This is a genomic window from Sorangium sp. So ce185, assembly GCF_051526825.1.
Taxonomy (GTDB): Bacteria; Myxococcota_A; Polyangia; order Polyangiales; family Polyangiaceae; genus Sorangium; species Sorangium cellulosum_D.
Genome location: NZ_CP150316.1, coordinates 12,081,715 through 12,543,087, shown reverse-complemented (window position 1 = coordinate 12,543,087; position 461,373 = coordinate 12,081,715). Strand labels below are relative to the sequence as shown.

At 72.4% G+C, this 461,373-nt stretch carries 358 protein-coding genes, 3 tRNA genes and 3 pseudogenes (2 of these 364 cut by a window edge); 189 read left to right on the top strand and 175 right to left on the bottom strand.

Annotation, left to right across the window (positions count from 1 at the left end; translation table 11 throughout):
* The 6 genes from acnA to WMF26_RS46290 all read left to right on the top strand — a co-directional run.
* Window positions 1–1,602, top strand: partial view of an aconitate hydratase AcnA gene (acnA, locus tag WMF26_RS46315; RefSeq protein ID WP_437997919.1) — the 3' portion only. Its footprint begins 1,152 nt before the window's first position; the window shows 1,602 of its 2,754 coding nt (coding positions 1,153–2,754); the start codon falls outside the window, past its left edge; the stop codon is at window positions 1,600–1,602.
* Between the two features lie 141 nt (window positions 1,603–1,743).
* Window positions 1,744–3,045, top strand: a complete 1,302-nt coding sequence (gene serS / locus WMF26_RS46310) for a serine--tRNA ligase (RefSeq protein WP_437997918.1) — start codon at window positions 1,744–1,746, stop codon at window positions 3,043–3,045.
* Window positions 3,046–3,050: 5 nt separating this feature from the next.
* Window positions 3,051–5,306: a hybrid sensor histidine kinase/response regulator gene (locus WMF26_RS46305; protein ID WP_437997917.1), complete on the top strand. Its 2,256-nt coding sequence runs from the start codon at window positions 3,051–3,053 to the stop codon at window positions 5,304–5,306.
* Window positions 5,307–6,329, top strand: a complete 1,023-nt coding sequence (locus tag WMF26_RS46300; protein ID WP_437997916.1) for a hypothetical protein — start codon at window positions 5,307–5,309, stop codon at window positions 6,327–6,329.
* A 141-nt stretch (window positions 6,330–6,470) separates the two neighbouring features.
* Window positions 6,471–6,920 (top strand): universal stress protein, encoded by a 450-nt coding sequence (locus tag WMF26_RS46295; RefSeq protein ID WP_061625298.1) that lies wholly within the window; start codon window positions 6,471–6,473, stop codon window positions 6,918–6,920.
* 150 nt (window positions 6,921–7,070) lie between these two features.
* Complete coding sequence (locus WMF26_RS46290; RefSeq protein ID WP_437997915.1) at window positions 7,071–7,853, top strand: hypothetical protein; 783 nt, start codon at window positions 7,071–7,073, stop codon at window positions 7,851–7,853.
* A gap of 126 nt (window positions 7,854–7,979) precedes the next feature.
* On the opposite strand, the gene WMF26_RS46285 is transcribed toward WMF26_RS46290, so the two are convergent.
* Complete coding sequence (locus WMF26_RS46285) at window positions 7,980–8,525, bottom strand: chalcone isomerase family protein (protein WP_437997914.1); 546 nt, start codon at window positions 8,523–8,525, stop codon at window positions 7,980–7,982.
* A 377-nt stretch (window positions 8,526–8,902) separates the two neighbouring features.
* Between WMF26_RS46285 and WMF26_RS46280 the strand changes: the two genes are divergently transcribed.
* The 3 genes from WMF26_RS46280 (at window position 8,903) to WMF26_RS46270 (ending at window position 13,393) form a co-directional block, all read left to right on the top strand.
* Window positions 8,903–10,405, top strand: coding sequence for a vWA domain-containing protein (locus WMF26_RS46280; protein ID WP_437997913.1), 1,503 nt, complete (start codon window positions 8,903–8,905; stop codon window positions 10,403–10,405).
* Between the two features lie 265 nt (window positions 10,406–10,670).
* A complete protein-coding gene (locus WMF26_RS46275; protein ID WP_437997912.1) occupies window positions 10,671–11,867 on the top strand; it encodes an aminotransferase class V-fold PLP-dependent enzyme in 1,197 nt (398 codons plus the stop codon).
* Window positions 11,868–12,082: 215 nt separating this feature from the next.
* Window positions 12,083–13,393 carry a hypothetical protein gene (locus WMF26_RS46270; RefSeq protein WP_437997911.1) on the top strand — a complete coding sequence of 437 codons (1,311 nt, stop codon included), beginning with the start codon at window positions 12,083–12,085 and terminating at the stop codon, window positions 13,391–13,393.
* 187 nt (window positions 13,394–13,580) lie between these two features.
* On the opposite strand, the gene WMF26_RS46265 is transcribed toward WMF26_RS46270, so the two are convergent.
* Complete coding sequence (locus WMF26_RS46265) at window positions 13,581–13,901, bottom strand: hypothetical protein (protein WP_437952449.1); 321 nt, start codon at window positions 13,899–13,901, stop codon at window positions 13,581–13,583.
* 1,430 nt (window positions 13,902–15,331) lie between these two features.
* Between WMF26_RS46265 and WMF26_RS46260 the strand changes: the two genes are divergently transcribed.
* Both WMF26_RS46260 and WMF26_RS46255 read left to right on the top strand, forming a co-directional pair.
* Window positions 15,332–16,954 (top strand): thiamine pyrophosphate-binding protein, encoded by a 1,623-nt coding sequence (locus WMF26_RS46260; protein WP_437997910.1) that lies wholly within the window; start codon window positions 15,332–15,334, stop codon window positions 16,952–16,954.
* Window positions 16,955–16,957: 3 nt separating this feature from the next.
* Window positions 16,958–17,479 (top strand): M17 family peptidase N-terminal domain-containing protein, encoded by a 522-nt coding sequence (locus WMF26_RS46255; RefSeq protein WP_061623693.1) that lies wholly within the window; start codon window positions 16,958–16,960, stop codon window positions 17,477–17,479.
* Window positions 17,480–17,500: 21 nt separating this feature from the next.
* On the opposite strand, the gene WMF26_RS46250 is transcribed toward WMF26_RS46255, so the two are convergent.
* The 7 genes from WMF26_RS46250 to WMF26_RS46220 all read right to left on the bottom strand — a co-directional run bounded on the left by WMF26_RS46250 (window position 17,501) and on the right by WMF26_RS46220 (window position 28,910).
* Window positions 17,501–19,567, bottom strand: coding sequence for an ATP-binding protein (locus WMF26_RS46250; protein ID WP_437334392.1), 2,067 nt, complete (start codon window positions 19,565–19,567; stop codon window positions 17,501–17,503).
* 553 nt (window positions 19,568–20,120) lie between these two features.
* The gene (locus tag WMF26_RS46245; RefSeq protein WP_437334391.1) at window positions 20,121–20,852 is read right to left on the bottom strand and encodes a hypothetical protein; all 732 of its coding nucleotides are present in this window, start codon (window positions 20,850–20,852) and stop codon (window positions 20,121–20,123) included.
* The gene (locus WMF26_RS46240; protein WP_437997909.1) at window positions 20,849–21,901 is read right to left on the bottom strand and encodes a chromosome partitioning protein ParB; all 1,053 of its coding nucleotides are present in this window, start codon (window positions 21,899–21,901) and stop codon (window positions 20,849–20,851) included. The genes WMF26_RS46245 and WMF26_RS46240 overlap by 4 nt, the downstream gene beginning before the upstream one ends.
* A 9-nt stretch (window positions 21,902–21,910) precedes the next feature.
* On the bottom strand, window positions 21,911–24,274 hold the full coding sequence (locus WMF26_RS46235) for an AAA family ATPase (RefSeq protein ID WP_437997908.1): 2,364 nt from the start codon (window positions 24,272–24,274) through the stop codon (window positions 21,911–21,913).
* 92 nt (window positions 24,275–24,366) lie between these two features.
* The gene (locus WMF26_RS46230; RefSeq protein WP_437997907.1) at window positions 24,367–25,356 is read right to left on the bottom strand and encodes a universal stress protein; all 990 of its coding nucleotides are present in this window, start codon (window positions 25,354–25,356) and stop codon (window positions 24,367–24,369) included.
* On the bottom strand, window positions 25,350–28,412 hold the full coding sequence (locus WMF26_RS46225) for a glycoside hydrolase family 65 protein (RefSeq protein ID WP_437997906.1): 3,063 nt from the start codon (window positions 28,410–28,412) through the stop codon (window positions 25,350–25,352). Before WMF26_RS46225 ends, WMF26_RS46230 begins: the two co-directional genes overlap by 7 nt.
* Window positions 28,413–28,502: 90 nt before the next feature.
* Entirely contained in the window at window positions 28,503–28,910 is a 408-nt protein-coding gene (locus WMF26_RS46220) for a response regulator (protein WP_437997905.1), read from the bottom strand.
* A 402-nt stretch (window positions 28,911–29,312) separates the two neighbouring features.
* Here WMF26_RS46220 and WMF26_RS46215 point away from each other — a divergent pair, with 402 nt between their 5' ends.
* Window positions 29,313–29,975 carry a response regulator gene (locus WMF26_RS46215; protein ID WP_044970202.1) on the top strand — a complete coding sequence of 221 codons (663 nt, stop codon included), beginning with the start codon at window positions 29,313–29,315 and terminating at the stop codon, window positions 29,973–29,975.
* Between the two features lie 33 nt (window positions 29,976–30,008).
* Here the strand turns inward: WMF26_RS46215 and WMF26_RS46210 are convergent, their stop codons facing one another.
* The gene (locus WMF26_RS46210) at window positions 30,009–30,644 is read right to left on the bottom strand and encodes a pentapeptide repeat-containing protein (protein WP_437997904.1); all 636 of its coding nucleotides are present in this window, start codon (window positions 30,642–30,644) and stop codon (window positions 30,009–30,011) included.
* Between the two features lie 53 nt (window positions 30,645–30,697).
* Here WMF26_RS46210 and WMF26_RS46205 point away from each other — a divergent pair, with 53 nt between their 5' ends.
* Together WMF26_RS46205 and xth are read left to right on the top strand one after the other, a co-directional pair.
* Entirely contained in the window at window positions 30,698–31,609 is a 912-nt protein-coding gene (locus tag WMF26_RS46205) for an alpha/beta fold hydrolase (protein ID WP_437997903.1), read from the top strand.
* 94 nt (window positions 31,610–31,703) lie between these two features.
* Window positions 31,704–32,513: an exodeoxyribonuclease III gene (gene xth, locus WMF26_RS46200; RefSeq protein WP_437997902.1), complete on the top strand. Its 810-nt coding sequence runs from the start codon at window positions 31,704–31,706 to the stop codon at window positions 32,511–32,513.
* A 13-nt stretch (window positions 32,514–32,526) separates the two neighbouring features.
* Here the strand turns inward: xth and WMF26_RS46195 are convergent, their stop codons facing one another.
* Window positions 32,527–33,630, bottom strand: coding sequence for a penicillin-insensitive murein endopeptidase (locus WMF26_RS46195; protein WP_437997901.1), 1,104 nt, complete (start codon window positions 33,628–33,630; stop codon window positions 32,527–32,529).
* Between the two features lie 213 nt (window positions 33,631–33,843).
* Between WMF26_RS46195 and WMF26_RS46190 the strand changes: the two genes are divergently transcribed.
* From WMF26_RS46190 to WMF26_RS46180, 3 genes are all read left to right on the top strand, one after another.
* A tRNA-Arg gene (locus WMF26_RS46190) sits at window positions 33,844–33,917 on the top strand.
* Between the two features lie 79 nt (window positions 33,918–33,996).
* Window positions 33,997–34,069 (top strand) — tRNA-Lys (locus tag WMF26_RS46185).
* A gap of 149 nt (window positions 34,070–34,218) precedes the next feature.
* On the top strand, window positions 34,219–35,139 hold the full coding sequence (locus tag WMF26_RS46180; RefSeq protein ID WP_437334382.1) for an SMP-30/gluconolactonase/LRE family protein: 921 nt from the start codon (window positions 34,219–34,221) through the stop codon (window positions 35,137–35,139).
* On the opposite strand, the gene WMF26_RS46175 is transcribed toward WMF26_RS46180, so the two are convergent.
* From WMF26_RS46175 to WMF26_RS46160, 4 genes are all read right to left on the bottom strand, one after another.
* Complete coding sequence (locus WMF26_RS46175; RefSeq protein WP_437997900.1) at window positions 35,136–37,070, bottom strand: YjhG/YagF family D-xylonate dehydratase; 1,935 nt, start codon at window positions 37,068–37,070, stop codon at window positions 35,136–35,138. The genes WMF26_RS46180 and WMF26_RS46175 overlap by 4 nt on opposite strands.
* Window positions 37,067–38,572: an aldehyde dehydrogenase (NADP(+)) gene (locus WMF26_RS46170; RefSeq protein ID WP_437997899.1), complete on the bottom strand. Its 1,506-nt coding sequence runs from the start codon at window positions 38,570–38,572 to the stop codon at window positions 37,067–37,069. Before WMF26_RS46170 ends, WMF26_RS46175 begins: the two co-directional genes overlap by 4 nt.
* Window positions 38,573–38,634: 62 nt before the next feature.
* The gene (locus WMF26_RS46165) at window positions 38,635–39,495 is read right to left on the bottom strand and encodes a fumarylacetoacetate hydrolase family protein (RefSeq protein WP_437952436.1); all 861 of its coding nucleotides are present in this window, start codon (window positions 39,493–39,495) and stop codon (window positions 38,635–38,637) included.
* A gap of 200 nt (window positions 39,496–39,695) precedes the next feature.
* On the bottom strand, window positions 39,696–40,364 hold the full coding sequence (locus tag WMF26_RS46160; RefSeq protein WP_437952435.1) for a phosphoribosyltransferase: 669 nt from the start codon (window positions 40,362–40,364) through the stop codon (window positions 39,696–39,698).
* Window positions 40,365–40,683: 319 nt separating this feature from the next.
* Here WMF26_RS46160 and WMF26_RS46155 point away from each other — a divergent pair, with 319 nt between their 5' ends.
* Together WMF26_RS46155 and WMF26_RS46150 are read left to right on the top strand one after the other, a co-directional pair.
* Window positions 40,684–40,890, top strand: coding sequence for a hypothetical protein (locus WMF26_RS46155; RefSeq protein ID WP_437997898.1), 207 nt, complete (start codon window positions 40,684–40,686; stop codon window positions 40,888–40,890).
* A 687-nt stretch (window positions 40,891–41,577) separates the two neighbouring features.
* A complete protein-coding gene (locus tag WMF26_RS46150; protein WP_437997897.1) occupies window positions 41,578–43,344 on the top strand; it encodes a glycoside hydrolase family 43 protein in 1,767 nt (588 codons plus the stop codon).
* A 46-nt stretch (window positions 43,345–43,390) separates the two neighbouring features.
* On the opposite strand, the gene WMF26_RS46145 is transcribed toward WMF26_RS46150, so the two are convergent.
* Window positions 43,391–44,020, bottom strand: a complete 630-nt coding sequence (locus WMF26_RS46145; RefSeq protein WP_437334366.1) for a LysE family translocator — start codon at window positions 44,018–44,020, stop codon at window positions 43,391–43,393.
* Window positions 44,021–44,188: 168 nt separating this feature from the next.
* On the opposite strand from WMF26_RS46145, the gene WMF26_RS46140 reads away from it, so the two are divergent.
* From WMF26_RS46140 to WMF26_RS46130, 3 genes are all read left to right on the top strand, one after another.
* Complete coding sequence (locus WMF26_RS46140; RefSeq protein WP_437997896.1) at window positions 44,189–45,604, top strand: sugar porter family MFS transporter; 1,416 nt, start codon at window positions 44,189–44,191, stop codon at window positions 45,602–45,604.
* 178 nt (window positions 45,605–45,782) lie between these two features.
* Window positions 45,783–47,327: a type I restriction-modification system subunit M gene (locus WMF26_RS46135; protein ID WP_437997895.1), complete on the top strand. Its 1,545-nt coding sequence runs from the start codon at window positions 45,783–45,785 to the stop codon at window positions 47,325–47,327.
* Window positions 47,327–48,598, top strand: a complete 1,272-nt coding sequence (locus WMF26_RS46130; protein WP_437997894.1) for a restriction endonuclease subunit S — start codon at window positions 47,327–47,329, stop codon at window positions 48,596–48,598. Before WMF26_RS46135 ends, WMF26_RS46130 begins: the two co-directional genes overlap by 1 nt.
* Window positions 48,599–48,692: 94 nt before the next feature.
* Here WMF26_RS46130 and WMF26_RS46125 read toward each other — a convergent pair whose 3' ends face one another.
* Window positions 48,693–49,394 carry a hypothetical protein gene (locus WMF26_RS46125; RefSeq protein WP_437997893.1) on the bottom strand — a complete coding sequence of 234 codons (702 nt, stop codon included), beginning with the start codon at window positions 49,392–49,394 and terminating at the stop codon, window positions 48,693–48,695.
* Window positions 49,395–50,106: 712 nt separating this feature from the next.
* Here WMF26_RS46125 and WMF26_RS46120 point away from each other — a divergent pair.
* Window positions 50,107–55,659, top strand: a complete 5,553-nt coding sequence (locus WMF26_RS46120) for an AAA family ATPase (protein ID WP_437997892.1) — start codon at window positions 50,107–50,109, stop codon at window positions 55,657–55,659.
* A gap of 39 nt (window positions 55,660–55,698) precedes the next feature.
* Here WMF26_RS46120 and WMF26_RS46115 read toward each other — a convergent pair whose 3' ends face one another.
* Together WMF26_RS46115 and WMF26_RS46110 are read right to left on the bottom strand one after the other, a co-directional pair.
* Window positions 55,699–55,989 (bottom strand): hypothetical protein, encoded by a 291-nt coding sequence (locus tag WMF26_RS46115; RefSeq protein WP_437997891.1) that lies wholly within the window; start codon window positions 55,987–55,989, stop codon window positions 55,699–55,701.
* A 5-nt stretch (window positions 55,990–55,994) separates the two neighbouring features.
* Complete coding sequence (locus WMF26_RS46110; protein ID WP_437997890.1) at window positions 55,995–56,456, bottom strand: FAD-dependent monooxygenase; 462 nt, start codon at window positions 56,454–56,456, stop codon at window positions 55,995–55,997.
* 87 nt (window positions 56,457–56,543) lie between these two features.
* Here WMF26_RS46110 and WMF26_RS46105 point away from each other — a divergent pair, with 87 nt between their 5' ends.
* A complete protein-coding gene (locus WMF26_RS46105) occupies window positions 56,544–57,188 on the top strand; it encodes a TetR/AcrR family transcriptional regulator (RefSeq protein ID WP_437997889.1) in 645 nt (214 codons plus the stop codon).
* 201 nt (window positions 57,189–57,389) lie between these two features.
* On the opposite strand, the gene WMF26_RS46100 is transcribed toward WMF26_RS46105, so the two are convergent.
* The 3 genes from WMF26_RS46100 to rpmG form a co-directional block, all read right to left on the bottom strand.
* A complete protein-coding gene (locus tag WMF26_RS46100; protein ID WP_437997888.1) occupies window positions 57,390–57,782 on the bottom strand; it encodes a four-helix bundle copper-binding protein in 393 nt (130 codons plus the stop codon).
* A 363-nt stretch (window positions 57,783–58,145) separates the two neighbouring features.
* A complete protein-coding gene (locus tag WMF26_RS46095; protein ID WP_437997887.1) occupies window positions 58,146–60,464 on the bottom strand; it encodes a heavy metal translocating P-type ATPase in 2,319 nt (772 codons plus the stop codon).
* Window positions 60,465–60,778: 314 nt separating this feature from the next.
* Window positions 60,779–60,949 carry a 50S ribosomal protein L33 gene (gene rpmG, locus WMF26_RS46090; protein WP_437621769.1) on the bottom strand — a complete coding sequence of 57 codons (171 nt, stop codon included), beginning with the start codon at window positions 60,947–60,949 and terminating at the stop codon, window positions 60,779–60,781.
* Between the two features lie 216 nt (window positions 60,950–61,165).
* Between rpmG and WMF26_RS46085 the strand changes: the two genes are divergently transcribed.
* Complete coding sequence (locus tag WMF26_RS46085; protein ID WP_437997886.1) at window positions 61,166–61,849, top strand: DUF1826 domain-containing protein; 684 nt, start codon at window positions 61,166–61,168, stop codon at window positions 61,847–61,849.
* Between the two features lie 3 nt (window positions 61,850–61,852).
* Here the strand turns inward: WMF26_RS46085 and WMF26_RS46080 are convergent, their stop codons facing one another.
* The 4 genes from WMF26_RS46080 to WMF26_RS46065 all read right to left on the bottom strand — a co-directional run bounded on the left by WMF26_RS46080 (window position 61,853) and on the right by WMF26_RS46065 (window position 65,468).
* Window positions 61,853–62,203 (bottom strand): hypothetical protein, encoded by a 351-nt coding sequence (locus tag WMF26_RS46080; RefSeq protein ID WP_437997885.1) that lies wholly within the window; start codon window positions 62,201–62,203, stop codon window positions 61,853–61,855.
* Window positions 62,204–62,416: 213 nt separating this feature from the next.
* Complete coding sequence (locus WMF26_RS46075) at window positions 62,417–63,472, bottom strand: WD40 repeat domain-containing protein (RefSeq protein WP_437997884.1); 1,056 nt, start codon at window positions 63,470–63,472, stop codon at window positions 62,417–62,419.
* Entirely contained in the window at window positions 63,460–64,800 is a 1,341-nt protein-coding gene (locus tag WMF26_RS46070; RefSeq protein ID WP_437997883.1) for a CobW family GTP-binding protein, read from the bottom strand. Before WMF26_RS46070 ends, WMF26_RS46075 begins: the two co-directional genes overlap by 13 nt.
* A 41-nt stretch (window positions 64,801–64,841) precedes the next feature.
* Window positions 64,842–65,468: a high-affinity nickel-transport family protein gene (locus WMF26_RS46065; RefSeq protein WP_437952388.1), complete on the bottom strand. Its 627-nt coding sequence runs from the start codon at window positions 65,466–65,468 to the stop codon at window positions 64,842–64,844.
* 238 nt (window positions 65,469–65,706) lie between these two features.
* On the opposite strand from WMF26_RS46065, the pseudogene WMF26_RS46060 reads away from it, so the two are divergent.
* The 4 genes and pseudogenes from WMF26_RS46060 to WMF26_RS46045 all read left to right on the top strand — a co-directional run.
* Window positions 65,707–65,948, top strand: a pseudogene (locus tag WMF26_RS46060) (catalase); the annotation flags it as partial.
* Window positions 65,888–66,334, top strand: coding sequence for a catalase (locus WMF26_RS46055; protein ID WP_438002490.1), 447 nt, complete (start codon window positions 65,888–65,890; stop codon window positions 66,332–66,334). The pseudogene WMF26_RS46060 and the gene WMF26_RS46055, both read left to right, overlap by 61 nt.
* An 11-nt stretch (window positions 66,335–66,345) precedes the next feature.
* Entirely contained in the window at window positions 66,346–67,941 is a 1,596-nt protein-coding gene (locus WMF26_RS46050; protein WP_437997882.1) for a serine/threonine-protein kinase, read from the top strand.
* A gap of 146 nt (window positions 67,942–68,087) precedes the next feature.
* Window positions 68,088–69,377, top strand: coding sequence for an Hsp70 family protein (locus tag WMF26_RS46045; RefSeq protein WP_061625450.1), 1,290 nt, complete (start codon window positions 68,088–68,090; stop codon window positions 69,375–69,377).
* A gap of 1,169 nt (window positions 69,378–70,546) precedes the next feature.
* On the opposite strand, the gene WMF26_RS46040 is transcribed toward WMF26_RS46045, so the two are convergent.
* Window positions 70,547–71,866 (bottom strand): metallophosphoesterase, encoded by a 1,320-nt coding sequence (locus WMF26_RS46040; RefSeq protein ID WP_437997881.1) that lies wholly within the window; start codon window positions 71,864–71,866, stop codon window positions 70,547–70,549.
* Between the two features lie 656 nt (window positions 71,867–72,522).
* Between WMF26_RS46040 and WMF26_RS46035 the strand changes: the two genes are divergently transcribed.
* Complete coding sequence (locus WMF26_RS46035) at window positions 72,523–73,944, top strand: glycoside hydrolase family 6 protein (RefSeq protein WP_437997880.1); 1,422 nt, start codon at window positions 72,523–72,525, stop codon at window positions 73,942–73,944.
* A gap of 293 nt (window positions 73,945–74,237) precedes the next feature.
* Window positions 74,238–75,158, top strand: a complete 921-nt coding sequence (locus tag WMF26_RS46030; RefSeq protein WP_437997879.1) for a LysR family transcriptional regulator — start codon at window positions 74,238–74,240, stop codon at window positions 75,156–75,158.
* Between the two features lie 27 nt (window positions 75,159–75,185).
* Here the strand turns inward: WMF26_RS46030 and WMF26_RS46025 are convergent, their stop codons facing one another.
* Together WMF26_RS46025 and WMF26_RS46020 are read right to left on the bottom strand one after the other, a co-directional pair.
* Window positions 75,186–76,265, bottom strand: coding sequence for a hypothetical protein (locus tag WMF26_RS46025; protein ID WP_437997878.1), 1,080 nt, complete (start codon window positions 76,263–76,265; stop codon window positions 75,186–75,188).
* Between the two features lie 92 nt (window positions 76,266–76,357).
* Entirely contained in the window at window positions 76,358–77,023 is a 666-nt protein-coding gene (locus WMF26_RS46020; protein ID WP_437997877.1) for a DsbA family protein, read from the bottom strand.
* A 301-nt stretch (window positions 77,024–77,324) separates the two neighbouring features.
* Here WMF26_RS46020 and WMF26_RS46015 point away from each other — a divergent pair, with 301 nt between their 5' ends.
* The gene (locus tag WMF26_RS46015) at window positions 77,325–80,300 is read left to right on the top strand and encodes an Eco57I restriction-modification methylase domain-containing protein (RefSeq protein ID WP_437997876.1); all 2,976 of its coding nucleotides are present in this window, start codon (window positions 77,325–77,327) and stop codon (window positions 80,298–80,300) included.
* A gap of 99 nt (window positions 80,301–80,399) precedes the next feature.
* Here WMF26_RS46015 and WMF26_RS46010 read toward each other — a convergent pair whose 3' ends face one another.
* Both WMF26_RS46010 and WMF26_RS46005 read right to left on the bottom strand, forming a co-directional pair.
* Window positions 80,400–80,870, bottom strand: a complete 471-nt coding sequence (locus tag WMF26_RS46010) for a response regulator (RefSeq protein ID WP_061629380.1) — start codon at window positions 80,868–80,870, stop codon at window positions 80,400–80,402.
* A 649-nt stretch (window positions 80,871–81,519) separates the two neighbouring features.
* Window positions 81,520–83,781: an SdrD B-like domain-containing protein gene (locus tag WMF26_RS46005; protein WP_437997875.1), complete on the bottom strand. Its 2,262-nt coding sequence runs from the start codon at window positions 83,779–83,781 to the stop codon at window positions 81,520–81,522.
* A gap of 921 nt (window positions 83,782–84,702) precedes the next feature.
* On the opposite strand from WMF26_RS46005, the gene WMF26_RS46000 reads away from it, so the two are divergent.
* Entirely contained in the window at window positions 84,703–86,076 is a 1,374-nt protein-coding gene (locus tag WMF26_RS46000; protein WP_437997874.1) for a hypothetical protein, read from the top strand.
* Window positions 86,077–86,286: 210 nt separating this feature from the next.
* A complete protein-coding gene (locus WMF26_RS45995; RefSeq protein ID WP_437997873.1) occupies window positions 86,287–88,251 on the top strand; it encodes a zinc-ribbon domain-containing protein in 1,965 nt (654 codons plus the stop codon).
* A 455-nt stretch (window positions 88,252–88,706) separates the two neighbouring features.
* Here WMF26_RS45995 and WMF26_RS45990 read toward each other — a convergent pair whose 3' ends face one another.
* Both WMF26_RS45990 and WMF26_RS45985 read right to left on the bottom strand, forming a co-directional pair.
* Window positions 88,707–90,437: a DUF11 domain-containing protein gene (locus WMF26_RS45990; RefSeq protein ID WP_437952378.1), complete on the bottom strand. Its 1,731-nt coding sequence runs from the start codon at window positions 90,435–90,437 to the stop codon at window positions 88,707–88,709.
* On the bottom strand, window positions 90,434–92,254 hold the full coding sequence (locus WMF26_RS45985) for an OmpA family protein (RefSeq protein WP_437997872.1): 1,821 nt from the start codon (window positions 92,252–92,254) through the stop codon (window positions 90,434–90,436). Before WMF26_RS45985 ends, WMF26_RS45990 begins: the two co-directional genes overlap by 4 nt.
* A 305-nt stretch (window positions 92,255–92,559) precedes the next feature.
* Here WMF26_RS45985 and WMF26_RS45980 point away from each other — a divergent pair, with 305 nt between their 5' ends.
* The gene (locus WMF26_RS45980) at window positions 92,560–93,108 is read left to right on the top strand and encodes an HD domain-containing protein (RefSeq protein WP_437334341.1); all 549 of its coding nucleotides are present in this window, start codon (window positions 92,560–92,562) and stop codon (window positions 93,106–93,108) included.
* Window positions 93,109–93,195: 87 nt separating this feature from the next.
* Here the strand turns inward: WMF26_RS45980 and WMF26_RS45975 are convergent, their stop codons facing one another.
* Window positions 93,196–94,635, bottom strand: a complete 1,440-nt coding sequence (locus WMF26_RS45975; protein ID WP_437997871.1) for an FAD-binding oxidoreductase — start codon at window positions 94,633–94,635, stop codon at window positions 93,196–93,198.
* A gap of 403 nt (window positions 94,636–95,038) precedes the next feature.
* On the opposite strand from WMF26_RS45975, the gene WMF26_RS45970 reads away from it, so the two are divergent.
* Window positions 95,039–95,425, top strand: a complete 387-nt coding sequence (locus tag WMF26_RS45970) for an SPW repeat protein (protein ID WP_061621380.1) — start codon at window positions 95,039–95,041, stop codon at window positions 95,423–95,425.
* Window positions 95,426–95,441: 16 nt separating this feature from the next.
* Here the strand turns inward: WMF26_RS45970 and WMF26_RS45965 are convergent, their stop codons facing one another.
* From WMF26_RS45965 to WMF26_RS45935, 7 genes are all read right to left on the bottom strand, one after another.
* Window positions 95,442–96,647 (bottom strand): exo-beta-N-acetylmuramidase NamZ family protein, encoded by a 1,206-nt coding sequence (locus WMF26_RS45965; protein ID WP_061621381.1) that lies wholly within the window; start codon window positions 96,645–96,647, stop codon window positions 95,442–95,444.
* Window positions 96,648–96,726: 79 nt separating this feature from the next.
* The gene (locus tag WMF26_RS45960) at window positions 96,727–98,193 is read right to left on the bottom strand and encodes a trypsin-like peptidase domain-containing protein (RefSeq protein ID WP_437997870.1); all 1,467 of its coding nucleotides are present in this window, start codon (window positions 98,191–98,193) and stop codon (window positions 96,727–96,729) included.
* A gap of 360 nt (window positions 98,194–98,553) precedes the next feature.
* Window positions 98,554–99,471, bottom strand: a complete 918-nt coding sequence (gene truA / locus WMF26_RS45955) for a tRNA pseudouridine(38-40) synthase TruA (RefSeq protein ID WP_437997869.1) — start codon at window positions 99,469–99,471, stop codon at window positions 98,554–98,556.
* A 21-nt stretch (window positions 99,472–99,492) separates the two neighbouring features.
* A complete protein-coding gene (locus tag WMF26_RS45950; RefSeq protein WP_437334336.1) occupies window positions 99,493–99,921 on the bottom strand; it encodes a hypothetical protein in 429 nt (142 codons plus the stop codon).
* Window positions 99,922–99,931: 10 nt separating this feature from the next.
* On the bottom strand, window positions 99,932–100,474 hold the full coding sequence (locus tag WMF26_RS45945) for an AgmX/PglI C-terminal domain-containing protein (protein WP_061624378.1): 543 nt from the start codon (window positions 100,472–100,474) through the stop codon (window positions 99,932–99,934).
* A gap of 250 nt (window positions 100,475–100,724) precedes the next feature.
* Window positions 100,725–101,270, bottom strand: coding sequence for a 16S rRNA (guanine(966)-N(2))-methyltransferase RsmD (gene rsmD / locus WMF26_RS45940; protein ID WP_020741190.1), 546 nt, complete (start codon window positions 101,268–101,270; stop codon window positions 100,725–100,727).
* 49 nt (window positions 101,271–101,319) lie between these two features.
* Complete coding sequence (locus WMF26_RS45935; RefSeq protein WP_437997868.1) at window positions 101,320–102,435, bottom strand: PEGA domain-containing protein; 1,116 nt, start codon at window positions 102,433–102,435, stop codon at window positions 101,320–101,322.
* 224 nt (window positions 102,436–102,659) lie between these two features.
* Here WMF26_RS45935 and WMF26_RS45930 point away from each other — a divergent pair, with 224 nt between their 5' ends.
* From WMF26_RS45930 to WMF26_RS45915, 4 genes are all read left to right on the top strand, one after another.
* Window positions 102,660–104,084, top strand: coding sequence for a phosphomannomutase/phosphoglucomutase (locus tag WMF26_RS45930; RefSeq protein WP_437997867.1), 1,425 nt, complete (start codon window positions 102,660–102,662; stop codon window positions 104,082–104,084).
* Window positions 104,081–104,965, top strand: a complete 885-nt coding sequence (gene prmC / locus WMF26_RS45925) for a peptide chain release factor N(5)-glutamine methyltransferase (protein ID WP_437997866.1) — start codon at window positions 104,081–104,083, stop codon at window positions 104,963–104,965. The genes WMF26_RS45930 and prmC overlap by 4 nt, the downstream gene beginning before the upstream one ends.
* A 190-nt stretch (window positions 104,966–105,155) precedes the next feature.
* Window positions 105,156–105,539 carry a phage holin family protein gene (locus WMF26_RS45920; protein WP_061624383.1) on the top strand — a complete coding sequence of 128 codons (384 nt, stop codon included), beginning with the start codon at window positions 105,156–105,158 and terminating at the stop codon, window positions 105,537–105,539.
* Window positions 105,536–105,994, top strand: coding sequence for a hypothetical protein (locus tag WMF26_RS45915; protein ID WP_437997865.1), 459 nt, complete (start codon window positions 105,536–105,538; stop codon window positions 105,992–105,994). Before WMF26_RS45920 ends, WMF26_RS45915 begins: the two co-directional genes overlap by 4 nt.
* Before the next feature lie 25 nt (window positions 105,995–106,019).
* Here the strand turns inward: WMF26_RS45915 and WMF26_RS45910 are convergent, their stop codons facing one another.
* Window positions 106,020–106,829, bottom strand: coding sequence for a hypothetical protein (locus WMF26_RS45910; protein WP_437997864.1), 810 nt, complete (start codon window positions 106,827–106,829; stop codon window positions 106,020–106,022).
* A gap of 500 nt (window positions 106,830–107,329) precedes the next feature.
* Here WMF26_RS45910 and WMF26_RS45905 point away from each other — a divergent pair, with 500 nt between their 5' ends.
* From WMF26_RS45905 to WMF26_RS45830, 16 genes are all read left to right on the top strand, one after another.
* Window positions 107,330–109,459, top strand: coding sequence for a prolyl oligopeptidase family serine peptidase (locus WMF26_RS45905; RefSeq protein WP_437334330.1), 2,130 nt, complete (start codon window positions 107,330–107,332; stop codon window positions 109,457–109,459).
* Window positions 109,460–109,709: 250 nt separating this feature from the next.
* On the top strand, window positions 109,710–110,519 hold the full coding sequence (locus tag WMF26_RS45900; RefSeq protein ID WP_437997863.1) for a hypothetical protein: 810 nt from the start codon (window positions 109,710–109,712) through the stop codon (window positions 110,517–110,519).
* 18 nt (window positions 110,520–110,537) lie between these two features.
* The gene (locus WMF26_RS45895) at window positions 110,538–113,861 is read left to right on the top strand and encodes a hypothetical protein (protein ID WP_437997862.1); all 3,324 of its coding nucleotides are present in this window, start codon (window positions 110,538–110,540) and stop codon (window positions 113,859–113,861) included.
* Between the two features lie 133 nt (window positions 113,862–113,994).
* Window positions 113,995–114,618: an OmpA family protein gene (locus WMF26_RS45890; protein WP_061623295.1), complete on the top strand. Its 624-nt coding sequence runs from the start codon at window positions 113,995–113,997 to the stop codon at window positions 114,616–114,618.
* Between the two features lie 350 nt (window positions 114,619–114,968).
* Window positions 114,969–115,880, top strand: a complete 912-nt coding sequence (locus WMF26_RS45885; protein ID WP_437997861.1) for a DUF2894 domain-containing protein — start codon at window positions 114,969–114,971, stop codon at window positions 115,878–115,880.
* A 13-nt stretch (window positions 115,881–115,893) separates the two neighbouring features.
* Window positions 115,894–116,337, top strand: a complete 444-nt coding sequence (locus WMF26_RS45880) for a hypothetical protein (protein WP_061621195.1) — start codon at window positions 115,894–115,896, stop codon at window positions 116,335–116,337.
* Window positions 116,338–116,731: 394 nt separating this feature from the next.
* On the top strand, window positions 116,732–117,550 hold the full coding sequence (locus WMF26_RS45875; protein ID WP_061628207.1) for a Stp1/IreP family PP2C-type Ser/Thr phosphatase: 819 nt from the start codon (window positions 116,732–116,734) through the stop codon (window positions 117,548–117,550).
* A gap of 116 nt (window positions 117,551–117,666) precedes the next feature.
* On the top strand, window positions 117,667–120,708 hold the full coding sequence (gene uvrA / locus WMF26_RS45870; protein WP_437997860.1) for an excinuclease ABC subunit UvrA: 3,042 nt from the start codon (window positions 117,667–117,669) through the stop codon (window positions 120,706–120,708).
* 538 nt (window positions 120,709–121,246) lie between these two features.
* Window positions 121,247–122,935 (top strand): IgGFc-binding protein, encoded by a 1,689-nt coding sequence (locus WMF26_RS45865; RefSeq protein ID WP_437997859.1) that lies wholly within the window; start codon window positions 121,247–121,249, stop codon window positions 122,933–122,935.
* A 62-nt stretch (window positions 122,936–122,997) separates the two neighbouring features.
* The gene (locus tag WMF26_RS45860) at window positions 122,998–123,912 is read left to right on the top strand and encodes a DMT family transporter (RefSeq protein WP_437997858.1); all 915 of its coding nucleotides are present in this window, start codon (window positions 122,998–123,000) and stop codon (window positions 123,910–123,912) included.
* A gap of 210 nt (window positions 123,913–124,122) precedes the next feature.
* Window positions 124,123–125,493, top strand: a complete 1,371-nt coding sequence (locus WMF26_RS45855; RefSeq protein ID WP_437334322.1) for a phenylacetate--CoA ligase family protein — start codon at window positions 124,123–124,125, stop codon at window positions 125,491–125,493.
* A gap of 213 nt (window positions 125,494–125,706) precedes the next feature.
* On the top strand, window positions 125,707–126,429 hold the full coding sequence (locus WMF26_RS45850) for a ClpXP protease specificity-enhancing factor SspB (RefSeq protein ID WP_437952360.1): 723 nt from the start codon (window positions 125,707–125,709) through the stop codon (window positions 126,427–126,429).
* A gap of 59 nt (window positions 126,430–126,488) precedes the next feature.
* Window positions 126,489–127,709, top strand: a complete 1,221-nt coding sequence (locus WMF26_RS45845) for a branched-chain amino acid ABC transporter permease (RefSeq protein WP_437997857.1) — start codon at window positions 126,489–126,491, stop codon at window positions 127,707–127,709.
* Window positions 127,706–128,524 (top strand): ABC transporter ATP-binding protein, encoded by an 819-nt coding sequence (locus tag WMF26_RS45840; RefSeq protein ID WP_437997856.1) that lies wholly within the window; start codon window positions 127,706–127,708, stop codon window positions 128,522–128,524. Before WMF26_RS45845 ends, WMF26_RS45840 begins: the two co-directional genes overlap by 4 nt.
* Window positions 128,521–129,279: an ABC transporter ATP-binding protein gene (locus WMF26_RS45835; RefSeq protein ID WP_437997855.1), complete on the top strand. Its 759-nt coding sequence runs from the start codon at window positions 128,521–128,523 to the stop codon at window positions 129,277–129,279. The genes WMF26_RS45840 and WMF26_RS45835 overlap by 4 nt, the downstream gene beginning before the upstream one ends.
* Window positions 129,280–129,491: 212 nt before the next feature.
* Window positions 129,492–129,866 (top strand): response regulator, encoded by a 375-nt coding sequence (locus tag WMF26_RS45830; protein WP_148314491.1) that lies wholly within the window; start codon window positions 129,492–129,494, stop codon window positions 129,864–129,866.
* Between the two features lie 98 nt (window positions 129,867–129,964).
* On the opposite strand, the gene WMF26_RS45825 is transcribed toward WMF26_RS45830, so the two are convergent.
* Window positions 129,965–131,014 (bottom strand): hypothetical protein, encoded by a 1,050-nt coding sequence (locus WMF26_RS45825; protein WP_437997854.1) that lies wholly within the window; start codon window positions 131,012–131,014, stop codon window positions 129,965–129,967.
* A 495-nt stretch (window positions 131,015–131,509) separates the two neighbouring features.
* On the opposite strand from WMF26_RS45825, the gene WMF26_RS45820 reads away from it, so the two are divergent.
* From WMF26_RS45820 to WMF26_RS45805, 4 genes are all read left to right on the top strand, one after another.
* Complete coding sequence (locus WMF26_RS45820; protein WP_437334318.1) at window positions 131,510–133,075, top strand: glycosyltransferase; 1,566 nt, start codon at window positions 131,510–131,512, stop codon at window positions 133,073–133,075.
* A 358-nt stretch (window positions 133,076–133,433) separates the two neighbouring features.
* Window positions 133,434–133,739 (top strand): integration host factor subunit alpha, encoded by a 306-nt coding sequence (locus WMF26_RS45815; protein WP_012241218.1) that lies wholly within the window; start codon window positions 133,434–133,436, stop codon window positions 133,737–133,739.
* 11 nt (window positions 133,740–133,750) lie between these two features.
* Window positions 133,751–134,116 (top strand): MerR family transcriptional regulator, encoded by a 366-nt coding sequence (locus WMF26_RS45810; RefSeq protein WP_237244684.1) that lies wholly within the window; start codon window positions 133,751–133,753, stop codon window positions 134,114–134,116.
* Entirely contained in the window at window positions 134,097–134,759 is a 663-nt protein-coding gene (locus WMF26_RS45805; protein ID WP_437997853.1) for a hypothetical protein, read from the top strand. The genes WMF26_RS45810 and WMF26_RS45805 overlap by 20 nt, the downstream gene beginning before the upstream one ends.
* Window positions 134,760–134,795: 36 nt before the next feature.
* Here the strand turns inward: WMF26_RS45805 and WMF26_RS45800 are convergent, their stop codons facing one another.
* Together WMF26_RS45800 and mgtE are read right to left on the bottom strand one after the other, a co-directional pair.
* Window positions 134,796–135,416 carry a single-stranded DNA-binding protein gene (locus WMF26_RS45800; protein ID WP_437997852.1) on the bottom strand — a complete coding sequence of 207 codons (621 nt, stop codon included), beginning with the start codon at window positions 135,414–135,416 and terminating at the stop codon, window positions 134,796–134,798.
* A 216-nt stretch (window positions 135,417–135,632) separates the two neighbouring features.
* Window positions 135,633–137,018 carry a magnesium transporter gene (gene mgtE, locus WMF26_RS45795; RefSeq protein WP_437997851.1) on the bottom strand — a complete coding sequence of 462 codons (1,386 nt, stop codon included), beginning with the start codon at window positions 137,016–137,018 and terminating at the stop codon, window positions 135,633–135,635.
* A gap of 739 nt (window positions 137,019–137,757) precedes the next feature.
* On the opposite strand from mgtE, the gene WMF26_RS45790 reads away from it, so the two are divergent.
* Window positions 137,758–140,157: a hypothetical protein gene (locus WMF26_RS45790; protein WP_437997850.1), complete on the top strand. Its 2,400-nt coding sequence runs from the start codon at window positions 137,758–137,760 to the stop codon at window positions 140,155–140,157.
* 146 nt (window positions 140,158–140,303) lie between these two features.
* Complete coding sequence (locus WMF26_RS45785) at window positions 140,304–140,996, top strand: response regulator transcription factor (RefSeq protein WP_020741161.1); 693 nt, start codon at window positions 140,304–140,306, stop codon at window positions 140,994–140,996.
* Here the strand turns inward: WMF26_RS45785 and WMF26_RS45780 are convergent.
* Window positions 140,978–141,910, bottom strand: coding sequence for a M23 family metallopeptidase (locus WMF26_RS45780; RefSeq protein WP_437997849.1), 933 nt, complete (start codon window positions 141,908–141,910; stop codon window positions 140,978–140,980). The two genes, WMF26_RS45785 and WMF26_RS45780, sit on opposite strands and share 19 nt — an antisense overlap.
* 157 nt (window positions 141,911–142,067) lie before the next feature.
* Here WMF26_RS45780 and WMF26_RS45775 point away from each other — a divergent pair, with 157 nt between their 5' ends.
* Together WMF26_RS45775 and WMF26_RS45770 are read left to right on the top strand one after the other, a co-directional pair.
* Entirely contained in the window at window positions 142,068–142,748 is a 681-nt protein-coding gene (locus tag WMF26_RS45775) for a HEAT repeat domain-containing protein (protein ID WP_437334312.1), read from the top strand.
* Entirely contained in the window at window positions 142,748–143,575 is an 828-nt protein-coding gene (locus tag WMF26_RS45770) for a class I SAM-dependent methyltransferase (RefSeq protein WP_061621348.1), read from the top strand. Before WMF26_RS45775 ends, WMF26_RS45770 begins: the two co-directional genes overlap by 1 nt.
* Window positions 143,576–143,637: 62 nt before the next feature.
* Here WMF26_RS45770 and WMF26_RS45765 read toward each other — a convergent pair whose 3' ends face one another.
* Window positions 143,638–143,922: a (2Fe-2S)-binding protein gene (locus WMF26_RS45765; protein WP_061621488.1), complete on the bottom strand. Its 285-nt coding sequence runs from the start codon at window positions 143,920–143,922 to the stop codon at window positions 143,638–143,640.
* 4 nt (window positions 143,923–143,926) lie between these two features.
* Window positions 143,927–144,289: a 6-carboxytetrahydropterin synthase QueD gene (queD, locus tag WMF26_RS45760; protein WP_061621487.1), complete on the bottom strand. Its 363-nt coding sequence runs from the start codon at window positions 144,287–144,289 to the stop codon at window positions 143,927–143,929.
* A gap of 135 nt (window positions 144,290–144,424) precedes the next feature.
* On the opposite strand from queD, the gene WMF26_RS45755 reads away from it, so the two are divergent.
* Window positions 144,425–144,550 carry a hypothetical protein gene (locus WMF26_RS45755; RefSeq protein ID WP_257792751.1) on the top strand — a complete coding sequence of 42 codons (126 nt, stop codon included), beginning with the start codon at window positions 144,425–144,427 and terminating at the stop codon, window positions 144,548–144,550.
* A gap of 27 nt (window positions 144,551–144,577) precedes the next feature.
* Here WMF26_RS45755 and WMF26_RS45750 read toward each other — a convergent pair whose 3' ends face one another.
* From WMF26_RS45750 to hemE, 7 genes are all read right to left on the bottom strand, one after another.
* Window positions 144,578–146,161, bottom strand: a complete 1,584-nt coding sequence (locus tag WMF26_RS45750) for a GAF domain-containing protein (RefSeq protein WP_437997848.1) — start codon at window positions 146,159–146,161, stop codon at window positions 144,578–144,580.
* Between the two features lie 146 nt (window positions 146,162–146,307).
* Window positions 146,308–147,432 carry an acyl-CoA reductase gene (locus WMF26_RS45745; protein WP_437997847.1) on the bottom strand — a complete coding sequence of 375 codons (1,125 nt, stop codon included), beginning with the start codon at window positions 147,430–147,432 and terminating at the stop codon, window positions 146,308–146,310.
* A complete protein-coding gene (locus WMF26_RS45740; RefSeq protein WP_437997846.1) occupies window positions 147,429–148,619 on the bottom strand; it encodes an acyl-protein synthetase in 1,191 nt (396 codons plus the stop codon). Before WMF26_RS45740 ends, WMF26_RS45745 begins: the two co-directional genes overlap by 4 nt.
* Before the next feature lie 47 nt (window positions 148,620–148,666).
* Window positions 148,667–150,025: an aminotransferase class III-fold pyridoxal phosphate-dependent enzyme gene (locus WMF26_RS45735; protein WP_437997845.1), complete on the bottom strand. Its 1,359-nt coding sequence runs from the start codon at window positions 150,023–150,025 to the stop codon at window positions 148,667–148,669.
* 43 nt (window positions 150,026–150,068) lie between these two features.
* A complete protein-coding gene (locus WMF26_RS45730; RefSeq protein WP_020741151.1) occupies window positions 150,069–150,968 on the bottom strand; it encodes a GGDEF domain-containing protein in 900 nt (299 codons plus the stop codon).
* 1,048 nt (window positions 150,969–152,016) lie between these two features.
* Window positions 152,017–152,796: a class II glutamine amidotransferase gene (locus WMF26_RS45725; protein ID WP_437569627.1), complete on the bottom strand. Its 780-nt coding sequence runs from the start codon at window positions 152,794–152,796 to the stop codon at window positions 152,017–152,019.
* A 45-nt stretch (window positions 152,797–152,841) separates the two neighbouring features.
* The gene (gene hemE, locus WMF26_RS45720) at window positions 152,842–153,891 is read right to left on the bottom strand and encodes a uroporphyrinogen decarboxylase (RefSeq protein ID WP_437528900.1); all 1,050 of its coding nucleotides are present in this window, start codon (window positions 153,889–153,891) and stop codon (window positions 152,842–152,844) included.
* 251 nt (window positions 153,892–154,142) lie between these two features.
* On the opposite strand from hemE, the gene WMF26_RS45715 reads away from it, so the two are divergent.
* Window positions 154,143–154,727, top strand: a complete 585-nt coding sequence (locus WMF26_RS45715) for a hypothetical protein (RefSeq protein WP_437997844.1) — start codon at window positions 154,143–154,145, stop codon at window positions 154,725–154,727.
* 7 nt (window positions 154,728–154,734) lie between these two features.
* Here the strand turns inward: WMF26_RS45715 and WMF26_RS45710 are convergent, their stop codons facing one another.
* Window positions 154,735–155,922 (bottom strand): M20 family metallopeptidase, encoded by a 1,188-nt coding sequence (locus WMF26_RS45710; protein ID WP_437997843.1) that lies wholly within the window; start codon window positions 155,920–155,922, stop codon window positions 154,735–154,737.
* Between the two features lie 139 nt (window positions 155,923–156,061).
* Between WMF26_RS45710 and WMF26_RS45705 the strand changes: the two genes are divergently transcribed.
* The gene (locus WMF26_RS45705; protein ID WP_437997842.1) at window positions 156,062–157,219 is read left to right on the top strand and encodes an FAD:protein FMN transferase; all 1,158 of its coding nucleotides are present in this window, start codon (window positions 156,062–156,064) and stop codon (window positions 157,217–157,219) included.
* 107 nt (window positions 157,220–157,326) lie between these two features.
* On the opposite strand, the gene WMF26_RS45700 is transcribed toward WMF26_RS45705, so the two are convergent.
* The 4 genes from WMF26_RS45700 to WMF26_RS45685 all read right to left on the bottom strand — a co-directional run bounded on the left by WMF26_RS45700 (window position 157,327) and on the right by WMF26_RS45685 (window position 163,722).
* Window positions 157,327–158,202, bottom strand: a complete 876-nt coding sequence (locus tag WMF26_RS45700) for a hypothetical protein (protein ID WP_437952346.1) — start codon at window positions 158,200–158,202, stop codon at window positions 157,327–157,329.
* 79 nt (window positions 158,203–158,281) lie between these two features.
* Window positions 158,282–159,070: an enoyl-CoA hydratase-related protein gene (locus WMF26_RS45695; RefSeq protein WP_437997841.1), complete on the bottom strand. Its 789-nt coding sequence runs from the start codon at window positions 159,068–159,070 to the stop codon at window positions 158,282–158,284.
* 44 nt (window positions 159,071–159,114) lie between these two features.
* Complete coding sequence (locus WMF26_RS45690) at window positions 159,115–161,736, bottom strand: M1 family aminopeptidase (protein WP_437997840.1); 2,622 nt, start codon at window positions 161,734–161,736, stop codon at window positions 159,115–159,117.
* Between the two features lie 120 nt (window positions 161,737–161,856).
* The gene (locus WMF26_RS45685; RefSeq protein WP_437997839.1) at window positions 161,857–163,722 is read right to left on the bottom strand and encodes a bifunctional homocysteine S-methyltransferase/methylenetetrahydrofolate reductase; all 1,866 of its coding nucleotides are present in this window, start codon (window positions 163,720–163,722) and stop codon (window positions 161,857–161,859) included.
* A 92-nt stretch (window positions 163,723–163,814) separates the two neighbouring features.
* Here WMF26_RS45685 and WMF26_RS45680 point away from each other — a divergent pair, with 92 nt between their 5' ends.
* The 3 genes from WMF26_RS45680 to WMF26_RS45670 all read left to right on the top strand — a co-directional run bounded on the left by WMF26_RS45680 (window position 163,815) and on the right by WMF26_RS45670 (window position 166,434).
* Window positions 163,815–164,696, top strand: coding sequence for a hypothetical protein (locus tag WMF26_RS45680; protein WP_437997838.1), 882 nt, complete (start codon window positions 163,815–163,817; stop codon window positions 164,694–164,696).
* A gap of 117 nt (window positions 164,697–164,813) precedes the next feature.
* Window positions 164,814–165,395 carry a hypothetical protein gene (locus WMF26_RS45675; RefSeq protein WP_437334300.1) on the top strand — a complete coding sequence of 194 codons (582 nt, stop codon included), beginning with the start codon at window positions 164,814–164,816 and terminating at the stop codon, window positions 165,393–165,395.
* Between the two features lie 64 nt (window positions 165,396–165,459).
* Window positions 165,460–166,434 (top strand): aminoglycoside phosphotransferase family protein, encoded by a 975-nt coding sequence (locus WMF26_RS45670; RefSeq protein WP_437997837.1) that lies wholly within the window; start codon window positions 165,460–165,462, stop codon window positions 166,432–166,434.
* A gap of 214 nt (window positions 166,435–166,648) precedes the next feature.
* Here the strand turns inward: WMF26_RS45670 and WMF26_RS45665 are convergent, their stop codons facing one another.
* Window positions 166,649–167,881 (bottom strand): aminotransferase class V-fold PLP-dependent enzyme, encoded by a 1,233-nt coding sequence (locus WMF26_RS45665; RefSeq protein ID WP_437997836.1) that lies wholly within the window; start codon window positions 167,879–167,881, stop codon window positions 166,649–166,651.
* Window positions 167,856–169,802: a YgiQ family radical SAM protein gene (locus tag WMF26_RS45660; RefSeq protein WP_437997835.1), complete on the bottom strand. Its 1,947-nt coding sequence runs from the start codon at window positions 169,800–169,802 to the stop codon at window positions 167,856–167,858. The genes WMF26_RS45665 and WMF26_RS45660 overlap by 26 nt, the downstream gene beginning before the upstream one ends.
* Window positions 169,803–170,401: 599 nt before the next feature.
* Here WMF26_RS45660 and WMF26_RS45655 point away from each other — a divergent pair.
* Window positions 170,402–171,088, top strand: a complete 687-nt coding sequence (locus WMF26_RS45655; RefSeq protein WP_437997834.1) for an RNA polymerase sigma factor — start codon at window positions 170,402–170,404, stop codon at window positions 171,086–171,088.
* A 123-nt stretch (window positions 171,089–171,211) separates the two neighbouring features.
* On the opposite strand, the gene WMF26_RS45650 is transcribed toward WMF26_RS45655, so the two are convergent.
* Entirely contained in the window at window positions 171,212–172,075 is an 864-nt protein-coding gene (locus WMF26_RS45650; RefSeq protein WP_437997833.1) for an alpha/beta fold hydrolase, read from the bottom strand.
* Window positions 172,076–172,201: 126 nt separating this feature from the next.
* On the bottom strand, window positions 172,202–172,660 hold the full coding sequence (locus WMF26_RS45645) for an N-acetyltransferase family protein (protein ID WP_437997832.1): 459 nt from the start codon (window positions 172,658–172,660) through the stop codon (window positions 172,202–172,204).
* Window positions 172,661–173,006: 346 nt separating this feature from the next.
* Between WMF26_RS45645 and WMF26_RS45640 the strand changes: the two genes are divergently transcribed.
* The 5 genes and pseudogenes from WMF26_RS45640 to WMF26_RS45620 all read left to right on the top strand — a co-directional run bounded on the left by WMF26_RS45640 (window position 173,007) and on the right by WMF26_RS45620 (window position 178,460).
* Entirely contained in the window at window positions 173,007–174,095 is a 1,089-nt protein-coding gene (locus WMF26_RS45640) for an AAA family ATPase (RefSeq protein ID WP_437997831.1), read from the top strand.
* A 215-nt stretch (window positions 174,096–174,310) separates the two neighbouring features.
* Window positions 174,311–175,615: a cation:proton antiporter gene (locus WMF26_RS45635; RefSeq protein ID WP_437997830.1), complete on the top strand. Its 1,305-nt coding sequence runs from the start codon at window positions 174,311–174,313 to the stop codon at window positions 175,613–175,615.
* 121 nt (window positions 175,616–175,736) lie between these two features.
* Window positions 175,737–177,329: an alkaline phosphatase D family protein gene (locus WMF26_RS45630; RefSeq protein WP_437997829.1), complete on the top strand. Its 1,593-nt coding sequence runs from the start codon at window positions 175,737–175,739 to the stop codon at window positions 177,327–177,329.
* 78 nt (window positions 177,330–177,407) lie between these two features.
* A pseudogene (locus WMF26_RS45625) lies at window positions 177,408–177,713 on the top strand (DUF1835 domain-containing protein); the annotation flags it as partial.
* Window positions 177,714–177,926: 213 nt separating this feature from the next.
* On the top strand, window positions 177,927–178,460 hold the full coding sequence (locus WMF26_RS45620) for a hypothetical protein (RefSeq protein WP_438002515.1): 534 nt from the start codon (window positions 177,927–177,929) through the stop codon (window positions 178,458–178,460).
* Here the strand turns inward: WMF26_RS45620 and WMF26_RS45615 are convergent.
* Complete coding sequence (locus WMF26_RS45615; RefSeq protein WP_437997828.1) at window positions 178,441–178,593, bottom strand: hypothetical protein; 153 nt, start codon at window positions 178,591–178,593, stop codon at window positions 178,441–178,443. The genes WMF26_RS45620 and WMF26_RS45615 overlap by 20 nt on opposite strands.
* 787 nt (window positions 178,594–179,380) lie before the next feature.
* Between WMF26_RS45615 and WMF26_RS45610 the strand changes: the two genes are divergently transcribed.
* Genes WMF26_RS45610 through WMF26_RS45600 form a run of 3 tightly spaced genes read left to right on the top strand, consistent with a single transcriptional unit; the run spans window position 179,381 to window position 181,148 of the window.
* On the top strand, window positions 179,381–179,833 hold the full coding sequence (locus tag WMF26_RS45610; protein ID WP_437997827.1) for a hypothetical protein: 453 nt from the start codon (window positions 179,381–179,383) through the stop codon (window positions 179,831–179,833).
* Window positions 179,830–180,606: a hypothetical protein gene (locus WMF26_RS45605; RefSeq protein ID WP_437997826.1), complete on the top strand. Its 777-nt coding sequence runs from the start codon at window positions 179,830–179,832 to the stop codon at window positions 180,604–180,606. The genes WMF26_RS45610 and WMF26_RS45605 overlap by 4 nt, the downstream gene beginning before the upstream one ends.
* Window positions 180,603–181,148 carry a hypothetical protein gene (locus WMF26_RS45600; RefSeq protein ID WP_437997825.1) on the top strand — a complete coding sequence of 182 codons (546 nt, stop codon included), beginning with the start codon at window positions 180,603–180,605 and terminating at the stop codon, window positions 181,146–181,148. Before WMF26_RS45605 ends, WMF26_RS45600 begins: the two co-directional genes overlap by 4 nt.
* Before the next feature lie 70 nt (window positions 181,149–181,218).
* Here WMF26_RS45600 and WMF26_RS45595 read toward each other — a convergent pair whose 3' ends face one another.
* A complete protein-coding gene (locus WMF26_RS45595) occupies window positions 181,219–181,353 on the bottom strand; it encodes a hypothetical protein (protein ID WP_437997824.1) in 135 nt (44 codons plus the stop codon).
* A gap of 72 nt (window positions 181,354–181,425) precedes the next feature.
* On the opposite strand from WMF26_RS45595, the gene WMF26_RS45590 reads away from it, so the two are divergent.
* The gene (locus tag WMF26_RS45590) at window positions 181,426–181,968 is read left to right on the top strand and encodes a hypothetical protein (RefSeq protein ID WP_437997823.1); all 543 of its coding nucleotides are present in this window, start codon (window positions 181,426–181,428) and stop codon (window positions 181,966–181,968) included.
* Window positions 181,969–182,192: 224 nt separating this feature from the next.
* Here WMF26_RS45590 and WMF26_RS45585 read toward each other — a convergent pair whose 3' ends face one another.
* From WMF26_RS45585 to WMF26_RS45565, 5 genes are all read right to left on the bottom strand, one after another.
* A complete protein-coding gene (locus tag WMF26_RS45585; RefSeq protein ID WP_437997822.1) occupies window positions 182,193–182,609 on the bottom strand; it encodes a hypothetical protein in 417 nt (138 codons plus the stop codon).
* 463 nt (window positions 182,610–183,072) lie between these two features.
* Complete coding sequence (locus WMF26_RS45580; protein ID WP_437997821.1) at window positions 183,073–183,963, bottom strand: hypothetical protein; 891 nt, start codon at window positions 183,961–183,963, stop codon at window positions 183,073–183,075.
* Window positions 183,964–184,011: 48 nt separating this feature from the next.
* Window positions 184,012–185,541, bottom strand: coding sequence for a serine/threonine protein kinase (locus tag WMF26_RS45575; protein WP_437997820.1), 1,530 nt, complete (start codon window positions 185,539–185,541; stop codon window positions 184,012–184,014).
* Entirely contained in the window at window positions 185,535–186,491 is a 957-nt protein-coding gene (locus WMF26_RS45570; RefSeq protein ID WP_437997819.1) for a hypothetical protein, read from the bottom strand. The genes WMF26_RS45575 and WMF26_RS45570 overlap by 7 nt, the downstream gene beginning before the upstream one ends.
* Before the next feature lie 822 nt (window positions 186,492–187,313).
* Window positions 187,314–188,414: a hypothetical protein gene (locus WMF26_RS45565; RefSeq protein WP_437997818.1), complete on the bottom strand. Its 1,101-nt coding sequence runs from the start codon at window positions 188,412–188,414 to the stop codon at window positions 187,314–187,316.
* Window positions 188,415–188,914: 500 nt separating this feature from the next.
* On the opposite strand from WMF26_RS45565, the gene WMF26_RS45560 reads away from it, so the two are divergent.
* Window positions 188,915–190,984: a dipeptidyl-peptidase 3 family protein gene (locus WMF26_RS45560; protein ID WP_437997817.1), complete on the top strand. Its 2,070-nt coding sequence runs from the start codon at window positions 188,915–188,917 to the stop codon at window positions 190,982–190,984.
* A gap of 328 nt (window positions 190,985–191,312) precedes the next feature.
* On the opposite strand, the gene WMF26_RS45555 is transcribed toward WMF26_RS45560, so the two are convergent.
* The 3 genes from WMF26_RS45555 to WMF26_RS45545 form a co-directional block, all read right to left on the bottom strand.
* Window positions 191,313–193,709 (bottom strand): SIR2 family protein, encoded by a 2,397-nt coding sequence (locus WMF26_RS45555; RefSeq protein WP_437997816.1) that lies wholly within the window; start codon window positions 193,707–193,709, stop codon window positions 191,313–191,315.
* Window positions 193,710–194,594: 885 nt separating this feature from the next.
* On the bottom strand, window positions 194,595–196,715 hold the full coding sequence (locus WMF26_RS45550; RefSeq protein ID WP_437997815.1) for an FtsX-like permease family protein: 2,121 nt from the start codon (window positions 196,713–196,715) through the stop codon (window positions 194,595–194,597).
* On the bottom strand, window positions 196,716–197,462 hold the full coding sequence (locus WMF26_RS45545; RefSeq protein ID WP_020741099.1) for an ABC transporter ATP-binding protein: 747 nt from the start codon (window positions 197,460–197,462) through the stop codon (window positions 196,716–196,718). It abuts the gene before it with no gap.
* A 146-nt stretch (window positions 197,463–197,608) separates the two neighbouring features.
* Here WMF26_RS45545 and WMF26_RS45540 point away from each other — a divergent pair, with 146 nt between their 5' ends.
* Window positions 197,609–199,552, top strand: coding sequence for a multicopper oxidase family protein (locus WMF26_RS45540; protein WP_437997814.1), 1,944 nt, complete (start codon window positions 197,609–197,611; stop codon window positions 199,550–199,552).
* 21 nt (window positions 199,553–199,573) lie between these two features.
* On the opposite strand, the gene WMF26_RS45535 is transcribed toward WMF26_RS45540, so the two are convergent.
* The 14 genes from WMF26_RS45535 to WMF26_RS45470 all read right to left on the bottom strand — a co-directional run bounded on the left by WMF26_RS45535 (window position 199,574) and on the right by WMF26_RS45470 (window position 218,056).
* On the bottom strand, window positions 199,574–201,067 hold the full coding sequence (locus WMF26_RS45535) for an OmpP1/FadL family transporter (protein ID WP_437997813.1): 1,494 nt from the start codon (window positions 201,065–201,067) through the stop codon (window positions 199,574–199,576).
* Window positions 201,068–201,096: 29 nt separating this feature from the next.
* Complete coding sequence (locus WMF26_RS45530; RefSeq protein WP_437997812.1) at window positions 201,097–202,923, bottom strand: acetyltransferase; 1,827 nt, start codon at window positions 202,921–202,923, stop codon at window positions 201,097–201,099.
* Window positions 202,924–202,942: 19 nt separating this feature from the next.
* Window positions 202,943–204,892 (bottom strand): hypothetical protein, encoded by a 1,950-nt coding sequence (locus WMF26_RS45525; RefSeq protein WP_437997811.1) that lies wholly within the window; start codon window positions 204,890–204,892, stop codon window positions 202,943–202,945.
* Window positions 204,893–205,099: 207 nt separating this feature from the next.
* Entirely contained in the window at window positions 205,100–206,395 is a 1,296-nt protein-coding gene (locus WMF26_RS45520) for a ketopantoate reductase family protein (protein ID WP_437997810.1), read from the bottom strand.
* Between the two features lie 156 nt (window positions 206,396–206,551).
* A complete protein-coding gene (locus WMF26_RS45515; RefSeq protein ID WP_437997809.1) occupies window positions 206,552–207,253 on the bottom strand; it encodes a hypothetical protein in 702 nt (233 codons plus the stop codon).
* Entirely contained in the window at window positions 207,250–208,431 is a 1,182-nt protein-coding gene (locus WMF26_RS45510; protein WP_437997808.1) for an AAA family ATPase, read from the bottom strand. Before WMF26_RS45510 ends, WMF26_RS45515 begins: the two co-directional genes overlap by 4 nt.
* An 81-nt stretch (window positions 208,432–208,512) precedes the next feature.
* Window positions 208,513–209,463 (bottom strand): diacylglycerol/lipid kinase family protein, encoded by a 951-nt coding sequence (locus WMF26_RS45505; protein ID WP_437997807.1) that lies wholly within the window; start codon window positions 209,461–209,463, stop codon window positions 208,513–208,515.
* A gap of 128 nt (window positions 209,464–209,591) precedes the next feature.
* A complete protein-coding gene (locus WMF26_RS45500; RefSeq protein ID WP_437997806.1) occupies window positions 209,592–209,930 on the bottom strand; it encodes a hypothetical protein in 339 nt (112 codons plus the stop codon).
* Between the two features lie 38 nt (window positions 209,931–209,968).
* Window positions 209,969–210,982 carry a YihY/virulence factor BrkB family protein gene (locus WMF26_RS45495; protein WP_437997805.1) on the bottom strand — a complete coding sequence of 338 codons (1,014 nt, stop codon included), beginning with the start codon at window positions 210,980–210,982 and terminating at the stop codon, window positions 209,969–209,971.
* Between the two features lie 388 nt (window positions 210,983–211,370).
* Entirely contained in the window at window positions 211,371–212,288 is a 918-nt protein-coding gene (locus WMF26_RS45490) for an STAS domain-containing protein (protein ID WP_437997804.1), read from the bottom strand.
* A gap of 209 nt (window positions 212,289–212,497) precedes the next feature.
* Entirely contained in the window at window positions 212,498–213,217 is a 720-nt protein-coding gene (locus tag WMF26_RS45485; protein ID WP_437997803.1) for a MerR family transcriptional regulator, read from the bottom strand.
* Window positions 213,218–213,385: 168 nt separating this feature from the next.
* Window positions 213,386–214,633 carry an MFS transporter gene (locus tag WMF26_RS45480; protein WP_437997802.1) on the bottom strand — a complete coding sequence of 416 codons (1,248 nt, stop codon included), beginning with the start codon at window positions 214,631–214,633 and terminating at the stop codon, window positions 213,386–213,388.
* Window positions 214,634–214,705: 72 nt separating this feature from the next.
* On the bottom strand, window positions 214,706–215,575 hold the full coding sequence (locus WMF26_RS45475) for a helix-turn-helix domain-containing protein (RefSeq protein WP_437997801.1): 870 nt from the start codon (window positions 215,573–215,575) through the stop codon (window positions 214,706–214,708).
* A 219-nt stretch (window positions 215,576–215,794) separates the two neighbouring features.
* Window positions 215,795–218,056 (bottom strand): bifunctional salicylyl-CoA 5-hydroxylase/oxidoreductase, encoded by a 2,262-nt coding sequence (locus tag WMF26_RS45470; RefSeq protein WP_437997800.1) that lies wholly within the window; start codon window positions 218,054–218,056, stop codon window positions 215,795–215,797.
* 93 nt (window positions 218,057–218,149) lie between these two features.
* Between WMF26_RS45470 and WMF26_RS45465 the strand changes: the two genes are divergently transcribed.
* The 7 genes from WMF26_RS45465 (at window position 218,150) to WMF26_RS45435 (ending at window position 230,818) form a co-directional block, all read left to right on the top strand.
* Window positions 218,150–218,755, top strand: coding sequence for a class I SAM-dependent methyltransferase (locus tag WMF26_RS45465; protein ID WP_437997799.1), 606 nt, complete (start codon window positions 218,150–218,152; stop codon window positions 218,753–218,755).
* 180 nt (window positions 218,756–218,935) lie between these two features.
* Window positions 218,936–225,790: an FG-GAP-like repeat-containing protein gene (locus WMF26_RS45460; RefSeq protein WP_437997798.1), complete on the top strand. Its 6,855-nt coding sequence runs from the start codon at window positions 218,936–218,938 to the stop codon at window positions 225,788–225,790.
* A gap of 12 nt (window positions 225,791–225,802) precedes the next feature.
* Window positions 225,803–226,201 carry a hypothetical protein gene (locus WMF26_RS45455; RefSeq protein ID WP_437997797.1) on the top strand — a complete coding sequence of 133 codons (399 nt, stop codon included), beginning with the start codon at window positions 225,803–225,805 and terminating at the stop codon, window positions 226,199–226,201.
* Window positions 226,202–226,605: 404 nt separating this feature from the next.
* Window positions 226,606–226,971 (top strand): hypothetical protein, encoded by a 366-nt coding sequence (locus WMF26_RS45450; protein WP_437997796.1) that lies wholly within the window; start codon window positions 226,606–226,608, stop codon window positions 226,969–226,971.
* 130 nt (window positions 226,972–227,101) lie between these two features.
* The gene (locus WMF26_RS45445; protein WP_437997795.1) at window positions 227,102–228,385 is read left to right on the top strand and encodes an ATP-binding protein; all 1,284 of its coding nucleotides are present in this window, start codon (window positions 227,102–227,104) and stop codon (window positions 228,383–228,385) included.
* Window positions 228,382–228,924: a response regulator transcription factor gene (locus tag WMF26_RS45440; RefSeq protein WP_437997794.1), complete on the top strand. Its 543-nt coding sequence runs from the start codon at window positions 228,382–228,384 to the stop codon at window positions 228,922–228,924. Before WMF26_RS45445 ends, WMF26_RS45440 begins: the two co-directional genes overlap by 4 nt.
* A 67-nt stretch (window positions 228,925–228,991) precedes the next feature.
* Window positions 228,992–230,818, top strand: coding sequence for a glycoside hydrolase family 15 protein (locus WMF26_RS45435; protein ID WP_437997793.1), 1,827 nt, complete (start codon window positions 228,992–228,994; stop codon window positions 230,816–230,818).
* A gap of 217 nt (window positions 230,819–231,035) precedes the next feature.
* Here the strand turns inward: WMF26_RS45435 and WMF26_RS45430 are convergent, their stop codons facing one another.
* Window positions 231,036–231,752, bottom strand: a complete 717-nt coding sequence (locus tag WMF26_RS45430) for a hypothetical protein (protein WP_437997792.1) — start codon at window positions 231,750–231,752, stop codon at window positions 231,036–231,038.
* Window positions 231,753–232,786: 1,034 nt separating this feature from the next.
* On the opposite strand from WMF26_RS45430, the gene WMF26_RS45425 reads away from it, so the two are divergent.
* Window positions 232,787–233,386 (top strand): hypothetical protein, encoded by a 600-nt coding sequence (locus WMF26_RS45425; protein ID WP_437997791.1) that lies wholly within the window; start codon window positions 232,787–232,789, stop codon window positions 233,384–233,386.
* A 5-nt stretch (window positions 233,387–233,391) separates the two neighbouring features.
* On the opposite strand, the gene WMF26_RS45420 is transcribed toward WMF26_RS45425, so the two are convergent.
* Window positions 233,392–235,452 carry a carotenoid oxygenase family protein gene (locus WMF26_RS45420; protein ID WP_437997790.1) on the bottom strand — a complete coding sequence of 687 codons (2,061 nt, stop codon included), beginning with the start codon at window positions 235,450–235,452 and terminating at the stop codon, window positions 233,392–233,394.
* Window positions 235,453–235,663: 211 nt separating this feature from the next.
* Between WMF26_RS45420 and WMF26_RS45415 the strand changes: the two genes are divergently transcribed.
* From WMF26_RS45415 to WMF26_RS45405, 3 genes are all read left to right on the top strand, one after another.
* Complete coding sequence (locus WMF26_RS45415; RefSeq protein ID WP_437997789.1) at window positions 235,664–236,866, top strand: site-2 protease family protein; 1,203 nt, start codon at window positions 235,664–235,666, stop codon at window positions 236,864–236,866.
* A 139-nt stretch (window positions 236,867–237,005) separates the two neighbouring features.
* Window positions 237,006–237,362 carry a hypothetical protein gene (locus WMF26_RS45410; protein ID WP_061627711.1) on the top strand — a complete coding sequence of 119 codons (357 nt, stop codon included), beginning with the start codon at window positions 237,006–237,008 and terminating at the stop codon, window positions 237,360–237,362.
* Between the two features lie 33 nt (window positions 237,363–237,395).
* Window positions 237,396–237,830, top strand: coding sequence for a hypothetical protein (locus WMF26_RS45405; protein WP_061627710.1), 435 nt, complete (start codon window positions 237,396–237,398; stop codon window positions 237,828–237,830).
* Window positions 237,831–238,029: 199 nt separating this feature from the next.
* On the opposite strand, the gene WMF26_RS45400 is transcribed toward WMF26_RS45405, so the two are convergent.
* Window positions 238,030–239,442 (bottom strand): sensor histidine kinase, encoded by a 1,413-nt coding sequence (locus WMF26_RS45400; RefSeq protein WP_437952272.1) that lies wholly within the window; start codon window positions 239,440–239,442, stop codon window positions 238,030–238,032.
* A gap of 137 nt (window positions 239,443–239,579) precedes the next feature.
* Here WMF26_RS45400 and WMF26_RS45395 point away from each other — a divergent pair, with 137 nt between their 5' ends.
* From WMF26_RS45395 to WMF26_RS45375, 5 genes are all read left to right on the top strand, one after another.
* A complete protein-coding gene (locus tag WMF26_RS45395; protein ID WP_437997788.1) occupies window positions 239,580–241,760 on the top strand; it encodes a putative metal-binding motif-containing protein in 2,181 nt (726 codons plus the stop codon).
* A 48-nt stretch (window positions 241,761–241,808) separates the two neighbouring features.
* Entirely contained in the window at window positions 241,809–242,741 is a 933-nt protein-coding gene (locus tag WMF26_RS45390) for an ABC transporter permease (protein ID WP_437997787.1), read from the top strand.
* A complete protein-coding gene (locus WMF26_RS45385; RefSeq protein WP_061627707.1) occupies window positions 242,738–243,391 on the top strand; it encodes a hypothetical protein in 654 nt (217 codons plus the stop codon). Before WMF26_RS45390 ends, WMF26_RS45385 begins: the two co-directional genes overlap by 4 nt.
* Window positions 243,392–243,630: 239 nt before the next feature.
* Entirely contained in the window at window positions 243,631–244,521 is an 891-nt protein-coding gene (locus tag WMF26_RS45380) for a zinc metalloprotease HtpX (RefSeq protein ID WP_061627718.1), read from the top strand.
* Window positions 244,522–244,760: 239 nt separating this feature from the next.
* Window positions 244,761–245,246 (top strand): hypothetical protein, encoded by a 486-nt coding sequence (locus tag WMF26_RS45375; protein ID WP_437997786.1) that lies wholly within the window; start codon window positions 244,761–244,763, stop codon window positions 245,244–245,246.
* Window positions 245,247–245,302: 56 nt separating this feature from the next.
* Here the strand turns inward: WMF26_RS45375 and WMF26_RS45370 are convergent, their stop codons facing one another.
* Complete coding sequence (locus WMF26_RS45370; RefSeq protein WP_437952266.1) at window positions 245,303–245,920, bottom strand: TetR/AcrR family transcriptional regulator; 618 nt, start codon at window positions 245,918–245,920, stop codon at window positions 245,303–245,305.
* Between the two features lie 101 nt (window positions 245,921–246,021).
* On the opposite strand from WMF26_RS45370, the gene WMF26_RS45365 reads away from it, so the two are divergent.
* Complete coding sequence (locus WMF26_RS45365) at window positions 246,022–246,762, top strand: 3-oxoacyl-ACP reductase family protein (protein WP_437952265.1); 741 nt, start codon at window positions 246,022–246,024, stop codon at window positions 246,760–246,762.
* Window positions 246,763–246,873: 111 nt separating this feature from the next.
* On the opposite strand, the gene glyS is transcribed toward WMF26_RS45365, so the two are convergent.
* A complete protein-coding gene (gene glyS / locus WMF26_RS45360; RefSeq protein WP_437997785.1) occupies window positions 246,874–248,973 on the bottom strand; it encodes a glycine--tRNA ligase subunit beta in 2,100 nt (699 codons plus the stop codon).
* A 391-nt stretch (window positions 248,974–249,364) separates the two neighbouring features.
* Entirely contained in the window at window positions 249,365–250,156 is a 792-nt protein-coding gene (locus tag WMF26_RS45355) for a hypothetical protein (RefSeq protein ID WP_437997784.1), read from the bottom strand.
* Window positions 250,157–250,625: 469 nt separating this feature from the next.
* Between WMF26_RS45355 and WMF26_RS45350 the strand changes: the two genes are divergently transcribed.
* Complete coding sequence (locus WMF26_RS45350) at window positions 250,626–251,516, top strand: hypothetical protein (RefSeq protein ID WP_437997783.1); 891 nt, start codon at window positions 250,626–250,628, stop codon at window positions 251,514–251,516.
* A 319-nt stretch (window positions 251,517–251,835) separates the two neighbouring features.
* Here the strand turns inward: WMF26_RS45350 and dapB are convergent, their stop codons facing one another.
* Together dapB and dapA are read right to left on the bottom strand one after the other, a co-directional pair.
* Complete coding sequence (gene dapB / locus WMF26_RS45345) at window positions 251,836–252,645, bottom strand: 4-hydroxy-tetrahydrodipicolinate reductase (protein WP_437952262.1); 810 nt, start codon at window positions 252,643–252,645, stop codon at window positions 251,836–251,838.
* Window positions 252,646–252,716: 71 nt separating this feature from the next.
* Window positions 252,717–253,622, bottom strand: a complete 906-nt coding sequence (gene dapA, locus WMF26_RS45340; RefSeq protein ID WP_061622225.1) for a 4-hydroxy-tetrahydrodipicolinate synthase — start codon at window positions 253,620–253,622, stop codon at window positions 252,717–252,719.
* A gap of 283 nt (window positions 253,623–253,905) precedes the next feature.
* Between dapA and WMF26_RS45335 the strand changes: the two genes are divergently transcribed.
* From WMF26_RS45335 to WMF26_RS45320, 4 genes are all read left to right on the top strand, one after another.
* Window positions 253,906–254,565: a NuoI/complex I 23 kDa subunit family protein gene (locus WMF26_RS45335; RefSeq protein WP_061622226.1), complete on the top strand. Its 660-nt coding sequence runs from the start codon at window positions 253,906–253,908 to the stop codon at window positions 254,563–254,565.
* Between the two features lie 76 nt (window positions 254,566–254,641).
* Window positions 254,642–255,157, top strand: coding sequence for an NADH-quinone oxidoreductase subunit J family protein (locus WMF26_RS45330; protein ID WP_061622227.1), 516 nt, complete (start codon window positions 254,642–254,644; stop codon window positions 255,155–255,157).
* Between the two features lie 3 nt (window positions 255,158–255,160).
* Window positions 255,161–255,472: an NADH-quinone oxidoreductase subunit NuoK gene (gene nuoK, locus WMF26_RS45325; RefSeq protein WP_020741059.1), complete on the top strand. Its 312-nt coding sequence runs from the start codon at window positions 255,161–255,163 to the stop codon at window positions 255,470–255,472.
* 126 nt (window positions 255,473–255,598) lie between these two features.
* Window positions 255,599–256,006 carry a hypothetical protein gene (locus WMF26_RS45320; RefSeq protein WP_437997782.1) on the top strand — a complete coding sequence of 136 codons (408 nt, stop codon included), beginning with the start codon at window positions 255,599–255,601 and terminating at the stop codon, window positions 256,004–256,006.
* A gap of 254 nt (window positions 256,007–256,260) precedes the next feature.
* On the opposite strand, the gene WMF26_RS45315 is transcribed toward WMF26_RS45320, so the two are convergent.
* The 5 genes from WMF26_RS45315 to WMF26_RS45295 all read right to left on the bottom strand — a co-directional run bounded on the left by WMF26_RS45315 (window position 256,261) and on the right by WMF26_RS45295 (window position 262,969).
* Complete coding sequence (locus tag WMF26_RS45315; protein ID WP_437997781.1) at window positions 256,261–257,997, bottom strand: glycosyltransferase family 39 protein; 1,737 nt, start codon at window positions 257,995–257,997, stop codon at window positions 256,261–256,263.
* Between the two features lie 321 nt (window positions 257,998–258,318).
* A complete protein-coding gene (locus WMF26_RS45310) occupies window positions 258,319–259,062 on the bottom strand; it encodes a class I SAM-dependent methyltransferase (RefSeq protein WP_437997780.1) in 744 nt (247 codons plus the stop codon).
* Window positions 259,063–259,069: 7 nt separating this feature from the next.
* Window positions 259,070–261,964: a protein kinase domain-containing protein gene (locus WMF26_RS45305; RefSeq protein ID WP_437997779.1), complete on the bottom strand. Its 2,895-nt coding sequence runs from the start codon at window positions 261,962–261,964 to the stop codon at window positions 259,070–259,072.
* Window positions 261,965–262,019: 55 nt separating this feature from the next.
* Window positions 262,020–262,451, bottom strand: a complete 432-nt coding sequence (locus WMF26_RS45300) for a hemerythrin domain-containing protein (protein WP_437997778.1) — start codon at window positions 262,449–262,451, stop codon at window positions 262,020–262,022.
* Between the two features lie 71 nt (window positions 262,452–262,522).
* Window positions 262,523–262,969, bottom strand: coding sequence for a hypothetical protein (locus WMF26_RS45295; protein WP_061622667.1), 447 nt, complete (start codon window positions 262,967–262,969; stop codon window positions 262,523–262,525).
* Between the two features lie 148 nt (window positions 262,970–263,117).
* Between WMF26_RS45295 and WMF26_RS45290 the strand changes: the two genes are divergently transcribed.
* Together WMF26_RS45290 and WMF26_RS45285 are read left to right on the top strand one after the other, a co-directional pair.
* Complete coding sequence (locus WMF26_RS45290) at window positions 263,118–267,122, top strand: transglutaminase domain-containing protein (protein ID WP_437997777.1); 4,005 nt, start codon at window positions 263,118–263,120, stop codon at window positions 267,120–267,122.
* A gap of 204 nt (window positions 267,123–267,326) precedes the next feature.
* Window positions 267,327–268,220, top strand: a complete 894-nt coding sequence (locus tag WMF26_RS45285; RefSeq protein ID WP_437997776.1) for a DUF2267 domain-containing protein — start codon at window positions 267,327–267,329, stop codon at window positions 268,218–268,220.
* Between the two features lie 16 nt (window positions 268,221–268,236).
* Here WMF26_RS45285 and WMF26_RS45280 read toward each other — a convergent pair whose 3' ends face one another.
* The 5 genes from WMF26_RS45280 to WMF26_RS45260 all read right to left on the bottom strand — a co-directional run bounded on the left by WMF26_RS45280 (window position 268,237) and on the right by WMF26_RS45260 (window position 277,078).
* On the bottom strand, window positions 268,237–268,623 hold the full coding sequence (locus tag WMF26_RS45280; RefSeq protein WP_437334223.1) for a response regulator: 387 nt from the start codon (window positions 268,621–268,623) through the stop codon (window positions 268,237–268,239).
* Window positions 268,620–270,167, bottom strand: coding sequence for an RAD55 family ATPase (locus WMF26_RS45275; RefSeq protein WP_437997775.1), 1,548 nt, complete (start codon window positions 270,165–270,167; stop codon window positions 268,620–268,622). Before WMF26_RS45275 ends, WMF26_RS45280 begins: the two co-directional genes overlap by 4 nt.
* On the bottom strand, window positions 270,164–271,195 hold the full coding sequence (locus WMF26_RS45270) for a sensor histidine kinase (RefSeq protein WP_437997774.1): 1,032 nt from the start codon (window positions 271,193–271,195) through the stop codon (window positions 270,164–270,166). Before WMF26_RS45270 ends, WMF26_RS45275 begins: the two co-directional genes overlap by 4 nt.
* A gap of 310 nt (window positions 271,196–271,505) precedes the next feature.
* A complete protein-coding gene (locus WMF26_RS45265) occupies window positions 271,506–272,507 on the bottom strand; it encodes an NAD-dependent epimerase/dehydratase family protein (RefSeq protein WP_437997773.1) in 1,002 nt (333 codons plus the stop codon).
* Entirely contained in the window at window positions 272,504–277,078 is a 4,575-nt protein-coding gene (locus tag WMF26_RS45260) for an AMP-binding protein (protein ID WP_437997772.1), read from the bottom strand. The genes WMF26_RS45265 and WMF26_RS45260 overlap by 4 nt, the downstream gene beginning before the upstream one ends.
* A 265-nt stretch (window positions 277,079–277,343) precedes the next feature.
* Between WMF26_RS45260 and WMF26_RS45255 the strand changes: the two genes are divergently transcribed.
* The gene (locus WMF26_RS45255) at window positions 277,344–278,276 is read left to right on the top strand and encodes a deoxyribonuclease IV (RefSeq protein ID WP_437997771.1); all 933 of its coding nucleotides are present in this window, start codon (window positions 277,344–277,346) and stop codon (window positions 278,274–278,276) included.
* Window positions 278,277–278,281: 5 nt separating this feature from the next.
* Here the strand turns inward: WMF26_RS45255 and hutU are convergent, their stop codons facing one another.
* Window positions 278,282–279,955 carry a urocanate hydratase gene (gene hutU, locus WMF26_RS45250; protein WP_437997770.1) on the bottom strand — a complete coding sequence of 558 codons (1,674 nt, stop codon included), beginning with the start codon at window positions 279,953–279,955 and terminating at the stop codon, window positions 278,282–278,284.
* A gap of 212 nt (window positions 279,956–280,167) precedes the next feature.
* On the opposite strand from hutU, the gene WMF26_RS45245 reads away from it, so the two are divergent.
* On the top strand, window positions 280,168–280,455 hold the full coding sequence (locus WMF26_RS45245) for a hypothetical protein (protein WP_437997769.1): 288 nt from the start codon (window positions 280,168–280,170) through the stop codon (window positions 280,453–280,455).
* A 36-nt stretch (window positions 280,456–280,491) separates the two neighbouring features.
* On the opposite strand, the gene WMF26_RS45240 is transcribed toward WMF26_RS45245, so the two are convergent.
* The 4 genes from WMF26_RS45240 to WMF26_RS45225 all read right to left on the bottom strand — a co-directional run bounded on the left by WMF26_RS45240 (window position 280,492) and on the right by WMF26_RS45225 (window position 284,833).
* Window positions 280,492–282,543: a protein kinase domain-containing protein gene (locus WMF26_RS45240; RefSeq protein ID WP_437997768.1), complete on the bottom strand. Its 2,052-nt coding sequence runs from the start codon at window positions 282,541–282,543 to the stop codon at window positions 280,492–280,494.
* Between the two features lie 24 nt (window positions 282,544–282,567).
* Complete coding sequence (locus WMF26_RS45235; protein ID WP_061621587.1) at window positions 282,568–283,539, bottom strand: hypothetical protein; 972 nt, start codon at window positions 283,537–283,539, stop codon at window positions 282,568–282,570.
* A 97-nt stretch (window positions 283,540–283,636) separates the two neighbouring features.
* A complete protein-coding gene (locus tag WMF26_RS45230) occupies window positions 283,637–284,434 on the bottom strand; it encodes a hypothetical protein (RefSeq protein ID WP_437997767.1) in 798 nt (265 codons plus the stop codon).
* Window positions 284,435–284,527: 93 nt separating this feature from the next.
* Complete coding sequence (locus tag WMF26_RS45225) at window positions 284,528–284,833, bottom strand: YfhL family 4Fe-4S dicluster ferredoxin (protein ID WP_437997766.1); 306 nt, start codon at window positions 284,831–284,833, stop codon at window positions 284,528–284,530.
* Window positions 284,834–284,993: 160 nt separating this feature from the next.
* Between WMF26_RS45225 and WMF26_RS45220 the strand changes: the two genes are divergently transcribed.
* The 6 genes from WMF26_RS45220 to lpdA all read left to right on the top strand — a co-directional run bounded on the left by WMF26_RS45220 (window position 284,994) and on the right by lpdA (window position 290,676).
* Window positions 284,994–285,713 carry a hypothetical protein gene (locus WMF26_RS45220; RefSeq protein ID WP_437997765.1) on the top strand — a complete coding sequence of 240 codons (720 nt, stop codon included), beginning with the start codon at window positions 284,994–284,996 and terminating at the stop codon, window positions 285,711–285,713.
* 53 nt (window positions 285,714–285,766) lie between these two features.
* Entirely contained in the window at window positions 285,767–286,813 is a 1,047-nt protein-coding gene (locus tag WMF26_RS45215; RefSeq protein WP_437997764.1) for a HEAT repeat domain-containing protein, read from the top strand.
* A complete protein-coding gene (locus WMF26_RS45210; RefSeq protein WP_437334211.1) occupies window positions 286,810–287,424 on the top strand; it encodes a DUF4149 domain-containing protein in 615 nt (204 codons plus the stop codon). Before WMF26_RS45215 ends, WMF26_RS45210 begins: the two co-directional genes overlap by 4 nt.
* A gap of 108 nt (window positions 287,425–287,532) precedes the next feature.
* Window positions 287,533–287,808 (top strand): hypothetical protein, encoded by a 276-nt coding sequence (locus tag WMF26_RS45205; protein ID WP_061624216.1) that lies wholly within the window; start codon window positions 287,533–287,535, stop codon window positions 287,806–287,808.
* Window positions 287,809–287,915: 107 nt separating this feature from the next.
* Window positions 287,916–289,106, top strand: a complete 1,191-nt coding sequence (locus WMF26_RS45200; protein WP_437997763.1) for a thiamine pyrophosphate-dependent dehydrogenase E1 component subunit alpha — start codon at window positions 287,916–287,918, stop codon at window positions 289,104–289,106.
* Window positions 289,107–289,269: 163 nt separating this feature from the next.
* Window positions 289,270–290,676, top strand: a complete 1,407-nt coding sequence (gene lpdA / locus WMF26_RS45195) for a dihydrolipoyl dehydrogenase (RefSeq protein WP_061624214.1) — start codon at window positions 289,270–289,272, stop codon at window positions 290,674–290,676.
* 140 nt (window positions 290,677–290,816) lie between these two features.
* On the opposite strand, the gene WMF26_RS45190 is transcribed toward lpdA, so the two are convergent.
* Both WMF26_RS45190 and WMF26_RS45185 read right to left on the bottom strand, forming a co-directional pair.
* On the bottom strand, window positions 290,817–291,971 hold the full coding sequence (locus WMF26_RS45190; protein WP_438002489.1) for a bifunctional methionine sulfoxide reductase B/A protein: 1,155 nt from the start codon (window positions 291,969–291,971) through the stop codon (window positions 290,817–290,819).
* Window positions 291,972–292,091: 120 nt separating this feature from the next.
* Window positions 292,092–293,096: a hypothetical protein gene (locus WMF26_RS45185; protein ID WP_061624213.1), complete on the bottom strand. Its 1,005-nt coding sequence runs from the start codon at window positions 293,094–293,096 to the stop codon at window positions 292,092–292,094.
* Between the two features lie 167 nt (window positions 293,097–293,263).
* Between WMF26_RS45185 and gloB the strand changes: the two genes are divergently transcribed.
* The 3 genes from gloB to WMF26_RS45170 all read left to right on the top strand — a co-directional run bounded on the left by gloB (window position 293,264) and on the right by WMF26_RS45170 (window position 296,786).
* Entirely contained in the window at window positions 293,264–294,019 is a 756-nt protein-coding gene (gene gloB / locus WMF26_RS45180) for a hydroxyacylglutathione hydrolase (protein WP_437997762.1), read from the top strand.
* Between the two features lie 65 nt (window positions 294,020–294,084).
* A complete protein-coding gene (locus WMF26_RS45175; RefSeq protein WP_437997761.1) occupies window positions 294,085–295,863 on the top strand; it encodes a 1-acyl-sn-glycerol-3-phosphate acyltransferase in 1,779 nt (592 codons plus the stop codon).
* Window positions 295,860–296,786, top strand: a complete 927-nt coding sequence (locus WMF26_RS45170) for an NAD(P)-binding domain-containing protein (RefSeq protein ID WP_437997760.1) — start codon at window positions 295,860–295,862, stop codon at window positions 296,784–296,786. The genes WMF26_RS45175 and WMF26_RS45170 overlap by 4 nt, the downstream gene beginning before the upstream one ends.
* Window positions 296,787–297,487: 701 nt before the next feature.
* Here the strand turns inward: WMF26_RS45170 and WMF26_RS45165 are convergent.
* The 3 genes and pseudogenes from WMF26_RS45165 to WMF26_RS45155 form a co-directional block, all read right to left on the bottom strand.
* Window positions 297,488–298,357 carry a hypothetical protein gene (locus tag WMF26_RS45165; RefSeq protein WP_437997759.1) on the bottom strand — a complete coding sequence of 290 codons (870 nt, stop codon included), beginning with the start codon at window positions 298,355–298,357 and terminating at the stop codon, window positions 297,488–297,490.
* A 281-nt stretch (window positions 298,358–298,638) separates the two neighbouring features.
* Window positions 298,639–298,926 (bottom strand): annotated as a pseudogene (locus WMF26_RS45160) (HEPN domain-containing protein); the annotation flags it as partial.
* A gap of 102 nt (window positions 298,927–299,028) precedes the next feature.
* The gene (locus WMF26_RS45155) at window positions 299,029–299,364 is read right to left on the bottom strand and encodes a nucleotidyltransferase domain-containing protein (RefSeq protein ID WP_437997758.1); all 336 of its coding nucleotides are present in this window, start codon (window positions 299,362–299,364) and stop codon (window positions 299,029–299,031) included.
* A 355-nt stretch (window positions 299,365–299,719) separates the two neighbouring features.
* Between WMF26_RS45155 and WMF26_RS45150 the strand changes: the two genes are divergently transcribed.
* Entirely contained in the window at window positions 299,720–300,904 is a 1,185-nt protein-coding gene (locus WMF26_RS45150) for an RNA polymerase sigma factor (protein ID WP_437997757.1), read from the top strand.
* 63 nt (window positions 300,905–300,967) lie between these two features.
* On the opposite strand, the gene WMF26_RS45145 is transcribed toward WMF26_RS45150, so the two are convergent.
* The 3 genes from WMF26_RS45145 to WMF26_RS45135 form a co-directional block, all read right to left on the bottom strand.
* Entirely contained in the window at window positions 300,968–302,587 is a 1,620-nt protein-coding gene (locus WMF26_RS45145) for a hypothetical protein (protein ID WP_437997756.1), read from the bottom strand.
* 9 nt (window positions 302,588–302,596) lie between these two features.
* Window positions 302,597–303,739, bottom strand: coding sequence for a PEGA domain-containing protein (locus tag WMF26_RS45140; protein ID WP_437997755.1), 1,143 nt, complete (start codon window positions 303,737–303,739; stop codon window positions 302,597–302,599).
* Between the two features lie 139 nt (window positions 303,740–303,878).
* Window positions 303,879–305,024, bottom strand: a complete 1,146-nt coding sequence (locus WMF26_RS45135; RefSeq protein WP_437997754.1) for an SUMF1/EgtB/PvdO family nonheme iron enzyme — start codon at window positions 305,022–305,024, stop codon at window positions 303,879–303,881.
* Between the two features lie 383 nt (window positions 305,025–305,407).
* Between WMF26_RS45135 and WMF26_RS45130 the strand changes: the two genes are divergently transcribed.
* Window positions 305,408–307,018 (top strand): SBBP repeat-containing protein, encoded by a 1,611-nt coding sequence (locus WMF26_RS45130; RefSeq protein WP_437997753.1) that lies wholly within the window; start codon window positions 305,408–305,410, stop codon window positions 307,016–307,018.
* 187 nt (window positions 307,019–307,205) lie between these two features.
* Here the strand turns inward: WMF26_RS45130 and WMF26_RS45125 are convergent, their stop codons facing one another.
* Both WMF26_RS45125 and WMF26_RS45120 read right to left on the bottom strand, forming a co-directional pair.
* Entirely contained in the window at window positions 307,206–307,904 is a 699-nt protein-coding gene (locus tag WMF26_RS45125) for a hypothetical protein (RefSeq protein WP_437997752.1), read from the bottom strand.
* 301 nt (window positions 307,905–308,205) lie between these two features.
* Entirely contained in the window at window positions 308,206–310,026 is a 1,821-nt protein-coding gene (locus WMF26_RS45120; protein ID WP_437997751.1) for a right-handed parallel beta-helix repeat-containing protein, read from the bottom strand.
* 380 nt (window positions 310,027–310,406) lie between these two features.
* Between WMF26_RS45120 and WMF26_RS45115 the strand changes: the two genes are divergently transcribed.
* The 4 genes from WMF26_RS45115 (at window position 310,407) to WMF26_RS45100 (ending at window position 314,173) form a co-directional block, all read left to right on the top strand.
* Window positions 310,407–310,973 carry a hypothetical protein gene (locus WMF26_RS45115; RefSeq protein ID WP_061624636.1) on the top strand — a complete coding sequence of 189 codons (567 nt, stop codon included), beginning with the start codon at window positions 310,407–310,409 and terminating at the stop codon, window positions 310,971–310,973.
* 178 nt (window positions 310,974–311,151) lie between these two features.
* Window positions 311,152–312,258, top strand: coding sequence for a M50 family metallopeptidase (locus WMF26_RS45110; RefSeq protein WP_061624635.1), 1,107 nt, complete (start codon window positions 311,152–311,154; stop codon window positions 312,256–312,258).
* Window positions 312,259–312,283: 25 nt separating this feature from the next.
* On the top strand, window positions 312,284–313,267 hold the full coding sequence (locus tag WMF26_RS45105; protein WP_437997750.1) for a hypothetical protein: 984 nt from the start codon (window positions 312,284–312,286) through the stop codon (window positions 313,265–313,267).
* A gap of 186 nt (window positions 313,268–313,453) precedes the next feature.
* Window positions 313,454–314,173, top strand: coding sequence for a hypothetical protein (locus WMF26_RS45100; RefSeq protein ID WP_437997749.1), 720 nt, complete (start codon window positions 313,454–313,456; stop codon window positions 314,171–314,173).
* Window positions 314,174–314,422: 249 nt separating this feature from the next.
* On the opposite strand, the gene WMF26_RS45095 is transcribed toward WMF26_RS45100, so the two are convergent.
* Window positions 314,423–316,771 (bottom strand): cyclic nucleotide-binding domain-containing protein, encoded by a 2,349-nt coding sequence (locus WMF26_RS45095; protein WP_437997748.1) that lies wholly within the window; start codon window positions 316,769–316,771, stop codon window positions 314,423–314,425.
* A 133-nt stretch (window positions 316,772–316,904) separates the two neighbouring features.
* Between WMF26_RS45095 and WMF26_RS45090 the strand changes: the two genes are divergently transcribed.
* Window positions 316,905–317,972, top strand: a complete 1,068-nt coding sequence (locus WMF26_RS45090) for a hypothetical protein (protein WP_437997747.1) — start codon at window positions 316,905–316,907, stop codon at window positions 317,970–317,972.
* 1,749 nt (window positions 317,973–319,721) lie between these two features.
* On the opposite strand, the gene WMF26_RS45085 is transcribed toward WMF26_RS45090, so the two are convergent.
* Complete coding sequence (locus WMF26_RS45085; protein ID WP_437997746.1) at window positions 319,722–323,249, bottom strand: DNA translocase FtsK 4TM domain-containing protein; 3,528 nt, start codon at window positions 323,247–323,249, stop codon at window positions 319,722–319,724.
* A 480-nt stretch (window positions 323,250–323,729) separates the two neighbouring features.
* Between WMF26_RS45085 and WMF26_RS45080 the strand changes: the two genes are divergently transcribed.
* The 3 genes from WMF26_RS45080 (at window position 323,730) to WMF26_RS45070 (ending at window position 328,156) form a co-directional block, all read left to right on the top strand.
* Window positions 323,730–325,334, top strand: a complete 1,605-nt coding sequence (locus WMF26_RS45080; RefSeq protein ID WP_437997745.1) for a hypothetical protein — start codon at window positions 323,730–323,732, stop codon at window positions 325,332–325,334.
* A 274-nt stretch (window positions 325,335–325,608) separates the two neighbouring features.
* Window positions 325,609–326,754, top strand: coding sequence for an FHA domain-containing protein (locus tag WMF26_RS45075; protein ID WP_437997744.1), 1,146 nt, complete (start codon window positions 325,609–325,611; stop codon window positions 326,752–326,754).
* A 37-nt stretch (window positions 326,755–326,791) separates the two neighbouring features.
* Entirely contained in the window at window positions 326,792–328,156 is a 1,365-nt protein-coding gene (locus WMF26_RS45070; protein WP_437952181.1) for a L,D-transpeptidase, read from the top strand.
* 240 nt (window positions 328,157–328,396) lie between these two features.
* Here the strand turns inward: WMF26_RS45070 and WMF26_RS45065 are convergent, their stop codons facing one another.
* From WMF26_RS45065 to WMF26_RS45025, 9 genes are all read right to left on the bottom strand, one after another.
* The gene (locus WMF26_RS45065; RefSeq protein WP_061622327.1) at window positions 328,397–328,735 is read right to left on the bottom strand and encodes an ATP synthase F0 subunit C; all 339 of its coding nucleotides are present in this window, start codon (window positions 328,733–328,735) and stop codon (window positions 328,397–328,399) included.
* Window positions 328,736–329,025: 290 nt separating this feature from the next.
* On the bottom strand, window positions 329,026–329,796 hold the full coding sequence (gene atpB / locus WMF26_RS45060) for a F0F1 ATP synthase subunit A (RefSeq protein ID WP_437315976.1): 771 nt from the start codon (window positions 329,794–329,796) through the stop codon (window positions 329,026–329,028).
* A 203-nt stretch (window positions 329,797–329,999) separates the two neighbouring features.
* Window positions 330,000–330,464, bottom strand: coding sequence for an ATP synthase subunit I (locus WMF26_RS45055; protein ID WP_437997743.1), 465 nt, complete (start codon window positions 330,462–330,464; stop codon window positions 330,000–330,002).
* Window positions 330,454–330,828 carry an AtpZ/AtpI family protein gene (locus WMF26_RS45050; protein ID WP_437952179.1) on the bottom strand — a complete coding sequence of 125 codons (375 nt, stop codon included), beginning with the start codon at window positions 330,826–330,828 and terminating at the stop codon, window positions 330,454–330,456. Before WMF26_RS45050 ends, WMF26_RS45055 begins: the two co-directional genes overlap by 11 nt.
* Before the next feature lie 121 nt (window positions 330,829–330,949).
* A complete protein-coding gene (gene rdgB, locus WMF26_RS45045; RefSeq protein ID WP_061622323.1) occupies window positions 330,950–331,573 on the bottom strand; it encodes an RdgB/HAM1 family non-canonical purine NTP pyrophosphatase in 624 nt (207 codons plus the stop codon).
* A complete protein-coding gene (gene rph / locus WMF26_RS45040) occupies window positions 331,570–332,343 on the bottom strand; it encodes a ribonuclease PH (RefSeq protein WP_061622322.1) in 774 nt (257 codons plus the stop codon). The genes rdgB and rph overlap by 4 nt, the downstream gene beginning before the upstream one ends.
* Window positions 332,344–332,438: 95 nt before the next feature.
* The gene (locus WMF26_RS45035) at window positions 332,439–333,446 is read right to left on the bottom strand and encodes a murein hydrolase activator EnvC family protein (RefSeq protein ID WP_437997742.1); all 1,008 of its coding nucleotides are present in this window, start codon (window positions 333,444–333,446) and stop codon (window positions 332,439–332,441) included.
* Entirely contained in the window at window positions 333,443–334,336 is an 894-nt protein-coding gene (locus WMF26_RS45030) for a cell division protein FtsX (RefSeq protein WP_437997741.1), read from the bottom strand. Before WMF26_RS45030 ends, WMF26_RS45035 begins: the two co-directional genes overlap by 4 nt.
* A gap of 46 nt (window positions 334,337–334,382) precedes the next feature.
* Window positions 334,383–335,213, bottom strand: coding sequence for a cell division ATP-binding protein FtsE (locus tag WMF26_RS45025; RefSeq protein WP_437997740.1), 831 nt, complete (start codon window positions 335,211–335,213; stop codon window positions 334,383–334,385).
* On the opposite strand from WMF26_RS45025, the gene WMF26_RS45020 reads away from it, so the two are divergent.
* The 4 genes from WMF26_RS45020 (at window position 335,186) to WMF26_RS45005 (ending at window position 340,991) form a co-directional block, all read left to right on the top strand.
* Window positions 335,186–336,166, top strand: a complete 981-nt coding sequence (locus tag WMF26_RS45020) for a methionyl-tRNA formyltransferase (RefSeq protein WP_437997739.1) — start codon at window positions 335,186–335,188, stop codon at window positions 336,164–336,166. The two genes, WMF26_RS45025 and WMF26_RS45020, sit on opposite strands and share 28 nt — an antisense overlap.
* A 218-nt stretch (window positions 336,167–336,384) precedes the next feature.
* Window positions 336,385–337,356 (top strand): hypothetical protein, encoded by a 972-nt coding sequence (locus WMF26_RS45015; protein ID WP_437997738.1) that lies wholly within the window; start codon window positions 336,385–336,387, stop codon window positions 337,354–337,356.
* 24 nt (window positions 337,357–337,380) lie between these two features.
* Window positions 337,381–340,431 carry a BamA/TamA family outer membrane protein gene (locus WMF26_RS45010; protein ID WP_437997737.1) on the top strand — a complete coding sequence of 1,017 codons (3,051 nt, stop codon included), beginning with the start codon at window positions 337,381–337,383 and terminating at the stop codon, window positions 340,429–340,431.
* A gap of 59 nt (window positions 340,432–340,490) precedes the next feature.
* Window positions 340,491–340,991, top strand: coding sequence for a hypothetical protein (locus WMF26_RS45005; protein WP_437997736.1), 501 nt, complete (start codon window positions 340,491–340,493; stop codon window positions 340,989–340,991).
* A 199-nt stretch (window positions 340,992–341,190) separates the two neighbouring features.
* On the opposite strand, the gene WMF26_RS45000 is transcribed toward WMF26_RS45005, so the two are convergent.
* From WMF26_RS45000 to WMF26_RS44985, 4 genes are all read right to left on the bottom strand, one after another.
* Entirely contained in the window at window positions 341,191–341,373 is a 183-nt protein-coding gene (locus WMF26_RS45000) for a hypothetical protein (protein WP_437997735.1), read from the bottom strand.
* Between the two features lie 342 nt (window positions 341,374–341,715).
* Window positions 341,716–342,012, bottom strand: a complete 297-nt coding sequence (locus tag WMF26_RS44995; protein WP_148314458.1) for a hypothetical protein — start codon at window positions 342,010–342,012, stop codon at window positions 341,716–341,718.
* A gap of 460 nt (window positions 342,013–342,472) precedes the next feature.
* Complete coding sequence (locus WMF26_RS44990; protein WP_061624988.1) at window positions 342,473–343,753, bottom strand: penicillin-binding transpeptidase domain-containing protein; 1,281 nt, start codon at window positions 343,751–343,753, stop codon at window positions 342,473–342,475.
* Between the two features lie 187 nt (window positions 343,754–343,940).
* A complete protein-coding gene (locus tag WMF26_RS44985) occupies window positions 343,941–345,509 on the bottom strand; it encodes a porin (RefSeq protein ID WP_437997734.1) in 1,569 nt (522 codons plus the stop codon).
* A 524-nt stretch (window positions 345,510–346,033) separates the two neighbouring features.
* Between WMF26_RS44985 and WMF26_RS44980 the strand changes: the two genes are divergently transcribed.
* On the top strand, window positions 346,034–347,131 hold the full coding sequence (locus tag WMF26_RS44980; protein ID WP_437997733.1) for a PhoH family protein: 1,098 nt from the start codon (window positions 346,034–346,036) through the stop codon (window positions 347,129–347,131).
* Window positions 347,132–347,180: 49 nt separating this feature from the next.
* Here the strand turns inward: WMF26_RS44980 and WMF26_RS44975 are convergent, their stop codons facing one another.
* Both WMF26_RS44975 and WMF26_RS44970 read right to left on the bottom strand, forming a co-directional pair.
* A complete protein-coding gene (locus tag WMF26_RS44975) occupies window positions 347,181–347,807 on the bottom strand; it encodes a hypothetical protein (protein ID WP_437334178.1) in 627 nt (208 codons plus the stop codon).
* Between the two features lie 79 nt (window positions 347,808–347,886).
* On the bottom strand, window positions 347,887–348,552 hold the full coding sequence (locus WMF26_RS44970; RefSeq protein WP_437952169.1) for a class I SAM-dependent methyltransferase: 666 nt from the start codon (window positions 348,550–348,552) through the stop codon (window positions 347,887–347,889).
* A gap of 1,434 nt (window positions 348,553–349,986) precedes the next feature.
* On the opposite strand from WMF26_RS44970, the gene WMF26_RS44965 reads away from it, so the two are divergent.
* The gene (locus WMF26_RS44965) at window positions 349,987–350,559 is read left to right on the top strand and encodes a hypothetical protein (RefSeq protein WP_437952168.1); all 573 of its coding nucleotides are present in this window, start codon (window positions 349,987–349,989) and stop codon (window positions 350,557–350,559) included.
* A 92-nt stretch (window positions 350,560–350,651) separates the two neighbouring features.
* On the opposite strand, the gene WMF26_RS44960 is transcribed toward WMF26_RS44965, so the two are convergent.
* From WMF26_RS44960 to WMF26_RS44950, 3 genes are all read right to left on the bottom strand, one after another.
* Window positions 350,652–352,076 (bottom strand): hypothetical protein, encoded by a 1,425-nt coding sequence (locus WMF26_RS44960; protein ID WP_437997732.1) that lies wholly within the window; start codon window positions 352,074–352,076, stop codon window positions 350,652–350,654.
* A gap of 229 nt (window positions 352,077–352,305) precedes the next feature.
* A complete protein-coding gene (locus tag WMF26_RS44955) occupies window positions 352,306–353,139 on the bottom strand; it encodes an SUMF1/EgtB/PvdO family nonheme iron enzyme (RefSeq protein ID WP_437997731.1) in 834 nt (277 codons plus the stop codon).
* A 384-nt stretch (window positions 353,140–353,523) separates the two neighbouring features.
* On the bottom strand, window positions 353,524–354,258 hold the full coding sequence (locus WMF26_RS44950; RefSeq protein ID WP_438002488.1) for a hypothetical protein: 735 nt from the start codon (window positions 354,256–354,258) through the stop codon (window positions 353,524–353,526).
* A 650-nt stretch (window positions 354,259–354,908) separates the two neighbouring features.
* On the opposite strand from WMF26_RS44950, the gene rplV reads away from it, so the two are divergent.
* The 24 genes from rplV to rplQ all read left to right on the top strand — a co-directional run bounded on the left by rplV (window position 354,909) and on the right by rplQ (window position 367,136).
* Window positions 354,909–355,247: a 50S ribosomal protein L22 gene (gene rplV, locus WMF26_RS44945; RefSeq protein ID WP_012240567.1), complete on the top strand. Its 339-nt coding sequence runs from the start codon at window positions 354,909–354,911 to the stop codon at window positions 355,245–355,247.
* Between the two features lie 17 nt (window positions 355,248–355,264).
* On the top strand, window positions 355,265–355,957 hold the full coding sequence (gene rpsC / locus WMF26_RS44940; protein WP_020740980.1) for a 30S ribosomal protein S3: 693 nt from the start codon (window positions 355,265–355,267) through the stop codon (window positions 355,955–355,957).
* Between the two features lie 12 nt (window positions 355,958–355,969).
* Complete coding sequence (rplP, locus tag WMF26_RS44935) at window positions 355,970–356,383, top strand: 50S ribosomal protein L16 (protein ID WP_020740979.1); 414 nt, start codon at window positions 355,970–355,972, stop codon at window positions 356,381–356,383.
* 8 nt (window positions 356,384–356,391) lie between these two features.
* Window positions 356,392–356,595, top strand: coding sequence for a 50S ribosomal protein L29 (gene rpmC / locus WMF26_RS44930; protein WP_012240564.1), 204 nt, complete (start codon window positions 356,392–356,394; stop codon window positions 356,593–356,595).
* Window positions 356,596–356,651: 56 nt separating this feature from the next.
* Window positions 356,652–356,951, top strand: a complete 300-nt coding sequence (gene rpsQ, locus WMF26_RS44925; RefSeq protein WP_061628603.1) for a 30S ribosomal protein S17 — start codon at window positions 356,652–356,654, stop codon at window positions 356,949–356,951.
* A gap of 4 nt (window positions 356,952–356,955) precedes the next feature.
* A complete protein-coding gene (gene rplN, locus WMF26_RS44920) occupies window positions 356,956–357,324 on the top strand; it encodes a 50S ribosomal protein L14 (RefSeq protein ID WP_020740977.1) in 369 nt (122 codons plus the stop codon).
* Window positions 357,324–357,641 (top strand): 50S ribosomal protein L24, encoded by a 318-nt coding sequence (gene rplX / locus WMF26_RS44915; RefSeq protein ID WP_061628600.1) that lies wholly within the window; start codon window positions 357,324–357,326, stop codon window positions 357,639–357,641. The genes rplN and rplX overlap by 1 nt, the downstream gene beginning before the upstream one ends.
* A 2-nt stretch (window positions 357,642–357,643) precedes the next feature.
* Complete coding sequence (gene rplE, locus WMF26_RS44910; protein WP_437952164.1) at window positions 357,644–358,369, top strand: 50S ribosomal protein L5; 726 nt, start codon at window positions 357,644–357,646, stop codon at window positions 358,367–358,369.
* A 10-nt stretch (window positions 358,370–358,379) separates the two neighbouring features.
* A complete protein-coding gene (locus WMF26_RS44905; protein WP_080682593.1) occupies window positions 358,380–358,565 on the top strand; it encodes a type Z 30S ribosomal protein S14 in 186 nt (61 codons plus the stop codon).
* A gap of 4 nt (window positions 358,566–358,569) precedes the next feature.
* Window positions 358,570–358,965 carry a 30S ribosomal protein S8 gene (rpsH, locus tag WMF26_RS44900; RefSeq protein ID WP_061609602.1) on the top strand — a complete coding sequence of 132 codons (396 nt, stop codon included), beginning with the start codon at window positions 358,570–358,572 and terminating at the stop codon, window positions 358,963–358,965.
* Window positions 358,965–359,594 (top strand): 50S ribosomal protein L6, encoded by a 630-nt coding sequence (gene rplF, locus WMF26_RS44895; RefSeq protein ID WP_437997730.1) that lies wholly within the window; start codon window positions 358,965–358,967, stop codon window positions 359,592–359,594. Before rpsH ends, rplF begins: the two co-directional genes overlap by 1 nt.
* A gap of 47 nt (window positions 359,595–359,641) precedes the next feature.
* Complete coding sequence (gene rplR / locus WMF26_RS44890) at window positions 359,642–360,001, top strand: 50S ribosomal protein L18 (RefSeq protein WP_020740972.1); 360 nt, start codon at window positions 359,642–359,644, stop codon at window positions 359,999–360,001.
* Window positions 360,002–360,080: 79 nt separating this feature from the next.
* Window positions 360,081–360,689, top strand: coding sequence for a 30S ribosomal protein S5 (gene rpsE / locus WMF26_RS44885; RefSeq protein WP_437952162.1), 609 nt, complete (start codon window positions 360,081–360,083; stop codon window positions 360,687–360,689).
* Window positions 360,686–360,889 carry a 50S ribosomal protein L30 gene (gene rpmD / locus WMF26_RS44880; protein ID WP_061609605.1) on the top strand — a complete coding sequence of 68 codons (204 nt, stop codon included), beginning with the start codon at window positions 360,686–360,688 and terminating at the stop codon, window positions 360,887–360,889. The genes rpsE and rpmD overlap by 4 nt, the downstream gene beginning before the upstream one ends.
* Before the next feature lie 50 nt (window positions 360,890–360,939).
* Window positions 360,940–361,431 carry a 50S ribosomal protein L15 gene (rplO, locus tag WMF26_RS44875; protein WP_437997729.1) on the top strand — a complete coding sequence of 164 codons (492 nt, stop codon included), beginning with the start codon at window positions 360,940–360,942 and terminating at the stop codon, window positions 361,429–361,431.
* 44 nt (window positions 361,432–361,475) lie between these two features.
* Window positions 361,476–362,804: a preprotein translocase subunit SecY gene (gene secY, locus WMF26_RS44870; protein ID WP_061628595.1), complete on the top strand. Its 1,329-nt coding sequence runs from the start codon at window positions 361,476–361,478 to the stop codon at window positions 362,802–362,804.
* Between the two features lie 10 nt (window positions 362,805–362,814).
* On the top strand, window positions 362,815–363,456 hold the full coding sequence (locus WMF26_RS44865; protein ID WP_437997728.1) for an adenylate kinase: 642 nt from the start codon (window positions 362,815–362,817) through the stop codon (window positions 363,454–363,456).
* Window positions 363,453–363,704 carry a translation initiation factor IF-1 gene (gene infA / locus WMF26_RS44860; RefSeq protein WP_020740966.1) on the top strand — a complete coding sequence of 84 codons (252 nt, stop codon included), beginning with the start codon at window positions 363,453–363,455 and terminating at the stop codon, window positions 363,702–363,704. The genes WMF26_RS44865 and infA overlap by 4 nt, the downstream gene beginning before the upstream one ends.
* A gap of 31 nt (window positions 363,705–363,735) precedes the next feature.
* Window positions 363,736–363,852, top strand: coding sequence for a 50S ribosomal protein L36 (gene rpmJ / locus WMF26_RS44855; protein ID WP_012240549.1), 117 nt, complete (start codon window positions 363,736–363,738; stop codon window positions 363,850–363,852).
* A 43-nt stretch (window positions 363,853–363,895) separates the two neighbouring features.
* Window positions 363,896–364,276: a 30S ribosomal protein S13 gene (gene rpsM, locus WMF26_RS44850; protein ID WP_020740965.1), complete on the top strand. Its 381-nt coding sequence runs from the start codon at window positions 363,896–363,898 to the stop codon at window positions 364,274–364,276.
* A 20-nt stretch (window positions 364,277–364,296) separates the two neighbouring features.
* Window positions 364,297–364,707, top strand: a complete 411-nt coding sequence (rpsK, locus tag WMF26_RS44845) for a 30S ribosomal protein S11 (protein WP_020740964.1) — start codon at window positions 364,297–364,299, stop codon at window positions 364,705–364,707.
* Window positions 364,708–364,718: 11 nt separating this feature from the next.
* Window positions 364,719–365,348 carry a 30S ribosomal protein S4 gene (rpsD, locus tag WMF26_RS44840; protein WP_020740963.1) on the top strand — a complete coding sequence of 210 codons (630 nt, stop codon included), beginning with the start codon at window positions 364,719–364,721 and terminating at the stop codon, window positions 365,346–365,348.
* 208 nt (window positions 365,349–365,556) lie between these two features.
* Window positions 365,557–366,597, top strand: coding sequence for a DNA-directed RNA polymerase subunit alpha (locus tag WMF26_RS44835; RefSeq protein ID WP_020740962.1), 1,041 nt, complete (start codon window positions 365,557–365,559; stop codon window positions 366,595–366,597).
* 20 nt (window positions 366,598–366,617) lie between these two features.
* The gene (gene rplQ / locus WMF26_RS44830; protein ID WP_437952157.1) at window positions 366,618–367,136 is read left to right on the top strand and encodes a 50S ribosomal protein L17; all 519 of its coding nucleotides are present in this window, start codon (window positions 366,618–366,620) and stop codon (window positions 367,134–367,136) included.
* 223 nt (window positions 367,137–367,359) lie between these two features.
* Here rplQ and WMF26_RS44825 read toward each other — a convergent pair whose 3' ends face one another.
* On the bottom strand, window positions 367,360–369,516 hold the full coding sequence (locus WMF26_RS44825; RefSeq protein WP_437997727.1) for a hypothetical protein: 2,157 nt from the start codon (window positions 369,514–369,516) through the stop codon (window positions 367,360–367,362).
* A 5-nt stretch (window positions 369,517–369,521) separates the two neighbouring features.
* Window positions 369,522–369,800 (bottom strand): acylphosphatase, encoded by a 279-nt coding sequence (gene yccX, locus WMF26_RS44820; RefSeq protein WP_012240542.1) that lies wholly within the window; start codon window positions 369,798–369,800, stop codon window positions 369,522–369,524.
* 387 nt (window positions 369,801–370,187) lie between these two features.
* Here yccX and rho point away from each other — a divergent pair, with 387 nt between their 5' ends.
* From rho to WMF26_RS44800, 4 genes are all read left to right on the top strand, one after another.
* Entirely contained in the window at window positions 370,188–371,435 is a 1,248-nt protein-coding gene (gene rho, locus WMF26_RS44815; protein WP_044986941.1) for a transcription termination factor Rho, read from the top strand.
* Between the two features lie 203 nt (window positions 371,436–371,638).
* Entirely contained in the window at window positions 371,639–373,627 is a 1,989-nt protein-coding gene (locus WMF26_RS44810) for a GAF domain-containing protein (protein WP_437997726.1), read from the top strand.
* A 49-nt stretch (window positions 373,628–373,676) separates the two neighbouring features.
* Entirely contained in the window at window positions 373,677–374,762 is a 1,086-nt protein-coding gene (locus WMF26_RS44805; protein ID WP_437997725.1) for a (Fe-S)-binding protein, read from the top strand.
* Window positions 374,759–376,438, top strand: a complete 1,680-nt coding sequence (locus WMF26_RS44800) for a sensor histidine kinase (RefSeq protein WP_061628588.1) — start codon at window positions 374,759–374,761, stop codon at window positions 376,436–376,438. Before WMF26_RS44805 ends, WMF26_RS44800 begins: the two co-directional genes overlap by 4 nt.
* 58 nt (window positions 376,439–376,496) lie before the next feature.
* Here the strand turns inward: WMF26_RS44800 and WMF26_RS44795 are convergent, their stop codons facing one another.
* From WMF26_RS44795 to grxC, 5 genes are all read right to left on the bottom strand, one after another.
* A complete protein-coding gene (locus tag WMF26_RS44795; protein WP_437997724.1) occupies window positions 376,497–378,038 on the bottom strand; it encodes a serine/threonine protein kinase in 1,542 nt (513 codons plus the stop codon).
* Window positions 378,039–378,302: 264 nt separating this feature from the next.
* On the bottom strand, window positions 378,303–380,270 hold the full coding sequence (gene acs, locus WMF26_RS44790) for an acetate--CoA ligase (RefSeq protein WP_437997723.1): 1,968 nt from the start codon (window positions 380,268–380,270) through the stop codon (window positions 378,303–378,305).
* Window positions 380,271–380,435: 165 nt separating this feature from the next.
* On the bottom strand, window positions 380,436–381,668 hold the full coding sequence (locus WMF26_RS44785; protein ID WP_437997722.1) for a hypothetical protein: 1,233 nt from the start codon (window positions 381,666–381,668) through the stop codon (window positions 380,436–380,438).
* Between the two features lie 7 nt (window positions 381,669–381,675).
* Window positions 381,676–383,340 (bottom strand): serine/threonine-protein kinase, encoded by a 1,665-nt coding sequence (locus WMF26_RS44780; protein WP_437997721.1) that lies wholly within the window; start codon window positions 383,338–383,340, stop codon window positions 381,676–381,678.
* A gap of 191 nt (window positions 383,341–383,531) precedes the next feature.
* Entirely contained in the window at window positions 383,532–383,825 is a 294-nt protein-coding gene (gene grxC, locus WMF26_RS44775) for a glutaredoxin 3 (RefSeq protein WP_437997720.1), read from the bottom strand.
* Between the two features lie 80 nt (window positions 383,826–383,905).
* Here grxC and WMF26_RS44770 point away from each other — a divergent pair, with 80 nt between their 5' ends.
* The 4 genes from WMF26_RS44770 (at window position 383,906) to WMF26_RS44755 (ending at window position 388,381) form a co-directional block, all read left to right on the top strand.
* Window positions 383,906–386,518, top strand: a complete 2,613-nt coding sequence (locus WMF26_RS44770; protein ID WP_437997719.1) for an ATP-dependent Clp protease ATP-binding subunit — start codon at window positions 383,906–383,908, stop codon at window positions 386,516–386,518.
* Between the two features lie 355 nt (window positions 386,519–386,873).
* The gene (gene rplU, locus WMF26_RS44765; RefSeq protein WP_020740951.1) at window positions 386,874–387,182 is read left to right on the top strand and encodes a 50S ribosomal protein L21; all 309 of its coding nucleotides are present in this window, start codon (window positions 386,874–386,876) and stop codon (window positions 387,180–387,182) included.
* A 14-nt stretch (window positions 387,183–387,196) separates the two neighbouring features.
* Window positions 387,197–387,454, top strand: coding sequence for a 50S ribosomal protein L27 (rpmA, locus tag WMF26_RS44760; RefSeq protein ID WP_437997718.1), 258 nt, complete (start codon window positions 387,197–387,199; stop codon window positions 387,452–387,454).
* Window positions 387,455–387,538: 84 nt separating this feature from the next.
* Window positions 387,539–388,381: an HAD family hydrolase gene (locus WMF26_RS44755; RefSeq protein WP_437334158.1), complete on the top strand. Its 843-nt coding sequence runs from the start codon at window positions 387,539–387,541 to the stop codon at window positions 388,379–388,381.
* 72 nt (window positions 388,382–388,453) lie between these two features.
* Here WMF26_RS44755 and WMF26_RS44750 read toward each other — a convergent pair whose 3' ends face one another.
* Window positions 388,454–389,587 (bottom strand): tetratricopeptide repeat protein, encoded by a 1,134-nt coding sequence (locus tag WMF26_RS44750; protein ID WP_437334157.1) that lies wholly within the window; start codon window positions 389,585–389,587, stop codon window positions 388,454–388,456.
* 402 nt (window positions 389,588–389,989) lie between these two features.
* Window positions 389,990–392,470 (bottom strand): SF1B family DNA helicase RecD2, encoded by a 2,481-nt coding sequence (gene recD2, locus WMF26_RS44745; RefSeq protein ID WP_437997717.1) that lies wholly within the window; start codon window positions 392,468–392,470, stop codon window positions 389,990–389,992.
* Between the two features lie 73 nt (window positions 392,471–392,543).
* Here recD2 and mutM point away from each other — a divergent pair, with 73 nt between their 5' ends.
* Window positions 392,544–393,410: a bifunctional DNA-formamidopyrimidine glycosylase/DNA-(apurinic or apyrimidinic site) lyase gene (gene mutM / locus WMF26_RS44740; RefSeq protein ID WP_437997716.1), complete on the top strand. Its 867-nt coding sequence runs from the start codon at window positions 392,544–392,546 to the stop codon at window positions 393,408–393,410.
* 78 nt (window positions 393,411–393,488) lie between these two features.
* Complete coding sequence (locus tag WMF26_RS44735; protein WP_437997715.1) at window positions 393,489–394,724, top strand: LysM peptidoglycan-binding domain-containing protein; 1,236 nt, start codon at window positions 393,489–393,491, stop codon at window positions 394,722–394,724.
* 70 nt (window positions 394,725–394,794) lie between these two features.
* On the opposite strand, the gene WMF26_RS44730 is transcribed toward WMF26_RS44735, so the two are convergent.
* The 3 genes from WMF26_RS44730 to WMF26_RS44720 form a co-directional block, all read right to left on the bottom strand.
* Window positions 394,795–395,427: an AMIN-like domain-containing (lipo)protein gene (locus WMF26_RS44730; RefSeq protein WP_437952143.1), complete on the bottom strand. Its 633-nt coding sequence runs from the start codon at window positions 395,425–395,427 to the stop codon at window positions 394,795–394,797.
* A 107-nt stretch (window positions 395,428–395,534) separates the two neighbouring features.
* On the bottom strand, window positions 395,535–396,065 hold the full coding sequence (locus WMF26_RS44725) for a thioredoxin family protein (RefSeq protein ID WP_437997714.1): 531 nt from the start codon (window positions 396,063–396,065) through the stop codon (window positions 395,535–395,537).
* Window positions 396,066–396,122: 57 nt separating this feature from the next.
* The gene (locus WMF26_RS44720) at window positions 396,123–398,186 is read right to left on the bottom strand and encodes a TonB family protein (RefSeq protein WP_437997713.1); all 2,064 of its coding nucleotides are present in this window, start codon (window positions 398,184–398,186) and stop codon (window positions 396,123–396,125) included.
* Between the two features lie 691 nt (window positions 398,187–398,877).
* Here WMF26_RS44720 and WMF26_RS44715 point away from each other — a divergent pair.
* Complete coding sequence (locus WMF26_RS44715) at window positions 398,878–400,467, top strand: AgmX/PglI C-terminal domain-containing protein (RefSeq protein WP_437997712.1); 1,590 nt, start codon at window positions 398,878–398,880, stop codon at window positions 400,465–400,467.
* Window positions 400,468–400,532: 65 nt separating this feature from the next.
* A complete protein-coding gene (locus WMF26_RS44710; protein ID WP_437997711.1) occupies window positions 400,533–402,086 on the top strand; it encodes a carotenoid oxygenase family protein in 1,554 nt (517 codons plus the stop codon).
* Window positions 402,087–402,146: 60 nt separating this feature from the next.
* Here WMF26_RS44710 and WMF26_RS44705 read toward each other — a convergent pair whose 3' ends face one another.
* Complete coding sequence (locus WMF26_RS44705; protein ID WP_437997710.1) at window positions 402,147–403,748, bottom strand: amino acid permease; 1,602 nt, start codon at window positions 403,746–403,748, stop codon at window positions 402,147–402,149.
* Between the two features lie 220 nt (window positions 403,749–403,968).
* Between WMF26_RS44705 and WMF26_RS44700 the strand changes: the two genes are divergently transcribed.
* The 5 genes from WMF26_RS44700 (at window position 403,969) to WMF26_RS44680 (ending at window position 410,568) form a co-directional block, all read left to right on the top strand.
* Complete coding sequence (locus WMF26_RS44700) at window positions 403,969–404,913, top strand: alpha/beta hydrolase (protein WP_437997709.1); 945 nt, start codon at window positions 403,969–403,971, stop codon at window positions 404,911–404,913.
* Window positions 404,910–407,960, top strand: a complete 3,051-nt coding sequence (locus tag WMF26_RS44695) for a PEP/pyruvate-binding domain-containing protein (RefSeq protein ID WP_437997708.1) — start codon at window positions 404,910–404,912, stop codon at window positions 407,958–407,960. Before WMF26_RS44700 ends, WMF26_RS44695 begins: the two co-directional genes overlap by 4 nt.
* A 7-nt stretch (window positions 407,961–407,967) precedes the next feature.
* Window positions 407,968–408,948, top strand: coding sequence for a pseudouridine synthase (locus WMF26_RS44690; RefSeq protein ID WP_437997707.1), 981 nt, complete (start codon window positions 407,968–407,970; stop codon window positions 408,946–408,948).
* 68 nt (window positions 408,949–409,016) lie between these two features.
* Window positions 409,017–409,763, top strand: coding sequence for a hypothetical protein (locus WMF26_RS44685; RefSeq protein ID WP_437997706.1), 747 nt, complete (start codon window positions 409,017–409,019; stop codon window positions 409,761–409,763).
* A gap of 154 nt (window positions 409,764–409,917) precedes the next feature.
* Complete coding sequence (locus tag WMF26_RS44680) at window positions 409,918–410,568, top strand: tetratricopeptide repeat protein (RefSeq protein WP_437997705.1); 651 nt, start codon at window positions 409,918–409,920, stop codon at window positions 410,566–410,568.
* Window positions 410,569–410,995: 427 nt separating this feature from the next.
* Here the strand turns inward: WMF26_RS44680 and WMF26_RS44675 are convergent, their stop codons facing one another.
* The gene (locus tag WMF26_RS44675) at window positions 410,996–411,760 is read right to left on the bottom strand and encodes a hypothetical protein (protein ID WP_437997704.1); all 765 of its coding nucleotides are present in this window, start codon (window positions 411,758–411,760) and stop codon (window positions 410,996–410,998) included.
* Window positions 411,761–412,194: 434 nt separating this feature from the next.
* Between WMF26_RS44675 and WMF26_RS44670 the strand changes: the two genes are divergently transcribed.
* From WMF26_RS44670 to WMF26_RS44650, 5 genes are all read left to right on the top strand, one after another.
* Window positions 412,195–413,607 carry a hypothetical protein gene (locus WMF26_RS44670; protein ID WP_437997703.1) on the top strand — a complete coding sequence of 471 codons (1,413 nt, stop codon included), beginning with the start codon at window positions 412,195–412,197 and terminating at the stop codon, window positions 413,605–413,607.
* Window positions 413,604–415,820: a hypothetical protein gene (locus WMF26_RS44665; protein ID WP_437997702.1), complete on the top strand. Its 2,217-nt coding sequence runs from the start codon at window positions 413,604–413,606 to the stop codon at window positions 415,818–415,820. The genes WMF26_RS44670 and WMF26_RS44665 overlap by 4 nt, the downstream gene beginning before the upstream one ends.
* Window positions 415,821–416,032: 212 nt before the next feature.
* Window positions 416,033–416,875 carry a hypothetical protein gene (locus WMF26_RS44660; RefSeq protein ID WP_437997701.1) on the top strand — a complete coding sequence of 281 codons (843 nt, stop codon included), beginning with the start codon at window positions 416,033–416,035 and terminating at the stop codon, window positions 416,873–416,875.
* A gap of 314 nt (window positions 416,876–417,189) precedes the next feature.
* Window positions 417,190–418,311, top strand: a complete 1,122-nt coding sequence (locus WMF26_RS44655; RefSeq protein ID WP_438002487.1) for a hypothetical protein — start codon at window positions 417,190–417,192, stop codon at window positions 418,309–418,311.
* Window positions 418,312–418,341: 30 nt separating this feature from the next.
* Window positions 418,342–419,412, top strand: coding sequence for a hypothetical protein (locus WMF26_RS44650; RefSeq protein WP_437997700.1), 1,071 nt, complete (start codon window positions 418,342–418,344; stop codon window positions 419,410–419,412).
* A 41-nt stretch (window positions 419,413–419,453) separates the two neighbouring features.
* Here the strand turns inward: WMF26_RS44650 and WMF26_RS44645 are convergent, their stop codons facing one another.
* The 5 genes from WMF26_RS44645 to WMF26_RS44625 all read right to left on the bottom strand — a co-directional run bounded on the left by WMF26_RS44645 (window position 419,454) and on the right by WMF26_RS44625 (window position 428,843).
* On the bottom strand, window positions 419,454–420,344 hold the full coding sequence (locus WMF26_RS44645) for a 3-hydroxyacyl-CoA dehydrogenase family protein (protein ID WP_438002486.1): 891 nt from the start codon (window positions 420,342–420,344) through the stop codon (window positions 419,454–419,456).
* A 32-nt stretch (window positions 420,345–420,376) separates the two neighbouring features.
* Window positions 420,377–420,922: a hypothetical protein gene (locus tag WMF26_RS44640; RefSeq protein ID WP_437997699.1), complete on the bottom strand. Its 546-nt coding sequence runs from the start codon at window positions 420,920–420,922 to the stop codon at window positions 420,377–420,379.
* Between the two features lie 76 nt (window positions 420,923–420,998).
* Entirely contained in the window at window positions 420,999–423,476 is a 2,478-nt protein-coding gene (locus WMF26_RS44635) for an AAA family ATPase (protein ID WP_437997698.1), read from the bottom strand.
* Window positions 423,477–423,631: 155 nt separating this feature from the next.
* Complete coding sequence (locus WMF26_RS44630; RefSeq protein ID WP_437997697.1) at window positions 423,632–428,260, bottom strand: VIT domain-containing protein; 4,629 nt, start codon at window positions 428,258–428,260, stop codon at window positions 423,632–423,634.
* Window positions 428,261–428,264: 4 nt separating this feature from the next.
* Window positions 428,265–428,843 (bottom strand): RNA polymerase sigma factor, encoded by a 579-nt coding sequence (locus tag WMF26_RS44625; protein WP_044989539.1) that lies wholly within the window; start codon window positions 428,841–428,843, stop codon window positions 428,265–428,267.
* Between the two features lie 262 nt (window positions 428,844–429,105).
* Between WMF26_RS44625 and WMF26_RS44620 the strand changes: the two genes are divergently transcribed.
* On the top strand, window positions 429,106–430,335 hold the full coding sequence (locus WMF26_RS44620) for a S1C family serine protease (RefSeq protein ID WP_437997696.1): 1,230 nt from the start codon (window positions 429,106–429,108) through the stop codon (window positions 430,333–430,335).
* A 172-nt stretch (window positions 430,336–430,507) separates the two neighbouring features.
* A complete protein-coding gene (locus tag WMF26_RS44615; protein WP_061626148.1) occupies window positions 430,508–431,281 on the top strand; it encodes a Stp1/IreP family PP2C-type Ser/Thr phosphatase in 774 nt (257 codons plus the stop codon).
* Between the two features lie 168 nt (window positions 431,282–431,449).
* On the opposite strand, the gene WMF26_RS44610 is transcribed toward WMF26_RS44615, so the two are convergent.
* The 6 genes from WMF26_RS44610 to WMF26_RS44585 form a co-directional block, all read right to left on the bottom strand.
* Window positions 431,450–431,914, bottom strand: a complete 465-nt coding sequence (locus WMF26_RS44610; protein WP_437997695.1) for a hypothetical protein — start codon at window positions 431,912–431,914, stop codon at window positions 431,450–431,452.
* A complete protein-coding gene (locus WMF26_RS44605; protein ID WP_437997694.1) occupies window positions 431,911–432,534 on the bottom strand; it encodes a sigma-70 family RNA polymerase sigma factor in 624 nt (207 codons plus the stop codon). The genes WMF26_RS44610 and WMF26_RS44605 overlap by 4 nt, the downstream gene beginning before the upstream one ends.
* Window positions 432,535–432,955: 421 nt before the next feature.
* A tRNA-Gln gene (locus WMF26_RS44600) sits at window positions 432,956–433,029 on the bottom strand.
* Window positions 433,030–433,069: 40 nt separating this feature from the next.
* Complete coding sequence (locus WMF26_RS44595) at window positions 433,070–434,353, bottom strand: GYF domain-containing protein (RefSeq protein ID WP_437997693.1); 1,284 nt, start codon at window positions 434,351–434,353, stop codon at window positions 433,070–433,072.
* A 205-nt stretch (window positions 434,354–434,558) separates the two neighbouring features.
* Window positions 434,559–435,857: a hypothetical protein gene (locus WMF26_RS44590; RefSeq protein ID WP_437997692.1), complete on the bottom strand. Its 1,299-nt coding sequence runs from the start codon at window positions 435,855–435,857 to the stop codon at window positions 434,559–434,561.
* A complete protein-coding gene (locus WMF26_RS44585; RefSeq protein WP_061629550.1) occupies window positions 435,854–436,159 on the bottom strand; it encodes a hypothetical protein in 306 nt (101 codons plus the stop codon). Before WMF26_RS44585 ends, WMF26_RS44590 begins: the two co-directional genes overlap by 4 nt.
* 511 nt (window positions 436,160–436,670) lie before the next feature.
* Here WMF26_RS44585 and WMF26_RS44580 point away from each other — a divergent pair.
* A complete protein-coding gene (locus tag WMF26_RS44580) occupies window positions 436,671–437,222 on the top strand; it encodes a hypothetical protein (RefSeq protein ID WP_437997691.1) in 552 nt (183 codons plus the stop codon).
* 99 nt (window positions 437,223–437,321) lie between these two features.
* Here the strand turns inward: WMF26_RS44580 and WMF26_RS44575 are convergent, their stop codons facing one another.
* Genes WMF26_RS44575 through WMF26_RS44565 form a run of 3 tightly spaced genes read right to left on the bottom strand, consistent with a single transcriptional unit; the run spans window position 437,322 to window position 441,610 of the window.
* Complete coding sequence (locus WMF26_RS44575) at window positions 437,322–438,827, bottom strand: RsmB/NOP family class I SAM-dependent RNA methyltransferase (protein ID WP_437997690.1); 1,506 nt, start codon at window positions 438,825–438,827, stop codon at window positions 437,322–437,324.
* Window positions 438,820–440,490, bottom strand: a complete 1,671-nt coding sequence (gene rseP, locus WMF26_RS44570) for an RIP metalloprotease RseP (protein WP_437334126.1) — start codon at window positions 440,488–440,490, stop codon at window positions 438,820–438,822. Before rseP ends, WMF26_RS44575 begins: the two co-directional genes overlap by 8 nt.
* A 55-nt stretch (window positions 440,491–440,545) precedes the next feature.
* Window positions 440,546–441,610, bottom strand: coding sequence for a hypothetical protein (locus WMF26_RS44565; protein ID WP_437997689.1), 1,065 nt, complete (start codon window positions 441,608–441,610; stop codon window positions 440,546–440,548).
* 293 nt (window positions 441,611–441,903) lie between these two features.
* Between WMF26_RS44565 and WMF26_RS44560 the strand changes: the two genes are divergently transcribed.
* Window positions 441,904–442,236, top strand: a complete 333-nt coding sequence (locus WMF26_RS44560; RefSeq protein ID WP_020740911.1) for a polyhydroxyalkanoic acid system family protein — start codon at window positions 441,904–441,906, stop codon at window positions 442,234–442,236.
* Between the two features lie 163 nt (window positions 442,237–442,399).
* Here the strand turns inward: WMF26_RS44560 and WMF26_RS44555 are convergent, their stop codons facing one another.
* The gene (locus WMF26_RS44555) at window positions 442,400–443,383 is read right to left on the bottom strand and encodes a sigma-70 family RNA polymerase sigma factor (protein ID WP_437997688.1); all 984 of its coding nucleotides are present in this window, start codon (window positions 443,381–443,383) and stop codon (window positions 442,400–442,402) included.
* 20 nt (window positions 443,384–443,403) lie between these two features.
* Window positions 443,404–444,699 (bottom strand): phytoene desaturase family protein, encoded by a 1,296-nt coding sequence (locus tag WMF26_RS44550; protein ID WP_437997687.1) that lies wholly within the window; start codon window positions 444,697–444,699, stop codon window positions 443,404–443,406.
* A 498-nt stretch (window positions 444,700–445,197) separates the two neighbouring features.
* On the opposite strand from WMF26_RS44550, the gene metG reads away from it, so the two are divergent.
* Together metG and WMF26_RS44540 are read left to right on the top strand one after the other, a co-directional pair.
* Window positions 445,198–447,273: a methionine--tRNA ligase gene (gene metG, locus WMF26_RS44545; RefSeq protein ID WP_437997686.1), complete on the top strand. Its 2,076-nt coding sequence runs from the start codon at window positions 445,198–445,200 to the stop codon at window positions 447,271–447,273.
* A 66-nt stretch (window positions 447,274–447,339) separates the two neighbouring features.
* Entirely contained in the window at window positions 447,340–448,932 is a 1,593-nt protein-coding gene (locus WMF26_RS44540; protein WP_437997685.1) for a sensor histidine kinase, read from the top strand.
* 53 nt (window positions 448,933–448,985) lie between these two features.
* On the opposite strand, the gene WMF26_RS44535 is transcribed toward WMF26_RS44540, so the two are convergent.
* The 3 genes from WMF26_RS44535 to WMF26_RS44525 all read right to left on the bottom strand — a co-directional run bounded on the left by WMF26_RS44535 (window position 448,986) and on the right by WMF26_RS44525 (window position 453,991).
* Window positions 448,986–450,479 carry a hypothetical protein gene (locus tag WMF26_RS44535; RefSeq protein ID WP_437997684.1) on the bottom strand — a complete coding sequence of 498 codons (1,494 nt, stop codon included), beginning with the start codon at window positions 450,477–450,479 and terminating at the stop codon, window positions 448,986–448,988.
* Window positions 450,480–450,823: 344 nt separating this feature from the next.
* Window positions 450,824–452,272 (bottom strand): non-reducing end alpha-L-arabinofuranosidase family hydrolase, encoded by a 1,449-nt coding sequence (locus tag WMF26_RS44530; protein ID WP_437997683.1) that lies wholly within the window; start codon window positions 452,270–452,272, stop codon window positions 450,824–450,826.
* Window positions 452,273–452,449: 177 nt separating this feature from the next.
* Window positions 452,450–453,991, bottom strand: coding sequence for an RICIN domain-containing protein (locus tag WMF26_RS44525; protein WP_437997682.1), 1,542 nt, complete (start codon window positions 453,989–453,991; stop codon window positions 452,450–452,452).
* A gap of 1,298 nt (window positions 453,992–455,289) precedes the next feature.
* Between WMF26_RS44525 and WMF26_RS44520 the strand changes: the two genes are divergently transcribed.
* A complete protein-coding gene (locus tag WMF26_RS44520) occupies window positions 455,290–456,498 on the top strand; it encodes a cytochrome P450 (protein WP_437997681.1) in 1,209 nt (402 codons plus the stop codon).
* Between the two features lie 19 nt (window positions 456,499–456,517).
* On the opposite strand, the gene WMF26_RS44515 is transcribed toward WMF26_RS44520, so the two are convergent.
* On the bottom strand, window positions 456,518–457,411 hold the full coding sequence (locus tag WMF26_RS44515; RefSeq protein WP_437997680.1) for a PaaI family thioesterase: 894 nt from the start codon (window positions 457,409–457,411) through the stop codon (window positions 456,518–456,520).
* 179 nt (window positions 457,412–457,590) lie between these two features.
* On the opposite strand from WMF26_RS44515, the gene WMF26_RS44510 reads away from it, so the two are divergent.
* From WMF26_RS44510 to WMF26_RS44500, 3 genes are all read left to right on the top strand, one after another.
* Window positions 457,591–458,976 (top strand): sigma-54-dependent transcriptional regulator, encoded by a 1,386-nt coding sequence (locus WMF26_RS44510; protein WP_437997679.1) that lies wholly within the window; start codon window positions 457,591–457,593, stop codon window positions 458,974–458,976.
* Window positions 458,977–459,215: 239 nt separating this feature from the next.
* Window positions 459,216–460,037: a hypothetical protein gene (locus WMF26_RS44505; RefSeq protein WP_437997678.1), complete on the top strand. Its 822-nt coding sequence runs from the start codon at window positions 459,216–459,218 to the stop codon at window positions 460,035–460,037.
* 491 nt (window positions 460,038–460,528) lie between these two features.
* Window positions 460,529–461,373 carry the 5' portion of an alpha/beta hydrolase family esterase gene (locus WMF26_RS44500; RefSeq protein ID WP_437997677.1) on the top strand. The gene runs 178 nt beyond the window's last position, so 845 of the gene's 1,023 nt are visible here — the first part of the coding sequence; its start codon is at window positions 460,529–460,531; its stop codon lies beyond the right edge, outside the window.

Here is a 461,373-nt window from a genome sequence, read left to right as displayed (position 1 = left end):
AAGCGCACGTTCCGCGCCTCGCTCCAGGGCATGCTCGAGAAGGAGTTCGCCGCCGCCGAGCCGGCCGCGGTGAAGGCGTTCCTCGAGGAGGAGAGCGGCGCGGCCGCCGCGCGCGCGCCCGCGCTCGAGAAGGTCATGCGCCCGGCGGAGATCACCGAGGGCGACACGCGCTACACGCTGCGCCACGGCTCGGTCGTGATCGCCGCGATCACGTCGTGCACGAACACCTCGAACCCGGCGGTCATGCTCGGCGCGGGCCTGCTCGCGAAGAAGGCCGTCGAGCGCGGGCTCACGGTGAAGCCGTGGGTGAAGACCTCGCTCGCCCCCGGGTCCAAGGTCGTCTCGGACTACCTGCAGCAGGCGGGGCTCCTGCCGTACCTCGAGGCGCTCGGCTTCCACCTGGTCGGCTACGGCTGCACGACGTGCATCGGCAACTCCGGGCCGCTGCCGGACGTGATCGGCGACACGGTCCGCCACAACGATCTCGTCGTGGCGAGCGTCCTGTCCGGCAACCGCAACTTCGAGGGCCGCATCAACCAGCACGTGCGGATGAACTTCCTCGCCTCGCCGCCGCTCGTCGTCGCCTACGCGCTGCGCGGCGACGTCGACGCCGACCTCTTCAAGGAGCCGGTCGGCACCGATCGCAACGGCGAGCCGGTGTACCTCAAGGACATCTGGCCGAGCTCGGCCGAGGTCAACGAGGCGATCCGCACGGCGGTGCGGCCCGAGCAGTTCCAGGCGCAGTACGAGAACGTGTTCGCCGGCGACGAGGAGTGGCAGAAGCTCTCGGTCCCGGGCGGCCAGACGTTCGTGTGGGACGAGTCGTCGACGTACGTGCGCAGGCCGCCGTTCTTCGAGGGGCTGTCGAAGGACCCGTCGCCGCTCGGCGACATCCGCGGCGCGCGCGTGCTCGCGCTGCTCGGCGACTCGGTGACCACCGATCACATCTCCCCGGCCGGCAACATCGCCAAGAACAGCCCGGCCGCGAAGTACCTGGTCGAGCACGGCGTCGCGCCCGCCGACTTCAACTCGTACGGCGCCCGCCGCGGCAACCACGAGGTGATGATGCGCGGCACGTTCGCGAACATCCGCCTGAAGAACCTGCTCCGCCCCGGCGAGGAGGGCGGCATCACGGTGCACCTGCCCGACGGCGAGAAGACGACGATCTACGACGCGGCCATGCGGTACAAGGCGGAGGACGTGCCGCTGCTCGTGATCGCCGGCGCCGAGTACGGCACCGGGTCGTCGCGCGACTGGGCGGCGAAGGGGACGAAGCTGCTCGGCGTGCGCGCGGTCATCGCGAAGAGCTTCGAGCGCATCCACCGGTCGAACCTGGTCGGCATGGGCGTGCTCCCGCTCGAGTTCGCGCCGGGCGAGGACGCCGGGACGCTCGGGCTCACCGGGCGCGAGGTGTTCGAGATCGCCGGGATCTCGGACAACCTCACGCCGGGCAAGAAGCTCAACGTCGTCGCGACCGGGGAGGGCGGCAAGACGACGACGTTCACGGTCACCGCGCGCATCGATACGCCGAACGAGGTCGACTACTACCAGCACGGCGGCATCCTCCAGTTCGTGCTGCGCAGCCTGGGCGCCACGGCCTAGCGCACCTCGCCGCGTCGCTCCCCTCCGCGCCGGGCGGCGGGGGAGCGGCGCGGTGGGGACGGCGAGCGGACCCCCGCCCGAATGCGGCGCCGCGCGTCGCGCCTGCTGACGCGCGTGCACGCATCGGCTAAACCCTGGGGCATGCTCGATCCCCGCCACGTCGCAGATCACCTCGATGAGGTGCGCGCGGCGCTCGCTCGTCGCTCGCCCGCCGCCGCCGCCACCCTCGGAGACGACTTCGCCTCCACGGTCAGCTCGCGCCGGTCGAGGATCCAGGAGCTCGAGCGGTGGCAGGCGGAGCGCAACGCGGCGAACGACGCGATGGCGCGCCTCGACAAGAAGTCGCCGGAGTTCGCGCAGAAGCGCGACGAGCTGAAGGCCCTCTCCGCGAAGATCAAGGAGGCCGAGCAGGTCGTCTCGGAGCTGGAGAAGCGGCTGACCGAGCTGCTCGCCGTCGTCCCCAACCTGCCGGATCCGTCGGTGCCGGACGGCGCCGGGGACGAGGACAACGTGGTCGTGAGGACGTGGGGCGAGAAGCCGAGCTTCTCGTTCACGCCGAAGAACCACTGGGACATCGGCACCGCCCTCGGCATCCTCGACTTCGAGCGCGCGGCGAAGCTCTCGGGCGCGCGCTTCACGGTGCTCCTCGGCGCGGCCGCCCGCCTGGAGCGGGCCCTGATCTCGTTCATGCTCGACCTGCACACGCGCGAGCAGGGCTACCTCGAGGTGCTCCCGCCGTTCCTCGTCAAGGACTCGGCCCTGTTCGGCACGGGCAACCTGCCCAAGTTCGCCGACGACCTGTTCAAGACCCAGAAGAGCGACCCGGAGCGGGCGTACGACCTCTACCTCATCCCGACGGCCGAGGTCCCGGTCACGAACCTCCACGCGGACGAGATCCTCGACGGCGCGTCGCTGCCGATCGCGTACGCGGCGTACACGCCGTGCTTCCGCAGCGAGGCGGGCAGCCACGGGCGCGACGTGCGGGGGCTCATCCGGCAGCACCAGTTCGACAAGGTCGAGCTCGTGCGGTTCTCGGCGCCGGAGGACTCGCCCCGCCAGCACGAGCTCCTCACCGCGCACGCGGAGGAGGTGCTGAAGCGCCTCGGCCTCCACTACCGCGTCTCCGCGCTCTGCACCGGCGATCTCGGATTCGGCTCGCAGAAGACGTACGATCTCGAGGTGTGGCTGCCCGGCCAGGGGGTCTACCGGGAGATCTCGAGCTGCTCGAATTTCGGCGAGTTCCAGGCGCGCCGCGCCCAGATCCGCTACCGGCCGGAGCCGAAGGCGAAGCCGCGGCTGGTCCACACGATGAACGGATCGGCGCTCGCGGTGGGGCGGACGGTGATCGCGATCCTCGAGCAGTATCAGCAGGCGGACGGGACGGTCGTCGTGCCGGAGCCGCTCCGGGCGTTCATGGGCTGCGAGGTCCTCCGCGGCAGGTAGCGGCGATGGGAGCGGACGAGGAGGCCAAACGCGAGCTCCCGGAGCCGCGAGGCGCGCGCGAGCCGGGCGAGGGCGAGCGGCGCTCGCAGCTCCCCGAGTCGCGGCGAGGGCGCGAGCCGGGCGAGGGCGAGCGGCGCTCGCAGCTCCCCGAGTCGCGGCGGGGGCGCGAGCTGGGCGAGGGCGAGCGGCGCTCGCAGCTGCCGGAGTCGCGGGGCGGGCGCGAGCTCGGTGAGGGCGAGCGCCGCCCGCAGGTCCACGCGCCGTCGACCCCCACCGAGACCTCCATGGCGCTCGCGCGCCGTCGGCTGCTCGAGCTCTGCAAGCGGCACAAGGACGAGCTGATCGACGACTGGATCGAGAACGTGCTGGCGCTGCCGCCGGAGCGCGGTCGGTACACCGACCGGCCCGTCGGCGAGGTGACGGAGAACGTCCGCTCCTGGCTCGCCGCCTTCACCAGGATCCTCGAGGACGGCAGCGAGACGCTGCTCGACGAGTTCATCACGCACCTGGTCGAGCAGCGCTACGCGACCGGGTACTCCATCAGCGGCCCGCTGATCGCCGCCTCCGAGTTCCGCACCGCGGTCGCGGGCGTCCTCGACACGACCCACGACGACGGCGACGCGGACGGCACGTCCTCCATCGACGTGCTCCGCGCCGTCGACGCGCTGTTGCTCCAGTTCGAGCACCGCTTCGCCGAGGCGTACGCCCAGCGCTCGCTGTTCGCCTCCGAGGAGCGCTACCGCGAGATCGTCGAGCTCTCGTCCGACGTCCTCGCGACGATCGACCAGGAGGGCATGCTGACGCGGCTGAACGTGCGCTTCGAGGTGCTCTTCGGGCACTCGCGGCAGGCGTGGATCGGCCGGCCGATCACCGCGCTCGCGGTCGCGGCGGACGTGCCGGCGCTGCGCGCCCTCGTGATGTCCGCGTCCCGGGCGGAGGCGCCTCGGGAGGCCACCATCCGCTGCGGGACGCGCGCCGGGCTGACCAAGGTGATGACGGTCCGGATCACGCGGCTCTACGGCGAGGACGCGTCGCTCGCGCTCATGCGCGACGTCACCGAGGAGGTCGCGCGCCGCGCGCAGATCCTCCACAGCGAGAAGCTCGCCTCGATCGGCCAGGTGGCGGCGAGCGTCGCGCACGAGCTCAACAATCCCATGGCGTGGGTGATGGCGAACCTCGAGCAGATCCGGAGCGGGGCGCACAAGCTCGTCTCGGCGGCGCGCCCGGTCGCGTCGGGCTCCTACGAGGACCTGCTCCGCGCCATCGACCTCATCGATCGGTCGTGCCACGAGGCGCTCGCCGGCGTCGAGCGGATGCGCGACATCGTGACCGACCTCAACCTCTTCTCGAGCAGCAGCGAGCGCAAGCCCGAGCGGGTCGATCTCGTCGACGTGATCGAGCTCGCGCTGCGCATGACGGGGCCGCAGCTCAGCCAGCTCTGCCGCATCGAGCGGCATTACGGCGAGATGCCCCCGCTGGTCGGCTACCCGGGCAAGCTCTCGCAGGTGTTCGTGAACCTGTTCATCAACGCCGCCCAGGCGATGCCGAACCGCCCGCGCGATGAGAACCTGGTGCGCGTGACGGCGCGCTTCGACGACGGGGTGCACCATGTCGAGGTGGAGGACAACGCGCGCGGCATGACCCCCGAGGTCGTCGAGCGCATCTTCGACCCGTTCTTCACGACCAAGGAAGAGAGCGCGCGGCCGGGGATCGGGCTCTGGGTGTCGCGCAACATCGTCGAGGAGCAGCACGGCACCATGACGGTGTCGAGCAAGCCCGGCATCGGCACGGTCTTCACGATCCGCCTGACGGGCCTGAACCCCGCGGATCTGCCGGCGCTCCGCCCGCCGCCGGAGCCGCCGCGCCTGTCGTCGCGCGGGACGATCCTGTTCGTCGACGACGAGCCGATGCTCCTCAACGCGTTCGCGCGCGCGTTCGAGGAGCGGCACGAGGTGCTCGTGGCGAAGAGCGGCCACGAGGCGCTCGACCTCCTGCGGGACCGCGGCGGCCGGATCGACGCGATCGTCTGCGATCTCCTGATGCCGCAGATGAGCGGGATGGCCCTCTACGACGAGATCGGCGAGCGGTTCCCGCAGCTCCAGCCGAAGATGGCCTTCATGTCGGGCGGCGCGTTCACGCCGAGCGCGCGCGAGTTCGTCGAGCGGGTGGACAACCCGAAGATCGCGAAGCCGATCTCGCTCGACGACCTGGAGCGGGTGATCGCCGATCTCCTCAGCGGCGGGCAGAAGCGGGGGCACTAGATGGCGGACGCGACGGCGACGCGGGCGCGGGCGAACCACGCGCGCTACCGGCCGGGGCAGCGGGAGGGGTTCTACGAGAGCTTCTTCCAGCGCGCGAACCACCCGACGCGCCCGCTCGCCTTCTGGATCCGCTACACGCTCTTCAGCCCGGCCGGGCGGCCCGACGCCGCGGAGGGCGAGCTCTGGGCCATCTACTTCGACGGCGAGTCGGGGCGTCACGCGGTCGCCAAGCGCGAGGTCCCGTTCGCCGGGCGCTGCTCCTTCGCCCGCGACGCCCTCGCGGTGGACATCGACGGGGCCCAGCTGCGCCCGGGCCGGCTCGCCGGCGCGGCGGGCGAGGGGGAGGGCGCCATCGCCTGGGATCTCGCGTACGAGGGCGGCGGGGAGCCGCTCCTGCTGCTCCCGGCGGCCCTCTACGACGCCCCGCTGCCCAAGGCGAAGGCGCTGGTCGGCGCGCCGATGGCGGTCTACCGCGGCGTCCTCCGCGCTGCGGGGCGCGACGTGGACGTCTCGGGCTGGGTGGGCAGCCAGAACCACAACTGGGGGACGAAGCACACGGACCTCTACGCCTGGGGGCAGGTCGCGGGGTTCGACAGCCACCCGGACAGCTTCCTCGAGGTCGCCACGGCCCGCCTCAAGGTCGGGCCGTTCTGGACACCGAGCATGACGCCGCTGGTCCTGCGGCACCGGGGCGAGGAGATCGCGCTGAGCTCGCTGGTCCAGGCGGTCCGCGCCGAGGCCTCGTTCGACTACTTCACCTGGCGCTTCCGGACCGAGACCGATCGGCTGAGCGTCGAGGGGGAGATCTCGGCGCGCGCCGCCGACGTCGTGGGCCTCGCCTACAGGAACCCTCCCGGCGGGGTGAAGCACTGCCTGAACACGAAGATCGGGGCCTGCAGCCTCACGCTGCGGCGGAAGAGCCTGGGCCGCGAGGTCGGGATCGAGACGCTGACCACGGCGCGGCGCGCGGCGTTCGAGATCCTCACGGACGACCGCGGCCACGGCGTGGCGATCCGCGCCTGATCCACGCCGGACGCACCGGGCCGCTGCGCGGGCGGCCGGGGTGGTGCGCCGCGCGGGCGCCGCCGCGCGGGACGTGCTGCGCGCCAGGCGCGGAGTCGGCTAAAGAGATCCGGGAACGCCACCGCACGAAAGGCGGACGCCATGAGCCTCAAGCACCCCCGGACCATCCTCGTTGCACTGGACAGCTCTCCCCGGGCGCCGTTCATCCTCGCGGAGGGCGTCGATCTCGCGCAGAAGCTCGGCGGCAAGCTCGTGCTCGTCCGCGGCATCGGGCTGCACCACAGCCTGCCTGCCGAGGCGATGAACGAGTCGCCGACGCGCGTCCCCGAGATCCTGGAGCGGGGCGACCGGGAGGAGCTCGAGCAGCTCGCGCGCGGCGTGCCGCCCGAGCTCGTCGCGAAGGTCGTGGTCCACGTCGGCGTCGCCTGGGAGGTCATCTGCCGGACGGCCGACGAGGAGGACGCGGACCTCATCGTGATCGGGTCGCACGGCTACTCGGGCATCGACAAGGTGCTCGGGACGACGGCGGCGAAGGTCGTGAACCACACGAGCCGGTCGGTGCTCGTGGTGCGCGACAAGCCCTCGGATTGACGGCGACCCGGCGCCGGCGGTTCCTCAGCGGTCAGGACGACGGTTCGCCGAGCCCCACCGCGCTCGTCTCGGCCGGCGCACCCTCGGGCAGAACGACATCGATGAGCGAGCCGCGGCGCTCGGGGCGTGTTTCCAGGGAAGGAGGCTCGAATGAACCATCGGATCATCCCGGTCGCGGACGGCTTCTGGAACATTCGCGGATCGTTCAAGATCGGCGGGATCATCGACGTCGGTACGCACGCGTCCCTCGTCCGGCGCGAGAACGGGAAGTATATCTTTCTCGACTCCTACACGCTCGGGGTCGAGGAGAAGCGGCAGATCGACGAGATCACCCATGGTGGAAGGGACGTGGAGGCCATCATCAACGTTCACCCTTTCCACACGCTGCACGCGAAGGCCATGCATGCCCACTATCCGCACGCGCGCCTTTACGGCACATCTCGCCATCTATCCCGCTTCCCGGACCTCCCGTGGGAAGAGACGTTGATCGAAGATCCGGCGGCGCACGCGCTGTTCGCTGGCGACCTCGACTTCTCGGTGCCGCGCGGGGTCGATTTCGTCTCCTCGAACGAGAACGTGCACTTTTCGTCGGTCCTCGTGCTGCACCGCGCGTCGAGGACGATTCACGTCGACGACACGCTGATGTACGTCCGCCTCCCGTCCCCGATGCGCCTCCTGGGGCTCAACGACGTCCTGAGCTTCTCTCCCATGCTGTCGCAGGCGCTCGAGAAGCGCCCCGGGGCAGCGCTGGAATTTCGGCGATGGGCCGAGGAGCTGGCGCTTCGCTTCCATGACGCCGAAAACCTCTGCGCCGCCCACATGGCGACGCTCACGGCTCGAGAGAACGGCGGAGCTCCGATCAAGGATCGCATCCTCAGAGCCCTGGAAAAGGTCGACAAAACGCTGAAGAGGCATGAGCGCAAGCACGGCTGAGGAGACGCCGAGCCGCGGCGTCGCGGCGGACCGCGGGAGCAGCGGTCTCGGCGCGGTCCGCGGGCGGCGGGAGCTCGTCGCGTGCTCCCCGCGCGCCGAGCCGGCGGGCTGACGAGGCGCCCGGCGTCAGGGGAGCTTGGCGATGAGCTCGTCGCTCAGCGTCGGCTGGTCGATCTTGCCAAACCAGATCTGCCAGGTCGCCTTCATGAAATCGAGGCCGCCCACCGTCGCGGTCCCGCCGCCGGCGACCTTGGCGGTGGTCGTCTTCGCGCGCGCGTCGTACTCGATGGTGACCTCCGCGCCCGTCTTGAGGTCGCCCTCGAACGCCGAGACGAACCTCGCGATCTTCGTCTGATCGGCGTACCCGTTCATCGCATAGGCGTCCTTCAGCGCCTTGACGATGCTCTCGCGGTCGACGTCGCGCAGCATCGTCCAGACGAACTTCTTCCCCGTATCCATCTCGATGACGGCCTGCTTGGACCTCGTGGAGGGGAGCTGTTCCATGTAATGGCTGATCCGATAGACATCGATCTTGGCCGTGCCGACCGTCCTCACGCGGACGCCGGTGCCCGTGAGCGTGTAATCCGGCAAAGCGAAGAGGCTCGCGACAGCCAGGAAGATCGCCGCGAAGGCGGCGAGAAGAGCTGGAGACTTGCTTCGTACGAGTTTCATCGGATCGACCTCCTCCGGCATCGCCGCTCGGCGGCGCATCGTGTCCGGGCGCCGCGCGCCGGCGATCGCCCGTCCATGATCGTGAATCAGCAAGACGCGGACCATCGGCGGAGGGACGCGGGGAGCCGCATCGGTCGCGAGATCTCGACAGGGGCCCTGGCCTCATGCGCCGGCGACGCATGAGGTGTGCTCGGCGGGGGCTCCGGGGCGGGTCGGCCGGGAGGGACGGCGGCGCGGCGGCGAGCTCTCCCGGAGATCTTTTTTCGGCTGGGTCCGTAGAAGCCGCGCGCTGCGGGGGTCGAGGAGATCGCGGCGGAGGACGCGAGTCCCCCGTGGGCCGCGCCTTGGCTGGGGCGTGCGGCGGAAGGAGCTTCTCGATGCGGACGATGCTCGCGGGAGTGCTGATGGGATTTGCGGCTCTGGGCTGCGCGGCCGGCGCGGCGGCGCCTCCGGAGACGGGCGCCGCGGCCGCGGAGGTCTCGCCAGGCCCGGGGGCGCGGCAGGAGGGCGCGCCGGCGGTCGCCGCGGCCCCGGCGGCGGCCGGCGGGGCCGCGGCGGCGGCCGCGCCTGCGGCGGTCGAGGCGCCGGGATCCCGGGCCGAGGCGAGCCGCGGCGTCTGGATCGGCGCCGCGGGGGCCAGCGACTTCGTGCTGCCGGGGACGCGCGAGACGCAGCTCGGCGTGTGGGTCGACGTCCCCGCGGCCCGCCGCGGGGCGCGCGCGCCGGCCGCCGTCGCGCTGCTCGTGGACGCCTCCGGCTCGATGCAGGGGCCGAAGATGGACCACGCCCGCGCCGCGGCGCAGGCGTTCATCGACGGGCTTCCCGACGGCGACCTGGTCTCGCTCGTGTCGTTCGCCGACGCCGCCGTGGAGCGCGTGGCGCCCGCCGTGCTCGGCCCCGAGACGCGCCCCGCGGTGGCGCGCGCCATCGCCGCGCTCGGCCCCGACGGCAGCACGAACCTCTTCGAGGGCCTCCGGCTCGCGGAGCGGCACGCGGCCGCGGCGCCGTCGACGCACGCCGTCCGGCGCGTGGTGCTCATCTCCGACGGCCAGGCGAACATCGGCCCGTCGTCGCCCGAGCTCCTCGGCGCGCTCGCCCAGCGCGGCGCCGCCCACGGGGTGCAGATCACGTCGATCGGGGTGGGCGCCGACTACGACGAGCGCACGCTCAACGCGCTCGCCCTCGGCTCCAGCGGCCGGCTCTACCACCTCACCGAGGCCCGCCAGATGTCCTCCGTCCTCGAGCGCGAGCTCGCCCTGCTCCAGACGACCGCGGCGACGGGCGCCTTCGTCGAGATCGTCCCGGCGCCCGGCGTGGAGGTGATCGGCGTGCCGAACGAGCGCGCCGACCGGTCCGGCGACGCGGTCCGCGTGCTGCTCGGCACGATGTTCGGCGGGCAGCACCGCGAGATGCTCGTGCGGGTGCGGGTCACCGCGCCGGCCGCCGGCTCGCACCCGCTCGCGAGCGAGCGCCTCCACTTCCGCGACCCCGAGAACGGCAACGTCGCGCGCGTGCAGGAGGTGGTGGCCCGCTACGAGGTGACGAGCGACCCGGCCCAGGTGGCCGCGCACGAGAACGAGCGGACCCAGACGCTCGCGGCGGTGATCGAGACGGGCATGACGCAGCTCGCCGCGGCGCAGGACGTGGGCTCCGGCGACTTCGGCGCGGCCGAGGCGAAGCTCGCCGCGGCGGAGGAGCGGCTCCGCGAGCAGGCGGCGCGCGCGCAGTCGGCCAAGGAGAAGGCGCGCATCGCCGGCGCCGCCTCGGCGGTGGCGAGCGCGCGAAAGACCGCCCGCGCGGCCGCGGCGGCCCCGCCCGCGGCGCGGCGCATGGACGCCCTCCAGATGAACGGCGCCTCCCCGCTCTGGATGGGCCGCTGAGCGGCGCCATCGAGGCGCCGCCCTCCGACCCGTCCATGATGGACCGTGGATGCGTCCATCATGGATGGGTTGACCGAGCGCTGCATCCTTGCCGGAAGGCGGTCACGGTTGATCCATGAATCAACGTTGATCGATATAGCCATCATGGATGCACCATCGATGCGCCTCGCGTGGCCCTCGACGCCCTCGACAGGAGGCGTGGCCACGCGCGACATTGTCACCGGCCCTCCGACACCTCAGCCTCCCAGGGCACTCGACCTCCGCCATGAACCCGAACGCCTTCCCGGAGTCGCGCGCCGGCGCCGCGCGCGAGCTCTGGCCGCTCGACCCGGCCGTCGCCTTCCTGAACCACGGCTCGTTCGGCGCCTGCCCGCGCGCGGTGCTCGAGGCGCAGCAGCGTTACCGCGACCAGCTCGAGCGCGAGCCGGTCCGCTTCTTCCTCCGCGAGCTCGAGCCGCTGCTCGACGCGGCCCGCGGCGAGCTCGCCGCCTTCGTCGGGGCCGACGCGGACGACCTCGCGTTCGTGCCCAACGCGACCTTCGGGGTCAACACGGTGCTGCGGTCGCTCTCGCTCGGGCCGGGCGACGAGCTCTGCGTCACCGACCACGGGTACAACGCCTGCCGCAACGCGGCCGAGGCCGTCGCGGCCCGCGCCGGGGCGCGCGTCGTGGTCGCGCCGGTGCCGTTCCCGATCGAGGCGCCCGAGCAGGTGGTCGAGGCGGTGCTCGCGCGGGTGGGGCCGCGGACGCGGCTCGTGCTGATCGATCACGTGACGAGCCCGACGGGGCTCGTGTTCCCGGTCGCCGCGCTGTCCGCCGAGCTCGCCGGACGCGGCGTGGATCTCCTCGTCGACGGGGCGCACGCGCCCGGCATGCTGCCGCTCGACCTCCGCGCCCTCGGGGCGGCGTATTACACTGGCAACTGCCACAAGTGGATGTGCGCGCCGAAGGGCGCGGCGTTTCTCCATGTGCGGCGCGACCGGCAGGGCTCGGTGCGCCCGCTCTGCATCAGCCACGGCGCCAACTCGCCGCGCACCGACCGGTCGCGCTTCCTGCTCGAGTTCGACTGGACGGGCACCTCCGATCCGAGCGCGGCCCTCTGCGTCGCGGACGCGATCCGCGCGATGGGAGCGCTCCTGCCCGGCGGCTGGCCCGAGCTCCGGGCCCACAACCGGGCGACGGCGCTCGCCGCGCGCGACCTGCTCTGCGCGGCGCTCGGCTGCCCGCCGCCGAGCCCCGACGCGATGATCGGCGCGCTCGCGACGGTGCCGCTCCCGGACGCGCCGTCGTCGCCGCTGCGCCTCGACCCGCTCCAGGACGCGCTCCTCGCGCAATGGGGCATCGAGGTGCCGGTGTTCGCCTGGCCCGCGTCGCCGGGGCGGGCCCTCCGGATCTCGGCGCAGATCTACAACGACCGGCCGCAGTACGAGCGCCTCGCGGCGGCGCTCTCGGCGCTCTTGTAGCGCGCGCGGGGAGCCCGGGCGTGCCTCCGGGCCGCCGCTCCGCCGGGGCAGCTCCGCCGGGGGGCGCGCGGCGCTCGCCTCGCGCTCGAGCCGTCGGTCCGGGCCCGCGTCGCGGCGCGCTGCCCGGGCGCGGGAGGGCGAAGCGCGACCGGCGCTTGCTGGAGCAGACGCGCGCGCCTTCCGAGGCGATAGGATGCGCGCCCCAAGGAGACACGATGCCACGTCGAATCCTGGTCTTGTCCTCGCTTTCCTGGCTGGCGACGGCGATCCTCGCGGCCGCGCCGATCGCCGCGCAGCCCGTGACGCCTCCGCCGGCGACGCGCCCCGCGCCCACCGCCTCGGCGCCGGCGGGAACGCCGCCGGCTCCTCCGGCGCGGGCGGGGACGCCGCCAGCGTCCGCGCCGCAGCCGGCGCCCGGCGCGCCGCAGTCGCCGGCGCCCGGCGCGCCGCAGCCAGCGCCCGGCGCGCCGCAGCCGCCGGCGAGCCCCGCGCCTGCAGCGCCCGGCGCGCCGCAGCCGCCGGCGAGCCCCGCGCCTGCAGCGCCCGGCGCCCCGGCAGCGGATGCGCCAGCGCCGGAGGGATCGCCGCCCGGGCCGGCTGGAGCGACGCCCGAGCCGGGCGCTGCCGAACCGCCGGCAGACGCCGCGCCGCCCGCCAGGACGCCGGCCGCGCGGCGGGCCGGCCGGTGGGAGAGCATGGAGGACTGGACCTCGTCCCTCTCCGAAGCCGAGCAAGGGCCGCTGCCCGCGCCTGCCGACGAAGGCGCGCTCGGCGGGGGGACGGTGCCGCTCGCCCAGCGCGGTGCGATCGGCCTGGAGACCTCGGCGTTCAGCGGCGGCGACAGCGACGTCTCCGGGCTCGCGGTCGCCCTCTTCGCCCGCATGCCGTTCGCCGATCAGACGTTCCTCGACGTCCGCGTCCCCTTCGGGCTCGCGATGGATGAGCGCACCGACGCCGTGCTCGGCAACGTGATGCTCGGCGCCCACCACGTCGCCCGCGCCGGCCGCAAGCTCTGGATCACCGTGGGCGGCGCCGTCGGGCTGGCGACGCTCTCGGCCCAGACCCACGACCACCGCAGCTACGAGCCGGTCGGCGCGAGCCGCGCCTACTGGGATCTCCACGAGTACTTCCCGAGCATCCTCCCCATCCACGCGCGCCTCGGCGCCGAGGCCCACCTCGGCCCGGTGATCGCGCGCCTGCAGATCGAGCCGCTCCTCTACATCCCGCTCGGCCGCAACGAGGAGTACGAGGTCGCGATCCAGCACGCCGCCGAGGTCCAGATCGGCCACGGGATCGCCGGCGGCCTGCGCGTGCAAGGCGTCGCGCTGCCCACGTTCGACAACGTGGGCATCCGGCACGCCGTCGCGCGCAATCTGTACGTGCTCGCCCTCGAGCCGTTCCTCGCGATCGAGCGCAAGGCCGCGTTCCTCCGAGCGGGGCTGCTGCTTCCCTTCGACGAGGAGCTCGGCCCGCCGCTCGATCACACCTGGGGCTTCCACCTCACCGCGGGTGTCCGCACCGACTGAGGCCTTCGGCGGCCGAGACGCGCGGCCGCCGAGGCCCGGCAGCGGCCGAGCCACGCGGCGGCCGGGGCCAGGCGTCGGCGGTCGCGTTCGAGGCGCCTCCGGCACGTTCGAGGAGCCTTCGGCACGTTCGAGGCGCCTCCGGCACGTTCGAGGCGCCTCGGGCGCGGCGCGGGACCCTGGGGCGCGGCTAGGCGCCTCGGGCGCGGGCCGCTTCGCCGATCGCGTGGGTGATGTGCCCCTCCAGCTCGCCCGCGGGCAGCTGCTCGGACTCCACGACGACGAGGCGCGCTCCCGCGTCCTCCGCGAGCAGCTCGAACGTCTGCGGGGCGCGCTCGTGCAAGTGGCTGGGCAGGACGATCGCCAGCGGGCGGAGGCGGACCGCCATCGCCCACGCCGACGCCGCCTCGCACGAGCGGACGAGGAAACGAGCCCGCGCCGCGACCCTGCGGCAACGGGCCAGAAAACCGGGGCTGCAGTCGAGCGCCAGCACGATGGGTATCCGGATCAATTGACTGCTGCTACTAGGGGGCTCCGACATAGGAAGATGCTACTCCAGCGAAGCGCTATTGCGCGTCCTCTTATCCCGCATAACCGATACAGAGCTTTCCCGAAATAGAAAACAACAAGCTCGCAAGCTCATGTAAGCAGTCACGCGTCATTTTGGTGTATTGGGTAACGTTCTGTGAGAGCAGGATATTTGAAATGAACGCTGCGAGAAGCAAGGCGCCAGCGCACTACCGCCCACGCGGCGCGGATGTCGGCCGAAATGTTGGCCCAGCAGCAACGACAGATGATGCCTTGGCCGATCGCACGTCAATGAAATGATGTACCGGGGACGGAGTCCATCCCCGGATGCGGGCATCAGGGACACCCGGACAGAGGAAGCGCACGTGGTAGACGCCGCTCGGGACGTAGGCAGTGAACCCAGCGTCCACGAGAGCGCCACACACGATTGGCTCGCGTTCCCCCATCGATCCAGCGAGACGGCCGTCCCGGCGCCAGGGCGCCTCCCGCCGTCGAGGTTGCTGCACCTCAAGGAAGTTGGCGCGCATACGCAAAGGAGATCGCGTGTCATCGCGGACGACCGCGCACGCCTCCTCCAGGACGGCCACCGGGACACGCTCCTTCTCACCAATCACCGTGCGCCCGCCGTGCCCATCGCCCACTGAACCGGTTAACTTCCTCACAGATTCTCGCGCGCGCTCGGCGCGGGCCGAATTGTTTCCGCCACGTTGCAGGAAGGTTACGGCGAGCGTCGGCGACGGCGCCGGGCTCGGCCGCGATCCGCGCCCGGAGAGGTCCGGTGCCTTCTCCCAGGCCGGCGGCTGCAGGGCAGGGGCACCGGGGTGAGGCCGAGAGAGATGGCGGTGTGGAGGTGGCAGCTGCAATAAGGAGCCAACTATATCATTTCATCGCCCGGAGAGAACAGCATCTGGCAGCGGCCAGCACGGCGCTGCTCGCGCCGAGATGGCGACGATATCCCAGCAGGGGCGGAGTCGACCCTGTAGCAACGCTGTATTTTTACAGCGTCACCCGCTGCGCGTGGGCTTCCTCTCGGGTGCGGCCTGACGACGGGCGCCGGCGATAGCGTGGTTTCCGGGCAAGGAGGCGGCGCGCGCACCCGCCGGCAGGTGCGTTGCCGCCGCGGCGCTCTCAAAGGACGTTGGAGGTTAGGAAAAACACTAAACTAAGACTCGTCCTGGCCGTTTCGCAGTGAACACCGGACGCCGGTTCGGAGGTCAGCGCGGCTGTGGGGCGCACGTCCGAACACGGCGCCACACGCGCGGCCGCCGGGGTCGTCTCCGCCGAGGTCCGCGGCGCCGAGCGCCCGGCCCGGTGAGGCAGCTTGCCCGGCGCGCGGCGCCGGCGGCCGCGGAGGCGCACGAATCGCCCGCTCGCCGGGAGGACGCTGGGGCGCACATGGTATATGCCGGCCCCATGGCGCAGGTGCACGGAGGCAAGCTCGTCTCGAAGGCGCTCGCGAGGCACGGGGTGACCCACCTCTTCACCCTGTGCGGCGGGCACATCCAGGCGATCTACGACGGGTGCCTGGACGACGGCATCCGGGTCGTCGACGTGCGGCACGAGCAGACGGCCGGCCACGCCGCCGACGGGTACGCGCGGGTCACCGGGAGGCCCGGGGTGTGCGCGGTCACCGCCGGGCCGGGCGTCACGGACGTGGTGACCGCCGTCGCCAACGCGCAGCGCGCGGGGATCCCGATGGTGGTCCTCGGCGGCGCCGGCCCGCGCGCCCTCGCCGACATGGGCTCGCTGCAGGACATGAACCACGTCGAGCTGATGCGCCCCATCTCCAAGTGGAGCGCCTCGGTCCCGTCGACCGACCGCATCCAGGAGTACGTGGACTCGGCCTTCCGCGTCGCCCAGGCGAACGTGCCAGGCCCGGTCTTCCTCGAGGTCCCGCTCGATCTGCTGATGGGCTTCGCGGGCGACGACGCGCCCGCCACCGCGCCGACGCCCCCGGCCCGGCCCGGCGGCGACCCGGCCGCCGTCGCGCGCGCCGCGGCCATGCTGCGGGAGGCGGAGCGGCCCATGTTCATCGTCGGCAGCCAGCTCCGCTGGTCGCCGCGGCGGGACGCGCTGCGCCGCTTCGCCGACGCCGTGAAGGCGCCCTTCTACCTGAACGGCATGGCCCGCGGCGCGCTGCCCCACGCGCACCCCGGGCTGATGGGCCGCTCGCGCCGCTTCGCCCTCGCGCAGACCGACCTCTGCGTGGTGCTCGGGACCCCGTTCGACTTCCGGCTCGAGTACGGCCGCGCCGTCGGACCGGCCGCGAAGGTCGTCCAGATCGATCTCGACGGCAGCGAGCTCGGCAAGAACCGCCGCGTCGACCTCGGGATCGACGGGGACAGCGGCGTCGTGCTGGAGCAGCTGCTCGCGGAGGTGCCCGACAAATCCGCCGAGGCGTGGCTCGCGGCCGTGCGCGAGGCCGAGGAGCGCGCGCGCGCGAAGATCCTCGCCGAGATCGCGAGCGACAGCGACCCGCCGAACCCGCTGCGCGTCTGCGCCGAGATCGGCAAGCGGCTCGGCAAGGACGACATCGTGATCGGCGACGGCGGGGACTTCGTGGCCACGGCCGCGAACGTGCTGAAACTCGAGTGGCCGCAGCTCTGGATGGACCCGGGCCCCCTCGGCACCCTCGGCGTCGGGCCAGGCTACGCGATGGCCGCCAAGCTCGCGCGGCCCGAGGCCAACGTCGTGCTCGTGTACGGCGACGGCTCGTTCGGGTTCCACGCGCTCGAGTTCGAGGCGATGGCGCGCCAGGGCATCCCCGTCGTGAGCGTGATCGGCAACGACGCGGCCTGGACGCAGATCCGGCGCGGGCAGGTCGAGCTCTACGGCGAGGGCCGCGCGCCCGCGACGTCGCTCGACCTCACCCGGTACGACCGCGTGGTGGAGGCGCTCGGGGGCTTCGGGGCCTTCGTGGAGCGCGTGGAGGAGCTCGGGCCCGCGCTGGACGAGGCGTTCCGGTGCGGCAAGCCCGCCTGCGTCAACGTGAAGATCGCGAAGAGCGACTTCCGCAAGGGCGCCATCAGCGTCTGACCCGTGGAGCTCCGGTTCGTCCCCCCCGACCTGCAGAGCCTCGACGAGCTCGACTCGGAGGTGCTCGCGTGCGCCCCGTTCAGCGACGCGCTGCCCGCCCACGGCGTGGCCGGCCTCTGCGACTGGCGCCTCGGCGGCCGGATCTCGGAGCTCCGGCGGCAGGGCCAGATCACCTGCGAGCTCGGCGAGGTCGTGATGATCCCGTGCAAGCCGCGCATGGCCTTCGACAAGCTCGTCCTGTTCGGCGCCGGCCGGCGCGACGCGTTCGACGAGGCGATCTTCCGCGAGGTCGTGCGCCGGATGCTCGCGACGATGGGCGGGCTCTGCACGCGCGTCGCCGTGGTGGAGCTGCCGGGGCGACACGACGGGCTCATCCCCGCCGAGCAGGCGGCCGACGCGCTCCTCGACTGCGCGGGCAGGGAGCGCGGCGACAACGTGTGGACGCTGGTGGAGCGCGCCGAGGGCCGGCAGCAGATCACCCAGCACATGATCGAGCAGCGCCGCCGGGTGCGCCGGGCGCTGTGACGCGCGCGGCGCGGGCGCGCGTCAGGCGGGCACCTTCGGCAGGTCGACGGTGAACGTCGCCCCCTCGCCCGGGCGGCTCTCGACCTCGATCGTCGCGCCGAGGGCGTCGGCGATCTGCCGCACGATCCACAGCCCCATGCCGAAGCCGCTGTAGTTCTCGCTGGAGACGGCGCGCTCGAAGCGCTCGAAGATGCGGGCCTGCTGGTCCGGCGCGATGCCGATGCCGCGATCCCGCACCACCAGGCGGGCGCGGTCGCCGAGGTCCGAGACCGCGACGTCGATGCGCTTGCCGGCGCCGTACTTGATCGCGTTCGAGAGGAGGTTCGTGACGATCTGATCGAGGCGCAGGCGATCCCACCGGCCGACGACCGAGGCCGGGGCCGACAGATCGACCGGACAGCCCGCGGCGGCGAGCTCCTCGCGGAACCGATCCAGCACGTCGTTCACGGTGGCCGCGAGATCGACGTCCTCGAGCTCGAGCTGCAGGCGGCCCGCGGAGATGCGCGAGATGTCGAGCAGGTTCGTGATGAGCCGGGCGAGCCGCTCGACCTGGCGCTTGATCATCTCCAGCCGCGGCGTCGCGCGCTCGGCGGTGAGGTCGCCGCGCTTGCCGGCGCGCAGGAGGCCGTCGACCTGCAGCTGCATGGGCGTGAGCGGGGTGCGGAGCTCGTGGGAGGCGATCGTGAGGAAATCGTCGCGCGCGCGCACGGCGAGCCGCGCCTCGCGGTAGAGCCGGGCGTTGTCGACGGCCAGGGCCGCGCGCCGCGCGAGATCCTGCGCGAGGTCGAGATCGACGGCGTCGTAGCGCCGGTGCGTCGAGGCGAACGAGAGCGTGCCCAGCGTCCGACCGCGCGCGGTCAGCGGGACGGTGAGGTGCGAGGCGAGCGAGAGCGAGCGCAGCGCCTCGTAGTGCGCCTGATCGAAGGAGATCGCCCGGACGAACGAGTCGGTCACCCGGGGGATGAGCTCCGGCTGCGCCGTGCGCAGGACCCTGCCGATGCCGCGCGCGCAGGAGTCGGCCGTGAGCCTGCCGAGCAGCTCGGCCGCCGCCGCCATCGAGGGGTCGGCGTGGGCGGTGACCTGCCGCTCGGTCGCGCCGGACTCGTCCTGCAGGAGGAGCACGCAGATCTGCGCGAAATCCGGGAGGGCGACGCGGACCACGCGCCGCAGCGTCTCCTCGAAGTCGAGCGACTCGCCGAGGATCTGCCCGGCCGAGACGAGGATGCGCTGCGCCTCGTGGACCCGGCGGCGCTCGGTCACGTCGCGGGTGACCTTCGCGAAGCCGCGCAGGCGCCCGGCCTCGTCGAAGAGCACGTTGATCACCTCGTTCGCCCAGTAGCGCGTGCCGTCCTTGCGGACGCGGTAGCCCTCCTGGACCGAGCGCCCGGCCTCCACCGTGCACTCGAGCTCCGCGGCGGGCCTGCCGAGCTCGACGTCCTCCGGCGGGAAGAGGACCGAGCAGTGCCGGCCGATGATCTCGTCGGCGCGGTAGCCGTTGATCCGCTCGGCGCCCGGGTTCCAGCTGGCGATGCGGCCCGCGGGGTCGAGCATGAAGATGGCGTAGTCCTGGACGCCCTCGACGATGAGACGGAACCGCTCCTCGCTCTGCTTGAGGCGCTTGTCGGCGCGCGCCTCGGCCGCCTCCATCTCGCGGCGCAGGAGGAGCTCGCGCATCCTGCGGTTCTCGTCCTCGTAGTGCTTGCGGCGCAGCTGGGCGCGCAGGCGGGCCTTGAGCACGGTGAGCTCGCCCGATTTCGTGACGAAGTCGTCGGCGCCGGCCGAGAGGGCGTCGAGGATCGCCTTGTGGTCGTCCCGGCCGGTGAGCATGAGCAGGGGGATCGGCCGCCACGCGGCGTTCGCCTTGATGCGGAGGCAGGTGGCAGGACCCGACAGCCCCGGCATCACCATGTCGAGCAGGATGCCGTCGACGCGCGCCGCCGCGAGCCGCGCGAGCGCCTCCTCCCCGGAGTGGGCCAGCACGGCGACGTAGCCCTCGTCGCGCATCGCCGCCGCGACCTGGTGCAGGTACGTGGGGCTGTCGTCCACGATGAGGATGCGATGAGGCGGCGTGTCCGTTGGGCGGTTCATGGGAGCCTCCCAGGCAGGCTCCCGTCGACGAGGGCAGCCGCCCCGGCCGGGCGCGTGGTCGTGGCAGAACCGGTGCTGCACCCGCAGACGCCCCCCCGCGGCGCCCCCACCCTCATTGGCCACCCGTGCAGGTTGGCATGCATTCTCCCCCGCCGACGCGAGAAGCCTACCTGGCCCGATGCACTTTGCGTACAGCATCCTTTTTCTACCAGATGCCAATCGCCCGCAACGTTGCGCCCCCCACCGTCCTGCGGAATCCCCGCCACGAGCCCACCAGGTCGCTCGATCGAGCCGGATCTCCAGAAAAAGCGTACGGGAGCTCCTGCGCGACAAATCAGGTAAATGAGGATTGACAATCGGCGGATCTGCCGAATTGATGGCGAGTCCACCGACTCGATATCTGCCGGAGAATCGAGGCGTCGCGGCGCCGCGCGGTCCGACGAGGGCGTGAGTGGCCAGGGCTGCGCGGCGCTCACCGCCTCGTCGGGAGCCCCAGAGGGAGAGCGACGCGCCGGCCGCGCGCGGCGGACGAGGGCGGGAGATCGCGAGTCCGTCACCCCGCGTCGATGAGCTCGATCATGGTCGCCCGGGCGGGCCCGCCCGCGGGGATCCAGCGGCAGAGCTCGTCGACGCCGGCGTCGTCGACCACCCGGCGGAGCTCGGCGCGCGCGGCGGCGAGCTCGCCCCGGGCGGCGAGCGCGTGCGCCCGGGTGATGCGGTAGCGCTGGCGCACCTCGGACGGCTCGTCCCGCTCCCCGTCCGAGCGGCCGACCAGCGAGAGCGCCCCCTCGGCGTCGCCCGTGCGCACGAGCACCGCGGCGCGCGCGCCCCGCACGAGCGGGCGCACCGACGCGGGCGCGCGCTCCTCGCAGAGGTCCGGGAGGAGCCGCCTGGCCGCCTCGACGTCGCCCGCGCAGAGCTGCCACTGGGCGAGGTTGCTCATCAGGAGCAAGCGCACCCCGGGCGGCGTCCAGTCGAGCGGGACGTCGCGCAGCGACGCGGCCGCCGCCCGGTAGCTGCCATGAAAGGCGAGCGACTGGCCGACGACGTGCGCGGCGTACGCGTAGATGGCCCGGGGATCGCCGCGGTGGGACGGCGGCGACGCGGCGGGAGCCTCCCCGGCGCGCGCGGCCGGACGAGCGGCCCAGCGGCGCCGACCGGCGGGCGCGGGGGCCTCGGCGCGGCGGGCCGGCCGCGCGGCGCGCTTCGCCCGGACGAGGCCGCCGAGGAGGAGCAGCAGCGCGGCGACGGCGGCGATCGCGCACGCGGCGCCGGCCGGGATCATCCGGCGGGCTCCTCGGGCGGGCCGGCGGCGCGCGCGACCTGGTCGGGGCGGACCGCGGCGGGATCGAAGCGCTGCGCCGACGCCAGCATCTTGGTGAGCGTGGGCTCGAACGGCGCGTCCGGGGACCTCTGGAAGCGGAGCGGGTTGATGCGGGCCACGACGAACGCCTTGAGGTACGGGCTCTCGAAGCCGCGCGCCCTGAGCGCGTCGACGGCCTGGGCGACCGCGTCGTCGACCGCGAGGAGGAGCTCGGCGCGCGCCCTGCGGGTCTCGATCGCCTCCGGGAGCGGCTCGTCGAGGAAGCGGTCGATGTGCCGGAGGACCGACTGGTAGGCGCCGCCCGAGAAGCGGGGGCGCTGCTCGTAGCAGAGGCCGAGGGTGAGCAGGCTCGGCTCCTCGAACTCGAGGCGGAACTCCTGCTCCGGCCGCGGATCGAGATCGGCGAGGGAGCGCGCCATCCGCGTCACCTCGAGCGCCTTCTCGCGGATGTTGTGCGCCTTCTCGGTGTTGAGCGCGAGGATGCGGTACGCGATCCGCTCGTCGGGCAGCACGAGCGCGACCGCGCTCTTCGCGCCGAGGCGCGTGAGCGCGGCGCGGCGGTGGTTGCCGTTCGGGGTCCAGTACCTCCCCTCGCCGGGCGCGGACGGCCCGGCCCGGCCCGGCCCCGACGAGAGCGGGGTCCGCACGGCGATGATGGGATCGAGGAAGCAGTCGAGCTTGTCGATGACCTCGCCGAGGCGCGCGACGTGCGCCTCCGAGAGGTCGCGCTGGAACGGCGTCGGCTCCACCCGGTCGAGCGGCAGGCCGGCGAGGACCGCCCACGCGCCGCCGACGGGCTCGCGGTAGACGGCGAGCACGCTGCCGCCGTCGCTCCGGATCGCCTCGGCGAGCGCGGCGACGTCCGGCGGGGGCGCGCCCGCGGCGAGCTCGGCGGCGTCGAGGCCGCGCGTGCCCGCGGCCGGCGCCGCCTTCTTCCGCCGCGCCCGGGGGGCGGGCGCGGCCTTGGGCTCCTTCGGCGCCCGCGGCTTGGCTGTGCGCTTCGCGGCCATCGGTCCTCCTCAGCGACCCCGGAGCATGCCCCGGGGATCCGCGCTCGGCCCCCCTCTCGTCGTGTCGGCGATCGCCTGGTGGAAGCGCTCGAGCCGCTGGTCCGCCGCGTGGAACACGGTCCCCTCCGGGTACCTCCCGTCCGCGTCGGCGACGCCGGCCGGGACGCCGGTGATGATCTCGATGCCCTCCTCGACCGAGCTCACCTCGTACACGTGGAAGCGGCCGGCCTCGATCGCGGTGATGACGTCGCCCCGCAGCATGAGCGCGTCGCGGTTGGCGCTCGGGATGAGCACGCCCTGCTCGCCCGTCAGGCCCTTGGCGGCGCACAGATCGAAGAAGGCCTCGATCTTCTCGTTGATGCCGCCGACGGGCTGGATGCTCCCCTGCTGATCGATGCTGCCGGTCGCGGCGAGCTCCTGCCGGATGGGGACGCCCGAGAGCGCCGACAGGAGCGCGTAGAGCTCGCTCGACGAGGCGCTGTCGCCCTCGATGGGCTCGTAGGTCTGCTCGAAGACGAGCGAGGCGCCGAACGAGAGCGGGCGGTGCTGGGCGAACCGCGCGGCGAGGTAGCCCGTGAGGACGAGCACGCCCTTGCTGTGGAGCGGGCCGGACATCTCGACCTCGCGCGCGATGTTCACCGGGCCCTCGCGGCCCGGGTAGACGACCGCCGTCACGCGGCAGGGGCGGCCGAACGTCTGCGGGCCGTCGGACAGGACCGAGATCGCGTTGACCTGCCCGACGCGCCGGCCGGTGACGTCGATGCGGATCGTCCCGTCGGAGAGCATCTCGTGCACGTGGTCGCGGAAGTGGCTGCCGCGGCGGCGGGCCGCCTCGAGCGCCTCGTTGACCTCGGGGCCGTCGACGACCTTGCGGCCGCGGCGCTGGGCCCGGTAGCCGGCCTCGGTCGCGACCTCGGCGATGAGCCCGAGCTGCGCGCTCACCTTGGTCTGGCTCTCCGCGAGGCGGCCGCCGTGGAAGAGGAGCGCGGTCACGCCGTCGGCCGTGATCGGCGGCAGGCCGCGATCGTGCGCGAAGCCGGCGAGGAACGCGGGGTAGGTGAGCAGCGCCTGGTCGAGCGAGATCGTCGTCTCGAAGCGCGCCTGCACCTTGAAGAGCTGCGAGAACTCCGGATCGGCGTCGTGCAGGTCCTGGTAGAGCTGCGGGTTCGTGACGAGGACGACCTTCACGTCGATCGAGATGGGCGGGAAGAGCAGCTCCTCCGCGGTGCCGCGGAAGTACGACGGGTTGTGCTCGGGCACGATGAACTTGCCGGCGAGGAGGCAGGCCTTGAGCTGCTCGTAGAGCGCCTCGTTCTTGAGGAGCGCGCCCGCGGGCAGGATGAGGAAGCCGCCGGCCGCCTCGTGGAGGGCGCCCGCGACGGCGAAGCCCGGCTCGGGCGGGAAGCCGGAGTCGGGCGGCGCGTGGGTGCGGCCGAAGAGGGCGCTCAGCGTGGGGTAGGGGACCTCCACGACGGGGGCGCCGGAGTCGGGCGTGTGCTCGGTGAGCAGCGTCGGGACGACCACGCCGCGCGGCAGGGTGGCGCCGCCCTCCTCGCCGCGCGCCTCGTCGACGAGCAGGCGGAACTCCTTCGAGACGACGGTCTCGACGTCCGCGAGGAAGGCGCTGATGTCGTCGCGCCCCTCGAAGCGCGCGCGCACCGGCTGGAAGCAGCCCTTCACGCCGTCGCTGAGCAGCTGCTTCACGACGCTGCGCAGCTCGGCGTCGGCCTCGTCCTGCACCGTGGCGAGCCGCATCTCGAACTCCTCGATGGAGCCGGCGATGGCGTGCAGGGCCTCGCCGTCGGGCGCGTTCGAGGCGTCGTCGAGCGAGGTGATCTGCACCTCGTCGTCGCCGCGGACGAGGTCGAGGCCGAGCTCGCGCGCCGCGGATTTGAGCTGCTCCTCGAGCCGCCGCTCCTCGGCGTTGACCCGGCGCTGGATCTTGCCGCGCGCCTGCTTGAAGCGCTCGCCCTCGGTCGCGCCGCGCAGGGCGTCGACGAGCTTCTCGTGGAGCTCCTCCATCGCCGCGACGAACGGGCGGCCCTCGCCCGGGGGGAGCGACAGGACCGTGGGCTCGCTCGGGCGGTGGGGGTTCGGCAAGAGGAGGATGTCGTCGGGCGTGGGGCGGCTCGCGGCGATGCGCTTCGCGACGGCGCGCGCGCAGAACGTGCGGCCGGTGCCGGGCGCGCCGACGACGACGACGTGGAAGCGGGGCTGGCGGATCTCGAGGCCGAAGGAGAGCGCGGCGAGGGCGCGCTCCTGCGAGCCGATGCCCGCGGACAGCGGCGCGACGTCATCCGTCGTGGAGAAGCGGAAGGTCTGGGGGTCGACGATCTTGCGGCACTCGCTGGCGGGCAGCTTGCGGGCGACCATGGCGGCGCACCATAGCGCCTTTCGACGCCCGCTGGCGTGGAGCCCGCCCGTCGGGGCGCGGCCGCGCCGGAGAACACGCTGAAGAGCGCGCGCTACCGCCGCAGGACCATCACCGGGCAGGGGGCGCCGCAGAGCACGTCACGGAAGACGCCGCCGTGGTGATCCTCGAGCTGCCCGTGCCAGACCAGGACCACGAGGTCGCTCGTCAGCTGCCCGGCGAGCCGCAGGATCTCCGCCGCCGGCTCGCCCTTGCCGAGGAAGAACCGCGTGGCGACGTCGTGGGGGCAGTGGCCGATCGCGCTCAGGAACCGGGCCAGGAACTCCTCGGTGAACGCGGGCCACTCGTGCTGGGGCTGATCGACGTACAGGGGCGCCACCATCGCGCCCGGCTCGGAGGGCAGCGGCGTCGAGACGGGCGGCGCGTCGTCGGCCTCCCGCGGCGAGGCGCCGCCGACCATCACGATGTCGAGCTCGGCGCCGATCCTGCGGGCGAGCTCTCCGGCGGGGGTGATGGCGGCGGCCGTGCTGGGGGTCCCGTCGAGCGGCAAGAGGATGCGCTCGATCCGCGACGCCGTCGGCGCCGCCGGGCCGATGACGACGACCCCGCAGGCGGCGGCCTCCAGCGCGCGCGCGGCGAGCCGGCCGACGCCGAGGCGCTCGTCCACGACCTCCTCCGGCTCGGAGGCCACCACCACGAGGGAGGCGCCGCGGCCCCTCGCCGCCGCCGCGAGCGCGCCCGGCGGATCCTCGCTCGCCGCGACGTGCAGCACCACGCCCTGCAGCGCCTCCGGGGCGACCCCGAGGTGGGCGGGCACCTCGCTCGCCTCGAGCGGCTCGGCGCAGACGAGGAGCCCGTGCAGCGGCGCGTGGAGCGCGCCGGCGATGAGCCGCCCGAGCCCGAGGGCGCCCTGGTGGGCGCGGCGGCCGTGGAGCGCGACGAGCACGCTCCTGCTCCGCGCGCCGCTCTCCGGCGACGGCTCGTCGCCCCCCTCGCGCGCGCCGAGGGGCGGATCGGCCGCGGAAGCCGGCCCGGACAGCGCCCCACGTTCCCCGAGAGATCCATCGCGCACGGCGCTCAGCATGTCGTGACCTCCTCCCATGTCTGGAACCGGCCGCCGACCCGACGCGCCGCGTAGCGCCGGCCCGGCTCGGCCACGACGGCGCAGGCGACCGCGCCCGCGTCGAGCGCGGCGATCGGCAGCGGCGCGCTCCCCTCGAGCGCGACCTCCACCGCGCCGTCCTCCACGTGGATCTCGAGCGCGCGGCCTCGCCACGAGATCGGGATCTTGAGGTGACGCCAGCCCGGCAGGAGGTGCGGCTCGACGCCGATCGCCTCGTCCTCGTCCGGCCACGGCGGCGCGGGGGGGAGCCGCGCCGCGAGCGCGCTCCGCGGGACGCGCGTGAGGCCGGCGGCGCCGAACGCGACCGCCTGCCAGAGGCTGCCCATCGCGGCGACGTGCACGCCCCCCGCGGCGTTGCCCATCGTGTTGCCGAGGTCGATGTCGGCGGTCTGGTCGAAGTAGCGCGCGGCGTGCGCGTGGAGGTCGAGCCGGGCGGCGACGAGCGCGTGGGCGCCCGGGCTCAGCGAGCTCCCGTGGGCGGTGCGCGGCTCGTAGTAGAGGAAGCTCTCGCGCCGCGCGCTCGCGGGCACCGCGCCCCAGAGCAGCGCGACGAGCTGCACGACGTCCGCCTGCTTCACGACCTGGCAGGCCTGCGTCCGCGCGCGACCGAGCAGCACGTCGATCGGCGCGCTGCGCACGGCGTAGTCGGCGATCGCGAACGGCTCGAGGCGGAAGTAGCCGGCGAACTGCTCGATGAGGCCCGTGCGCGGGTCGAGCCCGAGGGCCATGCGATCCGCCACGTCGCACCAGCGCTCGACCTCCTCGGGCCGGAGGTCGAGCGCCGCGAGCACGTCGCCGCGCGCCACGCCGCGCCGGACGACCGCGGCGGCGGCGCGGAGGTTGTACCGCGCCATCCAGTTCGTGAACGCGTTGTCATCGACGGCCTCGTGGTACTCGTCCGGCCCGATGACCCGGCGGATGTGGGCGAGCCCGTCCGGCCCGGTCTCGGCGCGGCTCGCCCAGAAGCGCGCCGTCTCGACGAGGATCTCGGCCCCCTCGCCGCGCTCGAACTCGAGATCGCCGGTGGCGCGGCCGTACGCGTGCGCCGCGTACGCGACGTCGGCGCTGATGTGGTGCTCCTGCTCGCCGGAGAGCACCCGGACCACCTCGCCGAACGGCGTGACGAGGAGCGGCGGCGTCGTCTCGTCGCCCGTGTCCGCCGACTCCCACGCGTAGAGGGCGCCCTCGTAGCCGAGCGACCTCGCCTTGCGGCGCGCGCCCGCGAGGGTGCGGTGCCGGTACAGGAGCAGCGCGCGCGCGGCCTCGGGGTAGCAGTGCGTGTAGAAGGGGACGAGGAACGTCTCGGTGTCCCAGAAGACGTGGCCGCGGTACGCCTCGCCGCTGAGCCCGCGCGCGCCGATGGAGCAGCGCGGGTCGTCCGGGTTGGCGGCGCCGATGAGGTGGTAGAGGGCGAACCGGAGCGCCCGCTCGATCTTGGGGGCGCCGTCGATCTCGACGTCGGCGCGGCGCCATCGCTCCGCCCACGCGCGCGCGTGCTCGCCGAGCACGTCGCCCGCGGCGCGGCGCGAGAGCTCCGCCTGGAGCGCCTCGCCCGCCTCGCGCGGCGCGGGGGTGTCGCGCGACGTGTGCAGCGTCGTCGTCCGGAAGAGGCGGAGCCGCTCGGCGACGCGGACGCCGATGTCGCAGCGCTCGGCGATGGATCGCGCGCCCTCGGTGCGCTCGCAGCGCGCGCCGTCGGGGGCCTCGGGCGGCGAGCCCTCGGCGGCCTCGCCCGGGAGCGCGCGCAGGTGCGAGGTCATCGCGGTCTCGAGCCCGCCGTGCGTGTGGCCGACGAGGAGCAGGCTCTCGGCGCGCGCGTCCGCCGAGAAGCGCGCCCAGTGCGCCGCGCCGCTCGCGCTCTTCACGTCGCCGCTCAGGATCGCGTCGACGCGGATCGTCCCGGTGAAGTTGATGGGGGCGACGCTGAGCGCCTCGACGAGGACGTGGCGGTCCGCGAGCGAAGCCGCGTGGAGCGTGTGGACGTGCGCGAGGTGCCCGGCCTCGCCGCGCCGCAGGCACTCGCGCAGCAGCACGCCGCGCCGCAGGTCGAGGGCGCGGAGGTGGTGCAGCACGCCGCTCGTCTCCGCCGAGAACGGCTCGCCCTCGATGGCGACGCTCAGCCGGCCCCAGTCGGGGGCGATCACGAGCTCCGGGACGCGGCTCACGTCGGCCGAGGGCTCGAACGCGCCCGCGATGAACGTCGCCGGCCGCGACACGCTCGACCCCTCCGGGAGCGACGCGCGCGAGCCGAGATAGCCGTTGGCGATCGCGAGCAGCGACTCGATCTCGTGCTCGCGCGCCACGTCGAACCCCGGCTCCTCGACGATCCACGCGGCGTCGCGCGGCGCCGCGAGCGCGCCGAGCTCCCGGTCGAGGTCCCGCTGGAGCGCGACGATCTCGCCGAGCCGCCGCGCGCCCGCCGCCGCGTGGGTCGCGCCCGCGAGCTCGGGCGCGCCCGCGAGCCCGCGCGCGCCTGCGAGCCCGCGCGCGCCCGCCGCCGGCGCGCCGCCGCCGGGCTCCGGCGAGATGGCGAGCCAGTCGCGCGGCGCGATGCGGAGCGGCGCGATCACCTGCGCGAGCAGCGCGGCCAGCGCGGAGCGCCCGTCCGGCGGCGCCGCGGCGGCGAGCGGGACGGCGGCGCCGCGGCGATCGAAGCCGTAGAGCTCCGCGCCCTCGAGCGCGCCGACGAAGAGCCGCCTCCGGTCCGCCGCGCTCTCCGCGCGCGCGCCGCGCTCGAGCCGCCGCGCGAGGTGGGGCACGCCCTCGCGGGCGAGGAGCGCCACGCGCACCCCCATCGCGAGCAACGCGTCGAGCGGCGCCGCGGCGCCGCCGTCCGCCTCCGGGCCGCCGTCCGCCTCCGGGACGACGCTCGCGTCGAGGACGACGAAGCGGAAGCGGTGGTGCAGCTCGGCCGGCAGCCGGATCGCGGCCGCCGGCGCGCCCGCGAGGCCGGGGCTGCTCGGCCCGCCCCGCGCGGCGACGGGCGGCCCGGCGGCGCTGTCTTGGAGAGACGACATCCTCGGCTCCTCCCCGGGGCCGGGGTACGCGAGGATCGTGCCGCCGCGCCTGTGCAGGCCGGGATCAGGGCGGGGCGCGGCGGCGGTGGGCTAGCGCTGCACGTCGGCGGTCAGCCGATCGAGCACGCCGAGGAGCCGGTCGACGTCGAACGGCTTCGCGAGCACGCCGGCCACGGCGCCGCGGATGCTGGGCTCGCTCACGCCGGAGAGCAGGAGGACGGGCACCTCGACGCCCGCCGCGGCGAGCGCGGCGAGGAACTCCTCGCCCGTCATCTCGGGCATCACGTAGTCGAGCAGCACCGCCCGCGGCCGCGCGCCGCGGGCGAGGCGATCGAGCGCCTCCAGCGGCCGCGTGAACCCCTGGACGCCGTAGCCCTCGTCGGCGAGCAGCTCCATCAGCGAGTCGACGAGCGCCGGGTCGTCGTCGATGACGAAGATCTCCGCGCGCGGGGGCGGCGAGGCGCCGGCCAGGCACGGAGAAGGGCCCGGCGAGCTCATCCAGTTTCTCTCGATCGCTGGCCTTTTCGGCGCATGAGGCGCGCAAAGGATACCAGACGGCCGCCGCGACCGCATGGGGCAGGTCGCGCGGGCATGGCGCGGGGCGTGGCGCATGGCGCGGGGCGTGGCGCATGGCGCGGGGCGTGGCGCATGGCGCGGGGCGTGGCGCATGGCGCGCGGCGTAACGCTTCCCACGGCGCAGATCTCCGCTGAGCTCCGAAACTCGCTCAGGACGGAGTTTTCCTCATCAATTGGGCTTGCCGCCGCGCCGCTGCTTGCAGATCGTTGAGCACCTGATACCCCTGTAAGGTTCCTCCCAGGACGACCCGAGCAGCTTGACTTGAACTGCTCGCGGGTATCGAATTGTGGTCCGAAGGACACTCCAATCCCCCTGTGGTCATCATGGCGGAAACCCCTGCTAGCAAGCTGCACATCTATCTGATCGACGATCACCCCGTCGTCCGCGAAGGCTTCGCTCGAGCGCTCTCGGACGAGCCCGACATGGTCGTCGTGGGCCAGGCCGGGACGGCAGCCGACGCCTTGCGCGAGACGGCGAGCTGCAAGCCTGACGTGGTGCTCGTCGATCTCAACATCCCCGACCGGGACGGCATCGAGCTCCTCGGGGCGCTGCGGGCGCAGCTGCCGCAGGCGAAGCTGCTCGTGCTGAGCGGCTACGACGACGAGTTCCGCGTCGCCGAGGCGCTCCGCGCGGGGGCGCAGGGCTACCTCGTGAAGACCTCGAAGCTCGAGGAGGTCATCGAGGGCATCCGCCGGATCGCGACCGGCGGCGCGCCGCTGTCCTCGAGCATCGCGGGCGCCGTCGTACGCGCGATGCGCAAGCCGGCGAGCGAGGGCTCCGGCGGCCTCGACGCGCTGACCCCGCGCGAGCGCCAGGTGCTGCGGCTGCTCGCGGCCGGCGTGTCGACGCGCGAGACGGCCGCGCGGCTCACGATCAGCCCGAAGACGGTGGAGACCCACCGCGTGCGCATCTACGCGAAGCTCGGATGTAAGAGCGCGGTCGAGCTGACCCGCATCGCGGTCCGCACCGGGCTGATCGAGGCGTAGGCCACCCGCGATCGCGCGAGTCGCCCCGCCCGCTCACCGCCCGGGAGCGGGGCGCTTCGCCTTCCTCTTCCCCGGCGCTGCTTCCTTCGTGGCCTCCTCCGGCGTGGGGCTCGCGCTCGCTCGGCGCTTCGCGTCCTCGAGCAGGCGGTCGATCCGCACGCCGTCGATGGTGAGCCCGTCGATCTTGCAGCCGGTGATCTCGACCTCGCGGAGGTCCGACGCCTCGAGGCGAGCGCCGCGCAGGGTCACGTCGGACCAGCGCGTCCCCGCCGCGTCGGCGTTGTCGATCCGCGCGCCTGCCAGCGACACGTCGTCGAGCGAGGCGGCGGCGAGCGCGACGTTGTGGAGGCGCGCGCCGCGCAGGTCCACATCGTCGAGCTCGGCCTCGGCGAGCGCGACGTTGTGGAGGCGGGCGCCGCGCAGGTCGATGTCGTCGAGGTCGACCTCCGTGAGCGCGACGTTGTGGAAGCGCGCGCCGCGCAGGTCCACATCGTCGAGCTCGGCCTCGGCGAGCGCGACGTTGTGGAAGCGCGCGCCGCGCAGGTCGGCGTCGTCGAAGTCGGCCCCGGCGAGCGTCGCGCCGTGAAAGCGCGCGGGCCTCGGCGGCGCCGCGGCGTCGCGCTCCGCGGCGTCCGCATTCGACGGCGCGATGGGGGGCTTCTTGGCCATGGGTCCATGCTAGCGCTAGGCGCAGGCGGCGCGCTCGCGCCGCCCGGAGAGCCATGAACGCACCCGACGCCTTCGTGCCCCACCACGCCCTCGTCTCCGCGCCCTCCGCGGCGCCTGCCCGCTGGATGCTCGTGCTGCACGGCATCTTCGGCTCCGGCGCCAACTGGCGCACCTTCGTCCGGCGCCTCGCCGAGGCGCAGGCCACCGGCGGCGCGCCCGGGGCGCCCGGCCCCGCCGCGCGACCGTGGGGCTTCATCCTGGTCGACCTGCGGGCGCACGGCCTGTCGCAGAGCCCGCCGGCGCCCCACACCATCGCGGCGGCCGCCGACGACCTGCTCCGGCTCGGCGATCGCCTCGGCCTCGATATCCGCGGGGTCATGGGCCACTCGTTCGGCGGCAAGGTGGCCCTCGCCTACCTCGATCGCCGGCGCGCGGGGCCCACGGAGCCCACGGAGATCGAGCGCGGCTTCATCCTCGACGTCGATCCGAGCGCCAGGCCTGCCGGCGAGAGCGGCTCGGAGAGCCCCGGCGTGCTCGAGCTGCTCCGCGCCATCCCGCAGCCGATCGCGTCGCGCGAGGCGTTCCTCGAGGCGGTGCAGGCCGCCGGCTTCAGCCGCGGCATCGGCGAGTGGCTGGCGATGAACGTCCGCCGCGAGGGCGACGGCTTTCGCATCCGGCTCGACCTCGACGTCCTGAACGACCTGCTCACCGACTACTTCGCGCGCGATCTGTGGCACGTCCTGGAGGAGCCGCCGGCGCCGGCCGGCGCCGGGGTCGACGCGCGGCGCCTCCACGTCGTCCTCGGCGGCAGGTCGGCGTCGGTCTCGCCGGAGTCGCGCGCCCGCTTCGAGGCGCTCGCGGCGCGCGCGCCCTGGCTCTCGGTCCACGTCCTCCCGCGCGCCGGCCACTGGCTCCACGTCGACGATCCGGACGGCCTCTTCGACGCGATCCGGGCGGCCCTGTGATCGTCCGCGATCGCCTGAGCCCCGCGCGCGGCGCGGCCGCGCCGGGATCCAGGCTTTCCGTCCTGCTCTCCATCCACTATCGGTGAGGCGACCTATGCGCATCGCGTCCTGGAACGTGAACTCCATCCGCACGCGGCTCGAGCAGCTCACGAGCTGGCTGGTCCGCGCCGCGCCCGACGTCGTTTGCATGCAGGAGACGAAGGTCGAGGACGGCAGCTTCCCCGAGGCGGCGCTCTCCGAGGTGGGCTACCGCTCGATCATCTTCGGCCAGAAGTCCTACAACGGCGTCGCGATCGCCGCGCGCTTCGGGCTGTCGGTGGACGACGTGAAGAAGGGCCTCGACGGCGACGAGGAAGACGTCGCCCGGCGGATGCTGTCGGCCACGGTCGAGGGGATCCGGATCATCAACGTCTACGTGCCCAACGGGCAGGCGGTGGGGACGCCGGCCTTCGCGTACAAGCTCGCGTGGCTGGAGCGGCTCCGGCGCGAGCTCGAGGCGAGGCACCGGCCCGATCAGCAGCTCCTGATCTGCGGCGACTTCAACGTGGCGCCCGAGCCCATCGACGTCGCCGAGCCGAAGAAGTGGGAAGGGCAGGTGCTCTTCCACCCCGACGAGCGGGCGGCGCTGGGCCGCCTGATGGAGTGGGGGCTCGTCGACGCGTTCCGCGCCTGTCACCCCGCCAAGGCGGCGTACAGCTGGTGGGATTACCGGATGGGCGCGTTCCGGCGCAACAAGGGCCTCCGCATCGATCTCGCGCTGGTGACGCGCCCGCTGGCCGAGCGCTGCGCGGATGTGTCGATCGACACGCGCCCGCGGGAGCTCCAGCGCCCCTCGGATCACGCGCCGGTGGTGGTGGAGCTCGCGGACGGCGCGGCGCCGCCCGGGGCCGCGCCGGCGGTCTGAGCGCGGCCGGGCGTCAGCGGGGGGCGGGCGCCGCTACGACGTGCGCCGCGCCGTCCGCCGGGGCCGCTGGCGCTGCTGCGACGTGCGCCGCGCCGTCGGCCGCGGCCGCGGGCGCGGTGGCCTCGAGGGGCTTCTTCGCCGCGTCGGCGTCGCACGCCGGGCGGGCCAGCGACTCCTCGACGCAGGCGGCGCGCATCGACGGGGGGCACGCCACGCGGATGTGGAAGTGGTCGTTGTGCAGGTCGGCGTCCCTGGGGCTCATCATCGCGGCGGCGGCGCGGCTCCGGAGCTCCGCCGGGACGCGCGTCTTCGCGGCGTACGCGAGCAGCCGCGCCCGCAGCGCGTCGGTCACGAACAGGTATTTGACGCCTGCCTGGCGGTCCTGGAGCAGCGCCTCGACGAGCGCCCAGTTGCGCTTGTCGTCGAAGCGCGCCCCGGGGAGGCCGATGGCGTCGCCCTTGTCGTCGAACGCCACGAACCGGTCCATGCGCAGCGTCTTGCCCTTCGAGTTCACGACGTAGAACCCGACGTCGGCGTCGCGCCCCGTCTGGTGGGAGTTGTGCCCGTCGAGGCGGCCGCCCGTCCTGGCCGAGAGATCTCCGACGAGCAGCGCGGAGTCGCCGTGCTTCTTGGCCACCTGGAAGGCGGCGCGCCGCAGGGCCTTCACGAGCACGGGCAGCCCCCAGGTCCTTGCGCCCTCGCGCGTCTTGAGGTGCCGCGACGACCGGAGCCGCACGGCGCCGTTCAGCCGCCCGCGGTTGGGCGCCCCCGTCGACAGCGGCTTGCGATCGTCGGCCTCGGCGGCGGTGCCGCCGCGCGCCGCGCGGGAGGTCTCGTCCCGCCGCGCCGCGCGCTTCTTGCTCGCGCGGTCCGCGGCCGTCCCCTTCGCCCCGGCGCCGCGCGCGGCGCGCGATCCGCCCTCGACGCCGGTCGAGCTGCGGCGCGCGGCGGGGCGCTTGCCCTGCGGCCGCCGGTCCGGCGGCTGCTCCACCGAGGCCGGCCGCGCACCCGCCGGGGCGCCGAGGGCCGGCGCCGCGACCGAGAGCGCGAGCAGGAGGGCGGCGACAGGGCCCCGGGACGCGAAGCAACGGCGGGTGAACGGGCGAAGCAACGGCATGACGGGGGCGGACCCTACCCCGCGGCGCGGCGGGCAGAGAATTTCTTTCGCCGCCGTCGCCGGCGGGGCGCGGGCGAGCGCAGGGCGACGCCCGTCCGGGCTCAGCGGGGGTGGCGGCCTGAGAATTGCGCATCGGGATGCTTCATCGCCTTGACATATCGGCTCCGGTGCGGTTAGAAGCGTTTCGCGAGCCCCGCCGAGGGGCGCGCAGGAGCGCCCGTAGCTCAGCTGGATAGAGCGTCGGACTTCGAATCCGAAAGTCGCCTGTTCGAATCAGGCCGGGCGTGCCGGGCTCAACGGACGACGCAAGCGATCCAGAGAAGTCCCGGGGACTGTTCCAGAATCCGTCGGTTTGACAAACTACTCGGGCCATTAGCTCAATTGGTAGAGCAGTGGACTCTTAATCCATTGGCTGAAGGTTCAAGTCCTTCATGGCCCACCCGAGATGATTGAGGAATCCAGCCAGCCCGAGGGGCTGGCTGAGACAGCCGGGACAGCGGCTGGAACGATCGAAGAAGCAGCGCGGGACAGATGCTCGAAAGCCCGACGACCCAGGGGGTATCGGGCTTTCGGTGTTTTGAGGACCCGATGGTCATCGAGCTGACGCCGAGCTTCCAGGTGATCGACCCGCGCTTCCGCAAGGTCGCGCTCCCGCACGTGCACGTCGAGAAGCTGTACACGGGCTGCCGCTGGGCGGAGGGGCCGGCGTGGTTCCCGGCGGGGCGCTACCTCGTCTGGTCGGACATCCCGAACGACCGCATGATGCGCTGGGACGAGACCGACGGCTCGGTCTCGGTGTTCCGCCAGCCCGCGATGAACGCCAACGGCCACACGGTCGACCTGCAGGGCCGCCTCGTCTCGTGCGAGCACCGCGGCCGCTGCGTCTCGCGCACCGAGCACGACGGCTCGCGCACGGTGCTCGCGTCGCACTTCGAGGGCAAGCGGCTGAACTCGCCGAACGACGTTGTCGTGAAGTCCGACGGCAGCATCTGGTTCACCGACCCGAGCTACGGCATCGACAGCGACTACGAGGGCGACGCGTCGCCGAACGAGCAGGGCGCGCAGCGCGTCTACCGGCTCGACCCGGTCTCCCTCGCGCTGACGGTCGTCGCGAGCGACTTCGTGCAGCCCAACGGCCTCGCCTTCTCGCCGGACGAGTCGCTGCTGTACGTCGCCGACACCGGCGCGACGCACGCGAAGGACGGCCCGCACCACGTGCGCAGGTTCCGCGTCGACGCGAACGGCGCGCTGACCGGCGGCGAGGTGTTCGCGACCTGCCCGGTGGGGGTGTACGACGGCTTCCGCGTCGACGTGCACGGCAACCTGTGGCTGTCGGCCGGCGACGGCGTGCACTGCCACGCGAGCGACGGCGCGCTGCTCGGCAAGGTGCTGATCCCCGAGACCGTGTCCAACGTCTGCTTCGGCGGCGCCAAGCGCAACCGCCTGTTCATCTGCGGCACGACCTCGCTGTACGCGGTCTACCTGAACACCCGCGGCGCCGCGCGCTAGCGCTCCGCCGCCATGGCGCGGCCGAGGAGCCCGATGATGCGCTCCGCATCATAGACGCACCCACCCCAGCTGCCGCCGCTGGCATCCTGAAGCGCAGCCCATAGCCGCGTATCCGCGCTCACGCGGTCGTCGGGCTTCAGGGCTGGATTGGGCAAGCGGGCGGCAAGACCGTCGGCCTCCACGCCGACGACGTCCACCGTCCCCTCCAGCTTGCGCGTGTCGATCCGAAGCCGGACGCGGTCGCCGTCGCGCACGCGCCCGATGGGCCCACCCGCCCACGCCTCCGGGCTGACATGGCCGATGCACGCCCCGGTGGACACGCCCGAAAAACGACCGTCCGTGACCAGGGCGATACGGTGCCCGTCCTTCACGTGCTTGAGGGCGGAGGTGATCTGGTAGGTCTCCGGCATTCCGATACCGGGACCGATGCCGAGCAGCACCATCACGTCACCCGGTTGCACGGCGCCCGTCTTGATCGCCTCGATCGCCGCGTCCTCGCTGCCGAACACGCGCGCAGGCCCTTCGTGCAGATAAACGCCGTCCGGTCCGATCACCTGGGGAGCAATGGCGGTGCTCTTCACGAGCGCTCCCTCGGGCGCGAGGTTGCCGCGCAAGAAGGTCACCGTGCTGGTGAGGCCGCGCTCACGGGCCTTCCCGGCGGACATGATCACGTCGTCCGGGTCGATGCCGTCCAGCTGCTGCAGCTTGTCGCGCAGGCGCCGGCGCCGTTCGCTGCGCTCCCACCATTCGAGGTTTTCGCCCAAGGTCCGGCCGCTGACGGTGCGCGCGCCGAGCCGCAGCAGGCCAAGCTCGCGCAGGTGGAGCATGACCTCCGGGACGCCTCCCGCGAGGAAGACCTGAACCGTGGCATAATGTCGTGGCCCGTTGGGCAACACGTCCACGAGGCGCGGAACGAGGGCGTTGATGCGCGCCCAGTCGTCCACCGTGGGGCGTCGAAGCCCGGCTGCATGGGCGATCGCCGGCACGTGGAGCACCAGATTCGTCGACCCGCCGACGGCGGCGTGCAGCACCATGGCGTTGTGGATGGAATCGTCGGTGACGATGTCCCGCGTAGTCACGCCGCTTCGCTCGAGGGCCATGAGCGCGTGCGCGGAACGGCGGGCGAGGTCGCGCCAGATCTCGGCGCCCGACGGGCTGAGCGCGCCGTGCGGGAGGGCGAGGCCGAGCGCCTCCGCCACCACCTGGCTCGTCGCGGCCGTCCCCATGAACTGGCAGCCGCCGCCGGGGGAGCCGCAGGCGCGGCAGCCCATCTCGGCGGCGTGGTCGAGGCTCACCTCCCCGCGCGCGTAGCGCGCCGCGAGGGTCTGGACCTTGGCGGTGTCCTCCGCCTCCTCCGCGAGGAGCGTGACGCCTCCCGGCACGAGCACCGTGGGGAGGTCGGGTGTGCCGGCGAGCGCCATCAACATGGCCGGCAAACCCTTGTCGCACGTGGCGACGCCGAGCACGCCCCGGCGCGTGGGCAGCGAGCGTATCAGCCTTCGAAATACGATGGCGGCGTCATTGCGATAAGGGAGGCTGTCGAGCATGCCGACGGTGCCATTGGTCCGCCCGTCGCATGGATCGCTGACATAACCGGCGAACGGAATGCCCCCGCTGGCCGTGAATGTACGGGCGGCCTCCTCCATGAGCAGCCCGACCTCCCAGTGTCCCGTGTGATACCCGAGCGCGATCGGCGCGCCGTCGGGCGCGCGGATGCCCCCCTGCGTGCTGAGCACGAGGAACTGCTTGCCGCGCAGGCGCGCAGGATCCCACCCCATCCCGGCATTCTGAGTCAAGCCGAACAGCTCGCCGCTGGACATGGCGCGCAGCTGCTCGGCGCCGAGCGGGAGGCGCCCCGACGGCCCGGGCGCGGTGGTGCGCAGGGCGTAGATCGCCTCGCTGCCAGACTCGAATACCGGATCGCGGCTCATGCGCGGGGAGCGACGGGAGCGCGGGTGGACTGGCCGTCGACGAGGCGCGATATCCCGAGCGGGTTCTCGTCACGCAGCTCCGGCGGGAGCAGCGCGGGCGGGCACGACTGGTAGCAAACGGGGCGCGCGAAGCGGAAGATGGCCGCGGTTCCAACCGAGGTGAAGCGCACGTCGCTGCTCGCCGGATACGGCCCGCCGTGGTGAATGGCGTGCGACACCTCAACGCCCGTCGGATAGCCGTTGAAGACGAGGCGGCCCGCGACCCGGCTGAGGACATCGACAAGGTCCTGGGCGGCGGCGAGATCCTCGGCGGTCCCCTGGAGCGTGGCGGTCAGCTGGCCTTCGAGCGCGCCGAGGAGCTGAAGCAACTCTCCGCGGCTCGATGCGGTGACGAGCAGCGCGTACGGTCCGAAGATCTCGTGCGCGAGGTGCGGCTGCCGCGCGAAGTCGGCGGCGGAGACGCGAGCGACGCGCGCGCCTGCGTCGGTCAGCCACTCCACGCCTTTCAGCTCCCGCACGGAGCGGTCGAACGACTCCTGGATACCGGCGTGCAGCATCACGCCGGGAGCGACGGCGCGGGCTCGGCCGGCGACCGACTGAGCAAACGCATCCCATTCAGGCGAGGCCAACCCGAGGACCAGGCCCGGCTTGGTGCAGAACTGGCCGACGCCGAGCGTGCACGAGTTGGTCAGCCCTTCGGCGATCGCGTCGCGGCGCTCGCGCAGCGCGCCGGGCAGCACGACAAGCGGGTTGATGCTGCTCATCTCGGCGAAGACGGGGATCGGCCGCGGGCGGGCGGCCGCGGCGTCGCAGAGGGCGCGGCCGGCGCGGGTGGACCCGGTGAAGCCCACCGCCTGGATCGCCTCGTGGCGCACCAGCAGGAGCGACACCTCGGGCGAGGCGCCGTGCACCATGCCGAACACGCCCGCGGGCAGGCCCGCCTTCTCGACGGCGGAGCGCAGGGCCGAGGCCACGAGGTCGGAGGTGCCGGGATGCGCCGGGTGGGCCTTGACCACGACCGGGTTGCCTGCGGCGAGGGCGGAGGCCGTGTCGCCGCCCGCAACGGAGAACGCGAGGGGGAAATTGCTCGCGCCGAAGACGGCGACCGGGCCGATCGGCCGCAGCATGCGGCGCAGGTCGGGGCGCGGGAGCGGCTTGCGGTCCGGCAGCGCGGGATCGATCCGCGCGTCGACCCAGGAGCCCTCGCGCACGACCGCGGCGAAGAGGCGCAGCTGGCCGGTGGTGCGGCCGCGTTCGCCTTCGAGGCGGGCGACGGGCAGCCCGGTCTCCCGGTGCGCGGTCTGGATCAGGGGTTCGCCGAGCGCCATGATCTCGTCGGCGGCGGTCTCCAGGAACCGGGCGCGCAGCTCCGGCGCGAGGTCGGCGAAGGCCTGCGCCGCCGCCGCGGCGGCGCGCGCGGCGGCGTCGATCTCGGCGGCGGTGGCGTCGCGGTAGGCGCCGAGCTTTTCCCCGGTGGCGGCGTTGTGGGCGAAGAATTCCATGGTTTCAGCGCGGGGCCGGAGATGAACGTCTCGATGTCTCGATCTTCATACGATGCGCCTCGTCAACCTGCGGATACCGGGTTTGCCAGCGTGCCGGCGCCGGGAATCGTGATCTCCACGAGGTCGCCAGGCTCCAGGGTGAACGAGTCGGGCGGCACGATGCCGGTCCCGGTCATGAGGACGACGCCCGCGGGGAAGCTCAGCTCGCGCGTGAGGTAGGCGACGAGCTCCTCGGGCGCGCGCCGCATCCTCGCCGTCGAGGTCTCCCCCGCGAACACCGCCTCGCCCCTGCGCCGGATCGCGAGCTGGATGGAGAGCGCGCGCAGGTCCAGCCCTGGCTCGTCCGCGAGCGCGATGGCGGGGCCGAGCGCGCAGCAGCCGTCGTAGATCTTCGCCTGCGGCAGGTAGAGGGGGTTGTCGCCCTCGATGGATCGCGACGAGACGTCGTTGCCCGCCGTGTAGCCGACGATGCGGCCCGCCGCGGACACGACGAGCGCGAGCTCCGGCTCGGGCACGTTCCAGCTCGAGTCGCGCCGGATGCGCACCGGCGCGCCCGGACCGGCGACCAGGCGGGGCGTCGCCTTGAAGAACAGCTCCGGGCGCTCGGCGTCGTACACGCGGTCGTAGAAATCGCCGCCGCCCGCGCTCTCTTCCTTGCGCGCGTTGCGCGAGCGCTCGTAGGTGACGCCCGCCGCCCAGACCTCCTGCACGTCGATCGGGGCGAGCAGCGGGACGTCGGGCGGGAGGGGGCGGGCTGCGGCGCGCGCGTCGCGCACCGCGCCGAGGGGATCGGGCAACGCGAGCCACGAGGCGACGGACGCGAACGCCTCCGGGGACGCCGCCGTGAGGTCGTGGCGCGCTCCCCGCTCGTCCTCGACCCCGAGCCGTGGCCCTCCATCGCCCGCAAACCGAAACAGCTTCATGTCCGCGCCTCCCTAACAGGCCCCCTCGTCCGCGCCCGAGCGACGTGCGTGAGCACGCGCGGCGCAGCGCTGAAGGCCATCCATCCCACAGTCGCGTGGCGACCGCATGATCCACCATTTGCGCGTTCTGTAAAGCCACTTTTCGCGCTCGCCTGAGCGATACCACGCGGAGGCCCCCGGCGCGCCGGCGCGGGGGCCCGTCAGGGCGCCTGCGGCGCGCGCGGCGAGCTCGGGTCGAGCGCCTCTCCGAGCAACCGGCAGACCTCCTGCTCGGACACCGGCGTGTAGTCCTCGTACCAGAGCCCGACCGAATAGACGGGATCCCGGATGTAGCAGTAAACGAACTCGCGCGCGCGCCGGGAGAGCTCCGCGTACGCGGCGTACGACGCGACGGGGACCGCGATGACGATGCCCGCCGGTCGTCCTTGCTCGACGGCCGTCACTGCGGCGCGCATGCTCGCTCCGGTCGCCACGCCGTCGTCGACGAGGAGGAGCGTTCGATCCCGGATGCCAGGCGCCCTGTGGCAGCCGTAGTAGACGCGCTCCAGGCGCTCCACCTCCCGGGCCTCCGCATCGGCGAGCCATTGGACGGTCTTGTCCGAGACGCCCAGCGCTCGGCAGAGCTCTTCGTCCACGACCCGGACGCCGCCGCTCGCGACGGCGCCGATCGTCATGCGGTGGTTGACCGGCGCCACGATCCGGCGCGCGATCAGCACGTCGAGCGGCACCCGGAGGAGCTTCGCTATCTCGAAGCCGACCAGCACCCCGCCTCGCGGCAGCGACAGGAGGGTGACGTCTTCCCGCCCCGCGTAGGCGGCCAGCCGCGGCGCGAGCTGGCGGCCGGCGTCGGCCCGATCTCGAAACGGCATGTCTCCCTCTCCCATCCCGGCATCGCATCCCGGCATCGCCGGGATCGCCGGCGGCGCTCGGCGTAGCGTGCAATTGTCTCGCCAGGCGCGGCGCCTCACGCCGCCGGGGCGCTCTGCGCGCGTCGAGCGAAGCCCGCCAGGCGGCCTCACGTGAGCCGAGATCGCGCTCGGCGCGAGGATCATGGCCCGCCAGGTATTTCTCCCCTGGGCGAGGCCCCTCGAGGATCGACCGTGGTGGCGATGACAGCGAGGCGTCGCGTCACCAGGTACCCCGTGCACCCCTCGATCCAAGGACATGCCGCTCGCCAGGGAGAGAGATATGGCCAAGCTTCAGCTTGAGCTCGAGCAGCGCGAAGCGACAGACGTGAGGACAGCCCTGTCGATCCGGCTCGTGGGGATGCGAGAGGAGCTGGTCCACACCGACAATCGAGAATACCGGGCGGACCTGAAGGCGGCGATCGAGCGGCTCGAGGTGGTGCTCCGGCGCCTCGACGCGAGCCTGACCGGGCCGACGCCGGCACCGTAGAGCGTGCGCGTCGGTGACGACCGCGCGCACGGCGAGCCCTCCGACGACACACGGCTCCCCGGGTGAGCTCGAACGACACCCTCGATTCACGGCGGCCGAGGGCGTCGTCTACCGGCTGAACCAGGCCCGCGACGGCTGGAACAGGCCGCGACGCTGATGACGCCGCGCATCTTCCACCACCTCGTCGACCGGAGCGCAAACGAGCTCATCGCGCTTGGCGGCGGCGTCGGCGAGGCGGTCGAGGGCACCACCTCGGTGGCGTCCATACCTGCTCGAGGGACCGGACGGTCCGTCAGGCGCTCGGCGAGGGCGCCACAACCGCGCCTCGCCGGCCGCGCCTCCCGCCTCCGACTCTTCCACCTACGCTTCGCAAATCCATCCCAGTGCGACGAGGTTTCGTGTGAGCGTTAACAGTTTTGCCCGACGACAGGCGAATTCCTGTTGACATCGACGTGTTAACGTTAACAATAGGCACCGGAACCCTGGATTACGACGAAGCCGGGCGACGGACGAGGAGGTGAAGCAGGCACCTCGGGCCATTCCACCGAATGACCTACGGCGACCACGCGACCAGGCCGTACCGCTTGGCGTCATGGCGTTCGCCGTCGCTATGGATGCGTGTCGATTAAACTTATGAAGTAGGTGCTCAACATGGATCACGCTCGTTCGAGCCTGGTGACTGGTCTTGTGGTTTCGGCATTGCTCGGGGCTTGCGGCGGTGAGGACAACCCGGAGCCGCAGGCGGCGGCCTCCTCTGGTACGGGCGCTTCGTCGTCGACCTCCAGCAGCATCAGCTCGGCCAGCACCGGCGCCCCGGCGGGCAGCGGCGGTGAGGGCGCCGGCGCCGCCGCCAGCAGCGGCGGCGACGGCGGCAGCGGCGGTGATGGCGCCGGCGGCGACGGCGGCGACGGCGGCAGCGGCGGCGGTGTCGCCCCTGCCGTCTGCCCTGACACCTACTCCAACCCTGTCATCTGGGAAGACCTCCCCGACGTGGAGGTCATCCGCGTCGACGACACCTACTACTACACGGCGTCCACGTTCCACTATTCGCCGGGGGCGCCCCTGCTCCGCTCCTACGACCTGGTCCACTGGGAATACGTCTCACACTCCGTTCCCGTGCTCGACTTCGACGCGTCGTACGACCTGACCAGGGGTCGATCCTATGTGAACGGCATCTGGGCGTCCACGCTCCAGTACCGGAAGAGCAACGAGACCTTCTACTGGATGGGCTGCATGCACAACGCGGGGGGCGGCTGGGTCTTCACCGCCAAGTCCCCCGAGGGCCCGTGGGAGAAGCACAAAGGTGGTTGTTACTACGACATGGGGCTGTTGATCGACGACGACGACACCATGTACGTGGCGTACGGCAACAACACGATCAGCGTGGCCCAGCTGAGCGCGGACGGCTTCAGCCAGGTCAAGAGCCAGAACGTGTTCCAGACGCCGGGGAACATCTCGGGGCCGCTGGAGGGATCCCGCTTCATCAAGAAGGATGGAGTCTACTACATTTTCGTCACGCAGTATGCGAATGGCGAGTATGTGCTGCGCTCGACGAACGGGCCGTTCGGTCCCTACGAGCTGCGGCCCTTCGCGGTGAAGCTGCCCTACGCTGGCGCTCCGGGCTCCGGCGGATCCCCGCATCAAGGCGGCGTCGTCGAGACGCAAAACGGGGATTGGTACTACATGGGATTCAACGACTCGTACCCCGCTGGCCGCATCCCGGTCATGGCCCCGATGACCTGGACCGACGGCTGGCCCTCGGTCACCCTGGTGGACGGCAAATGGGGCGGTACGTACCCCTTCCCGGACCTGCCTTGCGGATCGAATCGCGTGAAGCCGCCGCCGAGCAAGGACACCTTCGCGAAAGAGACCCTGAGGCCCGAGTGGGAGTGGAACCACAACCCCGACAACAGCAAGTGGTCCTCCGGGGCTGGGCTGACCCTGCAAACGGCGACGGTGACCGACGACCTCTATGCCGCGCGAAACACGCTGACCCGCCGCGTCGAAGGGCCGGTCTCGATCGCGACGATCGAGCTCGACTACAGCAAGATGCAGAACGGCGACGTCGCCGGCCTCGCCGCCCTGCGCGACGTGTCGGCGTGGATCGGGGTCAAGAAGGCAAACGGGGCGACGCGCGTCGTGATGACCAGCGGGGTCAACATGAACACCTCGTGGACCACGACGGGCAAGGGGAACGAGGTGGCCGGCGCCGACGTGTCCGGCGGCAAGATCTGGCTGCGCGTGGAGGCCAACGTCCGCTCGGACGGCGGGGGCGGGCAAGCGCGCTTCTCCTACAGCACGGACGGCGCCCGGTTCACCAGCCTGGGCAACACGCTCAACATGAACAAGAACTGGCAGTTCTTCCTCGGTTATCGCTTCGGCATCTTCAACTACGCCACGCAGTCGCTCGGCGGCTCGGTGAACGTCGCTTCCTTCGAGGTGACCAAGCCGTAACGGGCGGGCCGCTCGTCGCGCGGTGAGCGGAGCGGCCGCGCTCCGCTCAGGGGCGCTCCAGGACCATTCGCACGCCGAGCGCCACGAGGACCACGCCGGAGACCGCCTCGAGCGTCCGGCGCACGCGACCGCCGGACATGGCCGCCTGGAGCCGACCGAGGAGCAGGACGAGCGCCAGGTACCAGGCCGTGTCCACGGCGACCCACACCAGCGAGAGCAGGAGCAGCGCTGGCAGCGTCGGCGCGCCGGCCGGCACGAACTGCGGCAGGAAGGAGGCGGCGAACACGGCCGCCTTGGGGTTCGCCAGGATGGTGAGGAGGCCGATGCGGAAGGCGCTCCACCCGCCGGCAGCGGGCTCGCGGGCGCCCGATCCCGCGTCGCCGTCGCCGGCCCGGCGCCGACCCAGGATGGACTGAGCGCCGAGCGCGATGAGGACGACCGCGCCGGCGATGCGGAGCACGTCGTAGGCGACCGCGGAGGCCTCGACGAGCGCGGAGGCCCCGAGCGCCGCGACGAGGGCCCAGAAGAGGAGGCCTAGCTCGTTCGCGGCGATGGCGGCGAGGGCGGCGCGGCGCCCGCCGCGCAGGGCCTGCCGCACGATGACGGCGGTGCTCGGCCCCGGGATCACGGCCAGCACCAGCGCGGCGCCGCAGAAGGCAAGGAGCGTCGAGGTCATGAAGAGCCTGTGTACCCGCGGAACGCTCCGCCGGCCAGGCGCCCGCGCGCGGAGGCCCGTGTCCAGCGCCCGTCCAGCGCGCCGGGCGCGCGGGCGGCGCCCGTCCGTCGCTGCGGCGCCTCAGGACGGTCGAGGCGCCGGCGGCACGCTTCGTGGTTCACCGCGAGCATGGGCGTGCCCGCAGCGCAGCAGGGGGACGGACGCGGTGAGAAGCCGCCGTCCACGGTACGGGTCGTCCTTATCGCGTCCGTCGCGGCGCTGGGCGGCTTCCTGTTCGGGTTCGACACCGCCGTGATCAACGGCGCCGTCGGCGCGCTGGAGAAGGTGTTCACGGCGCACACGGTCGCGGTCGGCCTGTCCGTGTCCTCGGCGCTGCTCGGCGCGGCCGCCGGCGCGGTGCTCGCGGGCAGGCTGGCCGACCGCTACGGCCGCACGCGGACCATGCTGGTCACGTCCCTGGCCTTCGTCGTGAGCGCGGCGGGCTCGGGGGCGGCGGTCTCGCCCTGGGACTTCAGCGCGTGGCGGGTGCTCGGCGGCGCGGCCATCGGCGCGGCCAGCGTCGTCGCCCCGGCGTACATCGCCGAGGTCGCGCCGGCGCACCTGCGCGGCCGCCTCGGATCGCTCCAGCAGCTCGCGATCGTGCTCGGCATCTTCGTCGCCCTGCTCGGCGATTACGCCATCGCGTCGTCCGCCGGCTCGGCGTCGAGCCCGTTCTGGCTCGGCGCCAGCGCCTGGCGATGGATGTTCTGGAGCGCCATCCCGCCGGCGCTCCTCTACGGGCTCGGCGCGCTGCTGATCCCCGAGTCCCCGCGCTACCTCGCGGCGAGGGGGCGCGCGACCGAGGCGCTCGCCGTGCTTCGCGGCCTCCTCGGCCGAGCCGCCGGCGAGAAGCTCCTCGACATCCAGAGGACGCTCTCGTCCGAGCGCCGGCCGAGGCTCGCGGACCTCCGGGGGCGCCCCGGGCCGCTCCGCATCGTCTGGATCGGCGTCGGTCTATCGGCGTTTCAGCAGCTCGTGGGGATCAACGTCATCTTTTATTACTCGAGCGTCCTCTGGCAGACGGTCGGGTTCTCCGAGCGGAGCTCCCTCGCCATCACGGTCGTCACCGGCGTCACCAACATCGCGACGACCCTCGTCGCCATCGCGACGGTCGACCGCGTCGGGCGCAGGCCGCTGCTCATCGCGGGCTCCATCGGCATGGCGCTGACGCTCGGCGCCCTGGCGGCCGTGTTCGGCGCCGCGGGCGAGGACGCCGCGGGCAACCCGGTGCTGACGGGCGCCGCCGGCCCCGTCGCGCTGCTCTCGGCCAACCTCTATGTCTTCTGCTTCGGGGCGTCCTGGGGTCCGGTGACGTGGGTGCTGCTCGGGGAGATGTTCGAGAACCGCATTCGCGCCCTCGCCCTCTCGATCGCGGCGGCCGCGCAATGGCTGGCGAACTTCCTCGTCACCGCCACGTTCCCCGCGCTCAAGGTGGCCGGGCTGGGCATCGCCTACGGGCTCTACACCGCCGCGGCGGCGGCCTCTCTTGTGTTCGTCGTCGCGTTCATCCCCGAGACGAAGGGCAAGGAGCTCGAGGAGATGTGATGTGCGCCACCGCGACCCTGGCGGCGCCGCCCGGGCCGCCGGTCGCGCCCGCGTCGGCGGCCGCCGACCGCGCCCGCGCCCGCCGGAGGCGTGGCGAGGCGGCGTGACGGGCGGGGCAGCGAGGTGCCCCGGCGAGAGCGAGCACCCCGCCCCCGTCCTCGGGTAGAAGCATGCACTGATGCCCCTCCCCGCCGGTTTCGAGAAGCGCCTCTGGGCCGCCGCCGACCAGCTCCGGGCCAACTCCGCCCTCCAGCCGTCCGAGTTCGCGACGCCGGTGCTCGCGCTGATCTTCCTGAAGTACGCCGAGCACCGCTTCGCGGAGGCCGAGAGGCAGCGAGCGTCGTCCCGCCGCCGGGGCGGCGCCGGCAAGGGCGACGGCCGCGCCGGGGGGGTCCTCTTCGTCCCGGAGGGCGCCCGCTTCAGCCGCCTCCTCCGGCTGCCCGAGGGGGCCGACATCGGCGAGGCGCTCGACGACGCGATGAGGGCGATCGAGGCGGAGAACGAGGACCTCGAGGACGTCCTGCCGAAGACGTACGGCCGCTTCGACGCGAGGACGCTCGAGGAGCTGCTCCAGCTCTTCGGCGCCATCCCGGAGGACGTCGAGGGCGACGTCTTCGGTCGAATCTACGAGTACTTCCTCGGCAACTTCGCGCCGCGCACGCTGCAGAAGGGCGGCGAGTATTTCACGCCCTCCTCGGTCGTGCGCCTCATCGTCGAGATCATCGAGCCGTACCACGGCAGGATCTACGACCCTTGCTGCGGCTCCGGGGGCATGTTCGTGCAGAGCGCGAACTTCATCGCCGAGCACCGGAAGCGGCCGTCGGACGAGATCGCGGTCTACGGGATCGAGAAGGTCGCGCAGACCCTCCGCCTCGCGCGGATGAACCTCGCCGTGCACGGCCTCTCGGGCGACATCCGCGAGGCGAACGCCTATTACGAGGACGTCCACGATCAGGTCGGCAAGTTCGATTACGTGATGGCCAATCCGCCGTTCAACCAGAACGCGGTCGACCGGGAGCGGCTCAAGGGCGACAGACATCGGTTCCCGTTCGGAATGCCCTCGGTCGACAGCGCGAACTACCTCTGGATCCAGCTCTTTTACAGCGCCCTGAGCGCCTCGGGTCGCGCCGGGTTCGTGATGGCCAACGGCGCGAGCGACGCCCGGGGCAGCGAGCTCGAGCTCCGGCGGAAGCTGATCCAGACCGGCGCCGTCGACGTGATGGTCGCGCTCGGCTCGAACTTCTTCTACACCGTCACCCTGCCCGTCACGCTCTGGTTCCTCGACCGGGGGAAGGCGAGGGGAGCGCGCGAGGACAAGGTGCTCTTCATCGACGCGCGGCGCGTCTACCGGCAGGTGGACCGCTCCCATCGCGACCTGGCGCCGGAGCAGATCGAGCTCCTCGCGAACATCGTGCGGCTCTACCGCGGCGAGGAGCCGGAGGACCTGCACGGGAGCGGCGCGCTCCTGAAGGAGCGCTTCCCCGGCGGGGGGTACGCCGACGTGCCGGGGCTGTGCAAGGCGGCGACGCGCGGGGAGATCGAGGCGCAGGGCTTCAGCCTCAACCCGGGCCGCTACGTGGGCGTCGCCGGCCGGGTCCCCGAGGACGTCGACCTCAAGGAGCGGCTCGAGCGGCTGAACGAGGAGCTCACGCGGCTGAGCGGCGAGGCGCGGGAGATCGAGGCGAAGATCGCCGAGAACGTCGCGGCGCTCCTCGAGGCGTGATGGCGCGCGTGGAGTGGCCGCGCGCCGCCCTCTCGGACGTCTGCGAGGCGATCGTCGACTGCGTCAACAAGACGGCCCCGACGGTCGACGAGATCACGCCGTACAAGATGATCCGCACGACGAACGTGCGCGGCGGGTGGATCGAGCTCGACGACGTCAAGTACGTCACGGAAGACGTCTACAAGCGCTGGACGCGCCGTCAGGTGCCGCGGCGCGGGGATGTCATCCTGACCCGCGAGGCTCCCCTCGGCGAGGTCGGCCTGCTGCGCACGGGCGAGCCCGTATTTCTGGGACAGCGCCTCCTCTCCTACAGGGCCGACCCGAAGAAGCTGGACAACCGGTTTCTCCTCTACGCGCTCCGGGGCGATGAGCTGCAACGCCAGATCAAGGCGCTCGGCTCGGGCGCGACGGTCGAGCACATGCGCGTGCCCGACGCCGGGAAGCTCACGCTGCGGCTGCCGTCGCTCGCGGTCCAGCGCCGCATCGCCGACATCCTCTCCGCCTACGACGACCTCATCGAGAACAACGCGAAGCGCGTCGGGATCCTCGAGGAGATGGCCCGCTCGCTGTACCGCGCGTGGTTCGTCGACCTCCGGTTCCCCGGGCGCGAGGAGGCGACGCCGGTCCCGCCCTCCCCCGTCGAGGCGCCGGCGGGCTGGGGGGTGGCTCGGCTCGGCGATCTCGCGGCCGACGTGCGAGATCCCGTCGATCCGAGCGCCGTGGCGCCCGAGACTCCCTGCTTCGGGCTCGAGCATCTGCCGCGACGCTCGGTCGCGCTCGGCGAATGGGGGCACGCCGGGGAAGCGCAGAGCATCAAGCTCCGCGCGCGCGCCGGCGACATTCTCTTCGGGAAGATCCGGCCCTATTTCCACAAGGTCGGGGTGACGCCGGTCGACGCGGTGTGCTCGTCGGACATCCTCGTCTTGCGAGCGCAGGCGCCCGAGCACTTCGGCCTCGTCCTCTGCTGCGTCTCCAGCGACGCGTTCGTCGCCCACGCGACCCAGACGTCGCAGGGCACGAAGATGCCGCGCGCGAGCTGGGACGTCCTCCGCCAGGTCGCGCTGCCGCTGCCCCCCGCGCGGCTCCTCCGCCGGTTTGATCGCATCGTCACGGATCTCGTGGACATGATGCATCGGCTCGTCCTGAAGAACCGCAACCTGAAGGTGACGCGCGATCTGCTGCTCCCCGGCCTCGTCTCCGGAGAGATCGACGTGAGCGGCGTCGATGCTGTCCTCTCCGGGGGGCCGTCGAGGGCCTCCCCGGAGGATTGAATTCGACCCGGGGGGCCGTCGAGCGGTCGTGGTCAGGCGATGTCGGCGCCCATCGACGATCGGGTCAACACCGCGCCTTCATTGCCTGGTCCGCTCACCTGCAGCGCAGGCGTTCGGGGGCCTCCGCCGCTCGAGGGGCGCACCGCTCCCCGATCGACTGATCGCAGCGATAGTACTCGCTCGTGGAGCCGCACTCGGCGTCCGCGCCGTAACCTTCAGGCGGATTGGGGCGGATGCAATCGAGGCGGTCACACTCGAGGGTGCCCGTTCCACCGAAGAGCTGCTCGGGATCGGGTGTGGCGGTTCCATCGCAGTCGAAGTCGAACTCCGACCCGCCGCGGGCTGGCGGCGCCATCGGCTCGGCATGGTAGGCCTCCGCTCCAGGGTGAGCGTTCGCTTCATTTGGACCGCAATCGTCGCTCGACGCGACGTAGGGACCCCCGCACGCATCGTCGCCGCCCGACGGCGCGTCGCACGCCTCGACGACGGCATTCCGGTCTCCATGCCCATCGGAGTCCGCGTCGCAGTACCACGCGACCTCGTCGCACCCGCCGCCGGCTCCACCGCTGCCCGCCGTCGTCCCGGCCGGGTTCCCGCCAGCCCCGCCAGCCCCGCCAGTCCCGCCGCCAGCCCCGCCAGCCCCGCCAGTCCCGCCGCCGACCCCGCCAGCCTCGCCGCCCGCGCCGCCGGCGGTTCCCGAGCCCGCGCCGGCGCCGTGGGTGCCGGCGCTCGTCGAGGTCGCCCCGGCGGTGTCTCCGAAGAGGTCCGGGGGCACGTCCCTGCAACCGACGCTCACGGCGGCAGCGGCGAGCACGATAGCGGCCCGAGCGCAAGTCCCGACCGCAACCATCCGAAAGCTCCGACTCCTCATGCCTCAGCCTAACTCGAGGCCCCCGTGCCTCTCAAGACGCATGCACCTGTCCGCACGGCGGCCTGCGCCGGTGCGCGCAACCCCGATCGCTCCAGCGACGGAGGTCGCGCTGCTCAACCCAGATCGGGAGTCCACCACACCGTACCCGAGCGCGGAGTGGCAAAGCTGCAAGGCCACCGACGGCAGCTGGGTCGACCCACGAGCGGCGCCGTCGACCTGCGAAACAGGCGGAAACTATGAAATCGCTGCTGTTTCCGGCGGCCGCTCGTTATCAATCGATTTTTCTGGTGGGATGATTTCGCGGGGGCGAACGTCGCGATCCGTCACATTCGCCGGTGTTTTTAGGAGACGTGAACCCAGAACGCACCCCCTTGCGCAGCACGGCGGGCTGGCCGTCAAATTCCGGGAGAGGCAGAACACCCCTCCCAGGGGACCGATGGTCGCCAAGCGGTGCGCCGAGCGTCCAGACTCCAGGGCGGCGTTCGGAGTGTCCTGACGACCTCACGCGCCTGCACACCCAAGAGTCGCACGAGCTGGGCGTTGTCCAAGCTCCCCCGGTGCCAAGTCACGCCCTTTGGAATATAAAATTGCCTGGTCGCAGCGCGTCGCCTTAACGGGCGAGCGAGCAAGGTTTGCGATGATCGTCGAGAGAGGCTACCTGCTCCGCGAGAAGATCGAGGAAACCGCCGATTTCACCCTGTACCGCGCATGCCGCGAAGGCGACAGCGTCCCGGTCTTGCTGAAAGTCCTGCGCGCGGAGAGATCGACCGGCGCCGAGGTCGCGCGCTTCAAGCACCAGTACGAGCGCGTCGCGCGCCTCGCCTCGCCCCGCCTCGTCGCGCTGCGCGGCGTCGAGGCGCTCGCCGGCTCCTTGATCGTCGTCCTCGAGGACTTCCCGGGCCGCGACCTCGCGCGGATCCTCGCCGCGCGCCCGTCACGCAGGATGCCGGTCGGCGAGGCGCTCGATCTCGCGGCCGCGCTCGCGGAAGGTCTCGCGGCGGTGCACGCGGCCGGGCTCGTCCACCGCGATCTGCGCCCGCACAACGTGCTCGTCGGCGCGCGCGGCGCGGTCAAGATCAATGGCTTCGGCGTCGACGCCGAGATCACCCGCGCGCACGAACGGCTCTACGCGCCGGCGGTCATCGCCGACGTGCTGCCCTACGTCTCCCCCGAGCAGACAGGCCGCATGAACCGCGGCGTCGACTACCGGACCGACCTCTACGCGCTCGGCGTCATCCTGTACCAGATGCTCACGGGTCAGCGCCCCTTCGAGGCCCTGGACCCGATGGAGCTCATTCACGCGCACCTCGCCCTCGCGCCCGCGCCGCCGTCCCGCGTCGATCCGACCATCCCCGAGGCCGTTTCCGACGTCGTGCTCAAGCTGCTCGCGAAGAACGCCGAGGAGCGTTACCAGAGCGCCGAGGGCCTGCTCGCCGACCTCGAGCGCTGCCGCGAGGCCCTGCGCGGCACGGGGACGATCGAGCCCTTCGTCGCGGGCCAGCGCGATCGTCAGGACCTCTTCCGGATCCACCAGAAGCTCTACGGCCGCGAGCAGGACATCGAGGCGCTCACCGCCGCGTTCGAGCGCACGCTCGAGGGCAGCCGTGAGATCGTCATCGTCTCCGGCTACTCGGGGATCGGGAAGTCCTCGCTCGTGCACGAGATCTTGAAGCCACTCGCGCAACAGAAGGGCTATTTCACGAGCGGCAAATACGACCAATACAACCGCGGCGCCCCCTACAGCGCGGTGATCCAGGCGTTCGACGGCCTCGTGCGGCAGATCCTCACCGAGAGCGATGCGCGCATCCTCCGCTTTCGGAGCGCGCTCCTCGAGGCGCTCGGGCCGAACGCGCAGGTCGTCTGCGACGTCATCCCGTCGCTCTCCCACGTGATCGGCCCGCAGCCGCCCGTCCCGTCGCTCGGCCCGATCGAGGCGCAAAACCGCCTGAACCGGTGCTTCTTGCTGTTCGTCTCGGTGTGCGCGCGGCGCGCGCACCCGCTCGTCTTGTTCCTCGACGATCTTCAGTGGATCGACCCCGCGAGCCTCGTGCTGCTCCGCGCGCTCCTCGCCGACGACTCGCTCGATGCGCTCCTCTTCTGCGGCGCTTACCGTGACAACGAGGTGTCGCCCGGGCACCCGTTCGTCCTGGCGATCGAGGAGCTCAAGCAAGCCGGGCTCGTCGTGCGCAACATCGTCCTCGCCCCGCTCGCGCGCCCGCACCTGATCGAGATGCTCTCGGATAGCCTCAAGCGCAGCGACTGTGGGCCGCTCGCCGATGCGGTGCAGAAGAAGACCGGCGGCAACCCGTTCTTCGTCAAGGAGTTCGTCCGGTCGCTGCACGACCACGGCGTCCTCGCGTACGCAGCCGGATCAGGCTGGCGCTGGGACCTCGCCGCGATCGACGCGCTCCGGTACACGGACAACGTCGCAGACCTCATGGTGCGCACCATCGCGCGCCTGCCGCCGGCGACGGTGAAGGCGCTCAACCTCGCCGCGGCGATCGGCAACCGGTTCGACCTCGACGTGCTCGCCGCGGTGAACGAGTGCTCGCCGGAAGACGCGTACGCCCGCCTCGATCTCGCCGTGAGCGAGGGGCTCGTGATCGCCGGGCGCGGCGGCTACCGCTTCGCCCATGACAAGGTCCAGGAGGGCGCCTACGCGATGATCCCGGAGGTGGACCGACCCGCCTTCCACCTCCGGATCGGCCGGCTGCTCGCGGGCAAGCTAGACCTCTCGGAGAGCCAGAGCCTCTTCGACGTCGTCGGCCACCTGAACAGCGCGGGCGACCTCGTGTCGGACCCCGCGGAGCGCCTGCACCTCGCCCGCATGAGCCTCGAGGCCGCATGCCGCGCCGAGGACTCGGCCGCCTTCGGCGCCGCGCTGCGCTACCTGCAGCTCGGCCTCCTGCGCCTTCCGGAGGACGCCTGGGCGTCACAGTACCCGCTCCGCCTCGAGTACGCGAAGAGAACCGCCCTGATGCTCTCGCTCTGCGGCCGGCATGACGACGCCCTCGCGATCCTCACCGATGGCCTGGAGCGGGCCGCGAGCCGGCTCGACCGCACCGAGGTGCTGCGGCTCAAGATGAACGTGCAGGTGCTCAAGAACGACCTGCCAGCCGCGCTCGCGGAGGGGCTCGAGGCCCTGCGCCCGTTCGGGATCCACCTGCCTCCCTTCCCGGACGACGTCATGCTCGACGCCCAGGTGCGGGCGACGATGGATCTCGTCCGGGAAAGGACGATCGAGGCGCTGCCGGCGCTGCCGCAGCTCGAGGACCCGGAGATCCTCGCCATGCAGGACGTGCTCCAGGAGCTCTTTCTCCCCTGCTATTTCCTGGCCACGAACAACCTCGGCATCACGGTCGCACAGATCCTCGAGAACACGCTGCGCCACGGGCTCTCGAAGAACTCGATCTTCGGCTGCATGAACTTCGGGATGCTCCTCTGCGCCCGCGGCGACATCGCGCTCGGCTACCGCTTCGGCCGCGCCGCCGTCGACCTCGCGGACCGCTACACGGACAAGAATTCCGAGGCGATGCTCCGCAATATGTGGGGCGCCTTCGTGCAGCACTGGCGAGAGGGCTACGCCACCTGCAAGGCGTCGCTGGTCGCCGGGATGCACGCCGGGCTCGAAACGGGCCAGTACATCTGGTCGTTCTACAACACGGTCAATGGCATCACGAACAGCCTCCTGCGCGGCCTCCCGCTCTCCGACCTCCTCGCCGAGGCGCAGAGCTACCAGCCGATGCGCAAGCTCGACGAGTTCAATGCCATCACCTGGGCGGTCGGCGCGGTCGGACAGATCGCGCACCAGCTCTCGGTCGAGACCGAGCGCCCCGCCACGCTCAAGGGGGCGTGGGTCGATATCGACGAGGTGATCGAGGAGTCCCGCCGCATCGACAACCAGGCCTCGTTCTTCTTCGCCCACTTCTACATCGTCGTCCTCTGCGTCTTCCAGGGGGCGTTCGAGGAAGCGGCGCGCGCTGCGCTCTTGCCGAACATCGAAATCCCGGCCGTGGCGGCCTGGCATGGCAACCCCGCGTTCCATGGCTACGCAGGCATCGCGTTCACGCAGGCGGCGGACGTCGTCTCCCCGGAGGAGCGCGCGCTCTTCCTCGCCCGCGCCGAGGCCTGCGCCGAAAAACTCTCGCGCTGGGCGGACCTCTGCCCGGAGAACCTGGCGCACCGCCGCGCCCTCCTCCTCGCCGAGCTCGAGCGCGCCCGCGGCGACGCGCGCGCCGCCGGGGACCGCTACGACGAGGCGATCGCGCTCGCGCAGCGCGGCGGCTATCTCCACGACGAGGCGCTCGGCAACGAGCTCGCGGGCCTCTGCTTCCGCGCGCTCGGCAAGGAGACCATCGCCGGCGCCTACCTGGCCAAGGCGCACAGGGCGTACGGCCGCTGGGGCGCGACGGAGGCGATGCGGCGCCTCGAGCGCGCGTACCCCGACCTCGTCCCGGGCGAGAGCCTCCGCGGCGGGAGGAGCCCGCAGGCCGGCGCCGCGCTCGACGTCGGCTCGGTGCTCAAAGCCTCCCAAGCCATCTCGGGCGAGATCGTCCTCGACCGCCTGCTCGACGCGCTCATGCGCATCATGGTCGAGAACGCCGGCGCGCGGCGCGGCGTCCTCCTGCTCCTGCGTGACGGACGGCTCGTCGTCGAGGCCGAGCACCACATCCGGGATGCGTCGGTCCACGTGCTCGGCGCGGCGCCCCTCGAGGGCCGCAAGGACCTGCCGGCCAGCGTCATCACGTACGTGGCGCGGACGCGCGAGACCGTCCTGCTCGGCGACCTCGCGATCGACGGGCCGTTCGGGCGCGACCCCTGCTTCGCCGGCGGTGCGCCGCGCTCCTCGCTCGCCGCGCCCATCGTCTACAAGGGCCACCTCGCCGGCGTGATCTACCTCGAAAACGACCTCACCCGCTCTGCCTTCACCCCCGATCGCGTCGAGGTGATCCGGCTCCTTTCGGCCCAGGCGGCCAGCTCCATCGAGAATGCGCGCCTCTATGCGGATCTGCAGCAGGAGAACGCGGAGCGGCGGCGCGCCGAGGAGGTGCTCCGCCATTCCTACTCGCTCCTCGAGGCCACGCTCGAATCGACGACGGACGGCATCCTCGTCGTCGACGACGAGCAGCGCGTCGTGCGTCAGAATCACAGGTTCGCGGCGATGTGGCGCATCCCGGACGAGATCCTCTCCACCGGGTCGGACGTCACGTTCTGTACGTTCGTCTGCGACCAGGTCCTCGATCCCGAGGCGTTCCTGCGAAGGATCCGCGCTCTCTATGCCTCGCCCGAGGAGTCCAGCTTCGATACCATCCCGTTCGCGGACGGGCGCGTCTTCGAGCGTTATTCGCAGCCCCAGCGCCTCGGCGGGCGCGTGGTCGGGCGGGTCTGGAGCTTCCGCGACATCACCGCGCGCGTGCGCGCCGAGCAGCAGCGCGATCAGCTCCTCCTGGACGAGCGGCGGGCGCGCATGGCAGCGGAGGAGGCCGTGCGCCTGCGGGACGAGTTCCTCTCTATCGCCTCGCACGAGCTCCGCACCCCGCTCACCAGCCTGCAGCTCGCCATCCAATCGCTGGGGCAAAGGCTGGCGCGGGGCATGGACGTCGAGCGCGTGCGATCCGCGGTCGCCCTCTCTGGCCGCCAGGTCAAGCGCCTCACCAACTTCGTCGATATGCTCCTCGACGTCTCCCGGATCCAGGCGGGGAGGCTCGAGCTGTACACCGCGCCCGTCGAGCTGCGCGCGCTCGTGGACGAGGTCGTCGCCCTCCTCGGCCATCAGATCGCGCAGTCAGGCAGCGCGGTCGCCGTGCGCGCGGAGCAGCCGGTCATCGGCCGGTGGGACCCGCACCGCCTGGAGGAGGTCGTGACCAACCTCCTCACCAACGCGATCAAGTTCGGGGAACGCCAGCCGATCGACATCGCCATCACCCGGGAAGATCGGGTCGCGCGGCTCTCGGTGACGGACCGTGGGATCGGGATCCCGGCCGAAGTGCAGGCGCAGCTCTTCGAACGATTTCGCCGCGGCGTCTCATCGAAGCATTTCGGGGGGCTCGGGCTCGGCCTCTACATCACCCGCACCATCGTCGAGGCGCACGGCGGCCGAATCCGCGTGTCGAGCGAGGTCGGCCGGGGCTCGACCTTCTGCGTCGAGCTGCCGCTCTCGACCGAGCGCACGGGGGATCCGTCGTCATAGCTCCCTGTCGCACCCGTCGCAGACCCGCCGTCGCAACGCTCAGCTGAACGCGGCGAGATGGTCCGAGACTGCCGAGGCGTCGCCGGCGTCGGAGATCAGGGCGACGTAGCCGTCGGGGCGGATGAGCACGAGGGTGCGCTCCGTCGCGCCGTAGGCGTGGGCGAGATGGCCAGCGGTGTCGGCGACGTCGTCGGGGCCCGCCGGCTGTCCGACGACGTGGAGCGTCCTCAGGCCGGAGGCTGAGGCGCCGATCGCAGGCGCGGGCCCGAAGCTCAGCAACGTGAAGCGCCCGCCGCGCGTCAGCTCGAACAGCCGGCGTTCACCTTCCACCGTGGTCAGCTTCGTCGCATCGGGGGCGCGGTCGCCGGCGCGGAGCAGGGCCGTCTCGTCGCGGTCGTCGCGCACCAGGGAAGAGCCGCGGTAGTGGATGTCGAGCTGGGCCCCGAATCCTCGGTGCGCCATTGGGGCGTGATCAGGCTCGCCGGGTAGGGGATGTCGGAGCGACCCTTCAACGTCTCGGGGATGGCGCCGCCCAGCGTCACCCGGCCGTGGGGAGCCGTGGAGAGGATCGGCATCGCCATCCGGCCGTGGGCGATCACGCGATCGACGATGCCGAGATCGTCGAAGACCTCGAGCGTGCGCGGCTGGATGCCCTTGCCGCGCGAGCCGGGCCGCGGGCCGGGGGCGGCCTCGATCAGGCGGAAGGACACGCCGCTGCGGGCGAGCTCGCAGGCCAGCGTCAGCCCGGTCGGGCCGGCGCCGACGATCAGCGCTGCGCACATCTCGGGATCCGTCATCGTCCGTCTCCGGTTGAAGAGAGCGATGCATCTCTTATCATCCGCGGCGTTGATAAGAAATGAAAAATTCTCTAAAGGGTCAGGCCCATGACGACGGGAACGCAGAGGCAAGTCCGCCGCAGACGGCGCGGCCAGCAGCTCGAGGCCGATCTGCTCGACGCGACCTGGGAGGAGCTGGTCCAGGTCGGCTTCGCGAACCTGACCATGGAATCGGTCGCCGCACGCGCTCGCACGGGGATCGCGGTCCTGTACCGTCGTTGGGCGAACAAGGACGAGCTAGTGTTCGCCGCCATCCAGCACCGCCGAGACGCCAACCCGGTCGCGGTCCCCGACACCGGCGCCCTGCGCAGCGACCTGCTCGCCCACCTGACGGCCCTGAGCGACGCCCTCGCCGGCTTCTTCGCCATCGCCGCAGCCGCCGCCTTCTCGGGGTTGCTGGCCGGCACCGGCCTGACCCCCTCGCAGATGCGCGACAAGGTCATGGACACCCAGAAGCCGCGTGTCCGCATCCTCTACCAACGCGCCCACGACCGCGGTGAGGTCAACCTCGAGCGCATTCCCTCCGCCGTGCTCGCCCTGCCATACGACCTCGTGCGACACGACCTGCTCATGGATCTCAAGCCGCTGAAGCCCGCACGCATCCAGTCCATCGTGGACGAGCTCTTCCTGCCCCTCGTACAGAGCTTTGGAGCGCGCGAAGGCAACGCAGCACGTCGCGTTCGGCGTCGATGACGTACCGGTGGACTGGTCCCGGAGGGCACCCCGTTTGGGCCACACCGGAGCGGCGTTCGCCGGCGAAACAGGCGGAAGCGATGAAAGGCGCAGCAGCGGGAGCTCGAGCAGATGAGGGCGTGGCGAGCGGAATGGTATCCGGAAGAGTAGCGGCCGCGCCCGCCTCCCGAGGTACCGGCCCCCGGCGGCGCGACGGCTGGCTCAGGGCACGCTGTGGTGTCCGCCGGCCGCCCCGCCCGGCCGCATCTGCGCGACCTGCTGGCACGCGGCGGCGCAGCGGCGGCACTCGTCGGCGCAGGCCTTCATCTGCGCGTCGCCCGTGAACCGGTCGCAGCTCTGAGCGCAGAGCTCGCAGATGCTCGCGCACGCGGCCGTGACCTGGTTGTGCTGCGGCGAGCTGCGCAGCAGCATCGTCCCGGTCGTCTCGCAGATCTCGGCGCAATCCTGCATGAGCCGCAGGTGCGAAGGCTCCACGTGGGAGCCGCCCATCTGGAGGCAGTGCTGGATCGTCTGGACGCAGATCGACTGGCAGCTCTGGGCATGGGTGGCCGTGTCCACGAAAGTCTTGCTCGGCGTGATTCCCTTGTGGGTCATGTGTCCCTCCTTGATTCCAATGATGCTTCTCGACGATTCGTGATCTCATGTCGTGTGCGCCTGACATGAGCCCGGCCGCCGAGTCGACAGGCTTGTCGAGCTGGCCAGATCCCTCATGTCGGACCGGCCAGATTTTTCATGTCGGAGCGCTCCGTAACCGCGGCTCGGAAGGAGGCTGAACGAGCCTACGATGTCGCGACTGCTCTCGTGTCATCCTGCTCGCCCATGCGGTGAGCGGCTCACAGGCCGCTGCTCGGAGCGGGCCTGGGCGGACGGGATTCGACAGGGACGATGGATTCGATGTGACCTGTACGGGTACATGCGCCCGACCGAGCGACCAGGCCGCCCGGTCGAGCGCGGAGGTCAGCCCGCGCGCCCGAACCGCCGCAGCCGCAGGGAGCTGAGGAGCACCGAGACGCTCGACAGGCTCATGGCCGCGCTCGCGAGGACCGGCGACAGGAGCCAGCCGGTCAGCGGGTACAGCGCGCCGGCCGCGATCGGGATGCCGACCACGTTGTAGACGAACGCCCAGAAGAGGTTCTGGCGGATGGTCCGCAGCGTCGCGCGCGCGAGCCCCAGCGCGGTGGGCAGCGCCGCGATGCCGCCGCGCAAGAGCGCGACGTCGGCCGCGGCGACCGCGATGTCGGTGCCGCTCGCGACCGCGATCCCCACGTGGGCGCCGGCGAGGGCCGGCGCGTCGTTGATGCCGTCGCCGACCATCGCGACGACGCGCCCGCGCTCCCGCTCCTCGCGCACGACGCGGGCCTTGTCCTCGGGGCGGACCTCGGCGAGCACCTCGTCGATCCCGAGCTCTCGCGCCGCCGCGCGCGCGGTCGCCCCGCGGTCGCCGGTCACCATCGCGACCCGCACGCCGAGCCGGTGCAGCGCGGCGACGGCCTCCTTGGCCTCGGGGGTCGGCAGGTCGGCGACCGCGACGAGGCCGGCGAGGCGGCCGTCGACGGCGACGAACGACGGGGTGTTCCCGTGCCGCGCGAGGCCCTCGGCGAGCTCCTCGAGCGGCGCGGCGTCGATCCCGAGCTCGGCGAGGTACCGCGCCGTGCCGATGCGCACCTCCCGCCCCTCGACGCGGGCGACCACGCCGCGGCCGGCGTCGGCGCGGAAGGCCGCGGGCGCCGCGAGCGGGAGGCCCCGGGCGCGCGCGCCCTCGACGAGCGCCTTCGCGACCGGGTGCTCGCTGCCGAGCTCCGCCGACCCGACGAGGCGCAGGAGCTCGTCCTCCGGGACGTCCGCCAGCGCCTTCACCGCGGCGAGCTGCGGCCGCCCGGCGGTGAGCGTGCCCGTCTTGTCCACGAGGACGGTGTCGACGCGGCTCGCCGCCTCGAGCGCCGCGCCGCCCTTCACGAGCACGCCGAGCTCGGCGCCGCGGCCGGTGCCCACGGCCACGGCGGCGGGCGTCGCGAGGCCCAGGGCGCAGGGGCAGGCGATCACGAGGACGGCGACGAACCGCTCGACCGCGGCGGCGAGCCCCGCCGCGCTCGGATCCGCCGCGACCCAGGCGACGAACGCGAGCGTGGCGATGCCGAGGACCACCGGGACGAAGACGCCGCTCACGGTGTCGGCGAGGCGCGCGACGGGCGCCTTCGAGCCTTGCGCCTGCTCGACCGCCTCGACGATGCGGGCGAGCGCGGTGTCGGCGCCGGTCTTCGTGATCCGCACCGTGAGCTGCCCGCTCTGGTTCAGCGTGCCGCCGAACACGGCCGCGCCGGCGCTCTTGTCGACGGGGAGGCTCTCGCCCGTGAGCATCGACTCGTCGACCGCCGAGGCGCCCGAGACGACCTCGCCGTCGCTCGGCATCCGCTCTCCCGGACGGACGCGGACGAGATCGCCGGGCGAGAGCGCCGCGGCCGGGATCTCCTCTTCCCGATCGGCGCGCAGGCGCCGCGCCGTCTTCGGCTGGAGCGCGACGAGCCCGCGCACCGCGTCGGTGAGCCGCTTGCGGGCGCGCGTCTCGAGGAGCTTGCCGAGCAGGACGAAGGTGATGATGGCCCCGGCCGCCTCGAAGTAGACGTGCGGCCGCGCGCCGTGCTCGGCGTGGGGGAAGAGCTGCGGCGCGACGACCGCGATCGCCGAGTAGACCCACGCGGCGCCGGTCCCGAGGGCCACGAGGGTGTTCATGTCGGCCGCGCGGTGCCGGAGCGCGGCCCAGGCGAGCCGGAAGAACCTGCGCCCGGGGCCGACCATCACGGCGGTCGCGAGGGCGAGCTGGACGAGCCGGCCGCCCGCGCCGTCGGCGCCCGGGATGCGGCCGTGCGACATGCCGAGGACGAGCAGCGGGACCGAGAGGGCGAGCGAGATCGCGAGGTCCCGGGAGAGGGCGCGCCGCTCGCCGTCGAGGCTCTCCTCGGCGGCGGCTGCTCGGCCGACCGGGGCGGCAGCGGCGCTGTCCGGCGGGGCGGCGCGCTCCGGGACGCTGTAGCCCGCGTCCTCGATGGCGGCGACGAGCGCGCTTTCGGACGCGGCGGCCGGGTCGAAGGTGACCGTGGCCGTGCGGGTCACGAGGTTGACCTTCGCGCCGCTGACGCCGCCCGTGGCGAGCAAGGCGCGCTCGATGCGCCGGACGCAGGCGGCGCAGGTCATGCCCTCGACGGGCAGGTCGATGCGGCGGACGGCGGCCCCATCGGTGTCGTGGGGGGCGGGAACGGAGACGGATGCGGTCGACATGATCACCTCTCTGTCGACCGGTGCAGACGCAGGAGCCCTCCGCGGATTACGGCGAGGGCCCTGGAGCTCACCGCGACCTGGCCCCCCGGCCGGTGCGCCCGGGGCTCAGGGCGCCCGGCTCGCCCGACGAACGCGGCGGCTCCTGCGCGGTGGAGAGTACCTGGACAGCTGCGTCTTCGGGGATGGCGGCCGTGGGTGGCGGGCTCGCGTCCGCGCGCGCTGCCGAGGCGCTGCGCGGCCGAGGCGCTGCGCTGCCGAGGGCCATCAGGGCCCCTCACGCGCCCGTGACGAGCTCCGGCGTCTCGTTTACTCGTTTACTTGCCGCCCCCCTTCGAGATCTTCCCCTCCGTGAAGATCACGTGCTTGCGGGCGACGGGATCGTACTTCTTCATCTGCATCTTCTCCGTCATCGTCCGTTTGTTCTTGGTCGTGTAGTAGCAGTAGCCAGTCCCCGCAGACGAGACGAGCTTGATGATATCGCGCACGCGGTGATCTCCTTATCGTCGCTCGGCGGCAAGCCGCGGCCCGGGCCCGCGGCAGCGGACCCCAGGACATGCCGGACGTAGGGCTACTACATCACCCGGAGTACTAATGCAACTTGATTGCATCAAAGGCGCCTCCCGTGACATCATGATCCCGAAATGCTTCGTCGCGGCATGACGGCTCATGCCGCGGCGCCCACGGAAGAAGGCGAACACAAGATGATGACGACAACGACCGCTGAGGCCCCCGGGGATCTCGCATCGCCACGCGCGGCGCCGGGCAGCTCGACGCGCCTCGTGACGGAGCTCGCCGACCTGGCCGAGCTCGCGGCGCCCGAGGTGAGCGTGTGCGTGCTGCGGAGGGGGATCGACCCCGACGTGGACGCCTTCGTGCGCGGGCGGCTGCTGCCGCGGCCGCTCTCCGAGACGCTGCTCGTGGATCCCGGCGCGCCGGACGTCGCGGCGCTGGCTGCCGGAGCGCCTCACGCTTCCGGGCGTGACGCCTTCCTCGACGACGTGCGCGGCTTGATCTCGCTCTTCGCGGATCTCACCGGCTGCCCGCGGATCGGCGTGCGGCTCGCGCGGCTCGACAAGCCCATGTGCCCTCGTCTCCACGCCGACATGGTGACCGTCCGCCTGGTGACCACCTATGTCGGGCCGGGGACGGAGTGGGCAGAGCACGCGGACGTCCGGCGGGACCGGCTCGGACACCGCTCGAACGGCGTCCCCGACGAGGTCTCGGGGGTGCTGCGCGCCGGCGCGCGCCTCCGCCGGATGGATCCGTTCGACGTCGGGCTGCTCAAGGGCGAGGCCTGGCCAGGCAACCGGGACCGCGGCGCGGTGCACCGGTCGCCGCCCGGAGCGTCGCCGCGCGTCGTCCTGACGCTCGACGCCCTGGCTTGAGCGCTACGCCATCAGCTGGACGCTGCCGTGATGGTCGCAGTGCCCGCCGTGCGGGTGGTGCAAGTGGCCGTCGACGAGGAAGTCCACGTGATCTCCGTGAGGGACCGCGGGGTGCCCGCACCCATCGCCGTGCTCGTGCTTCACGTCATGCCCTGAGCACGCATGGCTCGGGGTACACTGCGCAGGATTGTCGTCGTCCACCGAGAGGACGTGCTCGTCGACATGATCGCCATGCCGGTGATGCAGGTGGCCGTCGTGCAGGTAGTCGACGTGATCACCGTGACGTATCGCCTGGTGTCCGCACGCCTGGCCGTGATCGTGTGCATGCTCGTCGTGGGTCGCGTGGTCCTTCATGCTGTTCTCCTTATCGAGCGACGGGGAAACGCACCTCGGGAACAGGAAGAGGCTGCTCGCATCAGCCTCGGAAGGCCCGACCTCCCCGCAGCTGTCACCCACGAGAATGAGGGCCCCAGGCAAACAACCTACCCCACGGCATGCAGCGGTCATCACAATTTCTCCCGGGGCGGCAGTCGCCTGGACGGGCTCGCCTCCCGGCCACCCTCGCCGCTATTCCACCACCTGCCAGCACACGACCGTGCCGGACGCGTCCGCACCGAGGAGCCCCGCATGCGCGGGGTGCCAGACCAGCGCGGTAACCTCGGCCTCCAGGAACGCATAGCGCACCGGCTTCGTGAGCCGCCGCGGCTCCCACAGCAGCACACCGTGGTCCCGTGCGCCGCTCGCGAGCACCCCCTTTCGCGGGCTGAATGCGAGCTGGACGCACGTGTCCATGTGACCCTCGAGCTCGATGGGCCGGGTGCCTTCTGGGCCCTTCCCCGAGAAGTCCCAGAGCGTGACCGCCGGCGCGCCCCCGGTCGCGAGCAGGCGCGACTGCGCGTCCCAGGCGAGCGCCTTCGGCTTCGCGGGATAACCGCGCATCTCGGAGTCCTGCCCGGTCGCTAGGCGCCAGAAGTGGACCGATCGGTCCTGGCTCCCGCAGGCGATGACCTTGCCGTCGGGGCTCCACGCCATGGACACGAGCGAGCCCTGCCAGGCGAGGTGGCGCGACGTGGCCCCTGCGCCGACCGACCAGAGATAGACGCCGCCGTAACACGCCGCCGCGAGCTCGGCGCGATCCGCCCGCCAGGCGAGGGCGGCGACCGTGCTGGGGAGCGGCTCCGTCTCGACGACCGGCTCGCCGCGCTTCGTCCAGATGCGCACGGTGCGTCCCGAGGCGGTGGCCAGGAGCTCGCCGTCGGGCGCCCATGCCACGTGCTCGACCCACGCCGCCCCGCCGGGGAGCTCGGCCACGAGGGCGCCGGCCAGGTCGCAGAGGCGCGCATTCCCATCCTGACCGCACGTGGCGAGGAGCGCTCCGGAGGGGGAGAACCGAAGCGCGAGGGCGCCGTTCCGGTGCGCCTCGCTGCGCCAGCGCACCGCGCCGGTCTGCATGTCGACGCCGAGCACCGCACCGGCGCCGGTAGCGATCGCGCACAGGCTGCCGTCGGGCGTCACGCTCAGGGCGACGACGTAGTCACCCGCGGAGAGCTGCCAGCGCGGCGGGAGCTCGGTCTTGCCGCGCGGGGCCCTGCCGCGCGGCGCCCGCGCCGTCACGCCAGGCATCGCCGGAACCCCCGGGTCAGCTGCTCGCGGTCGAGGTTGCGACCGATGAACACGAGATCGCTCGCGCGGCGCTCGCTCCCCCAGGGCCGATCCTCGCGCCCGTCGAAGAGCATGTGCACGCCCTGGAAGACGAAGCGGCTGTCGCAGCCGCGGAGGTTCAGGATGCCCTTCATCCGGAAGATGTCCGTGCCCTTCTCGCGCAAGAGCTCCGAGACCCACCGGGTGAGCCGCTCGCGGTCGAGCGCGCCCTCGAGGTGGATCCCGACGGAGCTCACCTGCTCATCGTGGCTGTGCCCGGCAGCGAACTCGCGCGAGCCCGCCGGCTCCACGACGCCGCCCGACTCGAGCCGCGCCCCGAACTCGCTCGGGAGGTGCTGCAAATACAGGCCGTAACGCCCGCGCTTCGGCGCGGTGAGCCGGAATCGCGTCGTCCCCCGAGCGCGCAGGGCGAGCCGGGACGGGCGCGCTCCGATCCCCAGGCGCTCGCCCGGCGCGACGCGCGCCGGCGGCTCCGCCCAGACCCGCACGGCGCGCTCCGCCGCGTCGCGCGCGCCCGGATCCTCGGACGGCGCGAGGGGCAGGACCACGACATCCATGGTCTCGTCGGGGCCGGGCTCCAGCGCGAGATCGCAGTCGCCCTCCTCCAGATCGAACGCGCCGGCCCACTCGAACGGGTACTCCGGCTCCAGGAAGGCCGGCCTCTGGGCGAGCGCGCGATCGAGATCGAACCCGCCCACGCCGAGCACGTCGGCGATCGGCACGTCGGCGCCCGTGGCGCGGAGCACGCGGGCGAGCGCGTTCATGCCGCGCAGGCGCCGCTCGAGGTCGTCGAGCTCGCCGCCGGTGACGAGATCGGCCTTGTTGAGCACGATGACGTCCGCGAACGCGATCTGCTCCTTGCACTCGCTCGAGTCCTCGAGGTGAAGGTGGATGTGCTTCGCGTCGACGAGCGTGACGATCGCGTCGAGCGCGAACAGCTCACGCACGTCGTCATCGGCGAAGAACGTCTGGGCCACCGGCCCGGGATCGGCCAGGCCCGTGGTCTCCACGAGCACGTGATCGAACCTGTCCTTCCGCTTCATGAGGCTGCCGAGGATGCGGATGAGGTCGCCGCGCACGGTGCAGCAGATGCAGCCGTTGTTCATCTCGAAGACCTCCTCGTCCGCGTTGATGACGAGGGCCTGGTCGATGCCGATCTCTCCGAACTCGTTCTCGATGACGGCGATGCGCTGTCCGTGGTTCTCCGTCAGGATGCGGTTGAGGAGCGTTGTCTTGCCTGCCCCGAGGAAGCCGGTGAGCACGGTGACGGGGATCTTGCCTGGGTTCATGGGTCCCTTCCGATTCCGGGTCTCGTTCGTGGTCGAGCGGGTCATTGCGCCCCCGCGCCGAAGAGGGCATCGGCTCCGACCAGAAGGCCGGTCGCGATGCCGAGCAGCGCTGCCGCGACGACCGAGGTGCGGCGCGCCGTGCCCCCTCGCGCCAGCGTCCAACCGATGGGCCACGAGAGGATCACGGTCAGCGCGACCATGCCGGCGACGGTCCCCAAGCCGAAGAGCGCGAGGTACGCCGCGGCCCAGAGCCGCGAGGGGATGCTCGTCGTCGCGAGCAGGGCGATCCCGGCCGAGCCCGCGAGCCCGTGGACGAGACCGACGGCGACGGATCTCGCGTGCGCAGCGTCGCCGTGACCGGGCGCCAGCGCTGGTCGCCGCAGGCGCGCGAGCTGCCATGCGCCGAGCGCGATGAGCATGAGCGCGACGAGGAGCTCTGCCGCCGTCTCGAAGGGCACGGGGACGCGCAGGCCGAGCAGGACGACGAGCAGCCCGACGCCGAGGAACGTGGCGGAGTGGCCGAGGCCCCAGAGCGCCGCGACGAGCGCGGCGCGGCGCGGCCCGCGCTCGCGCTGGAGCAGCGTGGCGATCGCGACGAGATGGTCAGCGTCCGTCGCGTGGCGCAGGCCGAGCCCGAGCCCGAGGAGCAGCGCAGACGCGCCGGTCACGGCCGCCCCCCGGCGCCGCTCGCGCGAGGCGCCGCCGTGAGGTGAAGCCGAGCCGCGCGCGAGACAGCGGCCAAGATCGCGCCGCGGCGCCCGTGCGGCGCAGCCTCCTTGTGCGAGTGCATGGCGTCGGCCTAGCCGACGTCGCGCGTAAACGCAACAAAATTGTAATTGCAACTAAAGATCGAATGTCCGTGATCCAGGAAGCGACCAGGACGACAAGGTAAAGGCCCTTGAAGCCGTGCGTTCCCGCCCCGAGGGCATGCACCTCACCACCGATCAAGAGACGCCCGTCTCCCATACCGACGACTCGTTGAGGCCCGGCCCGCGCGGCCCGACGCTCCTCGAGGACTTTCACTTCCGCGAGAAACTAACCCGCTCGACCACGAGCGGATCCCGGAGCGCGTCGTCCACGCGCGCGGATCCGGCGCTCACGGCTACTTCCAGGCGTACGAGCCGCTGACGAGGTACACGAAGGCCAAGTCTGGGACGAGGCGCAGAAGCTCGCGGGCAAGGACCCGGACTTCCACCGCCGCGACCTCTGGGAGGCCATCGAGACGGGCGACCATTCATCGACGCCATCCGACGGCACCGCCACTGGGGCCGGGAAGACCTCCAGGCCATCCCCGCCTGACGCCGGCGGGCGCCGCGCGGGCTGGAAGGCGGCATGTAGGCCGGAAGGCGCCCTGCGAGGCCGGAAGGCGGCGTGTAGGCCGGAAGGCGCCGCGCGAGGCTGGAAATCGCCTGGCGAGGCTGGAAAAGCGCGCGTGAGCCGGAAGGCGCCGCGCGGCGCCGGCGCGGTCGGCCAGCGCCGCGCGGCACGTCCGTCGTGGCCGATCCGTCGCGCCGGGGCCTGCTTCTCGATCTAGACTGCCGGTCGATGGCCGAGCTAGCCAGGCACGCCGACCCGGACCAGGCGCGGCAGGCACCCCCGGAGAGACCCACCCGACGCTGCCCCGCGTGCGGCGTCCGGTACCCGCTCGACTTCCTCGTCTGCCCCATCGACGCGACCACGCTGGAGCTCCAGGGCGTCACCGCGACCGACCCGATGGTCGGCGAGCTGCTCGCTGGGAGCTTCTGCATCACCGGCGTGATCGGCGCGGGCGGCATGGGCCGCGTCTACGTCGCCGAGCACATCCGCCTGCCGAAGCGCTTCGCCGTCAAGGTGCCGCACGAGCACTTCGCCAGCCACCGCGAGGCGATGGCGCGCTTCGAGCGCGAGGCGCAGACGATCGCGCGCGTCGGCAACGAGCACGTGATCGACGTCGTGGACGTGGTGCGCCTCAAGGACGGGCGCCCGTGCATGGTGACCGAGCTGCTCAAGGGCGAGGACCTCGGCAGCCTCCTCGATCAGGTCGGCAAGCTGCCGCTCCCGACCGCCATCACCATCTCGCGCCAGGTCTGCCGGGGCCTCGCCGCGGCCCACGCCGCCGGCGTCGTCCACCGCGATCTCAAGCCGTCGAACCTGTTCCTCGTCCGGCGCGAGGGGGGCAGCATCCACGTGAAGATCCTCGATTTCGGGGTGGCCAAGGTGCTCGACGGCGCCGATCTCACCCGCACGGGCTCGGTGGTCGGCACGCCGCAGTACATGGCGCCGGAGCAGGCGCGAGGCTCGGCCGACGTCGACTCCCGCGCGGACATCTACGCGGTCGGCGCCGTGCTGTACCGCATGCTCACCGGCGAGCGCCCCTTCCCCGAGGAGGAGCCGGCCCGGACCATGATCCGCCTGCTCACCGAGGATCCGCGGCGCCCGCGCGACATCGACAAGAACATCCCGGAGGGGCTCGAGGCGCTGGTCCAGCGCGCCATGGCCCGGACGCGCGAGGATCGGCCGCCGTCCGCGCAGGAGCTCGATCGCCTGCTCGCGGACTTCGACATGCAGGACCCGTTCGGGCCGGCGCGCGCGCTCGCCACGGCCGTGACCGAGGGCGCCCCGAACGACGAGATCGCGACCGTGGTCATCCCCAACGCCCAGGGGCAGACGGCGGACGACGTGACGCGCAGGGCGCGGCGCGCCCGGCCGGTCGCGCTGCTCCTCGCCTTCGCGGTGAGCCTCGCCGCGGGCGCGACGGTCTTCACGAGCGCGGCGATGGTCCTGCGCATGGTCTACGGCATCACCGAGCGGCGCGCGCTCAGCGAGACCGAGATCCTCATCGCCGGGGGCGTCGCGGGGGCGCTCTCGCTCGTCGCGCTCGCCGGCACGATCCGGGTCGTCATCGGGCGCTGGCGGAGCGGGCCGGCCATGGAGCGCCTCGGCAAGGGGCTCCTCTCGGCGCTCCGGTGGCTGTTCCTCTCGTGCGGCGCCCTCGCGCTCGGCGCCGCGGCCTACAACGCGTTCGCGCTGCCGATCCCCGCGCTCGGGCTCGAGCCGACCGACTGGCTTGGTTGGATCGACGTCGGCGTGGTCGCGCTGCCGACGCTGATGGCGCTCGTCGCGCTCGGCGTGGCGCTGCGGCGGGTGACGCGCGTGTCCTGACCGCCACGCTCGCCGGGGTGGGGCGGCGAAATCCGGTCATCCCGCGAGCCCGCCAATATTTTCTCATGCATTCGACAGCTTGTAAATAGGCGGTCGAATCGGCGAGATCCGCGAGCCCGCGAAGCACCCCACGAGGAGGCGAGATCATGTCCGCACGATTCAGGCCCGAGGTGTATGCCGTCGATTTCGGTACCTCCAACTCGCTGCTCTCGGCGGCCAGCGCGGAGGCGACCTGCCCGCCCATCCCGCTCGACGACGCGGCGGCCGACCCGACCGTCCTCCGCAGCCTGCTCTTCTTCGGGCAAGCGCGGTTCTCCTGCGGGGCGGCGGCGATCGGCGACTTCGTCGCGAACGGCATGCAGGGCCGCTTCATCCGATCGATCAAGAAATACCTGCCCGACCGGAGCTTCTCCGGCACGCAGATCGGGCACCGGGTCGTCACCATCGAGGACCTGATCGGCCGCTTCCTGCGGGAGATGCGCGACCGGGCGAACCGCCACTTCGACGCGGACGTCGGCCGCGTCGTGCTGGGCAGGCCGGCGAAGTTCTCGACCGACCCGGCGGACGACCGCCTCGCCGAGGAGCGGCTCGAGCGGGCGGCGCGGATCGCCGGCTTCCGCGAGGTCTTCTTCTGCCCCGAGCCGGTCGCCGCCGCGCACGACTTCCACCTGGAGCTCGACCGCGGGGCCGTCGTCCTCGTCGCCGACTTCGGCGGCGGGACGTCCGATTACACGATCGTCAGGATGCGGCCGGAGGGGTTCGCGCCGTCCGACGTGCTCTCGCTCGGCGGCGTCTCCATCGCCGGGGACGCGCTCGACGGCAGCCTCATGCGCCACAAGATCGCCCGCCACTTCGGCGCCGAGGTCACCTACCGCGTCCCGCTCGGCTCGAACCAGCTGACCATGCCCCGGCCCATCGTCGAGAAGCTCTGCTCCCCGGCCGACATGACGGTGCTCCAGCACCGCGACGTGCTCGCCTTCCTCCGCGACGTGAAGGCGTGGTCGCTCGGGGCCGAGGACCGGCAGCGCATGGACAACCTGCTCTGCCTGGTGGAAGACTCGCTGGCGTTCCGCGTGTTCGAGGAGATCGAGCGCAGCAAGTGCGCGCTGTCCAGCGAGGCGGTCGCGGAGTTCCGCTTCGATTACCCGTCCATGCACCTCCGCGAGCGCATCGCCCGCGAGGAGTTCGAGGCCGGGAGCGAGCGGCAGATCGACGCGGTGCTACGGGCGCTCGACCAGACGGTGCAGGACGCCGGCCTGTCGTTCGACGGGGTCGACGTCGTGTGCTGCACGGGCGGGACCGCCAGGGTGCCGGCCCTCCGGCGCGGCATCGAGCGGCGGTTCGGCCAGGGCAAGGTGCGGCAGCTGCGGAGCTTCCACTCGGTCGTGCAGGGGCTGGCCGAGCGGGCGCGCAGCCTCGCCGCCGCGTCCGCCTGAAGGGGCGCCGGCCGCGCGCGGCTTGGGCAAGCCCTCGCCGGGCGACGACAAGGCCGCGCCCGGCGAGGGGGCGGCCTCGCCGCGCGCCGAGGCCGCGGGGCCATCGAGCCAGCGGGGATCGCCCTCGACGACCCACGGGTACGCCTCGTGGAGCGCGCGCTCCATCCGGCCGCCATAGCTGTGGCCGGCGCCCTCGGCGTGCAGGACGCGCGCGGCGACGCCGCCGCGCTCGAGCGTCGCCTGCGTCTTGCGCGCCTGCGCCGCGCAGTCGGCCCGCCCGCACGCGAGCAGCACCCGCGCCCCGCCGCCGCTGCGAAAGCGCCGCGCGGTGCCCAGCGTCCACTCGCCGAAGCCGCCGTAGCCGCCCTCGATCAGCGCCGCCCGCGCGAAGCGCGCGGGGTGCCCGGGCAAGAGCAGCGCGCCCATGATCGCGCCCTGCGAGAACCCCGCGTAGATCGGGTCGCGGAGATCCACCCGGTCCCCGAAGCGGCTCGACAGCGCCGAGACCGCCGCGGCGACCTCGCGGCTCAGCGCGTAGTGATCCGGGTAATAGAAGATCCGGCCGCCGTCCGGCATGCGAGCGTCGATGGGCTTGCCGCGCGGGCAGAGCACGAACCCGGCCCCCCGCACCATCGCGCGCCAGATCTCGCAGTGCCACTCGGGCCGATCGCCCGCGCCGTGGGCGACGACGAGCACCGGCCGCGGCCCCTCGCCGCGCGGCGGCACGACCACCGCGGGCCCGAAGCCGGGGACCTCGAGCGCGACGAGCGCAGGCTCCTCCGCGGGCGGCGGAGGCTCGGGCGCGGGGGCGGGCGCGTCCTCCGGCGGGTCGACGGGGGCCTCGCTGCGGCCCACCGGCGCGAGCGGCGCGGCCGCGCACCCGCCGGCGAAGGCGAGGATCGCGAGACCTCGCAGGGGGACCGCCCGTCGCGGGCCCCGGCTCGTCAGCGCTCGTCGGCTCGTCAGCGCTCGTCGGCTCGTCGCGCTCATCGCGCCTCAGAACCTGAACACCCGCGGCGCGAGGATCAAGAACCGGAGAAGGTGCCTTATCCCGAAATACATCGAGAACCTTCGGCGGGGCGTTCGCGCCCGGAGATCGCCGCCGCGCTCGGGGTCGCGCGCGCGGCGCGCGACAGGCGGGCTCAGCGACGGGAGCGCGCGGCGTCGCGTCAGGCGGAGACGAGCACGATGCGGCTCACCTCGGGGGGCGCGCCGATGCGCGCCGGCGGCCCGGCGGTGCCGAAGCCTCGGTTGATGTAGAGGTGCGAGCCGCCGCGCTGGTAGAGCCCGGCGACATAGCCGTGGGGGAGCACCAGGTCGGCGGGCCGGACCAGCAGGTTGACCTGGCCGCCGTGGGTGTGGCCGCTGAGCTGCAAGGCCACCTCGCCGGCGGCGTCCGGGAAGAACACCGGGTTGTGGCAGAGCAAGACGCGCGGCAGGTCGCGGGGCACGTCGGCGAGCGCCCGGCCGAGGTCGGGACCGCCGCCGGGCACGCGCCCTCGCGCCCACACGTCATCGACGCCGAGCAGCGCGAACGCGCCGCCGGCCCCTCCGACGACGCGCCCCCGGTTGCTCAGCACGCGGGCGCCGCCGCGCTCCAGCGCGTCGAGCGCGGCGTCGATGCCGGCGAAGTGATCATGGTTGCCCGGGATCGCCGCGACCCCCTCCCGGGCGAGCGGGCCGAGCCGCCGCGTGAGCCGCCCGAGGTGCTCGGCATACCGAGGATCGAAATCGATGAGATCGCCCGTCATCACGATGAGATCTGCGCGCGCCTTGCGCACGAGATCCTCGGCGGCGCGCATCTCCGGCTCGCCCACGAACAGCCCGAGGTGGATGTCCGACAGCTGCACGATGGAGAAGCCGTCGAGGCTGCGCGGCAAGCCCGGTATCGGAATCGCGACCTCTTCAATGACGTAGTCGTGCCGCCCGACGAGCGCGCCATACACCGCGCTGCCGCCCCCGATCAGGAAGGCCGAGCCGGCGGCCCCGTTGGCGAGGAAGGCGCGGCGCGGGAGCGCCGGCGGAGCGGTCGGCAGCAGCGGGAGCGGCGCGGCGCGGGGCGGGAGCGGCTCGGCGCGGGGCGGGAGCGGCTCGCCCGCGCCGCCGGCCTCGGTGCGCTCCGCGTCCTCGCCAGGGCGGGGCGCCGCGTCCGCGGGGCCGTCCGCCGCTCTGGCGCGCGTGAGCGCGGCGCGCGCGAGCCGCGCGATCAGCCGACCGAGGTCCACGACGCCGAGCAGCACCGCGGAGAGCAGGACGGTGAGCGAGAGGATGTTGCTCAGGAGCACCGTCCCGCGGACCACGCCGTCGGGCAGCGCGCCCCGCCAGAGCCGCGCGGAGATCATCGCCAGCACGGCGGCGGCGAGCAGGCCGGCGAGCGCGCGCCGGCCGCGCGGGCCCAGGCCGAGCAGGCCGGAGGCCCGCCGGTGCACGTACACGCCCAGGGGGCCGAGGACGGCGATGAGGATCAGCGAGACGACGAGGAAGCGCATGGCGGGCTCTGCGGGGCAGGGGGGACCGAAGCCTAACCGATCGGCGACGACCGGCCAGAAGCCGCCCCGCGACGGCGCGGCGATGGATCGCGGTTTGGGGCGCGCCGCGGGCGAGCGCTGCACTCCCCACGATCACGGCAGGACGCGCCGCCCGGCGCAGCGCGTGCTCCGGTGCCTCCCTGCGTCACCGCACGTCCGACTCTCCGCCTGATCTGGGCACGTCGCCTCAGAGAGCGGTGAGACCACAGTCGATGATGCACTTGGAAATCAACCCGAAACAGTTCTGCTAGTCTGCCATGTCACTTCTGGACGCCGCCGCCGCACGCCCCTGTCTCGACGATTGCGCGCTGCGTTGCGCCGGCGTCGATCCTCTCGCAGCGTGTTCTCCCGTGAAAATCAGCGTGCGGGCCGCTGTTGAACGCGGCTGTGACGCGCTCGTGACGCGCGCCGGAGCGCGTCGAGCGTCGCGAGGCGACGGACATTTCTATTCGCTGTGAAAAAAGGGACCGAACGGCAGACTTACGATGAGAAGACGCGGACATGGCAAAGCCGTCGTTTGTTCTTGCCCCAGCGAAACTGTTGGTCTAGATTCGCCCCGCTATTTTTCGATATGTTGGATTTGCCTGGTTTCTTCAGAAGTAGGTGAAAGGCTTAATATGCTGAGAAGGAATTCGCATCAGCTCGGGACGGCAAAGTGGGTTGCGGTCCTCCTCGCGACCGCCGCCTTCGCGGCGTGCTCGGGTGACAATGGCGGGGGCAACGACGGTGAGGGCGGCGCGGGCGCTGGCACCCCCGCGGGCGGCACCGGCGCGGGCTCCCCGGCGGGCGGCACCGGCGCGGGCTCCCCGGCGGGCGGCACCGGCGCGGGCTCCCCGGCGGGCGGCACCGGCGCGGGCTCCCCGGCGGGCGGCACCGGCGCGGGCAGCCCCACCAGCACGAGCACGACGGCCTCGGGCGGCAACTGCACCGGAACGGTCGACATCTCGGCGCCGAACGGCAACCCGTTCGAGGGTGGCACGCTGTTCGTCGACCCGGAGTACGTCGCGAAGGTCCAGTCGTCGATCGACAAGACGACGGACACGGCCCTCGTCGAGAAGATGAAGAAGGTCCAGCAGATCCCGACCGCGTTCTGGCTCGACCGGATCGCGGCGGTCGACCGCCTCGAGGGGCACCTCGACGCCGCGCTCGCGCTCCAGAACCAGATCTGCGAGCCGGTCGTTCCGGTCATCGTCGTGTACGACCTCCCGAACCGCGATTGCTTCGCCGAGGCCTCGAACGGCGAGCTCCGGGTCGAGAACGGCGGTGTCCAGCGGTACAGGGAAGAGTTCATCGATCGGATCGCCGCGATCCTCGCCGCGCGTCCGAACCAGCGCATCGTCGCGATCATCGAGCCCGATTCGCTCCCCAACCTCGCGACGAACCTGGGCTCGAAGGACTGCACCCCGGAGACGGAGAAGGCGTACCGGGAGGAGGTCGCTTACGCGCTCCAGAAGCTCAACATGCCGCACGTGTACCAGTACATCGACGCGGCGCACTCGGGCTGGCTCGGGTGGCCTGACAACCAGAAGAAGGGCGCCAAGATCTTCGCCGACGTCATCAAGGCCGCCGGCAACCCGGCCGGCGTCCGCGGCTTCGCGACCAACGTCGCGAACTACACGCAGCTCAAGTACACCTCGGAGAGCTACGATCAGCAGAGCAACCCCTGCTTCGGCGAGTACGACTATGTCAACGCCATGGGCACGGCGCTGGCTGCTGAAGGCCTCGGGGACAAGCACTTCATCATCGACACGAGCCGCAACGGCGTCGGCAACATCCGGGCGGACTGGGGCTACTGGTGCAACAACATGGGCGCCGGCATGGGCGAGCGGCCCCGGGCCAACCCGGGCGGCGCGACGCGCCTCGACGCCTTCTACTGGGTCAAGCCGCCGGGTGACTCCGACGGCACCGCGGACAAGAACGCCGAGCGCTACGACCTGTTCTGCGGCTACGAGGACGCAGACCAGCGCGCGCCGGAGGCGGGCTTCTGGTTCCACGAGTACTTCGTGGAGTGCGTGAAGAACGCCAACCCGCCGCTCTGATCGGCGTCGTCGGCGGGCGAAAGGCCGTGACTAGCGCGCTCGATCGAGCTTGATCGAGCGCGCGCCGGCGGCCGGGGCAGGCGAGGAGCGTAGAAAAAAGGGGTCTACCCGCCCGCGGGCCGCGCGGCCGGCCGGAGGGTAGACCCCTTGAAAAGACGCTCCTCGCCTGTCCCGGCCGCCGCGCTGTTTTTGTCGAGCGCACCAGGGCGGGAGGCCCGCGGCCGGAGGGCCGGCGAGAGGCGGCCGGCGCGACGTCGAGCGACGCGCGGCGGGCCGTGGCATGGTCGCGCGCCGTGCACGACTCCATCACGCTCGACCAGCTGCGCACGTTCATCGCGGTCGCCGACGAGGGTAGCTTCTCGGCCGCGGCCAGGAAGCTCCGCCGCGTCCAGTCGGCCGTGAGCCACGCGATGGCCAACCTGGAGGGCCAGCTCGGGGTCGTCCTCTGGGACCGATCGACCCGGATCCCGGCGCTCACGGAGCACGGCCGCGTCCTGCTCGGCGCCGCGCGGCGGGTGTGCGCCGACGCGGACGCGCTCAGCAGCGCGGCGCAGCGGCTCGCCGGCGGCCTCGACCCGCTCGTCTCGCTGTGCGTCGACGCGGTCTTTCCGCTCTCCGCGCTCGTCGATCTCTGCGTCGAGTTCGCCCGCGTCTACCCCACCGTGGAGCTCGTCGTGCACACCGAGACCATGTCCGCCGTCGCCGATCGGGTCCTCGACGGGACCTGCCAGCTCGGGGTCGTGGGCCCGGCGGCGGCGGCGCAGGGCCTCGAGCGCCGGCACCTCACCTCGGTGCGCATGGTGCCCGTCGTCGGCGAGGCGCACCCGCTCGCGGCCGCCCAGCGGCGCGAAGGGCGCGTCGCCACCGAGCCGCTGCGCGAGCACGTGCAGATCGTGCTGAGCGAGCGCGGCGGGGCGCGCTCGCCGGAGCAGGCCGTGCTGTCCCCGCGCACCTGGCGCGTCGTGGATCTCCAGACCAAGCGAGAGCTCCTTTGCGCGGGGCTCGGGTGGGGCAACCTGCCAGAGCACATGATCCGCGAGGATCTCAGGACCGGACGCCTGGTCCGCCTCCGGCCGGAGGCGTGGGGGGAAGACGAGCACCTCCTGTCGCTGGCCGTGGTCCACCGGCCGGCGCTCGTGCTGGGGCCGGCGGGGCAGTGGGTGCTGAAGCGCCTCGTCGAGCTCTGCTGCGAGCACGTGGGGGGGCCGCGCTGATCGCCGTCGCCGGCGGGAGGGCGGCGCTCAGAGCGACAGGCGCGAGAGCAGCTCGTTCACGCGGATCGCGGCCGTGACGCTCCCGGTGTCGTGCGCGTAGTCCATGGCCGCGAACAGGTGGGTCTGCTCGAGGTCGAGCCGCTCCGGCGAGCGCTCGAGGAGCCCCACGTAGTGCTCGAAGAAGCGGCGCTGGTCGAACTGCGTGCGCTTCAGCGCGGCGTGGCGCACGGTCGCGTGCAGCGCGAAGCGGCCCGCGAGCGGCTCCTGCACGAGCCGGAAGCGGCGGAGCGACGCGAGCGCGTCCCCGGCGCTCCGCCCCGCCCGCGCCAGCGTCGCGAGCGAGGCCTCGTCGATGTGGTCGCCGTTCGAGTGCGAGAGCACCGCGAGCATCCGCCGCGCCGCCGGCGAGAGCTCGCGGAAGATCCAGGCGACGAGCAGGCCGACCTCGGGGAGGTCGTCCTCGTGATCGATGACCTGCACGCGGTCGACGCCGCCCGCCACGAGCCAGCGGTGGAGCTCGTCGACGTCGGCCGCGCCGCTCGCGACGATGGCGTCGGCGAGCTCCAGGGAGACCGGGTTCCAGCGGAGCAGGCGGGTCAGCGAGGCGACCGCGGGGAAGGGGCTCTGCCCCGAGGTCACGAGCGGCGCGATGACCGGGAAGATCGAGACGCCGGCCACGAGGCAGCGCCGCGCCGTGATGACCCACGTCACCGCCTCGCCGCGGAGGTCGTCGAGCAGCTCGGCGACGGCGCGGTCGTGCTCGTGGTTGTCGAGCACGATGAGCATCTCCCCGAGCGCGCGCAGGCGGCGCCGCAGCGCCGGCAGCGAGGGCGACGGCCCGGCCCCGAAGCGGAGCGACAGCATCCCGAGCAGCGTGCGCGCGTCCCAGGCGCCGACCCGGAACCAGTGGATCCCGCCGGGGAGCTCGGCCGCGAGCTTGTGCCCGAGCGCGCAGGCGAGCGTCGACTTGCCGCTGCCGCCCGTGCCGACGAGCGCGAGGCGCGTCGGGCGCGAGGCGCGCACGGTCGAGAGGAGCGTCGCGAGCTCGCGGCGACGGCCGTGCAGCGAGGGGGGGCGGGGAGGGAACACGAGCGGCGAGGCGGTCATCCCCGCGCGAGCGTACCAAAAACCGCGCGCGGGGCCGGTCCATGTTGCGGCCGCCGCGCGCCTCCGATCGCCGCGCCGCCGCGCCGCCGCGCTCACCCGCGCGGGCGCGGCGCGCGCAGGAGCTGCTCGATCGCGCGGGAGATCGGCTCCGGCGACATCGAGGTGAGGCGGAGCCGGCGGAGCCCCTCGCCCTGGCGGCTCAGGAACAGCGCCGGCACGCCGTGGACCTGGAGGCGCGCGGCCTCGGCCCGCGCGGCCTCGAGCTGCTGCGCGACCTCCCCGCTGTCGCGCTGCGCCATCGCCCGCGCGGCGTCGACGCCCGGCAGCTCGGAGGCGATGCGCAGCAGGAGCTCGTCCGTGATCGGCGGGCGCTCGCGCGCCTGGATCCGGAAGAAGCGGTCGACGAACTCCCAGAGCCGATCCTGCGCCCCGACCGCCGCGGCCATGCGCGCGGCCTGCACGGAGCCCGGCCCGAGGAACGTGAGATTCCGGAACACGAGCTTCACCTGGCTCGTGCGCACGTGACGATCGAGGATCACGGGCAGGACCTCGAGCGCGTAATCCCGGCAGTGCGAGCATCGAAGATCGGAGAACTCGACAAGCGTGATCGGCGCGTTCGGATCCCCGAGGACGACGCCGTCCTGGGGAATGCCGGAAAAGAGGTCGAGGCCCGCGCTGACCGCGCCGGTGGCCTCCTGTTCCGGCGCCTCTCCGGCGTCGTAACAGGCCGGGATCCCGAGCAGGATCGCGGCGAGCAAGGCGCCGCGCCGCGCCGCGCCGCCAGGGTGTGCTTTGCGTGAATGAGCGAGTGCGTGTCGTTCGATCGTCTCGGGCTTCATTCAACGACACACGGCACGAACCGTACCCCCCGCGCGGCGCTGCGCCGGAAATGCTTTCACGCGCATCCCGGTAAAGCGTGCTTGGCGAGGACCTCCGGGCGAGGAGGGACTCCCCGGCGGCGCGGGCGCTCGGCCGGGCCGCCGCCGCGGCCGGGCGCGCCACGGCGCCGGGGCTCTTGCCTGCACCCCGTCCTATCCGCAATGCTCGTGCGGATCCCGCGTGTCCTCGGAATGCCCTCAGCTCGGCGCCTCCCCGCGCTGCGACCGTGAACGGGTCGACCCTCCCGCGTCGCGCGCGTCGGGCGCGTCGCACGATCTCCAGACCGACCGCGCGATCGAGGCGGGCGCGCTCGGCGAGCGCCTCCGGCCGCCCGATCCGCCGGCCGACGGCGTGGCCAGGCAGCTCCGCGAGCAGGCGCAGGGCGCGCTCGGCGAGCTCCTCCGCGGCTTCCAGTCGGTCGACCGGCAGGGCGGGGACGCGGCCTCGGGCGGCTCCGCCGCAGGGCGACGGCGGCTCCACGCCGGCCTCGTGACCGCGTTGATGCGGCTCATCCTCCTCCTCTACGCCGAGGCGCGCGGCCTGCTCGCCGGCGCGCCCGACGGCGGCGCGCCCGACGGCGGCGCGCCGCTCACGCGGCTCTTCGAGGAGCTGGAGGCGGAGCGGCGGGGGGGCGGCGACCTCGAGCACCGCCACGGCGCGTGGGCCCGCGTCGCGGCGCTCTCCCGCGCGCTCGAGGGCCGCGGCCCCGCGGGCGCGCGCGGCGGCCTCTGCGACCCCGGCGCGCACCCCCTGCTGGACGGTCGACCCTGGCTCAGCGACGGCGCGCTCCACCGCGTGCTCGCCGCGCTCCTCGTGCACGACGGCGCGCCGGTGCGCTACGCCGAGCTCGAGGTCGAGCACATCGGCACGCTCTACGAGGGCCTGATCGCCTTCGATCTCGAGCTGGCCGAGGGTGAGTCGATGGCGCTCCTGCCGTCCCACGTGGTCGTCGACCTCGAGGCGCTCCTCGCCCTCCCGGGCGGCGAGCGGCTCGCGCGGCTCGAGGAGGCGGCGGACCTCAGGCTCGGCGCGCGCCTCGCCGCCGGCGTGGCCACGGCGGGCAGCGTGGCCGAGCTGTCGCAGGCGCTCGCGCGCCGCGCTTCCCCGCGGCAGCCGGGCCGGATCGCGCGGGGCACGCTCTACCTCCAGCCGGGGCAGCTCCGGCGGCGCGCCGGCTCCTACTACACGCCGCGGGACATCACGCGCCACGTCGTCGAGCGCACGCTGTCGCCGCTGCTCGCGAGGGCCGGCCGCCCGCCGGCGCCGGACGATATCCTCTCGCTCGCGGTGTGCGATCCCGCGATGGGCTCTGGCGCGTTCCTGGTGGAGGCGTGCCGTCAGCTCGCCGCGCACCTCGTCGCCGCCTGGCAGCGCGCCGGCGCGACGCCGGGGCTCGCCCCGGAGGAGCCGCCGCTCCGCCGCGCGATGGCGCTCGTGGCCGAGCGTTGCCTGTACGGCGTCGACCTCGACCCGCTCGCGGTCGATCTCGCCCGGATCTCCCTCTGGCTCGTCGTGCAGGACGCGCGCGTTCCGCCGAGCTTCGTCGACGCGAAGCTCCGCTGCGGCGACAGCCTCATCGGCGCCGAGCGCGCGGACGTCGGCGCCTTCCCGGCCGCGGCGTGGTCGCGCGGCGGGCCCGCGGACGCCGCCGTGGAGCGCAGCGGCCGGCGGGCCCTGTCGCGGCGGGCTCCAGCGCGCCGGACGCCGGCGCTCGCCGAGGGGGCGACGCGCGAGGAGCTGGCGCGCGCCGAGGAGCTGGCGCTTGCCGAGGGTGCGGCGCGCGACGCGCCGGCGCTTGCCGAGGGTGCGGCGCGCGACGCGCCGGAGCGCGACGGGGACGCCGATGAGGCGGCGCTCGACGCCTGGATGGCCCTGTGGTTCTGGCCGTCCGAGGGCGAGCTCGCGGCCCTGGCGCCGGGGCCGGCCACGTTCGCGCGCTACATGGCCGCGGCGCGCGATCCGGCCGACCCGCGGGCGGCGCTGTCGCGCCGCATCGCCGAGGAGCGCCGGTTCCTGCACTGGGAGCTCGCGTTCCCCGCCGCCTTCGATCGCCCGGAGCCCGGCTTCGACGCCGTGATCGGCAACCCGCCCTGGGTCGCGTACGTCGGCCGGGCCGCGCAGCCGATCGCGCCCGAGGTCTTCAACCTCTATCTCCGGAGGAACCCGGCCTTCCACGGCTACCGCTCGCTGCACGGTCTGTTCGTGCACCGGGCCGCGTCGCTGCTCCGGCCGGGCGGGCGGCTCGGCCTCGTCATCCCCACCTCGGTGTCGGACCTCGATGGCTACGGCCCGACGCGGCGCGCGCACGACGCGCTCTGCGCCGTCGACCCCGATCTCCCGAGCTTCGGCAGCGACGCGTTCGAGGGCGTGTTCCAGCCGTGCATGGGCCTCCTCTCGACCCGCCTCCCGCCCGCGTCGCCCCGGCCCGCGGCGACGGCTCCCTGGCCGCTCGCGCGCTCCGATCTCGACGGCGTGTCCCGGCGGCTCCTCGATCGGCTCGGCGCGCTCCGCCCGCTGCCGGCCGCGCTGTTCGGCGAGCGCGGCTTCCAGACGACCGCCGAGGACGCCGAGCGCATCCGGCGCGCGGACGTCCCCGTGCCGCCGTACACCTGCCCCATCCGCGAGGGCACCGACGTCGGCGAGCTCATCGCGCGCGCGCCGCGCCACCACGTCGATCGCGCGGGCGTGAAGGGCCGCTTTCGCAAGGACGAGGACTGGAAGGCGGTGCGGCTGCTCATCCGCCAGACCGCCCGCTACCCGATCGTCGCGCTGAGCGACGGCCTGCCGTTCCGCAACTCGATCCTGGCCGGCTTCTGCGACGCCACGTGGAGCGAGTTCGCGCTGCTCTGCTACCTCAATTCCTCTCCTGTGCGCTGGTGGCATTACACCCGACACCGGGACGCGCGCGAGGGCATGCCGCAGGTGAAGATCGCGCACCTGCGGGCGATCCCGGCGCCCCCGCCGGCGCGCGCCGACCTGATCGGCGCGCTCGACGCGCTCGGGCGGGAGCTCGGCCCGGCGAACGCGGGCCTGCCTGCGGAGGCCCGGCGCCACCTGGACGGCGTGGTGGCGAGCATGCTGGAGATGACCGAGGAGGAGCGGATCTGCGTCGCGCGCTGGGCCGAGGCGACGCCGCTCCCGCGTCCGGACGGCTGAGCGGCGGCCGGCGACGCGCGGCCGTGCGGCGACGCGCGGCCGTCCGGGGGCGCGCGCAGGGCGACCGCGGGCGTCCGGCGGCGCACCTCGTCGGCGGCGTCAGTAGCCGCCGTCGAAGCCGGGGGCGTCCTTCAGGTTGAACAGGACGCTGCGGAGATCATCCAGCTCGAACGGCTTCTCGAAGACCGCGGAGGCGCCCAGGCTGCGCGCGGCCGCGTGGAGGTGCGGATCGCCGAAGGCCGTGATCAGGATGACCGGCGGCCGGCGCCTCAGCTCGGCGAGGCCCTCCAGGATCTCCATCCCCGAGAAGCAGGGCATCTGGATGTCGCTGACGATCACGTCGATCGGCTCTGGGGGCTCTTTGCCACCGAGCCAGGGCGCCACCTTGTCGAGCAGCTCGAGGCCGTTGCGCGCCTCGGAGACCTCGAACCCGTCGCGGCGGAGCGCCAGCGCGAGCGTTGAGCGCATGTCGTCGTCGTCTTCGGCCAGGACGATATGCTGGCCTTTGCCGAACAGGCCGCAAGGCGGGACCAAGGGCTTGTCGCCAATCCAGCTTTCCGTCAGGTTCATGGCAGCTTCTCCTTCTTCTCGCCCGCCCCCGAATGCGTCCTCGGGCCGTCCACCGCGGTCCTCGGCGCTCAGCCCCGCAGGATTTGCAGCGCCCGTGCCACGCTGTCCTGCTTTGCGATGGAGCGGGCTCGACGATGGAGTCGCGCCGCGCGCGGGCCGCTGTCCGCGGCGTAGGCAGTGTCGACAGGAGCCACCTTCCGGGCGGTAGGGGCAATTTGCCGCGCAAGGGGCAGATCACGCCCACCCGCGTGGGGCACTTCCGTGCGCCCTGCCCGGCGGGGGGCGGGCTATCGCTGTGCGCTCGCGATTCGTCGCCGCGCGTCGGGGTGTTCCAGGGGGGCGGCGGCGGTCGGGCATCGAGCGCCCGGCGCGGCGATCGACCCGCGCCTGGGAGGCCGCTCACCGGAGGGGTCAGCGACCTTGGAACAGCCGGAACGGCCGCGGAGCTCGAGGAGCCTGTACAGCGATGAGGCTGCCTTATGAAGACGAGATCGTCCGGTGGAGCAGCGGGGGAGGGAGATGCTTGGAGAGGATGCGTGGAGGCGCGGAGGAGGGGGCCAGCGCCGGTCGCGCTCGCGGTGGTTCGCTCGCGGTGGGCGCTGGCCTGGGGCTCTCGTCTTGCCGGTCGGGTTTACCGATCGATCATCGGTCAGTCACGGTGCGGCGCGCAGAGGCGGCCGTTGTTGTAGTCGTCGAGCGTCTCGGCGAGGGGCTGGCCGGTCGTCCAGGGCGAGTTCTTGCCGCCCTCCTTCACGTTGCTGCCGAGCGGGTACTTCTTGAGCCAGGCGTCGGCCGCGGCGATGGTGCTCTCGATGCAGCTCGACTGGTTGCCGATACCGACGTTGAGCTTGGCGACGATGAGGTGCTTCGCGATGATGTACGTGACGTCGCCCTTCGTCGGGCGGCTGATGATGTCGAGGAGCTGGTCCTTCGTGTACGTCTTGCCGCCGATGGTCAGCTGCGAGACCTTCCACGCGCTCGGGTGGTTCTTCCAGTAGCCGGGGGTGCCGGTGCCGGGCGACGCGCTCTGGCAGACGCCGCAGTCGGCCGCGCAGCTCGAGCAGTCCTCGGAGCCCGCCTTGCAGACGCCATCGCCGCAGACCGGCGGGCACTCGCCGCAGTCGGCCGCGCAGCTCCCGCAGGTCTCGCCGGCCTCGCAGACGCCGCTGCCGCAGACCGGCGGGCAGATGCCGCAGTCGCTCGGGCACTCGAAGCAGTTCTCGCCCGCCTCGCAGCGGTCGTTGCCGCACACCGCGGGGCAAGCGCCGCAGTCGCCGGCGCAGTTCGCGCAGTCCTCGCCGGTCTCGCAGACGTTGTTGCCGCAGACCGCGGGGCAGGCGCCGCAGTCGTCCGAGCAGCTGCCGCAGTCCTCGCCGGCCTCGCAGGTGCCGTTGCCGCAGACGGGCGGGCAGGCGCCGCAGTCGTCCGCGCAGGTGCCGCAGCTCTCGCTCGCGTCGCAGGTGTCGTCGCCGCAGACGGGCGGGCAGACGTCGCAGTCGGCGCTGCAGCTGCCGCAGTCCTCGCCGGCCTCGCAGGTGCCGTTGCCGCACGTGGGCGGGCAGATGCCGCAGTCGACGGCGCAGGTGGAGCAGCTCTCGTCGCCGCCGCAGACGCCGTTGCCGCAGGAGATCTGGTAGCCGAAGTCCGCGTCGAGCAGGTCCTGGGCCCAGCCGAGCGAGACCGTGCCCACGTTGTCGAGCCCGCCGTCCGGATCGGCCGTCGGCTCCTGCCCGGCGAGCGGACCGCTCGTCATGAAGTTGTCGGCGGTGATGACCACCGAGTAGGTGCCCGCCGGGAGCGTGTCGAAGAGGTAGAAGCCGGGCTGGCCGGTGTAGGGGCTGTCGCCGGTGATGGTGAAGTCGAGCATCTGGCCCCCCTGGAAGAGCTCGACGCGGACGCCGTTGACGCCGAGCTCGCCGGTCTCCGGCTCGTAGAGCCCGTCGGCGTCGCTGTCGAGCCAGACCGTGTCGCCGATCGACGAGTACGTCACGTAGCCGAAGTCGGCGTCGGTCACGTTCTCGCCCGCGCCGAGGGACACGGCGATCGGCTCGTCGTCGGTGGTCAGGAGGTGCCCGAGCGGCAGCGTCGCGTCGTCGACGCTGACGACGTAACAGCCCGCCTCGAGCTCGCTGAAGCGGTAGACGCCGTTCGCGCCGGTCGCGGTCGTCTGGACGGCGGCGCCGTCGGCGGATCCGTCGCAGTTCGTGTCGGCGAAGAGGTCGACGACGACGCCGGAGATGCCGAGCTCGGAGGCGTCCTCGACGCCGTCGGCGTTCGCGTCGAACCACACCTTGTCGCCGATCGTGCCCTTCGGCGCCGTGTAACAGACCTCGAGGAGCGGGCGGTAGGAGAGGTCGGTGTGGGCGCTGCCTTTATAAGACGTCTTTCCGGAGGAGCCCTCCTCGAGGAGGATGCCGTAGCTCGGTGAGACGCCGCTCACCCAGTCCTGCACGAGCCCGGTGAGATCGACCGAGCTCCACCCCGTGACGTTGGGCACGAACGAGGTGAACGAGGCGGGGTCGATGGCGCCGAGGTTGTTCCAGGTGACCAGCGACTCGTCCCAGGGGGCGAGCACCTGGTGGACGTACACGGCTTTGGCCGTGCTCGTGTAGGTCAGGGCGTAGAACTTGGCCGACGTGACGAGCGAGCCGGCGGGGATGGGGCTCAGATCGAAGCGGAAGAGGGCGCGCTTCTCGCCGACGGTGCTGGAGTACCCGGTGTTGACTTCATGGGGGGACGGGACGTGGTAGCTCGGGGCGAGGCTCCAGATCTCGGCGTTGTAGATGTCGCCCAGGACACCCCGCTTGATCACGGTGCACGTGGGGGACGGCGCAGCGGTGTTGGCGAGGCTGGTCGCGGTGATGAACAGGGTGGCGAGCGCGGCGGAGGAGGCGATTGCGATCTGCTTCATTGGTAGCTCCTTGAGGTCCTCACGGGTGAACCATTGCGGGAGCGTCATCCGAATAGCAGGCGCCATGGCGCACGGGCCAGGCGAGGTCGGTTTCGCGGGCTCCTATCGGACTGAGCCCCGCGGGCCGATCTGGATCAGATCAGGTACGCGGGCGCTTTGGCTTCGATCGGAGAGCGGATGCGCAAAGGGACAGTGTTCAAACTTGCAACTCGGTCCTTGAAGTGTCCAGATCTTTTTTCGGGGAGGCGCCAAAAAAACACCGAGGTGCGAAGTGACGATTTTGGGTCGTGCTTGGGTCGTGCGGTGACGCTTTTGGGCCGTTTGCGTCCTACGAAGAGGAGCGCAGGGACGAGCGGGCTCCGCGGCAACGCTTCTTCGATCTCCGATCGTCGATCGTGCTCGGCCCAGGGCCGAGCACGATCGGATCATGCACGCGGGAGTGCCCGACGAGATTTGATGCAGAGTGCGCACGAGACCATTTTTCAAGATAACGAATCTCCGCGTCGCGTGTCTAGATCGTTTTTCGGGGCGCGATGCGTTTTGTGCATGGTTGAGTGCTTTGGCCTACGGCTTGAGCGAGGGAGGCGGGCGCCGGTTGTCCACCGCCTGCCGCAGAGGCCCACACCCGCCGCCCGCCGGGCTCGCGCTGGCGTTGCGCCGGCCTGGGGCCTTCCTCGCCGCCCGCCGCCTCGCCGCCTCGCCGTCCTCGTCGAGAGGGGCACGAGCGGCGCCGGCGCCCTCGTCCAGGGCGGCGCGGGCGCTGCCGCGCTTCGCCCGCGCCGCCCTGGACGAGGGCGCGCGAAGGAGCCGCGGAGCGAGCGAACCCGCTCACGCCTGGGCTCTCGCGCGGGGCGCCCGCGCGGGCGGGGGCCCCGAGCCTGCCGGCTGCCGCGCGCGCGCGGGCGCTGCTAGGGTTCGGCCGTGGGACGCCCGCTGCTCGCCTCGCCGGCCATGCTCCTCGCGTCGCTCGCGTCGCTCGCGTCGCTCGCGGTTTCGAGCACGAGCGCCGCGCAGGGACAGCCGACGCTGAGCGGGGCCTGGACCGCGAGCGCGCTCTCCGAGCAGTGGTCCATCGACGCGTGGGGGGAGGCGTGCGGGCCCAGGCCGCGCCCGCACGGCGCCCCGGGCGGCGCCGTGCAGATCCAGCAGCACGGCTCGGAGCTCTCCATCTCGGGCGCCGGCCGGTCGTGGAGCACCGCCGAGTGCTGGGAGCAGATGCCCGGGCTCGCGCGCAGCAAGCACTCGGCCTCCGGCGACGCGCGCTCCTGGCAGACGCGCTGCACGACCCCGCCGAACGACCCCCGCCGGGCCGTGGTCACCACGACGACGCAGGCGACCGACGCCAGCATCCGCATGGTGGAGACGGGGCAGTACCAGTTCATCATCCAGGACACGACCTGCAGCGCCTCCGTGACGAGGACGCGGACCTACACGCTCGTCCGGCGCGAGGGCGAAGCGCCGCCCGCGGCGAGCGCGCCGCCGCCCGCGGCGAGCGCGCCGCCCGCGGCGAGCGCGCCGCCCGCCGCCTCCGAGAAGCCCGCTCCTCCGCGCACCTGCGACGCCCCCGGCGAGCCCGCGCGCCTCGAGGTCACGCCGTCGCGCAAGCTCATGCGGCCGGGCGAGCGCTTCCAGTTTCGCGCGCTGGTCATGGACGCCGCGGGGTGCGCGCTCCCGACCAGACCCGCGTGGTCGATCGCGCCGGGGCCGCTCGCGTCCGCCGCGACGGTCGACGCGACGGGCGCCCTCTCGCTCGGCGCGGACGCGGGCGAGGGGTCGCTCGGCCTCGTGGCGTCCGTCGCCGGCAAGGGCGTGACCGTCGCGATCGAGGTGACGAGCCCCGATCGGTACGACGCGCTCCTCGCCACGAGCGGCCTCAACGAGGCCGGCGAGAGCGATCAGGCCGCCGTCGCGGTGATCGCGGCCGGCACCATCGGCGGGCGCACGACCTCGGGCGAGGACGTCGGGCGCGAGCGCAAGAACCTGTTCGTCGCCATCGTGGGCGGGGTCGCCGCCTGCCTCGGCTTCGCGGGGTTGATCCTGCTCCGCCGCGGCCGCCGGCGCGCCGGCGAGCTCGAAGGCCCCGCCTCGACGGGCGGCGAGCGCGGCGGCGCCGGGGCGGACGATGCGCCGGCGTCCTCCGGGGCCGCGCTCGCGGCGCCGGCCGCGGGCGGCGCGGGGCCGGTCGGGCCGACGCCGCGCGCTCGTGGAAAGATCTGCCCTACCTGCGGCGACCGTTATCCGGGCGAGGCGATGTTCTGCGGCAAAGACGGCACGCAGCTGGTCTTGCTCAACTGAGCGCGGCGCCCTTCGCGCGTCGCGCGGGGCACGGACACGCGCTGCGTCATCTCGCTGCACCGCGCCGCGGTGGACACAAAAAAGGCCGGCTCCTTGATCGGTCTCGCGCGGTCCCGCTATCCTCCGTCAACCGACCGGGCCGCGTGATTGTGCGCGTGTGTGGTCGTTGAACCCATGCCCGCAGGCCGGAACGGGAAGGGCGACAGTCGCATGAAGATTACGTGTGAGTCGTGCCAGGCGAAGTACACGATTGCGGACGAGAAGGTCGTCGGCAAGACGGTCAAGATCAAATGCAAAAAATGCAACCACGCGATGGTCGTCCACGGCGCGAGTGAGGCTGCCTCGGCCCCGTCGCAGGACGCCACCGTGGGGCAGCAGGGCGACCTCGCGGAGGACGCCGACGCGAAGCTCGTGGCCGACGCCGGCGGCGCGCCCTCGACGGCGGCGCCCGACGAGTGGACCGTCAACGTCGCCGAGGGCGACGAGCGGACCATGACGACCGCCCAGCTCGTGACCGAGTACGGGCGCGGAGCGCTGAGCAACGACACGTACGTCTGGAAAGAGGGGATGAGCGACTGGCTCCCGATCGCCAGCGTCCCCGAGCTCAAGGAGCGATTTTCCTCCCGGGACGATGCGGCGCCGGCGGCGGATGCGGCGGCCGCTGCGGTCGCGACGTCTGCGCCTGCTGCTGCGGCGGCGCCCGCGGCGGTGCCGGCGCCTGCCGCCACACCCGCGCCGGCGCCTGCCGCCGTGCCCGCGGCTGCGGCGGTGCCGACGCCTGCGGCGGTGCCCGCGGCGGCTGCTGCGCCGGTCCCTGTGGCGCCGGCGCCGGCCGGGCTCAGGTTCGGCCCCGAGGGGACCGTGGTCATGAAGGAGGCGAAGCGCGCGCCGGTGCCGGCGGCGTCTGCGGGGGCTGCCGCGGCGGCGTCTGCGGGGGCTGCCGCGGCGGCGTCTGCGGGGGCTGCCGCGGCGGCGTCTGCGGGGGCTGCCGCGGTTGCGCCGGCCGCCGACGGCGGCGCGGCCGCGGGCGCGCCTGCCGCTGCTGCGCCTGCCACGGCGGCGCGCCGCCCGGGCCGCGCGGCCGCGGTCGACGTTTTCAGCGCCGCCGCCGCCGAGCGGGCCACCGAGCCGGCACCGTCGGCCCCGCCGCCCGGCGGCGATCGTCAGGTGGGCGAGCGCAACGAGAACTCCGTCCTCTTCTCGCTCTCGGCGCTCACCGCGACCGAGAACGCGGCCAAAGAGAAGCAAGAGGAGACCCCGGCCGGCCGGCGTTTGTCGAGCCGCCCCGCGAAGAACAACGGGCGTACCGGCTACGACGACCTGCTGAACCTCGGCGGCGGCGCGATCGCCTCCGCGCCGATGCTCGCGCCCCCGCCCCTGCTCGCGCCGGTGACGGACTCGCGGCCGCCGCCGTCGCTGTCGGCCTCGGCCAAGTCGTCGGTGCCGCCCCCGCCGCTCCTGCCGCTCTCCCCGATGGCGGCGCCGGAGCCCTCGGCCAAGAAGGGCCGCCTGGGCGTGATCGCCGCCGCGGTCGCCGCGGTCGTGCTGATCGGCGGCGTCGCCTTCTTCTTCATGCAGTCGCCGAAGGAGGACACGTCCACGACCACGCCGGAGCAGACGAACGCTGCCCCTGCAGAGGCGCCGAGCCCGGCGGCGACGCCGGAGCCCGCGCCGACGCCGACCGAGACGGCGGCGGCCGCCACGCCGCCGCCCGCGGAGACGGCGGCGCCGGCCGCCGAGGAGCCTGCCGCGTCGGCGGCGGCCCCGGATCAGCCGGCGCCCAGCGCGGCGGCCGAGAAGCCGGCGGACAAGGGGCGGCCGTCGTCCGCGCCTGCGCCTGCTGCAGCGGCGGACAAGCCGGCGGCGTCGAAGCCCGCGGCGGAGCCGGCGCCTTCCGGCGGCGGCGGCGAGTTCAACCGCGGCGCCGCGAGCTCGGCGCTCGGCGCGGCGGCTGGGTCCGCCAAGAGCTGCAAGAAGGCCGGGGGGCCGACGGGCACCGGGAAGGTCAAGGTCACCTTCGCGCCGAGCGGCAACGTCACGTCGGCCGAGGTGCAGGGCGCGCCCTTCGCCGGGACGAGCGTCGGCGGCTGCGTGGCGCGGTTGTTCCGCGGCGCGCGCGTGCCTGCCTTCGGCGGCGGGCCGGTCTCGGTCAGCAAGTCGTTCACCATCAACTGAAGCTCGTCTCGAGCCGGTCTCGCGTGCCTGGTTCCTCTCGGTCACGCAGGTCTCGCCGAGCCGCCCGGCCCCCGGAGAGGGGGGTCGTCGCGCGGGGTGGGCGCGGGCTGAGCTCGCCTTAGATGCCCTGTGCCCGTCGTGCTGCGCACGCCGGACACAGGACGTCTATTGGGCTCAAACACCAGCCCGCGCCCACCCCGCATCCCACCCAGCTGGGCGGGCAGTGCTCAAAATTGAACATGAAGGCGGGAAGGCGGGAAGGCGGGAAGAAAAGATCAATGATCTTCCTGCCTTCCCGCCTTCATGTGAACTCTCTCCGGGCAACTTTGAGCACTACCGCTGGGCGAGCAGCGCAGGCGCGCGTGTGAATGACGATCGAGCGATGACATGCATTCCCTTGCCGCAATTGCGCGGCACCGCTCGATGTCATTTCCGCTGACGCCGCGCCCCTCGCGCTACGCGCGGCGCCGCCTGCGGAGGAGCCCCGCCAGCGCGAGCCCCGCGAGCCAGCCGGCGCTGCCATCCCCGCCTCCCGGGCTGGTCGCGCAAGGGCCGATCATGCCGCTCCCCGCGGCGTAGAAATCCTCCGGCTCCACCGCGACCTCGGTCGGCGGCGCGCCGGCGGCGGCGCCGTTGCCGTCCGTCGGGTCGTCGCTCACCGGCGCGCCGAGCGCGCCCGCCGCGGCGATCCGCGCCTGGTTCTTGATGACGTTCGGCGCGTCCGCGTCGACCGTGACCTCGAAGCGCACCGTGACGCTCCCGTCGACAGGGATGCCGCCGCCCTTCGCGCCGTCCGCCCCCTCGCCCAGCCGGAACGTGACGGTCCGCGTCTGCGGATCGTACTCGCCGAGATCGTCTCCAGGGCTGTCCGTCTGAGGACCGGCGTTCGGCCCCTCGACGATCGAGAGCGAGCCCGGGACGAACGTCACGCCGGGCGGCAGCACGTCGGTCAGCACCGCGCCCACGGCGTCGTCGTTGCCGGTGTTCGTCGCCGTGATGCGGTATTCGATGGCGTCGCCGCGGTACGTCGGCAGCCCGCCGACGTCGGTCGCCACCTTTGTCGACTTGCTGAAGTCGGGCCCGAAGTTGGAGATCGACGTCACCCACCCCGCGAGGAAGTACAGCTCGTCCGTGCTCGTGGCGACGAGCGTCGCCCGATCGTCCCCAGGCGTGAGCTTCGAGCTGACATCCACGATGTCGATGTCGACCCCCGACATGCTCTGGGGCGTGCCCGCGATCCTCGGGAGATCGCCCTCCACCGACACCGGCTCTCCGAGGGCCGATCGGGTGCTGTTGAAGAAGTTGTCCGCAGGGTTGAGCGCGTCGCTCAGCGCCTCGGCCACGTCGGGCTTCCCAGGGTTCTTGGGATTGAAGAACACGCTGTCGCCAGAGCTCGAGTTGTCGCCCTCGAACGCGACGATGCCCAGCTTCGCCACGAAGCCGGCGTCGGGCACCTTGAAGCCCGAGAGCTCGACCTGCTGCCAGCCCACGTCGGAGACCCGGTCGAGCCCGTCGAACAGCGCGAGGTTGCGCATCGGCGATCTCGGCGCCTCGTAGAACACCACCATCCACCACGCCGCGAAGACCACGTCGTCGTCGCGGTCCCTGACGTCGACGACGTCCACGCCGCCCACCCGGTAAGCCCCCGCGCCGCTCTCCTTCACGATCGAGGTGATGTCGGCGACGGACTGGTAGTTGTGCGACTCCTTGGGCTTGCCCTGGTTGATCACCGTCTCGACCGAGTCGATGGAGGTGACCTTGCCCTCGAAGCCGCCCTCGTGGTGGAGCTCCACCTCGGTATCGGCGCCGCCGCCGTTGCGCGCGGCCCAGTACAGGAACGCGTGCGTCACCGTCGCCCCCTCGGGCAGCGTCAGCACCGCGGTCGTGCGCGCCATCTCCGGGGTGATGTCGAGGTTCGCCTCCGCGCTGCCGTCCGCCGGCGAGTCGGACCGCCAGAAGAGATCGGGCCCCGACTCGGCGGTCGACGCTCCGCAGGCGCCGACCGTGCCCTCCTTGGGCCTCGGCGTCGAAGAGCGGCACTCCTGCCCGAGCGAGCTCCCGATGAGGGCGAAATCGCCCTTCTGATCGACCTGTATACGCAGCTTGGGCTCTGCCGTCGCGCTGGCGGTCGTGAGACCCATCAGCGTGAGCGACGCGAGCCCGGTGATGCCCAACTGCTTTCTCATCGATCCTCTCCGGTTTCGACCTGCGGCTTGTACGCGGCCTTCTTGATGATGATGAACTGGACACGGCGATTCCGCTGCCGCCCCTCCTCCGTCGCGTTGTTGTCGAGGGGCTGGTCCCGGCCGTAGCCCTGCGCCGTCAGCCGCGTCGAGTCGATGCCGCGGCGGACCAGCGCCGCCATGACGGAGTTGGCGCGGTTCTGCGACAGGACCCGGTTGTGCTCGTCGGTGCCCCGATCGTCGGTGTGACCCTGGATCTCGATGAGCACGATCTCCGGGTGCTCCTTCAGCACCTGGGCGACCTCGTCGAGCAGCGGATCGCTCACCGGCTTGATGGTGGCCTTGTCCGTGTCGAACTGCACCTGCTGCAGGATCACGACGTTCTTGTCGGTCACCCGCACCGCCTTCGGGCAGCCGTGCTTCTCGGGGTCCGGATCCGCGAAGCCCTTCTCCCTCGGGCAGGCGTCCTTGTCGTCGCGGAACGTGTCGCCGTCCGTGTCGCCCGGGCAGCCGTTCTTCGCCGGGTCCTTCGAGCGGGGCCCCTTGACCTCGGGGCAGGCGTCCTCGCTGTCGGGCACGCCGTCCTCGTCCTGGTCCGGCGGGCAGCCGTTCTTGCGCGGATCGTCGCTCGCGACGCCGGCGACGAACGGGCACGCGTCCTCGCCGTCGGGGATGCCGTCGTTGTCGCGGTCCGGCGGCGGCGGGCAGCCGTGCTTGCGCGGGTCGGCGCTCGCGACGCCGGCGACGAACGGGCACGCGTCGTCGCCGTCGGGGATGCCGTCGTTGTCGCGGTCCGGCGGCGGCGGGCAGCCGTGCTTGCGCGGGTCGGCGCTGCGCTCGCCCGCCACCCTCGCGCAGGCGTCCTCCGGATCGGGGATACCGTCCCTGTCCCCGTCCGGCGGCTGCTCCGGCGTGAAGGCGGCCATGGCGACGACGCGCAGGTCGGGCGTCCCGATCCCCGAGGTGAGCCCCGGCCCGACGCCGACGCCGGCCTCCAGGAAGGGGAGGAATCGATACCGGGCGTCGAGGAGGAGCTCGGCGTTGATCGAGCGGCTGCTGATGTCCTCGAGCACCATCGCGGTGGTGAGCTCCGGCCCCACCTGGAGCCGGTCGCCGAGGGCGAGGAACCCGACGCCGCCGCCCAGGGTGAGCATCGTCCCCTGCGCCACGCCGCCGAACGACTGGGAGCGCCGGAGCTCGGTGCCCAGCGAGCTCGACCAGACGAGGCGATCCAGGCGGCCGCCGGCGGCGAGGTAGGGCATCGCGCGGACGTGGCCGTCGCTCACGAACGAGTCGGCCGCGCCCGTGGGCAGCCAGAGGTACGCGCCGACCGCGAGCTGGAGCGGGTCGTGGTAGGTGCCATAGAGCTGCACGCGCGCGCCGAGCCGCAGGTCGCCGAGCTCCGCGCCGCTCGGGGACGCGAACTCGCGGCCGCCGCCGTTCGGGTTCTCGCCCGACTGGAGCGCGGTGAGCGGCGCGTCGAGGTCGAAGCTCACCTTGTTCCAGAGCGGGAGCGACGCGTTGAGCCGGAACGTGAGCTGATCGCTGACGACCGCGCCGATCTCGGCGCCGTCGCGCGCGCGCCGCAGGACGAGCGGATTGCTCGCGTAATCGGCCATCAGCATCACGTGGGGCGTCAGGTGGCCCGGCGCGAACGGCGACGGCACGCTGAACATGCGGTCCCCGGCCGGCGCCGGGACGAAGCGGCTCAGGGCCATGCCGTCGGGCTTGACGGGCGCGTCCTGCGCGCGGGCGAGCGCGGGCACGGCGGCGAGGGCGGCCAGCGCGGCGGCCAGCGAGCAGAAAGACCGAGATCTCATGAGGTGGCACCCTGCGTCGGCGGGTTTCGCATGACGGGTTAAGCCGCTATCGCGGACCAGTATACCGGCCGACAACTGCGGAGTCTTGGGCAACGAGCGACGTGGTCTACATCTTCGTAGGACTTGCGCACACCTCCCCGGACCCTCTGAACGAACGGCTCCCGGACCGGCGCGGCGTCCGGGCGGGCTGCGGTCGGCGCGCGGCGCGCGGCCTCTTCGGGACGGAGGTCCCGGCGGCGGGGGCGGCTCACGTTCGAGCGCCTGCGCTCTGGACCACGAGCGGCTATGGTTGGCGGGACACCGCGATGGGCATCCTCCTCAAGCGCGCGCTCGACCAGGCGGCGGTCTGGCACCGAGCTCAGAAGCGCAAGTATCCGAACGCCGACGTCCCCTACATCAGCCACCTCGCCGGCGTCGCGGTCCTGCTCGCGCGCCACGGCTTCGACGACGAGGTGGTCGCGGCCGGCGCGCTGCACGACGCCATGGAGGACCAGGGCGTCACGTTCGACGAGCTGCTCCAGCACTTCGGCGAGCGCGTCGCCACGCTCGTCCGCCACGTGACCGAGCAGGACCGGGCGCTGCCCTGGGAGGACAGGAAGCGCCTCTATCTCGAGGCGTTCCCCAAGAAGCCCTGGGAAGCGCAGGCGATCACGCTGGCCGACAAGATAGACAACTTCCAGTCCATCATCGTCTGCTCGCGCGAGCACGGCGACCCGTGGTCGATGTTCAAGCGCGGCAGGGACGCGCAGATCGCCAGGTTCGAAGAGCTGCGCGCGATGTCCCGGGCGCTGCCGCCGCACCCGCTCCTCGACGAGTACGGCGCCGTGCTCGACGAGCTCCTGTCGACGGGCTGAGCCCCCCGGACCGCCGGCCGCGCGCGGGCCGCCGCGCGCGGGCCGCCGCGGCGATCCGGGCGAACACCTGCGCTCCGCGCGGCGCGATCACGGCGCGGCGCGCTCGTCCGGCGCGCCGCCCTGGGCCGCGCGGCCTGCGGGCAGCTCCGCCGCCTCCGGCGGAGCGGGCGGGATCGACCGGGCGAAGCGGAACACCTCGCGCGGATCCCACCGCGCCTTGATGGCCGCGAGCCGCGCGGCGTTCGGGCCGTAGTAGGCCGCGAGCCAGCCCTCGACCTCCGCGTCGACGTAGTTGATGTAGGCGCCGCGCACGTGGGGCAGCATCGCGCGGCGGAGGCCCTCGACCCAGGCGACGCACTCCGCTTCTTCCGCGGCCGCGGTCCAGTAAGCCTGGTATTGGAGGCTCCACAGCGCGCGCCGGTGCGGGAACGCCGTCGCGTCGGGCGCGACCCGGCCGACGGCGCCGCCATAACCGTCGAGCTGGACAAGGCACTTCGGGGTCGGCGCGCGCGAGAGCGCGGCGGCGAGGGTCGCGATGGCCTCGGCCCCGAAGCGCTCGTACGCATAGGCCGACGTGTTCTTGTAGCTCGCCTGCTCCTGGCGCGGGTGCACCGTCCATCGCTCGGGATCGCCGCCGAGCCCCCCGAGCCGGCCCACGGCGTTGAGGTAAGGCATGGTCTCGATCGACGCGCTGGAAGGCTCGGCCCCGCGCGTGGAGGAGAAGAGCGGCTGGATCAGCCGACGCAGCTCCTCGCCCCGCCCGAGGAGCTGGCCCATGCACGAGATGTCGCCCGAAGCTGCCGCCGGGAGCTTGAGGATGCACGTCAGTCGCTCGTCGGCGTGCGGCGCGAACGTCTGCCACGCCTCGAACACCCGCTCGAGGTCGGCCCACGGCCAGGAGATCCTGAAGATGGAGACGTCGGAGATCGGGTGCGTCTTGAACGTGAAGGAGGTGACGATGCCGAAGTTGCCGCCCCCGCCGCCCTGGCAGGCCCAGAGGAGCTCGGGGTTGTCCTCCGCGTCGGCCCGGACCACCTCGCCGCCCGCGGTGACCATCTCGACGGCGAGGAGGCTGTCGCAGGTGAGGCCGAGCGCGCGGGAGAGGAGGCCGAACCCGCCGCCCAGCGTGAGCCCCGCGATGCCGACCGTGGGGCACGAGCCCGCAGGGAGGGTGACGCCGACCTGCCAGAGCGCGTCGTAGACGGTGATGAGATCCGCGCCTGCGCCGATGACGGCGATCCCGCGCTCGCGGTCGACGCGGACGCTCCGGAGGTCGCTCACGTCGATGACGAGCCCGTCGTCGACCACGGAGAACCCCTCATAGCTATGCCGCCCGCTCCTCGCCCGGATCTCCGCGCCTCGCGCGGTCGCCCAACGAATGGCATTCACGACGTCCTGCGCGTCCTGGCAAAACACGATGGCGCGAGGAGATCGCGAGAAGCGCGCGTTGTGCACCTCGCGCGCGTCGTCGTAGCCGGGATCGCCGGGGAGGACGACACGGCCGGTGAGCCGCGGCGCCGAGCTCATGACCGGCGCTTCGCCCGCGCGCAGGTCAGATTGCGCGGCGCGGCAGCCGCGCGCGCTGCCCGCCGGCCGACGCGAGATCCGGCCTGCATGCACGGAACCTGCGCCCCGCGGGGGTCGCGTCAAGCGCGGCCGGCCCCACGCCCGCCCGCGCCGGCCGCCGCCCCGTGCCGGCCCCGCCCCGTGCCGGATCGCGCGCGCGCGCGCACGCCGCGCTCCCTCCCTGTGAGCACGCGCTCGCTCCCCGTGAGCACGACAAGCACCCTCGCGCCCGTCCCGGACGAGGAATAACCGCCCTGCTCTCCGGGGCGCGCGGCGCCACGCCGCCGGCTGCGCGCGCGCTGACGACCGCTCTCCGGCACATACGATGCACCGCCGTGCGGGGAGCTCCTCCAAGGAGGGACCGATGAAGCTGATGTCTCCCCGACTCCATGGGTACGTCGACTACGCGATCGTCGTCCTGCTCGCGCTCGCGCCGCTCGCGCTCCGCTTCGGGCCGGTGCCGACGGCGGTCTCTTATGTCACCGCCCTGACGCACCTCGTCGTGACGCTGCTGTCCGATCAGCCGCTCGGCGCCGCCAGGAAGATCCCGTTTCCGGTGCACGGCGCGCTGGAGTCCTCCCTCGGGGTCGGTCTCATCGCCTCGCCCTGGCTGTTCGGCTTCTCCGCCGAGGGCCCGGCGCGGATCTTCTCCGTCGTCGCCGGGCTCGCGATCGTGCTCGTCGTCCTCACGACGAGGTACGCGGCCGGCGTCCTCTCCCGGCCGGAGCCCTACGATCGCTACGATCGCTGAGCCGCGCGGGCGCCGCTCAGCCGGCGGCGGCGAGCGCCGCCTGCGCCTCGCGCATCACCTCGGGCCAGGCCGGATCCGGGCGCGACGCCTCCAGGGCGATCGCCAGCGGATCCTCGCCGGCCTCGATGGCGAGGCGCGCCGCGGCCGACCCGGTGAGCAGATCGAAGGCCGGGATCGTGTCGACGTACTCGTAACGCTCGGTGCGGAACCGGAACTGCTCGGGCTGCTGCCGGTGGGCGAACGCGGTGAGCGCGAGGTAGGTCGCGACCGGACGGAAGGTGCGCGGGTCGGTGACGTGGATCTGAACGCCGCCGCAGGTCTTGCCGGCGTGCTTCTGGAAGGTCGGCCGGAAGGTGAGCGGCCGCGCGATGAACCCGAGCAGCCCCGTGGACGCGAGGCGCGCGGCGAGATCGCGGCCGTCGAGCCAGGGCGCGCCGACGATCTCGAAGGGGCGCGTCGTGCCGCGGCCCTCCGACAGGTTCGTCCCCTCGATCAGGCAGCCGCCCGGGTAGACGAGCGCGGTGTCCGCCGTCGGCATGTTGGGCGAGGGGAGGACGAACGGGCGATCCCACTCGGCGGCGAGCGCCTCGCGGCGGTGCTCCTCGACCGCGACGACCTGCAGGCCGCAGGCGACGTCGCCGAGCGGGATGCCCTCGCGCCGCGCGAAGAGCGCGACCAGCTCGCCCGCCGTGAGCGCGTGGCGGATCGGCACGGGCTCGAGGCCCACGAACGAGAGGAACCCCGGCGCCTGCGTCGCGCCCTCGACGCTCTCCGGCGCGCAGCCGATGGGGTTCGGCCGGTCGAGCAGCACGACGTGCACGCCCGCCGCGTGGGCCGCCCGCAGCGCGAGCAGCGCCGTCCAGACGAACGTGTAGTAGCGCGCGCCGACGTCGGCGAGATCGATGAGGAGCAGGTCGATCTCCGCGAGATCCTCGGCGGAGGGCGAGAGATCCTCGAACCTGTCGCCGTACAGGCTGACGATGCGCGCGCCGGAGCGCGCGTCGACGGCGCTCGTCACGGCCGCCATGTCCTGCGCCTCGCCCCCGTAGCCGTGCTCCGGGCCGAAGTAGAGGCGCGGGCGCACGCCGAGGCGCTCGAGGACGAACGCGATGTGGGTGAGCTCGCGGTCGACGCTCGCCGGGTGCGCGAGGACCCCCAGGCGAGCCGACCGGATGCGCTGGAGCTGCGAGAGATCCGGGAGACGGTCGAGTCCGACGTGCACGGTACCCTGACTACCAAGGCGAGCGCGGGCAGTCCATTTGTCCGCGTCGGATTTTCCGGGGGCGTTGCGCCGGCGCGGGTCAGCGCTTGAGGGCGGCGTAGAACGCCGCGCCCCGGCGCTGCACCCGGACGAGGAGCTCGCCGTCGCGCGCGGCCTCCTCGACCTCGGCGGCGGTGGGCGCGCGGCGGCCGTCGGCCTCCAGGATCACGTCGCCCGGGCGCAGCCCCGCGCGCTCGGCGGGCGAGTCGTCCGCCACGAAGGCCACGCGCGCCAGCGAGCGGCCCTCGCCGCGCTCGCCGCGCTCGCCGCGGTCGCCGCGCTCGGCCGGCGCGTCGCGCAGGGTGAGGCCGAGGCCCGTGTGCGGGGCGGGCGCGCGCTGGACCGGCAGCGCCGGCGGCGGCGGCTCGTTCCGCGCGGCGAGCGTCACCCGGGTCTGGTACCGCTGGCCGCCGCGCGCGACCTCGAGCGCGAGCGTCTCGCCGACGTTGTGGTTGAAGAGCTCGCGGATGACGTCCTGCGCGTCGCGCGTCGGCCTGGCCGCGACCGACGTGATCACGTCGCCCGGCTGGAGGTTCGACCTGGCCGCGGGGCCGCTCGGGTTGACGGCGTTGACGAGCGCGCCGGCGCGGGGCGCGTTCGGCATCACCGCCGCGAGCTGGGGCGTGAGATCCTGGAGCCCGACGCCGATCCAGGCGCGCTCGACGCGGCCGTGCCGGAGCAGCTGCTCGGCCACGCGCCGGGCCATGTTCGCCGGCACCGCGAGCCCGATGCCCTGCCCGCGGCTGACGATCATCGTGTTGATGCCGAGCACGCGGCCGTCGAGGTCGACGAGCGGGCCGCCCGAGTTGCCGGGGTTGATGCTCGCGTCGGTCTGGAGGTAGTCCTCGACGTCGTTCACGCCGACGCCGCCGCGCCCCTTGGCGCTGAGCACGCCCGTGGTGACCGTGTGGCCGAGGCCGAAGGGCGAGCCGATCGCGACCACCCAGGCGCCGACGCGGGCGGCGTCGCTGTCGGCGAACGTGGCGGTGGGCAGGTCCTTCGCGTCGATGCGGAGCACGGCGAGATCGGTCGCGGGGTCGCGGCCCGCCACGCGGCCGGCGAACATGCGGCCGTCGCGGAGCCGGACGGTGATCGCGCGGGCGCCGTCGATGACGTGGTTGTTCGTGAGGATGCCGCCGTCCGGGGAGAAGATGACGCCCGAGCCGAGCCCGCGGCGCTGGCCGCCGTCGCGGAACCAGCGCAGCGGCGAGGAGACGTCCTCGCCGACGGCGACCTCGATCTGGACGACCGCGGGGCCGACCTTGTCGGCGACGTCGGCGAACGCCTCGCCGAGGCGGCGCAGATCGGCGGTGCCGGCGGCCGCGGCGGCGCTGGAGGCGGCGGCGCGGGACGGCGCGGGCGAGGGCGCCGCCTTGGGCAGCGCGGAGGGCGCCCGGACGGTGGGCGCCGGCGCCGGCGCTGCGGACGGCTGGGCGCCCGCGAGCGACGGGAGCGAGAGGGCAGGGACGAGCAGGGCGAGGGATGCAGTCAGCCGACGCGAGTTCATGCTTCCTCCAGCGCGTGGGAGAGGGCCTGTCCGCGGTCCGCGGAGCGGGGGGCCTGGCAGCGAGGCAAGAGGTAAGACGGGAAGCGCTCACGAACGCAACCTCCTGGCGTGCGGAAAGCGCGCGGGTCGCGGGGACGCGCCGGGTCGGGCAGCGTGCCGCCTCGGGCTGTGCGCAGGTCCCAGCTCCGCCCGCCAGATGTCCGGCCAGGGATCTGGGAGAGATTTCAACGCAAAGGCGCAAAGAGCGCAAAGGCGCAAAAAAACAAATGCATTTTTGCGTCTTTGCGCCTTTGCGCCTTTGCGTTGAAATCTCTCTCCTCTCGCGAGGCAGATCCCTGGCAGGACTTGTGATCCGCGGTCCTAGGCCCCGGCGCCCGCTTCGGGCCCCGCCCCCGCATCGTCCGCCGCCGGCGCGGCGTCGTCCGCCGCCGAGGCGCCCTCCGGCACGGCGTCGTCCGCCGAGGAGCCGTCCGATGGCCCGCTGGGCCAGGGATCCTGGCCGTCGTCGCGCAGGTGGATGTGCTCCAGGTAGAGCCCGTCCGGCGGCGCCGTGATCCCGGCGTCGCGCCGGTCGCGTGACGCGAGCGCGCGGGCGATCGCGCCGGGGGCGAGGTGGCCGCGCGCCACGTCCATCAAGGTGCCGACCAGGATGCGCACCATGTTGTGCAGGAACGCGTTCCCCTCGACGTCGATCCGGACGAGGCGCGGATCCGCAGGGTCGAGCGACAGCTCGATGCCGTACAGCGTGCGCACCGTGGTCGTCCGCTCGTCCGCGCTCGTCCGGAACGCCGCGAAGTCGTGGGTGCCCTTCGCGGCGAGCGCCTCGGCGCGCGCCCGCTCGATCGCTTCGTCCGTGAGGCCCTCGACCCGCCACGCGCGCCGGCTGAGGAACGGATCGCGGACCAGATCCCGGAGGATCAGGTAGCGGTAACGCTTGCGGAGGCTCTCGAAGCGGGGCGAGTACCCGACGCGCACGACGGCGGCGCGACGGATCACGATCTCATCGGGCAGGTGGCGCGCGGTGGCGAGGACCCAGCCGCGCGGCGGCAGCGGCGCCGCCGTGTCGAAGGCGACGCGCTGGTCGCGCGCGTGGACGCCCGCGTCGGTGCGGCTCGCGCCGCGGATCTCGCGGATGGCCGGATCGATGGCGCGCAGCGCGCCGAGCAGCTCGCCCGCGACCGTGCGCTGGTCGCGCTGACGGGCGAAGCCCGCGAACGGGCGCCCGTCGTAGGCGACCGAGAGCAGGATCCCCCGCGTGGAAGCGGCGCTCCTCGCCACGGCGCGATGGATGCGCGCGGCCTAGCCGCCGCTCCCCCCGCCGCCGCCCGAGCCGCCGGCGCCCGCGCCGCCCGAGCCGCCAGCGCCCCCGCCGCCGCCCGCGCCGCCGTCGCCGCCCGAGCCGCCGCTCCCGCCGTCGCCGCCGCTGCCGCCGGAGCCGCTCGCCGACGTCGTGCTGGCCGAGGCGGTCAGGGACGCATACCCCCTGGCGCACGCCTCGTTGACCATGCCCGCCTCGTTCTTGCAGCACTCCGCGGGGGCCGCCCGCTGGCCGTCCACCATGCAGTACGGGAGCTGATGGCACCCGCCGGGGATCGTCACGATCCCGTGCTCGGGGTCGAGGTTGTCGTTGCAGCTCGGGGTGGTCCCCTCCTCGACGCGGCACGCGGCGCTCTGCAGCGCGAGCGCGAGGAGGAGCAGGCTGGCCATCCGGAGGGGGAGCATTCGCATCGGCTGCTTCCTATTGCTTGATGGTGAAGTTGATCGGAACGTTCACCACGACGCATCCGCTCTGCGGCGGAGGCAGTGATTTGCCGCGGAAACGCCCCAGGACGCAAGACGAGATCTCGCCCGACCCCACCGTGTCGTTGAGAATCGAGGCGCTGCACACCGCGCCCGTCGAGGCGACCTGCACGCTCACCGTCAGCTTGCCGGAGACCTCCGAGGTGCGCAGCGCGCGGTTATAACAACCTTGCGCCGAGCGAGCGAGCCCGAGGACGGCGGAGTCGAGCGCGGGCGAGCTGGCGCCGTCGCCGCACTTGGCGGAGCACGGCGACTTGCCGGTCGTCGCCGGGCCCTGCCCCGAAGCGACCTTGCCAGCGTCCACCCCGGCGTCCTCGACCTCTTCGACGGGCGGCGGCGGCGGGGGCGCGAAGAGCGGCGGCGGCTCCGCCGGCTTCGTCTCGGTGCGGGCAGCGGCGGTGGGCGCCGCTGGCGGCGCCTCCGGCTCCGGGCGCAGCTTCCAGTAGAGCAGGCCCGCCGTGAGCGCGGCGAGGACGACCATTCCTGCGATGTAAATCCCAGAATTGCTAGATTTTCCAGGAATCTGCTGGGACGACGGGGGCATCGATGCGGACACGTTGAGAAGTCCTCCCGGAGAGGCGCGCGGGGCCGGCCGCGTCGGCGGGCCCTGTGCGCCGGAGCCGAGACGCGGGCGCGCCCGGCGGGGGCGAGTCTACAAGGGTGGCCAGGGAAGCGCGCCAGGAAACTGGATGCGCCCCGGATGAACATGTTGGCTCCACGCGGACGGCCGTTCAGCGCGCGTAGAACGACACCGCGGTGTCACCGTAGGTGCGGACCGCGGCGCAGGTGAGCCCGGCGATCTCCGGGGAAGGATCGCGGCGCGCGTGCTCGAGGACGAGGCGCCCGGCCGGGGCGAGCAACCCGAGCGGCCCGGCGAGGCGCGCGGCCGCGGCGGCGGCCTTGGTCAGGGCGGCGTACGGCGGATCGAGCAGCGCGAGATCGAAGGGGCCCTCGTCGGCGAGCAGGTCGAGCGCGCGCTCGACCGGGAGCGGGACGACGCGCGCCGCGTCCGCGAGGCCGAGCGCGGCGAGGTTCTCGCGGAGCGTGGCGAGCGCGGGCCGGCCGCTCTCGACGAAGACCGCGCGCCGGGCGCCGCGCGAGAGCGCCTCGATGCCGAGCGCGCCGGTGCCGGCGTAGAGGTCGCAGACGAGCGCGCCGGTGACGTCGCCGAGCGAGGAGAAGAGCGCCTCGCGCACGCGGTCCGCCGTCGGCCGCGTGCCCTCGCCGCGCGGCGCGGCGAGCCGCCGCCCGCCGAGCCGGCCGGCGATCACCCGCATGATCGTCGCCCCTCCCCGGGCTCCCGGCGCGCGGAACGGGCGGCGCGGCTCACCAGCGGTAGGTCACGTCGAGGCCGCCCGCGCCGAGGCCGACGCTGGGCTGCACGGTCCAGCCGGTGCGCTCCCCGCTCCGGCTGTCGCTCGTCACGAGCAGGTAGGCGCCGAGGCCCGCGGAGACCACGGCCAGCGGGTAAAAGACGTACTGGAGCCCCATGAACGTGTCCGTCTTCTCGCAGAGCCGGATGCCCGCGTCGGCCGTCCTCGCGTCGGCGGTGATGTCGCCCCGGACGGCCTCGCGCTGCTCGGGCGCGCACACGTCGCCGACCTCGGTGGTGAACAGCGCCCGGTAGGCCTTGTACTGCGGGTCGCTCTGGATGCTGGCGACCTGGACGGAGCTGATGACGGCGACGGTCCCGAACGCCGCCCCCGCGCCGAGGCCGATGAACCCGCCGATCCGCTTCCAGTTGGACTGCGACGGCTCGGCGGGCATCTGGCTGAGCGCGAGGTCGGTCGTGTTCACGGGCACGACCACGACCGACGCCTCGGAGTCGAGGAACCCGGCCGATTTCACGCGCACCCGGTGCGGCCCGGCCGTGACCGGGAAGGTCCCCTCGCCGTTCTGCACGTTGCCGGCCGGCTTTCCGTCGATGAGCACGCTCGCCTGCGCGGCGCCCGTCCTCACGCGGAGCGACCCCATCGGCGGTCCGCCGGTCAGCGACGCGATCGCGTCCGCCGCGATCTTCCGGAGCGGCTCGTCGTTGGCCTCGGTGAGGTTCGCGCTGTACTTCACCGGGACGCTCGAGGTCGGCTTGCCGCGGGTCCAGAGGTTCAGCGAGCCCTCCACGTTGGTGTCGCTCTTGCGGAGCACGCCCCAGAGGTAGCGGTCGCTCCTGATGTGGTCGGCGATGCGCGTCTGGCAGCCCTCGTCGGGCACATCGGGGCACTGCAGCGAGAGCGTCAGGACCTCGAGCGAGAAATCCCCCTCGCCGACCGACCACCCCCGGGCTTCCTTGATCGCGGAGCGGAGCGCCTGGGTCAGCGCGCCCGCCTGGTCGTACGCGTCGTCGGTCCGGATGGCGACGACCGTGATCGGCAGGGCGGCGGGCGACGGCTCCGCCGCCCGCGCGACCTCGCTGCGGGCGAGGCAGGCGGAGAGGGCCAGCATGGCAGCGAGACCGGTTCTCTGTACGCGCGTCATGATGCGGTGCTGGGCTCCACGGGGCCCAACTTACCCGGCCGGCGGCCAGGAACGCAATCTGGTGGGCCGGCGAGCCGGAGGCCCGCGCCGCGGCGAGCGTTTTTCGTTTCACCCACGATCGCGCCGTGTCAGAGCATCCTCCGCGCCGGCCCCCGCTGCAGCGCGTCGCCGAGCGTTCCTCCGCGTGGTCTATGAAGGTCCCCCGAACCATCTTCCGCGAGTACGACATCCGCGGCGACGCCGAGCGCGACCTCTCGAGCGAGCTCGCCCGTGAGCTCGGCGCCGCCTTCGCCCTGCTGCTCCGCCGCGAGCTCGCCGCCGGGGCCTCGTCCGGCGGCGCCCGCCCGCGGGTCGCGGTCTGCCGGGACGGCCGCCTCTCGAGCGAGCGGCTGTTCTCCGCGCTGACGGAGGGCCTGCTCGCGGGCGGCGCCGACGTGACCTCGGCCGGCGTCGGGCCGACGCCGCTGCTCTACTTCGCCGCGCACCACCTCCACGCCGACGGCGCGATCATGATCACCGCGAGCCACAACCCGGCGCCGGACAACGGGTTCAAGCTCATGCGCGGCAAGGCGTCGTTCTTCGGCAAGCAGATCCAGGCGCTCGCCGATCTCATCGAGGAGGGCGCCGCGGGCGCGCCGGCGGCGGCGGCGGCGAGGGGCGCGCTCACCGAGGTCGACCTCGCGGCCGACTACATCGAGGCGGTGCGCGCCGCGGCCCGCCTGTCGCGCACCGACGTGCGCTTCGTGGTCGACGCCGGCAACGGCGCGGCCGGCCCGCTCGGCGTCCGCACGCTCAACGCGCTCGGCTTCTCGCCGGACGCGCTCTTCTGCGACATCGACGGCCGGTTCCCGAACCACCACCCGGACCCGACCGTGCCCGAGAACCTCGAGGCGCTCCGCGCCCGCGTGCTCTCGACCGGCGCGGCGCTGGGCATCGCGTGGGACGGCGACGGCGACCGCATCGGCGTCGTCGACGAGCGCGGCGAGGTGATCTGGGGGGACAAGCTGCTGCTCCTGTTCGCGCGGTCGCTCCTCGCGGAGCGCCCCGGCTCGGCCGTGCTCGGGGAGGTGAAGTGCTCCGAGACGCTCTACGCGGACGTTGCCGCGCGCGGCGGGCGCCCCATCCTCTGGAAGACGGGCCATTCGCTCATCAAGACCAAGATGAAAGAGGAGGGCGCCCTGCTCGCGGGCGAGATGAGCGGGCACATGTTCTTCGCCGACCGGTGGTTCGGGTTCGACGACGCGGTCTACGCGTCGGTCCGCCTGCTCGAGATCGTGGCCCGGGCGCAGCGGCCGCTCGGCGAGCTGCTCGCGGACGTGCCGGAGACCTTCGCCACCCCCGAGATCCGGGTCGACTGCCCCGACGCCGTGAAGTTCGAGGTCGTGCGCCGCGTGACCGAGCACTTCCGCCGCGTCCGCCCGGTCGTGGACATCGACGGCGCGCGCATCGACTTCGGCGGCGGGGCGTGGGGCCTCTGCCGCGCTTCGAACACCGGTCCGATCCTCGTGCTGCGCTTCGAGGCCCGTTCGGTCGCCGATCGCGACGCGATCCGCGCCGAGGTCGAGGCCGTCGTCTCCGCCGCCGTCCGCGACGCCGTCGCCGCCCCGCTGCCGTGACAAAGCCCGACGTCGAGCCGCAGAACGAGCCCTGGACGATCCGCCGCGTGATCACGTGGGCCTCGGGCGATCTGAGGAAGCGCGGCGCGTCCTCGGCGCGCCTCGACGCCGAGCTCCTGCTCGGCAAGGTGCTGGGCATCGACCGCGTCGGGCTGCTCATCGACGCCGAGCGGCCGCTCGACAGGGCCGAGCTCGCCGCCTACCGGGAGCTGCACCAGCGCCGCCGCGCCGGCGAGCCGGTCGCCTACCTGCTCGGTGTGCGGGAGTTCTACGGCCGCCCGTTCCGCGTCGATCCGCGCGTGCTCATCCCGCGCCCCGACACCGAGATCCTCGTCGAGGTCGGCCTCGCCCGGACGAGGGGCCTCGCGCTCTCCGCGCGCGTGCTCGATCTGTGCACCGGCTCCGGCTGCGTCGCGGTGAGCCTCGCCTGCGAGCGGCCCACCAGCCGCGTCCTCGGCATCGACATCTCGGACGGCGCGCTCGCCGTCGCCCGCGAGAACGCCCTCCGCCTCGGCGCCGTCAACGCGGGGTTTTTGCGCTCGGATCTCTTCGCCGGCGTGCCGTCCGGCCTCCGCTTCGACCTGATCACCGCGAACCCGCCGTACATCCCGGACCAGGACGTGGCCGCGCTGCAGATCGACATCCGCGGCTACGAGCCGCACCTCGCGCTCGCGGGGGGCGCGGACGGGCTCGCCTTCACGCGCCCCATCGTCGCGGCCGCGCCGGCGCGGCTCGCCGGCGGCGGGGTGCTGGCGGTGGAGGTCGAGGCGGGCAAGGCGGGTGAGGTCGCCGAGCTCTTCGCGGCGGCGGGGTTCGTCGACGTCGCGAGGCACCTCGACTACGGCGGCCACGAGCGCGTCGTCTCCGGCGTCCTGCCCTGATCGCCCGCCGCGCCGGGCGGACGCGGGCCGGCGGCCGCGCAGCGCGCGCGCGCCTGCGCGAGGATGGGGCTGGCGTGCCGTATGCACCGCGTGGCGCGGTCGGAGGCGGGGGCTCCGCGGCGAACCGTGCGCTGGCGGCTGCCTGCTCCGCTCCCGAGCGCGTTCATCCTGTGAGGCGGAGAGGTGTCCCATGAGGCAGGTGGATCCCAGGCCCGAGAGCTCGACGGCCGATCTCGTGAAGGAGGCGATCGCCGAGGCCAGGGAGCTGATAGAGGTCGAGGTCGCGCTGGCGCGCGACGAGATCAACCAGGAGATCTCGCGGGCGAAGACGTCGGGCGTCGCGCTCGGCGCGGCGGCGGCCGCGGCGCTGCTCGGGGTGGCGCTGGTGCTCGTCGCGATCGCGCTGGCGATCTCGCCGGGGCCGCTCCCGGCGCTGCTGATGGGGCTCGCGCTCATCGCGCTCTCGGTCGTGGTGGGCGTCGTCGGCTACGGGCGCGCGCCGAGGAGGCCGCTCGAGCGGACGCGCGGCCGCCTCGGGTCGGACGTGCGGCTGGTGCGGGAGCGCGTCGTATGAAGGGGTTGAACGGTCAGCGGGAGGAGTTCGAGCGGAAGGCGGACGAGCTGCGCGACCGGCTGCTGCACACGATCGAGGCGATCGATCGGCGGCGCCACGCGCTCCTCGACGTGAAGACCCAGGTGCGCCGGCACGGCCCCGGGGTGGCGGCCGGAGGGCTGGTGCTCGCGATCCTGGGCGGGGCGGCGGTGATCGCGCTGGTCCGGGGGGCGCGGGCGCGCGACGAACGGCTGCGGGGCGAGCGCGTCCGCGCGCTCGTGCGCTCGTGGCAGCACCCGGACTGGGTGGCGGCGCGCGGGAAGCCGAGCGTGCCGCGCGAGATCGGGCGGAAGATCCTGGTGGGGGCGCTGTCTTTCGCGGCGATGCAGCTCATCCGGCGCGGGATCCGGCTCACGCTGGCGCCGCCCAGGCAGGAGGCGCTGATGCGGCGGCGGGCGCCGGAGCTGCAGGCGTAGACCACGAGATCAGGGCCCGAGCGGGTCAGGGCCCGGTATAGAGGGCAGTGCGCCAGCCCAGGTAGAACCCTGGCTGGCGGACGGACGTGCTCCAGGTGTAATCGGCGTAGAGCCACGGGCCCATCGACACCTTCCAGAGCCGGATCCCCTCGTAGAACACGCCGCCGCCGATGCGGGCGGGGAGCGCGCCGTCGATGACGTCGGCGTCGCTGCCGTCCGGCGTCGTGTAGGCCACGCCGGTGCCGGCATCGACGATGACACCCACCTCTCGCCAGCGCTCCCCGAGCGAGAAGAGCGGGAATACCTCGGTGTGGAACATGACCCCGCCCGCCAGGGCGCCATGATCCGCGGCGCTCAGGCCGTGCCCACCGAACGCGAGGCCGAACGTGAGCCAGTCCGCGAGCACCCCGCCGAGCCAGACATAACCGCCGCCGCCGATGCCGACGCCGGTCTCGGTGTAGTAGCGTTCGTATCCTATCTTCTGAACATCGTTGGGGAATCCGGCGGCGCTGCCGAGCGCGAGGCCCCCCGCGATCCCGGCGGCGAACCCGCTGCGCCGCACCGCCTTCCTGGGCGCGAACAGCGGGTCCACGATGGGCGCATCCTCGGCAAGCCGCGGGGCCGTGTCGGGTTGCCGATCCGCGCCGCCGGGGTCGGGGACCGCATTCCCCGGCGGCGGCGCGGCCGCGGCGGCGGTGCCGGCGTCCCTCGCGGGCGGCGGGCTCTCCGCGCCTCCGGGCGCCGCCTCCTGCGCCGACGCGGTGGAATGGAGCAGGCCGAGGCCGAGGAGCGCCGGCAGCGCGGCCGCACGCCGCAGGGGGAGGGACGTCGCCATGGGCTCCCTTTCCTATACGATGACGGGGGCCTCCGGCATCGCAATCCGATGGCCTTTCCCGATCGGCGCGCCGCCCGACGCCAGCGCGGGCGCACCCGGGCCGCGCTCTCTCGTCGTGGACGCGCGGGCCGTCGGCGCGCGTCGGCGCGCGTCGGCGTGCGTCGCCGCGCGATTGCCGCAGCATCCAGCCCTGCGACGGACCGCATGTCGGGACAGAACGAGAAGCGTGCTTGAAGCGAGTCCATCGGAGATCCGGTTCGCCGGATGACCTGCCGGCGGCGCGCGGCGGCGCTCGCCGGGGGCCGTCGCGGCCGTCGCGGCCGTCGCGGCCGTCGCGCGCGGAGCGCTCGATCCTCGAGCGCGCGCGGCGAACTCGCCTGCCCCCGTCGCCTGGGGCACGGTATGCTCGCCGTCCCATGAAGGCCTCTCCCTGCCTGCTCCTCACGGCGCTCCTCGCTGGCGCCTGCGGAGGTGCCAAGGCACATCGAACGGGTCCCACCATGATCGCAAGCTCCTCTCCGCCCCCCGCAGCGGCCAGCGCCGCGCCGACGCCCGCCGATCCTCACCGCCCCGCGTACCCGACCACCCGCGCCGTTCCGGTGAAAGACGCCGTCCAGGGAGTCGAGATCACCGACCCGTACCGCTGGCTCGAGGACGGCGGCGCGCCGGAAGTGAAGGAGTGGATGCAGGCTCAGGACGCGTTCACCCGCGCCGAGCTCGCGCGGCTCCCCGAGCGGGACGCGATCGCGTCGAGGCTCAAGCAGCTCTTCTACATCGATGCGGTGTCCGCGCCGCGCCACCGCAAGGGGCGGTATTTCCTGAGCCGGAGGCACGCGACGAAAGAGAAGTCGATCGTCTACTGGAAGGAAGGAAAGAGCGGCGAGGAGCGCCCGCTGCTCGACCCGAACAGCTGGTCTGACGACGGCAGCGTGTCGCTCGGCGGGTGGGAAGTGTCGTGGGACGGCAAGAACGTCGCCTACAAGGTCCAGAAGAACAACTCGGATGAAGCGACCCTCCATGTGATGGATGTCGCGTCCGGCAAGCGCTCCGAGGTGGACGTCATCGAAGGGGGCAAATACGCGTACGCGTCGTGGACGCCCTCCGGCGACGGCTTTTATTACGTCTGGCTCCCGACCGACCCGTCGATCCCGGTCGCCGATCGGCCCGGCTACGCGGAGGTGCGGTTCCACCGGCTCGGCCAGGATCCGAAGCAGGATCGCGTGGTGCGCGGCAGGACGGGCGATCCGAAGACCTTCCTCGGCGCGCTCGTGTCCAAGGACGGCCGCTTCCTGGTGCTCACCGTCGCCCACGGGTGGACCTCGACCGACGTCTACTTCCGCGATCTCCGCAGGCCGGGCGGTCAGGCCGTGGACAAGCCGCTCGCCGTGGGGCGCGACGCGCACTACAGCGTCGAGGTCTACAAGGATCGGTTCTACGTCCACACCGACGAGGGCGCGCCGCATTACCGCCTCTTCGAGGTCGACCCGGACAGGCCCGAGCGCGCCGCGTGGAAGGAGATCGTCCCGGAGCGCCCCGACGCCATCCTGGACAGCGTCTCCATCCTGGGTGGGCACCTCGCGCTGAGCTACCTCAAGGACGCCTCGAGCCGGGTCGAGGTGCGCACGCTCGACGGCAAGCTCGTCCGCGAGGTCCCGCTGCCCGGCATCGGCACCGTGGGCGGCCCGTCCGGGCTACCCGACGAGGACGAGGCGTATTTCTCGTTCGAGTCCTTCACCTCACCCCAGGCGATCCACGCGACCTCGATCAAGACGGGCCGGACCGAGCTCTACACGCGCATCGAGGTGCCGGTCGACCCGTCGCCGTTCACCGTCGAGCAGACCTTCTTCCCGTCCAAGGACGGCACGAAGATCTCGATGTTCATCGTCCGCCGCAAGGACATGAAGAAGGATGGGAGCTCCCGCGCGCTGCTCTACGGCTATGGCGGGTTCCAGATGTCGCAGACCCCGGCGTTCACCGCCTCGATCTACCCGTGGCTCGAGCGGGGCGGGGTGTACGCGCTGGCCAACCTGCGGGGGGGCGGCGAGTACGGCGAGGCGTGGCACCGGGACGGGATGCTGCTCAAGAAGCAGAACGTCTTCGACGACTTCATCGCCGCGGCAGAGCACCTGGTCCGCGAGGGATACACGCGCCCCGAGCGGCTCGCCATCCAGGGCGGCTCGAACGGCGGCCTGCTCGTCGGCGCCGCGCTCACCCAGCGGCCGGAGCTGTTCGGGGCCGTCCTCTGCGGCGTCCCCCTGCTCGACATGGTGCGATACCACCTGTTCGGCTCCGGCAAGACGTGGATCAGCGAGTATGGGTCCGCCGACGATCCAGCGCAGTTCAAGGCGCTCTACGCCTACTCCCCGTATCACCACGTCAAGCCAGGGACGAGGTATCCGGCCGTCCTCCTGCTGTCGGCCGACAGCGACGATCGGGTCGATCCGATGCACGCGCGCAAGTTCGCCGCCGCGCTCCAGGCGGCGAGCGCGGGCGGCCCGGTCCTGCTGCGCATCGAGCGGAACGCCGGCCACGGCGGCGCGGATCTCATCAAGGCAGCCGTCGCGAAGGGCGCCGACCAGCTCTCCTTCGCGCTGTGGGCCACGAACGGGCAGGCGCCGACCAACAGGTGAGCGGCGCAAGGCGCGAGGGAGACAGGCGCGGCGGGCGCGAGGGACGGCGGGCGCAGGGCGCGCAGGCGCGGGGCGCGCAGGCGCGGGGCGCGCAGGCGCGGGGCGCGCAGGCGCGGGGCGCGCAGGCGCGGGGCGCGCAGGCGCGGGGCGGGGCGCGACGGACAGGCTTGCGGCTCCGCGCCGCGACGGCTAACAACGCGCGGCCGTGCGAATGCTTCACCCCGGAGCCGGGTCCTCGCGGCCCGGGCCTTTGATCTCGCGTCCCCTCGCAGCCGCCGCCTCGGCGCTGGCGGACGGGACGCGCGCGCCGCTCGCGGGGCTCTCGGATCCGGCGGCGGTCCTCGCCGGGCTCATGGATCTGCACGGGAGCGTCGCGCTCGCGCGCGAGCTCTCGCTCCTCGACCGGCCCGCCGCCCCGCCGCCCGCGGCGGCTTCCGGCGCGCGGGCCGAGGTCCGCGCGCTCGCCGCGGATCGCCTCGGCGAGCTCGCGGCGGCGCTCGACCACGTGTTCGCCACCCCGTTCCACCGGCGGAACAAGCTGCCCGACGCGGCGGCCGTGCTCGCGACGCTGGAGCAGACCGGGGTGCTGGCCGCGCGCGCCGCCCGCGAGCGCGGCGGGCGCCCGCTCGCGTCCGCGGCCGGCCAGCTCTGGGAGCCGTTCGGCGAGCTCGCGAGTCGCCTCCTCGGCCGCATCCGGCTCGAGACGCGCTCGCTGCGCGAGGAGCTCGCGCCGTCGCTGCGGGCGCTCGGTCCGGACGCGGCGCGGCTCGAGCGGCTCGACGCCGCGATCGCCTCCGCCACCCAGAAGCGGCGCGAGCGCGCCCTCGCGGAGCTCGTCCCCGGGCTGGCGCGCGCCTTCGCGCGGGGGCTGCGCGCCGCTGTCGGCACGCTGCCAGAGGTCGTCGACGTCGAGCACGTCGCGGCCTGGTTCGCGCAGGACGAGTGGCTCTGGCGGGAGCTCCAGCGGATGGAGCTCGTGGTCCAGGCGGTGCTTGCGCACGAGGCGGGCCGGCTCCTTTCGCTGGTCGACGGGGCTGCGGCGGCGGGCGCGCCGGCGTAGCCCGCGAGGGGCTTCACGATGCGGCTCGCGACGGCGCGGCAGTGGACGACGCGGCTCCTGGTCCTCCTCACCGGGGGCATCGGCCTCGCTTTGGTGGCGCGGGCGGCGGTCGTCTACCGCGCGACGGACCCGCTCGCGTACCGCCTCGTGCAGCTGATCGCGCTCGGGCTGGCGTTCGGCACGCTCGAGCTGTTCGCGCGCGCGGGGCGGGCCGCCCGGATCGAGCGCGAGCTCGCCGCGCTGCCGCGGCCGGCGACGCGCGCCTCGATCGAGCAGAGCAGCGCGCCGCTGCGCGCGCTGCTCGAGGCGCGGATCGCCGGCGCGGCGCTGCCTCCGGCCGGCGCGACGTTCGCGTCGTACCTCGTCGGGCTGCTCGTGATGATCGGGCTGCTCGGCACGTTCCTCGGCCTGTTCGAGACGCTGCGGGGGGCGCGCGAGGCGCTGACGCTGAGCGCCGACGTCGACGCGCTCCGGGAGAGCCTGGCCGCGCCGATGCAGGGCCTGTCGCGCGCGTTCGGCACCTCGGCGGCGGGCGTGTCGGCGTCGGCGATGCTGGGGCTCGCCGCGGTGCTCGTGCGCCGCGCCGAGGCGGGGGCCGCGGCCGCGCTCCACGCCTACGCGGCGGGCCCGCTCGCGGCGCTGACGGTGGCGGGGCGGCAGCTCGCGGCGCTGGAGGCGCTCGCGCGGCAGGGCGAGGCGCTCCCCGCCGCGGCGGCGTCGCTGCGCGAGGCGACCTCCCGGCTCGAGCGCCTCGAGGAGCGGCTCGTGGCCGTGCAGGTCGAGGGCGCGCGCCAGGCCGCCGCCTCGTTCGCGTCGGCCGCGGCCGAGATCCGCGGCGACATCGCGGCGGGCCTCCGGCAGACCGCCGACGTGGCGGCCGGCGTGGTGAGGCCCCTCCTGGCCGAGGCGGTGGAGCGCGCCGGCGCGGCCGCGGGCGGCGCGCTGCAGGCGGTCGAGCGGCGCCTCGACGAGGAGTCGCGCGCGCGGCGGGAGGCGGACGCCGCGTCGTCGGCGCGGCTGGAAGGTCAGGCGGAGCGGCTGGCCGGGGTGGTGGGGGAGGCGATCGAGCGGCTGGAGCGGGAGCAGGCGGCGCGGGCGGCGGAGGCTGCGGCGCGGCAGGCGGAGCAGGACGCGGCGCGTGCGGCGCACCTGACGGCGCTGGGGGAGGCGCTGTCGGGCCCGCTGACGGAGGCTGCGCGAGCGGCGCAGGCGGCGCCGGAGGCTGCGGCGCGGCTGATCGCGGAGGCGTCGGAGCGGCTGTCGGCGCGGGCGGAGGCGGACGCGGCGCGGGACGTTCGGCTGGACGCGCTGCTGGAGAAGCTGTCGGAGGCGACGGCGGCGATGGCGGGCAGCGCGCGGGAGCAGGCGGGGCGGGTGGCTGCGCTGGCGGAGGCGGCGGAGCGGAGCGCGGCGGAGCGGGAGGAGCGGGCGGAGGCGCGGGTGGCGGCGCTGGGGGAGGCGGCGCGTGGGCTGCTGGAGGAGCAGGCGGCGCGGCTGCTGTCGTTCGAGGAGCGGCTGGAGGGGGCGCGGCGGGAGGCGGCCGACGGGCTGGCCGAGCGGCTCAGCGCCCATGCCCGCGGGCTCGGCGAGCGGCTGGAGCGGATGGAGGAGGGGGTCGCGTCGCGGCTGGGGCAGCTGGAGGAAGGGGTCGCGTCGCGGCTGGAGCGGATGGAGGAGGGCGCGGCGAAGCGCCTGGAGCGGCTCGACCGGGAGGCCGCGGTGCGCCGGCGCGAGCTCGAGACCGAGTCGTCGGCGCGGCTGGAAGGTCAGGCGGAGCGGCTGGCCGGGGTGGTGGGGGAGGCGATAGAGCGGCTGGAGCGGGAGCAGGCGGCGCGGGCGGCGGAGGCTGCGGCGCGGCAGGCGGAGCAGGACGCGGCGCGTGCGGCGCACCTGACGGCGCTGGGGGAGGCGCTGTCGGGCCCGCTGACGGAGGCTGCGCGAGCGGCGCAGGCGGCGCCGGAGGCTGCGGCGCGGCTGATCGCGGAGGCGTCGGAGCGGCTGTCGGCGCGGGCGGAGGCGGACGCGGCGCGGGACGTTCGGCTGGACGCGCTGCTGGAGAAGCTGTCGGAGGCGACGGCGGCGATGGCGGGCAGCGCGCGGGAGCAGGCGGGGCGGGTGGCTGCGCTGGCGGAGGCGGCGGAGCGGAGCGCGGCGGAGCGGGAGGAGCGGGCGGAGGCGCGGGTGGCGGCGCTGGGGGAGGCGGCGCGTGGGCTGCTGGAGGAGCAGGCGGCGCGGCTGCTGTCGTTCGAGGAGCGGCTGGAAGGGGCGCGGCGGGAGGCGGCCGACGGGCTGGCCGAGCGGCTCAGCGCCCACGCCCGCGGGCTCGGCGAGCGGCTGGAGCGGATGGAGGAGGGGGTCGCGTCGCGGCTGGAGCGGATGGAGGAGGGCGCGGCGAAGCGCCTGGAGCGGCTCGACCGGGAGGCCGCGGTGCGCCGGCGCGAGCTCGAGACCGAGTCGTCGGCGCGGCTGGAAGGTCAGGCGGAGCGGCTGGCCGGGGTGGTGGGGGAGGCGATAGAGCGGCTGGAGCGGGAGCAGGCGGCGCGCGCGGCGGAGGCGGCGGCGCGGCAGGCGGAGCAGGACGCGGCGCGTGCGGCGCACCTGACGGCGCTGGGGGAGGCGCTGTCGGGCCCGCTGACGGAGGCTGCGCGAGCGGCGCAGGCGGCGCCGGAGGCTGCGGCGCGGCTGATCGCGGAGGCGTCGGAGCGGCTGTCGGCGCGGGCGGAGGCGGACGCGGCGCGGGACGTTCGGCTGGACGCGCTGCTGGAGAAGCTGTCGGAGGCGACGGCGGCGATGGCGGGCAGCGCGCGGGAGCAGGCGGGGCGGGTGGCTGCGCTGGCGGAGGCGGCGGAGCGGAGCGCGGCGGAGCGGGAGGAGCGGGCGGAGGCGCGGGTGGCGGCGCTGGGGGAGGCGGCGCGTGGGCTGCTGGAGGAGCAGGCGGCGCGGCTGCTGTCGTTCGAGGAGCGGCTGGAGGGGGCGCGGCGGGAGGCGGCCGACGGGCTGGCCGAGCGGCTCAGCGCCCATGCCCGCGGGCTCGGCGAGAGCCTCGAGGCGACCGCGGCGGTGGTGCGCGAGGCATCGGAGCTCGTGCGCGCCGGCGGCGCCGAGATGACGGCGGTGGCCGAGATGTTCACCGTCGCGGTCGACCGTTACCGCGACGCCAGCGATCGATGGCTGAACAGCCTCGGCGCGATCGAGGACGCGATCGAGCGCCGTGAGCACGGGGAGGCGACGGACCTCCTCGGCGCCTACCTCGACCAGACCCGCGAGGTCTTCGATCACTCGCTGCAATTTCAGCGCGAGCTGTTCTCGGAGCTGCGGGCGCTGAGGAGCAGGACGAGCTGATGGGCCGCTCCTCGCCTCCGTTGGCGCCCGGCACCTCGCGCCCCGAGGTCGTCTCCTTCTTCATGGAGCGCCGCGAGGGCGCGTCGCCGGTATCGGCGGCGCCCGTCGCGAGGAGAGCTCGGCCGTGTCCCTGATGCCGGCCGAGGACGAGGCGCCCGAGCAGGCCGCGGTGTGGCCGGTCTTCGGCGACCTCATGGCCTGCCTCTTCGGCCTGTTCGTGCTCTTTTTCGTGTGGGCGATCTCCTTCCAGGTCGATCTGACCCGCGATCTCGCCGCCGAGCGCGCCACGCGCGCAGCGGAGCGCGCGCGCCTGGAGGCGCTCGAGCGCGCGCTGGCCGGACCGCTCGCCGAGGGGAGGATCACGCTGACGGAGGGGCGCATCGGGATCCGCGGGAGCATCCTGTTCGAGCTGAACTCGGCCGAGCTTCAGCCGGAGGGGATCGCGCTGCTCCGCGCTCTGGCCGATCCGCTGAAGGCGTACCTCGAGCATCATGACGAGCTGATCATGGTGAGCGGCTTCACGGACGACCGGCCTCTCACGAGCTCGTCCCGCGGCTATGCCGACAACTGGGAGCTCTCGGCGCAGCGCGCGCTCACGGTGACGCGCGCGCTCGCTACGGCGGGCGTTCCCGAGACGGCGCTGTTCGCGGCCGGTTTCGGCGAGCGGCACCCGGTGGCGCCCAACGATACCAGCGAGAACCGGGCGAAGAACCGTCGCGTGGAGATCTCGCCCATTCCACGGCGGAGCGCGCCCTGATGGCGTCCACGTCGGATTTTTCTCCGGCGGTGGTGGAGTCCGAGGACCGGCAGCGGCGTCTTCAATCCCAACCCCGGTCGGTCGACGGGTGTGAGCCTCAACCTCGGTCGGGGCGCCGCCAACCGCATCCGCGTCCACCGCAACCCCGGTCGGCCGCGGCGGCTCAACCTGGGTCGGCCGCGGCGGCTCAACCTGGGTCGGCCGCGGCGGCTCAACCTGGGTCGGCCGCGGTGCCGCAACCTGGGTCGGCCGCGGCGGCTCAACCCGGGTCGGCCGCGGCGGCTCAACCTGGGTCGGCCGCGGCGGCTCAACCCGGGTCGGCCGCGGCGGCTCAACCCGGGTCGGCCGCGGTGCCGCAACCCCGGTCGGCCGCGGCGGCTCAACCCGGGTCGGCCGCCGCCCCCCAACCCGGGCCTCCCGCCCCCGCCGCCGCGCGCCTCGCCGCCCTCCGCGCCGCCGGCGCCCCCCGCTTCGATCCAGCCGGCTACCGCTTCATCGAGGCGCTCCTCGAGCGCGCCCGCGCCCTCGACGGCGCCGCCCGCGCGCGCCTCGACGCGCGCGCCTCGGCGCGGCTCACCGCCTTCGAGGCCGCCTTCCACCGCGCCCGCGCCGACGCCGAGGCCCAGCTCCGCGCCCTCGCCGACGCCGGCATCCCCGACGACGGCGCGCTCGCCGCGGCGCTCTCGCTCGGCGACCTCCCCGCCGTCGCCAGGGCCGCGCGCCGCCGCCTCCGCGCGCTCGCCGCCGAGCGGCAGACGACCGCCGTGCCCTCGCTCGCGCGCCTCCGCGGCGAGATCGCCGCGCGCGACGTGCGCCTGCCCGAGCCGCTCGCGCGCGATCTCGCCGAGCTCCCGTGCGACGGCGATGTCGTCGAGCGCCGGGTGAAGCGGCAAGCCCAGGCGCTCAGCAACGCCCTCTCCACGGCGCTGTTCCACGAGTCGCTGGTGAGCGCCCGCGCGACGCTCGCCGTCGCCCGCGCCGCCGACAACGTGCCCGAGGACGCCGGCCCCTACAACGCCCAGGTGCTCGCCGCCCGGGCGCTCTGCGCCGCCGAGCGCCTCTCCGCGCACTACCTGCGCGCGCTCGTGGCCAGCCTCCAGGACCTCGGCGCCCTCTCCGCCGCGCTCGAGCCGCAGCCCGCCAAGCCCACCAAGCCCGCCCGAAAGAAGGCCGCCCCGCGGACCGCCGGCGACGCCGCCCCGCGCCGCGGGTCCGGCCGGTCCGTCCGAAAAAAAGAATCCCTTTTTCGCGGATCGCGTTAGGTAAGAAGTCGCCATGCCCCGCTCGCCAGGCCGACTGCTCGCCGCCCTCGCGCTCTCCCTGCTCGCCGCCTCCTGCTCCTCCGCGCCCGAAAAGGCGCCGAGCGGGCCGGCGACGCCGCCCCTCAAGCAGTGCGGCACCGAGGTCGTCAAGCGCGCCAACGGCTACAACGGCGCGGCGCGCGAGTGCATCTGGCAAGCGTACAAGAAGCGCGAGCCGTCCGAGTTCACGACCACGCGGTACACCATCGAAGGCGACCCCGTCACCTACCGCCTCGAGGTCACGCTCACCGGCGTCGTGGTCGTCGTCGACAGCAAGGATCGCTACGCCCTCCAGGGCGTCTTCCGCCACACCTGCCGCAACCTCGAGCGCATCATGCAGGAGGGCTCCGAGGACCGGTTCGGCTTCGCGCTCAGCGCGTGCTCCGGCGGCGGCGCCGAGCGGCTCGCGGTCCCGTGACGCGCCCGCCGCGCGCGGGCAGGCTACGCGCCGCTCGGCCCGGCCGCCCGCCGGCCCGGCGCGGCCCTGCCCGCGCCGCGGCAGCCGCGCCGCCGCAGCGCCAGACGTTGGAAACGGAACGCCGACGCGCGCGCCGCGCGAGGCGCCGCCGACCCCCGCGCGGACAGCCGCGGGCGGGCGCCGCCCGAGGCCCGATCTGGTGGACGCGACCGATCCTTGCCGCGTAGGCTCGCTCGAAGCAGTTGAAGCGGGCAGCCACATGAGCAGACGATGCGTTCTGTGTCGCGCGATCGGTTCGATCCAGGCGCCGGAAGGGCGCGGATGACGGAGGATGCGCGCCCGTCGTTCGGCAGTTCGGCAAGGCGCGCCTGCGAGCGCGCCGGAGGGGAGCGCCGTGCAGCGTCACCTCGTTTTTGAAGCCGCCGGGATCACCCATCCTGGCATGGTCCGGGACACGAACGAGGACAGCTTCGCGATCCTCGAGTCGCGGGGGCTGTTCCTCGTGGCCGACGGCATGGGGGGGCGCGCCGCCGGGGAGGTCGCCTCGCGGATGGCGATCGACACCGTGCGCGATTTCTTCGACGACCCGGACTCCACCTGGCCTGTCGCGGTCAGCGTGGGGCCGCCCACGACGCGGGGCTCCGAGGCCCGCTACGTCGATCAGGGGCTCCCGCTGCTCGTCGCGGGCATCCAGCTCGCGAACGGCCGCATCTTCTCCGCGGCGCGGCGCGACCGGGAGAAGCGCGGCATGGGCACCACCTTCGCCGCCGCGCTCGCGCGCGACGGCTTCATCGCCATCGCCCACGTCGGCGACAGCCGCGTCTACCGCCTCCGCGATCACCGCCTCGAGCAGCTCACCCGCGACCACTCGCTGGTCAACGAGTGCATCCGGCTCGGCCACCTCCTCCCCGAGCAGGCCAGCTCGTTCCCGCTCCAGCACGTGATCACCCGCGCGCTCGGCACCGACGAGGCGGTCGAGGTGGAGACGCGCATCGACGCCGTCGAGAGCGGCGACGTCCTGCTGCTCTGCTCGGACGGCCTGTCGGGCGTGGTGCCGGCGCAAGATATCGCAAGTATTTTGGGGGAGCGCGCCGACCTCGCCGAGATCACCATGCGGCTCGTCAAGCGCGCCAATGAGAACGGCGGCCCCGATAACGTCACCTGCGTTGTCGTGCGCTGGCGCGCCGCTCCAGGCGGCCCGGCCAGGCGCTGAGCTGCGCGCCTCCCTGATATGTGGCGCAGCGCGCATTGCGCGCTGCTTGCCTGTTTTTCCATAGAACATCGAGTGCCGGACAGCGCGTCACCGTGTTAATGGCGGTGGGCAATCCAATGTCCGCGCGAACGAACGGATCCACACAGCCGCAGACCATCGCATCCACCCCCCGCGGCGGGGCGCTGGCCAGGTCCGGCAACGGCGGCGCAAAGGCCGCGCCGCGCGCCGAGCCGCCCGCGCCGGGGCTCGCGCAGGTCGAGCCGCGGCCGGCGCTCAAGCTCCTCGACGCCGCGCGCGAGCCGGATTTCATCGAGGTGCTCGGCTCGCGGGAGCACAACCTCCGCATCGACCGGCTGGAGGTGCCGAAGCGCAAGCTCGTGGTGTTCACGGGGGTGAGCGGCTCGGGCAAATCGAGCCTGGCGTTCGACACCCTCTACGCCGAGGGGCAGCGGCGTTACGTCGAGACGCTGAGCTCGTATGCCCGCCAGTTCCTGGGTCAGCTCGATCGCCCGCAGGTCGAGCACCTGCGCGGCCTGTCGCCGACGATTGCCATCGAGCAGAAGAGCGCGTCGAGCAACCCGCGCTCCACGGTCGGCACGATCACCGAGGTCTACGATTACCTGCGCGTCCTCTATGCGCGCGCCGGCGAGCAGCACTGTCACCTCTGCGGCAAGCCGGTGAAGGCGCAGAGCTCGGAGCAGATCGTCGACGAGCTCCTCGCGATGCCGGAGGGCACGAAGTTCGTGCTGCTCGCGCCGCTCGTGACGCACCGGAAGGGGGAGTTCAAGGACCTGTTCGAGGAGCTCCGCGGCCGCGGCTTCGTGCGCGTCGAGATCGACGGGGCGCAGCACCGGCTCGACGAGGTGCCGCGGCTCGACAAGAAGCTCAAGCACACCATCGCGCTCGTGGTCGACCGGCTGGCCGTGCGGGCGGAGGAGCGCCAGCGCATCACCGAGGGGGTCGAGCTCGCGCTCCAGGAGGGGCGCGGCGAGCTCCGGGTCGAGGTCCAGGCCGACGACGGGCCGGCCGCGCGGCGGCGGCGCCCGGCCGCCCCGCTGCTGTTCAGCGCCGCGCGCTCCTGCTGCGGCCAGAGCTTCCCCGAGCTCTCGCCGCAGAGCTTCTCGTTCAACAGCCCGCTCGGCATGTGCGGCGCCTGCAACGGCCTCGGCACCCGCCTGGAGATCGACCCGGCCCTCGTGATCCCGGACCCTTCGCTGTCGATCCGGGAGGGCGCGATCGCCCCCTGGGCGTCGGCGATGGCGCGCGGCGAGGGCTGGACGTTCCGCATCATCGACGCCGTGGCCAAGGCGTGCTCCGTCGACCTCGACGTGCCCTGGCGCAAGCTCGGCGCGAAGAAGCAGGAGACGGTGCTCTATGGCCTCTCGGGCAAGCGCATCGCGGTGACGTGGGGGAAGGAGGGGACCGAGACCCACGGCACCTGGGGCATGAAGTTCGAGGGCGTGATCCCGAGCCTGATGCGCAGGTTCCAGCAGTCGTCGTCCGAGTCGGCGCGGGACGCCTACCGCAAGTTCATGAGCGAGCGTCCGTGCGACGCCTGCGGCTCCAAGCGGATGCGCCCGGAGTCGCTCGCGGTGCGCGTCGCGGACAAGAGCATCGCCGACGTCACCGGCATGACGGTGAAGGACGCATTCGACCATTTCGCCCGGCTGGAGCTCCCGGGCAACCGGCAGAAGATCACCGAGGGCGTGCGGCGGGAGATCACGAGCCGGCTGAGCTTCCTCCTGAACGTGGGCCTCGACTACCTGACGCTCGATCGCTCGGGGCCGACGCTGAGCGGCGGCGAGGCGCAGCGCATCCGGCTGGCGAGCCAGCTCGGGAGCGAGCTGTCGGGGGTGATGTACGTGCTCGACGAGCCGAGCATCGGCCTGCACCAGCGCGACAACCAGCGCCTCATCGAGACGCTGCGGCGCCTCCGGGATCTGGGCAACACGGTGCTGGTGGTGGAGCACGACGAGGAGACGATCCGGGCCGCCGATTACGTCGTGGATTTCGGCCCCGGGGCGGGGCACCTCGGCGGGCGGGTGATGGCCGCGGGGACGCCCGAGGAGATCGCGCGCGACCCGGAGAGCCTGACGGGCGCGTACCTGGCGGGGCGCGCGCGCATCGAGCTGCCCGAGGCGCGGCGCGCGCCGCGCGGGTGGCTCGAGGTCCTGGGCGCTTCCGAGCACAACCTGAAGAGCATCGATGTCCGGTTCCCGCTCGGGGTGCTGCTCGCGGTGACCGGGGTGAGCGGCGCGGGCAAGAGCTCGCTGGTGAACGGCATCCTCCTGCCGGCGCTCGGCCGGGCGCTCCACAACAGCACCGAGCCGGTCGGGGCCCACCGCGCGATCAAGGGGCTCAAGGCGCTCGACAAGGTGATCGCGATCGACCAGAAGCCGATCGGCCGCACGCCGCGCTCGAACCCCGGGACGTACACGAAGGCGTTCGACCAGATCCGCGAGATCTTCGCCGAGTTGCCGGAGTCGCGCGCGCGCGGCTACGGCCCCGGGCGGTTCAGCTTCAACGTGAAGGGCGGGCGCTGCGAGGCGTGCAGCGGCGACGGCGTGGTGAAGGTGGAGATGCACTTCCTCGCCGACGTCTACGTCCCCTGCGAGGTGTGCGCCGGCAAGCGGTACAGCGCGCAGACGCTGGCGGTGCGGTACAAGGGCAAGAGCATCGCCGACATCCTGGACACCAGCATCGAGGACTGCGTGCGGCTCTTCGAGCACCACGTGGCGCTGCGGCGGGTGCTCGACACGCTGGTCGAGGTCGGGCTCGGGTACATGAAGATCGGCCAGAGCGCGCCGACGATGAGCGGCGGCGAGGCGCAGCGCGTGAAGCTGAGCCGCGAGCTCGGCAAGAGCCAGACGGGGCGCACGCTCTACGTGCTCGACGAGCCCACGACGGGGCTGCATTTCGAGGACATCCGCAAGCTCCTCGGCGTGCTCCACCGGCTGGTCGAGGCGGGGAACACGGTGGTGGTCATCGAGCACAGCCTCGACGTCATCAAGTGCGCCGACTGGGTGGTCGATCTCGGGCCCGAGGGCGGCGCCGGCGGCGGCCGGGTCATCGCCGAGGGGACGCCGGAGGACGTCGCGAAGGTGCCTGCGTCGTACACGGGGCAGTTCCTGCGCCCGCTGCTCACGGCGCGGTCGTAGCGCGTCGGCCAGGGGCGTCAGGGGGCTTCCGAGACGCCCGGCCCCCGGGGAGGGAGCTCGTCGCGCGGGGCGCGGGCGGGCTGAACTCGCCTGGGACGTCCTGTGCCCGTCGTGCTGCGCACGACAGACACAGGACGTCATTGGGGCTCAGACATCAGCCCGCCCGCGCCCCGCGCTCCCTCCCCGGGGGCCTACGGCAAGCGCAACCAGGAACGGGCGAAGCGATATCGTACGATCTGTCCCGTCTGTGACCTTTGCTTCTTATCGGTGGTTGCTCCAGGATTTCCTCGGTGTTCCGCGATAGCGATCGCGACACAGAGGCCCAGCGTGCTTGCGTCGCGGCACAAAAAAGCGTAGCCGGGATCGATGGACACCAACGTGTCCAGGGGTGCGAAAGCGCTCGACCATTTACTTCATCGATCCACTGGAATTCGCATTCCACTCGGGCTGTCGCACAGGCCCCTGTGCTCGAAGTCCGTTGACGGGAGGGCCCATGCAGTACTCGAAGCACACTCTGTTTCTCGGCCTAGGACTGTTGGTGGCGGCCGGGTCCGCGGCCGCATGCTCCGCCAGCGGCTCGTCCGCGGGCCCCCCTCGGCCTGGAAACACCTCCGGCGGCGGCTCGGGCGACGGCGGATCCTCCACGAACACGAACACGAGCACCAGCGGCAACGCCGGCTCCACCAGCACCGGCGACGACATCGGCACCGGCACCGGCGGCAGCGACCCAGGCCCCGAGCTCATGGGCGACCCGAAGACGTGCGCGGAGGCCGCCGCGAACAAATCCTATATCGGGTGCGACTTCTGGCCCACGGTCACCGCGAACATCGTGTGGTCGATCTTCGACTACGCGGTCGTCGTCGCCAACGCGGGCGACGAGGTGGCCGAGGTCGAGGTGACGCGCGACGGCGCCTCGGTGGCGCACGCCGAGGTCCAGCCCAACAGCCTGGCCAAGGTCTACCTCCCCTGGGTCCCCGAGCTGAAGGGGCCCGACGCCAGCGTGTGCGCCTCGGGCGAATCGCTCAGCAGATCCGTTCGCGTGGACGGCGGCGCTTACCACCTCGTCTCGACCCGGCCGGTCACGGTCTATCAATTCAACGCGCTGGAGTACAAGGGCGCCGGGGGCCCGGACGGGAAGAACTGGTCCTCCTGTCCCGGCCTCCGAATGTGCCCCTCCAGCGGGGCCCCCTACGGCTGCTTCTCCTTCACCAACGACGCCTCGCTGCTCCTGCCGAGCACCGCGATGACCGGCAACTACCGCATCACCGGCCAGCAGGGCTGGAGGACCGCGTCGATGGGCGGCTACGCGGTCATCACGGGCATCCAGGACGGCACCAGCGTCACGGTGAGCCTCGCCCAGGGCGCCTCGGTGATCGCCGGCGACGACATCCCTGCGACGCCTGGCGGAGGCAGCTTCACCGTCGACCTCGACGCGGGCGATGTCGTCGAGATCCTCGGGACCCCGAGCAGCGATCTCAGCGGCAGCCTCGTCACCGCCACGCGCCCCGTCCAGGTGCTGACCGGCATGTCGTGCGTGCAGTCGCCGATCGGCTACAAGGCCTGCGACCACATCGAGGAGTCGGTGTTCCCGGCCGAGACCCTGGGCAAGCGTTACTTCGTCGCCGTCCCGACCTCGCCCGGCGGCGAGGTCTTCGGTCACGTCGTGCGCCTCTACGGCAACGTCGACGGCACGGCGCTGACCTACCCGTCCGGCCGGCCGGACGGCGCGCCGACCTCGATCGACGCCGGCCAGGTCGTCGACCTCAGCGTGGTGAAGCGGGATTTCGAGGTCGTGGGAGATCACGAGTTCGCGGTCAGCACGTTCATGCTGGGCGCCGAGATCGTCGACCGCGACACCGCCCCCCCCGACCAGAAGGGCGACCCGTCGCAGAGCCACGCCACCGCGGTGGAGCAGTACCGCACCAAGTACGTCTTCCTCGCGCCCAGCGATTACGACGAGAGCTACGTCGACGTGATCCAGCCCCTCGACGCCACGATCATGCTCGACGACGCCCCCGTCGACGTCGAGCCGACCCCGATCGGCAACGGCTCCGGCTTCGGCGTCGCGCGCATCCCGCTCGGCCCGGGCAACGACGGCGCTCACGTGCTGACCGCCTCGGCCCCCGTCGGCATCCAGGTGATCGGCTACGGCTCCTACACGAGCTACCAGTACCCGGGCGGGCTCAACCTCGTCCTCATCGCGCCCCCTCCGCCCCCGCCCAACTGACCCCGCCGGGGGGGCGCGCCGCGCTGGTTGTCTTTCCCGGCCGGCTGACATAGCAGCATCGCATGGCGGCCAAGCAGCGCGTCACGGCCGGGAGCGCCGCCCTCTTCGTTGTCCTGGCCAGCCTCGCCTTCGCCGCGAGCGGCCCCCTCGCCCGGTACGCGCGCCCGGTCCACCCGCTCTTCGTCGCCTTCGGCCGGGTCGTCCTCGCCGCGGTCGCGCTCTCCCTGCTCGACCTGCGCGCGATCGCCCGCTCGGCGGCCGGCCTCTCGCTGCGCCAGCGCGCCGCCGTCCTCGGCGCGGGCCTGCTGCTCGCCCTCCACTTCGCGCTCTTCCTCTGGGGGCTCGACCGCACCTCCATCGCCGCGGCGCTCTCGCTCATCTCCCTCGAGCCGCTCGCCGTCGTGCTCTGCGCGTGGGCGTTCTTCCGCGTCCGCCCCACGCGCGCCGAGCAGGCCGGCGTGCTCCTCGCCACCGCCGGCGCGCTCGTCATCGCGAGCGCGGCCGGCGCCGGCGAGCACCGGCTCTCGGGCGACCTCATGGTCGTCGGCGCCACCGTCCTCTACGGCCTCTACGTGTCCTTCGCCCGGGCGCTCCGCGACGCCCTGCCGGCGCGGAGCTACGCGGCGCTCGTCTACGCGAGCGCCGCCGTCTTCCTCGCGGCGGCGCTCCCCGCCGCGCCCGGCGCGCTCGAGGGCGTCGCCCCGCCGCCGGCCCACGCCGCCGTCGCCATCGTCGCGCTCGCGCTCGTCCCCACCCTCGTCGGCCACACCGCGGTGCAGGCCGCCGCGCGCCGCATGTCCCCGTCGATCATCGCGCTCGTGTCCCCCGGCGAGACGCTGGGCGGGATCCTGATCGGCGCCCTGTGGCTCGGCGCCATTCCCACGACCACGGAGATCGCCGGCGCCGCGATCATCCTCGCCGGCGCCACCGTCGCCATCTTCGGGTCGAGCCCGCCCGCGGCCAGCGGCGCAGGCTGACGCGCCCTCCGGCGCCGCGTCCGACGGAACATCGCTCGTCCGATGGAAGCGTGCCTGTGCGGCGATCGATCGAGGAGCCCCCGGCCGCGCCAGGACGGAAGCCGCCGGCGCGCGCCGCTCCGGTCGGATTCCTCGCCACGAAGACGCGGATTCGCGGGAGAGCCGCCGGCGCGCGCTTGACGGTGGAGGATTCGATAGAACGCTATCCCCATGTACGGTGAGCTGTTTCGAAACATCCTGTTTCCGCTCTACGAGACCCGTTTGCGGGGCAGGGAGACCCTGAAGCACCTGGAGGACCTCGAGCGCTCTCAGTGGCTGTCGGAAGACGAGACTCGCGATCTCGGCTTCCGGCGGATGCTCGCCGCCCTCCATTTCGCCGAGCAGAACGTCCCGTTCTACCGCGCCCGGTTCGCCGAGCACGGGGTGCGCGTCGCCTCGGTGAAGGCGCCGGAGGACCTCGTGCGGCTCCCCGTGCTCACGCGGGCCGACCTCCGCGCCCACGGGCCGGAGCTCCTCGCCGAGGGCTTCGTCGGCAAGCTCTACTCGAGCGGCACGGGGGGCTCCACGGGCGAGCCGGTGCGGTTCCGCTTCGACCACCGCACCTACGAGCGCCGCGTCGCGGCCGCCATGCGGTCCGACGGGTGGGCGGGCGCCCGGCTCGGCGACAGGGAGCTCCACCTGTGGAGCACCCAGTTCGGCGAGACGCTCGCGAAGAAGGCCAAGCGCTCCCTGCACGAGGCCATCCTCCGCAAGAAAATGGTCAGCGCCTTCGATCTGTCCGAGGCCCGGTTCGCCGCGCTGCTCGACGAGATCGCGCGGTACCGGCCGCAGCTCATCGTCGGCTACACGAGCGCGCTCTACCACGCGGCCCGCTACGCGCTCGCGGAGGGGCGCGCGCTCCCTCCGCCGCGCGGCGTCGTCACCAGCGCGGAGCGGCTCTTCGCGCACCAGCGCGAGGCGATCGAGCGCGCGTTCGGCGCCCCGGTCTTCGACCGGTACGGCTGCCGCGAGCTCATGCTGATCGCGGCGGAGTGCGAGCGGCACGAGGGCAAGCACATCCACATGGAGGGCGTGTACGTCGAGCTGCTCCGCGACGGGCGGCACGCCCTCCCGGGCGAGCCGGGCGAGGTCGTCGTGACCGACCTCGTCTGCCGATCGATGCCCCTCATCCGCTATAAGAACCAGGACGTCGCGATCGCCGCCGGCGCGCCGTGCGCGTGCGGCCGCGGGCTGCCGATGCTCGCCTCGGTGGAGGGCCGCGTCCTCGACCTCCTCGTCGGCCCCGACGGCCAGCTGCTCGCCGGGGAGCTCTTCCCGCACCTCATCAAGGACCAGCCGACGATCGCCCGCTACCAGGTCTACCAGGACCGGCGGCGCGCGATCACGGTCCGGCTCGTGCCCGCCAAGGGCTTCCAGCCCGAGACCGCGCGGCTCATCGAGCGCACCGTCCGGCAGCACCTCGGCGAGCGCGCGGAGATCTGCGTCCAGATCGTCGATCGGATCCCCCTCACGCCCGGCGGCAAGCACCGGGTCACCGTCTCGGAGGTCCCCGTCGAGCTGAGCCGGCGACCCGCGGCGTGAGGTGCGCCCTGGTGCGCGGGTGTGCTGCGAGGCTCGAGCGCCTCGGCGCCGGCCGCGCGCGCGGATGCGGACTACGGCGAGCTTTCTACAGAGCTGCTGGAGTCGCCTGACGGCTTTCGCGCCGCGGCCCGCTCACGGGCGCGCCGCCGTTCGCCCGAGGGCCCGAAGCGCTGGCGGAGCCGCGCGGTCCGGGGTATTGGGCAGAGCAGTACGATGTCCGACGTGCAGAGACCGCTTCCGCCGAAAAAGGACGTCGCGCTGGCCCTCCTCGAGCGAGAGCCGAGCGTGTTCATCCACCTCGACCCGCGCCGGCCCGGTGTCTCCGTCCCCAAGTGGTTCACGGGGCAGCCGCAGCTGATCCTCCAGGTCGGCATGAACATGGCGATCCCCATCCCCGACCTGAAGGTGGACGACGACGGGATCAGCTGCACGCTCTCGTTCAACCGCGCGCCGTTCTGGTGCCGCCTGCCGTGGCACGCGATCTGGGCGCTCGTGAGCGAGGACCAGCGCGGCATGGTCTGGCCCGAGGACATCCCGGCCGATCTCGCCGCGCAGAAGCAGCAGCGGCCCGGCGCGGCCCCGCAGAAGCCCCAGAAGCGGCCGCGCCCCCGGCTCGCCGCCGTGGCGCCCCCGAGCAGCGACGAGGAGCGGAGCGACGACGCGGCGGACGACGAGGCGCGCGCGCGCGACAAGGCGCGCCGCCCCGAGCTCGAGGCCGTGGAGCCCGCCGAGCGCCGCGGCGAGCCCCCGGCGCGCGACGCCGGCGCGGCCGTCAGGCCGCTCGCGCCGGTGCCCGCCCCGGCCCTCGCGCCGGCGCGGTCGACCGAGGCGGAAGACGACGATTCTGGCACCTCCGGTGAGCCTGAGCCCAGACCGCAACCAGGGACGGGCAAGCCGAAGCGCGAGCTGCCCCCCTATTTGCGCGTTATCAAGTAACGCTCCCGCTTGACGGTGCGGCCCGGCCAAATCAACTGTGGCCGGCCATGCCTCGACCGTTGAAGCGCGTCATCACGGCGCTCGTGCTCCTCGGCGTCGTCGTCGCCCTCGAGTTCGGCTTCGAGACCCTCTTGCCGGACGCCGCCTGGCGGCAGCTCGCCCTGTTCGCGATGGTCAACGTCATCGCGGCGCTCTCGCTCAACGTCATCAACGGCATGGCCGGCCAGTTCTCGATCGGCCACGCCGGCTTCGTCGGCATCGGCGCGTACACCGGGGCCATCGTCGCCGGCAACCTGCACCAGCAGCTCGGCGGCGGCGATCCGCTCTTCGGCAACTCGTTCCTCGTGATGCCCCCGGCGCTGCTCGCGTCCGGGCTCGTCGCCGCCCTGTTCGGCCTCGTGGTCGGCCTGCCGAGCCTCCGGCTGCGCGGCGACTACCTCGCGATCGTGACCCTCGGGTTCGCCGAGATCTTCCGCCTGACGATCGCCACGGCGACGACCGGCGCCGCCGACCAGGGGCCGATCGGCAAGCTGCTCGCCGCGCTCGGCGGCCCGATCGGCTACGCCGGCCCCGACGACACCGGCGTCCCGCAGTACGCCGGCCCGTTCTGGATCTTCGGCGCCGTCGCGCTCATGACCATCGTCGCCTGGCGGCTCAAGTTCTCCGGCTGGGGCCGCGCGCTGCGCGCGCTCCGCGAGGACGAGATCGCCTCCGCCGCGGTGGGCGTCGATCCGACGCGCTACAAGGTCACCTCGTTCGTCATCTCCGCCGCCGGCGGCGGCATCGCCGGCGGCCTGCTCGCCTCGATGCGCGACGGCAACCCCACGGTCCAGCCGGACCAGTTCACGTTCAACTACTCGTTCGACGCGATCACGATGGTGATCCTCGGCGGCTCGGGCAGCGTCAGCGGGTCGATCGTGGGCGGCGTGCTCGTGACCTTCACGGTCAAGCTCATCGAGCAGCTCCAGGGCCTCGACAGCGTCCTCGCGCTGAAGGCGGCGTACCCCGCGCTCGATCTAAACGCCCTCAGGATGGTGCTCTACGCGGCCATCCTCATCGGGCTGATGATCCTGCGCCCCGAGGGGCTCTTCGGCGAGCGCGAGCTCTTCGGCCGGCGCGCGGCGCGGCCGCAGCGCGCGCCGGTCGGGCCGACCGAGCCCGTCCCCGCCACGACCGGCGCCGAGGCGGCCGCCGAGCGCGCGGACGCGCCGCAAGAGGAGAGGCCGCCCGGCACCGCCGTGGAGCGCGAGGCCAAGCCGGCCGGGAGGGAGTTCGAGTGAACCTCGATCTGAAGGGTGTGACCAAGCGGTTCGGCGGCCTCAAGGCCGTGGGCGGCGTCTCGTTCACCGTGCCGGAGCGCTCGATCTTCGGGCTCATCGGCCCGAACGGCGCCGGCAAGACGACGGTGTTCAACCTGATCACCGGCGTCTACAAGCACGACGAGGGCTCGATCCGCTTCGGCGGGACCGACCTCGCGCCGCTCAAGCCGAGCCAGATCGCGCACCTCGGCATCGCCCGCACGTTCCAGAACATCCGCCTCTTCGGCCAGCTCACCGTGCTCGAGAACGTGCTCGTCGCCTGCGAGAACCTGCGCAAGGCGACGCTCGCCTCCGCCCTGCTCCGCTCGCGGTTCTTCTACAAGGACGAGCAAGAGATGACCGAGCGCGCTCTCTCGCTGCTCTCGGTGTTCAAGCTCGAGGCCATGGCCGACGAGATCTCGACGTCGCTCTCGTACGGCAACCAGCGCCGCCTCGAGATCGCGCGGGCGATGATGCTCAAGCCGAAGCTGCTCCTGCTCGACGAGCCGGCGGCGGGCATGAACTACGGCGAGGCCGAGGGGCTCAAGCAGCAGATCCGCTGGCTGCGCGACACCTTCGACGTCACGGTCGTGCTGGTCGAGCACAACATGCAGGTCGTGATGGGGGTGTGCGAGCAGCTCCACGTCCTCGACCACGGCGAGACCATCTCGCACGGCACCCCGGAGGTCGTGCGCAAGGACCCGAAGGTCCTCGCCGCCTACCTCGGCGAGGAGGTCGACGAGGACGCGGCCGAGGCCCGCCCCGCGGCCGGCGCCGCGGCAGAGGAGCCCGCATGAAGACATCGCACCCGACGCGGCAGCCCCCCTCGGTGGCGCCCGGCGAGCCCCTGCTCGTCGTCGACGATCTCGCGGTCAGCTACGGCGGCATCCGGGCGCTCAAGGGCGTGAGCCTCGAGGTCCGGCGCGGCGAGATCGTCGCGATGATCGGCGCGAACGGCGCCGGCAAGACGACCACGCTGAAGACGATCGTCCGCCTCCTGCCGATCGCCGCCGGCCGCATCCGCTACGACGGCAAGGACCTCGCGTCCGTCTCGACCGAGGATCTCGTCGCCGCCGGCGTCTCGCTCGTCCCCGAGGGGCGCGCGATCTTCTCGAACCTCACCGTCCGCGAGAACCTCGAGCTCGGCGCGTGGTGCCACAAGCACGGCCCCACCATGGGGGAGACCGTCGACGACGTGGTGAAGCTCTTCCCCCGCCTCGGCGAGCGCATGCACCAGCACGGCGGCACGCTCTCCGGCGGCGAGCAGCAGATGCTCGCGATCGGCCGCGCCATGATGGGGCGCCCCGCCATGCTGCTCCTCGACGAGCCCTCGCTCGGCATCGCGCCGCGGCTCGTCGCCGACATCTTCGAGTCGATCGCCAAGATCGCGGCGTCAGGAACCACCGTACTCCTCGTTGAGCAAAACACCCGACTCGCGCTCAAGTATTCGACGCGCGCCTACGTGCTCCGTACTGGGCAGATCGCCATGAGCGGCGACTCCAAGGATCTCGCGGCGAACGAAGAGATCCGCGCGGCCTACCTCGGCGGCTGAGCTCCCGCCGGGCCCGGCGGTCGCCGGCGCATCGCGCAGACGACGGGGAGAAAGCGCTGGTGTTTCAAGCGCGTATCAACGCGTCGCGTGATGCGATGAGGCGCGATTGACATCGCGCTTTGCCGCCGATGGAGTATGGTTTCGGTGAGCCAGGCGATGAAGATCCGTTCTTCGGCGCTTCGGCCAGACCCAGCCGCCAACGGGGGATACTTATGGAGATTGAGAGCACGACCCGCGTTCTGGTGATCGACGACGACGCCAGCAACACCCAGCCGCTCGTCCACTTCCTCTCGTCCCGGGACTACACGGTGGAGACGTGCTGCGGGCTCGGCCATGCGCGTGACGTGCTTGCCCGCTGGCGTCCTCACGTGATGGTGCTCGTGCCCCGGGAGGAGGCGGATCTCCACAGCGAGATGGAGGAGCTCCGCCGCATGTCGCCGCGCGTGCCCGTCGTGATGCTCACGCTCGCGGCCGGCCCCGAGCTCATCCTGGACATGGAGGCGTTCGCGCCCACGGTGCCCGTGTGCCCGTCGCGCGACCTCGCGTACATCGAGTCGGCAGTGGCGGACGCCTCGGCCATGGGCTGAGCGGCCGCTGCCGGGCGAGCCCGCCCGGCGCGGGGCGCGAGCGCCTGCGCCTCGGCGCGGATCACGCCGCCCGGGGGCGGGCCGCGCCCCGCCGCGCCTCAGGCGGGCGGCTCGAGGCCGTCCGGCAGCCCGTCGAAGAACTCCTCCACCACGGACGCGAGCCAGGCGCGCACCGGCGCGGTCGCGCACGCGCTCCGCACGAGCGGCCAGAGCGCGGCCGCGAGCGCGTCGACGTCGAGCGCGTCGAGCGCGGGCGCGATCCCGAAGCGCCCCAGCACCTCGCCGAGCGGCTCGCGCGCGTGCGCGGCGACGAACGCCGCGATCGCCTCGCTCGTGCGCGCCCGCACCGGCCGGTCCCGCAGCACCTGCGCGGCGATGTCGGCCCCGAGCTCCTCGGCGAGCGCCGAGCTCTTCGCGTCGAGCTGGCCGACGAGCGCGCAGATCTCCTGCTCCAGCACCCACGTCGCCACGTGCTTGCGCAGGCCGACGAACTCGGGCGTGTCGCCCTTGGCGACGAGGATGTCGTGCACCTGGCGCATCGCCGTGCGCGAGAACCCCTGCAAGAAGCGGCGGATCTCGGGCTCGAGCCGCCGCTCGAACTCGCCCTGCAGGGTGCCCATCGCCTTGCCGACCCCGCCCAGGCCGAAGGGGGCGATCCGCTTGAGCAGCGCCGGCAGGCCCCACTCGGCGAAGAACGGGTTCACCTTCTCGGAGAACTCCTTCAGCGTGTCGTAGAGGACGTCGCGCATCACCGCGTCGAGCGCCGCGCTCTCGAGCACCTCGCGCACGAGCCGCTCCGGGACGATCTTCGGCTGCTCCAGGATGCGGTCGAGCTTGTCGCGCGCCCCCTCCGGCATGAGCTCCTTGGCGCGCCGCCGCTCGGCGCGCGCCGCCTCGACCAGCGCCGCGAGCGCCGCGGCGGCCGCGGGCCGGACCGCCCGCCGGAGCGACTCCTCCGCCGCCAGCGCGTCGAGCGCCCGCGCGACCGCCCCCGCATCGATGAGCTCGCCGAGCGGCGTCGCGAGCAGCGCCGCGAAGCCGGCGGGCAGGCGCTCCCGGAAATCCCGCGCCGCGGCCTCCGAGACGAGCCGCGCCTCGAGGAACGCGATCTGGCGGGCCTTCAGTTCATTAAGTAGCGCGCGGCTCATCGGCAACGGATAGCCCCGGGCTCCCGCGGGCGCCAGGCGCAGATGACCCCGGGCCCCCGGCGGCGGCGCCGCCCCTGGAGAGGACTCCAAAACCCCACAGCACTGTGAATCTGCCCATCAGGTCAGGGCCGTACTTATCGAACCTTCCCTCGGAGAGCCCTTACGAAACACACCTTACTTAGCGCATCGGTATCGGGGGATTACCTTACCTCGTGCGTCGCTCGCGCACGCGCGTTCGTGCGGCGAACCTGCGGCAAGCGCCGCGTGACCGGGCGAAGCGGGATTGTCGGTGATTGTCATTTTCCAGGGGGGAGGACTCGACCCCAAGTCAACTTTTCACGCCTCGTGACAGAGAGTTGCAACGAATTACAAGTGCATGACAACTTCGGATTCGGCGAATGGTACGCGTTCGTTACCCGCCAGCACCGCAGGAGTTGAGACCGGGGTTCGCCCGATCCCACCCGACCGAAAGCCCGCTGGCGGCAGGTGCTCCCGATGCTCTCCATGCTGCTCTGCGTGCTCTACTTCGGCGTGCTGCTCGGCCTCAGCGCCTACGGCCTGCACCGACTGCACCTCGTGGTCCTCTGTCGCCTCCACCGCGCCAAGATCACGCGCGCGCAGGAGGTCCCGGCCCTGACCGATCGCGACCTCCCGCCGGTGACGATCCAGCTGCCGCTCTTCAACGAGTCGACGGTCGCGGCGCGGCTGCTCGATGCGGTCGCGCGGATGGATTACCCGCGCGACAAGCTCGAGATCCAGGTGCTCGACGACTCGACGGACGAGACGCAGGCCCTCGTCCGGGCGCACGTCGAGCGGCTGCGCGCGGAGGGCATCGACGCGGTGTACCTGCACCGCACGAACCGCGTCGGCTACAAGGCGGGGGCGCTCGACGCGGGCCTCAAGGTCGCGAAGGGCGAGCTCGTCGCGATCTTCGACGCCGACTTCATCCCGCAGCCGGGCTTCGTCCGGTCGATCGTCGGCCACTTCGAGGATCCGACCGTCGGCATGGTCCAGACGCGGTGGGGGCACCTGAACCGCGACGTCTCGATCCTCACGCAGGTGCAGGCGCTCATGCTCGACGGCCACCACCTCGTCGAGAACCGCGCGCGCTACGGCGCCGGCCTCCTGTTCAACTTCTCGGGCACCGGCGGGATGTGGCGCAAGGACGCCATCCTCGAGGCCGGCGGCTGGCAGCACGACACGCTGACCGAGGACCTCGACCTCTCGTACCGGGCGCAGCTCGCGGGCTACCGCTTCGTCTACCGCGAGGATGTGGTCTCGCCGGCGGAGCTCCCCGAGGACATCTCGGCGCTGCGCGCGCAGCAGTACCGCTGGGCCAAGGGGACGGTGCAGACCGCGCGCAAGCTGATGGCGACGGTGCTGAACGCGAAGCTCTCGCGCGGGCAGCGGCTCGAGGCGTTCTTCCACCTCACGCCGCACTTCGCGTACCCGCTCCTGGTGCTCCTGAGCGTCCTGCTCCTGCCGGCGCTCGTGCTGTTCCCCGCCGCCGACACGCTGACGATGTTCGCCATCGACCTGCCGCTCTGCACGGCCACGACCGGGTCGCTCGCGGCGTTCTACATGCTGGCCGAGACGGCGCAGGGCCGCTCGCGCTGGGGCGCGGTCGCCCGCTTGCCGATGCTCATCGCGCTCGGGACGGGGCTCGCGCCGCACCTGTCCAAGGCCGTGATCGAGGGGCTCCGCAGCATGGCGGGCGAGTTCGTCCGGACCCCGAAGCAGGGCGACAACAAGGGCCGGTACAAGGTGCGCACGGACCTGCCGCTGACCGAGGCGATGCTCTCCGTGCTCTCGTGCGGCGCGGTGGTCGCGTCCATCCAGACGGGCCACTACTTCGCCACGCCGTTCGCGGTGCTCTTCGCCGTCGGCTATCTCTACGTCGCGATCATGGTCGCCCAGGAGCAGATCGGGCGCCGCCGCGAGGCGGTCTCGAGCGCGCCGGTCGTCGGCTGGAGCGACGCGCGGCCGGGCGACGCGGCCGTGGTCGGCGCCTGGTCCAGGCAGGCGACGAAGGAGCGGCCCCTCGGCGATCTCGCCGCCTGAGCGGTCCGCCGCTGGCGAGCCCGTGCCTTGCCGAGGCCGCGCCGGAATCCTGCCGGATTTCCGGCCGCGGCCTCGAGGCGGACGGGGCGGGGAGCCGATCCCGCGGTGGCGGGGTGGCTCCGATCCCCGGGGGAGGCCCGGTTTTCGGGCTCCTCGCGGGCTGGCCCCGACGCCCGCGTCCGCTGGAGGCTGCACGAAGCGGGCCCGGCCCTATCGGGCGACACCTGCGTACCCCCTAGACCTACCCGACGCAGGCTGGCATCCTGCCACAGGCCGGTCGGGGGACCGCACGCGGCTTCCTGAACGGTCTTCAGGGGTTGCGGCGCGCCCCCCCTTCTGTAAGGGCGATGGGGGTCTCATGACGAAAGCCGAAATCGTTCAGGCGGTCTACTCCCGCCTCGGGGGGTTCTCGAAGAAGGAATCTGCCGATCTGGTGGATCTCGTGTTCGAGACCATGAAGGAAACCCTGGGGCGCGGAGAGAAGATCAAGATCTCTGGCTTCGGCAACTTCGTGCTGCGCGACAAGCGTCAGCGGCAGGGCCGCAATCCCCAGACCGGCGACCCGATCCTGATCACGGAGCGCCGGGTCCTGAACTTCAAGGCGAGCCAGATCTTGAAGCAGGCCCTCAACCCGCGCGAGACGGCCTCGGCGGCCGAGGAGTAGACCGCTTGGCCGTGCGCCAGCAGCTTCCGGCGAAGCTGTACTACCGGATCGGCGAGGTGGCCGGCATCGTCGGGGTCGAGCCGCACGTGCTCCGGTACTGGGAGACGGAGTTCCGCTCCATCCGCCCGCAGAAGTCGGCGAAGGGGCAGCGGGTCTACAGCCGGCGCGACGTCGAGACGCTCCTCAAGGTGAAGGAGCTCCTCTACTCGCATCGCTTCACGATCGCCGGGGCGCGGCGCAAGCTGCGCGAGGGCGGGATCGAGCCGCCGGCCCCCGACGCGGGCGCGAGCCACGAGGAGGTGCAGCGGATGCGCGCCGCGCTGGTCGAGATCCGGAGCGAGGTGCTCGCGCTGATGGATGAGCTCGAGCGCGTCTGAGCTGCACGGCGTGGCGCCGGGCCTCGCGCTGCGCCTCTCGCTGCCCGCCGGGGCGCGCGACGCGCCGCCGGAGGCGTTGCCCGCGATCGACGTGTCGGCGATCGCGGGGGCGAAGGTGACGCTGCGGCGCGGCGTCGAGGCGGACGACGTGTCGCTGCGCGCGGTCTGCGCGACGGCCCCGTCGCGGCGGTGGGTCACCGGCCTGGAGGAGCTGGTGCTCGATCGGGCGTCGGGGCTCGTGCGCGGGGCGCTCGGGGTGGCGATCGAGCGGTGGGAGGCAGGGCCGATCCGGGGGATCGAGCGGCGGTACGAGCAGCCGTTCGAGGGGGCGGGGAGGGCGGGCGAGCGCGCGGTGGCGATCCGTGGGCGGCACGTGCTCGGCTTCGCGGGGCGCGAGCACGACGCGGCGCTCTGCAGCGTGGTCTGCCTGGAGCCGGCGCAGGGGGCGGGCGCCCGATGCGAAGCGCTGCTCGGCGCGACGGAGATCGAGGGGGCGTTCGTGGCGCCGCCGGCGCCGGGGTTGCTCGTGCGGGCGATCTTCCTCGCCGCGGAGGAGCCGCTCGCGGCCGCCGCGGGGCTCGGGGTGCTCGCGGCGGCGGGCGTGGCCGTGGTGCTGGCGAGGCGGCCGCGGCCGCGGCCCTAGCCGACGGCTGGGCCCGGAAGCCCGGAAGGGGCGCGATCAGAACGGGATGTCGTCGTCGTTGCCGCCGCCGCCGTAGCCGCCGCCGAAATCGTCCGGCGGGGGACCGGGATCCGGCGCCGCAGGCGCTGGGCGACCGCCGCCGCCGCCGCCGCCGCGGTTGTAGCCGCCGCCGGCCGGGCGACCGCCGCCGCCGCCGCCACCGCCGCCGTAGCCGCCGCCACCACCACCGCCGTAGCCGCCGCCACCACCGCCGTAGCCGCCGCCACCGCCGCCGGGATCGGCGCCGAACCCGGCGTCGTCGTTGGCGACGCCGCGGCCGCCGCGGCCCCCGCCCGTCAGCAGGACGTTGTTCGCGATCACCTCGGTCTTGTAACGCTTGTTGCCATCCCGATCGTCGTAGCTCGACGTGCGGAGCGAGCCTTCGACGAAGATCGAGGAGCCTTTGCTGAGGATCTTGCCCAAGGCCTCGGCGCGCTTGCCCCAGATCACGACATTGTGCCAGTCCGTCCGTTCTTTCCGGACCTTGTCGCGATCCAGGTACGATTCGGTCGTCGCGAGCCGCAGGTTCAAGACTGCCTGCCCTCCCTGGGTGAACCGGAGCTCGGGGTCGGCGCCCAGGTTGCCGAGCAGCATCACGCGATTCAAGCCTTCGGCCATCTTGACTCCTTCCCTAGGAGCGGTTCAGCGCACGTTGCGCCGAACGAAAATCGACAGTTTCACTCCCCCATGGGGGCCGACGCGTCAAGGGCCCACGGCGCGTCGAGCGGCGCGCGGCGCGTCGAGCGGCGCGCCGCGCGCGGCGCGCCGCGCGCGGCGCGTCGAGCGGGCGCGCCGGCGCCTCGTCGGTCCGGACGGCGCGGCAGAAGGGGCTGCTCACCCGCCCGCCCCGGCCTGCGCGAGCAGGTCGGACAGGAAGAGGCGGGCGATCGTGAAGTAGAGCAGGATCCCGAGGACGTCGACGAGGCTCGCGATGAACGGCGTGGAGCTGGTCGCCGGATCGAGGCCGAGGCGCCGGAGCAGGAGGGGGAGCATCGCGCCCACGGTGCAGCCCATGAGGACGATCGCCATCAGCGTCACGCCGATCGTCAGGACGAAGCCGGTGCCGTCGCCCCAGAGCCAGACGCGGAGCATGCCGATGACCGAGAGGATGAGGCCGAGCACGACGGCCTGCCCGAGCTCGCGGACGAGGACGCTCGACCAGTCGCCGACGCGCAGGTCGCCGACGGCGAGGCCGCGGATGATGAGCGACGACGACTGCGAGCCGGAGTTGCCGCCCGTCGAGATGAGCAGGGGCACGTAGTAGGCGAGCGTCGCGACGGCCTCGAGGTCGTGCTCGAAGCGCCGGAGCACCTCGCCGGTCATGAACTCGCCGACGAACAGGACGGCGAGCCAGGGGGCGCGCTTCTGGATGAACGTCCAGAAGCTCGTCTTGAAGTAGCTGTCCTCGATGGGGCCGACCGCGCCGAGCCGCTGCATGTCCTCGGACTGCTCCTCCGTGAGGACATCCATCACGTCGTCGACGGTGATGACGCCGAGCAGCTTCCGGTCCGCGGAGAGCACGGGCAGCGCGCTGAAGTCGTACTTCGCCATGGTCCGCGCGACCTCTTCCTGGTCGGTCTCGGGGCTGACGGCGAAGACGTTCTCGGTCATCACGTTCGAGAGCTTCTCGGACGGCGAGGCGAGCAGCAGATCGCGCAGCGAGACGACGCCGATGAGGTGCCCGCGATCGGAGACGACGTACACGTAGTAGATGGTCTCGGCGTCCTCGCCGACGGCGCGGATGCGCTCGATCACGTCGGCGACCTTGAGGTGGATGCCCACCGACACGTAGTCGGTGGTCATGAGGCCGCCGGCGCTGTCCTCCGGCCACTTGGCGAGCTCCTCGACCTCGGCGGCGGCCTCGGGGTCGACCTTCTCCAGCGTGGAGAGCAGCGTGCCGCTGACCTGGTCGGGGAGGGCCTCGATGAGGTCGGTGCGGTCGTCGGCCGCCATCTCGGAGACGATCGGCGCGATGCTCTCGACGCCCATCTGCTCGACGAGCGCCTCCTGGGTCTCGCCGTCGAGGCGCTCGAAGATGGGCGCGGCCTCCTCGGCCTTGAGCGCCATGAGGACCTTCGCCGCCTCGGCGTCGTCCAGCAGGCCGATGAGATCGGCGAGGTCCTCGTCGTGGATCTCGTCGAGCAGGTCGGAGAGCTGCGCCGGATCCTCGGCGAGGAGCTGCCGGACCTCCGGGACCATGGCGAGGGCGACGCGCAACATGCTCGGGCACTGACCACAACTCGGCCCTGCTGGGAAGCGGCAACCCGTGCCGGCGCGGGTGGCGCGATCGAGCCAGCTGCCCCCTTCGACCGAGGTCGAGGTGCGGCAGCTCGACCCGGGTTGGCGGCGGCCGACCCGGGTTGAGCTGCGGTGCCACCCGTCGAGGACGACCGAGGTTGAGGCCGGCGGCCGACGAGGGCGAGGTTGGCTGACCGAGGTTGAGGTGCGGCCGACCCGACCCGGGTTGGGCCGACCCGACCCGGGTTGAGGTGGGCCGACCCGGGTTGAGGCCGAGGCCGACCCAACCTAGGTTGAGGTGGGCCGACCCGACCCAGGTTGAGGTCGAGGCCGATCGATCGCCGTGTAGGTGGCACGTCCAGGTGGGCCGAGGTTCCCAACCAGGCGGATCGCCTACGGAGTTGGCACTTCGCAATCAAGTTGACGGCGCGGCCGAGCGCGGCGATGGAGCCTCTCGAAGCGCGGCGGCGGCACCTCCTTTGCTACGGCGCCCTCAGGCGGGTCCGGGCGGGGCCGACGGGTCGAATTGACAGCATTCCGGTCGGGTCCTTAGCATCGGGCTCCCGTCGAGCCGCGGATCGCCTGCGGAAGTCGGTCATGGGCCCGTGGACGACGGGCCCGTTCAGTGGCTTGACCGCCGCGCAACTGGATCGGTGGTCGAAAGGAAAGTCCAATGATGACGCGGATTGAGCGTGAGAGGAGGCGCCCGTGGAGGGGCGCGATGAGGCTCGCCCTGGCGGGCCTCTTGATCGCGGGCACGGGCAGCGCCTTCGGATGTCTGAACCGCCCCATCGCCGCGAACGAGCCCCGCACGACATCGACGATCGTCGAGCGGCTGACCCAGAGCTCGGTCGACAAGATCGACCTCCTCCTGGCCATCGACAACTCGGGCTCGATGGCCGACAAGCAGGACATCCTCGCCACCGCCATCCCTGACCTCGTGCAGGGCCTCGTCAACCCGCGCTGCATCCACAAGAACGGCATGGAGCCGCCCGAGACCGTCTCGTCGCCGAACGAAGAATGCAGGCCGGACTTCAAGCGCGAGTTCGAGCCGGTCAAGGACATCCACATCGGCATCATCAGCTCGAGCCTCGGCGGCCACGGCTCGGGCGCCTGCCCGGCGATGACGAGCCCGTCCAACGTGGACATGGCGCACCTCCTCGCGCGCGAGAGCGAGGACTCCGAGGTCAACGACCTCCCGACCTACCTCAACAAGGGCTTCCTGGCCTGGGACCCCGATCAGAAGCGCGACCTGAACGGAGAGCCGGGGAGGCCCGACCCGGAAGACGGCGAGGCGGACATCGAGGGCGACTCGCCCGACGATCTCAACGACACCTCGCTCGTCGAGCAGCTCAGGGCGATGGTCAAGGGCACCGGGCAGTCCGGCTGCGGCTTCGAGGCGCAGCTCGAGAGCGTGTACCGCTTCCTCGTCGACCCGGAGCCCTACGAGCGCATCGAGATCCAGGGCGACGCCGCCGTGCCGATGGGCCTGGACGGCACCGTCATCGAGCAGCGCAAAAACTTCCTCCGGTCGAGCTCCCTCCTCGCGATCATCATGCTCAGCGACGAGAACGACTGCTCGATCCGCGAGGAGGGCCGCAACTACCTCGTCGCTGAGACCAGGAACGGCTTCCGCCTGTGGCGGCCGCGCGCCGAGTGCGCCACCGACCCGGGCAACAAGTGCTGCAGGTCGTGCAGCCAGAACCAGGACGGCTGCCCGCCCGACCCGGCCTGCACGGGCACCGACGGCTTCCCCGCCCGGCTGAGCGCCGTCGAGGATCCGGTCAACTCCCGCTGCTGGGATCAGAAGCGCCGGTTCGGCTTCGACTTCCTCTACCCGATCGAGCGCTACCGGCGCGCCTTCACCGAGGCGCAGATCCCGAACCGCCAGGGCGATCTCGTCCCGAACCCGATCTTCAGCGATCTGGTCACGGACGACGATGACTCGATCATCCGCGATCCCGGGCTCGTCTTCTTCGCCGGCATCGTCGGCGTGCCCTGGCAGGACATCGCGCGCCAGAACGCGCAGGGCGAGCCGGACCTCCTGCGCGGCCTCAACGAGGACGGCGAGCCGGTCGGCGGGTTCAAGAACGCGACCGAGCTCGGCTCCCCGCTGCTCGACAACGCGTTCGCCAGCACCTGGGAGCTCATCCTCGGCGACCCCGCGAAGTTCCAGCCGCCGAAGGACCCGTTCATGATCGAGTCGACGGCGCCGCGCTCGGGCACGAACCCGATCACCGGCGACACGATCATCCAGCCGGACCAGACGGGCTGGAACACCATCAACGGCCGCGAGTACACGATCCCGCAGACGAGCACCGGCGACCTCCAGTACGCGTGCATCTTCGATCTCCCCGAGTCGAAATCCTGCGAGGGCAACGCCCAGAGCTGCGACTGCAGGGAGCAGCAGGGCGCGCCGAACGACAACCCGCTGTGCGAGCCGGAAGCCGGAAGCAACCAGGAAGCCCCGGGCTCCAGGACGACGACGCAGATCAAGGCGAAGGCCTACCCGGGCCTCCGCGAGCTGCAGCTCATCCGCGAGCTCGGACCCCAGGGCATCGTCGGCTCGGTGTGCCCGGCGCAGCTCGAACGCACCAACGAGGCCGACTACGGCTACCGGCCGGCGATCGGCGCCATCATCGATCGCCTGAAGACGGTGCTCGGCGGCCAGTGCCTGCCGCGCACCTTGACCCCCGACCCCGAGCAGCAGGTCTCCTGCCTGATCCTCGAGGCGCGCAACTCGCAGGGCCAGTGCAACTGCGATCCTGCGACGGGGCGCGCCACGGTGCCGGAGAACGAGCCTCGCTTCGCCGCGGTCGAGGAGGTGCTCGCCCTCGACATCGCGAAGGTCTCCGGCTGGGACTGCGTGTGCGAGATCCAGCAGCTCGAGGGCGCGAATCCGGGCGAACCGGCCTACGAGTGCAGGAACAACGTGAACGACAACGTCGAGTCCGGCGGCCAGCCGGTGCACGGGTGGTGCTACGTCGATCCGTCGATCAGGCTCGGCGATGCGGCGATCGTCGCCGACTGCCCGTCGACCGAGCGGCGCAAGATCCGCTTCACGGGCAAGGGCGAAGCCCAGCAGGGCTCCACGCTGTTCATCACCTGCTCCGGCGAGTAGGCTGACGGCGGGCTGACCCGGCGCGCGGGGCCGATCGCGAGATCGCGCCCCGCGCCGCTTTTTGTGGCCCCGGAGGGCCTGCGGCGCGCCGGCCGGCAGGGCCCTCGCGGGGCCCGGTCGGTTTTGTGCTAAGACCGCACTCCGTCGTGGCGGCACGCAAGAAGATCCTGATCATCGAGGACGAGCCCCACATCGTGCTGGGGCTGACGGATGCCCTCGAGTTCGAGGGCTTCTCGGTGGCGTCGGCGTCGAAGGGGAAGGACGGCGTGCTGCTCGCGCGGCAGGAGAAGCCCGACGCGATCCTGCTCGACCTCATGCTCCCCGACACCAACGGCTTCAAGGTCTGCGAGGACCTGCGCCGCTGGGACGCGTTCGTGCCGATCATCATGCTGACGGCCCGCGGCCAGGAGATCGACAAGATCCGCGGCCTCGACGCGGGCGCCGACGACTACGTGACCAAGCCGTTCAGCGTGGGCGAGCTCATCGCCCGGCTGCGCGCCCTCTTCCGCCGCGCCGCCCGGCCCGCCGAGGCGCCGGTCGAGGTGTTCACCATCGGCAACGTGCAGGTCAACATGACCGCCCACACCGTCTCGCGGGGCTCGCGGTCGGATCAGCTGTCGTTCTACGAGGTCGAGCTCCTGCGCCTCCTGCACGAGCGCCTGGGCCAGCCGGTCTCGCGCGAGGAGATCCTCCAGAAGATCTGGGGGATCGAGGCCGGGCCGTCGAACCGCACGGTCGACAACTTCATCGTCAAGCTGCGCAAGAAGATCGAGCGCTCGCCCGACAAGCCGGAGCACATCCTCACGGTCTACGGCTTCGGCTACAAGCTCGCGCCCTGACGGAGCGGCAGCACGTTGCGGAGGTCGCACGGCACCGTCACGGCGGCGTCGATGATGCGCTTCGGATCGAGATCCGAGAGCCGCGCGCCCTCGCGGAGCTGCCGCGCCTCGAGGCGCAGCCGGACGAGGCCCGGGCTGCCGGTGTCGCCGGCGTACCCGACCACATCGCCCGCGTCGAGGCGCGCGCCCGCCACGACGCCGGGGCCGGGGCGGTCGAGGTGGCCGTGGAGCAGGACGTACCTGCGAACGCGATCCACGTCGCGCACGTCGTGCGCCGTGGCGACCATGATCCCGGACAGCTCGCCGACGAAGACGACCTCGGCCTTCCCCTCCTGGCCCTCGAGCCGCAGCGACGCCACGCGGTCGCCCCGCGCCGCCGCGAGGTCGACCCCGCCGGCCCAGGACGGCGGCTCGGGTCGCGCGGCGCCGATCGCGGCGACGGGGCCCGCCGGAGGCGGCGCGCCCGGTTGCGCTGGAGCGCCCTCGACGAGGAGGAACTCGGGCGCCTGATCCGGCGCGCCGATCGGGAACGCGTACGCGGCGGCGCTCGCCGGACGTTCCGGGCGGCGGGGGATGTGCTCGTAGGCCTGCCCGCGCGCGCCCGCCCCTGCGGGACGCGCGCCGCCCGGGCCGGAGAGCGCCGCCGCGCCGCCCTCGGAGAGCGGCGCGCCCGGCGCCGGCAGCGGGACGCACGCGGCGCCCTCCGGCACGGTGCGCGGGCCGCAGAGCGCCGCCGCGCCCGCGGCGCCGCGCGCCGCGGCCGCCGGAGGGACGACCGCGGGCGGCGGCGGCGCGGGGTCGTCGAGGCCCCCGAGCGCAAGGACGAGGGCGGACGCCGCGGCGCCGCGCACGAGCGGGGAAGGGGAGACCGCCGCCCTCGTCGGGCGGGCTTGCGATGAGCCGGACGCGCGCATGCCATGAACGGTCTACCGCATCGCGCGCGGCAGGCGAGCGCGATGCGGTAGCGCCGGGCTGGCGTGGCCGCGCCCGCCGTGGACGGGAATCCGCGGGGAACGGGCCCTTGCTGCCTGCCGGCTTGCGGAGGCGGCGCGCTGTTGATAGCTCCTCTTCGTGCAAAATCGCCAAGCTATCGAGACGACCCTGAACAAGCTGTTCGACGCGGAGCGCACGGCTCGCCGGCTCCACGACGATCTGGCGGCCATGCCCGGCGATGCGTTGCTGGACGTCCTCACGGACGCGATCGCGAGCGCGACGCGCGAGAACGACGAGGACGAGGCGGCGCTCCGGCTGGTGCGCATCGCGTCGCTGCTCGGCGAGCACGAGGGCCCGCGCGCGCTCGACGCGCTCATCGACGTGCTCGCCTCGGAGCACCCCGAGGCGCGGCAGGCGGCGGGCGAGGAGATCGAGTCGCTCGCCTACGACCGCTTCAAGGAGGTCGCGCAGGCGATCGAGCGGGCGCTCAAGCGGCTGCCGGTCGGGTCGTCCGCGCTGCCGGAGCTGCCGTACCTCATCGCCGAGGTGCCGGAGCCGGGCGTGCCGAAGCTGCTCGGCCAGTTCCTCGGCCACAAGGATCCGGACGCGGTGGCGGCGGCGATCGAGACCCTGGTCGAGATCGGCGACCCGGCGCACGCGCCGCTGATCCAGCCGCTGATCGGCGACATGCGCACGGTCGAGCTGGCCGACGACGGCGGCGACGACGCGACGTCGGAGGTCACGATCGGCGAGCTCGCCGAAGAGGCGCTCGGCCTCCTCGCGCCCTACGACGAGGAGGAAGAGGACGGGGTCGCCTGATGATCGGCCCGCCGCTGAGCGCGGCGGACGCCGTGTTGTTCGAGCACGCGGTCGTCCCGCGCTACATCTCGTTCTTCGCCTCGCTGGCGGTGGACATGCTGCTGCCCTCGGAGGCGGCGCGCATCGCCCACCTCGGCTGTCGGAGCGGCTTCCCCGACGCGATCGTGGCCGACAAGCTGCCCGGCGCGACGCTCGTGGGGCTCGACGGGTCCGCCGCCGCGCTCGATCTCGCGCGCGCCAAGGCGGCGCTGTTCTCCGGGATGAACGCGAGCTACGTGCTCGCCGACGCCCTGCCCACGCCGCTGCCGGACGCGAGCTTCACCCACGCGTTCACGCTGCACCCGGTCTGCCGCCCGAGCGAGCGGGCGCAGCTCCTCGCCGAGCTGCGCCGGGTGCTGGTCCCCGGCGGCCAGGCGCTCATCGCGCTGCCGCTGCGCGGCTCGTTCCCGGAGGTGGCCGACATCGCGCGGGAGTGCGCGCTCAAGCAGGACCTGTCGGAGCTCGGCGCGGCGGTCGACGCCGCCTCCGCCAGCCGCCCGACGCTCGAGACCATCGCCGAGGAGATCGAGGACGCCGGGTTCGACGAGGTCGAGGTCGACGTCCAGCTCATCGCGGTGTCGTTCGACAGCGGGCGCGAGTTCCTCGAGGACCCGATCTCGCGGCTGATGGTGATCCCCGAAGCGACGGCGATGCTCGACCTCGAGCCGCAGATCATCGACTCGATGCTCGCGTACCTGCACCACGCGGTCTCGAAGTACTGGTCCGAGGGCGTCTTCGAGCTGACCGTGAACGTCGGGTGCGCGAGCGCCCGGCGGCCGCTCGGCTGACGACCGGGCCCGGGGGCGCCGGCCGTCGGCGATGGGCGCGCGCGGGGGCGGCGCGGCCGGCGCTAGCGCTCGTGCCCGCCGCCGCGGAGGCCGAGCGCGTCGAGCCCGGCGAGCGCCGCGAGCGAGACCGGGTGGTACGGGGGCCGCGGCGTGATCGGCTTCTGGACATCGCCCCCGCGCTCCTCGATGAGCCGCGCGCAGAGCGCGAGGCACCACTTGCCCTGGCACCAGCCGGTGCCGAAGCCCGTGTAGCGCTTGACGGACTCGATGTCCTTGTAGCCGCGCTCCATCGCGGCCTCGAGCTCGTGCAGGGTGACGTCCTCGCAGCGGCAGACGAGCGTCTTCATCGACCTAGTCGCCCTCGTACTCGCAGCGGGCGTCGCAGGTCTCGAAGACGGTGACCCGGTTCAAGGACGGCAGCGACGGCGCGAGGCGGTTCCAGATCCACCGGGCGAGCACCTCGCTCGTCGGGTTCTCCAGCCCCGGGACCTCGTTCAGGTAGTTGTGATCGAGCAGGTCGTGGAGGGGCGCCCAGGCTTCGTAGAGGTGGCTGTAATCGATGAACCACCCCGTCTCCTCGTTCACGGGCCCGCGGATCGCGACCTCGATCTTGAAGCTGTGACCGTGGAGGCGCGCGCACTTGTGCCCCTGCGGCACCTTGGGGAGGCGGTGGGCGGCCTCGAAGCGGAACTCATGCACGAGACGGACGTTCATTGGACGAGCGGTCATGGGGCGGGCGCCGTGAGGCGTCAACGCCCCGCGGCCCGCGGGAGGTGCGGCGGCCGCGGTACGGGGTTCCCTCGAGGGGCTCGAGCGGCTATACCCCCGGCCATGCCGCAGAAGCCCGCAGTGAGAGCCAAGAAGAAGCGACGCGACACGAAGCGCCTGGCGAACTGGCGCGCCAAGAAGGAGCTGCAGAGCGCCCAGGGAACGCCGCCGGCCGACCCGGCCGCCGCCGCGCAGCCCAGCCGCTGAGCCGCGAGCACCGGCCCCGGCCGGTGCTCAGCCCGCCGGCTCGTCCTCTCCGTCGTCGTCCGGCGCCGGCCCGGGCAGCGGCGGCCCCTTGCGCCGCGCCGCGCGGACCGTCGCGACCTCGGCCCGCGACGGGTTGATCACCAGAAAGCCGTGGTCCGCGTCGAGCAGCGCGACGTCGCCCGGCGACGCCCAGCGGAACGCGCCGGCCACATCCACGATCGACGGCACGTCGAGCAGCTGGAGGAGCACGTGCGAGCGCGGCCCGGACCGCTCGCTGAGCGCGACGCCGACGGGGTTGGCCCGGGCAGAGATCAGGAGATCGAACACGGTCAGCTGGTCGCCCACGAGGACCGCCTTCGACGGGAGCTCGGCCCGGGCGTCCGGGGTCGCCAGCATCAGGAGCGCGTCGCAGAGGTCCTCGATGTCGCGGGCGCGGTCCTGCAAGAACGGGTCGCCGACGATCCCGTTGGCGGCCCGCGCCACCTCGCGGGCGACCGTCCCGAGCGCCTGCGCGACGGTGCGCCCGCCGGCCGCGAGCTCGAAGGCGCGCGCGCGCAGGCGGCCGTCGCCGATCATCAGGAGGTAGGTCGAGAGGAACGCCGCGTCCTGCGCGATGCCCCGCTCCGCCGCGCGGGCGTGGAGCTCGACGAGCGCCTTCTCCGCGATGTCGAAGGCGAGCCGCAGGAGCTTCGGATCGCCGTGGCCCCGCTGCGGGCCGAGCGACGAGCTGGCCGGCCGCCGCAGGGCCGCGATGGCGCCGAGCGCGCGACCCGGGACCACGGGCAGCCCCGGCAGCGTGACCTTGCGCGTGCCCCCGCCGGTGCGCCGCCGCCGCTCGCGCAGCTCGTCGAGCACCTGGGCGTGGCGCGCGCCGGCCGCGATCGGGGCCGTCAGGGCCATGAGGAGCTCGACGTCCCGCGCCGTGAAGGCGCGATCCCCCGCCCGCTGCACGACCAGGGCGCCGAGCGGGCGGCCGCTGCCGAGGATCGGGGCCGCCAGGAAGACCGGGAACCGCTCCTCGCGGAGCTCCGGGAACGCGCGGTAGCGCTCGTGCTCCGTCGCCTGGACGACCGAGATCGGGCGCAAGCACTCGACCGCCATGCCCGTGATGCCCTGCCCGACCGACAGCCGCACCGTGCCGCGCGCCTCGCGCGGGAAGCCGACGTTGCCGCGCAGCACGAGCTCGTCGCCGTCGCCCTCGAGGAGGTACAGCGACGCCACGTCGGCGCCGAGGATGGCGGCGATCCGCTGCGGCGCCTCGTCGAGGAGGAGCGACAGCGGCATCGGCTTCGCCACGAAGGCCAGGTACTCGATGACGAGATCGAGGCGCTCGTCGCGGCGCACGTGGATCCTGGCGGAGGTGACCGACGGCGGCGCGTCCTCGCCCTCGAGCTCCGCCTCGCCGTCGGCCTCCGCGGCGCGGGCCGAGCCGCCGGCCGGATCGCTCGGCGCGGGGGAGCCCGCGTCCGCGTGGCGCTCGTCCGGCGATCCACCGTCGACGAGCCCCTCCCGCGCGCCCTCCACGTCGAGCGGCGCCGCGGGCGGGCTCGCGATCGCCTCGAGCTCCGTGGGCGGGTGGGTCGCCTTCGGATCATCGGTGCGCGACGACATACGACGATCGCTATCACACACCGTCGCTCGAGCGCACCTCGCACGCGAGCGCGCCCGGATCGCGCCGCCGCCGAGGCCGCGTCCGCGGCGCGACGCGCGCGCTGCCGGCGCGCCGTCCGCCCGCCGCGCGCGGCCGGTCGCCGAGGTCAGAGCGCCCGCAGGTCGACCGGGCCGTCCAGGGGCGGGCGCTGCATCCACCCCAGCGCCGCGACCCGGGCGCGCGGGGCCGCGGCGGACACGGCGCGCGCGAGATCGCCGCCGCCGCCGGCCCCGATCGCGGTGATCGCGCCGCGGATCGGCGCGAGCAGCGCCGGCGCCGCGCCGGCGCCGCTCGCCGCCACGTGGACGACGCGCGCCGCGGGCGGCAGCAACAGCGACCGCGGCGCCGGATCCACGCCGACCCCGTGCCCTTCGCCCTCCCAGAACGAGCCCACGGCCTCGAGGGTGGCCCGGTACATCGCGACCTCGGCCCGCGCGGCGCCGTCGAGCGGCCCGCGCGGGACGCGCGCGCCCGCGGCCGCGAGCGCCTCGTGCAGGGCGTGGGCGAGCGCCTCGGCGCGCTCGGCCGGGCCCTCCACCAGCACGAAGCGCGGCGACAGGCAGCCGCGCTGGTCGAACGGCACGACGTCGTCCGCGATGTCGCGCGCCGCCTCGGCGAGGCGCGCGTCGGGGCCGACGACGGCGAGCCCGAGGCCGGCGCCGTGCCCGCGCACGAGGACGCCGCGCCCGGCCTGGGCGCGCAGCGTCGCCACGGTCTGATCCGAGCCGTAGACGTGCAGCTCGGCGCGCGGCGCGCCGTCGCGGGGCTCCTCGCCCGCCGCCTGCGCCCCGGCGTCCCCGAGCGCTACGTCCGGGACCAGGGAGATGGCGCCGCCGTCGCGCGCGAAGCCCTCGTCGTCCGAGAGCGCGCGCACGAGGAGCTCCGCGACGACGGGATCGCGGCGCGACGGGCGCACGAGGACCTCCGGCGCCGTCGCCGCCGCGACGGCGATGGCCCGCAGCGGCGCCGTGCAGACGTTCGCGGCGAGCACGACGTGGCAGCGGCGCGCGCGCCCCGCGGTCGCCACGAGCGCGTCGAGCTCGCCGCTGCTCGGCGCGATCTCGAGGTGGCGGCCGAGCGCGAGCTCCACGCCCTCGGGGGAGAGGCCGCTCGTCTCGGGCAGCCGCCGCCGCGCCTCCTGGCCGAGCGGGTCGCGCGCGTCCGCGATCCGCGCCGCCGCGGCGACCACGCGCTCGACCCGGCGGCGCCGCGCCGCGCCGTCGTCCCTCACGGGCCGCCGCCGAGCATCTGGTCGATCGCGATCGAGCAGCCGCGCGGCGGCGCCCCGGACGCGCGGCCCAGGAGCTCGACGCCCTCGTCGGTGACGCGCACGCGATCGGCCGTCTGGATGGCCACCGCCGAGTCGACGTTCGCGAGATCGACGATCCGCGCGAGCCCGATCTCGCCGGCGGGCAGCGGCGCGAGCGTCCCGGGGTCGACCGCGGTGACGCGCGTCCAGGGCGGCGCGAGGTAGATCCCCGGCGCGGGGCCCGGCCTGCCGGCGAGTGCCGCCGCGAGCGTGCCCTCGTAGAGCTGGCTCGACAGCTCCGTCATGCCGTACTCGCCGACGACGTGCGAGAGCGGCACCCCGAGCGATCGCGCGATCGACGCGCGCAGCTCCTCCGCGGGCACCTCGCGCGAGCGGCCCTTGTAGCCGCCGGTCTGCATCGCGCGGCTGCCGCCGGGCAGCAGCGTCGCGCCCTCGGGCAGCCCGGCCTCGAGCAGGTGGACGAACGCGAACGAGGTGCCGAGCACGATGGCCGGCTCGCCCGCGGCGCGCGCCTCGGCGCACGCGCGGGCGAACCCCGCGGCGTCGAGCTCGCCGCCGCGCACGTGCCAGCTCGCCGGCCCCGAGAGGCGCGCGGCGAAGCGATCGATCATGAACCCGAGCGACGAGTCCGGGACCTCGTCGAGCGGCGGCGCCAGGACGATCGCGCGGAGCCGCGCGCCGTCGGGCCACAGGAGGCGCTCGCCCCAGGCGACCGCGGCGAGCTCGTACGTCGCGGTGGTGCGGAACGGGTGCTCGCCGCGCGACGCCGCGCCGAGGGAGGTCCCGCTCGTGCGGAAGACGCGCTCGTCCGCCTCGGCCGGGTGGGCCGCGACGCGCGCGAACCGGAAGACGTCGCACGGCACCGCGGGGATCTGCTCCGCGCGCTGCATCGTGTCGACGTCCGTGCCGCGCGCCTTGAAGAGGCGGGCGACCGGCGCGCACTGCGCGGCCTGGCGCCGGGCGAGGGCGATCGCGAGCGCGTCGAACGTCTCCGGGAGCGCGGCGTCCGCCGCGCCTTCGCCCTGCTGAAGCGAGGCCGCCGCCGCTCGGCCGGCGCCGGGCGAGCCCGCCCTGTCCTGGAGGAGCGACGCCTCGATGAACGCCCGCGCGCGGCGGTGCAGCGCCTCGCTCTGATCGATCTGTCCCACGCGTCCCACACGTCCCACGCGACCGGGATAGCACGCGCCGCGCGCGCCTAGGACGAAAGCACGCGGGCCAGCGCGCCGGCCGCGGTCGACAGCAGCGCCTCGGGTGTGGTGAGCGCCGGCGTCAGCGTCAGCGTCTCGCCGCGCACCCCACCCGTGAGGACCAGGTACCCCTCGGCCAGCATCCCGCGCATGGCCCGCAGCCCGAGCTCCGCGCTCTCGAGCTCCACGCCGACCATGAGCCCGGCGCCGCGCACGTCGACGACGCCCGCTCGGCCCCGCAGCGCCTGCCGGAGCGCCTCCTGGAAGCGCGCGCCCACGTCGCGCGAGCGCGCGGCCAGCTGGCCTGCGTCCAGGGCGTCGAGCGTCGCTATCGCGGCGCTCGACGCGAGGGGCGAGCCGGAGTGCGTCGAGGTGTGGACCACCTCGGCCTCGCGCGCCCACGCGCGCATGATCGGCTCCGGCGCCACGCACGCGGAGATGGGGAGCCCGCCGCCGAGCCCCTTGCCGAAGCAGAGGATGTCCGCGGGCGCCCCGATCGCCCCCGTGCGCGTCATCGCCCCCGACCGACCGAGGCCGGTCCAGATCTCGTCGGCGATCACGAGCGCCCCGCGCCGGTGCGCCGCGTCGCAGACCGCGCCCAGGAACGCGTCGGGCGGGACGACGCAGCCGCCCCGCCCGAGGATCGGCTCGAGCAGGATCGCGCCGATCTCGCCGCCGCGCAGCGCCGCCTCGATCGCGTCGAGCGAGCGCGCCGCGCCCGCCTCGTCGCGCGGGTACGGCGCGAACGTCACGCGCGGGTTGAGCTGCTCCGCGAACGGCGACCGGTAGCTCTCGCGCAGCCCGCACGCCGCGAGCGGCGCGTACCCGAGGCCGTGGTACGCGCCCTCGAAGGCGACGAGCCCCGGCCGCCCGGTCGCGAGCGCCGCCGTCTTGATGGCCGCCGTGATCGCGTCGCTGCCGCTCTGGCCGAGCAGCGCCATCGGCGAGGGCCCGGGGTGCAGCGCCGCGAGGCGCTCCAGGAGGGCGATCTTCACGTCGGCCGAGTACACGTCGCCGAGGGCGAGCGTCAGCCGCGACATCTGCTCCTCCGCCGCGCGCCGCACCGGCGCCGCCGCGTGGCCGAGCAGCAGCGCGCCGAAGCCCGCGCACAGGTCGACGTAGCGGTTGCCGTCGACGTCGCAGACGTTGGCGCCGCGCCCGTGCGACAGCACGATCGGGAGCATCTCGGCGCCGCTCTTCTGCGCCCGCGCCTCGCGGCGCCGGCCGAACGCCGGGCACTCGACGCGCTCGAGCCGCTCGAGGGCGCTCCGCGACCTTGGACCAGGCGGCGGCACCAGGATCTCGGGCAGCGCGTCGCCGCCGTCCGGGTCCAGCGCCGCCGGCAGCGGCAGCTCGCTGTTCGGCATCGTCGTTCCTCCGCCGGGATCTAGCGCGCCCGCGGCCCCGAGCTCAGGCGCAGACGCGGTTTCTCCCGCTGTTCTTCGCGTGGTAGAGGCGCTCGTCGGCGCGCTTGATGAGGTCGTTCGCGGTGCGATCGCCCTCCTGCAGCAGCGCCACGCCGACGCTGATCGTCACGCGGATGCTGTCGGCCTGGAAGACGAAGAGGTGCTCCGCGACCTTCTGCCGCAGCGTCTCGCCGAGCGCCGCGGCGCCCTCGATCGACGTCTCGGGCAGGATGATGGCGAACTCCTCGCCGCCGTACCGCGCAAAGACCTCATCGCGGCGGATGCGGCTCTGCACGATGCGCGCGACCTCCTTCAACACGAAATCGCCGGCCAGGTGGCCGTGGACGTCGTTGATGCGCTTGAAGTGGTCGATGTCGAACAGGAGGATCGCGAGGTCGCGCTCGTGGCGGCGGCCGCGGATGATCTCGCGCTCGAGCGCCTCGTAGAGGTAGCGCTTGTTGTGGATCTGCGTGAGACCATCGATGATGGTCATCCGGTAGATCTCTTCGTGGTATTGCGCCTCCACGTCGGCGCCGGACAGGAACTTGAAGATCGTCGGGCCGATCTTCACCCGGTCTCCGTTCTTCAGCACCACCTCGCGGGAGATCTGCTCATCGTTGCAGTACGTCCCGTTGGTGCTGCCGTCGTCGACGACCATCCAGGCGCTCGGCCGCTGCTCGAAATGGGCGTGCCGCCGTGAAACGGAGTCGCCGTCGAGCACGATGTGGTTGTCCGCCCCCCGGCCGACCCGCGTCGGGTTGTGCTCCAGCACGAACCGCTTGCCGAGCAGCGTGGGCTCCTTCGTGTAGATCACGACCAGGCAGTCGGTCGTGTTCTTGCTGCCGCCGCCCGGTGGGGGCTGGACCACCTGCGTTACACGAGTCTTTTCGTCGAAGTCACTCACGCGCGCTCAGCCCAACCCGTCGTGCGACCTAGCCTCGACATCGTTCGAGCTCTTCCCGAGACGGAACCTGCCCGGGCGCGGCTCTTCGGTCGCGATCCAACGGCTCGATATGCCCTAGCTCGCCCAGCGTCAAAGCGTACTGACATGCCCCGACTCCCGTCAAGACGGCCATCCGGGCGGAGCCGTCTTCGGTGATTCCTCCGCCTTCCCGACCCGACAGCGGCACACGTCGCCCGCTGCGCTCCGTCGTGCCCTTCCACGCTCTCGGCTTGTTCCTCGCACGCCGTCCGCCCCTCACCGCCGCTTGCTCTGCACCGCATCGCCTGTGCTCGCTGAAGCGCCTTGTGGGGCATTGTGCGCTTGTATCGCAGTGGACGCGCCGCCCCGTTCTCTCGTGCAGCTCGCGCTGCCGTCGATGCGGCTCTCTCTATGCGTTTCCCGGGCGCGCCGCCACCCGTCCGGCGAGCGGTCGAGCCGGCAGGGGAGAGAATGGTTCGCTGGAGCACGATGTGTTGGTTCGGCTGGCAAGCCCGCGTTCTGCGGGCATGAGGCTCTGTGAGTTCTGCCTCAAAACCAGGGCGCATCACAACGCTGAACTGAGCGGAACGAGCGGAACTGAGCGGAGCTGAGCGGAACTGAACAGAACCGAACGGAACCGAACCGAGCGCGGCGCGCGCCGCGACCGCCAGCGCGCGGCCCTCTTCCGGGCAGCGCCGGTTGGTTGACTTGGCACACGGGGTGCGTAGAGTAGACCTGCGTCGCGGCGGAGACCTTCCCCCCCCAGGTCCGTCGCGGCGTTTTTCATTTCAGGCTGCTCCGTGGCCATCTCCACCCCCGGCGCTGTCGCGTATTTCCTCCTGGGATGATTCCCGGAGCAGCGCGTTCCTCGCCAAGCATCCATGCTCCGTCGCTGCTGGAACCGTTTGCCTCGAAAGCCAACAACGGGCCCAGCCGGAGCAGGTGCCGAGAAACCGACCTCGGCTGCAAGGAGGGTATTGACGACCCGAGCCCTGCTGGGCGGGTGGGGCCGGGAGCCGGCCGCCGTCGTTCACGACCGGAGCGTCGCGCGCAGCTCGCCGCCGTCGAAGACCCAGAGCTCGCCCGGCCGCCCATGGGTCCAGGCCTCGTTGGCGGTGAGCGGGGTCGTCGCGACCACGGCGACGCGATCCTTCGGGGTCGTGACGGCGGAGAAGTCGACGCGGACGTCATCGTCCACGAGCGTGGCGACGCCGAACGGGGCTTTGCGGACGATGTAGCAGAGCCGGGTCCCGCAGCGGGCGAAGAGGTGGCGCCCGTCGCCGAGCAGGAAGTTGAACGTGCCGTCCAGGCCGAGCTCCCCGCCGAGCGCCGCGACCGCGGCCCACAGCTCGCTGGGCCGGCGCGGGTAGCCGGGGAACGCGCTCCGGAGCCCCTCCAGCAGGTAGCAGAACGCGTGCTCGCTGTCGGTCGTGCCGATGGGGTTGAAGCGGCCCAGCGCGCGGCGCCGGACGCGGCGCAGCGTGCCGTTGTGCGCGAAGACCCAGTGGCGTCCCCAGAGCTCGCGCACGAAGGGGTGCGTGTTGGCGAGCAGGACGTCGCCGCGGGTGCGGCGCCGGATGTGGCCGATCGCGAGCAGCGTCTTGATCGGGGTCTCGCCGAGGAACCGCGCCAGCGGGCTATCGCACGCGGGGCTCGGGTCGAGGAAGACGCGCGCGGCGCGCCCCTCGAAGAACGCGAGGCCCCACCCGTCGGCGTGCGGTCCGGTGCGGCCGCCCCGGTGCCGGAGGCCGTTGAACGAAAAGACGATGTCGGTGGGGACGTTGCACTCCATCCCGAGGAGCTCGCACATGCTCGCGGCGGCACCATATCACCCCGGGAGGGGTGAGGCGCAGCGTCAACGATCGGGCTCGCCCTGCAGCGACGCGCGCGGGATGGAGTGGACGAGATCGATCACCGCCTTGACCGTGTCGACCGGCGTCTCCGGGATGATGCCGTGGCCGAGGTTGAAGATGTGGCCCGCGCGCCCGCCGGCCTCGGCGAGCACCGCCCGCGCGCGGCGCTCGGCGACGGCGCGCGGCGCGCAGAGCAGCAGCGGATCGAGGTTGCCCTGCACGGCGCGGTCGTGACCGATGCGCTGCCACGCCTTGTCGAGCGGCGTGCGCCAGTCGACGCCGATCACCGTGCCGCCGGCGTCGCGCTGCGCCTCGAGGAGCGCCCCGGTGTTCGTGCCGAAGTGGATGACCGGGACGCCCGTCGCCTCGAGGTCGCGCAGGATGTGGCGCACGTGCGGCTGCACGTGCTCGCGGTAGTCGTCGATCGAGAGCGAGCCGACCCACGAGTCGAACAGCTGCACGGCCTGCGCGCCGGCGGCGACCTGCGCGCGCAGCAGGCGGCGGACGACCTCGGAGATCTTGCCCATCAGCGCCGACCACGCCTCGGGATCGCTCCACATCAGCTGCTTCGTGAGCCGGTAATCGCTCGATTTGCCCCCCTCGACGAGGTAGCTCGCCATGGTGAACGGCGCGCCGGCGAAGCCGATGAGCGGCGTCTTGCCGTCCAGCTCCTTGCGGATGAGGCGCACGGCGTCGAGCACGTAACCGAGGCCCTCTTCGGGCTCGAACACGCGGAGCCGCTCGATGCCGGCCCGGTCGCGCACCGGCTCGTGGATGACCGGGCCCTCGCCCTTCGCGAACTCGAAGGGGGCGCCCATCGGCTCGAGCGGCAAGAGGATGTCGGCGAAGAGGATCGCCGCGTCCATCCCGAGCCGCAGCGGCTGGAGGGTCACCTCGAGCGCGAGCTCGGGCGTCTTGCAGATCTCGAGCAGCGTGTATTTCTTCCTGAGCTCCCGGTACTCGGCCATGTACCGGCCCGCCTGGCGCATGAACCATACGGGCGTCACATCGGTCGGCTCACGCCGGCAGGCGCGCAGGAAGCGGTCGTGCATGGATGGAAAACTCCAGGATGGGCCCGAGGAGGCGCCCTCGGGGCGATCCTTCATGTCCGTTCAGCCATCTCCCGGCAATGGGTTTCTGGGAGCGCCGGGCCGTGGTTTTCCGGGAACGCCGGACCATGGATTTTTGGAAGCGCGGCGGTCGACCCGCGGCGAGCGGGCTGAGGGGGGGACCCAAGCGCCGCGTCGTCCGCCGTGTAGACTACGAATCTATGGCGCGTCCTTCCAGACCTCCCGGCTTTGACATGACGTACAGGCCCGAGAAGCGCATCGCGTTCGGGCCGCCGATGAAGGAGCGCATCCCGGCGCTGCTTTACCTTGCCTTCGCCCTCACCGTCTCGGCGGTGATCTTCTATGGCCAGAACGCTCCTTCGAGCTCCCGGATCTTCCAGTACGTCGTGGAGGGGGATCGCCACCGGCTCGTCCCGTCGAGCGTGTGCGCCATCATCCTGTGCGTGAGCGCGCTCGCGATGGTGCTGCGGGAGCAGATGCGCGGCGTGATCGTGCACCCGGACGGGATCGAGCTGCGCGAGCTGCTCGGGTTCGGGCTGCCGCGCGTGCGGCGCTTCGCCTGGTCGCAGATCGATCGCATGTCGGTGCCCTCGGCGCAGGCGGGCGCCGGCGGCGCGGGCGCGGTCCAGCGAGGCAAGCCGTCGAGCAACATCCGGCTGGATCTCTGGGACGGGTCCCGCACCTGGCTGCCGGACGTGGGAGACAAGATCGCGCTGTCCGTGATGCTGGAGCGGGTGGCCCTGGCGCGGGCGATCCCGATCGAGGGGGGGACCGGGCTCGTGGACGACCTCGGCAACCCCCTCCAGGACGACGGCTGACCCAGGCCTAGGCCGCGCTCGCGCCGGCCTTCCGCTGCGCGAACTCCTCGCGCACGCCCTTGCGCAGCTCGGGATCGAGCAGGAGATCGGCGCACGTCATCGCCATCGCCTTGGCGGCGATCAGCATCGAGTCCTGACCGCCGGGGCTCGCGGCCTTGGCGGCGAACGCGTGCTGGTGGCAGGTCGTCTCGCCCTTGCCGCAGATCGCGATCCAGGGGTGGATGGCGGGGAGCGCGTGGGACACGTCGCCCATGTCGGTCGAGCCGGTGCCGACGGCGGGGTCCATCTCGAGCGGCGAGCGGCCGAGGGCGCGCAGGTGCTCGCCGAAGCGGCGCGCCATCTTCCGGTTGTTGACCATGTTCTTGTAGCCGCCCTGGTCGACGAGCGTGAGCTCCACCCCGCTCGCCACGGCCGCGCCGCGGGCGCAGCGCTCGACGATCGCCCGCACGCGGGCGAGCTCCTCGGTGTCGAGGGCGCGGACCGAGAACTCGGCCACCGCGAGCTCCGGGATGATGTTGACCGCCTGGCCGCCGTTCTTGATGAACCCGTGCACCCGGACGCCATCGCGGAAGTGGACGCGCTGGCCGTCGATCAGCCGGAAGGTGTCGAGGCAGGCCGTGAGCGCGCTGTTCCCGTCCCACGGCGCGAGCGCGGCGTGCGACGGCTTGCCGTGGAACTGGAGCTCGAGCCAGGTGCTGGCCAGCGTGTCGTGGGCGAGCAGGTCGCGGTCGAACGGGTGGAACATCATCGCGGCGTCGACGCCCTCGAAGGCGCCGGCCTCGAGCAGCCGGATCTTGCCGCCGCCCCCCTCCTCGGCGGGCGTCCCGACCAGATCGATGGTGCCGGCCACGGCGTCCTTCTGCCGGGCCAGGGCGAGGAACGCGCCGAGCGCGCCCGCCGCGATCAGGTTGTGCCCGCAGGCGTGGCCGATCTCCGGGAGGGCGTCGTACTCGGCGAGGATGGCGAGGTGGGGCCCCTGGCCCTGCCCGATGCGCGCGCGCAGCGAGGTGGGCATGCCGGCGAGCCCGCGCTCGACCTGGATGCCCTTCTTCTCGACGGCCTCGGCGATCCACGCCGCGGCCTTGTGCTCCTGGAACCGGAGCTCGGGGTTCGCGTGGATGCGCGCGGCGATCTCGCGGAGCTCCGGGGAGAGGTCGTCGATGTCGCGCTGGATGCGGCTCGGGTCGAGGCTCATGGGCGGGCGATACTACCCTGGATCCGCGCGGCTCGCCTGGGCCATGGTGGCGCCTGCGGTAGAGCTCCGCCGGCGTCCGGCCGCGACGGGCGGCGAGGCCGGCGCGCCCTCACGCTCTCCACGGAGTCAGGATCCTCGAATGCAAAGGCTGCGCTGCTCTTCGCTCCTCCTCGTGCGCTGCTCTTCGCTCCTCCTCGGCCTCGCGGCGCTGCTCGCGCCGCCCGCGCTCGCCGGGTGTGACGCCCCGCGCGCGCGCAAGGAGGCCCCGCCCGCCGCCTCGAGCGCGGCGTCCGCGCCGGACGCGCGCGCGGCGGCGCGGGCAGAGCCCGCCCGCGTCGCGGTCGAGGCGAGGGCGATGGGGACGAACCTGCTCCTCGCCGCCTACGCGAGCGCGGCGATGGATGAGGCGGCGATCCGGGCCAGGCTGGAGAAGGCGATCGCCGAGATCCGCAGGCTCGAGGGGCTGATGACGACGTGGCGGCCGGACAGCGAGCTGTCGCGGGTCAACGCGGCCGCCGGGAAGAGCGCCGCCCCGGTGAGCCCGGAGTCGCTCGACGTGATCGAGAAGAGCCTCTGGATCAGCGAGCGCTCCGGCGGGGTCTTCGACGTCACCTTCGAGGCGATGCACGGGCTCTGGAAGTTCGACGAGGACATCGACGACAACGTGCCGCGGAGGGACGACGTCGAGCGGGCGCGGGCGCTCATCGATTACAAGCAGATCCGGATCGATCGCGCGCAGCGCACGGTGATGCTCGCGCGGCCGGGGATGCGGATGAGCCTCGGCGGGATCGCGAAGGGCTACGCCGTCGACGCCGCGGCGCGGGTGCTGCGCGGGGAGGGGCTGACGTCGTTCTTCGTGCAGGCCGGCGGCGATCTGTACATCGCCGGGAAGAAGCCGGACGGCTCGCGATGGAGGGCGGGCGTGCGGGACCCGCGCGGCAAGGGACCGAACGACTACTTCGCGATGATCGAGGTCGAGGACCGCGCGTTCTCGACGGCGGGCGACTACGAGCGGAGCTTCATCAAGGAGGGCAGGCGCTATCACCACATCATCGATCCGCGGACCGGCTTCCCGGCGACCGAGAGCCGGAGCGTGACCATCTGGGCGAGGGACGCGCTGACCGCCGACGCCGTCGACGACGCGGTGTTCATCCTGGGAGCCGAGAAGGGGCTCGCGCTCGTCGAGGCGATCGAGGACTGCGGGGCGGTGATCGTCGACCGCAACAACAAGGTATGGGTGTCGAAGCGGCTGGAAGGGAAGGTCGAGGTGCTCCGGCCGCCGACGGACGGGCTGTAGGGCGGGGCGCCGCCGGCGCTCCCCCCGGCGGGCGGCGAGGGCGCGCGGCAGCGCCGTGCACGATGCTGCGAGGCGCCCGTCGCGGCGGGCGCCGAGGGAGGAGAGCGTCAGCCCTCGAAGAGCTCGTCGAGCGTCGTGGCCGTCAGGATCCGCTCGGCCCAACCCGCGAGCCGCTCCCCGGACGCAGCGAGGACCTGCTCCCGCCGCGCCTCGGGCACGTCCCCGAACCGCGCCCGGAGCTGGCGCAGCAGCACGGCGCGCTGGCCCTCGTCGAGCCCCGCGCGCCGCCCCTCGTCGAGCGCTGCCTGGCGCTCGCGCGCCTTGATGGCCTCGATCTCCGGGTTGCCCTTGCGCTCCAGCGCGCGGACGACCTCGCGCTCGGCCGCCGCGCCGTCGAGCAACGCGCGGACGGGGACCGGACGGACCAGGCACGGATCCTCGATCACCGCGTCGGGCGCGAGCGGCACGAACCGCCCCTCGGCCGCCGACCACTCGGCGACCCCGTCGCGCTTCACGAAGATGGCGAAGACGCGGCGCACGCCCCGGGCGACGAGATCTTCGGCCTTCTCGCGCACGTCGTGCATCGATTGCTCGTTGACGATCTCGAACGAGAGCTCCTCCAGGTACCGGCGCCCCGTCGTCGGATCGAGCCCCGCCTTGCGGATGGACAGATCGGTGGCGAAATCCGAACCCTCGTTGACGCGGGTGATGAGGTCGGCCGCGCCGATGTAGCCGGGCTGGAGGTGCGGCGCGATCAGGAAATCGAGCCGCACCTGCTGCTCGGCGTGCGGCTCCAGCGCCGGCGCGGCGACGACCTTGCGCCCGCGGATCAGCTCGTCGCGCGTCACCTCCGGCGCCACGAGGTGCTCGTCCACGGCCGGGAAACGCGCCCGCGGCGGCTCTGCGGGCGGGAGCCTGGCCGCCGCGCCGCCTCGGGCGGCCGGGGCGAGCAGGAGCGCGGCGCCGCGCGGCTTTGGATCCATGAAGACAAAGCTAGCACGACGGCGGCCGCACGTGCCTCGCCGCCCAGCCGGCGCGCAGCGGCGGGCGAGGCGCGCGCCGTCACCGCCCCCGGTACACCGGCTTCCGCTTCTCGGCGAACGCGCGCAGCGCCTCGAGCCGATCCTCGCTGCGCAGCGTCTCGTCGTAGTGCACCCGCTCGACCTCGAGCCCGAGATCCAGCGGCACGTCGTAGCCGTCCTCGATCGCCCGGAGCGCCGCCGCCTGCGCGATGGGCGCGCCGCTCGCGATCGGCTCGATCCACGCGATCGCGTCGTCGACCACCGGCGTCCCCTCGGGCGACACCCGGTTCACGAGCCCCCAGGCGAGCGCCTCGGCCGCGGCGAGCCTCCGGCCGAGCAGGATCATCTCCTTCGCGCGCGCCTCGCCGACGACCCGCGGCAGCCGCTGCGTGCCGCCCGCGCCCGGGATGATGCCGAGCGACGTCTCCGGCAGCGCGAGCTCGGCGTGCGGCGCCGCCACCCGGAGATCGCAGATCAGCGCGAGCTCCAGCCCGCCGCCGAACGCGACCCCGTTGATCGCGGCGATCACCGGCTTCGGGCTCCGCGCGAGCACCCCGAGCTCCGTCCGGTACAGCCCCACCTGCCGGCGGACGTCGTCCGGGCTCATGCCCTGCCGCTCCTTGAGATCGGCGCCGGCGCAGAACGCCTTGTCCCCGGCGCCCGTGATCACGATCGCCCGCACCGCCGGGTCGTCCACGAGCTCGCGCCCGAGCCGACCGAAGGCGAGCAGCGCGTCGCGCGAGAGCGCGTTGCGGCGATCCGCCCGATCGATGGTGAGCACCGCGACCGCGCCGCGCCGGTCGAGCTTCACGGGAGAGGCGTCCGACATGGAGCCTCCCTAGCCGACCGAAGCGGCGCGGCAAAGGGGCTCGCTCACTTGGCGTCGGCCGCCTTCTTGGCCTTGTTCCCCGCCGCCTCGAGCTTGCCCAGCCGCGCCCGGATCTCCGCGTTGTCGCGCCGCAGCGCCTCGAGCTCGTCCCGCAGCCGGTCCAGCTCGCGCTTGCCCGCCCCGCCGAGATCGCGGAGCACCTCGCGGATCCGCCGCCGCACCCGGCCGTCGAGATCGCGGTCGAGCTGCCGCAGGAGCGCGCCGCGCGACCGGCCGTCGCCGAGATCGCCGAGCGCGCGCGCGACGTCGACCCGGAGGTACGGATCCGGCTGATCGAGGAGCTCCTCGAGGAGCTCGCGCGTCCGCCGATCGCTCGAGAGCTTCGGCAGCGCCAGGATCGCCGCCCGGCGGCCCCGCGTCGGGACGCCGTAGCGCGTCCGGGCCGTCAGGTGCGGCACGGCGCGCTCGTCGCGCAGGTTGGCCAGCCCGTCGATCACGCCGCAGCGGATGACCTCGCCCCACGAGGGGCGGTCGAGCAGGTCGATCAGCGTGTCGAACCCCGAGCTCTGCCGCGTGGCCCCGAGCGCCCGCGCCGCCTCCGCCTGGACCAGGTAGCTCGCGTCGCGCAGGGCGAGCTTGCCGAGGAGCTCCGCCGCCTTGGCCGACCGGAAGTTGCCGAGCGCGCTCGCGACCGCCCGCCGCACCTTCGGGTGCTCCGCGCCCGCGCTCGCCTCGAGGAGCGCGAACGCCGCGCTCGACTGCAGCGCGCCGAGCGCGCCCGCGGCGGCGGCGCGCACCCCCCAGAACTCGTTCGCGTCGGCGAGCGACTGCCCGAGCGCCCGCGTCGTCGGCGGGTCGTCGCGCCGCGAGAGCGGCTTCGCGGCGAGCATGCGGCCGCGCGCCGTCGGCGCGTGGGCGAGCTGCGCCCGCAGCAGATCGGCCGGCGCGTCGACCTTGACCTCGCCCAGGATCCGGAGGTCCGGATCCACCACCACGAAGCGAGGGCGCCGCGGGAGCGGGATGACGAAGGTGTGCGCCTGCTGGTCCACGCGCCGCACCTCGCGGCGCACGCTCGAGCCCTTGCCGTCCGCGAAGCCGAAATCGAGCACCAGGTCGAACGCGAACGCCGGCGGCGTCGCGGCGTCCGGCTGGAGCGCGTGCTCCCGGCTGGGGTGCTGCCCGGCCGCCTGCGTCTGCTTCACGGTCACGGTGCACTCGTCGCCCTCGAGCTCGATCTTCACGTCGAGCTCGGGGTGCCCGGCGCGGAACACCCACTGCTCGAAGAAGCGCTCCAGCGACTTGCCGCTCACCTCCTCGAGCGCGCGGGCGAGATCCCGCGTCTCCACGACCCCGCGCGCGTGGCGCGACAGGTAGGCGCTCACCCCGCGCCAGAACAGCGCGTCCCCGAGCTCGCGGCGGAGCAGGTGCAGCACGAGCCCGCCCTTCTCGTAGAGGTGCCGATCGAAGACGTCGAGCGGCGCGTCGTAGTCCTGACAGACGATCGGCCGCCGGTAGCGCCCCCGCGCCTCGCCCAGGTACGCGTCGAGATCGGCCTTCAGGCCGTGATCGTACTCGTCGGCGCCGAGGTGGTGCTCCCGATAGACGTGCTCCATGAAGGTCGCGAACCCCTCGTTGAGCCAGCCGTGCGACCAGTCGCGGCACGTCACGAGATCGCCGAACCACTGGTGCGCGAGCTCGTGGGCGATGAGATCGTCCGACGAGATGTCGAGCGCCGCCCGCTCGTCGAGCAGGATGTGCTCGTACATCGTCGTGGCGGTCGTGTTCTCCATCCCCCCGAAGATGAAGTCGCTCACCACCACCTGCGCGTAGCGGCGGAAAGGATACTTGACGCCGAGCTTCTCGCTGAAGTGACGGATCATGTCCGGCGTGCGCGCGAACGTGCGGCGGCCGTCCTCCTCGCGCCCCTTCGGCACGAAGTACGCGAGCGGGACGTCGAGCGCCGCGTCGTCGATGCGCGCGAACTCGCCCGCGACCAGCGTGAACAGGTAGCTCGGGTGAGGCTCGTCCAGCCGGTAGTGGAAGACGCCCGCCTTCTGCGATTTCGCGTCGCTCTCGAGCTCGCCGTTCGACAGGCAGTACCAGCCCGGCGGCACCTCCGCCCGGAGCTCGGTCGTCTGCTTGACGTGGGGCTTGTCGATGCAGGGGAAGACGTGGCGCGCGTCCTCGTCCTGGCACTGCGTCCAGACCTGGCGCGGGCGGTCGGGGACGTGCTCGTCCGGCTGGAGGAAGTAGAGCCCCCGCCGCGGCGTGGCCCGGTACCGGACCAGGATCGACGCCTCGGCCTCGTCGAGCGGCACGGCCACGCGGAGCGTCTCGCCGTCGTACGTGTGCTCGGCCGGCTGGAACGCGCCGCTCGCCGCCTTGCCCGCGCCGCGCCGGGGCTTCGCCGCGCGCCCCGCGCCGGCGCTGATCTCGACCGACTCCAGATCGAAGCCGACGGCGTCGAGCGCGATCTCGCGCGCCGCCGGATCGACGCGGACCACGTCGAGCCGCGCGGCGCCGCGGATCGAGCGCTCCGCGACGTCGAGCGCGAGATCGAGGGCGATGTGCCGGACCGTGAACGGGCGCGAGCGCTCGTAGACGCGCTTCGTCCCGGCGAGCGCGAAGGGACGGGAGGCGACCGCGAACTCGGACGACGAGAGCACGGAACCGCAGGCGCAGCGCGAATGAAGCCGGTACTCTAGGGGCATCTCGGCCGAGTTTCCCCGCGCCGCGCCCGGCGCTGCAAGCAAGAACGCATGCGCCGGAGCGGGCGGCCGGGCGGCTCAGCTCGTCTTGAGGCCGTCGAGCACCTCGAGCGCGAGCTCGTACTTGCCGAGCGGCGGCATCAGGTAGGCGCCCTGCACCCGGTCGCGCACCGAGAAGAGCATCTCGCGGGCGATCTTCACCCCCTCCTTGCGGGCCTCGGGGCCGGCCGGCACCTTGCGCATGCGCTCGCGGATCTCCTCCGGGATCTGCATGCCAGGGACCTCGTTGTGGAGGAACTCGGCGTTCTTGTAGCTCACGAGCGGGAGCACGCCGACGAGCACCGGCATCCCCAGGTGCTCGATGCGCCGCAGCACCTTCTCGAGGAGATCCTGGTGGAAGATCGGCTGCGTCATGATGATGTCGGCCCCCGCGGCGCGCTTGCGCTCCAGGCGCGCGAGCTCCTTGTCGAGGTCCGGGGCGCCGGGCTCGAGCCCGGTGGCGAGCAGGAACGACGTCTTGCCGCCCGGGATCGGCTTGCCGGCCGGGTCGAGGCCGCGGTTCATCGTGCTCGCCATGTGGAGCAGCCCGATCGAGTCGAGGTCGTAGACCGCCGTCGCCTCCGGGTAGTCGCCGACCTTCGGCGGATCGCCCGTGATGATGACGAGGTTCTTGATGCCGATCGCGTGGGCGCCGAGCAGGTGCGCCATCTGGCCGATGAGGTTCCGGTCGCGGCCGCAGACGTGCAGGATCGGCTCGATGCCGTAGCGCTGGACCAGGAGCGAGCAGAAGGCGAGGTTCGTCATCCGCGCGGTGGCGCGCGGGCCGTCGGCGACGTTCACGACGTCGACGCCGTTGTCGATGAGCATCTTCGCCGCGCTGAGCGCGCTCTCGGGGCTGAGGCCCGGCGCCGGGTTCACCTCGACCGAGACCACGAACTTGCCCGCGGCGATCTTCGCCGCGAGGGGGCTCCGCTCGCCGAGCGGCGTGGGCTCGCTCCCCGTGGGCGCGTCCATCGTGACGTGCGGGCGCGAGGTGACCTCGGGCACGGCGCTGCCGCGGAGCATGCGGGCCGACTTGGCCATCCACTTGACGTGCTCCGGCGTGGTGCCGCAGCAGCCGCCGATCATCGCCGCGCCCGCCTGGATCATGCGGCGGGCGAAGACGTCGAAGTACTCGGGCGTCGCCATGTAGAGCAGGCGGCCGTCGACCGTGCGGGGCAGGCCCGCGTTCGGCTGCACGCAGAGCGGGAGCCCCGCGGTCGCCATCCGCTCCGCCATGGCGAGCGACAGCTGCGGGCCGTCGCCGCAGTTGACGCCGAGCAGGTCGACGCCCCAGTCCCGCAGCGTCCGGGCGACGCGCTCCGGCTCGCTGCCGTCGGCCACGACGCCGCTCGTGTCGAACGTCATCGACGCGAGCACCGGCAGCCCCGGCGCGGCCTGCCGCGCCGCCTCGATGGCGAGCTTGATCTCGTCGAGGTGGCGGAATGTCTCGAGGACCAGGAGGTCCGCGCCCCCCTCGGCGAGCGCGCCCGCCTGCTCGGCGAAGGTGGCGGCCGCCGCGGCGAGGTCGTCGCGCTTGGCCACGCCGGGCACGAGCCCGGTCGGGCCGATCGAGCCGGCCACGTACGCGTCGCCGCCCGCGATCTCGCGCGCGATGCGCGCGCCCGCGAGGTTGAAGTTGCGCACCTCGTTGACGAGCCCGTACCGCTCGAGGCGGAACCTGTTCGCGCCGAAGGTGTTCGTCTCGATGACGTTCGCGCCCGCGGCGACGTAGTCGGCGTGGACCCGCTTCACGAGGTCGGGGCGCGTGACGTTGAGCTGCTCGAAATTCTGCGTGACGAACACCCCGCGCTCGTAGAGCAGCGAGCCCATCGCGCCGTCGAACACGAGGATCGAGCGCCGGATCGCGTCGAGGAACGGGGCCTCTGGTCTCGTGCGGGACATGGGGCGCATCGTAGGGGCGCGCCGGCTTCTCAGGAAGGGGGGGCGCGACGCGGTTGACGTCGCGGCCAGGATCTCGGTAGGCAGATCGCGAGATGAGCACGCTCCAATGGCTTCGCGCATTTGCCCTGGCGGTCTCCGCCGCTGCTCCGCTCCTCGCCGCCTCCTCGCCGGCGCACGCCTGGCATCCGCCGGTGCACCGCTCGGACGCGGGCGTGGACCTCTACCTGTGGAGCGCCCGTGATCTCGGCGCGTCGACCGCCGTCGTCCCGTTCCTCCAGTTCGAGCCGACGCCCGACCTGTTCATCAACCTCAAGTTCCCGCTGGCCCTCTCCCTGAACGGCCCGGGGGATTTGGAGGACCTGCGCGACGGTCAGTCGCGCGCGGGGCTCGGCAACCCGACGTTCACGCTCTACTACGCGGACATCGACGGCAAGCTGACGTGGTACGCGGGCGGCCGCGCCGCGCTGCCGCTCGGCGTGGTCGACGACTACGACTGGCGCTGGGCCACGGCCTACGCGTCGGCGGCGATGGCCTATTACGATCTGCACCTCTGGGCGGCCGACGCGCTCCCGATCGGCGGGCTCGGCGGCATCGAGTACCGCTTCGGCCGCTCCTTCGTGCTCCGGGCGGGGGGCGATCTCACGTTCTTCGTCCCGCTGCAGGACCGCGGCCGGCGCGGCTTCATCGACGATTCGGACGATCTCGACGTGGTGTTCCAGGCGAAGGTCGAGCCGGAGTTCCAGAGCCGCGCCGGCTTCGGCGGCGGCGTGGCGCTCCAGACCGTGTGGGTCCCGTCCTCGGTCTACAACGACCAGGGGCAGGTCTCGCTGCTGCCGTATTTCGTGTACGACAGCCAGAAGACCTTCTTCATGCGGGCCGGCCTGCTCCTCGCGCTGGACGAGCCGCTCGGGCCTGCGTTCGACCGGCGGAGAGTGACGTCGCTCTACCTGCAGTTCGGCGGGCACATCGACTAGCGCGCCGGGCGGCTCGACCGAGCGAGGGATGAACCGGAGAGGCGCAGGTGCCGTGTCGGGCAGGGCGGCGCCGCCTTCGGGCTCGCCCGGGCCCCTCGCACGCATGGAGGCTCGAACATGACCCGTCGCCGCGCCATCGCCTGGGGCGCCGCCGCCGTCGCTCTTTTGGCGGTCGTCCTCCTCCTCCGCAAGCTCAACCAGTTTCCGCCGGACACGACGCCCGAAGGCGCGTATCTCCGCATCGCGTACAACATCGGCGCGAGCGACCCGCGCGCGTGCTTCCCGTACCTCGAGGACCGGGCGCAGCACGCGGCCTACACGATCCGGGACTACCGGCGGAAGGCGTTCGAGCGGATCGAGGCGAGCTACCCGGAGCCGGAGCGCGCGCGCCTGCTCGAGCAGTACCGCGCGCACGCGATGGCCGAGGACGGGGCGGACGTGTGGGTCGACATCGCCGCGAAGCAGGGGTTCGTCGCGCGGCTCCGGCGCGACCTGTCCGGCATCGCGAAGGTGGAGGTGACGGGCGAGCGGGCCACCGTCGAGACGGCGCGCGGCACGCGGTACCCGTTCCGGCGGCGGGACAACGGCATCTGGGGGCTCACGCTCTTCACGGCGGACCTCGTGGCCGAGGCCGAGCGGGCGGCGCGGGACTGGGACGTCGTGGAGAAGGCGGCGCTCGACTACGAGCGGGCGCGGTGAGCGGGGCGCGGCCGCGCCGCGATGCTCGAGGGCGAGCCGTCTGCGGCGGCAGGAGGGGGCCCTCGTGGAGCTGAGCCGCGCGGACGCTTCTTCGATCGATCCAGCGGCGAGAGACGCAGCGCTGCGCGAGCTCGGCGTCGAGCGAGGCGCCTGGATCGCGAGCGGGACCGAGGCAGAGGTCTACGGTTTGACCGACGAGCGCGTCCTCAAGCTGTATCCGGATCCCGGCCGGGCCTGCGCGATCGAGGCGCTGAGGAGGTTCTACGATTCGCTGCGCGGCGAGGGGCTGCCGTTCGCGCTCCCCCGGATCTACGACATCACGCCCGTCCGAGGGCTCCTGGCCGTGACGGAGCGCCGGATCGAGGGGAAGCCGCTCTCCGAGCTGCTCCCTGCGCTCGGTGCCGGGGACGCGCTCAGGGCGCGCGAGCGGTATATCGATGCGGCCGTGGCGCTGGCGGACATCGAGGCACCTCACGGCGTGTCGCGATACCTCCTGCTCGACGAGTCCGGGACGAGCAGCGTGCGGGCGCAGGGTTGGTACGAGTTCGTCTACCGCCTCGCCGAGGTCAAGATCGAGCGGCACCGCGCGTCGCTGGAGGCGGACGTGGTCGATCTCTCCGCGAAGCAGGCCCGGCTCCGCGAGCTCTACCTCGGCCAGCGGTACGACGGTCCGCTGCGCGTCGTGCACGGGGACTTCTTCCCGGGGAATGTGCTGATGAGCGACGCCGAGAGGGTGGCCGGCGTCATCGACTTCGGGAGCTTCACCATGTTCGGTGACCCCTTGGTCGATGTCTCCCTCGCATGCATGCTCTTCGACATGGTTGGGCCCGAGAGATCTTCGGTGCGTGACGAGCTGATCGCCGTCGCGTTGCGCAGGGTGGGCGCGGATGCAGAGGGAAAGCTCCATCGATACGCGATGGCCTATGCGCTCATGTCGTGTGACCTGTATGCCGGCGCGGACGGCTTGCGGCAGGATGGTCACTACAGGTGGGCCGTGGATCTTCTGAACACGGAGCCCTACTGGCAGCGCATGGCGTAGCCTTCGCGGGGCCGCGGCGCGCGCTGACCGCCGCCCACCCGCGCGGGCAAGTCACAAAGACTCAAGCCGATCGCATAGCCCTCTCTACTCGAAGACAGCGCACCGTCACCGTCGGCGCCGAAGGGGACGAGTTGGCCGAAGAAGATGGGGCGACAACCCCTGTGTCTCTGCGTGGCATTCCAGATCGGCAAGTTCGAAAAATATGAGTCTGGAATCACCCCTTCCGCACCCGCGCGAGCGCCTCGTCCGCCGAGAGCAGCACCTGCTCCCACTCGTCCAGCGCGTTCGGCCAGTGCGGCGAGAAGCGCACCACGCCGTCCGGGATCGCGCAGGCGATCCCGAGGCGGGTGAGCTCGCGGTAGAGCTCCACCACCGAGGCGCCGCCCGGCGGCCTCACCCCGAGCGAGCACGCCCGCAGCGCCGGATCCGCCGGTCGGAGGCTCTCCCAGCCGCGCTCCCGCAGCGCCTCCTCGAGCGGATCGAGGAAGCGGTTCGCGTGCTCGTGGATCCGCTCGACCCCGATCTGCAGGATCAGGTCCACCGCCGCCTCGAGCCCCGCGTAGCCCGCGGCGTTGAGGTTGCCCCCCTCCACGTAGTCGGCGCGCTGCCGGATCGGCCGGTCGTACCGGAGCTTGCCCGGGCCCTGGAACAGGAAGCTCACGCCGTCCTCGTGGCTCAGCCAGCCCGCCACCGACGGCCGGAGCGCCTGCAGGCGCTCGCGGCGGATGTACAGAAAGCCCGTGCCCTCCAGCCCCATCATCCACTTGTGGCCGCCGCACGCGAGGTAATCGGCCCCGGCCGCCCCGACGTCCACCGGCGTCGCGCCGACCGCCTGCACGGCGTCCACGCACAGCTCGGCGCCGTGCGCGCGGCAGAGCGCGCCGATCGCGGCGAGCGGCATCCGGAGCCCCGTCTGGAACTGCACCGCGCTCACCGCGACGAGCCGCGCGCCGCGCCGGAGCTCGTCCTCGAGCCGGGCCAGGCCCGAGCCGCTGCCGTCCGCGAAGCCGCCGAGCGGCAGGAAGACGGTCTCCAGGCCGAAGAGCTCGGCCGCACGCTGCCACGGGGTCACGTTCGCCGGGAACTCCCCCTCGAAGAGGATCACCCGGTCGCGCGGCCGCCAGGGGAAGCACAGGGCGATGTCGGTGAGCCCGCGCGTCGTGCTCTGGACCAGCGCGATCTCGTCGGCCGGCGCCTCCGCCCCGACCAGCCGGCCGAGCTTCTCCCGCAGGCGGAGCCGCTGCGCGCTCCACGTCGGGAACGCGGCCGCCCCCTGCGCGGCGTAGTCGTCGAGCAGCGCCATCACCGCGAGGCGCACCGGCCGCGACGGCGGCGAGATGCCCGCGTGGTTCACGTAGACGAGCGGCGCGAGGTGCGGGAACAGGCTGCGGTCGCCGAGCTTTGCGGCGAAGGCCCGATCGTTATCGATTTCGGCGGTGTGTCGCATCGGCTGGCTTCCCCCGGCGCTCCCCGCGGACCTTGGCGAGGTAGCGCGGCGGCGCGCCCTTGCCGGCCGCCGGCGGCACGAGGCAGTGCGGCTTCGTCCCGATGAGATCACCGCGGCCCGCCTTGATCAAGGCCTCGCGCGCCTCGTCGTGGTGCGCCGGGTCCCAGTAGAGCAAGAGCGCCTTCTGGAGCTTCTTCTCGCGCAGGTCCTTCGCCGTGTACACCGGCTCGCGCGTGAGCGGGTCGATCCCGGTGTGGTACATGCACGCGGCCATCGACATCGGCGTCGGGATGAAGTCCTGCACCTGGCGCGGCCGCATCCCGTTCCTCTTCAGGTACACGGCGAGGTCGACCATGTCGCGGAGCGTCGAGCCGGGGTGCCCCGAGATGAAGTAGGGCACGAGGAACTGGTTCTTCCCCGCCTCCTCGCTCGCGCACCGGAACTGCTCGGCGAAGCGCTCGTAGCTCTCGATGCCCGGCTTCTTCATCTTGTCGAGCACGTCCTTCTTGTTGTGCTCGGGGGCGACCGAGAGCTGGCCGCCCGTGTGGTGCGCGGCGAGCTCCTCGATGAACTCGGGCGACCGCTCGGCGAGGTCGTAGCGCACGCCGGAGGCGATGAAGACCTTCTTGACCCCTTCCTCCTCGCGCACCGCCTTCATCAGCTGGAGCAGCGGGCCGTGGTCGGTGTTCAGGTTCTCGCAGATCTCGGGGTGGACGCACGAGAGCCGCCGGCAGGCGTTCTCGATCGCCTCGTCCTTGCAGCGCATCTGGTACATGTTCGCGGTCGGCCCGCCGAGATCGCTGAGCACGCCGCGGAAGCCGTCCATGCGCCGGAGCGCCCGCACCTCGCGCAGGATGCTCTCCGCCGAGCGCGACTGGATCACCCGGCCCTCGTGCTCGGTGATCGAGCAGAACGTGCAGCCGCCGAAGCAGCCCCGCATCGTGACGACCGAGTGCTTCACCGTCTCGTACGCCGGGATCGGCGCGTCGTACGACCAGTGCGGCACCCGCGTGAACGGCAGGTCGTAGAGCGCGTCCATCTGCCCCGTCTCCAGCGGGAAGGCGGGCGGGTTGAAGTACACCGCCTCGGCGCCGTGCGGCTGGAGCAGCGGGCGCGCATTGCCGGGGTTCGTCTCGAATTGGAACGCCCGCGACATTTCCGCGAACGCGCGCCGATCCGCCGCCACCTCTTCGTAGCTGGGAAGGATCACGGTTTTTCCGTCCGAGACGTAACGTGAGCCTTCGATCTGCTCCCATTCGCCCTTGCGCAGGGGGAGGGCGGTGCCGCGGACGTCGCGGATCGAGCGGACGGGCTCGCCGCGGCGGAGGCGGTCGGCGACTTCCCAGACGGCCTTCTCGCCCATGCCGTAGATGAGCAGGTCGGCCTTGGCGTCGAGCAGGACCGAGCGGCGGACCTGGTCGGACCAGTAGTCGTAGTGGGCGATGCGGCGGAGGGACGCCTCGATGCCGCCGAGGACGATGGGGACGCCCGGGAACGCTTGCCGGCAGAGGTTGGCGTAGACGATGGAGGCCCGGTTGGGGCGGAGGCCCACCTGCCCGCCCGGCGAGTACTGGTCCTCGCTGCGGACCTTCTTCTGGGCGGTGAGCTTGTTCAGCATCGAGTCGAGGTTGCCGGCGGTGACCCCGACCATGAGCCGGGGGACGCCCATCCGCAGCAGGTCGCTCGGGTCCTGGTAGCGGGGCTGGGAGATGATTCCGACACGGAAGCCGCGGCCCTCGAGGAAGCGGCCGATGATCGCCGCGCCGAACGCGGGGTGGTCGACGTAGGCGTCGCCGTTGACGATCAGGATGTCGAGCGCGTCCCAGCCCCGCGCGCGCATCTCCTCCCGGGTCGTCGGCAGGAAGGCGGTGAGGTCGCGGGGGGCGGCGCCGGCGCTGCGGCGGAGCTGGAGGAGGGGCACGGCGCCGTCACCCTACGGGCCGGGGGAGCGGTCGGCAAGGGGGCGGCCCGGGCGGCGCTGGCGGGCCGCCACGGGGCTTCCGCGGCTGCGGGCGGGCCCGGGGGGCGAGCCGGGGGCGCGGGCGCGTCCGCGGGGCGCCTGCGGGGCAGCGCTGCGGAGCGGCGCTGCGGGCGCCGGCGGGGTGGGGCGCTGGGGGATCGGCCGTCGAGCCCGGCAGGCGGCGCTCGCCGCCGAGGAGCTGGAAGGCGCGAGGGCGCGTCCGAGGCCGGCGGGCGGGGGGGGGCGCCGGCGGGCGCGGCCCGCATTTTCCCGGCCAAAACGCGCAAATTGCGCGACATCCGCCAGCTGATCACGAAATCGGATGGCCAAGCATCGAATTTCCGGATGCGACATGAGGGCTGGCGCGCCGGGGCGGGCGGGAGTCGCTCGGTGGAAGTCGCGCGCAGCTCACAAAAATAAGCGGGAAAACACGGGGTTTTTGCGTCGAGGGGGCGGGATCCCAAATGACTCGGAAAGAGGGTTCGTAAAACTTATATGTGGAATCTCAACCCGATGATGCCCTCCGCGCCAAACAACGCAGCTTCGCTGTGGTGTACGAGGTGGGGGCTCCCTTCCTTCGCAGGACCCTCCGCAGCTATGGCGTGGACGCCGACGATCTCGAGGACGTCCTGCACGACATCCTCATGGCTGCCTACCGCCGTCTGGGCAGCTTCGACGCGAGCCGCCTGCTGCGCGCCGCCCTGGGGTTGAGCGACGAGGATGAGGTCCCCGGCGGCGAGCCGGTGCCGTTCAGCGCGGTCCTCCCCTACGTGAGCAAGCTGCGGGCGCGGCGGGCGTGGGACCCGGTGTACCGGTGGCTCTACGGGTTCGCGTGGCGGCAGGTGACCCACTACCGGCAGCGGGCGTTCCGGCGCCGCGAGATCCCGGCGGGCCTGCAGAGCAGCGCGATCTTCGCCGGGGTCGACCAGCGCCCTCGCCTGGAGCTGCGGGTGGAAGCGACGGAGCGGGCCGAGGTGATCGACCTGCTGCTCGCGAGCCTCGTCCCGCAGCGGCGCGTCATGCTGGTGATGCACGACATGCTCGACATCCCGGTCGTGGAGATCTCCCGGGAGCTCCAGATCAACGAGAACACGGCCCAGAACCGCCTCCGGCTGGCCCGGGAGGACTTCCGGGCGGCGGTGAAGCGGCTGGCGCCCGAGCAGCGGAGCGCGCTGCGCCTCGGCGAGCGGCCGTTCGCCACCGAGGCGGCGACGCGGCGCCGGCCGGCCCCGCCGCGGCGCGAGTAGCGCGGTGCTCGGGCGCGGCGGCTGCGGGGGTCCCGGGCGCGGAGGGATCCTCGCGGGGGGCAGCTCCGCCTACAGGCGTGTCATCCGTCAGTCGTGCTCGTCTCTCGTCTCCCGTGCTCGTCTCTACCGCAGTCCCTCCGTGCGCCTGATGAAGGCGCTCATCAACGCGGCGCATTCGGCCGGATGGGTCTCGAGCAGAAAATGCGGACCGTCGAGGACGTGCGCCTCCATGCGCGGGAGCGCCTTCATCCAGGAGAGGGTCTCTTCGAGGCCGAAGAAGACATCGTGCCGACCCCATACCATCAGCGCCGGGGGTTGCCAGCGACCGAGATAATCGGCGATCTCCCCGAACCGCGCGAAATGGCTGCGATAGTCGAGCACCAGCGCGCGCTGCGTCTCGAGCCGGCCGGGGAGCGACATGATGCGCCAGTCCTCCTCCCACAGCCGGGCATCGATGCGCTCCGCGATGTCCCGGGGCACGCCGCCAACGTATTGGTCGCGCGTCCCTTCGAGGGTCAGGTGCGCGGTCGCCTCAGCTTCCCGCTCGGGCGTGGGATCGTCCCAATAGGCTCTGGTCGCCGACCATTGCGGCCCCATCCCGCTCTCATGGGCATTGGCGTTCTGGACGATGAGGCTGCGTATCTTGCGCGGCGCGCGCGTGGCGAGATGAAGCCCCACCGGCGCTCCAAAATCGTGGAGGTAGAGGTGGAAGGACTCGGCCCCGAGCCGCGCGAGCAATGCGTCGATGATGTCGGCGAAACGCGAGAATGAGGGCCGCTCGATCGGCTCGGAGCCTCCGAACCCCGGAAGGTCCGGAGCGATCACGAAGCAGTCCCGTGCGAGAGTGCCGATCACGTTCCGAAACGACTCCGAGGAGCTTGGAAAACCGTGGATCAGAAGGAGCGCCGGCTTCTCCCGATCGCCTGCCAGGCGGACCGCCACTTCGGCACCTTCAATCTCAAACCTCACCCGTTCCGGTTCTCTCATCGCACCTGACTCCTTCGACGCCTTCAGATGCCTGACGCGCCTCGCCGGCAGATGGTGACATGCACTTCCGTGCACCCGCGCTTTGTGTAGCCGTCGCTGGACGCGGCCGCCAGATCGATCATCGACTCACACACGCTTCATCATGGCTCGCTCGCCCGATTCGCGAGACGGACCCACGTCGATGAATCCGTGGCGGACGTACAACGAGATGGCGCTGAGGTTCTGCTCCTTCACGTCGAGGCGGAGCTCACGTGCGCCCTGCTCGCGTGCCCACCGCAGGATCTCCTCGACCAGCGCGTCTCCGACGCCCCGGCCGCGCACCTCCGGCGCTACCCACATGCTGATCAGCTCGTAGGTGCCTCCGAAAGGCGCGCCTGTGGCCATGCCGACCGGCTCGCCGTCGACGTAGGCCACGAGGTTGTGGGAACCAGGCAGCGCAAGGCGCGCGCGCCAGCGCTCCTCGGATGCGTTTTCCCATTCCTCGAGCGTCGAGCCGAAAGCATGGGGAGCGTCCGCGAGCGCGCGCAGCCGGACGTCGCGCCAGGTGGCCCAATCGTCAGACGTCAAGGCCCGCAAGCTGATCACGTGAATCCCTCAACTGCTGGTGGCGAGCTGCCCACGCCGAACGACTCGGTGACCTGCATCGGTCTGCACAACGATTCGTCGATGGGTCGACCGAAGCCGCCGGGCCAGGTCTGTCCAGACCGTCGCATCTGTGACCTCCCCCACGGAGAGTCCCACGGATTGGCGCTGCGCCTCAAGGCCCAGATGCTGCGCAGCGCCATGGGCGTCGGGCTGGGCCACCTCGTCGGCGAGCTGGGGTCGCGATCGCAGCAGCAGGACGAGGACCGTCGCCAGGGGCCGGCGTCGCGGGAGGCGAAGGGGAGGCGAGCTCGGCGCGGCCGGACCACGATGGGCTATCCTGGGCGGGATGACGGTCCAGGAGCTCCACGTCGCGGGATATCGCTCGATCCGAGAGCTGACCCTCCCCCTCGCGCAGGTCAATATCATCGTCGGACCGAACGGCGTCGGCAAGACCAACCTCTATCGCACCATGGTGCTGCTCGGCGCCGCGGCGAGCGGGAGCTTCGCGCGCACCCTGGCCGAGGAGGGGGGGATGCCGTCTGTGCTCTGGGCCGGCCAGCGCAGCAAAGGCCCGGTGCGGATGACGCTGCGGGTGCGGCTGGATCAGCTCGTGTACGAGCTTCAGTGCGGGCTGACGCCGCCGCCTGCCGGGCCGTTCCAGCTGGACCCGGACATCAAGGAAGAGAACCTCTGGCTGCTCGACAAGCGCCGCCGCCTGCCGATGCTGGAGCGGGCCGCGGGCTCGGCCTTCGCGCGCGACGTCGACGGCCACCGCGTGACCTTTCCCTTCTCGCTCTGGGGCTCGGAGTCGGTGCTGTCGCAGGTGGTGGAGCCGCACCGCTTTCCGTTGCTCTCGGTGGTGCGGCAAAAGCTGATGAACTTCCGGTTCTATCACCACTTCCGCACCGACGCCGGCGCGCCGCTCCGGGTGGAGCAGGTCGGGGTGCGGACGCCGGTGCTCAGCACCGATGGCCACGATCTCGCCGCGGCGCTGGCGACGATCCTCGATATCGGCGACAGGGGCGCCTTGCGGGATGCCGTCTCCAGCGCGTTCCCGGGCGCGTCGCTCGAGGTCTCCTCGACGCAGGGGCGGTTCCGCGTCGAGCTCGGGTTGCCCGGGATGTCGCGGCCGCTCGACGCCCGCGAGTTCTCGGACGGCACGGCGCGGTACCTCTGCCTGCTGGCGGCGCTCTTGAGCCCGAGGCCTCCGCTGCTCCTGGCGCTGAACGAGCCGGAGACGAGCCTGCATCCGGATCTGCTCGGGCCGCTCGGGGATCTGCTCGTGCACGCGGCGTCCCGGAGTCAGCTGTGGATCACGACGCACTCCCGCTCGCTGGCGGAGCGGATCCGGAAGGCGACGCCCTGCCGGGTCATCGAGCTTGGCAAGAGAGGTGGGGAGACGGTGCTGGCGGGCGGCGCGGCGGAGGAGGAATGACGCCCTGCGCCGCGGAGCAGGGCCTGCGGCGCATCGGCGGAGCCAGCTGCTCGGCAGCCCTTCGGACAGCCCGACGCAGGTCCCGCGGCCGAGGCTTGACATTTTGAATCAGCTTGGATGTTCTTCCCTCAGGTATACTTTGACGTCCAACATTTTCTCCGGACTGCGCCGCGCCTCGCTCGAGCCGACGCGCGTCGGTCTGTAAGCCTGGGAGCATGGATCTATTCCAAGTCTCGGCGGCGTTGCTCTCGCTCACCGCGGTCTTCAGCTTCTTCAACCATCGGTTCCTCAGGCTGCCGACCACGATCGGGTTGATGCTGATCGCGATGACGACGTCCCTCGTCATGGTGGCCATCGGAGAGCTGTTTCCGGAGGTGGAGGCAGAGGCGAAGGAGCACCTCTCGGGCATCGATTTCAACAAGACGTTGATGCAGGGGATGCTCGGTTTCCTGCTGTTTGCCGCCGCGTTGCACGTCAACCTGGCGGATCTGAAGAAGCAGCGGGTCGTCATCGGCGTCCTGGCCACCGGGGGTGTGCTCATGTCCACCGTGCTGGTGGGCGGCATGACCTACGCCCTCATGACGCTGATGGGCGTGCACATCCGGCCGGTGTACTGCTTGCTCTTCGGCGCGCTCATCTCCCCCACCGATCCCATCGCGGTGCTCGGGGTCCTCAAGCACGTGGGGGCGCCGAAGGAGCTCGAGATGAAGATCGCCGGGGAGTCGCTCTTCAACGACGGCGTGGCGGTGGTGGCGTTCATCGGGCTCCTGGAGATCGCGTCGGGGACGTCGGGCCTCGATCTGCAGCGGCTCTCGCTGCTGTTCGTCCAGGAGGCGATCGGCGGCGTGCTGTACGGCCTCGCGCTCGGCTTCGTGACGCTCGCCATGCTGCGCAAGGTCGACGACTACAAGGTCGAGGTCTTGCTCTCGCTGGCGACCGCGGCGGGCGGCTACGCCCTGGCGTACGCGCTCCATGTCTCCGGCCCCATCGCCATGGTGGTGGCCGGGCTCTTCATCGGGAACGAGGCGCGCGCCGGCGCCATGAGCGAGAAGACCCGCGAGCACCTGGATGACTTCTGGGAGCTGATGGACGAGATCCTGAACGCGGTGCTGTTCGTCTTGATCGGACTCGAGCTGTTGATCGTCGCGTTCGACGCCCAGTCGCTGCTCGCGGGGCTGCTCGCGTTCCCGGTCGTGCTGCTCGCGCGGTTCATCGCGGTCGCGCTGCCGGTGAGCCTCATGAAGAGGCGCAGGGTCTTCACCCCGGGGGCGATCCGCATCCTCACCTGGGGCGGCCTGCGCGGCGGCGTCTCGGTGGCCCTCGCGCTCTCCATCCCCGGAAAGCTCGCGGATGGCACGCTGGTTCCGGAGCGCGAGATGGTGCTGACCATCACCTATGTCGTGGTGGTCGTCTCCATCGTGGTGCAGGGCCTGACCATCGGCCCATTGCTGCGCCGGACGATCGCCGCCGCCGCTGCCGCCGAGCCGGAGGAGGGGCCGATCGCCGTCGGCGGCGGCTAGCTCGCCGGCGGATCGCGAAGCGCGGAGCGACCCACCGCCAGCGCGTTTACAGGGGCCCACGCGCATGGTGTCATGACGGCGACGGGCCGCTCCCCAGGGCGACCCCTGGAAGGAGACCCTCGTGGCCGAGCTCTTCCCGGGCCGCGGGGCGGAGCGCCGTATGCCCCGCTTCGCAGGGATCTGGACGACGACCTTCGGGACGCTGACCATCACGCAGAGCGGCAGCGCTGTCCGCGGCACGTACACGCACAAGGGCGGCCGCGTCGAGGGCGAGCTCGAGGAGGGCGTGGCCCGGGGCCGGTGGTTCGAGCCCGAGCACGGCAAGGAGGGCTCGTTCGAGCTCACCATCGATGACGGCGACAATACGTTCGGTGGCTCGTGGAAATACGCGGGCTCGGCGGGCTGGGACGGGCCATGGAACGGCGTGCGGCTCGAGCTCCCCTCCGAGGCGGAGGGCGGCAATCCGGGCGGATGGAACAGCCATCCGGGAGGCCCGCTCCTCGCAGGCCCGATGGTCGGCGAGGTCTCCGAGACGGAGGCGCGCATCTGGATCCAGGCGAGGGGCACCTCCCCGCTCTCGATCTCGTTCTTATCCGATGACGGTGAGGAGATCGGCGCCGCGCTTTCGCCCGAGCGAGCCGAGTGGCTCTGCGCCGCCTTCCACGTCACGGGCCTGCGCCCTGGCCAGCGCTACCGCTACGAGATCTCGAGCGAGAACGGCCGCACCGATCGCCATGAGCTCCGCACCGCGCCCGAGGCGGGCGCGCGCAGGCTCAAGATCGCCTACGGCTCGTGCTTCTGGGACTATTCGAACGCGCGGCTCACCATCTTCGACGCCATCGCGCGCGAGGATGCCGACGTCTTCTTGATGATCGGCGACACGTCCTACTGCGCCGATCTCGACGCCCGCTCCGAGCACACGCTGATGCTCACGCACCTCCGGAATCGCAATAGCGATGCGATCCGGAGGCTCTTGGCCGAGGTCCCTGTGCTCGGCATCTGGGACGACCACGACTTCGGCCCGAACGACGCGGACGGCCGCTACGAAGGCAAGGGCACCTCGCTGCGCGCGTTTCGGCGCTGCTGGGCGCAGGCCCGCTTCGGGCTGCCCGACGTCCCCGGAGTCTTCTCCTCCGTCCGGATGGGCCCCGCCGAGATCTTCCTCCCGGACTCGCGCTACCACAAGCGCGTCTCCGGGGCGGAGATCCTCGGTCGCGCCCAGCTCGATTGGCTGCTCACAGGCCTCGGCGAGAGCGCCGCGCCCGTGAAGATCATCGCCTCGCCCACGCAGGTGCTCCCCGAGCACCCGGTCAAAAACGGCTGGGACAGCTTCCGCACCGACGCGCCCGGCGAGCTCGAAGAGATACTCTCTTTCATCGAATCCAACGACATCCAAGGCGTGGTCTTCGTGAGCGGCGACCTCCACATGGCGAACCTCATCCACGTGCCCGGGCGCGACGTCGGCGGGCGCGCGGGGCCCGAGTTTTGGGAGCTCACGTCGAGCCCCCTCGCGAACGCGCCCTGGAACGAGCCTCAGGTGGGGAGGGGCATCGATCGCTATCTCGTCAGCGAGGTGTTCGACCGCACGAACTACGGCGTCGTGGACATCGATCTCGACCGGACCGGCGAGGAGATCGCGCTTGTTCTGAAGGACGAACACGGCGAGATGTTGATTCGGCAGCCTGTTGCGCTGGCGGATCTGCGCGTGCGTTGAGATCGGCCGTGACGCCCGAGGCCGTTCTCCCCCTCCCGGGGATGGAACGCAGAGGCGATGAGGGTGATCGCATGCTGAATGTGGGTGCCACCGCTCGATGAGGCTTCGATGACTATTCACGTCACTACAAATGAGGACATTCGGAGAGCCGTCCGGCGCGCGCTTCGTCTTCCTGTGCGTTTTCTGCGCGATAACGTGCTGGAGGGGCCGTGCGCGTCCGAGTCTGAAGACCATTGTGAGCGGCGGGCTGATTATTGGAGTCTTCGAGGACGCGAAAGGGCACGATTTTGCTCGTCGTTTGACGATCTTATCAGCGCAGTGAAATCGCGCCAGCGAATCGTCGTATGGACGTCCGGGTTGTGGAGGGATAGGCTGATGCTGTGGGCGCTCTGCGCCTGGAGGCTCCGCTATCGGCCCGAGCACCCGGAGCTCGATGTCGTCGTCCTGGGAGATGCGCCGGAGGATGGGTTTGGCCGTGGATTCGTCCACGTGAAGCCGGCCGACGCGCGCCGCGGCTTGAACGACGCGCGTGCTCTATCTCGGACGCGTGTCCAGCACATGGCGCGCTCTTGGCGAAGGCTATCCGGTCGATCTCCGGTGCTGCCCATCGAGGGCAGGCGCGCCGATCGAGTGCGGAAGGATCTCGTAGAGCTGGGCACCCACCAAGCTGCGTTGTTTCCGCGGCTGGACGGTAGCGCGCTCACCCTGTCTTGGGTGGACGAGCTCTTGTTCGCGTGTCTCGATAAAGACTGGTCGACGCCAGCCGACGTGTTTATGCACCGTTCATCGGCTGGCGAAGAGCTGCGCGACGGTTGGGGGATGCGCATCGGCGATCGCTTTCTCGCCATGCGGCTGCGCCAGTGGGCCGAGCACCGTGGGGCTGAGGCCGCGCTGGAGAGTGTGCCCTATAGGCCGGACAGGCCACCTATGCTAGAGGCTCGCTATAGGTTGACGGCTGTCGGCGATCAAATAAGGCGACACGGTCTTGATGAAATCGCTCAAGGAGCGCCGCTGCCGGTGTGGGGTGTCACAGCGTACGATCCGCTGGCTCCTTGGGTCGTGGTGGACCATGGCACAGCTCACCAGCGCGTCCTGCGACTTGGAGATCGCGCTACGCAGGACGAGGAATGACGCCCGCGGCCACACGCGCGTCCGTCTGGCCGAGCTCCGCGCGGACGCCCCTCGGCCAGGGGATCCTCTCCTTCAGGTAGAAGCGCCGCGCGAGCTCAGGGCCGTCGCCGGCCACCTGGTCGAGCTCGGCCACGTCGCGGCGCTGAACGCCGGCGAACTCGCGATCGCGCTTGCGTACACGGCGCCCGCGCAGATAGTGGGGCCGCGACGTCGAGGAGCACCGCGGCGTGCTCCGCACCTTCCGGCGGACCGGAGGGGCGGTCGATAAGAGGAGCGGCTGCCTGATGAAAAGAGCGTGTTCTCCCGGATGCGGCGCGGTGGCCGTCTCCTTTAGCTGGGATCCCCTGGATTGGGTGTGGGTCTTCGTGGCCCTGCTCGTGCTCGTCGGCATGGGCGCCGCGCTCGTCCTCCGCTTCCGGCGCCGCCGCTGACCTGGTAGGCCGGCGGTACCCCGCACGGGGGCGCCGCGCGCATGGGGCGCCGCGCGCTTTGGGCGGCGCCAGGCGGGGAGCAACCGCGGGGGACAAGGTGAACGCCCGCATGCCTCGGGCTCGGGGCCGTCCGTGTCACCTGACCGGGGGCGCGGAGCGGCCGCGAAGGTCGAGGCATGCATCGGACGCTGGTGACCGGCCGTTCATCGACCAGCTGGTTGGCGAACACTCGCCGCGTAACCGCGTGCGCCCCTGTGTACGCCCAGGACGGGTCGATCCGCATGCATTCCGGTTTCACCGCGAAGTTTGCCTTTGACGCCCACGCCACGTTTAGAGAAATGGCCTGCGGTTCTCAGCGCGTTGCGCGCGCAGCGGCCAAAGGCTTCCGACCGGGGGGAGACGGTGAGGGCGTCGCAGCGACGGATCTCATGGGCAGCAGGGGTTGTCCTCCCGCTTCTTGTTGTTCCGGTGCCCGTAGAAGCGTCCGAGGTGAGCGCCGGAGTGAGCCTCGGGTGGTTCCAAGCCGGTACCGTTCCGCGCCTCGCGGTGGGGCCGCACGCGGGCGTAGCGTGGCCCATCCAGCGAGACATCCTGTTCACGGTGCACGACCTGTGCACGATCCTACCCCCGACCGAGGAGGACGGGCCAGGGATCTACAACCAGACCTCGGTTGACATCGGGTACGCGTGGGAGGACGGCAGCGTCAGCGCGGGGCCATCGGTGGCGCTCTACGTCATGCCGGCGTGCGGCATCTCCTTGTGCGGCCTCGTAGGTGGTCTTGCCGTAGGCGGCCACGCGCAGACCAACGCGTACATCGCTGGGCCGCTGGGGGTGTCGGTGAACGTCAACGTGGATTGGGTCGGTCGGGGCAGTCTGGTGCTGCCGGGCTACGTGTCCGTCGTCGTTGTTGCTGGTCCTGTGCTTCGATGGAGTGCCAAATGAGCGCGAGAAGAGTCCTGTTATTGTTCGTGGCCATCTTGGTTTGGGCGCTGGCGGCGTGCAACTGGACGATAGGAGACTGCTATCCTGTCGGGGAGAGAACTTCGGGCGCAGGTGCCGGTCCAGGCTCGGAGCCACGCCCCGTCTACACCTCCGCCGGATCCGGTGACTTCGGGGCGGAGCCGCCGGACGGACCATACGATGGCAGCGGGCGCGAGATCGCGTGCAACGAGTGGGAGCTCGAAGACGAGGAGGAGAGACCGAGCGACAGCTCGGAACGGCCGACAGAGAGCCCGACGAGGCCGCAAGACCCTTGCCCTGGATTCGGCGATATCGCGGGAGACGGAGCGACCGTCTTGAGCTGTAGCGATGCGTGTAGCTCGAAGTGCCCGCCGCCTGGAATGGCCCCATGGATATACGTTGATTTTGAGCCATCCGATTTTATATTTGTTACCGTCGTCAATGACGACGGCATGGACATGGGCGGAGGGTGGCAAGAGGCCAGGGTCAAGTTGAACTTCAGGAGGCTGACTATTCCGCGTAAGGCAAAGGACTGGTCCTGTGCTTTTACTATCGGCATGCCGCTCCGGGCCGAGATTTATGGACGAATCGATTCAATCCGTGCGGCCAGTATGAGCGAGGAGATCACGGAGGAGGTCGCAAACGGCATGAATTACGATCTCCCGCAGGAGAGATTTTGCGATGGATTTCGCGAAAACGTGGAAGCTGCGTTCAAGTCCAAGTACAAGAGACTCGGTGCCAGGGTGACAAGATGATGGTGATAAATCGCTCCGAGCTGCTCGACGTCGTCTACCGCTTCTACCCGCGGGGCGTACATTGCTTCGAGCGCATCCACGTACCTGCCGACGAGCCCTTCTACGGCGACACGGAGGAGCACCGCCGCTTGGTGGAAGCCGCAGATCGCGGGCGAGCGGAATACCCGACGTGGAAAGCGATGATCCGCCGCCTGGGGGATCGATACGGCCTTCAAAACGAGTCGCTTCACCTCTTGTCGGGTGGGAATGACGCGGCGTACTCGGCCCGCATCTGGCTCACCGACGAAACGGCGCTCAGCTTCCATGTGTCCTTGCTCGGGCCGTACTACGGGATCCACCTCCCCGGTATCCCCGAGGAGGAGCCGGTGGCGCGCGAGATCGCTCGGGAGATCGAGGCCACGTACCCCGGCTACCAGCCGATCCCGCCGGAGCTCGGGAACGAGGTGGTTCCGGACGTGGCGATGGACGCGGTGCCCATGGGAAAGGCGACGATCTATGTGTGCCTCTTCTCCAGCGTGTGGAGATTCGTGGATCCGGTGTAGCCTCTCCCAGGCGTCCGCCGTCCGTGCGGCCGAGCTCGGGCACACTGCCGGCAAGGGGCTCTAGGCGAGCTCAACGGCCTCCCCGCAGCAGCGCGGCGTGGAGGTCGAGGCGCACGTCGGCGAGCTCGGGGATATGGCAGGCGAGGAGCACGGGCGAGCTCGGCGGCGGTCGAGGCGTCTGCGCGTAGGCCTTCGTGGATTCCATGGGACCATATGGACGAGGTGCGGGGGCGTTCAAGCCAGAGCACCCGTTGCTCGGCGCTAGGGTGACAAAACCATGATGATAACTCGCTCCGAGTTGCTCGACGTCGTCTACCGCTTCTACCCGCGAGGCGTGCATAACACCGATCGCATCTACGTGCCTCCGGGCGAGCCCGTCTACAAGGACACGGAGGAGCACCGCCGTCTGGTGGAAGCCGCAAACCGCGGGCGAGCGGAGTACCCAAGGTGGAACGCCATGATTGACAGGCTGGCGGATCGATACGGCCTTCAGAACGAGTCGCTCCACCTGTTGTCCGGGGGGGCCGACCCGGCGTACTCGGCCCGCATCTGGCTCACCGACGAAACGGCGCTCAGCTTTCACGTGTCCCTGCTCGGGCCATACTACGGGACCCACCTCCCCGGTATCCCCGAGGAGGAGCCGGCGGCGCGCGAGGTCGCCCGGGAGATCGAGGCCACGTACCCCGGCTACCATCCGATCCCGCCGGAGCTAGGGAACGAGGTGCTGCCGGATGTGGCGATGAACGTGGTGTTGATGGGAGAGGCGACGATCTACATGTGCCTCTTCTCGGAGGTATGGACGTGGGTCGAGCCGGGATAGCCGTCCCCCGGTGTCCGCCGTCCCGCGGTCGAGTTGGGCGCGTGACAAGGTGGAGGCTGCGTTCAAGTTCAAGTACCCGCTACTCGGCGCCACGGTCACGCGGGCGCGGCCGTCGGTCAGACCTCGCCGAGTTCGGGCGCGGCGCCGACGACGAGGACCGCGAGCGCGACAGCGGCCGCCTCCCCGTCGCAGTGACGGCCCAGATCCAGAAATATGGGGCGGTCCTACCGGTTGCAGCAGAGCACGTGCGTGTCACCGGGCTCCAGCTCGCCGCTCACAACCGTGGAATCGGTCGAAGGGGTGCAGGTCGGCTCGTCCTTCACGAAGATGGACCGCACGGCGCCGATCTGTCCGTCGATCGTGTCCGTGCAGAGCGGCCTATCCAGCCCGGAAATAAGAACGGATCCGAGCTCTTGCGAGCAGCCCGCCTGATGATACAGCGTGGTCTGCACGCGGCACTTGTCGCGGCTCGGCTCGCTACAGGAGCACGGGCTGCACGTGCGCGTGTCGTTGTAGAGGGGGATCTCCCGCCGCCTCCGATAGGAGTCCCAGCATTCGCCGTTCGGCTGCGGGGGGTAACAGTAGAGGAACGACGTGGCGATGAAGTCCATGTCCGGCTCACACGCGCGGATGAATTCCATGTTGGTTCGTCGCAGCGCAGGCACCGGAGAGACAGGCTCGCAGTGACTTACCGGCGGTGGCTCGATTGTCACGAAAGCGTAGGAATCGCTAGGAACGGGCTGCGTAAGAGGAAAGCATGTCCCATCCCAACTGTTGCCCGCATCGATCGTAGCGACGAGATCGCTGCTGGAGCAACGGGACGAGGAGTGTAGGAGCACCCTCTGCGGGAGCACGCAGGAGGATGGGCTACACTCGCAAGGCTCGCATTCGACCGGCCCAGGCGTCCCCGCCCACCCCTCCCACAAGACCTTGCCCTCGCATCGTGGAGCATACTCCGGCGGGCCGCCGTATAGCAGGATGAGCTGGCTCGGATCTGGATCTGGCAGGTCGTCGAGCATCGGCGAAGAGCAGCCGATGAGCACACGTGCGGCCAGCATGGAGGGTGCAACCCAGCGCATCGCGGCTGCGACCCCACGGCCTTGGTCAATCGTCAGCATTGCCATGAATCACCTCCACCACGTCCGCGCTGGAGCAGCAGAACGTTCGCGTCTCGCCGCTCTCGATCGTGCCGTTCACCACAGAGACCGTAGTTGTTGGCGAGCACGTGCCCGGCTCGTCCCGTGCGAACACCACGCGTGCGCCTGCTAGAGGCGAATCGGCAGGTGCGCCATAGCAGATTTCCTCTTCTGTGCCGATTCCGTTGATCGAGATCAGCATGTCCGAGCAGCTCGCGTCGCTGAAGAGCATTACATCCGCCACGCAGTTTCCACCGACGGGGGCGCCGCACTCGCATGGCGTGCAGGTACGAGCGTCTCTAATCTTCTCCTGAAACTCGAAGCGTGCGGAGAAGCCCGGCCGGCACGAGCCGTCGGATTCGGGTGCGATACACACCAGTCCATCGAAGGACGCGACGTACTCATCGGTCCACGGGCAAGCTCGCGCAAAGCGCCCGCCGAGGGGCGGCGGCGTGAGCTGCTTCGAGGGATCGCAACTGGGAGCCATCGTAGGCGGCTTGATGGTGATCGAGGCGAACGCGTCGCCAGGGACAAGGGGCGAGGGCTTGACGCAGTGCCCCGGCGGGGCGGCTGCACCAGCGAAGTGAACCTTGACCCCTTCGCCAGCGCAGAGAGGCGCCTCGTGCGTCGTCACGCTGTCCGGCAGCACGCACGCCGCAGGGCTGCACGCGCACGTCCCGCATTCGTTCTGGCGCTGAGGATCCGTGCGCAAAGCGGCCCATCCCTCCCAGTAATCGAGCCGACCTCCAGGGCAGATGGGAAAATCCGGTGTGTCGCCCACCCACAACAACACCGGGTTGTCGTCGGTCCGAGGCCTGGGGATCTCGATGTCCTCCCCGCAACCGAGCAGCGCAGCCATGCTGAAGGCAAAACAAGATGTCGACCGCATGGGAACCCCTCGCGCTGCTCAGTAAAAGACGTTCTGACAGGGGAGCAGACCGTCACAGAGATCGGGCTCCTGCGCCGGCGTCTTCCTGGTCTGCCGTGTGGGCGCGGCGGGCCGGCTCGTGCGCTGCCGCGCCGCGACGGGCGGGGGGGCGGCCTCTGGCGGCGGTTCAGGACATCGCTCGATCGGTCGAGCTGAGGGCGGCGGGGTGGCTCGACCCGCCGCGGCCTGGATCGCTGGCTCCAGGCGCAGCGCGGTGTGACGCGGGAGATCCCGCCACAGGACCGCGGCCGCGCTGCCCAGCACGAACGCCAGAGCGAGCACCGCGCCGAACCAGCGCGGGGGGGAGCGCCGCCCTGGGGTGCGGCATGAACGCGGAGGGGTCGAGGGCACCGGCGGTACCGGCAGCATCGGCTCGAGGTCCGGTAGCTCGGGTGCAGGAGGCGACCGCAGCGCGACCGGAGGGGCGTGGGTGACGCTGTCCCGCGCGTCCCGTGGCGGGATCGCGCTCTTGAGGGTGGCGGGCGTCTCGGAAGGGCGCTGCGTGGCGACCGGAGACGCGTCGGTGACGCTATCCGCGGCGTCCCGCAGCGGCACGCTCTTGACCGTGCCGGGCACGTCGGAAGGGCGGGGCGCGGGGAGCTCGCCAGCTCGCCCTCCCTCTTCACCCGAGGCGAATGCGCTCGCCTCGTCCTCCACGAGGATGGGCGCCGCCTCGTGCGGATCGCGCCGAGCGCTGGCCGGCTCGGCGAAGATGTCCGCGTGGGCAGGGTCCGGCGGTGCGCCAAGCTCTTCCCACGCGCGGGCAAAGGGAGTCAGGACAGAGAGCATCTCGTCGATGCTCCGCTGCCGCCGATTGGGGTTCTCCTCAAGGGCCCTTTGCATCATCACCTGAAGCATCCGAGGGATCCCGCTGGGAAAGCTCGGGGGACGGGTCCACGGCGAGAGGGCGCGTCTGCACAAGAGCTCGTACATGATCGTTCCGAAGCCGTACACGTCCGCGCGAGGTCCGAGCTGACCACCCGAGAAGAGCTCGGGCGGTGCGTACCCGTACGGATCTTGACGAGCGTCCTCCGGGCCGAGCTGAAAGAGACGGGCAAATCCGAAGTGGATGATCGCGGTTCGGCCATCGCCCCCGACGAAGACCCGGTCCGGACTGAGGGCGCCGTGGACGACGGAGCGCTCGTGCGCGCGCACGAGACAGCGGCCGACGTCGATCAGCACCTTGAGAGCCGCCGGCCCGAGGTCGCTTCCGCGCGTGGCGTCGATGAGCGGGATCGCGTCGCCGAGCACAGGCGACGCTGCCCACGCGACGTCGCCGTTCACCCCTCCGTAGAGCACGGGGACGACCTCCGGGACCTCGCCTGCGAGGCGCTGCAGGCGCGCGATCTCCTCGGCGAACAGGCCCGCATCGAGGCGCGCGCCCTCGCGGAGGTGCAACCAGACCAGAGCCCCCGTGTCGCCGACCTGCCGCGCGAGGAAGTGACGGAGCAAGCCGCGCTCCTCGTTGAGGAGCTCGTGGCCTTCCCAGACGTCGCCGGCGGCTACCATACGAGCTTGATCTCCGCGCCGGCGCCTCTCGTGCGGATCTCGGCCTTCCGCGGCCAGACGACGTACACGACCGTCGCGGCGCCGACCGCCGCCCCGACGACGAGCGCAGCCGTGCCGAAGCCATGGAGCAGGCCCGCTCGTGTGTTCGCCGCGTGCGCTTCGTCGTAGGTCTTGCGGAACTGCGCGCTGCTCGGGAGCATCGAGCCGTCCGAGAGGCGCGACACCTTGGCGGCCGTCTCGCTCTCCGCGGCGTCGCCGGCCAGGTGAAGGCCGACGCCGGCGCCGAGCAGGGCCGCCGAGGCGGCCGCGCCGGCGCCGATGGTCCACGGGTTGCGCGCTTGTGCTGGAGCGCTGGCGGCCTTCGGGGCCTCGAAGGCGAGGGCGACGCGCCGCGACTGCGCCGCCGTCACCTTGACGAGCGCACGGGCGACCTGCCCCTGCTTGCCCGTCGCCGTGACCTCGTGCTGCCCAGGGGCGACGAAGACGGGGCCGCCCGCGGCCACCTCGCGACCGTCCACCAGGAGCCGCGCCGTGCCCGGCGGGGCGCTGACGTGGAGCTCGGCCACGCGTTGCCGGACGGCCGCGAGGTCGGCGCGTCGGACCTCGTAGCGGCGGCGCTCGATGTCGTTGGTCGGCGTGGGCATCCGCGCGACGCACGTGGTGAGCTCGGCCGCGGCCTCCTCGAGCCGGTCGAGGCGCAGATCGAACACGCCGAGCTGACAGATGGCCATCGTCGAGGGCTCGAGCACGTTGATCCGCGCCCAGAGCTCGCGGGCGCGAGCGAGCTCGAGCCGCTTGGCGGCCGTCTCCGCCTCGTCGATGAGCTCCTGGACCTCGCGGGATCGGGGCGGAGGGTCCGCGGCCGCGGCCGCTACGGGGAACGCGGAGGCAAGGACGAGGGCCAGGGCCGCCGCTTGGTGCGGATGGAGCCGTGGAACAGAGGCACGCACGGTTCAGCTCGGGGCAAACGAGGGGGACCACAGAGGGGCGCTGGCCCATCCAGCGCGGCGCTGCGTTTCATACCACCGAGACGACGCGGTCGAGCGTGCAGAAGTGCCGGGTGTTTTCGTGGTTTGCATTGTGATCGAGCGATGAAAATTCTCGTTTGCGGCCTGAAAAAGCGCTGCGACCGGTGACGACTCTCGCGGCGGTCCATGACCGCGAGAGGGGCGAGGCGCGCTGCACCGGTCCGGTACGCTCGGAGCGTGCGTCCCGCCCGCCATCGCGGAGATGGGTGCCAGGCGTCTTTTGATGGAGGCACGTCCACCGGGAGATCGGTGCCACCCATCTTTTGTTGGAGGCACGTCCATCGCGGAGATGGGTGGCACCCATCTTTTGATGGAGGCATGTCCACCGGGAGATGGGTGCCACCCATCTCCGGCATGGACGAGCCACGTCACCCGGATGGGCTCACGGCGTCCCGCCCGCCCCGCACGGGGGCGCGGGGACGGCTTCGGGCTTCCTGGCGGGGGCTCGTCCAGGGGATCGCGCGCGTCGTCGACCGTGTCGAGGTGGCAGGGCGCTGGCAGGAACGCGGCGGCGCCTGGCGCCCCGGGATCCGGGCCCGCGGGAAGGACCACCCACGACGTCGCAACCTTGCTGGACGCTCGGGACGGCAGCAAGCACCTCGGCCGTCGCCTCCCGCGCATCCGCGCCTCGCCGAGCGTCTCGACGTACGCCCGCATCACGTGGACGAACAGCACGTCGGCCATGCGGGCGAGCACCAGGTCGGAGCCGAACGGCCTCGACGCGATCTCGCGCGCGGGAGCGTGCTACGACGACGCTACGGGCTCCGAGTTCACGGGCCAACTCGCCAGGAAGCTCCAGGCCCAGGCGACCATGGCGGCCGGGGGCTCGCCTTCACCGTCCCACGAAGCGACCAGCGCTTCGAGCTCACGGGTGGCAGCTTCGAACTCGCGCTTCGCAGCGATGCCCCATGGAGTCATGGGCGGCTCGAGGAGCACGCGAATCTTCGCGAGCGTGCCGATCAACTCGTCCTTGCGAAGGACTCCATCCGTCTCCACCACGCAGTAGCAAGAACCGCTCTGCAACTCTGGCGTCAGGGGCCACAAGATGCAGTAGAGCGCCGTGAGCACCGTGAGCACCGCGATGAGCGGCGGTGTCAGGTTGCTCGCGTCGATCTGGACGCCGGGGGCCGGCTCGTCGGTCGGCGATGGCTCCACCCACGTGTGCTGGTCCGTGAACAGGCAGTCGTAGAGTCTAGCCTCCCCAGGGAGACGCCGGCACGCCATCACATCGGGGACGAGCACGGTCCCGATCTCCGGCGGCATGCGTTCGCAACCGAAGGTCGCTTCGATGTCGCCGGAAATCCACTCCGCACATGGCCGCTCATCGGGCAACAGATCGAAGGTGGCAACTTCTTTCCTGACGATAGCGAAGCTTTGCCCATGGTCCGGACGAGCGACGAACCTCGGGTCGAGCGGGCTGCGCGGAACGATGAAATGGTGCCCCAGAAACTTGACCGAGAACGAGTCCCTCGTTCGCTTCATGATATCGACCGTGCGTTCGCTATGGACGATGTAGTAAGGAACCAGAAAGCTCACATGGAACCACAGCGTTCGCCCCGTGGACTCCGGCATGTCGATCGAGAAAGAGTAACAGGCGTCGCAGTCTCCGCTGGGGAGATACAGCGAGCGGTTCATGAACCTACCAGGGAATCCGTCTCGGAGGCGACGCCGCAGGTCGCGCCACCGGTCGCCCTTCGATGCCTGGATCCGCGCGCGCACGAGCCGGTCGTGCTCTTTGGTCTCCACGCATCGCTGAACGTCGACATCGCCGTCGTCGGTCATCCCAACACCACGGGGATAGTATCGATAGACGACATCGAGCAGGTCATCAATGCTGTGCTTCATGGATTCCCGAGCCTTGGGTCGATGTGCCCGTACGGCCACGGATGGCCCGATGCGGTTCCGCGGGCCATGCAGCCCGGACGATCCCGCAGGCCGCACCGCTGCTCGAGGACGTCGCCGTGGTTGCCCTGGCGGCCTCTCGGGGTCGTCGAGCTGCTGAGCCGCGCCTACGCCGATCACCTCGCGCAGGCGTTGCAGATCGCCCGGAAGCGCCATCTTCTCGATCACCGCGTGCGGTACTCCGGCGAGCGGAGCGGGAGAGCGAACGGAGCAAGCGCTCGACCACGCCACCGACCGGGGCCTCGAAGGCGAGGGCGACGCGCCGCGACTGCCCCGCCGTCACCTGGACGAGCGCACGGGCGACCTGCCCCTGCTTGCCCGTCGCGGTGACCTCGTGCTGTCCAGGGGCGACGAAGACGGGGCGGGGCGCACGGCCTGACCGCGCCGCAGGGCGCACCACGGCCTTCTCGCCGACCGGCGCATTCGCTAGACCTCTCCCCACGATGCGCCGCCAGCACACCGCCGCAGCCCTCGCCCTGTGCGCAGTCCTCCAGTCCGCCTGCTCCCCGACCCCGCCGCCGGCCGGGCCGTCCTCGACCGCGCCCCCGCCATCGGCGGCCCCGGCCGCGAGCGCGGCGCCGGCGTCCGCGCCGGGCAGCGCCGTCGCCTCGACAGCGCCCGCGCCCGCGAGCAACGTCCAGGTGCTCGAGGAGGTCGCCGGCGTGACCGCGGCCTCGTACGAGCCCCGCGGCTTCGACAAGCTCACGGCCAGCCAGCGCGCTGTCGCCTACCACCTCGCGCAGGCGGCGCTCGCGGGCGACCCGCTCTTCACGATGCAGACCTCGCGGTACGGCTGGCCCGCGACGCAGCTCGTGATGCAGCTCCTCGCGCAGAAGAGCGAGCTCGATCCCGCGCTGCGCGGCAAGCTCGTGACCTTCCGCAAGATGCTCTTTTTGCATCACGGCATCCACGACGCGCGCACGGGGCAGAAGCTCGTCCCGCCCTTCTCGCGGCAGGAGCTGGAGGCCGCGGCCAAGGCGCTGAAGATCGCGATTCCGAACGACCTGCTCGCCGGGCTCTTCGACCCGAAGGTGGCGCCCGTCGTCACCAACAAGACACCGGGCAAGGGCAAGGACCCGCTCGTCGAGTCCGCGGCCAACCATTACGAGGGGGTGAGCAGCAAGGATCTCGAGAAGTTCAAGGAGAAGCACGAGCTCAACGGCCGTATCGTGAAGAAGGCCGGCCGGCTCGTCGAGGAGATCTACCGGGCCGGCGGCGACGGCGCGCAGCCCGGCGTGGGCGCGGCGGAGCTCGGCCGCGTGGTGAAGCACCTGGAGGACGCCCGCGCGCTCGCGCCGGTCGCGCAGCAGGGGGCGCTCCGGCACCTCATCAGGTACCTGAAGACGGGCCAGCCGGACGAGTTCACCGACCACGACATCGCCTGGCTCAAGCAGGTGTTCCCGGTCGATTACATCCTTGGCTTCATCGAGACGTACACCGACGTCCGCGCGCGCAAGGGCGGCTTCGAGGGGCTCGTCTTCATCCCCGATCCGGATCGCGATCCGCCGCTCCAGGCGGTCGCCAGGAACGCGCAGTACTTCGAGCAGAAGCTGCCCTGGGAGGCGAAATGGAAGCGCGACGCCTTCCAGGCGCCCGCGGCCGCGGCCGTGATCGCCCTCGCGGCGACGGGCGACGGCGGTCCGTTCACGTTTTCGGGCGTGAACCTGCCGAACGCGCAGGCGCTGCGCGAGAAGTACGGATCGAAGAACTTCGTCGTCCTCTCCGCGATGGATACCCGCGTGGCGCTCACCTTCGACAAGACCGTCGACGAGTTCGCGCCGGCGGAGGTGCGCGCCGAGATCCACCGGTGCGGCCACGCCATGATGCTCGCGGCGGTCTCCTTCCACGAGGTCACCGGGCACGGCTCGGGCAAGGTGAACCCGGATCTCAAGGGGGATCCGGCGGAGCTGCTCGCCCCCTATTACGCCGCCCTGGAGGAGGGCCGCGCCTCGCGCGTCGCCGACTGGCTGACGGGCGATGCGAAGACGGTGGAGCTCGGCATGCTGCCCGACGCCGGCTGCGCGCGGGTCTTCCCCGCCTACACGGCGATGATGCAGCTCATGATGCTCAAGTCCGTGCCGCAGGGCGACGTGGCCGAGGAGGATCACCTCCGCGCGGAGCTCATCGCCTTCGGCTGGGTGAAGGACAAGGGCGCGGTGGCCGCCGAGACGCGCGACGGCAAGACGTTCTTCGTGGTGAAGGACCCCGACGCCTGGCGAAGGGCCTCGGGCGAGCTGCTCGCGGAGCTGCACCGGATCAAGGCCACGGGCGACCGCGAGGCGCTGAAGGCGCTCGTGGAGAAGTACGGGACGCGGATCAACCCGGCGTGGCGCGACGAGGTGCTGGCCCGGCTGAAGGCGCTGAGCCTGCCGCGGAACATCGCGACCATCCCGCCGATGATCAAGCCCATCCTCGACGCCGACGGGAGGGTCGTGGACGCGACGGCCGAGCAGACCACCTCGCTCGACGCCTACATCGCAGCCCTCGAGAAGTCCTGGGCCGACGCCGACTGAGCGCCGGGGGCGCAGCGCGGCCCTCGCGCAGCGCGCAGCCCCGCAGGCGGCTTGACCTCGCGCTGCGCTCCGGCTCGATTTGCCCACGCGCTCGACGTCGGAGTCCAGCGTTCCTCGCACATGATAGCTCTGTTAGAATCGAGCGACCATGCGAGGGAAAGCGGGGAAAGGGACATGCTGGGGCGCGCTGAGCGGTGCGGCGGGGTTGCTGCTTCTCGGTGCTGCGGCCTGTGGCACCACATCAGTGCCAAGAACCTGTCCCAGTAGGGAATCTCTGGGATAGGTTCTTAGCCAGCTTGAGTGGTAACATCAGCTCGCAGTCCATGCGTCAGCTCTTTATAGGTAGCCAGCGGCCTCTCAGGCGGCGGAGCCGCTCCTCCAAATCGGGGTCGAGCGTGCGTTCGTAGCCGACGCGAAGCCGATCAATAGCTTCGTCTAAATACTTTCCATCGCTGCTCGATTCGTACGCAGCCCACCCAATGTCCTCGAATACGTAATATGCGTATTTGTCGTCAGGGAAGCGCCGCACTGAATCTTCAGCGATACGATGAGCTTCCTCAATTAGTACACGCCGGTCTTCCACCATCAGCCCGGCCGTATTCTTTGCTCTCTCAAGATACAGCCTTGCCCTGTAGCGCTGTAGTGGAGAATCGGGTCCCACAACGTCAACAGCGAGGCGAATTTCTGTTTCAGCATCATCGAAGGCACCCGTGTCCATCAATTCACGCACCAAGCGATGCCGAGGAACGCGCTCGTTGGGCGCCTTGGCTATGAGCTTGCGATATATGTGCATACGCTCCACAGCGTTCGAAATTCTCTTTATGCCAAGCTCCGCATTGCACAGATGAACAATCGTGTCTCGCTCCAAATGCACCGCAGGGTTCAGCTCATCGACAACATCATTGAGCAGCTTGATAAATTCGGTCTGATCGGAGTACTTGTATCGCGTTAGAGTTTGGGCTATTACCTCGTGACGCGTACGCCATCCATACAATCCGTCGCTCGGCTTAATGTCGTACTCATCAACTATCCCCTCTAGGAGCGATAGAATTCCAGAGATTTCGTCGGCCTGGATGCCCAATAAACGAATTATCAATTGACGATGTATTCTTGCTCCAGCTGCCTCGAGCGCCGCCACTGCGCGGTAGACGTCTTTCAGATCGTCGCGCAGGGATGAAAATTCGCGAAGGATTATGGTGTCTAGGGCTTCGGAGCCGAAGACGTGCTTGAGAGAAACATACATGTCGGCACTGCAGCGGGAGCGAAGCCTTTCGATCTGTGCCTTGGAACTGAGGGTTGAAAACGACATGCCGACCAGTCTGCGAATTTCCGGCTTGTCCGCAAGAAGCGATACCATCCTTCGGATATCTGATAGCTCTAACAAATATAGATTGATAATGGCGCCTCTAGAAAAAATGCGAGGAGACTTTTTTCTCGGAAGCCATGCACTCTTTTCGGCCGTCGTGAGCACTTGCAGCCCAGGCGGATCCATTGGCGCAATGCCGTCGACTATATTGTTTATGTCGGCTTGGAACCTGGGTGAGTCGTCGACGACCAACAGTCCACGTCGTGACTGCTTTGACAATTCGGCTGCCACACTAATCCACTCGTTGGCACGAAGCGGAAAGTGGCCGTTGTGCTCCCACACCAAAAGCCCGTCCCTCATCATAGATATGGCGATTCGTCGAGCGGCCGTTGTCTTGCCTACGCCACCTACGCCTATGATTGAAACAGAATCTTTTCCAGATAGGAAGTGCTGTCGTGCAATCTCTTCAATTGCGCGCTCGAAGGTAAATCCATGCGCGATGTCTGCATAAGTTGCAGCAGAGCCGTTGAATAATGCTGCAACATTGGGTTCACGCTTCTCCATTTCTGAAACGTCGAAGGTGACTGACCTAAGCGTAGGTGACAGTAGTGCGTTTCCGGACTCTGTTACGATAGATAGCTTCGATGGCGATTTCGATGCCATGGCGTTCATAAAGTCGTCGATGCCGCCATATGCTACGCGGAGTCCCTGATTTTCCAGGAGGCCAGCGCGATCGTCATCTCGCTGATAAATCAGTACAAATATTCGACCAGTCGCCCCCCTCGCCCGATTGATCCTGGCAGCGTCTTTTACATCACGTCGGAGGTGAGGATCCCGAAGAGAGTAACCAATGAACAATATGTCTTTTGATACAAGATCGAACTCGAGCCGCTTGAACAGCGCCTCGCGATAGTCAGAATATTCGTCATAATCCTGCTCAGACAAGACCAGTCGAGACTTGCTTCCGTCAACGATGTCTTGGGAAACACACCCATGGATCTTGAGCAGCTCTACGTCGCTGATGCTGTCTGATTTGCCGTAATCATAGTTAGATCTGATGACCACCAGGCGTTTATTGCATCGTTTATACGCAGATTCTATCAGGCGATCAAAGTTTGTTGTGTATATCCTCGCCCAATTGTACTCTGGGATGGCCAGAAGCCCTCCTGTTGGCTGAAGGTTCTTCAATTTCTCTCGAACTTCGTGGACAAGGGGTTCTCGTCCGTAGCGCCGCTCTAGGATGCCACTTAGCTCCATGAGATCGTCTGATATGGATTCTCCCTTTGCGAGTGTTTGCTGGAGATGCCTCGCGAGTTGTACTCCAGTTGGTGCACCCGAGGGCACGGAGGCGCCAGCTCCAAGGAACAGCACGGTTCGTTCTGCCTTTAACGCTTCGACGAGCTCATCTAGAGAAAGCATCTTTTCCTACAGTATGCTCCGCGTGGGTAGAATGGTTTGTGGGTTGTCTGTCGTTACATGCTGCGCACCAGGTGCTCCGTCACGATGACCATGTTTGCCTACATGGGGTACATGTCGGGTACATGTGAGGGGACTGCTGCTATCACTGCGTGATTTCTACGTGACGGCTCGTGCAGTTTCTCCCATTTCCCAATAAGTTGCCAGGAAGACTGGATCCACCTGCCTCCATCCTGTCATGAGGCGACACCGCGCGTTCCCCATGGGAGACGTGGGCAATCGGGTCGGCGACGGATGCCTGCCCGGGTCCGATGCCGCGCAACCGGCGCCACAGTCCGGTTGTCTTCTGGCGATGTGAGCTACAAGGCCGACTCCGCCGCCATCGCTGAAACTGTTCTCCCGGAGGAGGTCGAAACTCCTTCCTGCCCGTCTCGCCCGGCCTCGTGCTGTTGTAGCTCGCGTGCATCGCGGCAGGTGTGCCTCGCATGCATCGCGCAGGCATGCCTCGCGGCAGCTGGGAGCCGGGGAAGCACGTACAGCTGCAGCGGAACTACCCAGCAGCCGCTTCGTCAAGCCCCGGACTCACCGGTTGGTCCCGGGTTGGGGCCATGCCCTCCGAAGGGGGCGATCAGTTGTCTGATGCGCCCTAGATCGCAGCAAACGCGACGGATCGCCACCGCGAATTCGTTGCCAAAGTTCATCCCCGGTTCCGTGACGGGAAGGAGTGAGTGCTCGCACGTGTTCGGTGGGGTCCCACGCCGCGCGACGCACCGGGTATCCCCGAGCCACGCATCTCGGCAAGACCCCCGCATCCAGGGACGAACCTGCTCCTCCACGGTCCCAGCCCCCACGCCCGCCTCTGCCTCCCCCGCGCTCCCGCGCCCCCCGCTACTCGTACTGCACCGACTCCGCCGCGTTGCTCCGCCCCGCGCTCCGCGCCGGGTACAGCGACGCGAACAGCGCCACCGCCGTCGCCCCCAGCGCCGTCATCACGCCGTACTCCGGCGGTATATGGAACTCGACCTCAAAGCTCGACACCGTCCGCAGCGCCCCCAGCGCAGCCGACCCGAGCGGCACCCCGAGCAGCACCGCTAGCGCCCCGCCTAGCGCCCCCACGAGCGCCCCCTCCATCAGCACCATCCGCCGGACCTGCCCTGCCGTCATCCCGAGCACCCGGTGCAGCGCGAGCTCCCGCCGCCGCGCGTGCAGCGCCAGCACCATCTGGTTTGCCACGCCGATCGCCGCGAGCACCGTCGTGAACCCCAGGATCATGTCGAAGATCACGAAGTCCCGCCCGGTCGCCTTCCGGCGCACCGCCTCGATCTCGACCCCCGTCTGCATCCGCACGTCTCTCGCGCGCGGCACGTCGGCCAAGAGCTCGTCCCAGGGCGGCGTCGCGGCGCCGCCCCGCGCCGCCTCGGCCCCGGTCACCGGATCCGCCAGCGCGACCGTGTGGCCGATCGCGAGCGCATACGGCGAGATCACCGTGAAGTCCGCCGCATCAATCACCGCGTACGTCCGCAGGTTCCGATACGCGCCGGGCGCAGGCACATACCCCAGATCGTCGGTGACCCCGACCACCTCGAACCGCCGCCCGCCCGCGCTGCCGCTCACCTCGAGCAGATCTCCGGCGCCCACCCCGAAGCGCCGGGCCATCATCGTGGACACGATCGCCTTACCCGGCCCGAAGCTTCGCGCCAGCGCGATCGACTCGGCCCGCCCGGTGGCCTCCGCGAGCGCGCGCAGCTCGTCCCCCGGAACCGCATAGACCACGTTCGGCCACGGCGTGCGGCTCGAGAACCGCGCCGCGACCAGGCGCGGCGGCAGGCTCGGCAACAGGCGCTGCGCATGGCCGAGCGGCTCGTCCGGGTAGAGGAACGCGTACGGCGCGAGCGCGCGCCCGGCCCAGGCCGAGACCTCCTGCTTCAGCGCCGCCGTGGCGATGTGCAGCGCGAGCAGCAGGGCGAAGACCATCATCACGCCGCCGACGCTCCAGGCGAGCTCGTGCCCGCTGTGCTCGACCCGGCGCCGGAGCAGCAGGCGCTCCGCGGCCCAGCGGCGCGGCGCGAGGCGCACCGCGAGCGCGCCGAGCCGCGCGACAAGGTCCGGGACGAACACGATGGCCGCCAGGAACGCCGCGCACACGAGCCCCGCCTCGACGACGAAGAAGGCGAGCATCGGCACCGAGTCCCGGAAGAAGGGGCGGAGCAGGCCGTAGACGAGCACCATGAACGGCAGCGCCAGCAGCGTGATCCCGCGCAGGCGGCGCCGCTGCTCGGCCCCGCCCTCGAGGAAGCGCGGGCGCAGCGCGCGCGCGATGTCGACGCGGAGCGCGTCGCGCACCGGGCGGAGCACGCCGAGCAGCGCGGTGAGGGCGCCGGTGCCGCTGACGAGCAGCATCGCGCTCCAGGGCAGGCGGATCGCGTAGAGCGGGATGCGCGCGCGGCCGGTCGTCGTGATGCCCGCCTTCGCCGCGAGGTACGCGAGCGGGATCGACCCGAGCAGGCCGAGCGCCGCGCCGCCCACGCCGAGCACCAACGCCTCGAGGACGAACACCGCCGCGACCTGCGGGGGCAGCGCGCCGGCGCTGCGCAACAAGGCGATCTCGCGCCGGCGCCGCTCGACGGCGACGTTGAAGGTGAAGAACACGATGAGGGCGCCGACGAGGAACGCGGAGAGCGAGCCGAGGCGGATCGCGGACCGCATGATCTCGTAATCCTCGTGCGTCTCCTCCTGCGCGTCGGCCGCGGCGATGACCTCGCCGTCCGGGCGGAGGCCGCGCAGGGCGACGGTCTGCTCGGTGAAGACCGGGAGATCCGGGTTGGTGACGAAGCTCCGCGCCTCGACGGCGCGCGTGCCGACGTCGAGGATGAGGACGACGTTGACCGTGGCCGTGCCGAGGGCGACGCCGAGCAGGGCGGCCATCGCGCCGAAGCGGTCGGCGCGCAGGTTGCGCAGCGCGAGGATGCGGACGAGCGGCTGGAACAGGGCGCGGAGGAGGAGGAGCATTCAGATGCCCAGCTCTTTCAGCCGATCGTGGACCGCGGCCGAGGTGACGGCGGGGCCCGCGAGGGCGGCGTCGTGCAAGAGGAGGCCGTCGCGCATGAACACGACCCGGTGCGCGCGGGCGGCGTCCTCGGCGTTGTGCGTGACGAGGAGCATGGCGCTGCCGGCCTCGCGCAGGGCGTCGGCGAGCAGCGCCATGATGCGCCGGCCGGTCGCGACGTTGACGTTGCCGGTCGGCTCGTCCGCGAGCACGAGCGCGGGGCGGCGGACCAGCGCGCGCGCGATGGAGATGAGCTGCATCTCGCCCCCCGACATCTGCGAGGGCAGGTGCTCGGCGCGGGCGCGCATGCCGACCCGATCGAGCATGCGCGAGGCGGCGTCGTGGTCCGGCGCGGCGCCGTCGATGAGGTAGGGCAAGACGATGTTCTCGTAGCCGGTGAGCGTCGGGACGAGGTTGAAGAACTGGTAGACGATGCCGATGCGGCGGCGGCGCAGGAGCGTCCGCCCGTGCTCGTCGAGCGCCGCCATGTCCTCGCCGAGGACGTGGACCTCGCCGCGATCCGGAGACTCGAGGCCCGCGACGCACGAGAGCAAGGTGCTCTTGCCGACGCCGGACGGGCCCATGATCGCGCACATCTCGCCGGCGTGGATGTCGAGGTCGACGCCCCGGAGCACCTCGATCGGCGTCGCGCCGAGCGCGTGGGACTTGTGGAGGTTGCGAACGCGGAGGACGGGCTGATCGGAGCTCACGGGAGTATCGCTACCTGTCTACAGCATCTGCGCGCGGCGTTCACCTTACATCCTGCCACTGGCCGCATTCGAGCCAGCGGGTGACCGTCTTCGGCCATCCGCGTACGGCGCGGATCGATAGGGTCGTTCCCGGAGGAGCAAAGCCGATGGGACGAGACGCTTCACACGCGCTCATGCGCGCGGGTTCGATCGCGGCGATGGCCCTGGGGGCCGCGGCGTGCGCGGGCGCCGGCGGAGACGAGGAGACGGGCGCGACGCCGGTGTCGCCGATGTACGAGGATCCGCCCGAGCTCCAGCCGGGGGAGGACGGGGCCTACGAGCTCCGCTACGGCCCGAGCGCGGTGGAGATCGGCGGGCGGCGGTTCTGTCTCCGCGCCTACAACGGGATGACGAGCGGGCCCACGATCCGCGTCGCGAAGGGCGAGGACCGCAGGATCCACGTGAACCTGCGCAACGACTTCACGAGGAGCGATTTCCGCGAGATCGCGAGCATGATGGGTCACGGGTCGCGGTCGTGTCACGACTTCAACCTGACGAACCTGCACGCGCACGGCCTGCACGTGCAGCCCAACTTCGCGACGGACGACGCCGAGGACCCGTGCGAGGGCGACGGCTGCGCCCCGGACGCACGGTATTTCGGCGACCACGTGCTGCACCAGGTGGGGCCGGGGGAGAGCGCCCGATACCGCTGGGACATCGACGAGGACGGGATCCATCACGAGGGGACCAACTGGTATCACCCGCACATCCACGGATCGACGGCCATCCAGGTCATGGACGGCGCCGCGGGGGCGCTGCTCATCGAGGGGGAGCTCGACGAGCTGCCCGGCATCGCGAAGGCCCGAGAGCGGGTCATGGTGATGACGCAGGTGCCCATCGATCACGAGAACACGGTGCCCCTGAAAGAGGGGGAGGACTGCACCGAGGACAACCTGTCGGTGCTCGACTTCCTCGCGGTCGAGACGCTCCGGGCGACGCTGATCAACGGCAAGCTGAGGCCGCGGATCGTGACGCCGCCCGGGCAGGTGGAGCGCTGGCGCATGGTGTACGCGGGCAGCCCGGACGAGATGGGGATGAAGCTCCACGTCGCGAAGGACGCGGCGTGCTCCGATTTCGACAAGGCGCCCATCGAGACGACGCAGATCGCGCGCGACGGGCTGACGCTCCCGCAGTTGTACCGCAGCGACACGGTGTGGGTGTCGCCGGGCTACCGCGCCGACGTGATGGTGAAGATGCCGGAGCAGGAGCAGACGCTCTGCCTGGTCGGCCGGCGGCCGAACGACCTCCTGGGCAGCGTGATCGCGGTCATCGACGTGAGCCGGAGCGCGGGTGAGCCGACCGAGGTCAACCTGCCCAGCGAGGCGGACGTGGCCGCGCTCGCCCCGCCCACCTCGTGGACCGGCATGGTCGACGGGCAGATGACCGAGGTGAGCTGCGATTCGGTCGAGACCGTGCACCAGAAGGTGGTGCTGCTGGTGCCCACGCCGGGGTCACAGCCGCCCGACCTCAGCTCGGACGTGGCGCTCATGTCGTGCGATCCGGAGGACCACCCGCACCAGATCGATCCCGACGCGCCGGTGTGCCTCTGCCCGGATCCGAACATCAGCTGCCGCAAGTTCGACGATCGGCGGCTGCGGGGCTACCGGAGCGACCGCATCATGACGGTCGGCAGCGCGGAGCGGTGGGAGATCCGCGCGTTCGACGGCCACCCGTTCCACATCCACATCAACCCTTTCCTTGTGTGTCCCAACAAATCGAACAAGGAGCCCAACTTCCCCCACTGGCGGGACACGATGTGGGTCCAGGTCGAGGACGGGCCGCGCGACGTGATCATGAACCCCCGGAAGTTCACGGGTCAGTTCGTGCTGCACTGCCACAAGCTGAACCACGAGGACGAGGGGATGATGGAGCTCGTGGAGATCTGCGATCCCGGCGATCAGGACTGCCTGTGTCTCGGGACGGACGAGGACGGCGCGTGCATCCCGCAGGGCGGGTGCCTGCCGGACGACCTGCAGTGCCAGTTCGCGAAGCGCGCCACGGACGCGTACCCGGCGCCGCCGAAGCCGGATCTCGAGCTGTGCGGGCCGTGACCGCGCGGCGATCGGCCTCGATCAGAACACGACCTTGAGGTGTCCGCCCACGGTGGTGAGCACCAGCGTGTACTCCCCGTTGCCGAGGTCGTAGTCCGACTCGGTCACCGTGCGCGGCAAGATGCCTTGCACGCGGACGTCGCCCGAGAGCGATACGCTGTCGCTCACCTTCAAGATGCCGCCCACGTCGCCGATCAGCCGGTGATTGTCCGGCGACGCCACGTCGATCGTGCTGTCCGGCGAGGCCGGCGACTGATAGCCGACCGACGCGGTCCCGACGAACGCCTCGCTGAAGCGGTACTTGGCGCCGGCCTCCACCCACACCGTGTCGTTCCACCGGCGCGGCAGGGTCACGGCCACGCGATCGGTGATCCCGAGCTTCGGCTGGGCGAGGTCCGGCGAGGAGGCCGTGACAACGAACGCCTCGATGTCCGAATAGAGCACGTACGAGAGGAGACCATCGATGCTGAGCTTGTCGTTGACCCGGTAGCCGACCCCGGCCGTGAGCCGCTTGGGGAGCGTGAACGAGAGCTCCGCGTCGCCCTCCACGAGCGGCTTGTAGCGCAGGCCCTGCTCCGCCAGATCCTGCGTGAAGAACGGGTGGTTCATGTCGATCGCGAACTTGCCCTTGTACCGCATCGCGGTGCTGTGCTGGTACGTCAGGCCGAAGCGCAGGTCCTTGTTCGGATTGAACGCGAGCCCGAGGTGGAACGAGGCGCCGTGCGAGAGCGCCTGCTTGAGCGCGATGGGGCGCGCCAGGACGTCGAGCTCGCGCAGCTCGGACGGCGTGCTCGGGCCGAAGTCGTTGTCCTGCTTGAGGTAGTCGAGGCCGTCGTGGAACTCCTTGAGGCTGGCGAAGTCCTGCACCTTCGAGAGCTCGGCCAGGCCGCCGACGTACGACAGGCCGGCGCCGACCGAGAGCTGGTCGGTCACCTGGAGCCCGGCGGCCGCCGTCAGCGAGCTCGCCACGATGAACGCCTGCTGGAGCTGCCAGCGCTGCGCGCCGTCCGGGAAGCTGAGCGCCGCGGCATACGGCACGTACAGGCCGACGCCCACGGTGAGGCGCTTCGGGATGGCCGGGATCGCCAGGAAGGCGTTGCCCGTCGGCGCCACCGGCGTGGTCGAGACCTGCTCGGCCGGGCCGGTCTTGCCGGGGGCGGCGTTCGCCGGGTCGAGCGGGAGCTTGAACTGCAGGGTGTCCGGCGTTTGATAGGCGCCGCGCCGCTCGCGCTCGTAGGTGGCGTGGCCGACGATGAGGCCCGCGCCGAGGATGAGCTCCGGCCGCTCGACGCCCGCGAGCGCGGCCGGGTTCCAGTAGACGGCGGCGGCGTCCGCGGTCGTGGGGCCCGAGGCGCCGCTCGTCACCCACGGCGCGTCGATGCCCGAGGCGCGCGCGTCGCCCGCCGTCCGGCAGACGATGCCTGTCGCGAGCGCCAGCGCGGCGAGCTCACGTCCTGTCAGTCCACGGGCACGCGCGCGGCGGCGGGGCCGCGGGGTCGGCAGAGCTCCTGTCATGACACGGGTCCTCACGGTGGGGGGGCCGATCACTGGATCCGGGTGAGGGTGAGCGAGAGGCGATGGGCGCTCGGCTTGTCGCCGATCTTGATCTCGTAGCGGCGCCCCTCGTCGTCCGCGAAATACAGCGTATCTCCTGGCTTGACCTCCACCTTCTCGTGGAGCGCGTCGCCGTCGATCTCCTCGATCGTCGACACCTTCTTCGTGAGCGCGGCGTCGGCGAAGAAGCCCGGGTTCTCGTAAGCATAGTCGCGCACGCGCTCGCCCTCGTCGTCCTTGCGGATGTCGTCGGGCGCGACGAAGTAGAGGTAATCGCGCTGGCCGGCGACGCCGCTCTCGGTGCTCGGCTGGTAGAGGTAGAAGTCCGCGTCGCCGGCGGCGTTGTTGTTGAGCTCGATCGCCATGTCCTTGAGGACCGCCGGATCCTTCGCGAGGTTCTCCTTGATGCTCGCGACGAGATCCTCGGTCTTCACGCCGACCGGGACGTCGCGGAGGGTCACCTCGAGGTCGGCCTCCCCCTCGGCGAGGCCGCCGTCGTGGAGCCGCGCCTGGGCCACCTCGAGGAGGATGTCCCAGAAGTACGACGGCGGTGGCGGCGGGTCTTCGAGGACGACGCTGCTATCGACGCTGATCTCGGTCCATCCGGTGCCGTCGACGCAGACCTTCACCGGCTGGAACTCGCTCGTGGAGGTGCCCTGGGGCCCGTAGCTCGAGCAATGCTCCTCGATCTGCGCTGCCTTGAGCTCGCCGGCGCGGGCGAGGATGTGCTCGAACTCCCAGAGCGGCTGCTCCCACACGGGCGAGTCGCCGCGCGGCGCGGGCTCCCGGCTCGTGCCGCCCGGCAGGTACGTCGCGCTCTCGGGGATGGCCAGGGTCAGCTCGCCGATGCTGAGGTCCTTGGCGAGGTTGGCGAGCTCGAGCCAGTCCGGCTCGCTGAAGTCGAACAGGGTGTCGATCTGGCCGGGCGTGCTGTTGATGCTGGCGACGTCGGCCATCGTCGCGTCGACCCCCTTGTACGGGAGGGCGTTGACGTTGACACGGACCGTCATCGTGAAGTCGTCGAGGGCCGCCTTCACGCCGGCAGCCGCCTTGATGAAGCCGGGGTGCTTCGCCCCTTCGGGGTCGTCCGGATCGAGCGGTGTCGGGCCGAACTGCTCGGCGAGGCCGGCGAAGTCGGTGACCACGTCGTAGAGCGTGACGGGGATGGAGTGGGGCGCGACGGGGTAGATGCCGTCCGGGTGCTCGTCGTCCGTCGGTCCTCTCCGTCGCTGGGTGTTCGGGTGGGTGCTGACGAGGTTCTCCAGGACGGCCTGCGACGTGATCTGGACGGGGATGAGCCGCTCGTTGCCGGCCACGCCCACGAGGTCCGAGAGGATCTTCGACGTCGGCAGCCCGACGGCGTTGCCGACGCCGAGCAGGCCCTCGAGGCTCGTGCCGCGGAGATCGGCGTTCTCCGGCGTCATGTTCAGGAGCCCGACGAGGTTCTTCGACGCGGGCGAGAGCGCGTCGATCTCGGCGGGGGGCATGTACATGACCTTGAGCAGCGCGTTCTCGATGAGGGCCGCGATGTCGAGATCGAGCAGCCAGATCCCCTCGAGCGTGGGCCGCGGGATGGCCTTGAGCTCGTCGAGCGTCAGCGTCTTGGCGAAGCGCTTCGCGTCGAACCGCAGGAACTCGAGGGTGAGGGTGCGGCTCTCGTTGACGCCGAGCGCCGGCGGGGGCGGCGGCTGGTCGACGGTGACGGCGTCGACGCAGCCGGGCAGCGCGGCGGAGAGCGCGGCGGCGGCCAGGGGGCCGAGCCGGGAGCGCCGGCGGGGGGCGGGGGCGGCGGGGTGGGTGCTGTCTCGCGCTATCATGATCAGAGCCTCACCAGGATCAGAGCTTCTCCACGTCGGCGGTGATCTGCACGGGATCGTCGCCGTCGGGCACGTGGAAGCGCACCTCGTAGACGGCGCCCTCGTCGTCCTGCATGTACAGCGTGGTATCGCCCGGCGGCAGCCGGTATTTCTCGTGCGCGGTGTCGGCGACGCCCTCGAGCTCCTTCTTCGAGACCTTGCTCGCCTCGTCGAGCTCCGGGCTCGTGAAGAAGCCGGGCTTTTCGTAAGTGTAGGCGCGGGGGGCGTCCGAGCTTTGATCCGAAGGCCGGAGGTCGTCCTCGGCCACAAAGAACAAGGTCGGGGCGCCGTCGGGGGTGGCGCGGCCGTAGAAGAAGTCGAGCGCGTCGTTGTTGACCCAGTACCGGCCGAGGATGATGTCCGCGATCTCCTTGGCCTGGCTCTGCAGGGTCGGGCGGAGCTCGGCCACGATCTGGTCGGCGGTCAGGCCGATGCCGACGTCGTGGAGCGCGAAGACCGGCTGGGCGTCGCCTTCGGAGATCTCGGGCATGCCGTCGCCGGTCGGGTCGTGAATGGCGACCTGGCCGACCTCGGTGAGCAGCTCCCAGAAGAACTGCGATGGCGGTATTGGGGGCGGTTGGTCGGAAACCAAGTCGGTGAAGGCTGTCCAGCCGCGCGGGTCGCCGGCCTGGCCGATGGTCACGCCCACCCGGCATGTCCCGCTCAGACGGAAGTAGCACCCCGTGAAGGGCACACGCTCGCCATACGTGAGGTAAGCCGCCTTGCCCACGATGTGCTCCATCATGAACGGAGGGGTGGACCATACCGTGCTGGAGCCGACCGGCATGTCTGGACGGTTCTCCTTGCAGGCCGGCGCCACGGCCTCGCTGCACGCCTCCACCTTGGTGGGGAGCTCGCGAAGCGCGATGCGCATATCGATCGTCGGCGTCGGGGCGATGCCGGTAATCTGGAGCTTCTCCGGATCATTGAAGTCGAACCGGAGCGGCGCGTCACCGGTCCGGAGGAACATGTCGCCGCCCCCCTTCGAGAGGTCGACCCCCGTGACCCTGTGTAGGCCCGACTCGGCGACCACGCGCATCTGGAAGTCGGGCAGCAGGACATTGCTCTTCGTGGTGAACGTGCTGTCGTCAGGGACCAGCACCCCGGGATGGTTTCCGGAGGGGCCGAGCTTCTCGGAGAGCGGCTGGAGATCGAAGAGGGCCTCGTAGAGGGTGACAGGCAACGTTGCTCCATCCGGATCGGAGACGGCCGGGTGCGTGCCGAGCAACTGCTGCTGGAGGGCGAGGATGAGCTTGGGTATCGGTACGAACGGGGCTGTCCGCTTGTCGCGCGTGGCCGTGGGCTCCGGCTGGACCGTCAGATCGAGGCTGATGCTGTCGGAGAGGACGTCGGCGAAGTCGAACGCGAAGGTGCCGGGGTTCTCCTTGAAGATCTGCTGGAGCCCCTCGAGCGACGTCCCTGTCACGTTGGCGTTGGCGGGCGTCATGCTGAGCAGGCGCACGAGCGCGAACTCCGCCGACGTCCGCCACTCCGACCCGAAGCTCTGGCCGAGCGGGGTGAGCGTGCAGTCGTGGCCGGGGCTCGGGCTGTCATTCTTCCACTGGTCCCCGCACGCGCCCTGAATCTGCTCGAGGGCGCTCTGGAGCAGGCCTGTGGTGTCGACGTCGAGGATCGTGATCTGCTTGGCGCCGTCCTCCCCGAAGACCTGGAGCGCCTTCTCCTTGTCGAGCTCCAGCACGACCGACGGGACCTCCGCATCGTCGATGCGCAGCCGGAACCGGTTCGGCTCCTGGATGACGGGCCCGCCGCCCCCGCCGCCATCGCCGCCGCCCCCGCCGCCGGCGGCCCCGCTGCCGCCGCCGCCTCCGCCGTCGCCGCACGCGGCGAGCGCGGCGAGCAGCAAGAGGGGAACGCGGCCGAAGGGCGCGGCGCCGCGCCGGGAGGGGAGAGCGAACGGGGAGTGCGTCATGAGGGCTCCTCGTCGAGGGACCTGCTCGAGATCCACAGGAAGAGACGCCCGATGCTACCGAACTTCGACGCGCCGGCGCGACAAAGAGATCGCGCCGCGACGACGCGGAGAACGCGATCCGTGGCGATGCGGAGGCCGGGACACGTCGCGGTGTCCCTGGGCGTGCTTTCGTCTTTTTCGCCGCCGGCGGCCGCCGCGCGCCCCGCGCTACGCGCCCTCGCGATCGCCCGGGGCGTCCGTCGCCGCCACGGACGGCTCGTCCGTCACGGCCGCGGGGGCGCTCGCTCCCGTCGTGGACGGCTCGTCCGACGCGACCGTCTGGGCGTTCGCCGCCGCCGCCGCGGACGGCTCGCCCGTCCCGGTCGCGGGCGGCGGCCGGTTCGACGAGGGCGCACCCACGAGCTCGCGCGTCCGGTCGAACAGCGCGCGCAGCGCGGTGAGGCTCGGCTTGCGCTTGCGCGCGGCGATCGCGAGCACCTCCTCGCGGACCGCGGCGTTGATCGGCGTCGGGATGTCGAACGCCGCGCCGCGCTCGACGACCTCGCCGTTCAGGAAGTCGACCGCCGGCGGGCGGCCGCGCTCGATGGCCGCGAGCATCGAGGAGCGCATGCGGCGGTAGCGCGCGCCGACCGCGAGGAGCAGCGCGTGCTTCGCGAACAGGCCCGGCGAGCCCACCGCGGCGCGCTCGGCGTCCGTGAGCGCGATCCAGTCGAGGTCGAGCGTCCCGGCCACCTTCTCGAGGCGCACGCTGGACGCGCGCGAGACCTGCACGGTCTCGGTCATGATCTCCAGCGCGAGGCGGCGGACGAAGCGGTGCCGGAGGAGCGCGCCGAGGCGGTCGCCGCCGATGGTGCCGAGCGACGAGATGGCGCAGTTGATGGCGAGCTTCGACCAGCGCGCGCCGGCGAGGTTGTCGGTGACGGTGGTCGGGCCGATCGCCTCGAGGATGCGCGCGAGCTCGTCGAGGCGCCCGTCGCGGGCGCCGTCGAGCCGGCCGAGGACGAAGCCGCCGCTCGAGGTGCGGTCGTACACGCCGGGCTCGACCATCGAGGCGCCCCACGCGACGATCGCGCCGAAGGTGCGCTCCGGGCCGGCGATGCGGGCGACGCGCTCCTCGCAGAGGCCGTTCTGGAGGCAGACCATCGCGCCCGTCGGGGCGAGGTGCGCGACCACGCTGCGCGCGGCCTCCTCGACCTGCGGCGGCTGCGTCGCGAGGAGGACGTAGTCGAAGGGGCGGGTGTCCGGGCCGAGCTCGCGCACGGCGCGGCCGCGGACGGTGCCCGGGCTCGCCTCGCCGCGCACGCGGAAGCCGGCGGCGTTGATGGCGTCGGCGATGAGGGGGTTCGTGGTGAAGGCGGTGACGTCGTGGCTCTGCTCGAACAGGTGCGCGGCGATGATGCCGCCGATGCCGCCGCAGCCGACGACCAGCAGGCGGGGAGCAGAGGAAGCGCGGGCAGCGGACGAGCTCGGGGCGGGCTCGCCGGGTGAATCGGTGAAGCTCATGCGAGATCCCTTACCACCACTGGGGCGCGGGCTCGACGGGCTCGAGGGGAGGGGGATGGGGGGACGGGAGGGTCGGGAGTCGCGGCGGTTTCCGCGGCGCGTCACGTGAGGAGCGGGCGCTGCGGCGGGGTTAGCGGGCAGCCCGCGTGGGCGTCATCACGGCCCCGCGTCCCCCGCTGCCTCGAAGGCGGTGAGCAGGTGCCGGAAGCTCGGGAGGTGCCCTGTGCGCGCGCACCGCGCCCGCAGCGCCTCGAAGTACGACGGCTCGATCACCACGCCAGGGCGTTGCTTCGTGTAGCGATGGCTGCGCTCGATGAGCATGGCCTTGAGATACGCGAGGTGGAAGCTGGCGCGCGTGACGTAACCGGGATATTTCCCCATCCGCTCGGGATCGTCCGTGCTCACGTCGTAGAAGCGCTTGAAGTCGACGAGCTGGGGTAACTGCGGGCCGGCGCGGAGAAAGCCGTCGTGCCCCAGAAACCAGGTCTCGATGCAGCAGTGCTGAATGATGATGCGGATTTCGAGCGAGGGATTGGTCCTCGCCATGCGGGAGCCCTGGAGCTCGGCCTGCACGGCGCGGTGGACCTCGGCGTAGCGGGCTTCGTACGTGTCCTCCTCCGAGTCGATGCAGATCCAGAGCTCCTGCACGCGGCCCGGGTTGGCGTCGATGTCCTTGAGCAGGCCTGCGATCCTGCGGTAGCACGAGGGATAGCCCTTGCCGCTCACGAGGACGTAGCCGTCGGCCGTCAGGTCGGCCACGTTGGCGACGCGATGGAGCGCGGGGATCCGGTGCCGCAGCCATGCCTCGTAGACCCTCGGCTCGGTCTCGGCGCCCTCGACGAGGAGGACGAGGTTCATCCCTGGACCCCGTGCTCGTACTCCGGCAGGTTGATGAGCCGCGTGAAGCGATCGAGGTGCGAGCGCTCCTCCGCCATCGCCGGGATCTTCTCGGCGTCGAGGACCCGCACGCGGCTGCCCTTCCGGGTGACGATCTTCCAGTGGCTCGGCGGGATCTGCTCGATGATGTAGGGGTGATGGCTGGTGAGGACGAACTGGAGGTCGGGCGCCCGGCTCAGGAGGAAGCGCGTCACGGCAGGCAGACAGTTGACGCCGAGGCTCGATTCCAGCTCGTCGATGAGCACGACCGTGCCAGGCGGAGCGAACGAGAGATGGACAAGAAAGGAGAGGTAGCGCTGCATGCCGGAGGACATGTCGGCGAAGGGGATCATGCCGTCGACGCCCGATTCGGCCGCTGTGAGCGCCATGTTGTACATGCCCGCCCACCGCTTGCTCCTCTCATTGCCCAAGTAACGATAGCGCTGGACCTTGAGCTTCTCGACGGTGGGGAACGCTTCCCGGAACGCCTCCTCGATCTCGGCGAACGCGTCTGGAAACAGCTCCTGGAGAAATTCGGATTTATTATGCAGGGGCAGCGTGAAGTCCGCGCCCACGTCAGCCGCGGACTGGTAGTCGTTCCGCAGCTCTTCGAAATGGCCCTCTATTTGTGTTCCGTAGCTCGGCAGATTTTCGAGCGCTTCCAGAGGAACGCTGCGAGAAAAGGCCCTGTAAAGCGGAGCCATCGCCGGGTCTTCCTTGAGGACGGCAATTGCGCTCTGCGCCCGGTCCAGCTTCGGGATCGCGTGGCCGTTCAGAAGGAAGCGCTCAGGCGCGCGTTCCACGATGGGCCGATCCCCCTCGAGGATGAGCTCACTCCGGATGAGGGCCGGCTCCTCGGAATGCAGCGCGCCATGATCTTCTGATCCCAGCCCGACGCGCGGCTCCAACTCGGCTTCCCAGCGGTAGGTGAGCCCGTCGTGTTCGAAGTCGATCGCGAAGCTGGCTCCTCGGAGCTGTTCGAGCCGCTCTTCCGTTTCTTTTTTGCCGAGCGCGACAGAGCAGACCTGCTCGATCGTCCGCACGATCCGCGTCTTCCCCGCCCCGGACACGCCGACCAGCAGGTTGAACGCATCGAGCGCCATCGGCTCGAGCGTCCAGCCGCGCCGAGCGCTCTGGACCTCGAAGGTCAGGATCCTCATACGGCGGCGAGTCTACGCGCTCGTCGCAGGCCAGCCAACCGCCCAACCCCGCCGGGCTCGGCCACAGCGCCTGGCCGCCCCTCAATCCGCCGGCGCCAGCACCTCGATCGCCTTCGGCTCCAGCGTGACCGTGATCGGCAGCCGCCCGAGCGGCTCGCCGTCCACGTCGAGCAGGAACGCGTGCTCCACGTCGCGGTTCAGGAGCGTGAGCTCGATGCGATCGCACTGGAAGTGGCGGACGTCCGGGTGGCGGATGTGCGCGCCCGTGTACATGCCGGTCGACACGGCCGCGAAGCGGAGGTGGGGCGCGCCGCCCAGGTCGATCACGTCGAACACGCCGTCGTCGGCCCGCGCCATCGGCGCGACCTGCATCCCCGCGCCGAAGAAGCGGCCGTTGCAGATGGCCACGGTGCGCGTCGCGAGCTCCAGCTCGCGCCGCTCCCCGCGCAGCGTCGCCACGCAGCGCACCCGGCCGACGCGGCTGCGGATGAGGCCCCGGAACGACGCCATCGTGTAGGCGAGCGTGTTGCCGAGCGCCCGCGTCGTCTCGCTGACGATCCGATCCACGAGCCCGCTCATCCCCGCGGAAAGGACGTTGACGAAGAACGCCTCGGCCTGCTTTCCGTCGTGCGTCTCGTACGAGAAGCGGCCCACATCCATGGGGCGCGCCTTGCCGCTCGCGATCGCCGTGCAGTAGTGGTCGAGCCTGTGGTTCAGCTTCAGCGTCCTGCAGAGATCGCCGCCCGTGCCCGCGCCGATGATCCCGAGCCGGGTGCCCGAAGCGCCCCGGTCCTTGGCCTGCATGAGGCCGTTCACCACCTCGTTGACGCTGCCGTCCCCGCCGACCGCCACGACCGTCTCGCGCCCGCCGAGCGCGGCCTCGCGCGCGAGGTCGACGGCGTGGCGCGGGCGCTCCGTGCGCACGATGTCCACCTCGCCGAGGATGCGCTGGATGGGCTCCTGCATCCCGTCGAAGAGCTTGGCCGTCTTTCCGCCGCTGGAGCGGGGATTCACGATGAGAAGGGGGCGCATGCGGGCCCCGATGCTAGATGCCGGAGGCCGCCCAGCGCGAGGTGTTTTTGTGGAGCGGCCGGCCCGGGGCTCCCGGGGGCGCCCGCGAGGCGCGCTCCTCGTCCGCGATCCCCGTGGGCGCGCCCGGCTCAGGGCTGCTTCGTGCAGCCGCACCCGCAATCGTCGCTGAAATAGGTCCAACCCGGGTCGCAGACGAAGCGGATCCGGGCGCACTGGTCCGGGCTCTGCCCGACATACTTGAGGAGCGGGCCGCCGGTGCAGCCCTGCTGGTCGCCCGTGCCCGGCGCGCCGCCGGCGCCGACCGGAGCGTCCACCTCCTGGTCCGCCGCGCCGCCGGGTTCCGCGCTCCTCGTGCCGTCGGCGGGCACGGGGGTCATGGGCGCGCCGCCCTGGGCGCCCTGGCAGCCCGCGGCGAGCGAGCCGATCAACACGAGCAGCGATGTGGAAGCGAGGATTCTGTGCGACATGAGAGAGCTCCGGTGAACAGGTCAAGCCGATCGGCGCTCTAGGCCCTGCCCCCGTGGAGCTCCGAGCGGTTCGAGCGTGCGGGGTGGGGGAGCGCGATGTCCCCGCCCGCGCTCCTCTCGCGCGGGGGGCGGCCGGCGCTGGCCGGGAGCGCGGACTCCTGGCCCTCCTCCTTCGCGGTCTTGGGCACGTCCACCCCGGTATCTTCCGAGTCCTTGGCGCCGGTGCGCTTTCCGTCCGGCGAGCGGTGCTCGATGATGGCGTTGATCTCGGCCCCGAGGAGCACCGCCATCGAGGAGATCCACATCCAGAGGAGGAGGATGATGACGCCGCCGAGCGCGCCGTAGCTCACCTCGTAGCTGCCGAAGCGGCTGACGTAGAAGGAGAACCCCAGCGAGGCGATCGCCCAGATCACGACCGCCACGACCGATCCTGGGGTGATGAACTTGAACTTTTGCTCGACGTCGGGGAGCACGTAATAGAGGGCCGCCAGGACGGCCATCACGATGAACGCCGAGACCGGCACGCGCAGCCAGAGGATCGGCGTCGCCAGCGGGCCGAGGTGCTCGGTGACCGCCGGCGTGGCCACCGCGAGCGCCGAGGCGAGCGTCAGCAGGACGGCGCCGCCGAGCGTGACCAGGAGGGCGATCCCGCGGCGCTTGAGGAACGACCGGCTGTCCTCGACGCCGTAGGCGGAGTTGAGCGCGTCCATGAGCGCGATCACGCCGCCCGAGGCGGCCCAGACCGCGCCGAGCGCGCCGACCGTCAGGAGCGCCGGGCTCTGTCCCTCGGTGAGCGCCTGGAGGCGCTCGCCCAGGATGTTCGCCACGGCGGGCGGGGCCATCTGGTAGAACTCGCGCATCAGCCGCGCGGACTCGGCCGGATCGATGACCAGGCCGGCGAGGGCGACCGCGAAGAGCAGGAACGGGAAGATCGAGAGGACGCCGAAGAAGGTCAGCGCAGCAGCGACGGTGTCGACCTTGTCTTTGACCCATTCCTGCTTGATGTCGTTCAGAAAATCCTTCCAGGGGATTTCTTTTCCGGGCAGGTACATGACAGACCTTCACTGCAGGGGCGCGCGGCGCGCCGTTGCGTTCTTCCTGGGCGGCCTCCGCCGGGGCGGCCGTCTGGGAGAGAGCAACGCGAGTGCCAGGCCGGGCGCGGCGGCAGCGGGGCGGACAGGGGGGCTGCCGGTCTGCCCGCGTCGGCGCCGGGGGTCCCGCTCGCGCCGGGCGCTTGCTGGCTTCGCCGTCGCCCGTGGCGCGAATTGCCTCACGCGGCACAAAGGCCACATCACGGCGTGTGCGATCGTGGGCCGGCTGCCGCTTGCGCTGCCTCGCTGCAACACGCGGCGACCGCTGGCGGCGAGCGCATCCGAGCGGTCGGCGGGCGTGGTGCCTCTCCCGTGTCGCCGGAGCGCCGGAAGGCACGGCGTCGAGGGATCAGCTCCCCTGGGGGTCGCGCCGGGCGCGCGCGGCCGAGGCGGGGGCAGCGGACGCGGGCGTTGCGGGGCGCGCGCCTGCCCGGGCGAGGGCGTGGGCGATGCCGCTCTGCAGGGTGCTGCGGGTAGTGATGCCTGTGAGGTCGACCCCCAGCTCCACCAAGGTCTGCGCGGTGTCCGGGTTGATCCCGGTGAGCATGATCTGGGCGCCCAGGAGGCGCGCGGCGCGCGCGATGCGCAGCAGGGCGTCGGCGGACTCGGCGTCGACGTTCCTGACGCCCGTGACGTCGACGATGGCGGTGTGAAACTGGTGCTGGACGATGCCGTCCAGGAGCTTCTCCATGGCTTGCTGGGCGCGGGCGCTGTCGAGGGTGCCGATGAGGGGCATGGCGACGACGCCCTCGGCGAGAGGGACGAGCGGCGTGGACAGCTCGCGCAGGGCGGCTTGCTGGGCCCGGATCACCTGTTCCTGGGAGTCGCGCAGCTCCGCCTGGGTGTGCGCCAGCTGCCGCTGCGCGGTGATGTCGTGTGCGACCCAGAGGACGGTGTCGTTCGTGAAGGGCTTGCAGGTGGCCTCGCACCACACCTCGTGCTCGCCCATCGCGATGGGGTACTCGATGCGCAGGATCGTTCGGTTCGCGAGCGACTCCCGGATGACCGCGATGCAGCGCTCGAGGTGGTCGTCTCGGACCACCGCGCCCATCCGGGTGTTGCGCCCCTGCCTGGCCATCTCGGCGGTGATGATGAGCGTCGGGACCGCCTCCTGGAGGATCCCGTCGCGATCGATGAAGGCGACGAACATCGGGATCACCGAGCAGAGCGCTTCCAGCTTCGCCCGGGCATCCTCCTGCTCGGCCGCGCGCTGGGGCAGGGCCGCGTTCTCGCCTTCGAGTCCCGTCGAGCTCGGTCGTTCGTTCATCGGGTCAGCATCGGGTCAGGATTCCAATGCTACCGTACTCCAGGAAGTCGGTCCGAGCGAGCGAAATCCAGCATGGGATCGCGGGGATGGGCCGATGCTGGAGGGGCGTAATCGTAGGCGAAGTGGTCGGCGCGAGGGGAGGGAGCCCGCCGCGCGGCGCGGGGGCCCCACCGAACACCTACCGACTACCTACCTAACCACGCAGCACCTCAGCTCATCGCCTTGCCGATGAACTCGTGCAGCGCCGGATCCATTCCGTGCTGGTTCCTCATCGACGGCTCCTCCTTGTACATCCGGTTCAGCGAGCTCTCGATCCCCGGATTCTTCCCCGTGAACGCGTCGATGAGCTCCCGCATGCGCTTCACGATCTGCTGCACCGGCTCGCTCTTCGGATCGGAGCCCTTCTGCATCTCCGCCCGCATGTCGTCGTAGATCTGCTTCCACGCCGACTCGGCCTCGCGCATCTTCTCCGGGCCGATCGCCTCCGCGCGCTGCTTGAGCTCCGCGAGCTGCTCTGGGGTGTAGTACTTCTCGATCATGGTCATCACCTCGATGGTTTGAAGGAGCTGCTCCACAGAGACGTCCTCCCCCGCGCGAAGCACGCTTGCCAGACCCTCGAGCCGCGTGCAGAGCTTCTGCTCCAGCGCGATCTGCTCGCGCAGCCGCGCAAGGTGCAGCTCGATGGTCTCCAGCGGAGAGAAGTCCGGCCCGTCCAGACACCCTGTGATCTGCTCCAGGCTGAAGCCGAGCTCGCGCAACGACTTGATTTGCTGGAGCCGGGCGACGTCGCCTGCCGAGTACATCCGGTGCCCCGACGCCGTGCGGTGCGACGGAGACAGCAGCCCGATCTCCTCGTAATAGTGGAGCGTACGGACGGAGAGGCCGGTCTGCTTGGCGAGATCGCCGACTTTCAACGGTGCTGAACGCATGGTGCTTCCCCTGTTTCCAGGGCGGGGGAGGACGTCCATGCCCCGGAGGCTAGGTCCTCACGTAGCGTGAGGATCAAGGCCCGGCCTCCACTTTTTTTTCGCTGCCGCGCCGCGCTCGTTCAGCGGCCTCTCCGGCGCGCTCAGGGCGTCAGGCGCTGGCCGTTCTCGTCACGAAGGTCCCCCGCCGGGCGCGGGCGCCTCGACGACGCTCGCCCGGAGGAACACGCCAGCGAGCGCCGCGGCCGCAGCCGCCGCCCAGAAGGGCGCGCCCATGCCGGCCCGCGCGTAAAGCTGGGTGGCGACGAGCGGGACAGTCGCATAGCCCAGCTCCTGCAGCGCCTGATGGCCGCCTTGCACCTGCCCCTGCGCGTCCGGCCCGGCGGCCCGCGACAGGAGCGCGGAGAGGGAGGCCGTGAGCAGGCCCTCGCCGGCCGCGATCGCCACGATGGCGGCGACGAACGCCGGCGCCGAAGGGTGGCTCGCGACGAGGCCCATGGTCGCGAGGGCGAGGACGACCAGGGAGAGGCCGAGCGCCAGCACGCGCGCGTCCCCGAGCCGCCTGACCAGGCGCTCCAGCAGCACCCCCTGGACGCACACGTCGGTGGCGCCGACCGCGATCACGGCGAAGCTCACCGCGTCGGCGCCCCACCCGAGCCGGTCCTTGGCCAGGAGCGCGAACGTCGCCTGGAGCGAGACGAAGGCCGTCGTGAAGAGCGCGCCCACGGTCAGGAGGGGACGGAGGTGCCTCACGCGCAAGAGCCCCGAGAGCTGCGACAACGGGTTGAGCCTTCGCCACGAAAGCGCGCGGGCCCGGTGCTCGGGGGCGAGGCTCTCCGCGAGGAACAGGTAGCTGCCTGCGGCGTTCAACGCGGTGAGGGCGGCCGCCAGGAAGAAGGGCGCCCTCAGGCCGAGCCTCAGGGCCAGAGCGCCGAGCGCCGGGCCGGCGATGAGCCCCGCCCCGAACATCGCGCCCACCCGCCCGAAGCTCCGGGCGCGCTGCTCGTCGGGCGCCGTGTCGCCCAGATAAGCGAACACCGTGCCCACGTTGCCCGCCGTGAGGCCGTCGATCATGCGCCCGAGGAGCAGGAGCGGGAGGGCGTCGGCGAGGCCGAACAGCGCGTAGCCGGCCGCGGAGCCCACGAGGCTGAGCAGGAGCACCGGGCGGCGGCCGGTCGCGTCGCTCAGCGCCCCGAGCGCCGGCGCGGAGAAGAAGGCGCAGAGCGAATACGAAGCGCTCAGCAGGCCCACGGCCGACGCCGCATGGGCAGGGTCGCCGGTGAAGCGCGCGGCAAGGAAGGGGACCACCGGGGCGGCCAGCCCGTTGCCGGCCGCGCTCAGGAAGGCGGTCGCCTGGAGGAGCAGGAGCGCCCGAGGGCGCAGGCCCGCGCCGGAGCGGCGCTCGACGGTGCTCGTCATGCGGCGACCGTAACGATCCCAGCGCCGCCTCCGATTGAACAAACGCGACATCGGCGCGCGTTCGCCAGCAGCTCAATCGCGCGTGTGTTCGCCTCGATCCGCGTCCCCCGCGTCCCGCGCGCCCCCCGCGCCCTCGCCGTGCGGCGAGAGGCGCCGCACCTCGGCGGCGAACCTGCCGGGGCTCATGCCCGTGAAGGCGCGGAACTCCCGGATGAAGTGCGCTTGATCCGCGTAGCCGAGCTCGAAGGCCAGCGCGGTGAGGCTCGCGTCCGGAACGCGCTCGAGCCGCTCGGTGGCCCGGGAGAAGCGGATGAGCCGCGCGAGCGCCTTGGGGGACAGGCCAGCAGCCCGCTTGAACTGCCGCTCGAGCTGCCGGACCGACAGCCCGAATCGCCCGGCCAGCGCGCCGACGCGGGCGCTGCCGTGGCTCGCGTGCAGCGCGTGGCCCGCCGCCGTCACCGGGCCGTCGGGAGGGCGGGCCACGCGCTGCCGCTCGAGCAGCCACCCCTCGATGAGCCGCGTCGCCGCGTCGCACGCGCCCCGCTCGAGGAGGGGTCCCACGCGCTCGGAGAGCGCCCGCAGCCCAGCGCCCACCGTCGTGCAGGTCCCGCGGAGATCGGCCTCGCGCTCGAGCAAGGAGAGCGCGCTCCACGGGTGGAAGCGGACGCCGATCACGCGGGCAAGGCCGCGGGACACCATCCGGGCGGGCTCGTCCCGGACGCCGATCACGAAGACGGGCGGCAAGGGGCGCAGGCGGCCATCGCGCCCCTCGATGCGCGCATCGCCGCAGTGGAACACGAGATCGATGTTGGCTTCGGGCAGGAGGCGGTGCTCCTCCGTGCTCACCGTGTGGCGCTCCTCGTAGGAGGAGTAGCTCTGCACCGCACCGCGCAAGAGGGGGTGTGGTGCGCGCTCGCGGAAGCGGACGTCCTCGGGCGCCATCGGGTCAGGCGACTCTGCAAGGCGGAGGCGCAGCGCGCAAGCGCCGCGCTGATCCTCGGTGGTGGCCCGATTTGCCCCCGGTGTAACTCCCATGAAGGCGGGAAGGCAGGAAGATCATTGATCTTTCTTCCCGCCTTCATGTTCAAATCCGGCCACCCCCTTGGTCCTCGACGCCACCGCGGGCGCAGCGCGCCGTCGCCGCCGCCGACGGGCGCCGGGTCAGCGCATGCGGAGCGTGTACCCCGCGACCGACCGGTACTGAAGCGGCCACTCCAGGTCGAACCCCTGCTCCGCGGCGGCGTGCCGCGTCCAGTACGGGTCGTAGAGGTGCGCCCGCGCGAGCGCGCACAGGTCCGCCCTGCCGGCCGCGATGATGCTGTTCACGTCCGCGTAGCTCTGGATGTTGCCGACCGCGATCGTCGGCACCTTCGCTTCCAGCCGCACGAGCTCCGCGAGCGGCGTCTGGAACAGCCGGCCGTGCTCCGGCTTGCCGGAAGGGTCCGTCTGCCCCGCCGAGACATGGAGGATGTCGGCGCCGTGCTCCCGCAGCATCGTCGCCAGCGCGACGAGATCGTCCGTCGTGAGCCCGCCAGGCGCCCAGTCGGTCGCCGAGATGCGGACGCTCATCGGCTTCTCCGCCGGCCACGCCGCCCGCACCGCGTCGAACACCTCGAGCGGATAGCGCATCCGGCCCTCGATCGGCCCGCCGTACGCGTCGTCGCGCCGGTTCGTGAGCGGCGAGATGAAGCTCGCCAGGAGGTAGCCGTGCGCGCAGTGCAGCTCGATGAGGTCGAACCCGGCCTCGTCCGCCCACCTCGCCGCCCGCACGAAATCCGAGGTCACCTGATCCATGTCCCCGCGATCCATCGCCTTCGGGACCTGGCTCCCCGGGAGGTACGGGATGGCGGAGGCGCTGAGGAGCGGCCACGCGCCGCGCTCGAGCGGCGCATCCATGCCCTCCCAGAGCCGCTTCGTCGCGCCCTTGCGCCCCGCGTGCGCGAGCTGGACGCCGATCCTGGCCCGGGAGCGCGCGTGGACGAAGTCGACGACGCGCCGCCACCCCTCGGCGTGATCGGCGCGGTAGAGCCCGGCGCAGCCCGGCGTGATGCGCGCCTCCGCGCTCACGTCCGTCATCTCGGTGATCACGAGCCCCGCCCCGCCGAGCGCCCGGCTGCCCAGGTGCACGAGGTGCCAGTCGTCGATCCGCCCCTCCTCCGCCGAGTACTGGCACATCGGCGAGACCACGACCCGGTTCTCCAGCACGAGCGACCGCAGCCGGAACGGCGTGAACATCGGCGGCGGCGGGCCGCCGCCCCCGGTGGAGACGCGCGCGCCCGACTGCGCCTCCGCCTTCCGCGCGACGTGCGCGTCCACCTCGCGCACGAACGCCGGATCGCGCGCCTTCAGCCCCTCGTGCGTCACCCGCAGGCTCCGCGTCAGCAGGCTGAACATGAACTCCACCGGGTCGAGCGCCATGTAGCGCTCGGTGTTCTCGAACCACTGGAGGCTCACCTGCGCGGCCCGCTGGAACGCGAGCACCTTGGGCTTGCGCTCGGCCTCGTAGGCGGCGAGCGCCTCCGGCACGCGCGGGCTCCGCCCCAGGCTGTCGACGAGCGCGATCGCGTCCTCGAGCGCGAGCTTCGTCCCCGAGCCGATCGAGAAATGCGCCGTGTGCGCCGCGTCCCCGAGCAGCACCACGTTCTCGAAGCTCCAGCGCTCGTTGTGCACCGTGGGGAAGCTCCGCCAGACGCTCCTGTTCTTGAGCAGCCGGTGCCCCTTCAGCTTGCCCTCGAAGAGCTCCTCGAAGTACGCGATCGTCTCGTCCTCGCTCGCGCGGTCGAGGCCGGCCCGGCGGAAGGTCTCCTCGCGGCACTCGACGATGAACGTGGAGCGGTCCGGCTCGTAGCGGTACGCGTGCACCCGGAAGAGGCCGTGGCGGTTCTCCTCGAAGTAGAACGTGAAGGCGTCGAAGGGGAACGTCGTGCCGAGCCACACGAACCGGTTCGGGCGCACGTCGATGCGCGGCGCGAACCGGTCGGCGAAGCGCTCGCGGATCCGGCTGTTCACCCCGTCGGCCGCGACCACGAGATCGCTGCCGGCGAGCGCCTCGGCCGGGTCCGTCACCTCCTCTTCGAAGCGCAGGACGACGCCGAGCTCGCGCGCCCGGTCCTCCAGGATCGCGAGCAGCCTCCGGCGCGACAGGCCGCTGAAGCCGTGCCCCGTCGAGACGAGGACGCGCCCGCCGAAGTGCGCGTGGAGCTCGTCCCAGTGGGCGAGGCTGCCCCGGATCGCGTCGTAGGTCGGGCGGTCGGCCTCGGCCAGGTTGTCGAGCGTCGCGTCCGAGAACACGACCCCGAAGCCGAAGGTGTCGTCGGGCCGGTTCCGCTCGAGCACGACCACCTCTCGCCGCGGGTCCCGCTGCTTCGCGAGCAGCGCGGCGTAGAGGCCCGCCGGCCCGCCGCCCACGCACGTGATCCTCACCGCCCTGCCCCTCCGCCCCGGCGCCGCTGCATGCGCCTGAGCCTACACGAGAACGCCGGGTGCGGCGCCGCTCCGGGGGCTGTAAGGTTCTGCATGAGCGAGCAGCGAAACTTCCCGGACTGGCAAGAGCTGTATCGAAACACCCCGGCAGAGAGCCTGCCCTGGTACCACGCGGGCCTGGATCCCGATCTCGCGCAGGCGCTCGAGCGCTTGCAGGTCGCGCGGGGGCGGGCGCTCGACCTCGGCACGGGCCCGGCCACGCAGGCGTTCGCGCTGGCCGAGCGCGGGTTCGACGTCACCGGCTCCGACCTGTCGCACCCGGCCATCGATCAGGCGGCGGCGCAGGCGGCGCAGCGGGGCGCCGCCGTGCGCTTCGTGCAGGACGACATCCTGGACAGCCGGCTCGACGACCGGTTCGACGTCGTCTTCGACCGCGGCTGTTTCCACACGCTCCCGCCGGAGCGGAGGGGCGATTACGTCCGCACGCTGAAGCGGCTCGTCGCGCCCGGAGGGTTCTTGTTCCTCAAGTGCTTCAGCGCGGTGGAGTCGTGGGATCAGGGGCCGTATCGGTTCACGCCCGAGGACATCCGCGAGATCTTCGGGGCCGAGTTCGAGCTCCTCTCCAGCGAGGAGACGGTCTATCAGGGGACCCTGGACCCGCTCCCGCGCGCGCTGTTCTCCGTGCTCCGGCCGCGGTGAGCGCGGTTCTCCCGGCGTTCGCGCCATCATCCCTGCCTGACGCGTGACGCTTCCCTGAGCACGACACCGACGCGCCGGCATCGTTGACGGCACAGTTCGCCCGGCATAGTGGCCTGGGTCACAATGGCGGTCGCACCTGCCGCCAGCGACGCCGGCTCGACGCCAGGGGGAACCATCTTGATGAACATCGCACGCAAGCACGTCTCCGCGCGGGAGGACAGGACCCGCAGATCACGCTGTCACGCCATCGCCGTGCTCTGCCTGGCGCTTTCGCTCCAGGCCATCGTCGTGCTCGGAGCCGGCTGCGCGTTGACGAGCGACGGCGAGATCGGGAGCGCGCAGGGCGCGGGCACGAGCCTCTGTCCGCCTCTCTCCGATGCGCCGATCGACGCGGCTCCCTATGACGACACCATATTCGGGACGGTACCGGCCTACCGTGCTCCCATCGCAGGAGATGAAGAAGGACCGCACGGCGCCCTCGACGTCACCCCTCCGGCGACGGCTCACGCCGCCGTGAACTGGCCGTTTCATACGCTGGCGCCGGCCGACGGGCTCGGCAAGACGCCTGGAACCTTCGCGGTCGGGGACAGCGACGGCGCGGCCACCTATTCGATCCCCATTCAGGTTGTCCCAGGTCGAGCAGGGATGCAGCCCGAGCTCGCGATTCAATATCATAGCGACAAGGGCAACGGGCTCCTCGGCGTCGGGTTTTCGCTTCAGGGTCTGTCCTCGATCGCCCGCTGTGGACGCACGTATGCGGACGACGACACGTTGCAAGGGGTCACCCTCACGCCCGATGACCGTTTCTGCCTCGACGGCCAGCGCCTCGTCGCGGTGAGCGGCGCCTACGGGGCAGACGGCGCCGAGTACCGCACGCTCCCGGACACCTTCGTGAAGGTCGTGTCCCATGGTCGGCCGAAGGGGGACCAGTACACAGGGCCAGATTCGTTCACGGTCTACACCAAAAGCGGGCGGGAGCTCACGTACGGCGGCGCCACCAACGCGAAGATGCGCACGGGAGACGTTACGCGGATCTGGGCGCTGCGGACCGTTCATGACCGGGTCGGCAACTTCATGGAGATCAAGTACGAGAAGATCTCGGCCGAGGGCGGTACGGTCGAGCACTACCCGAAGGAGATCCGCTACGGCGGCCACGAGCTCGGGGTCCCTCACAGCAGGAGCGTTCTGTTCGAGTACGAGGCGCGCTCCGACGTGCTGACGCGGTACATGCACGGGCTGGAGACGATGGTAGAGCGGCGCCTGCGGCAGATCAAGGTCACCGCGGATCCCGGCGCCACGTTGTTTCGTCGCTACGATCTCGCGTACACCCAGAGCAAAGGCAGCGGCCAGAGCCTCCTGGAGGCCGTCACGGAGTGCACGTGGGGCGCGTGCAAGCGCCCGACGCGGTTCGGATGGTCCGAGGCAGAGGCAGGATTCGTCGGGGCCACCGACGCGACGGCTGACACGCCGAAGGCCGACGAGCACCTCGCCTCTCAGGTCGTCGTGATGGACATGAACGGGGATGGAAGGGACGATGTCGTCTACCCTGACATGGAGCGGTGGAACTTCGCGCTCGGCGTCGATCCTGCCTGGGGACAGAACGAGCATCTCCCAAAGACGCGTCCGACGGGCGCCCCGTCCGTGGATGAGCACCAGGTGGGCGACTACCAGCGCGGGTTCCCGATCGACTACAATCAAGACGGCAAGACCGACCTTCTCCTGGCGGACTTGTCGCCGACCTGGCGCGTCCTCGAGTCGACGGGGACCGGGTTCCAGATTCAGGATACGGGAATACCGCGCTCGCCGCGATCAATCCTATTCAGTGATCTCGTGCATGACTATCTTACGGCGGGTATTTACCTGGTCGATCTGAATGGGGACGGGATCAAAGATCTGTTCGAGTTCGATTTCTGGCCCGGCGACCACGAGCATTGCTTTCCTGTTACGCCGGAGACGTGCGGCGGGCGGTGGGGTTATCGCCTGCACGATGGCCAGGGCTTCGGCCCGCGCGTGATAATTCCAGAGCTCGACGGGACCAGCATCGCGATGCCGGTGGTCCCGCTCGACGTCGACGGTGATGCGGCACAGGAAATTCTCCTGTTTCGTTGCACGGACTATGGCCCATACCTCATCGAAGGCTGCGCGCCCGTTGAGTCTCGGAGGTACCAGATCCTTCGGTGGCGGAAGCAGCCACACGCCAGCGATGGATTGATCACGCTGGCGAACAGCGGCATCGATGGAAGCCTGTTCTACGAAGAGGCGCTGGTGCCCGTGGACGTCAACGGCGACGGCCTGAAGGACATCGTCGCGAGCAAAAAGTACGCGGACTCCACCGACGGCGGCTTGTCTCTCTGGATCAACCATGGAGGAACGTTCGTCCACCAGGGAACCGCGACCACCAGCGGATTCGTGGCGCTCCGACATCATGTGCAGGCGAGCCTCGTCCTTGACTATGACGGAGATGGGCGTGAGGATTTGCTGGTTCCCTATGAGCTCGATGACGTCGTGACGTCTCTCGAGGGACCTTGGCCCCTCGATGATAAATTCAAGAAGTTCTTCCTCCTCCGGGCGGCGCCGTCGGAACGAGCCTTCCTGGTCGAAGACCCCGGTCTCGCCTACGAGCCCGCTCCTGACGAGGCGACGAGCTCCTCCTGGCCGAGCCGGCAAGGCCCGCGGATCGCCGACATTGACGGCGATGGGCTTCATGACCTGGTGACCTCTCATCAAGGAAAATTCCGGGTACGGTTCCACCGGGCTCCGTTTGGCGGGAGACCGGACGCGGTCGTCAGCATCCGTGACGGCGGCAATGACTTCGATCCTGCGATGATCGGGCAGATGCAGGGGTCGTCTCCATCGACCGTCTTCATCCGCTATGCGCCGCTGATCCGCTCCTACGGCCCGAGCATGACGCACGAGAACGGGACCGATCCGGACGACGTCTACTTCCTCCGCGCGGGCGCCGGGGCGATCTGCAGCTACCCGTGCAAGCGGTTCGTCGGGCCGAAGTACGTGGTGGCCCAGCATTCGGAGGACGTCAGCACCGAGGTCGGGAGCCTGACGGGACCGACGAACCGACGGCTGACGGCGCACTCCTACGAGGACGCGTTCGTCGATCGACACGGCCGCGGGTGGCTCGGCTTTCTCGCGCACGTCCGCTATACGATGCACTCCGACGACCTCAGCGGCTCTGTCGACGGGCATCCTGTCAGCAGGAGCGCCGCCTGGACGCGGACCGTCTACGACCCGACGACCTTCGATGCGCAGGCGCGGATCTATCCGTACGCGAGGCGGCCGATCCTGACGCTCACCTTCGGGCATGACGGCTGCGGGGCGGACCCGAGCGCTCCGTCGGGGATGTGGCTGTCGATGGAGCGGGCGAGCTGGACGGTGCGCGCGACGAACGGCGGCGCGAGCCACTTCGTTTACCAGGACCGCGAGCAGCGCAGCGACCAGGAGTGCCTGCGGTGGACGCCCCTCGAGCTCGGGCGGGTGCTCGCCGCGGAAGAGGTCCTCGACGGGGAGAACATTCCATATCGAGCCACGGACTTCGAGAGGCAGGTGGACGACTTCGGCAATCCGACCATCGAGACGAAGCGAGCCTGGGCTCCCTCCGTCGACGTGGTGATCCCTTTCACAACGACGACCGCGACGTACGACAACCACACCGACTCGTGGCGGATCGGTCTGCGCCGGGTGGTCACGACGAGCGATGTCAGCGCCGAGGGCTCTCAAGTCCGCACGAGCGAGACGAGCTACGATACCACCACGGGCCTGCCGGGGCGGATCACGAGAGGCCACCCAGGGGAGGAGGCGCACTGGCTCGACACCCGCCTCGACTACGATGATTACGGAAACGTCGAGCGCTCGACGACGGTCGACGCCCATGGCGTCACGCGCCAGACCGTGTATACGTACGAGCCCGGCGGGATGTTCCTTCACGCCATGCGCGACGGGCTCGGCCATACGACGCGTTTCAAGTACCATCCCTACCTGGGTGAGCTGGCTGCGGTCGTCGATCCGAACGGCCACGCGGCGTGGTGGATTCATGACGCCTTCGGCGATCTGCGACGAGAGCACCGGCCGGACGGGAGCTCGACGACGCACTGGCTGACGCGCGAGCTGGTGGGCGCGGAGTGGCTGATCACGGCGCACGCGCAGGAGACGACGGGCGCGACGTCGGCGACGCGGTTCGACCGGCTCGGCCGCCCGTTCTGGGCGCAGCGCCACGGGTTGAGGGGCCAGGTGAGCGAGACGAGCCGGCGCTACTGGGGATTCGGCGGCGTGCGCGCCGAGTCGTTGCCGTACTTGGCCGGTGAATCGCCTCCGGGGTGGACCGAGCATGCCTACGATCGCCGCCGCCGGCCCGCCTCGGTGGTCGAGCCCGATGGCGTGACGATCTCGATGACGTACGCCGAGACGAGGACGACGGTCACGAACGGACGGGCGCACCAGAGCACCGTGGTCCGCAACGGCCGAGGGCAAGTGGTGCGGGCCGAGGACGCGCGCCACGAGACGACGGAGTACCACCACGGGCCGTTCGGCGGCCTCTCGCGGATCACGGACGCGCGGGGCGACGCGCTCGTGCAGGTGGCCGACGCGTACGGGCGCGTGACGGAGGCGTGGAACCCGGATTCGGGGCTGCGGAGGTTCGTCCACGATGCCTTCGATCAGGTCCGGTCGGAGACGGACAACAAGGACCAGACGACGCTGTACTGCCACGATGTGGTGGGCCGTCCGACGGTGCGTCAGGACGTCGACGGGCTGACGCAGTGGATGTACGATGAAGGGCCGCACGCGGTCGGCAAGCTGGTGAGGATGTCGAGCCCGGATGGCGTCATCGTGCAGGTCGACTACGACGAGGCCGGCCGGCCTTGGCGGGAGACGACCGAGCTGCCCGGCCCGTCAGGGGGAAGCGAGTCGTTCGCGATCCGGCGGGCGTACAACGAGCGGGGCGAGCTCCGCCGGGTGGCGTATCCCGCCACGGACGACGACGCGCCGTTCGGCGTGGACTACCGGTATGACGACTATGGCCACCTGACGGCCGTGGAGGAACCGGCGACCAGCCGTGAGCTATGGAGGTGGGAGGCGGCGGATGCGGCGAATCGGATCACCCGGGAGCGCTTCGCCAACCGGGTGACGACGTCGCGAAAGTACGTGCCGGCCACCGGGCTCTTGGACGAGAGCACGACGACATATAGGACATTGTCATTGCCGAAGTCGCTTTTGATCACCTTGCAGCGGCTGTCGTACGGGTATGACGAGAACCGGAACGTCGAGCGCCGGACAGACCATCGGCAAGGGCTGACCGAGACGTTCGATTACGACGAGCTGGACCGGCTGGAGAATGTCTACCTCGGAGGCGGAGGGACACCGCTCTACCACTACGAGTACGACGACTTCGGCAACATCACGCACAAATCGGACGTGGGCAGCTACGAGTACGACGGCGATCGACCCCACGCCGTGCGGCGCGCGAACGGCAAGTCGTACGAGTACGACGAGAACGGCAACCAGACCGTCCGCCCGATCGACGTGCGCGGCGCGAGCAACGCGTCGGCGACGATCACGTACACGCCGTTCGACAAGCCGCGCCAGATCGAGGCGGAGCACGGGGTGACGACGTACGAGTACGACGGCGACCGGCAGCGCGCGCGCAAGGTGTCTCCGGCGCAGATCACGACGTACGTGGGCGGGCTGTACGAGCGGCACGAGCACACGGCGGGGGGCGTGACGCACAAGATGCACGTGATGGGGCCGGAGGGCGTGATCGCGGTGAAGACGATCGCGGTCGACGCGACGGGCGAGGAGAAGCGCGCCGTACATTACCTGCATCCAGGGCACGACGGGTCCGCGGGCGTGATCACGAACGAGCTGGGGGCGGCGGTCGAGCGGCGCAGCTACGACCCGTTCGGGCAGCGCCGGAATCCCGACTGGGCGACCGGTGGACCGGCCGCGGCGCCCCCGAGCGAGACGATCGGGTTCACCGGGCATGAGGACGAGGAGGAGCTGTCGCTCATCAACATGCGAGGGCGGATCTACGATCCGGCGCTGGGGAGGTTCTTGTCGGCGGATCCGTTCGTGCAGGCGCCGTTCTTCTCGCAAAGCTTGAACCGTTACAGCTACGCGTTCAACAATCCGCTGAGCTTCGTGGATCCCACCGGGTACCAGGCGATAGATGAAGACGGGGACTTGAACATCCGCTGGACATCGATCTCCACCGAATGTAGCTCCACGGGATGCGTTACGGTCGAGGTGTGGCAGGTTGACTTGCCAGGGATCTACAATGATCCGGCGTCGGGCGAGCCGTTCGGCCATCGCGAGTCTGGTCCTCCAGGGTTGGGGGTGGACTTCAGCCTCGACATGTCCGATTTGCGGCCGAGCTACACGCTCGGGTCGCGATGGAACCCGCACAGTCCGCTGGGGCAGGCAGGGCGTGATATATTCGGGGAGGAGAGACCTGTCGCTGGGTGGTCGCTGTCGCCGGAGATGACGCGTGCGGCGATGGGCTTGATCCCCTTTCCTGGCATGAGCAGCCTGATGGCGTTCTCCGATCCGCGCGCCACGCCGACGGATAAGGCGATCGCGGTCGCCCTCGACGCGCTGAGCGTGGTCGGCGTGGGCGCCGTCATCAAGTTCGCCGGCGCGGGCGGCAAGGCAGGGAGCGCGGCGCGCGCGGGCGTGGAGGCGCTGGGCGAGGCGGTCGGGGCCGCAAGGGGGGAAGTTGGCGGGCAAGTTCTACGGCACTATACGAACGAGGCAGGGTTCAACGCCATCCAAGAATCTAAGATGTTCCTTCCCAACGCCAAGGGGCAGGTCTTTGCGACGGAAAAGGCGCTGAATCCAGCGCAAGCATTTGACGAGCTCTTCATCGGCGCCCCCACGCACGCCGGCAGAGGAGATTTTGTTATCGAGTTCACGCCGCGCCAGGGTGTCACATTCTCTCCGGGAAAGCCGGGTGAGGTTATCCATCGGGGCACGGTTCGTTTCGGACGCCATGTGGATGTGCACTACGCGGGCCCTAACCCTTACCAGTAAGCGGTGAATGACATGTTTTCATCTTCCTCTCACGCAGAACTCCTCGCATTGCTGCGGGCAATCGTTGAGGCGAAGTTTCACAAGGATCCAGACGATCTCGACGTGCCAGGAAGCGCCATCCTTGCGAGGGTTGCCGTTCGCATCCGAGATGAAATCGTCGCTGAGGAAGTGCGCCGCGAAGGAGGCGTCGCAGAGGCGAGATGGCGGGAGTGGATAGACCTCGGGCCCGAACGGCGGGAGTGGGAAGGCGCCAAGGACTATGCGACCGTCGCGTGGAGGGACGCATGGGCCAAGTGGTCCGCTGACGAGAGGCGCGTCGCTGCCAAACATCTGTTGAGTCCATTCGAGCCTGGCGAAGCTGGATTGCTCAGGTTTCTTGCGGAGGTCGAAGTAGCCCTTGGGCGCCAATGACCCACGAATCACCCATGGCCCTTCCACGTCGGTCCGCTCGCGCGCAACTGCCGGCTCGTGCGGGACGCGCTGGCTGACGCGCGAGCTGGTGGGCGCGGAGTGGCTGGTCGCGGTGCACGCTCAGGAGGCGCACGCACAAGAGACGACGGGCGCGATGCCGGCGACGCGGTTCGACCGGCTCGGCCGCCGGTTCTGGGTGCAGCGCCACGGGTTGAGGGGGCAGGTGAGCGAGACACGCCGGCGCTACTGGGGATTTCTCGGTGGTGCGGCGGCACATGAAAGGTCCGGCGGCCGTGACGTGGCATGCCCGTCCTCGTGAACGATTTTGCCGGCGCAAGCTTCTTTGGTGCCCCATTCGTAAGAGTTGTCGAGACTGCGTTCTGACATTTTGACATGAGGCTATTGTGCCATTCTCACCCAATGACCCTTGGCTGCTGGCGTTTCTGAAGCGCGTGAGCGTGCGTCCGGGTATGTTCCTTGGCGATGAGAATGTGAAGACGCTCGCAATGTTTATCCAAGGCTACTGCCAAGTCCGCGTCGATCTCGGAATGCCGGAGTTCGGCGCTGGAGAATCGTCGCTACTCGACGAATTCCAGAAATGGCTGTCCACCAAGCTCAACGACACGCGAGATGTCGCGTGGCCTACGCTGATTGCCACGGAGGATCCCGGTGAGCGGAATGTTCGGAGGTTCTTCTCGCGGTTTGAGGCGTTTCTGCGGGAGCGCGGCGATAGCTTGTCACACCCTGCCGATGCCCCATGGCCGCCGTAGCGCCGGCCGCGCCGACGCTCTGCCGCAAACGCCGGTCGAGCCGACATCGGCCCCGGCGACCTGAAGCGGCGAGCCGCGCTCCCGCCGCTCGGGCCGCGGCCGCCCGGGCCCTTTGCGCTATACTCCCGCCGTGACGCACGACGCCTCCCTCGATCGGGCGCCGGCCGGCGGGATCGTCCTCCGGTGGCTCGTCGGCCTGCGCTGGGCCGTGTTCGCGCTGCTCGCCGCGACCCTGATCGCCGACGAGGCGCTCTTCGGCTACCACGTCCGCTACGGCATCGCCGTGCCCATCCTCGCGCTGGCCGGCGGGCTCAACCTCGCCCTCGCCCGCCGGGTGCGGTCGCAGCAGGGCGCGCAGAGCGCCCTCGTCGCCGGCGTCGTGGCGCTCGACCTCGTCGCGATCGCCGGCGTCCTCGCCGCGTCGGGCGGCGCGGGCAACCCGTTCAGCGCCCTCTTCTTCGTGCACGTCGCGCTCGCCGCCGCGCTCCTGCCGGCGCGGACGACCTTCGCGCTCGCCGCGCTCGCGGCGTGCCTGTTCGCGGCGCTCTTCGCCCTCCCCGCCGGCGCGTGCTGCCCGAGCCACCCGGAGCACGGCGCCTTCTCGACCCACCTCTACGGGATGCTCCTCGCCTTCGTGCTGAGCTCGTCGCTCGTCGCCCACGTGCTCCTGAAGGTCCGCCGCGCCCTCGACGAGAGCGCGGCCGAGAACGCGGCGCTCCGCCGGCGCGCCGAGGAGGCCTCGCGCTTCCAGGCCCTCGGCGCGCTCGCCGCCGGCACCGCGCACGAGCTCGGCACCCCGCTCGGCACGATCGCGGTGCTCGCCGGGGAGAGCCTGAGCGACCCGGCGGCGAGCGACGCCGCGCGGCGCCGCGCCCGGACGATCGCAGAGCAGGTCGAGCGCTGCCGCGTCGTCATCGCGCGCATGCGGGCGGACGTCCGCGCCGACGAGCTGCGCGCCGGGGTCGAGGTCGGCGAGGCGGCCGTGCGCGGCGTGGCGGCGTGGCAGGCGGCGCACCCGGGCGTCGCCGTCGAGGTGCGCGGCGACCTCGCGCCGCGGCGCACGGTGCCGCTCGACGCGGCCGACATCGAGGCGGCGCTGTTCGCGCTGCTCGACAACGCGCTCGCGGCGCTCGGGCCGAGCCCCGCCGCCGCGGGGCCGATCGTCGTCACCGTGGGGGACGAGGGCGGCGCGCCGATGATCAGCGTGGAGGACGGCGGGGCGGGCGTCCCGGCGGGCCTCACGGGGCGGCTCGGGGAGCCGTTCGTGACGACCAAGGCGCCCGGCGAGGGGATGGGCCTCGGGCTCTACCTCGTGCGGACGCTCATCGAGCAGGTCGGGGGCCGGCTCACGGTGTCGGCGAGGCAGCCGGCCGGCACGCGCGTCGCCCTGCGCCTCGCGCCGGTGGACCCATGAGCGCGGAGCCCACCAGCGAGCCGACGCTGCTCATCGTCGACGACGACGCGACGTTCCGGTCGGCGCTCGGGCAGGCGCTCGGCCAGCGCGGCTTCGCGGTGTTCCTCGCCGGCAGCGCGGAGGAGGCCGCGGCGATGGCGCGCGAGCACGTGTTCGAGTACGCGCTCGTCGACGTGCGCATGCCCGGGCAGAGCGGGATCGAGCTCGTCGGGGCGCTGCGGAGCATGGACGACGGCATCCGCATCGTGGTGTTCACGGGGTACGGCACGATCGCGAACGCGGTGTCGGCGATCCGGGCCGGGGCCGTCGACTACCTGACCAAGCCGGTGGACGCGGCCCGGTGCGCGCGCTCGCTGCTCGGCTTCGCCCCGGCCGCGGGCGGCGACGAGGACCTGCCGTCGCTCGAGCGCGTCGAGTGGGAGTACCTCCAGCGCGTGCTCGCGGACTGCGAGGGCAACATCTCCGAGGCCGCGCGCAAGCTCCGGATGCACCGGCGCTCGCTCCAGCGGAAGCTCTCGCGGCTGCCGCCGAGGTCGTGAGGGCGGGCGCCGGGAAAGATCGGCGGGGGGAGGTACCTCTCGGCCGGGCGGGCGCTATGAAGGGGTGATGCCCTACAAGCCCATCGAGTCCTACGGCGTCATCGGCGACATGCACTCCGTGGCGCTGGTCGGGATGGATGGATCCATCGACTGGTGCTGCCTGCCCCATTTCGACTCGCCGAGCGTGTTCGCGGCGATCCTGGACGACAAGAAGGGCGGCAGCTTCGCGCTCGCGGCGGCGCACGCCGCGTCGCGCAAGCAGATGTACATGCCCGACACCAACGTGCTCCTCACGCGCTTCCTCCACGCGGACGGGGTCGGCGAGGTCTGCGATTTCATGCCGATCCACCGGGACCCGTACGGCGCCTACCGCCGCGGGATGCACCAGATCGTCCGCGTCGCGCGGGCCGTCCGCGGCGAGGTGCGCTTCCAGCTCGCCTGCCGCCCCGCCATCGACTTCGCCCGCCGCCCCCACCGCCTCATCCTCGACGACCCGCGCGGCGCCATCTTCGACTCGGACGGCCTCGACCTCGCGCTGATCAGCCCGGTCCCCCTGTCGAGCGACGGCGCCGGCGGGGTGACCGCCGACTTCGTGCTGCAGCCCGGCGAGTCCGCCACGTTCGCGCTGCGCCAGGTCGAGGACTGGACCGCGAGCGACGGCCTGCTCTCCACGCCGATCAACGGCGAGGACGCCCTCCGGCGCACGGTCGAGTTCTGGCGGAGGTGGCTCGGCAAGTCGCGCTACAAGGGTCGCTGGCGCGAGATGGTCGACCGGTCGGCCCTCGTCCTCAAGCTGCTCACGTTCGAGCCGACCGGCGCGATCGTCGCCGCGGCGACAACCAGCCTGCCCGAGGAGATCGGCGGCGTCCGCAACTGGGACTATCGCTACGTCTGGGTGCGCGACGCCGCGTTCACCCTCTACGCCTTCCTCCGGCTCGGTTACACCGAGGAGGCCGCGCGCTTCATGGAATGGCTGAGCGCCCGCGTCTCCGAGCAGGACGGCCCCACCGGGCCGCTCCAGCTCATGTACGGCATCGAGGGCCGCCACGAGCTGCCCGAGGTCGCGCTGACCCACCTCGACGGCTACCGCGGGTCGCGGCCGGTCCGGGTCGGCAACGGGGCGACGGCGCAGCTCCAGCTCGACATCTACGGCGAGCTCATCGACTCGGTGTACCTGTTCGACAAGTACGGATCTCCCATCCATTACGACTTCTGGCGCGAGCTCCGGCGCATGGCGACCTGGGTGTGCCAGAGCTGGGAGCAGCCGGACGAGAGCATCTGGGAGGTGCGCGGCGGCAAGCGGCAGTTCGTGTACTCGAAGCTCCAGTGCTGGGTCGCCCTCGACCGGACGCTGCGGCTCGCCGACAAGCGCTCGCTGCCGCTCGATCGCCCGCGCGTCGCGCGCGCGCGCGACGACATCTACGAGGCGATCATGACGCACGGCTGGGACGCGGAGCGGAGGACGTTCGTGCAGTCCTTCGGCTCGTCGGCGCTCGACGCGAGCAACCTGCTCATGTCGCTCATGCGCTTCATCTCCCCCACCGACCCTCGCATCGTCGGCACGATCGACCGCACGCTCGCGGAGCTCGCCAGCGACACGCTCGTCCACCGCTACGAGCTCGGCAAGGGCGCCGGCGACGGCCTGACCGGCAAGGAGGGCACCTTCAGCATCTGCACCTTCTGGCTGGTCGAGGCGCTGGCGCGCGCCGGCCGCCTCGAGGACGCGCGCTTCATCTTCGAGAAGATGCTCACCTATGCCAACCACCTCGGGCTGTACTCCGAGCAGATCGGGGCGAGCGGCGAGCTGCTCGGCAACTTCCCCCAGGCGTTCACGCACCTCGGGCTGGTCAGCGCGGCGTTCTACCTGGATCGCGCCCTCGGTCAGGGCGGCTGAGGGGATCGGGGGCTCGCGCTCCCCACCGGCGAGCGGTGGGGCGGGGCTCCTGCGCGAGCGGTGGAGGGAAGAGAGGAGCGACCGGCGGCCTGGGATATCCAACCCCAGGCCGCCGGCGCTCGAGAGCCCGGGAGATTGAGGAGGGCCGGCGCGGCGCCGCGGGATCCGGAGAGGCGGAGCCTCGGGCGCCGGCCGGCGCGGTGCGGTCAGATCGAGATCAGAAGCCGAAGCCGCCGAAGCACGGGTTGATGAAGCTCGGGACGAAGCTGGTGACCGACGTCGTGATCGCCGTCAGACCGCAGCCGAAGCCGCCGAAGCCGCCGAAGCCGCCGAAGCCGCCGAAGCCGCAGCCGCCGAAGCCGCCGAAGCCGCCGAAGCAGCGCTCGCCGTCACGTTGCCCCGTCTCCTGCCCCACCAGGGCGCCCGTCTGCCCGACGCCCACCTGGCCGATCTGCGCGGGCCCGCCGAGCTGCGCCTGGCCGATCTGCGCCGGCGCGCCGAGCTGCGCCTGGCCGATCTGCGACGGCGCGCCGAGCTGCGCCTCTTGCCCGACCTGGCCGAGCTGCGCCGGGCCCTGCCCCGTGTACCCGCCCTTGGTCGGGTAGCCCTTGCTCGGGAGGCTGCCCTTGGTCGGGAACTCGCCCTTGCTGGGCAGCATGCCCTTGCTGGGCAGGAGCTCGCCCTTTCCGGGCATGACGCCCTTCGAGGGCAGACCCTTGCTCGGGGGCAGACCGAGCTTGCTGGGCCCCATCTGGCCGATCTGAGCCTGGGACTGGGCCGCGTACCCGCCGCGCTCCGCCTCTTCCAGCCCCTGGGTCGTCGAGTCGACGCTCTCGTCATCCACGTCGAACTCCTCATCCGCGCCGACCGCGCACCCGGCCCCGAGCGCCAGCACCATCGCGAGACCCATCATCTTGCCGTGAATCGAGATCATTGGTCCTCCCCGGTGTCCCTGATAGGCCTTGCGGCCCCCGAACACCTTGGCTCACCCAAGAGCAGGCTGTGTGCCTCGGGCTCCTGTGCAGAGGCTGCCGCTTCGAGACCTCGTGAATTCGCGAATCGCGTCCGCGAATGTGGCGCTCCTCGGATCTGCGCTCCCTTGGTATTTCTCCGCGATTTATTCGCGGTGGATCCGGGCGAGGCGCGGCGCGCGCGCGGCGGCGGCGCCGTTTTCGCGCTGGCGGCAGCGAACTCTGCCGCTCGTCGGGCGCTTTTGCGCGGCGAGAGCGCCGCGCCGAGGGCTCGCGCGCCGCGCACCGCGCAGGACGCGCCGTGACGCGGTCGCTCGCCGCGGCCGCGGCGAGCCGCGGTGTTCTCACAATAGGTGGAACGTCCCTCCGGACCCAGAGAAACCCCGGCCTCCGCGCAGCGCCGACGCAATCGCTCGCGCCGTCCGAGGGAGACACGCGCGCTGCGCCCTGCCTGCTCAGCGCAGAGCGCTCCGATACGTTTGTGCATTCGCGCGCCCGCGAGAGCATAAATCTCGACTCCGGCCGGAACCGTCCGCCGCCGTCATCCTCGTTCCCTCCACGACATGATCGTTCCGGCGCTGCGTCGCGCTCGGTTCGCCTGGTGCCGCGAGCGGCGCGCGCGACTTCCTCACATCCCTGAAGATAGTCAATGACGCATCGCGTCGTGAGCGCGCCGCCCGCGCCGCCGCTCCATCCATGGCGCCGCTCGCCTCGGCGAGGACGGAGCCGAAGCGGCCGTCATTCCCACTTGCGCAGGACGTTCTGTAAATGGTCCAGTGCTGGATGTCGGAGACGGGGAGGGAGCATCCGAACTTGTAGTCTGCCGCACGGCCCTTTTCGTTTCGACGTTGGGTTGTCTCATGTCGTCCGGGACGCTGGCTTACCACCGCGCTCGGCGCTGGCCGATCGGCGGGGGCGGAGCGCCGGATCGAGCTGTCTTGACCCAGGTTTGCAGGATCGGCGGCCGCCGGCTGCGGGCGCTGAACAGAGCGGAAACATGCCAGAGTGTCGCATCACGGCCGTCGCGACCTATCTTCCGGAGCGCATCGTCACGAACCAGGAGCTCATCGCGAGCTATGGCCTCCCGTACTCCGCAGAGTGGTTGCAGCGGACCACGGGCGTCGTGGACCGGCGCTTTGCCGGCGCGGCGGAGACCACGCTGTCCATGGCCGCGGCGGTGCTGCGGCAGCTCATCGAGGCGGGGCGGCTCCGCGATCCGTTCGTCGATGTCCTCATCATGACGAGCGACGACCGCGGGCGCGGCGACGCCGGCGGGGCGGCGTTCGCCGCGTGCATGGCCGGCCTCTCCCCTGCGCTGGCGCTCGATCTCTGGTCGGCTCAGGGGGGCTTCTCTGCGGCCCTCGACGTGGCGACTCGGCATCTCTACCGCAGCGCGGGTCGCGTGCTCCTCGTGGCGAGCGAGGTGCGGTCGTGGCGCCTGCGCGCGGGGCAGCCGTGGGTCGACGACCACATCACCGCGACCCTCGGCGACGGCGCCGCGGGCGTGCTGCTCGAGCGGGGCGACGGCCTCGGGGCCGGGGCCCCCGCGCGCGGCGCCGAGCCGTCCCTGCCTCGCGCCGCGGCCCCCTGCCTGTAGGCGGCTCAGGCGAACCGCGGATAGACCGCCTCCTCGAACAGCGCCTTCACCTGGCCTTCGGGGGCGTCCGCCACGAAATCCTCGTAGTCCTCGCGCACCGGGACCTTGTATCCGCCTCTCCACGGCGACGCGGCGTTGAGCCACGCCGTGTGGAGGGTGAGCCCCGGGCGGAAGGCCGGGTGCCCCAGCTTGCAGAGCGGCCCTCGGGCGAGGTTCGTCGCGTCGAAGATCCAGACCTCCGCGCGGTGGGCGGTCGTGACGAGCGCGACCACGTATCCGTCGGTGTCCGCCCCGCTGCCGCCGCGGCGGGGCACGAACTGCAGCGAGCTGAGCCAACACCCCACGGCGCGCTGCGGGAACTCGTAGCGATCCTCGATCCGCATGGCGCGGTGGTTGAACCGGAACAGGCTGTCGGGGTGCCCGCCTTCCGCGCGCATCCGCCGGAGCGCCGAGAGGGACAGCGATCGATGCGGGTGCGCCGCGTAGAGCCGATCGATGAACTCGGTCGAGAGCTCGTCCCAGATCCCGGCGCCGCGCCAGTAGACGTTCTCGATGCAATCGGGCGGCATCCACGACGGGCCCGCCTCCCGGTGCGCATAGAGGCCGACGCCGAGCGCCCGCGCCGGGTCGGCGAACACCGCCTGATCCACGACGCGCTCGGCCGCCGCGTCGATCGTATACCGGCCGATGCGGTTCACGTCCGCCTGTCCGAGCGGGGACAGCCCGCGGAGCCGGGCCGGCGCCGGCGCCCTGTCGGCCGCGCGCCGGTCGCAGGGCCGGAGCCACTCGGCGTGATCCGTGGCGCAGTTGTGCGCCGCGTGCACGGTGATGCGGTCGCCCGCGTCCTCGTAATCGACGAGGAAATGGAGCGTCTCCAGGGGCACGACGACCTTCTTCACGACGACCGACCCGCCGCCCGGCCGGAGCGCGTCCCGCCGGACCAGGTAAAACGTCGTGCTCGGCTCGTGGGCCATCGTGAGCAGCGACCGGAGGAGGCGCTCGACCCCCGGGCTCTCCCCGGAGCCCCGGCAGGCCACGCTCTCCAGGCCGATCCGGAAGGCCGTGTCCGCGAGCACGACCCAGCGCCGCGTCAGGCCGAGCTGGTGCACGCTCTGCTCGATGCGCACCGGCGCGCCGCTCGGCAGGAGGAGCGCGTGCCGCTCCGGCTCGTTGTGGCCGTCCCACCGCAAGAGGTGCACGAAGTCGCCCGCCGCCTCGTCGAGCGGGACGCCGCCGAAGCGCGCCGCCTGCCGCGCGAGCAGGTCGCCCGGCCCGGGCGGCGCGCTCGGGCGGAAGCGCGCGGGCAGGCGCTCGAGCGCGCGCTTCGCGAGGAGCTCGAGCCGATCGGCGCTCGACCGGAGCAGCTGCTGCTCGATCATCGACGCGGCCGCCGACGCGAGCCGGTCCCAGGAGCGCGGGAGGGCGGCGAGCTCGTCGAGCCGCGGCAGCGACGCGGCGAACAGGTGGAGGAGCGAGCGGCCGTAGTTCACCGTGAGCAGCTCGCCCCGCTCCGCGTCGAAGCACGGGTGCGCCGTCGCCAGCGTCAGGGGAAAGGGGTGGTCGACGGGCGCCGCCGGGTACCACGTGCTGTTGCGCCCGACCGGCGTGACGAGCTGGAGCGTCGCCGGGTCGATCTCGTAGGGCCTCCCCGCGTCGCCCGTGACGAGGAGCCGCGCGGGCGCGCGCGGCGCGTGCATCGGCACGAACGCGTGATTGAGGTGGTCCCGGAGGCCGAGGTGGGGCGAGAAGCGGAGGAGCCCGGCGTCGCGGAAGCCGAGCGCCTCGAAGCGCGTGCCGGGGCGCGAGGCGGCGTCCGCGTGATAGCAGGGCGTGCGCGCGACCCTCGAGGTCAGACGGACCGCGCCGCCGCCGAAATCGAGCCGATAGATCATCCCATTGCCATTGAGGATCGGCGCGCCGTCCGCCCTGGGCAGCCCGCCGTCCACCGAGCCGACCGGGCCGATCGCGAACACATGGCCCGTGAGGTCCTTGGGCACGCCGCCGGAGAGCGAGGATTCGAGGACGGTGAGCTCGACCTTCGTGAGCTCTTCCGTGCTCGCTGCCATCAATGCATCGGGGACGCGCTGGCGCATGACGACCTCGGTCACACCAAGCTACGCCAATCTGTGGCCGGCGGGGGCGCCGCGCTGCGCTGCGCGCCTCCGGGATGCGCGCTCGCGCCGATTCCCGCCTAGGACGGACGCACGCGCGCTGGGCGCGGGGCTGCGGGCGCCTCCTGCATTGCGCTCGGCATCTGCGTCGCTGCCCTGATTTTCCATGCATTGGCGCCGTCTCGGCGGCTTGCGAAGGTGGTTGTCGGCCCCATCTGTACCAGCGATCAGGAGGCACATGTTCGACCAGGGGCTGACAGTCCTGCGCATCCGAGGAATCCCGATCCGGCTGCACGTCACGCTGCTGATTTTCCTGCCGTACCTCGCGTACTTGGCGGCGTCGCAGTTCACGTTCATCGCGGCCTCGCTCGAGATTCCGCGCGAGGCGCTGCGCTTGCCGCCGCTCGCCTGGGGGGCGATCTTGGCGGTCGGGCTGTTCGTCGCCGTGCTGGCGCACGAGCTGGCCCACGCGCTCGTCGCGCTCAAGAACGGGATCCGGGTGCGCGCGATCACGCTGATGATGCTGGGCGGCGTCTCGCAGATAGAGCGCGACGATCCCGAGCACGAGGCGTGGATGGCGTTCGCCGGGCCGCTGATGAGCTTCGGTATCGCGCTCGGCAGCTACGCCGCCTATCGCCTGCTCCCCGCGCCGGCGGAGGTCGGCGTGGCGCTCCTCGCCTTCGCGATCACGAACGCGATCCTCGGCGTGTTCAACCTGCTCCCGGCGTTCCCGATGGATGGCGGCCGGGTGCTCCGGGGGCTGCTCCATCGCCGCCTCGGGCGGGCGCGCGCGACGCGCGTCGCGACGGCGATCGGCAAGGCGATGGCGGTGGCCTTCGGGCTGTTCGGCCTGCTCTCGTGGAACCTCATCCTGGTGCTGATCGCCGTGTTCGTCCACATGGGCGCCTCGGCCGAGCAGGCGCGCTCGAGCACGCGCGATCTCCTCCGCGGCCTCCCGGTCGCGCGCTTCATGACCGATCGGCTCGGCGACGCGTACGCGGACGAGAGCCCTCGCGCGGTGGCCGAGCGGCTCCTCCGCCACAACCTGGTCGGCGCGCGGGTCATCGACGATCCTCGGGGCGGGGAGGGCCGCCGCGAGATCGGCGTCGTGACGGTCTGGGATCTCGCCCGCCAGCTCGCGCGCGGCGCCGAGGCGGCGACGGTCGGCGCGGTGATGCCGGTGGACGTGCCGAGGGCGCGCGCCGGCGACGACGCGTCCGGCTCGCTCGACGCGCTGGCGAGCGGCGAGGCGAGCGCGATCGCGGTGCTCGACGAGGCGGAGCACGTGATCGGCCTCGTGACATCGGCGGAGATCCAGCGCGCGCTCGCGCTCGCCGGCGCGCTCGGCGCGGCCGGCGCGGGCCGCTGAGCGCCCGGTCACAGGAGATGTCGAGTCGCGCCGCCCCGCGCTGGCACTCGCGTTGCTGAGCTCCGTTTCGAGGAGCAATGACGTGAAGCAGAGCAACAACGTGACTTCGCGCGAGCGAAGATGGCCCAGGTGTCTCTCGGTGACGAGGTCTGCGCTCGCGGCGGCTGCGGTCGCGGCCGGCGCCTCGCTGCTGGTCGGGTGTCTGGGCACGGTCGGAGCCGAGGGGTATGTCGTGTCCGGCTTCCCGGCGGTGCGCGCCGAGGTCGTCCCGGTGGAGATCGCGGCGTCTCCGCGCGTCTATTTCCGCGGCACCTATGCGTACCTGGTCGACGGCCAGTGGTATTACCCGACGAACCGGGGCTGGGTCATCTTCGAGCAGGAGCCCGCGGAGCTCAGGCGTTACCGGCAGACATACCGTGCGTCGCCGAGGTACGTGCCAGAGCGCGAGCTGAGCTTTCCCCGCGAGCGGGGGCGCGGTTACTACACGCCGCGTTGACAGTGGTGCGGCTGCGAAAGGACGGATTCGAGCATGAATCAGGAGAAGAGCGTCATTCCTATCTGCGGCCTCGCTCTATCGAGCTTTCTGGCCCTGGGCTGCTTCTTCGAGGTGAAGGACGGCGATCGGCATCGGCCTCGGCCGTCGATGGGGAGCCTGGTGATGGAGTGGACAATCGACGACCGGCGCGAGCCGCGGGACTGCTCTCGCTTCAGCGGCGGCAGGGCCGATCTCGAGCTGATCATCTACCGTGGCAGCGTCGAGGTGGCGAGGGAGTATGCGCCTTGCGAGGACTTCATCCTGACGGTGGATCTTCCGCCCGACGAGTACAGGGCGATTGCGACGCTCGTGGGGCGCAGCGACGAGCGACCTGTCACCACGTCGGCGAAGCTCGAGGCGATCGACGTCGTGCGTGGCTTCAACCTCCACCGGGAGGTGGATTTCTCGGCGACCTCGTTCCTCTTCTAGACGGCAGATCGCGTTGAACGAGCGAGTCTTCGACCGTCAAGCCGCCAAGGGCGCCGAGAGGGGATCCCCTTCTCCGCGTTCCTAGCGGCTTGGCGGTTCGAAATTCTGCGTTTTTCACGCGGTTTCAACCCATCTGTCGCTCCAGATGGGCCCCCGCGCCGCGCGGAGCGCTGGGCCTCCTCGGCCTGGCAGCCCGGAGCTACCCCGCCCTCGGGATCGTGAGCCGCACCCGCGTCTCCCCGCGCGGCCCGTCCTCGATCGCGATCCCGTAGTTCGTGTGCGCCGCGATCGCGTGCGCCGCGATGAGCGGCAGCGCCGGCGGCCTCCCCTGCGCGACCGCCTCGAAATCGCGGCTCAGCACCACGCTCCGCGCCGCGGCCGGCAGCGGCGGCCCCGCGTCGTCGAACGTGATCTCGACCCCGCTCGGCCCCTCGACGAGCGTCACGACCACCTCGCTGCCCGGCGGGGACGCGCTGATCGCGTGATCGAGCAGCGCGTGCAGCAGCACCGTGAGCGCGCCCTGCGGCACGACCTCCTGCGCGGCCTCCGGCGCCTCGACCACCACGCGCACGTCGTGGCGCGCCGCGCGCGCGAGGTCGTCCTTCACGACGTCGCGCAGCAGATCGGCCACGTCGCAGTGGCGCGGGAACTCGTGGAGCGGGCACGCACCCAGCCTCGCCAGATCGCTCACGATCTCCGACGCCGCGGTCACGTGGCGCCCCACCGAGGCCGCCGTCTCCCCGGCGTCGCCGCCGTGCGACCGGAGCGGCGCGATGTCCCGCCCGATCGCCGACAGGATGCCGCGCAGCTGCGTCCCGAGCACCCGCACCGCCGCCACGAGCACCGCGAGGCTGTCGCCGCTCGGCGGCAGGTGCGACACCGGATCGCTGCCGCTCAGCCGCGACACGATGCCGGCCAGCGACCCGCGCTCGCGCTCGCCCTCGACCCGCGAAAAGACCGCGGCGAGCTCGCGCGCGTAGGCCTCGCCCTGCGCCTGCGCCGCGGCCAGCTCCTTCTTCAGGCTCTCGACCTCGAGGCGCTGGAGATCGACCTCGGCGGGCAAGGTCAGCGTCTGCATCAGCCCGTCGAGCTCCAGCCGGCCGCCGTAGCGCAGCGCCATCCGCGACAGCCACACCCGCTCGGTCTCGAAGTTCACCGGCGTCTCCGGCCCGAGGTTGACGCGCACGCTCACCTCGTCGCCGACGCGGTGGATGCTCACGTCGGGCGCCCCGCCCTGGCTCGTGGGATCGCCGCCCTGGGCGATGAGCACCTGGAGCATCCGCCGGAGCTCGGTCTCGTCGCCGAACACCGTCGTCCCTTCGCCCATCTCGATCTGCACGCGCGCCTCGGGCGCGACCTCCCAGAGCAGCGCCGTCAGGTCGACGCGACCGCGCCGCCCGCGCGGCATGGGCCGGCCGTGGAGCGAGGCGAGCATGCTCACCGCCTCGTCGAGCCGGTTCAGCGTGCTCTCCACGCCGCCCGAGCCGTCGTCCGGCGACGGCACCGGCGGCGGCGTGGTCTCGGTCGCGATCATCCCCACGCCCTGGCGGAGCTTCTGGGCGGCGCTGCGCGCCTCCTGCGCCAGCAGCCACGTCAGCTCGGGTCGGGTCAATCTGTCGCTGGTCACCCTGTTTTTCCCTCTATCCGCCACGCTCCGCGGAATCGCGCGCCATGATGCCAGACGTGGCGGTGCCCTGCTACGCTCATTGCCGCTCACCTCGTTCGATGCGAACTCGCTCTTCTTCCTCCTTGACGCCTCTCGCTCTTCTCTGTGCCGCAGCCGCGACGGCCGCGCTCGGGGCCGCCGCCTGCGGCTCGAGCGCGCCGAGCCCCTTCCCGTCGGCGGGCGGAGCAGGCGGGGCCGGCGGCGAAGGCGGCGCGGGCGGCGCAGGGGGCGAGCAGGCTCCGGCGGACCCGACGCTCGGCGGTCCGTGCGTCGACGACGATCAATGTGAGGACGGATTTCCCTGCACCTTCGATGCCTGCGACACCAGCGCAGGCCGGTGCCGTTTCACGCCGGACGACAGCGCGTGTCAGAACGACGTCTACTGCGACGGGGTCGAGCGGTGCAACCCGCGCCTCGGCTGCGTGCCTGGCGAGCCGATCGCGTGCGGCGACGGGAGCACCTGCACGATCGACGCCTGCGACGAGCCGACCAGGACGTGCTCGAGCGCCCCGCGCGACGCCGACCTCGACGGCGATCCCGACGCGCGTTGCGGCGGGGGCGACTGCGACGACGCCGACCCCACGGCGTCGTCGCTGCAGCCCGAGATCTGCGGGAACGACCGGGACGACGACTGCGACGGGCGCACCGATGAGTCCGGCTGCGTCTCGCCGGAGCACGACACGTGCGCCGACGCGCTGGAGATCTCGGCGCCGGGCTCGTACGCGATGAACACCGCGGGCGCGGGCTTCCACTACGCGAGCTCGTGCGGCCTGCCCCGCCCGATGAGCACGCGCGACGTGGTGGCCGCGGTGCTCCTGCCGCCGGGGCCGCCGGTCGACGTGCAGGTGACCGCGCGGACGGAGGGCACCGACGTCGCGGTGACGCTCGCCGGCCAGTGCGGCGACGCCGCGACCGAGCTCGCGTGCGGGCGCCCGCACCCCAGCGCGGACGGCGGCAAGCTCGCGAAGCTCCGGGGCCGCGGCCTCGGCGATCCGGAGCGCGCGACGGCGCTGCCGGTCTACGTGACCACCGCGGAGGGCGCGCCGGTGGTCGTCGACGTCGCGTTCCTGCCGCCCTCGCCGGCGCCCGAGAACGAGACGTGCGGCACCGCGGCGCCCCTCGAGCCGGGCGCGCCGGTCCTGGCGACGATCCTCGACGCCGCGCGGGATCTCGGGACCGCGTGCGAGACCGACCTCGGGGAGCTCGTCTACACGTTCGAGCTCACCGAGCCCCGCGACGTCGACCTCTACGCGATCTCGACCGACGGCGACGGCGAGCCCTCGCTCTCGCTGCGGTCCGAGGGCTGCGCGCTGCCCGAGGACGAGCTCACCTGCCAGACGGCGGCGGCGCCGCACCTCTTCCGGCGCGCGCTGCCCGCGGGGGTCTACGCCGTCGCCGTCTCGGCGACGGCGCCGACCTCGGTGCTCCTCACGCTGGAGCTCGCGCCGCCGACCGATCCGCCGCCGGACGAGGGCTGCGCCGAGGCGGCGCCGCTCGCGCCGAACCGGACGGTCGCCGTGTCGCTGCTCGGCCACCAGGACGACGTCGACCTCGGCTGCGGCCCGGCGGCGGTCGACGCCGTGTACGCGCTCGATCTGGAGGTCGCGTCCGACGTGCTCCTGGTCGAGCGGCTGTCGGCCGGCGACAGCGGCTCGATCGCCCTGTCCGCGCCGGCGTGCGGCGGCGCCGGCGACCGGCTCGCGTGCGGCGAGGGCGACGTCAGCCCGCTCCGGAGCGCGCGGCGCGGCGTCCCCCCGGGGTCGTACCGCGTGGTGGCCGAGGCGCAGCTCGGCCAGCCGGTGAGCGTGACGGCGTTCGTGCGGCCGGCGGCGCCGCCCACGCTGGTGCCCTTCGCCGACGCGTGCGAGGGCGCGCTGGAGATCCCGGAGACCGGCGGGTTCTTCCAGGGCAACACGACCAACGCCGCCGCGGATTTGGACGCGGGGTGCGATCGCGCCGGCACGCAAGACCGCGGCGCCCGGGACCAGCTCCTGAAGCTCACGCTCACGGCGCGCCGCCGGGTGGTGCTCGACATGGCCGGCTCGGCCTACGAGACGCTGCTCTCGGTCCGCCGCGGCCCGGGCTGCCCCGGCACCGAAATGCCGCTTTCCTGCACGATCGGTACGGGCCCCCAGCGCAGCTTCCTCGATCTCGTGCTCGATCCGGGCGTCTACTACCTCCAGATCGACGGCCACGCGATGGCGCACGGCCTGTGGTTCCTCGACGTGCGGGTCGTCGACGCCGTCGACGAGGTCGATCCCTGACCCGCGGCCCTTTGCAAGCGCCCCCTCTCCCTTGCTAACGTCGCCCCGATGTTCGGCCGCATCTCTGCGATCGCCCTCAACACCTACCGGGAATCGCTTCGGGCGCGCATCCTCATCGGCCTGGCGGGCGTGGCCTTCGCGGTCGCTTTCTACTCGATCATCGTCGGCGCCTACACGCTCCGCAACGGGGCGCGCGTGGTCAGCGATCTCGGCGTCGCGTCGATCTCGCTGTTCAGCATCGCGGTCGCGATCATCATCGGCGCGACGTCGCTGTACCGCGAGCTCGAGCAGAAGACGATCTTCCCGATCCTGGCCCGCCCGGTCCGCCGCGGCGAGTACCTCGTCGGCAAGTACCTCGGCACGCTGCTCACGCTCGCGGTGTTCATCCTGGCCGACACCGGGCTCGTGCTGCTGATCGGCGCCGTCCTGGCCGGCCGCTCGCTCCCGCTCGTCGCGGGCGCCGGCGCCGCGTCGCTCGCGGCGCTCGGCCTCGCCGCGTGGCGCTCTCCGCTGCTGCGCACGTACGGGTTCATCCCGTGGTCGGCGGTCTTCCTCGTCCTCGGCGTGGTCCTCTCGGCCGGCGCTCCCACGGAGCAGCGCGTCGTCCTCGCCGGCAGCGCGCTCGCGTTCCTCGAGGTCGGCATCGTCGCGGCCGTGGCCACGCTGTTCTCCTCGTTCTCGACGCCGTTCCTGTCCGCCTTGCTCACGCTCGGCATCTTCCTCGTCGGGCGCAACGCCGACGCCCTCGCCCAGCTGCCGGTGAAGTACTTCGGCCCCCAGATCAGCGCCGCGGGGCGCGCCCTCTCCCGGGTCGTGCCCAACCTGCAGATCTACGTGCCGCCCCGCCCGCTGCTCGCGGGCGAGGTCGCCGACGCGAACCTCCTGGTCTACCTGGGGTGGGCGTCGATCACGTGCGCCGGCTGGGCGCTCGGGCTCCTTGCGGTGGCGGCGTTCGTCTTCAAGAAGCGCGATTTTCTGTGAAGCTCTCGGTCGTGCTCGGCGTCGTGCGCGGCATCGCGGTCGCCGGCTTCCTCCTTGGCGCGGCGTCGCTGCGCGTGGTGGTCGCCGGCGAGCGGGAGATCGCCGAGAGCACGGCCGCCCTGCTCGCCGGCGATCCGCACGCGGCGGCGCTCCACGCCCGGCGGGCGGCGAGCTGGTACGCTCCCGGCGCCCCCCACGTGCGCGTGGCCTACGAGCGGCTGATCGCGCTCGCGACGGCGGCGGAGGGTCTCGGCCAGCCCGACACGGCGCTCTTCGCCTGGCGCGCGGTGCGCACGGCCGCCCTGGAGACGCGGTGGCTCACGACGCCGCACGCCGAGGATCTGGAGCAGGCCAACGGGGCGATCGCCCGGCTCTCGGCGGCCGCGCCGCGCCCGCCGGGCACCCGGACCGAGCCAGCGGCCGTGGTCGCGCGGGAGCACCTCGCCGCGCTCGCGCGCGACGACGCGCCGCGGGTCGGCTGGGTCGTCGCGCTCGTGGCGGCCTTCGTGGCGTGGGTCGCGGGCGCCATCTGGGTGGTGCGGCGCGCGGTGACGGTGACGGGCCAGTGGGTGTGGCCGCGTGCCGTGCCGGGGCTCGCGGTGTGCGCGGCCGGGATCGCGGTGTGGCTGCTGGCGATTTGGCAGGCCTGACCGCCGCTCCGCGTCTCCGTCTCCGTCTTAGGAGATCTCGAACGGGGCAAAATGGGCCGACCGCGGCGAAATGGGGCGGCGAAACGGGCCGGCCGGTCCTGACGGCCACCTCGGGAATCGACGGGCCGTGACGCCTGCTGATCGGCTGGCACGCGGCATTGCAAAGCCGCGGTGCACGACACATCGATGATGAGGGAGCAGCGTTTGCAGCGCTCCGTTCCGTGGAGGTGACGAGTTTCATGAAGAATCAGATCAAGACGATCCTGTTGCTCGGCGTCATGTCGGCAATCCTGGTGTCCATCGGTGGGGCGCTCGGGCCGGGGTACCTCGTCTTGTTCGGCGTCCTCGCGCTCGCGATGAACCTGGGCGCGTATTTCATGTCGGATCGCATCGTGCTCGCGGTGCACCGGGCCGCCGAGGTCGCGCCCGAGGAGGCGCCCGGCCTGCACCGGATGGTGGAGGAGCTCTCGCGGCGGGCGGAGATCCCGAAGCCGCGGGTCTATGTCATCCCGGACGCGCAGCCGAACGCCTTCGCCACCGGGCGCAACCCGGAGCACGGCGTCGTCGCGGTCACCGAAGGGATCATGCAGCTCCTGACCGAGCGCGAGCTGCGCGGCGTGCTGGCGCACGAGATCGCGCACATCAAGAACCGCGACATCCTGGTGTCGACCATCGCGGCGGCGTTCGCCTCGGGCATCACGTGGATCGCGCACGCCGTGAGCTTCGCCGGGCTGTTCGGCGGCTCATCGGACGACGAGGAGGGGGAGAGCCCGCTCGGCGGGCTGGCGCTCGCGATCGTCGCTCCCATCGCGGCCACGCTCGTTCAGCTCGGCATCTCGCGCTCGCGCGAGTACATGGCGGACGAGACCGGGGCGCAGCTGTGCGGCGACCCGGAGGCGCTCGCCAGCGCGCTGTCCAAGCTGGAGCACGGCGTGGCGCTCATCCCCGCCGAGTCCGCCCGTCCGGCCACGGCCAGCCTCTTCATCGTGAGCCCGCTCGCCGGGGCCAGCTCCGTGCTGAAGTGGTTCTCGACGCACCCGACGACCGAGGAGCGCGTCAGCCGGCTGCTGTCGATGGCGGCCAGCGGCGGCCGCGCGGCCTCCCCGAGGAGGGCAAGCGCGCTGGCGTGATGGCGGCGAGGCGCGATGCGTCGGGGCGTGCGGCCTCAGCCGTCGCGGAGATGCTCCTGCCGGCATCCCCGTCCGTGCGGCCAGCCTGGCGCTCGGCGCCGAACTGGCGATCTCCGTGAGGCGGGAATAGCGTCGCTCGCTCCACGTCCCACGGGGCGAGCGCGCGGCGCCCTCGGCGCCGCGGCTCGTGACGCGACCTCAGTCTCGCACCGCACGGTGTCATCTCGAGAGGCAGGATGATGAACAAGCTCCCTCGCATCGCATCAACGCTCGCCGCGCTCGCCGCCCTCACGGCCATCGCCGCCCCGGCCGCCGCCGCTGCCGAGGAGACCGCCGCGGCGGCCGCGGAGGCGCCGCGTCAGGGCCGGGGCAAGGGCGCGGCCCCGTTCCCGCAGGACGCCGCCGGCTTCAGCAAGCGGGTCGACGAGAAGAGCGCGAAGCTGCGCGCGAGGGTCGAGGCGAAGATGCAGAAGGGCGGCGTCCCGGAGGCGCGCCGCGCCGAGGTCCGGAAGGCGCTCGACGAGGTTCAGGCCAAGGTGCGGGCGGCGGTCGACGCGGCCGCCAGGGACGGGGTGATCACCCAGGCAGAGGCGAAGCGGGTCCGGAAGGTCGCGCGCGAGGCGCGCAAGGCGATCGGGAAGCAGCTCGGGCTGGAGCAGAAGCCCACGAAGAAGCAGAAGCGAGGGAAGGGCACGAAGCGGATCCTCGTGCCCGAGACCGTGTAGCGCGACGCAGGTCGGGAGCGCTGAAGCCGCCGGCGGCGTCCGGCCGCCGGCCCCGCTCAGACCGCAGCGCGGGGCCGCGCCAGCGCATCCCAGGCGGCCATGGCGCAGTCGACGATCGCCTCCAGCGCCTCGCGCGGGGCGCCGTCGCGGGCCTGGATGGAGAGGCCCTGGAGCACCGTGGTGTAGAACGCGGCGAGCGCCGCCGTGTCGGTGCCCGCCGGCAGGTCGCCCTCGGCGACGCCGCGATCCAGCCTCCGCTGGAGCTCGTCGAGCGCGCCCCGCCGGCACGCGGCGAGGTGGCTGCGCACGCCCTCGCTCTCCGGCGTGCCGAGCGTCGCGGCGAGCACGATCATGCAGCCGCTCGGCTTTCCCGGGCTCGCGTAAGCCTCCACGTTGCTGCGCAGCATGGCCTCGACCGCCCTGCGCGCCGTCGGCTCCTCGCGCAGCGCCCGGCCCGTCGCCGCGCCCTCGACCTCGCCGTAGAGCGCCACCGCCTCGCGAAACAGCGCCTCCTTGCAGCCGAACGCGGCGTAGAGGCTCGGCGAGTTGATGCCCATCGCGGCCGTGAGATCGCTGAGCGACGTGCCCTCGTAGCCCCGCTCCCAGAACACCTCCATCGCCCGCCGCAACGCTGCGGCCCGGTCGAAGCCGCGTGGACGTCCCCGTCCGGCCATCACGACGACCTTTCTGTGCCGATCGATAAATAAATCGGTTGACCCCCCGTCACTCGGCACAGTATAGATTTTGTGCTGATCGACACAGAAATGAGGTAGACATGTCGGAGCTTGTTGGCAAGGTGGCGCTGGTGACCGGAGGCAGCCGCGGGATTGGCGCGGCGATCGTCAAGCGGCTGGCGCGGGACGGGGCGGATGTGGCCCTGACGTACGTGAGCGCTCCGGAAAAGGGGCGCGCGGTGGTCGCCGAGGTCGAGGCGGCGGGTCGGCGGGGCCTGGCGATCGCGTCGGACAGCGCGGATCCGGCGCAGGTCGTCCACGCGGTCGAGCGGACCGTGGCCGAGCTCGGTCGGATCGACATCCTCGTCAACAACGCCGGCATCGCCATCATGGGGCCGCTCGAGGCCCTGACGCTCGAGCAGGTGGACCGGACGCTGGCGATCCACGTGCGGGCCTCGTTCCTCGCCGCCCAGGCCGCGGCGCGGCACATGGGCGCGGGCGGGCGCATCATCAGCATCGGCAGCTGCCTGGCCGACCGGGTGCCGGGGCCGGGCATCACCCTGTATTCGATGAGCAAGGCGGCGCTGGTGGGCCTCACCAAGGGGCTCGCCCGCGACCTCGGGCAGCGCGGCATCACCGCCAACCTCGTTCAGCCGGGCCCGATCGACACCGACATGAACCCGGCCAGCGGCCCGGGCGCGGACGAGCAGCGGAGCCAGCTCGCCGTCGGTCACTACGGCACCGGCGACGATATCGCCGCCACGGTCGCTCACCTCGCGGGAGAGAGCGGGCGCTTCATCACCGGCGCGACGATCGCGGTCGATGGCGGCTTCGCGGCCTGAGAGCGCCGTGGCGGTCGCCGCCGCTGCCCTGCGCGAGCGCCGCGGCCGGCGAGGAGGCTCGCCGGCCGGACGGCGCGCCGCCCGGGCTGTCGGCGCTCGGCCCGGGCGGCGCTAGGACGCCGCGCGCGGCGCCTCGCCGAGCAGCTCGAGCCTCGCCAGGCTCGCGCAGGTCTCCGACAGGGCGCGCATCAGCCGCAGGCGGTTGTCGCGCACGGCCGCGTCGTCGGTCATCACGAACACGTCGATGAAGTACTGGTGCAGGAGCGGCGCGAAGTCCGCCACCGCCTTGAAGGCGGAGTCGTACGCGCCGCTCCGGACGTCCGACGCGATCTGCTCGCGCAGCTTGAGGTAGCCCGCGAAGAGCGCCGTCTCGCTCGCGTGCACGTCCTGGCCGAACGGCGCGACCGGCTCGCCGGGCGGCGCCTTGTCGGCGATGTTGGTCGCCCGCTTGAAGACCTCGCCGACCCGGGCGCGGACCTCGGGGCTGAGCGCGTCGATCGCGCGCACGCGCGCCCGGAGATCGAGCGGGCGACCCGCGGCGACGGGGAGGCACGCGAGGACCGCGTCCTGCGGGAGCCGATCGGAGAGCAGGCCGCGCAGCCGCTCGACGAAGAACTCGCCGAGGCGCGCCGTGAGGTACTCGCGCGAGGCGTCGAGCTTCACGCCGGCGTAGCCGTCGTACGCGGCGCTGAACGCGGCGCCGAGGCGCAGATCGAGATCGCGATCCAGGAGCGTGCGCAGCACGCCGAGGCAGGCGCGGCGGAGGCCGTACGGATCGGCTGTGCTCGTGGGGATGAGCCCGATCGCGAAGCAGCCGACGAGCGTGTCGAGCCGATCGGCGATCGCGACGAGCGCGCCGGCGTGCGTCGGCGCGGTCGCGTCCGCGGCGCCCTTCGGCAGGTAGTGATCGCGGATCACGTCGGCGACCTCGGGGCTGACGCCTTGGGCGAGCGCGTAGGCGCGGCCCATCTCGCCCTGGAGCTCGGGGAACTCGCCGACCATCAGCGCGACGAGGTCGCACTTCGCGAGGTGCGCCCCCGAGGCGGCCGCCACGAGCGTCGGCTCCGGCAGCATCAGCAGCAGGCCGAGCTCGCGGGCGAGCCGCTCGACGCGCTCGGCCTTCGCGAGCACGCTGCCGAGCCGCTTCTGGAACACGATGCCGCCGAGCTTCTCGCGCCGGCTGGCGAGCGGGAGCTTGACGTCCTCCCGGTAGAAGAACTGTGCGTCCGAGAGGCGCGCGCGCATCGTCTTGTCGTTGCCGCTCTTGATCTTCTCGGGCGCCTCCGCGGTGTTGACGACCGCGAGGTACTTCGGGAGCAGCGCGCCCGTCTTCGCGTCGCGGACGCCGAAGTAGCGCTGGTGCCCGCGCGCGACCTCGAGGATCACCCGCTCGGGCAGGTCGAGGAACCGCTCCTCGAAGCTGCCGATGATGACGTGCGGCTCCTCCACGAGGGACAGGTTCTCGCCGATCAGGAAGTCGTCCTCGATGAGCGCCCCGCCGGCGTCCCGCGCGGCGGCGAGCAGGCGCTCGCGCATCAGGCGCGCGCGCTCGCCGGGGTCGACGATTACGTGCGCCGCGCGCATCGCCTCGACGTAGTCCTTGGCCGCGCCGAGGGCGATCTCGCCCGGCGCGAGGAAGCGGTGGCCGCGGCTCGTGCGGCCGCTGCGGACGCCGGCGATCTCGACGGGGATGACGTCGGCGCCGGAGAGCGCGACGAGCCACTGGATGGGGCGGCCGAACGCGAACTCGCCGTTCCCCCAGCGCATCGATTTGCGGAAGGGGATGGCCGTGACGAGCGAGGTCAGGACCTCCGGGAGGAGCTCGGCCGCGGGCCTGCCGGCCTCGCGCCGCGTGCCCGCGAGGTACTCGCCCTTCGGCCCCTCGACGCGCCGCAGATCGGCGACCGCGCACCCGAGCTTCTGCGCGAACGCCTCGGCCGCCTTGGTGGGCGCGCCGTCCTTGAAGGCCGCCTTGACGGGCGGGCCGGTGACCTCCTCCTCGAGGTCGGGCTGGCGCGCCGCGACCCCGGAGACGAGCAGCGCGAGGCGCCGCGGGGTGCCGAGCGCGCGCATCGCGCCGTGGCGGAGCCTGAGCTCCGCGAGGCGCTTCGTTGCGAGATCCGGGAGCGCACGGAGCGCGGCCTCGACAAACGACGAGGGGAGCTCCTCGACGCCGATTTCGAGCAGGAGATCGCTCGCTTCGTTGGACATGGGACCGCGGACGCTACCCCAGAACCGCCCGTCCGGCGAGGCGGTCGAGCGACCGGGCAGCGCTGCGCGCCGGGCCAGCCGCCGGCCGCCGGCCAGCAGCCTAAGTTCCGCCGCCAGAAGTCCGGCCAGGGATCCGGAGCGAGAGTTCAACGCAAAGGCGCAAAGGCGCAAAGACGCAAAAAAGATTTGTAGTTTTGCGCCTTTGCGCCTTTGCGTTTACTTCTCTATCGCTCGTGAGGCAGAGCCCTGGCGGGAGTTCTGATCCGCGGTACTAGCCTAGCCGCGCGCGGCCGCCCCCGCTGCGCGCGGCCCGCCCGGGCTGCGCGCAGCGTTCGAAGCCTGGCCGCGCGGCGCGCCTGCCCGGACCGCGCCCCGACGCCGATGGCGCGGCTCAGCGGGCCTGCGTCGTCTGCTGGAGCGCGCGCGCGAGCACCTTCTTGAAGGCGCTCGCCTCGCCTCCGTTCGGCTTGCTCTTGCGTCCGTACCAGGTCGCCGCGCCGACGCGCACGACGCACTGGGCTGCCCGCGTGTACCGGCGGGACGCCCTCGCGACGGCCCGATCGTCCGGCGCAGACGCGGACGCGACGGCCGCGCCGAGGTCGTTCAGCGCCTCGTCGAGCGGGAGGCAGCCCTCCGGCGCGCGGGGCAGCGCGAGGGGCGGCGGGGCATGGCAGCAGCGGGCGCGCAGGGCAGCGAGCGCCGCCATGTCGTACCAGCCGAGCACGCCCCATTCCTTCGTCGCGTCCGAGATCCCCTCGGGCCCGGCGGCCCTGGCGAGGTGGCCCTTGAGCGCCGCGACGCCCTTCATCGGGTCGACCTCGGTGCAGAGGAACCCGAGCTGGCCCGCGGTCGCGGCGTCGACGCCCTTGCCCGGAAAGATCGGCATCGCGCAGGCGGCGAAGTTCGCCGCGGCGTCCGGCGCTGCGCTCGCCGCGGCGTCTGCGCTCGCGGCGCCGGCGTCCACCGGCGCCGCCGCGGCCGCGTCGCCCGAGACGGCGGCGTCCTCGGCCGCCGGGGCGCTCGGCGCCGCGGGGGCGGCGCAGGCGGCGGGAGCGGCGTCCGAGCCGGCAGGCAAGGCGGCGAGGGACGGCGGCGGCGGCGCGGGATCGCGGCGGCGCATCCAGAACCAGGCCGCCGCTGCGGCGCCCGCGAAGACCACGGCGTACAGGGCCAGCACGGCCACGCGGCGCGCCGCGGAGGGCGCGCTGCCGCGTGCGCCCCGATCGGGCCCCGGGGGGCGCGGCGCATCGGGCGCGCCGACATGCACAACGGCGCCCTCGGTCGCCAGCGCGGACGGAGCCGGGGGCAGCTCGCCGTCGATGCGTGCGGGCCGAGCGCGGCTAGGCCGCCGGCTCGCCGGTTCGTTTGCGGTGACGAGCGGCGCCGGCGCGAGGGGCGGCCGCTCCGCGGGCGCGGGCGAAAGGGGCGGCTGCTGCGCCGGTGCGAGAGCAAGGGACGGCTGCTCCGCCGCGCTGGGCGGGAGGGGCGGCTGCTGCGCCGGTGGGAGGGCAAGGGACGGCTGCTCCGCCGCGCTGGGCGGGAGGGGCGGCTGCTGCGCCGGTGCGAGGGCAAGTGACGGCTGCTCCGCCGCGCTGGGCGGGAGGGGCGGCTGCTCCGGCGGCGCGGCCGCAACAGCCGCCCCGGGCGGGCCGATGGAGGCGTCCGCCCTCGGGGCGTCGGCGTGCCCCGGCGGTGCGGCAGGCGAGACCGCCGGCGCCGTCGAGCGGCGCTCTGGCGCCTCGGGGACCGGGGTGGCCGGCGCGCCCGTCGACCGGAGACCGAGGGCCGCGAGCCCGTGGAGCGGCAACGGCGTCCGGCGCGCCGTGGAGCCTGCAGTGCCGGGCGGCAACGAGCTCGTGTGGCCGCGGGGCGGCGAGCTCCCGCGCGGCGGCTGCGAGCTGGAGCTCCAGCGCGGCGGCGAGCTCTCACGGGGCGGCGAGCTCTCGCGCGGCGGCGAGCTCTCGCGCGGCGGCGAGCTCCTGCGCGGCGACGAGCTCTCGCGCGGCGGCGAGCTCTCGCGCGGCGGCGAGCTCTCGCGCGGCGGCGAGCTCCTGCGCGGCGGCGAGCTCTCGCGCGGCGGCGAGCTTTCGCGCGGCGGTGAGCTCTCGCGCGGCGGCGAGCTCCTGCGCGGCGGCGGCTGCGAGCTCGACGCGCCCCGCAGGCCGCTGTTCGACGGTCGCGGCGCGGGCACGGTCCTCGTCGGCTCCGCGACCGCGTGCTCGTCGAGCGGCGGCAGCTCCCCCAGGCCGTCGCTCGGCCGCGCCGCCTCCAGCGCGCGACGCAGCGCCGCCACCTCGATGATCCGTCGCTTCGCGTCGCGCGCGAGCGCCTGCTCGAGGACGCGCCACAGCGCGTCGCCCGCCGCCCCCGGCGGCGTCACCCGCGGCGCATCGCCGGCGCTCTGCTTGCGGCGGAGCTCCCTATCGCTCTCGGCCGGGAAGGGGAGCGTCCCCGAGAGCGCCACGTACAGGGTGACCGCGAGCGCCCACGTGTCGTCCCGGCGCGACGGTCCCTCGCCCGCCGCGCGCTCCGGCGAGCGGTAACCCACGAAGGCCGGCGTCGCGAGCGGATCGGAGAGCCACCCCCGCGACGTGCACGGCTCGTCCTCGATGATCACGCACGCGGCCGACAGGCGGCCGTGCACGGTCCCGCGCCCGTGCAGGCTCTCGATCCGCTTCGCCAGACGGACGACCCAGCCCACCGCGTCCCTGTCCGGCAAAGGACCGGCACGTGCGACCCGCGCAGCGAGCGTCTCCATACGAGCGCCGCAGCCTAGTGCGGCGGCTCGCCGCTGACCACATTGTGCTGTCCGCGCGGCGCGCCGGATCGCCGATCGCCGGTCCTTCGCTCGGCGGCGCCGCCTCAGCCCCCGATCACGTCGGCCATTGTGTATCGGCCGGGCGGCTTGCCGTGCAGGTGCCACGCCGCGCGCAGCGCGCCGCGCGCGAAGAGATCGCGGCTCGTGGCGCGGTGCGTGAGCTCGAGGCGCTCGCCGGGGCCGAGCAGGTGCACCGTGTGGTCGCCGATGACGTCGCCGCCGCGCACGGCGAAGATCCCGAGCTCGTTCGCCTTGCGGGGGCCGACGTTGCCCTCGCGGCCGTGCACGTCGGCGAGCGCCGCGGGCCCTTCGCCGGCGCCGCCGCGGGCCTCGCGCAGCGCCTCGGCCAGCCGCACGGCCGTGCCGCTCGGGGCGTCCACCTTGGCGCGGTGGTGCACCTCGACGATCTCGACGTCGTAGCCGGGCCCGAGCCGGCGCGCCGCGCTCGCCGCGATCTCCGCGAGCACGTGGATGCCGATGCTCGTGTTCGGCGACCAGAGGACCGGGACGTGCTGCGCCGTCTCCTCGAGCAGCCGCTCGCACGTGCCGTCGAGGCGCGTCGTGCCGCTGACCACCGCGACCTTGGCCCGCATCGCGAGGTGCAGGAGCCGGGGGAGCGCCTCGGGCCGCGAGAAATCGATGACCACGTCCGCGCCGAGCAGCCCGGCGCTGGTGTCGTCGCTCATCGCGACGCCGATGGTGCCCGTCCCCGCGAGCTCGCCGACGTCGCGGCCGATGCGGGAGGAGCCGCGCGACACGATCGCGCCCACGACCTGCGCGCGCTCGTTCGCGGCGAGCCGGACGATCGCCTGCCCCATCTTCCCGCTCGCGCCGTGGATCGCGACCTTCAGCAAGCGAGCCTCTTCTCCCTGGCCGGTTCCCAAGAGCGCGCCCATCGGTACGCCTCGATGATCGCCGTTCGACTTCACGTCGCCTCGCGCCTCGCCTCGAGCCGCTTCATCGCCTCGCCGATCTGCTGCCGGGTCGCCTCGCCGGCCGGCGCGAGGGGCAGCCGGACGGCGGCGCTCATGCGGCCCAGGGCGGCCAGCGCCGCCTTCGCCGGGGAGGGGTTCGGCTCGACGAACATGAGCCCGTGGATCTCCAGCAGCGCGAGGTGCGCCGCCCGCGCGCCGGCGAGGTCGCCGGCCAGGAACCGCCGGGTCACCGCGCTCGTCTCGCGCGGCAGCACGTTCGACGTGACGCTGATGACCCCCTGCGCGCCGAGCGCCATCATCGCGAGCGTCAGCGCGTCGTCGCCGCACAGGACCGTGAGCCGATCGCCGAGGCGCCGCACCAGCTCCTGGCAGCGGAGCACGTTGCCCGTGGCGTCCTTGATGGCGACGACGTTGGGCGCGGCGGCGCAGATGCGCTCGGTCGTCTCGGCGGAGAGGTCGACCACCGTTCGCCCCGGGATGTTGTAGAGCACGACCGGCCCCGCGACGGCCTTGGCCACGGCCAGCGTGTGCTCGCGGAGCCCGTCCTGCGAGGGCTTGCTGTAGTACGGCATCACGATCATCACGCCCTCCGCGCCGGCGGCGAGCGCGGCGCGCGAGGCCTCGATCGTCTTCTTCGTCGAGAACGAGCCCGTCCCCGCGATCACCGGCACGCGGCCGCGCGCCGCCTCGACGACGCGCCGGATGACCGCGGTCGTCTCCGCTTCGCTCAGGGTCGGCGACTCGCCCGTGGTCCCGCACGGCACGAGCCCGCTGACGCCGCCCGCGATCTGGGCCTCGACGAGCGCGGTGAGCGCTTCGAAGTCGACGGCTTCGCCATCAGGGGTGAACGGCGTGACCAGGGCGGTGAACGTTCCCGACAAGGGGAGCTGCGTCATTCGAGGACCATGATCGCCACCCGGGGGGCGCGTCAACAGGAGAGGACGGGTCCGCCGCGGACGCCGCGCTCTCCGCGGCTTCCCGAACCGCGCGGCGCCGATCGGCCGCGGCCGTCCGCGCGACGCCGCGCCGGCCCGGCGTAAGCTCGGCGCGGACGGCGGCGGGCGGCCTGGCTCTACGCCCGGACGCGATCGAGGAGGGGGCGTCTGCTATCCTGGTCGGTGTGGCGCCTCGCTCCTTCGGGGGTATGCCCGAGCGCGTCAGGTCCCAGAGGCACCGGCCATGGATCTCGCCCAGTACATCAAGAGCATCTCCACCGCGGCCAGCACCATCCTGGAAGGGATGGCCGTCACGTTCTCCCATCTGTTCCGGGAGCCCATCACCGTCCAGTATCCGGACAAGACGGACCGACCCGTGAGCGAGATGCTCCCGCCGCGGTACCGCGGCTTCCTCGAGGTGCAGATGGACATCTGCACCGGCTGCAAGCGCTGCGAGCGCGCGTGCCCCATCGAGTGCATCGCCATCGACCTGGAGAAGGATCCGGCGACGAAGAAGCAGGCGATGAGCCGCTTCGACATCGACATGGGCAAGTGCATGTACTGCGGCCTCTGCGTCGAGGCGTGCAAGACCGAGTCGACCGGCGCGATCCGCCACACGCGCGAGTTCGAGGGGGCGGCGCCGACGCTCGACCACCTCACCTTCCGCTTCATCCCGGAGGGGCTGGTCCCGCTGTACAAGGCGCCGAAGGACCTCGGCGAGGTGCCTGTCGGCGAGTACGGGCCGCACGCCCGCGAGGCCCGCGAGCGCGCGATGCGCGACAACCCGGCCGCGCTCGAGGAGCTGCGCGCGATCTGGCGCAGGGAGCACGCCCGGAAGCAGGGCGCCGAGGCCGCTGGAGCGGTCGCCGGAGCCGCGGGCGGAGAGGCCGGAGCGGGCGCCTGAGCGAGGGCGTCGCCCGTCGCGGGGCGTCGCCCTTGATGGGCGATGGGCAGCGGTCTAACGTCGCGCCCCTCACCACATGCCCTCTCCGAGTGCACTCGCCTTCCTCGGGCTCGCCGCGCTGACGCTCGGCTCCGCCGGGCTCGTCGCGTTCTCCAGGAACATCATCCACTCCGCGCTCGCCCTGCTCGGCACGTTCCTCGGCATCGCGGGGCTCTACGTCACGCTGTCGGCCGATTTTCTCGCGGCCACCCAGGTGCTCGTCTACGTGGGCGGCACGCTCGTCCTGATCCTCTTTGCCGTGATGCTCACGAGCCGCATCGCGGAGATGAAGATCTCGAACCCGCGCGGCGGGGCCGCCGTGGCGTTCGTCCTGGTCACGGCGGTGCTCCTCGTGCTCGGCCGGGTGGCGACCCGGACGCCCTGGCCCGCCGAGGCCAAGCCCGCGATGCCGTCCACGGCCAAGCTAGGCCACGCGTTCCTCGGCGAGTACCTGCTCCCGTTCGAGCTCGGCTCTGTCGTCCTGCTCGGCGCCATGATCGGCGCCGTCGTGCTGGCGCGTCGCGCCGTCAGGCGCGCCTGGGAGAGGGAGTAGGCGATGGAGGAGATCGGGCTCATCCATTACCTCAGCGTCGCCGCGGCGCTGTTCGGCCTCGGGCTGTTCACCGTCATGACGCGGAAGAACGCGGTGGGCATCCTCCTCGGCGTCGAGCTCATCCTCAACGCCGCCGCGCTCAACTTCGTCGCGTTCGAGCACTTCGTCGCGGGCGGCGTGTCTGGTCAGGTGTTCACGGTCTTCATCATCGTCCTCGCCGCGAGCGAGGCGGCGATCGCGCTGGCCATCGTGCTCCAGGTCTACCGCCACCACCGCAGCATCATGGCCGACGAGCTGACCTCCCTGAAGAACTGACGCGAGAGCGGTCATCCGTGCGGAAGAGCGCGACGAGCGCGACGAGCGCGACGAGCGCGACGAGCGCGACCGGGCGCGAGGACCGCAACGGGCGCGACGATCGCGTCAAGCACGGCGTCCGGACCGGTGCGCACCGCGTCGCACGCCGTGCGTCGCGCGTCCGCCGCCAGCGCCGCCGGCGGCGCTCGACGCGCACGCGTTCTGCCGCTTCAGGTGGAGCTCAATCCCACCGACAAGCAGGAAAAACCTGACCTTGCTAAGCCCCTGTGGACGACCCACGTTCGAAGCATGCAGAACCTATCCAAGTCGGAGCTGGTGGGGTTCGTGGAGCTCGAGGTCGGCTCGCTTGCTGTGCAGGTGCCGATCCGCGCTGCAGAGGCGGCGAAGGAGCTCCCCCTCGCGTCGTTCGAGGCCGAAGGGGACAATTGCGCCATCCTCGTGCGCGGCGATACGTCCTCCAAGGCGGTTGAGGTCGCGCTGCGACACGCGGCGCAGGAGGCGGTCAAGCACCTGTCGAAGAAACTGCTGAACTAGCGCCATCCAGGAGAGCCGACATCACGCCGACCTCCTGGAACGGGCGGTGACACGCCGCGAACGTCGCTCGAAGCGACGGTGCGTTTTGGCGGTCGGCCTGCGATGGGCTTCGCTGCTGGCTCGCTGCTGCGCAGACGCACGGCCTGCGCCTCCAGAGTTACCGGCGATCGGTCTTATGTCCTTGGTTCTGCGGGCGCCCGCTCCGGAGCGCTGGAAACCACCAGGAGCCGCCGCCATTCGCTCGGTTCGTCGCCTCAGGGCTTCTTGGGGGCGGGTGGGATCCGGTAGAGATAGATGTGGTTGTTGATCTTCACGTCCGGCTCGCGATCGCGGAGCTTCTTGTAGCATTTCGCAGGCGACGTCTTGAGGGTCAGCGCGTGCAGCGCGACCCATGAGCCGGGTTTGGGCACCGTCTCGCAGCCGAAGCGCTCGTACGGAACGCGGAAGTACTCCCACTCGACCCGGCGCGTCTCGCTCTGGTAGTTGTAATAGAGCGGCTGGATGTCGTGCTCCTGGGCGTACTTCGCCAGCGCGGCGCGATCCTGCCCCCAGTCCTCGCCGTAGATGCTGATCTTGTAGCCGCCGAGCGCGCCGCCGACGAACAGGTTGAAGTAGCCGAGGAAGTGCGGGGCGGCGAGGAGCGCGCTCAGCGCCGTGCTCCCCACGAGGCCTGCGAGCGCGAGCTGGGCGAGGCGGCGCGAGGACGCGAGCGCCCAGAGCCTGTCGAAGGCGCGCGCCGCGAGCACGGCGAGGAGAGGCATGATCGGCATGGCGTGCCGGATGCCCATGTTGAGGTTGGCCCGCATGAACGAGGCGAGGAGCAGCAGGGCCGTCCCCCCGGTGGCGATCACCTCGACGGGGACGGAGCGCATCGAGAACGAGCGGGCGCGCCGCAGCGCGAGCGCCGCCCCGGCGAGCAGCAGGAGCACCGTGGCGGGCGGGTTCTTGATGAGGAGCATCACCGGGAAATAGGCCCAGTGCCCGATCCGGACGACCTCGCCGAGGAAGTAGGACGTGAACCCGCCGGCGTTGAGCGCGGTCACCGCCGCCGTGCCGAAGATATACGTGTACGGGAGGGGGATCCGCAGGCCCGCCGGCAGGAACCGGACGAGCGAGTGCTTCTCCATCAGCTGCTGCTTGTACCGCGCCGAGACAGGATATTGCGGCTCGGGGGCGGCGAGGATGTCCCGCACCGACATGCCCGTATCGTCAAACTTGTAAACGGCGTTGATGACAAGGAGCAGCCCCACGCCCGCCACGAGGGCGTGGAGGCCGAGCTCTCCGAAGCGGCGGGCGGCGGGCTTCCCCTCGAACCGGCCGCGGCCGGTCGCGGCTAGGAAGATCCCGATCGCGCCGAGGATCGGCACGAGGAGCAGGCCGCTGTACTTGGTGACGGCAGCCGCCCCGATGGCGAGCGTCATGGTGACGAGCGACCACCTGCCGGCTCGCCCGCTCGCATACCGGGCGAACTCGCCCACGGCGAGCATCGTCGCCAGCCCCGCCGGGAGATCGGTGGTGACGTACCGTCCCTGGGCGATGATCGTCGGGTTCAACGCGACGAGGAGCAGCGCGACGAGCGCGGCCCGGTCGCCCCAGAACCAGCGGCTCCAGGACCACACGTAGGCGGCGAGGGCCGCGGCCATCAGCATGATCATGAGCCGGGCCCGAAAGAGCTGCTCGCGCGCCCGTGCGTAGTCCTGCTTGATGTAATCGAGGGCCACGCGACCGATGTTCGCGTCCTTCCAGTGCCGGGACGACGCGACGTGCGCGTTGCCGGGCATGAGCGCGATGGGAATGGCGGTAATGGCGTTCGCGAGCGGCGGGTGGGCGTAGTTGAGCCGCATATCCGAGGTCTGCCACCAGGCGATCCCGCGCGTCGTGTGCGCCCACTCGTCCTCGGTGGGCGAGTCGTCGCGGTAGCCCCACTGGAGCAGGCCGAGCATCGCGATCAGGATGGCGAACGGCGCGAGGCGGGCAGTCCAGCGCGCCACTTCGCGGCGGGAGGCGGCGGGATCAGCGGGCGTTGCGGCGCCTTGCCCAGTCATGGCGCGCACCCGTATCACGAAGCCGTGGAGGCGTGGCCGCCGAATCCGTGCCGTGGGGGCCGCGCAGCAATGCGTCGCCCACGCTCGTCCCTGGTCGCGCGGGAGGTCTTGCCGCGAACACCCTCCTTGGGGGCCTATCGTGGGCGCGCAACCACGGGACGAGCTCGTGGGCGACGGTGCTCGCTCCGTGTGTCAGAAATCCCGCCAGGGATCGCTGATGCGCGGCGAGCCCGGGGCCGCGGGAGGCCCGGGCGACCGGGGCCCGCCTCAGGCCGCCGTGCGCCTCGCCACGCAGAAGACCGACAGGCCGAAGCTCGGCCGGCGGCCGCGCGCGATGAGATCGACCTCCGCGCGGAGGACGGCTTCGAGCGCGGACGAAGCGAGGCCGGACTTCGGCGAAGGCTGCTTCATGCTGGTCTTGCCCGGGCGCAGCTTGCGCGCGGCGCTCCAGACGGCGCGCGAGCCGACCGCGGCCGGGAAGAGGAGCTGGTTGAAGTAAGCGCACGCCTCCACCTGGAAGTCGGCCGGCAGCGCGGCGCGGAAGCTGCCGGCGGTGTATCGGCGGAAATGCTGCAGCGCGCGGTCGTGATCGCTGAACAACCACGGATACGCCGGCACCGTGGCGACGAAGATCCCGCCGGGGCTCAGGTGGTCGTGGATCCAGCGGAGCGCGGCGCGGTCGTCCTCGATGTGCTCGATGACGTCGAGCGCGCAGATCACGTCGTAGCGCCGGTCGAGCTCGAACGGGAGCGGCGCGCTGTAGAGCGTCCTCGCCGCGCTCGCCTTCGCGATCGCCTCCTGGCCGAGGGGGCTCACCTCGTTCGCGTCGACGGCCCCGAACTCCGCGAGGACACCCAGGTTCTGGCCGACCCCGGCGCCGACCTCCAGCAGCTCGAGGGGCCGCCGTCCGGGGCCGAACTCGCGCACCAGGTGGGCCAGCAGCCGAGCCCTCCCCTTCCTCAACCAGTCGCCGGATTCCTCGGAGTACTGCTGGTATGCTGTCGTTTCCATCCGCTCTTCACTCTGCGTGCGGGGCCGGTTCTTCCTGGTGAGGGGCCGCTGTCGAGGGCGGCGACTCTCCGGGGGGCGAGGCCGGCTCTTCCCCGGCCGGCTCCGAGGGAGGGGTCGGGATCTCGATCGTCAGGTCGTCCACCTTGGCCGGCGCTTTGCGCTGCCTCTTCGGCGGCGGCGCCGGGCGCCGCTTCCGCGGCGGCGCCGTCGCGGAGGGGCTGGCCGACGGCTGTGCAGCGGGCGCGGCCGTCGGCGAGGCCGACGCCGTGGCGCTGGGCTGGGGCGCGGGCTCCTGCGGCGGCGCCGGCGCGGGCTCTTGCGGCGGCACCGGCGCCGGCGCGGCGGCGGGCGGCGGGGTCTCGCTCTCGGCCGCCGGCGCGCTCTGCGGCAGCCGCTGCGAGCGGAGGACCTGCCAGGCGACGACGCCGGCGAGGGCCACCAGCGCGAGCGCCGCCCAGCGGACGCGCCGGCGCCGGCGCGAGCCGGGGTCGAACTCCGGAAGCTCGCCTTCCTGCGCCAGCCCGCTCACGCTGGATGCCTTCATCCAGTGCTCCGGCGTCTCGCCGGAAGGCACGGCGCGAGCCGGTGGGGCGACGGCTGGCGCGACCGGGGGCTCGAGCGGCCGCGACGCGCGCAGCGAGGCGGGGGGCGGCGCGGCCACGGCCGCCGCGACGGCCGCTCGTCGGACGCTGTCGCGGGGTTCTTCCGGCAGCTCGGGGCCCGGAGGCTCGTCGTGCTCGCGCGAGGCCGCGCGCGGATCGACCTCGTGCGGCGAGAGCGCGCGCGGCGTCTGCGCCGCGGGCGGCGGCTCGTCCGGCGCGCTCGGCGCGACGGGCGCGCCGCTCTGGAGCGCCGGCAGCGCGGGCTCGGCCGGCGCAGGACCTGCGGGCTCGTCCGGCGCGTGGGCGGCGGGCACGGCCGGCGCGTGGGTGGCGGGCACGGCCGGCGCGTGGGCGGCGGGCTTGCCGGAGGCGGGCGCCGCGTCGGCCGGCGGGGCGAGCGCCGCAGGCGCGGACGGCGCCGCCCAGGGCTCGTCCACGTCGGTGTCGATCACGTCGTCGTCGAACTCTTCGATGTCGACGTCGACGAGCGAGGGCGCGCTGTCGGCTTCCCTCCGGGGCATCTTGCTGCGCGCCAGCGCCAGCGGCTCCGAGCCAGGCGGGGCCTCGACGCCGTCCACCGCGGGCGACGTGTTGCTCGGCGGCCCGGAGAGCGGCGCCCCGGTGGCGAGCGGCGTGCCTGCGAAGGGCGGCGCGCTTGGAGGGAGCGGCGTGCCCGCGGAGGGCGGCACGCTCGGAGGGAGCGGCACGCTCGGAGGGAGCGGCGCGCCCGCCGAGGGCGGCGTCCCGGTGGCGAGCGGCGCGCCCGCGGAGGGCGGCGCACTCGGAGGGAGCGGCGTGCCCGCGGAGAGCGGCGCCCGCTGCGATGCGCTGTCGTTGCGCCGCGGCGGCGCCAGCGGTCGATCCCCGAGCCGCGACGACAGCGGCGCGCGCTCGCTGGGCGGCTGCCGGTCGATCCGCTGGGACGACGCCGGCGGCTGCTCGGCGACCTGAGCCAGCGACGCCGCCGGAGGCCGCTCGGTGAGCCGCGGCGGCGCCGGCGGCGCCGGGGGAGGCCGCTCGGTGGCGCGCGGCGGCGTCAGAGGCCGCTCGGTGGGGCGCGGCGGCGCCGGAGGCCGCTCGGTGGCCCTCGGCGGCATCGGAGGCCGCTCGCCGGACCTGGCCGACAGCGGCGCGCGCTCGCTGAGCGGCGGCCGCTCGGTGAGCCGCGGCGGCGCCGGCGGCCGCTCGCTCGGCCGCGCCGGAACCCGCGCGCTCGGCCTGGCCGACAGCGGAGCTGCCGCCGCGTCCACGGCCTGCTCGCTCGGCCGCCGCTCGGGCGAGCGCGTCGAGATGGCGCCGGCGGGGTCGCCCACCTGGGGCAGCGGCGGCGCCTTGGGGATCGTCGAGCCCATCGCCGGCCGCGGCGGGGCCGCCGGCGGGCGCGTCGGCGAGCCGCGGGGCGGCATCGGCGGCGGCCGCGGCGAGCTCACGCTGCTCGCCGCCGTCTCGGTCGACAGCTCGGCGATGCGGGCGAGCGACTCCGCGAGGTCGCGCGCGCTGCTGAAGCGCTGCTCCGGATCGCGATCGCACGCGCGCGCGAACCACGCGTCGAAGCTCGGCGGCAGCTCCGGGTTCACCCGCGAGGGCACCGGGATCTCGCCGAGCGAGATCTTGATCAGCAGGTCGCCGACCCCCTCGCTGTCGAACGGGAGCTCGCCCGTCACGCATTGGTAGACGATCACGCCGAGCGCCCACAGGTCGGCGCGGAAGTCGACCTCCCGGAGCCCCTTCACCTGCTCCGGGCTCATGTAGTGCGGCGTGCCCATGAGCGTCCCGACCGTGGTGCGCTGGGCGGCCCGCTTCCCGTGGCCCACCTTGGCGATGCCGAAGTCGAGGATCTTGACGACCTCGTCGTCCTCGTTCGCGCAGAGGAAAAAATTCTCCGGCTTGAGGTCGCGATGCACGATGCCGGCCCCGTGCGCGCGGGTGAGCGCGCGCGCGACCTGCGTCACGATCTTCGACGTCTCCTGGAGCGTGAGGCGGCGCCTCCGCGCGAGCCGCTCGAAGAGGTCCTCGCCCTCGAGCAGCTCCATCACGATGAACGGCTGCTCGCCCTCGATCCCGTGATCGAGGATCTGCACGACGTGCGTGCTGCGCAGCTGCGCTGCAGCGGTCGCCTCACGGCGGAACCGCTCGCGGGCGTCCTCCTGCTTCGCGAGCTCGGGATCGATGAGCTTGACGGCGACCTGGGTGCCGAGCGCCAGGTGCTCGGCGACCCACACCGAGGCTTGCGCGCCCTGCCCCACGGGTCGGATGAGGCGGTAGCGCTCGCTCAGCACCTGACCAGCTGCGGTAGACACGGCGGCAAAAGCCTACGTCGAGGGGAACATCTGTGTCGAGTTCCTGCGTACCACCTCAGATCCCCTGACGAACGGTTTCCTTCATCAGCTCGCGCCACTCGTCGCGGGTGAGCTCCGGATAAATGTAGTCGCCCTCGAAATTTGTATGGTGCAGGAGCAGACGGGCGACAGTGACGATGCTCCCCGCGACGTCGCCGCCCTGCGCGACGTTCGCCAGCGCCTCGGTCGCCTCGCGCACGTCAGCGTGCTGCTTCAGCGCGACCTGGACCTCCTCGGCGAGCCCGCGGGCCTGGAAATGAGGAAAGATCGCGGTCTCCTCCCAGCGCATGTGCCGCTCCATCGGACCGCAGAGGAACGCGAGCAGGCTCCCGCGCTCGGCGCTGGCCTCGTCCGCGGAGCGCTGCGCCATCGCCATCAGCTTCCGCGCCATCTCGCGGGCGCGCTCCTCCTCCTCGAAGAGCTCGCTCACCATCCGGTCCAGTTCCATGACGCGCGGGCCGTCGTAACCCAGATCCCGGAGGAGGTCGAGGCCGGCGCGGCGCGATCTCGAGCGCGGGGTCAATCGGCGGCGGCGCGCGCGCGAACGATCGCGGCGAGCCGGCCGACGACGCCGCTCGCGACCATCGAGAGCACCTGCTTCTCCAGCGCCTGTCGCTCGGACGGCCTGCCGCCGAACGAGATGCGCGAGCGGGCGGTGGGGCCGCCGACGACGCGGCCGACGATGGTGCAGCTCACGCGGTGCACGTCGCCCCGCGTGACCGAGGTGAACTCGGCGACGCGCGCGCTCAGCACGACCGATTTCGCCTCGCCGAAATCCGCCTTCTTCGCGGCGCTCTTGAGCAGGCCGCGCAGGGCGCGCGCCCGCTGGGCCTGGCCTTCGCCCGCGGGCACGTCGACGCTCTTCCACTCGACCTTGGTGTCGCGGGCGAAGGTCGACGCTGGCGAGGCCGTGAGGGTGGTCAGGGCCATCACCGCCGAGAGCAGCCATCGGGACGCGCGGCGCATGGGAGCAGGCTAGTGGGCCGCGAGCCCGGCGGCCAAATTCGCGCACGGCTTCACGCCGCGGGGCGGCCGCGCGCGCGACCCGCGCGTGATCGCCGCGCTCGCGCCGCGATCGGGCACGCGCTATGCCGTGCCCTGGAAGCGAGGATCGATGGAGCGGAGCTCGCCGGGGGAAGATCGAGGCGATCGACGAGGACGAGATCGGCGCGCGGGGCGCGCGGCGCGCCGGGGCGGATGCCTGGCGGCGCTGCTCGCGATCGCCGTCGCGCCCGCGGCGGGCAACGCGCAGGCGCCGCGCCCGGGCGGCGCCAAGGCGGACGCGGCCGCGCCGGGGGCGGGCGGCGCGCCGGGGGCGGGCGGCGCGCCGGCGCGGCGTCCGAGCGGCGCGAAGGTGGATCCGCGCGCGCCGGCGGCGGGCGGCGCGCCGGCGGCCGAGAAGCGCACGCCCATCACGCCCGCGCCGCGGTGGACCGCCGCGACGCCCGACGAGATGCTCGGCGCCGCGCTGGCCCGGGCGCGGCGGGGCGGCGACGACGCGCTCGCGGGGCTCGTGATCGCGGCGGCGCTCTCCGATCGCGCGGCGCAGGGCCGCGCGCGCGATGGCCTCGCGCAGGTCGCGGCGTCCGCCTCGCCGCTCGCCGACGAGGCGCGCTGGCTCGCGGCCTCGCTCGCCCCCGAGCCGCCGGCGGCGACGTGGCCCGGCGCGCGCGCCGTCTCGTACGACGCGCCCCCGGACCCGTCGGGGCTCGTGAAGGCGTTCGCCATCCTCGGGCCGTTCCAGGACAACTCGGGCGGCGGGCTCGCGCGCCGCGAGGGGCCCGAGGCCGAAGGCCAGCGCTTCTCGGACATGAGCGCCCGCTACGCCTGGGGCGTCTACGACGTCGCGTGGCGCCGGGTGCTGCCCGCCGCGGCGACCGCGCGCGGCGTGCCGCTCGACCTCTACATCCACCCCCGCGCCGAGAGCTGCACCTACCTCGCCTCGCGCGTGACCGTCCCCGCGGCGCTCGATCGCAAGCCGATCCTCGCCCACGTCGCCGCGACCGGCGCCGTGCGGCTCGCGTGGGACGGCGCGGACGTCGCCTCGAGCGACGCGGCCCACCAGCGGCTCGTGCTCGACCGCATCGCCGCGCGTATCGAGGCGCCCGCGGGCGATCACCTGCTCGCCCTCAAGGTCTGCACCGGCGCCATCGCCGACGAGGGGCGCGTCCGCGTGCGCTTCACCGACGAGCAGCGCCGGCCGGTGGCGCTCGCGACCTCGTCGGACCTCACGAGGCTCGCGCTGCCCCCGGCCGCGCCGTCGCCGTCGGCCGCCGTCGCGACGGCGCTCGACAGGGCGCTCGGCGCGGGCGCGGCGCAGACGCTGGAGCAGACGCTCACGGCCGTCGTGGCGCGCACGCTCGGGGGCGCGGACGATCAGCGATCGCCCCGCGCCCCCGGCCTGCTCGACCGCGTGACGCGGTCGCCGGGGATCTCCGCGGACGCGCTCGCCCTCGCCGGGTGGGTGTCGCCGTTCGGCGCGAACCGCAGCGGCTGGCTCGAGGCCGCGCGCGCCCGCGGCCTCGCCGAGAAGGACCGGGCCACCGCCTCGTTCGCGCAGCGCAGGCTCGTCGCGGCCCACCTGGCCTCGGGCCGCGCCGACTGGGCGGCCGCCGTCCTGCGCGAGGAGCCGCTGCGCTCGGCGCGCGACCCCGAGGCGCGCGTCCTCCGCGGGCTCGTCGAGAAGAAGCTCGGGACGTCGGGGCTCGCGCGCGCCGGGCTCGAGGAGCTGCTCGCGGTCGAGCGCGAGCAGAAGGACCGGACCCCGGTCGTCGTCTGGCAGGAGATCGCGGCCGCGGCCCGGCTCGACCCGGCGCTCGCGCTGCGGGCCGCGCGGAGGCTCGCCGAGATCGCGCCCGAGTCGCGGGGCGCGGACTACGTGCTCGCGTTCGAGCCCGAGGGCGGCGCCGCGCTGGAGGTGGCCGCCGCCGGCGCGCTCGCGCAGCAGACGTCGGCCGAGGACGTCATCCGCGTCGGCCGCGCGCTCCACGACGCGGGCCGCGTCGCGTGGGCGCGCGAGGTCCTGTCGTACGCGACGCAGGTCGCGCCGAACCAGCCCGCCGCGTTCCAGGCGCTCGCCGCGGTCCGGCAGGGCCAGGCGAGCGGCGCGGCGGCCGCGCTCGCGAACGGCGCGCTCGCGCGGGCGCGCGATCTCGCGCCGGGCGACCCGTTCCTCAAGGCCGAGCTCGCGCTCCGCCTCGGCGAGGGCGCGGCCGGCGCGCCGGGCCGGCGGCGCATGCGCGACGAGCAGTACCTCGCCGCGCCCGGCGTCTTCCTCGAGCGCGGGCGAAAGGAACCGGCGAAGAAGGGCGAGGTGGCCGACCGGCAGCTCCACTGGGTGCGCGTCGTGACGTACCACCCGGACAAGCGCGTCTCGCAGCTCATGCACTACGCGCGCGAGATCGTCATCGAGCCGCGCACCGATCAGGACCTCTACGAGCGCGACATCCCCGCCGAGGCCGAGGACACCGAGCTCCTGTTCGCGCGCGTGCACCGCAAGGACGGCACGGTGGCGCCGCCGGACGAGCAGGGCGCGGGCGGGCAGCGGCCGTTCGTGCGCTGGCCCAAGCTGAAGGCCGGCGACGTGGTCGAGGTCGCGGTGCGCGCGTGGACCCCGGGCCCCGTCGGGCGCCGGGGCGACGCGCCGTTCTACTTCATCGACTACGTCGGCTCGACCGACACGCGGCCGATCCTCTACAACGAGGTCGTCGTCGACTCGCCGACGAGCGATCCGCTGGCGATCGACGTGCTGAACGGCAAGGCCGAGCGGGTGCTCCGGTCCGAGAAGGACGGCCGCCAGGTGACGCGGTTCATCTGGGACGACCCGCCCGAGGTGCCCGAGGAGCCGCTCGCCCCGCACCTCGCCGAGGTGCTGCCGGTCGTCGTCGGCTCAACGTTCCACGGCTGGCACGACTTCCGGGAGTGGTACCGGGGCGCGGTCGCCGGCTTCACGGAGCCGGACGATCAGGTCCGCCGGCTCGCCGCCGAGCTCACGAAGGGCAAGACCACGCGCGAGGACAAGCTGCGGGCGCTCTTCGACTTCGTCGCCGACGACATCCGGTACGTGAACTTCGTCTCGGGCGAGTGGTGGCTGCCGAACCGCCCGCAGGAGCTCCTCGCGCGGCGCCAGGGCGACTGCGACGACAAGGCGATGCTGCTGATCACGCTGCTCAAGTCGATCGGCATCGAGGCGACGGAGGTGCTGGTGCAGACGCGCTACACGGGCCAGCCCTCGCTGCTCCGGAGCGAGGTGGCGGCGATCCCGGTGTTCGATCACGGCATCGCGTACCTCCCGGGCGCGGGCGGCGCGCCGGGCCTGTGGCTTGACGCGACAAGCCCGCAGAGCCGGCTCGGGCCGCTGCCGGCGATGGACGCGCGCACGCTTTCGCTGTTCGTCGACGAGGGGCCGCCGAAGATCGTGGAGACGCCGGCGAGCTCGCCGGCCGATCACGGCGTCGACGCCGAGTGGACCATCGCGCTCCAGCCGTCGGGTGCGGGCGAGCTCGCGGCCAAGGAGCGGCACATCGGCGACGCGGCGTTCGAGCTCCGGTCGAACCTGGCGGAGGCCGACGCGCGGGCGCAGTGGGTCGAGCAGTACCTCGCGTACGGCTGGTTCCCGACCGTCGACGTGAAGCCCAAGGTGGCGTTCCAGGCCGATCTGCCGCACGGGGCGGCGACGCTCGAGTTCGAGGCGCGCTCCGAGGGGCTCGCGCGCCGCGAGGGCGCGGAGCTCGCGGTGCCGCTCTCGGGCACGTCCACGCTGACGTCGCAGCTCGCGCCGCTCGTGAAGCGCACGCTGCCCGTGGTCCTGCCGCCGAGCCTCGCGCCGCGGCACCACAACCGGACGATCACGATCGTCGCCCCCGCGGGGTACGCGTTCGCGGAGCTCCCGCCGGGCGGCGACGAGGACGGCGGCGACTTCGGCCGCGCGTCGATCTCGTTCGCGAAGGCGCCGGGCAAGAACGCGGTCGTGGTGAAGGAGCGCGTGGTCATCGACCGGTCGACGATCCCGGTGGCGCAGTACGCCGCCTGGCGCGGCTGGCTGCAGCGGGTCGACGGGCTCCTGCACCGGATGGTGCGGCTCGTGCCCGTCGCGCCGGCGAGCCCGAAGGCGCCGTGACGGCGGGCGGCGGCGGTCCGAGGAGGGCCGCCGCCACGGCCGTGCCCGGCCTCGCGCGGCCGGGTCGGCCTCCCCGCCGCGCGGCCGCCCCGGCCGGCGGCCGTTGGTACCGTTCTGGCTAGCCGCCGTTCAACGCGCCCACGCGCCAGCGCTACCCAGGGGAGGGATCTCGCCATGCCGCTAGAACAATACCGACGCCCGCGAATGATCGTTCTGAGCCCGCGCTCGACCGCTTACGACGCGGTGAGGGCGATGGTCGACAACCACGTCGGCGCGGTCCTGGTCCACGATGGCCAGGGCCTCGCGGGCATCGTCACCGACCGCGACATCGCGCTCGAGATCGTGGCAGGCGATCTCGACGCGCGCAGCACCTCGCTGCGCGACGTCATGTCGGACGAGATCGCGACGCTCGAGATCGACGCGTCGATCGACGACGCCGTGCGCATCATGCGCGATCATGCGTGTCGTCGCGTGCCGCTGACCGAGCAAGGTCGGCCCGTCGGCGTCGTGACCCTGGACGACCTGCTCGCCGACGGCGCCATCGACGCCGAGGCCGCCGGCTCCGTCGTGCGCGCGCAGCTCGAGGTGGCCGCCCGGTTCAAGCCGGGGGGCGCGCTGCACCCGGAGGGGATCGCGCGCCCCGAGCAGCGCTCGCGCGGCCCCGTGCGCGCCCTCACCCGGCGCAAGGCGCGCGCGGACAGCGCCTATGGCCGGCTGCTGCACGCGGTCGAGCGCCACAGCGGCCTCCAGCAGCGCGACCGCGCCGAGCTCGCGCTCCAGATCGTCCTCGGCAACCTCTGCCGCAGGGTGACGCCCCAGGAGGCGCGGCACCTCATCGCGCAGCTCCCCTCCAAGCTCCACCCGTCGCTCGATCCGTTCCTCGACGGGCCCGACAAGCGCATCACGACGGCGACCATCGAGGACGACGTCGCCCGCGAGCTGCGCCTCGACCGCGAGGCCGCCGGCTTCGTGCTGCAGGCGATCTGCGAGGCGGTCGCGGACAGCGTCTCCGCCGGCGAGATCGAGGGGTTCCGCGGCCAGCTCCCGCTCGACATGAAGGACCTGTTCCCGCCGACCCCCCTGCGCCGGGCGGTCTGAGCCGCCGGGCGGCGCCTCAGGGGGCCGGCGCGGGCGCGGGCGCCGCGAGCAGCTTGCGGACCATGCCGAGGAGCTTGTCGGCCGTGAACGGCTTCTTGAGGACGGCCTGCGCCCGGTCGCCGAGCTTCTGGAGCAGCTCGTGGCGCTGCTCCACCGCGCTCATGATGACGATCGGCATGCCGTCGAGCCGCTGCTCCGCGGAGACGGCCTGCACCAGGTCGAAGCCGCTCATGATCGGCATCATCAGGTCGACGAGGGCGAGATCCGGACGCGACCCTCGCAGGTAATCGAGCGCCTGCTTGCCGTCGGGGCACGTCACGACCGAGTACCCCTCGTCCTCGAGCAGCCCCTCGATGCACGCGAGGAGGTCGACCTCGTCGTCCACCACCAGCACCGTCGTCATGGCGCCTCCTCTCTCTGGTGCGCTCCGGCGAGGAGCCGCGCCTGCCCCGAGAGGATCTGCTCCGCCGACGCGAACGAGCTCGCCACCTCGATGCCGCGCTCGGAGATGACGAACTCGCGGATCGACCTGTCGTAGAGGCTCTCTCGCATCTTCATGACCGAGATGAGCCGGTGGATCTGCGACCGGAGCTCGACGTAGCGGAGCAGGACGACGGTCTCGACCACGTTCCCGAGCTCGGGGTTCGGCATCCTGATGAGGGGCGTGAACAGGTCGAGCTCCTCGGTCACCACGGTCGTCACGTCGAGCATCCTGAGCTGGTTGGTGAACGCCGAGAGGAACCGCGGCATCCGGTCCGGGTAGACCGACGCCGCCCGGAAGCCCTCGATGCCGTCGATGAACAGCCGTCGCCGCGGCGTCGGGTCCTGGCGCAGGAGCTCGAGCAGCTGCTCCGCCAGCGAGTCCACCATGTGCTCCAGCGGCGGCTGCCAGATGAGCTGGATTGCCCCCTTCTCGATGTGGGTGTCGAGATCGATCCCCACCTTCCGTGCCTTCTCGCGGAGCCGCGGCGGAGGCTCGTAGAAGCCGAAGTAGATCCCGTGCTCGCCCCGCCTCGCCCCCTCGGCCAGGAACGAGAGACCGAGGAGCGTCTTGCCGGTGCCGGGCGCCCCGAGGAGGGCGGTCGTCGAGCCCGAGGGCAAGCCGCCCTCGAGCATCGCGTCGAAGCTCTCGATCCCGAAGCCCATCCGGCAGCGCTCCTCGGACGCGCTCGCCCGCGGGCTGTCGAACTGGATCTCGGTGCGCGGGTGGATGACCATCCCGGACGTGTCGATCTCGACCTCGTGCTTGCCGCGCAGGTAGTCGCTCCCGCGGAACTTGTGCACCGTGAGCTCCCGGACGGCCCGCGGCCCGATCAGCTTATCGGTGAGCTCGATGACGCCGTCCACGAGCGCGTTCTCGGCGTGCGACGGATCGCGCGTGCTCGAGAGGAGGAAGGTCGTGCAGTCGTTCAGGGCCGAGAGCCCCTGGATCTCGTGCACGAACTCGCGGAACGAAAGCGCGGTCGGCGCGCGCTGCTCGACGCTCTCGAGCCCGTCGATCACGAGCACGTCTGTGCCCCGGCGCTCGCGCAGGGTGCGGCGCAAGAGCTCCAGCAGCGCCGGCAGGCCCTGATCGCGGAGCGCCGGGTAGCCGCTGATGTAGTAGATGCGATCGGGGATCATCCCCGTATCGAAGAACTTCATGCCGCGCAGGTGGCGGATCATCTTGCTGTGCGACTCGACGAGGAGCGTCACGTAGACGCACCGCGCGCTCGGGCTCCTCCGGATGTGCTCGAAGCAGAGCTGGTTGCCGAAGATCGTCTTTCCGCTCCCGGGCGGCCCCATCAGGGCGTAGGTGCCGTTGCGGAGGAAGCCGCCCTTCAGGATGTAATCGAGCCGCGGAATGCCGGTCTCCAGCCGGGGTATCTCCGCGCTCGGGCTGTCGCTCTCCCTGTCCTCGGTCGAGGGGGGCTGTGTGTCTCTCGGGTGTTCACGTTCTCGCGTCATGACGGTTCTGTCGCAGTCTCTGACGTCTGTTGCGCGACCGGCAAGCGAACGACGAACGCCGCGCCCCCGCCGTCGGGGGGTTCGATGACGATGCTGCCGCCGTGCGCCTGCACGATCTCGCGCACAATGTAGAGACCGAGCCCGAGGCTCTGCGATTTGTAGGTGGAGGCGATCCGCTGAAAGGGCTCGAAGACCCGGTCGTGGTCCTCTGCGGCGACGCCCGGCCCGTGGTCGCGCACCGTGAGCTTGGCCGTCGTGCCCTCGCGCGCGAGCGAGACCTCGATCGGGCCGCCGCCGCCGTACTTCAGCGCGTTCGTGAGCAGGTTCTGCACGACCTGCTCGATGCGCGCGCCGTCCCAGAGCCCGAAAATGGGCTCGCTGGCCACGATCTGGACCGGCGTCCCGGCCGCCCGGGCGTGCTCGGCGATCGCCTCCGCGGCGTCACGCACGATCTGGAGCAGATCCTTCGGCTCGAAATCGAGCTCGAGCCGGCGGGCGCGGATCCGGGTCACGTCGAGGAGGTTCTGGACCAGGCTGGTCAGGCGATCGATCTGGCGCTCCGACATGTCGACGAGCCTGTCGAGCTCCGGGAACGACCCGTCCGGCGGGATGCGCAGCTTGATGCGATGAAGTGTGAGGAGCAGGGCGTTGAGGGGCGACCGGAGCTCGTGCGCCGCGATGGACAGGAACTCGTCACGGGCGGCGAGCGCGGCGCGCGTGTCCTCCGTCCAGCGCTGGAACGCGGTCACGTCGATGAAGGTGAGCGCGGCGAGCTTGTCGCCGTGGTCGACGGCGTCGCACCGGACGAGGAGCGCGAAGTCGCCCTCGGCGGTCTTCCAGTGGGTCAGCAGGGGGCCGAACGACTCGCCCCGGAGGGCGCGGGACCGCGGCCGCTCGTCGGGCCCGAGCGGCCTCCCCTCGGCGTCGGTGACCTGCGGGGTGTGCCCGTCCAGGTCCTCGTAGGCAAACGAGATCTCGCGCGCCGACGGGTTGGCGAAGATGACCCGGCCACCCCGTCCGACCGTCATCAATACGAGGCCTGCCTGAATCGCGTCTGCGGCGTTGGGTTCGGTGGATAGATGCGGTCTCACCAAGCTCGCGCTCCTCGCTGTCTGCGGGGTCTCGAGCAGGCTCATCGTGCAAACGGCGGACCGCCCCGATCCTCCGGCGGGAGCTCCGGCGCAAAGCGGCGCTCGCGCCGGCGCCGGAGGGCGGCTGTGGCGTAACGCCATTGCGCGGGGCAACTTGGCGCGTGCGGAGGTGGTGACGGACCACCATCGACGCTTCAATGGAAGTGCTGCTCTTGCTGGTCCAGCGCACCTCGGCGCGCGGCGTGGCCTACGGCTGCGGCCAGACGACGCCGCGCGCGCGCAGATCGGCGACGGTGTCCGCCAGCGTCTCGAGCGGGTCGCGGGGCGTCCAGCCGAGCTCTCGCCGGGCCTTCGTCGCGTCGAGGTACCAGAAGTGCTGGCCCATCTCGGCCGACACCGGGTCGACCGGCAGGTCGAACGGCAGCCGCTTCCGCGCCCGCTCGATGAGGTGCGCGCCCGCCTTGGCGAGCGCGATGCTCCGCGGCAGCCGCAGGGCCGGGGCCGGGACGCCCGAGACCCGCGAGAGGCGGTGGAAGAAGACGTCGAGGCTCATGTTGGCGGCGCCGAGCAGGTAGCGCTCGCCCGGGCGGCCCTTCTCCATCGCCAGCACCATCCCGTGCGCCGCGTCGCGGGCGTCGACGAAGGAGAGGCCGCCCGCGGGGATGAAGGGGAGCCGGCGCTCGAGGAAGCTCACGACGTCCCCCGTCGACGCGCCGTGGACGTCGCCCGGGCCGAGCAGGATGCTCGGGTTGACGGCGACGACCTCGAAGCCGGGCCCGTTGCGATCGAAGGCCGCGCGCTCGGCGTACAGCTTCGAGCGGTAGTAGGGCCAGCCGGCGATGATGTCCATCGGCGGCTCCGCCGTCTCGTCGCGGATGTCGTCCGGATCCCGGCTCACCGCCACGACGCCGCTCGTGCTCGCGATCACCGCGCGCTTCACCCCCGCGCCGCGGCAGGCGTCGAGGGTGATCTTGGTCCCCTCGACGTGCGTCCGGTAGAGCGCCTCGGCGTCCTCGCGGCGCCGCGAGACGCGCCCGGCGCAGTGGAAGAGGCCCTCGCAGCCCTCGGCGGCGGCGCGGACCGACGCCGCGTCGAGGACGTCCCCGCGGCGGAGCGCGACGCCTTGCTCGGCGAGCGCGGGCGCCTCCGCCCGGCAGAGCGCCACGACGTCGTGGCCCGCCCCGCGCAGCGCCGAGACGAGGTGCGAGCCCAGAAAACCGGTCGCGCCGGTGACGAGGTAGCGGCTCATGCGAGATCGAAAACCTTCTGGAAGGTCTGGAGGAGGGAGATGTCGTTCGATTTCACGAGGCCCGTCATGAACTCCATCGGGCTCGGCGTGTAGGCCTCTCGGACGATCTTGGTGAAGATCTCCGGCGTCGTCTTGAGGACGCAGTCCGCCTGCTGGCTCGGCTTGCCGATCCGCGCCTCGCAGCTGGCCGGATCGATCCGCAGCGTCCACTTCGCCTCCTCCTCCGCCCCGAGCGTGACGTAGTAGGTGATCGGCTGGGTGACCCGCCCGGCCACGTACTTCGACTCGAGCTCGCGGAACAGGACCGTGAGCGGGTGCTCCTTCGTGGTGGCGGCCTGATCGATGCTCTCGACCCGGCGCAGGTCGAGGGCGCCGCCCTCCTTGAGCTTTATCACGGCGAGCTGCGTGAGCTCCGCGACCTTGCGGCAGGCCAGCGCGTACTTCATCCCGGCGGTGAGCCGGCGGAGGTCGGCGATCTCGAGCGGCGGCCCGATGCGCGCGACCAGATCGCGGCGGATCGGCACGCTGCGCCCCTTGGGGAGCGCCTCGAAGGTCCCGCCCAGGTAGAGGGGCAGGATGTCGACGTTGTGCGTGAGCGCGAGGTGCCCGATCGCCGGCTTGAACTCCAGGATGCTGCCGTCGGGGCTGCGCGTGCCCTCGGGGAAGAGCAGCACGGTCCGCCCGCGGTCGAGGATCTCGCCGGTCTGGCGCAGCGCCGTGCGCAGGCCGCCCTTGCGGTCGAAGGGCGCCAGGTTCGTGAGGTTCTCGAAGTAGGCGCGCCGCCAGCGGTTGCCCTCGAAGAAGTAGTCCTGGGCGGCGAGCGAGACGATGCCGTCGCCGTAGCTGCCCAGCGCGAACTTCACGAGCCCCATGTCGAGGTGGCTCGCGTGGTTCGAGACGACGATCGTGTTGCGGTTGTGCGGGATGAACGCGCGCCCGTAGACCTTCGGGCGCATGACGTTCCCGTAGAAGCCGGACTGGACCTTGTTCATCCAGTGCTTCGCGAAGTCGGCCACCGGGCGGGGGATGTGGATCGGCTCCTCGCCCGGCTTGTGCGACGTCGGCTCGGCGGCCGCGGAGCCGGCGTCCTGCGCGAGCGCCCCCGCGCCCGCCTCGGCAGCCGAGGCGGCGAGCCGCTCGACGATCGCCTTCACCTCGGCGCGCTTCACCTGGCCGGACGCGGTGCGCGGCAGGTCGGCGTCGTGGAGGTGCAGCGCCATCGGGTGGCACGGCTTGGGCAGCGCCTGGATCGCCGTGCGGAGCGCGTCGAGCGCGCGCTCGTGCTGCGCCGCCCGCGCGAGCGCCTCGTCGCCGCCCTCGCCCTTCGCGCTCGGCGGCGCGGGGACGGCGAGGCAGGCGACCTGCTCGCCGCCGCGGCCGTTGTCGATCCCGACGATCGCGAGCTCCTTCACGTGCGCGACCTTGCCGAGCTGGCGCTCGACGTCGGCCGGGTACACGTTCTCGCCCTTCGCCGCGGTGATCACCTCGCTCTGCCGGCCGACGAGGACGAGCCGCCCCTGCTTGTCGAGCCTGCCGAGATCGCCCGTGTGGAGCCACCCGTCCGCGTCGAGCGCGGCCTCGGTCGCGCCGGCGCCCTCGGCGTAGCCCTTCATGACGTTGGGGCCGCGCGCGAGCACCTCGCCGACGCCGCTCGCGTCCGGGTTCGCGATCTTGATCTGCACGCCGGGGATCGGCTTGCCCACGTTCCCGGGGCTCACCGTCGGCGACGGCTTGGCGACGGTCAGGAGCGGCGCCGCCTCGGTCAGGCCGTAGCCCTCGGCGAGCGGCAGGCCGAGCCCCTTGAACACGGCGGCGGTGTCCTTGGGGAGCGCGGCGCCGCCGGAGATGAGGAAGCGGACGTTGCCGCCGAGCGCCTCGTGGACGCTCCCGAAGAAGAGCCGCCCCACGTTCAGCCCGAAGCGCTTGCCGAGCATGCGGTTCAGCTCCATCGCCCAGCTGAACGCGGCGGCCGCGGCGGGCCCCTGCTCCTTCACGCGGGCGACGATCTGCCGCTCCAGCATCTGCCAGAGCGCCGGCACGCCGACCATCGCCGTGACGCGGGCCCTCTTCAGCCCGTCGGTCACCCGGTCGGCCGAGACCTCGTCGAGGTAGATGATCCGCGCGCCCTGCGACAGCGGCAGGAGCAGGCCGCAGGTGACCTCGAAGGTCTGGTGGAGCGGCAGCACGCTGAGCACGCGATCGCTCGCCTTGAGCGGGAACAGCGGGGCGAGGGCGGCGAGCAGCGCGGTGAAGTTGCCGTGCGTGAGCAGCACGCCCTTCGGCTCCCCGGTCGTGCCGCTCGTGTAGACCACGCTCGCGACGTCCTCGCTGCCCACGCGCACGTCCGGGGGCGCGAGCCCCTCGCCGGACGCCGGGCCCAGGTCGGCCACGCGGCCCTCGGCGAAGCCGCAGAGGTCGAAGGCGTACAGGTTCGGCAGCGCCGCGCGCACCGCGGCGCCGATCTTCTCCTCGACGCCGCCGTCCCAGAGCACGACCTTCGCCGTCGACGAGCGGACGACGCCCGCGAACGCCTCCGCGTCGAGCGCGGGGTCGATCGGCACGGCGACGGCGCCCGCGCGGAGGATGCCGAAGTAGGCGATGGGCCACGACGGCTGGTTCTCGCCGGAGAGCGCCACGCGATCGCCGCGGCGGACGCCGAGGGCGGCGAGGCGCGCGGCCGTCTTGCAGGCGGCGTCGCGGAGCTCGCGGTAGCTCGTGCGCGAGAGCCCGTCCTGCTCGATCCGCTGGAGGGAGAGCGCGTGATCGAAGCGCTCGGCGACCTCGTCGAGCAGGTCGACGAGGCTGTCGTAGGGCCGGAGCGGCTTGATCTCCCGGCGGAGCATGTCCTCCATGAGCGGGAAGGCCCACTTCTCCAGGCCGGGGAGGTGGACGTTCCAGATGTAGTCGCGCCAGTCGATCGCCTCGGGCGCCCAGGTGAAGCGCGCCCGCTCCTCGGGCGGCATGCGGGCCATCGCGGCGCGCGTGTTGGCGCACGAGTAGACCCAGTCGGCCTCCGCGACGAACGGCATGAAGACCTCGAGGAGGGTGGCCGTCCTCTGCTCGGCCTTGGCGGCGCTCTCCAGCGCGGCGGCCGCCGGCTTGAGCAGGGCCGCGGCGGGGCCGACGCTCGCCGACTTGAGCAGGCCGCCGAGGCCGCGGAGCGCGCCCTCGATGGCGCGCGCGCCGTGCGCGCCGTACTGCTGCCGCGTCAGGCCGCGCGGCTCGAACCGGGACGACACGATGTCGAAGAGCGCGGTCTTCTTCCCCTCGAAGACCTGCCGTCGCTTGTAGAGCCCGGCGAGCTCCAGGTAGCGCGTCACGCGGCAGCCGTTCGTGTCGGTCGACCCGTACTGGTACACGGCGGGCGCGCGGCCCTCGATGAGCTCGCAGAGCGAGGCGATCATGCCGCTCGCGGTCATGTCGACCGGGATGAGGTCGAGCCGCACGTCGTGGTCGCCCGGGAACTGCACCTGCCCCTTCGACGCGAGGTAGAGGTAGGGCGCCGAGGTGTTGATCCCCTCGTTCCAGCCGCAGAACGGGAACTCGACGGCGGTCTCGACGACGGCGGGGCGCACGATGGTGAAGGGCAGCCCGGAGCTCGCGAGGACCTGCTCGCCGATGCTCTTCGTGTAGGTGTAGATGTTGGTCCACCCCCAGAAGAGCGCGCGCTCCTTGCCGGCCTCGACGAGCCGGTCCTTGATGAACTTGCGCTTCACCCTGGCGAGCTCGTTCTCGAGCGCGCTGCCGCGGCTCGGCTCGCCGCGGGCGGCCAGGTTGGCCTTGGCCTCGTCGAGGAAGGCGCTCTGCCGGAAGGCGTCCTCGCACCGCTGGCGCGCCTGCTTCACGAGGTCGAGGCACTCGCTGATCTCGCGCTGCGGGTCCCAGTGCGATCGATCGAGGGTGCGCTTCGGGCAGGCGGCGCCGAACCACGTCTCGCCCGCGGCGCGGGGGAAGGGGATCTCGGCCGGGTGGTTCTCCTCGATGAGCCCGGAGCGGTACCCCGCGACGAAGCAGGTGCTCGTGTGCATCACCTTGGCACCGAGGGCCCGCGCGAGCTCGACCAGGTTGCTGATGCCGAACGCGTTGACCTCGAGCGCCTCGTCGAGCGGGGGGTTGAAGTCGACGACCCCGGCGACGTTCACGACGGCGGCGACCTTGCCGGTGAGCTCCCCCACGCGGTCGCTGAGCCCGAGCATCGGCTGGCCGACGTTGCCGTTCATGGGGGTGATCTTCCGCCGCAGGTACTCCTCGAAGGCGGGCCCCGGGTGCTGCTCGCGGATCGGGTCGAACACGGGCGAGGTCGCGATCTGCGACCAGAAGCGCTCCTCGGGCGACTGGCTGTCCTTGGCGCGGACGAGCAGGTAGATGTGGTCGATCTCCGGGAACCTGGCGAGCAGCATGGCCAGCCAGACCTTGCCGAGGAACCCGGTGCCTCCGACCACCACGAGCCGCTTGCCCGAGAGCACCTGAGACGGCACCAGCGGCGGGGCCGCCGCGGTTTCCTCGCCCTTGGCCGCACCCGGCGACCCCGGCTCCACCCCGCGGGCGCCGGCCCCGTTCGTAACACCCATATGGCTCATCGAGACTCCAGGAAGGCCGCTCAATTCGCGCCTGGGCCGGAACGCGTCAAGGGTGAGGTGCCGCGAACGGAGGTTCGCGCCCTCCCGGCATGGGGTTTGCTCGCGGGTTTGCGCGCGGAATCGGGGTCCTCGCGGAGGATCGGACGGCGTGTTCCTGGGGTCGCGGTCGCGCGCGCGTCGCGGCGGCGTGGCAGATCCGTCGCGTTCGGAGGAATGGCTTGCCGGCGCGGGGGGCGCGACCCAAGCAGTGCGGCCGATGATCTTCGGGGCGCACGAGTCCGTGGCCGGCGGCCTCCACCGCGCGATCGCGCTGGCGGGTGAGGATCGCTGCGAGGTGCTGCAGATCTTCACCAAGGTCTCGGGCCAGTGGCGGGAGCCTGCGCTCGGCGCGGAGCAGATCGCCGCGTTCCGGGCCGCGCGCGCGGCGTGGGCGGGCGCGGGCGCGACGCTCGCCCACGCGAGCTACCTCATCAACCTGTGCGCCGACGACGCCTCGATCCTCGAGCGCTCGCGGGAGGCGCTGTTCCAGGAGCTCGCGCGCTGCGACGCGCTCGGGATCGACTTCGTCGTGTTCCACCCGGGCGCGCACCGCGGGCTCGGCGAGGAGGCCGGCCTCGATCGCATCGGCGAGAGCCTCGCGATCGTGCTCTCGCGGGGGCGAGGGCTCCGCGCGCAGCTGTGCATCGAGAACATGGCCGGGCAGGGGTCGACGCTCGGCGATCGCCTCGATCACATCGCCGCGATGATCGAGCGCGCCGGGCCCGAGGGGGCGCGGCTCGGGGTCTGCATCGACACGCAGCACGCGTTCGCGGCGGGGCACGATCTCCGGAGCGAGGCCGGCTACGCGCGGTTCTTCGGCGATTTCGACCGGCTCCTCGGCATGGATCGGCTGCGGTGCATGCACGTGAACGACTCGAAGGCGGCGCTCGGCCAGCGGGTCGATCGGCACGAGCGCATCGGCGACGGGGAGATGGGGCTCGCGCCGTTCTGGCGCCTCGCGAACGACGCGCGGCTCGCGCGCGTGCCGGCGGTGGTCGAGCTGCCGCCGCTCTCCAAGGAGCGGCGCGGCTACGCGGAGGAGATCGCGCGGCTGCGCGCCCTCCGGGGCGCGCCCGAGCCGGCGGCGGCGCCGCCCCCCGCCGATGCCCGACCGCCGACGAAGCGCAAGCCGCGCGCCCCTCGAGGCTGACGCCGTCACCTCGCCCGGTGCGGCACCCGGACGCCCTTCTCGTCCGCCACGCGGATCGCCGTCTCGTACCCTGCGTCCGCGTGCCGGATGATCCCCATCCCCGGGTCGATGGTGAGCACCCGCTCGAGCCGCCGCCGCGCGGCCTCGGTGCCGTCGGCGACGATCACCATCCCGGCGTGCAGCGAGTTGCCGATCCCGACGCCGCCGCCGTGGTGGAAGCTGACCCACGACGCGCCGCCGGCCGTGTTCGCGAGCGCGTTGAGGATCGCCCAGTCGGCGATCGCGTCCGAGCCGTCCTTCATCGCCTCGGTCTCGCGGAACGGGGACGCGACCGACCCGCAGTCGAGGTGGTCGCGCCCGATCACGAGCGGCGCCTTCACCCGGCCGGTGCGCACGAGCTCGTTGAAGGCGAGCCCCACCTTCGCGCGGTCGCCGTAGCCGAGCCAGCAGATGCGCGACGGGAGCCCCTGGAACGCGATCCTCTGCTCCGCGAGCTCGATCCACCTCCGGAGATCCGGGTCGCCCGGGACCGCCTCGAGCACCGCGCGGTCGGTGGCGAGGATGTCCTCGGGATCGCCCGAGAGCGCCACCCAGCGGAACGGGCCCTTGCCCTGGCAGAACAGCTCGCGCACGTACGCGGGCACGAAGCCGGGGATCGCGAACGCGCCCTGGCAGCCCGCCTCCATCGCGCAGGTGCGGATGTTGTTGCCGTAGTCGAAGACCTCGGCCCCGCGCCGTTGCATCTCGAGCATCGCCTCGACCTCGAGCCGCATCCCCGCCTTCGCGCGCGCGACGTACGCCACGGGGTCGCGGGCGCGCAGCTCCGCCGCCTGCTCCAGCGTGAGCCCCGGCGGGACGTAGCCGACGAGCGGATCGTGCGCCGCGGTCTGCTCCGTGACGAGGTCCGGCGTGACGCCGCGGCGGACGAGCTCCGGGTAGACGTCGGCGGCGTTGCCGCAGAGGGCGATCGAGCGCGGCGCCCCGCGCCGGACGCCGTCGATGACGGCGTCGAGGGCGCGGTCGAGGTCGTCGATGCGCTCGTCGACGTAGCGGGTGCGGAGCCGCTTCTCGATGCGCGCCGGGTCGATCTCGACGCCGAGGCAGGCCATGCCGGCCATGGTCGCGGCGAGCGGCTGCGCGCCGCCCATGCCGCCGAGCCCCGCGGTGAGCACCCACCGGCCGCCGCCCGGCGCGCGCGCGGCGTGCGCCTTGCGCGCGGCGACGAACGTCTCGTACGTGCCCTGCACGATGCCCTGCGAGCCGATGTAGATCCAGGAGCCCGCGGTCATCTGTCCGTACATGGTCAGGCCCAGCGCCTCGAGGCGCCGGAACTCGTCCCACGTCGCCCACCGGCCCACGAGGTTCGAGTTCGCGAGGAGCACGCGGGGCGCGTCCGGGTGCGTGCGGAAGCGGCCCACCGCCTTGCCCGACTGCACGAGGAGCGTCTCGTCGTCCTCGAGCTCCCGGAGCTCGCGGACGATCACGTCGAACGCCTCCCACGATCGCGCGGCCTTCCCGGTGCCGCCGTAGACCACGAGGTCGTCGGGGCGCTCCGCGACCTCCGGATCCAGGTTGTTGTGGATCATCCGGAGCGCCGCCTCCTGGATCCACCCCTTGCAGCTCCGCTCGCTCCCGCGCGGCGCGCGCACCACCCGGGCCCCCTGCTCTCCGGTCGCCATGCTGTCGTGTACCCCAGCGGGCGGAGGCCGACCAGGCGGCGCGGCGCGCTCCGTGGCGCGCTCCGTCGCGCGCGCCGCGCCACGGAGCGCGCCGCGCCGGCGCGTGACGTAAGGCTGCTCGGCGCGCCCGGCGCAGCTCCCGGACAGCCGGCTTCGTCCGAACCAGAGTATGCTCGCCCGCGGCGCAGCAGCGCCCGACCCCGGGAGAATCCATGATCTCGACGATCCGTTCGGCCCTCGCGCGTTGCCCGGTCCGGGCCCTACCGCTCGCAGCCCTGGCGGTCTCCCTCGCGACCACGGGGTGCGACAAGGTCGGGTGCTTCGAGTGGACCAAGTACGAGGGGGCGTGCCCCTCCCAGGAAGAGGCGCTCGAGTACTTCGGCGGCTCCTCCTGCGGCGGCGAGGTCAAGTCGGTCGACAGCGAGCCCGACTACGACGGCGACTACTGCTGCTACGACATCACCAAGCGCACCGACGACGCCCCCTGCGACCCCTTCTAGCGCCCGCTGGAGCTCGTCCAGCTGGAGCTCGTCCAGCTAGAGCTCGTCCAGCGCGTTCCTGTCGAGCTCCTGGAGCGCCGCGAGATCCCGCGCCGCGAGCTCCTCCACGCTGCCTTCGGCCTCGCGCGGGTAGGCCAGCACGACCTCGCCGTCGTGCACGTAGAGGTGCTGGTCGTCGATGCGCCCGTGCGCGCCCCCCGCCGCGTGGAGCGCTGCGATCGCCTCGCCGAGGCGCGCCCGCTGGCCCCTGGTCAGGGCGCGCCCCTCATCGGCGAGCGCGCGGCCCTGGGGCGGCGCCACCCACACCTCGCCGGCGGCGAGGTCGGCCCGCAGGACGCACGGCAGCGCCGCGTGGCCGGCGCGCGCGAACGCCCGGGCCCGGGCGAGGGTCGCGTCGTCGAGCTGCAGCACGAGCACGTCGCGATCGAGCCAGACGTCGCGCCAGCGCCCCTCCGTGTCGCGGCCGTCGCCGACCTCCAGCGTCGCCCCGAGCCGCGCCGCCGTCGAGGGCGGCGCCTCGCTCGACCTGGGCCGGGCGCTCGCGCGCGCGCGCCGCGGCCGCGGGCTCTCCGGCCAGAGGAGCGCCGTGATCGCGCGCCGCGCCTCGAACGCGTCGGCCGGCCGCGCGGCCGGGTCCTCGGCGAGCAGCGCTGCCACGACGGCGTCGTGGGCCGCCGTGAGCTCCGGGTGGATCGCGCTCGGCGCAGGATCGAGCTGCCCGCCCACGGCGGGGGCGGGCGGCTCTCCGGTGAGCAGCTCGGCGAGCACCGCGCCGACGCCGTACAGGTCGCTCGCCAGCGTCGCCGGCCGGCCCATGCGCTGCTCCGGCGACATGTACGCGAACGTCCCGATCGCGCCGGCCGTGGCGGTGGTCGAGAGATCGCCGAGGTGCGCCGCGCCGAAGTCCGCGAGGTGCGCCGTCCCGATCTCGTCGAAGAGCACGTTGCTCGGCTTCACGTCGCGGTGGAGGATGCCGAGCCGGTGCGCCTCGCCGAGCGCGGACAGGAGCGCGCACGCGACCTCGACGGCGCGCGCGGGCGCGACCGGCTCCCCGCGGAGCCGCTCGATCAGCGAGCCGCCGGCCATCCAGGCGAGCACCATCGCGGGCCCCTCCGGGTGATAGGCGCGGAGCGCGACGACGTTCGGGTGCCGGAGCTGGGCGAGCGCGCGCGCCTCGCGCTCGAACCGGAGGAGCGCGTCGCGGCCCGCGCCGAACGCCGCGCCCGCGAAGATCTTCACGGCGACGCGCTCCGCCGTGATCCGGTCGCGCGCCTCCACCACGCGCGCGTGGGGGGTGGCCGTGACCTCGCGCAGGGTCTCGTAGCGCCCGAAGAGGAGCGGCCCGCCTGGCGCCGGGCCCGGCGCGGCGGGCCCCGCCGCGGGGGCGGGCGACGAGAGCGCCTCCTCGCCGCGCGGGTCGAGCTGCGCGAGCTCGTCGCGCACGGTCCGCGCGGCGTCCTCGAGCCCGAGCGCGCTCAGGCAGCGGCAGAGCAGCGGCAGCGCGCGGGTGCGCTCCGCGGAGGAGGGCGGCAGGTGCTGCAGCGCCCGCACCGCGGCCTCGGTGCGGCCGTGGCGCGCGAGGAGCTCGCCGAGGGCGAGCCACGCCGCCGCGTCGCCCGGGCGGCGGCGGAGCGAGGCCTCGAGCACGCGCGCGCCGTCGGCGGGGCGGCCGGCGAGCTCGAAGCTCTCGGCGGCGCGGCGCGCGTCCTGGGCCGCGGTGAACGCCTCCGCGGCCGCGGCGTGGGCGCCGAGCGCCGCGAACAGCGCGCCGGCGTGGCGGGCGAACCCGCGCGCCGCGAGGTCGGCGGCGACGCGCAGCGCGGCGTCCCGGGGCGCGGCGGCGACGAGCGCGTCGAGCGCCTGGCGCGCCAGCGCGTCGTCGCCGCCGAGCGCGGCCATCAGCGCCGCGCGGGCCGGGTCCTCGGCGGCGAGCGCTTCCCTGGCCGCGCCGGCGAAGTCGCAGACCCGCTCGAGCAGCTCCGACGCGCCCGCGTGATCGCCGGCCGCCACGAGGAGCGCCGCGCCGCGCTCGCGCTGCCCGATCGCGGCGAGCTCGGCCGCGCGCCGTCGCAGGTCCTCGTACGTCACCCCGGCGATGGTCGCGAGCCGTCGTCAGTGCGCGGCGAGGCGCGCGCGGCCGTACACGGAGAGGTCGAAGCGCACCTCGCCGGCGTCGATCCCCGCGGCGCTGAACGGCACCTGCCGCGTGCGGTGCACGGCGAGCGTCGCGCTCGCGGGCAGGGGGCCGAGCGTCGAGGGATCCAGCAAGGAGCCCGGGATCACGCCCCTGCCCGTGTCCTTGAAGGCGCACCGCACGGTCGCGCCGTGCGCCGAGGTCACGTCGACGTAGATGACGTCGCGCGCCCGGCCGGCGTCGCCGCCCTCGTCCGCGCGCCACTGCACCACCGCGCCGACCCCGGCGCCGAGCTCGACCCCGTCGGCCAGGTCGGCGTCGCCCACCCGCACCTCCTCGGGGCCGGCGGGGGCGTCGGCCTCGAAGGCGAACCGATCGAGCTGCCCCGAGCCGGAGCTCTCGAAGACGTAGCGCGCCGGCGCCGGCAGGTCGCTCGTGGCGTCGCGCGACGTGTAGAAGACGCCGAAGACCAGGGCGCCCACGTCCGGGAATGCGCGGGCGGCGAGCGGCATTTCGGTGCTGTCGGTCCGCATCGTGACGTCGCCCGCGTCGAGCAGCTCGATCGGGCTGAGCGAGCTGAAGCTGCTCGCCGCCTCGTCCTCGGCGGCGGGCGAGAGGACCATGCAGCTGCCGGCGGACGGGAGGACGAACGGCTGGCCGACCGCGCCCTCGGCGAGCTCGGGATCCATCGCGGAGGAGAGGCGCATGAACTTCGCGAGGACGTTGGTGACCGAGCCGGCGCCCTCGTCGGCCGCGCCCTCGGGCGCCGCGTCGTCGAGCTCGATGGGGGCGGCGTCCCGGCTCAGGTTGATCGCGCGCTCGACGCGAACGACCCCCTGGGTGACCACCCCGCTGACGTCGGTCGCGTCGCCCGCGACAGGCGCCGAACAGCCGATGAGAGCCGCACCGGCGAGGAGGCATGAGGTGGAGAGGGCGCCGTAGGGACGCATAGATCCGAGTCTAAGGCGGGTCCTCCGGCCGGGCAAGCGCCTGCGCTGGCCACGGAAACCGCGCAAGAATCCGCAATATTACAGCTTTACGGTCCGGTCAGAACGTGACCGTGAGGCCGCCGCCCGGGGCGATCGTGCCCTGGTCGATGGCGACCGGGGCGCCGCCGATCTCGCCCGAGGCGTGGTGGTACGTCGCTGTCGCCTCCAGGGCGACATGTACGTGGCGGAACCCGGCGCGCACGCCCAGCACGAACCCGAGCCGGAGGTGCTGGCCCGACGCGTCGACGAGGGGCCCGCGGGAGGCCGACCCGGCGGGCGGCAACCGCACCTCGCCGCCGAGGAGCTCGAGCCCGAGCCGCGGACCGAACCAGAGCGCGTAGAGATCCGCGTCCGACCGGAAGCCGAGCAGGATCGGGACGTCGACCCCGGCGCCGTAGACGTCGACGACGTCGACGACGTCGACGACGTCGCCCCCCGCCGCGGTCGGGCCCGGAGCGCCGGCGAAGAGCGCCGAGGCGCCGAGGCCGACCGACAGGGCCGCGTCGCCGAGCGGGAACGCGTGGCGCCCGTCGAGCCGGAGGGCGCGCCCCGAGTACGTCAGCCCTGCCTCGTTCCCGCCCTCGATCCCGACGCGGGCGCTGGCCCACGGCGCGACGCCCGGCGACACGGCGATCTCGGAGAGCTTCCGCTGCGCGGCGCCCTCGGCCGCTGCCGCGTCGCCGGCGGCGCCCGGCGGGGCGGCCGTCGCGCCGGCGACGACCATGTCGCCCGACAGGCCGGCGCCGACGCTCACCTTGCCCGGGTGAAGGACGTGGGCCGGATGGAGCAGCGGCCCGCTGCCATGGCAGCCCGCGCAGGCCCCCGCGAGGATCGCTGCGGCCCAGCGCCGGATCACGGTGTGACCCGGGCGCTGTGTTGAACCGACGGTGCCGGCGGAGACATGGGGAGCGCGGCCGAGAGGCGACGCGACGGTGCCCGGGATGACGGTCTACTTGCGGAAGCGCGAGGGGTAGTCGTTCGCGGCGGCACGCTTCTGCAGTTCGGCATCGTCGGGGTGCAGCTTGATCGCGCGCGCGATGAGCGTCTCCTCGGTCTCGACGATCTGCGGGTTCGGCAGGCAGCACTCGACCGGGCACACCGCCTGGCACGCCTCGTGGTCGTAGAAGCCGACGCACTCCGTGCAGAGCTCCGGATCGATCACGTAGATCTCATCGCCCTCGCTGATGGCTTCGTTCGGGCATTCCGGCTCGCAGGCGCCGCAGTTGATGCAGTCTTCGGTGATGTAAGTCGCCATGGCCTTCGCTTCATTCTCCGGGGTCAACCCCGGTCCGGTCGTTTCTAGAGGCCTGAGGGCAAGGTGTCAATTCGGGCGGAAGGGAGCGCAGGTTCCGCGCGGCGGCGCTGGCGTATGCTTGCGCGCCGGCGCCCCTGCCGGTACTAAGCGGCCCTCCTCGATGCTCCGCCTCACCGGGCCCGCCCTCCTGCTCGCCGCTCTCGGCGCCTCCTCGCTGCTCGCCGCATGCGGCCCGCAGATCGGCGACGCGTGCATCACGTCGCTCGATTGCGCCCAGCAAGAGCAGGAGCTCTTCTGCGACGGCACGCAGCCCGGCGGCTACTGCACGGTCTTCAACTGCGGGCCGGACAGCTGCCAGGGCAGCAGCGTCTGCGTCGCGTTCAACCCGGTGCTGGATCAGGCGTGCAGCGAGCTCGAGAACGTCCGCTGGCCGCGCTTCGAGCGGACGTTCTGCATGGCCACCTGCGACGACGACGACGACTGCCGCAGCGGCTACTCGTGCGTCGCGCTGCGCGACATCCGGAGCGCCGCGGCGATCCCGCCGGGCGAGCGCAGCGCCGCGATCATCGACGCCGAGCCGGAGGGCTCGAAGGCGTGCCTGCCGGATCCGTCCTCTCCCCCGAGCGCGCCCGGCGAGACCTCGGGCGACATCGACAGCGGGCCCGGGGTCTGCGGGGCCGCGCCCGAGCAGCCCGCGTGGACGCCGTACACGCCGGGCGCGGGAGGCGAGGGCGGCGCCGGCGGCTCGAACGGCGAGGGCGGCGCCGGCGGCTCGGAGGGCGAGGGCGGCGCCGGCGGCTCGAACGGCGAGGGCGGCGGCGCTGGCGGCTCGGGCGGCGCTGGCGGCTCGGGCGGCGCCGGCGGCGCGGGCGGCGGCTGAGCGCCGCGCGGTGCGATCCGGCGTCGCGCGGCGACCGTGCTAGCGTTGGCCGCGTGTTCGGACCGGCACCCGCGAAGAGGACGCTCGAGGCTGCGCTGCGCGACGTCGCCTCGCAGAAGCCCGCCGTGCGCGTGGAGGCGGTGACCGATCTCGTCCCGTATGCCGCGACGGCGCGGGAGCGGGTCCTGCGCGCGATCGAGGGCGCGTTGCGCTCCGACGCGCACGCGGCCGTGCGCGCGGCGGCGGCGATCGCCCTCGCCGACACGAAGGCCGTCGAGGCGCTGCCCGCGCTGCTCCTCGCCGTCGAGGACGAGGACCCCAACGTCCGGCAGATGGCGATCACGGCGCTCGGCGAGATCGGCGACGTGCGCGCCACGGGCCGGCTCCGACGCGCGCTCTCGGACGAGCGGCCCGAGGTCCGCTTCCAGGCGGTCATCGCCTTCCCCCGCGTCTGCGCCCAGCCCGCCGACGCGCTCGAGGCCGTCATGCAGGCCACCCACGACGGCGACCCGCTCGTCTGCCACATCGCCCTGCGGATGTTCGAGGAGCTGGGCGAGCAGAACGGCGAGCTCCCCCCGCCGTGCATGGCGCGGGCGCGCGCGCTGCTCGGCCACGCGTCGCCGCTCGTCCGGGCCACGGCGGCGGTCGTCACCGCGCGCTTCGGCGATCCGGCGGGCCACGCGGTGCTCGTCGAGGTCGTGGAAGGGAAGCTCCGCGGCGTCGACCACGAGGACGAGGCCGCGGCGATCGAGCTCTGCGGCGAGCTCGGCCTCGCCGCCTCGCGGGGCGCGCTCGAGCGGCGCGCCTTCGGGCGCCGGCTCGGCCTCGGCCGGGATCCGCTGCGCTGGCACGCGCGCGTCGCGCTCGCGCGGATGCGCCACGAGCGCGCGGTCCGCGAGATCCTGAGCGAGCTCGGCGCGTGGGACCGCCACCGGCGCACGCTCGCCGTCGCTGCAGCCGGCCGCGCGCGCCTCGCGGCCGCCCGGCCGGCGATCGAGGCGATGCGCGGCGACGACCGGAAGGCCGATCAGGGGGCCGTCGAGGAGGCGCTCGCCGCCATCGGTTCCGACGGTTCCGACGGTTCCGAGGTGGATGCATGAACGATGACGCCCAGTTCAGCGAGGCCGACCTCGCCCCGAGCCCCGAAGAGCGCGCCGCGTCGCGCCGCTTCCTGATCGATCGCGTGGCCGCGAGCGTGGCCGCGCTCGCGGCGGGCGCCTGGGCCGGCGGCGTCGTGACGCTGGGCGCCTGCGCCGCGCCGTTCGTCTTCCGGCTCACCCCGGCCCCCTTCTCCGGCGACGCGATGAGCGCGGCCTTCGCCCGCTTCGATCAGCTCGCGCTCGGCGCCGCCGTGATCCTCCTCGGCGCGGAGGTGGCGCGCACCTGGGCGGCGGGGCGCCGGGGCGCGAGCCGCGCGGCCCGCGTGCGCCGGGTCGTCGCCATGGCGATGGCCGGGTGCGCCGCGTACGTCGGCCTCGCGCTCACGCCCCGCATCGCGGCGCTCCACCGCGAGGGCGCGCGGCGCGGCGAGGGGGAGCGCGGCATGGAGCTCGAGCGCGCCCATCGCCGCGCCGAGCTCGTGAGCCGGTCGGAGGTGTTCCTCGGCGCGAGCCTCGTCGCGCTGCACGTCTTCACGCTCGGCGCGCGCCGCCCCGAGGAGGACGAGGACGACGAGGACGCGGCCGCGCCGCTGCCGCCCGGCCCGCGGTGAGGGCGCGGGGCGCACGTCACCCGCGCGGGCGCCGGCGCGGGGGCGCCGATCCGAGCACCGGCGCGCGAGGCGCCGCCGCGCGGCGCGGCCAGGACAGGGAGAGACCAGATGCCGCGGGACAACAAGCTGTATAGCGGCTTCGTCAACCACGACTACATCCTCACGTTCTCGATCGCCGACGAGGAGAACCGCGCGCGCCTCGTCGCGCTCTGCGCCGGACCGTGGCAGGGCGACGAGGTCACGCCGGGCACCTGGGAGGTGTCCAACACGCTGAGCCCGGACCAGATGGAGCGCGCCATCCTCGATCTCATGGGCGACGCGGACCGCGCCGCCTATTACTACCTCTCCGACAGCAAGCGGATCTTCCGCGTCCTCCTCGGCTGAGCGCGGCGCGCGGGCCGGTTCGCGCCGGCGGGCGACCGGGCCGGGCGGTCCCGCGCCAGCGCGCCGAAGGGGCCGCGATCGCCGCCATTTCGCGGTATGGTCCGGCCATGAGCGAGCTGGAAGCCACGCCGCCCGGCGCCTCGATCAGGGCCGAAGGCGCCCCTCTACCTCACGCGCCGCCGCCCCGCGCGGGGGAGGCGGACGACGAGGGCTTGCTCAGCGTCCTCCGCGACGACGGAACGCTCGATCCCGCGACCGACCCCGGCCTGGCCGACGCGCTGCTCCTGCGCGCGTACCGCGAGATCAAGCGCCTCCGGCTGCTGGACGCGCGCATGCTCCTGCTCCAGCGGCAGGGGCGGGTCGGCTTCTACGGCGCGTGCACCGGCCAGGAGGCGACGCCGATCGCCGCCGCGCTCGCGCTCGAGCCCACGGACTGGATCTTCCCCGCGCTGCGCGAGAGCGTGATGATGCTGGTGCGCGGCTTCCCGCTCCGCACTTACGTGGCCCAGGTGTTCGGCAACTCGGGCGACCTCCTCAAGGGGCGCCAGATGCCGTCGCACATGAGCGGCCGGCAGGTGAACCAGGTGTCCTGGTCGAGCTGCATCGGCCCGCAGATCCCCCAGGCGGTCGGCGCCGCGTGGGCCGCGAGGTTGCGGCGCGACCGCACGGTGGTGGTGGGCTTCCTGGGCGACGGCGCGACGAGCCAGCCCGACTTCCACAGCGCGATGAACTTCGCCGGGGTCTTCAAGGCGCCCTGCGTGATGATCTGCCAGAACAACCACTGGGCGATCAGCGTGCCGACCGACCGGCAGACGGCCTCCAGGACGATCGCCGTCAAGGGCCGCGCTTACGGCGTCCCGTCGGTGCGGGTCGACGGCAACGACGTCGTCGCGGTCTACCGCGCCGTCTCCGAGGCGGTCGCGCGGGCCCGGGCCGGCGGCGGCCCCAGCTTCATCGAGGCGCTCACCTACCGGGTCGGCGCGCACTCCTCGAGCGACGACCCGAGCCGCTACCGGTCGCAGGAGGAGGTCGATCGCTGGACGGCGCGCGACCCCCTGCTGCGCCTCGGGCGCCACCTCGCCGCCCGCGGCCTCCTCGACGACGCCGCGGAGGCCGCGCTCGAGGCGGAGCTCAACGCCGAGATCGCCGCCGCCGTCGCGGAGGTCGAGGCGATGGACCCGCCCGCCCGCGAGACCCTGTTCGACGACGTCTACGCCGAGCTGCCCTGGCACCTGCGCGACCAGCGCGCGGAGCTCCTGCGCTCCCCGAAAGCGCCCGCGCACGGCGGCGGACGCTGACCACCGGAGGGATTTCCCCTCGGTGCGAGGTCGTGTAAGCCCCGGACACCCCGGGCACGGCTCGCGGTTGCGGGCGCGGCCTCAGGGCTGGTCGGCGAGGGGCTTGTCTAACGGACCCCGGCGCCCCTAATCCCAGTCTCCGAAGCGCACAACAAGGACAAGGATGAAGACCTACGACGCAATCGTGATCGGTGCCGGCCCGGGCGGTTACCCCTGCGCCATCCGGCTGGCTCAGCTCAAGCAGACGACGCTCTGCATCGAGAAGGAGCAGCCCGGCGGCGTCTGCCTCAACTGGGGGTGTATCCCCTCCAAGGCGCTGATCTCCGCCGCCCACCTCTACGAGAAGTCGCAGGCCGGCGCCTCGATGGGGATCAAGGTCAGCGGTGTCGAGCTCGACGCCAACGCGATGCAGGACTGGAAGGAAGGCATCGTCAAGAAGCTCACCGGCGGCGTCCGGTCGCTGCTCAAGGGCAACGGCGCCGACCTGATGACCGGCACCGCGACGATCGTCGGGCCGAAGCGCGTGGACGTGACCCTGCCGGACGGCTCGGTGGAGCAGATCGAGGCGAAGAAGGCGATCGTCATCGCCACCGGCTCGACCACGATCGAGATCCCGTCGTTCAAGTTCGACGGCCAGTCGATCATCGGCGCGAAGGAGGCGGTGAGCCTGCGCCAGATCCCGAAGCGGCTGATGGTGATCGGCGGCGGCGTCATCGGCCTCGAGCTCGGCATGGTCTACCAGGCCTTCGGCTCGCAGCTCACCGTGGTCGAGGCGCTGCCCGACCTGCTCACGGGCGTCGACCCCGACTGCACCAAGATCGTCGAGCGCAAGATCCTGAAGCGCGGCGGCACGATCCACAAGAACGCCAAGGCGATCGGCTACGAGAAGCAGAAGGACGGCTCGGTCGGGGTGAAGATCCAGATCGAGGGCAAGGAGCAGACGATCGTCGTCGACACGGTGCTGGTCGCCGTCGGCATGCGGCCGACCTCGAAGGGGCTCGGCCTCGAGAAGGTCGGCGTGACGGTCGATCAGCGCGGGTTCATCCCGACCGACAAGGCGTGCCGCACCAACGTGCCGTCGATCTACGCGATCGGCGACGTCAGCGGCCCGCCCCTGCTCGCGCACAAGGCGACGAAGGAGGGCGAGATCGTCGCGGAGGTCATCGCGGGGCACAAGGCCGCGAAGGACTGGGTCGCGATCCCGGGCGCGATCTTCACCGATCCGGAGATCGCGACGGTCGGGCTCACCGAGGCGGAGGCGAAGGCGAAGGGCCTCGAGGTCAGCGTCGGCAAGTTCCCGTTCTCGGCGCTCGGCAAGGCCATGGCCCTGAACGAGACCGAGGGGTTCGTGAAGATCGTCGCCGACAAGAAGACGAAGCAGGTGCTCGGCGTTCACATCGTCGGCCCGGAGGCGAGCACGATGATCAGCGAGGCGTCCCTCTCGCTCGAGATGGCGGCCTTCCTCGAGGACCTCTCGCTCACGATCCACCCCCACCCGACCCTCGGCGAGTCGCTGATGGAAGCCGCCGCCCACGCCATGGGCGCGGCGATCCACATCGCGAACCGCTGAACACCTAAGGCGAAGGCGCCAAAGACGGAGAGAGAGAGCAAGACCGCTCGTCCTGCTCTCTCTCTTTGCGTCTTTGCGATTTTAGCCCGCTTCCGGTCGACTCGTCGCAACCGTCAGAGAAGCGCGCCCGAATCGACACGTCAGTCGCGCATGTAATGGCACGTGTACCCGTCCGGGTACTTCACCAGGTACTTCTGGTGGTACTCCTCGGCGCGCGTGAACGCCCCGGCCTCCACGATCTCGGTCACGACCGGCGCGCGCCACTTGCCGCTCCGGTCCACGCGCGCCTTCACCTCCTCGGCGACGCGGCGCTGCTCGGGCGTCGTCACGAAGATGGCCGAGCGGTACTGCGTGCCGACATCGTTGCCCTGGCGGTTCCGCGTCGTCGGATCGTGCATGCGGAAGAACCATTTCTCGAGCAGCTCGGCATACGACACCTTCGCCGGATCGAAGACGATGCGCACCGACTCGGCGTGCCCCGTGTCCCCGGTCTTCACGTCGCGATAGGTCGGGTCCTTCGTCCGGCCGCCGGTGTAACCGACCTCCGTCTCGAGGACGCCCGGGATCTTGCGGAGGAGCTCCTCCATCCCCCAGAAGCAGCCGCCCGCCAGGATGGCCGTCTCCAGCGTGGTCTGGCAGCCGGGGGCCTCCCCCGACGCCGGAACGGCGCAGGCGTTCGCGCCGTCCTGCGCCGCCGGCGCGCGGCTCCGGCCCTCGACCTGGGCCCGGTAGGCGCCGTAGCCCTCGGCCTCGAGGCGATCGAGCGGGATGAACCGGAGAGACGCAGAGTTGATGCAGTACCGCAGCCCGCGCGGCGCAGGGCCGTCCTCGAAGACGTGCCCGAGGTGCGAGTCGCCGGCCTTGGAGCGCACCTCCGTCCGGACCATCCCGTGGGCCCGGTCCGAGCGCTCCACGACCCGGTTCGGCTCGACCGGGCGCGTGAAGCTCGGCCAGCCGGTGCCCGAGTCGAACTTGTCGCGCGACGAAAAGAGCGGCTCGCCGGTCACGACATCCACGTAGAGGCCCGCGTCGTGGTTGTTCCAGAAGGCGTTGCGGAACGGCGGCTCGGTCGCGTCGCGCTGGGTCACCTCGTACGCGAGCGGCGTGAGCTGCTTCCGCAGCGCCTCCTCCGACGGTTTGCGATAGGTTCTATCCGACATCGTCACAGCCTCCTTGGACCCCGGGGCAGCCTTGCTCGCCTCCCCCGCAGCGCCCGCGCGCCAGCACGCGACCAGGGCGGCGGACGCGACGAGCAAGAGCGCGAAGAAGAGACGAGCAGCGCGGAGCCAATTCATCGTCCACCTGGCCGGTCGAGGGTAGCGCATCCACCCCTCCTACGCCGCGCGAGGCCGGCGGTTTCACCCGGCGGCCGCGGCCCCGCGCGGCGCCGGGCTCGGCGTTCGCCGGGCTCGGCGCTATGGGCTGCCGCCCTCGAGCGGGGCCTCGCCCTCGGCGGCGCGCCGCTCGAAGCAGTCGTCGGGGATCTCGCGCGCGCGGCGGACGAGCCGGGTCGCCCCGATGAACGCCGTGGTCACCGGATCGTGGTAGCCGCTCGCCCCGTGCAGCCCCGGCACCGCGCGCTGGTAATGGCGCGCGACCCGCTCCATCAGCGCCTCGCGCACGTACTTGCCCACCATCGACGCCATCGCCACGCAGAGATCCGAGGCGTCGCTGTCGCGGACGAACGCGATCTCGCCGAGCCCGGGGAAGCGGTAGACGCTGCGGGCGCGGCCCTCCTCGAGCGCGAGGTGCAGCCGCCCGGCGAGCGGGCCGAACGCCGACCCGTACTTGCCGAAGCCGCCGACCTTGCCGCACACCGCGAAGATCTCCGCGCCGGCGAGGCCGCCGAGCTCGAGGATGAGCCGCTCCATCGCGTGGAGATCGAGCACGAACCGGTTCTTCCCGGCGCGCACCCCGTCGTTCATCCGCTTCGCGCAGAGCAGCACCGAGCGCACGGCCACGATCTCGACCCCCTTGTCGGCGAGCTTGTCGAGGTCGCGGCCGATGGCGCGCAGCAGCTTGTCCGGCGCGGTGAACCCCTCGCCCTCCGTCGACCAGCACTGCGCCTCGACGTGGCCCGGGCAGAGCGCGCGCAGCGCGGCGCGGTCCTCGAGCGCGACCGCGTGGATCAGCTCGTCGACCGACGACGGCTCGGCGGCCGCCGCCCCGCGGCCGCAGCCGCGCGCGACGAGCGCGCGGGCCCACGCCTCGCCGAGCGAGACGTCCCCGTGCGCGACGAGCTGCTTCGAGTCGCCGAGCCGCTGCGCCAGGGCGCCGCGCGGCGCGCGGCCGGCGGTCTCCCAGCCGGCCTCGGTGACGCGCGAGAGGACGGCCGTCACCACCATCGGACCGAGCCGCGGGCCGAGGCCGTTCTCATCGACGCCGATGCGGTAGCGGACAGAGGGCTCGGCGGACGCCATGCACGGCCCCTCTGCCACACGACCGCGCCCGCGTCACGGCGCGCGGCGGCCCGCCGGCGCCATCCCCAGCGCGATGTCGATCGAAATCGACAAGCGCACCGCATTACGTCTTCTGCCCCGAGTTTTTCACAGGCTCCCCCGGCGCGCCGCACTATATTTCTCGCCCCATGCGCATCCTCCCCGTGCCCTGCCTCAGCGACAACTACGCGTACCTCGCGGCCGCGGACGGGCGGCGCGAGGCGATCGTCATCGACCCGTCGGAGGCCGATCCGGTCGTCGCGGCGCTCGAGCGCGAGCAGCTCCGCCTGGTCGCCATCATCAACACGCACCACCACCACGATCACGTCGGCGGCAACGAGGCGCTCCGCCAGCGCTACGGCGACCTCCCCGTCTACGCGCACGCGAGCGACGTCGGCCGCGTGCCCGCCCAGACCGAGCGGGTCGAGGAGGGCAAGCCGGTCGAGGTCGCCGGCCTCACCTTCCGGCCGCTGCACGTCCCCGGCCACACGATGGGCGCCGTGTCCTATTGCGTCGAGGACGCCGTCTTCACCGGGGACACGCTCTTCATCGGCGGCTGCGGCCGCATGTTCGAGGGCACACCGGAGGTGATGCACGCCTCGCTCTCCAAGCTCGCCGCCCTCCCGGTGCACATGCGCGTCTTCTGCGGCCACGAGTACACCGTGAACAACCTCCGCTTCGCCGAGACGGTCGAGCCCGAGAACGAGGCCGTGCGCAGGAAGCTCGCGGCCGCCCGCGCGGCGCGCGAGCGCGGCGAGCCCACGGTCGGGAGCACCATCGCCGAGGAGCTCGCGACGAACCCGTTCCTGCGCTGCGGCGAGGCGTCCGTGCGGGCTCGCTTCCCGGGGCCCACGCTGCCCGACGTGTTCGCCGCCGTGCGGCGCGCGAAGGACGATTACCGCTGAGCAACGGCGTCGCGCGCGGCCGTATTCCGCTCGCGCCCGCCGCCTGTTTTCTATACGACTAGGCCATGGACTCCCGCGCTCCCATCTTCGGGTTCAACGACGCGCGCGACGAGATCGTGCGCACCGTGGTCGACCGGGTCATCGGCGCCACGAGGGATCCGCTGCTCGCCATGAACGAGGCGGCGTACCAGGAGGCGAAGCGCCTCGAGGGGTCCCGGAAGCCGCAGGACGTCCGCGAGCTCGGCGAGTGGCAGCGGCTCGCCCGCTCGCTCGGCCGCATGCACGACGCGGAGCGCCGCCGCCGCCTCCGCGAGCTCGCCGAGGAGTACGCCTGGGACATCGCGGGGAACTTCGACCGGCGCGTCTACCAGCTGTCGTCGCGGCTGCTGCCGCCGGTCGTGAGCGCCCTGCTCGCGCCGCGCAAGCTCGTGACCGTGGTCCGCGACCCGCGCAAGCTCGTCAGCCTCGAGCTGCTCGCCGACCGGGTGCTCGTGCAGGGCCCGCTCGCGAAGCTCCGGTCGCTCGTGCAGCGCGGCACCGCGGTCTACGTCCCGACGCACCTCTCGAACATGGACTCGATCGTGTTCGGCTACGCCCTCGAGCGCGCCGGCCTGCCGCCCGCCACCTACGGCGCCGGCAAGAACCTGTTCACGAACCCGGTCCTCTCGTTCTTCATGCACAACCTCGGCGCCTACCGGGTGGACCGGCGCATCCGGCACAACCTCTACAAGGACGTGCTGAAGACGTACTCGAGCGTGCTCCTCGAGCGCGGCTACCACTCGCTGTTCTTCCCCGGGGGCACGCGGTCGCGCTCGGGCGGCGTCGAGCGGAGGCTCAAGCTCGGCCTCGTCGGCAGCGCCTTCGAGGCCTACACGCGGACGCTGCTGAGCGGCCGCGAGCGCCGCATCTTCTTCGTCCCGGCCACGATCAACTACCTCATCACGCTCGAGGCCGAGACGCTGATCGCCGATTTCCTCTCCGAGGCCGGCAAGGGCCGCTTCATCATCGAGGACGACGAGTCGAGCCGGATCGGCCGCATCGCCTCGTTCCTCCGCAAGCTCCTCGCGATGAACGCCGCCGTGGTCATCCGCTTCTCGGAGCCGCTCGATCCGTTCGGCAACCGGGTCGACGAGCTCGGGCGCTCGTTCGACGCGCGCGGGCGCGAGGTCGACCCGGCGAGCTACGTGAAGGACCAGGACGGCGTCCCGAACATCGACGCGGCGCGCGACGCCCAGTACGCCCGCGAGCTCGGCGAGGAGATCTGCCGGGCGTACGCGCGCGACACGGTCGTGATGGCGACGCACGTCGTCGCGGCGGCGAGCTTCGCCCGGCTCCGCGCCCACGCGCCGGCGGCGGACCTCTTCACGGTGCTCCGCCAGCGCGACGTGCTCACGGTGCCGCGCGACGACCTCGCGGCCGACGTCATGGCGCTGTGCGACCGGCTGCGCGCGCTCGAGCAGCAGGGGTGCGTCGTGCTGGGCGAGGACGTCCGGCTCGGGTCGGGCGGGGACATTGTCGAGCGCGCGCTGCGCGCCTTCGCCGGGTACCACGCGACGCCGGTGCTCGACTCGCGGCCGGACGGCATCGCCATCTGCGACACCAACCTGCTTTTCTACTACCAGAACCGCCTCGCCGCGCACGGCGTCGCGTGGGACGTGATCGCGCCGCCCGGCGTCCCTTCCGGCCTGCAGGTCCAGCCGCCGCTCCCGCCGCTCGCGCCGTCCTCGCCGCCGCCTTCGTTCGACGAGCAGCAGCCGCGGGGCGCGTCCTCGGCGCGCGGCGGCGCCGCGGCGGCGCGCGCGGGCTCCGCGGGCTCGATGAACGGCGCCGGAGGTGGTCGGTGAGCGCGCGTCCGGCGGTCGGGGTCATCGGCGGCGGCTTCTGGGGCGTGGCGCTCGCGCTCGCGGCGAGCCGCACCGGGGCCGAGGTGCTCCTGTACTCGCGCCGTGAGCACCCACAGATCAACGACGGCCCGCGGATCGTGCGGGATCACGCGGAGGTCGCGCGGGCGCGGCTGCTCGTGATCGCGGTGCCGTCGAACGCGGCCCGGACGGCGCTGCGCGCGCTCGGCGATCACATGGATGGCGCGCACCTCGTGATCCACGGCGTGCGCGGCCTCGAGGGCGAGGCGCTGAAGACCGTCTCGGATCTCGTGCGCGAGGAGACCCCGGCGCGCCGGGTGGGCGCGCTGGGCGGCCCGGTGCAGGAGGACGAGCTGCGGGAGGGCCGCCCCTCGGCGATGGTGTGCGGCTCGCGGTTCCCCGAGGTGCACGCGGCGGTGACCGCGGCGTTCCAGTCGCCCGCGCTCCACGTCTACACGACGCCGGATCTCCAGGGCCTGGAGTGGGCGTCGGCGCTGGTGGGGTGCCTGGCGGTCGGCGTCGGCTTCGCCGAGCAGGCGGGCGCCGGGCCGGGGCTGCTTGCCGCGCTCATCTCGCGGGCGGTCGACAGCGCGGCGCGCATCGCCGCCGCGGCGGGCGCGGAGGAGCGGACGATGCTGGGGCTCGGCGGTTATGGCGATCTGCTCGCGTCGATCCGGCTCGCGGGCCGCCCCGAGGTGATCCTCGGCAAGGCGCTCGCGCGCGGGCGGACGCTCGACGAGGCGGTCGCGGAGGCCCGGCTGCGCGTGGAGGCGATCCCGCTGATCCCGCGCATCGTGGCGTTCGCGAAGGCGCGGAGGGTGGATGGCGGGGTGTTCGAGGCGCTCGAGGCGATCCTGCAGGGCGGCGAGCCGAGGGTGGTCCTCGACCGGATGTTCGCGGCGTAGAGCGGCGGTCACCCGCTTCGGATACGGGCCCATCTCGACGTTTTCGGTGCTCAGCGCACAGGAGTGCGCTTGCGCGCCGAAAACGCCGATCTGGACCCGTCTCCTGTGCGGGTGACCGCCGCTCTGCGACGCTCGTACCAGAGATGGATCGGAACCGCTCTGGAGCGGCCGACGGGCTGAGCCGCTCCGGGCAAAACGGGGCGGTCGGATGGCTTCCGTCGACGTGAATTTCCGCACGGGAGGCGGTCGGACCGCCCTCCCGATATCGATCTCGACAGCGGGGAGGCGGTCGGACCGCCCTCCCGGCATCGATCTCGACACCCGGGAGGCGGTCGGACCGCGCTCTCGGCATCGATCTCGACAGCGGGGAGGCGGTCGGACCGCGCTCTCGGCATCGATCTCGACAGCGGGGAGGCGGTCGGACCGCCTGCTGGGCAACGATCCTGACAGCGGAGCGGCGGTCCGACCGCCCCCGCAGGGGTCGCGCTGTCCCCAACGGGGCGGTCCGATCGCTCGAAGAGCGTGAGTCCAGCGGGATTGGGCCGGTCGGATCGGTCATCGTGGACGCCGTGTGCGCGGCACACCGAGCCGGAGGGCGGCGAGACCGACGGGGCCGGTCGTTCAGCGCCGCCCCGCCGCGTCCGTTGCTCCGGCCTCGAGGTGGGGGCCTCGCCGCCCCCGCCTCCGGCCCTTCCGCCGCGCTACTCCTCCGGCGCCTCGCCGTCGTCCGCGCTCCACCCGCCTTCTCCCGCGGCCTCTCCCTCCGCCCCCTCGTCCGCCGACTCCTCCTTCGCCGACCCCCCGCGCCGCGCTCCGCCGCGCCCTGCGAACAGCGACGGCGCGATCGCGTCGTAGTCCCCCTCGACCCACCGCAGGTACGTCACGCCGCGGCGGCACTGGTCGTACGCCCGCACGAGCAGCGTGAACGCCCGCGCGCGCCGATCCGCCGGATCGGCCGCCTTGGGCGCCGGCACCCCCGGCTGGTTGCGCGCGCCGAGGGCCACGAGCAGCTCCGGACCGAGCTTCGACGCGCGCTCGACCTCCGGCCACTCCACCGTCGTCTTGTGCTTCACGGCGCCCCACGACTCCCCGAAGAGCGCGGCCAGCGCGACAAGGTCGTTGGCCGTGTCGAGGTGGCCGTTGCCGCTCCGGATCTCCGCGACCCGGCCCGCATCCACGAAACCCTTGTGCGCGAGGGCCTCGGCTGCCACGAGCAGGTCGGCGCGCAGCGCGGACGCCTCGTCGAGGAGCCGCTTCAGCCCGTCCTGGCCCGGACCGGCGGGCAGCGCCAAGAGGTGCGCGTACCAGGCGCCGAGCGCGTAGCTCATCAGCTTGTCCAGCGCCTCGATCGGGAACCTGGGCAGCTCGTCCACGAAGCGCGCCCGCAGCGCCTTGAGGTGCGGAACGGCGCCCACCGCGACGGCGACCGCGCGCGGGATGTCGACGTTGATGGGAACGACCTTCTCGATGCGATCGAGCTCGGGCTCGATCTGCGCAAACGCCTCGGCAGCTTCGTCGGGCGCGCTCGGCTTGGCCGGCGCTGACTTCTTCTTCGTTCTCGCTGTTGCCACGATTCCTCCCTTGCGGCCGCGAAGGCTGTTCGCTCAGCAGGGACATCGGTTGTCCAAGCAAACTGCCCTGCGGCAGGTTGTCCGTCGGGCATCCTTCCGGAGCCGCCTTCAACCGGTCAACCACCAGGCACGGGTGCAGCGCGACGGATTCTTGCCTCAGCGTCTTCGTGCGCTTCGGGAGAATCGACTTCTCTCTGACGGCTGGAGGAGCCGAACCTACGGAATGAAGCAGCTCCGCCATGGAAGCGTCTTCTTCTCCCGCTTCGAGCCTGACGCTTCGCTCAGGGCGAGCCGAACTCCCGCCTCGCTCGCTCGAGGAGCCTCTCGAGCTCGTCCACTTCGGCCAGCACGCTGGCGGCGTCGGGGCTCGCCCTCAAGCGCCCTGTCGGGCTCGGGTACCGGTACGTCGTGGCGTAAGGGGTGAAGCGGTCGAGCGGATCCAGCAGCGTCTGCCACGGATCTGATGCGTCGAGCATTCTTACCAGCACATCTATCCGGTGCTCGACGCCAGGATGGATCTTCCGGTGCACGAGAACCGCCTTGACGAGCTTTTCCGCAGCCTGCTGGAGGTGGTACGCAACGCATCAAGGCGGTTTGCCGGGGGAGCCGCGAGACGCCGGGTTGCGTCGAGATCGTCGGCGGCTGCCGCAAGGTAGCCCATGACCACGCGGTCACCGGGCATAGACCCGTCTCCCCTCGTGCGTCACCGTCCGTGCCAGCGTTCCCGCGTGATCGCGGGCCTCCTCGAACTCGCTCTGGCGGACCGGGTATACATCCGTGGGGATCCGTAGATCCCTCACCATCTGCCACGCGCGCATCAAATCCAGATCGTCCTCGAGCGCGTCGTCGGGCAGCACGACCAGGAGATCCCAGTCGCTCCCCGGGCGCGCGGTTCCCCGTGCACGGCTGCCGAAGAGCCACACCTCGACCGGGCGCATCTTCTCGACGATCCGGAAGAGCAACGGCTCGGGAACTTCCTCGGTTGCCGGCGGGTGCAGCATGGGCATGGAGCGCGAGAGACCACGGTAAACTACCGTGCCCGGCGCCGGCCGTCGAGCGCACAGCCACGTGGCCGAAGCCTCTGCGCGCGCACGGCGCCTGCGCCCTCATGGCTAGAAGAATCGGTTGCTCGCTCGGTTCACCTTCGGTGCGCTGCCAGCCGACGCGCCATGCCCATCCCATCCGTCGGGGACGCCTCCCCGTCCCGCCACGATCTTCCGACTCGCGGCCGGCGCAGCCGAAGGCGAGGGCGTCGATTCCGTGACGACGCCGGGCGCCTGCCCGCAATTCCTGAAGTGAGGATGGCGAGATCGGCGGCGCGAAGACCTGCGGAGGGCTCGCGCGCGCCGAGGTGAGGTGGCCTTGGGATCAGACGACGCGCTCTTCGAGACGATCTGGCGGACGCATCGCGAGATGCTCGCCACGTACCTGCTGCGCCTCGGCGTGGCGCGGCAGGACCTGGACGACCTGATGCAGGAGGTGCTCCAGGGCGCCTACCTCGGGCTGCGCCGGTTCAACCCCGAGCTGGGCACCCTGCGCACCTGGCTCATCAGCATCGCCACGCACCACTTCTCGCACTACCGCGACCGGGCCCATCGCCGCCGCGAGGAGCTCTGGTCTCCAGAAGGCTTCGAGCCCCTCGTGGAGGAATCGCCGAGCGCGGAGTCCCGGGCCATCGACGACGACCGGCACAGGGCGCTCGATGCGCTGCTCGCCGAGCTGCGCCCGCAACGGCGCTGCGTCCTCGTCGCGCACGACATCCTCGGGATGGAGATGGGCGAGATCGCCCAGGCCCTCGCCATCTCCGTCAACACGGCGTGGAGCCGCCTTCGCCTCGCGCGCCGGGATCTGGAGGCCGCCGACGCGCGGCGGCGAGCGCGCTGGCGCCGGCGCGGGTGGGACGAAACGCCGGTGGTCCTCCCGGCCTTCGTCGAGGGCGGGCAGCCGGCGTTGCTCCTGCGCGACGTGCTGCGCGACCGCGTCGGCGGCTGGCTGCTGCGCCGGTTCGGGGACCTGGGCGCCGGCGCGCCCGCCAGCGCAGGCACCTGGGGCACGGCCGCCCTCGGCGTCGCGAAGCCCCTCTGCGCCGCCGCGGCCGCAGGGGCGGTGCTTGCCGCCGGCGCCGCGCTGCCCTCCGCGGGACCGGCGCCGGCGCGCGCTCAGGCCGGCATCGGTCTGCACGCGGCGCTCGCCCGGCGCGCTCTCGACGGCGCGCCGCCGGCGGCAGGCCGGCACGACGGCGCCGCGCACCGCGTGGAGCTCGCGGAGACCGCGGAGAGCACCGCGCCGCCGGCCTCAGCGACGCCCACGGCAGCGCCGGCCAGCGCCGCCGCGCGCCGCGATCGGGAGCGCCCCGGCGACAGCGGGGCGCGCCTCGCCGAGGAGCACCGGCTCGTCGAAGAGGCCGCGGTCGCGCTGCGCGCCGGCCATGTCGCCGAGGCCGCCGAGCTGCTCACGCGCCACGCGCGGCGGTTCCCGCGGGGGAAGCTCGCCGAGCGGCGGGAAGCACTCCTGCGCGAGCTCGACGCCGGGAGCTCCACTCCATGACGCCTTCCCGGGATCGGCGCGCTTCTGCTGCCGGCGTCCGCTGCGGGCTCGTGCTGCCGGCGCCTACTGAACGAAGCCGAGCACCTCGGCGACCGCGCCATCTTGCCCGGCCAGCTCGATCATGTCCGGGCGCCCGCCCGCGCCGCCCTTGCCCGGCTCGCCGATGCGCAGCGCCAGCGTTCCAAGCACCTCCGGCGGATCGAGCAGGTAGGCGATCCCGATGGACGGGCCACCCAGGCCCCCGCCGCCGTGACCTCCGTTGCCGCCCTGGCCGCCGCGCCCGCCGTCGCAGCCCCGCAGCGAGCCGTTCCTCGCTGTGCCGCCGCTGCCGCGGCTGCCCCCCTCGCCGCCGATCTGCCCGGCGCCACCGTTGCCGCCATGGCCGCCGTTCGCGGAGGACAGCTTCGTGTCGTGCAGCGTCACGCCGGCGCTCAGGCTGATCAGCGCGATGCTCGCACCGCCGTAGCCGCCGCCCTGTCCCCCCTTGCCCCCGCAGCCGCCGCCCCCGCCCGAGCCGCCGCTGGCCCCGCCCTTCGGCGTCGCCGTCGACATGCCGCAGTACATCACCCCGCCGAGCGTCCCGCCGCCGCCCCCGCCGCCCTGGCCGGAGATCCCCCGCGCGCCGTCCGTGCCGTGGACGCCCTCCCAGCCCGCTCGCATGATCATGCCCCCGCGCCCTACCGCCCCGCGGCCGTGCGCGCCGTGGGCACCCGAGAGGCCCTGCATCCCGTCGGTGCAATCCGCGCCGAGCGTCTGACCCTGCCCCGCGTGCCCCCACTCCATCGAGCTCGAGATCGGCTCCGGCAGCCCGTCGCGCCCGTCGTCGCCGCTGCTGACGGCGCCGTCGCCTCCGGAGCCTCCGATCGAGTCGACGTCGTCGCACGTCGTCGTGACCGACGGCGCGCCCGGGACCACGTCGGCAGAGCACGCGTCGCCACCGCTGCGGCCGTCCGTACCCGGCGCGGCGGCGCCCTCGCCTCCGCCCGCGCCCGGCGCGCCCGCGGCGCCGTTCCCCGCGACGAGCGCGCTGCGAAGGAACGTCACGGTCGCGCCGGGCAGGACCAGCGCCGCGATCGAGGAGCCGCTCGGCTGCGCTGCATCGGCGGACCGCGCGAGCACGTCCGCGACGAGCGACTTGCCGGCGCCTCCCTCGATCCGCAGCGGGATCAGGTCCGGCGCGGGCGCGAGCGTGGCCTGCGCGCGGTCGCCGATGAACGCCCAGCCGTGCGCGCAGTCGAGGCCTCCCCAGATCTGGGTGCCGGCCGGAACCTCGACGGCCTCGGGGAAGATCTCCGCGCAGGCGTAGACGCGCCGCGCGCCCTGGCGCGAGAGCTCGATCGCCCGGCGCACGGTGCGCACCGGCAGCGCGCGCGTTCCCGGGTTCGCGTCGTCGCCCAGGCTGCTGCTCGCGAACACACCGCAGCCGTCCTTGGGCGCGCCATCCCTCGGATCGCCGCCGCAGGGGATGTCCTCGGGATCTGCAGGCGCGCCCGGCTCGCCAGGCGCGTCGGGATCGACCTCGGTCTCCGGCGCGTCGGGAGCGCCGCACGCGACGTGCTCGGCGCAGTCATAGGGAAAGCACCCGCAGACGCTGACCGCGCTGCCGCACCCGATCGCGGCGCTCGCGGCAGCGCCGAGCGCGCAGCGCACCGCAGCGTGCCACCCTCGTGTGCCCCAGGTCACGGGAGCAGGCTACCACACGGCCTGGAACGTCACGCCGGGAGACAACCCCGGCGCGTCCGCGTCGACGGGCCCGAGGCCGATCGCCACGCGCGGCGAGGTGTCCGGCGCGTCCGCGGTCGCGGGCCCGAAGCCGATCGCTGGACGCGGCGATGTGTCCGGGGCCCACCAGTACGACGACACGGCGAGCGCCCCGAGCGCGCCGCTCGCGACGAGGACCGCGATGGCCGCCGCGCCAACGCCGTCGCGCCGCGCGATGAGGAACTCCTGGTGCTTGCACTCCGTCGGGAATGCGGTGCCGTTGCACGCGCCGGACCCGCCGCGCGCGCGGAGGCTCGCGGCGCGCTCGTCGACGACGCCGTCGAGCACGCCGGCGGCGACCCAGAAGCCGACGCCGAGGACGACGCCCGCCGCGGCGGTCCCGAGGGCGATCCGCCGCAGCGTGTGGGCGGGCGCGCCGGGAGCCTCGGCTGGCGCGGGAGCGTGCGCGGGCGCGCCGCTCACCTCGCGGGAGGGCATCGGGGATGACGTCCTCGCGGGAAGGGCGAGCGTCACGCTCGACGAGGAGCCGCGCGCGGCCTGGAGCGCCGCCGTCGCGTCGGCGTATCCGGCGAGCCTCGCGCGGATCGTGTGCGGTCCGGGCTCGACGAAGACGACGTGGGTCGGGCGCGATGCGCCGAGCGATTTCCCGTCGAGGAGCACCTCGGCGTCGCGGGGGCTCACGGCGAGGAAGAGCGTGCCGACCTCGCGCTCGGCCTGCTTCTGCGCGGCCTCGAAGCGCCTCTGCTGCTCGACGGAGAGCAGGCTCCGGTGCTGGAGGCTCAGGTGCAGGTGCTCCGCGGCGCCCCGGTGCGCGCCGAGCGCGAGCTCGCACAGGCCGAGCTCCCCGAGCACCTCGGCGCGCTTCGCGAGCGGGAGCGCCGGGTCGCGATGCTCCTCCAGAGCGGCCCGGTAAGCGTCGACGGCATCGGCGAACCGGCCGGCGCGCCGCGCCTCATCGGCGCGATGGAGGGCGTCGCGCGAGGCGGTTTCCGCAGTCGGCGCGGCGGAAGCTGGAGATCGCCCGGAGGCGTCCGGCTCCGCCGACGCAGGCACGACCCCCAGGGCGAGTGCGGCGCTCAGGGCAAGCGACACAGCGTGGCGGCCGGGGAACATGGCTGCATCCTAACGGGAGTCAGGCGGCTCGACGCGCCCTGTTTTGGCGCGAAGTCCACCCGGGACCCGCCTCGGCCCCATGGGGCCGATCGGAGCTGGTTCCTGTGCCCCGAGCTGCACGTCGCAGCCGGCCGCGCCGTCAGCGGCCGTCCCGCTTGATCGCCCCGGCCGCCTCCGGCGCCGCCGGCAGCTCGGCGTCATCGCAGCACCGGAATCCCGTCGAGTAGTCGTGATAGGCCGGCTCGTGGGCGATCGTGGTGAAGTAGCAGCCCGGGCCCAGCTCGCTGGTCGTGCTGAAGAAGCCGCCCATGAACACGCCGTTGCCCTCGTGCCAGGGCTGAGCGCGGCGCTCCACGCCCTCGGTCTGCATGCGCATCACGAGCTCGTGATCGACCATGTCGCTGACCCACTCGTGGAGGTTGCCGATCATGTCGTGGACGCCGAGCTCGCTGGCGCAGCCGGCGTGATCGCCGCTCCTCGCCAGGAATCCTGGCTTCTGGTTGAGCTCTGGGCTGTTGAAGTGGCGCTCGTAGCTCCACCCGCCCGGCGGGTGCTCACCGAAGACCTCTCTCAGGAGGTGGGCTTTGCCCGTGTTGCACCGCCCGCGCTCGCCGCGGGGGCCGTAAGGATAGCGGTGGACGCCGTTGCCGCGGCAGGCGCGCTGCCACTCGCGCCGCGTGCACAGGCGCTTGCCGGCGGCGGCGCACGCGGCCTTGGCCTCGACGCGGCTGATGTACGCCTGCGGGAAGACGCCGGCCTCGCTGCGCGCGACGTAGCGGACGCCCGGCTCGGGCCGCTTGAAGTGCGGGTGCACGGCGAGCTCGCCGCCGGCATCGGTGACGAGGTGCGCCTCGTAGCGGTCGATGCAGGAGCCGCCGACGAGGACCATGTCGGCGGGGCAGGAGCCGAGCGAGAGCGAAATCCCGAGCGGCTGCGGGGGGAAGACGGAGAGCGCGGCGCTGGTCGAGCCGGGCGGGCGCGGCTCGACCGGGGCGGCGCTCGCGCCGGCGGCGATCGACGCGGGCTCGGCGGCTGCGCCGCCCGGGATGGCGGCGCCGGCGTGCGCGCTGCCGGCGGACGCTGGCGCGGCGGGCGCCGGAGCGGCCGCGAGCGCGGAAGCCGCGGCGGACGCGAGCGCGGAAGCCGCGGCGGGCGCCGTTCCCTCGGCCGCGTGCGCCACGTGGCCCTGGCCAAGGGCGTCCGCCTTCGCTGCCGGGCTGCCGCCGCCGTCGCTCGGACCCGTGCACGCCGTCATCCACGCCAGCACGGCGAGCAAGCCCGGCATCGCGCATCGTGACAGGCGGCGCCGGGGGAGCGAGGACCTCGAAGGCTGGCGGGCACAGAGGAGAGACAGGCGAGCCCGGAGGCAATCGCGGCGCGGCGCGGACGGCACGAGGCGGAGTGTACACGCGCCCGGCGCGCGGCTGCGTGGGATCGCGGCGCGCTCCGCTGGTCGCCGCGATCCCACGCAGCCGCGCCGCGCTTCTGAGCTCACGTCGAGGTAAGTCGGGTCACGTCGAGCTGAAGGGGGACGCCTCGGCGACGGCGCGGGACGGCGCGCCGCGCGAGGCGCCTGCGGCGAACGTGGCATGAGGCGGTATCCCGCTCGACTGTCCGGGAGATGCGCTCCGGCTGACGCCCTGCGTCTGTCGTTCTACGATGCCGCGCATGAGAATGCGCACATCGCTTCGATGCCTCGCTGGCTTCGGCATCCTGGCGGCATCCGGTTGCGGTCTGGTGCTCGGCCTCGACGACTTCAAGGACGGCGTGCCTGCCGGCGGGGCGACGTCGGCGGGCTCGGGCGGAGGTGGCACGTGCGAGCCGGAGCGTGAGGTCGAGTGTTACTCCGGCCCTCCGGGGACGGAGGACGTCGGGATCTGCCAAGCCGGGACGCAGGCGTGCAAGGAGGATGGCTCCGGCTACGAGGCGTGCGCGGGTGAGGTGACGCCGGCGGCAGAGACGTGCGCGAGCCCGGAGGACGAGGACTGCGACGGGAAGGACTGCGTCGCGTGGGCGAGGCTCATCGGTGGCGCCGAGGAGGAGACGGTAAATGGCATCGCGGTAGACGCGGTGGGTAATGTCTATGTCGCAGGCTCGTTCAGTGGGGCGATCTCATTGGGGGAAAACGTGCTTATCGCTTCCGGGAAAAGCGATGCGTTTCTGGTTAAGCTTTCTCCCTCAGGAGAGTTCGTGTGGAGTCGGCAGCTTGGTGGTATACGTGACGAGTCGGTGTACTCGCTCTCCGTTGGCCCCGACGGGCATCCCATCGTTGCTACTATTGAGATTGGTTTTAACCCGGTGTTTCTGGATCTGGTGCTACACCGGTACGATCCGGATGGAGAGCTGTCGTGGCGAAGAGCGCTCGGCGGTGGTTTCTGCGGAATCGTGCCAACCGTCGTGAGGTCGATGGCGTTCGCTCCGGATGGGGATGTCGTTGTTGTGGGCGACTACTGTGGTGATGTGCGGTTTGACGACAATCACGTTGTTTCCAATGCGACGGATTTGGCGGATGTGTTCGTTGCGAAGATGCGATCTTCCGACGGCTTAATTGATGCTTCCACCGGATGGGTCAACACTTTTGGTGGCGAGGGTTCTCAGTATGCGCATGGCGTTGCGGTGGATTCCGCCGGCAATGTGATCGTCGTTGGTCATTTTTATGATGGCTTGAGCATCGGCGACGCTTCGTTTGTGTCGTCCGGCGGTTCCGATGTCTTTCTTTCCAAATTGACGAATCGCGGTCTCGTGAGCTGGGCGAGAGCGTTTGGTGGAACCGAGGACGATTCGGTAGATTCTGTCGCTGTGGATAGGCTAGGTGGGCCTGTGGTGCTCGCTACATTCAGAGGTGCGTTTGACGTCGGCGGTGGAGAGCTGGTCGCGAATACCTTCGCGCGGACAGTGTTCAAGTATACGACCGCGAACGCCTATCGATGGCATAGGATATTTGATATGGACGGTATGGATGTTGGGTATCTGTCCGTCGAACCGCAAGGTGGCTTGCTGGCCGTGGGGAGGCTCACTGGTGATGTGGAGCTGGATGGCAAGGTGCTCCGTCCGGGTTCAGCGAAAGACTTGTTGTTGTTGGGGATGAGTGATGATGCGAAGCTGCTTTGGGATCGAGCTTTCAGCGAGGTGGGGGATTATAGTGTTGCGTCGCTGGCGCGTCGTGGCGCTCAAGAGTTGCTGGTTGCTGGGCGTGCGAGTAGTGGTATCGACCTCGGTGAAGGTGTTATGAGCCCGGAAGGGGAGAGCGATATATGGGTGGCGAAGTTCCAGCCGTGACTCGAGTGCGCGGAGCGCGCTCGAGCGCAGGCGTCCTGGCAGGGGACGGGTCGCGCGCCGAGGTGCGTGCGGTGGGCGTGTAAGGTGGCGCCCGCGGGGGCGAGCTCGTGAGCCGCGTTGATGACGGCTGGGTGGGTGCCTGACGACAAAAGACGAGCCGTGAGGCGAGATTTCCGTGCTACCTGCCCTACTGGTTGCACGGATCTGCGACGGCACCACAGCTCTCGCTGCAGTCCGTGCAGGCGCAGGCATACACGGCGTCGGCCATCTCTTCAGCGCCAGGGTGAGCTGTGTCGCAGTCGCTGAAGCACTGCGGCTGAGGGTCGCTCTCCATGCACGCTTGTGCGCACCGGAGCCAAGGCTGGCAGTCCTCATCGAACGCGCAAGCGGTCAGACAGCCGTTTTGTCCTGCGCAGCTCAGGCACTCCACGCCGCTGCCTCCTTCCGTCCCCTGGCACTCGCTCAGGCAGCCGGCGAGCTCCGGATCCACGGCATCCCCTGTGAGCGACTGGAGCTGCTCGCACGTCGCGTCGCGCACGCACTGAGCGCCGCACTCCGCCGCCGGCTCTGCGCAGTCGAACGTGAAGAGGTCGCACACGGGAACCATGCACTCCTCGGCCTTGTCGCACGCCTGATCGCACACGGTGCCGCCTCCGGCGCCGCCCGCTCCGGTCGACGCCGCCGTCGTGGACGCGGCCGTCGTCGAGCTGCTGCTGCTCGCCCCCGTCGTGCTCGACGTCGTGCTGCTCGTCGTTCCCCCGCTGCCGCTGCCGCCGCTCCCCCCGTCGCCGCCGGGGTTCTCCGTCGTCTCGCCCGAGCAGGCCGCGATGGTTCCGCCCGCAACGAAACAGAAGACGAACACAAGAGAAGAAATTCTGCCGCGCATCGCCGTCCTCCTTGGGCGCGCCGCGGGCCTTCCAGATGATTACCCCCAGCGCCGCGCGATCGTTCGCCTGCTGCATTCCCCCGGCAAGACCTTTTTTGCCGCCTCGATGCCCCCGCGTGAGCGTTTCCGCGCCCGCGTCCGCTGGCACCCCGGCCCGCCGCGCCGATGCTCATGGTCGCCGGCGGCGCCCTCGAATGGCAGTGAGCCCGGCGCGGGCCCTCAGCTCGGCGCCGGCCCCCTCATCCCGCCCCCGCGCCCCCTCATCCCGCCCCCGCGCCCCCTCATCCCGCCCCGCGCCCCCTCATCCCGGCCCCGGCGACAGCGCCCCGAGCTCCGCGCCGCCGCGCTTCTCGCCGAGCAGATCCAGCGCCGGCACCTCGCGCGCGTCGCCCTGCCCGAGCAGCATCTTGGACGACCGCTTCGGCCTGAAATCCGGCCGGCTCGGGTTGAGCTTCCACCAGCTCCCCTCCACGACCACCCACGGCTCCTCGCCCGCGCGCACCACCTCCGCCGCGAGCCGCGCGCGCGTGATGCCCGTGATCGCCCGCGTCTCCGGCAGCGCCGCCGCCAGGCGCTTCAGCCCGTCGGGCATCCCGCCGTAGCTCACCTGGGTCACCACGTTGTGGCCCGCGTCGAACCGGTAGATGCTCGTGCTCAGCACCTCGATCGAGGGCGAGTCGTCGCTGACGAGGATGTTGTTCCGCAGCCGGCAACCCCAGCTCCCGTTGCCGCACTGGAGCGCGGGCCGGCCCCGGCTGCTCATGACCACGGTGTTGTTGCGGATCAGGTTGTTGCGGCAGCCCCAGAGCGGCAGCGCGTCGGGGCCGCTCACCTGCTCCGGAGAGCGCGGGCCCGGCTCCACATAGGCCTGGTCGAACGGGTTCCCGTTGTCCCACTGCGCGATCCCGCTGCCGAGGTTGCCGTAAATGAGGTTGTTCTGGATGACCGAGTCCGACACCCCCGCGAGGTTGATCGCCCCGCCGCCGATGCGCCCGTTGCCGTTGATGACGTTCCGCTCGATGATGAAGTTCACGCCGCGGCCGTCCGGAAACCCGTGCTCGCCGAACCGGTCCGTCGCGAGCTTCATCAGCCCCGCGGCCCAGGCGCGGGTCGGCTCCCTGCGCGGATAGCCCCGGAACGACGGGTGCTCCAGCACCGCGTCGAGCGAGGCCTCCGGATCGAGGTTCGCCTGGAACCCGCTCGCGCTGTTGCCGAAGAACACGTTGCGACGAACCACGTAGTTGTCCGAGCCGTCGGACACGTAGGCGCCGTGCTCGGCGGCAGAGAAGGCGAACAGGTTGTCCTGCAGCAGGACGGTGTGGCTGTCGGTGGAGTGAAACCCCCACGTCCGATGGTGATGAGAGAAGTTGCCGACGATCGCGATGTGGTGCGCCAGCCTGCCGGTCTCGCCGAACGCGCCGTCGACCATGATCCCCGCCTTCGGCGTGCCCGCGCTCTGCCTGCCGGGCCCGCTGCTGCCGGCGAGGCGGAACCCCTCGATCACCACGTGGTGCGCCCCCTTCAGGTAGATCATCCAGTTCGGGTCGGCGGCGGCCCCCCGCTGGATCACGACCTCGCCCGGGCGCCCCATGGCCTTGAAATGGATGTACCGCTCCTGCGTGGCGCTCGGCTTCTCGCCCAGCGAGAACCCCGCGTACGCGCCCGGCAGCACCGCGACGAGATCGCCGCCGCGGGCCGCGTCCGCGGCGTCCTGGAGCGTCGCGAACGCGCGCGTGACCGGCAGGTCCTGCGGCTCGGCCGCGGCGCCCGGCGCGTTCAGGTCGAGCGCGGCGACGCGGATCGTGGCGGGCGCCGGCGCGCCCACGACGAGCACGCGCTCGTACCGCCGCTGCAGCTTCAAGGTCTGGCTCACCCACGCGTCGGAGTCGCGCGTCGTCACGAACGGCTCGACGGCCGCGGGCGACGGCGGCTCCGCGGGCGCGGAGGGCTCGGCCGGCGCGGGGGGCTGCTTCTGCGGCGCCGTCGGCTGCGCCGGCCCCTCGGGCGGCGGCCCGGCGACGTGGATCGTGGCGCTGCAGGCGAGCGCGGCCGCCGCGACGAGCGCGCCGCCGATGCGCGCGCAGCCACGGGCCAGCTGGATGACGCTTGTCGGTCCTCTCATCTCGACGCTCCCGGGAAGGCCGCCCCCCGCCGCGGCACGCGGGCTCATGCGGCGCTGGGTCTGTTTACCCCGAAGCGCGCGCCTCAGCCAGACGAGCTCGCGTCGCGGGCGCGGGCTCACGTCGCTGCCTGGGCTCGCAGCGCGGCGCGGGCTCACGTCGCGGCCTGGCCCCGCGGCGCGGCGCGGGCTCGCGGCGCGGCGCGAGCCCAGGCCGCGACGGCTCGCGCCCGGCGCCGCGGCGCGCCCCGCTCCGGGCGCAGCGCGCCGCGCGTGGTGCGACATCGCCATCCAGGGGCGGCCGCCATCCAGGGGCGGCCGCCATGACCCGGCCCCGTGGCCGTTCGCTTCCTTCGCTGCCGTTCCTTTGGTACGAAGAGCCCATGAAAGCGCTCCCCTCGCTCGTGAGTGTCGCTCTCGCTTCCGTCACCCTCCTCACGCTCGCGCCCGAAGCGCAGGCGAACATCAAGAATCCGAACGATCACCCCGACTACGTGGCCGAGCTCGAGCCGCACGGGAACTTCGTCTTCCTGCACCGCGACTACGGTCTGCGGCGGGCCGGGTACAGGTACTACGACGACTTCGGCGACCCCGAGTTCGGCGTCGGCTTCCGCGCCACGATCGAGCTCGCCGATCCGGCGTTCATCCCCAAGCTCAACAACACTGTCGGCATCTCGTTCGGCCTGGATTTCACCAACTGCACGTACTGCCGCCGCGACTTCACCATCTGGAGTCCGGTCACCATGCAGTGGAACTTCTTCTTCAACGACAAGTGGAGCGCCTTCGCCGATCTCGGCGCCGTCCTCCGCACCGACGGGTTCTACCACCGGGTGTGGTTCGACTTCGTCACCATGGTCGGCGGCCGGTACCACTTCAACGACGACATCTCGCTGACCATGCGGATCGGCTATCCGTTCTTCAGCATCGGCGCATCGTTCTTCACCGGCTGAGCCGCGCCGCGCCGCCCCTCCGGCGGGCTGGACCGCCCGGAGCGCCGCCCTGCCGCCGCGGGGGCCGGGGGAGAGCGCCCGGACTCCGCCGTGGGCGGCGGGATCTTGCCGGGGCAGGCGTGCGGGGCGGACATCGGGCGCGTGCGGATGCGCCCCACCCTGGTTAGACTAGCCAGAGATGGTCGGCTGGTATTTCGTAGGCATCCTCGGGCTCGCCCTGCTGATGGTCGTCCACGAGGGAGGGCACTACCTCGCCGCGCGCGCCTACGGCATGCGCGTCCTGAAGTTCTCGATCGGCTTCGGCCCCACCTTCTTCAAGGTGGTCCCGAAGGACGGGTACTTCTGGTTCACGACCGCCGCGGACAAGGTCCGCGTGCGGCTCTGGCGTCACGACCCGGTGAAGCACGGCCCCACCGTGTTCCAGGTCGCGATGATCCCCTTCCTCGCGTACGTGCAGATCGCGGGGATGAACCCGCTCGAGGAGGTCGACCCCGAGGACAAGGGCAGCTACGCGAACGCGAGCCTGATGGGCCGGATCGCCGCGATCTTCGCCGGTCCGCTCGCCAACTACCTGTTCGCGTCGGTGCTCTTCTTCGCGAGCCTGATGACGGGGGGCAAGCCCTACCGCCTGACCGACATCGGCGTGGTCGCCGGGATGCCGGCCGCGGCGGCCAACCTCAAGGACGGCGACCGCATCGTCGAGATCGACGGAGCCCCGGTCAAGGACTGGGAGAAGATGGCGGAGATCATCTCCCGCAGCCCTGGCCGCCCGCTCGACATCGTCGTGGAGCGCGCCGGCGAGCGCGTCCAGGCCCAGGTCACCCCGGTGAACGAGAACGGCGCGGGCAAGATCGGCGTGATGGCCATCGGGCCGATCCAGTCGGCGCCCGTGACCGCGAAGGAGGCCGCGGTGCTCGCCGTGACGAAGCCGCCGAAGGTCGTGCAGAGCCTGGTCGTCGGGCTCGGCCAGTACCTGACGGGCAAGGTCGAGGGCGAGCTCGGGGGCCCGAAGCGGATGATCGAGGAGACGGCGCACGCGGCCAAGCGTGGGTGGGCCGAGGGGCTCGAGTTCCTCGGCCTGCTCTCGGCCTACCTCGGCGCGTTCAACCTGATCCCGTTCCCGGCCCTGGACGGCGGCCGGCTGATGTTCCTGTTCTACGAGGCCGCCACGCGGCGCCGGCCGAACGCCCGCATCGAGGCGCACATCCATCTGGTCGGCGTGTTCATGCTGATCGGGTTGATGCTCTACGTCACCGCGAACGATTTCGGCCTCGGGTCGAAGTAGCGCCGAGCCCGCGCCTCCCCGTGGCATGAGGTATCCCGCGCGGGCTCCGGCGCCGGCCGGGCGGCTCGCCCGCGCGGCGGCGTGCCTCTCGCTCCTCGCGCTCGCCGGCGAGACGGGGGCCGCGCTGGCCGCGCCGCCGGGTCCGGGCGCGTGGTCCGACGAGGAAGAGCAGGCCGTCTTCGACGTCCCCGCGCCCCCGACGCTCCCGGGGCTCACGCTGCGCGATCCGACCTTCACGTTCGAGTACTCGGCGGCCGCGATCGAGCCCGAGGCGACCAGCCAGGCGGGCGGCAGGACCGCCTACGCCTGGTACTCGCACGGCGAGATGGAGGTGCCGCTCGTCCCCCGCAAGTGGTTCGTCGGCGCGGTGCACGACAGCGCCGCCGCGAGCGTTCCAGGGGTCGGCCGGTCGATCTTGCTCGGGAGCCCCGAGCTCTACGGGCGGGGCGTCTGGTCGAGCGTGCGCGGGCTCGCGTCCGGGGGAGGCTTCGGCATCGTCCTCCCGGTCCCGCGCGACGTCTCGCCGGCCGAGGCCGAGGTGCTGCGGACCGCGCGCGTGGTGCGGCCGTGGGACGAGACGCGCTTCCGGGAGCTCACGCTCACGTTCCGCCCCTGGTTCGACATGCGGCACATCACCGGGCCGTTCATCTTCCAGCTCCGGCAGGGCATCGACTGGTCGCTGGTCGTGCGCCGCCTCCGGTCCGACGAGCGCCGCACCGACATCTCGGCATACACCGCGTTCTACTTCGGCTACCGGCTCGCCCCGCCGGTCGGCGTGGGCCTGGAGCTGTGGGAGGTCTACCAGCTGACGCAGGACCTGCCGGACGACAAGCGCGCGACGTTCGCTATCTCGCCGAGCATCCGCTTCATCCTGGCGAACGTGCAGCCGGCGCTGAGCGTGCTCTTGCCGGTCGCGACCCCGCTGCGCGGCGACGTCGCCTGGTACTACGCCGCGCGGCTCAGCGTCGGGTTCACCTTCCCGACGGATCGTCCGCGGGCGCGCCGGTGAGCCGGTGAGCGGGCGGCGCGCTCGCCGGGCCCGCGCTCCCCGCGCGCGCGGGGAGGCTACTGGGAGGATCGGACCCCCGCCGCCGCGGGCCCGGGCGCACCCCGGCGAGCGCGCTCCCGCGGGCGAAGGTGAGGGGATCTCGTTCGAGCGCGTGCATCCAGCGCGGCCGCTGGGTACCCTGGCGGCGTGGTCATTGCGGCATGGCTCCGGCGCGGTCTGGTTCTCGCGGCGCTCCTCGCGTCGACCGGCTGCGCGACCCAGCTCGTCAGCCTGAACGAGGGGCCGCGCGAGTACGTCGCGACGGACTACGAGAACGTGCTGCGCGCGTGGACGCGCACGGAGCACCTGTTCGCGCTCTCGGAGCTCGACAACTTCCTCACCGCCACCGCGACGTTCGAGTCGTGGGACTTCCGCTGGGCCTACGTGGCCCGCTACGCGCAGGACTACCGGCTCACGATCGAGCAGCGGCAGAAGCTGCTCGAGAGGACGCTCGAGGAGACGCGCCAGCGCCACCAGTTCTTCGTCGCGATCTTCGGCGGCGAGCGCAAGTACAACGACCTCTCGACGCCGAACAGCGCGTGGATCGTCCGGCTGATCGACGACACGGGGAACGAGACGGCGCCCGAGGAGATCGTCGCGATCCCGAAGCCGAACGCGCTCGAGCGGACCTATTTCCCGTACAACACCGTGTGGCGGCAGGCGTTCCGCATCCGCTTCCCGCGCGCGACCGCGGAGGGCAGGCCGACGATCTCGCCGAGCGCGAAGTGGTTCGGGCTCCGCTTCGCCGGGGCGCAGGGCAACAGCGAGCTCGTCTGGCAGCTCAACGACGACGAGGAGCCCACCGAGGCCGCCCCGCTGGAGCAGGAAGCCGCGCGACGGCTGCGCCCCATGAGAGGCCGGCTCTAGAGCTGCGGCCACCCGCTTCGGATACGGGCCCATCTCGACGTTTTCGGTGCTCAGCGCACCGGAGTGCGCTTCCGCGCCGAAAACGCCGAGCTGGACCCGTCTCCTGTGCGGGTGACCGCCGCTCTGCAATCCATGAGCGCTCTGCAATCCATGAGCGACCCGGCGAACCGCTCGGGGCCTCGGGCGCGCGGCGCTCGTGACGGGCGGGCGATGCGGCGGGCCGCCCTGCGCGGCGCGGCCCGCCTTCGGTCAGCCGCGCTGGGCGTTCAGCGAGACGGACTGCGCGAGGATGGAGAGCAGCTCCGGCGTGCTCTCGAACAGCTCGCGCAGCGCCGGGTGGTCGACGATGAGCACGAGCGCGCCGGTCCCGGCCGCGCGCGCGATCGCCGGCGCCGGCTGGCCGCCGAGCAGCTCGGAGGCGAACAGCAGCTCGCCGGGCCTGGCGGCGCCGGCGAGCTCCTGCGTCCGCTCCGCGACCAGCTCCAGCGTGCCGGCGCCGACGATCACGAGGCCGGGCATCGGATTGCCGGCGTGGATCAGCGGCTCGCCGGGCTCCAGGCTGCACAGGCGGAGCCGGCCGAGGACCCGGCGCAGCAGCGTCTCATCGAGCTCGCCGAGCGGCCCCATGGTGACGCCGGCGAGCGACTGGAGCCGGTCCGCGACGGCGCGCAGCTCGTCGAGCACCCAGGGGCAGGTGCGGAGCGCGTTGTCGATGGCCGCCTGGTCCCAGATCGCCACCCGCGCGCCGCGCGCGCCGGCGACGACGCGCAGCGGGATGCCCTCCTCGAGCGTCCCGCGGGACGGCACGAGCGCCCTGATGGCGGCGTGCTCGGCGGGCGCATCGACGATGGTCGCGCACACGGCGGCGCTGCCGCTGAGCACCAGCGCTGCCCCGTAGACGGCGAGCTCCTCGTCGGGCGCGAGGTCTTCCACGTGCGCCGCGAGCGCGAGCTCGTCGTGCATCTCCTCGGGCAGGTCGGCGAACGCCTCGACGTGCTCGAGATCGCGGCCGGTGAGGGTCGCGGCGCCGGCGGCGGGCGGCGAGGCGCTGGCCGCTTCCGGCTGCGGCAGATCCGGCGCCTGCTCCGGGTCGAGGTCGGCGGTCGCGACCGTTCCCTCTCCCAGCGGCGAGCCGGGCGGCGGGTCGAGCACGATGGCGGCGAGGTCGATGGTCTCGCCCGCGTCCGGTCCGGGCCCCTCGACCGCGAGCGCTCCGGGCTGCGCCGCGTCGGTCACGAAGGGCTGCGACGCATCGGCCGCCAGGGGCGCGTCGCCCGCCGGCAGCGGCTCGACGGCGGTCGCTTGGGTCGCGGGCTCCTCCACGAGCGCGATGTCCGCGTCGTCGAGCAGCTCTTCTTCCGCCGTGGGCTCGGCGGTCGCCGCATCGAGCTCGAGCGGGCGCTGCGCCGGGTCCGCGGCGCCGCCGGAGGCGGGCTCGTCGAGCGGCGGACCGACCTTCGCCTGCAGGTCGTCGCCTTGCGCCGCCGCCTGCGGCGCGGGGAAGGGGCTGTCGAGCCGCGACGACGTCGGAGCGTCGAGATCGCTGTCGGAGAGCTCGATGACGACGGTCCCATCGGGCGTCGAGACCGGGGAGCGCTCTTCCGTGCTCGCGGCAGGCTCGATCGTCGTTGCAGGGATGGCGGCCGCGCCGGCGCCCTTCGAGATGACGTCGTCGGCGGAGGCCCCGAGGTGCCCGGGCGGCTCGCTTCCGGAGGGCGTGGTTGCGCGGGCGCGCGGCGCCGCCGGTGCCTGCGGCGTGGGTGCCTGCGGTCCGGGTGCCTGCGGCGCGGGTGCCGGCGGCGCGGACGCCGGCGGCGCGGGTGCCTGCGGCGCGGGCGGCCGCGCGGAAACCGGCTTCCGCTTGAGCGCGAGGTCGAGCGGTGCTGCCGAGGTGACGACCTCCTCCTCATCGCCCGCCTGCGGCGTCGAGGGGGGCCGGCGAGCCACGAGGTACATGTCGCCGCTCGGCGTTATCGTCTCCTGAAGAGGCCGAGGTGGCGCGGCGATCTCCGCGTCGTCGGACCAGGGGTCGAGGATCGGCTCGCGAGGTTTCCTTCTCGAGCTGGCCGTCGCGACGGTGGGAGCGGCCGTCTCTGTGCGGGCTGGGGCGGGCGTCGGGATCGGAGCCTCGACGAGGATCTCGCCGATGTCATCGTCCGGCGCGTGCACCTCGGTGAGCGCTGCGGGGCTCGGGGCGTAGGGCGGCGTCGGCGCGGCGGAGGCGAGGGGCGCGAGCGGCGATGCGGCCGGCGGCGGCGCGGAAGGAGCCGGCGCTGCGGGCGGCGGCGGTGGTGGCGGCGCAGCGAGCGGCGACGGCGCTGCGGCCGGCGGTGGCGCGGCCGGCGGTGGCGCGGCCGGCGGCGGCGCGGAAGGAGCCGGCGCTGCGGGCGGCGGCAGTGGTGGCGGCGCAGCGAGCGGCGACGGCGCTGCGGACGGCGGCGGTAGTGGCGGCGCCGACAGCGGCGGCGCGGCGAGCGGCGACGGCGCTGCGGACGGCGGCGGCAGTGGCGGCGCCGACAGCGGCGGCGCGGCCAGTGGCGGCGCGGAAGGCGACGACGCCGCGGGCGGCGGAGGCGGAGGCGCAGCAGGCGGCGCCATAGGCGGCGGTGCGGCCAACGGCGGCGCCGACGGCGACGGCGAAGCAGGCGGCGGAGGTGCAGCGAGCGGCGGCAGCGGCGCGACGGGCGGCGGCAGCGGCGCAACGTGCGACGGAGGCGCGGCGGAGGTCAGCGTGGGTACTGGCGGCGGCGCCGGCAGAGGCAGCGTCGGCGGGTGCGTCGGCGCGGCGGGCGGCGGCAGCGGCGCAGCGGAAGGGGCCGTCGAAAGCGGCGGCGGCGCAGGCGGAGGCAGCGTCGGCGGGTGCGGCGGCGCGACGGGCGGCGGCGGCAGCGGCGCAGCGGAAGGGATCGCCGAAAGCGGCGGAGGCAGCGTCGGCGGGTGCGTCGGCGCGGCGGGCGGCGGCAGCGGCGCAGCGGAAGGGGTCGTCGAAAGCGGCGGCGGCGCCGGCGGAGGCAGCGTCGGCGGGCGCGGCGGCGCGGCGGGCGGCGGCAGCGGCGCGACCGACGGCGCCGACGCCGGCGTGGCCAGTCCCTGCGGGGGTGGGGGCGCCGCAGGTGACGGCGGCGCTGGGGCTTGCGCGGCAGGTGGAGGCGGAGGTTGCGGGCGCGGGGGCGCGAACGACGGCGGCTGCGGGCGCGGGGGCGCGAGCGGCGGCGGCTGCGGCGGCGCCGCCGGCGGCCCGAAGGACGGCGGCTGCGGCGGTGCCGGCGGCCCGAAGGACGGCGGCTGCGGCGGTGCCGGCGGCGGCCCGAAGGACGGCTGCGGCGGCCCGAAGGACGGCGGCTGCGGCGGCGCCGGCGGCGGCCCGAAGGACGGCGGCTGCGGCGGCGTCGACGGCGTCCCGAAGGATGGCGGCTGCAGCGGCGCCGGCGGCGGCCCGAAGGATGGCGGCTGCGGCGGCGTCGACGCGGGCGCGGCGATTCCTGGTGCGGGCGGTGATTGCGCATCCGCGATGAGGCGCGGCGGCGGTGGAGCACCGAGGCTTGCTGCCGGAAGCGGGGAGGACGTCGACGAAGGCAGCAGCACCGCTGGCGGCGGCTCGCTCGTGGGGTGCGCCGCGGCGGGGCGCGGCGGCGGGGGCCCCATCGTGGCGTCAGCCCGGCCACGATCCGGCAACGACGCCAGGGTGGGCGGCGGCTCCGGAAGTCCCGGCGCCGGGGGAATGCGGGGCGGGGCCGATGACGGCCTGGGCGAAGCTGCCCGCGGCACGACCGGCGGCGGCAGCGGGGCGGGCGGCTGAGCGCTCTGCGTCCTGGTCTGCGCCGCGAGCGAGTGCGGGTCCGGGGCGCTCTGCGGTCTGAACGACGGAGGCCCTGGCGGTGGAGGCGGCGGCGGGATCGCGCTCGCTGCCGGCGGGGCGGCCAGCGGAGGCGCCGGTGGTGGTTGGCTCCGATAAAGCGCGCCGGCCTGGGTGTTGGGCGCCGCCGGCGGGGGGGCCGACGGGGCCACCCGCGCAGGCGGTTGTGCGGACGGTGGGTCGAGCCGTTGTTGCGGGTATGCGGCGGCCGGCGGCTGCGGATACGGCGCAGCGGGCGGCTGCGAGCGCGGCGTCTCCGGCCCGAAGGAGGGCGGCGGCTGCGCGGGCGGCGCGGGCGGCGGGAGCGCGCCGCCGGGAGCCTGCTGCGCCGGCCGCTGCGCCATCGGCGGCGGGGGAGGCGGCGGTTGCGGCGCGCTGCCCTGCGAAGCCCCGGCAGGCGCAGGAGAAAACGGCGCGATCGGCCGGTCCGCCGCGGCCGGCCCCTCCGCTGTGCCCGGGAGGAGCCGCGGCGACGGCCGCGACGGCACCTCCAGGCGCTCCGCCTCGGCGGCCAGCTCCGGCTCCGAGAGCGGCTCGAACAGGTCGATCTCGATCGAGGGCATCGAGGCGCGCAGCTCTGCAGCGAGCGAGATGCGGCGGCGCCAGGTCTGCTCGTCGGACGGCGGCGCGTCGTCCTCGTCGTCGGCGGGCGGGGACGGCGCGTCGTCCTCGCTGGCGATCGTCTCCAGGAGATCGGGATCGCTCGGCTGCCCGACCTCCGAGGCCATCACCTCCTCGAGCGCCGTCGCGCACAGCCCGAGCTCCGAGGCGCGGAACGGCTGCCCGGCCGCCCCCGCCGCATCGGCCGCGCGCCGCAGCCACACGATGGCGTCGCGCCGCTCGCCGCGCGCCCACAGCGCGCTGGCCGTGGAGATCCCCCACACGACATCTTCATCGTCATTCGGGTGCGGTTCGGGGAGGGCGACCACGCGGTTCGCCATGAGCAACACCACCTATCACAGGCCCCACTGCGGCCGTTTACCCATGATACCGAGCGAGCCGACGTCCCGGTTCGAGCGTCGCGCGAGCCCCGCGGCGCGGAAAGCCGCGCCACCAAGAGCTTAGCCGCGCTGGATACGGCACGTACAAATTACGATACTGATGTCGCTTTCGGCGGCCTCGTCGCCGCGCGGGGCCGGCGCGACACCCCCATGGAAGGAGGCGACCGTCGCGCGCTACCGCCGGGGGCGGTCCGCCAGCCCGCCGGCCGGCGGCTCGGGAGGCGCCTCGCCGCGCACGGCAGCGGCGCGCGTCACCCGCCACCCCGCTCAGCGCCGCGCGCTCAGGTGGATCGCCGCCCGCCCACGCGCCGCGGCGGGCACCCCAGGACCGCCGCGCGACGGCACATCTCGTCGACGCCGTCCCGCGACGCCGCCTCTCCGGGCATGCGTCTCGCAAGCCAACCGATGAGCGTCAGCCCCGCTGCGCGGGCGTCTGCGGGCATCGTCCCTTCTTTCAGGAGGCTCGCGATCTGAGCGATCAGACGCGTGCGCGTTTCCTCAGGCGCCATCCTGCGTGCTCCATGAAGCATTCGAACGGGAAAGTCAAAAGAACCGCGATGCTAGCGCGCGGCCTCGGCGGCGGAAAGGTCGGCGCTGTGCTCTCCTCCACATCCGATCGGGACCGCGCGTCCCGGTCGGCGGCGTGCCAACACGCGCTGCGAAGCGGCGTCAAGATAAATTTGCGCGCGGGTCAGATCGGCGCGATGAGCACCTCGCGATCCTTGGCGCCGTTCGCGGGCCCGACGAGCCCGCGCTTCTCCATCGCCTCGACCAGCTTGGCCGCGCGGTTGTAGCCGACGCCGAGCTTGCGCTGCAGCCACGAGGTCGAGCAGCGCCGGGTGTCGGCCACGATCCTCACGGCGGCGTCGTACATGGGATCGGCCTCGGCGTCGGAGGTGTCGGGCTCCTCGCCCTCCTCGTCCCGGGGCCGGAGGATCGCCTCGTCGTAGACCGGCTCGCCCTGGAGCCGGAGGAAGTCGGTGATCTTCTGGACCTCCTCCTCGGAGCAGAACGGGCACTGGACGCGCCGCGTCTCGTTCGAGCCGTTCATCTTGATCAGCATGTCGCCGCGGCCGAGCAGGTGCTCTGCGCCCTGCTCGTCGAGGATCGTGCGGCTGTCCACCTTCTGCGCGACGCGGAAGGCGATGCGCGTGGGGAAGTTCGCCTTGATCATGCCGGTGATCACGTCGACGCTCGGCCGCTGCGTCGCGAGGATGACGTGCATGCCGGCGGCGCGCGCCTTCTGCGCCAGCCGGGCCACGCTCGCCTCCACGTCCTTGCCCTGCTGCATCATCAGGTCGGCGAACTCGTCGACCACGATCACGATGAACGGGATCTTCTCCGGCAGCGCCGCGTCGGAGCCGTCCTTCGCCGCGTCGACCTCCACCTCGAGCCCGTCCGCGCCGATCGCGGTCACCTTGGCCGGGGGCTTCGGCGGGCGCGCCTCGCCGCGGTGCACGCGCTCGACCCACGCGTTGTACGTCGTAATGTTCTTCGTCCCCGCGTTCGCGAAGAGCTGGTAGCGCCGCTCCATCTCGTCGACCGCCCACTTGAGCGCGTTCGCCGCCTGCTTCATGTCCGTCACGACCGGCAGGAGCAGGTGCGGGATGCGGTCGAAGGGCGCGAGCTCGACGACCTTGGGATCGATCATCAGGAGCCGGAGCTCGTCCGGCGTCTTGCGGAAGAGCAGGCTCACGAGCATCACGTTGAGCCCGACGCTCTTGCCGGCGCCGGTCGCGCCCGCGACGATGACGTGCGGCATCGACGCGAGGTCGGCGAAGTACGGCGTCCCGATGATGTCGCGGCCGAGCACGCACGGCAGCGGCGCCTTCATCTCGACGAAGCGGCGATCCTCGACGAGCTCGCGCAGGTTGACGGGCAGGCGGTGCTCGTTCGGGATCTCGAAGCCGATCCGGTTCTTCCCGGGGATGGGGGCGACGATGCGGACCTTGCGCGACAGGCCGAGCGCGAGGTCGTCCGCGAGGCCCGCCACCTTCGAGACCTTGGTGCCGGCGGCGGGCGAGACCTCGAACGTCGTGACCGTGGGCCCGGGGTGGATCTCCTCGACCTTGCCGCTGACGCCGTAGTCGGCGAGCGTCTTCTCGAGGAGCTGCGCCGTGGCTTTCAGCTGATCCGCGTCGAGCTGGAGACGCCCGCCCGCGGGCACGTCGAGCATGTCGGTCGACGGCAGGCGGAAGCCCTCGCCGGTGGCCGGGACGACCTTGACCACCGCGGGCTTCTCGCTGACGAGCGCGCGGCTCGTGTCGACGATCGTCGGCGCGCGCGGCGCGGCGCCCTGAGGCCGCTCCGGGCCGACGGCGGGAGGAGGCTCGCGGTGGGCCGTCCGGGCATCCGGCTCGCGCGGCTCGCGGGCGGGCAGGTCGCGCGGCTCGCGGGCGGGCAGGTCGCGCGGCTCGCGGGCGGGCACGTCGCGCGGCTCGCGGGCCTCGCGGGCGGCCGCGTCGCGCGGCTCGCGGGCCTCGCGAGCGGCCGCGTCGCGCGGCTCGCGGGCGGGCACGTCGCGGCGGGCGTCCGGCTCCCGCGCCGGCAGCTCGCGCACCGGCAGGATGGGCGACGGCGTGGGCACGTCGACCGCCTCCGGCTCCGCGAACGCGGCCGCGCTGTCGTCGTCGTCCGACTCGAAGGCCGCGGGCTCGACCGCGTCGTCCTCGTCGAGCTCCACCTCCCGCTCGACGATCCTCTCGACGAGGTGCGCCTCGCCCGCGAACGGCGACTCGTCGCTGTCCTCCAGGGCGGCGGCGTCGCGCGGCCCTGCGAGCGCCGCGGCGCGCCGTCGCGCAGGCCGCCGCGGCTCGGCGGCGCGCTGCGCTCGCTCGCGCGGCTCGGCGGCGCGCTGCGCCCGTTCGCGCGGCTCGGCGGCGCGCTGCGGTCCTTCGCGCTCCGCTTCCTCGGTCAGCTCGACGAACCGCTGCGCGCCCTCGCGCGGCCCGGCGCCGTGCAGCGCCGCCTCGCGCGGCGCATCGCTCTCGGGCGCCTCCTCCTCCTCCGGCTCGGCGCCGTGGACGACCACCTCGTGCGCCTCGCCGCCGCGGCTCACCACCTCGTGCGCCTCGCCGCCGCGGGTCACCACCTCGTGCGCCTCGCCGCCGTGGATGACCAGCTCGCGCGGCTCGGCGCCGTGGATGACCAGCTCGCGCGGCTCGGCGCCGTGGATGACCACCTCGTGCGCGTCGCCGCCGCGGACCGCCGGCTCGCGCGCCTCGCTCCCCTGCGGCGCCGCCTCGCGCGGCTCCTTGGCCTGCGCCTTCCTCCCGCGCCGCGGCTTCGGCGGGGCCGCGGGCTCCTCGGCGGCGGCGCTCAGCGGCGCGCTCTTCCAGAGATCGAGCGCCGGCGCCTCGGCGTGGGCCGGCTCGACGGGCGTGGTCCTCGCGGCGGGGTCGGAGAGCGGCTCGTCCGCGTCGTCGGCCAGCGCGGCGATGATCGCGTCGGGGCTCGAGTTGCGCGCGATGATCGGCGGCGCCTCCTGCGCCGAGGCGCCCTCCCGCCGCTCCAGATCGCGCGCCGCGGCCCACGCCCCGAAGAGCGCGCGCGCCCAGCCGGCGACGCGCGCGGCGATGGCCACGGCGAGCTGCTCGGCCCGGTGCGCCAGCTCGATGAACGAGAACGTCGCCCGGCCCATCAGGATGAGCGCGACGATGGTGAGCCCGATGATGTACGACCCGATGTTCGAGAAGAGCGCGCGCAGCACCTCCCCGAACAGCTCGCCCACGGCACCGCCGAGCGGCATCGCGCCGAACGCGACCGCCCGCGGGAACGCCACGTGCGCGAGCGCCGCGAGCACGATGACCACGACGATGTCGCCGCTCAGCCGGAACAGGCTCGCGATCGAGCGCTTCGCCCCGAGCAGCGGCATCGCGAGCAGCGCGAGCTCCAGCGGGACGAACCACGCGATGACCCCGACCGCCTGGACCGACGCCCCCGCGAGCGCCGCGCCCACCGGCCCCACCCAGTCGTCGCCCGAGACCTCCGGGCGCAGCGGATCCGCGCGAAACGACGCGAGCGCGAGAGCGCTGTACAGAGCGGACACCAGGAGGACCAGCGCCGCCGCATCCCGGGCGTAGCTGTGTCCCGGCGGCGCGGCAGGGCCCGAGACCCCCGCCGGGCTGGTCCGTGCGGCGCCGCGCGCCCCGGACCGCAAGGGCTCGCCAAGGCCGGCGGCGGGCTGAGCACGGCGAGGAGCGAACAAGGGGACGTTCATGCCTACCTAAACCTACCTTGCTCACATATGCGCACTCCACGCCGGGGGCAAGAAGTCTGGGAGGCCTGAGTAAGGAGGGGAAAGCGCCGTACGGAAACGGAAAAACAGCCCGGGCAGCGGAAGCGGACGGGAAGCAACAGGAAGCAACAGGAGGAAACTGGCGCTTTCACGCGCTCCCGTGCACCGTCACACACGCCTGAGCTCGCCAGAAGCACGGGGACTCGAGCGGCCTCCAGGCCTCGGCGGGCGAGGCGGGAGGCAGGGAGGGGGAGGGAAGGTGGAGGAGAGGGGGGATAGAGGGAGGGGAGGGGGGACGCAGGGGAGGGAGGCACGGAGAGGGGGCGCCTCCGAGGGCGCCGCCGTGCTGGAGTTCCAGCCGGATTTCGCGCAAACTTTGTCCTCGCTCCCGTCTTCCCGCCCTTGAAATTCTTTCAAACAGAGCGCCGCGGGCGGTACCATCCCGACCCTCCTGGGACGTGCATGGAAACTGTCGAACGAGCAGGGCGGCGCGTCGGCGCTGCGGGCCTTCTTGTGCTGTGCCTCGCGACCGCTGGCGTGGGGCTCGCGACGAGCGGGTGCCGCGTCAATGAGAACGACATCCACCGGTGGGAGACCACGGCGCACGGGCCCGACAAGCTCAGGGCGGTGTTGTTTCACGACAAGTACGACAACTCGCTCCGCATCGAGGCGGCCACGTCGCTCATCCGCATGAAGCCGCGGCAGGGCCGGCGCGTGGGCATCGGCATCATGGTCGAGACCCTCGCGACCATGGCCCCGGAGGCGAGGCAGTCGATCGTGGCCGCGCTCGTGCCGTCCATCATCGCCGAGCTGAGGAAGCCGCCGCCCGTCGCGCCGCCCGGGCAGCCCCGCCCGGTGGACACCTCGTTCCCGTACAAGGACGCCGCGTACGCGATGCTCACGTCCGATCGGACCGTGATCATCGCGGACGAGGCGCTGAAGGAGGGGCTCAAGGCCGCCCTCATCGACTGGGCGATGGCGGACTTCGAGCACCGGCTCGAGGACCGCTCGCAGGCCTACGGGATGGAGCAGCTCCTGCGCTTCATCGGCCCGCCCGCGGTGGCCGGCCTGCCGAAGCTCATGACGCGCGAGGCGAAGCGGCTCGACCAGATGGCGTCGCTCGTGTCCGAGTACGGCGACCCACCGGCGAAGGAAGCCGCCTCGGCGAACCTCGTCGCCATCGCGAGGTTCGTCACCTCCAGCGAGTGGGTCGACGCGAAGAAGCCCGAGCTCCAGGCGGCGAACGCCGCGTCGAAGATCACGCCCACCGAGAAGCAGTTCGAGGCGCAGCTCGCGCAGTACCAGGAGGAGGAGCTCTTCCGGGTCTTCGGCTCGATGAAGAAGCTCGGCGGCAGGCCGTCGGTCGACTTCCTCCTCGGGTTCGCGGCGGACAAGAACCAGCCCGAGAAGCGCCGCCAGGCCGCCCTCGCCGCGCTCGAGGGCCGGCTCGACCGCAACAACCCGAGCGACATCCAGCGCATCCTCGAGCTCGCGACCGCGGACGCGCCCGACGCGGTGCTCGACCAGGCCTTCCGCCGCGTCGGCGAGATGCCGCGCGAGCTCGTCGTCGAGAAGCTCTACGGCCTGTTCAAGACCGACAAGTGGAAGATCCGCCGCGCCGCCGCCGCGACCATCCTGAAGATGTCGACGGTGAAGCACATCGACGAGTTCATGAGCAGGCTCCCCGACAGCAAGGGGTTCGCCATGCCCGAGGCGCTCACGTACGGCGCGTCGTTCGGCGACCTAAAGGAGGGCTCGCCCCTCGAGGCGCTGAAGAAGCACTTCACCGAGGGCCCGGCGCCGGTGCGCACGAGCGCGATCGCCTACTACTTCACCTTCGGCACGGCCGCCGATCTCGCGGCGGTGAAGCCGCTCGAGGGCGACACCACCCGCGCGCCGGTCTGCGACGCCGATCCGGACTGCAAGTGGGCGTGCGAGGTGCAGAAAGAGGGGTCGAACGAGCGCGAGCTCAGGGACGTGAAGACCGTCGGCGAGTTCGTCCAGTACTGCATCGAGCCGGCCATGCAGGAGAGGAAGCCGGAGCTCGAGAAGGGCGAGAAGAAGTGACGCGAGCGCCGGCGCAGCACGCGGGATCGTCGGGCGATCCCGCCGCCACGAGGGCGCGCGGCGCGCCCCTCGCGCCGCGCTCCTGCCACGGCGCGGGGCGCGGCGGGGGCGCGCGCTTCGCGGCGAGCCGCGCGCGCGCTCCTCGGATCTCGCGCGGCCATGGTCGCGATCGCAGCGCGCCTTCGGCGCGGCCCAGAGCCATCAGGTGCTTGCAGGGAAGAGGCCGGGAGGACGCTTCCCAGCGCAATTCATCCTCCGTTATCGTTGGGTAGAGATGAGCGCGGATCCGAACAAGAAAAGCGCACGGACGTTCCAGTGTCGCGATGTCCTTTGGGAGACGTTCGAGCAGATGGCGCGCGAGCTCGAGTGCTCCATCGACTACCTCATCAACGAGTCGATGAAGCAGTACGCGCGGCAGCGAAGCTACAGCCCGCGCACGCCCTTCCCGCCGCCCGCGAGGGTCGACGCGGCGCCCGGCTCCGGGCACCAGCCGGTCCCGCACGCTCATCAGCCCAGCGCGGTGCCTCCGGCCGCGACGCCCCCGCCGCCCGGGCTGATGACGCCCGGCTCGCCGCCGCCCTTCGGACCGCCGGGCGGGCCGCCGATGGTCGCCCTGCAGCAGCAGCAGCCGCCCGCGGGGGCCTACGGCGCGCCGGCCGGCGCGCCTGCCTATGGCGCGCCCTCGCCGCCGTACGGCGTGTCCCCCGTGGGGCCCGTGCCGACGCCGGTGCCGGCGTTGACGCCGCCGCCGCCGGGGCAGGTCCGGCCGGGCGCGCCGCCGCCGCCGCCGCCGCCGCCGGGCAGCAGCAGCGCCGGCGGGAAGCGGCCCAGCCTGCCCGTTCCGCCGCCGATCCCGGGCCGCGTCGGCGGTCCGCCGCCGCCGCCGACCAGCGTGACCCGCCTCGGCGCGCCGCCGCCGCTCCCGTCGCAGGCCACGAACCCCGGCGGGCGCCAGAGCATGCCTGGCGCCGCCGCGAGCCGCTCGGGGCCGCCGCCGCCGCTGAGCAGCGGCGCCGGGTACGCCACGCCCATCGCGCCGCCGATGGCGCCGCCGCCGTACGGCGTGCCGCCGCAGGCGGCGGCGAGCGTGCCGGGCCCGCCGCCGATGAACATGGCGATGCCGAACCAGGTCCCCGCGGGCCCGGCGCTCGCCGCGTTCTACGCGGGGCAGCGGTTCGTGGTGAACAAGGACCGGTTCATCATCGGGCGCGGCAAGCAGTCGAGCGATCTGACGATCAAGGACCCGAACGTGTCGCGCCAGCACGCCATGGTCGAGTTCCTGAACGGCCAGTACTACATGGTCGACATGGGCTCGACGAACGGCGTCGAGTACAACGGCCAGCGCATCGCCCGGAAGGCCATCGTCGAAGGCGATCTCTTCCGGATCTGCGATCACGAAGTGCGCTTCTCCTACCGCTGATCGCGGCGGTCCCGCGTCTTCCGCCGGAGCTCGCACGATGACGAAGCGTGGAGGCGCCGCCGCGGGCCTCGTGGAGCTGCCCCGCGCGGCGCTGCTGCGGCGCGTGCGCCGCGTCGCGCTGAGGGCCGGCGCCGCGGCGGTCGGCCTCGGCGCGATGATCTGGGGCGGCGCGGTCCTCGCGTCGCAGCTGCCGCCGTGGGTCGCGGAGGGCGACGCTCCGCTGCCGGCGTGGGTCAAGAGCGCGCGCGTGCTCAAGCGCGACCAGCCGCTGTTCGAGGCGCCGGGCGAGAACCCGCGCAGGCGCGGCTCCGTCGATCGCAACGTGCAGCTGCCCATCTTCGCGGCCCGGCGCGACGGCGGCTGCCTCGGTCGCTGGCTCGAGGTCGGGGCCGCGGCCTGGGTCTGCGACGACGCCGTCGAGCTCTCCGCCGCGGGTCCGATCAGCCCGCTCGTGCGCACGTGGCGCGAGATGCCGGACGGGCTCCCGTACCGCTACTACTTCGTCGGCCCCGACGGGTCGTTCGGCTACCGCCGGGTCGAGGCGGCCGACATCGACGCGCCGGACGCGCAGCTCGAGCCCGGCTTCGCGGTGGCGATCGTCGAGGAGCGGGCGCTCGGCGGGTCGCGCTACGGCCGCACGAACAGCGGCCTCTGGGTGCCGATGCGCGATCTCGGCCCGGTGCGCGCGTTCGCCTTCCACGGCGCCACCGTCCCTCCGGGCGCCGCGGAGATCGGGATCGCGTGGGTCGTGTCCGAGAGGGCTCCGCTCTTCACGCGCACGGCGGCGGGCTTCGCGCGGACCGAGGAGAGCAAGGCGCGGTTCGAGGTCGTCTCCACGCTCGAGGAGGCGCAGGGCGCCTCGGGCAAGCTCGCGCGCATCGCGGACGGCGACGCGGCGGCGTGGATCTCGCTCCGCGATCTCCGGCGCCCGTCGGTGGCGCCGCCGCCGCCCGAGGTCGACGCCGAGGCGGGCGAGCGGTGGATCGACGTCGAGCGTTCGACGCAGACGCTCGTGGCCTACGAGGGGCGTCGCCCGGTGTTCGCGACGCTGGTCTCGACCGGCAAGGGCGCGCCCGGATCGTCGCGCGCGACGCCCGCCGGCACGTTCCGCATCTGGGCCAAGCTGCTCACCTCGGACATGGACAACCTCGAGGACGAAGGCGCCGACCGCTATTACCGGATGGAGGACGTCCCCTACGTGCAGTACTTCTCCAAGGGGGTCGGGCTGCACGGCGCGTTCTGGCATCGCTCGTTCGGCCAGGTGCGGAGCCACGGCTGCGTGAACCTGGCCCCGCTCGACGCGCAGCGGCTGTTCTGGTGGACGTCGCCGCGGCTGCCCGCCGGCTGGACGGCGGTCCTCCCCACGGCGCACGAGCCGGGCACCGTGGTGCGCGTGCGCTAGCGGCGGGGCGCGACCTGCGGCGCGCGCGACGGATCGCGCAGGCCGCGGCGCGCGCGACGGATCACGCAGGCCGCGGCGCGCGCGAGCCGATCCGCGAACGCCGCGGCATCGATGGGTCTATGCGCAGGAGATGGAGGGCGCGCGCAGGCGAGGTCCCATCGAGGGGGCGCTCGGCCGGCGCAGCGGGAGGGGAGAAAGGAGCAGCGGAGCCGGGCCCGATGGGGCGCGGCCGGCGCTGGCTCAGAGGGCGATCTTGCCCTGGAGGAAGAAGGCGATGACCCAGGAGAGGAGCACGAGCGACTCGATGAGCGCCAGGCCGAGGATCATCGGGGTCTGGATCCGGGCCGCGGCGCCCGGGTTCCGGGAGATACCCTCGAGGGCGGCCGCAGCGGCGCGACCCTGGCCCATGGTGCCGCCGAGGGCAGCGATGCCGATCGCGAATCCGGCAGCGACGGCGAGCCACGAGTTCGCGTCGTACTTGTTCGACGCCGCGCCATCCTGCGCCAGCGCCATAGCGGGAACCAGTACCAGCGCAGTGCCGACAACGGCGGACAGCGACAGCTTGCTCTTCAGCGACATCCGAATCTGCTCCTTTCAAGCCACACAGCCCGCGGGGCTGCATGCGTACATCTGCGTGGGTCGGGGGCCGCGCGGGCGGCACCCCCTCGAGAACCGGGGATCGCTCCCGGGACCTCTTCGACTGCTCGGTAGGGGACGCGCTCGTGCAGTCCACCCACCGCTCTGGGGCAACCCATCGACAGCGGGGCCCCTCTAATCCGATTTTCGAGGGCTGGCTAGCCTTCTCTTCACCTCCAGCGCCGTTCTCCTCGGCGCCGGGTGATGCCTGATCGAGCGGTCAGGCGAAGCGATCAGTGATGGTGGTCCGCCTTCTCCGTCGCGAGCCCGATGTAGATGCAGCTCAGCAGGCAGAACACCAGCGTCTGCACGACGATGACGATGATCGCCAGGAACATCAGCGGCACCGGGACGAACAGCGCGACCAGCCCGAGGAAGATGCTCGCCACGAGGTGGTCGACCCCGATGTTGAGCATGAGCCGGATCGAGAGCGTGACCGGGCGGACGCAGGTGGAGATGACCTCGATGGGGAAGATGAGCGGCGCCAGGTACCACTTCGGCCCGGCGAGGTGGGCGATGTAGCCCCAGCCGTTCTCCTTCAGCCCGTAGTAGTTGAAAAGGACGAACACCACGACGGCGCACCCGATCGTGACGTTCAGGTTCGAGGTCGGCGGGTTCACGCCCGGGATGAGCGCCGACGCGTTCGAGAAGAAGATGAACGCCGCCGAGCCCCCGATGAGCGGGAAGTACCGCTTCGCGTTCTCGGGCCCCATCACGTCCCGAGCCATGCCGTAGAAGTAGCCGAAGAACGCCTCGAAGAACGTGCGCAGCGTGAGCTTGTCCTCCGGGACCACGGACTCGTTCAGGCGCCGGTACTGCCCGCGCACCTCGCTCGCGAGCAGCACGAACAGCACCATGATGAGGAGGCTCATGAAGATCGGCTCGGTCCCGCGGTAGTCGACCGTGTGGTGACCGATGAACGTCTTGCCGATGTTGCGAGCGTTCTCCCGGAGTCCGGGGAGCTGCGCCAGGAGGTACGTGAGGAACCCTGTATGCTCAGGCATGGCTTTCGTCGTCGATGCGCGGCGCCGACGGCCGCGCGGCTGTGCCGGGACGGCCGCGCGCGCCGGCGCGCCTTGGGGGAGTTCGCCCTCGGTCGAGGGGCCTCGCCTCTACCACAACTCCTTTACGGTGGGCACCCTGGAGCGCGCCGACGCGCCGCCGCGTCGCGCGGGTCGCCGGCGGCGGCGCCGGCCGACGCGGGAGCTCAGCCGCGAGCGCCAGGGGGGGCTCCGTCGGCCGGGGGCTTCGGCCCGAACAGCGTCCCCAGGGTGATGCCGACCACGAGCGAGGCGTAGCCGACCATCAGCGCGACCCCCGAGACGAGCTCGCTCTTCAGGACGAGCCAGACGCCGCCCATCAGGCCGAGGAGCTTGATGATCGCGATCAGCGTCCACGACACGGTGCGGCCCCTGCGCGAGAGGAACGCGTCGACGATGCGCGCGAAGACGTACAGGTTCGCGGTGGCGATGGCGCCCCCGATGCCGACGCCGAGCGCCGCGCGCACGCCGTACGCGAGCAGCGCGGCCACGGCCAGGACCGCCGCGGTGCCGGCCACCCAGCGGAGCACGGCCCGCATGGTCGCGTCGCCGACGCCGGGCTGTCCGTCCGCGTCCGGCTCCTCGTGCGGCGGGCCGCCGCCGCGCGTCCCGGGGCTTCGCTCAGCGCTCATCGTGCTCCTTCGCGGGCTGCCGCTCGTCGGGGTAGGGGACCACGTCGATCGAGTCCGCCCGGCGGTTCCCGTGACCGCTCGCCGCGCGCTCGTCCGCGAGCGCCTTGCGGTCGTCGAACATCGGCGCGGGGTTGCCCTGCTCGCGCTCCTCGCGCGCGGCCGCCGCCTGCATCTCCCTCCACGCCCGGTGGACCGCCTTGCCGGCGGCGCCGAGGCCGAAGAAGAACCAGAGCACCGCGAGGTACGGCTCGGTCCCGAGCTTCGCGTCGAGCCAGCGGCCGATGAACAGGCCGACCAGGATGCAGAGCACCACCTCGAGACCGACGGTCCCGTAGCTTCCGACGGCCTTCCAGTCCTGCTTCATCAGGGGATCCGATCACCAGGCAGTACCTGGGTGCCTCGGGTCGCGATTACAAGCGGTCCCGGACGGGGTCAACCGCCGTCGGAGCGCTCCGACGGCGTCGCGCGTCGCGCGTCGCGCCAGCCTACCGCCGCGCGATCAGCGCCTCCAGCGCGGAGCGCATCGCCTGCGCCGCCTCGCCGCGGTGGCTCACGCGGTTCTTCTCGGCCTCGCCGAGCTCGGCCATGGTCCGTCCGTACGCTTCCACGACGAACAGCGGGTCGTAGCCGAAGCCGCCCGAGCCCTTGGGCTGCCTGGCGATCCACCCCTCGCAGCGCCCTTCGGTGACGACGGGCTGCTCCGCAGACCGCGGATCGAGCAGGACCATCACGCAGCGGAAGCGCGCTCGACGCTGGTCGTCTGGCACGTCCGCGAGCGCCGCGAGCAGCGCCGCGTTGTTCTCCGCGTCGGTCGCGTGCTCGCCGGCGAAGCGGGCGGACCGCACGCCCGGCCGGCCGCCGAGCGCGTCCACCTCGAGCCCCGAGTCCTCGGCGAGCGTCACCAGGCCCGACCGGAGCGCCCCGGCGCGCACCTTGAGGAGCGCGTTCTCCAGGAACGTCGCGCCGTCCTCGACCACCGGCGGCGCGTCCGGCAACACCTCGGCCAGCGAGCGCACCTCGATCGGGAGATCGGCGAGCAGCGACCGCAGCTCCGCGAGCTTGCCCCGGTTCGAGGTCGCGGCGAGCAGGCAGAGCGGCTCCCGGCTCACGCGACCCTCCAGTGATCGGTCTGGAACAGCGCCGCGAGGTCGACGCCGGCGTCGCTCAGCGCGCGGTGCTGCGCGCTCGCGAGCGACGCCACGCCCGCGAGCGCGAGGTCGATCATGCGGTCGAGCTCCGTCCGGGGGATGGCCTCGTCCTCGGCGGTCGCCTGGACCTCGACGATCGCGCCGACCGCGGTCGCCACGACGTTCATGTCGACGCGCGCCGCGCTGTCCTCCGTGTACACGAGATCGAGGGCGAGCCCGCCCGGGAGGTGGCCCACGCTGATCGCCGCCACCTGATCGCGGAGCGCCGGCCCCTTCAGCGACCCGGCCGCGCGCATCCGGTCGAGCGCCAGCGCGAGCGCCACGAACCCGGCGGTGATCGACGCGGTCCGCGTGCCCCCGTCCGCCTCGAGGATGTCGCAGTCGATCGCGATCGTCTGCTCGCCGAGCTGCTTCATGTCGATCGCCGCGCGGAGCGCGCGCCCGATGAGCCGCTGGATCTCCTGCGTGCGCCCGCTCGGCGCCTTGCCCCGCCCGTCGCGCGGCTCCCTCCGGGTCGGGCTCGATCGCGGGTGCATCTGGTACTCGGCCGTGAGCCAGCCCGCCCCCTTGCCGATCATCCACGCGGGCACGGTGGGCTCGACCGACGCCGTGCAGAGCACGACCGTCCTCCCGGCGCGGTAGAGGACGGACCCCTCCGCGTTGCGGTGGAACCCGAGGATCATCTCCACCGGGCGGTGGACGTCGAGGGCGCGGCCGTCAGGGCGATTCACGAGGGCCGCCTTAGCACAACTCGGGCGACGCACGGGCTCGCGTCGCGGCGGCGCGCGAGGCGCCCTGCGGTTTGCGTCGCTGCGGTCCTGCGTCGCTACATCCCGAACCAGGGGCCCGGGTCGATCACGTCGGCGCCGCGCCGGAGCTCGAAGTAGAGCTTCGCGCCGTCCGGCCCGCTCCCGACCGTGCCCACCCGCGCCCCGCCTGCGACCTGATCGCCGGCGCGCACGTCGGCGGCGCCGAGGTTCGCGTACACCGAGTAGTGCCGCTCGCCGTGATCGACGATCACCGTGAGCCCGTAATCCGCGTAGGTGTCGGCGAAGGCGACCCGCCCCGCGGCCACGCTGCGGACCGGCGCGCCGGAGAGCGCGGTGAGCTCGACGCCGGGCCCGCCGGCGCCGCGGCGCGACACCTTGCGCACCTCGGCGCGGCCGGCGATGGGGAAGGGGAGCCGGCCGAGGAGGGAGCGGAAGCCGGCGCGCCGATCGAGCTCGGCGGGGCCGGTGTCGGCGCCGTAGATCGCGAGGTAGTCGGGGCGCACGCTCGTCTCGAACGCGCGCGAGAACGCGGCGCGGCGCTCCTCCTCCTGGGCCAGCGCGACCCGCGCGCGGTTCATCGCCTCGCGGTGCACCTCGAGCGGCGCGCGCTCCGCGCCGAGGTGCGTGAGCCGATCCGCGAGCTCGGCGCTGCGCCGGGTCAGCTCGGCCTCGCGGGCGAGATCGCGCTCGAGCGCGAGCCGGGTGCGCTCCACGCGGGCGGCGTGGTCGACCAGCGCGTCGAACCCGCCGCCCACCGGGAGGAAGCCGGCGCGGACGTGGCGGTAGTACGCGCGGCCGCGCGCGACCATGCGGCGGCGGGTGAGCTCGAGCGCGGGGCCGATGGAGTCGAGCTCCGCGCGCAGCGCCTTCTCCTCGGCGTCGAGCTTCGCGAGCAGCCGATCGAGATCGTTCTCCGCCAGCGCGGAGCTCGGGCGCGCCGCCGGCGCCGCCAGGGAGGCCGAGGGCGACGACGGGGCGTCGGCCGCCGGGACCGCGGCGCCGCTGGTCGCCGCGCCGGTCAAGAGCGCCAGCGCGATCGGCGCGAGCCGGGCGCGGCGCCTCACACGGCCACCATCTTGCGCAGCGTGAGCAGCGCGGTGGCGGCGCCGAGGGCGGCGCCGAGGCCGACCATGCCGAGCGCGACCTCCCAGGGCAGGAACGACGGCGAGACGCCGAGCAGGTTGGCGAGCTCGTGATCGAAGCGGCCCCGCACCATCAGGAACAGCGCGCCGAGCATGAGGAGCGCGCCGGCCGCGCCGGCGGCGCCCTGCGTCGCGCCCTCGACGATGAACGGCCGGCGCACGAAGCCGTCGGTCGCGCCGACCAGCTTCAGCACCTCGACCTCGATCTTCCGGCGGTGCAAGAGGAGGCGCATCGTCGAGCCGATGACGCTGACGACGGCGCAGAGGACGATCGCCGCGAGGCAGGTGCTCGCGGCCACGCCGCCGCCGAGGAGCGACGAGAGCCGCTCCGTCCAGCGCTGGTAGGTCTCCACCGTGTCCACGGCCGGCAGGGCGCGCAGCTTCACGGTCATCGACGCGAGCGCCTCGTCGGAGATCTCCTCGGTGAAGCCGACCTCGAGGGACGCGGGGAACGCGCTCGGCGGCAGCGCGGCGAGGGCCTTGTCGCCGTCGTCGTGCACCACCTCGCGGCGCGCCTCGGCGCTCGTCACCAGGCGGACCTTCTTGACCCCGTCCGTGCCCTCGAGCGCGCGGGTGAGCTCCGCGACCTCCGCGTCGGTCGCGCTGTCGCGCAGGTAGACCGTGGCGCGGCCCGCGCGCGACCAGCGATCGCGCACAGCCATGAGGTTCGTGACCACGAGGAGGGCCGACGCGAGGCAGACGAACGCGACCGCGAGCGAGAAGATCGACAGCGCCTGCAGGCGCCAGTCGCTCCTCCCGGCCCGCCAGGTGCGAAGCCATCTCCGCCGATCGTCACGCTCGCTCGTCTGCATCCCGTTCCCTCTTCTATCCCCGGAGCCTGAGCCGGAGCCCTCGGCGCTACGCCGCGCCGCGCACGCCGCTGTCCATCTCGTCCTCGACGGCGTCGCCGTCGTCGCCGGCGAGCTCGCCGCCGGACCCGAGGCCGTGCGGCACGTCCGTCGCCTTGCCGTCGTCGAGCACGACCACGCGCCGCGGGCGCACGTCGAGCAGCGTCCGATCGTGCGTCGCGAACAGGACCGTCGTGCCGGTCTCGTGGATGTCCTCGAACAGCCCGAGCAGATCGATCGCGAGCTGCGGGTCGAGGTTGCCCGTCGGCTCGTCCGCCAGGATCAGCGCCGGCTCCCCGACGATCGCGCGCGCGATCGAGACGCGCTGCTGCTCGCCGCCGCTCAGCACCTGCGCCCGGTCGCCGCCGCGCCCCGACAGGCCGACGCGCTCGAGCGCCTCGCCGACCCGGGTCCGGAGCAGGCGCGACGGCAGGCCGAGGACCTCGAGCGTGATCGCCACGTTGTCGAACACCGTCCAGCTCGGGACCAGCTTGAAATCCTGGAACACGAAGCCGACGTTGCGCCGGAGCGCGGGGATCGACGCGTCGGTCAGGCGCGCGACGTCCCGGCCGAGGAACAGGATCCGGCCGTCGTCGACGCGCTCGGTGCGGTGCACGAGCCGGAGGAGCGTGCTCTTGCCCGAGCCGCTCGGGCCGGTGATGAACACGAACTCGCCCCGCTCGATCGAGAGCGACATCCCTCGGAGCACCGGCTGATCCGCGCGGTACGACTTATATACGTCCTCGAACACGAGGATCGGCCGGCGCGCGGCGGACGCGTCGTAGCGGTGGCCGGGCCGGAGCGCCGGACGAAATGAGCCTTGCGGAGGGGGCGCCGCCATCGGACCCTTCACCTATCAGCCTGCTCGGACACGGAAAACTTTTCGGCCGACGCCCGGGCGAGCGCCCCCTCCGGGTCGCCTTTTTCGGCCTCCCGCTGGCCGCGCTGCTGCTCCACGGCGACGGCCACGAGATCGCGCTCGCCGCGATCAGCCGCGCCGACGCGGTGGGGCTCCGCCGCGCCCGCCGCCTCTTCGGCGAGCGCCTCCTCCTGCGCCCCGACGTCGAGCGGCCCGAGCTCAGGTCGCGCGTCGAGGCGCTCGCGCCCGATCTCCTGGTGAGCTGGTTCTGGACCACGCGCCTGCCGATGTCGCTCGTGCGGGCGGCGCGGCTCGGCGGGATCGGCGTGCACCCCTCGCTGCTCCCGCGCCACCGCGGGCCCGATCCCACCTACTGGGCGATCGCCTCGGGCGACGCCGAGAGCGGCGTCACGGCGCACCGGATCGAGGCGGAGTACGACACCGGAGACATCCTCGACCAGGAGCGGCTCCCGATCGATCCGGCGTGGACCGCGTGGCAGCTCGCCCGCGCGCTGGACCGGCCGAGCCTGCGCGTCCTGCGACGCACGGTCGCCCGGTTCGCGCGCGGCGACGAGGTGGCGGGCGTCGCCCAGGATCCGGCGCTCGCGACGCAGGCGCCCGCGCCGGACGACGAGGCGTGCGCGATCTGCTGGTCCTGGCCGACGGAGCGCGTGCTCCGGCACATCCGCGCCCTCGCGCCGGCGCCGGGGGCGTGGACCGAGATCGAGGGCGCCTGCGTCATCGTCCTGCGGGCCGCGCCGGCGCCGACCTTCCCGGGAGCGCTCGCGCCGGGCGAGGCGGTGGCGCAGGGCGGGGTGGTCCTCGTGAGGACCGGCGACACGGCCGTCGCGCTGCTGGAGGGGGAGATCGACGGCGAGCCGGCGTCGGCGGGCGAGCTCGCGGCGCTCGTGGCGTCGGGCGCGCCGAGCGGGTGACGGCCGGCCCGGGCGCGCTCGGCTACCGGCCGCGGCGCCGGCCGCCGCGCCGGCGGGGTCGCCTGGCCGGCGCGCGGGCCATCGAAACCTGAACCTGCGCGCGCGCGACCGCGTAGGATGCGCCCTTCGGAGGATTCATGTCGGAACCCGCGCAGCTTGCGAAAAGCGCCCGCGAACTGCTCGCATCGGCGCTCAATGCGCTCCAGTCGAACGGGGGAGTGTCGCCGGACGTCGAGGCGCTCGCCGAGCCGATCGCGCAGGCGATGGGCATCATGCACCGCATCGAGCGCTCCGGGGGACAGACCCTCGACGGCAGCGAGGTCGCGCTCGGCCACGTGCGCGACGTCCTGAACCGCCTGCAGAGGATCACGGTGGCCGATCCCGTGATCGACGTCTTGATGGAGCACGTCGCGTCCTCGCTGAGCAAGGTGCACGCGCTGAGCAGGGCGCAGGCCGCCGCAGGCGCGCAGCCGCCGGCGCCCGCTGCGGCGGCCGCGCCGCCGCCGGTCGCGGTGGCGCCTGCGCCCGTCGCGGTGGCGCCTGCGCCCGTCGCAGTTGCGCCTGCGCCCGTCGCAGTTGCGCCTGCACCGGTCCCGGTCCCGGTAGCCGCGCCCGCACCCGTCGCGGCGGCCCGTGCGCCCGCCCCGGTCGCTGCGCCGCCGCCGGTCGCGGTGGCCGCCCCTGCGCCGGTCGCGGTGGCCGCCCCTGCGCACCTCCAGCAGACGCTGCCCTCGCCGCAGCCGCCGCGGCATGCGCCGGCCCCGCCCGCGTACCCCGCCGCGCCTCATCCGGCTGCGGACGCGCGCCGAGCGCCGCCGCCCCAGGCCGCGCCGCCGCCGGTCGACAACCGCGCGCCCGCCGCCGTCGTCGACGTCGAGCTAGGCGCTCTCACCCCGTCGAACTTTTACAAGGGGCTCGCTGGCAACGACGTGATCGAGCACGGGGGCATCTTCGTCGCGACCTACAAGATCCCGCCGATCGGCTCCGTCGTGACCTTGCGTGTCCGCCTGCCGGGCGACTACGAGTTCACCGCGCTGGCGGCGGTCCGGTGGACGCGCGAGGCCGGCGGCTCGAAGGACTCGGCCGAGCCGGGCTTCGGCGCCCGGATCACGCAGATCTCGGCGGAGGGCCGCCAGCTCGTTTCCCGGTTCACGCGCAACAGGGAGCCGCTCTTCTACGACGACCTCTGACGCCGCCACGCCGCCTCGATCCTGGTGAACCGTTTCTTCTCGCGCTCCGGCTCGCGGGCGAGCCGGCCGCTCCGCCGCGCAGCCTCCGTCCTCTCCGCCGTCGCCCTCGCGGCGCTGCTGCTCCTCGCGCCGCGGCCCGCCCGGGCGACCGGCGATCCCGATCTCGCGTTCTGGACCTACGAGACCGACCACTTCCGGGTGCACCACCCGCAGGGCCTCGAGCCCGTCGCTGCGCGCATCGCCGTGCTCGCCGAGACGATCTACGGGCGCGTCGAGGGCGCGCTCGGCTACGCCCCGCGGGACCGCACCGAGATCGTGATCACCGACGACTCGGAGATCGCGAACGGCTCGGCCGGCACGCTCCCGTACAACGCGATCCACCTCCTCGCGTCGGGGCCCGAGGACATGTCGACGCTGGGCGACTACGACGACTGGTACCTCGACCTGCTCACGCACGAGTTCACGCACATCGCGCACATCGACAACACGTCGGGCATCCCCGCGATCCTGAACGCGATCGTTGGCAAGTCGTTCTCGCCGAACCAGGTGCAGCCGCGGTGGATCATCGAGGGGCTCGCCGTCGTGAGCGAGAGCAACCACACGAGCGGCGGCCGGATGCGCTCGACCATGTTCGACATGTACCTGCGCGCCGACGTGCTCGAGGACAACATCGCGGGGCTCGATCAGATCTCGAGCTCCCCGTTCCGCTGGCCGCAGGGCACCCTCTGGTACCTCTACGGCTCGAGGTTCCTGGGATGGATCCTCGACGTCTACGGGCCGAACACGATGCGCGCCGTCTCCGCCGACTACGGCGCGTCGCTCGTCCCGTGGGGGATCAACCGCGCCATCCGCCGCGTCACCGGCAAGACCTACGTCGAGCTGTACGAGGGCTGGAAGGACCACCTCCGCCGGCTCTACCGGGAGCAGATGGCGGCCGTCGAGGCGCGCGGCCTCCGCGAAGGCGCGCGGCTCACGCACCACGGCCGCACCGTCCATTACCCGCGGTTCGTTCCGCCCGTCGCGCGTCGGACGTCCGCGGACGAGATCGTCTACTTCCGCGACGACGGCCGCGAGCGCCCCGGCATCTACCGCCTCTCGCTCGCCGCGCCCGCGCCCGGAACCGAGCGCAAGGAAACGCTGGTCGCGCGCACCAACACGGCCTCGCGACCGGCGTTCACGCCGGCCGGCGACATGATCTTCGCGGCGCTCATGCCGTGGCGCAATCAGTACTACCGGGACGACCTGGTCTTCCTCCCGCGCGGTGAGGAGGCGCCGGACGGCGACGAGCCCTCGCGCCGCCGGCTGACGCGCGGCCTCCGGTCCTCGGCCCCGGACGTGAGCCCGACCGGCGATCTCGTCGCCTTCTCGCTCAACAGCAAGGGCACCCGCTACCTCGAGATCGCGCGGCTCTCGCGGGACGGCGCCCTCTCCGAGCGGCGCGATCTCGTGCCGAGCGCCCGCTTCGAGCAGGCCTACTCCCCGTCGTTCTCCCCCGACGGCAAGCGCCTCGCCTACAGCGCCTGGACCGCCGGCGGCTACCGCGACATCCGCGTGGTCGACGTCGCCACCGGCAGCTTCCGTGAGGTGACGCGCGATCGCGCGACCGACATGAGCCCGGTCTGGTCGCCCGACGGCGAGACGCTCTATTTCACCTCGGACCGCACGGGCATCCACAACGTCTACGCGTACGCGCTCTCGACCGGCGCGCTGCGGCAGGTCACCAACGTGAGACTCGGGGCCTTCCATCCGGCGATCAGCCCCGACGGCAAGACGCTTGTCTATGTCGGATATACGTCCCGCGGCCACGACCTCTTCGTCATGCCGCTCGATCCGGCGCGCTTCCTCCCGGCGCCGGCGCCCCCGACCGACCGCCCCGATCCGCCGACCGCGCCCGCGGCGGTGCGGCTCGAGCGCTCCCCGTACAACCCGCTTCCGACGCTCGCGCCGCGCGCGATCACGCTCGACTACGCGCCCGGGAGCTACGGGTCGAACGCGCTGACGGTGAGCGTGACCGGCTCGGACATCGTCGGTCGTCACTCGGTCTTCGGCGAGCTCACCGTGCAGCCGGACGCGCCCGCCCCGACCGTCCTCGTCGGGTACACCTACGGGCGGCTGCCCATCGATCTCGGCGTCCGCGCGTACTACGCCATGACGCCGCGCAGCGGCTACCGCATCAGCGGCCGCAACGTCACCTACGACGAGCGATCGATCGGCGTCGTCTCGGGCGTCAGCTACCCGATCCGCGGCGAGTTCTCGCGGCAGAGCCTGGCCGCGTCGTTCAGCAGCGTCGCTTTCAAGGGGCAGCTCCCCGTCGGCAGCGAGCTCGACCCGTACGCGCCGCGGACCATCCTCCCGCCGCAGGGCACGCTGAACCTCGCGCACCTCGGCTATGGGTTCTCGAACGCCGAGGGCTCGATCGAGGCGTCCGGCGCGCCGCGCGGGATCTCGCTCAACGCGGGCCTCGATTACGCCGGCCCGGAGACGGGCAGCAGCTATACGACCTACGCGTTCTCGACCTCGCTCAGCGCCTACGTCGCGATGCCCTGGCCTGGCGACCACACCCTCGCCTTCCGCGTCGCCGGGGCGGTCTCCGGCGGCAACTTCCCTCGGGGCGCCGCCTACGCCGTCGGCGGGTACGATCTCGAGAACCTCACGCTCGTCGACACCCTGCTCACCGGCGTCACGAATAGCTCGTTCACGCTCCGCGGCTACGCGCCGGGCGTGATGGCCGGCCGCTCGTATTTCTCGCAGACGTTCGAGTACCGCGTGCCCGTCCTGGAGCCCGATCGCGGCCTCTCGACGCTGCCGCTCTACCTGCGCCGCATCGACGCGAGCCTCTTCCTCGACCACGGCGGCGCATTCAACCGCTTCGAGATGGACGACCTCGCGCTCTTCACGCAGGGGAGCCTGCTCTACTCGCCCCAGCTGCACACCTCGATCGGCGGCGAGGTGTGGCTGAGCCTGACGCTCGGGTACGTCCTCTCGTCGCAGCTGCGCTTCGGGTACGCGCTCGGCCTGAGCCCGCTCGCGATCCCGGGCGGCCAGTTTTACTTCGTCGCGACGAACTCGTTCTGAGCGCCCCGCGCCGCCGGAAACTTTGCCCGCGCCGGCCCCTTCGCCCACGGTGGTCGGCCATGCGCGCCCTCCTCGCCCTGAGCCTCGCCCTCGCCGGCTGTGGCATCGCCCCGAGCAACTCCCAGCGCCTCACCGAAGCGGCGCTCGAGATGAACACGGCGGCCCGGTTCGGCCGCATGGATGTCGCGCTCGAGCGCGTCGGCTCGAGGGCGCGGGACGACTTCATGCGCCGCCACGCCGATTGGGGCGCCCGCCTCCGCGTCGTCGACGTGGAGTTCGGCGGCTTCGAGATGACCCAGCGCGACGAGGCCGAGGTCTACCTCGACGTCCTCTGGCTGCGGCACGACGAGGCCACGGTCCGTACCACCCGGATCGCGCAGCGCTGGCGCGACGAGCGAGGCCACTGGGAGCTGGTCGGCGAGGAGCGAAGAGACGGCGACACTGGGCTGCTCGGCGAGCCGCCGCCCAAGGAGAAGCCGGCCGGCGAGGCGGCGAGCGCGATCGACCCGGGCCGGCGACCCGGCATGAGCCTTCACACGCGCGTCATTCGCGACGAGTGAACGGCGCCGCTGAGCCGGGCGGCACGAGGCTACGCGGCGGACCGCGCGCCGGGGTCCTCACGGCGCCGGCGCGCGCAATCGTGGCGATCGCCGGGATCGCGCCGGGGCCTCACGGCGCCGGCGGGCGCGATCTCGAGGAATGTCGGGACGGTTCTGCGGGATGGATCCAGCGCGTGGCCGGCGGACCGGCCGCGCACCGTCAGGAAGCCGGGGCAGGAGTCGCGGGAACGGCGGCGCTCTTGGGGGCGCGGGGCTTCTTCGCCTTGCCGGCGACCTCCGTCGTGGCCCGCGACAGCTTGCTGCGCTTGGCGCGCTCCTTCTTGGCAGCCTGCGCCTTGCGGCGCCTCATCTTCATCGACTGGCGACGATCGCGCTTGCCCATGCTTCAATCTCCTCACGGTCGGGGGCACGGGCGCGGCATCGTGACGACAGCTCGCCAGGCGAGCCCCATCCTGCACCGGTGGATGGCCTACCGCGGGGCCCCTCAAAGGGAGCGGGACTCTGCCCAAGAGCGCATGGAAGCGCAAGGGGCAATGCGCTTCGAAACGCAGTTCTCGCGCTAGACGCGCGTGCAGTACGACGCCCGGCCAGGCCGACCGCTCGTGGGCCTCCGCCTGCGGGATCTGCGCGATTTGTCGGGGAGTTGCGCGCTGTTACGCTGGCACGTCAGCACGTCGGCAGGTCGCGCGCGGGATTCGCGCTGCCCGGGCGCACCCGGCAGCGCTCAGCCGCCGACCGCGCCGTCCAGCGCCACCTCGCGGCCGCGGACCTCGAGGCGGTACCGGGAGTTCACGGTCTCTATGTAGAAGACCTCGCGCCCGGCGAGGCGCAACACGCGCTTGACTGGCGTCGTCACATATTCATGCATTCCGTCGGAGAACTCGATGACGATGACCGAGCCTTTCCGTGGTGCACGGACGAGCCGGCCAACGACTGCGCGCGATCCCCGGCCGAGCTTGCGGAGCACAACCTGCACAACAGAGATGCTAGCACGCAGATCTCGGCCGAGCACAAGCTGCACAAGCAGCACCTCTCGCAACTAGGTCCCACCCTGGACCAGGGTGTCCGGCTGCATCGGAGCGGCCCGGACCTTCGCGCCGCGGACGGCGAGCAGGTGGTCGCGGAGCCGGCCCCGGGCGGAAAAGTTCTATAAATGGATCGCTGCCGCGGGCGTACAATGGTCCTGCAAACCCGGCAGCCATCGAGCGGGCACATCGCTCGCGCGGGCCACCATCGCCGGATTGTTGGATCGCGGCCAGGGCGGAATCCTGCCGAGCGCACTCGGCGATGCGACGGGTCACGCAGCCCGACGCGTGGTCTCCCTGACGCCCGGCCCGGAGGCGGGCGGCGCTGCCGGCCGAGTCGGCTCGGTCCGGAGCTTCGCCGTGCTCGAACGCTGCTGCGCCGCGCCGCGCGACGCCGCGCGGCGCGCCGGACCCGGGCCTTTCGCGCCGCGGCTCGGCGGCCGGCCCGGGCGTGCGTCACCGCCGGGCGGTCGATCCGGTCCGGTTGTTCGGGTCGGTCACGCCGGGCGCGCCCTTGTCCGCGAAGTAGGTGCGGAGCATGTCGCACGCGACGTTGGTCGCTTTCACGCGCCATTTCGCGCCGTTGGCGACCATCACCGAGATCGCGACCTCCGGCTTGCGGCTCGGGGCGAAGCCGACGAACCAGGTGTAGAAGGGCCCCTCGGGCGTCGGCTTCGTGAGCGTCCCCGTCTTGCCGGCGACGCGGATATCCGGGAGGTAGGCGCGGCCGTTGCGGTCGTGGAACGAGCGATAGCTCGTCCCGTTATCCACCGTCGCCTCCATCATCGTGGTCACCGCGCTCGCCGTGGTCTCGTCCATCACGCGCTTGAGCACCTGCCGCTCGCTCACGCCCTGGTAGATCTCGCCGATCTCGTCCTTGACGCTCGACACGACGTGGAGCCGGATCATCTCGCCGCCGTTGGCGAGGGTGGTCGCCAGGTTCGCCCCCTGGAACGGTGACAGCGTCGTGTTCCAGAAGCCCGCCGCGGTGCGCGCGAAGCCGAGCTCGTCTTCCGGCAGCGCGATCGTGCTCGTCGCGACGTTGACGTCGAACGGCGTGTCCTGCCCCCAGCCGAGCTTCGCGGCCACGGCGCCGAGCTTCTCGTGATCGAGGTTCTTGGCGGCGAGCCGCGCGAACACCGTGTTGATGCTGCGGCCCATCGCCTGCGTGAGCGTCGCGCAGTACTTGTCGCGCCGCTTGTTGTCGATCATGTCGGCCGGCCGGATCGAGTGCTCGCCGCCCGAGTAACACTGCTTCGTGTTCGGGCTCAGGCCGGCCTCGACGAGGGCGGTGCCCGTCACGACCTTGAAGACGCTCGCCGACGGCGCGGTGGCCTCCGCGGCGACGTCGTGCAGCGCGCCTTCGTGCACGTAGCTCGCCCAGACGAGCACCTTCCCGGTGCGGATATCGGTCATCACGACCGCGCCCTCCGGGACCTGGCCGGCCCGCAGGAAGCCGATCGCCGCGCGCTGGTACATCGGGTCGATGGTCAGCTCCGCGACGCGGCTGCCGTGCGCCGGCGCCGTCGGCGGGCTCCTCCGGTCGTCGATGCGCGTGAGGTCGAGGTCCGTGAGCGGCGGCGGCGTCACGGTCCGCGTGATCTTCGGCCCGCCGGCGGTCGTCTTCTTGGCGAGCAGCCCTCCGAGCTGGACGTCGTGCTCGCGCAGCATGGGGAGGGTCACCGCCACGAGCCCCACGGCTGCACCGACGGCGATCCACTGACGCATCTCGCGCATGGCCCGACGGGTACCCCGCCGGGGTGTCCTGGGCCAAAATTGAGGCGCGCCATTTGGCCGGCCTGCGCGGGCCGCACCGCGGCGCGCCGCGCAGGGAGGCCTGCCGGCGCGCTTCGTTGGAGGGCAAACGAACGATCGAGGAGCGCGGCCGGCGCGCCGGCCGCGGCGGGGGAGGCGCGACGCGCGCCTAGAAGGACAGGCCGAGCCGGGCGCTGAGCTCGTGCAGCGCGTGCGCGTCCGGATCGGGCTCGGTCAGGGTGTTGCCCGGCACCCGGAGCAGGTTGTCGCTCGAGCCGCTGCCCGGCGTCAGGTAGGCGCTGTAATTCACGCCGAGCCGCACGTTCTTCGTATGCCAGTAGTTCGCGGCGAGGCCGATCTGCAGGACGTTGAGGTCGGTGCCCGGCCCGTTCTCGGCGCCCGGCGTCCGCTCGTCGTACGCGCCCTCGCGCGACGCGCCGTCGTACGTCGCGTTGATCCCGGCGAGGAGCGCGGCGACCTCGAGGCCCGACTTCGGCTTCTCGAGCTCCTTCGAGAGGTCGATCTTGGTGGGGCGCGGGCTGAACCCCGGATCGCCGCTGACGAAGGTGTCGCCCACCGGCCACGCCGAGAGCTGCACGTACCACCCGAGCCCCCTCACCTGCCCGAGCCGCTCGGTGTTCGTGAGCTGATAGCCCTCCACGGCCTCGCGGGTGTTGTTCGCGACGTAGTAGGCCTCGGCCCGGAGCTCGACCATCTCGATCGGCAGCCGGAGCTCGCCGCCGATCGCGTTCTGCGCGCCCGACGGGATGACGTGGATCGGGCGCCTCAGCGAGTCCGTGTAGCCGGCGCCCCAGAGCGCGTAGCCCTGCCCCGTCCTGATGGGCGAGTAGTCGTAGCCCACGAACTCCTGGTCTCGCTCGCCGTGGCGCGCGCTGATGCCGATCTGCGCCTTCGCGAGCAACGCCTTCTTGTCGCCGCCGAACGGGCGCGCGAAGACGCGGGCGACGAAATCGGGCGGGGCGTCGACGCCGGGCCGGTTCTGCCCGTCGCCGCTGAGCACGCTGACGCCGTAGACGAGCCTCCTGTCGGCGACGTCGCCCCAGATGGTCAGGCCGATGTCCTTGCCCTCGGGGTAGGTGAAGCTCCGGGTCGCGATGTTGCGCTCGAGGAACGTCGAGGTGTTGTCGCTCGTCTGGTTATCCATCGAGAAGAACGTCGAGTACTGCCCGAACATGAAGTTCAGCGCGGGCATGACCGAGTAGTTGATCCAGACGTCGGCGAGCACCGCGTTCGAGGTCGTGCTCTCGACGGGGGCGAAGCGCGCGGTCTCGGCGGTCGGCGTCTGGCCGGGAGCCGCGGCGGCGTTCTCGGTCCTGCCGTTCATGTTCGCGAGCCCTTGGCCGCCGAAGTCGACGTCGACGTCAAAGGACCACTTCTTCAGGAACTCGCCGGCCAGCTCCAGCCGCGCGCGGCGGACGAAGAAGCGCGGCTTGAGCGCGCCCCCGCCGCTCGTCGCGTTCACGTCCGACACGCCGCCGCCGAAGGTGCTGTAGAAGTCGAGGTTCATCCTCCCCTTCGGGTACAGCCGGAAGGTGTCGCTGGCGTCCCGCAAGAAGAAACCGCCGTGCCAGCCGGCGAGCGGCTGCTGCTCCTTCACGACCGCGGCCTCGGCGGTCGGCGCGAACACCTCCGCCGGCGGCGGCGGCGGCGGCGGTGCGGCGGTCGCCGGCGCGCCAGGAGGAGGCGGCGGCGGAAGCTGCTCTGCCGGCGGCGGCACCGGCGCCGGCGCCGCGGCGGCAGGCGGCGGTGTCGGCGCTGCCGCACCGGCAGGCGGCACCGCGCCGGCGGGGGGCACCGCACCGGCGGGCGGCACCGCACCGGCGGGCGGCACCGCACCGGCGGGCGGCACCGCACCGGCGGGCGGCACCGCACCGGCAGGCGGCACCGCACCGGCAGGCGGCGCGGGTGCTGCGGCCGGAGGTGGCGCCGGCGCCGGTTGCGCCGGGCCCTGGGGCCCAGGCTGTGCTAGCGCCGAAAGGCCCGACAGCGTAACAGTCATGCCCAGTAGCGCCGATGTAGCTAACCTCATGCAGTTCTCCCTGTGTGCGGCTCGCCCGCGTGCCCGAAGCTCCACGCATTTCAACGCCGAATTATGACCAGGACGTTACGCTTCTGTGTAGGGCACGGGACGAGCGGGCAGGACAGTCGCGTGACAGGTGGGGGCAGTCAAGAGTCCGTTCAAGGGAGGACGGCGCGTGCCGGCGGCGGAGCGCCGGAGCAAAGGCGGGGAAGGATCACTCGATGACGACCAGCGTGCGGATCACGGCGGATGTCGAGGTGCTCGACAACAGCACCTTGGTGGCCCTCGCCGGGCCAGGGAACGAGAATCTCAAGCTCATCGCGCGCACTCTCGGCATCGAGTCGGGCGTCCGAGGCAACACGATCCGGCTCGCCGGGGACGCCGACAAGGTCGCGCTCGCCGAGCGGTGCCTGGCGGAGGCCGCGCAGATGTTGAGGAGCGGCGTGGCGCTCGACCCGCAGGACTACGTCCGCGGGGTCCAGGCGCTCCGGGACGACCCTGGGATGACCCTGCGCGAGCTGTTCGAGGACGTCGTGCTCATCTCGGCGCGCCGCCGGCCGATCTCGGCGAAGGGGCTGGCGCAGAAGCGCTATATCCAGGCGATCCGATCGCACGACATGACGTTCGGCATCGGGCCGGCGGGGACGGGCAAGACGTACCTCGCGATGGCCATGGCGGTCCACGCGCTGCTCGAGCGCCGCGTGAAGCGGATCATCCTGACCCGGCCGGCGGTCGAGGCGGGGGAGCGGCTCGGCTTCCTGCCCGGCGATCTCGCCGAGAAGGTGAATCCCTACCTGCGCCCGCTCTACGACGCGCTCCACGACATGATGGACGCGGACAAGGCGCAAGGCCTCGTGACGCGCGGCCAGATCGAGGTCGCCCCGCTGGCCTTCATGCGCGGCCGCACGCTCAACGATTGCTTCGTCATCCTCGACGAGGCGCAGAACGCGACGAGCGATCAGATGCGCATGTTCCTCACGCGCCTCGGCTACGCCTCTCGCGCCGTGGTGACGGGCGACGTCACGCAGGTCGATCTCCCGCACGGCGCGCGCAGCGGCCTCGCCGAGGCGCGCGAGCTGCTCGCGGGGATCGAGGGGATCGCGATCTGCTCGTTCACCGAGGTCGACGTCGTGCGCCACCCGCTCGTGCAGCGGATCATCGTCGCGTACGAGCAGCGGGACGCCGAGATCGCCCGCCAGCGCGAGGAGCGGCGGGGCGAGGCGGGTCGCGGCGGCGGCCGCGGCGCGGCCGGCGAGGCCGGCGCTGCGCCGCCGGGCCGAGCGGCCGGCGAGCCGGGCGGCGCCGGCGCGGCGAGCTGACGCGCGACGCTGCTGGACGAGACGCCGCCGTCTCGTCCAGCAGCGCCGATCATTTCTTCTTCAGCTCCACGGGCGACTCGCGCACGAGCATGGCGTCGGGTCCGGTCACCCGGATCCTGCCCGCGATGACGTTCTCCTTCAGCTCGCCGACGAGGATGCCGGTCATCGCGGTCGGCGCGCGCGGATCTTCGGGGAAGACCGAGGCGCGCACCATGCCGTCCTCGACCTTTCCGACGAGGGTCGCGTCGCCGAGCGCGCCTTTCGCCGTGCCCTTCAGCTCACCGCTCGGATCGATGGTCAGCGTCACCGTTCCTGGGCCGGTGGCCTGCTTGCCGTCGTCCTTCTGGCGCACGGCGTCCTTCACCTTGGGGGGCAGCACGACGCTGCCTTTCTTGGCGTCGTAGCGCCCTTCCCACGTCCCCTGCCACGCGGGCGCGCCCGTGGGAGCGCCCACCTCTCCCGGCGGGCCTGCGTCCGGCAGCTCGGCGGCTGCCGAGCTGGCCGCGGGCGGCGCGCTCGCCGCGGTCGACGGGGGCGGCGAGGGCGCGGGCCGCTCCGGTTCGCCCGGGCGCGGCGGGCTCTCCTCGCAGGCGGCGAGGAGAGCGATGGCGAGGGACAGGAGGAGCGCGGGGGCACCGCCGCGCGCCCGGCGGGCTCGTGTTCCGGTGGCGTTCACGCGGACGCTTTTATTACGTGCGGGGCTGGTCGTCGCGTCGATTTGACGGGCCGGCGTCGCGAGGCGCGGCGCCTCCGGATCAGGAGGCCCTGCGGAACGCCACGGTCCAGTGCCGGTCGCTCGTCACCTGCGCGCATTCGGGGGGGATCCCGAGCGAGCGCAGGATTTCCCGCACCTCCTCGAGCGCGAGCGCGGCGCGCAGCGACGCATCGAAGAGGGCTCGCTGGTACGGCGTATCGTTCGCTGCAACCGCGGCGACGAGGGCCGCCACCGACGCCTCGTCCTCCGGACGGAGCAGATCTCGGATGAACAGGAGCCCGCCGGGCCGGAGGACGCGAAACATCTCACGCATGACCTGCATCGGCTCCGGGATGTGGTGGACGATGCTGTTCGAGAGGACCGCTGAGAACGTCTCGTCCGGTTCGGGCAGCGCCTTGGCGTCCGCGAGGGCGAGCGCGATCGCGCCGGTGAGCCCCGCCTGCTCGACGCGGCGGCGCCCGAGGTCGAGCATCGACGCGGAGAGATCGATCGCCTTGATGCGCGCCGTCGGTACGCGCCGGCAAAGCTCGATGGGCAACAGGCACGTCCCCGTGCCGACGTCGAGGGCGTATGCGAGATCCGGATCGTGGCAGAGGAGCGCGTCGCAGAACGCCGTGTTCACGGCGGCGTGATCCATGCTGTCGTAGGCCCGCGCGTCCTCGTCGGTATCCATGACCTCGGGCTCGAGCACGCGGGCCAGCGACATGCGCGCATCGTTCTCCCCGACGGACGCGCATGTCAACGGATTGTGGGCGGCTGGTCAATCCCGGCCGACCACCGGGCCAGCGTCGACCTCGGACCGCGCGGATTCCGGGTCCGCGTGGATGGATATGGACAGGAAGGCGTTCGAAGAAGTCGAGGCGGAGCGGGCCGGGCCGCCGCCGCCGTCGCTCCTGCTTCTCTCATTGGAGCAGGCGCCAATGTCGTAGAGTCCATGCACCTGGAGCGCGAACCGCGCGCCCCACTCGAGGGCGCCGGGCCGAAGGCTGAGCTCACTCGGGAGCGCTCGATCGGACAGACCGAGCGCGGCGATGAGCTCTCCTCGGCGCTCTTCTCTATAATGAGAGGTCCTGCTGGATACGCCGTGCGCCCGCGCGCCGGTCCGGCGGGCACGACGGGCTCCAGCCGTCTGCCCCGCGTTGCCCGCGGCAGAGAGGTGCCGCGCGTGATGTCGAGATCGGCGCCGCGCCAAGAGAGCGCGTGCCCGGATGGCGGCGGCGCCGCCGGCGTGGGGTCATCACTCCGAAGAGCTCGGCGGGTTGGCTTTTGATCGAGGCGCGGCAGAGCGCGCGAGCCCGCGCAATCCCGCGGAGATGAGCGCATGTCGCGCAGCGCGCTCGCTCAGCGCAGCGGCTCGCGGCGAGCCTGCCGGCGACTCGCGCCGGGCAGTGGGCTCAAGCAGGCGCGCGGGCATAGACGCCGGCGTCGCGCCGCGGGCGGACAGGGAGGCGGCGCGCTCGGCGAGACGCCGTGGCGCCGCGGACCCGGGGGCGAGGCGCCGCGGGGTCGGCCCTGATTCGTGCCCCTCCGGCGCTGATAGCGAAGCTCCCCCGCCGCGCCCCTCCCGCGGGGCGGCATCGTATCATCATGCGCCTGCATAGGTCAGTCGTGCGCCCAGGGCGTGCAATGTAGCCATGCGCTGGCCGCCTGTGTGTGGTCGCCAGGCGCTCGCACCCGGCGCGGGGCGCTTCAATGATTGGGGGGAGGCCCAGGCCGAGGCCGATGCGCCCCGCAGTTGTGCGCGAGCCCGCATTGCCGCCCGCGACGGGCCTGCTCGATGGAGCGGGGTTGCTCGGTTCTCATACAGTGCTCACCTGACCTGCCTCGAGCACCCGAGACACGCAATGCCGCGGTGCAGCGTGGGGGGCCTGAGAGGGTTGTCGCGGCTCGGGCCGTCCTGCGCGGGGGAGGGGTCTCGGCTATCAATCGACGCGCGAAGGGGCGCTTCATCGCTTCGGCTCGTGTCGAGCAAAGCAGCCCAGCCGTTCGTGGCCGTCCAATGAGCTCTCCGATTGAGCCCGCCCGCAGCGCCTATTGAAAGAAAAGACGGGCGGCTATCCTCAATTCGCTTGACCAGGCAAGTGGCAACGGCATAGTCGTATCCAACCGCCGAGCTGGATTCGGCGACGAGGGAGAGCACATGGCGACCGATGCCTTTTCACAGCAGATTGTAAACCTCGTGCGGAAAATGCCGGACGAGGCGATCCTCGCGCTCGTCAAGAATCAGCTGGGCGCCGTGACAGGGGAAGCGCCGTTGGTTCCTGCGCCGGCGCCGCGCCGCAGCCGTACGCGCGCCCGCGCTGGAGCGGTCCAGTCCAAACCTTCTTCCGTCGCGGCCAAGCGTGGCGCCGCGCCGAAGCGCCGGCCCGGCCGCCCGCGCAAGTCGCCGGCCGCCTCGGCGGAGCGTCAGGAGACGCTCGACGCGGTCGAGCGTGTCGTGAAGGCGAGCGCTGGCGTCAGCGCGAGCGAGGTGGCGAAGCAGGCGGGTATCCCGCAGACGCGCGCCGCCGCAGCGCTGAAGGAGCTCAAGCTGGAGAAGCGGATTTTCCAGGGGGGTGACCGCCGCTTCGCCCGCTATGCAGGCGACGCGAAGACGGCCGAGCAGGCGAGCGCGAACGCGCGCAAGACCGCGGCGGGGCCTGCGCCTGCGGCGAAGAAGCCGGCCGCCAAGGGGCGCAAGCGCGTCGCTCAGGCTGCCGCGCCAGCGAAGTAGGTCGAGCGACCACCGCGCACGCCAGGGTCAGATGGGATGGAGGCTTTGCTGACGCGCCGCGTTCAGAATGGCTGTCCCGTTCGAGACGGAGCTCAGGGCGGGCTCCAGGTGAGCCCGCTATCCTCAGAGGCCATGACGTACCAGCCGCGGCGCGATGTCCCGGTGACGTCGGCCTGGAGGAGCATCAAAAGTCGATTTCCGAAGGAGAGCAGCGCTCCGAGCTCGATACGGCCGCGCTCGCCCGAGTCTTCGCCGATTACCCTGGGGACGTCGTAGATCTTACCTGCTTCCGGCGATTGCGCGATATAGAGCCCCCACCGCGTCGCGGTGCGGGACGTCAGCACCGCGGCGACCCCCTGGCGTGTGGGCGCCAGGGCGATAGACCGCTCGTGCGGCTCCAGCCAGGGGCGAAACGGCGGTTTCTCGGCGAGCACGCAGGCGCCTTCGAGGGTGCAGGTCGCGAGCGTGCGCTCTCCAGTGGTGGGAGCGATAACCTCCACCATGATCCGGTCGGCCGCGCACCCGACCGCGGCTTCGGGGGCGGCTTTCGCGGGGAGCTTCAGCACGGCTGTCTGCGTCGCGGAGACGGCGAGCACGGCCGCCTTGTCGGGCGGCTGCGGCACAACCTGGATCGACCATCCGGCGAAGTCGCACGCGGGCGGGGCAGACAGCGCGGCCGTCGCCGCTGGGCTCATCGCGAGTCCCTCGACGATCCGCGGTGCGTCGAGCGGCTTTCCCGGCTCGGGGACGGGCCGCGCGAGGAGGTTGCGCCCGCGCACCGACAGGAGCGCCGGCGGGCGGCCGTACGGCACCGGCAGCGCCTGTTCTTGCGCGGGGAGCTGGACCGACGGCACCGGCGCGGCGCCGGGTGGCCCCCCATAGACGAGGGTCGCGCGCCGAGGTCTCGGCTCGACGAGCAGCGCGGCGCTCTCGGCCGACAGCACCGCAGCTATGGAGTTCGCGAGCGGCCGCGCTCCGCGGCCCAGCTCGGGCAGCGCGACCGACGAGGGCGCCGAGAGCTCGCTCGCCTCGAACGGAGCGAAGAAGAAGCTCGGCGGGTCCACGGCGGGCGGCGCGCCTCGAGCTCCGCGCGCGTCCTTCGCGGGCGCCGGGCCGCGCGGGCCGGCGGTGAGCACGGCGGCGCCGTCGGCGCCGACCGACCAGGTGGACCACCCCTCGCGGAGTCGCCGCAGAGAGCGCCACGTCCTGCCGGCGGTCTCGGTCACGAGCGCGACCGCCTCGTTCTCGACCTCGCCTGTCACCACCGCGCGCTTGTCGTCGAGCACGAACACCCGTCGCCATCGGGTCGACGACGGGGCGAGCGCCGAGGCGATGCCTCGCGCCTGGCCAATGGCCGTGGTGAGCTCATCCTGCGACGCCGCGCCCGGCGGCGGGACGGTGATGGGCTCTGGCTTTTCCTTCTTCCGGCACCCGAGCGCCAGGAGGGCGGTCAGGGCGGCGAGGGCGGTGGCGACGGCGCGGCGCCGCGCCGCCGCGCTCACTCCGGAGTCGAACATCGGCATTCTCTTCGCTGGTGTCGCCTTGGATCGCTGCGCCGCATCGCCGGGCCCTCGCCGACTGGCATGCTCGGCCGCGCCGCGCCGGAGCGGTCGAGCCGGGGCTCGGGCCGCCGCGCCGCCGCGGGGCGCGCGCGGGGCGCTCGCCTGGATGGCTCGCCGCATCGCCTCGAGCCCCGCGCCCGCCTCGCGGCCGCTCTGCCGCCGGCCGCGCGCCGTGCGGCCAGCACTAGTCAGCCTGCTCCGGATCCATGCAGCACCGGAAGCCCGTCGAGTAGTCGTGGTAGCCGAAGGAGTGCGCGGTCGTCGCGTACTTGCACCCCTCGCCGTTGCGCGTCGTGTCCATGAAATAGCCGCCGCGGAAGGTGCCGCTCGGATCGTCGACCCACTCGTGGAGGTTGCCGACCATGTCGAACACGCCGTAGCCGTTGGTGCACCCCGCGCGCTCGCCCGTCGGGAGCAGCGCGTTGGACAGCTGGTTGATGAGCGGGTTGTTCAACGCGCTCGTCCAGTGCTCCTCGGACTTGATGCCGAGCAGCGCCGCGATCTCGGCGACCGGGTGCACCGGTCGCTCGTCGTCGTTGCACACGCCGTGCTGGCGGCTCGCGCCGTAGGGGAAGAGCGTCTCATCGGGCCCTCGGCACGCGCTCACCCACTCGTCCGATCTGCACAGGCGCTTGCCGGACGCCGCGCACGCCCGCTTGGCCTGCAGCCCGCTGATGTAGCCCTGAGGGATGACGCCCGGCCAGGACACGGCGCGGACGCGGCGCTCGTTGCCGTCGATCGGATCGAAGGGCGACCACGGGCGCTCGCCGCCGGGCGTCAGCTCGACCAGGGAACCCTCCCAGCGGTCGACGCACACGCGATCTTCGACGAGGGCCATCTCGGCCGGACAGCGCGCGCTGCTCGTCGACGAGGACGCCGCGGCGGCGCTGGTCTCGGGCTCCATCACGGACGCGATCGCGGCGCTGTCCTTGACGCTCGAGAGCGCGCTCTCCTTCGCCTTGAGGGGCCGGTCCACGACGATGGCGGCGGCGCCCTCGAACGACGCTCGCGCCACCACGCGCGGCGTGATCTGCTCGGCGGTCGTCGACCCCGGCGCGCAGCCGGCCGACGCGACGACAAGTCCGAGCAGGACACCGCCGCGGTATGCACGCGCCCGCGACGAACGCGGAAGGGAAGTCGCCAGACGCGGGCGGGAGAGGTCCTTGGCCACGGCGGAGCCGAGGATCCCTTCCCGCCATCTTTTTTGCAACCGAATACCGCCCTCGGGGGACCCCCGAAGGCGCGTACGGGAGAGGTGCGCGCGCCGCGGCGCTAGGGTGGGCGCAGGCTGGGCACGGGCCCAGAGGTCATCGGATGTGCGTTGAGCGGTGGGGGAAAAGAACCGCGAGAGCAGAGAGGGCGCTGCGCGCGCCCGCGGTCCCGCCGTCGCGCGGGGACCTGCTCAGAAGCTCATGACGGTCTGGTAGCAGTCGGTGTAGGCCGCGCGGCACGTGAGGTTCTCATCGGCCTCGAAGCCGTCGTTCATGCACTCGATGAGCTCGTCCACGCCGGCATTGGTGAAGGGGTTCAGATCGGCGGCGCACTGCCCGGGGTTGAACGACTCATCGCAGTCGTCGGCGATCTCGTTGCAGGTCGTGAGCGCCTGGTTCGGGCAGGCGTTCTCGTACATCTCGGTGAGGCACTCCTGGGCGGGCTCGATATCGCACGCGTACTGCACGCCGATGTCGCCCAGGCAGTCGACCAGATCCGCGGCGTGGCTCGGGGCGAACAGGGTGAAGGCGCGCTTACAGAGCCTGTAGCCGATGGGCTCCTCGTCGCGGCCCTCGCCGCACTGGCTCGTCGCTCCCTGCGCCGGCGCGATGTTCAGCCGCTCACACGCAGCCACAGTGACGGTGCTGCTGCCGGCTTCGATGCACGCCCCTCCGCCGCCCTCGCCGCCCTCGCCCCCCTGACCGCCTTCTCCTCCGTCGCCGCCCTGGCCGCCTTCTCCCCCGTCGCCGCCCTGGCCGCCCTCGCCGCCCTCGCCTCCGCCGGCCGAGGAGCTGTGGGTGACGCCGGGGCCGGTCGTCTGCTCCGGGTCGTTGTCCGTGTCCGCCGAGGTCACGACGCAGCCGCCGACGACGGCGGGCAAGATCAAGGTAAGCGCGAAGAAAGAATAGCGATGACGAGCAAGCATGGTCACGTTGCCTCCTACAATGTCGGGGAAGAGTTCCGCTGCCAGGTACGTTCGACTCAGCCTGGGGCTCTCCTATTCCCCTCGCAATCCTGTTCTTCGCCCCGGTCGAGCCGCGGGACGCCGATGCGCCGCGGACGCACCGGGCGCTGCCCCGCTCAGTCCGCCCGGACAGCCTGTTTCAGAAGTGTTTCGTGTACGTCAAGAACAATTTTCGAGATCGTGAACGGCCGAGCGCCTCCCGGAGGCCGGCCCGCCGGCGAGGGCGGCGACCGGACGCGGGGGGCGAGGCCCTCCCGACGCCCGTTCAGGAAAGGCTGAAAAGCTGCTCAGGTCGCTCGGGCGCGGGAAACAAACTGAAAGGACGCGGAAGGATCGCGCTTGCGTACGGCGTCTCCCGCTGGTAATCACCGCGCTCCGTTTTCCCGGGCGATCGGGTGTCCTCCCGGTCTCCCAGTAGAAGAGCCGTAACGGCGCTTCGATCTCAGCTCAGCCCCTTCGGCCGCCGCGGGAACCCCCCCGGTGACGCGAAGGGGGTCCGCGTCGATGGACGCCGGGCTGAGACCGGAAGCGTACGACGGTGCAACCGGTTCGCAGCGAACCGAAACCCGGTACGGAGTCACTCCGCCCGCCGGTGTCGCGAGGTGTCTCGAATGGTAAGCAAAGCCAGTGCGATGTTTTCGCGGATCGCCCCGCGCAAGGCACGCATGATCGCCGATCTCGTCCGAGGTCGCGACGCGGACGAGGCGATCCAGCTGCTCTCGTTCACGCAGAAGAGCGGCGCCCCCGTCCTGCGGAAGATCATCGAGAGCGCGGTCGCGAACGCCCAGCAGGCGGGCGCGGACATCGACGCGCTCTTCATCAGCAAGGCCACCGTCGACAAGGGGCCGAACAAGTTCAACCGCCGCTGGCGGCCGCGCGCGATGGGTCGTGCGACCCGGATCACCAAGGGCGTGTCGCACATCGTCATCGAAGTCGACGAGAGAAAGTAAGTAGAGGACCTGCCGATATGGGACAGAAGACCCATCCGTATGGCTTCCGCGTCGGTGTCATCAAGACGTGGAGCAGCAAGTGGTACGAGGACGGCGCCGCGTATCAGAAGTGGCTCCACCAGGACATCCGCATCAAGCGCGCGATCAAGCAGTACCTCTACAACGCGAACATCGCCGGCGTGGAGATCGAGCGCGCCGCGAACCGCGCGAAGGTGATCGTCTTCACCGCCCGCCCCGGCATGGTGATCGGGAAGGGCGGCAAGGGGATCGAGACGCTGAAGAGCGGCAACGTCGGCACGGCCTCCAAGGGCGAGACCCTCTTCCCCGGCGTGTCCTCGTTCACCGACAACGAGGTGTTCATCGACGTGCAGGAGGTCCGGAAGGCCGAGACCAACGCGCAGCTCGTCGCCGAGAACATCGCGACGCAGCTCGAGCGCCGGATCGCGTTCCGCCGGGCGATGAAGAAGGCGGTCTCCACCGCGATGAAGTTCGGCGCGAAGGGCATCCGCGTCCGCTGCGCCGGCAGGCTCGGCGGCAGCGAGATGAGCCGCGTCGAGACCTACCGCGAGGGCCGGGTGCCGCTGCACACGCTGCGCGCCGACATCGAGTTCGGCCTCGCCGAGGCGAAGACGAAGGTCGGCATCATCGGCGTGAAGGTCTGGATGTTCAAGGGCGAGGTCCTGCAGCGTAAGGCGCGCCGGATCCAGTAGAGGGATTGCAGAATGCTGTCTCCGAAGCGAACCAAGTTCCGCAAGATGCAGAAGGGGAACAACCGCGGCCTCGCCATGACGGGCAGCGACGTCTCCTTCGGCGACTTTGCGCTCCAGTGCGTCGAGCCTGCCCGCGTCACCTCGCGGCAGATCGAGGCGGCTCGTATGGCGATCCAGCGGCACGTGAAGCGCGCGGGCAAGCTGTGGATCCGCATCTTCCCGGACCGTCCGGTGACGAAGAAGCCGCTCGAGGTCCGCATGGGTGGGGGCAAGGGCGCGCCCGAGGAGTGGTGCGCCGTCGTGAAGCCGGGCCGCGTGATGTACGAGATCAGCGGCGTGAGCGAGGAGATCGCGAAGGAGGCCTTCCGCCTCGCGTCGCACAAGCTCCCGATGCAGTGCAAGTTCCTCGTCCGCGGGCTGACGTGAGGGAAGCGATGAAGGCGAAGGATTTGCGTGAACGCACCACCGAGCACCTGCGCGAGCTCGAGAAGTCGCTGGCGGCGGGCCTGTTCGAGGCGCGGTTCAAGAATTTCACGAATCGGCTGAACGACACGGCGACGATCCGCAAGGCGAAGCGGGATCTCGCGCGGGTGAAGACGATCCTCACGCAGCGCGCGCGTGCCGAGGAGAAGGCGTAGCCATGGCGACGAAGAAGAAGGCAGAGAACCAGCAGCCGGTCGCTGCGGCGCCCGAGCTGGCAGCCGCCGCGCCTGCGCAGGCCGAGACCGAGGCGAAGGCGCACGGCTTCCGGCGCAAGCTGGTCGGCAAGGTGACCAGCGACAAGATGGACAAGACGGTCACCGTCGAGGTCATCCGGAACGCGCTCGACCCTGTGTACAAGAAGTACGTCCGTCAGCGGGAGCGCTACAAGGCGCACGACGAGACGAACCAGTACAAGGTGGGCGACCGCGTCGAGATCACGGAGCACAGGCCGATCTCCCGCGACAAGCGGTGGCTCGTGACCAAGCTCGTTGCCCGGCCGGTGGAGGAGTAGCGCCATGATCCAGGTGTCGACGCATCTCGAGGTCGCGGACAACTCCGGCGCCCGAATCGTGAAGTGCATCAAGGTGCTCGGCGGCTCGCGCCGCAAGTACGCCGCGCTCGGCGACGTCATCGTCGTGTCGATCAAGGAAGCGCTGCCGGGGACCAAGGTGAAGAAGGGGGACACGGCGCGCGCCGTCGTCGTCCGCACCGCCCGGGAGTACCTCCGCTCGGACGGCAGCTACATCAAGTTCGATGGGAACAGCGCGGTCCTCATCAACAAGGAGAAGGAGCCGATCGGCACCCGCATCTTCGGGCCGGTCGCTCGCGAGCTGCGCGCGAAGAAGTTCATGAAGATCATCTCGCTCGCGCCGGAGGTCCTCTGATGAAGCGCCTCAGGGTCGGTGACCTCGTGCAGGTCATCAGCGGCAAGGAGCAGGGGAAGCAGGGCCGCATCACCAAGATCCTCGCCGACGAGGAGCGCGTGGTGGTGGAGGGCCTGAACACGGTGACCCGCCATCAGCGGCCCACGCCGCGGAATCAAGAGGGCGGGAAGATCACCAAGGAGGCGCCGATTCACGCCTCCAAGGTCATGCCGGTCGATCCGGCGACGGGCAAGCCGACGCGCGTGAAGGTCCGCGTCGGTGAGGACGGCAAGAAGACGCGCGTCGGCAAGAGCGGCAGCGCGATCGGTGTGGGCTAGCCATGGCGGACAAGAAGGACAAGGACAAGGCGGCCAAGGACGGCGGCAAGGGCAAGGACAAGCCCAAGCCGCAGCAGGCCAAGCCGCAGGCGCCCGCCAAGAGCAAGGAAGCCAAGGGCGCGAAGGGGAAGGGCGCGGAGGCCGAGGCCGCCGAGCCGACCGAGGCGCGCCCGCGCGACCCGAACTACACCCCGCGGCTGCGCACGCACTACCAGAAGTCCGTGACCGCCGCGCTCTCGAAGCGGTTCGGCTACAAGAACCCGATGATGGTGCCCCGCCTGCAGAAGGTGGTGATCAACATGGGGCTCGGCGCCGCGGTGCAGAACCCGAAGATCATCGACTCGGCGGTCGAGGACATGCGGGCGATCTCCGGCCAGAAGCCGGTGGTGACCCGGGCCCGGAAGTCGATCGCGACGTTCAAGCTGCGCGAGAACCTGCCCATCGGGGTGATGGTGACCCTGCGCGCCGAGCGGATGTGGGAGTTCGTGGATCGCCTGATCTCGTTCTCGCTGCCGCGCGTCCGTGACTTCAAGGGCGTCAGCCCGAAGGGGTTCGACGGCAAGGGCAACTTCACGATGGGCCTGCGCGAGCAGATCATCTTCCCCGAGATCGACTACGACAAGATCGACGTCGTGAAGGGGCTCAACATCTCGTTCGTGACCACGGCGAAGACGGACGAGGAAGGACGCGCGCTCCTCACCGAGCTTGGCATCCCGTTCCGGCATTGAGGGATTTTCGATGGCCCGTGCAAAAGAGTTTGCGAAGCTGAACCGTCCGCCGAAGTTTTCTACGCGGCACAAGAACCGTTGCAAGGTGTGCGGGCGCTCGCGCGCTTACTACCGCGACTTCGAGCTCTGCCGTGTCTGCCTTCGGTTGTTCGCGCTCCGTGGTGAGCTCCCTGGTGTGATCAAGGCCAGCTGGTGATTCTATGATGACCGATCCCATCGCCGACATGCTGACCCGCATTCGCAACGCGGCGCTCGCGCGGCACGACCGGACCGAGGTCCCCGCGAGCCGCATCAAAGCTGCGGTCGCGGAGATCCTCAAATCCGAGGGCTTCATCGCCGACGTGCGCGAGACCGAGGGCGAAGGTCCCAAGAAGCTGACGATCGTGCTCAAGTACGGGCGCGACCGCCAGAGCGCGATCGACGGCGTGCGCCGCGTCTCCCGCCCCGGGCGCCGCGTGTACGTGCGCCACGACAGGATCCCGCGCGTGTTCAGCGGGCTCGGGATCTCGATCCTGAGCACGTCCCGCGGGCTCATGAGCGACAGGGATGCGCGCCGCCTGAAGGTGGGCGGCGAGCTGCTCTGCGAGGTGTGGTGATGGAAGCTCAGGCGAACACAGCCCAGCCTGCGAAGGGCAACGCGAACGGTGACAGCCGGCTCGCGACCAAGACGTCGCGCGTCGGCAAGCGTCCGATCGATCTGCCGAAGGGGGTCACCGCGACCGTCAACGGCCGGAAGATCGACATCAAGGGCCCGAAGGGGCAGCTCTCCCGCGCGATCACCGACAAGGTGGACATCAAGCTCGAGGGGGCCAAGCTGCACGTGAGCTCGGTGGCGCCGGGGCGCGACGGGTCGCGCCTCCAGGGGCTCACGCGGGCGCTCGTGGCCGCGATGGTGAAGGGCGTCGCCGAGGGGTACGAGCGGACGCTCGAGCTCAAGGGGACCGGCTACCGCGTCGAGCTCAAGGGCACGACGCTGAACTTCGCCCTCGGCTTCTCCCACCCGGTGACGTTCGCGGTGCCGGCGGGCCTGACCGCGACGATCCCGGCGGACTCGAAGGGCACGGTCCTCGTCCTGACGGGCGCGGACAAGGAGCTCATCGGGCAGACGGCCGCGACGATCCGCGGCTTCAGGCCGCCGGAGCCGTACGGTGGCAAGGGCGTGCGGTACCGCGGCGAGCGCGTGCGGGAGAAGGCTGGCAAGGCCGGCAAGGGCGGCAAGAAGTAAAGGCGAGCAGCGGCGGCGACGCCGCTGCACCGAGGGACGAGACGGTCATGGGCATGAAAATCGTCGGTCGGGAGCGCCGGAAGCTCCGCATCCGCAAGAAGGTCGAGGGGACGCCGGAGCGCCCGCGCCTCAGCGTCTTCCGCAGCTCGAAGCACATCTACGCGCAGGTCATCGACGACGTGAGCGGCAAGACCCTCGCCCACGCTTCGACGCTGTCGAAAGATCTGAAGGGCGCGCTCGACGAGGACAACAAGGTCGAGGCGGCGAAGAAGGTCGGGGCGCTGATCGCGAAGATCTGCAAGGAGAAGCAGATCGACAAGGTCGTCTTCGACCGCAACGGCTATCTGTACCACGGGCGCGTCAGCGCCCTCGCCCAGGCGGCGCGCGAGGCAGGTCTCGATTTCTGACTCCCACAGCCGCTGCCCTGATGGTGAGGGCGGCGGGCGCGGTCAACTGCCGCGGCGGAGAACGTGATAGAGGACGGTTATGGCGTTCGATCATGTCGACGAAGAGAAGCTGAAAGAGCGAGTCATCCACATCAACCGCGTCGCCAAGGTCGTCAAGGGCGGCCGGCGTTTCAGCTTCTCGGCGCTGGTCGTGGTGGGCGACGAAGCGGGGCACGTGGGCGTCGGCCTGGGCAAGGCCAACGAGGTGCCGGAGGCCATCCGCAAGGGGAACGACCAGGCTCGCAAGAACCTGTTCCGCATCCCGCTCGACGGTGTGACCATCCCGCACGACTCGTTCGGCCACGTCGGGGCGGGCAAGGTCCTGCTGAAGCCGGCCAGCCCTGGGACGGGCGTCATCGCCGGCGGCGCGGTGCGCGCCGTCGTCGAGTCGGCGGGGATCCACGACGTGCTGTCGAAGTCGCTCGGCACGAGCAACCCGCACAACGTCGTGCACGCGACCGTCGCGGCGCTCCGCGGGCTCAAGAGCCCGGAGAGCGTCGCCGGGAAGCGGTCGATGCAGCTCGACTCGCTCGACTACCAGCGCCGCGGCGGCACGACCACCGCGGGCCGCCGGCGCGCGAGCGTGGCGCCCCCCGGGCCGGGCGGCGCGCAGGGCGGCGGCGGTGGCGGTGAAGGAGGCTCGCAGTGAAGCTCCGCGTACGTCAGAAGGCCAGCAACATCGGCCAGGTCGAGCACACCCGCAAGGTCATCAAGGGGCTCGGCCTGCGCGGGCCGGGGTCCGAGGTGGTCGTCGCGAACACGCCCTCGTTCCGTGGCATGGTGAAGAAGATCCTTCACCTGGTCGAGGTGGAGGAGGTCGCCGACGAGGCAACCTCCCCGAAGTCCTGAGAAGCGAGATCGTCATCCCCGCGGAGCTGCCGCGTACGGAAGTGTGAAACATGGACATCCTCTCTAAGCTTCAAGCCCCTGAAGGCGCCGTAACCAAGAGGCTCCGCGTCGGCCGCGGCGTGGGGTCGGGCGTCGGCAAGACCTCTGGCCGCGGACAAAAAGGGCAGAAGGCGCGGGCGGGCGGCAACATCAACAAGAAGCACTTCCAGGGCGGGCAGACGCCGATCCAGCGCCGCCTCCCGAAGCGTGGCTTCCGGAATCCGCTCGCGGACATCGTCGCCAACGTCAACGTCGGCGCCCTCGAGGCGTTCGACGACGGCGCCCAGGTCGACGTGGCCGCGCTCCAGGCGAGCCGCCTCGTGCAGGGCCGTTTCGACGTCCTGAAGATCCTCGGCAGCGGCGAGCTCACGAAGAAGCTCACGGTGACCGCGCATCGCTTCTCCAAGGGAGCGATCGAGAAGATCGAGAAGGCGGGGGGCAAGGCGGTCGTGCTCGCGTCGCCCGCCTCCCAGGACAACTCGACGGGCTCCTCGTCCTCGTAGCCAGCGCGCACGCGCCCCCACCAAGCCGGAGTCCAGGATCGCCTATGGCCAGCCTCGCGGGAATCACCAACTTCCACAAGATCCCCGAGCTCCGGCGACGCGTGATCTTCACCCTGGTGATGCTCGCGGTCTACCGGGTCGGCGTGTTCGTGACGACCCCGGGCGTCGACCGGAACGCGATGCGGCAGTACGTCGCGAAGCAGTCCGGGGGGCTCATCGGCTTCTTCAACATGTTCTCCGGCGGAGCGCTGGAGAACCTGTCGATCTTCGCCCTCGGGATCATGCCGTACATCTCGGCATCGATCATCATGCAGCTCATGGGCATGGTGTACAAGCCCATCGACGAGCTGCGAAAAGAGGGCGAGCAGGGGCGCCGCCGGCTCGATCAGTACACGCGGTACGGCACGGTCGCGCTCTCGCTGTTCCAGGCCTTCTCGATCGCGAAGATGCTGGAGGGCCTGTCGAGCAGCGAGACGGGGGCCGGCATCGTGAACCACCCCGGCATCGGCTTCCAGCTGATGACGGTCATCACGCTGACGACCGGGACCGCGTTCCTGATGTGGATCGGCGAGCAGATCACCGAGCGCGGGGTCTCGAACGGCGTCTCGCTCCTGATCTTCGCGAGCATCATCACGAGCATCCCCGGGCAGATCGGCAACTACTTCGCCCAGAACGCCGGCGATCTCCAGCCGCTGACGATGGCCGCGATCGCCGCGTTCATCGTGTTCGTCATCGGGGTCATCGCGTTCTTCGAGAACGGCAGGCGCCAGATCCCGATCGTGTACTCGCGGCGCCAGGTCGGCCGCCGCGTGTACGGCGGGCAGACGGCGCACCTGCCGCTCAAGGTGAACACCGCCGGCACCATCCCCCCCATCTTCGCGTCGTCGCTGCTGATGTTCCCGCAGACGCTCGCGAACATGAACGTGCCCGGGGCCGACGCGCTCCAGGCGATCATCAACCGGGGGGACTGGGTCTTCAACACCGGCTACGCGCTGCTCATCATCTTCTTCTGCTTCTTCTACACGAACGTCACGTTCCAGCCGGTCGACGTCGCCGAGAACCTGAAGAAGCAGCAGGCAAACATCCCCGGGATCCGGCCAGGCAAGCAGACGGCGGACTACATCCACCGGGTGATCCAGCGGATCACCGTGGGCGGCGCGCTCTACGTCGCCGCGGTGTGCGTGGTCCCCTCGATCGTCGGCAACCTGCTGCGTGTCCCCTTCGGCTTCGGTGGGACGTCGCTCATGATCGTCGTGGGCGTCGCGCTCGACACGGTGAACCAGCTGGAGGCGCACCTGATCACGCGGAGCTACGAGGGGCTGACGGGCCCCGGTGCCACCCGCATCCGCGGCCGCAGGCTGCCGGAAGCGTGACGGAGGGCAAATGATCTTGGTTCTTGTGGGGCCTCCTGGAGCTGGGAAGGGTACGCAAGCGAAGCTGCTGTGCTCGCGCTTCGGTATCCCGCAGATCTCGACCGGCGACATGCTGCGCGAGGCCAAGCGTGCGGGCACGCTGGAGAAGCGTTACCTGGACATCATGGACTCCGGCGGGCTCCTGCCGGATGAGGCCGTCATCGGTCTCATCGCCCGGCGAACGGTCGAGTCCGATTGCAGCAACGGTTTCCTCCTGGACGGATTCCCCAGGACGGTGCCCCAGGCGACCGCGCTCGACGAGCTCCTCGCCAGCCAGGGCGGCAAGCGGATTGATGCGGTGCTCCAGCTGGACGTTCCGCGCCCCCTGCTCGAGGAACGGCTAATCCATCGCCGGACCGACAAACGCAGTGGACAGATATATCATCTCGTTTATAATCCGCCGCCCCCCGGTGCGGAGCTAGAGCATCGGGCCGATGATCGGCCCGAGGCTGTTGCCAAGCGGCTCGATGCCTACGATGCGATGACGGCTGCCCTTCTCCCGTTTTACGAGCAGAAGCAGCTGCTGCATCGCGTCGACGGGGTCGGGAAGCCAGAAGAAGTCACGCACAGGGTGCTGTCGGCCGTCGGCCGATCGGGCTCGGGTGGAGAATGAGGCGTAGCAAACAAGCCAGACCGCCGAAGGAACCGAAGGGCGACAAGCTCGAGTTCGACGGCGTGGTTCAAGAGGCCCTGCCGAACGCCATGTTTCGCGTGAAGGCGGACAACGGCCTGGGCGTCCTCGCGACCATCAGCGGCCGGATGCGGCAGTACTACATCAAGATCCTGCCGGGCGACCGCGTGACCGTCGAGGTCTCGCCGTACGACCCGAGCCGAGGCCGGATCACGTACCGGCACAAGTAACGTAGTTTTTTGAGGAATCTGGAGGCTCCCCGTGAAGGTGCGCCCGAGCGTCAAGAAGATTTGCGACAAGTGCAAGGTGGTGCGGCGGCGTGGTGTCGTTCGGATCATCTGCGAGAACCCCCGCCACAAGCAGCGCCAGGGGAACTAGCTCTTTCGGCGGAAGCCCGCCCTCGTTTTGGTTTGGAGTAACCATGGCTCGTATCGCTGGTGTCGATCTCCCGCGTCGGAAGCATGTCGCCTTCGCCCTGCCGTACCTCTACGGCATCGGGCGGACTCTCGCGTTGCAGATCTGCGAGAAGACCAACATCGCGCCGAACAGGCGCGTCGAGGAGCTCAGCGACGCCGAGGTGAAGGCGATCCGCGACCTGCTCGACGCCGAGTACAAGGTCGAGGGCGACCTGCGGCGCGAGGTGCAGCTCAACATCAAGCGGCTCATGGACCTCGGCTGCTACCGCGGGCTCCGCCACCGGCGTGGCCTCCCGGCGAACGGGCAGAGGACGCACACGAACGCGCGGACCCGGAAGGGTCCGCGCAAGGGCATGTTGCAGCGGCGTCCGGCCGCTACGAAGTGACGAGCGGGGATTAGGACGCCATGGCGCAAGCGAAGACGGCTGCCACCACCACCAAGGCCAAGCAGAAGAAGAAGGTCAAGAAGAATGTCGCCGCGGGCATCGCGCACATTCAGTCGACCTTCAACAACACGGTCGTGACGATCACGGACATCAACGGCAACGCGATCGCGTGGTCGTCCGCTGGCGCTCGCGGCTTCAAGGGATCGCGAAAGTCGACGCCGTTCGCCGCGCAGCTCGCGGCGGAAGAGGCCGCGCGGCGGGCGCAGGAGCACGGGATGCGTTCGGTCGCCGTGTTCGTGAAGGGCCCGGGGGCCGGGCGCGAGAGCGCGCTCCGCGCGCTCCAGACCGCTGGCTTCAAGGTGACGCTGATCCGCGACGTCACGCCGATCCCCCACAACGGTTGCCGGCCGCCGAAGCGGCGCAGGGTTTGAGGTAATTCACGATGGCTCGCTACATTGGTCCGGTCTGCAAGCTCTGCCGCCGCGAGGGGATGAAGCTCTACCTCAAGGGAGAGCGGTGCTACTCCGAGAAGTGCGCGTACACGCGGCGCCCGTATCCGCCCGGCCAGCACGGCCAGGGGCGCATCAAGCTGAGCGAGTACGCGGTGCGCCTGCGCGAGAAGCAAAAGGTGCGGCGCATCTACGGCGTGCTCGAGCGGCAGTTCAGCGGGTACTTCCAGGAGGCCAACCGGCGCAAGGGCCGGACGGGCGAGGAGATGCTCGCGCTCCTGGAGCGGCGCCTGGACAACGTGGTGCACCGGATGGGCTTCGGCTCGTCGCGCGCCGAGGCGCGCCAGCTCGTGCGGCACGGGCACGTGCACGTGAACGGCAAGCGGCTGGACATCCCGAGCTACGTGGTGCGGGCCGGCGATCGGATCGAGCTCACCGAGGGGGCGCGCAAGTTCAAGAGCGTCCTCGCGTCGGTCGGGGGCGCGGACAAGCGCCCGGTCGCGAGCTGGATCGACGTGGATCGCGCGGCGTTCACCGGCGCGATCAAGGGCGCCCCGATCCGCGAGGATCTGAACGAGCCCGAGATCCGCGAGCAGCTCGTCGTCGAGTACTACTCGCGCTGAGCGCGAGGGCGGCGCGGAGGAGGGCAGCGCCACGAGCGCACCTTGCGGGGTGCGCTCGTTCGCTGCCGGCTCCCCTCCGCGTCGTCTTCCTGCGCGCGGGCGCGCAGGCGCATGGAGCCAAGGATGCGGGCAGGAGGCGGCGCCGACCGGTCGAGTGCGGCCGCGGCGTGAGACCTCCGCGCAAACCTCATGAAGGAAGGAGATCGCCATGACGATGAACAACCCGAACCTCACGATGATCGCCCGGAACTGGCGCGATCTGATCCGGCCCAAGGGCATCTCGATCGACGCGGAGAGCGGGACCCAGTTCTACGCCAAGTTCACGTGTGAGCCCCTGGAGCGCGGCTTCGGGATCACGATCGGCAACTCGCTGCGTCGGGTGCTGCTCTCCTCCCTTCAGGGGGCGGCGGCGACGGCCATCCGCATCGAGGGCGCGCTGCACGAGTTCACCACCGTGCCGGACGTGGTCGAGGACGTCAGCGACATCATCCTCAACGTCAAGGAGGTCGTCTTCAAGGCGGCGACCCCGAAGACGTACTCGGTGCGGATCGACCGCGAGGGCCCCGGGCCCGTGTACGCGCGCGACATCCAGCTCGTGGACGGGCTGTCGGTGCTCAACCCCGACCACCTCATCGCCGTGCTCGACAAGAAGGGGCCGCTGTCGATGGAGCTCACGGTGAACGTGGGCCGCGGCTACGTGCCCGCCGAGCGGAACAAGACGCCGACGATGCCCATCGGGACGATCCCGATCGACGCGCTGTTCTCGCCGATCCGCAAGGTGAACTACACCGTGCAGAACGCCCGCGTCGGGCAGGTGACCGACTACGACAAGCTCACGCTCGAGGTCTGGACCAACGGCTCGGTCTCGCCGGCGGACGCGGTCGCCTTCGCCGCGAAGATCCTGAAGGAGCAGCTCTCCATCTGGGTCAACTTCGAGGAGAGCGAGGAGACGAGCTACCAGGCCGTGATGAGCGACGACGAGCCGCTCAACGAGAACCTGTTCCGCTCCGTCGAGGAGCTCGAGCTCAGCGTCCGCTCCGCGAACTGCTTGCAGAACGCGAACATCACGCTCATCGGCGAGCTGGTGCAGCGGACCGAGCAGGACATGCTCAAGACCAAGAACTTCGGTCGCAAGTCGCTGAAGGAAATCAAAGAGATCCTCGCGAACATGGGGCTCTCGCTCGGGATGAAGATCGACAACTGGCCGCAGCTCCTCGAGCGCTGGAAGGCGCAGCAGGCGCAGGCGTGAGTCGGTACTGAGGGAACGTCATGCGTCACAAGAAAGCGGGCAGGCAGTTTGGTCGGGACACCTCCAGCCGCAGGGCGATGCTTCGCAACCTGACGGCGAACCTGATCACCCACGAGCGGATCGAGACGACCGACGCCAAGGCGAAGGAGCTGCGGCGCGTGGCCGAGCGGCTCATCACCAAGGCGACTCGGCTCGGCAAGGTCGCGTACACCGCGCACGCGGAGCTCAGCCCTGGCGACAGGGCGCGCCGGCTGCACGCCGAGCGGCTCGTGGGCAGCTACATCCCTCGCTGGGGGGTCGCGACCGATGGCAAGAAGGTCGACATCATCGCGAAGGTGATGATCGATCTCTCGAAGCGGTTCGAGGGGCGGCCGGGTGGCTACACGCGGATCATCAAGCTCGGGCCGCGCCGCGGTGACAGCGCGCCGATGAGCCTCATCGAGTTCATCGACGCGCCGCCGGTGGAGGACGCGCCCGCGCAGGCGGCCGAGCCGGTCGCCGCGGCGGAGCCGGCCACCCCGGCGACGACCGCCGGCTGAGCCGGAGGCAAGCCGGCGCCCAGCGGCGCCGGCGCAGCGTTGCAGAGAGAACGCCGGGAGAGCCAGGAGCTCGCCCGGCGTTTCTGCGTTGTGCGCCCGGCGCGCGCGGCGGCCGTCGTGTCGCGAGCTCACCGCGGATGATTCGGGTGGGGCGTGATGCGCCCTCTAATTGTAAAATTTGTAAAATTCTGCTGTGGGTGCGGATTCGGGCGCGGACCGTGGCTCAGCGGCCGAGCGTTCCGGCTTCAGGTGCGCCGTCGTCTCGCGGCTCCGCCGGCTCGATCGGCTGGACGGGAGGGGCAGGGCTTGCCTCCGACGCGGAGGCGGACAGCGCCGGGTCGGACGACGCCGTGGCCTCGCTGTCCTGCCTCGGGGACAGCGCCGGGTCGGACGACGCCATGGCCTGCCGAGAAGGAGCGCTGTCCTGTCCCGGAGAGGGCGCCGGATCGGACGACGCCACGGCCTGCCGAGGAGGAGCGCTGTCCTGCCTCGAGGACGGCGCGGGCGCGGGAGGCGCCGGCGGCTGCGGCGCGGCGCTGGGCTGCGCTCGAGGCGGCTCTGCACCGAGAGACGCCGGCGGCTGCGGCGGCGCGGCGCTGGGCTGCTTCGCGGACGGCGCCGGATCGCTCCTGCGGCGGGCGATGAAGAACATCGCGAGCAGGGCCGCGAAGCCGACGGCGCCGGCGGCGATGTAGCGGTTCTTCAGGCTCTTCCGCTCGGCGACCTTGTCCCCGAGGGACGCGAGCGCCGCCCTCGCCCCGGCGTGGCCCGGATCGAGCTCGATCGCCCGCTCGAGCACGAACTTGTCCGGCGTGCCGCGATCGATGAGGAGCGCGCCCTCGAGGTACGCGATCTCCGCCTCGATCTTCGGCGCGTGCTCGCCGGTCGGGTCGAGGCGCAGCGCTTTGCGCAGCATCGCGAGCGCGTCCTCGCGCCGATCGGCCGGCATCGACCTCGCGCGCTCGACGTAGGGCCCCACCATCTCCTTGCGGCGCTCGAAGAGCGGCGCGCGGGCGAGCACCCGGTCGAACGCGTCGGTCGCCTCGGCGAGCTTGCTCGCGCTCGCCGCGGCGACGCCCTCGTCCATCAGCTTGTACACCTCGGCGAGCCGCGCGCGATCGTACGTCGCGAAGAGCTCGCGCGCGATCCGGTCCCACGACCACTCGCGCGGCGGCTTGTCGCCGGTGAGGTTCAGGTACGCGTCGCGGAGCTGCCAGACGCCGGGCTCGCCGATCGCGGCGATCGCCTCGCGGGCGGCGTCGCGCAGCCGCGCGCGATCGCTGTTGCAGAAGCTCAGGATCACGCGCATGGCGTCCACGTCCCGGACGCGGCCGTAGGCGCGGAGCACGTCGGCGAGGATCTGCGTGTCGTTCGACGCGATCGCCTCGCCGGGGATCGCCCGGCCGAGCAGATCGAGCTGCTTGTTGGCCCACCGCTGGACGATCTTGGCGTCGTGCTGGCGCGCCTCGATCAGCGCGGGGACCGCCTTGTCGCGCAGCTTGGCGACCTGTCGCTGAAGATCGATGCGGAGCAGCTCGCCGAAGTAGGCGTGCAGCGCGATGAGCTCGCGGACCGCCGGCGTCGTGCCGTCGGCGGCGAGCATCCGCACCATCGCGAGCAGCTTCACGACGTCGCGCCACGCGCTGTCGCGCGGCCGCGGCGTGGCGAGCAGGAAGTCCAGCCAGTCGCCCTCGGCGTCGTCCTTCTCGTCGCCGGCGCCCTTCTTCGCGCCCTTGTCGTCCTTCTTGGCGTCCTTGGCGTCGGCGCCCTTCTTCGCGCTCTTGTCGTCCTTGGCGTCCTTCTTGGCGTCGCCCGCCCCCTTCTTTGCGTCGCCCTTCTTGGCGTCCTTGGCGTCGGCGCCCTTCTTCGCGCCCTTGTCGTCCTTCGCCTCCGCGCCCTTCTTCTTGCCGTCGGGCGCGTCGTTGCCGCCCTTGTCGCCCTTCAGCGCTTTGCGCCCCTCCCGGCGCGCCTCGGCGAGCACGCGGGGCGCCGCGTCGCGATCGATCGAGCCGCGGATGTCCTGCACGCGGAGCCGCACCGCGTCGACGATGCCGGAGATCGGCTCGTCGAGCGCCGCGCGGGCGTTCTCCCGCGCGCGGGCGTCCTGCGACGTGATCTGGTCGAGCACGCGATCGAGCTCGCGGACCGCGGTGATGTCGGGCTCGGGGCGGGCGATCGGGGCGAGGCGCGGGAGCTCCGGGAGCGCCGACGAGGCCGGCGCGGCGGCGCCGGCGTCGCGATCCACGGCGGCGTGCGCCAGGGGCGGCGCGAGCGGCGCGGCCGCGACCAGGCTGAGCAGGACGAGCCACGCGCACCGCGGGCCGCCCCGCGGCGACCGCCGCGCGCCCGCGCTCCTCGGATCCGACGCGCCGCGTGCCAAGCGCCTCAATCCGTGATGCGAAAGTCGAAGAAGTCGCCCGAGAAGCCGCGCCACCGGACATCGACGCGCTCGACGCGCGCCGCGCTCGGGCCGCGGTTCGCCCAGGCGATGAGCTCCTTGAGCTCGTCCTCCTCCCCCTCGGCGAGCACCTCGACGCTGCCGTCGGAGCGGTTTTTCACCCAGCCGGTGAGGCCGAGCCGCTTGGCCTCGCGCTGCGTGGAGGCACGAAAGAAGACGCCCTGGACGCGACCGCGGACGAACAGCTGAACCTGTTTGAGCCCCATGGAACCAGCTTGACTTAGCCGCGCGTTCCGAGGGAGGCAACTTCGGGGAGCGCCGGGGCGCCGCCGGTAGTTCGCCCCCGCCGTTCCGCGCGAGCGCGGCGCGGTCGACCCCGCGGCCGTGCCTCCCGGCGCGCATTGACAGAGCAGACGCGCTTGATAGAGTCGCCGCCCGATCGGCAAGCGCAGCCCGCCGATCGAGCGACATGAACGTGAGGGCGCCGGTTGCGTGGCGAGCCCTCTTCCCCCTGGCGACCCGCCGACATCGACGACATGCTCGGCCCCGCCTCGGGCCCGACCCGCTAGACCCCCCCAACCAGAAACCATCGACCGACGGCCTCCACGCCCTTGACAGGGCGCGCGCTGTCGCATCCTGGAGCTTTCCGACTCATGCACCTCAGGGAACTGAAGCAGAAACCGATGGCCGAGCTCGTCCAGATGGCGAAGGGGCTCAACATCGAGGGCGCTGCCGGGCTGCGCAAGCAGGAGGTCATCTTCGCGCTCCTGCAGGCCCACGCGGCGCAGGACCAGCCGGTCTACGGCGAGGGCGTGCTCGAATGCCTGCCCGACGGCTTCGGCTTCCTCCGGGCGCCGGACTACAACTACCTGCCGGGCCCGGACGACATCTACGTCTCGCCGTCCCAGATCCGGCGCTTCAACCTCCGCACCGGCGACAGCGTGAGCGGCTCGATCCGGCCGCCCAAGGAGCGCGAGGCGTACTTCGCGCTGCTCAAGGTCGACAAGATCAACGGCGAGCCCCCCGAGGTCGCCCGCGACAAGATCCTCTTCGACAACCTGACGCCGCTCTACCCGCAGCAGAAGTTCAACATCGAGAACGGGACGAAGAGCTTCTCGACCCGCATCATCGACATGCTCTGCCCGATCGGCAAGGGGCAGCGCTGCCTCATCGTCTCGCCGCCCCGCGCCGGCAAGACGGTCCTGCTCCAGCAGATCGCCAACGCGATCTCCTCGAACCACCCGGACACCACGCTGATCGTGCTGCTCATCGACGAGCGCCCGGAAGAGGTGACCGACATGCAGCGCACCGTGAAGGGCGAGGTGATCAGCTCGACCTTCGACGAGCCGCCGACGCGGCACGTGCAGGTGGCCGAGATGGTGATCGAGAAGGCGAAGCGCCTCGTCGAGCACAAGCACGACGTCGTGATCCTGCTCGACTCGATCACCCGCCTGGCGCGCGCCTACAACACGGTCGTCCCCCCGAGCGGCAAGATCCTCTCCGGCGGCGTCGACTCGAACGCGCTGCACAAGCCGAAGCGGTTCTTCGGCGCCGCGCGCAACGTCGAGGAAGGCGGGTCGCTGACCATCGTCGCCACCGCGCTCGTCGACACGGGCTCGCGCATGGACGAGGTCATCTTCGAGGAGTTCAAGGGGACCGGCAACAGCGAGATCCACCTCGATCGCAAGCTGATGGAGAAGCGGATCTTCCCCTGCCTCGACATCAACAAGAGCGCGACCCGCAAGGAAGAGCTGCTCCTCCCGGAGTGGATCCTCCAGCGCGTGTGGCTGCTCCGCCAGCTCCTGCATCCCCTCAACGTCATCGACTCGATGGAATTCCTCCTGGACAAGGTGAGCCGCACCGAAACCAATCAGGAATTCCTCGAGAGCATGAACCAGTAGCGGCGCGTCGTAGGGGCGCTCCCGGCGGACGTCGGGAGCGCTCTCTTCCGCGCGAACGGGTCGCGCAGGGGACCGCGCGCGCGCTCCTCCGGCCGAAGTCGTGTTAGCGTCTGCTGGTGACCGCGAAGGCGGAACAACGCACGAAAGCGCTTCAGGCTCGGGTACAGGAGCTCGAGGCGCGCCTTGCCCAAGCTGACAAGACCGTGCAGGCGCTCCGGGACGTCGGGCTCGCGCTCGGCAGCACCCTGGATCTCGACCAGCTCCTCGCGCTCATCCTGAACAAGATCACCGAGCTGCTCGACGCGGACAGGGCGACCCTGTACCTGCTCGACGAGCAGCGCCAGCGGCTGTACTCGCGCATCGTCATCGGCGAGGAGGCGCGCGCGATCGAGCTGCCCGTCGGCGCCGGGATCGCCGGCCACGTCGCCAAGATCGGGCGCACCGTCCGCGTGAAGGACGCCTACCGCGATCGCCGGTTCCAGCGCGACTGGGACGAGGTGACCGGGTACCGCACCCGCTCGATCCTCGCCGCGCCGATGAAGAACCACGTCGGCCGGACCATCGGCGTCATCCAGGTGCTGAACAAGCACGGGGGAGCGGAGTTCTCGGTCCACGACGAGGAGCTCTTGAGCGCGCTGGCGACGCAGGCGGCCGTCTCGATCGACAACTCGCGGCTGTTCCTCTCGGTGATCCAGAAGAACACGCAGCTCGTCGAGACGAAGGAGCAGCTCGAGCACCGCGTGAGCGACCTCAAGCTGCTCTTCGAGCTCGAGAGCGCGATGGGCCGCGCGACCAACATGGAGGACCTGGCGCGCGCGGTCATCACGTCCGCCGGCAGGGCGTGCGAGGCGCGCGCGGGGGGCATGCTCGTCGACGAGATCGAGGGCGGGCTGGTGCTCTACTTCTTCGATCTCGACGCGCTCGAGGACGGCGCCCCGCCGCCCCGCGCTCCCGACGAGGAGCCGGAGGGCGTCGTGGTCGCGGCCCCCCCGAGGCCGGCGGTGAAGCGCGTCGCGATGCGCCGCGGCGACGGGCTGGTCGGGCGCGCCATGGTGCACAACGAGGCCGTGTTCTACTCGAGCGAGGGCGGGGGCGACGAGCTCGACGACATGGACATGACGGTCTCGCACCGGCTCGCCCAGATGCTCGGCGGGGAGCTGGAGTCCGCGATCGCCGTGCCCCTCGAGGGCGAGGACGCGGTGCCGATCGGCGCCATGGCGCTCTACAACTCCAGGAAGCCCCACGGCTTCTCGAAGGACGATCGGGCGCTCCTGCGGCTCGTGTCGGCGAACGCGTCGACCGCGCTGCGGCTGTTCCGCTCGCGCCTCGAGCGGGAGCAGAGCGAGCGGCTCACGACGATCGGGCGCCTGCTCTCGGGGGTGATGCACGACGTGCGCACGCCGCTCACGGTGATCAGCGGCTACGTCCAGCTCATGGCCAGCGCCCCCGACGCGGCGACGAGGGAGGAGCACGCGCGGCTGATCCTGAAGCAGTTCGACGTGATCAGCGCGATGCAGCGCGAGGTGCTGGAGTTCGCGCGCGGCGAGCGGAGCATCCTCGTGCGCAAGGTCTACCTGACCAAGTTCTTCGGCGACATCGAGAAGCAGCTGGAGCACGAGCTCGCCGGGACCGGCGTGGCGCTCTCCCTGCAGCTCGAGGACCGCGGGACGGCGCGGTTCGACGAGGCGAAGATGACGCGGCTCCTGCACAACCTCGTCCGCAACGCGGTCGAGGCGATGCGGCCGCGCGGGGGCACGGTGACCATCCGCGCCTACCGCGACGGGGGGGAACTCGCGATCAGCGTCGCCGACACCGGCAAGGGGATCCCGAAGGAGGTCCAGGGCCGGCTCTTCCAGTCGTTCGTCACGTCGGGCAAGCGCGGCGGCACCGGGCTCGGGCTCGCGATCGTGAAGAAGATCGTGGACGAGCACGCCGGGACGATCGCGGTCGAGTCGTCCGACAAGGGCGCGAAGTTCACGATCCGCCTGCCCCAGGAGAGCGCGTCGAGGCCTCCGGCCCCGGCGGAGGGGCAGCCCAAGCTGCCGCCGGCCGACGGCGGCCCGGCGCCCAAGGCGGGGGTGGAGCCCTCGCCGGTCGTGCACGAGGGCGTCCCTCGCCGCAGGCCGACAGGCTCATCGACGCCGGTGAACGAGCGCGGCAGGCGCTCGTCGAGCAACGGCTCGGACGCGTGACGCGCCCCCGCCGCTTGCGCGAGGCGCACCCGATGGAGAGACTCAACCGGTGTCCCAGCTCCGCCTGAAGCTCCTCGAGCCGCACCGGACGTCGCTCGAGAAGTGCGTCTACTGCCCCAAGCTCTCCCGCGCCGCCTGCCCCGTGTCGAACGTCGAGGCGAACGAGACGGTCACGCCGTGGGGCAAGATGTCGATGGCGTACTTCGCCGCGCGCGGCGACGTGCCGCTCGACGCGCCCCACGCGGATCCCGCCTGGGCGTGCTCGGCCTGCTACGCGTGCCGCGAGCGCTGCGATCACAAGAACGAGGTGGCCACGGTGCTGACCGACGCGCGCGCCGAGCTCTTCGCCCGCGGCCTCGAGCCGGAGGGAGCGCGGCGCGTCGCGGCGCGCTTCCGGGCCCGCGAGGACGGCCGCGCCGGCGAGGGCGACGGGCGAGCCCAGCCGGACCCGGCCGCGGTGCAGGTGCTGGTCGGCTGCGGCTACGAGCGCCACGCGCCGGACGTGGCCCGCGACGCGCTCGAGGCGACCGAGGCGCTGACGGGCGCGCCGGTCCGCCCGGTGCGCGCGTGCTGCGGGCTGCCGCTCCTCTACGCCGGCGATCGGCCGGGCTTCGAGGCCGCCGCGCGTCGCCTCGCCGCCGAGGTCGCGGCGGGGGAGCGCTTCGTCGCGGTCGACCCCGGGTGCGCGCGCGCCGTCCGCGTCGAGTACGCGCGCGCGGGCGTGAGCGTGAAGAGCCCGGAGCTGTTCGTCGATCTGGCGCGCGCGTCGCTCGACCGGCTGCAGCGGTCGACGTCGGAGCGGCGGGTGCGCTACCACGACCCCTGCCAGCTCGGGCGCGGCCTCGACCGCTACGACGCGCCCCGGGAGATCCTCGCCCGCATCACGGGGCGGCCGCCCGAGGAGTTCATCCACCGCCGCGAGCACGCCGACTGCAGCGGCGGCGGCGGCCTCGTGCCCGCCACGCGCCCCGCCTCGTCCGCCGCCATCGCCGACGGCAGGATCGCGGAGCACCGCGCGCTCGGCGGCGGGCTGCTCGTGACCCACTGCGCGCAGAGCCTCCGGCGGTTCAGGACCCGGGGCGAGCCGGCGGAGGACCTCGCGAGCCTGGTCGCGCGGGCCGTCGCGCCGCGATGACCGCGCCGGGGCCTGCCGTGGACGAGGCGCGCGGCGGCGCCGCGGGCCAGGAGGGGCCGGCCCGCCACAAGCGGCGCACGGTCGCGGGGAGGCTCCTCGCGAGCTACCTCGTGGTGCTCGCCGCCTTCGCGCTGACGGTGGGCTGGAGCGTCCAGGCCCTGCGGGCGGCGTCGCGCGACGCCCAGCTGCTGCGCGCCGGGTACGTCCCGCTGCTGCTCCGCATCGGCGAGGTCCTGGCCGAGCAGAACGTCTTCAACGCCCAGCTCAACCACATCACCGCCGCGAAGAACCCCGGCGACGTGCGCGAGTGGCTCGAGACCGCCCGCCGGACTCGGCCGCTCGCCTTCTCGATCGTCAAGGACGCCGCCAGGGCGCTCGCCGGCGCCGACGAGGTGCAGGGCGGCGCGGGCGCCGGCGTCGGGCAGGCGGCCGGCTCGTCGGGCGTGCGCCGGTTCAGCGACGAGATCGCGGCCGAGGTGACGGCGATCGAGCGGCTCGTGGGCGCCAGCCCGGAGCGGTTCTCGCAGCTGTTCCAGGCGCTCTCCGTCGGCAACCGCGAGCTCGCGGAGCGCACGCGCGACGAGCTGGTCAAGCGCGAGGTCGAGGGCGCGCAGCGGCTCAGGGCCATCAAGAGCCGCGTCGAGGAGCAGATGGAGAGCCTCACCGTCGAGGCGCGGCGGCGTGAGGAGCGCTCGATGCACCTGCTGCTCGGGCTGGGGGTGCTGACGCTGCTCGTCGGCGCGGTGATGTCGCTGTACGCGCGGCGCGTGCTCGCCCCGCTCACCGCGGTCACCGAGCGGGCGAACGCGGTCGCGCGCGGCGACCTCACCCCGAAGCAGGTGCTCGCGACGAACGACGAGATCGGCGAGCTCGCGACGACGTTCGAGGGCATGGTCGCCGCCATCCGCCGTGCGCGCGCCGAGCTCGTGAACGCCGAGCGGCTCGCGGCGATCGGGAAGATGGCGGCGCACGTCACGCACGAGATCAGGAACCCGCTGTCGTCGATCGGGCTGAACCTCGAGCTGCTCGAGGAGGAGGTGGCGCGCGCCTCCGCCGCGGACATGCCCGACGCGGAGCTCAGGCCCGTGATGAAGGAGTCGGCGCAGCTCGTCGCCGCGATCCGGGCCGAGGTGGATCGCCTGTCGCGCATCGCGGAGCAGTACCTCAGCGTCGCCCGCCGCCCTCGCCCGCAGCTCGTGCCGGAGCGGGTGGACGACCTGGTGCAGGAGCTCGTGGCGTTCGTGCGGCCCGAGCTCGACCGCGCCGGCGTCGCGGTCCGCGTCGAGGTGGAGGAGGGGCCCGAGATCCTCCTCGACGAGTCGCAGCTCCGGCAGGCGCTCCTGAACCTGCTCCGCAACGCGCGCGAGGCGATGCCCAAGGGCGGCGAGATCGTGGTGAGCGTCAGGTTCTCGGGCGGGGCCGCGACCATCGCGGTCGACGACACGGGCCCCGGCGTGCCGGAGGAGCTGCGGGCGTCGATCTTCGACCCCTTCTTCACGACCAAGCAGCGCGGGACGGGGCTCGGGCTCGCGGTGACGCGGGACATCGTCGAGGCGCACGGCGGCGCGATCTCGTGCGAGCCGCGCGAGGCGGGGGGCACGCGGTTCCGGATCGTCCTGCCCGCCGGCGGCGCGCCGGCCCAGGGCCGCGCCGCGGAGGCGCACGCGGCGCTCTGAGCCGCGCCTGCCGCGGGGGCGCGCGCGGCGACGGCGGCGCGCAGGCCCGGCGCCGCGGCTACTTGGGCAGGTGCTCGAGGATGATCCCCATGGCGAGGAAGCCCACGACGGCGAACACGAGCGCCGCCAGCACGTAGAAGAGGGTCCGGAGCGTCCGCGCCGGGGGCGCGCGCGGCGGCTGCTCGAGCGGCCCCGGCTCGCCGGGGACAGGCAGCCCCGAGCTGACCGAGCCCAGGGTCGGCCGCGTGGGCCTGTAGACGAGCGTCGGACCCTGGCTGGTCGGCCCGGGCGAGCTGTCCTCGGAGAAGTCCGGGAGCGTCCGCGGCGACACGGGCGGGGGCGCGAGCTCCATGGCCGCGTTGTTCAGCACCATGGTGCCGTTCGGGCCGGTCCAGGGCATGGGCTGGTGCATGGGCTGGACCGCCGGCAGCCCGCCCGCCGCGTGAGAGGGACGCTGCCCCTCGCCCAGCGCGGGCGCCGGATCGCCGAGGAAGTGGTGGGCCGCGAGCGCAGGGTCGCTGGGCTGGCGCGCCGGGGCCTCCACCGGCGGATGCGCCCCTGGATCGGTGGCCGTGCGGATCAGGATGGGATCGGCCGGCGGCACCGGGAGCTTGAGCGCGCCCGAGGACGGGGGCTTGTAGGTCGGGTGCGGGGACGGGAGAGGCGTGCCGGGCGCGTGGCCCGACGCGCCGCTGCCGGGCGCCCTGGAGCTGCGTGGGTTGACCGCCGGCTGGCTCGAGCCCTGCGCGGGCCGCAGCTCGCGCCACGCGGTGAGCCCCTCGAGCGCGCTCTGGAAGCGGTCCGCAGGCTCCCGCGCCAGCCCCTTCGCGAGGAACGCCTCGAGCCGCGGATCGACCGGCCCGTCCATCGCGTCCGCGAGCCTCCGCGCGTCGGTCTTCTGCTTCATCTCGACCATGATGAGCAGGTTGCGCGCCTGGTAAGGCAGCTGACCGCTCATCGACTGGTAGATCATCGTGGCGCAGGCGTAGATGTCCGCGCGGTGGTCGACCGTCTTCGCCTTGCCGATCTGCTCGGGCGGCATGAACGAGAACGTGCCGAGGCTCTGCCCCATCTCGGTGAGGGTCTCTCCTCCCATCTCCTTCGGCAGCTTCGAGATGCCGAAGTCGAGGATCTTGACCCGCGTGGACCCGTCGGGGCGCGCCTCGAGGTACACGTTCGACGGCTTCAGATCGCGGTGGATGATCCCGGCGCGGTGCGCGTCGGCGAGGCCCATCCAGACCTGCTCGATGATCGGGTGCAGCTCCTCGAACGCGATCGGCCCCGTCCGCTTCAGCCGATCGATCAGCGACTCGCCTTCGAGCAGCTCGAAGACGAGCACGATGCCGAGCTCGGGGTCCTCCTCGACGTCGAGGATCTCGGTGACGTGGTCGCTGTTGATGGAGCCCGCGGCGCGCGCCTCGCGCCGGAACCGCTCGACGGCGGACGACTTGGCCTTCGAGTCGGCGCGAAGGAGCTTGACCGCCACCTGGCGGCCGGTGCGGATGTTCTCCGCGGCGAACACCTCCCCCATCCCGCCACGGCCGAGCTGGCGGATGATGCGGTACCGGTTCGCAACGACGGTTCCAGCTTCGAGCTCCAAAAGCGCCTCGCCACAGATTATCCCCCGCGCCGACGCGGGCGATCAAATTCTCCGGCGCGAACGGGGTAAGTCGACCATGGGCGATGGGCCGCCGGCCGCGGGCCGCCGCGGCCTCGCCCCGGCAGAGGACGGCGAAAGAGCCGCAGAATCGAGCTCTTCCGTGGGCCCTCCGCCCCTCCGGTGATGCGCCAGCGCTCCCCCCTCACGCGCGGCGTCTCGCGCCGGTCGCGGGGGCACGGTCGCGCCCCCGCGCCGCCGCGGCGCTCACTCGTCTTCCTGCTGCCGGAGCTTCGCCACGACGCTCAGGTCCTCGAGCGTCGACGTGTCGCCGGTCATCTCGCGGCCGGCGGCGACGTCCTTCAGCAGCCGGCGCATGATCTTGCCGCTGCGGGTCTTCGGCAGCGCGTCCGCGAAGCGGATGGCGTCGGGGCGCGCGAACTTGCCGATCTCCTTGGCGACGTGCTCGCCGAGCTTCGCCTGGAGCTCCGGCCCGGCCGAGAACCCCGGCCGGAGCGAGACGAACACCACGAGCGCCTGCCCCTTGAGCTCGTCCGGTCGGCCGACCGCGGCCGCCTCGGCGACGGCGGGGTGAGAGACGAGCGCGCTCTCGATCTCGGCCGTCCCGATGCGGTGACCGGCCACGTTCAGCACGTCGTCGATGCGGCCGACGACCCAGTAATAGCCGTCCTCGTCGCGGCGAGCGCCGTCGCCGGTGAAGTAGCAGCCCTCGACGTCGCTGAAGTACTGCTTGCGGAAGCGCTCGTCGTCGCCCCACACGGTGCGCAGCATCGACGGCCACGGCGTCTTCAGGACGAGCAGCCCGCCCTCGCCCGCGGGGACCGGCTTGCCGTCCTTCGTGACGACCTCGGGCACGACGCCGAACATCGGCAGCCCGGTCGACCCCGGCTTCGAGGGCGAGGCGCCGGGCAGCGTGGTCATCATGATCGCCCCCGTCTCCGTCTGCCACCAGGTGTCCACGATGGGGCAGCGGCCGCCGCCGATGGTCCGGTGGTACCAGATCCACGCCTCGGGGTTGATCGGCTCGCCGACCGAGCCGAGGAGCCGGAGGCTCGACAGATCGCTCTTCGCGGGCCACTCGTCGCCCTGCCGCATGAAGGCGCGGATGGCCGTGGGGGCGGTGTAGAGGATGGTGACGCCGTGCTTCTCGATGAGCCGCCAGAAGCGGCCCCAGTCGGGGAAGTTCGGCGCGCCCTCGTACATGAGGCACGTCGCGCCGTTCGAGAGCGGGCCGTACACGATGTAGCTGTGGCCCGTCACCCAGCCGACGTCGGCGGTGCACCAGTAGACGTCGTCGTCGCGCAGATCGAAGACGTACTTCGTCGTGACGTGCGCGCCGACCAGGTAGCCGGCGGTCGTGTGGAGCACCCCCTTGGGCTTCCCGGTCGAGCCGCTCGTGTAGAGGATGAACAGCGGGTGCTCGGCGTCGACGATGGTGGGCTCGCAGGAGGGCGCGGCCTGGGCGAGCAGGTCGTGCCAGAGGACGTCGCGGCCCTCGGTCATCTGCACCTCACAGCGCTCGCTGCCGAGGTGCTGGTACACGATGACGCGCGTCGCGCTCTTCGCCTCCGGCTGCGCGAGCGCCTTGTCGACGGTCGCCTTCAGCGGCACGACCTGCCCGCGCCGGTACGCGCCGTCCTGCGTGATGACGAGCTTGGCCTGGCTGTCGTGGATGCGGTCGCGCAGCGCGTCCGCGGCGAAGCCGCCGAAGACCACCGTGTGCACCGCGCCGAGGCGCGCGCAGGCGAGCATCGCGACGGCGACCTCGGGGACCATGCCCATGTAGATCGCGACCCGATCCCCCTTCTCGATGCCGAGCTTCTTGAGCGCGTTCGCGAGCAGCAGCGTCTCGCGGTGGAGCTGGGCGTAGGTCAGCGTGCGCGTGGCGCCGTGCTCGCCCTCCCAGATGATCGCGGCCTTGTTCTTGGTGGCGGTCGTGAGGTGCCGGTCGAGGCAGCTCTCGGTGACGTTGAGGGTCGCGCCGACGAACCACTTGGCGTGCGGCAGCGACCAGTCGCTGGTGGTGGTCCACGGCGTGCGGAACACGAGATCGCCCGCCTCCCGGCGCCAGAACGCGTCCGGCTGCTCGATGCTCTCGCGGTAGAGCGCCTCGTAGGCCTCCCGCGCGCCGACGCGCGCACGACGCGAGAACTCGGCCGGCGGCTCGAACCGGCGCGTCTCCTTCAGCAACGACGTGATGGCATCCTGCGACATGGTCACCCCTGCGTTGGAGGGGACGGCGGAGGCCGACCCCCGATCGCTGTTCCCCCGCTGGAGAGGACGGCGAACCATCTACGACTCACCGCGAGGGCGTGCGAGGATACATCCGCCGAGCAGCAGAACAAGGACGGAACGGGCGGGCGCCCGGGCTCGGCCCGCTCACCAGAACGCGTAGCCGGCGTGCAGGCTGCCTCCCAGCTGCAGCAGCACGGAGGAGTAGAGGGGAATGTCGTCGTCGCCGTCCTTGTAGCTGATGCCGCGCGACGACTGGAAATAGCTGTCCAGCGAAAACCCGAGGAGCACGCCGCTGAGGTCCAGCTCGACGCCGACCTCGGAGAACACGAACGCGTTCACCCCCCGCGCGTGCTTGCACCGGCCGTCGCAGATGTCGCCGCTGGGACCCTTGATGCTGTCGAAGCTCACGTCGTCGTAGGTGAGGCCGCCGCCGATCGAGCCCACGAAACGCCAGGTCTGCCCCGGGGTCATCAGGCGGACGTTCAGCCCGACGCGCGTCGACCCGAGCGTGTAGCTCGCGTTCGGGTAGCTGGGGTGATCCGACCCGGTGGCGATGTTCGCGTACTGGAACATCACGTCGAACGCCGCGGGGGTGTTCACGCGGTAACCCACCCGGATCGAGCCGGCGCCGCCGCTGTTCGCCTCCGGCAGCTGGAACCCGCGCGGGTGGCCGAGCGGCCAGAGCAGCGACGCCGCGCCGATCACGTAGTACCCCTGCGGCGCGAGCGAGAGCGGCACCGGCCGCGGCGGCGGCGGCGGCGGGGGCGGCGTGTACGGCTGCGGCGCCGCGATCGCGGGGGGCTTCTCCGGGGCCAGCGTCAGCTTCACCCGCTTGTCGCGCTCGCCGCTCACCACGGTGACGCTCTGCTCGGCGCTCGCGTGGCCCTCGGCGCGCGCGCCGATGCGGTGCACCCCCGGCCCGAGCTCCACGACCCGCGTCCCCGACGACGCGGGCGGCTGCTCCTCCCCGTCGATGAGCAGCGCGGCGTCCGGCGGGCTGAGCTCGATCGTGAGGTGGGCGAGCAGCGCGCGCATCTCCTCGATGGCGCTGCGCGCCGTCCGCTCGTCGCCCTCGTCCATCGTGTCGCGGTGCTGCGCGAGCGCGCGCTCGAGCGCCGCGATGGCCCGCGGGTAGTTGAAGAGGGCCTTCTCGGCGAGCGCGATGTTGAAGAGCGGGCTGGCCTTCGGCTTCGCCTCGTAGGCCGCCTCGAACTCGACGATCGCCGCCGGGTAGTTCCGGTCCTGGAACAGCTTGATGCCGTTCTCCATGTGCTGCCGGTACGGCTCGACCTGCGCGAGCGCCGGCGAGAGCTGCGCTGCCAGGCCGAGGAGCGCCGCGCAGAGCGCGACCTGGAGTCGTCCGTGCGATCTGCCCAAGCCCGCCTCAGTCGACCTTGAGCTGCAGACCAGCCGCGACCCCCGCCGGCTTCGACGCCGCGACGTCCGGCCCGACCGGACCCGACGCGGCGGCCTTTGCGCCGGCGCCCGTCGCCCTGGGGCGCGCCGCGAAGGGGAGCGTCGCCGTCTTCTTCGCGCTCGGCGCGGCCTTTGGCGCCGGGGGCGGCGCGGCCTTGGGCGCCGGCTCCGCGGTGGGCGCCGGCTCGGCGGCGGGCACCGGCGCGACCGCCGCCGGCAGCGGGTGGAGCAGGACCTCGATGGGGGCCCTGCCAGCCTGGAGCGTCACTTCCTTGTCCACGGTCGTATATCCGGAGGCCTCGATCCTCACCCGCTTCGTCTCGCCCGTGCGGCCGCGCAGCGTGCGGTCGGCCAGCGCCACGCCGTCGACGGTGAAGCGCGCGCCTTCGGCGTTCGTCCGGAGCTCGACGGAGACCTGGGCGGGCGGCGCAGGCGCGGCGGCGTCGGCGCTCTCCGCCGGCGAGCGGCGCGCGTGGAAGGCGGCGCCCGCGAGCCCGCCGACCAGCGCGACGAGCGCTGCCCCGGCGAGCGCGAGCCGCCGCGGCCCGCGCGCGCCCGCGCGCCCGTTGCTCGCCCAGCCCACCTTCGAGCCGGTGCCGGGCACCTCGAGCGTCGGATCCATCGCGATGTTCGGGTCGCCCGGCGTGAGCTTCACCGGCGTCTGCCCGGACACGCCAGGCGCGCTCGTCGTGTGGGCCCCGAGCTCGTCGCTCGAGCTGCGCCGCGCGCCGAGGAGCCCGCCGGCCCCGGCGACCAGCGCGTCCAGGAAATCCCGCGCGGACGAGAACCTCGCGTCCCTGTCGCGCGTGAGCGCCTTGGCGATGACGCGCGCGATCGGCTCGGGGACGGCCGGGTTGCTCATCCGCACGTCCTGGGCGTCCTTCATGCAGATGTTGACGATCACCTGCTCGTACGAGCTGCCGCTGTGCGGCGGGTGCCCGGTGAGGCACTCGTAGAGGATGGCGCCGACCGCCCAGAGATCGGTCCTGCCGTCGACGTCGGGCAGCGCCTGCGCCTGCTCGGGCGACATGTAGAACGGCGTGCCGAGCACCGTGCCCTGCCGGGTCAGCGTGTGCGCCGGGGCGCCGTCGGTGCGGCGCACCTTCGAGATGCCGAAGTCGAGGATCTTCGCGAAGTTCGGGTCGTCGTCGCGGTCGACCAGGAAGATGTTGTCCGGCTTGAGATCGCGGTGGACGATGCCCGCCTCGTGCGCGCGGTGGAGGCCGCGGAGGATCTGCGCGGTCACGTGGAGCGCCTCGCCGAGCTCCAGCCGGCCGCAGCGCCGGATGCGGTGGCCCAGGTCCTCGCCGCGGAGCAGCTCCATGACCAGGAACGGGACGTCGTCGGCGAAGCCGGCGTCGAAGATCTCGACGATGTGCGCGCTCTCGACGGCGCTCGCCGCCTGCGCCTCGCGGTGGAACCGGGCGACGGCGTCCTTGTTCCGCGCGAGCTCGGCGTCGACGAACTTCATCGCGACGCGCTTGCCGATGGCGGTGTTGACCGCCTCGTAGACCGTGCCCATCCCGCCACGACCGATCGTCCGTACGATTTCGTACTTCTGGACCCGCTTTCCGACGAGCGCGCCCTCGACCGGCTGAGTCGCTGCGGCGGTGGTGTCGGTGCTGCTAGGCATGGCGGTTGCGACTCGCGAGGGCGGGGCGGGCGAAGCGCTATGAGGCCCGATGGACGAACCGTATCAAAGAAAGCTGCGCCCCTTCCCTGCGCGGCAGCTTATCACCTACCCCCGCCAGGGTGCACCTTCGCCGGCGGGGGCGGCCAGGGGTGCGCCGGGCGAGGGGCGCCGTCGCACATCGGCCGCCCCTCTCAGCGCGGCAGGGCGGCGGCGTCCGGGCTCGGCGCCTCGGCGAGGCGCGGATCGAGCTGGCCCTGCTTCTCCAGGGCGGACAGCTCGCTGAACCCGCCGATGCTGACGCCGTTGATGAAGATCTGGGGGACCGTGCGCTGCCCGGAGGCCTTGACCAGCCAGGCGCGGAGGTCGTCTCGGCCCTCCACGTTGATCTGCGTGAACTGCACCTGCTTCTGGCTCAGCAGGCGCTTCGCCATGGCGCAGTACCCGCAGTACTCGGTGACGTAGATGGTGACGTCGGCTGCTTGCATGGGCACCTCGTCCTCTTTCCTTTCTCGGGACGGTCGAAGATGCAAGCGCACAGGGCTCCACCTTGCGGTAGGCTGCGCGCATGGCCGAGAAAGAGGGGACGATTCACCTCGATCGCTACACAAGCGACGCGAAGCAGGTCGTCGCCGGCGCCCAGCAGATCGCGGACGAGCGCCAGCACGCCGAGGTCACGCCGCTGCACTTGCTGATGAGGCTGCTGGAGCGTGACCGGGGGGTATCCGAGGTGTTTCGGCGGGCCGGGGCCGACCCGAACGAGGTGCTCCAGCTCGCCGAGAACGCGCTGAAGAAGCTGTCCAAGGCGGGCAGCGGCGTGGCGTACGTGAGCCCGCGCCTGCTCGACCTCCTCGGGCGCGCCGAGCGGGAGGCGACCCGCGACAAATCGGCGAACGTCGGCATCGAGCACCTGCTCCACGCGCTCGCGCAGGAGATCCGCGGGCCTGCGGGGGAGATCCTCTCCTCGTTCGGCATCGGCCCCGGCGCGTTCCGGCCGCACCTCGGCGCGCTCGAGGCGGCCTCGCGCGAGCCCTCGCCCGCGGCGTCCAGCGCGTCGGAGCCCGGGCAGCCGGCGCCGTACACCCGGGACCTCGTCGCCGACGCCCGAGAAGGGCGGTTCGATCCGGTCATCGGCCGCGACGTCGAGGCGCGGCGCCTGCTGCAGATCCTCGAGCGGCGGTTCAAGAACCACCCGCTCATCGTCGGCGAGCCCGGCGTGGGCAAGACCGCGCTCATCCGGGGCCTGGCCGACCGGATCGCCCACGGCGACGTGCCCACGAACCTCGCGGGCGCCCACCTCTACGAGCTCGACACCGGCGCGCTCGTCGCCGGGGCGAAGCTCCGCGGCGAGATCGAGCAGCGCCTCAAGGTCCTGGTCGACCGCCTGCGCGGCGCGCAGGACGCCGAGAGCATCCTCGTCGTCGAGGACCTCGACGCGCTCTTCGGGCAAGGGGTACAGGGCGCCGGCGTCGGCGAGCTCCTGAAGCCGCTCCTGTCGCGCGGGGAGATCCGGATCATCGCCACGACGACGCCGGAGGGCGTGCGCAAGATCAACGAGCGCGACCCCGGGATCATCCGCCGGTTCTCGACAATCACGCTGGAGGCGCCGAGCATCGATCAGGCGACGGAGATCCTGCGCGGGATCGCGACGAAGTACGAGGCCCACCACCGCGTCCGCGTGGGGGAGAGCGCCATCGCCTCGGCGGTCGCGCTGGCCAAGCGGTACATCTCGGACCGCGCGCTCCCCGACACGGCCGTGGACCTGCTCGACGAGACGTCGGCCCGCAAGCGGGTGGAGGTCGACGGCGTGCCGGCCGAGCTCGACGCCTTGAGCCGGCGCGTCGACGCGCTCCGCGCCCAGATCGCCGCGCTCGCCGACGACGACGACAAGCTCAGCGTCCAGACCCGCGCGCGCCTGGAGGCGGAGCTCGCGGAGATCGAGCCGAAGGCGTCGGCGATGCGCAGCCGCAACGCGTCGCGCCGCGGCGTCATCGCCGCGTGCCAGGCCATCCGCCGGGAGCTCGTCGCCGCGACCGACGCGCTGAAGGTGGCCCAGCGCGACAAGGCGTTCGCCAAGATCGGCGAGCTCGAGCACGTGACCATCCCGGAGATCAAGCGGCGGCTCCAGGCCGCCGAGGAGGCCGCGCAGCGGGAGGGGGTCGCGCCGACCTCGAACGTCGTCGGCGAGTCGGACGTGGCGGCGACGCTCAACGACTGGACCGGCATCCCGGTGGCCAAGATGCTCGAGGGTGAGGCCGAGAAGCTCCTCAAGATGGAGGAGCGGCTCGCGCAGCGGGTGGTCGGCCAGGACGAGGCGGTGCGCGCGATCGCGAAGGCGGTGCGCCGCGGGCGCGTGGGCCTGCGCGATCCGGGCAAGCCGATCGGCTCGTTCCTGTTCCTCGGGCCGAGCGGCGTCGGCAAGACGGAGCTCGCGAAGGCGCTCGCCGAGTTCCTGTTCGACGACGAGCAGGCGCTGACGCGCATGGACATGAGCGAGTTCATGGAGCGCCACATGGCCCAGCGCCTGATCGGGGCGCCCCCGGGCTACGCGGACAGCGAGCAGGGCGGCTTCCTCACCGAGGCGGCCCGGCGCCGGCCGTACAGCGTGCTCCTGTTCGACGAGGTCGAGAAGGCGCACGCGGACGTGTTCAACCTGCTGCTCCAGATCCTCGACGACGGCCGGCTCACGGACGGCCGCGGGCGGCTCGCCGACTTCTCGAACACGGTCGTGATCATGACCTCGAACATCGGGTCGAAGCGCGTGCTCGAGACCGACGCCAAGCTGTGGACCACGGAGGACGGCCGCGAGGCGATCCGCGACGTCCTGCTCGAGGAGCTGCGCGGGTTCTTCCGCCCGGAGTTCCTGAACCGGATCGACGACATCGTCGTGTTCAAGGCGCTCAGCAAGGACGACCTCCGGGGCATCGTGGACATCCAGCTCCGCCGCCTCGAGCAGCTGCTCACCGACAAGGACATCCGCCTCTCGCTCACGGACGCCGCGAAGGCGCGGCTCGTCGAGCTCGGCTACGAGCCCAGCCTCGGCGCGCGCCCGTTGAAGCGGGCGATCCTGCGCGAGCTCCAGAACCCGCTCGCCGAGACCATCCTGGCCGGCGGCTACCAGCCCGGCCAGACGATGCGGGTCGACGTGAGCGACGAGAAGTTCGTCTTCACCAAGGCGTGAGGGGGCGCGCGCCAGGCCCGAGGCGGGCGCGCGACGGACGCGGCCGGGGCCGGCGCCGCAGGGCCGGCGCCGCAGGGCACGGCGGGGTGCTGCGCGACCGCGGCCGGACGCGCGGCCGGTCGCGGCCGGCGCTCGGCCTGAGCCGCGGCGGCGGGCGATTTTCGGGCTCTACAGCGCTGCGGCGTACGGTCGGCTCTCCGGGGCGAAGAACCTGGGCGGACGGCGCTGCGAACCTCTTGCCAAGCGAAGCAAGGTCCGTATACTGCCGCTCCCTCGCTCACCGGGCCCTCGGCTCGAGGGCCAATGCGTGGCGTAAGGTGAGGGATCGCGGTCCCCAGGTTGAGGAAGACGCACCATGTACGCGGTCATCAAGACGGGCGGCAAGCAGTATCGGGTCGCCGAAGGTCAGAAGCTCCGGGTCGAGAAGCTTGCCGGCAATGCCGGTGACAAGGTCACCTTCAGCGAGGTGCTCCTCGTCGGCGGCGACTCCCCCAAGATTGGCAAGCCCCTCGTGAGCGGCGCCTCCGTCGCGGCCGAGATCACCGGGCAGGACCGCGGCAAGAAGATCGTGGTCTTCAAGTTCAAGCGCCGGAAGAACTACCGCCGCAAGAACGGCCACCGTCAGCCGTACACCGAGCTCAAGATCACCGGCATCACCGCCTAGCAGGAGAAGTAGACATGGCTCACAAAAAAGGCGGCGGCTCCTCCAGGAACGGCCGCGACTCGAACGCGCAGCGCCGTGGGGTGAAGGTGTACGCCGGCTCGCCGGTGCGCGCTGGCAACATCCTGGTCCGGCAGGTCGGCTCCTCGATCCACGCCGGCCACAACGTCGGCACCGGCCGCGACTTCACGCTCTTCGCCCTCGTCGATGGCGTCGTGACGTACGAGTGGAAGTCCAACGCCAAGAAGCAGGTGTCGGTCTACCCGGCGTCCTGAGCTCCCGCACCGGGACGGCCGCATGAGCCGTCCCCTCGCGTCCCGCCTGTTGCGCTCCGCGCGCTCACGCTTCACCCCAACGCGGTGACGACCTACAAGCTCCTCGCCCTCGACGTCGACGGGACCCTCGTCCGGCGCGACGGCTCCATCCACGACGAAGACCTCCTCGCCATCCAGCGGCTCCAGAGCGCCGGCATCCCGGTCTCGATCGCGACCGGGCGCCTGTACTCCGGGACGCGCGAGGTCGCGCGGCGGGTCGGCGTGCTCGGCCCCATCGCGTGCGTCGACGGCAGCCACATCGTGCACACCGAGGGCGACGCGCACCTGTACTCGCGCACGATCTCCGGCGCCCACGCGGCGCTGCTGCGCTCGATCACCGAGCGGCACGCGACGGCGTCGTTCCTCTTCGCGCAGGACAGCATCGTCCACGACGCGACCGGCACGCCGCACGTCCACTACGTCCGCGGCTGGTCTCACGCGATCGCCGAGGTCGAGCGCGTCTCGTCGCACCCGTACTGGGAGCACGAGCACGGGCTGCTCGCGCTGGTGGCGATCGGGACCGAGCTGCAGGTCATGGCCGCCGTCGAGGAGGTCCGGTCCGAGCTCGGCGAGGCGGCCTTCGTCATCTCGTTCCCGTTCCTGCGCGACGGTCACACGAGCCTCTGGGCCATGATGGTCCGCGCGTCCGGGTCGACGAAGGGGACGGCGATCGCGTGGCTCGCGGAGCACTACGGCTGCGCGACGTCGGACGTGGTCGTCGTCGGCGACTGGCTCAACGATCTGCCGATGTTCGAGGTCGCGGGGCGATCGTTCGCGATGGCGCAGGCGCCGGAGGACGTGAAGCAGGCCGCGACCGACCGCCTGGAGGCCGACGGCCTGCGCGGCGGGGGCATCGCCGAAGCGATCCGCCGCGCCTTCGGTCGCTGAGCCGAGCGGCAGAGGGCGCCGAAGAGCAGCGGGGGGAGCGCCGCTCAGCGCTCCCCCGCGCGAAGCGCTGTGTCAGGCCTTGCGCTGCGCCGGCTGGGACGCGGCGGCGAGCTGCTGCTGCTGCTGCTGCAGGTACTGCGCGACGGCGCGCGAGCGCTCGATGGCGAACTGCTTGACCTCCTTGTTCGGAGAGCCCGCGAGCGCGTTCAGCAGCTTGGTCACCTTCTCGAGCTGGCGCGACTGGAACAGCGCCTCGAAGTAGTTGTTGGCCAGGCGCACGTCGCGGCTCATCTTCGCCTCGTGCGGCTGGAGCAGGCGGACCACCGCCTCGAGGTCGTTCTTCTGCCCGTACAGCGCCGAGAGACAGAGCAGCGCCAGCGGGTTGTCCGGGTTCAGCGCGACCGCCTTCTTGGCGTACTCGACGGCCTTGTCCCGCGTCTCCTCGTTGGCCGCGTAGAAGCCCTGGATCGCGATGTACGGCGCCGGCGTCTTCTTGTCGGCCGAGAACTTCTCGATCTCGGCGACCGCGCTCGCCTCGTCTCCGCGCTGCTTCAGGTACTGGAAGAGGTAGGCCCACGCGTCGATGCACTCGACGTCGATCGCGATCGCCTTCTCGATGAACTCGCGCTCCTTCGCGTCTTCCTTGCGCGCCTGGTAGAGCTTCGCGAGGTGCAGCGAGGGGTAGGGGTTGTCCTTGAGCAGGTTCTGCGCGCCCTTCAGCGTCCCCTCGGCCTTGTCGTGCTTGTCCTGCGAGAGCTGCGCGATGCCGAGCGCGAGCCAGTCGTCGCCCGTGCCGCCCTTCGCGACCACCTTCGAGAGCACCTGCTCGGCGCGCTGCAGCCGGTTGTGCTTGAGGAGCTCCTGCGCGTAGATGCGCCCGCGGTTCAGATCGTCGGGCTGCTCGGTCCAGTGCTTCTCGAGGCCGGCGAGCAGGTCCTCCAGGCCGATCGCGATCGGGCGCCCCTGGTCGTCCTGCACCTGGACCGCCGGCCCGTTGAAGCCGAGGAGCTGCCACATCTGATCGAGGGTCACCGCCGCGGGGCCCTTCTCGATCAGACCCTTCAGCTCATCGGTCGGCTTGTTGACCGGGATGACGATGAGCGCGTTCCCCGGCACGCCGTTCGGGAACGCGCTCACGGGCGCGACGATCGCTGCCCCTCCCGCGATATTGAGCCCAGCCGCCTGCTGCTGTCCGTTCGTCGTCATCGTCGATGCTCCGAGATCTCTTCCCCACGCGCGCCGAGGCGCAGGCATCACCCAGCCTCGCCCCGGTACCCTGCGCGCCAAATTGATGGGGGCCGTAGTTCGTGTAGAAGGGGCGCGAACGCTAGCAGGGAGGGCCCACCCGGGCAACGGGGGAGCTCGGAGAGCACGGCCGCGCGCCGCGGTCTGTCCGCCCGGGTTTACGCCCGTGATTCCGCCCGTGATTCCAGTGAATTTCGCCGCGCTCGCCGCGCTCCCGACCTGCCGCGCTGCGGCTTGCGTCGCCGCTGCCGTCGCTGCGCCGCGCGGCTCGCTGTCGCTCGTGGGATCGCTGTCGTGCTCGCTGTCGCTCTCGCCGTCACGGACGCTCATATCGCTCGCCCTCTCCCTGCTCCGCGCGCCGTCCTAGTCGAGTCGCGGGCCGGCGGCGAGGGCCGGCTTGAGCTCGCGCGCCGGCCCGGAGCGCGCCGGCGCCGCGCTGCGCAACCGCTCCGCCAGGTGGGTCCGGCGCTCCTCCTTCCGGGTCTCCGCCAGCGCCAGCGACACGGCCCGCGGATCCGCGACGAGCACCACGAGCCGCTTGCCGCGCGTCACCGCCGTGTAGATGAGGTTCCGCGAGAGCATCACGAAATGCTGGGTGAGGATCGGCACGATCACCGCCGGATATTCGCTCCCCTGGCTCTTGTGGATGCTCGTCGCGTAGGCGAGCGTCAGCTCCTCGAGCTCCGCTTCTTCGTAGCTGACCTCGCGATCGTCGAAGCGCACCTGGAGCTTCCGCTCCTCGGCGTTCACCTCCGTGACGAACCCCACGTCGCCGTTGTAGACCTCGCGGTCGTAGTCGTTGCGGAGCTGCATCACCTTGTCGCCGAGCCGCAGCGTCCGCGCGCCGCGCGTGACGGTCGGGCCCTCGGGGTTCAGCGCCGCCTGCAGCCGCGCGTTCAGGGCGATCGCGCCGGCCTCACCCTTGTGCATCGGCGTCAGCACCTGCACGTCCCGCCGCGGGTCCAGCCCGAACCCCTTGGCGATGCGCTCGGTCACGAGGTGGAGGATCAGCTCCGCCGCCGCCTCGGCCTCGGTCCGCTCGATGACGTAGAACTCGCCGCCGGGCCCGCGCGCGCCCTCCGGCGGCTCGCCGTCGTGGATGCGGTGCGCGTTCCGGACGATGAGGCTGCCCTCGGCCTGCCGGAAGATCTGCGTGAGCCGCACCGTGGGCACCTCGCCGGAGGCGATCACGTCCCGCAGCACCGCGCCCGGTCCGACCGAGGGCAGCTGGTCGACGTCGCCCACCAGCACGAGCCGCGCCGCGTCGGACGTGGCCTGGAGGAGCGCGTCGGCGAGCGCCAGATCGAGCATCGACGCCTCGTCGACCACGATCGCCGCCGCCTCGATCGGGCGGCCCCGCTGGCGACCGAACTTGCGCTGCTTCGGGTCGAACTCCAGGAGGCGGTGGAGCGTGACCGCCTCGCGCCCGGTCGCCTCGCTCATCCGCTTGGCGGCGCGGCCCGTGGGCGCGGCGAGCCGCACCGGCAGCCGGGCGCGGTCGAAGAGCGCCAGGATGGCCCGGACGATGGTCGTCTTGCCGACGCCGGGGCCGCCCGTGATGACCAGCACCTTGTTCCGCGCCGCCTGCTCCACGGCGCTGCGCTGCGCGGGCGCCAGCGAGACCTTCGTCTTCTCCTCGAACGCGGCGATCGCCGCGTCGACGCCCTCCGCGAGGCGCGCGTCGCCGGCCGCGCCGTCGTCGTCGTCCCCGAGCAGCGAGCGCATCCGGCGCGCGAGCCGCACCTCGGCCTCGTAGAGGTCCTTCGGGTAGACGGCCACCTCGCCGGTCGACAGCGCCTCGACGCGCACGTGGCCGCTCGCCGCGAGCGCGTCGATCGCGCCGTCGACCTCGGCGGCGTCGCGCTCGAGCATCGCCGCGGCGAGCTCCGCGAGCTCCGGCCGCTCCGCCAGCGTGTGCCCGCGGGTCGACAGGTCGACGAGCGTCTGCAGCACGCCCGCCTGCGCCCGCTCGGGCGAGTCGGCCCGGACGCCGATCGAGCGCGCGATCCGGTCGGCGGTCTTGAAGCCGATGCCCCACACGTCGAGCGCGAGCCGGTACGGGGAGCGGGAGACGATGTCGATCGCGTGGGGGCCGAACCGCTTGTAGATGCGGCTCGCCAGCGCCGGGGAGGCGCCGTGCGCCTGGAGGAAGATCATGATGGCCCCGATCGCCCGCTGCGCCGCCCACGCCTTCGCGACCGCCTGTGCCCTGCGCTGGCCGAGCCCGGGGACCTCGGCGAGCCGCTCCGGCGACCGGTCGAGGATCTCCAGCGTCTCGGCGCCGAACGCCTCCACGATCCGCTTGGCGTACGCGGGCCCGATGCCCTGCACCATGCCCGACCCGAGGTAGCGCTCGAGCCCGTCGAGCGTGGCGGGGGCGATCGGCAGCAGGGTCTCGACCTTGAGCTGCTCGCCGTGCTTCGGATCGCGCTCGTAGCGCCCCGTCGCGCGCACGCGCGTGCCGGGGACGACCTGCGGGAACACCCCGACCCAGACCTCCGGGGCGGCGCCGGGGGCGACCTCCACCCGCAGCACCCGGAAGCCGCTCGACTCGTTCTCGTAGGTGACGCGGGCGACCTCGCCCTCGACCGTCGCGGGCCCGTTGCCCGCCGCCTCCCTGGCCGAGAAGAGCCGCTGCTGGCCCCCGCCGCCCGGCGGGCGCTCGCCGGCCCCGCCGGGGCGCTCGCCGGCCCCGCCGGGGCGCTCGCCGGCCCCGCCGGGGCGCTCGCCGGCCCCGCCGGGGCGCTCGGCGCGCTCGTGCGGGCGCGGCGCGCCGTCCGGCGGCGGCGCGGCTGCCCCCCGGGCTGCCCGATCGGGGCGGCCGCTCCGCTGGGACCCTTGCACGAGGGCAGCATGTAGCCGCCGGCCCGCCGGCGGCAACGCCCTCGTGCGCCGCGGCGCGTGATACTCCTCGCGGGTGCCGGAGCTCCCCGAGGTCGAGCACGCCGCCGCCTCGCTGCGCCGCTTCCTGGCGGGCGACCGGATCGCGTCCGCCGAGGGCGACCGCACCCGCCTGTTCCGCGGATCGAGCCGCGACGCTTTCGAGCGCGATCTCCCGGGCCGCGCGCTCGAGCGCCTCACGCGCTTCGGCAAGTACCTTACGCTCGAGCTCGACGCCGGCGTGGTGCTGCTCAGCCACCTCGGGATGACCGGCAAATGGGTGCGCCGCTCGCCGGGCGAGCCCGCGCCGGCGCACAGCCGCGCCCGGCTGCTGCTCGCCTCGGGGAGCGTGCTCCACTACAGCGATCCGCGGCTCCTCGGCCGCCTCGCGGTCCTGCGCGGCGTCTCGCCGGGCGAGATCCCCGAGATCGCCGCGCTCGGCCCGGATCCGCTGCGCGACGGGATCGACGTGGACGCCCTGGCGCGGCGCGCGCGGGCGAGCGCGCGCGCCGTGAAGGCGATCCTCATGGACCAGGCGGTGATCGCCGGCCTCGGCAACATCCAGGCGACCGAGGCGCTCTTCCGGGCCGGCGTGCACCCGGCGCGGCCAGGCCGATCCCTCTCGCGCGAGGAGGTGGCCGCGATCGCCGCCGGCGCCCTGGGCTCGATCGCGCACACGCTCCGGGCGATCGGCGCGGGCGAGATCGCTTACCTGTCCGAGTCCGGCGCGACGCCGAACCCGTTCCTCGTCTACGCGCGCGCCGGCCAGCCGTGCCCCCGCTGCGGCGCGGCGCTGGAGACGCGCGCGATCGGCGGCCGCTCCAGCGCCTTCTGCCCGCGCTGCCAGCCGGAGCGCGGCCGCGCGCGGGCGCGCGCTGGGCCGCGCAGGGCACCCCAGCGCTGAACACCCGTCGCGCGAAGGGATTTGCGCCGCGGGCCCGCGGTTGGCGTGACATCTTCGTGCCGGTATAGTGGCCCCGCGATGGGCCGCAGCACCTTGCTTTCCGTCCTCTGCGCCCTCGTTCTCGCGGGCTGTGCCGGGAGCGCGCCGGAGGCGGCGCGGTCCAAGGACCGCCTGCTGCGCGCGACGGCCTCGGTCGCCGTGGAGCCGGGCGCCGGCGCGCCGGCGCCCGGGGCAGCGGCGGAGGACGCCGCGCACGCGGACGCGCACGAGCACGAAGACGAGGTGGACGAGGACGGCGCCGAGGCCGACGACGGCCTGGATCTGCGGGTGGATCCGGGCGCCGGCACGCGCGCGCACTCGCCGCTCGCGGCGATGACCGAGGCCCAGATCGAGGAGCTGCTCGCGAAGGACCCGGCGGCGCTGGGGCCGATGTCGGTGGGCGCCACCAACGCGGGCGCGCTGTTCAACGGCATCCGGATGCCCGAGAGCGACCGGTGGGAGCTCGTCGATCCGGGCCACGCCTGGGGGACGCGCGAGACGGTCGACGCGCTCGACCGGGCGATCGCGGAGGTGCACCGGCAGTTCCCGGGCAGCCCGAAGCTCTACATCGGGCACATCAGCGCCCGGGACGGCGGCCGGCTCTCTCCGCACAAGAGCCACCAGGCCGGGCGCGACGTCGACATCAGCTATTTCCTCGACGCGCGGCACCAATGGTACCAGCGGGCCACGGCGGCGAACCTCGATCGAGAGCGCACCTGGGCCTTCGTCCGGGCGCTCATCACCGAGACCGACGTGGAGCTCATCCTCATCGACAGCAGCGTGCAGCGGCTGCTCAAGGAGCACGCGCTGAAGATCGGCGAGGACAAGGACTGGCTCGACGAGGTCTTCCAGTACGGGTCGAGGAAGCCGCGCCCGCTCATCCGCCATGCCCGGGGGCACGCGAACCACATCCACATCCGGTTCTACAGCCCGGTCGCGCAGGAGTCGGCCGTGCGCGCGTACCCGCTGCTCGTGAAGCGCGGGGCGATCAAGCCGACGGCGCACTACGTGCGGCACACCGCGAAGAAGGGGCAGACGCTGGGCTCGCTGGCCCGGCAGTACGGCACCACGGTGGAGGCGATCAAGCGGGCGAACGGCCTGCGCTCGACGGCGATCCAGGCGAAGCGTGTCTACAACATCCCGCGGCCGTCGAGCGGCCCCGCCGCCCCGCCGAAGCACGTCGTCGTGCCGCCGCGCCGGCTGCCCCCGCCGCGGGCCGCGGAGGCGTCGCCGCCGGTGCGCCACGACGAAGCCGGGCCGGCGCTGGGCGGCTGAGAGCCGCGGGAGGGGCTCCGCCGCCGGCCCTCCGGGAGCGGTCGGCCCGCGGGCGCGGCCTCGGCCCCGCTCAGTGCTTCACGTCGACCACGAGCCGCGCCGGCTTGGTCAGCTCGAGGACGCGGTACTTGTTCGGCGACGAGACCCCGAGCACCCACGTCACCTCGGCCTCGAAGTCGCACGTCCGCTCGAGCTCCAGCGCCACGCCGAGCGCGAGCTTCCGCTCGCGGAACGGGATCGTGGGCTTCCCCTCGTCCGTGTGCGCCGCGGCGGGGGTCATGCGCACGGCGAGCCACCCGTCGCCGGCGATCTCGGTCGCCTCGCCCGAGCCGCACTGCCGCACCGGCTTGTCGATGTAGTCGACGTGGTAGCCCGGCACCGCGTCCCCCTCGAACTCGAACACGACGCGGTCGTAGTGCTCGTGCCGGGCCGCGCGCACGTCGCGCAGGATCGCGACCTTCGCGCCGGCGCGCGGCTTGTCGGTGGCGCCCGCGGTGCCCTCGAACGTGTCGGTGCTCGTGGGATCCGCCGCCTTCGGAGGCCGCGGCGTGGGCGGCTCGTCGTCCACGGCCGGCCCTTCGGGGCGCGTGTCGATCGGCGTCACCTGCGGGACTGGCTGAGCAGGCTCGCTGCCGGCGCCGCCGCGGCAGCCCGCGGCGAGCGACACGGTTGCGGCGGCGAGCAGGAGGTCGGCGGTCCTCATGAGGGGGCTTTCATGGCGCCACGGCCGCCGAACGTCCACTGCGACGACGCGGCGCGCGCCGCCGCGGGCATCGCGGGGGCGGCGCGGCCGGCGCGCGCCGCCGAGGATCACCGCGAGGGCGCCCGCGCCCTGGCCAGGATCGCCGCGAGCCGGGGCACGATCTCGTCCACCGCGCGCTCGCCCTTCACCGACCCCTCGATGCGGAGGCGCGTCCCCCGGCCGTCCTCGCCGGGCACGACGAACAGCGGGATCATCTTCGACGCGTAACCGGCCTCGGCGAGCCGATCCCGGTCGCGGTCGAGGTCGAACTCGAGCAGGCGCAGCGCCGGGAAGGCCGCGTCGAGCTGGCCCGCCTTCACGGCGTCGTGGAACCTCGTGCACGGCTCGCACCACGGCGCGCCCACGTAGACGACGAGCTCGCGCCCCTCCCGCCGGGCGCGCTCCCGCGCCGCGTGCACCAGCGCCGGCACCTCGCCGCCGTCCGGCGCGAGCTCGACCTCGGCCCGCAGCGCCGCCGGCCGCGCGACGCCGCTCCCTGCGGCCGGCGCGGAGGTCTCCTCCCGCGAGCAGCCGAGGAGCGCCGCGAGACAGAGCACCAGCCCGGCGCCAGCCGACCCCTTCCGGCCATGACCGTTCACGTCGTCGTCTCCCTCTCGGGCACGGTCTTGCTCACGGCGGCCGGCTGCGCCAGCGCCTCAGGGGAGCACGAGCTTGATCGAGAACACGTAGTCGACGTTGACCGGCCGGCCCTGGTAGGTGACCGGCTTGTAGCGGCTCGCCGCGAGCGCCTCGAGGACCGCCTCGTTCATGTGGGGCACGCCCTTGACGATCCGGCAGCCGGTGAGGCTGCCGGCCGTCGTCACCACGCACTTCGCGAGGACGGTCCCCTCGACCCGCGCCTGCCGCGCCTGCCGCGTGTAGACGACCGCGGGCGCGGCGATCGGCACGGGGCGCGTCATCCCCTCCTGGAACGGCAGGATCTCGGGGGCGGCTGGCGCCGGCGCGGCCGGCGCCGCCGCGGCCCCGGCCGCCGGAGGCTCCGGCGCGGCGATCGCGGCCGGCTGCGCGGCGCTCGGCCCGGCAGCGACGGGCCCGGCGCTCGGCGACGGCCCATCGCTCGGCGGCCCGGCGCTCGGCGGCTCCGCCGGGGGCGCCGGCTCCGGGAGCGCGCTCGCCGCGGCGTGCGGGCTCGGCGCCGGCGCCGCCGCGGCGAGCGCCTCGAGCTCCGCCGAGGCGGTCTCGTCCTCGGGGCGGACGACCAGCACGGCCGGCTTGTAGCCGGGCTTGGTCAGATTGAGCCGGTACTCGGCCGTGGTCCCGGCGCCCTGCAGCACGAGCCGGCACGGGGTCGAAAGGCAGACCTCCGTCCCGCGGTCGGACACGCGGGCCCCGGGCGGGGCGCTCTCGATCCTCACGATCCTGAACTCGGCCGCGGCGCCGGGCTCTCGGCCCACCGAGGCCTCGACGGGCATGGCGAGCGGCACCGGGGCGGGCTGCGCGGCGGCCGGGGCGCTCGCGGCGTCCGGAGCGCGCCCGCGCACGTGCCCGGTGAGCGCCAGCACGAGCCCCCCGCCGACGATCGCCGCGACGAGCGCCACGATGTAGACGGACACCGGCGCAGGACGAGCAGGGCCGACGGAGCCGCCGACGGTCGGCGGCGCCTGGGCCGGAGAGAGCGAGTCGCCCTGCGGCTGGCGGATCGGCGCGGCGGGCTCGCTCGCCCCGGCGCGGGGCGGCGCGCCCAGCTCGCTCGGCGACGGCGAGAGGGCCGAGAGGCGCGGCCCCGAGTTCGACGGCGCGGAGGGCAGCGCGCCGCCGAGCTGCGCCACGGACAGCCGCTCGGGCGCCGAGGCCCGCGCGAGATCGATCGGCTCGCCGGCCGCGCTCTTCAGCGCGATGAGACACTCCTTCATCGACTGGAAGCGCCTGTCCGGGTCCTTCTCGAGACACCGCATCACGATGGCTTCCATCGCCGGCGACACGAGCGCGCCCGGAGCGCTCCCGGCGAGCGGCGGCGGCGGCTCGCTGACGTGGGCCATGAGGGTCGCCGTGGGCACCTTCTTGTCGAACGGCACCTTGCCCGAGAGCATCTCGTAGAGCAGGACGCCGAGCGCGTAGATGTCCGCGCGCGGCGAGAGCTCGTGGCCCATCGCCTGCTCCGGCGCGGTGTACTTGGGAGAGCCGATGAACAGGCCCTTCTGGGTCAGATCGTCCAGGTCCTGCCCCGAGACGTCCTTGACCAGGCCGAAGTCGAGCACCTTGACGAAGTCCTGCTCGTCTCCCTGGTCGACGAGGAGCACATTGCTCGGCTTGAGATCCCGGTGCACGAGGCCGAGGCCGTGCGCCTCGATGAGCGCGCGGCAGATCTGCCGCGCGATCCGGCTCGCGCGCGCCTCGGGGAGCGCGCCCTCGTCGTGGAGCACACGGTGCAGCGTACGGCCAGCGATGTACTCCATCGCGATGAAATAAATGCCGCGCGGATCGTCCCTGCCGTAATCGAAGACGGTGACGGAGTTCGGGTGGGTGAGCCGCGCCGCGGTCGCGGCCTCGCGTGAAAAGCGCCGGAAGAACTCCGGATCTTGCTCGCGGCGCTCGTCGGGCACGAGGAGCTTGAGGGCGCAGATCCGTCCCAGGGCCGATTGCTCTGCCCTGTACACCTTGCCCATACCCCCGCGCGCGATGAGCGATACGATCCGATATCGACCGGCGATCGTCGCGCCGATGAGCGGGTCTTGACCGCTGCTCCTGGTCGCACCCATGCCGTTCATCATACGCACGACGGCGGGGGCGCGGCTACCCCAACGCCCGTTGTTTCGCGCGTCTTGTCGTCTCGTTGGACTGCGCACCTCGCGATCCCCGCGCGGCTCCGCTCGTTCGACGGCGCGGAGCGGCCGTGTCTGGTGCGCTGTCGGCGGCGCGCTCGATCGCGTCTTCCCGCTGCGCGGCGCGTCTTCCCGCTGCGCGGCGCGGTTCATCAGAGAGCACCGGAAGTTTACGGCTGTGTTTCGCGACGACTCCATGTCTGTTGGCCAACCGCGCGCATCGCATCGAGGTGGCCTTCGCACACACACCGAGGCGCGGACGTCGGCGCCTGCCCCTCCCGAGGTGGCGCGCTCCGCGAGGGCCGGGGGCGAGCCGCCGCGCCGAGCGGCGCGGGGTCGGGCCGGCAATCTGGAGTTCATTCAACGCCCTGGGCGCGATCTCGCCGCTGAAAATCGCGTGGCGGGTCCGGAACCTGGGGCCGGGGGCGCTGTCGATCCCGGGCGTGGACGCGGTGCTCCGCGGCGCACGCAGAGAGCGGTGAAGCTCGCCGCGCGTGCGCCGGGGAACGCCAGAGCGCGGGCCCTCGCGGGCTCGCTCCATTCAGACCGCTCGCTGCGCGGTCCACGCCGCACGCGGGAGCAGGGAAAGGCCTGGCTTCAGATGGATACGTTCAAGTTGGCTCCGAGCATGGCATCCCCGAATCCGTTTCTCGGCAACCCGCCCTTCAGCGCGTCTCCGGCCCGCGATCCCGAGGTGACCGCGGACGCGCCGGAGGGCTCGTACACGTACGCGCTGGTCAAGAGCGCGCCCGAGCTGCCCGCCGCGGAGTGCGAGACCGAGGCGCTGTCCGTCGAGGTGCTGATCCGCTGGGGGAGCAACCTGATCCACGTGGCGCACCTGACCCCGCCGCGCTCCTTCCACGTGGGCGAGCAGGACGGCGCGGAGGGCGCGTGCGACTTCTTCCTCCCGGCGGAGCGGCTGGGCGCGGCGAGGGCGCCGCTCGTGCTCGTCGGCGACGACGGCGAGGTGAGCGCCGTGATCCCGCCGGGCGCGTCGGGGATGATCGAGATCGGGAGCTGCAAGATGACGGTCGCGCAGGCGATCGCCACGGGCCGCGCGGCGGCGGACGCTGCGCTCGGCGGGGCGCGGCGGGTCGCGCTGCCGCTCGGCGCGCGCGCGCGGCTCGACCTCGGCGACTTCGGCTTCGAGGTCGCCGTGGGCAACGCGGGCCGCCGGGTCGCGGGCAAGGTGAGCCTCGACCGCCGGAGCCTGCCGTTCGCCGCGCTCTCGACGCTGGTCCATGTCGGCGTGCTCGGGGCCATGGCCGCGTTCATGCCCCCGCTGGCGATGGCCGACGACGGCGGCGTGAGCGCGGAGCAGGCGTACCTCATGGCGCAGGCGCTCGCGGCGACCGCGGAGCGGGAGCTGCCCGAGGCGACCGAGGGCGCGGAGGCGACCCGCCCGAACGACACCGAGGGCGGCTCGGGCGCGGCCGCGATCGGCGAGTCGGGCAAGGCCGGGAGCGCGACGAGCCGGAAGACCAACGGGCGCTTCGACATCGAGGGGCCGAAGGACAACGCCGACGTGCGGATCTCGCGGGCGCAGGCGCTCGACGACGCGGCCCGCTTCGGCATGATCGGCATGCTCCAGGCCGGCCTCGGCGATCCGAACGCGCCCTCGGCCCCCTGGGGCGGCGTCGACACGCTCGGCAACGGGGCGAAGAGCGTGATCGGCAACCTGTGGGGCGAGACGATCGATGAGTCGGGCGGCGCCGGGGGCCTCGGGCTGACCGGCGTCGGCGAGGGCGGCGGCGGGCGCTTCACGGGCATCGGGATGGGCCCCCTCGGCACCATCGACCACGGCAACGGGCTCGGCGACGGGCAGGGCTTCGGCCCGGGCGGCGGCGCGTCGCGCTTCAGCAACGGACCCGGCCACAAGGTGCGCGCGCCGCGGATGGGGGTCGGGTCGACCTCGGTGTCGGGCCGGCTCCCGCCCGAGGTGATCCAGCGCATCGTGCGGCAGAACTTCGGCCGATTCCGGCTCTGCTACGAGAACGGGCTGCGCAACAGCCCGAACCTCGCCGGGCGCGTGGCGGTCGGCTTCACGATTGGCCGTGACGGCGCGGTCTCCAGCGTCCAGAACGGCGGCTCCGACCTGCCGGACGCCGGCGTGGTCGCCTGCGTGGTGCGCTCGTTCTACGGGCTGTCGTTCCCGCCGCCGGACGCCGGCATCGTGACCGTGACCTATCCTATCCTCTTCAGCCCTTCCGGCGGCTGACTCGCCCCTTCCGGCGGCTGACCTTCGGTGTCGCCCCGGCGAGTTGTATGCTCTATCGTGCGTGCGTGAGCGCCCTATCCCGAATCCTGAGCACGCTCGGGCGCGCGCAGCGCGCGCCCGAAAAGACCCTTCAAAACCCCTTTCTCGAAGGGAATTACGCCCCTTTCCGGAGCGAGACGGAGTGCGCCTCGCTCGAGCTCGTGTCGGGAGAGGTACCGGCGGCGCTCGCCGGCGCGCTCTACCGGATCGGGCCCGCGCCGCGGTTCGAGCCGCTCGATCCCGCCCTCTATCACTGGTTCGAGGGCGACGGCATGGTGGACGCGTTCCGTTTTGAGGGCGGGCGCGTGGCGCACCGCCGCCGCTGGGTCCGCACGGACAAGCTCCGCTGGGAGGAGCAGGCGGGCCGGGCGCTCTTCGGCGGCCTCCGCGGCTTTGGCCGGCGCACCTCAGTCGACGGCTGGAAGGCGCTCGGCTTCACGCCCTCCGAGCTCATCGAGCTCCGCGTGCGCGGGCTGCTCGGGCTGCCGCCGCGCGAGGATCAGGTGCGGCGGATCATGCGGGCGCAGGACCGGAGCAACACGAACGTGCTCAGGCTCGCCGGCAGGCTGCTGACGCTCGTCGAGAACTCGGCCGCGCACGAGCTCGACCCCGAGACGCTCGCCACGCGCGGGCGCTTCACGTTCGGCGGCGTGCTGGAGGCGCGCCGCATGGTCGCGCACCCGAAGGTCGATCCGGAGACGGGCGACATCTACACCTTCGGCGCCTCGCCGCGGCCGCCGCACCTGACGTATTACGCCTTCTCCGCGGACGGCTCGCTCCGCTTCTCGCGCGACATCGACGTGCCGTTCCCGGCGATGATGCACGACTTCGGCGTCACGGCGACGCGGGCGATCCTCTATCACCTGCCCGCGACCATGCGGTACGAGAACTTCAAAACCTCGAACCCGGTCCGGTGGGAGCCCTCGGAGGGCGCGCGCCTCATCGTGGTACCGCGGGACGAGCCGGGCGCGCCCGCGCGCACGGTCGATCTCCCCGCCTGCTTCGTCTTCCACACGATGAACGCCTTCGACGACGGCGGCTCCGTCGTGCTCGACGTGGTGCGGTACCCGCGCCTCCCGCTCTTCGATCTCGGCGGGGAGAACCCGAACCCGCCGCTCACGGAGAACCCGGAAGGGCGGCTCACCCGCCTCCGGATCGATCCCGACAAGGGCGCCGTCAGCGAGACCCTGCTGGACGAGGCGCCGGCCGAGTTTCCGATCGTCGATCCGCGGTTCACGGCGCGGCCGTACCGCTACGGCTGGATGGTGTGCAGGCGCGGCGACAGCGACGGCCGGGGGCACCACAACGCCATCGCCCTGGTCGACCACGTCGAGCGGCGCACGCGCTATCACGAGCTCGGTCGATCGAGCTTCACGTCCGAGCCGGTGTTCGTGCCCCGCGGCGAGGGAGCGCCGGAGGGGGAGGGGTGGCTGCTCGCCGTGGTGTACCGCGCCGAGACGGACCACAGCGACCTCCTCGTCCTCGACGCGCTCGACGTCGAGCGCGAGCCGGTCGCGGTGCTGCGCTGCCCGCACCGGATCCCGTACGGCTTTCACGGCTCGTGGGTGGCGCGCGGCTGACCGCCGCGCCCCCGCCTGCGCGGCTGACCGCCGCGCCCCCGCCTGCGCGCCTCCGGGTCGCTACCGTCCGCCGCCCGAGGCGACCTGGCCGACGGCGCGCTCCGCCTCCGCGATCTCCTGCGCTCGCTGCTGGATCATCACCCCTTGCGGCGGGCCCTGGAAGCGGCGGCGCTCCAGCGCGAACCAGACGATCGCCGTCAGCGCGAACACGATGAGCATGATGACAAGGGCCTTGTCGTTCGGGGGCTGGACGCTCACCACGATGAGCATCAGGCACGCGAGCACGCTGATGACCGCGAGCGGCCGGTACAGCGGGCCGAGGTCCCACGGCCCCATCGTCACCCACGTGCGGCCGTAGGCGCGCACGCCCGCCATCGTGGGCATGACATAGGAGATGTAGAGGAAGATCACGCACACGGCCGTGATCGTCGAATAGACCGGCGTGTATACGGTGAAGGCGATCGTCAGCGCGCTGACGACCCAGATCGCGGTCGCCGGCGTGCGGAACTTCGGGCTCACCTTGCGGAGCTGCTCCGAGAGCGGCAGCCCCCCGTCGCGGGCGAACGCGAAGGTCATCCGCGAGGCGGACGTCACCGTGGCCAGCCCGCAGAGGTACTGGGCGATCGAGATGCCGGCGTAGAGCGCGATCCGGAGCTTCTCCGGGATGACGCTCTCCATGATCCAGAAGAAGACCCCGCCGCCCTTCGACGCGGCCTGGTCCATGTCGGGGATCGCGAGCACGATCGCGCTCAGCATGAGCCAGCCGAAGACGCCGGAGACGAGCACCGCCCGGACGATGCCCCGCGGGACGGTCTGCGCCGCGCCGATCGTCTCCTCCGAGGTGTGCGCCGACGCGTCGTATCCGGTGATCGTGTACGCGGGCAGGAGGAAGCTCAGGAGGAACAGCATCGTCATGCTGTTCGTCTCCGGCCACACGTCGCCCCCCTTCGCCCCGCTGTAGTTCGTGAACGTGACGAGCCGCCCGAGGTCGACCTGGGGCGCGTAGAAGAGCATCGCGAGCGTGAGGATCACCGAGACGACGAGGATGAGGTATCCGCTGAAATCGGTGAGCAGGGTTGTGACGCGGATCCCCAGGTGGTTGAAGAGCGCCTGTGTCCCCGTGATGAGCGTGACCCCGACGATCTGCGTCAAGAGGGCCTGATCCGGGGACATCGTCGCGATGTCGACGCCGAACAGCGGGCCGAGCGAGCTCATGATGAACAGGTAGGCGCCGACGTTGATCGCCGCGAGGACGGTGACGAGGCCGATCAGGTTGAACCACGCGGTGGCCCAGCCGAAGCCCCGGCCGCCGAGGATCGAGGCCCAGTGGTACAGCCCCCCGGCGGTCGGGAACGCGGACGCGACCTGTCCCATCGTGAGCGCGGTGCAGAGCGAGAGCGCGCTGCAGACCGGCCAGCCGATGCCGATGCCGGCCCCGCCGACGCTGCAAAGCCCCATCTGGAACGAGGTGATGCCGCCCGCGATGATGCAGATGATCGAGAACGAGATCGCGAAGTTGGAGAAGCCCCCCATCCGGCGCAGGAGCTCCTGCGCATAGCCCATGCTGTGGAGCGTCTTCACGTCCTCGGCGATCACGCCCTCCACGCTGCGCGGCTCGTCGCCGGAGCGCGCCCCGACGTCCCCCTTCGTCTCACGGCTCATGAGCGGTCCCTTTCCTCGACGGTCTTGCGCTCGTGACCGACGGAGCCCGTCGGGATCGGCGCGCCTCGCCGGTGCGCGCCCCTCTCGGGGAGCCCACCCGCGCAGACGAGCGTACATGGGGGCGCCGGCGACTGACCAGCGCATGCGCCGGAGCCACGACGAGCACGGTGCGGCGGCCGCCGGCGGTGACCGCCTGCCCCCGCTGCTACCCTCGCCGCGCATGTCCACGACGACGCCCCCCTCGCCCTCGCGCCGGCGCGCCCTGCTCGGCCTCGCCGCGCTCGCCGCGTCGTCGTGCCGGCGCAAGAGCTCGCCGCCCCCGCCAGGGCCCGCGGCGGCGGAGGCGGCCCCCTCCCGCTGGAAGGAGCTCGCCTTCGCGCCGGCCGAAGGCGGCGAAGGCCCGCAGCGCGCGCTGCTCCTCGCGCCCGAGGCCGCGGCGCCGCTGCCGCTGCTCGTCGCGCTGCACGGCCGCGGGGAGGCGGTGCGCGGCCCCGAGGCCGGCGCGCGCGGGTGGCGCGACGAATACCGCCTCGACGCGACCCTCCAGCGGATCCTCGCGCCGCCGCTCGCGCCGGACGACCTCGGGCAGATGGTCACGCGCGAGCGGCTCGCGCAGCTCAACGCCTCGCTCGGCGAGCACCCCTACCGCGGTCTGTGCATCGCCACGCCGTTCGCGCCCGACCTCCGCGACCGCTCCGTCGAGGGCGCCGCGGCCTTCGGGCGGTTCGTCGTCGAGCGGCTCCTGCCGCGGGCGCGCGCCGAGAGCGGCTGCCTCACGGCGCGCGAGGCGACCGGGATCGACGGCGTGAGCCTCGGCGGCCGCCTCGCGCTGCTCGTCGGCCTGTCGCACCCCGAGGTCTTCGGCGCGGTCGGCGCCCTCCAGCCGGCCGTGCGGGCGGACGAGGCCGAGATGTTCTCCGCCCTCGCGCGCCGGGCGCGACGGACCACCGAGCGCCGCGCGCTCGCGCTGCGGCTCGTGTCGAGCGAGGCCGACCCCTTCCTGCCCGCCATCCAGGCGATCAGCGATCGGCTCCGGCAGGACGGCGTCGCCCACGAGCTGCTCATTGTGCCCGGACCGCACGACTATGCCTGGAACCGCGGGCCTGGAGGCGTGGAAATGGTGCTCTGGCACGAGCGCGTCCAGCGCGGGTTGCGCGCGCCGTGATCGCGGCGGTCCGGGCGTCACAAGCCCCTGACCAGGCCGCCGAACCGTGTTACTTCCTCGGCAACGACGTGGCCGACCCGACACGCATCGCCCGCGCCGAGAGCGCGACCGACCCGCCCTCCGTGCGCGAGTGGCTGAAGCCGCTCGAGAGCGCCGGCCAGCGCCGCAGCACGAGCGCGAAGCGCGTCGGCGGCAAGGCGGCCTCGCTCGGCCGCCTGCTGCGCGACGGCTTCCCGGTGCCGCGCGGCTGGGTGCTCGACGCGCGGTGCTTCACGGAGCTCGTCGACCGGCAGCTGCCGCGCGGGCACGACCTCGCCACGCTGATCCGGCTCTCGGGCACGAAGGTCGGCGTCGACCGGGCGGCGCGGGCGCGCGACCGCATCCTGAGCGAGCCGCTGCCGGAGACGCTCTCGGCCGCGCTGCAGGCGCTCTGGCAGACGATCGCGCCGGAGGCGCCGTGGGGGCTCGCGGTGCGGTCCAGCGCCACCTGCGAGGACAGCGACGAGACGTCGATGGCGGGGCTCGCGACGTCCGTGCTCGGCGTGCGCGGCGACGCCGAGCTCGACGCCGCGATCCGGCAGGTCTGGGCGAGCGCCTTCCTGCCGCGCGCGCTCGCGTACCTCGCGCACGCCGGCGTCCGCGACGTCGCGATGGGGGTCGTGCTGCAGGTGATGGTGCGCGCCGAGGCCGCGGGCGTGCTCTTCACCGCGCCCCCGGCCGGGCTCGAGGGCGAGCACTGGCGCGCCGGCGAGCGGCTCGTGAACGCCACGCTCGGGCTGGGCGCGCCGGTCGTCGACGGCGCCGTGGCGGCCGACACCCTCCGGATCGCGCGGGGCGGCGGCAAGGTCGTCGCGTCGGCGGTGGCGCAGAAGCGGCGCGCGCTCGTCGTGGGCGCGGCGGGGCTCGAGGAGGTCGCGGTGCCCGCGGCGCGCGCCGATCGGCCGGCGCTCGGCGAGGCCGCGCTGCGGCAGCTCGCCGAGCTTGCCGAGCGGCTCGAGCAGGGCGGCAAGGGCCCGTTCGACGTGGAGTTCGCGGTCGAGGGGGAGGACCCCGGCCGCCTCGCGGACGACGCCGTGGCCGAGGGGGAGGACCCCGGCCGCCTCGCGGACGACGCCGCGCCGGCCGAGGGCGCGCCGGCGGAGGGCGCGCCGGCGGAGGGCGCGCCGGCGGAGCCGCGGGTGTGGCTGCTCCAGGTGCGTCCGGTGAGCGGCGGCGGCTTCCCCGAGGGGGGCGGCGCCGACACGATCTGGTCGCGCGCGAACGTGGGCGAGGCGCTCCCCGGCGCGGCGACGCCGCTCACCTGGTCGGTGGCGCGCGCGTTCTCCGACCGCGGCTTCCGCGAGGCGTTCGCCGCGCTCGGCTGCCGCGTGCCGCGCGGCGCGCGCCTCGTCGCCAACGTGCACGGGCGCTTCTACCTCAACCTGACCGCCTTCATGCAGATCGCGGCCCAGGTCCCGGGGCTCTCGCCGCGGGCGCTGCTCGGCATGAGCGGCGGGGCGAGCGACCAGCTCATCGCGCGGCTCGCCGAGCAGAGCGCGGGCGTCTCGCGGCGCCGCTTCTACGCGCGGCTGCCGCTCACCGGGCCGCGGCTCCTCCTCCGGCAGGCGCGGCTCGAGCGCGAGGTCGCGGCCTACGAGGGCGAGGCGCTCTGGGCCCAGCGCGCGCTCTCCGAGCTCGACATGACGCTCCTGCCGGACGACGCCATCGGCACCACGCTGCGGAGCGTCTTCCTGCTGCTCGAGCGGACCGGCACGCTGATGCTGCACTGCGCGTCGGCGTCGCTCGCGAGCCACCTCGCGCTGTGCAAGGCGCTCGAGCGGGTCGCGGGCCGCCGCGCCTCGGCGCGCTCGGCCTCGGGCGAGGCGCCCCTCGACGGCCCGGCCGGGCGCGCGGAGACCAACGTCGAGCACCTGGCGCAGGTGCTCGCGGGCGGCGTGCGCGAGCTCGACAGCGCCGGGCCAGGCATCGAGCTCGCCCGGGTGGCCGAGCTCGTCATGCTCGATCGCGCGTCGCGCGAGCGGCTCCTCGCCGGCGAGGTGAGGGGGCCGCGCGATCTGCCCGAGGGGCCGGCGCGCGACGCGCTCGCGCGGTTCCTCGACGCGTACGGCGACCGCGCCGTGCGCGAGGCGGAGCTCGCGACCCCGCGCTGGCGGGAGGACCCGGCGCCGGTCATCGCGATGCTCACCGCGTCGCTGCGCGGGGCGCCTGGCGATCCGGAGCGCGCCCTGGCGCGCGCGCGGGCGCTCGCCGACCGGGAGATGGCGATGCTCGAGACGCGCGTCTCGCGGGTGGAGCTCGCGCTCCTCCGCACGCTGGTCGGCCGCGCGCAGCGCTACGTGCGCCTGCGGGAGCGCATGCGGACGTGGGTGACGCGCGTCCTCGGCATGCTGCGCAAGGTCGCGCTCGACATCGACCGGCGCCTGCTCCGCATCGAGCCCTCGCTGCTCCCCGGGAGCGTGTTCTTCTGCACCTACGAGGAGCTCGTGACGGCGCTCTCCAGCGGCCGCGCCGACGTGGGCCACGTCGTGCGGCTGCGCCGCGCCGAGCACCTGCGCGACGCCGCGCGCCCCGATCCTCCGGCCACGTTCATCGGCCGGCCGCCGCCGGTCGTGCTGCCGCCCGCGTCGGGGGTGCGCCTGCTCGGGTTGCCGGCGAGCCCTGGCGTGGTCGAGGGGCGGGCGCGCGTGCTCGAGCCGGGCGCGCCCTCGCTCGACGCGGTGGCGCCGGGCGAGGTGCTCGTCGCGCGCACGACCGACATCGGCCTCTCGCCGCTGTTCCTCGTGGCGGCCGCGGTCGTGACCGAGCTCGGCGGCCCCATGTCGCACGCCTCGATCGTCGCGCGCGAGTACGGCATCCCCGCGGTGGTGAACGTGCCCGGCGCGACGCTGGCGATCAAGACGGGCGACCGGCTGCGGGTCGACGGCGATCGCGGCGTGATCGAGCGGCTGAACGAGCGCGACGAGCGCGCCGCGCCGCCGTCGCCGAACGGCGCTGCCGGCGGCGCGCAGGGCGACGGCGCGGCGCCGCTCGCCGCGCCGCCCGAATGACGCCCGTATGACGACCGCGCGCTTCCGGGTCGGCCCGTCCGACGGCCCCACGGTGGCGGACGTCCTCGAGCGCCTGGGCGGCGCGTCGCCGGGCCTCGCGGGCGCGGCGGCGGAGGGGCGCGCCTTCCTGAACGCGCGGCGGGCGCGGCCGGGCGACGCGGTGGCCCCCGGCGACGAGCTCGCCGTGTGGCCGGCGCGGCGCGACGCGCCGGGGGCGCCGCCGGTGGAGGTGCTGGCGCGCTGGGGGGAGATCCTCGTCGCGTCGAAGCCGGCGGCGTTGCCGACGGAGCCGGAGCGCCGGGGCACGCGCTCGCTGGTCACCGAGGTCGCGGAGCTGCTCGGCCTGCGCGCGCCGCCGCACGCGGCCTCGCGGCTCGACGTCGGCGTGAGCGGCGTGGTGCTGTGCGCGACGGGCCCGCGGGGCCAGCGGCACCTCGCGGCGATGCGCGAGGCGGGGCGCGTCGCGCGGGTGTACGTCGGCATCGCCGGCGGTCGGGTCGAGGGGGCGGGCACGTGGGACGCGCCCATCGGCGCGGCGCGGTCGCGCGGGCGCAGCCTGCCGGCGGTGGGCGGGGCCGGCGCGAAGGAGGCGGCGACGCGGTACCGCGCGGTCGCCTCGGCCGGCGGCGGCGCGGCGCCGGCCACGCTGCTCCGCCTCGATCCGGTGACGGGCCGCATGCACCAGCTGCGGGTGCATGCGGCGCATGCGGGGGCGCCGCTCCTCGGCGACCGCGACCATGGCGGCGCGCGGTCCGTGACCACGGCGCGGGGCCGTGTGCTCCCGCTCGCGCGCGTCGCGCTGCACGCCTTGCGCGTCGCGGTGCCGGACGAGGCCGGCGAGGAGCGCGCGGCGCTCGCGCCGGTCCCGGACGAGCTGCGGGATCTCTGGGGGGCGCTCGACGGCGACGGCTCCGCGTGGGAAGAGGTGCTGACTGGGACGCCCGAGGCGGCTTTGCCGCTGGCGGCTCCTTCCGGTGGTGCCCGATGACCTCGCCTCGCTCTCTTGCCCGTGCCGCCCTGGCGACCCTCGCCGGCCTTGCGTTGGCTGCTGCCGGCGTGATCGCCCTGGCGGAGCCCGAGGCTCCGCCGCCCCGCGCCGGGTATGCGCCCGACCCTGCCGTGCGGCCCAGCGCGAAGCAGTGGGTCTTCGAGGTGCAGTACGCGAAGGGGAGGGGGTCGGTCGCGCGTGTCCGTCCGGTGACGCTCGACCGGCCGGCGGCGACGGCGCGGGTGATGGGCCGGTTCGCGCTCGAGCTGTACGTCGGCCAGGAGCTGCTCGATCGGGTCCGGTTCGACGTGCCGCTCACGGGCGACGCGCCCGAGCGGTCCACGAACATCCTCTATCGCCGGCCGGCGTTCGACGAGGGGGTGACGGCGCGGCTTCGCGTGCAGATGGCGGACAACCCGCGCGCGAGCTGGGCCAAGCTCGTCGACCGGAAGACGGGCGCGGAGGAGCGCTTCCTCTGGCCGCCGGATCCGGACGGCCGGCTCGTGTCGCTGAGCGCGCAGGGCGCGGCGGCGGTCGACGGCGGCCTGCCGGCGGACGGCGGGAGGCCGCCGGCGGACGCGGGCCGACCGGATGGCGGGTGGCCGCCGGTGGATGCGGGCCGACCGGATGGCGGGTGGCCGCCGACGGATGCGGGGCCGCCGGATGGCGGGTGGCCGCCGGTGGACGCGGGGCGCCCGGACGGCGGGTGGCCGCCGACGGACGCGGGGGTGCCGGATGGCGGGTGGCCGCCGGTGGACGCGGGGCGCCCGGATGCTGGGCAGCCGCCGGACCCGTTCAGGGCTCCGCGGCGGTAGCCTGCCGGGCCATCGGGGTCGCGCATGCCGGTCCGAGGTCCGGCGGCGTGCTGGGTCGGGCGCCATCGCGCGCCTTGCTCCGGGCGGCGGGGACCGTCGCTCGTGGTGCAGCAAGGTTTCCCCTTCGGGCCGCGGCTGCGGTACCTTGGCGGGCATGCAGGACCGCTCGCTTGCCGTCATCGCGTCGCTTGCTCTCGCTGTCGTCGTCTCTGCTTCGCCCGCGGCCGCCCAGCAGACGCCGCCTGCGGCGCCGGAGGCGGCGCCGGCCGCTGCCGCTCCGCCGCGCAAGGATCCCAGCGGGCACACCGGCATCAGCCCCTACACGGAGCAGATCCTGAAGGGCAACGCGTCGTTCGTGGCGCGCGACATCCCCGGCGCGATCGCGGCGTTCCAGGAGGCGATCAAGCAGGATCCCTCGAAGATGCTCGGCTTCTACCGGCTCGGCGAGGCGATGCTCGAGTCGGGCAATGCGGCGGAGGCCGAGACGGCCTGGACGACGGCGCTCGGCAAGAAGGGCTCGGAGGAGCTCCAGGCGAAGGTGCTCTTCTGCCTCGCGGATCTCCGCGAGCGCCAGAAGAACTGGCAGGCGGCGCGGGAGGCGTGGGGCGCCTACGCCGCGTACCTGACCAGCAACCCCAAGGCGGGCGGTTACCCGGCGACGGCGACCGAGCGGCAGAAGCAGATCGATCGGCGGGTGAAGGACGAGAAGGACTACGCCACGGTCAAGGAGCGCATCGTCCAGCGCGAGGCCGAGCGCCAGAAAGAGGCCGAAGAGAACGCCAAGAAGGACACGCGGAACCGGTAACCGGTTCGCGCGTCCGCCGCGGCGCGCGGCGTCCGTGGGATGCGCTTCCGCGGGGGAGCGCGGTGCTTGGGGAACCGCCAAGGACGCCAAGGCGCCAAGAGATCTCAATCAACTGGTGTCCGCCGCGGGGAAGAAGGCTTCCGTCGCGGGGAAGAAGGCGTCCGTCGCGGGGACGAGGGCTTCCGACGCGGGGACGAATGCTTCCGACGCGTGCCGGAAGCTTCCGGCGCGGGGCGGGACGCGATATTCGCCGGAGATTCGACCTCCGGCGGACGCCGGAAGGCGTCGGGAGCAGGGCCGGCGCTCCTAAGTACGCGAAATGTCGTGCTCCGGAGCGCGCCGAAGGGCTTCATTTCGGCGACGGAAGCTTCCGGAGCGCGTCGGAAGGTCTCGGACGCGCGCCGGAAGCGCTTGTTGGTGTGCCAGATTACTCCAGATCGGTCGCGTCGGCGTCGTCGAGCGGGTCGGCGGGCTCGGCGGGCTCGGCGGGGGCTTTGCGCTGGGGGGCCTTGCGGTTCGCGAGGCCGAGGCGGATGAGGTACCCCCGCTTCTTGACGACCGCGCGCGCCGTGGTCGACCACTCGTCGAACCAGCCGCGCAGTTTGACGAGCGCCTCGCGCCTGCGCGCGGTCTCCGGGAGCTCGGTTTGCTCGGGCAGAGGCGATGTCGGGCCGAGCGCGACGTCGACGAGCCCCTGGAGGCGCTTGCGTTCTGCCTTGTCGAGGCCGCGGGGGCCGAGGAACGCGACCGCCTTCTTGTCGCTCTGCTTGGTCCCGGCGCGACCCGGGTCGGCGCCGCTCTCGAGGGCGTCGAGCCGCGCGAGGAAGGTGGCCACTCCCCGGACGGCGGCAGCGCCGGTGGAGGGCGCGAGGTCCTTGAACACGTAATCGTGCACGTCGGGGAAACGCCGGCGGAGCGCGGCGCCATAACGGGCATAATTGGGCTCGTCCCACTGATCGAGCTCCGCCGTCGCGGCGCGCTGCGCCCTGGCATCCGCGGTATCGGGCGCCGCGCCGGCCCTGCGGGGCGCGGCGAGGACGTCGAGGAGGAGCGTGCGGCCCTCCACGATGTCGTCATCGGTCATCCCCGCCTCGGCCATCAACGTGCGAATCGCGGCGACGGCGCCAATCCCCAACAGGAACTTGGTGACGCGCTCGGGCGTGGCCTCGAGGACCTCATTCGAATAGTCCATGTCGATTCCTCCCTGCCGGCCGGCAAAGCCGGACGGCGGCAATGAAACGGGAAGATACAATGGGAATCGGGGCAGTTGAAAAGAGCTTTGTCGCTCGCGCTGCCGTCGGGTTCTTGCTGCGTCGACGAGGCCCGTGTTCGGGGGCTGGCATAGGATCCGTCTCTCGTCTCCCGTCTCCCGTCTCCCGTGCTCCTCTTCGTGCGCGTGCGCGTGCGCGTTCCCGTGCTCCCTCCGGTCCAGCGCACCGGTGCCTCTCTACCAAGGACGGAGCGATGACGTCCCGGAGCGTTCTTGCTCGGCTGAGCAATGTCCTACTGCCCCCGTATGGACGCTTGCATCCGGTGGGCCTGCGGGCGAGCGTGCGCCATTGAGAAAAGTTGCAGGGGGAGGGAATGAAAATGAGAAGGAACACGAGGCGACCGAAGGCAATCCTCGTGACCGCCGTGGCGCTCGGCGCGGTGGGGGCCGGGTGCTTGTGGGAGCGCGAGGAGCACGCGCCCGGCCGGTTCTGCGCGCAATCGAACACCAGTGTGGTCGAGCACTGCGTGGACGCGAGCGAGGGCCCGGGCAGCGCGTGGCGCGAGGTCGAGGCGGACGGCGAGCTGCCGATCCAGATGTGGGCGGTCGAGCCGAGCGGCGCGATGCTCGACGAGCCCGCCACGGACGCGGCGGCGCTCCGGGCCTGGTTTGACAACATCGATCGAGCGGTGGCCTACGTGCGCGACGAGGAGAAGAACGCCGAGTCGCTCCGGGCGACCCTGCACGGCAGGCTCCTCGGGCTGCTCTTGAATTCCAGGCTGCGCCAGGAGGCGATCTTGAAGGAGGAGCCGGTCCGCGCGGCCGACAACTTCCGGCAGGCGATGACCGGCAAGGCGAGCGCCGAGGAGGAGCCGCTTGTCGCCGCGCTCGCGGCCGACAAGCAGGCGATGGCGGTCGTGCAGGCGATCTTCGACCAGGCCCGGAGCGACGCCGCGCCGCTGCAATCCAGGTACGCGGGCGTCGCGGCGCGGTTCGCCGCATACCGGGCGACCGAGGCGGCGGAGACGGCGGCGTACGCGGCGCTCTCGGAGCAGGCGTCGCGGTCGGGCATCGACGGCCTCGACGGCGCGGAGCAGGCGGTGCTCGCGGCGGCGCGCGAGGCGAGCCGGGCGCCGAACGAGCTCGCCGCGGAGATCATGACGCTGTCGGCGGAGCTCCGGGCGCTCGCGGTCTCGTTCGAGGAGGCGATCGCGCCGCACAAGGAGGTGCTCGCGACGCACGGCGCGGTCGTGCCGGACATGACCTCGGGGGCGCTGCGCTCGCTGAGCGCGATGCTGGGCTACGCGCAGCGGCGGGTCGCCCGGAGCGATGCGACGGCGACGGCGCTGATCGGCGGCATCGCGCTGCGGCGGCAGGTGCTCCACGTGCTGCAGGCTGACGAGGGGGCGCGCGAGGCGATCGTGCGGTCGCGGATGGAGAGGGCGTCGGAGGTGTTCGGTGAGGGGGCGCGCGCGCGGGTGGAGGCGCTGTCGGCGGCGCCGCCGGTGAGCGAGAAGCTGGGGCTGCCGCTGCTCGCCGAGCGGTGCGGGGTGCTCTTGGCGCTCGTGCAGATGCGGCCGCTCTGCGAGGCGGCAGGGGCGTCGTGGCGCGAGGCCGGGTGCGCGGCGCTGCGAGGGCGGTTCGACGCCGCGGAGGCGGAGCTCAGGACGGGCCTGCCGCGGAAGATCGCAGCGGGCCTCGCGGCGCTGCGGGAGAAGGGGATGGCCTCGGTGGCGCTCGACGCGGCGCAGGCGAGGCTCGATGCGGGCGACGTGAAGGGCGCCGCGATCGCGTATGACGCCGCCGTGCGCGGCGCGGAGGGGACATGAGAGGCTCGAAGGACGTCGCGCGGCGCGGCTCCTGCGCCGCGGTGTTCCAGAAGCTCATCGCGCTGATGACGGCGCTGGCGGTGCTGGCGCCGTCGCCTGCGTGGGCGCGCACCCGCACGCCGTACACCGTGCTCTGGAGGAGCTACGGTGATGCCGATTCGTGCGGTTCTACCGAGCTCGAGACCGAGGGCGATGCCATCTTCGAGGTGAACCGGACGCCGCTGCCGACCTACGGGGTGCCGGGCGCGCTGCAGATCCACGGCGACGGCTCGCGGAGCAACACGCTCGAGGCGGAGTTCGACTCGGTGCTGCTCCTCATGGGCAGAAACGAGTTCCACTTCGGGGTCCACACCGTCAACGGCAACGACTGGTGTACCCACGCGCACGAGGTGGTGCACCTCGTCTCGGAGCCGCTCGGGCTGAACAAACCGCTCTTCGACATCCGCCGCGATGGGATCGGGTTCGAGGGAAGTACCGAGGTCGACCTGAGCCTTTCGGAGATCAACCCGGACCTCGCGCGCGACATCGCGGAGCTGGAGGTCAGGATCGCCCGGCTGATGACGGAGCTCCTCCGCAACGCCGCGAGGGTCGCGGACCTCCGGGCGCGGATGGACCTCTTGCGGCAGCTCGACACGGAGCTGCACGACCTGGTGAGCCGGCCGCTGGACGAGATCTCGCGGACCGACCTCGACGCGATCCTCGACCGGTACGAGGACGTGGTCGACGCGGAGACGCGGGCGGCGATGGAGCAGCTCGTCGACGACCTGAAGAAGAGCGTCAGCGACCTGGAGAGCGAGCTCGCGCGGCTGCTCGACGAGTTCGGCGCGCAGGCCGATGAGGTCGCGGACCTCGCGACGCAGGACGCGCATGCCGAGGGGTGGGACCCGGACGACCCGTGGAACTACGCGCTCGGGGAGAGCGAGGTGCCGTGGGTCGAGGTGCCGGACATCGCGGACGTGGACGGGGCGTTCGAGGAGGGGAGGGATCCTTATGCGGGGTACGCGGACGCGGTGATCGCGGCGCTGGAGGCCGACGTGAGCGGCGGGGTCGTGGTCGCGCGGGCGGACTTCGTGGCGAACGTGCGGGCGTGGCGAGAGAACAGCGCGGCGCTGGAGATCGCGCTGCGCGACCGGATGGGCGTGTCGCTTTCGGAGACGAACGCGTTCCTGAAGGCGCAGAACCGGATCACGGCGTACGTGCGGCGGTTCATGGATGCGTCGGACTGGTTCGTGGACACGCCGGTGCCGGCGGACCTGCGCGCGGTGGTGGACACGGTGCTCAAGCCGCGGTTCGATGCGCTGGCGGACCAGATGAAGGACAGCCTGAACCTGTGGACCGGGGAGGCGCTCAATCTGGAGCAGACGCAGCTCTACCAGACGATCAGCGCGTTCGCGGGGGCGATGTCGACGGTCGGCGAGGGGGTCGAGGCGTACGCGGGAGTGATGCAGACGCTCGTGCATGCGACGACGCGCATCGGGGTGGGGTTCGTGCCGGTGGTCGGGCCGGCGCTCGACCTGTGCGAGGCGGTGACGGGGAAGGAGTGGTGCCTGCCGGCCGGGCGAGAGCTCAGCGACGAGGAGCGGATCTTCTCGGGGGTGGGGTTCGGGCTCGGGGCGGTCGGGCCGATGTGGCGTGCGGTCAAGACGAGCAGCGGCCTGCGACCGGCCGCGATCCGGGTGGCCGGGGAGATCGCCGAGATAGAGGAGTTTTTCGCCAAGATCGTGAAAACGAACCGCGTCCGGGGGTACAAAAATCTCCGCGGGGCGATCACCAAGCTCAAGGTGGACATCTTCGAGAAGAAGGCGGCCAAGTTCCTTGTGGACGATGGTCGATCGCTCGTCGGGGTCGGCGACGACGGGGTGCGCAGGGTGCTCGACATTCCGAGGGAGTCACGGACGGGTACCATCGAGGGGAAGGCGCCCGACTTCCTGTCGGTGTCCAGCGGTCACAAGCTCATCCTGAGCGAGGCGAAGGGCGGCGGAAAGATCGACGCCTTTGACGTGCGCGATCAGCTCTTGAATGCGATGAGGGCGCTGAAGGACAAGTGGGGGCTCGCTGGCGACGTGCAGCGGGTCGAGCTCATCATGGAGCAGGGGGCGAAGTTCGAGCCGAAGAAGTTCATCGTCAAGGACGGCTACCTGTTCGATTCGGACGCTGGCAAGCTCCTTACCCTCGATGGCTTCAATATGCCCATCATGGTGATCCGGCTATGAGCTACTCAGGACCTCGATTCTTCGCCTGGTGCGACGAGTCCGAACGGGTCGATGCGTTCGCGGCAGCATTGTCTGCGCTGATGATTCCGGGGGATCTCATCAGCCTGGGTATGAGCGCGACCATAACGTGCAGGACACGATCCATCGACGACGTCCTTGCCACGGTTCGCGCGAACTTCGGAGGACAGAAGAGCGCTCACCTAGGATCCGGCGTGAGGCTGCGCGAATCGGAGCGCGTCATGGTGTTCAGCCTCGCTTGCTACCCCGAAGACAGCGAAGATGACCATCCTTACGGCCCCCTCCAGGTGAAGGCGGGCGAACGCAAGTGGGATTTCTACCCATACGAGATCCCCGTAGGCAGGGGCCCCCGGTCCGTGGAGGCCGAGGCCGCGGCCGCCTACCACATGGTCCAGGGTGACGTCGAGGATCTCCTGCTCCGCCTCTGCGCGCCGGACGCGAGCGGGCGCGTGCCGACCGGCGCCTGCACGGGCGAGGAGGACTGGATCGCCCCGGTCGCGATGTCCGCGACCTACAACGCGAACGCCGCGGAGCTCGCGCGCGATCTCGCCCTTTCGTGGGTGAGCCTCCATCGCAAGGAGAGCGTCTCGCGCATCGCGGGTACGCCGCTCTCGGCGCTCCATGCGCATGTGGAAGCCGCGCCGCGTGGCGCGTGCGTGCACATGAAAGGCACGAGCGGGCTCACGGTCTCGCTATCGCGCGACACCGTCCTCAAGGCGCTCGCGACGCCGCCGGCCACGCTGCTCGAAGCGCTCGAGGCCGCGGCGGTGCCCGACGACACGTGGCGTGCGGCCGAGCCGAAGGCGCGCGAGCTCATGGAGCTACGCCACCAGCTCGACGACGAAGCCGCGGGGGAGGTCCCACCCGCATTCTGGGTGGACGTCACGACGCGCGAGCACACCCGCTTCCTGGAAGAGCACGCCCCGTTCCACGTCCGCCGGCTCCCGGGCGGCGGTGTGCTGCTGGCCACGCACCCGTACCGCACGCTCTGGCCGCTCTGGGCCGATGCGCTCTTCGTGCTCGGCCTGATGTCGTGACGTCAAGCCAAGCCACACGCTCGGGAGGCCGTGACGCTATGGGTCAAGATCAAGCCCGGGGAATGACGGCTGGGTCCGGCCGGCAAGAGGGCCGCGATGGAGGCCGATCCTGTTCTGTGACGAAGGGAAGGGAAACCAATGGTCCGTCAGCAGGGTGTAAATGATGTAGCCGTTCCGCTCAGGTCGGAGGGCATCGCGTCGTGAGTCGCGCAAGCAGCTATCGTACGCTGAGGGAGGAGCCCCTTCGGTTGTATGCGGCGTGCGACGAGGAACACAGGGTCGACGCGCTTGCGGCTGCGCTGTCCGCTCTCGTCATGCCGGGGTGGTTCGTGAGGCTCTCGATCCATCCGCTCGCCGGCCCCGATAGGTCTTACGCCGCGCTTCCCGTCGAGAAGGCCGTGGAAGTGGCTCGCTCGGCATTCGGCACGGATGTGAGCATCGGAGCGAGCTTCTGGACCATCACGAGCTTCGGCCACGGCATCCCGCTCACCATCGGCTGCGCCGACGAGAAGCACGAGCGCCGGTCCCCGGACGGTCCTCTGAGCGCGTCGAGCGGCGATTATCACGATCTGCTCCCAAACAGCATCGACGTGGCTGTCGGCGCCCGCTCCGTCGAGGTCGAAGCCGCAGTGATGTCGGTACTGGTCCAGAAGGACATCATCGATTTCTTGGTCCGTGTCTGCTCGAGCGAACACGTGACGACCGGCGGGTGCGCAGACCTCACTGCCTGGGGTCCACCGATCGAGCTCGCCGCAACATACCACGCGGACTCCTTCGTCGCGCGCGATCTCGCCCTCTCATGGGTGCACGTCCACGAGGGCTACAAGGTGGCGCGCGCCGCAGGAAACTCGCTCGATGCGCTCCGAGCGCGTGTCGAGGCCGCGCCGCGCGGGACGCGGATCGCGGTCGCGGGCACCGTCGCGCGCGCGCGCAAGCACGCCGCGCTGGAGCATGTCGCAGAGCGGGAGAGGATAGGGTTGCTCGTGCGCGATGAACCCGATCCGCGCGCGCGCTGGAGGAAGTCCATCGAGCTCACAGAGAGGGAGGACGCGCTGCGCGCGCGCGGTGAGGTCCTGCCGCTCGGCACGCGCGTCGCGCTCGCGGGCGACGCCGAGCTGGCGCGCGAGCAAGTCCTTGCAGCGCTCTCCACGCCGCCGGCCACGCTGCTTGAAGCGCTCGAAGCCTCCGCTGTGCCGGACGACGCGTGGCGCGCGCTCGAGCCGATCGCGCTCGAGACCATTCAGGCAGCGAAGGAGGGGGCGCCCACCGAGAACGTGATCGTGAATACGGGCGCACACACTCGATTCATCGAGCATCACGCCCCCTTCCACGTGCGCCGCCTGCCGAGGGGCGGCGTGGTGCTGGCCACGCACCCCTACCGCACGCTCTGGCCGCTCTGGGCCGACGCGCTCTTCGCGCTCGGCCTGATGTCCTGACGCAGGCTACACCATGAGGAGGATCGAGCGATGAGAGAAGGGCCGTTTTTCTTCGCCTGGTGTGACGAGGCACAGCGGGTCGATGCGTTCGGCGCAGCGCTGTCGGCCCTCATCAAGGAGCCCCAGTACGGCATCCGCGCGATCATGGACCGCGACACGGAATGCAACACGACCTCCGTGGACGAGGTGGTCGGCATGCTCCGCGCCCACTTCGGGCGCACCGACGCCGAAGCCTACTTCGTCGCGTCGCTGAGCTACGAACACTTCGTCCATTGCATCCTTCGCGGCTATACCGACAGAAGCGAACGTCTCAAGCCGATGGGCCCCATCCACATGCACGCCCGCGAAATCGAGGACTTTTCCCCCATGCACATGGACCTCGCCCTGGGGAAGGGTCCGCGCTCCGTGCAGGTCGAGGCCGTGCTCGCGTGGCACATGGTGCTGGAAGACATCGACGACGTCCTGCTTCGCCTCTGCGCGCCGGACGCGAGCGGGCGCGTCCCGACCGGTGGCTGCACGACGGCGCGGACCTGGCTCGCGCCGATCGCCCTGTGCGCGACGTACAACGCGGACGCGCGCGACATCGCGCGCGATCTCGCCCTCTCGTGGCTCTGCCTCCACGACAAGGACAAAGTGTCGCGCACCGCAGGCATGTCGCTGGAAGCGCTCCACGCGCGGGTGGAAGCCGCGCCGCCTGGGGCGTGCGTCGCGTTGAGACATCAGAGCGGACATTCGAACGCGCTCTCGCGCGAAACCGTCCTCAAGGTGCTGGAGACGCCGCCCTCCGCCTTGCTCGAGGCGCTCGAAGCCGCGGCGGAGGTGCCCGACGGCGCGTGGCGCGCCGCACAGCCGCGCGCGCGCGAGATCTACGAGCGGACGCTCCCGTTCAGGGGGCGCGACGGACAGGGCATGGAGACAGGCGACGGCTCGCCCCTCTCGCAGGTCGAGATCACCCTCGACCACTTCGAGTTCCTGGTCGACCACGCACCCTTCCGCGTGCGCCGCCTGCCGAGCGGCGGCGTGGTGCTGGCGACCCACCCGTACCGCACGCTCTGGCCGCTCTGGTCCGACGCCCTCTTCGCGCTCGGCCTGATGTGCTGAAGCGCTCACGCGAACTGCACCGCGCGCGCGCCAAGCCCTCTCTACCCCCGCCGCCAGCCGCCGCCCTCGATCGGCTGGGCCCCCGCCTCCGTCCACCGGTAGAACCCCTCCCCCGTCTTCTTCCCGAGCCTCCCCGCCCGCACCATCTGCCGCAGGATCACCGGCGGCCGGAACTGCTCCCCCACCTCGCGGTGGAGGTGCTCCAGGATCGCGAGCCGCACGTCCAGCCCCACGAGGTCCGTCAGCTTCAGCGGCCCCATCGGGTGCCGGTACCCGAGCTCCATCGCCCGATCGATGTCCACCGCCGACGCCACCCCGGACTCCAGCATCCGCATCGCCTCGGCGCCGAGCGCCACGCCCAGCCGGCTCGTCGCGAACCCAGGCGTGTCGTTCACCACGATCGGCGCCTTGGCCAGGCGCCTCGCCACCGAGAGCGCCGCCGTCACCGTCGACTCGTCGGTCTCGAGCCCCCGCACCACCTCGAGCAGCTCCATCACCGGCGGCGGGTTGAAGAAGTGCAGGCCGATCGTGCGCGCCCCCGCCCCGAGCCGGCGGCCGAGCTCCGTGATGCTCAGGCTCGACGTGTTCGACGCGAGCAGCGCCCGCGCCGGCGCCGCCGCCTTCGCCCGGCCGAGCACCTCCACCTTGAGGTCCATCTGCTCCGGCACCGCCTCGATCACGAGATCGGCGTCCGCCGCCGCGCGCGCGAGATCCGGCGACGCGACGAGCATCCCGATCATCTCGCTGCGCGCCTCGTTGAGCATCTTGCCCTTCTGCACGAGGCGATCGGTCGCGCGCTTGATGTCCTCGATCGCCGCGCCGACGCGCGCGGCGTCGACGTCGTGGAGGCGCGTCACGTAGCCGGCGACCGCGGTCACCTGCGCGATCCCCTGGCCCATCGTGCCCGCGCCGAGCACGAGCACCGTGCGCATCCGCGCGGCGGCGTTGTCCACCACCGTCGCGCTCACTTCGGCGGCGCTGGCGGCGGCGCGTTCGAGGCGCCCTTCTGCCGCCCTTCGATGCGCTTGCGCACCGCCTCCACCTCCTGGGGCGTCAGCTTGCGCAGGTTCGGCGAGCCCGGCGCGGCAGCGCCCGCGGCGTGGTCGTGCCCCTCGTGCCCGGGCGCCGCGCGCACGGCCCCCCCGGCCGGCCCAGGCCCGGGCGCCGCCGGGCGCGCCCCCGCCGGGCGCGCGTCGGCCCCGGGGGCCGGGCGCGCTCCCGCCGGGCGCGCGTCGGCCCCGGGCGCCGGGCGCGCGGCCGCCGGACGGGCGTCGGCCGGGGCGGGGCGCGCGGCGGCCGGCGCGGCCTGATCCGCGGCGTCGCCGTCGCCGCTCATCGCGAGGAACAGGACGCCCGCCACCGCGAAGACCGCGAGCCCCAGCGCAGGGACCCAGTTCGGGGTGGGCGGCTCGTCGGCCGGCAGCGCGCGAGCGGGCTCCCCGTCGAAGCCGTGGTGGTCGCTCACGCCGTGCGCCGCGGCCGCGTGAGCCTCTTGATGGGCCGTGCTCATGCGCGGACAGTTGCCGCACTTCGCAAGCGGCGTCGAGGGGGTTCCACGATCCGGCCGAAAGGGCGGCCGGCCGCGCTCAGCCCGCGAGCCGCCGGTGGCTGTCGAGCGCCGCGCGCTGATCCTCGAGATCGTCGCCGTACACCGCCTCGATCGCCTCGGCCGCGAGGCGGTGCTGCCGCTCCGCCGCCGCCTTCGGCTGCATCCCGTACGCCGCGTCGCGGATCAGCACCGTGCAGAACTCGAAGCGGTGCTCCCCCATCCGCGACCAGATCCGCTGCGCCTCGCCGAAGCGCAGGTGATCCACGAGGACCGACGCGTCCGGGATCATCCGGGCGAGCACGCGGGTGTCGAACTCGCGCCCGAGCACCGCCGCGGAGATCACCGTCTGCCGCGTCCGCGGCTCCAGCCGCTCGAGCCGCGCGACGAGCAGGCTGTTCACGGTCCGCGGCGGCATGAACCGGCTCGAGCGCGCGGCCTCGTGGGTCGACCCGTACCGGCCGTCCTCCAGCCAGTACGCGAGGATCTCCTGCGCGAAGAACGGGTTGCCGCCGGCGGTCTGGCCGAGCAGCGACTCGAGCATCGTCGGGATCGGGCCGCCGAAGAACGGCTCCGCCAGCGCGAGCAGCCGCTCCTGGGGCAGCGGCGCGAGCTCGATGACCTGCGACGGGATGCCGGCCTCGAGCGGGATGCGCACGTCCGCCCCCTCGCCGGCGGCCGCGGGCCGCGCCGAGCAGAGCACCGCGAGCGGCAGATCCCGGCAGGCGGCGGTGATCGCGCGCACGGCCTCGAGCGAGGTCGGGTCGGCCCACTGCGCGTCGTCGAGGTGCACCACCACCGGCTGCAGCGAGCTCTCGGCGACGAGCAGCGCGGAGAGCGCCGCGAGCGCCTCCTCGCGCCGCACGGCCTCGGCCTCCGGCGTCGCCGGCTCCTCGCCCCGCAGCCGGAGCAGCCGCGCGAGCGCCTCGCGCGACCGGTCGATCCCCTGCCGCACCTCGGTCCAGGTCTCGGGCAGCCGCTCCAGGAGCAGCTGGAGCGCGAGATCGAGCCCCGCCTGCTTGGCGCGCTGGCCGAGCTCCGACGAGATCCCGAGGTACTCCTTGAGCGCGAACTCGAACGCGTAGAGCGGGGTCTTCAGCGTCTGGTCGCAGCGGGCCTCGATCCACAGGAGCGGGCGCATGTCCATGAGCTGCGCGCGCTGGTGGCGGTAGCTGTGCACGAGGTAGCTCTTGCCGATGCCCGCCTCGCCGAGGATGTACACGACCCCGGCGGAGCGCCCGGCGAAGAGGGGCTCGAGCGCGCGCGTGAGCCGCTCGAGCTCGGCCTCGCGGCCGATCGGGCCGAGGTCGTAGAACTCCTCCTGCACGGCGATGCGGCGGCGCTCGAGCGAGTAGACGAGGATCGGCAGGTCGTACCCGTCGAACCGGAAGATGTTCTCGGTCGACCACTGGTGGCTCGCCTCGCCCGCGAGGAACGCGCGCTCGTCCGCCCAGATCGACGACGGCGCGGCCTTGCGCGCGATCTGCGCGGCGAGGTGGACGGCGCGGCCGAGGCAGGCGAACTCGCGGCGGCCCCCGGCCCCGAAGAAGCCGGACAGGCAGCGCGCGCGGGTGATGCCCACCGCGAGCCGGGGCACGCCGAGGCCGTTGCTCTTCAGCTCGAGCGCGAAGTCGAGGGCGCGATCGTGGTCGCTCTCGTGCGCGACGGGAACGCCGAAGTAGAACAGCGCGCCGAAGCCGCGCTCGGTCACGTTCATGCCGGCGAACGTGGCGCCGAACATCGCCGAGATCTCGTGCAGCTGCTGGATGAGCTCCGTCGGGCTCGCCACCCGATCGAGCGAGAGCGCGACCGTCGTCACCTCGCGGATCTCGCCCTCCGGCGCGAGATCGCCCGCGCCCGGCGGCAGGAACGCCTCGGCGTCCGCGTCCGTCGGGGCCACCGTGACCGTCAGCGAGGGCGGACCGGTCAGGAGATCCGCCTCGTCGAGCTCCGCCACGCTCTCGCGGGCGCTGGCCGCGGGGAGCCGCTCGCGGAAGCTGCGATCGAGGTGCAGCTCGCTGTCGTCCGCCCCGCGATCGGTCGCCTGGCAGGCCTCGATCGCGGGGCCGTAGAGCAGAGAGTAGGCGCGATCCCGGGCGATCCGCACGATCGTCCAGTGGACCGAGCCCCACGCGAGCCCGATCCTGAACGGCATCGGCGCGCCGCCGGCGCCGAGCGCCCGCCGCGCGGCGAGCTCGAGGAGGTTGCGCCGCATCGCCAGGGCCGCGCTGCGCGCGAGGCGGGTGACGTTCCGCCCCGGCCGATCGGGGAAGAGCGCGGTGAACCCGCCGCCGGGCGAGAACGCCGCGACGAACCCGCCCGACTGGTGCACGGCCTCGAAGAGCGGCTCGAAGAGCGACCGCAGCGCGTCCGGATCGAGCGCCTGACGCGCGATCATCTGCTCGGCGAGCTCCACGACGGCCGGGAGCGAGACATGCAGGACGGCCGCGTCGACCGCCCCCGCGTACTGCCCTTCGGCATCCTGTTCGAGGATGAAGTCCGGGACGAGCGGGTTCATGTCGAAACTGTATCGGGGATCTCCTCCCGACACGAGGGTGGCCGGGGGGGCTCCTCGAACCGCGGGCGAGCGCCCTCGGGGGTGCGCGGAAAAGGCCGTTCCGGCGGTGCGCCGGGCGGGTCGTTCAGGGCGAGGGGCCAGCGCGTGGGCGGGGGTCAGTCCCGGATGAACGGCGGGGGCGGCGGGACGTCGTCGGCCGGCACCAGGCGGGAGGTGAAGAAGACGCGCACCGTGCCGAGCTCGAGGCGCGCACCCTCGAGCGTGAACGGCACCTTGCGGGTCTCCCCCGCGAGGCGCAGGGTCAGCTCGCCGCGCACGGCGCCCGGCGCGCCGGCGAGCGCGGGCGCCGAGGCGCCGTCCCCGGCCGAGGCGCGCGCGATCTCGACGACGTAGCTCCCCTTGGGGAGGTTCCGCAGCGCGAGCGACTCCGCGCGCGCGCTCGTCGCGTCGCGCGAGCGCACGCTCACCGGCCCGAGCGTCGCGCCCATCCAGGAGAGGCGCCGCCCCCGCGCGTCGATGAGGGCGAGGTCGAGATCGGCGCCGCCGGTCCACGCGGCGCTGAGCTGCACGTCGCCCGGCAGGTCCGCGGAGGGCGGCGCGTCCGGCTGCGCGAGCAGCCGGTCGACCGTCGCCCGGACGGCGGACGTCAGATCGAGGCGGAGCTGGCCCGCGAGCTCGCTCATGCCGCCCTCGCCGGCGCACCGGATCGCGGCGGCGGCGAGCTTCGCGTCGGCGGGCGCGAGCTCGGCGAGCGTCACCCGGTGCTGGCACGCGTACGCGGGCCGGCCCGCCGCGTCCCAGAGCTCGGCGAGGCGCGCCTGGGCCGCCCGGTCGCCGGGGCGCACGTCGGCGAGGCCGCCGAGGATGCGCACCGCGCGGTCGCGATCGCCCTGCCGGGCCGCGAGGTCGGCGCGGGCGACGAGCGCGTCGGGGTCGAGCGCGTCGCGGCCGCTCCAGCGCGCGGTCAGCTCCTGGGCCTCGCCGAGGCGGCCGGTCGTGGCGTAGAGGGCGTAGAGGCCCACGGTCCGGTCGCGGCTGTCCGGGGCCGCGGCGAGCGCCGCCTCGGCCTCCGCGGTCCTCGCCGCGCTCTCGGGGGCGAGCGTGTTCGTCGCGTCGAAGCTCACCTTGCGGTCGAACACCCGGCGCATCGGGATCATCCGCCGCGGCCGGGGCCACGGATCGTCGGCGGCGCCGTCGGGCCAGCGCCTCTGGGCGCGGTCGTCGCTCTTGGGCTCCGGCCGCGGCGCCGCGGGCGCGGCGGTCGTCGGCGCCGGCGCCGGCCTGTCGGCGTCGCGCGGGGCCGAGGGGGGTTCGAACAAGTCGGCGGGCATCTCGGGCATGGGCTTGGCGGCCGGCGCCGGCGGGGGGAGGGGAGCCGACGCCGATTTGCGGCGCGGCGCTGCCTCCGCGGCCGCCCAACCGCGGCCGCCGCCGCCCAGGCCGCTGCCCGACACGCCGAGGCCGTTCGCGGGCCCCATCCCCTTCGCTTCCTCCTTCGCGGCGCTCTCGTCCGCCGCGTCGTCGGGCTGCTCCCCCTCGGCGCCCGCGGTCACGCCCTGGGCCTGCTCCTCGCCCGTGAAGGCGGAGGCGATGCCGTCCCGCTCCAGGCCGAACGCCTTGAACATCGCCTCGCTCTCCAGCACGAGCAGCGACGTGAACCGGCTCGCCACGGAGAAGCGCCGCGACAGCTCGATGATCGCGGGCTTCTGCGCCTCGCCGCCGGTCTCCTCGAGCTCCGCGATCTTCGCCGCGGCGTAGAGGCGCGGGACGAAGGCGTTGCCCGCGCCCGAGCCGGCGACGATGCTCACCGGGTAGGTCTGCTCGAAGCGCTCGCCCGAGACGCGGCCCCGGAGGCGGATCGCGCCGGCGACGTCGGCGCCGGAGCTCATCCGCGCCACGACGATCGCCTCGCCGCCGGCGCGGATCGGGTCGAGCCGCGCCGGCGTGACCTGGGTGAGGCCGGGCGGCAGCTCGAGCTCGGGATCGCGCAGCGCGAGGCCGTAGGCCGCGCCGAGGACCGACTGCGCGGCGCTCGCGACCTTCTGGCCGGGCACGTAGGGGACCATCACCCCGCCGCCGCCCCGCGCGAGCGCCCGGAGCGACGTCGTGTCCGCGTCGCTCCCGAGCGCGACCGCGATCACGGCGGCGCCTTCCGCGGGGACGGCGCCGCGCACCGCGGCCTCGATGTGGGAGGGGCGGGTCGGGCCGACCGAGGGCGTGCCGTCGCCGAGGTAGAGGATCCGGAGCTCCTTGCCGTCGAGCGGGCCGGCGGCGGCGCGCGCCGCGATCATCGCCGCGGCGAGGTCGCTGCCGCCGTCGGGCTCGATGCCGCCGAGGAAGCGCTCGACCTCGCCGGCCGACGCGGCGCCGGGCGCCATGGGCCGCGCGGCGCCGCCCTGGGCGCCCTCGCCGAGGGAGCGGCAGAGGGTGTCGCACGCGAGCACGACGACCTCGTCGCGCCGGTCCATCTCGCGGACGATCGACGAGGCGAGCCGCGTCGCGCGGGCGAAGCGCTCGCCGACCATGGACCGGCTCGCGTCGACGACGATCGCGTGGCGCCGCGAGGTCGACTCCTCCCAGCGGGGGAGCCGGGGCCTTATCGCGATCGCGACGTAGGGCGACGCGTCGCTCGCGATGGCCCGCGCCGCGGCGAGCGACGCCTCGTGCTCGGCGCCGTCGCTCTTCGACGACGCGCCCGGGCCGCCGCTCCTCGGCGCGCTCGCGGCGCGGGGCCCGGCCGGCCCCGCGGGCGGCTGCGGGGACGCGGCGGGGGGCATCCGGTAGGCCCACGCGGTGACCGGCCGATCGCGATCGGGGAGCGCGTACTCGACCGTGAGGTCGCCGGCCGGCGTGAACCCCTGGGCGCGCAGCGTGCGCCGATCGGCCGCGCCCTCCGCGGGGGCGGCGGCGAGCTCGTAGCCGCGCGCCTCGACGCCGAACGCCCGGTCGTGGCCGAGCACCTGGAGGTCGAGCGAGAAGTCGCCGATGCTCGTCGTGCCGCTCTGGTCGTGCGCGAGCGGGTAGGTGAAGCGGCGGACGCCGCCCGACTGCTCGACGAGCTGCGTGTAGGTGAGCACGACGCGGCGCGAGCCGCGCTTCGGGATGGGGAAGATGCGGAGCTCGAACCGGCCGCCGCGCTGCCACTCGAGCAGCGCGGGGTCGCGCCACGGGCCGGGGACCCAGATGATCTCCTCGCGCGGCTTGGGCGCCTTGGGGGCGGCGTTCTGGAGGACGCCGCGCCAGATCGCGGCCCCGCGGTCGCGGTCGACGAACGCGCCCTCGATCAGTTTGCCGTCCACCTCGAGCGCGAGCCGCTCGATCTGGGCGCCCGGCGGGAGCGGGAAGCGGAAGATGCCCTCGAGCTCCTCGTCGGTGTCGTTGGCGAAGGTCTCGTCGATCTCCGTCCGGGCGACGACGTCGACGATCCGCACCTTGACCGCGTGCTTCGCGAGCCGCACGGCCCGCTCTTTCTCCTGGGTCGCGCCCGGCTTGCGCGCCCTGAGCTCGCCGAGGCCGCGGAGCGCCGGGGCGTCGGCCTCCTCGGCGGAGCGGTCGCTCCACGCGAGCGTGTCGGCGAGCGAGGTCGCGCTCGCGACGTCCGGCGCGGCGCCCTGCGCGAGCGTCGCCTCCTCGCCGGCGCGCACCTCGACGGGCTCGCCCCGCTCGCCGGTGACGCGCACGGCGCCGCGCGCGACCTCGACCGAGGCGCGCCCCGGGCTCGCGGTGACGGCGAGCTTCGTGCCGAGCACCTCGATCTCGCCGTGCGGCACCTTGATGCGCGCGGGCGGCGCGCCGGGGATCGGGGCGACGTCGAGGACGACGGCGCCCGCATCGACGCGCGCCGCGCGGGCGTCGCCGGCGATCCACACGCGCGAGCCGCGGTCGATGGCGAGCGCGGAGCCGTCCGCGAGCGCGAGGTGCGCGCGCGTCCGCGTGTCGGTGCGCAGGGTCGCGCCCTCGGGGAGCGCCGCGCCCGCTTCGAGCGGCGCGCAGGCGCCCGCGGCGTCGCACGCCTCGAGGCCCCCCGACCGGTCGGCCGACGCGCGCGAGACCGAGGCGACCTTGCCGGACCAGGGCGCGCCGGCCGTCACGGAGGCGGCCGGCTGCACCGTTTCGCCGCGCCGCAGGGCGATCCCGGCCGTCACCGCCGCCGCGGCGGCCAGGGCGGCGGCGGCCATCACCGAGCGCCGCCCGAAGGCGGCGCCTCGCGCGCGGCGCGGCGCCGGCGCGGCCCGCTCCGGGCTGGAGGAGCGCGCCTCGCCGGCGTGTGCGCGGGCGGCCGCGCTGCCGGTGCGCGCGTCGGTCGCGGCGCCGCCGGCCATGTCGCCGGTGCGCGCGCCGGTCGTGTCGCCGGTGCGCGCGCCGGTCGTGTCGCCGGTGCGCGCGCCGGTCGTGTCGCCGGTGCGCGCGCCTGCCAGCTCCTCGCCCGCGCGCTCCTCGCTCGCGCGTTCCTCGCTCGCGCGCTCCTCGCCCGCGCGCTCTTCGCTCGTGTGCGCCTCGGGCACCGCCTTGAGCACCGCGCCGCTCGTCGCGCCCTCCGAGGGGCGGGCCGCCTCGAGCCGTCGGAGCAGCGCCTCGGCGAAGTCGCCCGCCGGCCGGAAGTCCGCGCCCGCCGCCGCCGCGACCTCCGCGGCCCGCGCCGCGTCGTGGCGGAGGTCGCGGCACGCGTCGCAGCCGGCGATGTGCTCGTACAGCGCCGGCCGCGCCGTCCCGTCGAGCACCTCCGCGAGCTGCTCCTCGACCTCGCCGCACAGCCCCGCCGAACCCGTTTCCGTCGCGCTCATCGCCCTACTCCTCGCCCAGATCGGCCCTGAGCCGCGCCAGCGCGCGGCTGACGCGCTTGCGCGCCGCCGCCTCGTCGATCCCGCACGCGATGGCCACCTCCTTGAAGGAGAGCCCCGCCTCGAAGCGCAGCACCACCGCCTCGCGCTCGCTCGGCTTGAGCCGCGCGAGCGCGGCGCGGGCGCGCTCGGCCCGCTCGCGCTCCAGCGCGAGCTCGCTCGCGTCCGGCCGCGGCCGGGTGTCGTGCACGAGCCGCAGCCGCGCCTCCCGACGCGCCCGGAGCTCCGTGTGCCGCCCGCAGATGCGCCGCGCGATCCCGAAGAGCCAGGCCCGCACGCTCCCCTCGGCGCGGTACTGCGGGAACGCGTCGAACGCCGCGAGCAGCGTCTCCTGCACCAGCTCCTCGCTCTCGGCCTGCGATCCGGTGAACGCCATGCACAGCCGCCCGAGCGGCATGGCGTAGGCCCTCGCACACCGCGACAGCGCTTCCCGGAAGTCGCCTGCCCCGATCAGCCCCTCGATCGCGCGAGCTTCGTCCGCCCGCGCGTCCCCCTCCGAGCCCACGAGCGCTAACCCAGCTGCCATCGCTGCCTCATCGCCGGCCATGTGCCCCCGTCCCCCGCGTTCGTGACCGGTTTTTTTTCGCCCCCCGCCCCGGCGGGCTCCGGTGCCCGATCCCACCGTACAGGGCGGTCCGGCCTTTGCCTTTTGCAATACGATCCCAGCCGCAGCAGAATCGGCAGTCGCCTCAGGAGCCGCGCTTATGAATGAGACACGCCCGTCTGTTTCCGCGAAGGCCACGTCGCCCGGGGGGGCCGGGCCGAGCGCTCCCGTTGACACCTCGCCTGTGAAGCGATGGCGACGGTCGCTGGCCCTCGCCCTCGCCGCGTCGCTCGCCGGCGCCCTCGCCGCGCCCGCGGCGCTCGCGCAGGGCGCGCCGGACGAGGAGCAAGCTCAGGAGGACGTCGAGGGAGAGGCCCCGCCGCCGGCCCAGAAGGCGCGCAAGCGGGGGGTGCTCCCGGCCCGGGCCGACGTGGACGTGAAGGAGAGGAAGGCGGCCCCCGCCGACCCGAAGCGGGGCCCGGCCGAGAAGGACAAGGACCGGGACAAGGCGGAGCCCCCGGTCGAGGAGCGCGCCGCCCGCGGCGTGGCGATCGTCGAGCGGGGCGGGCAGGTCCTCGGCCTCGGCGCGGTGCTCGCCGGCGACGGGCGCATCCTGACGGCGCTCTCGCCGCTCGGCGCGGGCAACGACCTCACGGCGCGCCTCGCCGACGGGACGACCGTGCGGGTGAAGCTCGGCCACCACGACCGCGTGTGGGATCTCGCGCTGCTCGTGCCGCAGACCGGCAGGTGGGCCGAGGGGCTCACCGCCTCGTCGCGCGATCCGGTCCGGCAGGACGCGCAGATCCGCGCGTTCTCGGCGGCGCGCGGCAAGGTCGCGGCCGTCCCGATCGTGCTGCGATCGCACCGGACGCTCCTCGGCGGCGACGACCGGCAGCTCGACGACGCGATCGAGCTCGGGTCGCGCGTCTCGCCGCTCGACCTGGGCGCGCCCCTCATCGACGAGGACGGCCGCGTCGTCGCGATCCTCGGCCGCGGCTGCGCCCCGAACGAGGGCAAGCCGTGCACGCCGGTCGCGTTCGGGGCGCCGATCAGCGCGATCCGCGGGTTCCTCCGCGCCGTGCCCCCGACGGCGGTGCAGCCCGCGGGGTGGCTCGGGATCCAGGGCGTCAGCGAGGCCGCGCCGGTCGCCAAGGGGGTCCGGGTCACGGAGGTCCACCCCGGGAGCCCCGCGGACGAGGCCCGCCTGAAGGGCGGCGATCGCGCGGCGAGCGACATGATCCTCGCCGTCGACGGCGTGCCCGTCACGAGCCCCGAGGCGCTCGCCGACGCGATCCGCACGCACGCGGTGGGCGAGAAGGTCCCCCTGACCCTGCTGAGCGGCGGGAAGTACCGGCAGGTCACGGTCGTGCTCCGCGCCGCCCCGGATCCGAAGGCGGCCGCGGCGAAGCGGCCCGAGGCCGAGCTCCCGCCGCCGAGCTCAAGCGGCAAAGCCACCGAAGAGTACCGCAAGTAAGCGAAAAATGATGGGGGTCCGCGCCGGGATTCTATAAGCTCGGCGCTCGGGCGCGATCCGGTTGACACTGCGTCAATCCAACCTCCAGGATCGGGCCTGAGCGGCTCGATCGGGGCGCTCGCGGTTCTCATTCGGCCCCGCGCCTCGCGCGGGGCCTTCGATCGGGTGATCCGTGTCCCAAACGTTTCGAATCGAAGTGGCCGGCGAGACGAACGTCGGGCGCAAGCGCAACCACAACGAGGACAACTTCGGCATCATGGTGGAGTACGGCCTCTTCATGGTCGCCGATGGGATGGGGGGGCATGCGTCGGGCGAGGTCGCGTCGAAGATGGCTGTCGACGCGATGCAGGACTTCTTCGCCCAGACGCAGGACGACCCGGAGCGGACCTGGCCCTACAAGATGGACCGGTCCAAGGGGTATGAAGAGAACCGCCTGATCACGGGCATCAAGCTCGCCAACCTGCGTATCTACGAGACGGCGCAGCGCGAGGCGAAGAAGCGGGGAATGGGGACGACGTTCGTCGGCATCTTCACGGCGAACGACGGCGTCTACGTCGCCCACGTCGGCGACAGCCGGGTCTACCGCTTCCGCGAGGGCAGGCTCGAGATGCTCACCGAGGACCACTCGCTCCTCAACGACTACATCAAGATGAAGCGCCTCACGCCGGAGGAGATCGCGAACTTCCCGCACAAGAACGTGATCGTGCGCGCGCTCGGGATGAAGGACACGGTCAAGGTCGACACCCGGTTCGAGGTGCCGCAGCTGAACGACCTCTACGTCCTCTGCTCCGACGGCCTCTCCGGCCCGGTGAGCGACTCCGAGATGGCGCAGATCCTGTCGGACCACCAGGACATCCAGGTCGCGACCTCGAAGCTGATCGAGCGCGCGAACGAGAACGGCGGCCCGGACAACGTCACGTGCGTCCTCGTCCGCTGGACCCAGTGAGCGGCGGTCACCCGCTTCGGATACGGGCCCACCTCGACGTTTTCGGTGCTCGGCGTGCTGGAGCACGCCTGCGCGCCGAAAACGCCGATCTGGGCCCGTCTCCTGTGCGGGTGACCGCCGCTCGGCGATCGCCGCTCCGGGGGGAGCGTCGCTCCGCGGGAGCGCGGCTCAGGGAAGAACGCCGCCGCTCCAGGGGACCAGGATCAGGAACACGAAGGCGATGAGGGCCAGCATGAACAGGCTCGTCATCAGGTAGGTCGAACGCGGCGAGCGCGCGGTGCTCCAGCCGTCCCCGTAGAACTTGCCGCGGGAGCGCACGCGGATCCGACGCTGCACACCGCTGAGCAGGCTCGGCGGCGCCGCCGGGGGCGCGCGCATGGCGCCGCGGACCAGCTCGCGCAGATCGACCTCGTCGACGAGCGGCAGATCGGCGTCGTCGGGCAGATCGCCGTCGTCGGGCAGATCGCCGTCGTCGGGCAGGTCGCGCGGCGACGCGACCGCGTCGCGCGGCGGTGCAGCGCCGCCGCGCGATCGGTCCGCGGGGGGCGCCGTGGGACGGCTGCCGCTCTCCACGCCCGGAGCGGCCGGCTCCTCGGCCTGCCCCGCGCCCCTGGGGTCGTCCGCTCCGCTCATTTCCCGCCTCTCACCTTCTCGCCCATCACCTTCTCGACGAGCGCGCGGAGCTGCCCGCGCGCGCGATGGATCCGGCTCTTCACGGTCCCGTCCGGTAAACCCGTCACCGAGGCGATCTCTTCGTAGGACATGTCCTCGACGTCGCGAAGGATGAGCGCCTCCCGAAACTCGGGATCGAGCTGGCCGATGGCGTGCTTCACGACCGCCTCGAGCTGCATCCCCTCGACGAGCTCGTCGGGGCGGCTCACATCGCCGACGCTCACGCCCTTGGCGGCGGACAGCGGCACCCGGTCGACCATGGCGTCGACGTCGTCCTGGGCGCCGGCGTGCCGTCGCGAGAGGTACTTCGTCCGGTTCTTACAGAGGTTCACGGCGATGCGGTAAATCCAGGTCGAGAGCTTCGATTCGCCGCGGAACTGGTCGATCGCCTTGAAGACCTGCACGAAGACCTCCTGGGACAGGTCCTCGGCCTCGTCGCGCCGGCCAAGCATGCGGTAGACCAGCGCGAACACGCGGCGCTCGTACATGATCACGAGCTCGTTGAACGCGCTCTCGTCGCGCGCGACGAGCCGCGCGATGAACTGGGCCTCGCTCACCTCGATCTGCGCCGCGGGCTCCACGCCCGCGTGGATCGCGGCGCCGCGCGCGCGATCGGCGTCGGCGCGGATCGTGGCGCCGCGCGTGCGATCCGCATCTGCATGGGTCGGGGATCCGCGCCCGCGGTCCGCATCTGCGCGGCTCGCAGCGCCGCGCCCGCGGTCCGCATCTGCATGGGTCGGGGATCCGCGCCCGCGGTCCCCTTCATCGCTCGCCACGCCGTCCGGTCCTCCAGGATCCAGGATCTCGCCCCCGCCCCGCGGCAGGCGCAGAGCCTTCGGTGAGACCACGGTAAACAACCCCGGCTCGACCGCGCCAGACAATAGCGAGCAGGCAGCGGCGCCGGACGCGCCCGCGACGCTGTGCGGCCGCGCCCGAGGCGCTCCCGTCAGCCCGATGGAGATCGCCCGCCACGATCCCCCTCAGAGGGCGCGGGCGCTCGATTGGTTCCGGCGCGTGGATTCGAACCACGATTAGGGGATTCAAAGTCCCCCGTCCTGCCCTTGAACGACGCCGGAGTGCCGCGGGACCGGTGCCGGCCGCCGCGCGGCGCGCACCTTAGCGCGAGTCGCGCAAGATGGCACCCGTCCCGACCGACGGGCCGGCTCCGCGGCCCGGATGGCCGATGCCGCGCGCGCCGTCCGGCTCGTACCGACCTCGCCGCAGGCGGACCTGCCCGCGCTCACGCCGACCCAGGGGCGCCGGCTTCGCGCCCGCCGCCGGAGCCTTCCCCGCCCGCTGCGGCGGCAGCTCGGGCGCATCGGCACCCTCGGCCAGAGCCGCGCCGGCGCCCTCGGCCGGAGCCGCGCCGGCGCCCTTGGCGAGCGCCGGGGCCGGCGTGGGGGCCGCGGCGGGGAGGGCCGCGGCGCCGGCCGCCCCGGCGAGCGCCGGGGCGTGCGCGACGACCTGGGCGGCGGCCGCCGCGACGCCCGGGGCGACCCCGAGACGCGCCGCCGGGGCGGCCGCGGCCGTCGAGGGCGCTGCCGCAGGGGCGAGCGCGTTCAGCACCGACAGGCCCAGCGCCAGCACGATCGCCGCGCTGCCCGCCGCGAGCGAGACCGCGCTGCGCGAGGCGCGGCCGCGCCGCGCGAGCCGCGCGAGGCGCGCGAGCCGCGACCAGGTGCCCGACGCGCGCCCGCGCGGCGCCTGGTCCGCGTCGCGCGCGCCGCGCGCCGGCCCGCGTCCCGGCTTCGCGGCGCCGGCCCGCGCGGTCCCGGCGCTCGGCAGCGTGTCGGGCGGCGACGACGGGACCGCCGGGAAGCACGACGGGATCTCGAGGGAGATCGGCGGCGAGGTCGTCTCGTGCCGCGCCGCCGCCTCGGCCGGCGGCAACGGGGCGAGGAGGAACGAGTCCGCGCGCTCGTCGCGGGGGCCGCCCGGGTGCGGGCGCGGCGCGACGGGCCGGAGGTGGTCGGGGGTCAGCGCGAAGCTGAGCGGGCCGGTGGACTCGGGCCCCTCGCCCGCGGCGGAGAGGGCGGGCGCCTCGTCGCGCGGGGGCGGCTGGGAGACGGTCCAGCCGAGCGCCTTCACGTCGCCGGCGGGCGTCCAGCACTCGAGGCCCTCGCGCCACACGCGCGTGCTGTGCGGAAGCTCCCCCAGCTCCAGCGCGCGCCACAGCGCGACCGTGCTCATCGCCTCCAGCCAGTCGCCGTGGTCGACGCACCAGGGCCTCGATTCCGCCGGTTCGTCCGCGCGTTCCTCCGCGCTGCTCGCGTGCGAGCTGAACGGCATCGTGGGGGCGCTGCAGAGGCTCAGATGCCCCTGCCTGTGCCCCTCCACGCCGCTCGGCGCCGGCACCCCGTCGCAAAGCCCCTCCACCTTGTACGCCGCGCTCGGGCCCATCGCTGTCTCCCTAGCGAGCTGCGGCGATCCACCCGATGCTTCCGGGTCCACCTCCGCTGCTCTCGTGCGTCGGTAGCGGATGCTGGCGCGGTGGGCCAAGAAAGTGCCGGGTCGGGCCGGGCGCCCGGGACCGCCGCGCCGTGCGGGAGCGCGCGGCACGCGCTGCGCGTGAGGGCGCGCGTGCTGCTCGGCCCGGCGGCTGCGGTCAGAGATCCGTGTAGTTGTCGGAGAACATCGCGCGCTGGCCGAGGAAGCTGATCTCGAGCATGCCGCCGACGTCCGTCTCGCCGGTCGAGTGCCGGTCGATGCTGAGCGCCGGCATCAGCCGGATGAGCCCGCGGTACTTCGTCCCTTCCGGCGCGCGCGCCAGCGTCACGTAGACCGGAGCGCGCAGGCTGATGCGGACGTCGTCCGGGGCCTCGTCGTTGAGCGCGACCGCGACGCGCGCGCCGAACGCCGCGCGAAACGTGGCGTTCGCGACCTTGTCGACGATCCCGGCGTGCGCCGTGAGCGTGAGCTCCTGGCTCTTCCTCGGCGCGCCGAGCACCTCGCGCTTGCAGCGCGCGGCCGGGGCGAAGGTGGTCGACTTGGTGATCGGATCGACGCCGGCGACGACGTCGCCCGCGGGCTCGCACCACTCGATCGTGTCGCTCGACGCTGTCCAGCGCGAGTCGAACGCGACCTGCCCCTCGATGGTCGGCGCGAGCTTCTTGCCGCCTTGGCCGATATAGACGGCCGCGGCGCCGGCGCTCCAGGGCAGGGCGATGAGCTCGCGCGGCGCGTAGGTCGGCGGCAGGCTCGTGTCGCGCCGCCCGGGGCCGGGGCCGAGATAGTTGAACCGGGTGCGCCCGACCGCGCCGCCGACGTAGAGGATCAGCGGCGGATACGCCGAGCTGCCCTCGCCCTCGAAGTCGAGGCGCGCGAACGAGGCCGACAGGCGCAGGCTCCCGATGGGCGCCTGGGCCGTCTCGTCGGCGCTCGAGAGGCCGATCAGCGTGGCGAGGCCGTTCGCGGTCGCCACCTCGGCCTCGAGCACGGTGCTCACGTCCCACGCCGTCGGATCGGTCACCTCGCCGAAGCCGGCCAGCACCCCGAAGCCGACGCGCGCGAGCGCCGCGCCCCCCGAGGTGCCCGTGACCTCGGCCGGCACGAGGTAGACGAGCTCGCGCCCCGTGCCGGCCGGCGCGATGGGTGCGCCGGCGGTGGGCGAGGCGGGCGCGATCGGCGCGATGGGTGCGCCGGCGGCGGGCGAGGCGGGCGCGACCGGCGCGATGGGTGCGCCGGCGGCGGGCGAGGCGGGCGCGACCGGCGCGATGGGGGCGCCCGGCGGCGCGGGCGCCGCGGCTGCGCCGGCGTCCGGCGGCGGTGCGGCAGGCGCGCTCGGGGCGGCGGGCGGCGCGGGCTCCGACGGGGGCGCCGCGCCCTGGGCGCGCGCGGGCGCCGCCAGCGAGAGCGAGAGCGACAGCAGCGCAGCGGTGTGCAGGAGCAGCAGGGATGTTCTCATGGCGCCACCGTGAACTTGAAGGTGAGGTTCTCGGCGCCGTTCGACGTGTCGTACTCGGCGCGGGTGCTCTGGTTCGTCTTGGGGTCGAAGGCGAAGATCTGGAACTTGCCGCTGCCGTTCCGGACCCTGAAGCGGAATACGTAGCTGCCGGGCTCCAGGTCGAACTCGGGGAAGACCGTGTTGCGGATCGAGAATGGCCTCACCCCGGCCGGATCCCCGGCTGGGGCGGGGTCCTCGAACAGGTAGCCGACGGCGCTGAGGTGGTACTCGTCGCTGTGGAGCTTGAGCTTGATCCTCTTCATGGCGAGAGCGATCCTCTCACACGCGCGCGGCACGGTACAGCGGCTGGCGGCCGCGCGACACCTCGCGAAGATCACGGGATCGAGGGGTGCTCCTGCGAGGGCCCGACGGTCTGGCCACCGTCGCGCGGCGTCGCCAGCTACGTCATCCTGCCGGCGTCTCCCGAGGCGGGCACATGCTCGCTCGGCCCCGACGCACGGCGAGGACCGGCCGCGAGGCGGCGCTGCAGTCCGGCCGTCCGCGGCCGGGCTTCCGTCGGGCATGGCCGCTGGCGCCGTTGGCCCCGAGATCGTCGCTGGTTTCGTGATGGGAAGATTTGAATCACAGGGGCACAGAGGGAGAGAGAAGAGATGAATCATCTCTCTTCTTCTTCTCTCCCTCTGTGCCCTCTGCGCCTTTGTGGTTCCTCATCTCATCATTCAGGGATGCGTCTCGACGACGCGGTATCAGCAGCGGCCGCAGGTGTCGTTGCAGAACCCATGCATCCCACGCGCGACGAGGTGCGCGCGCTCTATGGGCAGCACGCCGAGGAGACCGGCCAGCCGTTCACCGACGCGGCGATCGAGCGCGCCGTGGAGCTCACCGGCGTGCGCCGCGTCCTCGAGCCGCTGCTGGAGGGAGGCGCGCCTGCTGCGCGAGTTCGCCGCGTTCTGGCGCGAGCACGGCGCGGTGCTCGCCGGCCGCATGCCCTACCACGAGGTGGCGCCGCAGCTCGTGCTCATGGCGTACCTGCAGCGCGTGGTGAACGGCGGCGGCCACGTGGACCGGGAGTACGGCGTCGGCCGCGGCCGCATCGACCTGCTGGTGCGCTGGCCCCACACCGGGGAGGACGGCAAGCGCGCCTGGCAGCGGGAGGCGATCGAGCTCAAGGTCTGGCGCGCCGGCGAGAGAGACCCGCTGCCGAAGGCGCTCACGCAGATCGACGCCTATCTCGACGGGCTGTCCCTCGACACCGGCGTCGTGGTGATCTTCGACCGCCGGCCCGGGGCCGACCCCGAGTCGGGCACCCGCTTCGGGGAGGCGCTCACCCCGTCGGGTCGCCGGATCACGGTCCTCCGCGCCTGATCGAAAGGCCCGACCGAAGGCGCTCCCCGCCGCGTCGACGGGCCGTAAGGCGATGGGCGCGAGCGCGCCGTCACGAGGGCGACGCGCGTGAGCGCGCCGTCACCGCCGCACGACGAACATCGCCGCGAAGTACCCGTCCGTGCCGTGCACGTGCGGCAAGAGCCGGAACGCGTCCCCGCCCCCCGCGAGCTCCCGCGCGAGCTCCGCGTCGAACGGCGCCGGCTCGAGCCGGACGCCGAGGTCGTCGTCCGCCGGCCCCGCGAGCCGCGCCGCCACGGCCTCGCACTCCTCGCGCAGCACACTGCACACCGCGAACACGAGCCGCCCGCCGTCGCGGGCGCGCGTCGCCGCGCGGCGCGCGATCGCGACCTGCAGGTCGGCGAGGCGCGGGAGGTCGTCCGCCGCGCGCCGGAGCGCGATCTCCGGGCGCCGCCGCAGCGTGCCCACCCCGGAGCAGGGCGCGTCCACGAGCACCCGGTCGTAGCCCTCGGGGACGTCGCCCGCGCCCACCGTCCAGTCCACGGCGTACGTCTCGCGGACGAACGCCGCGGCCCGCTCCAGCCCGCCCCGCGCGCCTGCGCCCCCGCCGCCCTCGCCCACCGCGCCTGCGGCCTCGCCGCCCCCGCCCTCGGCGCCTGCGCCCTCCGAGCTCGCCGGGGGCGCGCTCAGCGCCGCGCGCAGCTGCGAGAGCTTCGCGGGATACAGGTCCGCCGCGTCCACCGCGCCCCCGGGGAGCACCGCGCGCGACAGGAGCCACGACTTGTTGCCCCGGCCGGCGCACGCGTCGAGCACGCGCTCGCCAGGCCGCGCGCCGAGCGCGAACGCGAGCGCCTGCGCCCCCTCCTCCTGGCCGATCCACGCCGCGCCGAAGCCGGGGAGCCGCCGCAGATCGCCCGCCCCACGCGCGACGATCGCGGCCGGCGAGACGCGCCCCGCCTCGAACGTCGCGGCGGGCGCGGCGCCCCGCAGCGCCGCGAGCCACGCGTCGCGGTCCTCGCCGGGCGAAAGGCAAAGGCCGGTCGGCGGCGGCACCGGGCCGGCCGACAGGAACGCCTCGGCCGCGGCGCGGCCGAGCGAGCGGCGCAGCGCCCCCCGCAGCCACCCCGGCGCCGAGGCGACCACCGCGTCGGCGAGCGGCGGGCGACCGCCGGCCTCCACGGCCGTCGCGACCTTGCGCAGCACGGCGTTCGCGAACGCGCCCACGCGCGGCCCGCCGGCCGCCTGGGCGCCGTCCACCGCCTCGGAGACGGCCGCGAACGAGGGGACGCGATCGAGGAAGCACAGCGAGTACGCGCCCATCAGCACGTGCGCGCGCACCAGCGGGTCCGCCGTCCAGCGGCCCTTCGCGGCGAGCTCGGCGATCCGCGCCTCGAGCGCCGCCTGCGCGCGCAGGACGCCGTAGACGAGCTCGGTCGCGAGCCCCACGTCCCGCGGGTCGAGCGCCGGGGCGCGGCGCAGCTCGCCGTCGAGGGCCGCCGACGCGAACGCGTCCGAGCCCCACACCCGCGCGAGCACGCGCGCGGCCACCGCGCGCGCGGCGCTCTCCCCGGAGCGCGCCGCGGCGCCGCCGCCGTCGCGCCCGCCGCGTTGCGCCCGGTCAGCCAACGAGCTCCTTGAATTGCCCCTGGATCACGTCCCAGCGGCGCTCGACGTCGTTCTTGAACGCGATGCCCATCAGGCCGATGAGCACCATGAGCCCGACCAGGCTCGCGATCTCGCGGACGCGCAGCGGCAGCGGGCGCCGCAGCACGGCCTCGAACGTGAAGAACAGGAGATGACCGCCGTCGAGCACGGGGATGGGCAGGAGGTTGATGAGCCCAAGGTTGATCGAGATCACCGCCATCGCCCAGACGAAATAGCTGACCCCCTTCGCGCCCTCCTCGCCGATCACGTCGTACACCGTGATGGGGCCGCCCAGCGTGGAGATGCTGACCTTGCCCTCCATGATGCGGACGATCCCGACCACGATGAACCGGATGACGTCGTACGTCTCGTCGATGGCGCTCTCCAGGGCGAACTGGAACGCGGACGGGCTCTCGACGTAGGGCTCGGCCACCATCGGCGACCAGTTCGACGCGCGCAGGTAAAAGCGCGGGCGGTGCTGGCCGTACTCGTCGACCCAGTCCTCGCGCCGGAGCTCGATCGTGCCGCTCTTGCGCTGGCCCGAGCGCTGCCAGGTGATCACGTGCGGCCGGTCGGGCGCCGCGAACAGCCGCTCGACGAACGTCGACCAGGCGGTGACCTCGACCCCGTCGACCTCGGTGATGCGATCGCCCGGCCGGAGCTCGGCGTCCCACTCGGCCGAGCCCACGGGCACCTCGGCGACGTAGAGATCGGCCGGCTCGATGCCGGTCCGCGCGAGCAGATCGCCGTGGCCGCTCTCCGGGGTCAGCGCGGCGACGCCGGACTCGTAGACGGCGAGCTCGGCCAGCCCGCCGAGCGCGTGCGGCACCGGCATCGGGCGCAGGTACGTGACCGGTACCGTGGCGCCGCGGCTCTCCTCGAGCGCGAGCTCCAGGTCGGCGAACGTCTTCACCGGCGTGCCGCGCACCTCGGTCACGACGTCGAAGGTGCGGAGCCCGGCGCGGAACGCCGGCGAGTCGGGCCGCGAGACGCCGACCACGGCGGCAGGGCGGCTCGGCTTGATGCCGATCTCGCCCACCCGATCGACGATCTCGAGCGGCTTCTGGACGACCTTCTCCTCCGGGACGACCGTGACCTCGACGTGATCCTTGTTGCGGAACACCTTGAGCCGGAGCTCCTGGTTCGGGCTCTTGGCGACGATGCGGTGGAGCTCGGCGAAGGTGCTGACGCGCTCGCCGTCCACCTCGAGGATGCGATCGCCCGGGAACAGCCGGCCCTCGGCCGGGTGCCCCGGCAGGACCACGCCGACCGTCGGCGGGACGAAGCGGCTCTCCCCGATGAAGACGGCGAAATAGAGGAGCACCGGGAAGAGCACGTTCATCGCCGGGCCGGACATGACGATGATCACGCGCTTCCAGAGCGCCTGGGACTCGAAGGTGCGCTTGCGATCCTCGGGGAGCACCGCCTCCTGCCGGTTCTCCTCGAGCATCTTCACGAAGCCGCCGAGGGGCAGGAGCGCGATGCAGTACTCCGTCTCCCGGCCCCGCAAGCGCAGCACCCGGGGGCCGAAGCCGATCGAGAAGGTGAGGACCTTCACGCCGAAGATCTTCGCGCACACGAAGTGGCCGAGCTCGTGCACGAAGATGAGCACGGAGCAGAGCAGCGCGAAATACAGGAGGTCCACGGCGGCGGCTCTCTTTACGCGAGGCCGGGCGCGGTGACCACTGGGGAGCGACGGCTCAGCGGGGCGGCGGCCTCGGCAGGTCGCCGTCGGCGCCGCTCGCGCCGTTCGCGCGGGCGCGCGCCCCGCGCACCCTGCGCCGGGCGCGGCGGAGCGCGAGCTCGGCGGCCTCCTCCTCGGTCCGGAAGCGGTCCTCGAGCGCCGCGAGCAGCTCGTCCGACCAGGGCTTGCCCTCGGTCGCCTCGATCGCCTCGAGGAGCAGTCGCGCCCGCGCGCGCCGCTCGATCTCGGCGCGGTAGCGCTTGCGCTGCACGAGCAGCATCGTCACCCAGACCGCGAGCGCGACAGCGGCAGCGCCGAGCAGCCACGTGATCGTGCTGACGAGCTGCGCGCCCTGGTCGGCGAGGTGGCCGATGCGCGAGAGCATCGAGTCGTCCCGCCGCTCGCCCCGCTGCTGCGCCTCGATGAGCGCGTCGTTCGCGCCGGCGACCATCTCGCGGGCGACGACGCGCGCCGTGTTGCCCAGCGCGCGCTGGAATTCCTCGCTGCCGAGCAGCGACGTCACCCCGGGGCCGAGGTTCTCGGCGATGACCGCCTGGAGCGCCGGGCCGAGCTGCTCGCGCATCGCCGCCGCCACGGACGGGCCGAGATCGGCCTCGTCGAGGCTCTCCTTGAGCTGCTGGACGCTCGCCTCCACCAGCGATCCGGCCGCGCGCTGGAGCTCGCGCCGGCCGTCCTCGCCGAGCGCCCCGTCGAGCGCCCCGCGCATCGCGCTCCGCACGACCCCGCGCGCGTACTGCGCGGTGAGCGCGTCGATGCGCGCGGCCCGGTCCTCCTCGCCCAGCGAGGCGAGCGTGCCGTCGAGCAGCCCGGCGACGAGCTGCCGCTGCGCCGCCCTGATCTCCGGGCTCGCCATCATCCGCGCGATGCGCCGCTGGGTCTCCGCCTCCTCCAGCTTGCGGAGCCCCTCGTCGATCGCCGCCGGCGTCTGGACCCGGGCCACCTCGGCGTCCACCGAGGTGATCCTCGTGGGGAGGGCGCACCCGCCGGCGCCGAGCGCCAGATAGAGCGCGGTGAGGAGCCCTCCCAGGAGACCGCCGGATCGAGCGCCTCGCGCACGCATGAGAGGGCGCTTTGCATCGCCGGTGCCCGCCCCCGGTCCGTCGCGCCGCATGCGCCCGAGCCCAGCGCGCACGCGCGAGAGCTCACAAAAACCTGCAATTCCGCCTCGTGGCGAAATGCCACAGAGCACAGAAGTGAGTCAATCGCGCGCCGGAGGCCCGCGAGACCCGCGCATCCGTGATATCTCACCGATGGAAATCGGCCGGGCGCCGCGCCCGCGAGCGGACGCCCCCGGCGGACGGTAACCGGGCCGGTTCTCGCGATGTGCCCCCCAACGAACTGCGAGGTCCCATCATGAAGCACACGATTGAGCACGACCTGAACGACAGCGAGGCGAAGGTGGCCACCGAACGAGCGATCGCGCAGTACCGAGAGCGGTACGCGGAGTACGAGCCGTTCCTCGTGTGGCGCGACGAGAAGCGCGCCGAGCTCGGCTTCTCGGTGAAGGGGGTCAAGCTGAAAGGCAGCATGGAGCTGCGCCCCGGCGCCGTGGACGTCGATCTCGACGTGCCGTTCCTCCTGCGCCCGTTCAAGGGAGTGGCGATCGCCGCCATCGATAAAGAGGTTCGCCACTTCATCCAAGAGGCGCACAAGGAACGGGCGCAGGGCGGGGGCAAGACCGCCTGAGCGAGCGGCCTGATCCGCCGTGGACATGAGCGTCCGCCGGCGCTATGTTGGTGCGACAGAATTCACTTCGCCGGCCGAAGCACGCCTCGCAACATGACTCACTCCAGTGCTCGGCCGGCAGGGGCTGTCTCCTCGCCGCGCGCCCTTCGTCCCGCCGCGGCGCTCACGGCGCGATGGCCCTGACGGCCGTCAGCTTCTGCGAGGCGAGCACGAGGTGGATGGCCGCGATGCGGCCGCGCGCGTCGACGTCGCAGCGGATGACGTACCGAGGCGCCACCTTGTCGACGGGGGCCCCGCGCTCGACGACGAGCCCGACGAGGCCGTTGAGCAGGCGGCTCTCGTAGCGGAGGTCTCCGCCGCCCTCGTGCCGCAGCAGGCCGATGAAGAGCCGCGCGACCCGGCTCGGGCCGACGACGATCCGGCGCGCGGCCCTGTACTCGCCGTTCGCGTCGCTGACGACGCGGACCCCCTCGCTGAGGAGGGCCTCGATCGCGGCGACGTCCTGTGTGGCCAGGGTCTCCAGGAAGCGCGCGAGCGCCGCGCCCGACCGCTCGACCAGCTCGGGCGAGGGGCGGCAGCGCTCGCGCTCGTACGGCTCGAGGGCGCGGCGGGCGCGGTGGTGCGTCGTCTTCACGCTGGCCTCCGACAGGCCGAGCGCGTCGGCGGTCTCCTGCACCGAGTAGTCGAAGACGTCGCGGAGCAGGAGCACGGCGCGCTGCTGCGGGGTGAGCGCCTCGAGCGCGATGAGGAACGCGAAGGACGCGCTCTCGAGCAGGTCGTAGCGGCCCTCGGTGCCGTCCTTGCCCGGGATCTCGAACGACGGCGGCTCGGGCTCCGTCTCGATGGGCGAGGGGAGCCACGGGCCGTCGTAGGCGCGGCGCTTGCGGCGCCGCAGGGCGTCCCGACCCAGGTTGAGCGCGACGCGCGCGAGCCACGGCCGGACGGGCTCGTCCGTTCGCGCGGGCGGGCGCTCCAGCGCGCGGACGAACGTCTCCTGCACGATGTCGTCCGCGTCGGCGGCGCTGCCGGTGAGCCGGTAGCAGAGCGCCCAGAGGAAGCGCTCGTGCTCGCGGTAGCTCGCGGCGACGAAGCTCGGCGGCGGGGCGAGCGCCGCGCGGGCAGCGGAGGAGGCCGTGGAGCTGCTCATGGATCGCCCGGGTAACCCCGTCACGCCGCGCGGTCGAGCGTCCGTCGCGCGCGCGCGAGGAGGGCCGCGGCGGCGTCCCGCGCGCTGCCGAGGCTCGCGTCGGCGAGCATGCCCGTCGGCCCGACCCAGTCGCCCGCGACGTGGAGCCCGTCGACCCCGGGGACGCAGACGCCCGGGCGCCCCGCGTAGCCGCCCCCCTCCGCGGCGACCACGGCGTTGGAGACGACGAGCGAGGGCAGGAAGCGCCGCTCGACGAGCGCGTCGCGGTAGCCCGGCTGCGCGCGCTCGAGGAGGTCCTCGAGCTCGCGCTCGGGGTCGCGGCCGGCGAGCTCGGGGCCGTACTGGACGGCGTGGAACAGGGCGCCGCCCTGGGGGGCGAGGCGCGCGACCTCGGAGTGGAGCGACAGGTAGAGGGGGCGGTCGACGCCGAGCACGACGCGGCAGCGCGGGCGGGGCAGCCGGGACAGCGCGACGTCGAGGCACGCGGCGCGGACCGGGACGGCGCGCTCGGCGTACGCGGCGAGCGCCGGGACGTCGGGCGCGAGCGCGGCGGCGGCGCGCGGGCTCGCGGCGACCAGCGCGGCGCCCGTGCGGAGGCGGTCGCCGTTCGCGAGCTCCACGAAGGAGACGGCGCCGCCCTCGGCGGCGACGCGCGTCGCCCGCGCGCCCGTGAGGATCTCCACGCCGGCCGCCGCCGCGGCGGCGCGCAGGCCGTCGACGAGCGTCTGCCAGCCGCCGTCGAGGTAGAGCACGCCCTGGCTCAGGGCGAGCTGCACCTGGGCGAGCGCGGCGCCGGCGCTCTGGCGATCGGCGTCGGCGCAGTAGGTCGTCAGCCGGACGAGCATGCCGACGAAGCGGCGCACCTCGGGCGTCCGGAAGGCGTCGCGGAGCCAGGCCGAGACCGGGACCGCGTCGAGCGGGGCGGGGCGCATCGCGGCGAGGCCGCCGAGGACGCGGCCCACCTCGAGCTTCGCGGCGAGGCCGAAGAGCCCCGTCGTGAGGAGCGACAGGGCGCCGGACGGCAGGGTGTGGAGGGCGCCGCGGTCGAGCGCGAGCGCGCCCGATCCGGGCGGCGGCGCGCCCGTGTACCGGACCCCGAGCTCGCGGAGCACCTCCTGCGCCGGCCCGCCGCGGTAGAGCGCGTGGGCGCCGAGGTTCAGCGAGAAGCCGTGGCTCTCCTGCGTGACGGCGCGGCCGCCCGGCGCGTGCGCCTTCTCGATCACGGCGACCGACCGGCCTGCGCGCCCCAGGTACGCCGCCGCGGCGAGGCCCGCGAGCCCGCCGCCGACCACCACCACATCTTTTGTGCGTTCCATCACAGTTTCCCTTTCCTGGCGGTATCACGATCGGGGGTCCGGAAAGGTTACGCGCGCCCGGTCGATTTTCGGGGCGGGCCCCGAGGGGGAGGGGAGGCGGGCCGGGGTGGCGCGGACGAGGGGCGAGATGAACCGCACGTCGCCGAGCAGGTCGATGGGCGCTGTCTGCTCCTCGAGAGGCTTATCGGGGAGAGGCTTATCGGGGCGCAGGCGCAGCGGGGTGCAGATCGGCCCGGACACCTGCCAGCGGCGCCTCTCGTGGAGATCGCGGAGGACGAGGGCGTCGGCCAGGATCGGAGTGAGCGCCTCGACCCTCGCCGCGCGCCGCTTCGTCGAGCGAGCGCGATACTCCACGATCGTCCCGAAAGGCTGGATCTCGGCCGAGACCCGGAGTCGTGTCCGCGCGGGGCGGCGGGCTGCTGGCCGAGCAGCAGGCCGCGCGCCGCGCCGCATCGGCGCTCGCCTCCGGCAGGGATCTCGTGCAAAGTCCGGCGCAGCATGAAGAGGCTCCTGCTCACCAGCGCGCTGCCCTACGCCAACGGGCACATCCATATCGGCCACCTCGTCGAGTACACGCAGACGGACATCTTCGCGCGCTACTGGCGCATGGCCGGGCGTCGGTGCATTTACCTGTGCGCCGACGACACCCACGGCACGGCCATCATGATCCGCGCGCGGCAGGAGGGGCGGAGCGAGGCCGACGTCATCGCCGACATGAGCGCGGCGCACCAGCGCGATTTCGCGGCGTTCCAGATCCGGTTCGACCATTACGGCAGCACGAACTCGCCCGCGAACCGGGCGCTGTGCGAGCAGATCTGGGCGTCCTTGCGCGAGCGCGGCATGGTGACGACGAAGGACGTCACGCAGCTCTTCGATCCGAAGGAGGGCATGTTCCTGGCGGATCGGTTCGTCAAGGGCACTTGCCCGAAGTGCGGGGCGGAGGACCAGTACGGCGACAGCTGCGACCGATGCGGCTCGACCTACGCCGCCACGGATCTGGTCGAGCCGAGGAGCGCGCTCACGGGCGCGCGGCCCGAGGTGCGGAGCGCGCAGCACCTCATGGTGGCCATCGAGCCGGAGCGGCCGTTCCTCTCGACCTGGACGCAGGGCGAGGGGCGGATGCCGAAGGAGATCGCGAACTACCTGGCGGGCCACTTCCTGTCGGAGCCGCTCCGCGACTGGGACGTGTCGCGCCCGGCGCCGTACTTCGGGTTCGAGATCCCCGACGCGCCCGGGAACTACTGGTACGTCTGGTTCGACGCGCCGATCGGGTACATGGCCGCGAGCAAGGAGTGGTGCGACCGGGAGGGCGAGGCGTTCGACGACTGGTGGCGATCCGAGGAGACGGAGATCGTCCACGTCATCGGGAAGGACATCGTCTATTTCCACACGCTCTTCTGGCCGGCGATGCTGCGGGCCGCGCGCTTCTCGCTGCCTTCCCGCGTGCAGGTGCACGGGTTCCTCACGGTGAACGGGGAGAAGATGTCGAAGAGCAAAGGCACGTTCGTGCTGGCCTCGACGTACCTGAAGCACCTCGACCCGGCGTACCTCCGCTATTACTACGCGAGCAAGCTGAGCTCGAAGGTCGACGACATCGATTTGAACCTGGAAGAGCTCGTCAACAAGGTGAACGCCGAGCTCGTGAACAAGGTGGTGAACCTGGCGAGCCGGTCGTCGCGCTTCGTGGCCCAGACGGGCCTGTCGGCGGCCTATCCGGACGACGGGGGGCTGTTCGCGGCGGCCGCGGCGGAGGCGGACGCGATCGGGGCGGCGTATGCGGCGTTCGATTACGCGCGGGCGACGAGGATCATCGTGTCGCTGGCGGATCGGGCGAACGAGTATGTCGATCGGATGCAGCCGTGGGCGCTCGCGAAGCAGCCGGAGAAGAAGGCCGAGGTGCAGGCCGTGTGCACCGTGGCGCTCAACCTGTTCCGGCAGATCGTGATCTACCTGGCGCCGGTGCTGCCGAAGCTCGCCGACGACGTGGCGCGGCTGCTCGGGTGCCCCATGGACCGGTGGGAGCTCGCGAAGACGCCGCTTGTGGGGACGCCGGTGGCCGCGTATGAGCACCTCATGAAGCGGGTCGATCCGGGTGCGGTGGAGAAGATGATCGCGGAGGGCCGTCCGGCGGAGGCGCCGGCGGCGGAGGCGCAGGCGGCGGGAGCGCCGGTGGCGGCCGCGAGCCAGGCGGCGGGCGGCGGCGCGGCCGCCGAGGACGACGGCGCGGCGCTCGCCAAGGAGCCGCTCGCGCCGGAGTGCACGATCGACGACTTCACCAAGGTCGACCTGCGCGTGGCGCGCATCGTCGCGGCGGAGCACGTGCCCGAGGCGAAGAAGCTGCTCAAGCTGACCGTCTCGCTCGGCGGGGAGGCCCGGCGGACCGTGTTCGCCGGTATCAAGGCGCACTACAAGCCGGAAGACCTGATCGGGAGGCTCGTCATCGTGTGCGCCAACCTGGCGCCGCGGAAGATGAAGTTCGGCCTCAGCGAGGGGATGGTGCTCGCGGCCGGGGACGAGACGGTGCACCTCCTGGCGCCCGACTCGGGGGCGAAGCCGGGAATGCGGGTGCACTGAGGCGAGCACCTCGCTTCCCCGCTGTCTTCAGCGTTATCGTGCCGGCCTCCGGATCGCCGAGGCCCCATGAGACCGCTGGTCGCTCTCGCCTATTACCCGCTCTGGGCCGTGGCCGTGACCGTCGGCGTCACCGCGCTGCGCCTCGGGCGCAACGTGGGCCGCGGCCTCGTCGCCCTCTGCTTCTTCCTCGCCTTCTGGGTCACGGGGCTCATCCTGCTCGAGACCGACGGCACGGTCGCCCTCGCCGAGCGCGTCCTCCCGAGCGGGATCATCGTCGCCGCGGGCCTCGCCCACGCCTACGCCGACGTCGCCGGCGCCTCGCGCCGCCCCGTCGCCGTGGCCTACGCCGTCAGCGCCGCGGTGGCGCTGCTCGGGGCCGTCTCCCCGCGCGTGCTCTACGGCCCCGCCGCCCGCTCGCCGGGCCCGCTGTTCCTCCCGCTCGCCGCCGTCATGGGCGCCGCCGCGATCGCGCTCGAGGTCCAGATCGGGCGCGCCGCGCTCGCGGCCCGCGGCCTCCTGCAGCGGCGCATCGCCGCGCTCTTCTTCGGCAGCGTGCTCGCGACGCTCGGGGGCGGCTTCCTCGTGGTGCTGCGCGTGCATGGGCTCGGGGACGTGCTCCTCGGCGCGCCGGTCCTGCTCCTCGCCATCCTGCTCGTGGCCTACGCCGCGCTCATCGGCGAGCTGGGGCGCTCCCGCCGCGTCTTCGCGCAGGGGCTCGCCTACGCCGGCCTCACGGCGCTCGTCTCGTCGCTCGGGCTCATGGTCTTCTTCAAGGTCCTGCCCGCGCTCGCGCCCGGCGGCGGCGCGTCGCTCCCCTGGCTCGTCTTCGTGATCTTCCTCGTCGCGCTCCCGTCCGATCCGCTGCGCCTGCTCGTCGTGGAGCACCTCGGGCGCCGGCTGTTCGAGCGGCCGATCGGCGTCCGCGACCTCGCCGACGAGATCGAGCGCGTCGAGGTGCGCGCCGACCAGGCCGAGCGGCTCGCCGAGCTCGGGCGCCTCGCCAGCGCGGTGGCGCACGAGATCCGCAATCCGCTCGGGGTCATCGCCGCGCAGACGAAGCTGCTCGAGCGGCAGGGCGCGAAACCCGAGACCGTGGCCTCGCTGCGGGGCCAGGTCGACCGGGCGAGGCGGTTCCTCGACGACCTGCTCCGCTACAGCCGCCCGCGGCCGCTCGAGGTGAGCGAGGTCGACGCGCTCTCCACGCTGCGGCTCGCGGCGAGCCACGTCCGGCAGATCGTCGGCGAGGGCGCGCCGCCCATCGAGATCGCGCCCGAGGCGGGCAAACCGATCTTCGTGGAGGCCGATCGCGGCGCCTTCCTCGACGTCGCGACGGCGCTGCTGCAGAACGCGGCCATCGCGCTCGACGGGGTCGCCGAGGGGCGGATCCGGGCGGTGGTCGCGCGCGAGGGCGGCTCGGTGATCGTGCGCGTGGAGGACAACGGCCCGGGGGTGCCGGCCGAGATCGAGGGGATGCTGTTCCAGCCGTTCGTGACGGGGCGGGGGCGCGACGCGAAGCACCCGGGAACGGGGCTCGGCCTGGCCGTGGCGGCGCGCTGGCTGGAGCGGCACGGGGGCGCGCTGCGCTACGAGCGCGCCCCGGGCGGCGGCGCGCGCTTCGAGGCGCGGTGGCCCGCGCGGGCGGCGGAGGCGGCGGGGTGAGGCCTGGCCAGTGACCCGTACCGATCGGCGACCGGCGCTGGTCAGCGATCAGGTCAGTGCGCGCCGTTGGCCCGCGTGAACGGCGCGGTCACGCCGTTGAGGATCCGCGTCGTCTCGCAGACCCGGCGCCACGGCTCGTGGTACGAGAACATGGCGCCCGTGCCCGCGGGATCCGGCACGGTGAGCTCGGTGCCCGGGGCGGGCAGGCCGACGGCCCCGCCGGCGGGGATGGGCGGTGACGAAAGGAACGGCGAGAGGCCGGACTGCGCGCCCGGCGGGCGCGGGTCGATGTGCGTGAACGGTGTCGCCAGCTCGGTCGGGCTGTGGCAACCGTTGCAGGTGGCGAGCGCGAAATGGTGGCGCTCGATGGCCTGGAGCGGCGTCGTCGCCGTGTGATCCCAGAACGGCCCCGGCGCGGGCGGGGGCGGGGGCGAGGTCGATTCGCCGCCGAGCATCGGGGCCGGGACCGGCGTCTGGGTGAAGTCGATCAGGTTGGGCGAGCCGGTCCAGAGCGCGTTGGCGTCGAGGTAGCCGTCGAGCGCGCCCGACGCGTTCAGGCTGTCGTCCGGCGTCTGCTTGGTCGTGTCCGGCCGGAGCAGCGCGGCGTTCGGCCCGAGGCCGACCTGCTGGAGCGTGCTCTCGCGGAGCTTCCAGTCCGGCCCGAAGATGATCTCGTTGGTGCGCACCTGGGCGATGGAGCTGCCGAAGTTGATCGCGCCGGGCTCTGCCCCCGGCGAGGTGATGTCGGTGAGCAGCGACTCGAGGAGAGCGAGGTACGCGGGCGAGCCGATCGGCCCGAGGGACGGGTCGCTCAGCTTGTGAAAGGCGTTTGCCCAGTCGAAGGTCGTCGCCGGAGCCCCGCCGCGCTGCGACGGGAGGCTGTACTCGAGGATGACCGTGGCCGGGAGCGGGCCGCCGCTCGGCAGATCGACGATGCCGAAGACGAAGCGCACCTCGCCGGCGCTCGGAGGGCCGCCGTAGAGCGGGGAGGGGTCCTGCAGATCGGCGCGGTTGAGGATCGCGAGCAGGCGGAAGGGCGCCTGCGTGATGTCGAGCGGACAGGCGCCCGGGCCGACGATGGGCGACCCCGGGGCGCAGCCGCTGGCGATGAGCCACGGGTCGATGAGCGTGGGCCGGATGCCCGGCCGCGCCGGCACGGGGAAGCCGTTGACGACGTTCGGCACCTCCCACGCGTGCAGCCACTCGGCCACGAACTCGTGGACGGGCGTCGCGCCGGCCATCTGGCGCATGAGCATGCCGAAGGTCCACGCGGCCGGCGTGCCGCCGGAGGGACAGGAGCCAGACCAGGTGGTGCGGCAGACGTCGTCGACGACGGCGACATCGCGGATGAGCAGCTCGCGGTCGAAGTCGACGGGCAGCGGGAGCGGCGGCCAGAGCGTCGGATTCAAGTAATCGCAATCGGTGACGAGCGACTGCGCCGCCTCGCCGAGAGGACCGTCATCCCCGGATACCGAGGTCCCGGTGTCGAGGGTGCAAGCCCCGATCGCGAGGCTGGCCAATGCGCACAGGATCGATGTTCTTTGCATGAATGAGGAGGCACCTTTCTCGCGTGGCGCGGCTCCATGCCCGCTGGAGCCCGCGGCACGAACGCCCTGGCTGGAGCGCCGGGCGTGGGCGCCTGTTCTAAATAAGGAATATCTGCATGTAAAGTCGTGCGAACCACGTGATCATGGCGTCCTTGCGACGGTCCCTGCGTGTGGGGGTGTGTTGGAGTGTAAGATGGCCCGTCGCGCGTCGTGGCCGGGCGCGCGGCGTCAGCCCAGGACCTCGAGGGTCACGCCGCGGTCATCGTGAGCTGGGCGGTCGTGGCTCCCGCCTCGAGGGCGCGAAGGGACCATGCTCCCTCCACGGCCTGCGGGTCGCCGGCGCCTCATTGCTCGCGGAACGTGGCGTCGGCCTGCTGGGCGCTGCCGGACACCGTGCCGACGATCATCAGAAAGCCGGAGTGCCGCATGTACTGCCCGGGAGCGCTGTAGGACTCGAAGGACGACCAGCCGCTGTTCGCCAGGCCGGGGCGGCGATGCCAGGTGGCGTCGCCCCGGAAGCCGGACGACCCGTCGTTCGTGTCCAGCCAGACCTCGCCGCCGCGATGCCGGAGGAAGCGGCCGGGGAAGTTCACCGACTCGAACGAGACGGCGCTCGAGTTGGCGAGCCCGGGCACCACGCGGAACTGCGCGTCCTGGATCGGCGACACCGCCTCATCGATCCGGGCGCGGAAGCCCTGGTGGCGCAGGTACCGGCTCTGGAAGTTGTAGGACTGGAGCTGGCGGATGGTGCCGACCGGCGTCGTGGTCGAGCCGGCTGTGTAGTTGCGGATGACGCCGAGATCCCAGGGGAGCTGCTGGTAAGGGGGACCCGACAGGTTGAGGTTCCCCTGGATGAGGAAGTCGACGCGGTTGATGTCGTTGATCTCGAGCTTCTGGTTGACGCCAGCGCGGATGAGCTCGCCGTGGGAGACGCTCGTGGTCCACCGATCTGCGTTGTACACGAGATTGCCGCGCCAGGCCCATTTCTCGGCGATCTGCCGCCACGGCCCTCCGGCGCTGGCCGACGTCCACAGCTCGTAATACCGGTTGTCCTTGAGGTCTTCGACGATGAGGTAGTACTGGCTGTCCGCGAGCGACTTGTAGACGTGCGCGCCTTCGAACGTATCGGTGATGGCCACCGAAGGTGATCCCCAGCCGCCCGGGAAGCTCCCCCGCGCCGTCTTGCGCACGTAGAGCCTGCGCGAGCCGTCGTCAGGGGTGTTGTACAGGTAGCAGCTGGCATCGTCGCAGATCACGTAGTAATCCCAGCCCATGTTGCCGGAGGCGCCCAGGGATTTCGGGCCGGACCACGAGCTCGGGTCGGCGATGTTCGAGGTCGTGGCATAGGCCGCGCCGTGTTTCCCATCCTGGTAGACCAGGTACCACAGGTTGTGCGGCTCGAAGTAGAACACCTGCGGCGCGCAGAAATAGCTCTCGCCGATCTTGCTCAAGTAGATGTGCGGAGCGGTCCGGAAGCCCTCCATCGTCGTCGCGGACGAATACAGCATCTGCCATCCGCCGCTGGCGTTGGCGCCGGTGTAGAACATGTGATATTTGCCGCCCGAATACACGATGGTCGGATCTTTGACGGCGTAGTGGTCGTAGGGCTCCGCCTTGGCTTTGTACAAGATCGGCGCGTCCACATACCAGGTCGGGTTGGCGATGGCGGCGGCGCCCTCGAGCGAGCCGGCCTCCTCGCTATCGCTCTCGATCTCCTCCGGGCCGACGACACACGACACGGCGATGGCGCCGGTCGCGGCGGCGAGCAAGGCGTGTCTGGATACGAATCCCATATCGTTCTCCTCGTCCTGCTGAACAAGTGCTACGCGATCAGCTCGCGGCTCGACGCTGCGATGACGGGCAAAGAGGGCGCAGAGGCATCGGTCGTCGATGCGCTCTGCGCCCTCTGCCGCGTCGTCAGCTCGATGTCTCGACGCGCTGCGGGTGCAGCGGCCGTTCCCTCCGGGCCGTCAGCGGCCGAGGAAGTTCATGAGCCAGCTCATGGCCGGCCGCATGGTGCCGTTCGAATGCTGGAGGCCGGTGTTGTCCCTCCAGGTGGCGCCGACGATGTAACCCCAGAGGGTGATGCCGGGGACGGCGGGGTGGTTCCAGAACATCTTGAACTGCTCCTCCATCACCTGCTTCTGCCGGTTGTCGTCCGCGATGCCGATGTCGTACTCGGTGATGTACACGGGCTTGCCGAGCGAGGCGAGCTTGTCGATGTACCCCTTCACGGTGTTCGTGTTGATCTTGTAAGCGTCGTGGGCCTGCGCGCCGAGGGCGTCGACGGGGGCGCCCGCGTTGATCACCGCCCGCGCGATCCGCATGAAGTTGTCGTGATCTCCCTGGTACTCGATGTTGTTGTAGTCGTTGAGGATCAGGACCGCGTTCGGGCAGTACTCACGCGCCCACTTGAAGGAGTTGACGATCCAGTCCCAGCCGCTGGCGCCTGCGCCGCCGATGCCGTTGATGTAGGAAGGCGTCGTGTGGGGCGGCGGCTCGTTGACGACGTCGATGTACTTCGTGTCCGGGTAGCGCGCGCAGAACGACCGCATCCAGTCCTTCAGGGCCGCCTGCTGCTCCGACCCGGAGAGGCTCGCCATCCAGCTCGGCTGCTGGGCCCCCCACACGAACACGTGCTGCTTGAAGATGACGTTGTTCGCCTTCGCGTAGTTGTAGATCCGGTCGAGCGCTGCCCAGTTCTTGTTCCCGCGCGTCCGCTCGACGGAGTCCCACTTGCCCTCGTTCTCGGGCGTGATCTGGTTCCAGTACCTCGAGAAGCCGTCGCGCACGGCACCGTTGGTCGTGATGTTGCCCACGAACTTCGCCCCGGTGGCGCCGCCGCCACCGCCGCCACCGCCGCCCGCGCCGCCGGAGCCGCCGGAGCCGCCGGAGCCGCCGGCGCCCGAGCTGCTGGAGCTGCTGGAGCTGCTGGAGCTGCTGCTCGAGGTACCCCCGCCGCCGGTCCGGAGCGAGAACTTCTGGTTGTTGCCGTTCGCCCAGCCCCACTGCTGGAGGCCTGCGCCGTCCGCGCTGCCGGCGACGTCCAGGGACTTGCCGCTGTGGCGCGCCGTGAGACGCACGCCGCCGTTGACGTCCGTGAACGACCACTGCTGGTTTTGTCCGTTCCAGCAGGAGTATTGCTGGACGCGGGCGCCGTCGCTGGTGGAGGCGCCCGCGACGTCCAGGCAACGGTTGCTGGCCACGTTACGGATGCGGTAGTAGCCGCCGTCTGCCGACTCCACGCGGAACTGTTGCCGCGTCGAGCCGTTGCAGCTGGCGATCTGCAAGGCCGCTCCGTCAGCGGTGCTGCCTCCTGCCACCTCGACGCACTTTCCGCTCTGCACGCCGGAGATCGTGTAGACCGCGCCCGTATCGATCGTGATGGCGCCGTCGAGCGACCCCCCCTCCTCGGTCTCGGCGTCGTACGCCTCCTCGGGGTCGATGACGCACGACACGGCGAGGATACCCGTCGCCGCCGCAAGCAAGGCCTGCATCGTTCCAAATCTCATCGTATTCTCCTCTTCCTGTTAAGTAAGTGAAACTAGAATCTTCCCACCGCTCGACGCTGCCCTCGCGTGGGTCGGGATCGCTCTCCGCGCGCTGAAGGCCCCCGAGGGGCCGCCGCGCTGGGCATTGCCGCTGCGCTGGCCATTGCCGCTGCGGGTGAATCTCGAACGAGATGCGCGCGGAGCGGATAAGTTCATTCGATGCGCGTCAGGCAGCGCGTCGAGGGTGTTTCTTGCTCCGGACTGGCATGTTCGTCAAGTCGATTGTGCATCGCAAGCGGGCATGAGCCTCATCAAGGTGCGATATGCACAGATGCGAAGTCACGATGGTGGTTTGGCCCCGACATGGGTCGAGGCACCTACGGGCGCGATCGAAAGGCGCGCCAGGCGCGCGAAGAGCGCCGAAGATCGCCCGTGATCCGCGGGCCGCGCCGGCCGCGCTCGGCAGGAGAGCGCGCTCGAAGAGCTGGAGTGAGATCAAGGAGGGGCCGCGCGCCACCAGGGCCGCACAAGGCTCCTCCTGGCGTGAAGCGACTCGAGCCGATCGAAGCAGCGAGGGCGGGCGAGCGCTGCACAGCGCCCCCGTCGTGGGGACCTGCGCTCCCTCTGCCGCGTCACGTCTCGGCCGGTGCGCGCTGCCCTGGGCATCGCGCACCGATGGCTCCCCGGGGTCGTCAGCGCCCGTCAGCGGCCGAGGAAAGCTATGGTATGGCGGATCGTAAGAGCGTGAAAATCTCGGGTTTCATCGTAATCACCCTCGCGAGAGGGTGATGGCCGACTGACCGACCGGCATGGGGCGACAACCCTCGATCGCTCCGAGGCGCGATCGGGCTGGGCGGCGCGCAGGCCGAGGCCCCGCGTTCCGTCGAGCGGCTTCCGGCGGAGCCGGTGCGCGTGCGGATCGCGGAACGACCTTGCGCCCAGCGCGGGTAGGGCGCGCCCGCCGCCCCCGCCAGCGCGCCATCGCGCGCGCCCGCGGCGATCGAACGAACGGAGCCGGGGTCGATCCCGGCGACGAAGAGAGCGGTGCGCATGAGACAACCCCCACGCAGGGCAAAGCCGAAGAATGCGACGATTGTGAGCGCTAACAACTCGAATGTCAATTCCGATCCGCCCTTCCACGGCGTCGCGCCTGCGGAATGGCGCGCGCGTAGCTCTCGCGGAGGTGATCCACCAGCGCGAAGGCAAGGTGGTGGCCGCGGAACACACATCCTGCGCCACGGCAGCCCGCGCCTGCAGCGCACGGACACGGCCGCAGGCCCTCTGATATCCTGCAAAGCCTCCGAGGAGGCTCTGCCCAGATGACCCCTGAGACCGTCGACATCCTCGATCCGGACCTTTACGTCGCGGGCGCGCCGCACGACCGCTTCGAGATCCTCCGCCGGGAGGCGCCCGTCTACTGGCACCCCGAGCCGGCGGGCCGGGGGTTCTGGGCGATCACGCGGCACGACGACGTCGCCCGCATCTCGCGCGACCCGGCCGCGTTCTGCTCGGGGCGCGGCCTCTTCATCGAGGATTTCGCGCCGGGGGACATGCGCGACAACCCCGATGTCATGATCATGATGGACCCGCCCAGGCACGGCCGCTTCCGGGCGCTGGTCAGCAAGGGGTTCACGCCCCGTGTCATCCAGCGCCTCGAGGCGCACGTGCGAGAGCTCGTGACGCGGCTCATCGACGAGGCCTGCGCGCGCGGCGGGTGCGACTTCGCCAGCGACATCGCGGGCAGGCTGCCCCTGACCGTGATCCTCGAGATGCTCGGCGTCCCCCGCGAGGACCAGGAGCAGATGCTCGACTGGACGATGCGGTTCTTCGGGGCCAGCGACCCCGATTATCGCATCACGCCCGAGGAGCTGAACACCGTGCTCCGCAACATGAACGCCTACGCCCACGGGCTCGCGGAGGAGCGGCGGAGGTCGCCCAAGGACGACATGCTGAGCCTGCTCATGGCCGCCGAGGTGGACGGCGAGAAGCTCTCTTACACGGAGTTCGGCGGCTTCTTCAACCTGCTGCTGACGGCCGGCCACGACACCACGAAGAACCTCATCACGAACGGGATGCTCGCCCTGATCGAGCACCCCGACCAGCGCCGGCGCCTGCTCGACGACCGGTCGCTCCTCCCGACCGCCATCGAGGAGATGCTGCGCTTCTCGCCGCCGGTCTATTATTTCCGGCGCTCGGCGGTGCGGGACACCGAGCTTCGCGGGCAGCGGATCGCGGCCGGGGACAAGGTGGTCCTGTGGTACGTCTCGGCCAACCGCGACGAGGAGGTCTTCCGGGATCCCCACACGTTCGATGTCGGCCGGACGCCCAACGAGCACCTCTCCTTCGGCGTCGGCCCCCACGTGTGCCTCGGCCTCGCGCTCGCGCGCCTGGAGGCGCGGGTCGCCTTCGAGGAGCTCCTGCGAAGGCTCCCTGATCTCGAGCTCGCCGGGCCGGTCGTGCGGCTCCGCTCGAACTGGGTGAGCGGCGTGAAATCGATGCCCGTCCGCTGCGCGCGCCCTGCCGGGTAGCGCGCGGCGCGACGGCCGCTCATGACCCGTTCTTCTCGCTGAAGCGGTACACGACCGTCCCGAAGGCGTGCACGAGCCCGGAGGCGCTGCCGGCGACGGTGACGTCGGTCCAGCAGATCCGCGCGTCGCGCGCGCGCACGACGGCGCGCGCGACGAGCTCGTCTCCGGGCAACGCCCCGAGGAACTGCGCGCTCAGGGCGATGGTGGCGCCCGAAGCCCCCGGCGACGGCGGGACGGCCGTCCATGGGCAGGTGGCGCCTGCGGCGTCGATGAGCGTCAGGACGGCCCCTTCGTGCATGGCGCCGCCGCCGTCGAGGTTCGCCGCTGCGGGGGCCATCGCCATCTCGATCGCCCCGCGGCGCATGCCCAGGAGGCGCAGCTGCCTTCGCGACAGGAAGGGGCTGCCGGCCATCGCCGCGCGGATCGCCCCAGCGACGCCGCTCGCCGCCCCGTCGGCGGGCGCGACGAAGGCGGGCCCTCCGTCCGGGGGCTCGGCGAGGGGAGGGGCGTCCGCCGGTGCGCTCCCGGCCTCGCTCACGGTCGACGAGGCGTGCGCGACCGCATTTCCGTCGGCGTCCCTGATCAGCGCCTCGAAGAAGCCCAGCTCGCACACGCGGCGCACGGCGCGCGTCTCGACCGTCACCGCCTTGCGCGCCGCGCGCACGTAGCCCACGTGCATCGAGACGGTGCGGAGCGGCGGCGCGACCGCGCGGGCGGGCTCGCGCGCGATGGCGTGCGCGGCGATCGGCACGAGCGACGCGAGCGCGCCGCCGTGGACCAGCCCGAACATGGTATTCCGCTCGTCGAAGGGCAGGACGAGGCGCGATTGCGCGTCGTCGGCGGCCTCGATGTTCACCCCGAGGTCGGCCGGGTAGGAGCCGTCCTCGAACCGCGTCCTGATGGTGTCGGTCATGCCGTAGTCTCCAGGGATCGGCCGGAGTCGTCCAGCCTCGCGCGCCTTGCGCGGCGCCCTCCACCGCTCCGCCGCGCGCCGTCGCGGACAGCGCTGCTCGGTGGAGCGGGGGAGAGCGCCGCGCGCCGCGCCCCCCGACAGGCCTGGATCCGCGCCTGGGCGACGCGGTACGGTCACCCGTGACCGAGACTGTCCTGCTCATCGACGACGATCCGGGGTTCCGCGACGCCTACCGCGAGCTGCTCGCGCAGGAGGGGTACACGGTCGCGGAGGCCGGGGCCGCCCCGAAGGCGCTCGCGGAGCTCCGCCGCACGAGCGCGCGCCTCGTCGTGCTCGACCTGATGCTGCCGCCGTCGGGCCGCCCCGAGGAAGGCGCCGCGCTCGCCGACAAGATCCTCGCCGAGCGGCCCGCGGCCAAGGTGATCGTGGTCTCCGGCGCGGGCGAGACGCCGCTCGCCTTGCGCCTCGTCGAGCGCGGCGCGTACGACTTCCTGGCCAAGCCCGTCGATCCGGACGTGCTGCTCGCCGTGGTCGCGCGCGCGGCGGCGCGCCTCGCGCTGGAGGACCGCGTGACGGAGCTCGAGCGCTCGCTCACGGCCCGCGAGGGCGACGCCTCGGCGCTGCTCGGGCAGTCGCCGCCCTTCCTCGAGGCGAAGACGCTCTGCGAGCGCGCGGCGCCGACCGAGGTGCCGGTGCTCATCACGGGCGAGTCCGGGACGGGCAAGGAGGTGTTCGCGCGCTACCTGCACGCGAGGAGCCGGCGGAAGGACAAGCCGTTCATCGCGGTCAACTGCGGCGCGCTCGCGCCGACCCTCCTGGAGTCGACGCTGTTCGGCCACAAGAAAGGCGCCTTCACGAGCGCGATCAAGGACGCTCCTGGCCTGTTCGTCGAGGTCGACGGGGGGACGCTCTTCCTCGACGAGATCGGCGACATGGATCCTGCGCTGCAGGTGAAGCTCTTGCGGGTGCTCGAGACGGGCGAGATCCTGCCCGTCGGCGCGGCGCGCCCGCTGACGGTGGACGTGCGGATCGTGTCGGCCACCCACAGGTCGCTGGAGTCGATGGTCGCGAACAAGACGTTCCGCGACGACCTCTACTGGCGCGTGCGCGGGATCGAGATCGGCTTGCCGCGCCTGGCGGACCGCGTGGGCGACCTGCCGCTGCTCGCGCAGCACTTCCTGAACCTGTCGCGCGCGCTCGTGCCGCGCTCGCCCGCGACCGCGATCTCGCCCGGCGCGATGCGGCGGCTCGAGGCCTGCGACTGGCCCGGCAACCTGCGCGAGCTCCGGCACGAGATGCAGCGCGCGCTCGTGATGGCCGGGGGCAGGGGAGAGATCCTCGAGGAGGACCTCTCGCCGGCGCGGCGAGGGGGCGCGCCCGCGGCGTCTCCAGGCGACGAGCCGGCCGAGGGGGCGACGCTGGAAGAGAAGATCGCGGCGCTGGAGCGGCGGGAGATCGCCGCCGCGCTGCGGGCGACCCAGGGGAACAAGAGCCAGGCGGCGGCGCGGCTCGGGCTGTCGCGCCAGGGGCTGCTCAACAAGATGGATCGCCACGGGCTGAAGTGACCTCGATCGCTCATGCAGTGATGAAGGAAAAGTTTGCTCCGATAAAACCGACATCGGATCTGCAGGCGACCGAAAAAACATGAGCCGCGCCGGGCGCGGGCCGGCACTGAAGGACCGAGAGCGCGGCTCGCCGTGACCTGTCGCCGATCGGTGCGACGTCGGCCGCTCTGCACGCGCGATGTCGGTGGCTCGCTCCTCACGGGGGCGAGCGCTGCAGACGAGCAACTTCAGGAGGAGTCATGATGCTTAGCAGGATGGTGCTTGTGGGGTGCCTGTCGCTGGTCGGTTCCGCCCTCGCCGCGTGCGCGAACAGCGACGCGGATCGGCTCGGCGAGGGGAACGGCAACGTGGTCGTGAGCCCGCCGACGTCCGAGGGCGACGGCTGTACGCTCACCCAGGGCTACTGGAAGAACCACGAGGAGAGCTGGCCGGTGTCGTCGCTCACCATCGGCGGCGCGACGTACTCGCAGGAGGAGCTGCTCGAGCTCTTCCGGACGCCGCCGAAGGGCGACGCCAGCCTCATCCTGGGCCACCAGCTCATCGCCGCGCTGCTCAACGTGGGGAGCGGCGCGAGCGACGCGGCCCTCGACGGCGCGCTCGCGGACGCCGAGGCGTGGATGGCCGCCAACAAGGACGCCGACGGCCGGCTCCCGTACGGCGTGAAGCGCGGGGGCGCGGCCGACGAGGCCGTCTCGCTCTCGGGCTCGCTCGCGGACTTCAACGAGGGGGGCATCGGCCCGGGTCACTGCGACGGCGGCCCTGGCAGCGGCTCCGGCAGCACGGGCGGCGGCGACGACTGCGGCTGCGGCGGCGACCCCGGCGACGGCTCGGGCAGCACCGGCACGGGAAGCAGCGACGGCGGCGAGGGCGGCGGCTGCTCGCACGGCGGCGAGGGCGGCAGCGACGGTGGCGAGAGCGGCGAAGGCGGCAGCGGCGGCGACCCGAGCGGCGGCGATGGCGGGTCCGGGCCGGAAGGCCCGGTGTGCTCGGATCCATGCAGCGACGGCTGCGCCGACGGCTACGTCTGCATCCTCGGCTGCTGCGCGTTCGTTCCCAACTGAACCGCCTTCCCGCCTTCATGTTCAATTTTGAGCATGCCCCCGGCAGCGGCGACGGCGTGCTCCGGAGAGGCGTCTACCGGCCGATGGGCGCGAGCCCGTCGTGACGTGTTCGACCTCGTCGAGCCGGCCGCCGAAAAAACACCCCGCCCAGCAACTCCCGCACGAGCGGTGGATCGAGGACCGCCGCGCGCGGTCCTTTTTTTGATTGACGCCGACAATGTGAACGCTCACATTGGCGTCTGGGTATTCTTCCGCTTTGTCATGGACAGGCGGCCATGCGCACCGACCCTTCCCACGGGAGTCGGTCCGTATCGCACTCTCTGCCTTTCTTCCTGGAAGATTTCATCGGCACGCGCTCGGGCGACCGCGGACGCTGGTCGCACCGTCGAGCGTGATGCCGGTGGGTGCTGTCAATCGCCTGAGCTCATCGCGGGATCGCCACGGGGAGAGTGCCGAGAGGCGATTCGCGCGATCACGATGGGGTCCAGACCATGCTGAAACTGGGTGCTCGTTCCTCTCTCCCCGTCGCCTTGATGCTCCTCGCATGCTCGTCCGAGACAGGCTCTCCCGGTACGGGAGGGGGCGGCGCCGGGCAGGCCGCGGGCGGCACCGGCGGGGCCGGCGCTTCCACGACCAGCGCGGAGACCACCTCGACAGGGGTCACGAGCGCTGGTGGCGGCTCCGCCAGCAGCGGGTCGACCGGGGGCGAGTCGTCGGCGGGGGGCGGCGGCATGGGCGCCGGGGGCGCCGAACCGACCGCGGGCAAGCCGAGCCCAGGCTGCGGCAAGTCGGGGAGGCCCGCGAACGGAACCGTGAAGGTCGACAACGATCACATCTACACGTTCCCGGACAGCTACGACGGCAGCACCCCTCTCCCGCTCTTGATGGGCTTCCACGCCTGCGGCAACCCGATCGACCAGTTCATCAACCTCACGCGGGGGTCCGCCTTCGAGACCGAGTACGTGCGCGCCGTGGGGAGGTCGTCGGACGCGGGGGGGTGCTGGAACTACAACAACGACATCGCCAAGGTCCTTCGCATCTACGACGACCTCATGGACAACTACTGCATCGACATGGACCGTGTGTTCGCCACCGGCCACAGCTCCGGTGCCCAGATGATCGTGCAGATCCTGGCGCACAGGTCCGACGCCGAGCACCTCAATTTCAAGGCGGTCGCGCCCGTCGCGGCCTCCGACTACGGCGCGCTGCAGGTGTCCATGCCCGTGATGTACATCCAGGGCCAGAACGACACCGTCCGCGGGGGGGACGGGGCGAGCACGGTCGCCAGGTTCCGTACCGCCAACATGTGCCAGATGAGCTCGACGCCCTATTCCGA

Coding starts and splice junctions, on each gene's coding strand:
- WMF26_RS45805 (WP_437997853.1), top strand. CDS start 134,097: ATGAGCTCGAGCGCGTCTGAGCTGCACGGCGTGGCGCCGGGCCTCGCG.
- WMF26_RS45200 (WP_437997763.1), top strand. CDS start 287,916: ATGAGCGAGCTGGAAGCCACGCCGCCCGGCGCCTCGATCAGGGCCGAA.
- WMF26_RS46225 (WP_437997906.1), bottom strand. CDS start 28,412: ATGTCGTCTCTCCAAGACAGCGCCGCCGGGCCGCCCGTCGCCGCGCGG.
- WMF26_RS46290 (WP_437997915.1), top strand. CDS start 7,071: ATGAACCATCGGATCATCCCGGTCGCGGACGGCTTCTGGAACATTCGC.
- WMF26_RS44540 (WP_437997685.1), top strand. CDS start 447,340: ATGAGACCGCTGGTCGCTCTCGCCTATTACCCGCTCTGGGCCGTGGCC.
- WMF26_RS45270 (WP_437997774.1), bottom strand. CDS start 271,195: ATGACGGTCGGACGGGGTGGCCGGGTCATCTTCGCCAACCCGTCGGCG.
- nuoK (WP_020741059.1), top strand. CDS start 255,161: ATGGAGGAGATCGGGCTCATCCATTACCTCAGCGTCGCCGCGGCGCTG.
- WMF26_RS44585 (WP_061629550.1), bottom strand. CDS start 436,159: ATGAAGAGGATCAAGCTCAAGCTCCACAGCGACGAGTACCACCTCAGC.
- rplQ (WP_437952157.1), top strand. CDS start 366,618: ATGCGTCACAAGAAAGCGGGCAGGCAGTTTGGTCGGGACACCTCCAGC.
- rpmC (WP_012240564.1), top strand. CDS start 356,392: ATGAAGGCGAAGGATTTGCGTGAACGCACCACCGAGCACCTGCGCGAG.
- rplX (WP_061628600.1), top strand. CDS start 357,324: ATGAAGCGCCTCAGGGTCGGTGACCTCGTGCAGGTCATCAGCGGCAAG.
- WMF26_RS45335 (WP_061622226.1), top strand. CDS start 253,906: ATGGATCTCGCCCAGTACATCAAGAGCATCTCCACCGCGGCCAGCACC.
- WMF26_RS46165 (WP_437952436.1), bottom strand. CDS start 39,495: ATGAAGCTGTTTCGGTTTGCGGGCGATGGAGGGCCACGGCTCGGGGTC.
- WMF26_RS45530 (WP_437997812.1), bottom strand. CDS start 202,923: ATGATAGCGCGAGACAGCACCCACCCCGCCGCCCCCGCCCCCCGCCGG.
- WMF26_RS45480 (WP_437997802.1), bottom strand. CDS start 214,633: ATGACGAGCACCGTCGAGCGCCGCTCCGGCGCGGGCCTGCGCCCTCGG.
- infA (WP_020740966.1), top strand. CDS start 363,453: ATGAGGCGTAGCAAACAAGCCAGACCGCCGAAGGAACCGAAGGGCGAC.
- WMF26_RS45725 (WP_437569627.1), bottom strand. CDS start 152,796: ATGTGCGAGCTCCTCGGGATGGAGTGCAACGTCCCCACCGACATCGTC.
- WMF26_RS46285 (WP_437997914.1), bottom strand. CDS start 8,525: ATGAAACTCGTACGAAGCAAGTCTCCAGCTCTTCTCGCCGCCTTCGCG.
- WMF26_RS45580 (WP_437997821.1), bottom strand. CDS start 183,963: ATGGCTGCGCTGCTCGGTTGCGGGGAGGACATCGAGATCCCCAGGCCT.
- WMF26_RS45880 (WP_061621195.1), top strand. CDS start 115,894: ATGCCCCGCTCGCCAGGCCGACTGCTCGCCGCCCTCGCGCTCTCCCTG.
- WMF26_RS45595 (WP_437997824.1), bottom strand. CDS start 181,353: ATGGAATCCACGAAGGCCTACGCGCAGACGCCTCGACCGCCGCCGAGC.
- mgtE (WP_437997851.1), bottom strand. CDS start 137,018: ATGTTGCGCGTCGCCCTCGCCATGGTCCCGGAGGTCCGGCAGCTCCTC.
- WMF26_RS45505 (WP_437997807.1), bottom strand. CDS start 209,463: ATGCGCCCCCTTCTCATCGTGAATCCCCGCTCCAGCGGCGGAAAGACG.
- WMF26_RS45715 (WP_437997844.1), top strand. CDS start 154,143: ATGACGTACAGGCCCGAGAAGCGCATCGCGTTCGGGCCGCCGATGAAG.
- WMF26_RS44645 (WP_438002486.1), bottom strand. CDS start 420,344: ATGCGCACGGTGCTCGTGCTCGGCGCGGGCACGATGGGCCAGGGGATC.
- rplO (WP_437997729.1), top strand. CDS start 360,940: ATGGACATCCTCTCTAAGCTTCAAGCCCCTGAAGGCGCCGTAACCAAG.
- WMF26_RS45330 (WP_061622227.1), top strand. CDS start 254,642: ATGCCCTCTCCGAGTGCACTCGCCTTCCTCGGGCTCGCCGCGCTGACG.
- WMF26_RS44780 (WP_437997721.1), bottom strand. CDS start 383,340: ATGCCTAGCAGCACCGACACCACCGCCGCAGCGACTCAGCCGGTCGAG.
- WMF26_RS46300 (WP_437997916.1), top strand. CDS start 5,307: ATGGCGGACGCGACGGCGACGCGGGCGCGGGCGAACCACGCGCGCTAC.
- WMF26_RS46085 (WP_437997886.1), top strand. CDS start 61,166: ATGATGACGACAACGACCGCTGAGGCCCCCGGGGATCTCGCATCGCCA.
- WMF26_RS44580 (WP_437997691.1), top strand. CDS start 436,671: ATGGGCAGCACGCCGAGGAGACCGGCCAGCCGTTCACCGACGCGGCGA.
- WMF26_RS45950 (WP_437334336.1), bottom strand. CDS start 99,921: ATGCGAATGCTCCCCCTCCGGATGGCCAGCCTGCTCCTCCTCGCGCTC.
- WMF26_RS45095 (WP_437997748.1), bottom strand. CDS start 316,771: ATGGCGCCGCCTGCTGCGCCTCCGCCTCCGCCGCCCGCGGCGTCGTCG.
- WMF26_RS45425 (WP_437997791.1), top strand. CDS start 232,787: ATGCCAGAGTGTCGCATCACGGCCGTCGCGACCTATCTTCCGGAGCGC.
- WMF26_RS45575 (WP_437997820.1), bottom strand. CDS start 185,541: ATGGTAGCCGCCGGCGACGTCTGGGAAGGCCACGAGCTCCTCAACGAG.
- WMF26_RS44705 (WP_437997710.1), bottom strand. CDS start 403,748: ATGAGCCGTGAGACGAAGGGGGACGTCGGGGCGCGCTCCGGCGACGAG.
- WMF26_RS46105 (WP_437997889.1), top strand. CDS start 56,544: ATGACGACGGGAACGCAGAGGCAAGTCCGCCGCAGACGGCGCGGCCAG.
- WMF26_RS46170 (WP_437997899.1), bottom strand. CDS start 38,572: ATGGAATTCTTCGCCCACAACGCCGCCACCGGGGAAAAGCTCGGCGCC.
- WMF26_RS45220 (WP_437997765.1), top strand. CDS start 284,994: ATGCTCCGCCTCACCGGGCCCGCCCTCCTGCTCGCCGCTCTCGGCGCC.
- WMF26_RS45650 (WP_437997833.1), bottom strand. CDS start 172,075: ATGAGAGAACCGGAACGGGTGAGGTTTGAGATTGAAGGTGCCGAAGTG.
- WMF26_RS45800 (WP_437997852.1), bottom strand. CDS start 135,416: ATGGCCGAAGGCTTGAATCGCGTGATGCTGCTCGGCAACCTGGGCGCC.
- WMF26_RS44640 (WP_437997699.1), bottom strand. CDS start 420,922: ATGAGCACGGCCCATCAAGAGGCTCACGCGGCCGCGGCGCACGGCGTG.
- WMF26_RS45210 (WP_437334211.1), top strand. CDS start 286,810: ATGAACGATGACGCCCAGTTCAGCGAGGCCGACCTCGCCCCGAGCCCC.
- WMF26_RS45255 (WP_437997771.1), top strand. CDS start 277,344: ATGATCTTCGGGGCGCACGAGTCCGTGGCCGGCGGCCTCCACCGCGCG.
- WMF26_RS45265 (WP_437997773.1), bottom strand. CDS start 272,507: ATGAGCCGCTACCTCGTCACCGGCGCGACCGGTTTTCTGGGCTCGCAC.
- WMF26_RS45820 (WP_437334318.1), top strand. CDS start 131,510: ATGCTCTCCATGCTGCTCTGCGTGCTCTACTTCGGCGTGCTGCTCGGC.
- WMF26_RS46045 (WP_061625450.1), top strand. CDS start 68,088: ATGTCCGCACGATTCAGGCCCGAGGTGTATGCCGTCGATTTCGGTACC.
- WMF26_RS45770 (WP_061621348.1), top strand. CDS start 142,748: ATGATCGGCCCGCCGCTGAGCGCGGCGGACGCCGTGTTGTTCGAGCAC.
- WMF26_RS46040 (WP_437997881.1), bottom strand. CDS start 71,866: ATGCGCTTCCTCGTCGTCTCGCTGATCCTCATCGCCGTCCTCGGCCCC.
- WMF26_RS45460 (WP_437997798.1), top strand. CDS start 218,936: ATGAACATCGCACGCAAGCACGTCTCCGCGCGGGAGGACAGGACCCGC.
- WMF26_RS46205 (WP_437997903.1), top strand. CDS start 30,698: ATGAACGCACCCGACGCCTTCGTGCCCCACCACGCCCTCGTCTCCGCG.
- WMF26_RS46295 (WP_061625298.1), top strand. CDS start 6,471: ATGAGCCTCAAGCACCCCCGGACCATCCTCGTTGCACTGGACAGCTCT.
- WMF26_RS45910 (WP_437997864.1), bottom strand. CDS start 106,829: ATGGCGACGTCCCTCCCCCTGCGGCGTGCGGCCGCGCTGCCGGCGCTC.
- atpB (WP_437315976.1), bottom strand. CDS start 329,796: ATGCCTGAGCATACAGGGTTCCTCACGTACCTCCTGGCGCAGCTCCCC.
- WMF26_RS45980 (WP_437334341.1), top strand. CDS start 92,560: ATGGGCATCCTCCTCAAGCGCGCGCTCGACCAGGCGGCGGTCTGGCAC.
- WMF26_RS46110 (WP_437997890.1), bottom strand. CDS start 56,456: ATGACGGATCCCGAGATGTGCGCAGCGCTGATCGTCGGCGCCGGCCCG.
- WMF26_RS45960 (WP_437997870.1), bottom strand. CDS start 98,193: ATGAACTCGCGTCGGCTGACTGCATCCCTCGCCCTGCTCGTCCCTGCC.
- WMF26_RS44980 (WP_437997733.1), top strand. CDS start 346,034: ATGACGACCAGCGTGCGGATCACGGCGGATGTCGAGGTGCTCGACAAC.
- WMF26_RS46130 (WP_437997894.1), top strand. CDS start 47,327: ATGGCGCGCGTGGAGTGGCCGCGCGCCGCCCTCTCGGACGTCTGCGAG.
- rplF (WP_437997730.1), top strand. CDS start 358,965: ATGGAAGCTCAGGCGAACACAGCCCAGCCTGCGAAGGGCAACGCGAAC.
- WMF26_RS45455 (WP_437997797.1), top strand. CDS start 225,803: ATGTTTTCATCTTCCTCTCACGCAGAACTCCTCGCATTGCTGCGGGCA.
- WMF26_RS45985 (WP_437997872.1), bottom strand. CDS start 92,254: ATGAGATCTCGGTCTTTCTGCTCGCTGGCCGCCGCGCTGGCCGCCCTC.
- metG (WP_437997686.1), top strand. CDS start 445,198: ATGAAGAGGCTCCTGCTCACCAGCGCGCTGCCCTACGCCAACGGGCAC.
- WMF26_RS46140 (WP_437997896.1), top strand. CDS start 44,189: ATGGGCGTGCCCGCAGCGCAGCAGGGGGACGGACGCGGTGAGAAGCCG.
- WMF26_RS44550 (WP_437997687.1), bottom strand. CDS start 444,699: ATGGAACGCACAAAAGATGTGGTGGTGGTCGGCGGCGGGCTCGCGGGC.
- WMF26_RS46155 (WP_437997898.1), top strand. CDS start 40,684: ATGGCCAAGCTTCAGCTTGAGCTCGAGCAGCGCGAAGCGACAGACGTG.
- WMF26_RS44950 (WP_438002488.1), bottom strand. CDS start 354,258: ATGCTTGCTCGTCATCGCTATTCTTTCTTCGCGCTTACCTTGATCTTG.
- WMF26_RS46195 (WP_437997901.1), bottom strand. CDS start 33,630: ATGCCGTTGCTTCGCCCGTTCACCCGCCGTTGCTTCGCGTCCCGGGGC.
- WMF26_RS46010 (WP_061629380.1), bottom strand. CDS start 80,870: ATGAACCTGACGGAAAGCTGGATTGGCGACAAGCCCTTGGTCCCGCCT.
- WMF26_RS45830 (WP_148314491.1), top strand. CDS start 129,492: ATGGAGATTGAGAGCACGACCCGCGTTCTGGTGATCGACGACGACGCC.
- rpsM (WP_020740965.1), top strand. CDS start 363,896: ATGGCTCGTATCGCTGGTGTCGATCTCCCGCGTCGGAAGCATGTCGCC.
- rplP (WP_020740979.1), top strand. CDS start 355,970: ATGCTGTCTCCGAAGCGAACCAAGTTCCGCAAGATGCAGAAGGGGAAC.
- WMF26_RS45025 (WP_437997740.1), bottom strand. CDS start 335,213: ATGGCGGCGCCCCCTCCGCAAGGCTCATTTCGTCCGGCGCTCCGGCCC.
- WMF26_RS44700 (WP_437997709.1), top strand. CDS start 403,969: ATGTCCACGACGACGCCCCCCTCGCCCTCGCGCCGGCGCGCCCTGCTC.
- WMF26_RS44505 (WP_437997678.1), top strand. CDS start 459,216: ATGATGCTTAGCAGGATGGTGCTTGTGGGGTGCCTGTCGCTGGTCGGT.
- rplV (WP_012240567.1), top strand. CDS start 354,909: ATGGTAAGCAAAGCCAGTGCGATGTTTTCGCGGATCGCCCCGCGCAAG.
- grxC (WP_437997720.1), bottom strand. CDS start 383,825: ATGCAAGCAGCCGACGTCACCATCTACGTCACCGAGTACTGCGGGTAC.
- WMF26_RS45420 (WP_437997790.1), bottom strand. CDS start 235,452: ATGGCAGCGAGCACGGAAGAGCTCACGAAGGTCGAGCTCACCGTCCTC.
- WMF26_RS44750 (WP_437334157.1), bottom strand. CDS start 389,587: ATGACGACGAACGGACAGCAGCAGGCGGCTGGGCTCAATATCGCGGGA.
- WMF26_RS45710 (WP_437997843.1), bottom strand. CDS start 155,922: ATGAGCCTCGACCCGAGCCGCATCCAGCGCGACATCGACGACCTCTCC.
- WMF26_RS45565 (WP_437997818.1), bottom strand. CDS start 188,414: ATGAAGCACAGCATTGATGACCTGCTCGATGTCGTCTATCGATACTAT.
- WMF26_RS45260 (WP_437997772.1), bottom strand. CDS start 277,078: ATGGGTGTTACGAACGGGGCCGGCGCCCGCGGGGTGGAGCCGGGGTCG.
- WMF26_RS44530 (WP_437997683.1), bottom strand. CDS start 452,272: ATGGGATTCGTATCCAGACACGCCTTGCTCGCCGCCGCGACCGGCGCC.
- rpsC (WP_020740980.1), top strand. CDS start 355,265: ATGGGACAGAAGACCCATCCGTATGGCTTCCGCGTCGGTGTCATCAAG.
- WMF26_RS46070 (WP_437997883.1), bottom strand. CDS start 64,800: ATGAACCCAGGCAAGATCCCCGTCACCGTGCTCACCGGCTTCCTCGGG.
- WMF26_RS46100 (WP_437997888.1), bottom strand. CDS start 57,782: ATGACCCACAAGGGAATCACGCCGAGCAAGACTTTCGTGGACACGGCC.
- WMF26_RS45375 (WP_437997786.1), top strand. CDS start 244,761: ATGAACAAGCTCCCTCGCATCGCATCAACGCTCGCCGCGCTCGCCGCC.
- WMF26_RS45435 (WP_437997793.1), top strand. CDS start 228,992: ATGCCCTACAAGCCCATCGAGTCCTACGGCGTCATCGGCGACATGCAC.
- WMF26_RS45835 (WP_437997855.1), top strand. CDS start 128,521: ATGAAGACATCGCACCCGACGCGGCAGCCCCCCTCGGTGGCGCCCGGC.
- WMF26_RS45905 (WP_437334330.1), top strand. CDS start 107,330: ATGATCGCAAGCTCCTCTCCGCCCCCCGCAGCGGCCAGCGCCGCGCCG.
- WMF26_RS44565 (WP_437997689.1), bottom strand. CDS start 441,610: ATGCGTGCGCGAGGCGCTCGATCCGGCGGTCTCCTGGGAGGGCTCCTC.
- WMF26_RS45405 (WP_061627710.1), top strand. CDS start 237,396: ATGAATCAGGAGAAGAGCGTCATTCCTATCTGCGGCCTCGCTCTATCG.
- WMF26_RS44665 (WP_437997702.1), top strand. CDS start 413,604: ATGAGAGGCTCGAAGGACGTCGCGCGGCGCGGCTCCTGCGCCGCGGTG.
- WMF26_RS45890 (WP_061623295.1), top strand. CDS start 113,995: ATGCCGGCCGAGGACGAGGCGCCCGAGCAGGCCGCGGTGTGGCCGGTC.
- WMF26_RS45430 (WP_437997792.1), bottom strand. CDS start 231,752: ATGATCTCGATTCACGGCAAGATGATGGGTCTCGCGATGGTGCTGGCG.
- hemE (WP_437528900.1), bottom strand. CDS start 153,891: ATGCACGACCGCTTCCTGCGCGCCTGCCGGCGTGAGCCGACCGATGTG.
- WMF26_RS45105 (WP_437997750.1), top strand. CDS start 312,284: ATGAGGTATCCCGCGCGGGCTCCGGCGCCGGCCGGGCGGCTCGCCCGC.
- uvrA (WP_437997860.1), top strand. CDS start 117,667: ATGTCCGCGCGAACGAACGGATCCACACAGCCGCAGACCATCGCATCC.
- WMF26_RS45065 (WP_061622327.1), bottom strand. CDS start 328,735: ATGTCGCTGAAGAGCAAGCTGTCGCTGTCCGCCGTTGTCGGCACTGCG.
- WMF26_RS45555 (WP_437997816.1), bottom strand. CDS start 193,709: ATGCTTTCTCTAGATGAGCTCGTCGAAGCGTTAAAGGCAGAACGAACC.
- rplU (WP_020740951.1), top strand. CDS start 386,874: ATGTACGCGGTCATCAAGACGGGCGGCAAGCAGTATCGGGTCGCCGAA.
- dapA (WP_061622225.1), bottom strand. CDS start 253,622: ATGACGCAGCTCCCCTTGTCGGGAACGTTCACCGCCCTGGTCACGCCG.
- WMF26_RS45130 (WP_437997753.1), top strand. CDS start 305,408: ATGAGAATGCGCACATCGCTTCGATGCCTCGCTGGCTTCGGCATCCTG.
- WMF26_RS44515 (WP_437997680.1), bottom strand. CDS start 457,411: ATGACCGACACCATCAGGACGCGGTTCGAGGACGGCTCCTACCCGGCC.
- WMF26_RS45120 (WP_437997751.1), bottom strand. CDS start 310,026: ATGAGAGGACCGACAAGCGTCATCCAGCTGGCCCGTGGCTGCGCGCGC.
- WMF26_RS45815 (WP_012241218.1), top strand. CDS start 133,434: ATGACGAAAGCCGAAATCGTTCAGGCGGTCTACTCCCGCCTCGGGGGG.
- WMF26_RS45920 (WP_061624383.1), top strand. CDS start 105,156: ATGAGGCAGGTGGATCCCAGGCCCGAGAGCTCGACGGCCGATCTCGTG.
- WMF26_RS44970 (WP_437952169.1), bottom strand. CDS start 348,552: ATGTCGCTGGCCCGCGTGCTCGAGCCCGAGGTCATGGATACCGACGAG.
- WMF26_RS45525 (WP_437997811.1), bottom strand. CDS start 204,892: ATGACGCACTCCCCGTTCGCTCTCCCCTCCCGGCGCGGCGCCGCGCCC.
- WMF26_RS45860 (WP_437997858.1), top strand. CDS start 122,998: ATGGCGGCCAAGCAGCGCGTCACGGCCGGGAGCGCCGCCCTCTTCGTT.
- WMF26_RS44650 (WP_437997700.1), top strand. CDS start 418,342: ATGAGAGAAGGGCCGTTTTTCTTCGCCTGGTGTGACGAGGCACAGCGG.
- WMF26_RS44990 (WP_061624988.1), bottom strand. CDS start 343,753: ATGCGCGAGATGCGTCAGTGGATCGCCGTCGGTGCAGCCGTGGGGCTC.
- WMF26_RS45520 (WP_437997810.1), bottom strand. CDS start 206,395: ATGAGCTTCACCGATTCACCCGGCGAGCCCGCCCCGAGCTCGTCCGCT.
- WMF26_RS44960 (WP_437997732.1), bottom strand. CDS start 352,076: ATGTTCGACTCCGGAGTGAGCGCGGCGGCGCGGCGCCGCGCCGTCGCC.
- WMF26_RS44590 (WP_437997692.1), bottom strand. CDS start 435,857: ATGAGAACATCCCTGCTGCTCCTGCACACCGCTGCGCTGCTGTCGCTC.
- WMF26_RS44555 (WP_437997688.1), bottom strand. CDS start 443,383: ATGAGCAGCTCCACGGCCTCCTCCGCTGCCCGCGCGGCGCTCGCCCCG.
- WMF26_RS45560 (WP_437997817.1), top strand. CDS start 188,915: ATGCGCCGCCAGCACACCGCCGCAGCCCTCGCCCTGTGCGCAGTCCTC.
- rsmD (WP_020741190.1), bottom strand. CDS start 101,270: ATGCGGGTGATCGCCGGCCGGCTCGGCGGGCGGCGGCTCGCCGCGCCG.
- WMF26_RS45540 (WP_437997814.1), top strand. CDS start 197,609: ATGGGACGAGACGCTTCACACGCGCTCATGCGCGCGGGTTCGATCGCG.
- WMF26_RS45235 (WP_061621587.1), bottom strand. CDS start 283,539: ATGCGTCCCTACGGCGCCCTCTCCACCTCATGCCTCCTCGCCGGTGCG.
- WMF26_RS46135 (WP_437997895.1), top strand. CDS start 45,783: ATGCCCCTCCCCGCCGGTTTCGAGAAGCGCCTCTGGGCCGCCGCCGAC.
- WMF26_RS45050 (WP_437952179.1), bottom strand. CDS start 330,828: ATGAAGCAGGACTGGAAGGCCGTCGGAAGCTACGGGACCGTCGGTCTC.
- WMF26_RS45780 (WP_437997849.1), bottom strand. CDS start 141,910: ATGCGCGCGTCCGGCTCATCGCAAGCCCGCCCGACGAGGGCGGCGGTC.
- WMF26_RS44720 (WP_437997713.1), bottom strand. CDS start 398,186: ATGGGTGCGACCAGGAGCAGCGGTCAAGACCCGCTCATCGGCGCGACG.
- WMF26_RS45640 (WP_437997831.1), top strand. CDS start 173,007: ATGACGGTCCAGGAGCTCCACGTCGCGGGATATCGCTCGATCCGAGAG.
- WMF26_RS45275 (WP_437997775.1), bottom strand. CDS start 270,167: ATGACGCGAGAACGTGAACACCCGAGAGACACACAGCCCCCCTCGACC.
- WMF26_RS45245 (WP_437997769.1), top strand. CDS start 280,168: ATGATCTCGACGATCCGTTCGGCCCTCGCGCGTTGCCCGGTCCGGGCC.
- WMF26_RS45390 (WP_437997787.1), top strand. CDS start 241,809: ATGTTCGGCCGCATCTCTGCGATCGCCCTCAACACCTACCGGGAATCG.
- acs (WP_437997723.1), bottom strand. CDS start 380,270: ATGTCGCAGGATGCCATCACGTCGTTGCTGAAGGAGACGCGCCGGTTC.
- WMF26_RS45135 (WP_437997754.1), bottom strand. CDS start 305,024: ATGCCGGGCTTGCTCGCCGTGCTGGCGTGGATGACGGCGTGCACGGGT.
- WMF26_RS45990 (WP_437952378.1), bottom strand. CDS start 90,437: ATGAGAAAGCAGTTGGGCATCACCGGGCTCGCGTCGCTCACGCTGATG.
- WMF26_RS45115 (WP_061624636.1), top strand. CDS start 310,407: ATGAAAGCGCTCCCCTCGCTCGTGAGTGTCGCTCTCGCTTCCGTCACC.
- WMF26_RS45370 (WP_437952266.1), bottom strand. CDS start 245,920: ATGGCCGGACGGGGACGTCCACGCGGCTTCGACCGGGCCGCAGCGTTG.
- WMF26_RS45415 (WP_437997789.1), top strand. CDS start 235,664: ATGCATTGGCGCCGTCTCGGCGGCTTGCGAAGGTGGTTGTCGGCCCCA.
- WMF26_RS45490 (WP_437997804.1), bottom strand. CDS start 212,288: ATGAACGAACGACCGAGCTCGACGGGACTCGAAGGCGAGAACGCGGCC.
- rho (WP_044986941.1), top strand. CDS start 370,188: ATGCACCTCAGGGAACTGAAGCAGAAACCGATGGCCGAGCTCGTCCAG.
- WMF26_RS45485 (WP_437997803.1), bottom strand. CDS start 213,217: ATGCGTTCAGCACCGTTGAAAGTCGGCGATCTCGCCAAGCAGACCGGC.
- rplN (WP_020740977.1), top strand. CDS start 356,956: ATGATCCAGGTGTCGACGCATCTCGAGGTCGCGGACAACTCCGGCGCC.
- WMF26_RS45635 (WP_437997830.1), top strand. CDS start 174,311: ATGGATCTATTCCAAGTCTCGGCGGCGTTGCTCTCGCTCACCGCGGTC.
- WMF26_RS44835 (WP_020740962.1), top strand. CDS start 365,557: ATGACGATGAACAACCCGAACCTCACGATGATCGCCCGGAACTGGCGC.
- WMF26_RS45075 (WP_437997744.1), top strand. CDS start 325,609: ATGAGCGCGGATCCGAACAAGAAAAGCGCACGGACGTTCCAGTGTCGC.
- WMF26_RS45975 (WP_437997871.1), bottom strand. CDS start 94,635: ATGAGCTCGGCGCCGCGGCTCACCGGCCGTGTCGTCCTCCCCGGCGAT.
- WMF26_RS45280 (WP_437334223.1), bottom strand. CDS start 268,623: ATGACGACGGTGCTGGTGGTGGACGACGAGGTCGACCTCCTCGCGTGC.
- WMF26_RS46075 (WP_437997884.1), bottom strand. CDS start 63,472: ATGCCTGGCGTGACGGCGCGGGCGCCGCGCGGCAGGGCCCCGCGCGGC.
- WMF26_RS45970 (WP_061621380.1), top strand. CDS start 95,039: ATGAAGCTGATGTCTCCCCGACTCCATGGGTACGTCGACTACGCGATC.
- hutU (WP_437997770.1), bottom strand. CDS start 279,955: ATGGCGACCGGAGAGCAGGGGGCCCGGGTGGTGCGCGCGCCGCGCGGG.
- WMF26_RS46260 (WP_437997910.1), top strand. CDS start 15,332: ATGGCGCAGGTGCACGGAGGCAAGCTCGTCTCGAAGGCGCTCGCGAGG.
- rpsD (WP_020740963.1), top strand. CDS start 364,719: ATGGCTCGCTACATTGGTCCGGTCTGCAAGCTCTGCCGCCGCGAGGGG.
- WMF26_RS45185 (WP_061624213.1), bottom strand. CDS start 293,096: ATGGCGTCCGCCGAGCCCTCTGTCCGCTACCGCATCGGCGTCGATGAG.
- secY (WP_061628595.1), top strand. CDS start 361,476: ATGGCCAGCCTCGCGGGAATCACCAACTTCCACAAGATCCCCGAGCTC.
- WMF26_RS45535 (WP_437997813.1), bottom strand. CDS start 201,067: ATGACAGGAGCTCTGCCGACCCCGCGGCCCCGCCGCCGCGCGCGTGCC.
- WMF26_RS45700 (WP_437952346.1), bottom strand. CDS start 158,202: ATGGATCCAAAGCCGCGCGGCGCCGCGCTCCTGCTCGCCCCGGCCGCC.
- WMF26_RS45290 (WP_437997777.1), top strand. CDS start 263,118: ATGGAGCGGAGCTCGCCGGGGGAAGATCGAGGCGATCGACGAGGACGA.
- WMF26_RS45750 (WP_437997848.1), bottom strand. CDS start 146,161: ATGTCGTCGCGCACCGATGATCCGAAGGCGACCCACCCGCCCACGGAG.
- WMF26_RS46220 (WP_437997905.1), bottom strand. CDS start 28,910: ATGAGCTCGCCGGGCCCTTCTCCGTGCCTGGCCGGCGCCTCGCCGCCC.
- WMF26_RS45030 (WP_437997741.1), bottom strand. CDS start 334,336: ATGCAGACGAGCGAGCGTGACGATCGGCGGAGATGGCTTCGCACCTGG.
- WMF26_RS45945 (WP_061624378.1), bottom strand. CDS start 100,474: ATGGTCGTCCTCGCCGCGCTCACGGCGGGCCTGCTCTACTGGAAGCTG.
- WMF26_RS46305 (WP_437997917.1), top strand. CDS start 3,051: ATGGGAGCGGACGAGGAGGCCAAACGCGAGCTCCCGGAGCCGCGAGGC.
- WMF26_RS45895 (WP_437997862.1), top strand. CDS start 110,538: ATGCGGCTCGCGACGGCGCGGCAGTGGACGACGCGGCTCCTGGTCCTC.
- WMF26_RS46025 (WP_437997878.1), bottom strand. CDS start 76,265: ATGACCGCCTCGCCGCTCGTGTTCCCTCCCCGCCCCCCCTCGCTGCAC.
- WMF26_RS44680 (WP_437997705.1), top strand. CDS start 409,918: ATGCAGGACCGCTCGCTTGCCGTCATCGCGTCGCTTGCTCTCGCTGTC.
- WMF26_RS44735 (WP_437997715.1), top strand. CDS start 393,489: ATGGGCCGCAGCACCTTGCTTTCCGTCCTCTGCGCCCTCGTTCTCGCG.
- WMF26_RS45915 (WP_437997865.1), top strand. CDS start 105,536: ATGAAGGGGTTGAACGGTCAGCGGGAGGAGTTCGAGCGGAAGGCGGAC.
- WMF26_RS45055 (WP_437997743.1), bottom strand. CDS start 330,464: ATGAGCGCTGAGCGAAGCCCCGGGACGCGCGGCGGCGGCCCGCCGCAC.
- WMF26_RS46215 (WP_044970202.1), top strand. CDS start 29,313: ATGGCGGAAACCCCTGCTAGCAAGCTGCACATCTATCTGATCGACGAT.
- rplR (WP_020740972.1), top strand. CDS start 359,642: ATGGGCATGAAAATCGTCGGTCGGGAGCGCCGGAAGCTCCGCATCCGC.
- WMF26_RS46180 (WP_437334382.1), top strand. CDS start 34,219: ATGGTCATCGAGCTGACGCCGAGCTTCCAGGTGATCGACCCGCGCTTC.
- WMF26_RS45790 (WP_437997850.1), top strand. CDS start 137,758: ATGAGGCTCGCCCTGGCGGGCCTCTTGATCGCGGGCACGGGCAGCGCC.
- rplE (WP_437952164.1), top strand. CDS start 357,644: ATGGCGGACAAGAAGGACAAGGACAAGGCGGCCAAGGACGGCGGCAAG.
- WMF26_RS44865 (WP_437997728.1), top strand. CDS start 362,815: ATGATCTTGGTTCTTGTGGGGCCTCCTGGAGCTGGGAAGGGTACGCAA.
- WMF26_RS45295 (WP_061622667.1), bottom strand. CDS start 262,969: ATGCGCCGCGCGTCCCGATGGCTGCTCTCGGCGGTGATGGCCCTGACC.
- WMF26_RS45685 (WP_437997839.1), bottom strand. CDS start 163,722: ATGTCCCGCACGAGACCAGAGGCCCCGTTCCTCGACGCGATCCGGCGC.
- WMF26_RS44675 (WP_437997704.1), bottom strand. CDS start 411,760: ATGGACTATTCGAATGAGGTCCTCGAGGCCACGCCCGAGCGCGTCACC.
- WMF26_RS45225 (WP_437997766.1), bottom strand. CDS start 284,833: ATGGCGACTTACATCACCGAAGACTGCATCAACTGCGGCGCCTGCGAG.
- WMF26_RS45110 (WP_061624635.1), top strand. CDS start 311,152: ATGGTCGGCTGGTATTTCGTAGGCATCCTCGGGCTCGCCCTGCTGATG.
- WMF26_RS44520 (WP_437997681.1), top strand. CDS start 455,290: ATGACCCCTGAGACCGTCGACATCCTCGATCCGGACCTTTACGTCGCG.
- WMF26_RS45705 (WP_437997842.1), top strand. CDS start 156,062: ATGCAAAGGCTGCGCTGCTCTTCGCTCCTCCTCGTGCGCTGCTCTTCG.
- WMF26_RS45080 (WP_437997745.1), top strand. CDS start 323,730: ATGGAAACTGTCGAACGAGCAGGGCGGCGCGTCGGCGCTGCGGGCCTT.
- WMF26_RS45005 (WP_437997736.1), top strand. CDS start 340,491: ATGCGCGCCCTCCTCGCCCTGAGCCTCGCCCTCGCCGGCTGTGGCATC.
- WMF26_RS45380 (WP_061627718.1), top strand. CDS start 243,631: ATGAAGAATCAGATCAAGACGATCCTGTTGCTCGGCGTCATGTCGGCA.
- WMF26_RS44535 (WP_437997684.1), bottom strand. CDS start 450,479: ATGCAAAGAACATCGATCCTGTGCGCATTGGCCAGCCTCGCGATCGGG.
- WMF26_RS46280 (WP_437997913.1), top strand. CDS start 8,903: ATGCGGACGATGCTCGCGGGAGTGCTGATGGGATTTGCGGCTCTGGGC.
- WMF26_RS44905 (WP_080682593.1), top strand. CDS start 358,380: ATGGCCCGTGCAAAAGAGTTTGCGAAGCTGAACCGTCCGCCGAAGTTT.
- WMF26_RS45550 (WP_437997815.1), bottom strand. CDS start 196,715: ATGCTCCTCCTCCTCCGCGCCCTGTTCCAGCCGCTCGTCCGCATCCTC.
- WMF26_RS45605 (WP_437997826.1), top strand. CDS start 179,830: ATGAGCGCGAGAAGAGTCCTGTTATTGTTCGTGGCCATCTTGGTTTGG.
- WMF26_RS46035 (WP_437997880.1), top strand. CDS start 72,523: ATGCTGAGAAGGAATTCGCATCAGCTCGGGACGGCAAAGTGGGTTGCG.
- WMF26_RS45070 (WP_437952181.1), top strand. CDS start 326,792: ATGACGAAGCGTGGAGGCGCCGCCGCGGGCCTCGTGGAGCTGCCCCGC.
- WMF26_RS46245 (WP_437334391.1), bottom strand. CDS start 20,852: ATGATCCCGGCCGGCGCCGCGTGCGCGATCGCCGCCGTCGCCGCGCTG.
- WMF26_RS45300 (WP_437997778.1), bottom strand. CDS start 262,451: ATGGAACTGGACCGGATGGTGAGCGAGCTCTTCGAGGAGGAGGAGCGC.
- WMF26_RS46050 (WP_437997882.1), top strand. CDS start 66,346: ATGGCCGAGCTAGCCAGGCACGCCGACCCGGACCAGGCGCGGCAGGCA.
- WMF26_RS46145 (WP_437334366.1), bottom strand. CDS start 44,020: ATGACCTCGACGCTCCTTGCCTTCTGCGGCGCCGCGCTGGTGCTGGCC.
- WMF26_RS45515 (WP_437997809.1), bottom strand. CDS start 207,253: ATGAACCTCGTCCTCCTCGTCGAGGGCGCCGAGACCGAGCCGAGGGTC.
- WMF26_RS45735 (WP_437997845.1), bottom strand. CDS start 150,025: ATGCCGAACAGCGAGCTGCCGCTGCCGGCGGCGCTGGACCCGGACGGC.
- WMF26_RS45155 (WP_437997758.1), bottom strand. CDS start 299,364: ATGCCCATGCTGCACCCGCCGGCAACCGAGGAAGTTCCCGAGCCGTTG.
- WMF26_RS44610 (WP_437997695.1), bottom strand. CDS start 431,914: ATGAGCGGAGCGGACGACCCCAGGGGCGCGGGGCAGGCCGAGGAGCCG.
- WMF26_RS45205 (WP_061624216.1), top strand. CDS start 287,533: ATGCCGCGGGACAACAAGCTGTATAGCGGCTTCGTCAACCACGACTAC.
- WMF26_RS45175 (WP_437997761.1), top strand. CDS start 294,085: ATGGACTCCCGCGCTCCCATCTTCGGGTTCAACGACGCGCGCGACGAG.
- WMF26_RS45855 (WP_437334322.1), top strand. CDS start 124,123: ATGTACGGTGAGCTGTTTCGAAACATCCTGTTTCCGCTCTACGAGACC.
- WMF26_RS46005 (WP_437997875.1), bottom strand. CDS start 83,781: ATGAAGCAGATCGCAATCGCCTCCTCCGCCGCGCTCGCCACCCTGTTC.
- queD (WP_061621487.1), bottom strand. CDS start 144,289: ATGAACGTCCGTCTCGTGCATGAGTTCCGCTTCGAGGCCGCCCACCGC.
- WMF26_RS44730 (WP_437952143.1), bottom strand. CDS start 395,427: ATGAGGACCGCCGACCTCCTGCTCGCCGCCGCAACCGTGTCGCTCGCC.
- WMF26_RS46250 (WP_437334392.1), bottom strand. CDS start 19,567: ATGAACCGCCCAACGGACACGCCGCCTCATCGCATCCTCATCGTGGAC.
- WMF26_RS44715 (WP_437997712.1), top strand. CDS start 398,878: ATGGCATCCCCGAATCCGTTTCTCGGCAACCCGCCCTTCAGCGCGTCT.
- WMF26_RS46235 (WP_437997908.1), bottom strand. CDS start 24,274: ATGGTCGCCCGCAAGCTGCCCGCCAGCGAGTGCCGCAAGATCGTCGAC.
- lpdA (WP_061624214.1), top strand. CDS start 289,270: ATGAAGACCTACGACGCAATCGTGATCGGTGCCGGCCCGGGCGGTTAC.
- WMF26_RS46240 (WP_437997909.1), bottom strand. CDS start 21,901: ATGGCCGCGAAGCGCACAGCCAAGCCGCGGGCGCCGAAGGAGCCCAAG.
- gloB (WP_437997762.1), top strand. CDS start 293,264: ATGCGCATCCTCCCCGTGCCCTGCCTCAGCGACAACTACGCGTACCTC.
- WMF26_RS45585 (WP_437997822.1), bottom strand. CDS start 182,609: ATGGAATTCATCCGCGCGTGTGAGCCGGACATGGACTTCATCGCCACG.
- rpsE (WP_437952162.1), top strand. CDS start 360,081: ATGGCGTTCGATCATGTCGACGAAGAGAAGCTGAAAGAGCGAGTCATC.
- WMF26_RS45675 (WP_437334300.1), top strand. CDS start 164,814: ATGACCCGTCGCCGCGCCATCGCCTGGGGCGCCGCCGCCGTCGCTCTT.
- WMF26_RS46275 (WP_437997912.1), top strand. CDS start 10,671: ATGAACCCGAACGCCTTCCCGGAGTCGCGCGCCGGCGCCGCGCGCGAG.
- rpsH (WP_061609602.1), top strand. CDS start 358,570: ATGATGACCGATCCCATCGCCGACATGCTGACCCGCATTCGCAACGCG.
- WMF26_RS45935 (WP_437997868.1), bottom strand. CDS start 102,435: ATGCTGGCCCTCTCCGCCTGCCTCGCCCGCAGCGAGGTCGCGCGGGCG.
- WMF26_RS46095 (WP_437997887.1), bottom strand. CDS start 60,464: ATGTCGACCGCATCCGTCTCCGTTCCCGCCCCCCACGACACCGATGGG.
- WMF26_RS45475 (WP_437997801.1), bottom strand. CDS start 215,575: ATGGCGCCCGAGGACGTCCGCTTCCGCGAGCGCGCACCACACCCCCTC.
- WMF26_RS46175 (WP_437997900.1), bottom strand. CDS start 37,070: ATGAGCCGCGATCCGGTATTCGAGTCTGGCAGCGAGGCGATCTACGCC.
- WMF26_RS46120 (WP_437997892.1), top strand. CDS start 50,107: ATGATCGTCGAGAGAGGCTACCTGCTCCGCGAGAAGATCGAGGAAACC.
- WMF26_RS45125 (WP_437997752.1), bottom strand. CDS start 307,904: ATGCGCGGCAGAATTTCTTCTCTTGTGTTCGTCTTCTGTTTCGTTGCG.
- serS (WP_437997918.1), top strand. CDS start 1,744: ATGCTCGATCCCCGCCACGTCGCAGATCACCTCGATGAGGTGCGCGCG.
- WMF26_RS45765 (WP_061621488.1), bottom strand. CDS start 143,922: ATGAAGACGCTCGTCTGCCGCTGCGAGGACGTCACCCTGCACGAGCTC.
- WMF26_RS44635 (WP_437997698.1), bottom strand. CDS start 423,476: ATGAACCCGCTCGTCCCGGACTTCATCCTCGAACAGGATGCCGAAGGG.
- WMF26_RS45680 (WP_437997838.1), top strand. CDS start 163,815: ATGAGCACGCTCCAATGGCTTCGCGCATTTGCCCTGGCGGTCTCCGCC.
- WMF26_RS44800 (WP_061628588.1), top strand. CDS start 374,759: ATGACCGCGCCGGGGCCTGCCGTGGACGAGGCGCGCGGCGGCGCCGCG.
- yccX (WP_012240542.1), bottom strand. CDS start 369,800: ATGGGGCTCAAACAGGTTCAGCTGTTCGTCCGCGGTCGCGTCCAGGGC.
- WMF26_RS45600 (WP_437997825.1), top strand. CDS start 180,603: ATGATGGTGATAAATCGCTCCGAGCTGCTCGACGTCGTCTACCGCTTC.
- WMF26_RS45995 (WP_437997873.1), top strand. CDS start 86,287: ATGAAGATTACGTGTGAGTCGTGCCAGGCGAAGTACACGATTGCGGAC.
- WMF26_RS45510 (WP_437997808.1), bottom strand. CDS start 208,431: ATGAGGATCCTGACCTTCGAGGTCCAGAGCGCTCGGCGCGGCTGGACG.
- WMF26_RS45310 (WP_437997780.1), bottom strand. CDS start 259,062: ATGGAAACGACAGCATACCAGCAGTACTCCGAGGAATCCGGCGACTGG.
- WMF26_RS45590 (WP_437997823.1), top strand. CDS start 181,426: ATGATGATAACTCGCTCCGAGTTGCTCGACGTCGTCTACCGCTTCTAC.
- WMF26_RS45285 (WP_437997776.1), top strand. CDS start 267,327: ATGATCGTTCTGAGCCCGCGCTCGACCGCTTACGACGCGGTGAGGGCG.
- xth (WP_437997902.1), top strand. CDS start 31,704: ATGCGCATCGCGTCCTGGAACGTGAACTCCATCCGCACGCGGCTCGAG.
- WMF26_RS45140 (WP_437997755.1), bottom strand. CDS start 303,739: ATGTTCCCCGGCCGCCACGCTGTGTCGCTTGCCCTGAGCGCCGCACTC.
- WMF26_RS45465 (WP_437997799.1), top strand. CDS start 218,150: ATGAGCGAGCAGCGAAACTTCCCGGACTGGCAAGAGCTGTATCGAAAC.
- WMF26_RS44595 (WP_437997693.1), bottom strand. CDS start 434,353: ATGGGCCCGAGCGCGGCGTACAAGGTGGAGGGGCTTTGCGACGGGGTG.
- WMF26_RS44690 (WP_437997707.1), top strand. CDS start 407,968: ATGACGACCGCGCGCTTCCGGGTCGGCCCGTCCGACGGCCCCACGGTG.
- WMF26_RS46230 (WP_437997907.1), bottom strand. CDS start 25,356: ATGCTGAGCGCCGTGCGCGATGGATCTCTCGGGGAACGTGGGGCGCTG.
- WMF26_RS45665 (WP_437997836.1), bottom strand. CDS start 167,881: ATGCGACACACCGCCGAAATCGATAACGATCGGGCCTTCGCCGCAAAG.
- WMF26_RS46080 (WP_437997885.1), bottom strand. CDS start 62,203: ATGAAGGACCACGCGACCCACGACGAGCATGCACACGATCACGGCCAG.
- WMF26_RS44525 (WP_437997682.1), bottom strand. CDS start 453,991: ATGAGATTTGGAACGATGCAGGCCTTGCTTGCGGCGGCGACGGGTATC.
- rpsK (WP_020740964.1), top strand. CDS start 364,297: ATGGCGCAAGCGAAGACGGCTGCCACCACCACCAAGGCCAAGCAGAAG.
- WMF26_RS45190 (WP_438002489.1), bottom strand. CDS start 291,971: ATGAATTGGCTCCGCGCTGCTCGTCTCTTCTTCGCGCTCTTGCTCGTC.
- WMF26_RS45695 (WP_437997841.1), bottom strand. CDS start 159,070: ATGTCGGACGCCTCTCCCGTGAAGCTCGACCGGCGCGGCGCGGTCGCG.
- WMF26_RS45000 (WP_437997735.1), bottom strand. CDS start 341,373: ATGGGCAAGCGCGATCGTCGCCAGTCGATGAAGATGAGGCGCCGCAAG.
- WMF26_RS45825 (WP_437997854.1), bottom strand. CDS start 131,014: ATGAGCCGCGCGCTACTTAATGAACTGAAGGCCCGCCAGATCGCGTTC.
- WMF26_RS44770 (WP_437997719.1), top strand. CDS start 383,906: ATGGCCGAGAAAGAGGGGACGATTCACCTCGATCGCTACACAAGCGAC.
- WMF26_RS45495 (WP_437997805.1), bottom strand. CDS start 210,982: ATGTACCTGCCCGGAAAAGAAATCCCCTGGAAGGATTTTCTGAACGAC.
- WMF26_RS44965 (WP_437952168.1), top strand. CDS start 349,987: ATGGCGACCGATGCCTTTTCACAGCAGATTGTAAACCTCGTGCGGAAA.
- glyS (WP_437997785.1), bottom strand. CDS start 248,973: ATGTCCAACGAAGCGAGCGATCTCCTGCTCGAAATCGGCGTCGAGGAG.
- WMF26_RS44625 (WP_044989539.1), bottom strand. CDS start 428,843: ATGGCAGCTGGGTTAGCGCTCGTGGGCTCGGAGGGGGACGCGCGGGCG.
- WMF26_RS44630 (WP_437997697.1), bottom strand. CDS start 428,260: ATGAGCGCGACGGAAACGGGTTCGGCGGGGCTGTGCGGCGAGGTCGAG.
- WMF26_RS45930 (WP_437997867.1), top strand. CDS start 102,660: ATGAAGGTCCCCCGAACCATCTTCCGCGAGTACGACATCCGCGGCGAC.
- WMF26_RS45085 (WP_437997746.1), bottom strand. CDS start 323,249: ATGAACGTCCCCTTGTTCGCTCCTCGCCGTGCTCAGCCCGCCGCCGGC.
- WMF26_RS46160 (WP_437952435.1), bottom strand. CDS start 40,364: ATGCCGTTTCGAGATCGGGCCGACGCCGGCCGCCAGCTCGCGCCGCGG.
- WMF26_RS45365 (WP_437952265.1), top strand. CDS start 246,022: ATGTCGGAGCTTGTTGGCAAGGTGGCGCTGGTGACCGGAGGCAGCCGC.
- WMF26_RS46270 (WP_437997911.1), top strand. CDS start 12,083: ATGCCACGTCGAATCCTGGTCTTGTCCTCGCTTTCCTGGCTGGCGACG.
- WMF26_RS45500 (WP_437997806.1), bottom strand. CDS start 209,930: ATGTCGCACAGAATCCTCGCTTCCACATCGCTGCTCGTGTTGATCGGC.
- WMF26_RS45020 (WP_437997739.1), top strand. CDS start 335,186: ATGAGCCTTGCGGAGGGGGCGCCGCCATCGGACCCTTCACCTATCAGC.
- WMF26_RS45350 (WP_437997783.1), top strand. CDS start 250,626: ATGGAGGCGTCCGCCCTCGGGGCGTCGGCGTGCCCCGGCGGTGCGGCA.
- WMF26_RS45440 (WP_437997794.1), top strand. CDS start 228,382: ATGAGCGCGGAGCCCACCAGCGAGCCGACGCTGCTCATCGTCGACGAC.
- rpmA (WP_437997718.1), top strand. CDS start 387,197: ATGGCTCACAAAAAAGGCGGCGGCTCCTCCAGGAACGGCCGCGACTCG.
- WMF26_RS44560 (WP_020740911.1), top strand. CDS start 441,904: ATGAAGCACACGATTGAGCACGACCTGAACGACAGCGAGGCGAAGGTG.
- WMF26_RS46210 (WP_437997904.1), bottom strand. CDS start 30,644: ATGGCCAAGAAGCCCCCCATCGCGCCGTCGAATGCGGACGCCGCGGAG.
- WMF26_RS45850 (WP_437952360.1), top strand. CDS start 125,707: ATGTCCGACGTGCAGAGACCGCTTCCGCCGAAAAAGGACGTCGCGCTG.
- WMF26_RS44655 (WP_438002487.1), top strand. CDS start 417,190: ATGCCGGGGTGGTTCGTGAGGCTCTCGATCCATCCGCTCGCCGGCCCC.